At 73.5% G+C, this 454,672-nt stretch carries 408 protein-coding genes, 6 tRNA genes and 3 pseudogenes (1 of these 417 cut by a window edge); 218 read left to right on the top strand and 199 right to left on the bottom strand.

All coding sequences use genetic code 11. The annotated features are described in order from the left end of the window. The first annotated feature begins 169 nt into the window (after window positions 1-169). From recA to rny, 4 genes are all read left to right on the top strand, one after another. Window positions 170-1,219 carry a recombinase RecA gene (recA, locus tag O7598_RS21810; protein ID WP_269693161.1) on the top strand — a complete coding sequence of 350 codons (1,050 nt, stop codon included), beginning with the start codon at window positions 170-172 and terminating at the stop codon, window positions 1,217-1,219. 11 nt (window positions 1,220-1,230) lie between these two features. After that, window positions 1,231-1,923: a regulatory protein RecX gene (locus O7598_RS21805; protein ID WP_269693160.1), complete on the top strand. Its 693-nt coding sequence runs from the start codon at window positions 1,231-1,233 to the stop codon at window positions 1,921-1,923. Window positions 1,924-1,960: 37 nt separating this feature from the next. Then, a complete protein-coding gene (locus O7598_RS21800) occupies window positions 1,961-2,665 on the top strand; it encodes a 3-keto-5-aminohexanoate cleavage protein (RefSeq protein WP_269693159.1) in 705 nt (234 codons plus the stop codon). A 769-nt stretch (window positions 2,666-3,434) separates the two neighbouring features. Continuing rightward, complete coding sequence (rny, locus tag O7598_RS21795; RefSeq protein ID WP_269693158.1) at window positions 3,435-5,201, top strand: ribonuclease Y; 1,767 nt, start codon at window positions 3,435-3,437, stop codon at window positions 5,199-5,201. A gap of 58 nt (window positions 5,202-5,259) precedes the next feature. Here rny and O7598_RS21790 read toward each other — a convergent pair whose 3' ends face one another. The 4 genes from O7598_RS21790 to O7598_RS21775 form a co-directional block, all read right to left on the bottom strand. Continuing rightward, window positions 5,260-6,147 carry an amino acid ABC transporter permease gene (locus O7598_RS21790; RefSeq protein ID WP_269693157.1) on the bottom strand — a complete coding sequence of 296 codons (888 nt, stop codon included), beginning with the start codon at window positions 6,145-6,147 and terminating at the stop codon, window positions 5,260-5,262. Further along, a complete protein-coding gene (locus O7598_RS21785) occupies window positions 6,147-6,821 on the bottom strand; it encodes an amino acid ABC transporter permease (protein WP_269693156.1) in 675 nt (224 codons plus the stop codon). The genes O7598_RS21790 and O7598_RS21785 overlap by 1 nt, the downstream gene beginning before the upstream one ends. A gap of 78 nt (window positions 6,822-6,899) precedes the next feature. After that, window positions 6,900-7,763, bottom strand: coding sequence for a glutamate ABC transporter substrate-binding protein (locus O7598_RS21780; protein WP_269693155.1), 864 nt, complete (start codon window positions 7,761-7,763; stop codon window positions 6,900-6,902). Between the two features lie 59 nt (window positions 7,764-7,822). Continuing rightward, entirely contained in the window at window positions 7,823-8,578 is a 756-nt protein-coding gene (locus O7598_RS21775; protein WP_269693154.1) for an amino acid ABC transporter ATP-binding protein, read from the bottom strand. Window positions 8,579-8,777: 199 nt separating this feature from the next. On the opposite strand from O7598_RS21775, the gene selD reads away from it, so the two are divergent. The 3 genes from selD to miaB all read left to right on the top strand — a co-directional run bounded on the left by selD (window position 8,778) and on the right by miaB (window position 12,005). After that, window positions 8,778-9,767: a selenide, water dikinase SelD gene (selD, locus tag O7598_RS21770; RefSeq protein ID WP_269693153.1), complete on the top strand. Its 990-nt coding sequence runs from the start codon at window positions 8,778-8,780 to the stop codon at window positions 9,765-9,767. Between the two features lie 203 nt (window positions 9,768-9,970). Further along, window positions 9,971-10,450, top strand: a complete 480-nt coding sequence (locus O7598_RS21765; protein WP_091072495.1) for a hypothetical protein — start codon at window positions 9,971-9,973, stop codon at window positions 10,448-10,450. Window positions 10,451-10,502: 52 nt separating this feature from the next. Continuing rightward, window positions 10,503-12,005: a tRNA (N6-isopentenyl adenosine(37)-C2)-methylthiotransferase MiaB gene (gene miaB, locus O7598_RS21760; RefSeq protein ID WP_269693152.1), complete on the top strand. Its 1,503-nt coding sequence runs from the start codon at window positions 10,503-10,505 to the stop codon at window positions 12,003-12,005. 100 nt (window positions 12,006-12,105) lie between these two features. On the opposite strand, the gene O7598_RS21755 is transcribed toward miaB, so the two are convergent. After that, entirely contained in the window at window positions 12,106-13,740 is a 1,635-nt protein-coding gene (locus tag O7598_RS21755) for a cellulase family glycosylhydrolase (RefSeq protein ID WP_269693151.1), read from the bottom strand. Between the two features lie 446 nt (window positions 13,741-14,186). Next, the gene (locus O7598_RS21750) at window positions 14,187-15,395 is read right to left on the bottom strand and encodes a DUF349 domain-containing protein (RefSeq protein ID WP_269693150.1); all 1,209 of its coding nucleotides are present in this window, start codon (window positions 15,393-15,395) and stop codon (window positions 14,187-14,189) included. A gap of 201 nt (window positions 15,396-15,596) precedes the next feature. Between O7598_RS21750 and O7598_RS21745 the strand changes: the two genes are divergently transcribed. Genes O7598_RS21745 through dapF form a run of 3 tightly spaced genes read left to right on the top strand, consistent with a single transcriptional unit; the run spans window position 15,597 to window position 18,083 of the window. Next, window positions 15,597-16,316 (top strand): class III extradiol dioxygenase subunit B-like domain-containing protein, encoded by a 720-nt coding sequence (locus tag O7598_RS21745; protein WP_269693149.1) that lies wholly within the window; start codon window positions 15,597-15,599, stop codon window positions 16,314-16,316. Beyond that, complete coding sequence (miaA, locus tag O7598_RS21740) at window positions 16,199-17,230, top strand: tRNA (adenosine(37)-N6)-dimethylallyltransferase MiaA (RefSeq protein ID WP_442929882.1); 1,032 nt, start codon at window positions 16,199-16,201, stop codon at window positions 17,228-17,230. The genes O7598_RS21745 and miaA overlap by 118 nt, the downstream gene beginning before the upstream one ends. A gap of 7 nt (window positions 17,231-17,237) precedes the next feature. Next, complete coding sequence (dapF, locus tag O7598_RS21735; RefSeq protein WP_269693148.1) at window positions 17,238-18,083, top strand: diaminopimelate epimerase; 846 nt, start codon at window positions 17,238-17,240, stop codon at window positions 18,081-18,083. A 611-nt stretch (window positions 18,084-18,694) separates the two neighbouring features. On the opposite strand, the gene O7598_RS21730 is transcribed toward dapF, so the two are convergent. Beyond that, on the bottom strand, window positions 18,695-20,167 hold the full coding sequence (locus O7598_RS21730) for an NAD-dependent malic enzyme (RefSeq protein ID WP_269693147.1): 1,473 nt from the start codon (window positions 20,165-20,167) through the stop codon (window positions 18,695-18,697). A gap of 199 nt (window positions 20,168-20,366) precedes the next feature. Here O7598_RS21730 and hflX point away from each other — a divergent pair, with 199 nt between their 5' ends. Next, window positions 20,367-21,830: a GTPase HflX gene (gene hflX, locus O7598_RS21725; RefSeq protein WP_442929881.1), complete on the top strand. Its 1,464-nt coding sequence runs from the start codon at window positions 20,367-20,369 to the stop codon at window positions 21,828-21,830. A 50-nt stretch (window positions 21,831-21,880) separates the two neighbouring features. After that, window positions 21,881-23,695 carry a hypothetical protein gene (locus tag O7598_RS21720; protein ID WP_269693145.1) on the top strand — a complete coding sequence of 605 codons (1,815 nt, stop codon included), beginning with the start codon at window positions 21,881-21,883 and terminating at the stop codon, window positions 23,693-23,695. A gap of 58 nt (window positions 23,696-23,753) precedes the next feature. On the opposite strand, the gene lexA is transcribed toward O7598_RS21720, so the two are convergent. Continuing rightward, a complete protein-coding gene (gene lexA / locus O7598_RS21715) occupies window positions 23,754-24,536 on the bottom strand; it encodes a transcriptional repressor LexA (RefSeq protein WP_091070461.1) in 783 nt (260 codons plus the stop codon). Between the two features lie 487 nt (window positions 24,537-25,023). On the opposite strand from lexA, the gene nrdR reads away from it, so the two are divergent. The 3 genes from nrdR to O7598_RS21700 all read left to right on the top strand — a co-directional run bounded on the left by nrdR (window position 25,024) and on the right by O7598_RS21700 (window position 28,824). Next, a complete protein-coding gene (gene nrdR / locus O7598_RS21710) occupies window positions 25,024-25,524 on the top strand; it encodes a transcriptional regulator NrdR (RefSeq protein ID WP_269693144.1) in 501 nt (166 codons plus the stop codon). A 33-nt stretch (window positions 25,525-25,557) separates the two neighbouring features. Further along, on the top strand, window positions 25,558-28,455 hold the full coding sequence (locus O7598_RS21705) for a vitamin B12-dependent ribonucleotide reductase (RefSeq protein ID WP_269693143.1): 2,898 nt from the start codon (window positions 25,558-25,560) through the stop codon (window positions 28,453-28,455). 132 nt (window positions 28,456-28,587) lie between these two features. Then, complete coding sequence (locus tag O7598_RS21700; protein ID WP_269693142.1) at window positions 28,588-28,824, top strand: DUF2188 domain-containing protein; 237 nt, start codon at window positions 28,588-28,590, stop codon at window positions 28,822-28,824. 53 nt (window positions 28,825-28,877) lie between these two features. On the opposite strand, the gene O7598_RS21695 is transcribed toward O7598_RS21700, so the two are convergent. Beyond that, window positions 28,878-29,054 carry a DUF397 domain-containing protein gene (locus tag O7598_RS21695; RefSeq protein WP_269693141.1) on the bottom strand — a complete coding sequence of 59 codons (177 nt, stop codon included), beginning with the start codon at window positions 29,052-29,054 and terminating at the stop codon, window positions 28,878-28,880. Between the two features lie 9 nt (window positions 29,055-29,063). Continuing rightward, window positions 29,064-29,906: a helix-turn-helix domain-containing protein gene (locus O7598_RS21690; protein ID WP_269693140.1), complete on the bottom strand. Its 843-nt coding sequence runs from the start codon at window positions 29,904-29,906 to the stop codon at window positions 29,064-29,066. A gap of 537 nt (window positions 29,907-30,443) precedes the next feature. On the opposite strand from O7598_RS21690, the gene O7598_RS21685 reads away from it, so the two are divergent. Genes O7598_RS21685 through O7598_RS21675 form a run of 3 tightly spaced genes read left to right on the top strand, consistent with a single transcriptional unit; the run spans window position 30,444 to window position 32,361 of the window. After that, window positions 30,444-30,623, top strand: a complete 180-nt coding sequence (locus tag O7598_RS21685) for a hypothetical protein (protein WP_269693139.1) — start codon at window positions 30,444-30,446, stop codon at window positions 30,621-30,623. Window positions 30,624-30,673: 50 nt separating this feature from the next. Beyond that, the gene (locus O7598_RS21680; protein WP_269693138.1) at window positions 30,674-31,621 is read left to right on the top strand and encodes a DUF2332 domain-containing protein; all 948 of its coding nucleotides are present in this window, start codon (window positions 30,674-30,676) and stop codon (window positions 31,619-31,621) included. Continuing rightward, window positions 31,618-32,361: a nucleotidyltransferase domain-containing protein gene (locus tag O7598_RS21675; RefSeq protein WP_269693137.1), complete on the top strand. Its 744-nt coding sequence runs from the start codon at window positions 31,618-31,620 to the stop codon at window positions 32,359-32,361. Before O7598_RS21680 ends, O7598_RS21675 begins: the two co-directional genes overlap by 4 nt. A gap of 30 nt (window positions 32,362-32,391) precedes the next feature. On the opposite strand, the gene O7598_RS21670 is transcribed toward O7598_RS21675, so the two are convergent. Next, entirely contained in the window at window positions 32,392-32,925 is a 534-nt protein-coding gene (locus O7598_RS21670) for a hypothetical protein (protein WP_269693136.1), read from the bottom strand. A gap of 268 nt (window positions 32,926-33,193) precedes the next feature. Between O7598_RS21670 and O7598_RS21665 the strand changes: the two genes are divergently transcribed. Continuing rightward, entirely contained in the window at window positions 33,194-33,835 is a 642-nt protein-coding gene (locus O7598_RS21665; RefSeq protein ID WP_269693135.1) for a class I SAM-dependent DNA methyltransferase, read from the top strand. Window positions 33,836-33,844: 9 nt separating this feature from the next. On the opposite strand, the gene O7598_RS21660 is transcribed toward O7598_RS21665, so the two are convergent. Both O7598_RS21660 and O7598_RS21655 read right to left on the bottom strand, forming a co-directional pair. Then, a complete protein-coding gene (locus tag O7598_RS21660; RefSeq protein ID WP_269693134.1) occupies window positions 33,845-34,792 on the bottom strand; it encodes a hypothetical protein in 948 nt (315 codons plus the stop codon). After that, complete coding sequence (locus tag O7598_RS21655; RefSeq protein WP_269693133.1) at window positions 34,789-35,385, bottom strand: RNA polymerase sigma factor; 597 nt, start codon at window positions 35,383-35,385, stop codon at window positions 34,789-34,791. Before O7598_RS21655 ends, O7598_RS21660 begins: the two co-directional genes overlap by 4 nt. A 106-nt stretch (window positions 35,386-35,491) precedes the next feature. Between O7598_RS21655 and O7598_RS21650 the strand changes: the two genes are divergently transcribed. The 3 genes from O7598_RS21650 to O7598_RS21640 all read left to right on the top strand — a co-directional run bounded on the left by O7598_RS21650 (window position 35,492) and on the right by O7598_RS21640 (window position 37,402). Continuing rightward, window positions 35,492-36,472, top strand: coding sequence for an asparaginase domain-containing protein (locus tag O7598_RS21650; RefSeq protein ID WP_269693132.1), 981 nt, complete (start codon window positions 35,492-35,494; stop codon window positions 36,470-36,472). 58 nt (window positions 36,473-36,530) lie between these two features. Next, window positions 36,531-36,764, top strand: coding sequence for a DUF5522 domain-containing protein (locus tag O7598_RS21645; RefSeq protein WP_269693131.1), 234 nt, complete (start codon window positions 36,531-36,533; stop codon window positions 36,762-36,764). A gap of 89 nt (window positions 36,765-36,853) precedes the next feature. After that, complete coding sequence (locus tag O7598_RS21640; RefSeq protein WP_269693130.1) at window positions 36,854-37,402, top strand: hypothetical protein; 549 nt, start codon at window positions 36,854-36,856, stop codon at window positions 37,400-37,402. 27 nt (window positions 37,403-37,429) lie between these two features. On the opposite strand, the gene O7598_RS21635 is transcribed toward O7598_RS21640, so the two are convergent. Beyond that, entirely contained in the window at window positions 37,430-38,116 is a 687-nt protein-coding gene (locus tag O7598_RS21635; RefSeq protein WP_091070486.1) for a metal-dependent transcriptional regulator, read from the bottom strand. Between the two features lie 98 nt (window positions 38,117-38,214). Here O7598_RS21635 and O7598_RS21630 point away from each other — a divergent pair, with 98 nt between their 5' ends. From O7598_RS21630 to O7598_RS21620, 3 genes are read left to right on the top strand one after another with little or no spacing between them, the layout of a single operon-like run. Beyond that, window positions 38,215-39,072, top strand: a complete 858-nt coding sequence (locus O7598_RS21630) for a sulfurtransferase (protein ID WP_269693129.1) — start codon at window positions 38,215-38,217, stop codon at window positions 39,070-39,072. A 47-nt stretch (window positions 39,073-39,119) separates the two neighbouring features. Further along, window positions 39,120-40,301 carry an acetoin utilization protein AcuC gene (locus tag O7598_RS21625; RefSeq protein WP_269693128.1) on the top strand — a complete coding sequence of 394 codons (1,182 nt, stop codon included), beginning with the start codon at window positions 39,120-39,122 and terminating at the stop codon, window positions 40,299-40,301. A gap of 25 nt (window positions 40,302-40,326) precedes the next feature. Beyond that, entirely contained in the window at window positions 40,327-42,882 is a 2,556-nt protein-coding gene (locus O7598_RS21620; protein WP_269693127.1) for a bifunctional acetate--CoA ligase family protein/GNAT family N-acetyltransferase, read from the top strand. A 56-nt stretch (window positions 42,883-42,938) separates the two neighbouring features. On the opposite strand, the gene O7598_RS21615 is transcribed toward O7598_RS21620, so the two are convergent. Both O7598_RS21615 and sigB read right to left on the bottom strand, forming a co-directional pair. After that, the gene (locus O7598_RS21615; protein WP_269693126.1) at window positions 42,939-43,346 is read right to left on the bottom strand and encodes a VOC family protein; all 408 of its coding nucleotides are present in this window, start codon (window positions 43,344-43,346) and stop codon (window positions 42,939-42,941) included. An 84-nt stretch (window positions 43,347-43,430) separates the two neighbouring features. Continuing rightward, window positions 43,431-44,417 (bottom strand): RNA polymerase sigma factor SigB, encoded by a 987-nt coding sequence (gene sigB, locus O7598_RS21610; RefSeq protein ID WP_269693125.1) that lies wholly within the window; start codon window positions 44,415-44,417, stop codon window positions 43,431-43,433. Window positions 44,418-44,639: 222 nt separating this feature from the next. On the opposite strand from sigB, the gene O7598_RS21605 reads away from it, so the two are divergent. Further along, entirely contained in the window at window positions 44,640-45,428 is a 789-nt protein-coding gene (locus tag O7598_RS21605) for a sporulation protein (RefSeq protein WP_269693124.1), read from the top strand. Window positions 45,429-45,441: 13 nt separating this feature from the next. Here O7598_RS21605 and dtd read toward each other — a convergent pair whose 3' ends face one another. Both dtd and O7598_RS21595 read right to left on the bottom strand, forming a co-directional pair. Next, entirely contained in the window at window positions 45,442-45,864 is a 423-nt protein-coding gene (dtd, locus tag O7598_RS21600; RefSeq protein WP_091070503.1) for a D-aminoacyl-tRNA deacylase, read from the bottom strand. Beyond that, a complete protein-coding gene (locus O7598_RS21595) occupies window positions 45,864-47,348 on the bottom strand; it encodes a DUF7782 domain-containing protein (protein ID WP_269693123.1) in 1,485 nt (494 codons plus the stop codon). The genes dtd and O7598_RS21595 overlap by 1 nt, the downstream gene beginning before the upstream one ends. A gap of 183 nt (window positions 47,349-47,531) precedes the next feature. Here O7598_RS21595 and O7598_RS21590 point away from each other — a divergent pair, with 183 nt between their 5' ends. Both O7598_RS21590 and O7598_RS21585 read left to right on the top strand, forming a co-directional pair. Continuing rightward, a complete protein-coding gene (locus O7598_RS21590) occupies window positions 47,532-48,752 on the top strand; it encodes a S8 family peptidase (RefSeq protein WP_269693122.1) in 1,221 nt (406 codons plus the stop codon). 112 nt (window positions 48,753-48,864) lie between these two features. Next, window positions 48,865-49,440, top strand: coding sequence for an HhH-GPD-type base excision DNA repair protein (locus tag O7598_RS21585; protein WP_269693121.1), 576 nt, complete (start codon window positions 48,865-48,867; stop codon window positions 49,438-49,440). 9 nt (window positions 49,441-49,449) lie between these two features. Here the strand turns inward: O7598_RS21585 and O7598_RS21580 are convergent, their stop codons facing one another. Together O7598_RS21580 and O7598_RS21575 are read right to left on the bottom strand one after the other, a co-directional pair. Beyond that, window positions 49,450-49,761: a hypothetical protein gene (locus O7598_RS21580; protein WP_269693120.1), complete on the bottom strand. Its 312-nt coding sequence runs from the start codon at window positions 49,759-49,761 to the stop codon at window positions 49,450-49,452. Next, window positions 49,751-50,062 carry a hypothetical protein gene (locus O7598_RS21575; protein WP_246248200.1) on the bottom strand — a complete coding sequence of 104 codons (312 nt, stop codon included), beginning with the start codon at window positions 50,060-50,062 and terminating at the stop codon, window positions 49,751-49,753. Before O7598_RS21575 ends, O7598_RS21580 begins: the two co-directional genes overlap by 11 nt. 97 nt (window positions 50,063-50,159) lie before the next feature. On the opposite strand from O7598_RS21575, the gene O7598_RS21570 reads away from it, so the two are divergent. Continuing rightward, a complete protein-coding gene (locus O7598_RS21570) occupies window positions 50,160-50,516 on the top strand; it encodes a DUF3099 domain-containing protein (RefSeq protein WP_269694935.1) in 357 nt (118 codons plus the stop codon). A gap of 182 nt (window positions 50,517-50,698) precedes the next feature. Here the strand turns inward: O7598_RS21570 and O7598_RS21565 are convergent, their stop codons facing one another. Together O7598_RS21565 and O7598_RS21560 are read right to left on the bottom strand one after the other, a co-directional pair. After that, window positions 50,699-51,595 carry a carbohydrate kinase family protein gene (locus O7598_RS21565; RefSeq protein WP_269693119.1) on the bottom strand — a complete coding sequence of 299 codons (897 nt, stop codon included), beginning with the start codon at window positions 51,593-51,595 and terminating at the stop codon, window positions 50,699-50,701. After that, window positions 51,592-52,524 (bottom strand): pseudouridine-5'-phosphate glycosidase, encoded by a 933-nt coding sequence (locus tag O7598_RS21560; protein ID WP_269693118.1) that lies wholly within the window; start codon window positions 52,522-52,524, stop codon window positions 51,592-51,594. The genes O7598_RS21565 and O7598_RS21560 overlap by 4 nt, the downstream gene beginning before the upstream one ends. 87 nt (window positions 52,525-52,611) lie before the next feature. Between O7598_RS21560 and O7598_RS21555 the strand changes: the two genes are divergently transcribed. From O7598_RS21555 to O7598_RS21545, 3 genes are all read left to right on the top strand, one after another. Beyond that, window positions 52,612-52,830: a DUF3039 domain-containing protein gene (locus O7598_RS21555; RefSeq protein ID WP_091070524.1), complete on the top strand. Its 219-nt coding sequence runs from the start codon at window positions 52,612-52,614 to the stop codon at window positions 52,828-52,830. Between the two features lie 40 nt (window positions 52,831-52,870). Further along, entirely contained in the window at window positions 52,871-53,491 is a 621-nt protein-coding gene (locus tag O7598_RS21550) for a trimeric intracellular cation channel family protein (RefSeq protein WP_269693117.1), read from the top strand. 103 nt (window positions 53,492-53,594) lie between these two features. Then, a complete protein-coding gene (locus tag O7598_RS21545) occupies window positions 53,595-55,328 on the top strand; it encodes a DEAD/DEAH box helicase (RefSeq protein WP_269693116.1) in 1,734 nt (577 codons plus the stop codon). 141 nt (window positions 55,329-55,469) lie between these two features. Here the strand turns inward: O7598_RS21545 and O7598_RS21540 are convergent, their stop codons facing one another. Continuing rightward, entirely contained in the window at window positions 55,470-55,703 is a 234-nt protein-coding gene (locus O7598_RS21540) for a DUF7455 domain-containing protein (RefSeq protein WP_091070720.1), read from the bottom strand. 247 nt (window positions 55,704-55,950) lie between these two features. Further along, window positions 55,951-57,543: an RNA polymerase sigma factor gene (locus O7598_RS21535; protein WP_269693115.1), complete on the bottom strand. Its 1,593-nt coding sequence runs from the start codon at window positions 57,541-57,543 to the stop codon at window positions 55,951-55,953. Window positions 57,544-57,827: 284 nt separating this feature from the next. On the opposite strand from O7598_RS21535, the gene O7598_RS21530 reads away from it, so the two are divergent. Further along, complete coding sequence (locus O7598_RS21530) at window positions 57,828-58,649, top strand: inositol monophosphatase family protein (protein ID WP_269693114.1); 822 nt, start codon at window positions 57,828-57,830, stop codon at window positions 58,647-58,649. Between the two features lie 195 nt (window positions 58,650-58,844). On the opposite strand, the gene O7598_RS21525 is transcribed toward O7598_RS21530, so the two are convergent. Then, window positions 58,845-59,360 (bottom strand): LytR C-terminal domain-containing protein, encoded by a 516-nt coding sequence (locus tag O7598_RS21525; RefSeq protein ID WP_175441518.1) that lies wholly within the window; start codon window positions 59,358-59,360, stop codon window positions 58,845-58,847. Between the two features lie 438 nt (window positions 59,361-59,798). Between O7598_RS21525 and O7598_RS21520 the strand changes: the two genes are divergently transcribed. Both O7598_RS21520 and O7598_RS21515 read left to right on the top strand, forming a co-directional pair. Continuing rightward, window positions 59,799-60,095 (top strand): DUF4193 domain-containing protein, encoded by a 297-nt coding sequence (locus O7598_RS21520; protein ID WP_013284790.1) that lies wholly within the window; start codon window positions 59,799-59,801, stop codon window positions 60,093-60,095. A 273-nt stretch (window positions 60,096-60,368) separates the two neighbouring features. Next, on the top strand, window positions 60,369-61,097 hold the full coding sequence (locus O7598_RS21515) for a hypothetical protein (RefSeq protein WP_269694934.1): 729 nt from the start codon (window positions 60,369-60,371) through the stop codon (window positions 61,095-61,097). Between the two features lie 16 nt (window positions 61,098-61,113). On the opposite strand, the gene O7598_RS21510 is transcribed toward O7598_RS21515, so the two are convergent. Beyond that, the gene (locus O7598_RS21510) at window positions 61,114-61,605 is read right to left on the bottom strand and encodes a DUF3093 domain-containing protein (protein WP_091070536.1); all 492 of its coding nucleotides are present in this window, start codon (window positions 61,603-61,605) and stop codon (window positions 61,114-61,116) included. 85 nt (window positions 61,606-61,690) lie between these two features. Here O7598_RS21510 and dut point away from each other — a divergent pair, with 85 nt between their 5' ends. The 4 genes from dut (at window position 61,691) to O7598_RS21490 (ending at window position 64,200) form a co-directional block, all read left to right on the top strand. Then, a complete protein-coding gene (dut, locus tag O7598_RS21505) occupies window positions 61,691-62,188 on the top strand; it encodes a dUTP diphosphatase (protein ID WP_269693113.1) in 498 nt (165 codons plus the stop codon). Window positions 62,189-62,213: 25 nt separating this feature from the next. Beyond that, the gene (locus O7598_RS21500) at window positions 62,214-62,858 is read left to right on the top strand and encodes a DUF3710 domain-containing protein (protein WP_091070541.1); all 645 of its coding nucleotides are present in this window, start codon (window positions 62,214-62,216) and stop codon (window positions 62,856-62,858) included. 281 nt (window positions 62,859-63,139) lie between these two features. Then, complete coding sequence (locus O7598_RS21495) at window positions 63,140-63,520, top strand: OB-fold nucleic acid binding domain-containing protein (protein ID WP_091070543.1); 381 nt, start codon at window positions 63,140-63,142, stop codon at window positions 63,518-63,520. Then, window positions 63,517-64,200 carry a DUF3159 domain-containing protein gene (locus O7598_RS21490; protein WP_269693112.1) on the top strand — a complete coding sequence of 228 codons (684 nt, stop codon included), beginning with the start codon at window positions 63,517-63,519 and terminating at the stop codon, window positions 64,198-64,200. Before O7598_RS21495 ends, O7598_RS21490 begins: the two co-directional genes overlap by 4 nt. 13 nt (window positions 64,201-64,213) lie before the next feature. On the opposite strand, the gene O7598_RS21485 is transcribed toward O7598_RS21490, so the two are convergent. Together O7598_RS21485 and O7598_RS21480 are read right to left on the bottom strand one after the other, a co-directional pair. Next, window positions 64,214-64,903, bottom strand: coding sequence for a potassium channel family protein (locus tag O7598_RS21485; RefSeq protein WP_091070549.1), 690 nt, complete (start codon window positions 64,901-64,903; stop codon window positions 64,214-64,216). Between the two features lie 3 nt (window positions 64,904-64,906). Next, complete coding sequence (locus tag O7598_RS21480) at window positions 64,907-65,572, bottom strand: potassium channel family protein (protein WP_269693111.1); 666 nt, start codon at window positions 65,570-65,572, stop codon at window positions 64,907-64,909. A 158-nt stretch (window positions 65,573-65,730) separates the two neighbouring features. On the opposite strand from O7598_RS21480, the gene O7598_RS21475 reads away from it, so the two are divergent. The 5 genes from O7598_RS21475 (at window position 65,731) to O7598_RS21455 (ending at window position 72,885) form a co-directional block, all read left to right on the top strand. Then, entirely contained in the window at window positions 65,731-67,794 is a 2,064-nt protein-coding gene (locus tag O7598_RS21475; RefSeq protein WP_269693110.1) for an APC family permease, read from the top strand. Next, window positions 67,791-69,029: a class I SAM-dependent RNA methyltransferase gene (locus O7598_RS21470; RefSeq protein WP_269693109.1), complete on the top strand. Its 1,239-nt coding sequence runs from the start codon at window positions 67,791-67,793 to the stop codon at window positions 69,027-69,029. Before O7598_RS21475 ends, O7598_RS21470 begins: the two co-directional genes overlap by 4 nt. Further along, complete coding sequence (locus O7598_RS21465) at window positions 69,026-70,234, top strand: anhydro-N-acetylmuramic acid kinase (protein WP_332367384.1); 1,209 nt, start codon at window positions 69,026-69,028, stop codon at window positions 70,232-70,234. The genes O7598_RS21470 and O7598_RS21465 overlap by 4 nt, the downstream gene beginning before the upstream one ends. Before the next feature lie 48 nt (window positions 70,235-70,282). Then, window positions 70,283-72,226: a 1-deoxy-D-xylulose-5-phosphate synthase gene (dxs, locus tag O7598_RS21460; protein ID WP_269693107.1), complete on the top strand. Its 1,944-nt coding sequence runs from the start codon at window positions 70,283-70,285 to the stop codon at window positions 72,224-72,226. A 161-nt stretch (window positions 72,227-72,387) separates the two neighbouring features. Then, window positions 72,388-72,885, top strand: coding sequence for a GNAT family N-acetyltransferase (locus tag O7598_RS21455; protein ID WP_269693106.1), 498 nt, complete (start codon window positions 72,388-72,390; stop codon window positions 72,883-72,885). Window positions 72,886-73,035: 150 nt separating this feature from the next. Here the strand turns inward: O7598_RS21455 and uppS are convergent, their stop codons facing one another. Then, complete coding sequence (gene uppS / locus O7598_RS21450) at window positions 73,036-73,800, bottom strand: polyprenyl diphosphate synthase (protein ID WP_269693105.1); 765 nt, start codon at window positions 73,798-73,800, stop codon at window positions 73,036-73,038. Further along, a complete protein-coding gene (locus O7598_RS21445; protein ID WP_269693104.1) occupies window positions 73,797-74,990 on the bottom strand; it encodes a hypothetical protein in 1,194 nt (397 codons plus the stop codon). The genes uppS and O7598_RS21445 overlap by 4 nt, the downstream gene beginning before the upstream one ends. 294 nt (window positions 74,991-75,284) lie before the next feature. Here O7598_RS21445 and O7598_RS21440 point away from each other — a divergent pair, with 294 nt between their 5' ends. Together O7598_RS21440 and O7598_RS21435 are read left to right on the top strand one after the other, a co-directional pair. Then, window positions 75,285-77,054 (top strand): hypothetical protein, encoded by a 1,770-nt coding sequence (locus tag O7598_RS21440; protein WP_442929880.1) that lies wholly within the window; start codon window positions 75,285-75,287, stop codon window positions 77,052-77,054. Continuing rightward, window positions 77,012-78,808 (top strand): hypothetical protein, encoded by a 1,797-nt coding sequence (locus tag O7598_RS21435; RefSeq protein WP_332367383.1) that lies wholly within the window; start codon window positions 77,012-77,014, stop codon window positions 78,806-78,808. Before O7598_RS21440 ends, O7598_RS21435 begins: the two co-directional genes overlap by 43 nt. Before the next feature lie 4 nt (window positions 78,809-78,812). Here the strand turns inward: O7598_RS21435 and O7598_RS21430 are convergent, their stop codons facing one another. After that, a complete protein-coding gene (locus tag O7598_RS21430; protein WP_442929879.1) occupies window positions 78,813-80,735 on the bottom strand; it encodes a hypothetical protein in 1,923 nt (640 codons plus the stop codon). A gap of 79 nt (window positions 80,736-80,814) precedes the next feature. On the opposite strand from O7598_RS21430, the gene O7598_RS21425 reads away from it, so the two are divergent. Together O7598_RS21425 and O7598_RS21420 are read left to right on the top strand one after the other, a co-directional pair. Continuing rightward, window positions 80,815-82,077, top strand: coding sequence for an outer membrane protein assembly factor BamB family protein (locus O7598_RS21425; RefSeq protein ID WP_269693101.1), 1,263 nt, complete (start codon window positions 80,815-80,817; stop codon window positions 82,075-82,077). Next, window positions 82,074-83,375 carry an outer membrane protein assembly factor BamB family protein gene (locus O7598_RS21420; protein WP_269693100.1) on the top strand — a complete coding sequence of 434 codons (1,302 nt, stop codon included), beginning with the start codon at window positions 82,074-82,076 and terminating at the stop codon, window positions 83,373-83,375. The genes O7598_RS21425 and O7598_RS21420 overlap by 4 nt, the downstream gene beginning before the upstream one ends. Here O7598_RS21420 and O7598_RS21415 read toward each other — a convergent pair whose 3' ends face one another. After that, a complete protein-coding gene (locus O7598_RS21415) occupies window positions 83,376-84,566 on the bottom strand; it encodes a peptidase C39 family protein (RefSeq protein ID WP_269693099.1) in 1,191 nt (396 codons plus the stop codon). Window positions 84,567-84,725: 159 nt separating this feature from the next. Between O7598_RS21415 and O7598_RS21410 the strand changes: the two genes are divergently transcribed. From O7598_RS21410 to O7598_RS21395, 4 genes are all read left to right on the top strand, one after another. After that, a complete protein-coding gene (locus tag O7598_RS21410; protein WP_269693098.1) occupies window positions 84,726-85,391 on the top strand; it encodes a response regulator transcription factor in 666 nt (221 codons plus the stop codon). Next, on the top strand, window positions 85,388-86,545 hold the full coding sequence (locus tag O7598_RS21405) for a sensor histidine kinase (RefSeq protein ID WP_269693097.1): 1,158 nt from the start codon (window positions 85,388-85,390) through the stop codon (window positions 86,543-86,545). Before O7598_RS21410 ends, O7598_RS21405 begins: the two co-directional genes overlap by 4 nt. Window positions 86,546-86,749: 204 nt before the next feature. After that, window positions 86,750-89,290 carry a malectin domain-containing carbohydrate-binding protein gene (locus tag O7598_RS21400; RefSeq protein ID WP_269693096.1) on the top strand — a complete coding sequence of 847 codons (2,541 nt, stop codon included), beginning with the start codon at window positions 86,750-86,752 and terminating at the stop codon, window positions 89,288-89,290. 213 nt (window positions 89,291-89,503) lie between these two features. Then, on the top strand, window positions 89,504-89,890 hold the full coding sequence (locus tag O7598_RS21395; protein WP_269693095.1) for a VOC family protein: 387 nt from the start codon (window positions 89,504-89,506) through the stop codon (window positions 89,888-89,890). A gap of 65 nt (window positions 89,891-89,955) precedes the next feature. On the opposite strand, the gene O7598_RS21390 is transcribed toward O7598_RS21395, so the two are convergent. From O7598_RS21390 to O7598_RS21375, 4 genes are all read right to left on the bottom strand, one after another. Further along, a complete protein-coding gene (locus tag O7598_RS21390) occupies window positions 89,956-90,735 on the bottom strand; it encodes a hypothetical protein (RefSeq protein WP_269693094.1) in 780 nt (259 codons plus the stop codon). A gap of 183 nt (window positions 90,736-90,918) precedes the next feature. Further along, window positions 90,919-92,982 (bottom strand): 3-hydroxyacyl-CoA dehydrogenase NAD-binding domain-containing protein, encoded by a 2,064-nt coding sequence (locus tag O7598_RS21385; RefSeq protein WP_269693093.1) that lies wholly within the window; start codon window positions 92,980-92,982, stop codon window positions 90,919-90,921. Next, window positions 92,979-94,175 carry a thiolase family protein gene (locus O7598_RS21380; RefSeq protein WP_269693092.1) on the bottom strand — a complete coding sequence of 399 codons (1,197 nt, stop codon included), beginning with the start codon at window positions 94,173-94,175 and terminating at the stop codon, window positions 92,979-92,981. Before O7598_RS21380 ends, O7598_RS21385 begins: the two co-directional genes overlap by 4 nt. 107 nt (window positions 94,176-94,282) lie before the next feature. Then, entirely contained in the window at window positions 94,283-95,605 is a 1,323-nt protein-coding gene (locus O7598_RS21375; RefSeq protein WP_269693091.1) for a ribonuclease D, read from the bottom strand. Between the two features lie 232 nt (window positions 95,606-95,837). Here O7598_RS21375 and O7598_RS21370 point away from each other — a divergent pair, with 232 nt between their 5' ends. Then, window positions 95,838-97,259 (top strand): trypsin-like peptidase domain-containing protein, encoded by a 1,422-nt coding sequence (locus O7598_RS21370; RefSeq protein WP_269693090.1) that lies wholly within the window; start codon window positions 95,838-95,840, stop codon window positions 97,257-97,259. Between the two features lie 524 nt (window positions 97,260-97,783). After that, entirely contained in the window at window positions 97,784-98,263 is a 480-nt protein-coding gene (locus O7598_RS31375) for a hypothetical protein (RefSeq protein WP_332367382.1), read from the top strand. Between the two features lie 100 nt (window positions 98,264-98,363). On the opposite strand, the gene O7598_RS21360 is transcribed toward O7598_RS31375, so the two are convergent. After that, a complete protein-coding gene (locus O7598_RS21360) occupies window positions 98,364-98,936 on the bottom strand; it encodes a DUF3000 domain-containing protein (protein WP_091070596.1) in 573 nt (190 codons plus the stop codon). Window positions 98,937-99,110: 174 nt separating this feature from the next. Between O7598_RS21360 and hemE the strand changes: the two genes are divergently transcribed. From hemE to hemQ, 3 genes are read left to right on the top strand one after another with little or no spacing between them, the layout of a single operon-like run. Beyond that, on the top strand, window positions 99,111-100,202 hold the full coding sequence (gene hemE, locus O7598_RS21355) for a uroporphyrinogen decarboxylase (RefSeq protein ID WP_269693088.1): 1,092 nt from the start codon (window positions 99,111-99,113) through the stop codon (window positions 100,200-100,202). An 8-nt stretch (window positions 100,203-100,210) separates the two neighbouring features. Continuing rightward, window positions 100,211-101,620, top strand: coding sequence for a protoporphyrinogen oxidase (gene hemG / locus O7598_RS21350; RefSeq protein ID WP_269693087.1), 1,410 nt, complete (start codon window positions 100,211-100,213; stop codon window positions 101,618-101,620). Further along, entirely contained in the window at window positions 101,617-102,318 is a 702-nt protein-coding gene (hemQ, locus tag O7598_RS21345; protein ID WP_269693086.1) for a hydrogen peroxide-dependent heme synthase, read from the top strand. Before hemG ends, hemQ begins: the two co-directional genes overlap by 4 nt. A 107-nt stretch (window positions 102,319-102,425) precedes the next feature. Here the strand turns inward: hemQ and O7598_RS21340 are convergent, their stop codons facing one another. The 6 genes from O7598_RS21340 to msrB form a co-directional block, all read right to left on the bottom strand. Further along, entirely contained in the window at window positions 102,426-103,541 is a 1,116-nt protein-coding gene (locus O7598_RS21340) for a lytic polysaccharide monooxygenase (RefSeq protein ID WP_269693085.1), read from the bottom strand. Window positions 103,542-103,650: 109 nt separating this feature from the next. Continuing rightward, window positions 103,651-104,091 (bottom strand): GNAT family N-acetyltransferase, encoded by a 441-nt coding sequence (locus O7598_RS21335; RefSeq protein WP_269693084.1) that lies wholly within the window; start codon window positions 104,089-104,091, stop codon window positions 103,651-103,653. A gap of 53 nt (window positions 104,092-104,144) precedes the next feature. Continuing rightward, entirely contained in the window at window positions 104,145-104,831 is a 687-nt protein-coding gene (locus O7598_RS21330; RefSeq protein ID WP_269693083.1) for a hypothetical protein, read from the bottom strand. Between the two features lie 63 nt (window positions 104,832-104,894). After that, entirely contained in the window at window positions 104,895-105,155 is a 261-nt protein-coding gene (locus O7598_RS21325) for a Prokaryotic metallothionein (protein ID WP_269693082.1), read from the bottom strand. A 231-nt stretch (window positions 105,156-105,386) separates the two neighbouring features. Next, entirely contained in the window at window positions 105,387-105,758 is a 372-nt protein-coding gene (locus tag O7598_RS21320; RefSeq protein WP_269693081.1) for a hypothetical protein, read from the bottom strand. 34 nt (window positions 105,759-105,792) lie between these two features. Continuing rightward, the gene (gene msrB / locus O7598_RS21315; protein ID WP_091070737.1) at window positions 105,793-106,203 is read right to left on the bottom strand and encodes a peptide-methionine (R)-S-oxide reductase MsrB; all 411 of its coding nucleotides are present in this window, start codon (window positions 106,201-106,203) and stop codon (window positions 105,793-105,795) included. Between the two features lie 47 nt (window positions 106,204-106,250). Here msrB and ligD point away from each other — a divergent pair, with 47 nt between their 5' ends. Further along, window positions 106,251-107,282 carry a non-homologous end-joining DNA ligase gene (gene ligD / locus O7598_RS21310; protein WP_269693080.1) on the top strand — a complete coding sequence of 344 codons (1,032 nt, stop codon included), beginning with the start codon at window positions 106,251-106,253 and terminating at the stop codon, window positions 107,280-107,282. 233 nt (window positions 107,283-107,515) lie between these two features. On the opposite strand, the gene O7598_RS21305 is transcribed toward ligD, so the two are convergent. Beyond that, entirely contained in the window at window positions 107,516-108,358 is an 843-nt protein-coding gene (locus O7598_RS21305; protein WP_269693079.1) for a hypothetical protein, read from the bottom strand. Between the two features lie 280 nt (window positions 108,359-108,638). Between O7598_RS21305 and O7598_RS21300 the strand changes: the two genes are divergently transcribed. Genes O7598_RS21300 through O7598_RS21285 form a run of 4 tightly spaced genes read left to right on the top strand, consistent with a single transcriptional unit; the run spans window position 108,639 to window position 116,312 of the window. Beyond that, window positions 108,639-111,824 (top strand): ABC transporter permease, encoded by a 3,186-nt coding sequence (locus O7598_RS21300; RefSeq protein WP_269693078.1) that lies wholly within the window; start codon window positions 108,639-108,641, stop codon window positions 111,822-111,824. Window positions 111,825-111,880: 56 nt separating this feature from the next. After that, complete coding sequence (locus O7598_RS21295; protein WP_269693077.1) at window positions 111,881-114,613, top strand: FtsX-like permease family protein; 2,733 nt, start codon at window positions 111,881-111,883, stop codon at window positions 114,611-114,613. Then, window positions 114,613-115,599 (top strand): ABC transporter ATP-binding protein, encoded by a 987-nt coding sequence (locus tag O7598_RS21290; protein WP_269693076.1) that lies wholly within the window; start codon window positions 114,613-114,615, stop codon window positions 115,597-115,599. The genes O7598_RS21295 and O7598_RS21290 overlap by 1 nt, the downstream gene beginning before the upstream one ends. Beyond that, window positions 115,599-116,312, top strand: coding sequence for an ABC transporter ATP-binding protein (locus O7598_RS21285; protein WP_269693075.1), 714 nt, complete (start codon window positions 115,599-115,601; stop codon window positions 116,310-116,312). The genes O7598_RS21290 and O7598_RS21285 overlap by 1 nt, the downstream gene beginning before the upstream one ends. Window position 116,313: 1 nt before the next feature. On the opposite strand, the gene O7598_RS21280 is transcribed toward O7598_RS21285, so the two are convergent. Together O7598_RS21280 and O7598_RS21275 are read right to left on the bottom strand one after the other, a co-directional pair. Beyond that, the gene (locus O7598_RS21280; RefSeq protein ID WP_269693074.1) at window positions 116,314-116,850 is read right to left on the bottom strand and encodes a hypothetical protein; all 537 of its coding nucleotides are present in this window, start codon (window positions 116,848-116,850) and stop codon (window positions 116,314-116,316) included. Window positions 116,851-116,911: 61 nt separating this feature from the next. Next, window positions 116,912-117,364, bottom strand: a complete 453-nt coding sequence (locus tag O7598_RS21275) for a GNAT family N-acetyltransferase (RefSeq protein ID WP_269693073.1) — start codon at window positions 117,362-117,364, stop codon at window positions 116,912-116,914. Between the two features lie 70 nt (window positions 117,365-117,434). On the opposite strand from O7598_RS21275, the gene O7598_RS21270 reads away from it, so the two are divergent. Further along, the gene (locus O7598_RS21270) at window positions 117,435-117,917 is read left to right on the top strand and encodes a potassium channel family protein (RefSeq protein WP_269693072.1); all 483 of its coding nucleotides are present in this window, start codon (window positions 117,435-117,437) and stop codon (window positions 117,915-117,917) included. On the opposite strand, the gene O7598_RS21265 is transcribed toward O7598_RS21270, so the two are convergent. Then, a complete protein-coding gene (locus tag O7598_RS21265; protein WP_269693071.1) occupies window positions 117,877-119,076 on the bottom strand; it encodes a PucR family transcriptional regulator in 1,200 nt (399 codons plus the stop codon). The two genes, O7598_RS21270 and O7598_RS21265, sit on opposite strands and share 41 nt — an antisense overlap. Before the next feature lie 172 nt (window positions 119,077-119,248). Here O7598_RS21265 and O7598_RS21260 point away from each other — a divergent pair, with 172 nt between their 5' ends. Then, window positions 119,249-120,523 carry a YncE family protein gene (locus O7598_RS21260; RefSeq protein ID WP_269693070.1) on the top strand — a complete coding sequence of 425 codons (1,275 nt, stop codon included), beginning with the start codon at window positions 119,249-119,251 and terminating at the stop codon, window positions 120,521-120,523. A gap of 15 nt (window positions 120,524-120,538) precedes the next feature. Here O7598_RS21260 and O7598_RS21255 read toward each other — a convergent pair whose 3' ends face one another. Continuing rightward, complete coding sequence (locus O7598_RS21255) at window positions 120,539-122,143, bottom strand: alpha/beta hydrolase (protein ID WP_442929878.1); 1,605 nt, start codon at window positions 122,141-122,143, stop codon at window positions 120,539-120,541. Window positions 122,144-122,162: 19 nt separating this feature from the next. After that, on the bottom strand, window positions 122,163-123,275 hold the full coding sequence (locus O7598_RS21250; protein ID WP_269693068.1) for an ATP-dependent DNA ligase: 1,113 nt from the start codon (window positions 123,273-123,275) through the stop codon (window positions 122,163-122,165). Between the two features lie 135 nt (window positions 123,276-123,410). On the opposite strand from O7598_RS21250, the gene O7598_RS21245 reads away from it, so the two are divergent. Both O7598_RS21245 and O7598_RS21240 read left to right on the top strand, forming a co-directional pair. Further along, window positions 123,411-123,623 (top strand): hypothetical protein, encoded by a 213-nt coding sequence (locus O7598_RS21245; protein WP_091070645.1) that lies wholly within the window; start codon window positions 123,411-123,413, stop codon window positions 123,621-123,623. Between the two features lie 54 nt (window positions 123,624-123,677). Beyond that, a complete protein-coding gene (locus tag O7598_RS21240) occupies window positions 123,678-124,100 on the top strand; it encodes an SRPBCC family protein (protein ID WP_269693067.1) in 423 nt (140 codons plus the stop codon). On the opposite strand, the gene O7598_RS21235 is transcribed toward O7598_RS21240, so the two are convergent. Continuing rightward, window positions 124,075-124,563 (bottom strand): GNAT family N-acetyltransferase, encoded by a 489-nt coding sequence (locus O7598_RS21235; RefSeq protein ID WP_269693066.1) that lies wholly within the window; start codon window positions 124,561-124,563, stop codon window positions 124,075-124,077. The genes O7598_RS21240 and O7598_RS21235 overlap by 26 nt on opposite strands. Before the next feature lie 45 nt (window positions 124,564-124,608). Here O7598_RS21235 and O7598_RS21230 point away from each other — a divergent pair, with 45 nt between their 5' ends. After that, window positions 124,609-125,136: a DUF1990 family protein gene (locus O7598_RS21230; RefSeq protein ID WP_269693065.1), complete on the top strand. Its 528-nt coding sequence runs from the start codon at window positions 124,609-124,611 to the stop codon at window positions 125,134-125,136. Window positions 125,137-125,140: 4 nt separating this feature from the next. Here the strand turns inward: O7598_RS21230 and O7598_RS21225 are convergent, their stop codons facing one another. From O7598_RS21225 to O7598_RS21185, 9 genes are all read right to left on the bottom strand, one after another. Continuing rightward, a complete protein-coding gene (locus O7598_RS21225) occupies window positions 125,141-126,055 on the bottom strand; it encodes a DNA-3-methyladenine glycosylase family protein (protein WP_269693064.1) in 915 nt (304 codons plus the stop codon). 177 nt (window positions 126,056-126,232) lie between these two features. Next, complete coding sequence (locus tag O7598_RS21220; RefSeq protein ID WP_332367381.1) at window positions 126,233-126,889, bottom strand: COG4315 family predicted lipoprotein; 657 nt, start codon at window positions 126,887-126,889, stop codon at window positions 126,233-126,235. Between the two features lie 201 nt (window positions 126,890-127,090). Further along, a complete protein-coding gene (locus O7598_RS21215; RefSeq protein WP_269693062.1) occupies window positions 127,091-127,876 on the bottom strand; it encodes an anti-sigma factor family protein in 786 nt (261 codons plus the stop codon). Continuing rightward, window positions 127,873-128,574 (bottom strand): sigma-70 family RNA polymerase sigma factor, encoded by a 702-nt coding sequence (locus O7598_RS21210; protein ID WP_091070661.1) that lies wholly within the window; start codon window positions 128,572-128,574, stop codon window positions 127,873-127,875. Before O7598_RS21210 ends, O7598_RS21215 begins: the two co-directional genes overlap by 4 nt. An 82-nt stretch (window positions 128,575-128,656) precedes the next feature. Beyond that, window positions 128,657-129,514: a spermidine synthase gene (locus O7598_RS21205; protein ID WP_269693061.1), complete on the bottom strand. Its 858-nt coding sequence runs from the start codon at window positions 129,512-129,514 to the stop codon at window positions 128,657-128,659. Further along, window positions 129,514-130,494: a hypothetical protein gene (locus O7598_RS21200; RefSeq protein WP_269693060.1), complete on the bottom strand. Its 981-nt coding sequence runs from the start codon at window positions 130,492-130,494 to the stop codon at window positions 129,514-129,516. Before O7598_RS21200 ends, O7598_RS21205 begins: the two co-directional genes overlap by 1 nt. Then, window positions 130,491-132,965, bottom strand: a complete 2,475-nt coding sequence (locus tag O7598_RS21195; RefSeq protein ID WP_269693059.1) for an AAA family ATPase — start codon at window positions 132,963-132,965, stop codon at window positions 130,491-130,493. The genes O7598_RS21200 and O7598_RS21195 overlap by 4 nt, the downstream gene beginning before the upstream one ends. Next, window positions 132,965-134,113, bottom strand: coding sequence for an exonuclease SbcCD subunit D (locus O7598_RS21190; protein ID WP_269693058.1), 1,149 nt, complete (start codon window positions 134,111-134,113; stop codon window positions 132,965-132,967). The genes O7598_RS21195 and O7598_RS21190 overlap by 1 nt, the downstream gene beginning before the upstream one ends. Window positions 134,114-134,125: 12 nt before the next feature. Continuing rightward, a complete protein-coding gene (locus O7598_RS21185) occupies window positions 134,126-135,874 on the bottom strand; it encodes an ATP-binding protein (protein ID WP_269693057.1) in 1,749 nt (582 codons plus the stop codon). Between the two features lie 220 nt (window positions 135,875-136,094). Here O7598_RS21185 and O7598_RS21180 point away from each other — a divergent pair, with 220 nt between their 5' ends. Further along, window positions 136,095-137,729 (top strand): hypothetical protein, encoded by a 1,635-nt coding sequence (locus O7598_RS21180; RefSeq protein WP_269693056.1) that lies wholly within the window; start codon window positions 136,095-136,097, stop codon window positions 137,727-137,729. Here the strand turns inward: O7598_RS21180 and O7598_RS21175 are convergent, their stop codons facing one another. Together O7598_RS21175 and O7598_RS21170 are read right to left on the bottom strand one after the other, a co-directional pair. Beyond that, a complete protein-coding gene (locus O7598_RS21175) occupies window positions 137,730-138,158 on the bottom strand; it encodes a DUF7144 family membrane protein (RefSeq protein ID WP_269693055.1) in 429 nt (142 codons plus the stop codon). 221 nt (window positions 138,159-138,379) lie between these two features. Beyond that, window positions 138,380-139,165, bottom strand: a complete 786-nt coding sequence (locus O7598_RS21170; protein ID WP_269693054.1) for a pyrimidine reductase family protein — start codon at window positions 139,163-139,165, stop codon at window positions 138,380-138,382. Between the two features lie 150 nt (window positions 139,166-139,315). On the opposite strand from O7598_RS21170, the gene O7598_RS21165 reads away from it, so the two are divergent. The 6 genes from O7598_RS21165 (at window position 139,316) to O7598_RS21140 (ending at window position 145,956) form a co-directional block, all read left to right on the top strand. Then, window positions 139,316-139,861, top strand: coding sequence for a plasmid pRiA4b ORF-3 family protein (locus O7598_RS21165; protein ID WP_269693053.1), 546 nt, complete (start codon window positions 139,316-139,318; stop codon window positions 139,859-139,861). 208 nt (window positions 139,862-140,069) lie between these two features. Then, entirely contained in the window at window positions 140,070-141,389 is a 1,320-nt protein-coding gene (locus O7598_RS21160; protein WP_269693052.1) for an ABC transporter substrate-binding protein, read from the top strand. Window positions 141,390-141,510: 121 nt separating this feature from the next. Then, window positions 141,511-142,488 carry a carbohydrate ABC transporter permease gene (locus tag O7598_RS21155; RefSeq protein ID WP_269693051.1) on the top strand — a complete coding sequence of 326 codons (978 nt, stop codon included), beginning with the start codon at window positions 141,511-141,513 and terminating at the stop codon, window positions 142,486-142,488. A gap of 10 nt (window positions 142,489-142,498) precedes the next feature. Further along, window positions 142,499-143,395, top strand: a complete 897-nt coding sequence (locus O7598_RS21150; protein ID WP_269693050.1) for a carbohydrate ABC transporter permease — start codon at window positions 142,499-142,501, stop codon at window positions 143,393-143,395. Further along, window positions 143,392-144,825 (top strand): GH1 family beta-glucosidase, encoded by a 1,434-nt coding sequence (locus O7598_RS21145; protein WP_269693049.1) that lies wholly within the window; start codon window positions 143,392-143,394, stop codon window positions 144,823-144,825. The genes O7598_RS21150 and O7598_RS21145 overlap by 4 nt, the downstream gene beginning before the upstream one ends. 84 nt (window positions 144,826-144,909) lie before the next feature. Continuing rightward, complete coding sequence (locus O7598_RS21140) at window positions 144,910-145,956, top strand: LacI family DNA-binding transcriptional regulator (RefSeq protein WP_269693048.1); 1,047 nt, start codon at window positions 144,910-144,912, stop codon at window positions 145,954-145,956. Window positions 145,957-145,969: 13 nt separating this feature from the next. On the opposite strand, the gene O7598_RS21135 is transcribed toward O7598_RS21140, so the two are convergent. Together O7598_RS21135 and O7598_RS21130 are read right to left on the bottom strand one after the other, a co-directional pair. Next, window positions 145,970-147,181 carry an acyl-CoA dehydrogenase family protein gene (locus tag O7598_RS21135; RefSeq protein WP_269693047.1) on the bottom strand — a complete coding sequence of 404 codons (1,212 nt, stop codon included), beginning with the start codon at window positions 147,179-147,181 and terminating at the stop codon, window positions 145,970-145,972. Next, complete coding sequence (locus O7598_RS21130; RefSeq protein ID WP_269693046.1) at window positions 147,182-148,255, bottom strand: phosphotransferase family protein; 1,074 nt, start codon at window positions 148,253-148,255, stop codon at window positions 147,182-147,184. A gap of 148 nt (window positions 148,256-148,403) precedes the next feature. Between O7598_RS21130 and O7598_RS21125 the strand changes: the two genes are divergently transcribed. Both O7598_RS21125 and O7598_RS21120 read left to right on the top strand, forming a co-directional pair. Then, a complete protein-coding gene (locus O7598_RS21125; protein WP_269693045.1) occupies window positions 148,404-149,108 on the top strand; it encodes an amino acid-binding protein in 705 nt (234 codons plus the stop codon). An 81-nt stretch (window positions 149,109-149,189) separates the two neighbouring features. Then, a complete protein-coding gene (locus O7598_RS21120) occupies window positions 149,190-150,341 on the top strand; it encodes a GNAT family N-acetyltransferase (RefSeq protein WP_269693044.1) in 1,152 nt (383 codons plus the stop codon). A 493-nt stretch (window positions 150,342-150,834) separates the two neighbouring features. Here O7598_RS21120 and O7598_RS21115 read toward each other — a convergent pair whose 3' ends face one another. Beyond that, complete coding sequence (locus O7598_RS21115; RefSeq protein WP_269693043.1) at window positions 150,835-152,400, bottom strand: aldehyde dehydrogenase family protein; 1,566 nt, start codon at window positions 152,398-152,400, stop codon at window positions 150,835-150,837. Window positions 152,401-152,714: 314 nt separating this feature from the next. Here O7598_RS21115 and O7598_RS21110 point away from each other — a divergent pair, with 314 nt between their 5' ends. Beyond that, window positions 152,715-155,606, top strand: a complete 2,892-nt coding sequence (locus O7598_RS21110) for a glycoside hydrolase family 9 protein (protein ID WP_269693042.1) — start codon at window positions 152,715-152,717, stop codon at window positions 155,604-155,606. Window positions 155,607-155,806: 200 nt separating this feature from the next. Further along, complete coding sequence (locus tag O7598_RS21105; RefSeq protein WP_269693041.1) at window positions 155,807-158,266, top strand: non-reducing end alpha-L-arabinofuranosidase family hydrolase; 2,460 nt, start codon at window positions 155,807-155,809, stop codon at window positions 158,264-158,266. A 45-nt stretch (window positions 158,267-158,311) separates the two neighbouring features. Here the strand turns inward: O7598_RS21105 and O7598_RS21100 are convergent, their stop codons facing one another. Genes O7598_RS21100 through bioB form a run of 3 tightly spaced genes read right to left on the bottom strand, consistent with a single transcriptional unit; the run spans window position 158,312 to window position 160,091 of the window. After that, complete coding sequence (locus O7598_RS21100) at window positions 158,312-158,818, bottom strand: GNAT family N-acetyltransferase (protein WP_269693040.1); 507 nt, start codon at window positions 158,816-158,818, stop codon at window positions 158,312-158,314. Window positions 158,819-158,821: 3 nt separating this feature from the next. Next, the gene (bsaP, locus tag O7598_RS21095) at window positions 158,822-159,091 is read right to left on the bottom strand and encodes a biotin synthase auxiliary protein BsaP (RefSeq protein ID WP_442929877.1); all 270 of its coding nucleotides are present in this window, start codon (window positions 159,089-159,091) and stop codon (window positions 158,822-158,824) included. A 4-nt stretch (window positions 159,092-159,095) separates the two neighbouring features. Then, entirely contained in the window at window positions 159,096-160,091 is a 996-nt protein-coding gene (gene bioB, locus O7598_RS21090; protein ID WP_269693039.1) for a biotin synthase BioB, read from the bottom strand. 120 nt (window positions 160,092-160,211) lie between these two features. On the opposite strand from bioB, the gene O7598_RS21085 reads away from it, so the two are divergent. From O7598_RS21085 to O7598_RS21070, 4 genes are all read left to right on the top strand, one after another. Continuing rightward, on the top strand, window positions 160,212-161,348 hold the full coding sequence (locus tag O7598_RS21085) for an 8-amino-7-oxononanoate synthase (RefSeq protein WP_269693038.1): 1,137 nt from the start codon (window positions 160,212-160,214) through the stop codon (window positions 161,346-161,348). A gap of 20 nt (window positions 161,349-161,368) precedes the next feature. Then, window positions 161,369-162,073, top strand: a complete 705-nt coding sequence (bioD, locus tag O7598_RS21080; RefSeq protein ID WP_091068426.1) for a dethiobiotin synthase — start codon at window positions 161,369-161,371, stop codon at window positions 162,071-162,073. A gap of 140 nt (window positions 162,074-162,213) precedes the next feature. After that, window positions 162,214-163,875 (top strand): sensor histidine kinase, encoded by a 1,662-nt coding sequence (locus tag O7598_RS21075; RefSeq protein ID WP_269693037.1) that lies wholly within the window; start codon window positions 162,214-162,216, stop codon window positions 163,873-163,875. Beyond that, window positions 163,872-164,549, top strand: coding sequence for a response regulator (locus tag O7598_RS21070; RefSeq protein WP_269693036.1), 678 nt, complete (start codon window positions 163,872-163,874; stop codon window positions 164,547-164,549). Before O7598_RS21075 ends, O7598_RS21070 begins: the two co-directional genes overlap by 4 nt. 18 nt (window positions 164,550-164,567) lie before the next feature. Here the strand turns inward: O7598_RS21070 and O7598_RS21065 are convergent, their stop codons facing one another. From O7598_RS21065 to O7598_RS21055, 3 genes are all read right to left on the bottom strand, one after another. After that, window positions 164,568-165,377: an ABC transporter permease gene (locus O7598_RS21065; protein WP_269693035.1), complete on the bottom strand. Its 810-nt coding sequence runs from the start codon at window positions 165,375-165,377 to the stop codon at window positions 164,568-164,570. Further along, the gene (locus O7598_RS21060; protein WP_269693034.1) at window positions 165,374-166,306 is read right to left on the bottom strand and encodes an ABC transporter ATP-binding protein; all 933 of its coding nucleotides are present in this window, start codon (window positions 166,304-166,306) and stop codon (window positions 165,374-165,376) included. Before O7598_RS21060 ends, O7598_RS21065 begins: the two co-directional genes overlap by 4 nt. Window positions 166,307-166,392: 86 nt before the next feature. Further along, window positions 166,393-167,076 (bottom strand): class I SAM-dependent methyltransferase, encoded by a 684-nt coding sequence (locus tag O7598_RS21055; RefSeq protein WP_269693033.1) that lies wholly within the window; start codon window positions 167,074-167,076, stop codon window positions 166,393-166,395. Between the two features lie 177 nt (window positions 167,077-167,253). Here O7598_RS21055 and O7598_RS21050 point away from each other — a divergent pair, with 177 nt between their 5' ends. Together O7598_RS21050 and O7598_RS21045 are read left to right on the top strand one after the other, a co-directional pair. Beyond that, window positions 167,254-168,099 carry a hypothetical protein gene (locus O7598_RS21050; RefSeq protein ID WP_269693032.1) on the top strand — a complete coding sequence of 282 codons (846 nt, stop codon included), beginning with the start codon at window positions 167,254-167,256 and terminating at the stop codon, window positions 168,097-168,099. Between the two features lie 85 nt (window positions 168,100-168,184). Next, window positions 168,185-169,399, top strand: a complete 1,215-nt coding sequence (locus O7598_RS21045; protein WP_269693031.1) for an alkane 1-monooxygenase — start codon at window positions 168,185-168,187, stop codon at window positions 169,397-169,399. Here the strand turns inward: O7598_RS21045 and O7598_RS21040 are convergent. Then, window positions 169,320-169,922, bottom strand: a complete 603-nt coding sequence (locus tag O7598_RS21040) for a TetR/AcrR family transcriptional regulator (protein ID WP_269693030.1) — start codon at window positions 169,920-169,922, stop codon at window positions 169,320-169,322. The genes O7598_RS21045 and O7598_RS21040 overlap by 80 nt on opposite strands. Before the next feature lie 276 nt (window positions 169,923-170,198). Between O7598_RS21040 and O7598_RS21035 the strand changes: the two genes are divergently transcribed. From O7598_RS21035 to O7598_RS21025, 3 genes are all read left to right on the top strand, one after another. Next, a tRNA-Gly gene (locus tag O7598_RS21035) sits at window positions 170,199-170,271 on the top strand. A gap of 35 nt (window positions 170,272-170,306) precedes the next feature. Beyond that, window positions 170,307-170,377 (top strand) — tRNA-Cys (locus O7598_RS21030). Window positions 170,378-170,387: 10 nt separating this feature from the next. Further along, a tRNA-Val gene (locus tag O7598_RS21025) sits at window positions 170,388-170,462 on the top strand. A gap of 50 nt (window positions 170,463-170,512) precedes the next feature. Here O7598_RS21025 and O7598_RS21020 read toward each other — a convergent pair. After that, window positions 170,513-171,493, bottom strand: a complete 981-nt coding sequence (locus O7598_RS21020) for an ArsR/SmtB family transcription factor (RefSeq protein ID WP_269693029.1) — start codon at window positions 171,491-171,493, stop codon at window positions 170,513-170,515. A gap of 69 nt (window positions 171,494-171,562) precedes the next feature. Between O7598_RS21020 and O7598_RS21015 the strand changes: the two genes are divergently transcribed. Continuing rightward, a complete protein-coding gene (locus O7598_RS21015) occupies window positions 171,563-172,381 on the top strand; it encodes an isocitrate lyase/PEP mutase family protein (RefSeq protein WP_269693028.1) in 819 nt (272 codons plus the stop codon). A gap of 89 nt (window positions 172,382-172,470) precedes the next feature. Here O7598_RS21015 and O7598_RS21010 read toward each other — a convergent pair whose 3' ends face one another. Then, entirely contained in the window at window positions 172,471-172,716 is a 246-nt protein-coding gene (locus tag O7598_RS21010) for a DUF6458 family protein (protein ID WP_269693027.1), read from the bottom strand. A 147-nt stretch (window positions 172,717-172,863) separates the two neighbouring features. Here O7598_RS21010 and O7598_RS21005 point away from each other — a divergent pair. The 3 genes from O7598_RS21005 to O7598_RS20995 all read left to right on the top strand — a co-directional run bounded on the left by O7598_RS21005 (window position 172,864) and on the right by O7598_RS20995 (window position 174,843). After that, window positions 172,864-172,936, top strand: a tRNA-Gly gene (locus O7598_RS21005). A 12-nt stretch (window positions 172,937-172,948) separates the two neighbouring features. Next, window positions 172,949-173,020, top strand: a tRNA-Val gene (locus O7598_RS21000). A 185-nt stretch (window positions 173,021-173,205) separates the two neighbouring features. Then, window positions 173,206-174,843, top strand: coding sequence for a PKD domain-containing protein (locus O7598_RS20995; protein ID WP_269694929.1), 1,638 nt, complete (start codon window positions 173,206-173,208; stop codon window positions 174,841-174,843). 49 nt (window positions 174,844-174,892) lie between these two features. On the opposite strand, the gene O7598_RS20990 is transcribed toward O7598_RS20995, so the two are convergent. Beyond that, window positions 174,893-175,447 carry a hypothetical protein gene (locus O7598_RS20990; RefSeq protein WP_269693026.1) on the bottom strand — a complete coding sequence of 185 codons (555 nt, stop codon included), beginning with the start codon at window positions 175,445-175,447 and terminating at the stop codon, window positions 174,893-174,895. A gap of 1,213 nt (window positions 175,448-176,660) precedes the next feature. Between O7598_RS20990 and O7598_RS20985 the strand changes: the two genes are divergently transcribed. Then, entirely contained in the window at window positions 176,661-177,662 is a 1,002-nt protein-coding gene (locus O7598_RS20985) for an NAD-dependent epimerase/dehydratase family protein (protein ID WP_269693025.1), read from the top strand. Window positions 177,663-177,739: 77 nt separating this feature from the next. Here O7598_RS20985 and O7598_RS20980 read toward each other — a convergent pair whose 3' ends face one another. The 3 genes from O7598_RS20980 to O7598_RS20970 form a co-directional block, all read right to left on the bottom strand. Further along, window positions 177,740-178,744, bottom strand: coding sequence for a hypothetical protein (locus O7598_RS20980; protein WP_269693024.1), 1,005 nt, complete (start codon window positions 178,742-178,744; stop codon window positions 177,740-177,742). A 66-nt stretch (window positions 178,745-178,810) separates the two neighbouring features. Then, window positions 178,811-181,729, bottom strand: a complete 2,919-nt coding sequence (locus tag O7598_RS20975) for an AfsR/SARP family transcriptional regulator (protein WP_269693023.1) — start codon at window positions 181,727-181,729, stop codon at window positions 178,811-178,813. Between the two features lie 58 nt (window positions 181,730-181,787). Beyond that, complete coding sequence (locus tag O7598_RS20970) at window positions 181,788-182,762, bottom strand: Acg family FMN-binding oxidoreductase (protein ID WP_269693022.1); 975 nt, start codon at window positions 182,760-182,762, stop codon at window positions 181,788-181,790. A gap of 184 nt (window positions 182,763-182,946) precedes the next feature. Between O7598_RS20970 and O7598_RS20965 the strand changes: the two genes are divergently transcribed. Next, window positions 182,947-183,585, top strand: coding sequence for a response regulator (locus tag O7598_RS20965; protein WP_091067762.1), 639 nt, complete (start codon window positions 182,947-182,949; stop codon window positions 183,583-183,585). A gap of 9 nt (window positions 183,586-183,594) precedes the next feature. On the opposite strand, the gene O7598_RS20960 is transcribed toward O7598_RS20965, so the two are convergent. Together O7598_RS20960 and O7598_RS20955 are read right to left on the bottom strand one after the other, a co-directional pair. Beyond that, on the bottom strand, window positions 183,595-185,262 hold the full coding sequence (locus tag O7598_RS20960) for a sensor histidine kinase (protein WP_269694928.1): 1,668 nt from the start codon (window positions 185,260-185,262) through the stop codon (window positions 183,595-183,597). Between the two features lie 92 nt (window positions 185,263-185,354). Further along, a complete protein-coding gene (locus tag O7598_RS20955) occupies window positions 185,355-186,365 on the bottom strand; it encodes an Acg family FMN-binding oxidoreductase (protein WP_269693021.1) in 1,011 nt (336 codons plus the stop codon). A 169-nt stretch (window positions 186,366-186,534) separates the two neighbouring features. Here O7598_RS20955 and O7598_RS20950 point away from each other — a divergent pair, with 169 nt between their 5' ends. Beyond that, window positions 186,535-188,874: a heavy metal translocating P-type ATPase gene (locus O7598_RS20950; protein WP_332367380.1), complete on the top strand. Its 2,340-nt coding sequence runs from the start codon at window positions 186,535-186,537 to the stop codon at window positions 188,872-188,874. A gap of 47 nt (window positions 188,875-188,921) precedes the next feature. Here the strand turns inward: O7598_RS20950 and O7598_RS20940 are convergent, their stop codons facing one another. From O7598_RS20940 to O7598_RS20915, 6 genes are all read right to left on the bottom strand, one after another. Next, window positions 188,922-189,785 (bottom strand): universal stress protein, encoded by an 864-nt coding sequence (locus O7598_RS20940; protein ID WP_269693020.1) that lies wholly within the window; start codon window positions 189,783-189,785, stop codon window positions 188,922-188,924. Window positions 189,786-189,788: 3 nt separating this feature from the next. Next, window positions 189,789-192,182: a phosphoketolase family protein gene (locus O7598_RS20935; RefSeq protein WP_269693019.1), complete on the bottom strand. Its 2,394-nt coding sequence runs from the start codon at window positions 192,180-192,182 to the stop codon at window positions 189,789-189,791. A gap of 128 nt (window positions 192,183-192,310) precedes the next feature. Continuing rightward, the gene (locus tag O7598_RS20930) at window positions 192,311-193,141 is read right to left on the bottom strand and encodes a universal stress protein (RefSeq protein ID WP_269693018.1); all 831 of its coding nucleotides are present in this window, start codon (window positions 193,139-193,141) and stop codon (window positions 192,311-192,313) included. A 64-nt stretch (window positions 193,142-193,205) separates the two neighbouring features. After that, complete coding sequence (locus O7598_RS20925) at window positions 193,206-194,030, bottom strand: oxidoreductase (protein ID WP_269693017.1); 825 nt, start codon at window positions 194,028-194,030, stop codon at window positions 193,206-193,208. Beyond that, on the bottom strand, window positions 194,027-194,590 hold the full coding sequence (locus O7598_RS20920; RefSeq protein ID WP_269693016.1) for a TetR/AcrR family transcriptional regulator: 564 nt from the start codon (window positions 194,588-194,590) through the stop codon (window positions 194,027-194,029). Before O7598_RS20920 ends, O7598_RS20925 begins: the two co-directional genes overlap by 4 nt. 67 nt (window positions 194,591-194,657) lie before the next feature. After that, entirely contained in the window at window positions 194,658-195,458 is an 801-nt protein-coding gene (locus tag O7598_RS20915; protein ID WP_269693015.1) for a PP2C family protein-serine/threonine phosphatase, read from the bottom strand. Window positions 195,459-195,561: 103 nt separating this feature from the next. Between O7598_RS20915 and O7598_RS20910 the strand changes: the two genes are divergently transcribed. From O7598_RS20910 to O7598_RS20885, 7 genes and pseudogenes are all read left to right on the top strand, one after another. Then, window positions 195,562-195,798: an HTH domain-containing protein gene (locus tag O7598_RS20910; RefSeq protein ID WP_091067797.1), complete on the top strand. Its 237-nt coding sequence runs from the start codon at window positions 195,562-195,564 to the stop codon at window positions 195,796-195,798. Beyond that, window positions 195,798-195,980 (top strand): annotated as a pseudogene (locus O7598_RS31500) (Clp protease N-terminal domain-containing protein); the annotation flags it as partial. The gene O7598_RS20910 and the pseudogene O7598_RS31500, both read left to right, overlap by 1 nt. A 189-nt stretch (window positions 195,981-196,169) precedes the next feature. Further along, window positions 196,170-196,346: pseudogene (locus tag O7598_RS31495) on the top strand (Clp protease N-terminal domain-containing protein); the annotation flags it as partial. Between the two features lie 119 nt (window positions 196,347-196,465). Further along, on the top strand, window positions 196,466-197,473 hold the full coding sequence (locus O7598_RS20900) for a diacylglycerol/lipid kinase family protein (protein WP_269693013.1): 1,008 nt from the start codon (window positions 196,466-196,468) through the stop codon (window positions 197,471-197,473). Continuing rightward, window positions 197,466-198,467, top strand: a complete 1,002-nt coding sequence (locus O7598_RS20895) for a YihY/virulence factor BrkB family protein (protein ID WP_269693012.1) — start codon at window positions 197,466-197,468, stop codon at window positions 198,465-198,467. The genes O7598_RS20900 and O7598_RS20895 overlap by 8 nt, the downstream gene beginning before the upstream one ends. A 77-nt stretch (window positions 198,468-198,544) precedes the next feature. Further along, on the top strand, window positions 198,545-200,035 hold the full coding sequence (locus O7598_RS20890) for a phosphatase PAP2 family protein (protein WP_269693011.1): 1,491 nt from the start codon (window positions 198,545-198,547) through the stop codon (window positions 200,033-200,035). A 5-nt stretch (window positions 200,036-200,040) separates the two neighbouring features. Further along, on the top strand, window positions 200,041-200,838 hold the full coding sequence (locus O7598_RS20885) for an endonuclease/exonuclease/phosphatase family protein (protein ID WP_269693010.1): 798 nt from the start codon (window positions 200,041-200,043) through the stop codon (window positions 200,836-200,838). Here the strand turns inward: O7598_RS20885 and O7598_RS20880 are convergent. The 3 genes from O7598_RS20880 to O7598_RS20870 all read right to left on the bottom strand — a co-directional run bounded on the left by O7598_RS20880 (window position 200,835) and on the right by O7598_RS20870 (window position 203,411). After that, a complete protein-coding gene (locus tag O7598_RS20880) occupies window positions 200,835-201,470 on the bottom strand; it encodes a GAP family protein (protein ID WP_269693009.1) in 636 nt (211 codons plus the stop codon). The genes O7598_RS20885 and O7598_RS20880 overlap by 4 nt on opposite strands. Window positions 201,471-201,573: 103 nt before the next feature. Next, window positions 201,574-202,452, bottom strand: a complete 879-nt coding sequence (locus tag O7598_RS20875) for an alpha/beta fold hydrolase (protein WP_269693008.1) — start codon at window positions 202,450-202,452, stop codon at window positions 201,574-201,576. Continuing rightward, window positions 202,449-203,411: a TIGR03557 family F420-dependent LLM class oxidoreductase gene (locus O7598_RS20870; RefSeq protein WP_091067821.1), complete on the bottom strand. Its 963-nt coding sequence runs from the start codon at window positions 203,409-203,411 to the stop codon at window positions 202,449-202,451. The genes O7598_RS20875 and O7598_RS20870 overlap by 4 nt, the downstream gene beginning before the upstream one ends. A 259-nt stretch (window positions 203,412-203,670) precedes the next feature. On the opposite strand from O7598_RS20870, the gene O7598_RS20865 reads away from it, so the two are divergent. The 3 genes from O7598_RS20865 to O7598_RS20855 all read left to right on the top strand — a co-directional run bounded on the left by O7598_RS20865 (window position 203,671) and on the right by O7598_RS20855 (window position 206,960). After that, on the top strand, window positions 203,671-205,071 hold the full coding sequence (locus O7598_RS20865; protein WP_269693007.1) for a cellulase family glycosylhydrolase: 1,401 nt from the start codon (window positions 203,671-203,673) through the stop codon (window positions 205,069-205,071). Window positions 205,072-205,826: 755 nt separating this feature from the next. Further along, window positions 205,827-206,078 carry a winged helix-turn-helix domain-containing protein gene (locus O7598_RS20860; RefSeq protein ID WP_269693006.1) on the top strand — a complete coding sequence of 84 codons (252 nt, stop codon included), beginning with the start codon at window positions 205,827-205,829 and terminating at the stop codon, window positions 206,076-206,078. Window positions 206,079-206,390: 312 nt separating this feature from the next. After that, on the top strand, window positions 206,391-206,960 hold the full coding sequence (locus tag O7598_RS20855) for a hypothetical protein (protein WP_269693005.1): 570 nt from the start codon (window positions 206,391-206,393) through the stop codon (window positions 206,958-206,960). Here O7598_RS20855 and O7598_RS20850 read toward each other — a convergent pair whose 3' ends face one another. The 4 genes from O7598_RS20850 to O7598_RS20835 all read right to left on the bottom strand — a co-directional run bounded on the left by O7598_RS20850 (window position 206,961) and on the right by O7598_RS20835 (window position 213,497). Continuing rightward, the gene (locus O7598_RS20850; protein ID WP_442929934.1) at window positions 206,961-208,205 is read right to left on the bottom strand and encodes an RNA polymerase sigma factor; all 1,245 of its coding nucleotides are present in this window, start codon (window positions 208,203-208,205) and stop codon (window positions 206,961-206,963) included. Window positions 208,206-208,207: 2 nt separating this feature from the next. Continuing rightward, window positions 208,208-208,600, bottom strand: coding sequence for a YciI family protein (locus O7598_RS20845; protein WP_269694924.1), 393 nt, complete (start codon window positions 208,598-208,600; stop codon window positions 208,208-208,210). A gap of 124 nt (window positions 208,601-208,724) precedes the next feature. Beyond that, entirely contained in the window at window positions 208,725-212,927 is a 4,203-nt protein-coding gene (locus O7598_RS20840; RefSeq protein ID WP_269693003.1) for an FG-GAP-like repeat-containing protein, read from the bottom strand. Window positions 212,928-213,086: 159 nt separating this feature from the next. After that, window positions 213,087-213,497: a RidA family protein gene (locus tag O7598_RS20835; protein WP_269693002.1), complete on the bottom strand. Its 411-nt coding sequence runs from the start codon at window positions 213,495-213,497 to the stop codon at window positions 213,087-213,089. Between the two features lie 79 nt (window positions 213,498-213,576). Between O7598_RS20835 and O7598_RS20830 the strand changes: the two genes are divergently transcribed. Continuing rightward, window positions 213,577-213,954: a winged helix-turn-helix transcriptional regulator gene (locus O7598_RS20830; RefSeq protein ID WP_269693001.1), complete on the top strand. Its 378-nt coding sequence runs from the start codon at window positions 213,577-213,579 to the stop codon at window positions 213,952-213,954. Window positions 213,955-213,957: 3 nt separating this feature from the next. On the opposite strand, the gene O7598_RS20825 is transcribed toward O7598_RS20830, so the two are convergent. The 4 genes from O7598_RS20825 to O7598_RS20810 are packed head-to-tail and all read right to left on the bottom strand — an operon-like array spanning window position 213,958 to window position 219,368. After that, window positions 213,958-216,177 (bottom strand): alpha-galactosidase, encoded by a 2,220-nt coding sequence (locus tag O7598_RS20825; protein WP_269693000.1) that lies wholly within the window; start codon window positions 216,175-216,177, stop codon window positions 213,958-213,960. Next, window positions 216,174-217,058 (bottom strand): carbohydrate ABC transporter permease, encoded by an 885-nt coding sequence (locus O7598_RS20820; protein WP_269692999.1) that lies wholly within the window; start codon window positions 217,056-217,058, stop codon window positions 216,174-216,176. Before O7598_RS20820 ends, O7598_RS20825 begins: the two co-directional genes overlap by 4 nt. Next, a complete protein-coding gene (locus O7598_RS20815) occupies window positions 217,055-218,014 on the bottom strand; it encodes a carbohydrate ABC transporter permease (RefSeq protein WP_269692998.1) in 960 nt (319 codons plus the stop codon). The genes O7598_RS20820 and O7598_RS20815 overlap by 4 nt, the downstream gene beginning before the upstream one ends. Window positions 218,015-218,036: 22 nt before the next feature. Beyond that, window positions 218,037-219,368, bottom strand: a complete 1,332-nt coding sequence (locus O7598_RS20810) for an ABC transporter substrate-binding protein (RefSeq protein WP_269692997.1) — start codon at window positions 219,366-219,368, stop codon at window positions 218,037-218,039. A 217-nt stretch (window positions 219,369-219,585) separates the two neighbouring features. On the opposite strand from O7598_RS20810, the gene O7598_RS20805 reads away from it, so the two are divergent. The 3 genes from O7598_RS20805 (at window position 219,586) to O7598_RS20795 (ending at window position 223,447) form a co-directional block, all read left to right on the top strand. Further along, complete coding sequence (locus O7598_RS20805) at window positions 219,586-221,616, top strand: beta-galactosidase (protein ID WP_269692996.1); 2,031 nt, start codon at window positions 219,586-219,588, stop codon at window positions 221,614-221,616. Further along, a complete protein-coding gene (locus O7598_RS20800) occupies window positions 221,577-222,353 on the top strand; it encodes a DeoR/GlpR family DNA-binding transcription regulator (RefSeq protein ID WP_269692995.1) in 777 nt (258 codons plus the stop codon). Before O7598_RS20805 ends, O7598_RS20800 begins: the two co-directional genes overlap by 40 nt. 98 nt (window positions 222,354-222,451) lie before the next feature. Beyond that, complete coding sequence (locus tag O7598_RS20795; protein ID WP_269692994.1) at window positions 222,452-223,447, top strand: sporulation protein; 996 nt, start codon at window positions 222,452-222,454, stop codon at window positions 223,445-223,447. Between the two features lie 63 nt (window positions 223,448-223,510). Here O7598_RS20795 and O7598_RS20790 read toward each other — a convergent pair whose 3' ends face one another. After that, the gene (locus O7598_RS20790; RefSeq protein WP_269692993.1) at window positions 223,511-223,888 is read right to left on the bottom strand and encodes a hypothetical protein; all 378 of its coding nucleotides are present in this window, start codon (window positions 223,886-223,888) and stop codon (window positions 223,511-223,513) included. A gap of 272 nt (window positions 223,889-224,160) precedes the next feature. Between O7598_RS20790 and O7598_RS20785 the strand changes: the two genes are divergently transcribed. After that, window positions 224,161-224,571 (top strand): hypothetical protein, encoded by a 411-nt coding sequence (locus O7598_RS20785; protein WP_269692992.1) that lies wholly within the window; start codon window positions 224,161-224,163, stop codon window positions 224,569-224,571. A 58-nt stretch (window positions 224,572-224,629) separates the two neighbouring features. Here O7598_RS20785 and O7598_RS20780 read toward each other — a convergent pair whose 3' ends face one another. Beyond that, window positions 224,630-226,846 (bottom strand): HelD family protein, encoded by a 2,217-nt coding sequence (locus O7598_RS20780; RefSeq protein WP_269694923.1) that lies wholly within the window; start codon window positions 226,844-226,846, stop codon window positions 224,630-224,632. Window positions 226,847-227,088: 242 nt separating this feature from the next. Then, entirely contained in the window at window positions 227,089-228,219 is a 1,131-nt protein-coding gene (locus O7598_RS20775; RefSeq protein WP_269692991.1) for a LolA family protein, read from the bottom strand. Window positions 228,220-228,314: 95 nt separating this feature from the next. On the opposite strand from O7598_RS20775, the gene O7598_RS20770 reads away from it, so the two are divergent. Together O7598_RS20770 and O7598_RS20765 are read left to right on the top strand one after the other, a co-directional pair. After that, window positions 228,315-228,971, top strand: coding sequence for a response regulator transcription factor (locus O7598_RS20770; protein WP_091067902.1), 657 nt, complete (start codon window positions 228,315-228,317; stop codon window positions 228,969-228,971). Next, window positions 228,968-230,419, top strand: a complete 1,452-nt coding sequence (locus O7598_RS20765; RefSeq protein WP_269692990.1) for a sensor histidine kinase — start codon at window positions 228,968-228,970, stop codon at window positions 230,417-230,419. The genes O7598_RS20770 and O7598_RS20765 overlap by 4 nt, the downstream gene beginning before the upstream one ends. 4 nt (window positions 230,420-230,423) lie before the next feature. Here the strand turns inward: O7598_RS20765 and O7598_RS20760 are convergent, their stop codons facing one another. Together O7598_RS20760 and O7598_RS20755 are read right to left on the bottom strand one after the other, a co-directional pair. After that, the gene (locus O7598_RS20760; RefSeq protein WP_269692989.1) at window positions 230,424-232,079 is read right to left on the bottom strand and encodes a tetratricopeptide repeat protein; all 1,656 of its coding nucleotides are present in this window, start codon (window positions 232,077-232,079) and stop codon (window positions 230,424-230,426) included. 48 nt (window positions 232,080-232,127) lie between these two features. Continuing rightward, the gene (locus tag O7598_RS20755; protein ID WP_269694921.1) at window positions 232,128-232,598 is read right to left on the bottom strand and encodes a MarR family winged helix-turn-helix transcriptional regulator; all 471 of its coding nucleotides are present in this window, start codon (window positions 232,596-232,598) and stop codon (window positions 232,128-232,130) included. A 50-nt stretch (window positions 232,599-232,648) separates the two neighbouring features. Here O7598_RS20755 and O7598_RS20750 point away from each other — a divergent pair, with 50 nt between their 5' ends. Further along, window positions 232,649-233,170 carry a VOC family protein gene (locus tag O7598_RS20750; protein WP_269692988.1) on the top strand — a complete coding sequence of 174 codons (522 nt, stop codon included), beginning with the start codon at window positions 232,649-232,651 and terminating at the stop codon, window positions 233,168-233,170. A 48-nt stretch (window positions 233,171-233,218) separates the two neighbouring features. After that, window positions 233,219-234,118 carry a hypothetical protein gene (locus tag O7598_RS20745; RefSeq protein WP_269692987.1) on the top strand — a complete coding sequence of 300 codons (900 nt, stop codon included), beginning with the start codon at window positions 233,219-233,221 and terminating at the stop codon, window positions 234,116-234,118. Here the strand turns inward: O7598_RS20745 and O7598_RS20740 are convergent. Both O7598_RS20740 and O7598_RS20735 read right to left on the bottom strand, forming a co-directional pair. Next, entirely contained in the window at window positions 234,084-234,602 is a 519-nt protein-coding gene (locus O7598_RS20740; RefSeq protein ID WP_269692986.1) for a potassium channel family protein, read from the bottom strand. The two genes, O7598_RS20745 and O7598_RS20740, sit on opposite strands and share 35 nt — an antisense overlap. 118 nt (window positions 234,603-234,720) lie before the next feature. Continuing rightward, the gene (locus O7598_RS20735; protein ID WP_064498970.1) at window positions 234,721-234,894 is read right to left on the bottom strand and encodes a DUF4236 domain-containing protein; all 174 of its coding nucleotides are present in this window, start codon (window positions 234,892-234,894) and stop codon (window positions 234,721-234,723) included. 181 nt (window positions 234,895-235,075) lie between these two features. Between O7598_RS20735 and O7598_RS31490 the strand changes: the two genes are divergently transcribed. From O7598_RS31490 to O7598_RS20705, 7 genes are all read left to right on the top strand, one after another. Beyond that, complete coding sequence (locus tag O7598_RS31490; RefSeq protein WP_442929876.1) at window positions 235,076-235,216, top strand: putative leader peptide; 141 nt, start codon at window positions 235,076-235,078, stop codon at window positions 235,214-235,216. Between the two features lie 138 nt (window positions 235,217-235,354). Next, entirely contained in the window at window positions 235,355-236,389 is a 1,035-nt protein-coding gene (locus tag O7598_RS20730) for an ABC transporter substrate-binding protein (protein WP_269692985.1), read from the top strand. Beyond that, window positions 236,386-237,204, top strand: coding sequence for an ABC transporter ATP-binding protein (locus O7598_RS20725; RefSeq protein ID WP_269692984.1), 819 nt, complete (start codon window positions 236,386-236,388; stop codon window positions 237,202-237,204). Before O7598_RS20730 ends, O7598_RS20725 begins: the two co-directional genes overlap by 4 nt. Further along, window positions 237,197-238,048 (top strand): ABC transporter permease, encoded by an 852-nt coding sequence (locus tag O7598_RS20720; RefSeq protein ID WP_269692983.1) that lies wholly within the window; start codon window positions 237,197-237,199, stop codon window positions 238,046-238,048. Before O7598_RS20725 ends, O7598_RS20720 begins: the two co-directional genes overlap by 8 nt. A 14-nt stretch (window positions 238,049-238,062) precedes the next feature. Next, window positions 238,063-239,397, top strand: a complete 1,335-nt coding sequence (locus O7598_RS20715; protein WP_269692982.1) for an LLM class flavin-dependent oxidoreductase — start codon at window positions 238,063-238,065, stop codon at window positions 239,395-239,397. Then, window positions 239,394-239,957, top strand: a complete 564-nt coding sequence (locus O7598_RS20710; RefSeq protein WP_269692981.1) for a flavin reductase family protein — start codon at window positions 239,394-239,396, stop codon at window positions 239,955-239,957. The genes O7598_RS20715 and O7598_RS20710 overlap by 4 nt, the downstream gene beginning before the upstream one ends. Further along, entirely contained in the window at window positions 239,951-240,565 is a 615-nt protein-coding gene (locus tag O7598_RS20705) for a malonic semialdehyde reductase (protein WP_269692980.1), read from the top strand. Before O7598_RS20710 ends, O7598_RS20705 begins: the two co-directional genes overlap by 7 nt. On the opposite strand, the gene O7598_RS20700 is transcribed toward O7598_RS20705, so the two are convergent. After that, window positions 240,566-241,021: an RrF2 family transcriptional regulator gene (locus O7598_RS20700; protein WP_269692979.1), complete on the bottom strand. Its 456-nt coding sequence runs from the start codon at window positions 241,019-241,021 to the stop codon at window positions 240,566-240,568. Window positions 241,022-241,028: 7 nt separating this feature from the next. Then, the gene (locus tag O7598_RS20695; protein ID WP_442929875.1) at window positions 241,029-241,943 is read right to left on the bottom strand and encodes a helix-turn-helix transcriptional regulator; all 915 of its coding nucleotides are present in this window, start codon (window positions 241,941-241,943) and stop codon (window positions 241,029-241,031) included. Between the two features lie 160 nt (window positions 241,944-242,103). Here O7598_RS20695 and O7598_RS20690 point away from each other — a divergent pair, with 160 nt between their 5' ends. Next, window positions 242,104-242,880, top strand: a complete 777-nt coding sequence (locus O7598_RS20690; RefSeq protein ID WP_269692977.1) for a glucose 1-dehydrogenase — start codon at window positions 242,104-242,106, stop codon at window positions 242,878-242,880. Window positions 242,881-242,958: 78 nt separating this feature from the next. Here O7598_RS20690 and O7598_RS20685 read toward each other — a convergent pair whose 3' ends face one another. Further along, window positions 242,959-243,390 carry an SsgA family sporulation/cell division regulator gene (locus O7598_RS20685; protein ID WP_007457244.1) on the bottom strand — a complete coding sequence of 144 codons (432 nt, stop codon included), beginning with the start codon at window positions 243,388-243,390 and terminating at the stop codon, window positions 242,959-242,961. Window positions 243,391-243,663: 273 nt separating this feature from the next. Here O7598_RS20685 and O7598_RS20680 point away from each other — a divergent pair, with 273 nt between their 5' ends. Both O7598_RS20680 and O7598_RS20675 read left to right on the top strand, forming a co-directional pair. Further along, complete coding sequence (locus O7598_RS20680) at window positions 243,664-244,197, top strand: TIGR02611 family protein (protein WP_269692976.1); 534 nt, start codon at window positions 243,664-243,666, stop codon at window positions 244,195-244,197. A gap of 50 nt (window positions 244,198-244,247) precedes the next feature. Next, window positions 244,248-244,319 (top strand) — tRNA-Val (locus O7598_RS20675). 78 nt (window positions 244,320-244,397) lie between these two features. On the opposite strand, the gene O7598_RS20670 is transcribed toward O7598_RS20675, so the two are convergent. The 5 genes from O7598_RS20670 to O7598_RS20650 form a co-directional block, all read right to left on the bottom strand. Beyond that, entirely contained in the window at window positions 244,398-245,618 is a 1,221-nt protein-coding gene (locus tag O7598_RS20670) for a tyrosine-type recombinase/integrase (RefSeq protein ID WP_269692975.1), read from the bottom strand. After that, window positions 245,618-245,815, bottom strand: a complete 198-nt coding sequence (locus O7598_RS20665; RefSeq protein ID WP_269692974.1) for an excisionase family DNA-binding protein — start codon at window positions 245,813-245,815, stop codon at window positions 245,618-245,620. Before O7598_RS20665 ends, O7598_RS20670 begins: the two co-directional genes overlap by 1 nt. Then, entirely contained in the window at window positions 245,812-247,368 is a 1,557-nt protein-coding gene (locus O7598_RS20660; RefSeq protein ID WP_269694920.1) for a replication initiator, read from the bottom strand. The genes O7598_RS20665 and O7598_RS20660 overlap by 4 nt, the downstream gene beginning before the upstream one ends. 534 nt (window positions 247,369-247,902) lie before the next feature. Beyond that, window positions 247,903-248,220 (bottom strand): hypothetical protein, encoded by a 318-nt coding sequence (locus O7598_RS20655; protein ID WP_269692973.1) that lies wholly within the window; start codon window positions 248,218-248,220, stop codon window positions 247,903-247,905. A gap of 572 nt (window positions 248,221-248,792) precedes the next feature. Next, window positions 248,793-249,740: a hypothetical protein gene (locus O7598_RS20650; RefSeq protein ID WP_269692972.1), complete on the bottom strand. Its 948-nt coding sequence runs from the start codon at window positions 249,738-249,740 to the stop codon at window positions 248,793-248,795. A 403-nt stretch (window positions 249,741-250,143) separates the two neighbouring features. Here O7598_RS20650 and O7598_RS20645 point away from each other — a divergent pair, with 403 nt between their 5' ends. Both O7598_RS20645 and O7598_RS20640 read left to right on the top strand, forming a co-directional pair. Continuing rightward, window positions 250,144-250,635: a hypothetical protein gene (locus O7598_RS20645; RefSeq protein ID WP_269692971.1), complete on the top strand. Its 492-nt coding sequence runs from the start codon at window positions 250,144-250,146 to the stop codon at window positions 250,633-250,635. A 325-nt stretch (window positions 250,636-250,960) separates the two neighbouring features. Next, window positions 250,961-251,521, top strand: coding sequence for a hypothetical protein (locus tag O7598_RS20640; protein ID WP_269692970.1), 561 nt, complete (start codon window positions 250,961-250,963; stop codon window positions 251,519-251,521). Window positions 251,522-251,777: 256 nt separating this feature from the next. Here O7598_RS20640 and O7598_RS20635 read toward each other — a convergent pair whose 3' ends face one another. Next, window positions 251,778-252,539, bottom strand: a complete 762-nt coding sequence (locus O7598_RS20635; protein WP_442929874.1) for a helix-turn-helix domain-containing protein — start codon at window positions 252,537-252,539, stop codon at window positions 251,778-251,780. Between the two features lie 138 nt (window positions 252,540-252,677). Here O7598_RS20635 and O7598_RS20630 point away from each other — a divergent pair, with 138 nt between their 5' ends. Together O7598_RS20630 and O7598_RS20625 are read left to right on the top strand one after the other, a co-directional pair. Further along, window positions 252,678-252,848, top strand: a complete 171-nt coding sequence (locus O7598_RS20630) for a hypothetical protein (protein ID WP_269692969.1) — start codon at window positions 252,678-252,680, stop codon at window positions 252,846-252,848. Beyond that, the gene (locus O7598_RS20625; RefSeq protein ID WP_269692968.1) at window positions 252,835-254,034 is read left to right on the top strand and encodes a helix-turn-helix domain-containing protein; all 1,200 of its coding nucleotides are present in this window, start codon (window positions 252,835-252,837) and stop codon (window positions 254,032-254,034) included. Before O7598_RS20630 ends, O7598_RS20625 begins: the two co-directional genes overlap by 14 nt. A gap of 1,072 nt (window positions 254,035-255,106) precedes the next feature. On the opposite strand, the gene O7598_RS20620 is transcribed toward O7598_RS20625, so the two are convergent. Continuing rightward, a complete protein-coding gene (locus O7598_RS20620) occupies window positions 255,107-255,664 on the bottom strand; it encodes a nuclear transport factor 2 family protein (RefSeq protein WP_269692967.1) in 558 nt (185 codons plus the stop codon). Window positions 255,665-255,949: 285 nt separating this feature from the next. Between O7598_RS20620 and O7598_RS20615 the strand changes: the two genes are divergently transcribed. Continuing rightward, window positions 255,950-256,093, top strand: coding sequence for a hypothetical protein (locus O7598_RS20615; RefSeq protein ID WP_269692966.1), 144 nt, complete (start codon window positions 255,950-255,952; stop codon window positions 256,091-256,093). Window positions 256,094-256,220: 127 nt separating this feature from the next. On the opposite strand, the gene O7598_RS20610 is transcribed toward O7598_RS20615, so the two are convergent. Continuing rightward, window positions 256,221-256,676 (bottom strand): nuclear transport factor 2 family protein, encoded by a 456-nt coding sequence (locus O7598_RS20610; protein ID WP_269692965.1) that lies wholly within the window; start codon window positions 256,674-256,676, stop codon window positions 256,221-256,223. 133 nt (window positions 256,677-256,809) lie between these two features. Here O7598_RS20610 and O7598_RS20605 point away from each other — a divergent pair, with 133 nt between their 5' ends. The 4 genes from O7598_RS20605 (at window position 256,810) to O7598_RS20590 (ending at window position 259,050) form a co-directional block, all read left to right on the top strand. Further along, window positions 256,810-257,370, top strand: coding sequence for a TetR/AcrR family transcriptional regulator (locus O7598_RS20605; protein ID WP_269692964.1), 561 nt, complete (start codon window positions 256,810-256,812; stop codon window positions 257,368-257,370). A 353-nt stretch (window positions 257,371-257,723) separates the two neighbouring features. Continuing rightward, the gene (locus O7598_RS20600; RefSeq protein WP_269692963.1) at window positions 257,724-257,936 is read left to right on the top strand and encodes a hypothetical protein; all 213 of its coding nucleotides are present in this window, start codon (window positions 257,724-257,726) and stop codon (window positions 257,934-257,936) included. 431 nt (window positions 257,937-258,367) lie between these two features. Further along, window positions 258,368-258,772 (top strand): VOC family protein, encoded by a 405-nt coding sequence (locus O7598_RS20595; RefSeq protein WP_269692962.1) that lies wholly within the window; start codon window positions 258,368-258,370, stop codon window positions 258,770-258,772. Then, the gene (locus O7598_RS20590) at window positions 258,769-259,050 is read left to right on the top strand and encodes a winged helix-turn-helix transcriptional regulator (RefSeq protein WP_269692961.1); all 282 of its coding nucleotides are present in this window, start codon (window positions 258,769-258,771) and stop codon (window positions 259,048-259,050) included. The genes O7598_RS20595 and O7598_RS20590 overlap by 4 nt, the downstream gene beginning before the upstream one ends. A 139-nt stretch (window positions 259,051-259,189) precedes the next feature. Here the strand turns inward: O7598_RS20590 and O7598_RS20585 are convergent, their stop codons facing one another. After that, window positions 259,190-259,948, bottom strand: coding sequence for an XRE family transcriptional regulator (locus O7598_RS20585; protein ID WP_269692960.1), 759 nt, complete (start codon window positions 259,946-259,948; stop codon window positions 259,190-259,192). Between the two features lie 105 nt (window positions 259,949-260,053). On the opposite strand from O7598_RS20585, the gene O7598_RS20580 reads away from it, so the two are divergent. After that, window positions 260,054-260,641: an immunity 21 family protein gene (locus O7598_RS20580; protein WP_332367379.1), complete on the top strand. Its 588-nt coding sequence runs from the start codon at window positions 260,054-260,056 to the stop codon at window positions 260,639-260,641. 372 nt (window positions 260,642-261,013) lie between these two features. Here O7598_RS20580 and O7598_RS20575 read toward each other — a convergent pair whose 3' ends face one another. Together O7598_RS20575 and O7598_RS20570 are read right to left on the bottom strand one after the other, a co-directional pair. After that, entirely contained in the window at window positions 261,014-261,871 is an 858-nt protein-coding gene (locus O7598_RS20575) for a DinB family protein (protein ID WP_269692959.1), read from the bottom strand. Between the two features lie 55 nt (window positions 261,872-261,926). After that, window positions 261,927-262,586 (bottom strand): DinB family protein, encoded by a 660-nt coding sequence (locus tag O7598_RS20570; RefSeq protein WP_269692958.1) that lies wholly within the window; start codon window positions 262,584-262,586, stop codon window positions 261,927-261,929. A gap of 304 nt (window positions 262,587-262,890) precedes the next feature. On the opposite strand from O7598_RS20570, the gene O7598_RS20565 reads away from it, so the two are divergent. The 5 genes from O7598_RS20565 (at window position 262,891) to O7598_RS20545 (ending at window position 267,679) form a co-directional block, all read left to right on the top strand. Beyond that, window positions 262,891-264,138: a hypothetical protein gene (locus O7598_RS20565; protein ID WP_269692957.1), complete on the top strand. Its 1,248-nt coding sequence runs from the start codon at window positions 262,891-262,893 to the stop codon at window positions 264,136-264,138. 174 nt (window positions 264,139-264,312) lie between these two features. Further along, entirely contained in the window at window positions 264,313-265,221 is a 909-nt protein-coding gene (locus O7598_RS20560; RefSeq protein WP_269692956.1) for a septum formation family protein, read from the top strand. 87 nt (window positions 265,222-265,308) lie between these two features. After that, on the top strand, window positions 265,309-266,307 hold the full coding sequence (locus O7598_RS20555; RefSeq protein ID WP_269692955.1) for a DUF1963 domain-containing protein: 999 nt from the start codon (window positions 265,309-265,311) through the stop codon (window positions 266,305-266,307). Between the two features lie 83 nt (window positions 266,308-266,390). Continuing rightward, window positions 266,391-266,861, top strand: a complete 471-nt coding sequence (locus tag O7598_RS20550) for a hypothetical protein (RefSeq protein WP_269692954.1) — start codon at window positions 266,391-266,393, stop codon at window positions 266,859-266,861. A gap of 167 nt (window positions 266,862-267,028) precedes the next feature. Next, window positions 267,029-267,679, top strand: a complete 651-nt coding sequence (locus O7598_RS20545) for an alpha/beta hydrolase (RefSeq protein WP_269692953.1) — start codon at window positions 267,029-267,031, stop codon at window positions 267,677-267,679. 35 nt (window positions 267,680-267,714) lie between these two features. Here O7598_RS20545 and O7598_RS20540 read toward each other — a convergent pair whose 3' ends face one another. The 3 genes from O7598_RS20540 to O7598_RS20530 all read right to left on the bottom strand — a co-directional run bounded on the left by O7598_RS20540 (window position 267,715) and on the right by O7598_RS20530 (window position 270,119). Further along, on the bottom strand, window positions 267,715-268,695 hold the full coding sequence (locus O7598_RS20540; RefSeq protein WP_269692952.1) for a hypothetical protein: 981 nt from the start codon (window positions 268,693-268,695) through the stop codon (window positions 267,715-267,717). Beyond that, the gene (locus tag O7598_RS20535) at window positions 268,692-269,207 is read right to left on the bottom strand and encodes a SigE family RNA polymerase sigma factor (protein ID WP_269692951.1); all 516 of its coding nucleotides are present in this window, start codon (window positions 269,205-269,207) and stop codon (window positions 268,692-268,694) included. Before O7598_RS20535 ends, O7598_RS20540 begins: the two co-directional genes overlap by 4 nt. A gap of 135 nt (window positions 269,208-269,342) precedes the next feature. Beyond that, window positions 269,343-270,119 (bottom strand): hypothetical protein, encoded by a 777-nt coding sequence (locus O7598_RS20530; protein WP_269692950.1) that lies wholly within the window; start codon window positions 270,117-270,119, stop codon window positions 269,343-269,345. 168 nt (window positions 270,120-270,287) lie between these two features. Here O7598_RS20530 and O7598_RS20525 point away from each other — a divergent pair, with 168 nt between their 5' ends. Next, the gene (locus O7598_RS20525) at window positions 270,288-271,301 is read left to right on the top strand and encodes an acetamidase/formamidase family protein (RefSeq protein ID WP_269692949.1); all 1,014 of its coding nucleotides are present in this window, start codon (window positions 270,288-270,290) and stop codon (window positions 271,299-271,301) included. Between the two features lie 72 nt (window positions 271,302-271,373). Here O7598_RS20525 and O7598_RS20520 read toward each other — a convergent pair whose 3' ends face one another. Next, complete coding sequence (locus O7598_RS20520; RefSeq protein ID WP_269692948.1) at window positions 271,374-272,117, bottom strand: alpha/beta fold hydrolase; 744 nt, start codon at window positions 272,115-272,117, stop codon at window positions 271,374-271,376. A 58-nt stretch (window positions 272,118-272,175) separates the two neighbouring features. On the opposite strand from O7598_RS20520, the gene O7598_RS20515 reads away from it, so the two are divergent. The 3 genes from O7598_RS20515 (at window position 272,176) to O7598_RS20505 (ending at window position 277,323) form a co-directional block, all read left to right on the top strand. Beyond that, window positions 272,176-273,138: a helix-turn-helix transcriptional regulator gene (locus O7598_RS20515; RefSeq protein ID WP_269692947.1), complete on the top strand. Its 963-nt coding sequence runs from the start codon at window positions 272,176-272,178 to the stop codon at window positions 273,136-273,138. Window positions 273,139-273,311: 173 nt separating this feature from the next. Beyond that, a complete protein-coding gene (gene adhE, locus O7598_RS20510) occupies window positions 273,312-275,975 on the top strand; it encodes a bifunctional acetaldehyde-CoA/alcohol dehydrogenase (protein ID WP_269692946.1) in 2,664 nt (887 codons plus the stop codon). Between the two features lie 148 nt (window positions 275,976-276,123). Continuing rightward, on the top strand, window positions 276,124-277,323 hold the full coding sequence (locus O7598_RS20505; protein ID WP_269692945.1) for a metallophosphoesterase: 1,200 nt from the start codon (window positions 276,124-276,126) through the stop codon (window positions 277,321-277,323). Here the strand turns inward: O7598_RS20505 and O7598_RS20500 are convergent. Further along, window positions 277,280-277,849: a hypothetical protein gene (locus O7598_RS20500; protein ID WP_269692944.1), complete on the bottom strand. Its 570-nt coding sequence runs from the start codon at window positions 277,847-277,849 to the stop codon at window positions 277,280-277,282. The two genes, O7598_RS20505 and O7598_RS20500, sit on opposite strands and share 44 nt — an antisense overlap. Before the next feature lie 539 nt (window positions 277,850-278,388). Between O7598_RS20500 and O7598_RS20495 the strand changes: the two genes are divergently transcribed. Beyond that, window positions 278,389-279,327, top strand: a complete 939-nt coding sequence (locus tag O7598_RS20495) for a TerC family protein (RefSeq protein ID WP_269692943.1) — start codon at window positions 278,389-278,391, stop codon at window positions 279,325-279,327. A gap of 83 nt (window positions 279,328-279,410) precedes the next feature. On the opposite strand, the gene O7598_RS20490 is transcribed toward O7598_RS20495, so the two are convergent. Continuing rightward, window positions 279,411-281,822, bottom strand: a complete 2,412-nt coding sequence (locus tag O7598_RS20490) for a glycoside hydrolase family 10 protein (RefSeq protein ID WP_269692942.1) — start codon at window positions 281,820-281,822, stop codon at window positions 279,411-279,413. Between the two features lie 169 nt (window positions 281,823-281,991). Here O7598_RS20490 and O7598_RS20485 point away from each other — a divergent pair, with 169 nt between their 5' ends. From O7598_RS20485 to O7598_RS20445, 9 genes are all read left to right on the top strand, one after another. Continuing rightward, complete coding sequence (locus tag O7598_RS20485) at window positions 281,992-283,302, top strand: ABC transporter substrate-binding protein (protein WP_269692941.1); 1,311 nt, start codon at window positions 281,992-281,994, stop codon at window positions 283,300-283,302. Between the two features lie 67 nt (window positions 283,303-283,369). After that, window positions 283,370-284,254 (top strand): carbohydrate ABC transporter permease, encoded by an 885-nt coding sequence (locus O7598_RS20480; RefSeq protein WP_269692940.1) that lies wholly within the window; start codon window positions 283,370-283,372, stop codon window positions 284,252-284,254. A gap of 92 nt (window positions 284,255-284,346) precedes the next feature. After that, entirely contained in the window at window positions 284,347-285,237 is an 891-nt protein-coding gene (locus O7598_RS20475) for a carbohydrate ABC transporter permease (RefSeq protein ID WP_442929933.1), read from the top strand. After that, a complete protein-coding gene (locus O7598_RS20470; protein WP_269692938.1) occupies window positions 285,234-285,959 on the top strand; it encodes a GntR family transcriptional regulator in 726 nt (241 codons plus the stop codon). Before O7598_RS20475 ends, O7598_RS20470 begins: the two co-directional genes overlap by 4 nt. Next, window positions 285,956-286,870 (top strand): ROK family protein, encoded by a 915-nt coding sequence (locus O7598_RS20465; RefSeq protein ID WP_269692937.1) that lies wholly within the window; start codon window positions 285,956-285,958, stop codon window positions 286,868-286,870. The genes O7598_RS20470 and O7598_RS20465 overlap by 4 nt, the downstream gene beginning before the upstream one ends. After that, on the top strand, window positions 286,867-288,345 hold the full coding sequence (locus tag O7598_RS20460) for a DUF4127 family protein (protein WP_269692936.1): 1,479 nt from the start codon (window positions 286,867-286,869) through the stop codon (window positions 288,343-288,345). Before O7598_RS20465 ends, O7598_RS20460 begins: the two co-directional genes overlap by 4 nt. Next, a complete protein-coding gene (locus O7598_RS20455) occupies window positions 288,332-290,002 on the top strand; it encodes an FAD-dependent oxidoreductase (RefSeq protein WP_269692935.1) in 1,671 nt (556 codons plus the stop codon). Before O7598_RS20460 ends, O7598_RS20455 begins: the two co-directional genes overlap by 14 nt. Next, on the top strand, window positions 289,999-290,688 hold the full coding sequence (locus tag O7598_RS20450; RefSeq protein WP_269692934.1) for an N-acetylmannosamine-6-phosphate 2-epimerase: 690 nt from the start codon (window positions 289,999-290,001) through the stop codon (window positions 290,686-290,688). Before O7598_RS20455 ends, O7598_RS20450 begins: the two co-directional genes overlap by 4 nt. Beyond that, window positions 290,685-293,213: a hypothetical protein gene (locus O7598_RS20445; RefSeq protein ID WP_269692933.1), complete on the top strand. Its 2,529-nt coding sequence runs from the start codon at window positions 290,685-290,687 to the stop codon at window positions 293,211-293,213. The genes O7598_RS20450 and O7598_RS20445 overlap by 4 nt, the downstream gene beginning before the upstream one ends. Here the strand turns inward: O7598_RS20445 and O7598_RS20440 are convergent. Then, entirely contained in the window at window positions 293,205-293,810 is a 606-nt protein-coding gene (locus O7598_RS20440) for a TetR/AcrR family transcriptional regulator (protein ID WP_269692932.1), read from the bottom strand. The genes O7598_RS20445 and O7598_RS20440 overlap by 9 nt on opposite strands. A 70-nt stretch (window positions 293,811-293,880) precedes the next feature. On the opposite strand from O7598_RS20440, the gene O7598_RS20435 reads away from it, so the two are divergent. After that, a complete protein-coding gene (locus O7598_RS20435) occupies window positions 293,881-295,149 on the top strand; it encodes an FAD-dependent oxidoreductase (protein ID WP_269692931.1) in 1,269 nt (422 codons plus the stop codon). After that, window positions 295,146-295,916, top strand: coding sequence for a MerR family transcriptional regulator (locus tag O7598_RS20430; protein WP_269692930.1), 771 nt, complete (start codon window positions 295,146-295,148; stop codon window positions 295,914-295,916). The genes O7598_RS20435 and O7598_RS20430 overlap by 4 nt, the downstream gene beginning before the upstream one ends. Before the next feature lie 91 nt (window positions 295,917-296,007). Here the strand turns inward: O7598_RS20430 and O7598_RS20425 are convergent, their stop codons facing one another. From O7598_RS20425 to O7598_RS20415, 3 genes are all read right to left on the bottom strand, one after another. Continuing rightward, window positions 296,008-296,331: a hypothetical protein gene (locus O7598_RS20425; protein ID WP_269692929.1), complete on the bottom strand. Its 324-nt coding sequence runs from the start codon at window positions 296,329-296,331 to the stop codon at window positions 296,008-296,010. After that, window positions 296,328-296,972 carry a DUF3159 domain-containing protein gene (locus O7598_RS20420; RefSeq protein WP_269692928.1) on the bottom strand — a complete coding sequence of 215 codons (645 nt, stop codon included), beginning with the start codon at window positions 296,970-296,972 and terminating at the stop codon, window positions 296,328-296,330. Before O7598_RS20420 ends, O7598_RS20425 begins: the two co-directional genes overlap by 4 nt. Before the next feature lie 286 nt (window positions 296,973-297,258). Beyond that, window positions 297,259-298,755, bottom strand: a complete 1,497-nt coding sequence (locus O7598_RS20415; protein ID WP_269692927.1) for an alpha/beta hydrolase — start codon at window positions 298,753-298,755, stop codon at window positions 297,259-297,261. A 205-nt stretch (window positions 298,756-298,960) separates the two neighbouring features. Between O7598_RS20415 and O7598_RS20410 the strand changes: the two genes are divergently transcribed. Next, window positions 298,961-300,583, top strand: a complete 1,623-nt coding sequence (locus tag O7598_RS20410) for an alpha/beta hydrolase (RefSeq protein WP_269692926.1) — start codon at window positions 298,961-298,963, stop codon at window positions 300,581-300,583. Window positions 300,584-300,730: 147 nt separating this feature from the next. Then, window positions 300,731-301,636: a class A beta-lactamase gene (bla, locus tag O7598_RS20405; protein ID WP_269692925.1), complete on the top strand. Its 906-nt coding sequence runs from the start codon at window positions 300,731-300,733 to the stop codon at window positions 301,634-301,636. A 95-nt stretch (window positions 301,637-301,731) separates the two neighbouring features. On the opposite strand, the gene O7598_RS20400 is transcribed toward bla, so the two are convergent. After that, window positions 301,732-302,652 (bottom strand): serine hydrolase, encoded by a 921-nt coding sequence (locus tag O7598_RS20400; protein ID WP_269692924.1) that lies wholly within the window; start codon window positions 302,650-302,652, stop codon window positions 301,732-301,734. Next, window positions 302,649-303,578, bottom strand: coding sequence for a LysR family transcriptional regulator (locus O7598_RS20395; protein ID WP_269692923.1), 930 nt, complete (start codon window positions 303,576-303,578; stop codon window positions 302,649-302,651). The genes O7598_RS20400 and O7598_RS20395 overlap by 4 nt, the downstream gene beginning before the upstream one ends. A gap of 128 nt (window positions 303,579-303,706) precedes the next feature. Between O7598_RS20395 and O7598_RS20390 the strand changes: the two genes are divergently transcribed. Both O7598_RS20390 and O7598_RS20385 read left to right on the top strand, forming a co-directional pair. Continuing rightward, window positions 303,707-304,945 carry a phthiocerol/phthiodiolone dimycocerosyl transferase family protein gene (locus O7598_RS20390; RefSeq protein WP_269692922.1) on the top strand — a complete coding sequence of 413 codons (1,239 nt, stop codon included), beginning with the start codon at window positions 303,707-303,709 and terminating at the stop codon, window positions 304,943-304,945. A 29-nt stretch (window positions 304,946-304,974) separates the two neighbouring features. Beyond that, window positions 304,975-305,628: a hypothetical protein gene (locus O7598_RS20385; RefSeq protein ID WP_269692921.1), complete on the top strand. Its 654-nt coding sequence runs from the start codon at window positions 304,975-304,977 to the stop codon at window positions 305,626-305,628. Window positions 305,629-305,707: 79 nt separating this feature from the next. On the opposite strand, the gene O7598_RS20380 is transcribed toward O7598_RS20385, so the two are convergent. Next, entirely contained in the window at window positions 305,708-306,295 is a 588-nt protein-coding gene (locus O7598_RS20380; protein ID WP_269692920.1) for a TetR/AcrR family transcriptional regulator, read from the bottom strand. Between the two features lie 52 nt (window positions 306,296-306,347). On the opposite strand from O7598_RS20380, the gene O7598_RS20375 reads away from it, so the two are divergent. After that, a complete protein-coding gene (locus O7598_RS20375; RefSeq protein ID WP_269692919.1) occupies window positions 306,348-307,496 on the top strand; it encodes an MFS transporter in 1,149 nt (382 codons plus the stop codon). A 40-nt stretch (window positions 307,497-307,536) separates the two neighbouring features. Here the strand turns inward: O7598_RS20375 and O7598_RS20370 are convergent, their stop codons facing one another. Together O7598_RS20370 and O7598_RS20365 are read right to left on the bottom strand one after the other, a co-directional pair. Next, complete coding sequence (locus O7598_RS20370; RefSeq protein ID WP_269692918.1) at window positions 307,537-308,358, bottom strand: formate/nitrite transporter family protein; 822 nt, start codon at window positions 308,356-308,358, stop codon at window positions 307,537-307,539. A 28-nt stretch (window positions 308,359-308,386) separates the two neighbouring features. Further along, window positions 308,387-308,872: a YunG family protein gene (locus O7598_RS20365; protein ID WP_269692917.1), complete on the bottom strand. Its 486-nt coding sequence runs from the start codon at window positions 308,870-308,872 to the stop codon at window positions 308,387-308,389. Between the two features lie 255 nt (window positions 308,873-309,127). On the opposite strand from O7598_RS20365, the gene O7598_RS20360 reads away from it, so the two are divergent. The 5 genes from O7598_RS20360 (at window position 309,128) to O7598_RS20340 (ending at window position 313,106) form a co-directional block, all read left to right on the top strand. Further along, window positions 309,128-310,087 (top strand): acyl-CoA dehydrogenase, encoded by a 960-nt coding sequence (locus O7598_RS20360; protein WP_269692916.1) that lies wholly within the window; start codon window positions 309,128-309,130, stop codon window positions 310,085-310,087. Beyond that, window positions 310,081-310,824, top strand: coding sequence for a PIG-L deacetylase family protein (locus O7598_RS20355; protein WP_269692915.1), 744 nt, complete (start codon window positions 310,081-310,083; stop codon window positions 310,822-310,824). Before O7598_RS20360 ends, O7598_RS20355 begins: the two co-directional genes overlap by 7 nt. Then, window positions 310,821-311,444 (top strand): class I SAM-dependent DNA methyltransferase, encoded by a 624-nt coding sequence (locus O7598_RS20350; protein ID WP_269692914.1) that lies wholly within the window; start codon window positions 310,821-310,823, stop codon window positions 311,442-311,444. The genes O7598_RS20355 and O7598_RS20350 overlap by 4 nt, the downstream gene beginning before the upstream one ends. Next, window positions 311,441-312,139 carry a glycosyltransferase gene (locus O7598_RS20345; protein WP_269692913.1) on the top strand — a complete coding sequence of 233 codons (699 nt, stop codon included), beginning with the start codon at window positions 311,441-311,443 and terminating at the stop codon, window positions 312,137-312,139. The genes O7598_RS20350 and O7598_RS20345 overlap by 4 nt, the downstream gene beginning before the upstream one ends. Before the next feature lie 100 nt (window positions 312,140-312,239). Beyond that, window positions 312,240-313,106 (top strand): DUF6745 domain-containing protein, encoded by an 867-nt coding sequence (locus O7598_RS20340; protein WP_269692912.1) that lies wholly within the window; start codon window positions 312,240-312,242, stop codon window positions 313,104-313,106. Window positions 313,107-313,256: 150 nt separating this feature from the next. On the opposite strand, the gene O7598_RS20335 is transcribed toward O7598_RS20340, so the two are convergent. The 3 genes from O7598_RS20335 to O7598_RS20325 form a co-directional block, all read right to left on the bottom strand. Continuing rightward, a complete protein-coding gene (locus tag O7598_RS20335; protein ID WP_269692911.1) occupies window positions 313,257-315,314 on the bottom strand; it encodes a multicopper oxidase family protein in 2,058 nt (685 codons plus the stop codon). Window positions 315,315-315,392: 78 nt separating this feature from the next. Further along, window positions 315,393-315,854 carry a YybH family protein gene (locus O7598_RS20330; RefSeq protein WP_269692910.1) on the bottom strand — a complete coding sequence of 154 codons (462 nt, stop codon included), beginning with the start codon at window positions 315,852-315,854 and terminating at the stop codon, window positions 315,393-315,395. A gap of 80 nt (window positions 315,855-315,934) precedes the next feature. Next, the gene (locus tag O7598_RS20325; RefSeq protein ID WP_269692909.1) at window positions 315,935-316,594 is read right to left on the bottom strand and encodes a hypothetical protein; all 660 of its coding nucleotides are present in this window, start codon (window positions 316,592-316,594) and stop codon (window positions 315,935-315,937) included. A 138-nt stretch (window positions 316,595-316,732) separates the two neighbouring features. Here O7598_RS20325 and O7598_RS20320 point away from each other — a divergent pair, with 138 nt between their 5' ends. From O7598_RS20320 to O7598_RS20310, 3 genes are all read left to right on the top strand, one after another. Continuing rightward, a complete protein-coding gene (locus O7598_RS20320; RefSeq protein WP_269692908.1) occupies window positions 316,733-317,182 on the top strand; it encodes a phage holin family protein in 450 nt (149 codons plus the stop codon). Next, window positions 317,175-317,540, top strand: coding sequence for a DUF3618 domain-containing protein (locus O7598_RS20315; protein WP_269692907.1), 366 nt, complete (start codon window positions 317,175-317,177; stop codon window positions 317,538-317,540). Before O7598_RS20320 ends, O7598_RS20315 begins: the two co-directional genes overlap by 8 nt. Window positions 317,541-317,627: 87 nt before the next feature. Next, on the top strand, window positions 317,628-318,098 hold the full coding sequence (locus tag O7598_RS20310) for an SRPBCC family protein (RefSeq protein ID WP_269692906.1): 471 nt from the start codon (window positions 317,628-317,630) through the stop codon (window positions 318,096-318,098). A 100-nt stretch (window positions 318,099-318,198) separates the two neighbouring features. Here the strand turns inward: O7598_RS20310 and O7598_RS20305 are convergent, their stop codons facing one another. Next, window positions 318,199-318,840: a DUF7003 family protein gene (locus tag O7598_RS20305; RefSeq protein WP_269692905.1), complete on the bottom strand. Its 642-nt coding sequence runs from the start codon at window positions 318,838-318,840 to the stop codon at window positions 318,199-318,201. 258 nt (window positions 318,841-319,098) lie between these two features. Here O7598_RS20305 and O7598_RS20300 point away from each other — a divergent pair, with 258 nt between their 5' ends. Beyond that, complete coding sequence (locus tag O7598_RS20300; protein ID WP_269692904.1) at window positions 319,099-320,655, top strand: cellulase family glycosylhydrolase; 1,557 nt, start codon at window positions 319,099-319,101, stop codon at window positions 320,653-320,655. 50 nt (window positions 320,656-320,705) lie between these two features. Here the strand turns inward: O7598_RS20300 and O7598_RS20295 are convergent, their stop codons facing one another. Next, the gene (locus O7598_RS20295) at window positions 320,706-323,159 is read right to left on the bottom strand and encodes an ATP-binding protein (RefSeq protein ID WP_269692903.1); all 2,454 of its coding nucleotides are present in this window, start codon (window positions 323,157-323,159) and stop codon (window positions 320,706-320,708) included. Between the two features lie 251 nt (window positions 323,160-323,410). On the opposite strand from O7598_RS20295, the gene O7598_RS20290 reads away from it, so the two are divergent. After that, window positions 323,411-324,694 carry a hypothetical protein gene (locus O7598_RS20290; RefSeq protein WP_269692902.1) on the top strand — a complete coding sequence of 428 codons (1,284 nt, stop codon included), beginning with the start codon at window positions 323,411-323,413 and terminating at the stop codon, window positions 324,692-324,694. Here the strand turns inward: O7598_RS20290 and O7598_RS20285 are convergent. Continuing rightward, the gene (locus tag O7598_RS20285) at window positions 324,634-325,443 is read right to left on the bottom strand and encodes a DUF2306 domain-containing protein (RefSeq protein ID WP_269692901.1); all 810 of its coding nucleotides are present in this window, start codon (window positions 325,441-325,443) and stop codon (window positions 324,634-324,636) included. The two genes, O7598_RS20290 and O7598_RS20285, sit on opposite strands and share 61 nt — an antisense overlap. 28 nt (window positions 325,444-325,471) lie before the next feature. On the opposite strand from O7598_RS20285, the gene O7598_RS20280 reads away from it, so the two are divergent. Continuing rightward, the gene (locus O7598_RS20280) at window positions 325,472-325,657 is read left to right on the top strand and encodes a hypothetical protein (protein ID WP_269692900.1); all 186 of its coding nucleotides are present in this window, start codon (window positions 325,472-325,474) and stop codon (window positions 325,655-325,657) included. Here the strand turns inward: O7598_RS20280 and O7598_RS20275 are convergent. From O7598_RS20275 to O7598_RS20265, 3 genes are read right to left on the bottom strand one after another with little or no spacing between them, the layout of a single operon-like run. Next, window positions 325,638-326,183, bottom strand: coding sequence for a fascin domain-containing protein (locus tag O7598_RS20275; protein WP_269692899.1), 546 nt, complete (start codon window positions 326,181-326,183; stop codon window positions 325,638-325,640). The genes O7598_RS20280 and O7598_RS20275 overlap by 20 nt on opposite strands. Window positions 326,184-326,203: 20 nt before the next feature. Beyond that, window positions 326,204-327,205 carry a glycosyltransferase family 2 protein gene (locus O7598_RS20270; protein WP_332367378.1) on the bottom strand — a complete coding sequence of 334 codons (1,002 nt, stop codon included), beginning with the start codon at window positions 327,203-327,205 and terminating at the stop codon, window positions 326,204-326,206. Between the two features lie 15 nt (window positions 327,206-327,220). Then, window positions 327,221-328,999 (bottom strand): hypothetical protein, encoded by a 1,779-nt coding sequence (locus tag O7598_RS20265; RefSeq protein WP_332367377.1) that lies wholly within the window; start codon window positions 328,997-328,999, stop codon window positions 327,221-327,223. A 202-nt stretch (window positions 329,000-329,201) separates the two neighbouring features. On the opposite strand from O7598_RS20265, the gene O7598_RS20260 reads away from it, so the two are divergent. Then, window positions 329,202-329,684, top strand: coding sequence for a GNAT family N-acetyltransferase (locus O7598_RS20260; protein WP_269692897.1), 483 nt, complete (start codon window positions 329,202-329,204; stop codon window positions 329,682-329,684). Window positions 329,685-329,849: 165 nt separating this feature from the next. After that, window positions 329,850-330,428: a DUF3455 domain-containing protein gene (locus O7598_RS20255; protein WP_269692896.1), complete on the top strand. Its 579-nt coding sequence runs from the start codon at window positions 329,850-329,852 to the stop codon at window positions 330,426-330,428. A 56-nt stretch (window positions 330,429-330,484) separates the two neighbouring features. On the opposite strand, the gene O7598_RS20250 is transcribed toward O7598_RS20255, so the two are convergent. Beyond that, entirely contained in the window at window positions 330,485-331,078 is a 594-nt protein-coding gene (locus O7598_RS20250) for a hypothetical protein (RefSeq protein ID WP_269692895.1), read from the bottom strand. 153 nt (window positions 331,079-331,231) lie between these two features. After that, a complete protein-coding gene (locus tag O7598_RS20245; RefSeq protein ID WP_269692894.1) occupies window positions 331,232-331,966 on the bottom strand; it encodes a hypothetical protein in 735 nt (244 codons plus the stop codon). 173 nt (window positions 331,967-332,139) lie between these two features. On the opposite strand from O7598_RS20245, the gene O7598_RS20240 reads away from it, so the two are divergent. Further along, window positions 332,140-332,694, top strand: coding sequence for a murein hydrolase activator EnvC family protein (locus tag O7598_RS20240; protein WP_091068224.1), 555 nt, complete (start codon window positions 332,140-332,142; stop codon window positions 332,692-332,694). A gap of 33 nt (window positions 332,695-332,727) precedes the next feature. Here the strand turns inward: O7598_RS20240 and O7598_RS20235 are convergent, their stop codons facing one another. The 3 genes from O7598_RS20235 to O7598_RS20225 form a co-directional block, all read right to left on the bottom strand. Continuing rightward, window positions 332,728-334,815: an AfsR/SARP family transcriptional regulator gene (locus tag O7598_RS20235; RefSeq protein ID WP_269692893.1), complete on the bottom strand. Its 2,088-nt coding sequence runs from the start codon at window positions 334,813-334,815 to the stop codon at window positions 332,728-332,730. An 87-nt stretch (window positions 334,816-334,902) separates the two neighbouring features. Further along, a complete protein-coding gene (locus O7598_RS20230; RefSeq protein ID WP_269692892.1) occupies window positions 334,903-335,565 on the bottom strand; it encodes a response regulator in 663 nt (220 codons plus the stop codon). After that, window positions 335,562-336,710: a sensor histidine kinase gene (locus O7598_RS20225; RefSeq protein WP_269692891.1), complete on the bottom strand. Its 1,149-nt coding sequence runs from the start codon at window positions 336,708-336,710 to the stop codon at window positions 335,562-335,564. The genes O7598_RS20230 and O7598_RS20225 overlap by 4 nt, the downstream gene beginning before the upstream one ends. A 216-nt stretch (window positions 336,711-336,926) precedes the next feature. On the opposite strand from O7598_RS20225, the gene O7598_RS20220 reads away from it, so the two are divergent. Together O7598_RS20220 and O7598_RS20215 are read left to right on the top strand one after the other, a co-directional pair. Next, a complete protein-coding gene (locus O7598_RS20220; protein WP_269692890.1) occupies window positions 336,927-337,478 on the top strand; it encodes a DUF1772 domain-containing protein in 552 nt (183 codons plus the stop codon). A gap of 34 nt (window positions 337,479-337,512) precedes the next feature. Further along, window positions 337,513-338,511 (top strand): alpha/beta fold hydrolase, encoded by a 999-nt coding sequence (locus O7598_RS20215; RefSeq protein ID WP_269692889.1) that lies wholly within the window; start codon window positions 337,513-337,515, stop codon window positions 338,509-338,511. Window positions 338,512-338,514: 3 nt separating this feature from the next. Here the strand turns inward: O7598_RS20215 and O7598_RS20210 are convergent, their stop codons facing one another. Continuing rightward, window positions 338,515-338,934 carry a PPOX class F420-dependent oxidoreductase gene (locus O7598_RS20210; protein WP_269692888.1) on the bottom strand — a complete coding sequence of 140 codons (420 nt, stop codon included), beginning with the start codon at window positions 338,932-338,934 and terminating at the stop codon, window positions 338,515-338,517. Between the two features lie 108 nt (window positions 338,935-339,042). Further along, window positions 339,043-340,362 (bottom strand): cellulose binding domain-containing protein, encoded by a 1,320-nt coding sequence (locus O7598_RS20205; protein ID WP_269692887.1) that lies wholly within the window; start codon window positions 340,360-340,362, stop codon window positions 339,043-339,045. Between the two features lie 460 nt (window positions 340,363-340,822). Here O7598_RS20205 and O7598_RS20200 point away from each other — a divergent pair, with 460 nt between their 5' ends. The 3 genes from O7598_RS20200 (at window position 340,823) to O7598_RS20190 (ending at window position 343,081) form a co-directional block, all read left to right on the top strand. Next, on the top strand, window positions 340,823-341,320 hold the full coding sequence (locus O7598_RS20200; protein WP_269692886.1) for a YcxB family protein: 498 nt from the start codon (window positions 340,823-340,825) through the stop codon (window positions 341,318-341,320). 103 nt (window positions 341,321-341,423) lie between these two features. After that, entirely contained in the window at window positions 341,424-342,290 is an 867-nt protein-coding gene (locus O7598_RS20195) for an aldo/keto reductase family oxidoreductase (protein WP_269692885.1), read from the top strand. Window positions 342,291-342,340: 50 nt separating this feature from the next. Beyond that, window positions 342,341-343,081, top strand: a complete 741-nt coding sequence (locus O7598_RS20190; protein ID WP_269692884.1) for a FadR/GntR family transcriptional regulator — start codon at window positions 342,341-342,343, stop codon at window positions 343,079-343,081. Here O7598_RS20190 and O7598_RS20185 read toward each other — a convergent pair. From O7598_RS20185 to O7598_RS20175, 3 genes are read right to left on the bottom strand one after another with little or no spacing between them, the layout of a single operon-like run. After that, complete coding sequence (locus tag O7598_RS20185) at window positions 343,078-344,205, bottom strand: mandelate racemase/muconate lactonizing enzyme family protein (RefSeq protein WP_269692883.1); 1,128 nt, start codon at window positions 344,203-344,205, stop codon at window positions 343,078-343,080. The genes O7598_RS20190 and O7598_RS20185 overlap by 4 nt on opposite strands. 27 nt (window positions 344,206-344,232) lie before the next feature. Continuing rightward, window positions 344,233-345,306, bottom strand: a complete 1,074-nt coding sequence (locus O7598_RS20180; RefSeq protein ID WP_269694916.1) for an RICIN domain-containing protein — start codon at window positions 345,304-345,306, stop codon at window positions 344,233-344,235. Further along, window positions 345,303-346,628, bottom strand: coding sequence for a hypothetical protein (locus tag O7598_RS20175; RefSeq protein WP_269692882.1), 1,326 nt, complete (start codon window positions 346,626-346,628; stop codon window positions 345,303-345,305). The genes O7598_RS20180 and O7598_RS20175 overlap by 4 nt, the downstream gene beginning before the upstream one ends. Before the next feature lie 172 nt (window positions 346,629-346,800). Between O7598_RS20175 and O7598_RS20170 the strand changes: the two genes are divergently transcribed. Beyond that, on the top strand, window positions 346,801-347,826 hold the full coding sequence (locus tag O7598_RS20170; RefSeq protein WP_269692881.1) for a LacI family DNA-binding transcriptional regulator: 1,026 nt from the start codon (window positions 346,801-346,803) through the stop codon (window positions 347,824-347,826). A gap of 8 nt (window positions 347,827-347,834) precedes the next feature. On the opposite strand, the gene O7598_RS20165 is transcribed toward O7598_RS20170, so the two are convergent. The 4 genes from O7598_RS20165 to O7598_RS20150 all read right to left on the bottom strand — a co-directional run bounded on the left by O7598_RS20165 (window position 347,835) and on the right by O7598_RS20150 (window position 352,540). Beyond that, the gene (locus O7598_RS20165; RefSeq protein WP_269692880.1) at window positions 347,835-349,547 is read right to left on the bottom strand and encodes an amylo-alpha-1,6-glucosidase; all 1,713 of its coding nucleotides are present in this window, start codon (window positions 349,545-349,547) and stop codon (window positions 347,835-347,837) included. A 32-nt stretch (window positions 349,548-349,579) separates the two neighbouring features. Continuing rightward, the gene (locus tag O7598_RS20160; RefSeq protein WP_269694915.1) at window positions 349,580-350,341 is read right to left on the bottom strand and encodes a carbohydrate ABC transporter permease; all 762 of its coding nucleotides are present in this window, start codon (window positions 350,339-350,341) and stop codon (window positions 349,580-349,582) included. Window positions 350,342-350,403: 62 nt separating this feature from the next. Beyond that, window positions 350,404-351,282: a carbohydrate ABC transporter permease gene (locus tag O7598_RS20155; RefSeq protein WP_269692879.1), complete on the bottom strand. Its 879-nt coding sequence runs from the start codon at window positions 351,280-351,282 to the stop codon at window positions 350,404-350,406. Window positions 351,283-351,286: 4 nt separating this feature from the next. Continuing rightward, window positions 351,287-352,540: a sugar ABC transporter substrate-binding protein gene (locus O7598_RS20150; protein WP_269692878.1), complete on the bottom strand. Its 1,254-nt coding sequence runs from the start codon at window positions 352,538-352,540 to the stop codon at window positions 351,287-351,289. A 198-nt stretch (window positions 352,541-352,738) separates the two neighbouring features. Between O7598_RS20150 and O7598_RS20145 the strand changes: the two genes are divergently transcribed. Further along, complete coding sequence (locus O7598_RS20145; RefSeq protein ID WP_269692877.1) at window positions 352,739-354,511, top strand: ricin-type beta-trefoil lectin domain protein; 1,773 nt, start codon at window positions 352,739-352,741, stop codon at window positions 354,509-354,511. Between the two features lie 63 nt (window positions 354,512-354,574). Here the strand turns inward: O7598_RS20145 and O7598_RS20140 are convergent, their stop codons facing one another. The 4 genes from O7598_RS20140 to O7598_RS20125 form a co-directional block, all read right to left on the bottom strand. Next, window positions 354,575-355,927: a ricin-type beta-trefoil lectin domain protein gene (locus tag O7598_RS20140; RefSeq protein ID WP_269692876.1), complete on the bottom strand. Its 1,353-nt coding sequence runs from the start codon at window positions 355,925-355,927 to the stop codon at window positions 354,575-354,577. Window positions 355,928-356,005: 78 nt separating this feature from the next. Then, on the bottom strand, window positions 356,006-357,127 hold the full coding sequence (locus O7598_RS20135; RefSeq protein ID WP_269692875.1) for an RICIN domain-containing protein: 1,122 nt from the start codon (window positions 357,125-357,127) through the stop codon (window positions 356,006-356,008). An 11-nt stretch (window positions 357,128-357,138) separates the two neighbouring features. Beyond that, window positions 357,139-358,821: a family 43 glycosylhydrolase gene (locus O7598_RS20130; RefSeq protein WP_269694914.1), complete on the bottom strand. Its 1,683-nt coding sequence runs from the start codon at window positions 358,819-358,821 to the stop codon at window positions 357,139-357,141. A 117-nt stretch (window positions 358,822-358,938) separates the two neighbouring features. After that, on the bottom strand, window positions 358,939-360,459 hold the full coding sequence (locus tag O7598_RS20125; RefSeq protein ID WP_269692874.1) for an arabinofuranosidase catalytic domain-containing protein: 1,521 nt from the start codon (window positions 360,457-360,459) through the stop codon (window positions 358,939-358,941). A gap of 311 nt (window positions 360,460-360,770) precedes the next feature. Between O7598_RS20125 and O7598_RS20120 the strand changes: the two genes are divergently transcribed. Then, complete coding sequence (locus tag O7598_RS20120) at window positions 360,771-361,073, top strand: hypothetical protein (protein ID WP_269692873.1); 303 nt, start codon at window positions 360,771-360,773, stop codon at window positions 361,071-361,073. 8 nt (window positions 361,074-361,081) lie between these two features. Here the strand turns inward: O7598_RS20120 and O7598_RS20115 are convergent, their stop codons facing one another. Further along, on the bottom strand, window positions 361,082-361,456 hold the full coding sequence (locus O7598_RS20115; protein ID WP_442929873.1) for an ArsR/SmtB family transcription factor: 375 nt from the start codon (window positions 361,454-361,456) through the stop codon (window positions 361,082-361,084). 76 nt (window positions 361,457-361,532) lie between these two features. On the opposite strand from O7598_RS20115, the gene O7598_RS20110 reads away from it, so the two are divergent. Together O7598_RS20110 and O7598_RS20105 are read left to right on the top strand one after the other, a co-directional pair. Continuing rightward, the gene (locus O7598_RS20110) at window positions 361,533-362,204 is read left to right on the top strand and encodes an HAD family hydrolase (protein ID WP_269692871.1); all 672 of its coding nucleotides are present in this window, start codon (window positions 361,533-361,535) and stop codon (window positions 362,202-362,204) included. A 55-nt stretch (window positions 362,205-362,259) separates the two neighbouring features. Continuing rightward, a complete protein-coding gene (locus O7598_RS20105; protein WP_269692870.1) occupies window positions 362,260-362,610 on the top strand; it encodes a DoxX family protein in 351 nt (116 codons plus the stop codon). On the opposite strand, the gene O7598_RS20100 is transcribed toward O7598_RS20105, so the two are convergent. Continuing rightward, window positions 362,611-363,354 carry an SAM-dependent methyltransferase gene (locus O7598_RS20100; protein ID WP_269692869.1) on the bottom strand — a complete coding sequence of 248 codons (744 nt, stop codon included), beginning with the start codon at window positions 363,352-363,354 and terminating at the stop codon, window positions 362,611-362,613. Window positions 363,355-363,557: 203 nt separating this feature from the next. Between O7598_RS20100 and O7598_RS20095 the strand changes: the two genes are divergently transcribed. Next, entirely contained in the window at window positions 363,558-364,118 is a 561-nt protein-coding gene (locus O7598_RS20095) for a hypothetical protein (protein WP_269692868.1), read from the top strand. On the opposite strand, the gene O7598_RS20090 is transcribed toward O7598_RS20095, so the two are convergent. Continuing rightward, window positions 364,108-365,091 carry an NAD(P)-dependent alcohol dehydrogenase gene (locus tag O7598_RS20090; RefSeq protein ID WP_269692867.1) on the bottom strand — a complete coding sequence of 328 codons (984 nt, stop codon included), beginning with the start codon at window positions 365,089-365,091 and terminating at the stop codon, window positions 364,108-364,110. The genes O7598_RS20095 and O7598_RS20090 overlap by 11 nt on opposite strands. Before the next feature lie 103 nt (window positions 365,092-365,194). Between O7598_RS20090 and O7598_RS20085 the strand changes: the two genes are divergently transcribed. The 4 genes from O7598_RS20085 to O7598_RS20070 all read left to right on the top strand — a co-directional run bounded on the left by O7598_RS20085 (window position 365,195) and on the right by O7598_RS20070 (window position 368,742). Further along, complete coding sequence (locus O7598_RS20085) at window positions 365,195-365,935, top strand: TetR/AcrR family transcriptional regulator (RefSeq protein WP_269692866.1); 741 nt, start codon at window positions 365,195-365,197, stop codon at window positions 365,933-365,935. A gap of 42 nt (window positions 365,936-365,977) precedes the next feature. Then, complete coding sequence (locus O7598_RS20080; RefSeq protein WP_269692865.1) at window positions 365,978-366,457, top strand: cupin domain-containing protein; 480 nt, start codon at window positions 365,978-365,980, stop codon at window positions 366,455-366,457. Between the two features lie 655 nt (window positions 366,458-367,112). Beyond that, entirely contained in the window at window positions 367,113-368,012 is a 900-nt protein-coding gene (locus O7598_RS20075; protein WP_269692864.1) for a sulfotransferase domain-containing protein, read from the top strand. A 19-nt stretch (window positions 368,013-368,031) separates the two neighbouring features. Then, window positions 368,032-368,742 carry a helix-turn-helix domain-containing protein gene (locus O7598_RS20070; protein ID WP_269692863.1) on the top strand — a complete coding sequence of 237 codons (711 nt, stop codon included), beginning with the start codon at window positions 368,032-368,034 and terminating at the stop codon, window positions 368,740-368,742. On the opposite strand, the gene O7598_RS20065 is transcribed toward O7598_RS20070, so the two are convergent. Continuing rightward, on the bottom strand, window positions 368,724-369,302 hold the full coding sequence (locus tag O7598_RS20065; RefSeq protein ID WP_269692862.1) for a dihydrofolate reductase family protein: 579 nt from the start codon (window positions 369,300-369,302) through the stop codon (window positions 368,724-368,726). The genes O7598_RS20070 and O7598_RS20065 overlap by 19 nt on opposite strands. Before the next feature lie 73 nt (window positions 369,303-369,375). On the opposite strand from O7598_RS20065, the gene O7598_RS20060 reads away from it, so the two are divergent. After that, entirely contained in the window at window positions 369,376-369,729 is a 354-nt protein-coding gene (locus O7598_RS20060; protein ID WP_269692861.1) for a hypothetical protein, read from the top strand. Window positions 369,730-369,741: 12 nt separating this feature from the next. Here the strand turns inward: O7598_RS20060 and O7598_RS20055 are convergent, their stop codons facing one another. From O7598_RS20055 to O7598_RS20045, 3 genes are read right to left on the bottom strand one after another with little or no spacing between them, the layout of a single operon-like run. Beyond that, entirely contained in the window at window positions 369,742-370,098 is a 357-nt protein-coding gene (locus O7598_RS20055; protein ID WP_269692860.1) for a nuclear transport factor 2 family protein, read from the bottom strand. After that, complete coding sequence (locus O7598_RS20050; RefSeq protein ID WP_269692859.1) at window positions 370,076-370,546, bottom strand: SRPBCC family protein; 471 nt, start codon at window positions 370,544-370,546, stop codon at window positions 370,076-370,078. Before O7598_RS20050 ends, O7598_RS20055 begins: the two co-directional genes overlap by 23 nt. Further along, the gene (locus tag O7598_RS20045) at window positions 370,543-370,866 is read right to left on the bottom strand and encodes an ArsR/SmtB family transcription factor (RefSeq protein WP_269692858.1); all 324 of its coding nucleotides are present in this window, start codon (window positions 370,864-370,866) and stop codon (window positions 370,543-370,545) included. The genes O7598_RS20050 and O7598_RS20045 overlap by 4 nt, the downstream gene beginning before the upstream one ends. 74 nt (window positions 370,867-370,940) lie before the next feature. Between O7598_RS20045 and O7598_RS20040 the strand changes: the two genes are divergently transcribed. Beyond that, complete coding sequence (locus O7598_RS20040) at window positions 370,941-371,690, top strand: hypothetical protein (RefSeq protein ID WP_269692857.1); 750 nt, start codon at window positions 370,941-370,943, stop codon at window positions 371,688-371,690. Between the two features lie 6 nt (window positions 371,691-371,696). Here the strand turns inward: O7598_RS20040 and O7598_RS20035 are convergent, their stop codons facing one another. Then, the gene (locus O7598_RS20035) at window positions 371,697-372,122 is read right to left on the bottom strand and encodes an iron chaperone (RefSeq protein ID WP_269692856.1); all 426 of its coding nucleotides are present in this window, start codon (window positions 372,120-372,122) and stop codon (window positions 371,697-371,699) included. A 235-nt stretch (window positions 372,123-372,357) separates the two neighbouring features. Here O7598_RS20035 and O7598_RS20030 point away from each other — a divergent pair, with 235 nt between their 5' ends. The 3 genes from O7598_RS20030 (at window position 372,358) to O7598_RS20020 (ending at window position 374,506) form a co-directional block, all read left to right on the top strand. Further along, on the top strand, window positions 372,358-372,900 hold the full coding sequence (locus O7598_RS20030) for a DinB family protein (protein ID WP_269692855.1): 543 nt from the start codon (window positions 372,358-372,360) through the stop codon (window positions 372,898-372,900). 87 nt (window positions 372,901-372,987) lie between these two features. After that, complete coding sequence (locus O7598_RS20025) at window positions 372,988-373,602, top strand: dihydrofolate reductase family protein (protein WP_269692854.1); 615 nt, start codon at window positions 372,988-372,990, stop codon at window positions 373,600-373,602. A 43-nt stretch (window positions 373,603-373,645) separates the two neighbouring features. After that, a complete protein-coding gene (locus O7598_RS20020) occupies window positions 373,646-374,506 on the top strand; it encodes a hypothetical protein (protein ID WP_269692853.1) in 861 nt (286 codons plus the stop codon). 3 nt (window positions 374,507-374,509) lie between these two features. Here the strand turns inward: O7598_RS20020 and O7598_RS20015 are convergent, their stop codons facing one another. Then, window positions 374,510-375,406: a LysR family transcriptional regulator gene (locus tag O7598_RS20015; protein WP_269692852.1), complete on the bottom strand. Its 897-nt coding sequence runs from the start codon at window positions 375,404-375,406 to the stop codon at window positions 374,510-374,512. Between the two features lie 113 nt (window positions 375,407-375,519). On the opposite strand from O7598_RS20015, the gene O7598_RS20010 reads away from it, so the two are divergent. The 4 genes from O7598_RS20010 (at window position 375,520) to O7598_RS19990 (ending at window position 378,148) form a co-directional block, all read left to right on the top strand. Then, window positions 375,520-376,464 (top strand): FAD-dependent oxidoreductase, encoded by a 945-nt coding sequence (locus O7598_RS20010; RefSeq protein ID WP_269692851.1) that lies wholly within the window; start codon window positions 375,520-375,522, stop codon window positions 376,462-376,464. A 396-nt stretch (window positions 376,465-376,860) separates the two neighbouring features. Further along, window positions 376,861-377,049 carry a hypothetical protein gene (locus O7598_RS20000; protein WP_269692849.1) on the top strand — a complete coding sequence of 63 codons (189 nt, stop codon included), beginning with the start codon at window positions 376,861-376,863 and terminating at the stop codon, window positions 377,047-377,049. A 71-nt stretch (window positions 377,050-377,120) separates the two neighbouring features. Beyond that, on the top strand, window positions 377,121-377,543 hold the full coding sequence (gene coaD / locus O7598_RS19995; RefSeq protein WP_269692848.1) for a pantetheine-phosphate adenylyltransferase: 423 nt from the start codon (window positions 377,121-377,123) through the stop codon (window positions 377,541-377,543). A gap of 62 nt (window positions 377,544-377,605) precedes the next feature. After that, a complete protein-coding gene (locus O7598_RS19990; RefSeq protein WP_269692847.1) occupies window positions 377,606-378,148 on the top strand; it encodes a 2'-5' RNA ligase family protein in 543 nt (180 codons plus the stop codon). On the opposite strand, the gene O7598_RS19985 is transcribed toward O7598_RS19990, so the two are convergent. Genes O7598_RS19985 through O7598_RS19975 form a run of 3 tightly spaced genes read right to left on the bottom strand, consistent with a single transcriptional unit; the run spans window position 378,139 to window position 379,539 of the window. After that, window positions 378,139-378,636, bottom strand: coding sequence for a hypothetical protein (locus O7598_RS19985; protein WP_269692846.1), 498 nt, complete (start codon window positions 378,634-378,636; stop codon window positions 378,139-378,141). The genes O7598_RS19990 and O7598_RS19985 overlap by 10 nt on opposite strands. A 9-nt stretch (window positions 378,637-378,645) precedes the next feature. Continuing rightward, a complete protein-coding gene (locus tag O7598_RS19980) occupies window positions 378,646-378,879 on the bottom strand; it encodes a hypothetical protein (protein WP_269692845.1) in 234 nt (77 codons plus the stop codon). A gap of 3 nt (window positions 378,880-378,882) precedes the next feature. Then, window positions 378,883-379,539: an HAD family hydrolase gene (locus tag O7598_RS19975; RefSeq protein WP_269692844.1), complete on the bottom strand. Its 657-nt coding sequence runs from the start codon at window positions 379,537-379,539 to the stop codon at window positions 378,883-378,885. Between the two features lie 87 nt (window positions 379,540-379,626). On the opposite strand from O7598_RS19975, the gene O7598_RS19970 reads away from it, so the two are divergent. Continuing rightward, window positions 379,627-379,842: a hypothetical protein gene (locus O7598_RS19970; protein ID WP_269692843.1), complete on the top strand. Its 216-nt coding sequence runs from the start codon at window positions 379,627-379,629 to the stop codon at window positions 379,840-379,842. Window positions 379,843-379,985: 143 nt separating this feature from the next. On the opposite strand, the gene O7598_RS19965 is transcribed toward O7598_RS19970, so the two are convergent. The 4 genes from O7598_RS19965 to O7598_RS19950 all read right to left on the bottom strand — a co-directional run bounded on the left by O7598_RS19965 (window position 379,986) and on the right by O7598_RS19950 (window position 384,877). Beyond that, window positions 379,986-380,213: a hypothetical protein gene (locus O7598_RS19965; RefSeq protein ID WP_269692842.1), complete on the bottom strand. Its 228-nt coding sequence runs from the start codon at window positions 380,211-380,213 to the stop codon at window positions 379,986-379,988. Beyond that, complete coding sequence (locus tag O7598_RS19960; RefSeq protein ID WP_269692841.1) at window positions 380,210-383,407, bottom strand: hypothetical protein; 3,198 nt, start codon at window positions 383,405-383,407, stop codon at window positions 380,210-380,212. The genes O7598_RS19965 and O7598_RS19960 overlap by 4 nt, the downstream gene beginning before the upstream one ends. Window positions 383,408-383,552: 145 nt before the next feature. Continuing rightward, window positions 383,553-384,038 carry a flavodoxin family protein gene (locus O7598_RS19955; protein ID WP_269692840.1) on the bottom strand — a complete coding sequence of 162 codons (486 nt, stop codon included), beginning with the start codon at window positions 384,036-384,038 and terminating at the stop codon, window positions 383,553-383,555. A 20-nt stretch (window positions 384,039-384,058) separates the two neighbouring features. Further along, window positions 384,059-384,877 carry an alpha/beta fold hydrolase gene (locus O7598_RS19950; protein ID WP_269692839.1) on the bottom strand — a complete coding sequence of 273 codons (819 nt, stop codon included), beginning with the start codon at window positions 384,875-384,877 and terminating at the stop codon, window positions 384,059-384,061. A gap of 94 nt (window positions 384,878-384,971) precedes the next feature. Between O7598_RS19950 and O7598_RS19945 the strand changes: the two genes are divergently transcribed. Continuing rightward, entirely contained in the window at window positions 384,972-386,003 is a 1,032-nt protein-coding gene (locus tag O7598_RS19945) for a sigma-70 family RNA polymerase sigma factor (RefSeq protein ID WP_091071410.1), read from the top strand. A 30-nt stretch (window positions 386,004-386,033) separates the two neighbouring features. Here the strand turns inward: O7598_RS19945 and O7598_RS31485 are convergent. Beyond that, window positions 386,034-386,267 (bottom strand): annotated as a pseudogene (locus tag O7598_RS31485) (hypothetical protein); the annotation flags it as partial. 23 nt (window positions 386,268-386,290) lie between these two features. On the opposite strand from O7598_RS31485, the gene O7598_RS19940 reads away from it, so the two are divergent. Continuing rightward, window positions 386,291-387,223, top strand: coding sequence for a hypothetical protein (locus O7598_RS19940; protein ID WP_269692838.1), 933 nt, complete (start codon window positions 386,291-386,293; stop codon window positions 387,221-387,223). 86 nt (window positions 387,224-387,309) lie between these two features. Here O7598_RS19940 and O7598_RS19935 read toward each other — a convergent pair whose 3' ends face one another. Further along, window positions 387,310-387,888 carry a dihydrofolate reductase family protein gene (locus O7598_RS19935; protein WP_269692837.1) on the bottom strand — a complete coding sequence of 193 codons (579 nt, stop codon included), beginning with the start codon at window positions 387,886-387,888 and terminating at the stop codon, window positions 387,310-387,312. A gap of 268 nt (window positions 387,889-388,156) precedes the next feature. Here O7598_RS19935 and O7598_RS19930 point away from each other — a divergent pair, with 268 nt between their 5' ends. Continuing rightward, on the top strand, window positions 388,157-388,948 hold the full coding sequence (locus tag O7598_RS19930) for a winged helix-turn-helix domain-containing protein (RefSeq protein WP_269692836.1): 792 nt from the start codon (window positions 388,157-388,159) through the stop codon (window positions 388,946-388,948). A gap of 468 nt (window positions 388,949-389,416) precedes the next feature. Here O7598_RS19930 and O7598_RS19925 read toward each other — a convergent pair whose 3' ends face one another. Beyond that, on the bottom strand, window positions 389,417-393,808 hold the full coding sequence (locus O7598_RS19925; RefSeq protein WP_269692835.1) for a S8 family serine peptidase: 4,392 nt from the start codon (window positions 393,806-393,808) through the stop codon (window positions 389,417-389,419). 258 nt (window positions 393,809-394,066) lie between these two features. Here O7598_RS19925 and O7598_RS19920 point away from each other — a divergent pair, with 258 nt between their 5' ends. Further along, window positions 394,067-394,633, top strand: coding sequence for a winged helix-turn-helix domain-containing protein (locus O7598_RS19920; protein WP_269692834.1), 567 nt, complete (start codon window positions 394,067-394,069; stop codon window positions 394,631-394,633). A 25-nt stretch (window positions 394,634-394,658) separates the two neighbouring features. After that, entirely contained in the window at window positions 394,659-396,098 is a 1,440-nt protein-coding gene (locus O7598_RS19915) for a cryptochrome/photolyase family protein (RefSeq protein WP_269692833.1), read from the top strand. 4 nt (window positions 396,099-396,102) lie between these two features. Here the strand turns inward: O7598_RS19915 and O7598_RS19910 are convergent, their stop codons facing one another. The 6 genes from O7598_RS19910 to O7598_RS19885 are packed head-to-tail and all read right to left on the bottom strand — an operon-like array spanning window position 396,103 to window position 419,920. Then, window positions 396,103-397,275 carry a trans-sulfuration enzyme family protein gene (locus tag O7598_RS19910; RefSeq protein ID WP_269692832.1) on the bottom strand — a complete coding sequence of 391 codons (1,173 nt, stop codon included), beginning with the start codon at window positions 397,273-397,275 and terminating at the stop codon, window positions 396,103-396,105. Next, on the bottom strand, window positions 397,272-402,590 hold the full coding sequence (locus O7598_RS19905) for a non-ribosomal peptide synthetase (RefSeq protein ID WP_269692831.1): 5,319 nt from the start codon (window positions 402,588-402,590) through the stop codon (window positions 397,272-397,274). The genes O7598_RS19910 and O7598_RS19905 overlap by 4 nt, the downstream gene beginning before the upstream one ends. Continuing rightward, window positions 402,587-403,606: a TauD/TfdA family dioxygenase gene (locus O7598_RS19900; protein ID WP_269692830.1), complete on the bottom strand. Its 1,020-nt coding sequence runs from the start codon at window positions 403,604-403,606 to the stop codon at window positions 402,587-402,589. Before O7598_RS19900 ends, O7598_RS19905 begins: the two co-directional genes overlap by 4 nt. Next, window positions 403,603-404,646: a TauD/TfdA family dioxygenase gene (locus tag O7598_RS19895; RefSeq protein ID WP_269692829.1), complete on the bottom strand. Its 1,044-nt coding sequence runs from the start codon at window positions 404,644-404,646 to the stop codon at window positions 403,603-403,605. The genes O7598_RS19900 and O7598_RS19895 overlap by 4 nt, the downstream gene beginning before the upstream one ends. Further along, window positions 404,643-407,915 carry an amino acid adenylation domain-containing protein gene (locus O7598_RS19890; protein ID WP_269692828.1) on the bottom strand — a complete coding sequence of 1,091 codons (3,273 nt, stop codon included), beginning with the start codon at window positions 407,913-407,915 and terminating at the stop codon, window positions 404,643-404,645. The genes O7598_RS19895 and O7598_RS19890 overlap by 4 nt, the downstream gene beginning before the upstream one ends. Continuing rightward, a complete protein-coding gene (locus O7598_RS19885; protein WP_269692827.1) occupies window positions 407,912-419,920 on the bottom strand; it encodes a non-ribosomal peptide synthetase/type I polyketide synthase in 12,009 nt (4,002 codons plus the stop codon). The genes O7598_RS19890 and O7598_RS19885 overlap by 4 nt, the downstream gene beginning before the upstream one ends. Window positions 419,921-420,747: 827 nt before the next feature. Here O7598_RS19885 and O7598_RS19880 point away from each other — a divergent pair. Beyond that, window positions 420,748-423,963 carry an Ig-like domain-containing protein gene (locus O7598_RS19880; RefSeq protein ID WP_269692826.1) on the top strand — a complete coding sequence of 1,072 codons (3,216 nt, stop codon included), beginning with the start codon at window positions 420,748-420,750 and terminating at the stop codon, window positions 423,961-423,963. Between the two features lie 61 nt (window positions 423,964-424,024). Here the strand turns inward: O7598_RS19880 and O7598_RS19875 are convergent, their stop codons facing one another. Continuing rightward, complete coding sequence (locus O7598_RS19875; RefSeq protein ID WP_269692825.1) at window positions 424,025-425,071, bottom strand: alcohol dehydrogenase catalytic domain-containing protein; 1,047 nt, start codon at window positions 425,069-425,071, stop codon at window positions 424,025-424,027. Window positions 425,072-425,231: 160 nt separating this feature from the next. Here O7598_RS19875 and O7598_RS19870 point away from each other — a divergent pair, with 160 nt between their 5' ends. From O7598_RS19870 to O7598_RS19825, 10 genes are all read left to right on the top strand, one after another. Then, complete coding sequence (locus O7598_RS19870) at window positions 425,232-426,488, top strand: cytochrome P450 (RefSeq protein ID WP_269692824.1); 1,257 nt, start codon at window positions 425,232-425,234, stop codon at window positions 426,486-426,488. Between the two features lie 166 nt (window positions 426,489-426,654). Continuing rightward, window positions 426,655-427,113, top strand: coding sequence for a helix-turn-helix transcriptional regulator (locus O7598_RS19865; protein ID WP_269692823.1), 459 nt, complete (start codon window positions 426,655-426,657; stop codon window positions 427,111-427,113). 253 nt (window positions 427,114-427,366) lie between these two features. Then, window positions 427,367-429,760, top strand: coding sequence for a sensor histidine kinase (locus O7598_RS19860; RefSeq protein ID WP_269692822.1), 2,394 nt, complete (start codon window positions 427,367-427,369; stop codon window positions 429,758-429,760). 18 nt (window positions 429,761-429,778) lie between these two features. Beyond that, window positions 429,779-430,183 carry a roadblock/LC7 domain-containing protein gene (locus O7598_RS19855; RefSeq protein ID WP_181567524.1) on the top strand — a complete coding sequence of 135 codons (405 nt, stop codon included), beginning with the start codon at window positions 429,779-429,781 and terminating at the stop codon, window positions 430,181-430,183. Between the two features lie 47 nt (window positions 430,184-430,230). After that, entirely contained in the window at window positions 430,231-431,424 is a 1,194-nt protein-coding gene (locus O7598_RS19850; RefSeq protein ID WP_269692821.1) for an ABC transporter substrate-binding protein, read from the top strand. Then, window positions 431,421-432,302: a branched-chain amino acid ABC transporter permease gene (locus O7598_RS19845; RefSeq protein WP_269692820.1), complete on the top strand. Its 882-nt coding sequence runs from the start codon at window positions 431,421-431,423 to the stop codon at window positions 432,300-432,302. The genes O7598_RS19850 and O7598_RS19845 overlap by 4 nt, the downstream gene beginning before the upstream one ends. After that, window positions 432,299-433,309 carry a branched-chain amino acid ABC transporter permease gene (locus O7598_RS19840; RefSeq protein WP_269692819.1) on the top strand — a complete coding sequence of 337 codons (1,011 nt, stop codon included), beginning with the start codon at window positions 432,299-432,301 and terminating at the stop codon, window positions 433,307-433,309. Before O7598_RS19845 ends, O7598_RS19840 begins: the two co-directional genes overlap by 4 nt. After that, window positions 433,306-434,049 (top strand): ABC transporter ATP-binding protein, encoded by a 744-nt coding sequence (locus O7598_RS19835; RefSeq protein ID WP_269692818.1) that lies wholly within the window; start codon window positions 433,306-433,308, stop codon window positions 434,047-434,049. Before O7598_RS19840 ends, O7598_RS19835 begins: the two co-directional genes overlap by 4 nt. Further along, on the top strand, window positions 434,049-434,846 hold the full coding sequence (locus O7598_RS19830; RefSeq protein ID WP_269692817.1) for an ABC transporter ATP-binding protein: 798 nt from the start codon (window positions 434,049-434,051) through the stop codon (window positions 434,844-434,846). The genes O7598_RS19835 and O7598_RS19830 overlap by 1 nt, the downstream gene beginning before the upstream one ends. 6 nt (window positions 434,847-434,852) lie before the next feature. After that, window positions 434,853-435,671 carry a class I SAM-dependent methyltransferase gene (locus O7598_RS19825; RefSeq protein WP_269692816.1) on the top strand — a complete coding sequence of 273 codons (819 nt, stop codon included), beginning with the start codon at window positions 434,853-434,855 and terminating at the stop codon, window positions 435,669-435,671. A 10-nt stretch (window positions 435,672-435,681) separates the two neighbouring features. Here the strand turns inward: O7598_RS19825 and O7598_RS19820 are convergent, their stop codons facing one another. Continuing rightward, window positions 435,682-436,137 (bottom strand): DUF5709 domain-containing protein, encoded by a 456-nt coding sequence (locus tag O7598_RS19820; protein WP_269692815.1) that lies wholly within the window; start codon window positions 436,135-436,137, stop codon window positions 435,682-435,684. Between the two features lie 111 nt (window positions 436,138-436,248). Between O7598_RS19820 and O7598_RS19815 the strand changes: the two genes are divergently transcribed. Next, complete coding sequence (locus O7598_RS19815; protein ID WP_269692814.1) at window positions 436,249-437,916, top strand: FAD-dependent oxidoreductase; 1,668 nt, start codon at window positions 436,249-436,251, stop codon at window positions 437,914-437,916. Beyond that, the gene (locus O7598_RS19810) at window positions 437,913-439,328 is read left to right on the top strand and encodes an ATP-binding protein (RefSeq protein ID WP_269692813.1); all 1,416 of its coding nucleotides are present in this window, start codon (window positions 437,913-437,915) and stop codon (window positions 439,326-439,328) included. Before O7598_RS19815 ends, O7598_RS19810 begins: the two co-directional genes overlap by 4 nt. A 42-nt stretch (window positions 439,329-439,370) precedes the next feature. Here O7598_RS19810 and O7598_RS19805 read toward each other — a convergent pair whose 3' ends face one another. The 4 genes from O7598_RS19805 to O7598_RS19790 all read right to left on the bottom strand — a co-directional run bounded on the left by O7598_RS19805 (window position 439,371) and on the right by O7598_RS19790 (window position 443,094). Beyond that, complete coding sequence (locus O7598_RS19805) at window positions 439,371-440,186, bottom strand: DUF72 domain-containing protein (protein ID WP_269694912.1); 816 nt, start codon at window positions 440,184-440,186, stop codon at window positions 439,371-439,373. A gap of 216 nt (window positions 440,187-440,402) precedes the next feature. Then, complete coding sequence (locus O7598_RS19800) at window positions 440,403-441,377, bottom strand: phosphotransferase family protein (RefSeq protein WP_269692812.1); 975 nt, start codon at window positions 441,375-441,377, stop codon at window positions 440,403-440,405. Further along, window positions 441,374-441,979 (bottom strand): peptide chain release factor H, encoded by a 606-nt coding sequence (gene prfH / locus O7598_RS19795; protein ID WP_269692811.1) that lies wholly within the window; start codon window positions 441,977-441,979, stop codon window positions 441,374-441,376. The genes O7598_RS19800 and prfH overlap by 4 nt, the downstream gene beginning before the upstream one ends. After that, the gene (locus O7598_RS19790; protein WP_269692810.1) at window positions 441,976-443,094 is read right to left on the bottom strand and encodes an RNA ligase RtcB family protein; all 1,119 of its coding nucleotides are present in this window, start codon (window positions 443,092-443,094) and stop codon (window positions 441,976-441,978) included. Before O7598_RS19790 ends, prfH begins: the two co-directional genes overlap by 4 nt. A gap of 177 nt (window positions 443,095-443,271) precedes the next feature. Here O7598_RS19790 and O7598_RS19785 point away from each other — a divergent pair, with 177 nt between their 5' ends. Beyond that, window positions 443,272-444,030, top strand: a complete 759-nt coding sequence (locus O7598_RS19785; protein WP_269692809.1) for a peptidylprolyl isomerase — start codon at window positions 443,272-443,274, stop codon at window positions 444,028-444,030. 59 nt (window positions 444,031-444,089) lie between these two features. Here O7598_RS19785 and O7598_RS19780 read toward each other — a convergent pair whose 3' ends face one another. From O7598_RS19780 to O7598_RS19750, 7 genes are all read right to left on the bottom strand, one after another. After that, window positions 444,090-445,466 carry a glycosyl hydrolase family 18 protein gene (locus O7598_RS19780; RefSeq protein WP_269692808.1) on the bottom strand — a complete coding sequence of 459 codons (1,377 nt, stop codon included), beginning with the start codon at window positions 445,464-445,466 and terminating at the stop codon, window positions 444,090-444,092. A 148-nt stretch (window positions 445,467-445,614) separates the two neighbouring features. Further along, window positions 445,615-447,876 (bottom strand): catalase, encoded by a 2,262-nt coding sequence (locus O7598_RS19775; RefSeq protein WP_269692807.1) that lies wholly within the window; start codon window positions 447,874-447,876, stop codon window positions 445,615-445,617. A 45-nt stretch (window positions 447,877-447,921) separates the two neighbouring features. Then, complete coding sequence (locus tag O7598_RS19770; RefSeq protein ID WP_269692806.1) at window positions 447,922-448,611, bottom strand: 4'-phosphopantetheinyl transferase family protein; 690 nt, start codon at window positions 448,609-448,611, stop codon at window positions 447,922-447,924. Next, on the bottom strand, window positions 448,608-449,441 hold the full coding sequence (locus tag O7598_RS19765) for a metallophosphoesterase family protein (RefSeq protein WP_269692805.1): 834 nt from the start codon (window positions 449,439-449,441) through the stop codon (window positions 448,608-448,610). The genes O7598_RS19770 and O7598_RS19765 overlap by 4 nt, the downstream gene beginning before the upstream one ends. Window positions 449,442-449,490: 49 nt before the next feature. Further along, complete coding sequence (gene pip, locus O7598_RS19760) at window positions 449,491-450,447, bottom strand: prolyl aminopeptidase (RefSeq protein WP_269692804.1); 957 nt, start codon at window positions 450,445-450,447, stop codon at window positions 449,491-449,493. A 42-nt stretch (window positions 450,448-450,489) separates the two neighbouring features. Continuing rightward, window positions 450,490-450,864, bottom strand: coding sequence for a hypothetical protein (locus O7598_RS19755; protein WP_091071484.1), 375 nt, complete (start codon window positions 450,862-450,864; stop codon window positions 450,490-450,492). Window positions 450,865-450,957: 93 nt separating this feature from the next. Then, window positions 450,958-451,323 carry a MerR family transcriptional regulator gene (locus tag O7598_RS19750; RefSeq protein ID WP_269692803.1) on the bottom strand — a complete coding sequence of 122 codons (366 nt, stop codon included), beginning with the start codon at window positions 451,321-451,323 and terminating at the stop codon, window positions 450,958-450,960. A 48-nt stretch (window positions 451,324-451,371) separates the two neighbouring features. Between O7598_RS19750 and O7598_RS19745 the strand changes: the two genes are divergently transcribed. Continuing rightward, window positions 451,372-452,553: an MFS transporter gene (locus tag O7598_RS19745; RefSeq protein ID WP_269692802.1), complete on the top strand. Its 1,182-nt coding sequence runs from the start codon at window positions 451,372-451,374 to the stop codon at window positions 452,551-452,553. Between the two features lie 193 nt (window positions 452,554-452,746). On the opposite strand, the gene O7598_RS19740 is transcribed toward O7598_RS19745, so the two are convergent. Both O7598_RS19740 and O7598_RS19735 read right to left on the bottom strand, forming a co-directional pair. Further along, window positions 452,747-454,393, bottom strand: a complete 1,647-nt coding sequence (locus O7598_RS19740) for a hypothetical protein (protein ID WP_269692801.1) — start codon at window positions 454,391-454,393, stop codon at window positions 452,747-452,749. A 120-nt stretch (window positions 454,394-454,513) separates the two neighbouring features. After that, a protein-coding gene (locus O7598_RS19735) for a sensor histidine kinase (protein ID WP_269692800.1) crosses the window boundary here: on the bottom strand, window positions 454,514-454,672 show its 3' portion. The gene runs 804 nt beyond the window's last position; the window shows 159 of its 963 coding nt (coding positions 805-963); its start codon lies beyond the right edge, outside the window; it ends in the stop codon at window positions 454,514-454,516.

Here is a 454,672-nt window from a genome sequence, read left to right as displayed (position 1 = left end):
TTCCGCGTGTCGCTTGCCCAGTCGTACACCTGTTCGGCTATTGTCCACAGCGGGGTGCTCGTCCACAGCTCGCGGCCCGTCGGCTGGTTTTCTGTCGGACCCAGCGCCTAGCGTGTCCCGCGTGACGCGAAGCTCAGGAAAGACGCCGGCGAAGGCAGGGGTGGCAACGATGGCGGCAGGTCCTGACCGGGAGAAGGCACTCGACCTTGCTCTCGCTCAGATCGACAAGCAGTTCGGCAAGGGTTCGGTGATGCGGCTGGGGGAGCGGCCCGTCATCCAGACGGCGGTCACGCCGACCGGCTCCATCGCGCTCGACGTGGCGCTCGGCGTGGGCGGTCTGCCCCGCGGCAGGGTCGTCGAGATCTACGGTCCGGAGTCCAGCGGTAAGACCACTGTCGCCCTGCACGCGGTGGCCAACGCCCAGCGGGCGGGCGGCATCGCCGCGTTCATCGACGCCGAGCACGCGCTCGACCCGGAGTACGCGAAGGCGCTCGGTGTCGACACCGACGCCCTGCTGGTCTCCCAGCCGGACACCGGCGAGCAGGCGCTGGAGATCACCGACATGCTGGTGCGCTCCGGCGCGATCGACATCATCGTGATCGACTCGGTCGCCGCCCTGGTGCCGCGCGCCGAGATCGAGGGCGAGATGGGCGACAGCCACGTCGGCCTCCAGGCCCGGCTGATGAGCCAGGCGCTGCGGAAGATCACCGGCATCCTCAACAACACCGGCACCACCGCGATCTTCATCAACCAGCTCCGCGAGAAGATCGGCGTGATGTTCGGCAGCCCGGAGACCACGACCGGTGGCCGGGCGCTGAAGTTCTACGCCTCGGTCCGGCTCGACGTGCGCCGCATCGAGAGCCTGAAGGACGGCACCGACGTGGTCGGCAACCGCACCCGGGTCAAGGTCGTGAAGAACAAGGTCGCGGCGCCGTTCAAGCAGGCCGAGTTCGACATCATGTACGGCAAGGGCATCTCCCGCGAGGGCTCCCTGATCGACGTGGGCGTGGAGCAGGCGATCATCCGCAAGTCCGGCGCCTGGTACACCTACGACGGCGACCAGCTCGGCCAGGGCAAGGAGAAGGCTCGCGAGTTCCTCCGCGAGAACCCCGACGTGGCGGCCGAGGTCGAGAAGAAGATCCTGGAGAAGCTCGGCGTCGGCACCGCTGGCGCGGGCGACGCCGCCGGCGGCCCGGAGTTGCCGCCGGTCGACTTCTGATCCGCTGATCCGTGGCAGGACGACGGGCCCGTACGGGGCGTGGCTGGGATGCCGGCCCACCCCGTGCGGGTGACGCCACCGGCGCGCCCCAGCCCCGCCGTGGGCGCCGCGGTCGCGCGGCGGAGCCCGATCCAGGGGAGGCTCCGGCTCCGCCGCGCGACGAGGCCGAGCTGGCCCGGGAGATCTGCCTGCGGCAGCTCGCCACCCGGCCGCGCACCAGGGCCGAGCTGGCCGGTGCACTGGCTCGGCGGGGCATCTCCGAGGAGGTCGCCGAGCAGGTGCTCGACCGCTACGACGAGGTCGGCATCGTCGACGACGCCGCGTTCGCCCAGGCCTGGGTGAGCAGCCGGCACAACGGCCGCGGGCTGGCCCGTCGGGCGCTCGCCAACGAGCTGCGCCAGAAGGGCGTCGACGGCGAGGTGGCCGGCGCCGCCCTGGACGGGCTCGACGAGGAGACCGAGGCCGAGACGGCCCGGGCCCTGGTGGACCGGAAGCTGCGCACCGCCCGCGGCGAGCCCGACGCGGTGTTCCGGCGCCTGGTCGGCATGCTGGCGCGTAAGGGCTATCCGGCCGGCGTGGCGATCCGCGCGGTCAAGGACGCGCTCGCCGCGCAGAGCGCCGAGGCGGCCGAGTTCGCCGAGCACATCGACGCCGACGCCCTGGCCGACGCCGAGAACGATCTCGACGCCCGCCGGCACGACTGACCCGGCCCGCCGCTGTCGTCGAGGAGGGGTGCACCCGATGGTGAAGGCGTGCCTGAACGGTGGGCGGCGACCGGACGAGCATCCGGCCGTGCCGCTCACCGCGGCCGAGTTGGCGGCCGACGCCGCTCGTTGCGCGAGGGCCGGGGTGGCGGCGGTGCACGTGCACCCGCGCGACGACGACGGCGCCGAGTCGCTCGATCCGAGCGTGATCGCGGCGGCGGTCGGCGCCGTCCGGGCCACCCGTCCCGGCCTGCCGGTCGGTGTGAGCACCGGCGCGTGGATCATCCCCGACCCGGCCGAGCGGGTGGCCGCCGTCCGTGCCTGGACGGTGCTGCCCGACTTCGCCTCCGTCAACGCCCACGAACCCGGCGCGGTGGCGGTCGCCGCCGCTCTGCACGAGCGCGGGGTCATGGTCGAGGCCGGCCTCTGGACGCAGGCGGCGGTCGACGCGTGGCGCCGCTGGCCGACACCCACCGGCCGGGTCCTCGTCGAGTGCATGGCCGAGTCGGTCGAGGTGGCGCTCGCCGACGCGGCCGCGATCCTCGCCGCGCTGCCCGACCGGTGCCCGCCGGTGCTGCTACACGGCGAGGGCCCGGCGACCTGGCCGGTGCTCGGCGAGGCGGTCCGCCGTGGCCTGGCCACCCGGATCGGCCTTGAGGACACGCTCCTGCTGCCCGACGGCACCACCGCGCCGGACAACGCCGCCCTGGTGGCGGCCGCCCGCGCCCTGGGCGCCCGCTGACCGAGCCTTGGGCGCCCGCTGACCGAGCCCGGCCGGGCGCGTCGGGAGCGGGGTCGGTGCGGTGGCTCCGGCACCTTGATCGACACCAGGTCGGGGGGTGGTGGGGTCGAGAGCCGTGGCATGCCGCCACTTCGGCGAAACGGAGTGGATCTACGTGGCACGGGGTGTGGTTCGGCCCGCTCCGGGGCGGGCCTGTGGGTGGCAGGGTGCCTGAGCAGGCGGGAAAGGTCACGAGGAGATGACGGCCGGCGAGGTTTGTCCGAGCCTGTCCGGCATATTCTCACCTCTCCGTGACGGGACAACTTCTCTCCGTCCGGGTGGTTTGATCATGACTCCTTGACCGAACGGCCCCTCGCGACCTAGCCTCGCCATACAGGCTCACTTTGCCCGACCAGCGCAGGCTAAGCGCACAACATAGATCTCGTAACAGAACAGCATCACTTTGGCCAGCTTCACCGGCCCTTGACGGCCGTTCCGGACCTCGTCCGGCGCGTCCGACAACTGCAACCGGCCGCTGGCGGTGCCCAACGAGGGGCACCGCCGACGGAAAGCTGCCCACAGCCAGCCGCTCCGGTCGGGCGTCCAGAGCCGCAGGTGCGTGCCATCGCGCGTGTCCTACGGCGCGACGTTCAGGGGAGGCGGCCATGGCGGGGCGGCACAGGTTCACCGGCGGTCTGCCACACGGTCCCGGCCGCTCCTCGCCGGGCGGCGGCACAGCCCCGGCCGGTGCGGCGACGCCCGTCGGCACCTCCCGGTGCGGAGTGGCGGCATGAGCGCCTTCGACGTCGTCCTCCTCGTGGTGGTGCTGCTGCTCGTCGCCGTGGTGATCGGCGCCGTGCTGTTCGGCGTGCGGGCGCTCAAGCGCTTCAGCCTGGCCCCCGCACCCGAGGACCCGGCCTTCATCGCGGAGAAGGACCGGCAGGAGCAGTCCCTGGCCGCGCTGCGCACCGCAGCCGACGAGGTGAACAGCACCATCGACGTGGCGAAGTCGGCCGCCTCCGCGGCCCGTGCCGAGGCGGCCGCCGCGAAGGCCGAGGCGAAGGCCGCCCGGGCCGAGGCGCGGCGGGTGCTCGACGACGCACGCGCCGAGGCGGACACCGTGCTGGAACGGGCGCACAAGCAGGCCGAGGCGGACGCCGAACAGCTTCGGGCGACCGCGCGACGCAGCGGCGAGCGCGAGGTGGCGGTGCTCGCCGCCACCACCCGGGAGCAGGCCGCCGAGGTCGAGCGGCGGGCGGCCCGGATGGACGAGCGGGAGCGGCTGCACACCGAGGAGGTCGAGCGGCTGGCCGAACGCGAGCGGCAGCTCACCGCCGCCACCGCCGCGCTCGCCGCCCGGGAGGCCGCGCTGGCCGAACGCGAGCGGGAGCTGACCGAGGTGGAGGAGCAGCGACGCCGCGAGCTGGAGCGGGTGGCCGGGCTGACCGCCGACGCCGCCCGCGTCGAGCTGGTCGACTCGATCGAGGGGCAGGCCAAGCGGGAGGCCGCGCTGCTGGTCCGGGCGATCGAGTCCGACGCGCGGAGCACCGCCGAGCAGCGGGCCCGGCACATCGTGGTGGACGCCATCCAGCGGGTGGCCAGCGAACAGACCGCGGAGAGCGTGGTCAGCGTGCTGCACCTGCCCGGCGACGAGATGAAGGGCCGGATCATCGGCCGCGAGGGGCGCAACATCCGCGCCTTCGAGTCGGTCACCGGCGTCAACCTGATCATCGACGACACCCCCGAGGCGGTGCTGCTCTCCTGCTTCGACCCGGTCCGCCGGGAGGTCGGCCGGCTCACCCTGGAGAAGCTGGTGCTGGACGGGCGGATCCACCCGCACCGGATCGAGGAGGTCTACGACCTGGCCCGCCACGAGGTGGAGGAGCTGTGCCACCGGGCCGCCGAGGACGCCCTGGTCGAGGTGGGGATCACCGAGATCCATCCGGAGCTGGTCACCCTGCTGGGCCGGCTGCGCTACCGGACGTCGTACGGGCAGAACGTGCTCAAGCACCTGGTCGAGACCGCGCACATCGCCGGCACCATGGCCGCCGAGCTGCGGCTGGACGTGCCGACCATCAAGCGCTGCGCGTTCCTGCACGACATCGGCAAGGCGCTCACCCACGAGGTGGAGGGCAGCCACGCCATCATCGGCGCCGACCTCGCCCGTAAGTACGGCGAGACCGAGGACGTGGTGCACGCCATCGAGGCGCACCACAACGAGGTGCCGCCGCAGACCATCGAGGCGGTCCTCACCCAGGCGTCGGACGCCTGCTCGGGCGGGCGGCCGGGGGCCCGGCGGGAGAGCCTGGAGGCGTACGTCAAGCGGCTGGAGCGGATCGAGGAGATCGCGGCCGGCAAGCTCGGCGTGGAGAAGGTCTTCGCCATGCAGGCGGGCCGGGAGATCCGGGTGATGGTGAAGCCGGACGACGTGGACGACATCGGCGCGGCGGTGCTGGCCCGGGACGTGGCGAAGCAGATCGAGGAGGAGCTGACCTATCCGGGTCAGATCCGCGTGACAGTGGTGCGCGAGTCCAGGGTCACCGAGATCGCCCGCTGACGGAACGACGACGGGCGGGTGGGGGAGAACCCCACCCGCCCGTCGCGTGTCCGTCGGGTCAGCCCTGCGGCTCGGCCACGGTGGCGCCGCCAGCCGGCGTCGAGTCCGGTGCCGCGGCCTGCTTGGGGATCCGGAAGTTCCGCTGCCGGGTACGCCGGTCGAGCCAGTTCGCCAGTGTGGTCAACATCGAGTTGAGCACGATGTAGATGGCGGCCACCACGATCGCTGCGGCCACCACGTTCCCGCGGTTCGCGGACAGGTCGTTGACGCCCCGCTGAAGCAGTTCGGGGAAGGCCACGATGTAGCCGAGCGCGGTGTCCTTGAGCAGCACCACGAGCTGGCTCACGATCACGGGCAACATGGCTCGGGCTGCCTGCGGCACCAGGATCAACTGCATCACCTGGCTCTTGCGCATGCCGACGGCGTACGCCGCCTCGGCCTGGCCGCCCGGGATCGAGCGGATTCCGGCGCGGAACGCCTCGGCGAGCACCGAGCCGTTGTAGAGGGTGAGACCGACGACCACGGACCAGAAGGCCGACACCGGCCCCTGGATCAGGAACGGCACGCCGTAGAAGATGAAGAAGATCATGATGAGCAGCGGAACGGCGCGGAAGAACTCCACGACCGCACCGGCCGGCACCCGGATCCACCAGTGGTCGGACAGCCGACCGACCGCGAACAGGATGCCGAAGGTCAGCGACAGCACCATGCCGGTGGCGGCGGCGAGCAGGGTCTGCCGCAGGCCCGGCCAGATGAACTGGGTCCAGGTGGGCGTCTCGGTGAACGGCTCCCAGAGGTTCCCCTCCCACTGCCCGGCCTGGTCGAACTTGGCGTAGACCCACCAGAGCAGCACGGCGAGGCCGACGCCGAAGACGACGCTGAGCACCGCGTTGCGGACGCGTGCCCGTGGCCCGGGGTGGTCGTAGAGAACGGTGCTGGTGCTCATCAGCGCTTCACCGCCAGTCGGTTGGCCAGCCAGCCGAAGAAGTAGCCGGTCGGGATGAGGAGCGCGGCGAAGGTGCCGGCGAAGACGGCGAAGATCGCGATCACGGCGTCACCGTTGCTGTTGATGAGGTCCTTCATGACGCTGGACGCCTCGATCAGGCCGATGGTGCCCACGATCGTGGCGTTCTTGCAAAGGGCGATGAGAACGCTGCCCAGCGGCGCGACCACGGCCCGCCCGGCCTGCGGCAGGATCACGATCCGCAGGGTCTGGAAGAAGGTCAGCCCGATCGCGCGAGCCGCCTCCGCCTGCCCCGCCGGGACCGTGTTGACGCCGGAGCGGATCGCCTCGCAGACGAACGCGGCGGTGTAGACCGACAGACCGACGACGCCGAGCCAGAAGTTGTTCAGGTTCAGGTCGTCGGAGAGGCCCACGCCCAGCGTCGAGTAGAGGCCGAAGTAGCAGAAGAAGATGATCAGCGTCAGCGGCGTGTTGCGGAAGATGTTGACCCAGGCTGCGCCGAAGCCTCGCAGCACCGGCACCGGGGAGACCCGGAAGGCGGCGAGGAGCACACCGAGCACCAGTGCGAGGACCGCCGACGCGCCGGTCAGCTTCAGGATCCAGAGGAAGCCGGACAGATACGCGTCGAGGTTGGTCGGATCAGCGAATACGTGCATGCGTCGACTCCCGGGGCACGTCGTCGGCGTCGTGACAGACCAGGGCCGACACCCATCGGGTGCCGGCCCTGGAACGTGTCAGACGCTGCCGCAGTTGGTCAGCTTCGTGGTGTCCAGCTCGGGCGCGGCCTTGCCGCTCTTGCCCAGGGTCGAGTCCCAGGCGGCCTTGTAGGTGCCGTCCGAGGCGGCGGTCTTGAGGATCTCGTTGATCTTCTCGCAGCCGTCCTTGTCGTCCTTCTTCAGGCCGATGCCGTAGGGCTCGCTGGAGAAGGGCTTGCCGACCACCTTGAACTTGCCGGCGTACTGGGACTGGGCGGCGTAGCCGGCGAGGATGATGTCGTCGGTGGTCACCGCGTCGATCTTGCCGTTCTCCAGCAGCGGCAGGCACTTCGAGTACGAGTCGAACTGCTGGAGCTTCGCCTTCGGGTGCTCGGTCTGGATCCGCTTGGCCGGGGTCGAGCCGGTGACCGAGCAGACCGTCTTCCCGTCCAGCGCCTCCGGACCGGTCAGCGTGGAGTCGGCCTTGACCAGCAGGTCCTGGCCGGCGATGAAGTACGGCCCGGCGAAGCTGATCTTCTGCTTGCGCTCGTCGTTGATGGTGTAGGTGGCCACCACCAGGTCGACGGTGCCCTGCTGGATGAAGGGCTCGCGGTTGGCCGAGACCGTGGTCTTCCACTCGATGTTGTTCGCGTCCACACCGAGGCCCTTCGCCACGATCTTGGCGATCTCGACATCGAAGCCCTCGTACTGGCTGCCGGTCTGGATGCCGAGGCCCGGCTGGTCGGCCTTCACGCCGATGACCAGCTTCTTCTGGCTCTGGGCCTTGCCCACGATGCCCTTGGCCCCGTTGCCGGAGCCGCCGTCCCCGTCGCCGCCGCAGGCGCTCATGCCGAGAGCCAAGGTCGCCGCCGCGGCCACCGCCGCCACGCGCTTCAAACGCATACTCATCTCCTTATTCGACGGAGCCGCCGGGGACGACTCCACTGCTCCACTACGGACGCTCAGTGCGTGAGGATCTTGGAGAGGAAGTCCTTGGCCCGGTCGGTGCGCGGGTTCGCGAAGAACTCGGCCGGCGGGGCCTCCTCGACCAGCTTGCCGTCGGCCATGAAGACGACCCGGTTGGCCGCGTGCCGGGCGAAGCCCATCTCGTGCGTGACCACGACCATGGTCATGCCGTCGCGGGCCAGCGCGGTCATCACGTCGAGCACCTCGCCGACCATCTCCGGGTCGAGCGCGCTCGTCGGCTCGTCGAAGAGCATCGCCTTGGGCTGCATGGCCAGCGCGCGGGCGATCGCCACCCGCTGCTGCTGGCCGCCGGAGAGCTGCGCCGGGTACTTGTCCGCCTGGTTGGCGATGCCGACGCGGTCGAGCAGGGCCAGGCCGCGCTCGCGGGCGGCGGCCGGCTTCTCCTTGCGCACCTTGACCGGCCCCAGCGTGACGTTCTCCAGGATGGTCTTGTGCGCGAAGAGGTTGAACGACTGGAACACCATGCCGACCTCGCTGCGCAGCTTGGCCAGGGGCTTGCCCTCGGCCGGCAGCGGCTGCCCGTCGAACGTGATGGTGCCCTCGTTGATCGGCTCCAGCCGGTTGATGGCGCGGCACAGCGTCGACTTGCCGGAACCGGACGGGCCGATCACCACGACCACCTCGCCCCGGTCGACGGAGAGGGACACGTCGTCGAGCACGTGCAGCGGCCCGAACCACTTGTGGACCCCGTCGAGCACGATCAGCGGGTCGCCCGTCGTCACGTCGTCCACCGTCCCTGTCGTCCGTGCCGGATCCGGGGGTCGGTCGACCTCCCGGTTGGGCAACTGTAGGCGGCCTGATGTGGCGGAACGCAACCCAGATGGTCACGGAGCGGTAACACCGGTCACCGGCGTACCGGCGCGTCCGAATTCCGTCACCGACCGGTGCGTCCGAGTGGCGGTGAGGTCCGGTCGCGGAGATCATGAGGCGATGACCGACACGTACCGTCTCACCGAGCATGCCCGCGGCGGCGGTTGCGCCTGCAAGATCCCCCCGGGCGAGCTGGAGGCGATGGTCGCCGGTCTCGGCCCGAGCGGCGGCACGGCCGACCTGCTGGTCGGCCTGGAGAACGGCGACGACGCCGCGGTGGTCCGGCTGGACGAGCGCACCGGCCTGGTGACCACCGCCGACTTCTTCACCCCGGTCGTCGACGACGCGTACGACTGGGGTCGCATCGCCGCCGCGAACGCGCTCTCCGACGTGTACGCGATGGGCGGCACCCCGCTCGTCGCGCTCAACCTGCTCTGCTGGCCGCGCGAGGTGCTGCCGCTGGAGCTGGCCCGCGAGGTGCTGCGCGGCGGGCAGGACGTGGCCCGGGAGGCCGGCTGTCACCTGGCCGGCGGGCACAGCGTCGACGACGACGGCCCGAAGTACGGCCTGGCGGTCACCGGGGTGGTCCGGCCGGAGGAGTTGATCACCCTGGACGCCGGCCGGGCCGGGCTGCCGCTGTCGCTGACCAAGCCGCTCGGCGTCGGCGTGCTCAACACCCGGCACAAGCAGACCGGGGAACGGTTCGGCGAGGCGGTCGCGTCGATGGTCCGGCTCAACCGGGACGCCGCCCGCGCCGCGGTGGCCGCCGGGATCCGCTGCGGCACCGACGTGACCGGCTTCGGCCTGCTCGGGCACGCCTCCAAGCTGGCCCGGGCCAGCCGGCTCACGGTCGCGATCGACACCGCCGCGGTGCCGTACCTGCCGGGCGCGCGGGAGGCGCTGCGCGACGGGTACGTCAGCGGCGGCACCCGGCGCAACCTGGAGTGGGTGACGCCGTGGACGGACGCCGGCCGCGCCGACGAGGCCGAGCGGCTGCTGCTGGCCGACGCGCAGACGTCGGGCGGGCTGCTGGTCGCCGGTGAGGTGCCCGGCGGCACGGTGATCGGTGAGCTGCTGCCCGCCTCCGACCATCTGATCCGGCTGCGCTGACGCCCCGCGTGGCGTTCGCCGGCGGGGCACGATACCCGATAAACTGTCATCTTCCCGCTACTCGCGGCAACGTCGCCCAAGGAAATTTTGCCCGGAATGGTCACAGACCGGTAACTTGCCCCCGGTCGAGGTCAAATGCCCCCCACCATCGTCATTAAGGCCCGATTCGGAGGCCGGTGGGACGAGCGCAGCGAGGAGGCGGCATGACCGAGCTGTGGAACTGGAGAATCGACGGCGGCGCGCCGGTGGAGGTCTACCCGGCGATGGCCGAGGCGCTCGGACGGGTGGTGATGCCCCTCGCCGTCGCCGACCCGGCCCGGCTCCCCGCGTACGCGGTGGTCTGCGACGTGTGGGAGGCGCCCGGGGCGTACGGCACCGTGGTCGACTGTTACGGCGTGCCCGAGCGCCTGCCCGAGCTGCCCGCCATCGCGGCGCTGGCCCGGGTGCTGGGCCGCAACTGCCTGATGCGCGACGACACGCTCGACGCCGGGCGGCACCTGCTGGTCGCCCCGGACGGCACGATCCGCCCGGTGCACTTCGACGTGGTCGAGACCGACGACGGCGAGGTCCTCAGCGACCAGCGGCTCTGCACCGAGGCCGACCCCCGCTGCCGCGGCTGGTCGCGGTGCCACCGCTCCCGCTGGGCGCCCGACTCGGTCGGGCCGGCGCTCGCCGCCGCCTGACCGGGTCCGCCCGTCGCCGGCCGCCGGCGCACCCGGATACGCTGTCCGGGTCATGACTACCGCAGCCGCGGGCAGCCCGCGCACCTACCAGGTGCGCACGTACGGCTGCCAGATGAACGTGCACGACTCCGAGCGCATCTCCGGCCTCCTCGAGGACGCCGGTTACGTGCGCGCCCCCGAGGTCGGCGAGCAGCCCGACGTGGTGGTGTTCAACACCTGCGCGGTCCGGGAGAACGCCGACAACCGGCTCTACGGCAACCTGGGTCATCTGCGTCCGGTGAAGGCGAAGCACCCCGGGATGCAGATCGCGGTCGGAGGCTGTCTCGCCCAGAAGGACCGCGGCGAGATCGTCCGTAAGGCGCCCTGGGTGGACGTGGTGTTCGGCACGCACAACATCGGCTCGCTGCCGGCGTTGCTGGACCGGGCGCGGCACAACGCCGCCGCCGAGGTGGAGATCCTCGAGTCGCTGGAGGTCTTCCCCTCCACGCTGCCGACCCGGCGCGAGTCGACGTACGCCGGCTGGGTCTCCATCTCCGTCGGCTGCAACAACACCTGCACGTTCTGCATCGTGCCGTCGCTGCGCGGCAGGGAGAAGGACCGCCGCCCCGGCGACGTCCTCTCCGAGGTGCGCGCGCTGGTCGACGAGGGCGTGCTGGAGGTGACCCTGCTCGGGCAGAACGTCAACTCCTACGGCGTCGAGTTCGGCGACCGGTACGCGTTCGGCAAGCTGCTGCGCGCCTGCGGCGACATCGACGGGCTGGAGCGGGTCCGGTTCACCAGCCCGCACCCGAAGGACTTCACCGACGACGTGATCGAGGCGATGGCCGAGACGCCGAACGTCTGCCACTCGCTGCACATGCCGTTGCAGTCCGGCTCCGACGACGTGCTGCGCGCGATGCGCCGCTCGTACCGGTCGGAGAAATACCTGGGGATCATCTCCAAGGTCCGGGCGGCGATGCCGGACGCGGCGATCACCACGGACATCATCGTCGGCTTTCCCGGCGAGACCGAGGCCGACTTCGCCCGCACCCTCGACGTGGTCCGGGAAGCGCGGTTCTCCTCGGCGTTCACCTTCCAGTACTCGAAGCGCCCCGGCACCCCGGCGGCCACCATGGACGGTCAGCTGCCCAAGGCCGTCGTGCAGGAGCGCTACGAGCGGCTGGTCGCCTGCGTCGAGGAGATCACCTGGGCGGAGAACCGCAAGCTGGTGGGCGAGACCGTCGAGGTGCTGGTCGCCGTCGGCGAGGGCCGCAAGGACGAGCGCACCGGCCGGATGTCCGGCCGGGCCCGCGACGGCCGGCTGGTGCACTTCGCGACCGGCGAGCTAGCCGGGCAGATCCGTCCCGGCGACATCGTGCACACCGCCGTCACCTACGCGGCCCCGCACCACCTCAACGCGGACGGGGTGCCGCTGGCGCACCGGCGCACCCGGGCCGGTGACGCGGCCGAGGCGGGGCGCGCCCCGCGTACCCCCGGGGTGCTGCTGGGCCTGCCCACGATCGGCGCGCCGGCCGTGCCGCCCGCCCCCACCACCGGCGGTTGCGCCGTCCGCTGACCCACCCCACCGCCCGCTACGTAAGGAGGGGCCCCCTCTTAACACCGAGTGTTAAAAGGGGGCCCCTGCTCTACCGAATGCGTTAAGAGGGGGCCCCGCCTTACCCGCAGGCGGCGCTGTTGAGCTTCACCGTGGCGGGGTTCGCGGCGGTGCCGTTGGCGGTGAAGCCGACGGTGACCGATGCCCCCGCCGCCAGCGACGACGCCCAGTTGGGCGCGGCCGCGGTGACAGTGGTGCCGGACTGCGTGACGGTGGCGTTCCAGCCGCTCGCCAGCGTCACCCCGGACGGCCAGGTCCAGGTGACCGACCACGGGTTCACCGCCCCGGTGCCGGTGTTCTTCACGGTCAGCTCGCCCTGGAAGCCGCCGGCCCAGGCGTTGACCTGCTTGTAGCTGGCGGTGCACCCGCCGCTCGGCGCCGGCGTGGTCGGCGTCGGGCCGGGCGTGGTCGGGTTCGGCGTGGGGGAGCCGGTGCCGGTCGGCGTCGGGTTCGGGTTGCCCCCGCCCGGCGGGATCAGGTACGGCTGGAGGATGGCCTGCTTGGCCTGGTTCACGGTGGTCCAGTCGTCGTTGGCGATGCCGCCGGTGTCACCCGAGTTGGGGTTCCACGACCAGTAGGTGAACGACATGCCGTTGACCCCGGTGCCGGTGTAGGCCATCAGGTTCTCCAGCCAGATCTTGTCCTTCGGGTCCTGGAGCGTGGTGCCGAACTCGCCCATCATGATCGGCGCGATGTTCTGCTTGTAGAGGTAGCCCCAGTACCTGTCCCAGATCGCCGGCATGTTCGCCGGGTAGCTCGGGTCGTCGAACCAGGCCTGGCGGTAGACCGAGGTGGCGTACTCGTGCGGCGAGTAGACCAGCCGGTTCGCCACGTTCAGCCGCACCGGGAACTGCCCGGCCTTGGAGAGGTTGCCGCCCCACCAGCCACAGTCCTCGTCGTTGCTGGGGTCGTTGTCCCAGACGTTCGACAGGCCGCCGCTCGGGCAGCTCACCCCCTCCACGAAGATCAGCCAGTTCGGCTGCACGCCGAGGATCGCGTTGCCGGCCCGTTCGGCGGCCAGTCGCCAGTCGCGGGCGGTGTCGCCGCAGCCCCAGCAGGCGCCGGTGGCCGCCGGGTTGGTGCCCTCGGCGTGCGGCTCGTTGTGCAGGTCCGCCCCGATCACGGTGGGGTTGTTGGCGTACCGCTGGGCCATCGTCTTCCAGTCGTTGATCCAGGTCGCCTCGGAGACCCCCGAGGTGTACCAGAGCGGCGACTGGCCGGCCGACGTCGGCCGGTGCCGGTCCAGGATGACCCGCATCCCCTTGCTGCCCGCGTAGTCGATGACCTTGTCCAGGATCTGCAGCGGGGAGAGGCCGATCAGGTCCGGGTTGACGAAGTCGTTGATCCCGGTCGCGGTCGCGCCCGGCTTGATGGAGTCGTTCGAGTACGGGATGCGCAGCGTGTTGTAACCGAGCCGGGCCATGGTGTCGAGCTGGCCGCGCCACGGGTTGCTCGACCACAGGCCGTGGAACGTCTTGTTGTCGGTCTCCATGCCGAACCAGTTGATGCCGGTGAGCCGGACGGTCGCGCCCGTGCTGTCGACGATCTTGTTGCCGCTGGTGTGCAGGTAACCGGTGCCGGTGCCGCCGGCCGCCGCGGCGGCCGGGGTGGTGCTGACGGTCGCGGCGACGAGGATGCCGGCCGCGGCGGTGGCGAGCGCCGTCAGGGCGCCGCCGAGGGCGGTGCGTCGGTGCATGGAAGCTCCACTTCGGATGCCCGCGTCGCGTGGGCGCCGCGGGCGGCAGGACCAGGAGGCACGGCACGCTCGTCATCGAGTACGCGGACAGCGTCCGTCGGGCCGTGACGTGGACGGCCACCCGTGGGGAGGCACCGGCGACCCTCGACGGCGGTGATCAGCCGTCGACGCCCTCGCGCCGGTGTCGGAACCTGGCTCCGCCGCTCATTCTGATCAGCCCGCCTCGATGCGTCAACCCGCAGGCCGGGCTGCCGGGGCGGCGTGCGGACCGGGCCGGCCGGCGCCCGGACACGCGGGAGCCCCCGGGCCGATCGACCCGAGGGCTCCGTCGTGCGTGCGTCAGCCGGCCTGCTCGGCGAGCTGGAGGAACTGCACGCTTCGCGCGTGCGTGCGTCAGCCGGCCTGCTCGGCGAGCTGGGGGAACTGCCGCTTCGAGCGTGCGTGCGTCAGCCGGCCTGCTCGGCCAGCTGGAGGAACTGCCGCTTCGAGGCCAGCGCCGACTCGGCCTCCTTGACCCGGCGGGCGTCGCCGGCCGCCTGGGCCCGGGCCAGCCGGTCCTCGGCCTCGGCGACCTGGGCGCGCATCTGCGCCAGCAGCGGGTTGTCCTCCTTGGAGGTGCGCCGCCACGCCGAGTCCATCACCTCGCGGACCTTCTCGTCCACGGCCCGCAGTCGCCGTTCCAGGCCGGCGGCCGCCTCGCGCGGCACCCGGCCGGCCTCGTGCCACTGTGCCTGGATGTCCCGCAGCTTCGCCTGGGCGCCCTTCGGGTCGCCGTCGACGTCGAGCGCCTCGGCCTCGGCCAGCAGCGCCTGCTTGCGCTCCAGGTTGCCGCGCTGCTCGTTGTCCCGCGCGGAGAAGACCTCACTGCGCCGGGTGAAGAACTCGTCCTGGGCGGCGCGGAACCGTTCCCAGAGCTTCTGCTCGGCCTCCTTGGCGGCGCGCGGCGCGGCCTTCCACTGGGCCATCAGGTCCTTGAGCTGGCCGGCGGTGACGCCCCAGTCGGTCGACTCCTTGAGCTTCTCGGCCTCGGCGACCAGCTCCTCCTTGACCGTCTGCGCCTGCTTGCGCTGCTGGTCGAGGGAGGCGAAGTGGGCGCCCCGGCGGCGGGTGAAGCCGTCGCGCGCGGCGGCGAACCGCTTCCACAGCTCACCGTCGGACTTCTTGTCGACGCCGCGGATGGTCTTCCACTCGTCGAGGATCTCCTTGAGCCGGTCGCCGGCGGTCTTCCAGCCGGTCGACTCGGCGGCCAGCTTCTCGGCCTCCTCGACCAGGGCGGTCTTGCGGGCCAGCGCCTCGCCGCGGGCGGCCTCGCGGGCCGCCTTGGCTTCGCCGGCCTTCTCCTCGGCGACCGTGGCCAGTTTGTCCAGCCGGGCGGCGAGGGCGTCGATGTCACCGACCACGTGCGCCTCGGGCAGCGACGCCCGGATCCGGCGGATGGTGGTCAGCGACCCGCCGGCGTCGGCCGCACCCGAGTTGAGCCGGGCCTCGGTCAGGTCGACCTCCGTCACCAGGTCGGAGAAGCGCCGGGCGAAGTGGGCGAGCCCTTCCTCCGGTGCCCCCGCCTGCCAGGATCCGACCACCCGCTCGCCCTCGGCGGTCTTGACGTAGACGGTGCCGTCCTCGTCCACCCGTCCGAAGGCAGTCCAGTCGCTCATGTGCCCATCCTCGTTCTCCCGGCGTCGGGGGAGCAGCCCCCGGTCGCCGCCACGGCGCAGCAAACTTTCTCCCGGCATTGTCACAGGTCCGCCCCCGTCCGTGTCGAGCGCCTGTCGTCGACCGTGACCATACGGTGTCGTACGCCCTCGATGACCGGATCGGCGCGGAGACGCACCGGGTGGCGACGATAGGTTGGAGGCGTGCCACTGGTCGCCGCCGCCGTCTGTCCCCACCCGCCCCTGCTCGTGCCCGAGGTGGCCGGCGCCGCCGCGCCCGAGCTGGACGACCTGCGCGCCGCCGCCGACGCGGCGGTCGCCCGGCTGCTCGCCGCCGAGCCCGAGGCGCTCCTGCTGCTGGGCGCGGGGCCGGAGACGGCCCGGTTCAACGCCGCCGACCACGGCTCGCTGCGCCCGTTCGGGCTGCGGCGCGACGTGCGGCTCTGGAAGGTCAACTGCGCGGGTGGCGACGTGTTGCCACTGAGCCTCACCATCGGCGCCTGGTTGGTGAACCGGTCCGGCACGGAGCTGCCCCGGCTGGCCCGGGCGGTCGCCACCGACGCCTCCCCGGCGCAGTGCGCCGCCCTCGGCGCGGAGGTGGCCGCCGACCTGGACCGGCGGACCGCGTTGCTGGTGCTCGGGGACGGGTCGGCCTGCCGCGGCGTCACCGCGCCCGGCTATGACGACCCGCGCGCGTCCGCGTACGACGAGGGGGTCGCCGCGGCCCTGGCCGGCGCGGACGTCGAAGCCCTGCTCGGCCTGGACCCGGTGCTCTCCGCCGAGCTGCGGGCCGCCGGGCGGGCGCCGTGGCAGGTGCTGGCCGGCGCGGTCCGGGCGGCGGGCGGGGACTGGCGCGGCGACGTCGGCTACCACCGGGCCCCCTACGGCGTCGCCTATCTCGTGGCGAACTGGGAGCGGGTGTGAGCGCGGGCGGCGCGGTGGTCGCGGTGGTCGGGCCGACCGCGGCCGGGAAGTCGGCGCTGAGCATCGCGCTGGCGCACGCTCTCGACGGCGAGGTGGTCAACGCCGACTCGATGCAGCTCTACCGGGGCATGGACGTCGGCACCGCGAAGCTGACCCCGGCCGAGCGGGAGGGCGTGCCGCACCACCTGCTGGACATCTGGCCGGTGACCGAGCCGGCCAGCGTGGCCGAATACCAGAAGCTGGCCCGCGCGGCGGTCGACGACATCCTGGCCCGGGGGCGGGTGCCGTTGCTGGTCGGCGGCTCCGGGCTCTACGTGCGGGCGGTGCTGGAGCAGTTCGAGTTCCCCGGCACCGACCCGGCGGTGCGGGAGCGGCTGGAGGCGGAGCTGGCCGAGGTGGGCCCGGCGCCGCTGCACGCCCGCCTGGCCGAGGCGGACCCGCGGGCGGCGGCCGGCATCCTGCCCAGCAACGGTCGCCGGATCGTCCGGGCGTTGGAGGTGATCGAACTGACCGGCGCGCCGTTCACCGCGTCGCTGCCGGCGCCCACGCCCTACTACCCGTCCGTGCAGCTCGGCGTCGACCTGGACACCGCCCGGCTGGACGAGCGGATCGCGCTGCGGGTGGACCGGATGTGGGCCGACGGCCTGGTCGACGAGGTGCGCACGCTTGTCGGCGCGGGGCTGCCCGAGGGACGGACGGCGAGCCGGGCGCTCGGCTACCAGCAGGTGCTGCGCTTCCTCGCCGGCGAGCTGACCGAGACCGAGGCGTACGAGGAGACGATTCGGGCGACCCGGCGCTTCGTCCGGCGGCAGCGCTCGTGGTTCCGGCGCGACCCGCGGGTGCGCTGGCTCGACTCCGCCGCCGGGGACGTCGTCGACACGGCCCTGCGGTTGGCCGCCGGGGATCGGGGATGATGGGGGCGTGGAGTTCACCAAGGGGCACGGCACCGGCAACGACTTCGTCATCCTGCCCGACCCGGACGGCGCGCTCGATCTGACGCCCGGCCTGGTCGCCGCGCTCTGCGACCGGCGGCGCGGGCTCGGCGGCGACGGCGTGCTGCGCGTGGTGCGCGCCGCGAAGCACCCCGACGGCGCCGCGCTGGCCGGCGAGGCCGAGTGGTTCATGGACTACTGGAACTCCGACGGCTCGTTCGCCGAGATGTGCGGCAACGGGGCCCGGGTGTTCGTGCGCTACCTGCTGGAGACCGGCCTGGTCGCCCCGTCGGGCGGGGCGCTGCCGGTGGCCACCCGGGCCGGTCTGGTGCGGGCCCGGGTCGAGGGCGCGGACGTGGCGGTCGAGATGCGCCGCCCCCGCTTCCACGACGCGGCCACCGCCACCCTGGGCGGGTTGACCCTCACCGGTGCCGCGGTGGACGTCGGCAACCCGCACCTGGTGTGCGCGCTGCCCGCCGCGTTGGAACTGGCCGGCCTGGATCTCACCCGCGCCCCCGAGGTCGACGCCGCGGCCTTCCCGACCGGGGTGAACGTCGAGTTCACCACGCCGGGCGAGCCGGTCGACGGCACCGATGCGCACGTGCTGATGCGGGTCTACGAGCGGGGTTCGGCCGAGACGCTCTCCTGCGGCACCGGGGCGTGCGCGGTGGCGGCGGTGGCGTTGCGGGACGCCGGCCGGGAGACCGGCATCGTGGCGGTGGACGTCCCGGGCGGCCGCCTCACGGTCACCGTGACCGCCGACTCGTGCTGGCTCGCCGGCCCGGCCGTGCTGGTGGCGACCGGAACCCTCACCCCGGACGCCCTGCGTCCCTGACCGCAGGCGGCGCTGCGCGTGCGGTGGCGTGCTGTGCGTGCCGAGCGGTGGCACGGTGTCGGTGTGGCAGATGGCACCGAGCGGTGTCGCGGTTCGATCCCGGCGTGCTTACTCGTGGCCCCCGGCGTGCGTTTCGCGGCCGGCGATCTGCCGTCGGTAACAGGCGTTCCGACGCCCCGCACCAGCGCTGACCACGCTGTGTGACGGCTCCCGGATGATGTGTACTTTTCTGCGGCATGCCTGAGAGTCATAAATATGCCCCTGAGGCATACCCCTCTCAAGGGCTACTTTCTTTCCTGGCGCGACACGCCCGGGTCCCCGACACCTCACCCGAGGCCCGCCAACAACCGCGCCGCCCCGTCCGAGCATCCGGCGCGTCGCCCCGTCAATCGGCGCACCCGCCGTGAACCGGGCGATCGGCGGGCCGCAGGTGATCCGCGCAGACCGGCAACCCGTGCGGACCGGGCGACCGGCCTTGGCCGAGCGGTCGGCGTGGGCTGGGCGGTCGGCGTGGGGTGGGCGACCGGCGTGGGCCGAGCGGTCGGAGTGGGCTGGGGGACCGGCGTGGGCCGGGCGATCGGCGGGTGGGAGGCGGTGCGCGGCGGGAGGCGTTAGGGGGTGGCGCTGGCGTTGGCGGCGATCTCGGGGAGGTCGGCCGGACCGGGGTCGGCGGCCGGCGGCGGCGTGACGGCCGGGTTCTGCGCGGCGGCGCGCACCGCGGCGGCCACGGCGGGGGCCACCCGCGAGTCGAACACGCTCGGCACGATCACCGTCGGGTTGATCTTGTCTTCGCCGACCACGTCGGCGATGGCCCGAGCCGCCGCGAGCGCCATCTCCTCGGTGAACTCCTCGGCGTGCGCGTCGAGCATGCCGCGGAACACACCGGGGAAGGCGAGCACGTTGTTGATCTGGTTCGGCTGGTCCGACCGGCCGGTGGCCACCACGGCGGCGTGCTTGCGCGCCTCCCGCGGGTCCACCTCCGGGTCCGGGTTCGCGAGCGCGAAGACGATCGCGTCCTTGGCCATCGCGGCGACGTCCTCGCCGGTGAGCAGGTTCGGCGCGCTCACCCCGATGAACACGTCCGCGCCACGCACCGCCCCGGCCAGGTCGCCGGCGTAGTTCTCCTTGTTGGTGTTCTCCGCCAGCCACTGCCAGGCCGGGTTCAGGTCGGGCAGCCCACGGTGCAGGGCGCCCTGCCGGTCGTACGCGATGATGTCGCCCACGCCCTGGCGCAGCAGCAGCTTCATGATCGCGGTGCCGGCCGCGCCGGCGCCGGAGACCACGACCCGGACGTCCGGGAGCTGCTTGCCCACCACGCGCAACGCGTTGGTCAGCGCGGCCAGCACGCAGATCGCGGTGCCGTGCTGGTCGTCGTGGAAGACCGGGATGTCCAGCGCCTCGCGCAGTCGGGCCTCGATCTCGAAGCAGCGCGGCGCGGCGATGTCCTCCAGGTTGATCCCGCCGTACGCCGGCGCGATCGCCTTGACGATCGACACGATCTCGTCGGTGTCCTGGGTGTCCAGCACCACTGGCCAGGCGTCCACCCCGCCGAAGCGCTTGAACAGGGCCGCCTTGCCCTCCATCACCGGCAGCGAGGCGGCCGGACCGAGGTTGCCCAGGCCGAGCACGGCCGAGCCGTCGCTGACCACGGCCACCGTGTTGCGCTTGATGGTGAGCCGGCGGGCGTCGGCCGGGTTCTCGGCGATCGCCTGGCAGACCCGGGCCACCCCCGGGGTGTACGCGCGGGACAACTCGTCGCGGGTGCGCAGCGCGACCTTCGGGGTCACCTCGATCTTGCCGCCGAGGTGCAGCAGGAACGTCCGGTCGGACACCTTGCGCACGTCCACCCCGTCGAGCCCGGTGAGCGCGTCGACGACCTGGTCGGCGTGGCCGGCGTCGGCGGTGTCGCAGGTGAGGTCGACGACCACGTTGGTCGGGTCGGAGTCGACCACGTCCAGCGCGGTCACGATGGCGCCCGCCTCGCCCGCCGCGGTGGTCAACCGGCCGATGGAGGAGGCGTCCGCGGGTACCGCGATCCGGATCGTGATCGAGAATCCGGCACTCGGCAGTCGGGTGATGGCCACGAGAAAACACTCCTCCGTCGGCGCTGAGCGGCTCGACTGGCATTTCTACCCGCAGGTCGGGGCCGGCCGGCAGCCGGCCCCACTACCGGTGGGTAGCGCCACGGGCATAACACACGTGCGCGTGGCGTTGTCACGTGTCAGGATTGCTGTCACGCGCCGAAAATTCTCGGCGATGCACATAACGGACAGGAGACGCAGTTTGCGCGAGCAGGAGACCTTCCATCCCTACGAGGACGACGAGCTCGACGCCACCACCGGCGCGTACGAGCTGTCTGAGCGGCAGGCGCTGCGGCGGGTCCCTGGCCTCTCCACCGAACTGACCGACATCACCGAGGTCGAATACCGCCAGCTCCGGCTGGAGCGGGTCGTCCTGGTGGGGGTCTGGACCGAGGGGAAGCAGACCGACGCCGACAACAGCCTCACCGAGCTGGCGGCGCTGGCCGAGACGGCCGGCTCGCAGGTGCTCGAGGGGCTGATCCAGCGCCGCAACCGGCCGGACCCGGCGACCTACATCGGTCGCGGCAAGGTCGACGACCTGGGCGCGGTGGTGCTCGCCACCGGCGCCGACACGGTGATCTGCGACGGTGAGCTGTCCCCGTCGCAGCTCCGCAACCTGGAGCAGCGCACCAAGGTCAAGGTGGTCGACCGCACCGCCCTGATCCTCGACATCTTCGCCCAGCACGCCAAGAGCAAGGAAGGCAAGGCGCAGGTCGAGCTGGCCCAGCTCGAATACCTGCTGCCGCGCCTGCGTGGTTGGGGCGAGAGCCTCTCCCGGCAGGCCGGTGGTAGCGGTCGCGGCGGTGGCGCCGGCGGCGGCGTGGGCCTGCGTGGTCCCGGTGAGACCAAGCTGGAGACCGACCGGCGCCGGATCCGGCACCGCATCGCGCGGCTGCGCCGCGAGATCAAGAGCATGACCACGGTACGCCAGACCAAGCGCGCCCGGCGCTCCCGCAACGCGGTGCCCGCGGTGGCCATCGCCGGCTACACCAACGCCGGCAAGTCCAGCCTGCTCAACCGCCTCACCGGCGCGGGCGTGCTGGTGGAGGACGCGCTGTTCGCCACGCTGGACCCGACCACCCGCCGGGCGACGACGTCCGACGGTCGGCTCTACACGCTCTCCGACACGGTCGGGTTCGTCCGGCACCTGCCGCACCAGATCGTCGAGGCGTTCCGCTCGACGTTGGAGGAGGTCGGCGACGCCGACCTGGTGGTGCACGTGGTCGACGGCACCCACCCGGATCCGGAGGAGCAGGTCCGGGCGGTCCGCGAGGTGCTCGCCGAGGTGGGCGCCGACCGGCTGCCGGAGCTGCTGGTGGTGAACAAGACCGACGCCACCGACGAGGAGACGATGCTGCGGCTCAAGCGGCTCTGGCCGGACGCGGTGTTCGTCTCCGCGTACCGCGGGCGCGGGATCGACGAGCTGCGCGAGGCGGTCGAGCGGCAGCTGCCGCGCCCGGCCGTCGAGGTCCGCGCGGTGCTCCCGTACGACCGGGGTGACCTGGTGGCCCGGGTGCACCGGCAGGGTGAGGTGCTGAGCACCGCGCACCTGCCCGAGGGCACGTTGCTGCACGTGCGGGTGGGCCAGGCGCTCGCCGCCGAGCTGGCTCCCTACCGCGCCGGTGACCGGCTCACCAGCGAGGAGCGGGTGGGCGCCGGGCGGTGAGCCGTCCGGCGTCACCCGCCGGAAACCCGGGGCGTGCGACACTGAGCGCCATGCGGCACGTTGTCTCCTCGGTCACGCTCGCGCTCGGCCTGGTCGGCGCGGTCGTGGCGCCGGCCGGGCCGGTCGCGGCGGCTCCCGCCGCGGCCCCGGTGCTGGCCGCGGCTCCCAAGAAGAAGTGCACCGTCACCGACGATCGCCTGCGTGAGCTGTCCGGCCTGGTCGCCACCGCCAACGGCTACGTGGTGATCAACGACGGCTCCGACGATCCCGCCCGCAAGCGGGTCTTCTACCTGGACGCCAAGTGCAAGGTCGACAAGGAGGTCCGCTACTCCGGTGACGGGCCCCTCGACACCGAGGACCTGGCGCTCGGGCCGGACCGCAAGACGCTCTGGATCGCCGACACCGGCGACAACGTCGAGAAGAAGACCCGGCGGGAGCGCGTCGCCATCTGGACGATGCCGCTGAGCGGGTCGAAGGAACCGGTGCTGCACCGGCTCAGCTATCCGGGCAAGGAGCCGCACGACGCCGAGGCGCTGCTGGTCGGCGACGACAACCAGCCGCTGGTGATCACGAAGGAGCTCTCCGGCAAGTCGGAGATCTTCACCCCGACCGCGAAACTGAAGTCGAGCGGCGACGCCGAGCCGATCCCGATGAAGAAGGTCGGCGACGTCTCGCTGCCCAGGACCAACACCGAGAACAAGCTCGGTTCGCCCGGGCGGGCGCTGGTCACCGGCGCGGCCCGGTCGCCGGACGGCGCCAGGGTGGTCCTCCGCACCTACGCGGACGCGTTCGAGTTCGACGTGGCCGGCGGTGACCTGGTCAAGGCACTCACCTCGGGCAAGCCCCGGGTCACGCCGCTGGCCGACCCGTTCGGCGAGGCCATCTCCTACACGCCGGACGGCAAGGCGTTCGTCACCGTCTCCGACGGCGGCTCCCTGGACCCGGCGGACCCGATCGACGTCCTCGGCTACACACCGGCGACCACCGGGGTCGAGGCGTTGCCCAACGGCGGCAAGGTGCAGACCAAGGCCGCCGCCCAGAAGTCCTGGCTCGAAGGGCTCTCGCTCGACGAGATCACGTACCTGATCGCCGCGGTCGGGGTGCTCGGCGCGCTCCTGGTCGGCGCCGGGGTGTTCGGCATCCTGCGGGCCCGGCGCAAGCCGGCGCCCGCCGGCCCGGCCGGCGGGTCCGAGCGCAGCGGCGAGTTCCCGGTGAACAGCGGTTTCCCGGCCGCCGACCGGCCGGATGCTCCGCCGCGCGGCGGGGTCTACGGCGGCGGTCAGTCCGGCGGCGTCTACGGCGGTTCCGCGAGCGGCGACCGGCCGGCGGGCGGTGGGGTCTACGGCGGTGGCCGTCCGCAGGGCGGCGCGGTGTACGGCGGCGCGGCGCAGGGCAGCGGCGGCGGTCGCCCGCAGGGCGGAGGCGCCCCGGGTGGCCGTCCGCCAAGCGGTGCCCAGGGTGGTCGTCCGGCGGGTGGCGGCGGCGCCCAGGGTGGTCGCCCGGTGAGTGGCGGCGGTGCCCAGGGCGGTCGTCCGCAGGGCGGTGGCCGTCCCCAGGGTGGTCGTCCGGCGGGTGGCGGCCCCCAGGGCGGGGGTGGCTACGGCGGCGGTGACGGCGGCCAGGGCGGGGTCTACGGCGGCGGCCAGGGTGGCGCGCGGCCGGGCGGCCGGGGTGGCGCGCCGGGCGGCGCCGGATATCGCGGGCAGCCGGGCGGCGGTGGCCGCCGGGGTGACGGTGGCCGGGCCGAGCCGCCGCGTCGCGACTCCCGGGATCCGCGTGGCGCACGCCGCGACGACGGCTACGGCGACCCCGGCCGGTACGGGCCGGTTCCCGGCGGCCGCGAGCCGCGCGGCGACCGCTACTGACGTCCTGCACGAGCGAGGGGGTGACCGACGTCGGTCACCCCCTCGCTCTCGTCAGCGGTCAGATCCGGCGCAGCACTGCGACCACGCGGCCCATGATGGTGGCGTCGTCACCGGGGATCGGGTCGAAGGCCGGGTTCTGCGGCATCAGCCAGACGTGCCCGTCGCGGCGCCGGTAGGTCTTCACGGTCGCCTCGCCGTCGAGCATCGCCGCCACGATGTCGCCGACCTCGGCGTTGGGCTGCTGGCGCACCACGACCCAGTCGCCGTCGCAGATCGCCGCGTCGAGCATCGAGTCGCCCTTGACCTGGAGCATGAAGACCTCGCCCTCACCGACCAGCTCGCGGGGGAGCGGGAAGATGTCCTCCACCGCCTGCTCGGCGAGGATCGGGCCACCGGCGGCGATCCGGCCCAGCATGGGCACGTAGGCCGGGGCGGGGCGCTGCGCGCGGGCGGCCTCGTCGTCGACGTCGCTGGGGGCGCGGACGTCGACCGCGCGGGGGCGGTTCGGGTCGCGGCGCAGGAAGCCCTTCTTCTCCAGCTCCTTGAGCTGGTAGGCGACGCTGGACGGGGAGACCAGGCCGACGGCCTCGCCGATCTCGCGGACGCTCGGCGGGTAGCCGTGGCGCTCGACCCAGGTGCGGATGAACTCCAGGATCCGGCGCTGCCGGGCGGTGAGGTCGACCGTCGCCGGGTCGGGGAAGCTGCTGACCACCGGGGTGACCGGGCGCACCGCGGGCTGGGCGGCCCGGCTGCGCGCGGTGCGGGGGCGGCGGGACGCCGGCGGACCCGCCCCGTCGATCGGCTGCGGGTTCTTCTGCCGGCTGGCCCGGTCCTCGGTCACGTCCGTCCTCCCTGGTCGGCGCTGGGTGCCTCGTCGGCTCGTGGTGCGTGTGGTCTGACCGTATAGGTGAGATCGGCCATTTTCAAACATCTGTACGACGTCATGTCGGCGTGTCGCGTCGAAATCCTGGATTTCCGAACAGGTGTTCTGATAAATGGTACGTCCTGCTCGAACGGATGTTCCATCCCGGCACCCCGTGACCGGGCGTGATGTCTCGGCGTTGGGCTCCTCGGCGAGGTTGGCGCGGACGTGATCCGGATGACTCGCCGGACACGCCGACCAACTTGACCTCGCTAGGGCGACGGCATACGGTCAACCCCTAGATGTAGTAGTCACATGGGCGTAAGTTGCCTACAGGTTGGGTTCAACTACCGAACGCACTCCCGCACAACGCACGCGGCGACGGTCGTCGAAGGACGGCTCCGCCGGGTCGAACCGTGCCCGGGAGTCGATCGGGGTGCCCGTGGTCGATGAAGGAGGTCGGGCGATGCGGTGTCCGTACTGCCGGCACGCCGACTCCCGGGTGGTCGACTCGCGGGAGGCCGACGACGGCCAGCTCATCCGGCGGCGACGCTCCTGCCCGGAGTGCGGCAAGCGGTTCACCACCGTCGAGGAGGCGGTGCTCGCGGTGGTCAAGCGCAGCGGGGTGACCGAGCCGTTCAGCCGCACGAAGATCATCGGCGGGGTGCGCAAGGCGTGCCAGGGCCGGCCGGTCGACGACGACTCGATCGCGCTGCTGGCACAGAAGGTCGAGGAGACCGTACGCGCCAAGGGGGCGGCCGAGATCCCCAGCCACGACGTGGGGCTGGCGATCCTCGGTCCGCTGCGTGACCTCGACGAAGTGGCCTACCTGCGGTTCGCCAGCGTCTACCGGTCGTTCGACTCGCTCGCCGACTTCGAGCAGGAGATCGAGACGCTGCGGGCCGCCGCGCGCGCCCGGGAGGGCGCCGGTGCCGGCGTGGCGGACGCCACCGGCGCGAACAGCTGACATTTCTGATTTCTGACAGTGTGACCAGGCACGGTGGGTGACCGTGCCGACGAGGGGGGCGAGGGCGTGACGACCAGCAAGTCACGGAACAAGGCCGGGGCGGGGCTGAAGATCGAGCGCGTCTGGACGACCGAGGGGGTGCATCCCTACGACGAGGTCGCCTGGGAGCGCCGTGACGTCGTCATGACGAACTGGCGGGACGGCTCGATCAACTTCGAGCAGCGCGGGGTGGAGTTCCCCGAGTCCTGGTCGGTCAACGCGGCCAACATCGTGACCACGAAGTACTTCCGGGGCGCGGTGGGGACCCCGGAGCGGGAGTGGTCGCTCAAGCAGCTCATCGACCGGGTGGTCGACACCTACCGCACCGCCGGCGAGGAGTACGGCTACTTCGCCTCCCCGGCCGACGCCGAGGTGTTCGCGCACGAGCTGACCTGGATGCTGCTGCACCAGGTGTTCAGCTTCAACTCGCCGGTCTGGTTCAACGTCGGCACGCCGTCGCCGCAGCAGGTCAGCGCGTGCTTCATCCTGGCCGTCGACGACTCGATGGACTCGATCCTCGACTGGTACAAGGAGGAGGGGCGGATCTTCCAGGGCGGCTCGGGCGCCGGGGTCAACCTCTCCCGCATCCGCTCCTCGAAGGAGCTGCTCTCCTCCGGCGGCACCGCGTCCGGCCCGGTCAGCTTCATGCGTGGCGCGGACGCCTCCGCCGGCACCATCAAGTCCGGTGGCGCCACCCGGCGCGCCGCCAAGATGGTCATCCTCGACGTGGACCACCCGGACATCGAGGAGTTCGTGGCCACCAAGGCGCGCGAGGAGGACAAGATCCGCGCGCTGCGGGACGCCGGGTTCGACATGGACCTGGGCGGCGCCGACATCGTCAGCGTGCAGTACCAGAACGCCAACAACTCGGTCCGGGTCTCCGACGAGTTCATGACCGCGGTGGAGAACGGCGGCGGCTTCGACCTGCGCGGCCGGCTCGACGGGCAGACCATCGAGACGATCGACGCCAAGAACCTGTTCCACACCATCTCCCAGGCCGCCTGGGAGTGCGCCGACCCGGGCCTGCAGTACGACGACACGATCAACGACTGGCACACCTGCCCGGAGACCGGGCGGATCACCGCGTCGAACCCGTGCTCGGAATACCTGCACCTGGACAACTCCTCGTGCAACCTGGCCTCGCTGAACCTGATGAAGTTCCTCCGCGCCGACGGTGGCTTCGAGGTGGAGAAGTTCGTCCGGTCGGTCGAGTTCGTCATCACCGCGATGGACATCTCGATCTGCTTCGCCGACTTCCCGACCGAGAAGATCGGTGAGACCACCCGGGCCTACCGGCAGCTCGGCATCGGGTACGCCAACCTGGGTGCCCTGCTGATGGCCTCCGGCCTGCCCTACGACTCGGAGCAGGGGCGGGAGGTGTCCGCGGCGATCACCTCGCTGATGACCGGCACCGCCTACCGCCGCTCCGCCGAGCTGGCCGGCATCGTCGGCCCGTACGACGGCTACGCCCGCAACGCGGAGCCGCACAAGCGGGTCATGCGCAAGCACGCCGCCGCCAACGACAGCATCCGGCCGACCGGCACCGTGGCCAACGCCGTGCAGCGCGAGGCGACCAAGCAGTGGACGCTCGGCAACAAGCTGGGCGACAAGAACGGTTGGCGCAACTCGCAGGCCAGCGTGCTCGCCCCGACCGGCACCATCGGCCTGATGATGGACTGCGACACCACGGGCGTCGAGCCGGATCTGGCGCTGGTCAAGTTCAAGAAGCTGGTCGGCGGCGGCTCGATGCAGATCGTCAACCAGACCGTGCCGCGCGCCCTGCGCAGCCTCGGCTACCCCGAGGAGCAGGTCGAGGCGATCGTCGAGCACATCGCCGACCACGGCCACGTGGTGGACGCCCCCGGCCTGAAGCCGGAGCACTACCCGGTCTTCGACTGCGCCATGGGTGAGCGGTCCATCGCGCCGATGGGCCACGTGCGGATGATGGCGGCGGTCCAGCCGTTCATCTCCGGCGCCATCTCCAAGACGGTCAACATGCCGGAGCAGGCCACCGTCGCCGACGTCGAGAAGATCTACTTCGAGGGCTGGAAGCTCGGCCTGAAGGCGCTGGCGATCTACCGGGACAACTGCAAGGTGGGCCAGCCGCTGTCGGTGGCCAAGCCGAACAAGGCTGCCGCCGAGACCCAGGCCCCGGCCGCCGAGGCCGAGAAGGTCGTGGAGAAGGTCGTCGAGTACCGCCCGGTGCGCAAGCGGCTGCCGAAGAAGCGCCCGTCGCAGACGGTCTCCTTCTCGGTCGGTGGCGCCGAGGGTTACCTCACCGCCTCGTCCTACCCGGACGACGGCCTCGGCGAGGTCTTCCTGAAGATGTCGAAGCAGGGTTCGACCCTGGCCGGCGTGATGGACGCCTTCTCGGTGGCGATCTCCATCGGTCTCCAGTACGGCGTCCCGCTGGAGACGTACGTCAGCAAGTTCACCAACATGCGCTTCGAGCCGGCCGGCATGACCGACGACCCGGACGTGCGGATGGCCGCCTCGGTGATGGACTACATCTTCCGTCGCCTGGCGCTGGACTTCCTGCCGTACGAGCGCCGCGCGGAGCTGGGCATCTTCACCGCCAAGGAGCGGGCCGCCCAGCTCCGGGCCGAGGCGGAGGCGGAGGCGAGCGGTGCGGACCTCACCGCGATGGCCGCCTCCGCCCCGGTCGAGGCGCCCGAGCCGAAGACCGGCCCGGTGGCCCAGCCGGCGCAGGAGATGGCCGACGTCGCGGCTGCCAAGCCCGCGCCGTCGGTGGGCTCCAGCACCGAGTTGCTGGAGGCCGTGATCGGCAAGGCCGCCGACGCGCCGCTCTGCTTCACCTGCGGCACCAAGATGCGGCCGGCCGGCAGCTGCTACGTCTGCGAGGGCTGCGGCTCCACCAGCGGCTGCAGCTGAAAAGCAACGAGCCCCGGGCGTTGGCGCGCCCGGGGCTCGTGAGCCGGGACGGAGCCCGACCTGCTTGCAGAGACAGATCTTCGCTCCTCCCGGCTCGGTCAGGCAAGTTGATCGAGTAGGAAGGGAGTAGTTATGCCTGGTAAGGCGAAGCCAGTGCACGTCGTTCCTCGGGACGGCGACTGGGCTGTGATCCGAGAGGGAAACCAGCGGGCCTCGTCGGTGCACTCGACCCAGGCGGAAGCCGAGAGGGCAGGGCGACCGGCAGCCCGGGCGGACCAGACCGAGTTCTACCTTCATGGCAGGAACGGTCAGATCCGTGAGCGAGACAGCTATGGGAACGATCCGAATCCGCCCCGCGACACGCGCTAGTTGAAGGGCCGGGGCGTACGCGAAGGCGTGCGCCCCGCTTGCCTTTCTTAGACCTACCGGCTTGCCTTCAGCCCGGCGATGAAGGCCACCCAGCTCTGGCGGGGGAGCCCAAGGCTGGGGGCCGAGGGGTCCTTGCTGTCGCGGACTTCTACCGTCATGTTGACGTACCTAGCTTCGACGCAGGCTCCGTTGCTGCCGCTCCGGCTGCTCTTGCGCCATTGCGAGTCCACGTCCGCCTCCTACTCGGTGAGCCGCGCGCTTCGGATCTCCTCGATCATCGCTGCCGAGTCAGTGGGTGACAAGGCTGCGGCGCGCAGGCTGTTAAACACCACCGTACAGCGGCGTACATCCTCGCCCTCCGCGTAGAGGTCACCCGTCAGGCCCTCGATGTAGACCACGCTCGGGCCGTCGGCGAAGTTGAGGATGTGGAAGCTGGACAGCATGGAGGCGTATGCGCCTTCCCGGAACGGGATCACCTGAATCGTGACGTTCCAACGGCTGCTCGCATCGAGTAAGGCCGTGAGTTGGTCGGCCATGACGGCCGCTCCGCCGATCTGGCGTTGGAGGACAGCTTCATCCAGCACGGCCACCAGGCGGAGCTTCCCAGAAGAGATCAGCTCTTGGCGGTGCGTCCGGACGGCAACTCGCCTGTCGACCGCGTCGGGTGATGGCTCGAAGGCGTCCTCCGCCATCATCGCCCGCGCGTATGCCGGTGTCTGGAGCAGGCCGGGCACGACAAGCGTCTCGAAGTTCTGCACCTCCTCGGCAGCGGATTCCAGACCGATGTACTGCCGATACGACGAGGGCAGGTCTCCATACTTCGCCCACCAGCCGCGCTGCTTTCCGGTGCGTGCCATCGACAGCAGCGTCTCGCGCAACTCGATGTCGGTCACGCCGTAGCGGTCCAGCAGAGCGTTCAGCGCGGGCCCCTTGATGCCGACACGGCCTGCCTCGATCCGTCGAAGTGTGCTCGCGGTGACCTCGATGATCTCGGCGGCCTGCTCTGCGGTGACATCAGCACGCTCTCTGGCCTGGCGTAACTGCGAGCCGAGTTGGAAGCGAACGAACGTCGGGCTTTCCATGGCGGTGATTGTTCCGCTCGGAGTGGCCGTGGGGTCCGCGACACGCCAGTGTTCATGCGCGCCGATGGTTGACCATCTAAAAATGCGCGCGCAAAATAATCGGCGCATGTCAACGGTGTGCTTCGGCAGGAGACCTCTTGCACAACCGTCTGACCTACGAGGAGTACCTGGTGGCGGTCGCGTTGACCCTCGCCCGGCGACACCGTCCGGTGTGGTCGTGGCAGCGCTGGCGGCGCATCTGTCGGTGCGGTGCCGACCTGCCCTGCCGAGTCCGTCACCGCATCCCGATCCGTCGTGGCCACTGGCCTGGGGAGGAAGACAAGTGACTGCCCACGGGCCGGTACTGCCGATATGGAGCTGTGACGGCTGCGGGGCTCCCTGGCCCTGCGCGTCCCGACGCCATGAGCTGCGGGCGGAGTTCGACGGATCGCCCGTGTCGCTGGCCCTCTACATGGGGTCCTACCTGGTGTGGGCGGCCGAGGATCTGACCTGGGTGCCGGCCGGGCTGTTGCACCGCCGCTTCCTGGGATGGGTGCGATGAGCGCCATCCGCCCGGGCGACGAACGCTTCCACTACTGCGACGGCTCGCATCGCTGGGTCCCGCCCGACCCCGACTTCGACCAGGAGGTCTGGGAGGCGATGGTCCGCGAGCACCAGCAATGCCATCTGGAGGAGATCTCTCGCGGCCTCCGTCGACGCCGGCCCGACCCGCCGTAGGTGTGCACGGTCATAGACCAGGCTGCGCGAGGAACTGGAATGCTTGGCTGATGAGCACGACAGACATCTATCAGGCGTTCGCCGAACGCGAGGCGCGCGGCGTGTCCCCGGCGTACGACCGGTTGTCGCAGGCGGTGGCGCGCGACCCGGAACTGCTCGCGTTGCTCGACACGCTTCCCGAGGCCAAGCGTCAGCCGAACCTGCTCTTCGGCGTGGTCCGGCTGCGCGGCGGCCCGGTGGACGACCCGGCGGCGTTCCGCGCGCACGTGGTGGCGCACTGGCCGGACGTCGCGGCGCAGATGCGGGCCCGGGCGACGCAGACGAACGAGGCCGGGCGCTGCGCGGTGCTGCTGCCGGTGCTCGCCGCGCTGCCGCAGCCGCTGGCCCTGCTGGAGGTCGGCGCGTCCGCCGGCCTGTGCCTCTACCCCGACCGGTACGCCTACCGCTACGGAGACCGCCGGATCGGCGACGGCGAGCCGGTGCTCGACTGCGCGTTCACCGGCGCGGCCCCGCCGGACCGGCGGCCGGAGGTGGTGTGGCGGGCCGGGTTGGACGTGCACCCGCTCGACGTCACCGACCCGGCGGACCTGGCCTGGCTGGACGCGCTGATCTGGCCGGAGCACCGGCACCGCCGGGACCGGCTGCGGGCCGCCGCCGCGGTCGCGGCGGCCGACCCGCCGCTGCTGGTTCGCGGCGACCTGGTCGACGACCTGCCGGCACTCGCCGCGCGGGCGCCGGCGGGCGCGACGCTCGTGGTGTTCCACAGCTCGGTGCTCTACCAGGTGCCGTCCGCCCGTCGGGCGGCCTTCACCGACCTGGTACGCACGCTGCCCGGCCGCTGGCTCGCCAACGAGGATCCGGCCGTGCTGCCGCACGCGGCGACGCCCGCGCCGCCGGACGGCGGTTTCCACAACGTGCTCGCGCTCGACGGCCGGCCGCTCGCCTGGACCCGGGGCCACGGTCAGGCGGCCACCTGGTTCGCCCCGGCGCTGCCGTGACCACGCGCCCGACCGCCGTCGACGCGTTCACGCGGGAGGTGGCGGCGCTCGGCTGGGTGTCCGACCTGATGGTCGCCGGGTCGCTCGCCACCGGCGACCACCGGCCCGGCGTCAGCGACCTGGACCTGGTCGCGGTCACCGACGGGCCGGTCGACGCGCCCCGCCAGGCGGAGCTGACCACCCTGCACCGCCGGTTCGACGCCGGCCCCGCCGCCGGGCTGCACCTGGGCTGCGTGTACGTCGCGACCGCCGCCGTCGGTGACGTCGGGGCACGACATCCCACCTGGACGCACGGGCAGCTCGTCCAACGGATCCTCTCCGGCATCACCCGCGCCGAACTGGTCCGGCACGGCCATGCCCTCCTCGGTCGCCCACCGGGCGAGGTCCTGCCGCCGATGACCGACGACGACGTGCGCGCCGCAGCCCGCGCCGAACTGACCGGCTACTGGGCGTGGGCGGCCCGGCGGCCCTGGTTGTGGCTCGACCCCGACCTGGCCGATCTCGGGCTCACCTCGATGGCCCGGGGCCGGCACGCGTTGCGCCACGGCGACCTGATCGGCAAGAGCGCGGCCATGCCCGCCGTGGCCGCGCCGGCCTGGCTTGTCGACCACGTGCGGGCGCGCCGCCGGGGCGAGGCGGTCACGTCACCGCGGATCCGCACCGCCCTGATCGCCTGGCGGGACGCTCGCCGGACGGTCGCCGCGGCCCACCGGGACACGGCCGGTCGGGGCGGCCCCTGAACTCCGGGCCGCCCCGACCAGCCCCGGGCCTCAGTCGGGCAGCGAGTCGACCGCCGAGGCGAGCACCCCGCGCAGCTCGGCCTCCGCGCCGGCCGGCAGCTTCTCCGGCTTGACGACCTGGTACGCGACGCGCACCTCGTAGTGCTCGCCACGCCAGGCATAGCCGTCGAACCGGGTCTCGCCGCCGTCCCACGGCGTCACCGCCACGCAGGAGCTGTCACCCGGTCCCTCGCCGGTCGGGTCGGTGGCGATCCGGGAGCACCGGTCCCGCCGCCATGTCTCGTCGTACATGCCGTCGGCGTCGACGCCCACGGTGACGACCAGGTCGCCGCGCATGGAGGTGCCGCTGGTCAGGTCGACCGCGCACTCCCGGGTGCCGCTGCGGTCGCCGAGGTTGGCCGAGGCGCTGGGCTGCGCGCCGGGCGCGAGCCGGGTCAACAGGTCGGCCGGGAGCAGCGCGCAGGGGTCGCGAAGCTCGTCCGGCGGGGCTGTGTCGTCGGCGGCGCAACCGGTGGTGGCCAGGAGCGCACCGGTGACCACGAGCATTGCGGCCGATCTCGTCATCTGTCCTCCTTGGACGGTCGCGGGGGACCGTAGCAGCGCCGTGCTACCCGCAGATTTCGCGGTCGCCACCCGTCCACATCCCGCGCACCCCACTGCGAGTGGGGGGTGTCCCCGGCGGCCCGTTCCCGGGTCGTCTCGCCGATCTTGGACTTATGGCACCTCTGATTTCCGGCTGAACCGACATGTCATGGCGCCACAAGTTCATGATCGACGAAACCCCTCGGTACGAGACCGCCGAACATCCGGAAGCTGACTAGGGTCGGCGGTCGTGACCGAACCGCGCTGGCTCGTCGAGACCCGCATCGCCTACGACACCGTCGCCGTGGACTACGCGCGGCTGCTGCCGGACGTGGTGGAGCCGCCGCTGGACCGGGCCGTGCTGACCGCGTTCGCCGAGACGGTCGGGCCGGGCCGGCCGGTGCTGGAGGTCGGCTGCGGCACCGGCCGGGTCACCGCCCACCTGCACCGCCTCGGCCTCGACATCGCCGGCGTCGACCTGTCACCGGGCATGGTGGCGGTGGCCCGCCGGACCCATCCGCAACTGCGCTTCGACGTCGGCTCGATGACCGCGATGACCGCGTCGGACGCCTCCCTGGCCGGGCTGGTCGCCTGGTACTCGATCATCCACCTGCCGCCGGACCTGCTGCCCGAGGTGTTCGCCGGCTTCCACCGGGTGCTCGTTCCCGGCGGTCATCTGCTGCTCGCCGTGAAGGCCGGTGACCGGCTCGACCGGCGGGAGCAGGCCTACGGCCACCCGGTCGTCCTCGACGTGCACTGGCTGCCGCCGGAGCGGCTGGCCGCCCAGCTCACCGCCGCCGGGTTCGTGGTGTCGGCCACGCAGGTCCGCGAACCGGTCGCCGCCGAGCGCCAGCCCCAGGCGTTCCTGGTCGCCCAGCGCCCGGCGGACTGACCCGGTCCGTCAGCGTTCCCGTGGTGTCACCGACACCTGCTCGGCGATCGCGATCACCTGCTCCACAGTGAGCCGCAACGGCGCCTGCAGGTTGACCACCGCCCCGCCCGACACCTCGGTCTGCAGGAACCACATCTCGTCCGCGCGGACCAACCGGGCGTCCCGCCCACCGACGGTGACCGGGCGCTCCTCCACCGCCCCCATCACGGTGTGCAGCAGGTCCGGATCACGGCCGGCCACCACCTGCACGGCGAGCGTGTCACCGGGGGAGTCGCCTTGCAGGGTGAGGATGGTGTCGTCCTTGAAAGCGGCGACCCGCCATCCTCGGGGCGCGAGCCGCACCCGCAGGGGCACCGGTTGCGGCTCGTCGACGACGTCCCCGGCCAGCCGGAGCAGCGCGCCGTCCTGGGCGAACCGGCCGTGGCCGGTCAACGACACCCACCGACCCGACGTCTGCTCCCACGTCACGGTGAATTGCCGTTGCCCGCCGGGGTTGTCGTCCTCGGCCAGCTCGGCCGGATGGCCGGCCACTGTCACCTGCCGGGACGTCCGCGTGTGGCGATCCGGACGGTCATCCCGGACGGAGAGCCAGACGTCGTCGGCGCCACCGTTGGACAGGAACACGGCGAGAAAGCGGCCCGGCTCGTAGCTGTACCGGGGCGGTTGTAGGGCCGCTGGCCGGGACCGCAGCGTCAGCGGGAATTCGGGCACGGCCACGGCCACCAGCGTGATCGGCTCCGCCGGGCGGTCGGTCGGGCGCACCGCGAACCCGACGCCCGCCGCGACCGCCACCGTCACCGCGGCGGCCGCCACCAGGAGGGTCCGCCGCCGTGGAGTGCGGCGCGCCGGCGCAGCGGCGAACTCGTCGAGGAGGCGCTCCCGCGCGTTGGTCAGCACCTCCACGGATGCTTCCGGGCCGTCCGGCCCGTGCGTCCGCAGCAGCGTGATCTCGTTCATGTCGGCTCCTCCACGGTGAGCGCGAGTCGGGTGAGCCGGCGAGCCCGGTGCAGGCGGGACCGGACGGTGCCGACCGGAACGTCGAGCACGGCCGCGATCTGCTCGTACGACAGGTCCGCCCAGGCGGTGAGCAGCAGGACGTCCCGGTCCCGCCGGTGCAGCGAGGCGAGCGCCGAGGCCAGCTCGCGGCGCAGGGCGCGAGCGTCAAGCCGGTCGATCGCCTCCTCGACCACCGGCGGCGTGGGCTCGGCGGCGGCGAACCGGGCCAGCGCCCGGTAGCGGCGTTCCTCCGAGCGCACGTGCCGGCGCAGCAGGTTGGTGGCGATCCCGAACAGCCAAGGCCGCACCCCGACGTCGGGCCGGTAGCCGCCCCGCTGCCGGAACGCGACCAGGAACGTCTCGGCCAACAGGTCGTCGGCAGTCTGGCCGATCCGGCGGGCCAGATAGCGGTGGACGGCGACGGCGTGCCTGTCGAACAACGGCGCGAAGCGCTCCGGCGCGCCGACGGACTCACGGATCAGGTCGCCGTCCGACGGCTCGTCGGGCGGCACGGCCTCGGGTTGTCCCCGCTCGTGGGCATCGGCCCGGTGCATCTTGGTCACATCCGTTCATGCCCGGTCGGCCCGGACCGGTTCACGGCGTGCCCCGGGCCGGTCGTAGTGTCCCTGCCGCAGAGCCGGCACGACGGGAGGCACCAGCGTGAGCATCGCCCTGTTCACCCTCGGCGGGACCATCGCGATGGCCGGCGCCGGCGCCGGGGGAGTGGTCACCCGGCTCACCGGCGCCGACCTCACCGCCGCCGTACCCGGGCTCGCCGACATCCCGCTCGACGTCCGCGACGTCGAGGCGGTGCCCAGCGCCGCGCTCGCGTACCGGCAGATCCTCGACCTGGTGGACGCGGCGGCCGCGGCGGTCGACGGCGGGGCGACCGGCGCGGTGGTCACCCAGGGCACCGACACGCTGGAGGAGACCGCGTGGCTGGCCGACCTGGTCTGGCCGCACGCGGCGCCGCTGGTGTTCACCGGCGCGATGCGTAACCCGACGCTGGCCGGCCCGGACGGGCCGGCGAACCTGCTCGCGGCGGCCCGGGTCGCCGCCGCCCCGGCCGCCCGCGACCTCGGCGTCCTCGCCGTGCTCAACGACGAGATCCACGCCGCGCGGTTCGTCCGCAAGACGCACAGCACGAGTACGGGCGCGTTCGCCTCGCCGAACGCCGGGCCGCTCGGGCAGGTGATCGAGGGACGGGTACGGGTGCTGGCCCGGCCGCCCCGGCGCGTGCCGCTGCCGGCGGTGGACCGGGACCGGCTGGCCGCCACCCGGGTGGCGCTGCACACGGTCACGCTCGACGACGACGTGGCGCTGCTCGACGCGCTCGCCGCCGGCGTCGACGGGCTGGTGGTGGCCGGGTTCGGGGTGGGCCACGTGCCGCCGTCGTTCGCCCCGGCGCTGGGTGCGCTGGCCGGGCGGATGCCGGTGGTGCTCACGTCGCGGACCGGGGCCGGGTCGGTGCTGCGGGACACCTACGGCGCGGTCGGCTCGGAGCGGGACCTGCGGCGGCGCGGGCTGGTCGACGGCGGGTTGCTCGACCCGTACAAGGCGAAGGTGCTGCTGCGGTTGCTGCTCGCCACCCGCGCCGACGCCGCCGCGATCACCGAGGCGTTCGCGCTGCACGGGTGTTAAGAGGGGGCCCCGCCTATGCGGAAAACGTTAAGAAGGGGCCCCTCCTTACACTTCAGCGGTGGGTGAGGAGCTGGCGGACCGGGCGTTGACCGAGCCGCACCCGTCGCGGCTGCCGCCGAGGCATCCCGGGCGGGCGCGGATCCTGGCCGCGCACGCCGCCGCGCTGGCCGCCGGGGAGGCCGGCTACCTCGACCCGGAGACCGGGCTGTTCGTGCTCAGCGCCGGGTTCCTGGCCCGGCGGGGCACGTGCTGCGGGCGAGGATGCCGGCACTGTCCGTACGTGGCCGATTAGGGCCTTCCGTCCCGGTCGTGCGCCCCGTACGGTGTCCGACGGAACTCCGGCGGGCCACCCGCCCCGCCGCCGATCGCGGAGGTCTCCCCGTGCGCGCCCGTACCTGGCTGGCCGTCTCGGCCGTCCTGCTCGCCACCGGCTGCGCCGAGGACGCCCCGGCGGTCGATGTGCCGGCCGCGCCGCCGCCGGCGGCCGACGTCGCCGCGGCCTCCTCCGGCGGGGCCTGCCGGCTGCTCGACTTCGCGGTGATCGCCGCGCACACCGGTGGCACGTTCGACGTGGCCGCCGCCACCGACCGGGGTGACACGCACACCTGCGTGGTCCGCGCCCAGGCGGCGGCGCTACCGGAGCTGACGCTCTCGGTGACCGACACGTCGATCGACGCGGCCACCTTCACCGCCGACGTGCAGCCGCGCGGCGCCGCCAAGGTCACCAAGCTCGGGAAGATCGCCTACCGGCGCACGGTGTCGAAGACCGGGAAGGCCGGCCCGGTCGCCGAGGTGGGCTGGCTGGCCGGCGAGGACCGGCTGGCCAGTCTCCGCTGGGCCACTCCGCCGGGCACGGCCTCGGCGGAGGCGGACAGGGCGACAGCCAAGCTGGTCGCGCTGGCCAAGGTGATCGACACGAGGAAGCTCTGAGGAGAAGGTGAGCCGCGGACCGGGAGGTCAGCGAGCCGCGACGAAGACCCGGGAGGCCACCTCGCGGGGCAGCCGCACCCGGTCGCCGGAGCGGTCGATGGAGACGCCGTCGCGCTCCTGCGCCACGGTGACTGTCGCGCCCGGGTCGACGCCGGCGGCGTGCAGCTGCCGGAGCACGTCGGCGTCGGTCTGCACGCTCTCGCAGATCCGCCGCACCACCACCGGGCCGGACAGGCCGGGGAAGGCCAGGTTGCGCTCGCCCTCGACGGTCTCGGCCGGGTGCTGGCCCGGGTCGCCCAGTTCCTCCAGGCCCGGGATCGGGTTGCCGTAGGGCGAGCGGGACGGACGGTTGAGCAGGTCGTAGACCCGCTTCTCGACCGCGTCGCTCATCACGTGCTCCCAGCGGCAGGCCTCCTCGTGGGCCTCCTCGTAGGGCATCCCGATCACGTTGACCAGCAGCAGCTCGGCCAGCCGGTGCTTGCGCATCACCGAGACCGCGCTGTTGCGGCCGAGCGCGGTGAGGGTCAGGTGCCGGTCGCCCTCGACCGTGAGCAGGCCGTCCCGCTCCATCCGGGCGACGGTCTGGCTGACGGTCGGGCCGCTCTGCCGCAGCCGCTCGGCGATGCGCGCGCGCAGCGGTGGCACACCCTCCTCCTCCAGTTCGAGGATGGTGCGCAGGTACATCTCGGTCGTGTCGACCAGGTCATGCTTCACGTCAGCGGCCTCCCGGCGTCCGATGCTACCCGTAACGACCGACGGCCTGCCGCAGGCGAACCCGGAGGTCGATGCCCGGATGGTGTTGACTGGACCGCATGTCCGGAACCGCAGAGCTGCTGGTCGAGCCGGACCGGCTCGCCGCCGAGCTCGACCGCGCCGACCCACCCGTGCTGCTCGACGTCCGCTGGCGGCTCACCGGCCCGCCCGGCCGCGACGACTACACCGCCGGCCACCTGCCCGGCGCCGTCTTCGTCGACCTGGACACCGAGCTGTGCGGGCGGCCGGGCGCCGCCGGGCGGCACCCGCTGCCCGACCCCGCCGCGTTGCAGGCCGCGCTGCGGGCCGCCGGCGTCCGCGCCGCTCACCCCGTGGTGGTGTACGACGGCGGCGACGGCATGTCCGCCGCGCGGGCCTGGTGGACGCTGCGCTGGGCGGGTCACCGGGCGGTGCGGGTGCTGCACGGCGGCTTCCCGGCCTGGACGGCTGCCGGGCTGCCGGTGGACACCACGGTGCCCGAGCCGGTGCCCGGCGACGTGACGGTCGCCCCGGGCGCGCTTCCGGTGCTCGACGCCACGCGGGCCGCCCGGCTCGCCGCCGCCGACGCCGGGGTGCTGCTCGACGTGCGGGCCGCCCCGCGCTACCGGGGCGAGTCCGAGCCGGTCGACCCGGTCGCCGGGCACGTCCCGGGCGCGGTCAACCTGCCCGCCCCGGCGTACGTGACGCAGGGTCGGTTCCCCGCCGCCGAGGCGCTGCGGGCGCGCTTCGCCGAGGCCGGGGTGGACGGCGCCGCGCCGGTCGGTGCGTACTGCGGCTCCGGGGTGACCGCCGCGCAGGCGGTGCTGGCGTTGCACCTGGCCGGCCGCCCGGACGCCGCCCTGTACGTCGGCTCGTGGAGCGAGTGGGTGGCCGACCCGGACCGTCCGGTGGCGACCGGCGACGCCTCCGGCCGGTGAGCGCGCGGCTGGTGGGCGCGTCCCGGCCCGCGTGCGACGATGGCCGCATGGCCGACGACACGGTGGTGGTGTGGGATCCCGCCCTCCTCGCCTACGACATGGGGGACCATCCCCTCGACCCGGTGCGGGTCGAGCTGACCATGGCGCTCGCCCGTGAGCTGGGGGTGCTCGACCGGCCCGGGGTGCGCCTGGTCAAGCCCGAGCCGGCCGACGACGCGCTGCTGACCCGGGTTCACGATCCGGCCTACCTGGCCGCGGTCCGCGCCGCCCCGCACGACCCGCTCTTCGCTGGCTTCGGGGTGGGCACCTCGGACAACCCGGTCTTCGACGGGATGCACGAGTCCAGCGCGCTGATCGCCGGCGCCAGTGTGGCCGCCGCCGAGGCGGTCTGGCGGGGGGAGGCCCGGCGCGCGGTCAACGTGGCCGGTGGCCTGCACCACGCCATGCCGGCCCGGGCCGCCGGCTTCTGCGTCTACAACGACCCGGCGGTGGCCATCGCCCGCCTGCTCGACCTGGGCGCCGAGCGGATCGCGTACGTGGACGTGGACGTGCACCACGGCGACGGCGTGCAGGAGATCTTCTACCGGGACCCGCGGGTGCTCACGGTCAGCCTGCACGAGACGCCACTCGCGCTCTTCCCCGGCACCGGTTTCCCGGACGAGACCGGCGGGCCGGGCGCGGAGGGCACCGCGGTCAACGTGCCGCTGCCGCCCGGGGTCGGCGACGCGGGCTGGCAGCGGGCGTTCCACGCGGTGGTGCCGTCGGTGCTGCGCGCGTTCCGGCCACAGCTGCTGGTCACCCAGTGCGGGGCGGACGGGCACCGCGCCGACCCGCTGGCCGACCTGCACCTGTCCGTGGACGGGCAGCGGGCCACCTACCGGGCGCTGCGGGCGCTCGCCGACGAGCTGTGCGACGGCCGTTGGGTGGCCACCGGCGGCGGCGGGTACGCGCTGGTCGAGGTGGTGCCGCGGGCCTGGACGCACCTGCTGGCGGTGGCCACCGGCGAGCCGATCGACCCGGCCGCGCTCACCCCGCCGGCCTGGCGGGAGCTGGCCGCACGCCGGCGGCCCGGGCACGACGTCCCGCTACGGATGACCGACGACGTCGACCCGGAATACCAGCCGTGGCAGCCCAGCGGCGAGCCGAACGCGGTGGACCGGGCGGTCGCGGCCACCCGCAAGGCGGTCTTCCCGCTGCTCGGCCTCGACCCGCACGATCCGCGCGACTGAGCCGGCGGTGGGGGAGGACCGACCGGTGACAACCGTCGAGCAACCGGTGGACGTGCTGCTCAGCGACGGCACCACCGTCCAGCTGCGACAGATTCGCCCGGACGACGCGGCGGCGATCGTCGCGATGCACGCCCGCTTCTCCGAGCGCACCCGCTACCTGCGCTACTTCTCGCCGTACCCGCGCATCCCGGAGCGGGACCTGAAGCGTTTCGTCACCGTCGACCACCGCGACCGGGAGGCGTTCGTGGTGCTGGCCGGCGAGCGGATCGTGGCCGTCGGCCGGTACGAGCGGCTCGGCCCCGCCTCGCCGGAGGCCGAGGTGGCGTTCGTGGTGGAGGACGCCTACCAGGGCCGGGGCATCGGCTCGGTGCTGCTGGAGCACCTGGCGGACGCCGCCGGCCGGCACGGGATCGTGCACTTCGTCGCCGAGGTGCTCCCCGCCAACGGGACGATGCTGCGGGTCTTCGCCGACTTCGGCTACCAGGTCCAGCGCCAGTACGCCGACGGCGTGGTGCACCTGAGCTTCCCGATCGCGGCCACCGAGGCGACGCTGGAGGTGCAGCGCGGCCGGGAGCACCGCACCGAGGCCCGGTCGATCGCCCGCCTGCTCGCCCCGCGCGGCATCGCCGTCTACGGTGCCAGCACCACCGGCCAGGGCGTCGGCGCGGCGCTGCTCGGGCACCTGCGCGACGGCGGGTTCACCGGCGCGATCGTGCCGGTGCACCCGAGCGCGGCGACGGTGGCCGGGCTGCCCGCGTATCCGTCGGCGGTCGACGCCGGCCTCGACGTCGACCTGGCGGTGGTGGCGGTCGCGCCGGAGGCGGTGACCGCTGTGGTCGACGACGCGGCCCGGGCCGGCGCGCACGGGCTGGTGGTGGTCTCGGCCGGGTTCGCCGAGTCCGGCCCGGCCGGTGCGGCGGCGCAGCGGGCCCTGGTCCGCGCCGCGCACCTGGCCGGCATGCGGGTGGTCGGCCCGAACTGTCTCGGCGTCGCCAACACCGACCCGGCGGTACGCCTCAACGCCACGCTCGCCCCGGTGCTGCCGGCGCCGGGCCGGGTCGGCGTGTTCAGCCAGTCCGGCGCGTTCGGGGTGGCGCTGCTCGCCGAGGCGTCCCGCCGCGGGCTCGGCCTGTCCAGCTTCGTCTCGGCCGGCAACCGGGCCGACGTGTCCGGCAACGACCTGCTGCAATATTGGCAGGACGACCCGGGCACCGACGTGATCACGCTCTACCTGGAGACGTTCGGCAACCCGCGCAAGTTCGCCCGGTTGGCCCGGCGGATCGGCCGGAGCAAGCCGGTGGTGGCGCTGGCGTCGCTGGCCCGGCCGCCCGGCGTGGGCGAGGCGCCGGCACTGGACGCCGCCGCGGTCAGCGCGTTGTTCGCCCAGTCCGGCGTGATCCGGGTGGACACCGTGTCCGAGCTGCTCGACGTCGGGGTGCTGCTGGCCCACCAGCCGCTGCCGGCCGGGCGGCGGGTCGCCGTGGTCGGCAACTCGTCGGCGTTGACCGGGCTGGCCGCGACCGCCGGCGCCGGGCAGGGCCTGGTCGTCGCCGACGGCTACCCGCACGACGTCGGGCCGAGCGCCGGCGCCGCCGCGTACGCCGCCGCGCTGGCCGCCGCGGCGGCCGACGACCGGGTGGACGCCGTGGTGGCGGTCTTCGCCCCGCCGCTGCCCGGCCAGCTCACCGACCCGGAGGCCGACTTCGCGGCGGCGCTGCCGGACGCGCGGGCCACCGGCAAGCCGGTGGTGGCGACGTTCCTCGCCGGCCGGGTGCCCGCCGGGGTGCCGGCCTATCCGAGCGTGGAGGAGGCGGTGCGGGCGCTGGCCCGGGTCACCCGGTACGCGGACTGGCTGCGCCGGCCGCCGGGCGTGCTGCCCGAGCTGGCCCCTGTCGACCGGTCGGCCGGGCAGGCCGCGCTGGGTCCCGACGGGGCGGAGCCGGCCGCGCTGCTCGGCGCGTACGGGATCGACGTGGTGGAGTCGGCGCCGGCCGGCTCGGTCGACGAGGTGCTGGCGGCGGGGGAGCGGCTCGGCTGGCCGGTGGCGCTCAAGGCGGCCGACCCGGGGCTGCGGCACCGCCTCGACCTGGGCGCGGTCCGGCTCGACCTGGCCGACGCCGACGCGCTGCGCCGCGCGTACGCCGAGATGGCAGCGGTGTTCGGGGCGGAGGTGCTGGTGCAGCCGATGGTCGCGCCGGGTGTGGCGTGCGTGGTGGAGCTGGTGGAGGATCCGGCGTTCGGGCCGGTGGTCGGCTTCGGCTTGGGCGGCGTGGCGACCGAGCTGCTCGGCGACCGGGCCTGGCGGGCGGTGCCGCTGACCGACCGGGACGCCGCCGAGCTGGTGGACGAGCCGCGCGCCGCGCCGCTGCTGCACGGGCACCGGGGTGCCGCCCCGGTGGACCGGGCGGCCCTGGTCGACCTGCTGCTGCGGGTGGGCCGGCTGGCCGACGAGCAGCCCCGGGTGCGGTCGCTCACGCTCAACCCGGTGCTGGCCCGCCCGGACGGCATCTCGGTGCTGCACGCCACGACCCGCACCGGCACGGATTCCCCGCGCCCCGACACGGGCCCCCGCCGGTTGTAAGGAGGGGCCCCCTGTTAACGCATTCGGTATAGGCGGGGTCCCTTCTTAACACAGGGTCAAGACCGCGCGGAGATCTGCTGCACCGTCCACTCGTTGCCGTCGGGGTCGCGGAAGAACACGAAGCCGACGTTGTCCAGCGGGTGCGGCACCGGGCCCGGGTTGCGCCCGACCACCTGGATCTCGCTGACCTCGACGCCCCGCTCGACCAGCTCCGCACGGGCCTTCTCCAGGTCGGCCACGACCAGTTGCAGGCCCTTGAGCGAGCCCGGCGGCATCTCCGGCACCACGCCGCGGCCCAGCACGATCGAGCACCCGGAGCCGCGGGGCGTCAGCTGCACGATCCGCCCCACCCCGCCCAGGTCGGTGTCGTGGTCGACGGCGAAGCCGACCCGCTCGGCGTAGAACTCCTTCGCCCGGTCCACGTCGGAGACCGGCACGATCACCACTTCCAGGGTCCAGTTCACCGCCTCAGCGTGGCCGTCCCGGGGCGCCGGTTCAAGCGCGACAGGCCCCGGCGAACCGCCGGGGCCTGTCGATGGGGCGTCGGGTCAGCAGGCGTACGCCTCCAGCCGGTTCGCCCGCTCCGGATCACGCAGCTTGAGCAGCGTCACCTTCTCGATCTGCCGGATCCGCTCCCGGGACAGCCCGAACTCGCGGCCCACCTCGTCGAGGGTGCGCTGCCGGCCGTCGTCCAGGCCGAAGCGCAGCCGGATGACCGCCTGCTCCCGCTGGGAGAGGGTGGCCAGCACGATGCGGACCTCGTTGCGCAGCTCGCCGTTGGCGGCGGCGTCGCCGGGCTCGGTGCGCGGGTCGACGGCGGCGACGAAGTCGCCGAGCGCGCTCTCGCCGTCCTCGCCGACCGCCTGGTCCAGGCTCACCGGCTCGCGGTCGTAGGAGATCAGCTCGATCACCTGGTATTCCGGGACCTCCAGCGCGGTGGCGACCTCGCCGACGGTGGGCTCGCGGCCGAGCGTCACGGACAGCTCGCGGCGCACCCGCACCATGCGGTTGACCTGCTCGACCATGTGCACCGGGATGCGGATGGTGCGGGCCTGGTCGGCCATGGCGCGGGTGATGGCCTGGCGGATCCACCAGGTGGCGTACGTGGAGAACTTGTAGCCCTTGGTGTAGTCGAACTTCTCGACGGCGCGGATGAGGCCGAGGTTGCCTTCCTGGATGAGGTCGAGGAAGGCCATGCCCCGTCCGGTGTAGCGCTTGGCGATGCTCACCACGAGCCGCAGGTTCGCCTCCAGCAGGTGGTCCTTGGCGGCGCGGCCCTCGGCCGCGACCAGCGCCAGGTCCGCGCGCAGCTCGTCGGAGACCGGGGTGCAGGTGGCCAGCTTCTCGTCGGCGAAGAGGCCGGCCTCGATCCGCCGGCTCAGCTCGACCTCCTGCGCCGCGGTGAGCAGCTTGGTGCGGCCGATGCCGTTCAGGTACGCCCGGACCAGGTCGGTGGAGACGCCGCGCTCGTCGGTGGCGTCCAGGTCCGTGAGGGTGACGTCCATGTCCTGGTGCTCGATCATCTGCTGGGTCATCTCTGTCTCTCCCCGTGTCCTACGAGCCGTACCGGCCCCCGCGCCGACCGGCGTGGTGGGCCGGTGACAAACAGCTTGGCGGTCGGGGCGTGAGACGGGAGTGAGGCGATCGGGGACCCGACAGGAATCCGCGTGGAACTCCGGTCGTCGCTTGCCGGAGCCGGTTACCGTGCCAGCGGACCGGCCGGCCCGGCCGGCGGCACAGGCGATCGGAGAACACAGGTGGTCTTCAAGCGGCTCATGCAGGCGATGGGTGTGGGCGGTCCGTCGGTGCAGACGGTTCTGACCAACCCGAACTGCCGCCCCGGCGGCCTGCTGGAGGGCCGGATCCAGGTGGTCGGCGGCGACCACCCGGCGGATGTGAGCTACGTCTCGCTCGGCCTGGTCACCCGGGTCGAGGTGGAGAGCGGCGACTCGGAGTACGACACCAACCAGGAGTTCGGTCAGGTCCGGGTGACCGGCGCGTTCCGGCTGGACCCGGGGCAGCGCCACGACGTGCCGTTCCGCTTCCAGGTGCCCTGGGAGACCCCGCTGACCGACCTGTACGGCCAGCACCTGCACGGCATGACCATGGGGCTGCGCACCGAGCTGGAGGTGGCCCGGGCGGTGGACTCCACCGACCTGGACGCGGTCGCGGTGCACCCGCTGCCGGCCCAGGAGCGGCTGCTGGAGGCGCTGCTGCGGCTGGGCTTCCGCTTCGCCCGCGCCGACGTCGAGCGGGGCCACATCTACGGCGTACGCCAGCAGTTGCCGTTCTACCAGGAGATCGAGTTCTACCCGGCGCCGCAGTACGCCCGGGCCATGAACCAGCTCGAGGTCACCTTCGTCACCGACCCGCACCAGGTGCAGGTGGTGCTGGAGATGGACAAGCGGGGCGGGTTGTTCTCCGAGGGCCGGGACGCGTTCGGCCGCTTCACCGTGGACCAGGCGACCGCGGACCGCACCGACTGGGCCGCGCAGCTCGACGGCTGGCTCCGCCAGTCGCTGTCCCGCCGCGGCCTGTTCTTCTAGAGGGCCCGGTCCGTCAGAGGTCCAGCAGGAGGGTGCGGGGGCCGACGTTGACGCTCTCCACCAGCATGTGGGTGCGGAAGCGGCCGGTCTCCACCTTCGCGCCCCGGGCCCGCAGCTCCTCGACCACGGTTTCCACCAGGGGTTCCGCGAGCTGCGCGGGGGCGGCGGCGGTCCAGCTGGGCCGCCGTCCCTTGCGGGCGTCGCCGTAGAGCGTGAACTGGCTGACCACGAGCAGCGGCGCCCCGGTGTCGGCGGCGCTGCGCTCGTCGTCCAGGATGCGCAGCTCGTGCAGCTTGCGGGCCATGGTGGCGGCCACCTGCGGGGTGTCGGTGTGGGTGACGCCCAGCAGCACCAGCAGCCCGTCGGCGATCTCGCCCACCACCGCGCCGTCGACGGTCACCGAGGCCCGGCCGACGGTCTGCACCAGCGCCCGCATCAGTCGGCCACCGGCTCGACGAGGCCGCGCTCGACCAGGTGCGCCACGATCGGGCCGGCCGCCTCGGCCAGCTCGCCGGGCGTCACGTCGTGCGCGGCGGCGAGCAGGGCGAGCTGGTCGCGCAGCGGCAGCCGGCCGTCCGCGCCGCCCACCAGGGCGAGCACCAGCGGGTCGATCTCCTCGGACCAGCGCAGCCCGCGCGGCGCGGCCAGGACCTGCCGGTCCACCGCCCAGCCGTCGTCGCCCATGGTGGCCTCCTGGCGCAGTTGCAGCCCGTCGGCGGCCCGGTAGCGGGCGGCGAGCAGCCCGTCGGCGTCCCGGGCGCGCAGCCAGTCCTGCCTGTCGAACCATTCGCCGATCCGGTCGCCGAGCGGCGGCTCGACCCGCTGGCGCAGGTCCTCGACCCGGACGATCGGCTGTTCGTGCCCGGCGCGGCGCAGCGACACGATGCCGAACCCGATCGCCTCCACCTTGTGCGCGTCGAACCAGTCCAGCCAGGCCTCCATCCGGTGCGGGTCGGCGCTCTCCCCGACGTCGGTGAGCCAGAGGTTCACGTACGCCATCGGGTCGGCCACCTCGCGCTGGATGACCCAGGCGTCCAGCCCGGTGCCGGCGAACCAGCCGGTGACCCGCTCCGCCCAGTCCTCGCCGGTGACGTGCACCCAGTTCGCCAGGTACTGCATGGTGCCGCCGTCGGTGAGCAGGTGCGGCGCGGCGGCGGCCAGCTCGGCGCCGATCGCGTCGCCGACCCGGCCCGAGTCGCGGTAGACGTGCGTGGTGGTGCCGGGGCCGACCACGAACGGCGGATTGCTGACGACCAGGTCGAAGCGGCGCCCGGCGACCGGGGCGACCAGGTCGCCACGGAGCAGCTCCCAGTCCTGACCGTTGAGCGCGGCGGTGGTGGCGGCGAAGCGTAGCGCCCGCTCGGAGACGTCGGTGGCGGTGACCCGGCGGGCGTGGGTGCTCAGGTGCAGCGCCTGCACCCCGGAGCCGGTGCCGAGGTCCAGCGCGGTCTCCACCGGGCGGCGTACGGCGGCGCCGATGAGGGTCTGGGTGGCCCCGCCGATGCCGAGCACGTGCTCGGCGTGCAACGGCCGGCCGGGACGGGCGCTGGCCGGCACGTCGGCGAGCACCCACCAGTCGTCGGCGTAGGGCTCCAGGTCGACGCCGGCGCGCAGGCCGTCGCCGTGCCGCTCGACGATGCCGCCGGCGAGCGCCTCGTCCACGCCCAGCGGGGCCAGCGCGGCGGCCACCACCGGCTCCGGCTCGGTCTGGTCGCAGATGAACACCCGGATCAGGGTGGCCAGCCGGTCGCGGTCCTCGGTGGCGCGCAGCGCGGCGCGGTAGTCGTTGCGGGCGACCCCGCCGGTGGCCTGGGAGCCGAGCCGCCCGGCGATGCCGTTGGCGGTGAAGTCGGCCCGCGTCAGCGCGGTGCGCAGCGCGTCGACCCCGGCGGGGGAGAGCAGCATGTCGTGACGGTCCACGTGGCCATCCTGCCTCGACGGCCGCCCGGCGCGGCGCGCACCCGCCGGATCGCCGACGGTAGACAGTATTACCCGGCAACTATCTCTTTCATGAACATCGATGTGTGGTTAGCATTCCTGCCAACATCCGTCGATGGGCGGCCCGCCGGCCACGAACCGGCCCGCCCGGTAGGGAGCCAGACGATGCCCGACGTGTCCGTTCCCCGGCGTCGCGCGCTGCGTGCGCTCGCCGTCACGGCCGCCGCCGCGGCCCTCACCGCCGCCGCCTCCACCCCGGCCCTCGCCGCGCCCACCGGCCAGATCCGGTACGCCGGGGCCGCCGACGCCGTCAGCGGCAGCTACCTGGTCGTGCTCAAGGGCGACGCGGTCGGCGCCGCGAACAGCCGTACCGCCCGCACCGCCGTGCCGGACCGGGCCGCCGGCCTGGCCAAGCGCTACGGCGGCAGCGTCGGCGCGGTGTGGACCGCCGCGCTCACCGGCTACAGCGCGAAGATGAGCACCGGGCAGGCGCGCCGGCTGGCCGCCGACCCGGCCGTCGCATACGTCGAGCAGGACCGTCGGATGACGGTGCAGGGCACCCAGACCGGCGCCACCTGGGGCCTGGACCGGATCGACCAGCGGAACCTGCCGCTCAACAGCACCTACACCTACCCGAACACCGCCACCAACGTGCGCGCCTACATCATCGACACCGGCATCCGGACCACCCACAGCCAGTTCGGCGGCCGGGCCACCTGGGGCACCAACACGGTGGACAGCAACAACACCGACTGCAACGGCCACGGTACGCACGTCGCGGGCACGGTCGGCGGCAGCACCTACGGCGTGGCCAAGGGCGTACGGCTGATCGCGGTGAAGGTGCTCAACTGCTCCGGCAGCGGCACCACCGCCGGTGTGGTCAACGGCGTCAACTGGGTCACCTCGAACGCGGTCAAGCCGGCGGTGGCGAACATGAGCCTCGGCGGCGGCGTCAGCACCTCGCTGGACAACGCGGTGGCCAACTCGATCAGCTCGGGCATCACGTACGCGCTGGCCGCCGGCAACTCCAGCGCCAACGCCTGCAACTCGTCGCCGTCCCGGGTCGCCTCGGCGATCACGGTGGGCTCGACCACCAGCAGCGACGCGCGTTCGTCGTTCTCCAACTACGGCTCCTGCGTGGACATCTTCGCCCCCGGCTCGTCGATCACGTCGTCGTGGAACAGCAGCGACAGCGCGACCAACACGATCAGCGGCACCTCGATGGCCTCGCCGCACGTGGCCGGCGCGGCGGCGCTGGTGCTGTCGGCCAACCCGTCCTACAGCCCGTCGCAGGTGGCCAGCTACCTCACCAGCAACGCCACCACCGGCAAGGTGACCAACCCGGGTTCGGGCTCGCCGAACCGACTGCTCTTCGTGGTGAACTGACAGGCAACCCGAGCCACGCGGCCCGGTGGACCCTCGCGGAGTCCACCGGGCCGCGCCGCGCTCGTCGGGGAGTCGGCGGCGGGACCGGCGCCCGGGGCGGCAGGATGGGGGCATGACGCTCTCCCTGCCCATCGACCCGCAGGCCAACGAGTTGTTGGCACGCAGCCCGCTGGCGCTGCTGCTCGGCATGGTGCTGGACCAGCAGGTGCCGATGGAGAAGGCGTTCTCCTCGCCGTACGTGCTGGCGCAGCGCCTCGGTCACGAGCCGGACGCCCGGGAGCTGGCCGGCTACGACCCGGAGGCGCTGGTGGAGCTGTTCGCCGGGCCGCCGGCGCTGCACCGCTTCCCGAAGGCGATGGCGGCCCGGGTGCAGGAGGTCTGCCGGACGCTGGTGGAGCGCTACGACGGCGACCCGGCCCGGCTCTGGTCCGAGGCGTCCGACGGCGGTGAGCTGCTGCGCCGGGTCGGTGAGCTGCCGGGCTTCGGTCGACAGAAGGCGCAGATCTTCGTCGCGTTGCTGGGCAAGCGGTTCGGGGTCGCCCCGGCGGGCTGGCGCGAGGCGGCCGGCGACTACGGCGACGCGGACGCGTACCGGTCGGTGGCCGACGTGACCGACCCGGACTCGCTGCGCCGGGTGCGCGAGTTCAAGCAGCGGATGAAGGCGGAGGCGAAGGCCGCGAAGGGCTGACGCTCCCGCTCAGGCGGCGGTCGGGCGGGACAGCGACGCCAGCGCGCGGCGCACGTCGGCCAGCGAGACGGTGGCCGAGTCGTCCAGGTCGGCCAGGCCGGCCTCGATCCACTGCCGCATCAGGGTGGTCACCCCGATGCCGCGCGCGTCGGCGGCGGCCCGGACCCGTTCGTAGGTCTCCAGCGGAAGTCGGACCGACCGGCTGACCATCGGCACGTCGGTGTCGGGGGTGGGCAGTTGCGCCGGCGGCGTCTCGTCGATCAGGTCGGCGAACGCGTCGCCGCCGCCGTGGAACCGCTTGGTCGCCTCGTCACGGTGCATGGTGACCGCCTCCTCGTCGGCGTGACCTCCGCACCGCCTCGTCGTAGCGCTTGGCCTCGACGTCGCTCAGCTCGCGGGCGGAGAGGATGTCCCAGTCGTTGTCGGTGCCGTCGGCCTCGGCCAGCAGCACGGCGAGACGCCGGCCGCGGTGGTCGGTGGCGTAGACCACCATGACGTCGTCGCCGAGGTGCCGGATGACCCGGCGGTTGCTGTGCAGTGCCTCCCAGACTTCCCCGGGCGTGACGTCGTAGACCCGCAGGTTGGCCAGCGCCTCGTCGGTGAAGCTGAACCGGTTGGCCACTTCCGCAGCGTACCACGGGCGTAACACGTGCCGGATTGTCGCCGGTGGTCGGTGCGGAGTGACAGGATGGGTGGCATCCCCTCGTAGGAGGTCCGTGGTGAAGCATCAGGCCTACCAGCCGATCCTGATCACCGACGCCTCGCGCAGCCAGGACGACCAGCTCAACAGCCGCCAGAAGCGCTACGTGCTGATGATGGGTGTCCGGGTCGCCTGCCTGGTCGCGGGCGCGATCCTGGTTGGCGTCAAGGCCCCGCTGCTGTGGCTCTGGTTGCCGCTGTGCGCGCTCGGCATGGTGCTCATCCCGTGGCTGGCGGTGCTGCTGGCGAACGACCGCCCGCCCAAGGAGGAGCACCGCCTGGCCGGCCGGTTCCAGCCCCGCAGCCGCGACGAGACGCCGCCGATGGCGCTGTCCGCCGAGGAGCGCCCGCACAAGGTCATCGACGCCGAACCCTGAGCCTGACCACTCTCCGTGACACTCTCGGGAAAAGATCTGAGAAAAATGCGGTATGCCTCTCAGTCATAAATATGACCGAGAGGCATGCCGCTCAACAGCGATGCCCTGTCCCCGGCGCGACACGCCCACCGGCCGCGGCTCCCGCGCGCCGGTCACCCGTCCGTCGCCGGACCACATCGGGGTCACGCGCCCGGGCGGGCTCCCACCGTCGTCACGGCCATCGCGCCCAGGTCACCGGCCCGGGCCAGCGCCGCGTGCGGGTCGGCGCCGGCCAGCCAGGCGGTGAGCAGGCCGGCGGCGAACGCGTCCCCCGCACCGGTGACGTCGACCACTGCCACCCCGGGCGCCGGGGCGGCCTCCACCCGGCCGCCGCGCTCCACCCAGACCGCCCCGGCCGCGCCGCGCTTGACCACCACCCGGTGCGCCACCGAGGTCAGCGCCCGGGCCTGCGCCGCCGGGTCCAGGCCGCCGGCCAGCACCGTCGCCTCGTCCGTGTTGACCAGCAGCAGGTCGACGTCGCGTACCCAGGTCAGGAACGCCCCGCCGACGCGCCGCAACGGCGCCGCGGAGGCCGCGTCGACACTCACCGTCAGCCCGCGCTCGCGGGCGGCGGCCAGCGCGCGCAGGCCCGCGCCGCGCGACGCGACGTCCAACAGGGTGTACGCGGACAGGTGCAGGTGCCCGGCGTCGGGCGCCCCGGCCAGCGCGGCGTCCACGTGGCGCGCGGTCAGCCGCAGGTTCGCGCCCCGCTGGCTGACCATGGTGCGCTCCCCGTCGTGGGTGAGCACGATCACCGTGCCGGTCGGGTAGCCCTCGTGCCGCTCCACCGCACAGTCCACGCCGATCCGGGTCAGCTCGGCCACCCGTTCCCGGCCGGTCTCGTCGTCGCCCACCGCCGCCACCAGCGTCACGGCCGCGCCCTGCCCGGCGAGCCAGGCCGCGGTGTTGGCCGCCTGCCCGCCGCCGCTGAACCGGATGCCGGCCGCGGTGTCCGAGCCGGTCGCGAGCGGCCCGGACAGCATGGCCACCACGTCGGTGATCACGTCGCCGACGACGACGACGCGCGGCGCCGCGCTCACGGGGTGCCGGCGCGCAGGCCGGCTGCGGCGACCGCGATCCGCGCCGCCAGGTCGGCGTTGCGCAGGATGATCCGGACGTTCACCGCCAGGCTGGCGCCCTCGGTGGCGGCGTGGAAGTGGGCCAGCAGGAACGGGGTCACCGCCTTGCCGGTGACGCCCTCGCGGGCCAGCGCTTCCAACCCGTCGGCCAGGGTGCGGTCGTGCAGCGCCGGATCGAGCTGCTCGCCGGCCGGCAGCGGGTTGGCCACGATCAGCGCGCCCCGGTGCATGCCCTGCGCGGCCCGGGCGGCCAGCACGTCGGCCACCCGTGCCGGCGAGTCCACCGACCAGTCCAGGTCGAAACCGGCGTCGGTGAGATAGAACCCGGGGAACCGGCGGGTGCGGTAGCCCACCACGCCCACCCCCAGCGTCTCCAGCCGCTCCAGCGTGGCGCCGACGTCGAGGATCGACTTCACCCCGGCGCAGACCACCGCGATCGGGGTACGGGCCAGCGTGACCAGGTCGGCCGACTCGTCGAACGTCTGCGCCGCCTCCCGGTGCACCCCGCCGAGCCCGCCGGTGGCGAACACCGGAATGCCGGCCGCCGCCGCCACCGCGCTGGTGGCCGCGACCGTGGTGGCCCCGTCCGCGCCGGTGGCCGCCGCCGGGGCCAGGTCGCGGACCGAGAGCTTGCTCACGCCGTCGACCGTGGCGAGCCGGGTCAACTGGGCGTCGTCCAACCCCACCCGCAGCTCACCGGCGACCATGCCGATGGTGGCCGGCACCGCGCCCGCGTCCCGGACCGCCTGCTCGATCTGCCGCGCCACGCGCAGATTGTCCGGCCGGGGGAGACCGTGCGAGACGATGGTGCTCTCCAGCGCCACGACCGGGCGGCCGTCCCGCAGGGCGTCGGCCACCTCACCACCGAGGCTGATGCGAAAGTTGGTCACTTCCGTTACGTTACGGGCCGCCCGCCGGGAGGGCTGTGGTGGACCCGACCCGGCCGGCCTGCGAAACTGGAAAGCCGGAGGTGGGACGTGAGCACTGAGATTCTCGAACGCCCGGAGCAGAAGGACGCCGACACCGGCCCCGAGATGTTCCACTACGTGCGTAAGGACAAGATCGCCGAGAGCGCGGTCATGGGCACGTACGTCATCGCGCTGTGCGGGGAGACCTTCCCGGTGACCAAGGCCGCCAAGCCCGGTTCCCCGGTCTGCCCGAAGTGCAAGGAGATCTACGAGTCCTGGGGCGAGTGATCGCGGGCGGCTCCGCCGCCCGCCCACGTAACCTGCGGCGGTGACCACCTCCACCGCCCTGCTCCTCGCCGACCTGACCGGCGTGGCGGTCTTCGCCGCCTCCGGCGCCTCCGCGGCGGTCGCCAAACGGCTCGACCTGTTCGGGGTGGTCTTCGTCGGCGTGGTCGCCGCCCTCGGCGGCGGCATCTTCCGCGACCTGGTCATCGACGAGGTGCCCCCGCTGGCGTTCGCCGACTGGCGCTACGCGGTCACCGCGGCGGTGACCGCCGCGGCCGTGTTCCGGCTGCATCCCCAGTTCGCCCGGCTCCGCACCACGGTGCTGGTGCTCGACGCGGCCGGGCTGGCGCTGTTCACCGTCACCGGCACGCTCAAGGCGCTCGACGCGCACGTGCCGGCGGTCGGCGCCTGCATGATCGGCATGCTCACCGCGATCGGCGGCGGGCTCGGCCGGGACCTGCTCACCGGTGAGATCCCGGTGGTGCTGCGCCGGGAGATCTACGCCGTGGCCGCGCTCGCCGGCTCCGTCGTGGTGGCGCTGCTGTCGACGTACGGGCAGGCCACCACCGTGCCACTGACCGGCGCGGCGGTCTTCGTCTTCGGGCTGCGCCTGATCTCGCTGCGCCGGCGCTGGTCCGCCCCGGTGCCGACGGTGCGGATGTGACAGGCGTGGCGTCGAGTGGGGCGGAACGCCCCCGCTGGTTATGCTGGGTCGGCCTTCGCGGCACCGGATGCGCGAGGGTCTTTTCATGGGGAGAGGAGCACGCGTGCCACCGCGGTTGCCGGCGCTCGACACGTTCCCGCCCCTACGTTCCTGGCAACGCAAGGCGATGGTGGAATACCTGCGCCGCCGGGCCGAGGACTTCACCGCGGTCGCCACGCCCGGCGCCGGCAAGACCACGTTCGCCCTGCGGATCGCCGCCGAACTGCTCGCCGACGGCACCGTCGAGGCGGTCACCGTGGTGGCGCCCACCGAGCACCTGAAGACCCAGTGGGCACAGGCCGCGGCCCGGGTCGGCATCCAGCTCGACGCCGCGTTCCGCAACGCCGACCTGCACTCCGCCGCCGACTTCCACGGCGTGGTGGTCACGTACGCCCAGGTCGGCATGGCGCCGCAGGTGCACCGGCGGCGCACGATGACCCGGCGGACGCTCGTCATCCTCGACGAGATCCACCACGCCGGTGACGCCCGGACCTGGGGCGACGGCGTCAAGGCGGCGTTCGAGCCCGCGGTCCGCCGGCTGATGCTCACCGGCACGCCGTTCCGCTCCGACGACAACCCGATCCCGTTCGTCAGCTACGAACGCGGCGGCGACGGGCTGCTGCGCTCCCGCGCCGACTCCGTCTACGGCTACTCCGACGCGTTGCGCGACGGCGTGGTCCGGCCGGTGCTGTTCCTGGCCTACTCCGGGGAGACCCGGTGGCGCACCAACGCCGGCGACGAGCTGGCCGCCCGGCTGGGCGAGCCGATGACGCAGGACCTGATCGCGCAGGCGTGGCGCACCGCACTGGACCCGGCCGGCGACTGGATGCCGCAGGTGCTGCGCGCCGCCGACGCCCGGCTGAGCGTGCTGCGGGCCAACGGCATGCCCGACGCGGGCGGCCTGGTCATCGCCAGCGACCAGCAGGTGGCGCGCGCGTACGCGAAGCTGCTGGAGCAGGTGACCGGTGAGAAGGCCGCCGTGGTGCTCTCCGACGACCAGGGCGCGTCCGCGCGGATCGCGACGTTCGCCGAGTCCGAGCAACGCTGGCTGGTCGCGGTGCGGATGGTGTCCGAGGGCGTGGACATCCCCCGGCTGGCCGTCGGGGTGTACGCGACCAGCGCGAGCACCGCGCTCTACTTCGCGCAGGCGATCGGCCGGTTCGTCCGGGCCCGCCGGCCCGGCGAGACCGCCTCGGTGTTCCTGCCCAGCGTGCCCCACCTGCTCGGGCTGGCCAGCGAGATGGAGATCGAGCGGGACCACGTGCTCGGCAAGCCCAAGGACCGCGAGGGCTTCGACGACGACCTGCTGGAGCGCGCCCAGCGCGACGACGGCGCCAGCGGCGAGCTGGAGAAGCGGTTCGCCGCGCTCTCCGCCACCGCCGAGCTGGACCAGGTCATCTTCGACGGCGCGTCCTTCGGCACCGCCGCCCAGGCCGGCACGCCGGAGGAGGAGGAATACCTCGGGTTGCCCGGTCTGCTCACCGCCGACCAGGTCTCCCTGCTGCTGACCAAGCGGCAGGCCGACCAGCTCGCCGCGCAGAAGCGCCGGGCGGCCCAGCGGACCGCTGAGCCGGCCGCTGCCGCGCCGGTGGCGGCGCCCCCGGCGCTGAGTGCGGCCCAGCGTCGGGTGGCCCTACGGCGGCAACTGAACGCCCTGGTGGCCGCCCGACACCACCACACCGGCCAGCCGCACGGCAAGATCCACGCCGAGCTGCGCCGGATCTGCGGCGGCCCGCCCAGCGCCCAGGCGACGATCGAGCAGCTCGAGGAGCGCATCGCCACCGTCCAGACCTTGTAAGGCGGGGCCCCTTCTTAACGCCTGCGGTAGAGGCGGGGCCCCTTGTCAACACCACCGACGGCAGGACACGAAAAACCGACCGGAGGCCGCCCGTCTGGGCGTCTCCGGTCGGTTATGTCGCGTTGCGGATTGTTTGTCGGCTCAGTTCGCCATCAGATCGGTGCCCCGCCAGCTGAACTCCGGGTCCGTCGCGTACCGCACGGTGATCTTCACGAGATCCTCCGCGTACTTGTTCGCGTGGTGCCCACAGAACACCAGCTCGCTCCCACCCGACAGGGTGATGCGGAGCTTGCCGGCAGCATTACAGCGGTCGCACCGTTCATCGGCGGCCGGGGGGCTCACCGTCTCGGGCGGCGGCGTGAGGGTCGGGGTCATCGCCTTCCTCCTCTGGTCGTCACCGATGAACACACTCGTCGGTCGTTGCTCACCTATCGTGCAACACCCATCTCGGGCCCTGCCTTCCCTGTGTGCCCGCGGGGGACCGAGGTCACACCTGGCGTGGAAGACAGTGTGCCGTGCACCAAGGGTGCCACGTCAACGATCACAAACGTGCAACCGACCGATCACCGATCAGTGTTCTACGGCTGGTGATCAAAGCGACACGTCTGGTTGACGTGCGCGGTCAGTCCAGGTAGTCGCGGAGCACCTGGGAACGCGAGGGGTGCCGCAACTTGGACATGGTCTTGGACTCGATCTGGCGGATGCGCTCCCGGGTCACGCCGTACACCTGGCCGATCTCGTCCAGGGTGCGCGGCTGGCCGTCGGTGAGGCCGAAGCGCAGCCGCACCACACCCGCCTCACGCTCGGACAACGTCTGCAGGACCTGCTGGAGCTGGTCCTGCAGCAGCGAGAACGACACCGCGTCGACCGCCACGACGGCCTCGGAGTCCTCGATGAAGTCACCGAGCTGGCTGTCGCCCTCGTCACCGATGGTCTGGTCGAGCGAGATGGGCTCCCGGGCGTACTGCTGGATCTCCAGCACCTTCTCCGGTGTGATGTCCATCTCCTTGGCCAGCTCCTCCGGGGTGGGCTCGCGGCCCAGGTCCTGGAGCAGCTCGCGCTGGATCCGGCCAAGCTTGTTGATCACCTCGACCATGTGCACCGGGATGCGGATGGTGCGGGCCTGGTCGGCCATGGCGCGGGTGATGGCCTGGCGGATCCACCAGGTGGCGTACGTGGAGAACTTGTAGCCCTTGGTGTAGTCGAACTTCTCGACGGCGCGGATGAGGCCGAGGTTGCCTTCCTGGATGAGGTCGAGGAAGGCCATGCCCCGCCCGGTGTAGCGCTTGGCCAGCGACACCACCAGTCGCAGGTTCGCCTCGAGCAGGTGGTTCTTGGCCCGCTCGCCGTCCCGGGAGATCCACATCAGGTCGCGCTGCATGTCGCGGACCAGCTTCTCCTCGCCCTCGTCGGCGGCGCGCAGCCGCTCGGCGGCGTAGAGCCCGGCCTCGATCCGCTTGGCGAGCTCGACCTCCTGCTCCGCGTTGAGCAGGGGAACCTTGCCGATCTGCTTGAGGTAGGCGCGGACCGAGTCGGCGGAGGCGGTCAGCTCGGCGTCGCGACGCGCCTGCTTGAGCGCCTCGGACTCCTCGTCGTCCCACTCGAAGTCGCCGTCGGTGGCGGAGCTCGCCGCGTCGGCGGCGGCGGCCTGGGCCAGCTCGGCCGGCTCCTCGACCACCACGTCCTCGATCTCGGCGGCCAGCGTCTCCGGGTCCACGTCACCCTCGGCGCCGGGCTTCGCCGGCTTGGCCGCGGCCGTCTTGGCGGCCACGGTGGCCTTGGTGGCCCGGGTCGCCTTGGTGGCCTTCGCCGGGGCGGCCTTCGCGGCCACCTCGGCGGCGCCGCCGGCGGCCTTGCGGGCCGTGGCCTTGCGCGGGGCCGGGGCGGGAGCCTCGTCTGCGGCGGGCGCCTGCTTCGGGGCGGGCGCGGCGGCCTTCTTGGTGGTCTTGGCGGTGGTGGCCCGGGAAGCCGGTGTGGCGGAGCGGGCCGCGGCGACCCGGCGTCGGGTGCTCGCGGAGCCGTCGACCACCACCGTCACGCCCGCCTCGGAGAGCGCGCGGAGGATCTTCTTGGCCTGGGCCGGGGTCACCTCAGCGGACTCGACGGTGCGCGCGAGCTGGGCCGACGTGAGCTGACCGCCGGCGCTCTGCGCGTGGGCGATCAGGGTGTCGGTGAGCGAGCGAACGTCGGCGCCGGTCTGGCGGGGTTCTGTCACGAATGACCTTCCGGAGGCGAAGAGCGAGCACGGCCGGGTCGTCCGGCGCAGCACGAACGGCCGTGCCGGGCGAGTCTTTGAGGGACCCCCGTGTCCCGGTCCGTCCGGTCGCTGGCGGTCCGTGGCGCGTGGGCAGGGTGAATTGTAACGCCGTCTGCCGCGATCATCCTGCGCCGCACGGCGTAACCGCGGCCGGGACCGCCGATTCGGCGCAGATGTGGACTTTGTAAGGATGATACCCACGCGCGAACCGGGCGGTCCCGGTCGTGCGGGAAGGGACGAACATGACGACCTCGGCACCCTCGCCGCAGGAACTGCTCACGATCGCCGTCGAGGTGGCGCGGGACGCCGCCGCCACCGCTCACCGGATGCGGTCCGAGGGCGTGTCGGTGGCCGCGACCAAGAGCACGGTGACCGACGTGGTCACCGCCGCCGACCGCGCGGTCGAGCGGCAGGTGCTGGCCGCGCTACGGGACCGGCGGCCCGGTGACGCGGTGCTCGGGGAGGAGTACGGCGCCGGGGAGACCGGCCCGGCCGCGCCGGACGGCGTGCGCTGGGTCGTCGACCCGATCGACGGCACCGTCAACTACCTCTACGGGCTGCCCTACTGCGCGGTGTCGCTCGCCGCCGAGGTGGCCGGCGAGGTCGTCGCCGGGGTGGTGCGCAACGTGTACACCGGGGAGGAGTGGACCGCGACGGTGGGCGGCGGGGCCTGGCGGGACGGCCGGCGGCTGCGCTGCTCCGCCGAGACCGATCTCGGGCAGGCGCTGGTCGCCACCGGCTTCGGCTACGACGCCGGCCGCCGCTCGCACCAGGCCCGGGTGGTCGCCGAGTTGATCCCGCACGTGCGGGACATCCGCCGGATGGGCGCGGCCGCGCTCGACCTCTGCCTCGCCGCCGAGGGGCGGGTGGACGCCTACTTCGAGAAGGGGCTGGCCGCCTGGGACCTCGCCGCCGGCGGGCTGGTGGCGCGGGAGGCCGGGCTGCTGGTGACCGGGGTGTCCGGCCGGCCGGCCGGACCGGACCTGGTGCTCGCCGCGCCGCCGGCGCTGCACGGGCCGCTGCACACCCGCCTCACCGACCTGGACGCCTCCGGCGGCCCGTGACCCGCACTCCGGCCCGCCGGGCGGCCGAGCCCGCGCCGCGGCACCGGAGAAGCCGTGCCCGCGCCGAGGAAGCCGTGCTCGCGCCGCGGCCGCGCCGGAGAAGCCGTGCCCGCGCTGGGGAGGCGACAGGGCGGCCACCCGGATGCACCGGGGGCCGCCCTGTGTCGTCATCGGGCCGGTGGTCCGGCCCGCCGGTCACTTCTCGACCGGCATCGGGCACGTCTGGGCCGGAGCCTCGGGCGCGCCCAGGTCGCCGAGCGACTGGTTCACCTCGGTGGTGGTGGCCAGCTGCTGGTAGCTGTTGCCGAGGACCACGTCGACCGTGTCGTCCTTGCGGGTGGGCTGGAACACCTGCTCGGCCTCGTTCAGGAAGTAGGCGCGCAGCAGGTGGGCGGAGCCCACGCCCTTGGGGCCGAAGCGCAGCACCGCCACGCCGTCGACCGCCTTCTTCTCGTTGCCGACCTTCTTGACCTGGAACTTCCGGTTGCGGAAGTCGTCCGCGACACTGCCGGCCCGGCCGGCCTCGTCGGTGGCGTTGAAGACGTTGATCTTCACGTCCTTCTGCTCGCGTAGTCGCAGGTCGACCAGCGGCCAGCCGTCCGGACAGCCGGCGGCGGTGCCGGCCTCGCTCTGGCTGTCGCGAACCACCGCGACGATCACGAAGACCAGGGCGATGACCGCCAGCAGTCCGACGACAACGAGTGCCCGCACTCGCGCAAAACTCATCCTGGGCGCTCCCCGGACAGTGATTGGGTGGCGGCGGCCGCCGCGGTCGGGCCGCGTCTGTCGACCGTCGGAGTACGCCGCTGAGGTTAACCCTTGTCCGGCTCCCGCGTGGAAACAGTCCGACATGCCGGCGCGCCACGGAGGGAACGGGTAGGACTACCCCTATCTTCGTGTCGCCTGAGTCACATTGGGAACAACTTCGGGCCCAGGGGCGTACATCTCTCCCGCGAGGGCGGTATACATGCCTCGCCCAAAGGGGGGGTAAGGTTCCGCGCTCGCCGGGGGGTTCCGCTCCGGCAAGCCCGACCCAACGGTCGTCGGGTCGGGTGCCCGACACAGATGGTGGCCGGCCAGGGGAACCGAAACGGCGTCGTCCGGCGTTACAACCGGCAGCGACCATATCGATATTGGAGAGTGAAACCGATGGCCACCGACTACGACGCCCCGCGTCGCGACGAGGTCGACCTCGGCGAGGACAGCCTCGAGGAGCTCAAGGCCCGGCGGGTCGACTCACAGTCGGGCGCCGTGGACGTGGACGAGGCCGAGGTGGCCGAGAGCTTCGAGCTGCCCGGCGCCGACCTGGCCGACGAGGAGCTCACGGTCAAGGTCCTCCCGATGCAGCAGGACGAGTTCCGGTGCGCCCGCTGCTTCCTGGTCCACCACCGCAGCCAGCTGGCGGTCGAGCGCAACGGCGACCTGATCTGCCGCGAGTGCGTCTGATCCCGAGCCGGGACACCGGCGGCGGCCTCCTCGACGGGGCCGCCGCTGTTCGAGCCGCCGTGCGCCGGTGGCGGGAAGCTGCTTGACTCGTACGGGCGGCCTCCACGCCGCGCGGAGCAGGAGGGCGGACGGGTGAGCGAGCGCAGCGAGCGGACCGGCGGTACCGACCGGACGCCGGTCCCGGGGACGGGACCGACGTCCCCGGACCCGACCGGCGCCGACCCGGCCCACGACCCGTCCGGCGGGGACCCGTCCGGCGACGCCGGCGAGGAACTGGGCGCCACGGTCGCCGCGCTGACCGCCGACGACATCGCGCCGGCCCGCCGCCGGCAACTGCTGGTCCGGCTGGTCGGCCAGGCCCGGGCCCGCGGGATCAGCGACCTGTTCAAACCGAAGGCGGCACTGCGCTGGATGACCGAGACGGTCGCCGAGGTCGCGCCGCACGTGCCGATCCGTGACGTCGCCACGCTGCGGCGACACTTCCCCGGCCTGGACGACGACGCGCTCGCCGACCGACTGGTCCGCAACGCGTCCCGGGCCACCGCCGGCGTCGGCGCGGCCGGTGGCGGCGTCGCCGCGGTCGAGTGGGCGGTCACGCCGACCCTGCTCTCCGCCCCCGTCCTGCTGGCCGCCGAGACGGTCGCCGTGGTGGCGATCGAGCTGAAGCTCATCGGGGAGCTGCACGAGCTGCACCGGATGCCGCTGCCCACCGGCGGCACCGCACGTACGGTCGCGTTGGTGCAGTCCTGGACCGGCCAGCGGGGGATCAACCCGATGATGCCCGGCGTCGGGGTGAGCGCCGTGCTCGGCACCGCCGCCCGCCGGGAGCTGCGGGACAGTCTGTTGCGCCGCTTCGGCCGCAACCTCACCACGCTCGGGCCGTTCCTGACCGGCGCGGCAGTGGCCGGCTACCTCAACCGGCGGGCCACCCGGGCGCTGGGCGAGCAGCTCCGCAAGGACCTCCGGCACACCGCCCGAGGGCTGCCCGGCAAGCCCGCCTGAGGGGTCCCGGCCGCGCTCAGGCGGCGTCGCGGGCGGCCAGCAACGCCGCGGCCAACTCCACCGGGTGCCGGGTGCTGACCACCCAGAACGGGGTGGGGTCGGCCGGGTCGTCGAGCACCACCTGGACGGCGCCACCGACCCACGGGCGCTGCACCACGAAGGCGAGCGGGTCGGCGCCCACGCCGAGCACCTCACGCCGGCCGGCCGCGTCCAGCGGCACCGCGTCCGCGACGTGACGCACCGGCAGGCGGGCGTCGTCGACCAGCAGCTCGCCGTCGCGGACCGCCACCCGGATCCGGCCCAGCCATGCCAGGGCCGCCACCGTGGCGGGGATCAGCAGCACGAACGGCAGCCAGGCCCGGAACCCGGTCGCGCCCAGCCACAGCTCGGCGGCGAGCAGTCCGGCCACGGCCAGCCCGGCGGGCCAGGCCCACCAGGGCAGCCCCAGACGCTCCGCGTAGGGCGCGGGGGTGGCCGTCGGGGCGGCCGGGGATGACGACTGACGCACACTGCGAGGGTACGGCGCGTGGCGGGCCGGCCAACCGGCAGGATGGCAGGGTCACCCCGCGAGGACCGGACGGAAGAGGATGACCGTGACAGATGTCGTGCCCGTGCCCGTACGGCAGCTCGACCCGGAGCTGCCGCTGCCGGCGTACTCCCATCCCGGCGACGCCGGCGCGGACCTGGTGGCCGCCGCGGACGTGGAGCTGCCGCCCGGCGGCCGGGCGCTGGTGCCCACCGGCGTCGCGGTGGCCCTGCCGGAGGGGTATGTGGGGCTGGTCCACCCCCGATCGGGGCTGGCCGCCAGGCTCGGCGTGACGGTGCTCAACGCGCCCGGTACGGTCGACGCCGGCTACCGGGGTGAGATCCTGGTCAACCTGATCAACCATGGTCGGGACACGCCGGCCAGGATCAGCCGGGGCGACCGGATCGCGCAGCTCGTCGTCCAGCGGGTCGCCCGGGCCGAGTTCCGGCCGGTGGCCGAGCTGCCCGGGTCCCGGCGCGGCGCCGGCGGCCACGGGTCCACCGGCGGGCACGCCGGGCTGGTTCCGGCTGCGGCCGGCGGGCAGAACGAAGAGGTGGCAGGGTGAGTGCGAACAGCGGAGGGTGGACGCAGTGATCTTCTCCCGGAAGCGGGCCGACGAGGCGCGGCAGGCGCGTGACAACGGCGCCCTGGCCGCCGAGGAGACCTCGACGGGTCCGGCCCGCGGCCCGTACGACGTCAGCGAGGCGCCCGACGAGCCCCGGCTCGACCTGGGCAGCCTCCAGATCCCGGCGGTGCCGGACGTGGAGGTGCGGGTGCAGGCCGACCCGCAGGGCGTGATCCAGCAGGTGGTGCTGGTGCACGGGCAGAACGCGCTGCAGCTCGGCGTCTTCGCCGCGCCCCGCTCGGACGGCATCTGGGACGAGGTCCGCGAGGAGATCCGCACCTCGCTGGCGAACGACGGCGCCACCGCCGAGGAGGTCGAGGGCGAGCGCGGCCCCGAGCTGCGCGCCCGGGTGCGTACCCCGGACGGGGTGACCGAGCTGCGCTTCGTCGGCATCGACGGGCCGCGCTGGATGGTGCGCGGCGTCTTCCAGGGCCGGGCGGCCACCGACCCGGCCGCCGCCGGCCCGCTCGCCGCCTGTCTGGACGGCCTGGTGGTGGACCGCGGCCAGGAGGCCAAGCCGGTCCGTGAGCCGCTGCCGCTGCGGCTGCCCCGCGAGGTCGCCGAGCAGCAGGCCGCGGAGCAGCAGGCCGCGGGCTCGCAGGAGGTCTGAGTCACCGCGTCGGGCCCGGCCCCGTCGGCGCACGAGCCGGCGGGACCGGGTCCGACGCGTGTCGGCCCCCGGTCCGGTTGGTCCGGCCCGCGTGTCCGCCCCCGGATCCGCCGGTCCGGCCCGCGGATCCGCCCCCGGCCGCTGGTGGACCGGCAGGTCGGGCCCGCGACGCGTGCCCGCTGGTGCCCGGCGGTGCCGCCGACGGGCCGGACCGGCGTACGCTGGCCTGACGGTTCCGCCGCCCGCGGAGCCCCGCCGGTGGAGAGGGTGACGCGGAGGTCATGACGACCGACCAGGGCCGGGTGTCGCTGCGGCGGCTCCTGCAACGGCTCACCGCGAGCGAGGCCGAGATCGAGGCGCAGGAGCTGCGGCGGGAGAGCGCCGAGTCCGGCGGCACCCCTACCCACCAGTGCAACCGCGGCCAGGTGGTCTCGGTGGCCGGGCGGCTGCGCACGGTGGTCTACACGCCGCGCACCAACCTGCCCACGCTGGAGGCCGACCTCTACGACGGCAACGACGTGGTCACCCTGGTCTGGCTGGGCCGGCGGCACATCGCCGGGATCGAGCCGGGCCGGCACCTCACCGCGCACGGCCGGGTGGCGGTGCGCGACGACCGCAAGGTGATCTACAACCCGCACTACGAGCTGGAGCCGCCGAAGTGACGACCGGACAGCAGCACACCCCGTCGGGGCTCGACCCGCAGGACGAGGAGCGGCTGCCCAGCATCGCCGAGCAGATGGCCGACCAGCTCGGTGGGTGGCGCGGCCTGGTCGAGTCGAGCATCCCGGTGGTGGTCTTCGTGATCGCCAACGTGGTGGGCGAGCTGCGGCCGGCGGTGATCGCCTCCATCGCGGTGGCGCTGCTGATCGCCGTGCTCCGGCTGGTCCAGCGCAAGCCGGTGCGGCACGCGGTCAACGGCCTGTTCGGTGTGGGCATCGGCGCGGCCATCGCCTGGCGGACGGGCAACGAGCGCGACTTCTACCTGCCGGGCATCCTCTACGGCATCGGCTACGGCCTGGCGTTGCTGCTCTCGGCCGTGATCCGGCAGCCGCTGGTCGGCTGGATCTGGTCGGTGCTGGTGGCCAAGGGCCGCTCCGAGTGGCGCGACGACCCCAAGCTGGTGCGCACGTTCACCCAGCTCACCGTGCTCTGGGGCGTGGTGTGGCTGGCCAAGGTCGGCGTGCAGGCCGGGCTCTACCTGGCCCACCAGGACACCGCGCTCGGCGTGGCCCGGCTGGCCCTGGGCTACCCGCCGTACGCGCTGCTGCTGCTGATCACGGTCTGGGTGGTGCGCCGGGTCACCCGGGAGGACGCCGCCGTCACCCCGCTGCCGGGGGCCTGACGCCGGGCCGGCGTCAGGCGCGTCCGCGCTGCCGTTCGGTGCTCTCCGGGCCGAGGATCACCGCGCGCACCTCGTCCTCCACCTCGGCGGTGCACACGAAGACCAGCTCGTCGCCGGCCTCGATCGGGTCGTCCGGGGTGGGCACCAGCACCCGCTTGCCGCGCAGGATCGCCACCAGCGCCGCGTCGCGGGGGATCGGCACCGCGTGGATCGGCTGCCCGACGTAGGGCGCGGTCGGCGGCAGGGTGATCTCGACCAGGTTCGCCTCGCCCTGCCGGAACGTCATCAGCCGGACCAGGTCGCCGACGGTGACCGCCTCCTCGACCAGCGCCGCCATCACGCGCGGCTTGCTGACCGCGACGTCGACGCCCCACTGCTCGGTGAAGAGCCACTCGTTCTCGGCCCGGTTGACCCGGGCCACCACCCGGGGCACCGCGAACTCGGTCTTGGCCAGCAGCGACACCACCAGGTTGACCTTGTCGTCGCCGGTGGCCGCCACCACCACGTCGCAGCCGGCCACGTTGGCCTCCTCGAGGCTGGCCAGCTCGCAGGCGTCGGCCAGCACCCAGTCGGCGGTCGGCACCCGGTCGGGCCGCAGCATCTTGGGCTGACGCTCGATCAGCATCACCTGGTGGCCGTTGTCGATCAGCTCCTGGGCGATCGAGCGGCCCACGTTGCCGGCGCCGGCGATGGCGATCCGCATGGCTCAGTGCCCCCCTTCCGGCGGCGCCGCCGCCACCGACGTGACCGAGGCGGCGATGTCGTCGGTCACCAGCATGAAGACCTGGTCGCCCTCCTGCACCACGGTGGAGGCGGTGGGCAGGGTGCCGATGCCGAACCGGGTCAGGTAGGCCACCCGGGCGCCGGCGGACTCCTCGAGCTGCCGCAGCGGCCGGCCGATCCAGTCCTTGTGCACCGGCACCTCGACGATCGACACGGTGCTGGTCAGGTCGCGGAAGATCTCCACGTTGCCTTCGGGGACCAGGTGGCGCAGCATCCGGTCGGCGGTCCACCGGACGGTGGCCACGGTCGGGATGCCGAGGCGCTCGTAGACCTGGGCCCGGCGCTGGTCGTAGATCCGGGCCGCGACCCGGGAGACGCCGAACGTCTCCCGGGCCAGCCTGGCCGAGATGATGTTGGAGTTGTCGCCGCTGGAGACCGCGGCGAAGGCGTCGGCCCGCTCGATGCCGGCCTCGCGCAGCACCTCGCCGTCGAAGCCCGCGCCGGTGACCGTGATGCCCGCGAAGTCCGGCCCGAGACGGCGGAACGCGTCCGCGTCCTGGTCGATCACCGCCACCGAGTGCCCCCGGGACTCCAGGCTGTGGGCCAGGGTCGACCCGACCCGGCCGCAGCCCATGATCACGACATGCACGGTGTCCGCTCCTCCCACGGTGCCGCCCGCCGACCCGTCCTCTGCGAAGCCTGCCACGTCCCCGCCCCCGACGGGGCACCGACCGTACCGTGCGGGCGCGCACGGCGGTGATCAGCCACCCCACCGTCCCGCGCCGGGTGGCCGTACGCTTGTCGGTTGTGGCCAGCCCCACCTCGCTGCTGAAGCGACTCCTCCTCGGTCGACCGTTCCGGTCCGACCGCCTGCAGCACACCCTGCTGCCGAAGCGCATCGCGCTGCCGGTCTTCGCGTCCGACGCGCTCTCGTCCGTGGCGTACGCCCCGGACGAGATCCTGCTGACGCTCTCCATCGCGGGCGCCTCGGCGTACTTCTTCTCGCCGTGGGTCGCCCTCGCCGTCGTCGTGGTGATGCTGACCGTGGTGGCGAGCTACCGGCAGAACGTGCACGCCTACCCCTCCGGCGGCGGCGACTACGAGGTGGCCACCGTCAACCTGGGGCCGCGTGCCGGCCTCGCGGTGGCCAGCGCGTTGCTCGTCGACTACGTGCTGACCGTCGCGGTGTCGGTCTCCTCCGGGGTGGCCAACCTCGGCTCGGTGGTGCCGTTCGTGGCCACCCACAAGGTGCTCATCGCGGTCAGCGCGGTGGTGCTGCTCACCGCGATCAACCTGCGCGGCCTGCGCGAGTCGGGCACCGCGTTCGCCATCCCCACCTACGGCTTCGTCATCGTCATCGGCGGCATGCTGCTGACCGGCGCGGTACGGATCTTCGTGCTCGGCGACGACCTGCGCGCCCCGAGCGCCGGCCTGGAGATCCACGCCGAGCACAGCGTGACCGGGTTCGCGTTGATCTTCCTGCTGCTGCGGACGTTCTCCTCCGGCTGCGCCGCGCTCACCGGTGTCGAGGCGATCTCCAACGGCGTACCGGCGTTCAAGTCGCCGAAGTCGAAGAACGCGGCGACCACGCTGCTGCTGCTCGGCGGCATCGCGGTCACCATGCTGGTCGGCATCATCCTGCTGGCCCGTCGGACCGGCCTGCAGTTCGTCGAGAGCCCCAGCCAGATCGTCTCCGGCCCGGACGGGTACGTGCAGAAGACGGTCACCGTGCAGCTCGGCGAGACCGTGTTCGGCGGCGGCTCGGTGCTGCTCTACGTCGTCGCCGGGATGACCGCGCTGATCCTGTTCCTGGCCGCGAACACCGCGTTCAACGGCTTCCCGGTGCTCGGCTCGATCCTCGCGCAGGACCGCTACCTGCCCCGGCAGCTGCACACCCGGGGCGACCGGCTGGCGTTCTCCAACGGCATCGTCTTCCTCGCCGTCTCCGCGGTGGTGCTGATCGTCGGCTTCCAGGCCGAGGTGACCCGGCTCATCCAGCTCTACATCGTCGGTGTGTTCGTCTCGTTCACGCTCTCCCAGGCCGGCATGATCCGGCACTGGAACCGGCACCTGCGCAACGAGCGGGACCCCGAGGCGCGGCGGCGGATGGTCCGGTCCCGGGCGATCAACGCGTTCGGCATGGCCATGACCGGCGTGGTGCTGGTCATCGTGCTGGTCACCAAGTTCCTGCTCGGCGCCTGGATCGCGATCGTCGCGATGGCCGTGATGTACGTGGTCATGCTCGGCATCCGCCGCCACTACGACCGGATCGCCGCCGAGCTGGAGCCGACCGAGAAGCGCGCCGTGCTGCCCGCCCGCAACCACGCCATCGTGCTGGTCAGCAAGCTGCACAAGCCCACCCTGCGGGCGGTCGCCTACGCCCGGGCCACCCGGCCGGACACGCTCACCGCGGTCACCGTCAACGTCGACGAGAAGGACACCCGCGACCTGCAGGCCGACTGGGAGCGCCGCGAGCTGCCGGTGCCGCTGACCGTGATCGACTCCCCGTACCGGGAGATCACCCGGCCGATCATCAACTTCGTCGCCTCGGTCCGCCGCGAGTCGCCCCGCGACGTGGTCACCGTCTTCATTCCGGAGTACGTGGTGGGCCGCTGGTGGGAGAACCTGCTGCACAACCAGAGCGCGTTGCGGCTCAAGGGCCGGCTGCTGTTCGAGCCGGGCGTGATGGTGACCAGCGTGCCCTGGCAGCTCGCGTCCACCGCCAGCAAGAACCTGGACCGCCTCGACGCCACGCTCAGCCGGGGCCCGGCCCGTGGCCCCCGGGTCGCGCCGCAGAGCACCCTGCCGCCACCGGTCGGCGTCACGCCTCCCGGCGCCACGCCTCCCGACGATCAGGAGGGCCGGTCATGAGCGCGCCGTCACGCCCCGGGCTGGAGGAGGCCGAGCGGGTCGAGCTGACCGTCGACGCGGTCGCCCCGGGCGGGCACTGCGTGGCCCGGGTCGGCGGCCAGGTGGTCTTCGTCCGGCACGCCCTGCCCGGCGAGCGGGTGGTCGCCGAGGTGACCGAGCTGCACCGGGGCTTCGCCCGCGCCGACGCGGTGGAGATCCTCGACGCCTCGCCGGACCGGGTCACCCCGCCCTGCCCGTACGCCCGGCCGGGCGCGTGCGGCGGGTGCGACCTCCAGCACGTCGCGCCGGCCGCCCAGCTCGACTGGAAGGTCGCCGTGGTGCGCGAACAGCTCACCCGGCTGGGCGGCCTCACCGACGCCGAGGTGGACGCGCTCGCCGTCCGGGTCGAGGCGCTGCCCGGCGGGCCGCTGGGCTGGCGCTCCCGGGTTCGCTACGCGGTCGACGCCGCCGGCCGGGCCGGGCTGCTCAAGCACCGCTCGCACGAGGTGGTGCCGATCGACCGCTGCCTGATCGCCCACCCGGCGATCCAGGAGCTGCCGGTGCTCCCCGTCACCGGCGCCCGCTGGCCGGACGCCGACGCGGTGGAGACGGTCGCCAGCAGCGGCGGGGACGTCGCCGTGGTCGCGTACGCCGAAGGGGTGGCGACCGGGGTGAGCGGGCCGGAGCGGGTCCGGGAGACGGCGGCCGGGCGGTCGTTCACGCTGCCCGCCTCCGGCTTCTGGCAGGTGCATCCGGCCGCCGCGGACGCCCTGGTCGACGCCGTGCTCGACCTGGTCGACCCGAAACCGGGCGAGACCGCGTGGGACCTGTACGGCGGGGCCGGGCTGTTCGCCGCCGCGCTGGCCGGGCGGATCGACGGGGCCCGGGTGACAGTGGTCGAGTCGGCCCCGGACGGGGTGGCCGCGGCCCGGACGAACCTGGCCGACCTGTCCGGCGTCGAGGTGGTCGCGGCCCGGGTGGAGACCGCGCTGGCCCGCCGCCGGATCACCGGCCCGGTCGACCTGGTGGTGCTCGACCCGCCGCGTTCGGGCGCCGGCGCGGCGGTGGTGCGCGGCGTGGTGGCCGCGAGCCCGCGCGCGGTGGCCTACGTGGCCTGCGACCCGGCCGCGTTCGCCCGGGACGTGCGGACGTTCGCCGAGGCGGGCTGGCGGCTGACCGAGCTGCGTGGGTTCGACCTGTTCCCGATGACCCAGCACGTCGAGCTGGTCGGCCTGTTCCTGCCCCCGGCGCGTTGAGCGGGGGCCCTTCCTCTACCGGATCCGTCAAAGGGGGCCCTTCCTTGCGCATCGTCGGGTTGATGTCGGGGACGTCGTACGACGGGGTGGACGTCGCGGCCGGCGAGTTCACCCTCGACGGGGACACGCTGCGGCTGCGACCGCTCGGTCACCGCGAGCTGGCCTACCCGGACGACCTGCGGGAGCGGATCGGCGCGCTGCTGCCACCGGCGGCCACCACGATCGAGGCGGTCTGCCGGCTGGACAACCGGCTCGGCGAGGTGTTCGCCGAGGCCGCGGCCGTCGGGGTCGAGCTGGCCGGCGGCGCGGCCGACGCGGTGGTGTCGCACGGGCAGACCGTCTTCCACTGGGTCGACGGCGGCCGGGTGCGCGGCACGCTCCAGCTCGGCGCGCCGGCCCGGGTGGCCGCGCGGGTCGGCGTACCGGTGCTGCACGACCTGCGCTCGGCGGACGTCGCGGCCGGCGGGCAGGGCGCGCCGCTGGTCCCGGCGTTCGACGCGCTGCTGCTCGACGCCGGCGCCTCCCCGCGCGCCGCGCTGAACCTCGGCGGGATCGCGAACCTCACCGTGGTCGCGCCCGGGGCGCCGGTCCTCGGGTACGACGTGGGCCCGGCCAACGCGCTGCTGGACGCCGCCGCCCGCCGGTTCCTGGGCCGGCCGTGCGACGTCGACGGGGCGCGGGCCGCCGCCGGCCGGGTGCACGGGGCGCTGCTGTCCCGGCTGCTCGCCGAGCCCTACTACGCCGCGCCGCCGCCCAAGTCCACCGGCAAGGAGCTGTTCCACGGCGGCTACCTGGACGCCGCGCTGGCCGCCGTGGGCGAGCCGGTGGCCGCCGACGACGTGCTGGCCACGCTCACCGAGCTGACCGCCCGCACGGTCGCCGACGCCTGCGACCGGCACCGGGTGACCGAGGTGGTGGCCGCCGGCGGGGGAGTGCGTAATCCCACACTTCGGGCACGGCTGGCCGCGCTCGGGGCGGGCCGCTGGCGGCTGCGCACCACCGACGAGCTGGGCGTGCCGGCGCAGGCCAAGGAGGCGTACGCGTTCGCGCTGCTGGGCTGGCTGAGCTGGCACGGGCTGCCCGGCGCGGTGCCCTCGGTGACCGGCGCGACCCGGGCCGCCGTGCTCGGCTCCTGGACCCCGGCCGGCCCTCCGTTCGGTGCGCCGACCCCGGTGTCGCCGCGCCGGCTGGTGGTGGCCTCCTGATCCACGGCTCGGCTGCGGACTGTGCCACGGCCGATAGACTCTCCGGTCATGAGTGTTGAAGAGGGCACGGCCAACCACGGTCGGCTGCTGGGCGCCGTCCGCGGCCCGCAGGACGTGAAGCGGATGACCGCCGAGCAACTGGACATCCTCGCCGCCGAGATCCGGGACTTCCTGATCGCGAAGGTCTCCCGCACCGGCGGGCACATCGGCCCCAACCTCGGCGTCGTCGAGCTGACGCTGGCCATGCACCGGGTGTTCGACTCTCCGCGCGACCGGCTCCTCTTCGACACCGGCCACCAGGCGTACGTACACAAGATCCTCACCGGCCGGCAGGAGGGCTTCGACAAGCTCCGCCAGCGCGGTGGCCTCTCCGGCTACCCCAGCCAGGCGGAGAGCGAGCACGACCTGATCGAGAACTCGCACGCCTCCACCGCCCTGTCCTACGCCGACGGCCTGGCCAAGGCGTACGCGTTGCGTGGCGAGAAGCGGTCCGTGGTGGCCGTGGTCGGCGACGGCGCGCTCACCGGAGGCATGTGCTGGGAGGCGCTGAACAACATCGCCACCGCCGGTAACCCGCTGGTCATCGTGGTCAACGACAACGGTCGGTCCTACTCGCCGACCATCGGCGGCCTCGCCGACCACCTGTCGTCGCTGCGGCTCAACCCGGGCTACGAGAAGGTGCTCGACACCGTCAAGGACGCGCTGGGCAACACGCCGTTCGTCGGCAAGCCGATGTTCGAGGTGCTGCACGCGGTCAAGAAGGGCATCAAGGACGCGGTCGCCCCGCAGGCCATGTTCGAGGACCTCGGCATCAAGTACGTCGGCCCGGTCGACGGCCACGACGTGCCGGCGGTCGAGGCGGCGCTGCGCGCGGCGAAGAACTTCGGCGGCCCGGTGATCGTGCACGCGGTCACCCGCAAGGGCTACGGCTACCGTCCCGCCGAGGACGACGAGGCGGACTGCCTGCACGGTCCCGGCGCCTTCGACGTCGAGACCGGCCAACTGGTCGCCGCGCCGTCGGTGAAGTGGACCCACGTCTTCGCGAACGAGCTGGTGACCATCGCCGACGAGCGTCCCGACGTGGTGGGCATCACCGCCGCCATGGCCGAGCCGACGGGCATCGCCACGCTGGCCCGCAAGTATCCGCACCGGGTCTACGACGTGGGCATCGCCGAGCAGCACGCGGCCACCTCCGCCGCCGGCCTGGCCATGGGCGGCCTGCACCCGGTGGTCGCCGTCTACGCCACGTTCCTCAACCGCGCCTTCGACCAGGTCCTGCTGGACGTGGCGATGCACAAGCTGCCGGTGACGTTCGTGCTGGACCGGGCCGGCATCACCGGCCCGGACGGGCCCAGCCACTACGGCATCTGGGACATGTCGGTCTTCGGCGTGGTGCCCGGCCTGCGGATCGCCGCGCCCCGTGACTCCGCGACGCTGCGCGAGGAGCTGCGCGAGGCGATCGCCGTCGACGACGGCCCGACCATCCTGCGCTTCCCGACCGGCACCGTCGCCGCCGACCTCCCGGCCGTGCGCCGGGTCGGGCCGGTCGACGTGCTGGCCGAGTCGGCGCGTACCGACGTGCTGCTGGTCGCGGTCGGCTCGTTCGCCGCCCTCGGCATGGAGGTCGCGTCCCGGGTCGCCGAGCAGGGCTACGGCGTCACAGTGGTCGACCCGCGCTGGGTCCGCCCGGTGCCGGCCGAGCTGGTCGAGCTGGCCGCCGGGCACCGCCTCGTGGTCACCGTCGAGGACGGCGTGCGGGTGGGCGGCGTGGGCTCCGCGCTCGCCCAGGCGATGCGCGACGCCGACGTGCGCGTGCCGGTGCGGGACCTCGGCGTACCTGCCGACTGGCACCCGCACGGCAGCCGCGCGCAGATCCTGTCCGACCTGGGGCTGACCGCGCAGGACGTGGCCCGCGACGTCACCGGCTGGATCTCCGGCCTGGACGCCGCCCCGGTCGACCCGGCCACCGACGGGGCCGCCGCGCAGAACTGATCCGGTTACGGTGTTCGGGCGGTCCCGCTGTCGCGGGGCCGCCCGAACGCTGTTCCGGGTCATCAGCCGCGGGGTGCCGCCAGTTCGCCGGAGTGGCGGCATCGAGGTGGCCGGGATGCCGCCACCTCGGCGAGGTGGAGTGGATCATGGGAGGGTGCGCCGTGGACGTGCGTGAGGCCACGCCGGCCGACCTGGATGACATCGTCGACCTGCACACCCGGGCCCGGGTCGCCTACTACGGCGCGGGCGGGCTGCCGGCCGAGGAGATCGTGAATCCGGAGCTGACCCGGGAACAGCGCGACGGCTGGACGGCGGCGATCGACGCCCCGCACAAGCACGTCTGCTGCGCCGTCATCGACGGGCGGCTGGTCGGCCTGCTGGCCATGGGCCCGCCGCATACGCCGGAGGCGAGCGCCGCCCAGCTCTACCAGATCCACGTCGACCCGGACCGGTGGGGCCGGGGCGTCGGCAGCACGCTGCACGGCCACTTCCTGCGCCACCTGGAGACCGAGGGCCTGGCCGTGGGCGTCCTGGAGGTGTGGGAGCGCAACACCCGAGCCTGCGCCTTCTACACCCGCCACGGCTGGCGCCCCGACGGCACCACCCGACCGGGCCCCGCCGCCGCCCCCTACCTGGGCATGCGCCGCTCCCACCCCTGACCCCGCCTCTCCACGGCTCGGGCTCAGCCCAACGCCCTCGATCTTGGAGTTGTGGCGCCCGCGATGTCCCTTAATCCCGACTTCTGAGGTGCCACAACTCCAAGATCGGCGTCGCGCAGCCCTTCCCATGATCGACGCTTTCGGGTGGGGTCAGGGACGGGTGGGGTAGGTGCGGAGGGCTCGGAGGAAGTCGAGTTCGCGGAAGCCGGGCCAGTAGACGTCGCAGAAGTACAGTTCCGAGTGGACGGCCTGCCAGAGCAGGAAGCCGGACATCCGCCGTTCCCCGCTGGTGCGGATGACCAGGTCGGGATGGGGTCGGCTGCCGGTGTAGAGGCGGGCGCCGATGGCCTCCTCGGTGAGGCCGTCGGCCACGTCGCCGAGCGTGGCGCCGTTCTCCGCCGCCTCGTGCAGGAGGTTCCGGACCGCGTCGGTGATCTCCACGCGGCCGTCATAGCCGATCGCGACGGTGAGGTGGAAGCCCCGGTCCCGGTCACGGGTGGCGTCCTCGGCCAGCTTCAGCGCGTGCCGGGTCGACTCGGGCAGAATGTCGGTCCGGCCGGCCACGTGCAGCCGCCACGGGCTGGCCGGGCGGAGCAGCGGCTCGGCGATCACCTCCTCGACCAGCCGCATCAGGTGGGCCACCTCGCCGGACTCACGCTTGCGCACGTTGTCGACGGACGCGACGAACAGGGTGATCTGGTGGATCCCCAGCTCGGCGCACCAGCCCGCCACCTCGTGCAGGTGCGCGGCACCGTACCGGTGGCCCACCGACGGGTCGTCGAAGCCCATCTGCCGGGCCCACCGCCGATTGCCGTCCATCACCATCGCCACGTGCCGGGGCAGTGCCGCGCCGACGAGCCGCGCCCGCAGGCGGCGGGTGTGGAGCCGGCGAACCAGTTCGGTCAGCACGGTCACCGGGGGGCGGAGAGGGAGCGGTACCAGGTCTTCTCGGTGCCGGCCAGGCTGAACGTCTGCTTGCCGTCGGTCTGCTCGACCACCACCAGGCCCGGGCGGTCGACCAGGCGGGTGGTGCCGGGCGGGGCGGCGAAGGAGGCGTCCCGGGTCCGCCACGACAGCACCGCGAGCGACTGCCCCGGCAACGGCAGGTGGTAGGCCTGCAACGTGGTGGAACGGTCGGCGGGGGAGACCACCGGGGCGCCGCCACCGGCCGGGCGGTAGAGCACCGCGGTCATCGTCCCGCTCGGCGTCTCCCAGGTCAGCTGCTCCAGGTCGCCCGGCTCCCCGCCACCGAGGGCCACCGAACCCAGCGACCGGGTCGCGATCTTCGCCATCGGCCAGGACTCCGGTGCGGAGCGGGGCGCCTCGCGGTCGCCGATGCGGCGCGGCGCACTGCCGAACGGGCCCCGCTCACCGGCCAGCACGCAGGTGTCCAGGCCGGTCAGGGCGCGCTTGCCGGCGCCGGTCTCGTCGCGGACCAGCGGATAGCGGGGCGCCTCGGTCGCCGTACCCAGGTCGAGGACGCGGTCGGCGGCCCGGCCGCGCGGCAGCGACGGCGTGGGCCGCAGCGTCGCGGTCAGCTCGACGGCCCGGCAGGCCGGCACGGCGACCGGCTCGGTGACGCCGTCGGTGCCGGCCACCGCCCTGCCGTCCGGGCCGAGCAGGCGCTCCACCCGGGCGGAGGTGAGGTAGCGGCGGCCGGTGGGCTCCCGCACCGGCAGCACGTCCGAGTAGACCAGGTAGCCGGGCTCGGTGTACTCGGTGGCGTGGGCCACCCGCCACCGCTGCCCGTCCCGGTCGAGCTGCAGCAGCCAGGAGGTGGAATCGCCGGGCACGTCGGCGGCGACCAGCGCCAGCGGGGCGCCGCCGACCTGGCCGGAGAAGAGGATGCCGGAGGAGGGCAGGTGCGCGCGGTCGTCCACCGGCGAGCGCCAGTCCCGCACCGCGGCGGTGATCGCGGCGGTCGCGGCGGCGTCCCGGGCCAGGCTGCCGCGCGGCGGCCAGACCGCCAGCGTGCCGTCCAGGCTGTCGTAGCCGACCCGCAGGTTCGCCGGCTGCCGCTCGGCGACCGGCCCACAACCGACCGTGACCAGGAGCAACGCGGCCAGCGCGGTGCCCGGCACAGCGCCTCGGCGGGCTGAAGCCACCCTGATCCCCTCGCCGCTCGTCGGTCGGAAGCCCACATGGTACGAGACGGCCCGGCGCCCGGACGCGCCCGGCTCTCCCCCTCGTCGCGGAACGTGACGTGCGATTCGTGTGTCAATATCCGGCTCCGGTAGACTCCGCCGACTGTGACGCCTGCCGAGACCCGCGGCGCCTCGACGCCGGCCGCCGACGCCCCGACGGGCTCCCGATCCGTCACCCTCGATCCGCCACCGGTCACTCGCCGTGAACCTCCGGCCGAGCCGCGCGAGCCGACGGTCCCCACCACCGAACCCGTCGTGCCGGCCGCGCGCCGCCGGTGGCGCTGGCGGTGGACCCGCCGGCGCATCGACCTGGTCGTGTACGCCGGCTTCCTGCTCGCCGCGATCTGGGTGACCAGCGGCATCTGGGCCGACCCGGCCGGCCGGGTGGCCGCGCTCTACAGCAGCGACCCCGCGCAGGTGCAGTTCTTCCTGGCCCACTCGGTGCGCGTGGTGCTGCACGGCGAGTTCCCGTTCTTCACCGAGCAGTTCAACTACCCCGACGGGGTCAACCTGATGGCGAACACCGCCATCCTGGCGCTCGGCATCCCGATGGTGCCGGTGACCCTCCTGTTCGGACCGGCGGTCTCCTTCGTCGCGCTGGTCACGATCGGCCTGGCCGGCACCGCCGCCGCCTGGTACCGGGTGCTCTCCCGGCACCTGGTCCGGCACCGGCCGGCCGCCGCGGTCGGCGCCTGGTTCTGCGGGTTCTCCCCGGCGATGCTGTCGCACGCCAACTGGCACCCGAACATCATCAGCCAGTTCCTGCTGCCGTTCATCGTCTGGCGGGTGCTGGTGCTGACCCGGTCGGCCCGGCCGGTCCGCGACGGCGCGCTGCTCGCGTTGCTGGTCGTCGTGCAGGCCTTCATCAACGAGGAGATCCTGCTCTTCACCGCGCTGGCCCTGGGCGTGTTCCTGCTCGCCGTGCTGGTGCAGCAGCGCGAGCGGTGGGCCGCCGCGTGGCGGCCGCTGGGCACCGGGCTGGCGGTCTGCGCGGTGCTGGCCGGCGCGCTGCTGGCGTACCCGCTCTGGGTGCAGTTCGCCGGGCCGATGGCCTACCACGGGCTCAGCGACGCGGTACGCGACTACGGCAACGACATCGCCGCGTTCGTCGCCCCCGGCTCGCCCACGTTCGGCGGCAACGAGCGGGCCAACGTCAACCTCGCCCCGAACTACTCGGAGGAGAACGCCTTCTTCGGCTGGAGCCTGTCGCTGCTGGCCGTGGGCATCGTCGTCTGGCTGCGCCGGGACGTGACGGTCCGGGCGCTCGCCGCGACCGGCCTGTTCTTCGCCGTGCTCTCCCTCGGCGAGCGGATCTCCTGGTGGGACCGGGACCTGGCCGCCGGCCCGTGGGAGCTGCTGGTGCGGCTGCCGCTGCTGGACGCCGTGGTGCCGACCCGGTTCGGCCTGATCACCAGCGTGACCGTCGCGGTGCTGCTGGCGTACGCGGTGCGCAGCGCCTGGGTGTTGCGCGGCGTGGAGCGTCGCACCGCACGGACGCTGACCGCCGCGGGCCTGGTCTTCGCGCTGCTGCCGATCGCGCCCATGCCGTTGCGGGTCACCACCCGCCCGCCGGTGCCGGAGTTCATCACCGCCGACCGGTGGCGGCAGTACGTCGGACCGGACCAGACCCTGGTGTCCGTGCCGGTGCCGGCGATGGGCAACACCGACCCGATGCGCTGGGCGGCCAGCACCGACCTCGACTTCAAGATCCCCGGCGGCTACTTCCTCGCCCCGCGCAACGGCGTCACCGGCGACCCGGGCCGCTTCGGCGGCCGGCGCAGCGGCATCGGCGAGATGCTGGCCGACGTGGCGTCGACCGGGCGTACCCCGAAGCTCGACGACCGGCAGCGCCGCCGCTTCCTCGACGAGCTGCGGCACTGGAACGCGGCGGTGGTGGTGCTGCCGGTGGACGAGCAGAACGCCGAGCCGCTGCGCCGCACCGTGGAGCAGTTGGTCGGGCCCGCCCGGCAGGAGTTGGACGTGTGGGTGTGGGACGTCCGGACACTGACCGACCGGTCCGCCTGACGACCGCGGCGGCGGTCCGCCCGGTCACGGCCCGCCCGGCCCCCGAGCCCCGGTGGCGGCCGGTCGATGCGCTGGTGGTGGCCGGCTATGTCGCGTTGGCCGTGCTGCTCACCGCCGACCAGTGGCGCCGGCCGGACCGGCTGTTCCACCAGGCCGGCGACCAGATGCTGTTCGAGTGGATGCTGGCCCGGGCCGCCCGCGCGGTCACCGGTGCCGAGAACCCGCTGCACAGCGCCGCGCTGAACGTGCCGCACGGGGTGAACCTGATGGCCAACACCTCGGTGCTCGGGCTGGGCGTGCCGCTCACCCCGGTGACCGTGGCGTTCGGCTCCCAGGTGGCCTTCCTGGTCGCCGTGGCGCTCAGCCTCGCCGGCACCGCCACCGCCTGGTACGCGCTGCTCACCCGCCGGCTGGTCCGCTCCCGGGCCGCCGCCGCGGTGGGCGGGCTCTGCTGCGGCTTCGCCCCCGGGATGGTGGCGCAGGCCGGGGCGCACCTGCACATGGCCGCCCAGTTCCTGGTCCCGGTGATCCTCGCGCTGGTGTTCCGGCCGGCCACCGACCGGGTACGCCGCGACGGCGTGCTGCTCGGGCTGGCGGTCGCCTACCAGGTGTTCCTCGGCGAGGAGGTGCTGGTCTTCCTGGCGTTGGCCGCCGGCGTGCTGGCCGGGGCGTACGCGCTGGCCGACCGGGCCGCCGCGCGTCGGCTGGCGCCCGTGGTGGCGCGCCGGCTGGGCGTCGGCGCGGCGGTGGCCGGCGTGCTGCTGGCGTACCCGCTGTGGTTCCAGTTCTTCGGGCCGGGCCACTACACCGGGATGCCGTTCCACACCCGCGGCTACCGGCTGGACCTGGCCTCGTTCACCGCCGCCGCCCGGCAGACCGTGGCCGGGGACGGCCACCGTGCCGGGCTGCTCTCGCCGAACCCCACCGAGCAGAACTCGTTCTTCGGACCGTTCCTGCCGCTGCTGGCGCTGCTCGTGGTGGTGCGGCTGTGGCGCCGGCCGCTGGTGCGCGCGCTGGCCGCGTGCGGGCTGCTGTTCGCGGCGCTCTCGCTCGGCGCCACGGTGGTGGTGAACCGGCACGACACCGGGCTGCCCGGCCCGTACCGGCTGCTCGCCGGCGTGCCGCTGCTCGACCTGGTGGTGCCGGCCCGGTTCGCGCTGGTCTGCGTGCCGGTGGCCGGGGTGCTGCTGGCGCTGGCCCTGGACCGGGTCCGGCGCGGCGCGGTACGCGCCTGGGCGCCGTGGGCCGGCGCGGTCGCCGCCGCGCTGCTGCCGCTCGCGCCCACCCCGATCCGCACCGTGCCGGTGACCCCGGTGCCGGCCGTGGTGGCCGGCGGTGGCTGGCGGGCGTACGTCCCGCCGGGCCGGACGCTGGTGCCGGTCCCGCCGGTCACCGGCGCGGCGGTGAGCCCGGCCATGTTCTGGTCGGCACGCACCGGGCTCGCGTTCGACGCGCCGGGCGGCTACTTCATCGGACCGCGCTCGGCCACCGACCCGGTCGCCCGGTGGGGCGCGCCGGACCGGCCCACCGCGCTGCTGCTGCGCCGGGCCGCCGAGACCGGTCAGGTGCCGCCGGTCGGCGACGCGGAGCGCCGGCAGGCGGTGGCGGACCTACGGCACTGGCGGGCGGCGGCGCTGGTGCAGGCCGGCTCCTCGCCGGCCGACCCGGTGCGGGCCACCGTGGACGCCCTGGTCGGGCCCGGCCGCGACGTCGCCGGTGGGCACCTGTGGGACGTCCGCCCCCTGCTCGGCTGACGCCTTACACGCGGTCGCGGACGTCCCAGAGCCAGACGTCGTCGACCCGCTGCGCGGGGCCCAGCAGGGCGGTCATCAGGTCGCGCAGCACCGCCTCGCGCGGGTTCGCGCCGAGCACCACCACCGACGCCCGCCAGAAGCGCAGGTCCTCGATCGCCTGCCGGCGGTTCTCCGCGGTGATCTCGGGGACCTCGTCGGCGTCCATGGTGGAGTAGATCAGCGTGCTGGTCGGGCGGTTCGGCGCGCCGAAGACACCCTCGCCGGCGGCGTTGGGGCCGATGAAGTAGCCGGCCGGGATCGGGAACTCCTGCGCGGTGAGCGCGCTCCAGCGCAGCGTCGGCAGCCCGTGCACGTTGCTGGGGATCGGCACCGGCACCAGCGTCCGGCCGTCCGGCACGTAGGGTCGCCAGCCGCCGGCGGTGATGAAGTGCGGCGGCGGGTCGATCTGCTGCGCCGGCAGCGGGCGCGGGAACAGCGGCAGCAGGGCGGCCGCGATCGCGGCGTACCCGACCAGGCGCACCGCCCGCCGACGGCCCGTCGCGGCCCGGTCCCCGTCGCGCGCGCCGGTCGCGTCGGCCGTCTCGGCCGCGCCCTTCGCGTCGTCGGGGTCGGCGTCGTGACGGCCGGAGCGGGGCGCGGGCACCGTCGGCCGGCCGGTGCGGGCCAGCGTGTCCCAGGCCAGCGCCAGCAGCACGCCGATCGCGCCCACCACCACCAGGCTCAGCCGGGTCGGCATCATCATCTCGACCAGCGGCAGGTCGTCCGGCACGTACGCCCACGGCCCGGCCACGTCGGTCTCCGCGCCGTCGAAGCGCACCACCGGACCGATCGAGGCGACGGTGAAGAGGACCACCAGCACGGCCAGGATCCGGGCCGGCACCGAGCGGCGGACCAGCAGCACCAGCGCGACCAGCGCGACAAGCACCAGCGGCCAGCCGAACCAGGTGTTCTGCTCGGTCAGCCCGATGGTCTTCTCCACCGCCTCGTCCCCGGCGACGGTGTCCCGGGCGAAGGTGACGAAGGCCATCAGGTCCTCGCCCCAGTTGTGGAAGACCCCGCCCTGCAACCCTCGGTAGGACTGCGGGCCGTTGAACTGGAACCAGATCGGGTACGCGGTGAGCAGCAACGCCACCCCGCCACCGAACCCGATCGCGGCCAGGAACGCCCCGGCCCGCTCCCGCGCCGCGCGCGGCCGCTGCACCACGTACGCCACCACGACGACCAGGCAGGCCAGCGCGGTGAGCAGCAGCATCTCCTCGTTGATGAAGATCTGGTACGCCACCAGCAGCCCGAGCGCCAGACCGTTGCGCCGCCAGCGGCCCGGCTCGCCGAGGCGCAGCACCCGGGCCACGATCAGCGGGAGCAGGAAGTTCGACACGAAGTTCGGCTGCCCGTTGGCGTGGTGCACGATGCCCGGCGCGAAGCCGAGGAAAGCGCCACCGACGAACGCCGCCGCCCGGGAGCGGACCAGGTGCCGCGACAGCGCCCAGTAGGACGTGGCGGCGGTCGCCGACAACGCCGCGCCCAGGTAGAGCGCGTACATCACCTGCGGGCCGAGCAGCATGGTCAGCGGCGCCAGCGGCAGCGTCACCCCGAGCAGCGAGGTGTTCGCCATCATGTTCACCCCGTCCGGCGCGTTCTGCCGGGCGGTGAAGAGCGGGTTCTCCAGGTGCCGCACGGAGTAGGCGCCGTGCGCGAACAGCCACTCGAACCAGCTGTGGTCGGTGGGCAGGTGCGACGACACCCGGTGCTGTACGTCGCCCCAGTAGTTGAGGCAGACGAGAACGCCGAGCAACGCATAGGCTCCGATGGCCAGCACGTCGGCGCGAGCCGGTCGGCGGCGGGGCCGGCGTGGCGGATCCGCCACGACGGCGTCCACCTCGACGGACGAGGAGTTCAGAGGGGGATCCACCACCGGCACGGCCACGAGGGGCCATCGTACAGGCGGCTCGGCCTCGGTCCGGTCACGGCCGGGCGGCGGTAAGGCGGCGCGGGAAGGGATGGTCGTGACCGTCATCGATCTGGGCGAGCTGCGCGATGACGCCCCGGCACCCGGGCCGTCGGCCCGGCCGCCGCGCGCCGTGGGGCGGCCGTTCCGCGGCGCGGTGGTGCTGCTGGTGGCGCTCGTCACGCTCGCCGCCGCGGCGCCGTCGGCGCGCCCCGCACCGCGCCGGATCCCCGGTGGCACCGGGGCCACCGCGTTCCTCTCCGGTGACCGGGTGTACGTGGCGCTGCGGGCCACGCAGCGGCCGGGCTGGGACGTCGTGGCGTACCGCGAGGGCCGTGAGCGGTGGCGGGCCGGGATGCCCGGCACGGGCGACGTCGTCGGGTTGTGGCAACAGGGCGGGCGGGTGCTCGCCGTGGGAACCGGCGAGGGCGAGGGCTGGGAGACGGTGGCGTTCGACGCCGGCACCGGCGCCCTCCGCTGGCGGCAGTCCGGCTTGGCGTTCCCGGCCGGCGACGCGCTGCTGCTGCGCCCGGTGGGTGGGCCGCGCCCGCAGCCGGTCCGCCGGTTGGCGGTGGCCGACGGGCGGACGCTCTGGACCGCGCCCGCGCCCGACGGACAGGACGTGCAGTTCAGCTATGGACCGTCCGGGGTCGAGAGGATCCTGCTGGTGCCGAACGCCGGCCGGACGGTGGTGCTGGACGCGGTGACCGGCGCCCGGCTGGCCGTCCGGAACCTGCACCCGGAGGAACTGCCCGGCCCGCGCACGATGCAGGGCACCGGCGGGCTCTTCCTGGAGACCGTCCAGACCTCGGACGCCGGCGCGACGGTGAACGCGTACGAGCTGGACACGCTCCGGTTGCGCTGGACCGTCGAGCTGCCGCTGGTCGATCACCTGGAGCAGTGCGGAGGGCTGCTCTGCGCCGCCCGGCAGAACGGCGGGATACACGCGCTCGACCCCGCCACCGGCGCGCTGCGCTGGACCGCCGAGCGGTGGCAGAGCGTGCTCCGGGCCGACGCCGGCCGCCTGCTGGTGGCCACCGGCGGCACCACCGGCGACCACCTGGCGGTGCTGGACGGGGCGGACGGGCGGCTGGTCGCCGACCTCGGTGACTGGGCGGTGCTGCCGCAGGACGAGTTGACCGGGCGGATCCTCCTGACCCGGCCGTTGGGTGGCGGCCGGCAGCTCCTCGCCGAGCCGGACCTGTCGGGCGGCCCGCCCGTGGTGCGCGACGTGCTGACCGGCACCGACTGCCGGGCCGGTACGACGCTGCTGGTCTGCAGGCAGGTCGGTGGCGACTTCACGCTGCGGCGGCTGCGGTGACCCCGGTCATCGACCTGGGTGAGATGCGGCGCTCCGACGACGGCGACGAGTTGCTCCCCGCGCCGCCCCGGCGGCCACCGGGTCGGGCCGCCCGCGCGGTGGCGCTCGGCTGCCTGCTGCTGCTCACGCTGGCCGGTGCGGCGGGGCCGACGCGGCGCCCGGCACCGGCCCGGGTGCCCGCGCCGCAGGGTGCCGTCTTCGTGGCGCTGGCCGGCCGGCTGGTGGTGGCCGACGGCCCGGGCGCGGTGCACCGGGGTGGTCGGGAGGTCACCGCCTACCGGCTGCCCGGCGGCGAGCCGGCGTGGCGGTTCACGTTGCCGGCCGGCAACCAGGTGTTGGGGTTGACCGAAGCGGTGGGTGGGCTGCTGGTGACGAGCAGCCCGACCGGTGTCGGCGACACGCTCGCCACGCTGCTCGATCCGGCGACCGGCGCGGTCCGCTGGCGGCAGCCCGGTTACCCGATCGCGACCGCGGCGGGCGGGCTGCTGGTCGAGAACCCCCGCCCCGGCGGCACCGGCAGCGTGCGGGCCGTCGACCCGGCGTCGGGCGCGGTGCGCTGGTCCCTGTCGGTGCCCGCGCAGGGCGTGTCGTACCGGCGCGACACCCGGGGGGTGACGCAGCTGGTGCTGGTCGAGCCGGACGGCCGGGTCGCCGTGCACGACGCCGACTCGGGCGCGCGGGTGCGCGACGGCCGGGTGTCGTCCGCGCCGGACGGCGTCTCCCACCGGTTCGCGCAGGTCGTCGGCGATCTGCTGCTGGTCGACGACGGCGCCGGGGCGGTCACCGCGTACGGGCTGGACCGGTTGGAGCGGCTCTGGACGGTGCCGGTGGACCCGCGCGCCGGCATCTGGTTCACCGACTGCGCCGGCGTGCTCTGCCAGCGCGACCAGGTCGGCGGGGCGAAGGCCCTCGATCCCGCCACCGGCCGCCCCGCGTGGGCGCAGGAGCGGTGGATCGGGCTCGCGCCGGTCGGCGGCCGGTTGATCGCCGCGGCGACGGGGGACGGCCCCGAGCTGGAGCTGTGGACGCTCGAACCGGCCACCGGCCGGGTGCTCGCCCGGCTCGGCCGCTGGCGCGTCACCGGCCGCGACGACGGGTCCGGCACCCTGGCCGGGCTGCTCGGGCTGCGCCGCCTCACCGGGGACCGGACGCTCGTCGGCGCGCTGGACGTGCCGACCGGCGAGGCACGGATCCGGGCGGTCCTGCCGGGCTCCTGGGACGAGTGCGCGGACGCGGGTCGGGCGCTGGTGTGCCTGCGCCCGGCCGGCGGCCTGACGGTCTGGCCGGTCGACCGGTGATCACCAGTTGGCCTGCCCGGGCGCCGGGGGCAGCGGCACCGACTCCGGCCGCAGCACGTACGCGATCCCGCCGCTGCCCGCCTGCCAGGCCGCCTCGAACGGCGTGCGGGGCACGGTCCGGCGGACCCGCTCGTCGTCCGGGGCGTACGGGTCGTTGAGCACCGGGTCGCCGTCGGCGGTGAAGCCGACCAGCACGATCAGGTGCCCCCGGGTGTCGTAGTCCAGCCCGGGCACCTGCCCCCGGGTGAACGCCGCCGAGACGATCAGCGGGATGCCGGCGGCCACGAACCGTTCCGCCTCGGCCAGCGAGCGCAGCCGGGTGACGAACGCGTCCACCCCGTGCGTCGCCGCGTACGCGGTGTTGAACGGCCAGTTGCCCGCCCCGCCGTACGCGTGGTCGTAGCAGTGCCGGGCGGCGTGCACCACGGCCGGGCGGGGGCCGGGCGGGTCGACCCAGGCGTACCGGTCCGGGGTGGGGCCGGCGTGCCAGAAGTCGAGCACCATCGACACGCAGGTGGGACTGCACCAGGAGTCGCCGCCGCCACCCCAGCGGGTCTCGCCGCCGGCGTGCAGCCGCTGCGCGTAGCGCGGCACGTCCAGCACCCGCCCCCACGCGGGGGTCTCGTCCGGGGCCGGGGCGGGGCCGGCCTCGCCCGGATCGGTGGAGGCGACCACGCCGACCGAGCGCAGCACCGGGCCGGCCGGGGCGTCGGCGCGGCGGAACAGCGTCACCCGGGCCTGCCAGCCGGTCACCGTCGCGCCGGTGACGCGGAGCGTGTCCGCGGCCACCCGGGCCCGTCCGTCGGACTGCCCCGGCACCGAGGAGCGGTGCACCGCGCTGTCGTCGGCCGCCCAGTCGCCCAGCAGGTACCAGCCGGTGGTGGCCGCGCCGGCGTCCCAGCCGCGCAGCTCCACCCGGAGCCAGCAGCCCGGTGGCGTGTCGGCGGTCCACGACGGCACCAGCTCGGTGGCGGCGAACCCGACCGGCACCACCGGGGAGGTCCAGGTGCCGGCGGCGTGGTCGGCGGGGTTCCCGGAGTGCGGGTCGGTAGGCGTGAGCCGGTCGGCCGCCGCGTCCGGCGCCAGCCCGTCCGGGCCGCCCCGGAGCCCGTCGGCGGTGCCCCGGTTCCGGTCGGCGGGGAAGCGGAAACGGCGGTACGCGACGTCCCGGCCGGGGTGGACGGCGGTCATCGGGGCTCCGCTCGGCTCGGCCCGGCCGGTCCGGCGCGGGCGGTGGTCGATCGTTGCCGGCGAGCATCGCGTACCCGAAGGTTTTCTGCAACGGCGGCGGGTGCCGGCCGTTTGGTCGCCGGCACTAGGTTGTGGGAGGTCACGAGGCAGGAGGCCGGGATGCGGGTACTGGTGGTCGAGGACGAGCGCAACCTCGCCGACGCGATCGCGCGCGGGCTGCGCAAGCGCGGGATGGCGGTGGACGTCGCCTACGACGGCGACGCCGGGCACGAGGCGGCGTTCGTCACCCGCTACGACGTGGTGGTCCTGGACCGGGACCTGCCGGGCGTGCACGGCGACCGGATCTGCGCCGACCTGGCCGCCTCCGGCACGCTCACCCGGGTCCTCATGCTGACCGCGAGCGGGACCGTCGCCGACCGGGTCGAGGGGTTGCAGCTCGGCGCCGACGACTACCTGGCCAAGCCGTTCGCCTTCGACGAGCTGGTGGCCCGGGTGCAGGCGCTGGGCCGGCGGGCCACCCCGGCCGCGCCGCCGGTGCTGGCGGTGGGCGACCTGGAACTCGACCCGGCGCGGCGCGTGGTGACCCGGGCCGGCGTGCCGCTCGACCTGACCAACAAGGAGTTCGGCGTGCTCGCCGAGCTGCTCAGGGCGCGCGGTGCGGTGGTGTCCAGCGAGGAGCTGCTGGAGCGGGTCTGGGACGCGAACACCGACCCGTTCACCACCATCGTCCGGGTCACCGTGATGACCCTGCGCAAGAAGCTCGGCGACCCGCCGCTGATCGACACCGTGGTCGGCGCGGGCTACCGGATCGAGTTCGGCCAGTGAGGGTGCGCCGGGTACGACCGACCCTGCGGCTGCGGCTGACCCTGCTCAACGGCGTGCTCCTGGTCGGCGCCGGGGCGATCCTGGTGCTGCTGGCCTGGCTGCTGGTCCGCGACGCGCTGCGCCCCACCGACGAGCTGCTGCCCGGCACCACAGTGGTGCTCACCGACGGCCGCACCCTGGACGCCGGGCAGTGGCAGCGGCAACTCGTCGACGCCGCGTCGCGGGAGCTGCTGGTCAAGGGACTGCTGGCGTTGCTGGCGATCAGCGTCGTCGGGGTGGCCGGGGCGTACCTGGTGGCCGGTCGGGCGCTGCGCCCGCTGCACCAGGTCACCGCCACCGCCCGCCGGCTCGGCGAGACCACGCTGGACGAGCGGATCGGCTGGTCCGGGGCCGACGACGAGGTGGCCGAGCTGGCCGAGACGTTCGACGCGATGCTGGACCGGATCAGCGCCGCGTTCGAGGCGCAGAAGCGGTTCGTCGCGAACGCCTCGCACGAGCTGCGGACCCCGCTCGCGGTGATGCGCACCGAGATCGACGTGACGCTCAGCGACGACGACGCGGACCTCGGCGAGTACCGCCGGATGGCCGGCGTGGTGCGGGAGGCGTCCGAGCGGGCCAACGGGCTGGTCGACGCGCTGCTGGTGCTGGCCCGCAGCGAGGCGCAGACCGGCCGGCGGCTGGCCCGGCGCGCCGAGAGCGACCTCGCCGTGGGCACCGCCAACGCGCTCTCCGCGGTGGCCCGCGAGGTGGAGCGGATCGGCCTGAAGGTGCACACCTCGCTGCGCCCCGCGCCGGTGGTCGGCGACCCGGGGCTGCTCGACCGGCTGGCCGGCAACCTGGTGGAGAACGCGGTCCGCTACAACCACCTGCACGGCCGGATGTGGGTGCGCACCGGCACCGACGGGCAACGGTCCTGGCTGGTGGTGGGGAACACCGGCTTCGAGGTCGCCCCCGCCGAGGTGCCCGGGCTGTTCGAGCCGTTCCGCCGGGGCGGGCAGGAACGCACCGGGGCCCGCGGCTCCGGACTCGGCCTGTCCATCGTGCGGGCGGTCTGCGACGCGCACGGCGGCACCGTGAAGGCGGTCGCCCAGCCCGGCGGCGGCCTGGAGGTGACCGTCACGCTCCCGTCGGCCGACCCGCCGGCGGCCACCTGACCGCCGATCCGCGCCCGTCCGGGCGTACCCCCGGGGTCATCTGATCGTGCGGCCCGGCCCGGCTGTCCCGGCCGGCGCGGCGGGTGGTCGGGCGTGGCGGCGCGGTGGTCGGTCAGAAAGCTTGCCGGGCGCTGGACGGCGGTGCGGGCGTGGCCCAGGGTGAGCGGAGCGACACGCCTCCCCGCCGATCCTACGGAGCTGCCCGTGACCCACCCCTCGGCCCCGCGCCGCCGCGCCCTCGCGGTCCTCGCCGCCGTCGCGCTCACCGCGGCCGGCCTGGCCCCGGCCGCACCCGCCGGCGCCGCGCCCAACCACACGACAGTGGTCAAGGCCGTCCCCGCCACCGCCTCGCCGGACATCATGGACGGCACCGTCGACGCGATCCACGACGCCGGCACGAAGATCATCGTGGCCGGTTCGTTCCACACCGTGCAGAACCGCAACTCCGACACCGACATCCCGCGCAACTACCTGCTCGCCTTCGACAAGGCCACCGGGGCCGTCGACACCGCGTTCGCGCCGGCCGTCGACAACGAGGTGTACGCGGTGGTCGCCGGCCCGACCGCCGGCACGGTCTTCGTCGCCGGCAAGTTCAACACCGTCAACGGGGTGACCCGGCGCAAGGTGGCACTGGTCGACGTCGCCACCGGGGCGCTGGTCACCGGCTTCGCCCCGCCGGCGTTCAACGGGCTGGTCAACGACATCGCCCTGATCGGCAACCGGCTGCTGGTCGGCGGCATCTTCACCACCGCCGGCAACACCACCCCGCGCGCCGGGCTGGCCTCGCTCAACGCCACCACCGGCGCGGTGGACACCTACCTCACCACCGCGCTGACCGAGCACCACAACTACGACGGGATCAGCGGCTCCAACGCCGGCGTCGGGGTGGAGAAGATGGCCGTCTCGCCGGACGGCACGCGGCTCGTGGTGATCGGCAACTTCAAGAAGGCCGACGACGTGCTGCACGACCAGATCGTCCAACTGGACCTGGGCGCGACCGCCGCCACCGTCGCCGACTGGAACACCAGCCGCTACACGCCGCGCTGCAAGTGGCAGGCCTTCGACTCGTACATGCGGGACATCGCCTACGCGCCGGACGGCGGCTACTTCGTGGTGGTCACCACCGGATCGCCGTACGCCGGCACGCTCTGCGACGCCGCGGCCCGCTTCGAGGGCGGCACCACCGCCGCCGACGCGCAGCCGACCTGGATCGACTACACCGGCGGCGACACGTTCCTCTCGGTCGCCGTGAGCGAGCAGGCGGTCTACGTCGGGGGCCACTTCCGCTGGCTGAACAACACCGCCGGCGCCGACAACGCCCGGGCCGGCGCGGTCGGCCGGGCCAGCATCGCGGCGCTCGACCCGCGTACCGGCCTGCCGCTGTCCTGGAACCCGGGCCGGCACCCGCGCGGCATCGGCGCCTCCGAGATGCTGGTCACCCCGGCCGGGCTCTGGGTCGGCGGGGACACCTCGTGGATCGGCAACTTCCAGTACCGCCGCGAGCGGATCGCGTTCTTCCCGCTGGCCGGCGGCACCGCCCCGCACCCGACCACCTCGGCCACCCTGCCCGGCACCGTCTACCAGGCCGGCGTGCCGAAGCCGACGAACGTGCTGTACCGGGTGAACGCCGGCGGCCCGGCGGTGCCGGCCACCGACGGCGGGCCGGACTGGGCGGTCGACGACGGCGGCAACCCCAGCCCGTACCACAACACCGGCAGCTCGGCCGCCGGCTTCGCCGCGGTCGGCTCGCTGGACGCGACAGTGCCGGCCGGCACGCCCGCCGCTCTCTACAGCGACGAACGGTACGACCCGGCCGGCGCGCCGGAGATGACCTGGCAGTTCCCGGTGCCCGCCGGGACCGAGGTGCAGGTGCGGCTCTACCTGGCCAACCGGTACGACGGCACCGGCACCGCCGGCAAACGCGTCTTCGACGTGGCGCTGGAGGGCACCACCGTCCTCGACGACCTCGACCTGTCCGCCAGCGTCGGGCACAACGTGGGCACCATGCGGGAGTTCACCGTGGTCAGCGACGGCGCCGTGGACCTGGAGTTCCGGCACGTGGTGGAGAACCCGCTGGTCGACGGCATCGAGATCGTCAAGACCGGCCCGCCGCCCGCCGGCACCGGCGACGAGGTGCAGGCCCGCTCGTACGACGGGGCGAGCACGGTCGGCGCGGCGAGCCCGGTGGCGAACCCGGACGGCACCGCCTGGTCCACCGCGCGCGGCGCGTTCTGGGTCGGCGGCACGCTGTTCTACGGGATGGACGGCGCGCTGTGGCGGCGGACGTTCAACGGGACGACGTTCGGCGCCCCGGCGCTCGTCGACCCCTACCACGACGCCTACTGGGACACGGTGATCACGGACTCCGGCCCGGCCGGCCAGACGTACGTCGGGGTGACCACGAGCTTCTACGCCGAGATCCCGAACGTGACCGGCATGTTCCACTCGGACGGGCGGCTCTACTACACGCTCTCCGGGCAGAGCGGCCTGTTCTGGCGCTGGTTCACCCCGGACAGCGGCACGGTCGGCGCGGACCGGTTCCCGGTGGCCGGCTCCGGCGGGCTCGCCGACGCGGGCGCGGTCTTCCTCGCCGGCAACACGCTCTACAAGGTCAACCGGACCACCGGTGACCTGTCCGCCACCGACTGGGCCGCCGGCGCGCCGGGCGCGACGTTCACGGTGCGCAGCGGGCCGTCGGTCGACGGGGTCGACTGGCGCGCGAAGGCCGTCTTCGTCGGCCCGTGAGGGTGTAAGGAGGGGCCCCTTCTTAACGCATTCTGCATAGGAGGGGCCCCTTCTTAACACCCTTGTCAGGGGGACGGCGGCGGTGGCAAGATCGTGCCGTCAGCCGAGAGGTGGAAGGGGGTGTGGTGATGTCCGTTCGCATCGATCCCGCGCCCCGCGTTCCCCGCTGACCCTCGCACTCCGCCGGGGCGCACCCCCACAGGAGGAAGCACCATGAGTGCAGAGATCCACTGCGTGACCGTCGAATCCGACGACCCGTACGCCCTGGCCACCTGGTGGGCCCGGGTGCTCGACCGCAAGCTGGCCGACGACGACTTCCCGGGCGACCCGGAGGCGGTCCTCGTCGCGCCCGGTGGGCACGGCCCCGACCTGCTCTTCGTCGAGGTGGGCGAGCGGCACGGCAAGGGCGCGTTCCACCTCGACCTGCACGCGGCCGAGGGCACCCGGGACACCGAGGTCGCGCGGCTGCGGGACCTCGGGGCCACAGTGGTCGACGACCGCCGCCGGCCGGACGGCACCGGCTGGGTGGTGCTCGCCGACCCGGAGGGCAACGAGTTCTGCGTCTGCCGCAGCCCGGCGGAACGCGCCGCGTCGGCCTGACCCGAACACGGCGCCGGGCCCCCGCCGACGGCGGGGGCCCGGCGCTCGGTGCGCGATGAGCGGGATCAGTCCTGCTTCTCGACCTCGCCGCGCAGCGTGACGAACTCCGACTGGAACTCGGCGGCGCTCTTGAAATAGACCACCATCATGCCGAGGCTGCCCTTGTCGGCCCAGACGCAGACGCCCACCGGGACGTCCTGGGCCTTGCCGTCGCTGCACTTGGCGTCGCCGCCGAGCGGGCCGGCGTCGACAGCCTTGAAGTCCTTGGTGCCGAGTTGCGGGGTGACCGCCGTGATGGCGTCCGCCATCTCCTTCTTCGGGTCGGCGATGATGCCGGAGACACCGACGACCATGACCAGGTCCTTCTTGGCCGGATCGCCGTAGAAGGCGCCCGCCGTGCTGGTCGCGTTCGGCACGTCCTTGCCGAGCTCGGACTTCATCTGCACGGCCGCGTTCTGCAGCGTCGGCTCGGTCACCTTCGGCCGGCCGCCCAGCGTCGCGGGCTCGACCACCCGGGTCTTGCTGGCGTTGACGGCGTCCTTGACCTCGTCCCCGGCGGCGGCCCAGATGGCGATGCCACCACCGACGCAGAGCACCAGGACGACGGCCAGGACGATCAGCAGGATCTTGCCGACCCCGAACTTCTTCTTCGGCGGCACCGGCGCGCCGAACTGGTCGCCGCCGTGCGGCGGCTGAGACGGGTAGTCACCGCCGTACTGGGGCTGCTGCGGCGCCGGCGGGTAGCCGCCGTCGTACTGCGGCTGCTGCGGCGGCTGGTAGCCACCCGGCTGCTGTGAGGGAGGGGGGTTGTTGCCGGGGTAGGGGTTGGACGGCGGCTGGGACATGAAGGCGGCTCCTGTGAGAATTCTGGACGCGTGATGGTAGCCAGGTCCGCCGACACTCCGCTGTCCGCCCGAGACCGGTGTGACGAAACCGGGACCCATCCGTGACCGGGCCCGGAACGCCGAACGCGGTGGCCGCACCGTCCGGAACGGACGGCCCGGCCACCGCGATCGATGGCCCGTCGGTCAGCGCAGGCTGGCCACGCCGCGCGGCAGGAACCGCCGGCCGGTCACCCGCTCGGAGGTCCCGGTCCGGTCCAGGTACGGCGTGACGCCGCCCAGGTGGAACGGCCAGCCGGCGCCGAGGATCATGCACAGGTCGATGTCCGGCGCCTCGGCGACGACGCCCTCGTCGAGCATGAGCCGGATCTCCTCGGCCATCGCGTCGAGCGCGTTCTGCCGCACCTGCTCGGCGGTCAGCGGCTGGTCGCCGACCACCAGCAGCTTCGCGACCTCGTCGTTGATCTGGTCGTCGACCACGATCGGCTGGCCCGAGTCGGCGATCCGCTTGAGGTTCTCACTGACGCCGAACCGGTCCGGGAACGCCGCGTGCAGCGTGCCGCCCACGTGGTAGGCCACGGCCGGCCCGACCAGCTGGAGCAGCGCGAGCGGGCGCATCGGCAGGCCCAGCGGGTCCAGCGCGCTGTTCGCCACGTCCAGCGGGGTGCCGGCGTCGACGGCGGCGAAGACGGTGCCCAGGAAACGGGTCAGCAGCCGGTTGACCACGAACGCCGGGGCGTCCTTGACCAGCACCGACGACTTCCTGAGCTGCTTGCCGACCGCGAACGCGGTGGCGAGGGTGGCGTCGTCGGTCCGCTCACCGCGGACGATCTCCAGCAGCGGCAGCACCGCGACCGGGTTGAAGAAGTGGAAGCCGACGACCCGTTCCGGGTGCTCCAGGTCGGCCGCCATCTCGGTGATCGACAGCGAGCTGGTGTTGGTGGCGAGCACCGCCTCCGGCTTGACGATCTTCTCCAGCTCGGCCCAGACCTGCTTCTTGACGCCCAGGTCCTCGAAGACCGCCTCGATGACGAAGTCGGCATCGGCGAACACCGACTTGTCGACCGAGCCCGACACCAGGCCGTACAGCTTGGCGGCGGTGCCCTTGTCCATCCGCCCCTTGCTGACGGCCTTCTCGATCTGGGTGTGCACGTAGCCCACGCCCTTGTCCACCCGGGACTGATCAAGGTCGGTCATGACGACCGGCACCTGGAGCCGCCGGGCGAACAGCAGCGCGAGCTGGCTGGCCATCAGGCCGGCGCCGACGATGCCCACCTTCGTCACCTGCCGGGCCAGGCCCTTGTCCGGCGCGCCGGCCGGGCGCTTGGCCCGCCGCTGCACCAGGTCGAACGCGTACAGGCCGCTGCGCAGCTCCTCGGAGAAGACCAGGTCGGCGAGCGCCTCGTCCTCCGCGGCGGTGCCGGTGGCGAAGTCCGCGTCCTTGGCGGTCTCCAGCAGGTCCAGGGCCTTGTACGCGGCCGGGACCGCGCCGTGCAGCCGCTGGTCGAGGGTCTGCCGGGCGAAGTAGAGCACGCCCGCCCACATGTCCTTGTCGACCTCGGGACGGGTCACGGTGACCTCGCCCCGGACGACGCCGGCGGCCCACTCCAGCGACCGCTCCAGGAAGTCGGCCGGCTCCAGCAGCACGTCCGCGACGCCCATCTCGGCGGCCTGCTTCGGCTTGAGCATCTTGTTCTGCATCAGCGGGTTCTGCAGGATCACCTGGGTGGCGGCCGGGATGCCGATCAGGTTCGGCAGCAGCTGGGTGCCGCCCCAGCCGGGCACCAGGCCGAGCGAGACCTCGGGCAGCGCCAACGCCGCCGCGCCCGCCGACAGCGTCCGGTAGTGGCAGTGCAGCGCCAGCTCCAGGCCACCGCCCATGGCCGCGCCGTTGACGAACGCGAACGTCGGCACGTCGCTGTCCTTCAGCCGGGCGAAGACCCGGTGGCCGAGCCGGCCGATCTCCAGCGCCTGCTCGCGGCTCTCCAACTGCGGCAGGCTGGTGATGTCCGCGCCCACGCAGAAGATGTACGGCTTGCCGGTGACCGCGACGAACGCCGGGTTCGCCGCGAGGGCGGCGGTGATCGCCTCGTCCAGGCTGGTCAGCCCGCCCGGACCGAAGCTGTTCGGCTTGGTGTGGTCGAAGCCGTTGTCCAGGGTGATCAGTGCGGCGGGCCGGTCCAGCCCCGGTACGTTCACCTGACGCAGCAGCGCCTTGGTGACGACCTCGTTCGGTGCGGCCAGGCTCACTTGTCTCCACCCTCCCAGTTCGGGTTCTCCCAGATGACCGTGCCGCCCATGCCGATACCGATGCACATGGCGGTGAGGCCGTAGCGGACCTCGGGGTGCTCGGCGAACTGCCGGGCGAGCTGGGTCATCAGCCGGACGCCGGAGGACGCGAGCGGGTGCCCGATGGCGATCGCGCCGCCCCAGGCGTTGACCCGGGGGTCGTCGTCGGCGATGCCGAAGTGGTCGAGGAACGCGAGCACCTGCACCGCGAACGCCTCGTTCAGCTCGAACAGGCCGATGTCGTCGATGCTCAGGCCGGCGATGCGCAGCGCCTTCTCGGTCGACGGGATCGGGCCGACGCCCATCACCTCGGGCTCGACGCCGACGAAGCCGTACGACACCAGCCGCATGCCGACCGGCAGGCCCAGCTCACGGGCGGTGTCCTCGGCGACCAGCAGCGCGGCGGTGGCGCCGTCGTTCAGGCCGGCCGCGTTGCCCGCGGTGACCTTGCCGTGCGGGCGGAACGGGGTCTTCAGCCCGGCCAGCTTCTCCAGGGAGGTGTCCCGCGGCGCCTCGTCGACGGTCGCCAGACCCCAGCCGCCGTCCTCGTCGCGCACCGCGACCGGCACCAGGTCGCCCTGGAGCTTGCCGTTGGCGTACGCCTTGGCGGTCTTCTGCTGGGACGCGAGCGCGAACGCGTCGGTGCGCTCCTTGGTGATGTGCGGGACGCGGTCGTGCAGGTTCTCCGCGGTGGCGCCCATCACCAGGGCGGACGGGTCGACAAGCTTCTCCGCGACGATCCGCGGGTTGGGGTCGACGCCCTCGCCCATCGGGTGGCGGCCCATGTGCTCGACACCGCCGGCGATGGCCACGTCGTAGGCGCCCATGGCGATGCCGGAGGCCACCGTGGTGACGGCGGTCATCGCGCCGGCGCACATCCGGTCGATGGCGAAGCCGGGCACGGTCTTGGGCAGGCCGGACAGCAGTGCGGCGGTGCGGCCGATGGTCAGGCCCTGGTCACCGATCTGGGTGGTGGCGGCGATCGCCACCTCCTCCACCTTCTCCGGCGGCAGCTGCGGGTTGCGGCGCATCAGCTCGCGGATGCAGCGGATCACCAGGTCGTCGGCGCGGGTGTTGCCGTACATCCCACCCGCCTTGCCGAACGGGGTACGGACGCCGTCGACGAAGACGACATCTCGAACTTCACGGGGCACTGGGAGCCTCCCTCGGCACTGGCCATTTCCCCGGATGCTACTCGTCAGTAACCAACCGCGTCACCACCCCCCGTGTGGCAGACCCCACACCCCACCCCGCCGCCGGGTCAGGCGGCGGGCGTGCGCAGGGCCTCGGTGAGCGCGGGCAGCAGCAGGCCGAGCTGCCACTCGCGGGCACCCAACGTGCGCAGCACCTCCGCGACCGTCTCGTCGGTGATCTCCTCCGGCGGCTGCCAGGCCAACCGGCGGATCGAGTCCGGCGTGATCAGGTTCTCCGCCGGCAGCCGGCGCGCCGCGGCGGTGCCGACCACCACCTCCCGGCAGCGGGCCAGCCGGCCCGCCGCCACCGGGTCGCGCTCGGCCCACCGGTGCGGCGGGGGCGGGCCCTCCACCGTCGGACTCACCGGCAGCGCGTCGTCCGGCAGCTGGCGTGCGTCGTCCAACGCCGCCAACCAGGTACGCGCCAGCCGGCGCACCGAACGACCCCCGAACCCGGGCAGGGTCAGCAGCGTCTTCTCGTCCTTCGGGTCCAGCTCCGCGGCCGCCACGATGGCCGAGTCGGGCAGCACCCGGCCCGGTGCGGCGTCGCGCCGCGAGGCGATCTGGTCCCGGGCGTACCAGAGGGACCGGACCCGGGCCTGAGCGCGGGCCCCGCGGACCCGGTGGATCCCGGACGTCCGGCGCCACGGCTCGGCGCGCACCCGGGGCGGGCGTGCCCCGTTGCGCACCAGCGCGGCGAACTCCTCCGCGGCCCAGCCGGACTTGCCCTGCCGGTCGAGCTCGGCGTCGAGCGCGTCGCGCAGGTCCACCAGCAGCTCCACGTCCAGCGCCGCGTACGTCAGCCAGGACTCCGGCAGCGGCCGGCTGGACCAGTCGGCGGCGGAGTGGTGCTTCTCCAGGCTGAAGCCGAGCAGCTGTTCGGTCAGCGCGGCCAGGCCGACCCGCTCGAAACCGGCCAGCCGGGCGGCCAGTTCGGTGTCGAACAGCCGGCGCGGGCGCAGCCCCAGCTCGGCCAGGCAGGCCAGATCCTGGCTGGCCGCGTGCAGCACCCACTCGGCCTCGGCGATCGCCGCGTCGAGGGCGGACAGGTCGGGCAGCGGCAGCGGGTCGACCAGCGCGGTGCCGGCGCCGGCGCGGCGCAGCTGCACGAGGTAGGCCCGCTGGCTGTAGCGGTATCCGGAGGCGCGTTCGGCGTCCAGGGCCACCGGGCCGGTGCCGGCCGCGAAGCGGGCCACCACCTCGTCGAGCTGGGTCGAGGTGGCTACCGGCGCGGGGGTGCCCTCGCGCGGGGCGGTCAGCGGGACGGCTGCGCCCGTGTCGGTCTCGGTCCCCGCGTCCGCCGGCTCCGGCACGGCCGACGACGGATGCGGAGACACCTCTCCCGTACGGCTTTCGGCGGCCCGACGGCGCAGGGGTGGTTCGTCGGTCACCTGACAACCCTAGTGGGCCGGACGATCCGGTGCGCGCAGCCGGTCCGGTGCGTGTCGACGAGATGTCCGCCGGGTGTCCGGAACGGGCCGGGTTGCGCGGGGGTGAGAGGGTCGGACAACGGGGGAGACAAACCCCGTTCCCGCCGGTACGGTCCATCGAGCCGTGAGCGGAGCGGGGGCGACCGGGCGGCGGTCGGTGCGCCGGCGGAGCCGGCGGGGAGGACGGACGATCATGGCAGGCGGCTACGGAACCGGCGACGGTGTGCCGGGGCGGGACGGCGACGGAACGGCCGACCGGCCTGGGCCGCTGCCGCCGCGCATCGCCCCACCGGGCGCGAGCCACCCGGCGGCCCACCCCACCTACCCGACGTCCGGCGCCGACCACCCGGCCGCGCCGCCGTACCCGGGGTACCCGGCCCGGTCCGGCGCCGCCGGCCCCTCGTACGGTGCCACCGCCCGCGCGGCGTCACCCGTCGTGCCGGCCCAGCCGAACCCCGGGCCGGCCTACCCCGGTCCGTCGTCGACCGGCTCGGGCTCGTCCTATCCGGGTCAGTCCACGCCGGGCTCGCCCTACCCGGGTCAGTCCGCGCCGGGCTCGTCCTATCCGGGTCAGCCCGGCTCGGGCTCGTCCTACCCGGCGCGGGCCGCCGCCGGTTCGTCGTATCCGGCGCCGCCGGCGTCCGGGGCGCCGTACCCGGGGCAGCCCGCTTCCTACCCGGCCGTTCCGGCGTCCGCCTCCCCGTACCCCGGGCCGCCGGTGCCCGGGCCGGCCTTCCCGGGGCAGCCGATCTCAGGTCCGGCCTATCCGGGCCAGCCCTCCACCGGCCCGGGACAACTGGGCTTCGGCGCGTCCGGCGTACGCCCCGACCCGTCCGGCCGCCGCGGCTGGCTGCCGCTGTTGGCGCTGGCGCTGGCCGGCGTGCTGGCCGTGGTGACCGGCGTGCAGGCGTACCAGATTCACCGGCTGGACGACCGACTCGCCGCCGCCGACCGGCGGACGGCCGAGGCGCAGGGCGCGGACGCCCGCCGGCTCGACGGGCTGGAGCAGCGCGCCGGGAGCCTCGAGAAGCAGGCCGGCGCCGCCTTCAATCCCGAGGCCGTGGCCAGCGCGGTGCTGCCCAGCGTGTTCCGGGTGCGGGCCGGCCAGTTCACCGGCACGGCGTTCGCGGTCGGCAAGGCCCCGTCCGGCGGTGGCACCACGCTGCTCACCAACTTCCACGTGGTGGAGTCGGTCTTCGCCGCCGGCGAGCGCAAGGTGTTCCTGGAGCGCACCGACCAGCGGTTCGAGGCGACCATCGTCGCCACCGACAAGGAGAAGGACCTGGCGCAGCTGCGCACCACCGCCAAGTTCGGCGGCCTGGTCGCGGCGCGTACGCCGGTCAAGTCCGGCCAGCAGATCGTGGTGGTCGGCGCGCCCCTCGGGTTGCAGGACAGCGTCACCACCGGTGTGGTGAGCGCGTTCCGCCAGGACGAGGGGGGCTCCGGCCCGGTCATCCAGTTCGACGCGCCGATCAACCCCGGCAACTCCGGCGGCCCGGTGATCAACGGATCGAAGGAGGTCGTCGGCATCGCCACGGCCAAGGCCCGGGACGCCGAGGGCATCGGGCTGGCGGTGCCGATCAAGACCGCCTGCGACCGGTTCAAGCTCTGCTGACGGCGCGGCCCGCCCCCGGCGCTCCGCGGTTTCCCGCCACGCCGGGTGTGGCCCGGGACGCGCCGCCTCGACCCCGGCCCATCGGGCCACCCCGCGGGGACCAGCACATCTGGAGGAACGACATGTCCCAGCCACCGAGCGGAGCGGGTGATCACCCGTCCCCGTCGCCGGGCGGCACGGTCTACGGGAGCCGGCCCGCGCCCTCGCCGTACGGCCCGGCCCAGCCCGACCCCACCCGGCCCCAGCCACCCGTGCCCGGCCAGTACGCGCCGGGCGCCGCCCCGGTCCCCGCACCGGGGCAGCCGATGTCGGCGCCGCCGGTCTCCGGCGCCGGTCATCCGCCGATGTCCGCGCCGCCCGTCTCGGGTCCCGGTTACGGCCCGCCGCCGGCCGCCGGCTACCCGCCGATGTCGGCCCCGCCCGTCCCCGCTCCCGGTCACGGGCCGCAGCCCATGTCCGGGCCGCCCGTCTCGGGCCCGGGTTACGGGCCGCCCGTGTCGGGCCCGGGTCACGGGCCGCAACCGATGTCCGCGCCGACCGCCGCCGGTGCGCCCTACGGGCCGGCCGGGTACGGCCCGTCGGCGGATGCGCCGGCCGGGGGCGGCCGGGGCCGGAGCACGCTGGTGCTCGCCCTCGTCGCCGGGCTGCTCCTCGTGCTCGGAGGCGTGATGACCGGTCTCTACGTCACCACCGACGGCAAGCTGGACCGGGCCGAGCGGCAGGTGAGCCAGCGCGACGGCACCATCTCGGCGAACCAGCGGGAGCTCGAGAAGCTCAGGGGCGAGATGAAGACGGTCCAGGATCGGCTGGCCGACACCGAGCAGGACCTGACCGGCACCAAGAACGACCGCGACGAGCAGACTCGGCAGAAGAAGGTCATCGCGAGCTGCCTGGACAAGTTGACCACCGCCATCGCGGCGGCGTCGCGCGGTGACAAGGCGGCCTTCGAGGCGGCCAACAAGGGCCTCGACAAGGTCTGCAACGAGGCCGAGAACTATCTCTGAGTCCTCCCTCGGTCGATCATGAAGTTGGCGGCGTTCCGGATCTCCGGGATGGCCGCCAACTTCATGATCGACGGAACCGGGGCGCCGGGTGGGGTGGGTGTCAGGCGGCGCCGGCGGAGCGGCGGGTGGGCAGCGCGGTCACGCCGGGCGGGGGCAGGCCGGCGGTGGAGGCCAGCAGCGTGCACCAGCCCAGCAGGTGCGGGCCCAGATCCGCCCGCAGCGGCGTCCAGGAGGCGCGGATCTCGATGTCGCCGGCGGCCGGTGGCCCGGCCAGCTCGCCGAAGCGGGTGGAGAGCGTCTGGGTGACCGTGCCGCCGATCGCCCGGTGCCCGGCGCCCTGCGCGTCCAGCGCGTCGGTCAGCCAGGTCCAGCCCACGCCGGGCAGCAGCGGGTCGCTGGCCAGGTCGACCTCCAGCTCGGCGGTGACGTAGGTGACCAGCCGCAGCGTGCCCTGCCAGGCCTCGTGCCCGGCCGGGTCGTGCAGCAGGATCAGCCGCCCGGTGGCCACCTCGTCGTCGTCGCGCAGGACGGCGGCGGAGAGGGCGAAGGCGTACGGGGCGAGCCGCTGCGGAGCGCCCACCTCCTCCAGCACGATCTCCGGGCGGGGTGTGGCCGACCGCAGCCCCGCGACCGCGCGAGCGAACGTTTCCGGGAGCGCGATCGGGGGGGCCATGCCGGCAGCCTATGCCGCCTCCGCCGTGCGGTGGGTGACGGCGCGCCGGGCGCGTCTGTGTGTGAGAAGGGGCCCCTTCTCTACCGGAGGCGTTAACAGGGGGCCCCTCCTTCTACGTCACAAATGCGCACGGTGAGCGCGGGCGCCGTCGAGGGGCGTGGCACGATTGCCGCGATGACCACCGACACCACGGGCACTGCCGCCCGAGACGGAGAACCCCGCCGCGGCGGGCCGGCCGACTCGCCGTTCGTGCGCGCCTGCCGGCGTGAGCCGGTCCCGCACACCCCGGTCTGGTTCATGCGCCAGGCCGGCCGGTCGCTGCCGGAGTACCGCGAGATCCGGGCCAGCGTGCCGATGCTGGAGTCCTGCCGCCGACCCGAGCTGGTCACCGAGATCACCCTCCAGCCGGTCCGCCGGCACGGGGTGGACGCGGCGATCCTGTTCAGCGACATCGTGGTGCCGGTGGCGGCGGCCGGGATCGACCTGGACATCGTGCCCGGCACCGGGCCGGTGGTGGCCGAGCCGGTGCGTACCGCCGCCGACGTGGAACGGATCGCGGTGATCGGCCGCGACGAGGTGTCCTACGTGGACGAGGCGGTCCGGCTGCTCGTCGCCGAGCTGGGCGACACCCCGCTGATCGGCTTCGCCGGGGCGCCGTTCACCCTCGCCAGCTACCTGGTCGAGGGCGGGCCGTCGCGGACCCACGCGAAGACCAAGGCGATGATGCACGGCGACCCGGAGCTGTGGCACGCGCTCTGCGCCCGGCTGGCCGAGGTGACGCTGTCGTTCCTGCGGGTGCAGATCGACGCGGGCGTCTCCGCCGTACAGCTCTTCGACTCCTGGGCCGGCGCACTCTCCGAGGCCGACTACCGCCGCTTCGTCATGCCCCACTCGTCGTACGTGCTCGGCGGCCTGGAAGACGCCGGCGTGCCGCGGATCCACTTCGGGGTGGGCACCGGCGAGCTGCTCGCCGCGATGGGCGAGGCCGGCGCCGACGTGGTCGGCGTCGACTGGCGTACGCCGCTGGACGTCGCCACCGGCCGGATCGGGCCGGACAAGGCGGTGCAGGGCAACCTCGACCCGACCGTGCTGCTCGCGCCCTGGCCGGTGGTGGAGGCCGAGGTGCGGCGGATCGTCGAGCAGGGCCGGGCCGCGCCCGGCCACGTGTTCAACCTCGGCCACGGCGTCCTGCCGGAGACCGACCCCGACGTGCTGACCCGGGTGGTCGCGCTGGTGCACGAGCTGTCCGCGCGACCGGCCCGCTAGGGGGCGTCGTGGCGCGACCGTGGCGGGTGGCGATCGTCGGCGGCGGGATCACCGGGCTGGCCGCCGCCGTCCGGTTGCGCGACCGCGCCCCCGCCGGCACCGAGATCACCGTGTACGAGCAGTCCGGCCGCCTCGGCGGCAAGCTGCGCACCGGTGAGCTGGCCGGCGGGCCGGTCGAGTTCGGGGCCGAGTCGTTCCTGATGCGCGACCCGGCCGGCGGGGAGTCGGCGGCGGTGACGCTGGCCCGCCGGCTCGACCTCGGCACGCGGATCGTGCACCCGAGCGTCGGCCAGGCCGCCCTGCTCGTCGACGGCGGGTTGCGCCCGGTGCCGGGCGGCACGCTCGTCGGCGTACCCGGGGATCTGGCGAAGGTGGCGACGGTGGCCCGGCCGGCGGCGGACGCCGACCGGGACGCGGGCCGCCCGCTGCTGGCCCCGGGGGAGGACCTCGCGGTCGGCCGGCTGGTCCGGGAGCGGCTCGGCGACGACGTGGTGGACCGCCTCGTCGACCCGATGCTCGGCGGCGTCTACGCCGGCCGGGCCGACGACCTGTCCCTGGTCACCACCATGCCGGCGCTGGCCCGCGCGGCGCGCGCCGAGCACACGCTCGTCGGCGCGGTACGCGCCGCGCAGGCCGCCGCCCCGCGCGCGCCCGGCGCGCCGGTCTTCGGCACCCTGGCCGGCGGGCTGAGCACGCTCGTCGAGGCGGCGGCGACGGCCAGCGGGGCGACGATCCGCCGGGATGCCGCGGTGCGGGAGCTGCGCCGCACCCCGACCGGTTGGCGGCTCACCGTCGGGCCGACCCGGGACGCCGAGCTGGTGGACGCCGACGCGGTGGTGCTGGCGGTGCCGGCCCGGCCGGCGGCCCGGCTGCTCGCCGTCGAGGCCGCCGAGGTGGCCGACACCGTCGGCGCGCTCGACTACGCCAGCGTCGCGCTGGTCACGCTCGCGCTGCCCGGGCCGGACCTGCCGGAGCTGTCCGGATTCCTGGTGCCGGCCGCCGAGGGCCTGCTGATCAAGGCGGCCACGTTCTTCACCACCAAGTGGGGGCACCTGCGCCGACCCGACGGGTTGGCGCTGGTGCGGGCCTCGGTGGGCCGCTACGGCGACGAGACCTCGCTCCAGCTCACCGACGACGACCTGGCCGCCACCGTACGCCGGGAGTTGTCGGCTGCGCTGGGCACGGCGCTGCCGGAGCCGGTGGCCCGGCACGTGCAGCGGTGGGGTGGTGCGTTGCCGCAGTACACCCCGGGGCACGCGGCCCGGGTGGCGGCGGTGCGGACCGCGCTGCGCGGCGCCCACCCGACGCTGGCCCTGGCCGGGGCCGGCTACGACGGGGTCGGCATACCGGTCTGCGTCCGCTCCGGCGAGACGGCGGCCGAAGAGATCATCACGGCACTGGGAGGATCGGCAGCATGACCGAGCAGACCAACGCGGCGCGGCTGCGGGAGCTGAACGACACCATCCGCTACACCATGTGGTCGGTGTACCGGGCCAGCAGCCCGCTGCCCTCGCTGCGGGAGAACGTCGTCGACGAGGTCGAGTCGCTCTTCACCGAGCTGGCCGGCAAGGACGTGACGATCCGGGGCACGTACGACGTGGCCGGGCTGCGCGCCGACGCCGACCTGATGATCTGGTGGCACGCCCCGACCAGCGACGCGCTCCAGGACGCGTACCTGCGGTTCCGCCGCACCACGCTGGGCCGGGCGCTCACCCCGGTCTGGTCGCAGATGGCGCTGCACCGGCCGGCGGAGTTCAACCGCAGCCACATCCCGGCGTTCCTGGCCGACGAGGACCCGCGCGCCTACCTCTGCGTCTACCCGTTCGTCCGCTCGTACGAGTGGTACCTGCTGCCCGACGCCGAGCGGCGGGAGCTGCTGGCCGAGCACGGGAAGATGGCGCGGGGCTACCCGGACGTGCGGGCCAACACGGTCGCCTCGTTCGCGCTCGGCGACTACGAGTGGATGCTGGCGTTCGAGGCCGACGAGCTGCACCGGATCGTCGACCTGATGCGCGACCTGCGGGCCTCCCGGGCCCGCCGGCACGTGCGCGAGGAGGTCCCGTTCTACACCGGCCGCCGCCGCCCGATCGCCGACATCGTCACCTGCCTGGTGTGAAAGGCGGGGCCCCCTGTTAACGCCTCCGGTAGAGAAGGGGCCCCCTTTCACACCTGGGTGTTGAGAGGGGGCCCCTGCTTACCCGCGACGGGGCGGGAGGGGGTGGTTCAGGCGGTGGTGGTGCAGGAGAGGATCCCCGGCACCGGGTTGGTGCCGGTCGACGTGCCGGTGAAGCCGAACGAGGTGCTCGCGCCCGGCGACAACGCCCCGTTGTAGGCGACGTTGCGCGCGGTGACGAGCGTTCCGCTGGTGGTCACCGTGGCGTTCCACGCCGAGCTGACCTGCTGGCCGTTCTGGTAGTTCCAGCTCACCGACCAGCCGCGGATCGGCGAGCCGCTGCCGTTGGTCACCTTCACCTCGGCCTGGAAGCCGCCGCCCCACTGGCCGGTGATCTGGTAGGTGGCGGTGCAGCCGCCGGCCGGGTTCGGCGTCGACGGCGGGGTGGACGTCGGGGTCGGGCCGGCGGTCGGCGACGTGGTGGGGGACGCGGTCGGCGAGGCGGTCGGCGTCGCCGTCGGGGACGGGCCGGCGCCGCCGAAGTCCACGTCACTGCACAGGTAGTAGGACTGGTCCAGGTGGCTGGCCTGCCAGATGGTGTAGACGATGTGCCGGCCGGTGCGGCCCGGCGCGTTCGCCGGCACCTGGATCGACACACCCGACGTCTCCGGCGTCCACTGGCTGGCCGGGGTGTTGCCGATCGAGCCGACCTGCTCCAGGTCGCTCCAGCGCAGCGGCGTGGTGAGCGCGTTGAAGCCCTGCTTGGTCACGTACACCCGGATGTAGTCGGCGCCGTGGCTGGCCTGGTCGAACAGCTTGATCCGGAAGTTGTTGGAGATCGACGTGGTCTTCCAGGCACCGACGGTGTCGAGGGAGTTGTAGCGGCCGGCGGAGGTGCGTCCGCCACTGCACAGCTGGCCGTCCGGGATGGCGCCCTGGTGGTTGCCGGCCACGCCCTCGCGGAACAGCCCGTTCCAGTTCCACATGGCGGACGGGTCGGCCTGCCAGGCCTGCCAGCACATCGGGTCCTGGGTGGCCATCGCCGGGTTCTGGAAGTCGCTGCCCCAGCGCTGCCAGCAGCCGTAGTTGCGGGATGCGGGGTCGACCACGGACCCGTGCGCCGAGGCCGGGCCGGAGAACGCGGTGGTGAGCAGCGCGGCGACGACCGCGCAGACGCCGAGGATCGCCGCGCCGAGCGGGATCCGACGGCGGTGGGGAGTGGACATGTGAAGCCTCCGGGTGGGGGTCGGTGCACGACGCCCGGACTGTCGGGAGTTGCCCTCTCCCGCGTGGCGGCTCGGTCCGCACGCTGCCACATGAAACGACACACGTCAATTAGTTTGGATTCCGGCGCATCGGCGTGTGCGGGATGCCGTCCTCCACGTAGCCGGGGCCGCTGACCGTGAAGCCGTGCCCGGCGTAGAAGCCGACCAGGTGCGTCTGTGCCTCCAGCACGCACGGCCGGTCACCCACCGCGGCGAGCGCCTCGGTCATCAGCGCGCCGGCCAGGCCCGCGCCGCGGGCCGCCGGCGCCACCACCACCCGGCCGATCCGGGCCACGTCGCCCGGATCGGCGAGGATCCGCAGGTACGCCACGACGGCGCCGTCGCGGGTCAGCCAGAGGTGCCGGGTGCCGGGCTCGACGTCCCGGCCGTCGAGTTCCGGGTACGGGCAGGACTGCTCCACCACGAACACGTCGATGCGCAGCCGGAGCAGGTCGTGGAAGGTGCGGGCGTCCAGCTCGGCGAAGCCGGCCAGGTGGGACTCGACGGACATCCCGCCAGGCTAGGCCGTGGCCGGCGGGCGCGCGGCCCCGGCCCGGCGCGTGGTCAGCCTGCCGCGCGCAGGCCGGCCGCGGTGGCGAGCACGGCCCGGTCGAACCACGTCTCGGTGGTGGTGGCCGACCGGGTCCAGACCCCCACGCACTGGGTCACCCGGCCCCGGTGCAGACAGCCGTAGCGGTGCGGGAAACGGGTGCCGTCGGGCAGCGTCATGGTCGCGGCGACCGCCCGGCCCGGCACGCCCACCGAGGTGGGCAGGTCGACGGCGGAGTGCCCGGCGGTCACCTGCCCGTCCTCCTCGTCGCGGTCGCAGGCTTCGAGCAGGTCGAAGATCCGGCGTACGGCGTCGGCCGCGGTGGCGTCGTCCGGGTAGACCACGGTCTCCTGGGCCAGCTCCACGAACTCCTCGGCCGGGGCCCCCTTCGGTGTGCCGAAGACCCGGGTCGAGGCGGCCTCCCGCCGGTCCAGAAGGGGCACGGGCCGCCCGCAGGCGATCCCGTCCGAGTCGAGTCGCTCGCTGGCGTGCTCGGGCTTCTCGGCCAGATCGGCGAGGCGGCCGGTGGCGGCGTGCCGGTCCCGCAGGGCGCGGGCGGCTCCGCCGTCGGTGGGCACGGGCGCGACCAGGGCCGGCGCGGCGGTCGCCGGCGGCTCGCCCGGGTCGGGCGCCGCGGTGCAGCCGCCGAGCGCGACGAGCACGGTGAGCAGGGTCGCCGCGACGATCGGCCGTCGAATCACCGGGGGATGGTAGCCGGAGATCGACTGCGGTGGTGGCCCGTCGGTCGGGTGGACCGGCGCGGCTCAGGCGGGGCGGGCACCGACCGCGTCGCGGATCTCGGCGCCCTGGTCGCCCTCGACCGCCCGGGCGCAGTGGGCGCAGCAGAAGAAGCGGCCGGAGACCTCCACGCCGTGCCCGACGATCTTGATCTGGCAGTGCTCGCAGATCGGCGCCATCTTGTGCACCGCGCACTCGAAGCAGTCGAACGTGTGCCGGGCCCCGTCGACGGTGCGCACCTCGAACGCCATCCAGTAGTCGTTGCCGCAGACCTCACAGCTACCCATGCCAAACCCCCCAAAAACGGACCTGTCCCCTCAGGGTCGGGCAGCGGACCCGCGGGGGCAACCGGAACCGGCGAACCTGGTGCCGGCCCGACGGCGAGTCTCCCCGGCGTGTCGCGACAGTCGCGTCCGCCACCCCGTCCCGGCGGCGTGCGGAGGGGCGAGACGGCCGGCTGCGCGCCGACACCGCCGCGGTCCGGTCCTGCCGTGCCGGAGTGGACGCCGCCGGCGGCGTCACCGGCGGCGGGCCTGCCGCACCGCCAGCCAGAGCACCAGCAGCGGCACGAAGATCCAGAGCTGTGCCAGCGTGTAGTGCCGCAGCTCGGCGTGGACGTCCACGCCGGCCAGCTCCCGGTCCAGGGCACCGCGCCGGCTGAGCGCGGCCGCGTGCAGCGCGAGCGGCGCGTAGTTGAGCCCCACCAGCGCCAGGTAGCCGCCGGCCACGGTGCGCACCGGCCCGCCGGCCGCGACCGCCCAGCACCCCAGCGCGACGCAGCCCAGCAGGCCGGCGACGAACTCGACGAGGATCACCCGCCGCCGCACCGGCGACCCCGCCGGTCCGTGCATGTCCACCGCGGCGAGCCGTCGTACGTCGAGATCGGGCATGACTCCACCGATAGCGCACCGGGGCAAGCGGGGGTCAGCCGGCGCTCGGCTCCAGTCGCACCGAGATCGAGTTGACGCAGTGTCGGGTGTCCTTCGGGGTGAAGCCCTCGCCCTCGAAGACGTGGCCCAGGTGGCTGTCGCAGCGCGCGCAGCGGATCTCCACCCGCCGCATGCCGAGCGTGTTGTCGGGGATCTCCTTGACCGCACCCGGGATGGCGTCGTCGAAGCTCGGCCAGCCGCAGTGCGAGTCGAACTTGTCGTCGCTGCGGAACAGCTCCAACCCGCAGGCCCGGCAGTGGTAGACGCCCGGGGTCTTGGTGTCGACGTACTCGCCGGTCCAGGGCGCCTCGGTGCCGGCCTGACGCAGCACCCGGAACTCCTCCGGGCTCAGCCGGACCCGCCACTCGTCCTCGGTGCGGGGCAGTTCGTTGTCGGAAAGACTCACCACCCAACGGTACGTCGACTGTCGGTGCCATCGCATATGGTCGCCTGATGGCGGGCAGCAGAAGCGCCGTCGAGGAGATCGAGGTCTCCGGGCGGGCCGTGCGGCTCAGCAGCCCGGACCGGGTGATCTTCCCGCAGCGCGGCTTCACCAAGGCGGACGTCTTCCACTACTACCTCGCGGTGGGCGAGGGCATCACCCGGGCCCTGCGCGACCGGCCCACCACCCTGCAACGCTTCCCCGAGGGCGTCGAGGGGGAGATGTTCTTCCAGAAGCGGGTGCCGACGCGCGGCGTACCCCCGTGGATCCGCACCGCGGAGATCAGCTTTCCCAGCGGCCGCAAGGCCGACGAGCTCTGCCCCGCCGACCTGGCCCACGTCGCCTGGGCGGCGCAGATGGGCACCGTGGTCTTCCACCCCTGGCCGGTGCGCGCCGCCGACACCGACCGACCGGACGAGCTGCGGGTCGACCTCGACCCGCAGCCCGGCACCGACTTCACCGACGCGGTGACCGCCGCCGGCGAACTGCGCGGGCTGCTGGACGAGCTGGGCGTGCCCGGTTGGCCCAAGACCTCCGGCGGCCGCGGGGTCCACGTCTACCTGCGCATCCAGCCGCGCTGGACGTTCGTCGAGGTGCGCCGGGCCACCATCGCGCTGGCCCGGGAGCTGGAGCGGCGCCGGCCCGAGCTGGTCACCACCGCCTGGTGGAAGGAGGAGCGGGGCCGGCGGGTCTTCGTCGACTTCAACCAGACCGCCCGGGACCGCACCATCGCCTGCGCCTACTCGCTGCGGGCCAACGCGCGTGCCACCGTCTCCACCCCGGTCGACTGGGCCGAGCTGACCCGGGTCGACCCGGACGACTTCCACCTGGGCACCGTGCCGACCCGGTTCGCCGAGCGGGGCGATCCGCACGCCGGCATCGACGACGCCCCGTGGGACATCACCCCGCTGCTGGAGTGGGCCGAGCGCGACGCCGCCGACGGTCTCGGCGACCTGCCCTACCCACCGGAATATCCGAAGATGCCCGGCGAGCCGAAGCGGGTCCAGCCCTCCAAGGACCGCGACCGCCCGAAAGACGCCTGACCAATACGCGGCACGCGCGGCTGGCGTCCGGCTGGCCGACGACCGGGTCGAGGCGTACGCCCAGGGGTGCTCGGCTCAGCCGGCGTCTCCCTGCACCGCTACGCGACGCCCGCTCCACCGGTCCGCTCCGCTTCTGCGTCGATCTTGGAGTTGGGGCTCCTTGAATGTCCATCTGGCACGAGTATGTCCGGTGCCACAACTCCAAGATTGACGAGGCGGGCGGCGTGGGGCGGTCAGGGCGTGGTGAGGAGGAGACGGAGGGACGTCTGGATGTGACTCGGACGGCGGTAGAGGTCGACGGCGGTGTAGACGCGCATGCGCCAACCCTGCTCGGCCAGCCAGTTCAGGCGTGCGCGGTCATGGTGCATGCGGCCGGGGTCGAGGTGGGAGCGGCCGTCGTACTCGACGCCGACCCGCTGCCGGCGGTAACCCAGGTCGAGCCGGTAGACGGGCACACCGTCCTCGTCGAGGACCCAGAGCTGTGGCTCCGGCGGGGGTAGCCCGGCGTCGATCACCAGCAGGCGCAACTGGCTCTCCTGTCGGCACTCCGAGCGCGGGTCGGCCAACTCGACCAGGCGAGCCGCCTGCCGTACGCCGCGCAGACCGGCGTGCCACGCCAACTCCTCCAGGAGATCCTCGCGCCGGCACGCGCCCACCCGGAGGCAGAGGTCCAGCACCGGCAGCGCGTCCGTCCGGCGTACCGCCCGGGCCAGGTCGACGGCGCAGCGTGCGGCCGGCGCGCACGGCACCCCGGCTATCTCCACCGCTCCGGCGACGGGCAGGACCGACTGATGCGCGGCGACGCCCCGGATGCACGGCACCGACCCGCCGGTCGGCACGATCACGTGCACCTTGTCGCTGGTGGCGGCCCCGAACCGGTGCAGCCGGGCGCCGGTGTGGAACCCCGCCACAGTGCCGGGCGGCAGCCGACGGAACAGGGCCCGCAACCGGCTCGTCTCGTCGTCGGCGAGGCCGTAGACGCCTCGGGACAGTCGCCCCAGTCTTCCCGCCTCCACTCGGTGCCGGACCGCCCCGCGAGTGACCCCGCCGGCCCGCAACTCGTCATACCGCCACACCCGCCCAGACTCCCGCCCCACCCACCCCGCCGTCCGCCCCTGTGGACAACCCCCACCCACTCCGCTGATCTTGGAGTTGTGGCACCTGATGAACCGCTCATACCGGAAATCCGCGGCGCCACAACTCCAAGATCGACGGATCGGACGGGGCCGGGCGGGGTCGGGCGGGGCCGGGCGGGGGTGGGGTGGGGGTAACGATCATGTAACGGGCGCGAACCTTTTCCCGGGCCTGGTGGGTCTTCCTGGTCGTCGGCTCACCCGGGCCAGGAGAGGACGTCGGATGAAGCTGGTGTGGAGGAGGGCGGTCGAGGCCCGTGGGCTGCTGCTCGCCGCCGCGGTCGCGGCGCTCGTCGCGGTCGGGCTGGTCACCGGGCTCTCCGACTACAACCGGCGGGCGGTCGAGGCGGGCGCCCGGGCGGTGCTCGACGCCGCCCCGGCGGAGGAGCGCAGCCTGCTGGTCAGCGGCTCCGGCGGCGCCGACGCGAAGGCGTTCGCCGAGCGGGACCGGGCGGTCCGGGCGCAGTTTGCCGGCGGCCTGGGCAGCGCACCGGTGGCCGTGACCGCCGCCCGTTACGGCACCGGGCGGGAGCTGACCGGCGACGTGGGCGCCGCCCGCACCAGCGACGACCCGATGTTCGCCAGCCTGGGCACCCTGGACGACCTGCCGGCGCGCGCCGAGCTGACCGCCGGGACGTGGCCGACCGCCGGCGCCGCCCCGTTGCAGGTGACCGTCCCGGAGAAGGTCGCCGCGCGGCTCGGCCTGGAGGTCGGGGAGCGGGTGCCGCTCTTCGACCGGGCCGCGGAACGTGGCAGCGAGGTGACGATCGCCGGCACGTGGCGACCCCGGGACGCCTCCGACGCGTACTGGCGGCTCGCCCCGGGCGTCGGCGACGGCCAGGGTGACGCGGCCAGCACGTCGTACGGGCCGTTCGTGCTGGACCCGGCGGACTTCGCGCGTACCTTCCCGGGGTCGGTCTCGGCGGCCTGGGTGGTCGCGCCGGACCTGGTCGGCGTGGAGCCGGCCCGGCTCTCGGCCGTCACCGCCGCGCTGGCCGACGTCACCGACCGGCTGCCCGGGGCCACCGGCCTGGACTCCTCCGCGCAGCAGGTCAGCCACCTGGACCGGCTGGTCGACCGGCTCGGCCGCGCCGACCTGGTGGGCCGCTCCGCCCTGCTCACGCCGCTGCTGCTGATCGTGGTGCTCGGCGGGTACGCGCTGGTGCTGGTCGCCGCGCTGCTCAACGAGGACCGGCGGGCGCAGACCGCGCTGCTGCGGGCCCGGGGCGCCGCCCGCGGCCAACTCGCCGGGCTCGCCGTACGCGAGGCGACGCTCGTGGTGGCGCCGGCCGTGCTGCTGGCCCCGGCGCTGACCGGGCAGGCGGTGCGGCACCTCGGCGCGGACCTCGGGCTGACCGACGGCAGTGTCGCCCGGGTCTGGCTGGTCGCGATCGGCGCGGCGGTCGGCTGTCTGCTCGCCATGGTGCTGCCGGCCCTGCGCCGGGCCGGCACCTACGTCGCGGACATGGCGGCCCGCTCCCGTCCCACCCGGGGCGCGGCGGTGCAACGCGCCAGCGTCGACCTGGCCCTGGTGGTGCTGGCCGTGCTCGCCTGGACCCAGCTGCGGCAATACTCGTCACCGCTGGCCGGCGCGAACGGCAGCCTCGGCATCGACCCGCTGCTCGCCGCCGCGCCCACCATCGGCGTGCTGGCCGGTGCCGTGGTCGCGTTGCGGCTGCTGCCGCCGACCACCCGGCTCGCGGAACGCTTCGTCGACCGGCGGCCGTGGAACGCCACCATGTTCGGCATGTGGCAGGCCGGGCGCCGCCCGCACGCCGGCCCGGTGCTGCTGCTCGCGCTCGCCGTCGGCGGCAGCACGCTGGCCTGGTCGCTGGTGGCCTCCTGGGAGCAGTCGCAGCGCGACCAGGCGTGGCACACGGTCGGCACCGACCTGCGGCTGACCGAGCGCGACGGCACCGCCCCCGACGACCGGGCCGGCGTGCTGGCCGCCGCTCCCGGGCTGGACCGGGTGCTGCCGGCCTGGCGCGACGAGCTGCGCCTGGGCCGGGAGTCGCGGCCGGCCACCGCGGTCGCGCTGGACGCCGCCGCCGCGCGCGGAATGATCAGGCTCGACGACGCCGACGGCGGGACGTCCACCGCCGGCCTGCTCGACCGGCTGGTCGGCGCGCGGGGCGCGCCCGCCGGTGGCGTCCTGCCGGCCGGGGCACGGACGCTCGCCGGCACCGTGCGCACCCCGGTCGACACCGAGTACACGCCGCCGAAGGTGACCGTGAGCGCGCTCTTCACCACCGATGCCGGTGCCGCCTGGCGGCTGCGGCTGGCCGAGGCCGGCGGGGACGGCCGCCCGGTGCGCTTCTCCGTCGCGCTGCCCGACAGCGGCGGGGCGCCGCTGCGGCTGGCCGGCTTCGAGGCCGACGGCGGCGACGTCATCGGTTCCGCCTACCGGCTGGTCCTGGACGGGCTGCGACTCACCGACGCCGGCGGGGCCGCGCTGCCGCTGCCGATCGACGGCGCCTGGCGGGTGATCGACCCGGCGGAGGGCCCGCGCGGCGCCGCGCAGGTCACCCCGACCGCCGTGGACGTGGTGCGGACGTTCGAGGTGCAGGAGGGCCTGCTCCAGTTCGCGGTCACGCCGCCGTCCCGGTTCGCCGTGGTGCCGCGCGGCGATGCCCCGCCGGTGCCGGTGCTGATCACACCGGGGGTGGCGGCGGCGCTGAGCGTGGGTACCGGCGACACCTTCAAGCTGGCCCTGGCCGAGGTGACGTTGGAGGTGAAGGTGGTCGGCCGGGTCGCCGCGGTGCCCGGCACCGAGGGCGACGGCGTGCTCGTCGACCTGCCCGCCGCCACGAACCAGGTGCTCCAGCAGCGCGGCGGCGTCCGGTCGGTGGCCGAGTGGTGGCTAAGGACCGGGCCCGGCGGGCAGGCCGCCGCCGCGCAGGCGTTGTCCACAATGGACGGCACCGTGCTGCACGACCGGCAGCGGGTCGCCGAGGAGGCCGCCCGGGACCCGTACTGGCGGGGGGCCCGCACCGGGCTGCTCGCCGCCGCGCTCGGCTCCGTGCTGCTCGCCCTGGTCGGTCTGGCGGTGGACGTCTGGGCCACCACCCGACGCCGGCTCACCGAGTTCGCCGTGTTCCACACGCTCGGCGCGGGTCCTCGGCTGCTGGGCCGCGCGTACCTCGCCGAGCAGACGTTCCTGGCCGTCATCGGGGTCGGCGTCGGGCTGCTCGTCGGCGCCCTGGTCGCGGCGACCATGGTGCCGCTGGTGATCCTCACCCCGGCCGCCGGCCGGCCGGTGCCCGAGGCGGTCTTCGTCGTGCCGTGGTCACCGGTCGGGCTGACCGCCGCCGGGCTGCTGCTCGCCGCGCTCGCCTTCGCCGCCGTCATCACCACCGGGATCCGTCAGCGGGTCGCCGCCGTGCAGCTCCGGATCGGGGGAGCCCTGTGAGCGCGAGGAGTGCAGCGAAGCGGAGCCCCGCAGTCGCGAACGAAAGGCCAGCAATAATGAGGCTGCCAGGTGCCGCGGGCCGGGTCCGGGCGTACGGGGGGCAGTTCCTGCTGCTCGCCGTCCTGACCGTGGTGACCGCCCTGCTGATCACCGGGGTGCCGCGGGTCGCCGACCGGCTCACCGGTCAGGGGCTGCGCGAGTACGTCGCGAACCAGCCGCCGGCCCTGCGTGACCTCGGGTACACCCAGGCGCCGACCACGTTCCCGTCGACCGTGCAGCCGGTCGTCGCCGCCCAGGCGGACCAGCTCGACACGATCGAGGGCCGGATGCCCGACGCGGTGCGGGAGGCGATCGGGCCGCGCTGGTACGCCGCCGACACGATGCCCGGCCGGCTGCGCGGGCCCACTCTCTCCAGCGACAAGGGGCTGATCGACCTGGTCCTGCGCACCGGGGACGGCCTGCGTCCGGCGGCCACCCTGACCGGCGGGCGGTGGCCGGACAGCGGCGTCACCGCCGCCGGCGCGGTCGAAGTGGCGCTCGCCGACACCGTCGCGACCAGCCTCGGCGTCGCCCCCGGCGACCGGTTCAGCCTGTCGGTGCTGGACCCGACCGACCCGACCGGCCGGCCGCTGAAGTCCCGCCCGGTCGAGCTGGTCGGGGTGTGGCGGCCGAACGACGAGCGCGACGGGGTCTGGGACGGGCTGCCGTCGATGCTGCGGCTCACCCCTCCGGAGGGCGACGGCAAGCCGTACGTGGCGGTCGCCTACGCCGCCGACGCGGGCGTGGACGCCGCCGCCGCGACCGGCTGGCCGGTGAGCTTCAGCTGGCGGTACCGGATCGCTCCGGAGCGGCTCGACCCGCGCCGGCTGGACGCGCTGATCGCGGGCCTCGACGGGCTGGAGCGGGTCCGCCCCGCCTCGGTCCGGCTGACCCAGGGCGTCGACATCGCGTTGCGTCGCTTCGCCGACGCGCTCGCCGCCGCCCGTACGCTGCTCGCGGTCATCGCCGCCGGGCTGCTCGCCACGCTGGCCGGGCTGTCCCTGCTGGCCGCCCGGCTGGCCGCGCGCCGCCGGCGGGCGGAGTTCCACCTGATCCGGGCGCGCGGCGGCTCGACGGCCGGCCTGCTGCGTCGTGGCCTGGCCGAGTCGGCGCTGGTGCTGCCGGCCGCGGCCGGGATCGGCTGGTTGCTCGGCGGCCTGCTGCCCGGCAGCGGGACGTCGGCGCGGTGGGTGCTGCTGGCCGCGCTGCTGGTCACCGTGCTCCCGCCGCTGGCGGCGCTCGCCGTCGGCCGGGGCGTCGCCGGCCGGTCCGACCTCGGTGGCCGGTCGCCGGCCGTCCGGCTCACCGTCGAGGTGGTGGTGCTCGGGGTGGCGCTGCTCGGGGCGTTCCTGTTGCGCCGGCGCGGCCTCACCGCCGGCTCGGTGGACCCGCTGCTGGTGTCGGTGCCGGTGCTGCTGGCGGTGGCCGCGGCCTTGCTGGCGCTGCGCGCGTACCCGTGGCCTTTGCGGCTGCTCAGCCGCGTCACGGCCCGGGCGCGCGGCAGCGTCGCGTTCCTCGGCACCGCCCGCGCCGGCCGGGCCGCCAGCACCGGGCCGCTGGTCGTGGTGGTGCTGGCCGTCGCCACGGCCGCGTTCTGCGGGGTGGTGGCGACCGGCATCGAGACCGGCCGGGACACCGCCGCGGCCCGCGCGGTGCCCGGCGACATCCTGGTCACCGGCGAGCGCTTCGCCCCGGACACCGCCGACCGGCTGGCCGCGCTCCCCGGGGTCCGCGCGGTGGCCCCGCTGCTGACCGTGCCGGCGGAGCGACCCACGGCCGACCGGGCCGGCCGGCCGAGCCCGATCCGGGAGCTGCGGGTGCTGCTGGTCGACGCCGCAGGCTTCGCCGAGGTGGCCCGCCGCGCCGGCGTACCGGCGAGTGTGCCCGACCCGCTGCTGGCCGGCGGCGACGGCAGCACCCCACTGCCGGCGCTGGTGTCCCCGACGGTCGCCGACGAGCTGGCCGAGGCCGGGCTCGCCGACCCACAGGGGCGCCGCCCGGCCTGGCTGGACGTGCAGGGCAACCGGCTGCCGGTGCGGGCCGCCGCCACCGTCGACGGCTTCGCGCTCGTCGACCGTTCCGTCAGCCGGTTCGTGGTGCTGCCCTGGCCGGCACTGCCGGCCGACGCGCTGCACCCGCTCGCCCCCACCGGTTTCGTCCTGGCCGGCCCCGGGGTGGACCCGGCCGAGGTGGACCGGGTGGCGGTCGAGGGGCAGCGCCGCTACCTGCGGATCGGCACGATCGACACGTCGGACAAGGCGCGCGCGCCGGAGGTGACCAGCCGGGCCGAGGTCCGGGCCGAGCTGGGCGGCAGCGGCGTGAACGGGCTGCTGGTGTTCGGGTTCGCGCTCGGTGCCGGCGGCGGCGCGGTGCTGGGCCTGCTCGGGCTCGCGTTCGCGGTGCTCGCCGGGGCCCGTTCCCGGGGGCAGGTGCTGTCCCGGCTGCGCACCATGGGGCTGTCCCGCCGGCAGTGGCGCGGCCTGCTGCTGGTCGAGTTGACCCCGCTGGTGCTGGTGTCGGTGCTCACCGGCGCGGTGGTCGGCGCGTTGCTGCCGCTGCTGCTCACCCCGGTGCTCGGCCTGCCCGCGTTCACCGGCGGGGTGACCGTACGTCCCCGGTTCGAACCCGGCCTGGTGGCCGGGGTGTCGGCCCTGGCCCTGCTGGCCCTCGTCTTCGCGATCACCGTGGAGGCCGTGAACAACCGCCGGATGCGCCTCGGTGAGGTGCTGCGGCTCGGAGAGGAGAGCTGATGACCGCGACCACGGAGGCTGCGCCGGACCTGGCCGCCCTGCAACGGCGGGCCGCCGAGCGCGCCGCCGAACGGGCCGGCGGGCGGGACCGGCTGCGCGGGCACATCGTCTGCGACGGCCTGGTGCGCATCTTCAAGACCGAGGGCGTCGAGGTGGTCGCCCTGCAGGGCCTCGACCTGGTGATCGACCGGGGCGAGCTGGTCGCGATCGTGGGCGCCTCCGGCTCCGGCAAGTCGACCCTGCTCAACATCCTGTCCGGGCTGGACACCCCGACCGCCGGCATCGCCCGGGTCGCCGAGTACGACCTGCTCGCCCTGTCCCACAAGAAGCGGCTCGCCTACCGGCGGGAGATGGTCGGGTTCATCTGGCAGCAGACCGGCCGCAACCTGCTGCCGTACCTGACCGCGGTGGAGAACGTCGAGCTGCCGATGAAGCTGGCCGGTCGGCACGGCGGCCGGCGCGACCGGCGGGAGCGGGCCCGCCGCCTGCTCGACCTGGTCGGGGTCGGCTACTGCGCGGACCGGCGGCCGGGCCAGATGAGCGGCGGCGAGCAGCAGCGGTGCGCGGTGGCGGTGGCGGTGGCCAACGACCCGGAGATCCTCTTCGCCGACGAGCCGACCGGTGAGCTGGACGAGGCGACCGGCGCCGAGGTCTTCGCCGCGTTGCGCACCATCAACGCCGAACTGGGCGTGACCATCGTGGTGGTCACCCACGACCACGCCGTGGCCGGTCAGGTCCGCCGGACCGTCGCCATCCGCGACGGCCGGACCGCCTCCGAGGTACGCCGGACCGCGCGGGCCACCGCCGACGGCGGCACCGAGCTGGTCAGCGAGGAGTACGCGGTGCTCGACCGCACCGGCCGGATGCAGTTGCCGGCGCCGTTCGTGGAGGCGCTGTCGCTGCGCGACCGGGTCCGGCTCAACCTGGAACCCGACCACGTCGAGGTGCGCCCCGGCGACCGGGCGCACGCCGAGGAGAGTGAGTGATGACCGAACGGGCCGCGGTGCTGCCGGCGACGACCGTCGAGGACGTGGTGCGGGTCGAGGGGGTGAGCCGCACCTTCGGCCGGGGTGAGCACGCCGTGCACGCCGTGCGGGACGTCTCCTTCACCGCCGGCCGCGGTGAGCTGGTCGCGGTCCGGGGCCGGTCCGGCGCCGGCAAGACCACGCTGCTGAACCTGGTCGGCGGCCTGGACCGGCCGGACGCCGGGACGATCCGGGTGGCCGGGCACGACGTCACCTCCGCCGGGGAGCGGGAGCTGCTGGCGTTGCGCCGGGGCACCGTCGGGTTCGTCTTCCAGACCTTCGGCCTGGTGCCGATCCTGTCCGCCGCGGAGAACGTCGGGGTGCCGTTGCGGCTGGCCAAGGTGCCGGCGGCGGAGCGGGAGCAGCGGGTGGCGGTGCTGCTGGAACTGGTCGGGCTGGGCGCGCACGCCGCGCAACGCCCGTACGAGCTGTCCGGCGGCCAGCAGCAGCGGGTGGCGGTGGCCCGGGCGCTGGCGAACGAGCCGGACCTGCTCATCGCCGACGAGCCGACCGGGCAGCTCGACTCCGAGACCGGGCGCTCGATCATGGACCTGCTGCGTGCCGTGGTGCACGCCCGGGGCATGACCGCACTGGTCGCGACGCACGACCCGGCGCTGATCGAGCTGGCCGACCGGACGCTCGTCCTGCGTGACGGCCAGTTGGTGACCGAGTGACCTACGTGCCCGAGCGGCGGCGGTGGTAGGCCCAGGTGACCGCGAGCAGCAGCGGGCCCCAGAGCAGCAGCGGGGCGTAGGCGGCCACCAGCAGGGCGAAGCCGCCGGCCGGCAGCCCCAGGTCGTTGCCGTCGACGAGCACGCCCCACGACGCGTACCCCCAGATCAGGGTGAGCGCGACGGCGCCGGCGGTGGCGGCGGTGACCGCGAACGCCGGTGGCACCCGCCGGCCGCCGACCAGCGGGAGCCGGCGGGCGAACACCTCGCCCCACGGGCGGACCAGGCCCAGCGAGAGCAGCGCCAACCCCTCCGAGACCAGGCTGAGCGCGACGATGTAGACGCTCTCGCCGAACCCGGGCCGGATCCGGTCGCCGGCCACCACCGCGCCGATCGGCAGGCCGGCGACCAGCGCGATCCGCCACAGCCCGGACGGGAGCACGACCAGCGGGATCAGGTGCGCGGCGCGGACCGCCCACGGTTGCGGCGGGCGGCCGTCGTGCGGGTGGACGACCGGCGGGGACAGCGTGTCGGTGGGCATACCGTCAGCCTGGTCGCCGGCCGGGCCCGCGCCCTCCCCCGCCGGAGGGACCGGTGCCCCTCTACAGGGCCAGCTTCATCCCCTCGTGACTGGCCACGAAGCCCAGGTCGCGGTAGAACCGGTGCGCGTCGGCGCGCCGCTTGTCGGTGGTGAGCTGCACCAGCGCGCAGCCGCGCTCGCGCGCCTGGTCGATCGCCCAGCGCATCATCGCCCGGCCCAGCCCGCGTCCGCGCCGGTCGGAGCGGACCCGCACCGACTCGATCAGCGACCGCTCCGCGCCGTGCCGGCCCAGGCCGGGGATGTAGGTGATCTGGAAGCAGCCGACCAGCTCACCGCCGTCGTCGGCGACGATCATCAGGTTGCGCGGGTCGGCGTCGAGGTCGGCGAACGCCCGCTCGTACGCCTCGTCGACCTCGGGCAGGTCCCGGGTCCGGCCGAGCACGTCGTCGGCGAGCAGCGCGAGCACGGCGGGCAGGTCGGCCCGGACGGCCTCCCGGAAGATCACGTCGGTCACCCGGCCAGACTGGCACAGCGACGCGTGGCGATGGACCCCGCCACTTGCCGCCGCCGGGCAGCATGACGCCATGGAGCTCCTGCTACTGCCGTTCCGCCTGATCTACCGGGGCCTGGTCTGGTTCGCCAACTCGCCCCGGACGCTGATCACCTCGTACCTGCTGATGATCGTGGTGGCCGGCGTGCTCTACAGCCACGCCGAGCACAAGGGCGCGGCGGATTCGGTCTGGTGGGCGGTGGTGACCGCCTCCACGGTCGGGTACGGCGACATCTCCCCGACCACGTTCGCCGGGCGGTTCCTCGCCGCGCTGCTCATCTCCACCATGGTGCTGCTGGTGATCCCGCTGATCACCGCGCACTTCGCCAGCCGCCTGATCGTCGACGACGACGCTTTCGAGCACGCCGAGCAGGAGGAGTTGAAGGCCGACGTCCGGCGGCTGCGGGCGCTGGTGGAGGAGATGGCCGCCCGGCAGGGCATCGTGCTGCCCGAACCGCCCCGCCCCGCGCCCGAGGTCACGCCCGGCGACCGCCGGGTCCGGCGTCGCCGCCGGTGACCCCGCGCGACGGGCGGTCGTCCAGCCAGCTGCGCAGCGCCCACCACCAGTGGATCGCCTCCGGCACCGTGCACCGCGCGCCCTCCTCGACCGGCGGCCCGCCGGTCACCTCCCGGAGCCGGCGCAGCCGGTAGCGCACCGTGTTCGGGTGTACGTGCAGCGCGGTGGCGGTCTGGTCCAGCCGTTGGCCGTGGTCCAGCCAGGCGAGCGCCGTGGCGGCCAGCTCCCGGTGGAACTCGTCGGCCGGGTCGAGCGCGCCGAGCAGGGTGCCCCGCAGCAGCTCGGCCAGGGCCGGCTGGGCGGCCAGCGCGGTCTCCCCGGCCAGGTCGGTCACCCGACGTAACCCGCGCAGCCGCCGGTGCGTGGCGGTGCGCAGGGCCGCCAGGCAGAGCGTGTACATCGCCGGGGCCCGTTCCAACGGTTGCGCCGGCGCCACCAGCGCCAGCAGGTCGGCCGGCGCGGCGCCGGGCAGGCGGGGGAGCAGACCGGCCAGCCGGTCCTCGACGGTGCCGAGCAGGCCGCCGTGCCGGGTGAGCTGCCGGTGCAGGGCGTGCGACCGCACCGGATCGGGGCGGGTGGCGACCAGGCAGTGGTAGCGGCCCTCCGGCCGTAACCCGAACCGGGTCAGCTCCGCCGTCGGCGTGCCGGCCGGCCCGTCGAACAGCAGCCGGCGCAGTAGGCGGGCCCGGGCCGCCGCGCCGCCGCCGGCCAGCTCCCGCTCGGCCGCCCGGTGCCCGTCCACCACCGCCCGCTCCACCGCGGCGGCGTACCGGCCGATGACGAGCAGCCCCTCCAGCAGCACCTCGTCCGCGATGCCGGCGGCCCGGCCGTGCCGGACCACCAGTTCCACCGCCCGGTCCCGGCCGGCCTGCACGCCGCGCAGCAGGGCGGCGACGGTGATGCCCTGCGCCGCCCGGTCGGCGCCCAGCCGGCGGGCCTCGGTGAAGTCCCGCCCGGCGGGATCCTCGTGGCGCTCCAGCGCGCCGAGACCGCTGGTGAGCAGCAGGACGACCTGGCGGCGGACCTCACCGGCGGGCAGGCGGGCCACCTCCGGCGAGGCGGTGCGGGCAGCCCGCACCACCTCGTCCACGGCGACCGCGTCGGCGGCCAGGTCGCGCAGCAGCGCGCCGAACGTGGGGGCGTTCGGAGTCCGGGTCATCGGCGTCCGCCGCCTCCCGTTGTCGTCACGGCACAACCGGGCCGGTCGGGTGTTGGCGTCCGGTCCCTAGTCCGGGTCGCCGGCCGGTTGCTCTCCTGGTTGTTACCGCAAGGTAACACCGATCGAGCCACCGAGGAACGTCGATGTCCCACCCGTCCGTCAGGAGGCGCCCATGACCCCCGTGCCACCCCGCCCGTCCCGTACCCGCCGCCGCGCCGGACTCGCCGCGCTGGCCGCCCTCGCGCTCGTCGTGCCGGCCCCACTGGTGGCGGCGCCCACCCCCGCTCGCGCCGCCGCCGCCCTCCAGGAGGTGATGTTCGTCGGCAACAACTGGGACGGCACCGCCGACGTCATCCGCTCCCGCGGCGACTACGCCAGGCTGGGCCGGATCAACGTGATCCCGGACCGGACCGCGCGGCTGCGCGAGATCTACCTCAACCCCATCAAGCTGGCCTACTTCCTCGGCATCCGGCAGGGCCCGGGGGAGGGCCACGACCAGTTCGTCGACGACATGTACACCACGCCGGACGGCAGCGCCCTGGTGGTGTCCCGGCCCAGCTTCGCCGACGTGGTCTCGATCGACCTGGCCACCGGCGCGGTCCGGTGGCGGTTCCCGGTCTCCGGCTACCGCGCCGACCACATGGCCGTGTCGCCGGACGGCACCCGGGTGGCGGTCTCCGCCTCCACCTCGAACACCGTGCACGTGCTGGACATCCGCACCGGGGCGCAGCTCGGCTCGTTCGGCACCGGCGACAAGCCGCACGAGAACGTCTTCACCGACGGCGGCCGTCGACTGTGGAACATGTCCATCGGCGAGGTCAACACCGACCTGGACGCGCCCTGGCTCGACTGGACCAAGGGGGACCGGAGGATCACCGTCGCCGACACCGCCACGTTCGGCGTGGTCAAGGTGATCGACATGCGGGACCGGCTGGACGCCGCAGGCCGCCGCGACCTCTCCGACGCGGTCCGCCCGGCGGTGTTCACCCCGGACGGCAGCCGGCTCTACTTCCAGGTGTCGTTCTTCAACGGCCTGGTCGAGTACGACGTGGCCGCCGACCGGGTCACCCGGGTCGCCACGCTGCCGAAGAACCCGGCCACCAGCGAGGACCGCACCACCTGGGTCAACGACTCGCGCCACCACGGCCTGTCGGTCAGCCCGGACGGCTCGCGGCTCTGCGTCGCCGGCACCATGGACGACTACGCGACAGTGGTGGACCGGGCCACCCTGCGCGAAGGCCCGCTCGTGGCGGCCAGCAAGCCCTACTGGGCCACGGTCAGCGGCGACGGCCGGGACTGCGTCATCTCCGAATCCGGCGCCGACCAGGTCACCGCGATCAACTTCGCCACCGGCCAGAAGGTGGCGAGCGTCGCGGTCGGCGACCACCCGCAGCGGGTCCGCATCGGGCACCTGGCCGAGGACTGGACGCCGCCGGCCGCCGGCTGACCGGCCGCCGCACCGTCACCGGGCGGGGCAGCGCAGCCCCTCCCGGGGGACGGTGAGCGAGATCAGGTACGCGTCGACGGCCCTGGTCACGCACGCGGTCTGCGGGTACGCGGTGTGCCCCTCGCCCTCCCAGGTGAGCACCCGACCGACACCGAGCATCGAGGCGAGCGCGGCGGTCTGCTCGTAGGGCGTGGCCGGGTCGCCGGTGGTGCCGACCACCAGGATCGGTGGGGCGCCGGCCGCCCGACCGGTCGGGTACGGGTCACGTTCGCCCGGCCACTCCACGCAGCCGAGCATGCCCACCGCCAGCGCCGGACCGAACAGCGGATATTTCTGCCGCCACTGCGACTGCAACGACCGGACCTGCTCCCGGGTCGGCTTCTCGGTCTCGTCGGCGCAGTTGACCGCCATGTTGGCGTCGAACAGGTTCGAGTAGTGCCCGTCGTCCTCGCGGCCGGCGTACGCGTCGGCGAGCTTGAACACGCCCGCCGGGTCGCCGCCCTGCAACTCGTCGATCGCGCGGGCCAGCTCCTGCCACCCCTGCTCGGTGTAGAGCGAGGAGATCACCGCGTAGAAGACCCAGCCGGCGGTGGCCTCCCGGCCGTCCGCGCCGCGCACCGGCGAGACGTTCGCCTTGTCGATCGCGGCGGTGACCGCGCCGCGTGCGTCCGGCGCGATCGGGCAGCGCCCGGCGTTCGCCGCGCACCACCGGGAGAAGTTGTCGAACGCCCGCTCGAAGCCCTTGGCCTGGCTCTCCGAGCCGGCGACCAGCTGCTGCCTCGGGTCGACCGCGCCGTCGAGCACCAGCGCCCGCACCCGCTGCGGATAGAGCTGGGCGTAGGTGGCGCCGAGCAACGTGCCGTAGGAGTAGCCGAGATAGGTCAGCTTCTCGTCGCCGACCGCCGCGCGCACGGCGTCCATGTCCCGGGCGGCCTGCTCGGTGCCGTAGAGCGGGAGCTGGTCGCCGTACTTCCCGCCGCACCGCGCGCCGATGCGCCGGTTGAGGTCGACGAAACCGTCGAAGGACGCCTGGCTCTCCGGGTCGGGGTCGTAGCCGAAGCTGGCGTCCAGGTCGGCGTCGGGGATGCACTTGACCGGGCTGGACCGGGCCACCCCGCGCGGGTCGAAGCCGACGATGTCGAACCGGTCGGTGATCGCCGTCGGCAGGCCGCCGAAGGCCGGGCCGAAGGAGAGGTAGACCGCGGTGTCCACACCGGAGGCGCCGGGACCGCCCGGGTTGACCACGAGCGACCCGATCCGGTCGCGTTGCTTGGTGGAACGGGCCCGGATCAGCGCGATCTCGAACGTCTCGCCGGTGCCCGGGCCGGTGGTCGCGCCGGTGGTCGCCCCGGCGCCCCAGTTGCGCGGCACCGCGATCCGGGCGCACTCGTAGCGCATGTCGGCCGCGCCCCGGCCGACCAGCTCGTCGGGCACCTCCGGGCAGGCCCGCCAGGTGGGCGCGCTGCCCGGCGGCGCCGCCTCGACCTCGTTCTCGGCACGCGGGGCGAACGCCGGGAGCGTGCAGCCGGCGGTGAGCACCACCGCCGCGACGAACGCGGCCAGCGTGGGCCGGACCCGGCGGGGCCGGTCGGAGAAGCCTGTCACGTGGGCGCCTTCCATGATCGGGTCGACCGCCAGGCTACGCCCGGCCGCCGGTGTCGCTCACCGTCGCCGCCGGATTCCCGCGCAGCACCTCGTCGACGTCGAAGCGGATCGGGCGGTCGAGCTGCCCGTAGTCGCACGAGCGGGGGTCGCGGTCGGGGCGCCAGCGCAGGAACCGGGCGGTGTGCCGCAACCGGTCGCCCTCCATCGCGTCGTAGGCCACCTCGACCACCAGCTCGGGGCGCAGCGGCTCCCACTCCAGGTTCTTGCCGCCGGTCCACCGGCTCACCCCGCCCGGGATGCGCTGGCCCCGCTCGTGGTCGCCGTGCACCCACGGGTGGTCGCCGCCGACGTCGCGGTAGGGCTCCAACTCGTCGAGCAGCTCCTTGCGGCGGGCCATGGTGAACGAGGAGCTGACGCCGATGTGGTGCAGGAGCCCGTCGTCGCCGTAGAGGCCGAGCAGCAGCGAGCCGACCACCGGGCCGGACTTGTGCCAGCGGAAGCCGGCCACCACCGCGTCCGCCGTGCGGGCGTGCTTGACCTTGGACATCAGCCGCTTGCCCGGCTCGTAGGGCAGGTCGGCCGGCTTGACGATGAGCCCGTCCAGCCCGGCGCCCTCGAACACCTCGAACCAGCGCCGGGCCGTCTCCGGGTCGGTGGTCACCTGGGTCACGTGCACCGGCGGCCGGACCCCGGCCAGGGCACGCTCCAGCCGCTCCCGGCGCTGCGGGTAGGGCCGGTCGGTGAGCAGCTCGTCGTCGAGGGCGAGCAGGTCGAACGCGACGAAGTCGGCGGGCGTGGTCTCGGCCAGCAGCTTCACCCGCGACGCGGCCGGATGGATGCGCTGCGCCAGCAGCTCGAAGTCGAGACGCGGCTGACCGCCCGGGCCGTCCCGCCGGATCACGATCAGCTCGCCGTCGACCGCGCACCGGGGCGGGAGCTGGCGGCGCGCCTGCTCCACCACCTCGGGGAAGTAGCGGGTCATCGACTTGCCGCCCCGGCTGGCCAGCTCGACCTCGTCGCCGTCGCGGAAGACGATGCAGCGGAAGCCGTCCCACTTCGGCTCGTAGGTCAGGCCGGGGGCGGTGGGCAGCTCGGCCACGCTCTTGGCCAGCATCGGCTCGACCGGCGGGTTGATCGGCAGGTCCACGGCGACCAGTCAACCAGACCCCACCGACACCCGTGAGCCAGATCACCACCGGCGTCGGACGGCGTGTCCCCGCCCGGGCCGCTTCGTCACCCGCGCCCGGATGGTGAAGACGCAGGTCAGAGCTACCGTCGCGAGGTGCCGGAGTGGAGCTGCGGATGCTGCGGGCGCTGGCGGGTCAGCGTGGAGCTGGTCCGCGGGCGGTACCGCTACCGGCTGGCGCACCGCTACCCGCCGGAGCACGGCGGCGGCGCGAACGTCGTCGGCGAGGCCGGCTCCGTGGCCGAGCTGGAGCGCCTCCTCCGCCGGTACGCCCCGGTCGGCCTGGCCGACCTCCACGAGGCCGCCTGACGCGGATCGACGCCCGGCGTATCCTCGGCGGACCGGCTCCGGGGAGGAACCAGCATGCGCTTCGTCGAGACCGTGGAGATCGCCGCCGACGTCGAGCGGGTCTGGGCCGTGCAGACCGACGTGGAGCACTGGCCCGAGTGGACGCCCTCGGTCACCGCCGCCCGCCGACTGGAACCCGGGCCGCTGGTCCTCGGCTCGACCGCCCGGCTGACCCAGCCCCGCCTGCGTCCCGCGGTGTGGCGGGTCACCGAGATCGACCCGCCGCACGCCTTCGTCTGGGAGTCCGCGAGCCCCGGCGTGCGCAGTCGGGGCGAGCACCGGCTGGTCCCGCTGGGCGACGGGCGGACCCGCGCCGAGCTGGTGCTGACCCAGACCGGCCCGCTGGCCGGGCTGGTCGGGCTGTTCGGCGGCGCCACCATGCGCCGCTACCTGCGCCAGGAGGCGGACGGGCTCAGGCGTCGCTGCGAGCCGGGCTGACCTTCTCCAGCACCGCCAGCCGGTTGCCGTTCTCGTCCGCGCGGTGCGCCACCACCCGATAGCCGCGCCGGGCGTACAGGCCCAGGTTGTCGGCGCTCTGCGCGCCGGTGAACAACGCGAACCGCGCCACCCGGCCGGCACACGCCTGCTCCACCGCGGTCAGCAACCGCCCGCCGACACCGGCTCCCTGCTGGTCCGGGGCGACCGAGAGCCGGCCCACGTGGGCGGTGTCGCCGTCCAGGCGGGCCCGCACCGACCCGACCAGGCGGGCGCCACGCCGGGCGGCGAGCACCACGCCCGGACCGGCGAGCGCCGCCCGGACCTCGTCCAGCGTCTCGGTCAGCGGGGGCAGGAACGGATCCCGGTAGCGCTGCGCCTCCACCAGGTACGCGGCGCGTTGCACGGTGAGGATCTCACCGGCGTCCGCGACGGCGGCGGGGGCGATGGTCACGTCGTCGGTCACCGGCTCAGCTCACCACATCCGCCCCGGGCGGTCGTACCCTGGCGGGTGTCCCCACGCGAGGAGGTGGCCGACGTGGCCGAGCTGACGTACCCCGAGGTGGGCGCGACCCGCGACGGCGGCCTGCCGACCGGCTACCACCACCTGCGCCACCGGGTCCGGCTGCCGGACGGCGGCTTCCCGACCGCGGCGGACGCGGTGCTCGGCTGGCGGCTGCACCGCGCCGCCGGGGTGGTGATGCGCGCCGACGCGCCGCGCGCCGCCCCCGGGGTGCGGGTCACGCCGGGCCTCGGCGTCGGGCCGGCGCGGGTCTGGGGGCCTACCGAGGTGGTCTGGGCGGTCGACGAGCCGGACCGGGCCGGCTTCGGCTACGGCACGCTGCCCGGGCACCCGGAGATCGGCGAGGAGGCGTTCCTGGTCACCCGCGGCCCCGACGGGACCTTCTTCGAGGTGACCGCCTTCAGCCGGCCGGCGCACTGGTACGTGCGGGCCGCCGGGCCGGTCACCCGGGGCTTCCAGCTGGCCTACGCCTGGTGGCTGGGGCGCACGTTGCGCCGGCTCTGCGCCGGCCGGTGACCGGTCAGTAGCGGGCGAAGGAGCGGATCGGGGCGCGCGGGCCGTACTTCGGTGCCTGGATGCCGGCCGCCTCCAGCAGCACGCACACCCGCCCCCGGTGGCCGCTGAACGGCTCCAGCAGCGCCAGCATCCGGGCGTCGTCGCCGCGCGGCTCCCCGGCCAGCGCCCAGGCCACCGTGTTCGGCACGTGGTAGTCGCCGACGCTCACCGCGTCCGGGTCCCCGTACGCGATCCGGACCACCTCGGCGGCGGTCCACGGCCCGATGCCGGCGATCGCGGTGAGCCGGCGGGTGGCCTCGGCCGCGTCCGCGCAGCGTTCCAGCCGGCCCGCGACGGCGGCCGCGCGGCGCAGCGTGTCCGCCCGGCGCTGTTCCACCCCGAACGGGTGGAACACCCAGTACGGCGTGGCCGCCACCGCGGCCGGCTCCGGCGGCAGCAGCAGCGGTTGCAGCGGGCCCGGCGCCGGCTCGCGGAAGTGCCGCACGGTCGCCGCGTACGCCCGGTAGGCCTCCTTGCCGGTGACCTTCTGCTCGAAGACGGCCCGCAGCAGTCGGGGGAAGACCTGGCCGGTGGCGGGCATCCGCAGCCCGTGGTGCTGGTGGGCCAGCCGGGCGACGAGGGGGTGCGTGGCGGCCAGCGCGGGGAACCCGGTCAGGTCGTCGCGCAGCCCGGCCACGCCGTCGGCCCGGTCGACCACCCACGCCGCGCCCGGCCCGTACCCCTCGGCGACCAGCTCGCCGGCCTCCGGGCGCAGCGCCAGCGTGGCCGGGCCGTCCGGGGTGCGGGTGGCCCACCAGAAGCTGCCCGCGGCGATCCGCGCGCACGGGTCGTACGGGCTGAAGGTCAACGCCCGCACCGAGGCGGCGAGTCGGTAGCCGGCCGGGGGGCGCAGCGTCCGGCGGGCGGCGGGCGAGGTCACCCCGCCACTCTGCCACGCGGGGCCGCCGTGACGGCGGACACCGCCGCACGCTGCGAAGCGTGCGGCGGTGTCCGTGCCGGGAGGCGGGGCGATGCCGGTACGCCCCGCCTCCCGGGTCCACGACGGTGACCGGCCGCGCCCTCCCCGGCGGCGGCCGGTCACCGTGTTCCGGTGCGGTCAGTACGAGTAGTCCGAGCCGCCACCCGAGCTGCCCGAGTCACCCGACGCCGGCGGTGCGACCGCCTTCGGGGTGCCCTTCGGCAGGCAGGTCAGGTTCTTCTTGCCGTTCGGGTCGACGACGAACCAGGTCCCGCCGACGCCCTGGCCCTTCCACTGGCCCGGCTTCTTGTCGCCGATGTAGCGGTAGACCGGCCAGTCGCCGATGGTGATCTGACGGGTGCCGTCCTGGCGGGTGACGGTGCCGACCTTGTCGTCGGAGACGCCCTGCAACTGCGGGTTGCCGTCGGTCAGCGCCGGCGGCCAGACCTCGGCGCACTTGTCCACGCAGTTGGACTGCGCCGGGTTCGACGAGTCCTTGTCGAACCGGTACAGCACCCAGCCGTCCTGGTCGGTGACGACCTTGCCCATCCGGGGCAGCTTCTTGCCGACCAGTTCGTCGGTGAGTTTCACGTCCGACGGGGGCGCCTTGTCGGCGGCCGGTTCCTCCGGAGCGGCCGACGCCTCCGGTTCGGCGGCCGCGGTGGGCTCGGCCGCGGCGACGGCGACCGGCTCCGCCGCGCCCGAGTTCGCCCCGTTGTAGCCCGCGGGGGCGCAGGCCGTAAGTGCGACCATCGCGCTCGCGACGATGACGGTCGTCCGCATGTGGTGTGCCACGTGCCCTCCTCGTTCTTGGCAGTTCGCCGAGTAGTACGGGCGGCGATGCTGTCAAGGTTGAATCGAGAAGGGTGGTCCATTTCACAGTGGACCGGTTGAACCGTTCCGCCCCGGCGCGCGTGCGGCACCACGGGGGGAGAGTCCGCAGACGACGCGACGGCGCCGGGCGGCCAGGCCGCCCGGCGCCGTCGGCGCGGTGGATCAGAGGTCGGCGACGGTCACCAGCGGGCTGGCCACCCCGTTGACGTCCACCGACTGCACCTGGACCTTCTGGATGTCGCCGAGCGGCGCCGAGGTGGACGCGCTCAGCTGCAACGACAGCTGGTTCTGGTTGGTGCCGTAGCCGCTGCCCGGCACCGACCACGTGCCGACCACCTCGCTGGTGGCGTTCTTGCGCACCACCAGCAGCCGGCAGGTGCGCGGCCCCGGCAGCCGGCTGAGCAGCAGGTTGATCTGCGTGCCGTACTCCTTCTTCGCCAGCCACATGGTGGTCTTCACGCCGGTGCCCGGATCGGTGGCGTTGTGCTCGTCGCCCTCGATCTCCTTCTCGCCGCCGACGTTCGGCCGGTTCGGGTCGACCGGGGTGGTGCCGCTCGGCGCCGCGGTGGGCACGCTCGGCGTCGGCCCGGCCTGCGGCACCGACGGCTGGTCGTCGCCGAGGAACCCGGCCGCGACGCCGCTCAGGCCGCCGAACACCACCACGGCCGCCGCGGTCGCCAGCAACTGCCGCACCCGGGTACGCCGCCGGTCCCGCCGCACCGCCACCAGCGTCCGGTCCAGCAGCGCCGGATCCGTGTGGGTCTGCTCCAACGCGGCCATCGACTCGCCGTCGATGCCGGCGAGCATCCCCACCACCGGCACCATCGTCTCCAGCTCCGCGGCACACGCCCAGCAGGTGGCCAGGTGCTCCTCGAACCGCTCGGCGTCCTGTGCGTCCAGCACGCCGAGCGCATACGCGGCGACGTCCATGTGGTCGGCCCGGCTCATTCCGTCACCCCCCTCTCCTGCAGAGCGGTGCGCAGCGCGCGCAGCGCGTAGTAGACCCGAGACTTGGCGGTGCCGAGCGGGAGACCCAGCTCCTCCGCCGCCTCGGGCACGGTCCGACCCCGGAAGTACGTCGCCACCAGGATCTCCCGGTGCGACTGGCTCAGCGTACGCAGCGCGTCCGCCACGGTCATGGTGCGCAGCACCCGGTCGGTGCTGTCCGACTCGGCGAACGCGGTCAGGTCCCGGTCGTACGTCTCCGCCGGGCGGGCCTGCTCGCTGCGGTGCTCGTCGATGGCGATCCGCCGGGCCACCGTGACCAGCCACGGTCGCAGCGAGCCCTGGCCCGGCCCGCCGAGGCGGTGCGCGTTGCGCCAGGCCCGCAGCAGCGTCTCCTGCACGATGTCCTCGGCGCGCTGCCGGTCCCCACCGGTCAGCCGCATCACGAACATCAGCAGCGGGCCGGCGTGTTCGGCGTAGAGCAGGCGGATCAGCTGGTCCGAGTGGCTGGCCTCGGCGGAGGTCGCCTGATGGCGTCCGGGTGCGGGTCGCGGGGGCGGCACCGGGTCATTCTGGCGATCGGCGGGACGCGCGTCGACCCCCCGGGTCGAGCGCGACGCGCGCGAGTGCGGCTGTGCCCGGGCGAACATCCACTCGGGCCTCGCCACCTCGCCGTGCCAGCCGGCCGCCACCGCATGCATGCAGACCTCCGCTGTCCAATGACATCAGCCGGCCCCCCACGGGCATGGCCGCCCGGGGATACGCACCGACCGGACGATCGGATCAACGTTTGACGGAAAAAATTCCTGGTGGCGGTGGCGTGGAGTCGACGGCGTCCGCGTCGTGCACCACCGGGACCCCGCCGGCGAACCGGTCCAGCTCGGCGCCGGCCACCACCCGACCGGGGAACCAGTCGCCGGCCGCGCGCCGGGCCAGCTCCGGCACCGGCGGCTCCACCCGGGACGCCACCAGCACCAGATTGCCGTACCGCCGGCCGCGTAGCACCGCCGCGTCGCCCACCAGGCAGGCCCGGGGCAGCACGGTACGCACGGTGGCGACCTGCCCCCGGGCGTGCCGCAGCGGCGGCCCGTCGGCCACGTTCGCCAGGTAACAGCCGTCGGACGTCAGCACCCGGGCCACCTCGGCGACGAACTCCACCGAGGTCAGGTGGGCCGGGGTACGGGCGCCGGCGAAGACGTCCGCCACGATCAGGTCGTACCCGCCGTCGCGGCTGGACGACAGCGTGGCGCGGGCGTCGGCCACCCGCACCCGCAACCGGGGGTCGGACGGCCAGGGCAGTTCCCGCCGGACCAGTTCCACCAGCGCGCCGTCCACCTCGGACACCCGCTGCGTCGAGCCGGGCCGGGTGGCCTGGACGTAGCGGGGCAGGGTGAGCGCCCCACCGCCCAGGTGCAGCACCCGCAGCGGCGCGCCGGCGGGCGCCACCAGGTCGATCGCGGCGGCCAGCCGGCGGACGTACTCGAACTCCAGATGCGTCGGGTCGGCCAGGTCCACGTGCGACTGCGGCGCGCCGTCCAGCAGCAGCGTCCACGAGCCGGGCCGGTCCCGGTCCGGCACCAGCTCGGCCCGGCCGGTGTCCACGTCCGCCACCAACCGGTCGGCGTCGCGCCGCCGGCCCATCAGCGCCGGATCCCGCGCGCCGCCGATGCGAGCACCCGCTGCAGCAGCCGCGCGTCGCCGAGCATCCCGCGCAGCCGGCGCTCCAGCCCGGCGATCGGCACCAGGTTCTGCGGGGCCCGCGGGTCCTTGTACGGCGTGGACGCGAACCGGGGCAGCGTGACCAGCGACAGGTCGGCCAGCGCGATCGCCTCCGGCACGGCCAGCTCGGCCGAGCACTCCACCCGCACGATGCCCGCCCACGGCGCGCCGGCGGCCACCGGCAGGCGCAGATACCACGACCAACCGCCCCACGCCGTGCCCAGCCGGAAAACCGGGCAGCGCTGACCCGGCGCCAGCCCGGTCACCACCGAGGTGAGCCGGCCGTCCAGATACTGGCTGTGCTGGGTCTTGATGTAGCCGAGCGTGCGCGGCAGGTTCCGCCGGCTGCGCAGCGGACCGTCCACCACCAGCAGGTCGCCGTCGGCGCGCACCGCATCGGAGACGGCCACCTCCAGCGCGGTGAGCGGGCCCTGCACCGCGGCCGGCAACTTGCTCAGCTCGCCGGTGCCGCCGACCCGGTGCACCGGGTAGCGGATCGCGCCGGCCACCACGTCCTGCGCCGACGGGCTGGCGGTGAACAGACCCCGGCCCACCCGGGCCCCGGCCAGCTCGGCGGCGCCCCGGTCCAGGTCGCAGCGGACCACCCCGGCCGCGTACGAGGCGGCGATGCCGGGGAACGAGCCGCCGTCCTCCTCGGCCGTCCAGACGCTGGCGTCGATCCGGCGTACGCCGTCGACCAGCAGCACCAGGTCCGGCGCCCGCACCCCGGGCCGGACGTCGATCGCCCGCCAGTCGGTGACCGGCAGCTCGACGTCGGCCTCCACCTGGGCGCTGCTCGGCGCCGCCGGCCCGGCCCCGCCCGCGGCCTCGAACGACGCCCCGTAGGCCGGATCCCACGAGTCGACGAAGAACCGGGCGCCGGCCCGGGACGGCCCGGTCAAAGGCCGGTCCGCTCGATGCGGGCCGTGCGGGCGTCCTTACGGACCTCGAAGCGGACCGGGATCCGCTCGGCCAGCGCCGGCACGTGGGTGACCACGCCGACCATCCGGTCGCCCCGGGCGGCCAGGTTCTCCAGCGTCGCCGCGACCGTGTCCAGCGTCGCCGCGTCGAGCGTGCCGAAGCCCTCGTCCAGCACGATCGACTCCAGGCTCGCCGCGCTGGTCGACATGCCGGCCAGCTGTTCCGACAGCGCCAGCGCCAGGGCCAGCGACGCCTGGAACGTCTCCCCGCCGGACAGCGTCCGCACCCCGCGCCGCAGCCCCGCGTCGTGGTGGTCGACCACGAAGAACTCACCCTTGTCGTGGACCAGGTCGTACTGCCCGCCGGACAGCTCCCGCAGGATCCGCGACGCGCCGTCGACGAGCAGGTCCAGCGCCTCGGTCAGCAGCCAGCGCTCGAAGTTGTTGGCCCGCAGGTGCCCGGCGAGCGCGCGGGCCACCCGGGCCTCGCGCTCGTGGCCGACCCGCTGCTCGCGCAGCCCGGCCGCCTGCTCCCGGCGCTCGGTGAGCCGGCGCAGCTCCGCCTCGGCCCGCTCGACCGCCACCGCGACGTCGCGCAGCGGGTCGGCCGGCGCGTCCAGCCCGGCGGCGGTGAACGACGCGGCGATCCGGTCGGCCACCCCGGCCGCCGCCCGCTGGGCCGCGTCGACCGAGTCGGCCAGCCCGCCCCGGTCGGCCCGTCGCCGGTCGGCCTGCTCGCCCGCCCAGCCGGCCAGCGCCGCCCAGGCCGCGGCCACGTCGTCGCGGTCGGCCGCCGGCGGACCGAAGCGGGCCAACCCGTCGCGGACCGCGTCGAACTCGCGCCAGGCGCGGCGCAGCCGGTCCTGCGCGCCGTCGAGCGTGCCGCGGGCCCGCCGGGCGGCCTCCCGGCCGGCCCGGACCGCCCCGGCCGCCTCGTCCAGCGCCGCCCGGAGCCGGGCGTGCTCGGCCAGCGACAGGCGCAGCGCGTCCGCGGCCGGGGCGTCGGCGAGCTGCGCGTCCAACTCGGCCAGCCGCGCGGCCAGCCCGTCGTGCTCGGCCCGCACCCGCAGCAGCACCCGGTCCAGGTCGCGGGCGGCGGCGTCGCGCTCGGTCACCACCCGCTTGGCGGCCTCGCTCGCCGTGCGCGCCGCCTTGCCGGCCGCGATCGCCCGGCTCACCGCCGAGCCCTTCGGCATCGCCGGCACTGCGGCGACCACCTGCTCGCACACCGGGCAGGGCGCGCCGTCGACCAGGTGCGCCCGCAGCGCCACCGCCTGATCGGCCGCCTTGGCCTCCTCGTGCGCCCGGAACGCCGCCTCCAGCTCGACCTCGGCCCGCTCGGCGGCGGCCCGCGCGGTCGCCAGCGCCGCGACCGCCGCGTCGTGTTCCGCGCCCGCCGCGTCGACCGCCGCGCGGACCGTGGCCGCCTCGCCGGTCAACCGCTCCCGGTCGGCGTACGCCCGCAGCTGCACCCGTAGCGCGCTCTCGTCGCCGGCGGCGGCCAGCTCACCACGGAGCTTCTCCTCCCGCTCCTCGGCCAGCCCCACCGCAGCGGTCGCCTCGTCGGCGGCCACCCGGGCGGCGGTCACCGCGCGGGCCAGCTCCGCCGTCCCGTCCGGCGACCGGACCCCGGCCAGCACCCCCAGCTCGGCGTCGAGGGCGGCCAGCGCCGCGGCCCGCTCGCCCGCCGTGGCCCGGGCGCGCTCCAGCTCCGGTACGGCCGCCGCGACCGCGCCGGCCAGCTCCCGCACCGCGTCGACCCGGCGCTGGGCGTCGGTCAGGCTCGCGTCGTCGACGTCGGCGAGGCCGCCGAGCACCTTGTCGACCGTCTCCAGCTTCGCCTCGGCCTGCCCGGCACGCTCCACCGCCTTCTTCTGCACTCCCTCGTAGACGCCCAGCCCGAGCAGGTTGACCAGGATCTGCTGGCGGGTCGCCGGCTTGGCGTGCAGGAAGTCGGCGAACTGCCCCTGCGGCAGCACCACGCAGGAGGTGAACTGCTCGTAGGGCAGCCCGACCGCGTCGAGCACCGCCTGTTCCATCTCGGCCGGCGTGCCGGCCACCACGTCGCCCAGGTCGTCCGGGCTGAGCCCGGTGTCGAGCTTGGTGACGTCGAACCCCTGCGGCATGAGCTGGAGCCCGGCGTTGGCCGTCTTGACCGTGCCCCGGCCGTCGCGGCGGACCACCCGGGTGGCGACGTAGCGGTCACCGGCGGATTCGAAGACCAGCCGGACCCGGGCCTCGGTGGCCGACGGCGCCAGCGCGTTGGCCAGGCCCCGCGCGCCGCCCCAGCGCGGCACGGTGCCGTAGAGCGCGAAGCAGATCGCGTCGAGCACCGTCGACTTGCCCGAACCGGTCGGCCCGACCAGCGCGAAGAAGTCGGCGTCGGTGAAGTCGACGGTGGTCTCCTCGCGGAAGACGGTGAAGCCGGCCATGTCCAGCCGCATCGGCCGCATCAGTGCTCCACCTCCTCGAGCAGCTCGTCGAAGAGCTCCTTGACGCCGTCGTCGGCGTGCCCACGGCTGCCCAGGTAGTCGGCGAACAACTCGCGTGGGGAACGACCGGCCCGCTGGGCGGTGCGGGTGCCGCTGCCCGGCGCCGGCATCAGCTCCGGGTCGATCCGGATCTCCAGCGCCCGGGGGAGCAGTTCCTGGACCTCTTCGCGCAGCCCGGCCCGGGGCTGCTCCCGGACGAAGACCCGCAGCCACCCGTCGGGCGGCTCGACCTCGGCGAGCTGGGCCAGGGTGCCCCGCACCGTGCGCAACGGGACCGCGCCGGGCACCGGCACCTCCCGGACCCGCGCGGCGGTGGTCGCGGTGACCTCCACGATCGTCACCGAGCCGACGTTCTCCTGCTCGCCGAAGTCGACAGCCAGCGGGCTGCCGCTGTAGCGGATCGGGCAGGGGCCGATCACCCGCTGGGAACGGTGCAGGTGGCCCAGCGCCACGTAGTGCGCGTTGCCCGGGAAGACGGTGGCCGGCACCGCGTAGCCGAGCACCGTGTGCGCCTCCCGCTCACCGCCGCCGGTGCTCGCCCCGACCACGGTGAGGTGGGCGGTGACCAGGTGCACCCGGTCCGGCTCGGTGAACCCCTCGGACAGCTTGTCGAGCACCCGGCCGAGGTGGTCGGCGTAGGTCTGGTTGGCCTCGGCCGGGGTCAGCGCGTACATCTCCACCGCGCGGACGGCGTAGCGCTGGGACAGGAAGGGCAGCGCGGCCACCTGCCAGCGCTCGCCGTCGCGGGTCACCCCGTCGATCACGTGCTCGGCCGGGCTCTCCCGCACGCTGCCGCGCAGCGTGATGCCGGCCGCGTCGGCCCACGGGCGCAGCGCGTCCAGCGCCGCGCCGTTGTCGTGGTTGCCGCCGATCGCCACCACGTCGGCGCCGGTGCGGCGCAGCGCGGTCAGCGCGCGGGTGACCAGCCGGGTGGCCTCCGGGGTGGGCGCGGCGGTGTCGTAGAGGTCACCGGCGACGAGCACCAGGTCGGGCCGCTCCTCGCGGGCGATGTCGATCACCTGGGCGAGGACCTGCGTGTGCTCCTCGGCCCGGGACTGCCCCTTGAGGACCTTGCCGACGTGCCAGTCGGAGGTGTGCAGGATCTTCATGGTGGGTGCCGCCTAGAACGGGATGTCGTCGTCGGACGAGCCGGAGCCGACCACCGCGAACGGGTCGGCGGACTGCGTGATCGACCGTAGCGTCTCCGACGGCGGGCGGCCGGCCTCGGAGACCCGGGTCGCCCAGGCCGGGAACGGGAACTCCAGGCAGAGCGGCACCGGGATGTCGGGCTGGTTGACGAACATGGTGCCCGGCTTGGCCAGCAGCGCCCGCTGCCGCTGCGCGGGCGGGAGGAAGCCGTATTCCGGGCGGGACGCCTCGGCCGGGTCGAGCCGGCCGACCACCCGGATCGCCGAGTTGGTGACGATCCGCCGTTCCACCTCGCTCGCGGTCTGCTGCGCGCCGACCAGGATCACGCCCAACGAGCGGCCCCGCTCGGCGATGTCGAGCAGCACCTCCTTGATCGGGGAGGAGCCCTCGCGCGGCGCGTACTTGTTCAGCTCGTCGAGCACGACGAAGAGCAACGGCTTGGCGGTGCCGGCCTTCTCCTTGCGTTCGAACTCGCTCTTCAGCGTCACGCCGACCACGAAGCGCTGCGCGCGGTCCGGCAGATTGTGCAGGTCGACCACGGTGACCTGGGCGCTCTCCGCGGTGTTGATGGAGTGCGGCCGTCGCTCGGCCAGGTCACCGCGGATCAGCCGGCCCAGGTCCTTCTTGCTGCCGATGAGCCGACGGGCGAACGCGTTCACCGTGCCCAGCCCGACCGCGCTGCCGGCCCACTCGCCCCGGGTCTCGTCGTCGTTGAGCCGCTCGACGACGTGGTCGACCAGGTCGGCGTAGGAGCCCAGGCGGACGCCGTCGATGCTCACCCCGCCGTCGGCGGGCTGGGCGTAGCGGGCCAGGTGGGCGGCGACCGAGTGGACCACCATCGTGTATTGCTGGCGCTCGTCGTCGGCGTCGGCGAAGACGTAGGGCAGCAGGCGGTCGGCGCAGAACTCGGTGAGCGTCCAGTAGAAGCTGTCGACGCCGGTGAGCCGGCTGCTCACGTCGGGCGTGCCGGACGAGTCGCCGACCCGGGGCGGGGCGTAGACCCGCACGTCGGGGAACGCGCCGGCGTCGAGACCGAGCTTCGCGTAGGCCGCGCGGGTCGGGTCGTCGAGCCGGCTGTTGGGGTGGTCGAGAAAGAGCAGGTCCTCGCCCTTGACGTTGAAGATCAGCGCCTTGGCGTTGACGGCGTCGCCACCGAGCACCCCGGAGCGGAACACCGAGTAGAGCAGGAAGGTGGCGAAGCTGGTCTTGGTGGCGACGCCGGAGATGCCGGAGATGGAGACGTGTGCGCCGCGGGTGCCGTCGAGGAAGTCGGCGTTGAGGTAGACCGGCACCCCGTCGCGGCCCATCCCCATCGGGATCCGCCGCTCCATCCGGTCGAAGTGCAGGGCCCGGGCCCGGGCGTCGCCCTCGGCCCGGTGCACCACCGCGCCCGGGGTCGGCGGGACGTAGAACTCCGGGTCGACCCGGGTGGTGGTGATCTCGGCGGCCTCCTGCACCTGCGCCGGCAGCGTGCCGTCGGCGATGGCGAAGACGTCGGAGTCGAACTGCGCCCCCTCGTGCCGGGCGCGCACCTGGGTCACCACGCCGGCGATGGTCACCGGCTCGCGCTCGGGCAGCTCGCGCCGGGTCACCACCACGTCGTCGAGTTGCAGGTAGCTCCCCGGGGCGACGGCGGTCCAGAAGGTGAGCGGGGTGGCGTCGGCGGTGCCGAGCACCCGGCCCACACCCTCGCCGGGCCCGTCGAGCTGGTCGTCGGTCATCGGCGAACTCCGGTCGGCTGGTCGTTCCGGTCACGGCGCACGTCCTGCATCCTGCCCGAGGGATGCGACAGGTTGCCACGCGACGCGTCGGACGCCACGTCGGCGCGTCCCGGCCGGTCGCCGGGTGGATCCGGTCGGCCACGGTGCGTGCGATTACGCCTCGTCGTGCCGCTCGGCGCGGGATCCTGCAGAGAGGCCGGACAGAGCGGGGGAGCGGGACGTGGCGTCGACGCGGGGCCGGCTGGTCGGGCTGTTCGCCCTCGCCGCGGCCCTGCCGGCGGTCGAGGAGGCGGTGCTGGTCACCGCCCGGTTCCACGCCGCGCAGGGGCTCGCGCCGCAGGTCACCGCGGTCTGGCCGTACGACTCGTACCACGACATGCGGTGGCTGCTGGTCTACCACGACTCGTGGGGGAGTTTCGCGCTCGGCCTGCTCGCGCTGATCGTGATCCGCGCGTTGCTCTCCGCGCTGCTGACCTGGTTGTCCTGGCCGGCCGGGGAGGCTCGGCCGTCGCGGCGTTGGCTGCTGCGACGCAACCTGGAGGTCGCCGTGGTGGCCGCGCTCGTGGTCTCGCCGTGGGCCGCGCTCTCCGTCGCCTTCTCCGCGGTGGCCCTGTCCTGGTATCTGTTCGCCTCGCTGGGGCCGCTGCTGGTGACCGCGCCGTTCCTGGCCCGCGCCGGGGTGGTGGACAGGTGGTGGCGCGGGCTGCCCACGATCGAGCTGTTCGGCTGGTCGACGCTGAACTTCGTGGTGCTCACCCTGGCCGGCGCGCTGATCTCCAGCGCCCCCGGTTGGTGGGGGGTGCCGGTCGCCGCGCTCGCCGGGGCGGTGAACGGCGCGCTCTGGCTGCGCACCGTGGCCGCCGCGGTGCTGCCCGTCCGGGTCCGGCTGCCCCGGGTTCCGGCCGCGCCGATCGTGATCGTCCTGGCCGTGGTCGGCGCGATCTGGGCCGAGTCGTTCATCGGAGTGGCGGCCGGGGGGCAGAACGGGCCGTGGCGTCCGCCGGTCGTGACCCAGCGGCTACCGGCTGAGGTACGCGAGGCGGTCATCGTGCTCGGCGGCCACGACTCGCGCTGGCTGGGCACCCCGCCCGCCGATCCCCGGGTGGAGCGGTTCTCCTACCGCGGGCTGGACCGCGGGGGCCGCCCGCTGCCGTACGAGCCGGAGGCGACCCACCAGTCGTTGGACACCAGCGCCGCGCTGCTCGCCGCGCAGGTCGAGGCGCTGCACCGGCGGACCGGACGGCCGATCGCGCTGGTCGGGCAGAGCGAGGGCGCGATGGTGGCCCGGGCCTTCCTGGACAAGCTGCCGCGCGGGCCGGTGACCGCGGTGGTGCTGTTCAGCCCGCTGGTGCAGGCCGGCCGTACCTACTACCCGCCCCCGGGGTACGAGGGTTGGGGCGTGGCCACCGGCTGGCAGCTGCGGGCGCTGTTCTGGCTGGCCAACCTGCCGCGCCCGGTCAAGGACCACCCGGACGAGGCGTTCGTCCGGTCGATGTTGGTGGACGCCGCGTTCTATCGGAACCGCACGCTCTGCCCGGTGCCGGGCGTCCGGATCATCGCCTTCCTGCCCACGGTGAGCGCGGCCGAGGCGCCGCCCGGCGAGTACAGCCACGTGCCGGTCTACCAGATGCCCGCGTTGCACGGCGGGCTGATCGGCAACCGGGCCGTCCAGGACCAGGTGATCCGGTTCCTGGAGGGCGCGCCGGTCGACCAGCCCCGGCGCGAGTACGACCTGCTCCAGCGGCTCGGCTCGGCCTGGCAGGCGCCGTCGCTGCTGTTGTCGCAGAACCCGGTCTGGTCGGCCAGCCGGGAGGGTGACCCGGCGCGTACCGGCAGGGTCTGCCAGCCACGCTGATCAGCCGGCCGGGCCGCGTCGCGGCTGATCAGCCGCCCGCGTGGACCGGTGATGGCGCGCCAGCAGCCGGAGCGCGGCACCGTCCAGCGCGACCACGATGACCGTCCGCACCGGCGCGTAGGGGAAGAGGAGCAGGTCGACCACGATCGCGGGCAGCACGCAGCAGAACGCCAGCGGCACCGCCCCGCGCCGGCCGCCCAGCACGGCCAGTCCGGCGAGGACGACCGCGCCGCCGACCGCGAGGTGCGCCCATGCCCAGGCGCCGAGGTCGACCTGGTAGACCCCGTCGGCGGTCGCCACCGCGAACCGCCCGTGCCGCGTGTGTGCCCAGGCCGACACCGCGTCGACCAGCCCGGCGGCGGTGAGCAGCGCGGCGGCGAGCAACGGCCGCCGGGCCGGCCCCGCCGCGGGCCGCTCCGTCACGTCCATTTCCCCAGGTTAAGGCCCATTTCTCGGGGCCGTGCCGAGCCAGCCGGCTTCCGGAGGGCGCGAGGCGGACCGGCGTGTCGGTGTCGGCGTGTCGGGACGTGGACAAGGACGCGGTCGAGAGCGACATACCTGAGAGTCATAATGATGACTCTCAGGTATGTCGGTGTAGACCGACCTGCCGCCCGGCGTTCGACTCGCCGGTGTCGCCCCGCGGGGTGGGGTCAGGCGGCGGGTGCGGCCCCGGCGGACGGCGGCTGGTCCGCGTCGCGGGCGTAGCGCAGCATCAGCACCCCGTCGGCGGCGGCCAGCACGTGGCGCAACGGCAGGTGCCGTGGGGCGCTGCCGGCGCCGGCGGTGATCCGGCCCGGCCCGGCGCCGGCGAGCAGCGGCGCCACGGTCAGGCAGAGCTCGTCGATCAGGTCGGCGGCGGTGAGCGCGCCGAACAGGTGCGGCCCGCCCTCGCAGAGCACCTGCTCCAGCCCGCGCCGGCGCAGCTCGGCCAGCCCGGCGGTCAGGTCGACGCGGTCGGCGCCGCAGCGGACCAGGTCGGCCACCTCGGTCAACCCGGCCGGCGCTTCGGCGTCGTCGCGGGTGAGCACCAGCGGCCGGACCGGTGCGTCGGCGAAGCAACCCTGGGCCGGGTCGAGGTCGAGTGAACCGGAGACCACCACCAGCGTCGGGTACTCGGCCAGGCCCCGGTCGCGGCGCCAGGCGCGGCGCTCGGCGTTGAGCGTCACCGCGCGGTAGCCCTCGTGGCGCAGCGTGCCGGCGGCCACCAGCAGGCCGTCGCAGAGCATCCGCAGCATCCCGAAGACGCGCTTGTCCGGCTCGCCGGAGAGGCCGGCCGAGTAACCGTCCAGGGTGACCGCGCCGTCCGCGCTGGCCACGAAGTTGACCCGCAGGTGCGGCCGGGGCGCGCGGCCGTAGAGCGCGGTGAGCTGCGGGTCGGTCAGCGGGCCGGTGACGGGTGCCGGCCAGATCCGTTCGATCGGGGTTCCGACGTTCATTCGCCGGCCGGACCGGTGACCGGTGGGGTGGGTTCGGCGGTACGGTGCTGGCAGTCGCACCACTTCCGGCCAGGACAGTCGTCGTGCCGCCGCTCCCGGCAGGCTCGGCAGATCATGCGGGCAGCCTATGCCGAGGAAGGATGGGACCACGTGCCGCGTCAGATCTTCCAGCTGATGGTGTCCCTGGCGGGTGTCCGGCCGCCGGTCTGGCGACGGGTGCTGGTGCCCGGTGGTTACACCCTGGACCGGCTGCACCGGGTGCTCCAGCACGCGATCGGGTGGCGCGACTGCCACCTGCACTCGTTCGAGATCGACGGCCGGCAGTACGGCGAGCCCGACCCGGGCGGCGAGCTGGCGCTCCGCGACGAGCTGGACGTCCGGCTGGACGCGGTGGTGGGCAAGGGCGACCGGTTCCGCTACACCTACGACTTCGGTGACTGGTGGGAGCACGACCTGGTCGTGGAGGACGTCTGCGCCGCCGACCCGGACGAGCGCTACCCGGCCTGTGTGGACGGGGAGCGGGCCGCTCCGCCGGAGGGCGTGGGCGGCCCGGAGGGTTACGCCGTGCTGTTGGCCGCGCTCGCCGATCCGGCGCATCCCGAGCACGCGACCATGCGGGACTGGGCCGGCCCGGCGTTCGACCCGGCCGGGTTCGCCGCCGACCGCGCCACCACGTTGCTGCGCCGCTGCTGCTGAGCGGGTCTCCGGGAGGGCCCGGGGGCACGCGGTAACGAAATGGGAACGCTCCCACCGGCCTATTGACACCCCTGTTACCTCCCGGCAATCTCATGGGAGCGCTCCCGGGAGTGGCGTGAATCTCTTCCTTGCCCGCTCCGGCCCGGCGCGAAACGCACCCCCCACCACACGAATAACTCGCCTCACCACCGAAAGAGGGGTCTGAAAGATGAGCCTCCCCATCCGCCGTCGGCAGCTCGCGGCCATCGCGCTCGCGTCTGTCACGGTGCTCGCCACCGCCACCGCCTGCAGCGACGACTCGTCGGGCGGCGGCGACAGCGAAAGCGACGGTCCGGTCACCCTGGTCGTCGACGTCTTCGGCGACCAGGGCTTCGGTTACCAGGACCTGTACAAGCAGTACGAAGCCGAGCACAAGAACGTCAAGATCCAGGAGCGCGGCAAGGGCCTCGGTCTCGGTGACTACAACACCCGGCTGACCCAGCAGATCACCGCCGGCTCGGGCGCCGGTGACGTGGTGGCCCTGGAAGAGGGCACCATCGTCCAGTTCTACGCGCAGGCCGACAAGTTCGTGAACCTCGCCGACCACGGCGCGAACGACCTCAAGGGCAACTTCCTGCCGTGGAAGTGGGAGCAGGGCAGCACCCCCGACGGCAAGGTGCTGGGCCTCGGCACCGACGTCGGCGGCATGGCGCTTTGCTACCGCAGCGACCTGTTCAAGGCCGCCGGCCTGCCCACCGACCGCGAGCAGGTCGGCGCGCTCTGGCCCACCTGGGACAAGTTCATCGAGGCCGGCCAGAAGTTCGCCGCCGCCGACAAGAAGCACAAGTTCGTCGACTCGGCGACCAACTTCTACAACGTGGTGCTGATGCAGATCGCGGGCCAGGGCACCGGCTACACGTACTACGACAAGAGCAACAAGATGGTCATCGACCAGAACCCGGACGTGCAGGCCGCGTACCAGCTGACCACCAAGATGATCGGCGCCGGGCTGTCGAACAACCTGCAGTCGTTCTCCAACGAGTGGAACGCCGGTTTCAAGAACGGCAGCTTCGCCACCATCGCCTGCCCGGCGTGGATGACCGGTGTGATCAAGGGCCAGGCCGGTGACGCGGCGGCCGGCAAGTGGGACGTCGCCAAGGCCCCCGGCAACGGCGGCAACTGGGGCGGCTCCTTCCTCGGCGTGCCGAAGTCGAGCAAGCACCAGAAGGAGGCCATCGAGCTGGCCAAGTTCCTGACCAGCGCACAGGGCCAGATCGGCGCGTTCAAGGCGGTCGGCAACCTGCCGTCCAACCCGCAGGCGCTCACCGACCCGGCCGTGGCCGACTCGACCAACGACTACTTCAGCAAGGCCCCGGTCGGCAAGATCTTCGCCGCCGGCGCCTCCGACCTGAAGCCGGTCTACCTCGGCCCGAAGAACAACGCGGTCCGCACCGCCGTGGAGAACACGCTGCGCGCCGTGGAGCAGGGCAAGTCGGCCGACGAGCAGTGGCAGGCGGCCTTGAAGAACGGTGCGGCCGCCGGTAAGTGACCCGGCTGAGCCGCCCGCGGGTGGCGCCGGCAGCCCTGTGCTGCCGGCGCCACCCGCGGTGCCCGCAGAGCCCGGCGTCACCCGTGTGGCGGGTGACGCCGGCTGAGGAGAAGGACTCCTGATGAGCCTCGACCTGCACGCCACGGCGCCGCCCGAGCCCCGCCCGCCGCGCGCCCGCACCTCGCACCGCCGCGCCAGCTCGGCCACCAAGCTGGACCTGAAGTACTCGCCGTACCTGTACGTCCTGCCGTTCTTCGTGATCTTCGCCGTGTTCAGCGCGTACCCGATCGCCTACACGGTCTGGATCGCGCTGACCGACCGGTCGCCGCTGAACGCGACCATCTCGTTCGTCGGGATGGACAACTTCGTCGAACTGATCACCGACGACCCGCAGTTCTGGAACGCGGTGGTGAACACGTTCGGCATGTTCGTGCTCTCCACCGTGCCCCAGCTGATGCTGGCGCTCATGCTGGCCAACGCGTTGAACCGGAAGCTGCGCGCGCAGACCTTCTTCCGGATGGCCATCGCGATGCCGATCATCACCTCGACCGCGGTGGTCGCGCTGATCTTCTCGATGATCTACGCCAAGGACTTCGGCCTGATCAACTGGCTGCTGGACAGCGTCGGCCTGGACCCGATCGACTGGCGGGCGAACCGCTTCGCCTCCTGGTTCGCCATCTCCACCATGGTCGACTGGCGCTGGGTCGGCTACAACGCGCTGATCTACCTGGCCGCCATGCAGTCGATCAGCAAGGACATGTACGAGGCCGCCGCGCTGGACGGGGCCTCCCGGCGGCGCCAGTTCTGGTCGATCACCGTCCCGCAGCTGCGCCCCACGATCATCTTCACGCTGATCATCTCGACCATCGGCGGTCTCCAGCTGTTCACCGAGCCACTGCTGTTCACCAGCGGCTCGGGCGGTCTCTCCGGGGGCTCGGAGGGCCAGTTCCAGACCATCACGATGTACCTGCTCGACGTGATGAACCAGCGCTTCCGGTGGGGTTACGCCGGGGCGGTCGCGCTCGTGCTCTTCGTGCTCATCGCGTTGATGTCGACGGTCAACTACCTGCTGGCCCGCCGCATCAGCTCCGACAAGTGAAGGTGACGAGATGACGACCACCACGCTTCGTCCGCCCACCCGGCCGACCGCGCCGGCCAAGGCCACCCACCAGGCCGAACGGCTCTGGAAGGCCAGCCCGCTGACCTGGTTCGGGCTGGTCCTCGGGGTGATCCTGTCGCTGTTCCCGTTCTACTGGATGATCGTCATCGCCTCGCGGACCAACGACGCGGCCAACTCCTGGCCGCCGCCGTTCCTGCCCGGCGGCAAGCTCGGCGAGAACATCGAACGGGTGCTGGCCAACGGCGACGCCAACGTCGTCAAGGGCCTGATGAACTCGTTCCTGGTCTCCGGGACGATCACCATCGCCACGGTGTTCTTCGGCTCGCTCGCCGGCTTCGCGTTCGCCAAGCTCCGGTTCCGGGGCAAGAACGCGCTGCTGCTGATCATCCTCGCCTCGATGATGGTGCCGATCCAGCTCGGCGTGCTCCCGCTCTACATCCTGATGGCGAAGCTCGAGTGGCTGAACACGATGCCGTCGGTGACCGTGCCGTTCCTCATCGGCGGCTTCGGGATCTTCATGATGCGCCAGTACGCCGAGCAGGCGGTCCCGAACGAGCTGATCGAGGCCGCCCGGGTGGACGGCTGCTCCACCTGGAAGGTCTACTGGCACGTGGTGATGCCCGCGCTGCGTCCCGCCGCCGCGGTGCTCGGCCTGCTCACCTTCATGGAACAGTGGAACCAGTTCTTCTGGCCGTTCGTGGTGCTGGCCGACCCGTCGAACCCCACCGTCCAGATCTCGCTGCGCAGCCTCAACACCGCCTACTTCGCCGACAACTCGCAGATCTTCGCCGGTACGTTGATCGCGACCCTGCCCCTGTTCATCGTGTTCGTTCTGTTCGGCCGCCAGATCATCGGCGGCATCATGGAAGGCGCCGTCAAGTCGTGAGCAACCCAGCCAGCCCGCCCGCCGTCGGCGTCCTCGACGAGGGCCCGGCCGTCACCTTCCCGCCCGGCTTCCTCTGGGGCGCGGCCACCGCCGCGTACCAGATCGAGGGCGCCGCGGCGGAGGGCGGCCGTACGCCGTCGATCTGGGACACCTTCAGCCACACCGAGGGTCGGACGGTGGCCGGGCACACCGGCGACGTGGCCTGCGACCACTACCACCGGATGCCGGACGACGTGCGGCTGATGGCCGACCTGGGGCTGCGGTCCTACCGCTTCTCCGTCTCCTGGCCCCGGGTGCAGGCCGGCGGCAGCGGCCCGGTCAACCAGGAGGGGATGGACTTCTACCGCCGCCTGGTCGACGAGCTGCTCGGGCACGGCATCGAGCCGTGGGTGACGCTCTACCACTGGGACCTGCCCCAGCCGCTGGAGGACGCCGGCGGCTGGCCGGCCCGGGACACCGCCGGCCGGTTCGCCGAGTACGCGCAGCTGGTCGCCGACGAACTCGGTGACCGGGTGAAATACTTCACCACGCTGAACGAGCCGTGGTGCTCGGCGTTCCTCGGCTACGGCTCGGGCGTGCACGCTCCGGGCCGCTCCAACGGCGCGGACGCGGTCCGGGCCGGGCACCACCTGATGCTCGGGCACGGGCTGGCGGTGCAGGCGGTGCGGGCGTCCCGCCCCGAGGCGGAACTGGGCATCACGGTGAACCTCTACCCGGTCACCCCGGCCACCGGCTCGGCGGCCGACGCCGACGCGGCCCGCCGGATCGACGCGCTGGCCAACCGCTTCTTCCTCGACCCGGTGCTGCGCGGCGCGTACCCGGCCGACCTGGTCGCCGACCTGCGCGGCGTGACCGACCTCGGGCACGTCCGCGACGGCGACCTGAAGACCATCTCCACCCCGCTGGACATGGTCGGGGTCAACTACTACAGCCGGCACGTGGTCGCCGCGCCGGTCGAGGGCGGCGAGCCGGAGCCCTACTGGCGGGCGCCGTCCTGCTGGCCGGGCAGCGAGGACGTCCGGTTCGTCACCCGGGGCGTGCCGGTCACCGACATGGACTGGGAGATCGACGCCCCGGGCCTGACCGAGACGCTGGAGCGGGTCCACCGGGAATACACCGACCTGCCGCTCTACGTCACCGAGAACGGCTCGGCGTTCGTCGACGAGGTGGTCGACGGCCGGGTCGACGACCAGGACCGGCTGGGTTACTTCGCCGCGCACCTGCGCGCGGCGCACGCCGCGATCGAGGCCGGGGTGCCGTTGAAGGGCTACTTCGCCTGGTCACTGATGGACAACTTCGAGTGGGCCTGGGGCTACACGAAGCGGTTCGGCATGGTCTATGTCGACTACGACACCCAGGCCCGGATCGCGAAGTCCAGCGCCAGGTGGTACGCCGACGTGATCCGACGCAACGGCCTGGCCGCACAATAAGCTGGGCCAGCCAGTAACGGGCGGCCCCGGCACCGGAGCCTCAACCGGTGCCGGGCCCGCCCGCCCGTCGGAGGAGCACAGACGATGACAACGCAGCGCACCCGCTCGCTCGGGCGCCCGACCCTCGACGCGGTCGCGGCCCGCGCCGGCGTCGGGCGCGGCACGGTCTCCCGCGTGGTCAACGGTTCGCCGCAGGTCAGTCCGGAAGCCCGGGCCGCCGTCCAGCAGGCCATCGCCGAGCTGGGGTACGTGCCCAACCGGGCCGCCCGGGCGCTGGTCACGCAGCGCACCGACTCGGTGGCCCTGGTCGTCTCCGAATCGGGGGAGCGGGTCTTCACCGAGCCGTTCTTCGCGGCGATCGTCCGGGGCGTCAGTTCCGGGCTGCTGGAGACGCCCATGCAGCTCTGGCTGGCCATGGTGCAGTCGCCGATCGAGCGGGAGCGGGTCGAGCACCACCTGACCAACCAGCATGTGGACGGCGTGCTCCTGCTCTCCCTGCACGACTCCGACCCGCTGCCCACGCTGCTGGAGGAGCGCGGCCTGCCCGCGGTGCTCGGTGGTCGGCCGGCCCGGATGCTGCACCCGAACGCCCAGCCGGCGTGGTTCGTCGACGTGGACAACGTCGGCGGTGCCCGGCAGGCGGTGGAGCACCTGTTCGTCCAGGGACGGCGGCGGGTCGCGACCATCGCCGGCCCGCAGGACATGGGCGCCGGCCTGGCCCGCCTCTCCGGCTACCGGGAGGCGGTGCGGGCCGCCGGGGGCGCTGTCGAATCGGGCCTGATCGCGTACGGGGACTTCAGCGAGGGCAGCGGCACCGCCGCGATGCGCCGGCTGCTGGACGCCTGCCCCGACCTGGACGCCGTCTTCGTCGCGTCCGACCTGATGGCGTTCGGCGCGTTGCGCGCGCTGCGCGAGGCCGGTCGCCGGGTGCCCGAGGACGTCGCGGTGATCGGCTTCGACGACGCCCCGATCGCCCGCCAGGCGGAGCCGCCGCTGACCACCGTGTTCCAGCCGGTGGAGGAGATGGGCCGGCAGATGGCCCGCCTGCTCGTCTCGCGCATCCGCGGCGACGAGGTGCCCTCGCCGCACGTGCTGCTGGACACCGAGCTGATCCGCCGCGCCTCGGCCTGACCCGCCGGACGTCTCAGGCCCAGCGCCGCAGCTCCCGCCGGGCCAGCGAGGCCCGGTGCACCTCGTCCGGGCCGTCGGCGAGGCGCAAGGTGCGGGCCTGGGCCCAGAGCGCGGCGAGCGGGGTGTCCTGGCTGACGCCGGCCCCGCCGTACGCCTGGATGGCCTTGTCGATCACCCACTCGGCCATCGCCGGGGTGGCGATCTTGATGGCCTGGATCTCGGTGTGCGCGCCCTTGTTGCCGACGGTGTCCATCAACCACGCGGTCTTGAGCACCAGCAGCCGGGCCTGCTCGATCCGCACCCGGGACTCGGCGATCCACTCCCGCACCACGCCCTGCTCGGCGAGCGGGCGGCCGAACGCGACCCGGTCGAGGGCGCGCCGGCAGAGCAGCTCCAGGGCCCGTTCCGCCATGCCGACCAGCCGCATGCAGTGGTGGATCCGGCCCGGGCCGAGCCGGGCCTGGGCGATGGCGAAGCCGGTGCCCTCGGCGCCGACCAGGTTCTCCACCGGCACCCGGACGCCTGAGAAGTCGATCTCGGCGTGCCCGCCGTGCGGGGCGTCGCTGTAGCCGAAGACCGTCATCCCGCGGCGCACCGTGACGCCCGGGGTGTCCCGGGGGACCAGGATCATGCTCTGCTGGCGGTGCCGGTCGGCGTCCGGGTCGGTCTTGCCCATCACGATGAAGATCTCGCAGCGCGGGTCCATCGCCCCGGACGACCACCACTTGCGTCCGTCGACCACGTAGTGGTCGCCGTCGCGGGTGATCCGGGTGGCGATGTTCGTCGCGTCCGACGAGGCGACCTCCGGTTCGGTCATGCAGAACGCGGAGCGGATGTCGCCGGCGAGCAGCGGCGCGAGCCAGCGTTCCCGCTGGGCGTCGGAGCCGAACTCGGCGAGCAGCTCCATGTTGCCGGTGTCCGGCGCGGCGCAGTTGAGCGCCTCCGGGGCGAGGTGCGGGCTGCGCCCGGTCAGCTCGGCCAGGGGCGCGTACTGGAGGTTGGTCAGGCCGGCGCCGTAGCGCGCGTCGGGCAGGAACAGGTTCCACAGGCCGCGGGCCCGGGCCTCGGACTTCAGCTCGTCCATCACCGGCGGGCGGGCCCACGGGTCACCGGCGGCCAGCACCTGCTCGTGGTGCACCGGCTCGGCCGGGAGGACGCACTCGGTGAGGAACGCCTCCAGCCGCTGCCGCAGCTCGGTCGTCCGGTCGTCGTACGCGAACTCCATCTATTTCTCCCTCACCGCGTGCAGACCGTGTGCGACGAGCGGCGCCACCATCTCGCCGATCCGGTCGAAGCCCTCGCCCAACGTCTGCCCGAGGGTGTGCCGGTAGTGGATGCCCTCGCAGATCACCGCCAGCTTGAAGCAACCGAGCGCCACGTGCCAGTGCAGCGGGCCGACGTCGACGTCGCTGCGCCCGGCGTAGCGGTCGATCAGCTCCGCCCCGGTGGGGAAGCCGGCCCGCGGGCCGATGCCGTCGGCCACCGGATTGCCCTCGGCGTGCTCGCTGTCGCCCAGCACGTCCCAGTAGGTGAGCAGCAGGCCGAGGTCGGCGAGCGGGTCGCCGAGCGTGGCCATCTCCCAGTCGAGCACGGCCCGCACCGCCACCGGGTCGACGGTGGTGAGCAGGTTGTCGAGCCGGTAGTCGCCGTGCACGATCCGGCCCGCGTTCGCCCCCTCCGGCACGCTGCCGGCGAGCGCGTCGCGCAGCTCGTCGATGCCGGGCAGCGGGCGGCTGCGGGAGCGGTCCAGCTGGCCGGCCCAGCGACGGACCTGCCGGGCCAGGTAGCCCTCCGGGCGGCCGAAGTCGGCCAGCCCGACCTCGGCGGGCTCCACCCGGTGCAGCGTGGCGAGCGTGTCCATCATCGCCAGGGCGAGGTCGCGCCGCTGGTCGGCGGTGAGCGCGTCGGTCTGCGCCCGCCGCCGGTAGACCTCGCCGTCGACCTTGGCCATCAGGTAGAACGGCGCGCCGATCACGCTCTCGTCGGCGCAGAGCAGCAGCGCCTCCGGGACCGGTACGCCGGTGGAGGCCAGCGCGGAGATCACCCGGTGCTCCCGGGCCATGTCGTGCGCGGTGGCCAGCACGTGCCCGAGCGGGGGCCGGCGCAGCACCACCTCACGCTCGCCGGCACGCAGCAGGTAGGTCAGGTTGGACTTGCCCCCGGCGATCAGCCGGGCGGACAGCGGCCCGGCCAGCTCCGGCCGGTGCGCGGCCAGGTGGGCGGCGAGCCGGTCGAGGTCGAGCCCGCGGGGGGCCGGACCGGTCGGGGGCCGGGCGGCGTCGACGGCCGGATCGGTCATCCGGATAGTTGATGGCAGCTCAGCTTTGTTGTCAAGGTCGGATGTTCCCGGCGGGACATGCCGCGGCAACGGGGACGAAATGGTCAGCCGGCAGGCTGGGCCCCAGCCTGCCGGCCGTCGCCGGCCCGCCGAGCGGAGGGGATCAGACATGCTGCTGAGAGTTCGGGTGACCCTGCCGGACCGACCGGGCACGCTCGGCCAGGTGGCCCGGACACTCGGCGTCTCCGGCGCCGACATCGTCCAGGTGGTGGTGCTGGAGCGGCTCGGCGGGCGGGCGGTCGACGACTTCACGGTGGTCTGGCCGGGCGCGGCGCGGGTGGAGCGGCTGCTGGCCGGGCTGGCCGCGATCCCCGGCGTCAAGGTGGACGGGGTGTGGCGGGCGATCGGCGCGCCGACCACCACCGGCCAGGACGCGGAGCTGCTCGCCCAGGTGGCGGCGAACCCGACCGACGGGGTGGCCACGCTCGTCGACGCGGTCCCGGGGCTGCTCGCCGCGGACTGGGCGGTGGCGGCGGTGGTGCCGCTCGACTGGGCCTCGCGCAGCGGGGAGGGCGCCTCGGCCACCGTGGGCCACGCGAGCTGGCGGGCGCCCACGCCGCCCCGGCTGCCCGAGGTGACCCCGCTGCGGGCCCGCGCGATGACCAGCCCGGAGGGGCACCACTACGCGGTCGCTCCGTTCGGCCGGGCCGGCCTGGTGCTGGTGGTCTCCCGGGACCACAGCGAGCCGCTCTCGGCCGCCGCGTTCCACTCCACCGAGGTGGACCGGCTCGCCCAGCTGGTCCGCGCCAGCGCGGTGATCCTCGGTGACCGGCTCGACCTGGTGGGTGCGCCGCCGGTGACCACGATCACCTGAGGCGGGGGCGGCCCGTCACCGGGGGGCAACGGGCGCGCAACAGGGGACCGGCATGGTCGGTGGTGAGGAAGGGAGACAACCATGGCGCTGTGGCGGATCCGAGCCACCGTGGACGACCGGCCGGGTTACCTGTCGGTGCTCACGGCGAGCCTCGCGTTGCGCGGGGTCAACATCCTCACCGTGCAGGTGCACACCACCGAGGTCGGTGCGGTCGACGACTTCCTGGTCGACGCGCCGGAGCAGGTCACCGAGGCCGAGCTGCACGCCGCGGTGGAGCGGGGCCGGGGCCGGGACTGCTGGGTCGCCCGCAGTGAGGCGCGGGGCTTGGCCGACGAGCCGACCCGGGTGCTCGGGCTGGCCGCCCGGCTGGTCCGTGACCCGGAGGCGGCCGGCGCGACGTTGCGGACGCTGCTCGGCGCCGACGCGGTGACCTGGCGTCCCACGCCGGCCGCCGCGCCCGGCGGCGTGGGCGGCACCACCATGCTGCTCGCCGATCCAGCGGGCGGCGGCTACGAGCTGCGCCGCCGGGAGCCGAGCTTCACCCCGGCCGAGTACGCCCGGGCGCAGGCAGTGGTCGAGCTGGCGGCGACGCTGGGCCGCCGGGACACCGACCGGGTCACGCTGGTGCTGCCGGACGGCGCGGAGGTGTCGGTGCGACCGGCCACCGCCGACGACGTGCCGGCCGTACGCGAACTGCACGTCGGCTGTTCGGCGCGGAGCCGGCAGCGGCGTTACCTGAGCGGGGCGGCGGACCCGTCGCCGGCCCGCCTGCGTCGGCTGCTGGAGCCGGCCCGAGGGCTGACCCTGCTCGTCACGGCGGGCTCCGGCGGGGCGGCGGAGCCGGTCGTGGCGATGGCCAACCTGCTCGGCGAGGGGGACGAGGCCGAGGCGGCGTTGCTGGTTCGCGACGACTGGCAGCGCCGGGGTCTCGGCTCGGCGCTGTTGCGCCGGCTGCTCGGTCACGCCGACCGGGCCGGTTACGCCGCGGTGCTGCTGCACGTGCAGGCCGAGAACACGCCGATGCTGCGTACGCTGCGCCGGCTGGACCGGCCGGTGACGCTGGAGCGCGACGGCGGCGTGCTGACCGCGACGTTGCCGCTGACCCCCGCCGAGGCGGGCCCGGCCGCCCGGGTGGGCGTGCCGGCCGGCCGAGGGCCGGAGGGCGTCCGACCGGCGTGGCCCGGCCGGGACGCCGTGGCGGGCCTGCCGGCGCAGCGGCCGGGTTCGAGCTGACGGCCGCCCGGCCGGGTCCACCGGCGAGCCGCAACGGCGCGGCACGCCGACGGGTCCGGCGGGGGAGCCGACACCGGCGCCGATGCGGCGCCACCCTGACCGACCTCCGATGCGGGGGACGGTGACACGAACGGGGCCTCCGGTGCGGGGGCCCCGTTCGTGTTCCCGGGCTGCACGGGTCCGGAGCGCTCTCGGGGCCGCTTCGGCCAGCCGCGCTCGGGCGGGACAGCGAGGTGATCATGAAGTCACCGGCATCACCGGAGATCAACACCGCCGTCAACTTCATGATCACGCCCTTGAACGTGGAAGTGCGGCGGGCTCGAGTCGAGGGTTTCGTCGATCATGGACTTGTGGTGCCAGGAAATGTTCGACTCGGCGTGAAATCGGAGGTGCCACAAGTCCAAGATCGACAAGGATTCAGGCCAGCGGAGAGGTGGGCTCGACGACCGCTTGACCGCCTGGGCGCCCCGAGCGACCCGCCCCGGCGGCGGGATCAGGTGGTCGGATAGCTGCTGTGGTCGGGGAAGTTGCCGTAGAGCCGCCCGTCGCCGCCCACGGTGACGGCCTGCACCAGCAGGTCCCCGCCGACGAAGGCGCCCTTCCAGGAGGCGCCCCGGCCGCCGAACGGCTCGTCGCGGTCGCCCCGGGAGCGGGGCTTGTTGATGCCGACCTTGAACGCCTGGAGGTCCGTCGCCAGCTTGCCGGCCAGCTCCTCGTCGTCGCAGGCGAGCGACGCGACGAGCGCGCCGTTGGAGGCGTTCATCGCGGCCAGCAGCTCGTCGGTGGTGTCCACCACGACGATGGTGTCCACCGGTCCGAACGGCTCGGCGTGCATCAGGCGGGACCGGCCGGGCGGGGCGAGCAGCACGGCCGGCGCCACGTACGCCGAGGTGTCCTGCCCGTCGAGGAACGGCGCACCGTCGAGCTTGCCCCGGTGCAGCGGCACGGCGCCGCCGCGGACCGCCTCGTCGACCTTGCGCCGCAGCTCGTCGGCCTTGGCGGCGCTGATCAGCGGGCCGAAGTCCAGCTCGGGCAGCGGGTCGCCGGCGGTCCAGTCGTCGCCGACCGCGAGCGGGTGGCCGAACCGGATCGAGCGGACGACCGGCAGGTACATGTCGAGGAACTCGTCGACCAGGTCCCGCTGGACCACGAACCGGGGGTACGCGGTGCAGCGCTGCTTGCCGTACTCGAAGCCCTTGCGCAGGTGCGCGGCGAGCGTGTCCCACCGGGAGAACTCCCAGACGCCCCAGGCGTTGAGCCCCTCCTGCTCGATGAAGTGCCGCTTGTCGGAGTCGAGCAGCGCGGCGGCGACCTTGCCGCCGTTGGAGCGCCCGCCGACGAACGCCACTGCGCCGATCTCCGGCGCGCGGACCAGCACCTCGGACAGCTGCTCGCCGCTGCCGGAGAGCAGTGTGGCGGGCAGCCCGGCGCGGCGCATCAGCGCGTGCGCGACGGTGAGGCAGACCGCGCCGCCCTGCGACGGCGTTTTGGCGATCACCGCGTTGCCGGCCAGCAGCTGCACCAGCTCGGCGTGCACCAGCACGCTCATCGGGTAGTTCCAGGAGGCGATGTTGCTGACCGGGCCGGGCAAGGGCTCCCGGCCGCCGGCGAGCATCCGCTCGATCTCCCCGACGTACCAGCGCACGCCGTCGAGCGCGCGGTCCACGTCGGCGCAGGCGAGCCGCCACGGCTTGCCGATCTCCCAGACCAGCAGCATGGCGAGCAGGTCGCGGTGGGTGGTGAGCGCGTCGAGCGCGTCGACGACCCGGGCGGTCCGGTCGGCGAGCGGGGTGCGGGCCCACTCGCGGTGCGCGGCGGCGGCGTGGGCGACCGCGGCGCGCGCCGCGTCGGCGTCGAGCCGGGCCAGGTTCACCAGGACCGTGTTGTCGACCGGGGTGCGGACCGCGGTGGGGGTGCCGATCGCCCGCCACTGCCCCTCGACGAGGTTGTGCAGCGTGGCGGTGCCGTCGTCGGTGGTGGTGAAGGCCTCCGGGGCGGCGGCCACCGCCCGGGTCAGGGTGTCGGACCAGGAGGTGCCGTCGGCGAGTCTGAGAGCCATCGCGATCTCCTCAGGGTTGTCCGGGGAGCGGCGGCGTCGATGACGCCGCGGGGTGTGGCGACTGTCCCGTGCCGATCGCGCGGCGGGCAACAGTGCATCGATGTGATCTAAGTTACCGGCGAGTATCGCGCGGGGCGGGGCGGCGGTCGTCTTCCCAACCGGCGGGCGCGAGATTACATTGTCGACTATCCATGGGAGCGCTCCCGCGCCCCCGCGGTCCACCCCACCACCACCGCCGCACGGCGGCCCGACCGGCACCGTCCGTCGCCGGATCGCGCCGCCGTGCGGCAGCCCATCCTCCACAGGAGCTCGCCATGCCCCGACCGACCCCGCCGCCGCGCGGTCGCCCGTCCCGCCGGCTGCTCGCCGCCGGCGCCGCGCTGGTGGCCGCCCTGGCCACCGCCGTGCCGCTCCCGGCCGCCGCCGCCCCGGCCGCCGCCCCGGCCGCCGCCCCGGCCGGGGCGCAGGCCGCGCCCGCGTTCAACTACGCCGAGGCGTTGCAGAAGTCGCTGTTCTTCTACGAGGCGCAGCAGTCCGGCCGCAAGCCCGCCTGGAACCGGGTCTCCTGGCGCGGGGACTCCGCGCTGACCGACGGCGCCGACGTCGGCGTGGACCTCACCGGCGGCTGGTACGACGCCGGCGACCACGTGAAGTTCGGCTTCCCGATGGCCTTCAGCACCACCATGCTCGCCTGGGGCGCGGTCGAGTACCGGGACGGCTACGTGGCCTCCGGCCAGCTCAGCTACCTGCTCAACAACCTGCGCTTCGTCAACGACTACTTCGTCAAGGCGCACCCCGCGCCGAACGTCCTCTACGGACAGGTCGGCAAGGGCGACGACGACCACAAGTGGTGGGGCCCGGCCGAGGTGCTGCCGATGGCGCGGCCCGCGTACAAGATCGATGCGAGCTGTGGCGGCGCGGACCTGGCCGGCGAGACGGCGGCCGCGATGGCCGCGTCGTCGATGGTGTTCCGGCCCACCGACGCCGCCTACGCGGACAAGCTGCTCGGCCACGCCAAGCAGCTCTACACGTTCGCCGACACGGTGCGGAAGGCCTACAGCGAGTGCATCACCGACGCGGCCTCGTTCTACAAGTCGTGGAGCGGCTACCAGGACGAGCTGGTCTGGGGCGCGATCTGGCTCTACCGGGCCACCGGTGACGCGGCCTACCTGGCCAAGGCGGAGAGCGAGTACGACAAGCTCGGCACCGAGCCGCAGTCGACCACCCGCTCCTACAAGTGGACGCTCGCCTGGGACAACAAGCAGTTCGGCGCGTACGTGCTGCTGGCCAACCTGACCGGCAAGCAGAAGTACGTCGACGACGCCAACCGGTGGCTGGACTACTGGACCGTCGGCGTGAACGGGCAGAAGGTGCCGTACTCGCCCGGCGGGATGGCGGTGCTCGACTCCTGGGGAGCGCTGCGCTACGCCGCGAACACCTCGTTCGCCGCGCTCGTCTACAGCGACAAGACCACCGACGCCACCCGCAAGGCCCGCTACCACGACTTCGCGGTCCGGCAGGTCAACTACGCGCTCGGCGACAACCCGCGCAACTCCAGTTACATGATCGGGTTCGGGACCAACCCGCCGAAGAACCCGCACCACCGCACCGCGCACGGATCCTGGTGGGACAGCCAGACCGTGCCCGTCGAGACCCGGCACGTGCTCTACGGCGCGCTGGTCGGCGGCCCGTCGTCGGCCAACGACGCCTACAGCGACAGCCGCTCGGACTACGTGATGAACGAGGTGGCCACCGACTACAACGCCGGCTTCACCTCCGCGCTGGCCCGGCTGACAGGCGAGTACGGCGGCAGCCCGCGCGCCGGCTTCCCGACCGCCGAGACGCCGGACATGGACGAGCTGACCGTGGAGACCACGGTGATGCAGGCCGAGCCGCGGGCCACCGGGCTCAAGGCGATCATCTACAACAAGTCGGCGTTCCCGGCCCGGGCGCTCACCACCGGTAAGTTCCGGTACTACTTCCGGCCGGACGGCACCGGCCCGGTGACCGTCACGCCCGGCTACACCCAGGGCTGCCCGTCGCCGTCGACCGCCAAGCAGCTCAGCGGCGACATCTGGTACGTCGAGGTCGACTGCACCGGCTACACCATCGCGCCGGCCGGGCAGTCGCAGCACCGGATGGAGGTGCAGTTCAAGATCGGCGTGCCGGAGGGCGGCACCTGGGACCCGACGAACGACCCCTCCTACCAGGCGACCGCCGGGCCGAACCGGAAGGTGCCGCTCTACTCCGGCGGCGTGCGGGTCTGGGGCGACGAGCCCGGCCCGGCCACCCCGGACACCACCGCGCCGACCGTTCCGGGCACCCCGGTGGCGTCCGCCGTCACGGCGACCGGCCTGACCCTGACCTGGCCCGTCTCCACCGACACCGGCGGCAGCGGCCTGGCCGGCTACGAGGTCACCCGCACGTCGGCCGGCAGCGACCCGGTCGTCACCGCGTCCAACGTGGCCGGGCTCGCCGTGACCGGATTGACGCCCGAGCGGACGTACTCGTTCACCGTGCGCGCGCTCGACGGCGCCGGCAACCGGTCCGCGGCGTCGGCGGCGCTGACCGTCACCACGCCGGCCGCCCCGGCGCCCGACACCACCCCGCCGACCGCGCCCGGCACGCCCACCGCCTCCGCTGTCGGCGCCACCGGCCTGACGCTGACCTGGGGTCCGGCCACCGACGCGGTCGGTGTCACCGGCTACCGCGTCTACCGGGGCGGGACCGTCCTGGTCGGCTCCACCACCGGCACCACGCTCGCGGTGACCGGGCTGACCGCCGCCACCACGTACACGTTCACCGTGGTCGCGGTGGACGCGGCCGGCAACGTGTCGCCGGCCTCGCCCGGCGTCACGGTGACCACCACGACCCCGCCGGCCGGCGGCGGCTGCGCGGTGACCTGGACAGCGAACAGTTGGGACACCGGGTTCACCGCGAATGTCACCGTCACCAACACCGGCACGACGGCGATCAACGGCTGGACGCTGGCGTTCACCTTCGGCAACGCCGGGCAGAAGGTCGGGCAGGGCTGGTCGGCGAACGTCACCCAGACCGGCACGGCGGTGACCGCCACGAACCTGGCCTACAACGGGACGCTGGCGGCGGGGGCGTCGACCAGCTTCGGCTTCAACGGCACCCACACCGGCGCCAACCCGAGGCCTACCGCCTTCACCCTCAACGGGTCCGCCTGCACGGTCTCCTGACCGCCGACGCGGCGTGGCGTGGTCGGTCGCCGTACCGGGTGGCCGACCACGCCACACCTCGGAAAATGACCGAAACTTTTCCGAAACATATTGTCCGGACGCCCGGCCGATGAAAGCATCGGAATACGTAAATGTTTCGACCCAGGCGTCCAGTCGTCCTCGCCCAGACGGCTCGGGTGTTGGCCAATAGGGAGGCCACTGTGGCAATGAACCCATCCGTTCCGCGCGGCGTGACGTGGCGGCGGCGATCGCCCGCCGTCCGGGCGCTGCTCGCCGGCGCGGTCAGCGCCGTGACGGTGGCCGCGGTCGCGGTGATGATGCCGTCGGCGAACGCCGCGGCGAGCACGCTGGGCGCGGCGGCTGCGCAGTCCGGCCGCTACTTCGGCACCGCGATCGCGGCGGGCCGGCTCGGCGACTCGACCTACAGCACGATCGCGGCGCGTGAGTTCAATATGATCACGGCCGAGAACGAGATGAAGCCGGACGCGACGGAGCCGAACCAGAACCAGTTCAACTTCAACTCCGGCGACCAGATCTACAACTGGGCGACCCAGCGCGGCCTCAAGGTCCGCGGTCACACCCTGGCCTGGCATGCCCAGCAGCCGGGCTGGATGCAGCGCCTGAGCGGCAGCGCGTTGCGCAACGCGATGATCAACCACATCAACGGTGTGATGGCCCACTACAAGGGCAAGCTCGCGGCGTGGGACGTGGTCAACGAGGCGTTCAACGAGGACGGCAGTCGCCGTAACTCGAACCTGCAGGGCACCGGCAACGACTGGATCGAGGTGGCGTTCCGCACCGCGCGGGCCGCCGACCCGTCGGTCAAGCTCTGCTACAACGACTACAACATCGAGAACTGGTCGTACGGCAAGACGCAGGGCGTCTACCGGATGATCCAGGACTTCAAGTCCCGGGGCGTGCCGATCGACTGCGTCGGTCTGCAGACCCACTTCACCGGCGGCAGTTCGCTGCCGAGCAACTTCCAGACCACGCTGTCCAGCTTCGCCGCCCTCGGCGTCGACGTGGCGCTCACCGAGGCCGACGTCACCAACGCCTCCACCAGCCAGTACGCCGGCCTCACCCAGGCCTGCATGAACGTACCCCGCTGCATCGGCATCACGGTGTGGGGCGTGCGCGACAGCGACTCGTGGCGCTCGGGTGAGAGCCCGCTGCTGTTCGACGGCGGCGGCAACAAGAAGGCCGCGTACACCTCGGTCCTCAACGCCCTCAACGCCGCCGGCCCCGGGCCGACCGGCACCCCGACCTCGACCCCGACCTCCGGGCCGACCACGCCGCCGCCGTCCGGCGGCGCCGGCCGGATCGTCGGGGTGCAGTCGGGCCGGTGCGTCGACGTGCCCAACTCGTCGCAGACCAACGGCACCCGGGTCCAGCTCTACGACTGCAACAGCCAGTCGAACCAGCAGTGGACGTACACGTCGAGCAAGCAGCTGATGGTCTACGGCAGCAAGTGCCTCGACGCGAACGGCGCGGGCACCGCCAACGGCACCGGGATCATCATCTGGGACTGCAACGGTCAGGCCAACCAGCAGTGGAACATCAACTCCAACGGCACCATCAGCGGCGTGCAGTCCGGCCGCTGCCTCGACGTCTGGGGCACCGGCAACGGCCAGCAGATCCAGCTGTACGACTGCCACGGGCAGACCAACCAGCAGTGGCGGACCGACTTCGGCGGCGGCACCACGCCGACCCCGACGCCGACCACCACGCCGACCTCGACGCCGCCGCCGAGCGGCTGCGCCCTCCCGTCGACCTACCGGTGGTCGTCGACCGGCGCGCTGGCGAACCCGGCGAACGGCTGGGTCTCGGTCAAGGACTTCACCAACGTGGTCTACAACGGCAAGCACCTGGTCTACGCGTCGAACGTCAACAGCAGCGGACAGTACGGCTCGATGAACTTCGGCCTGTTCACCAACTGGTCCGACATGGCCTCGGCCAGCCAGACCGGGATGAGCCAGGGCACCGTGGCGCCCACGCTGCTCTACTTCGCCCCGAAGAACATCTGGGTGCTGGCGTACCAGTGGGGACCGACGTCGTTCAGCTACAAGACGTCGAGCGACCCGACCAACGCCAACGGGTGGTCCGCGGCACAGACGCTCTCCACCGCCACGCTCCCGGACGCCCCCTACGGCGTGATCGACCAGACGCTCATCGGCGACGACCAGAACATGTACCTCTTCTTCGCCGGCGACAACGGCAAGATCTACCGGTCGAGCATGCCGCTCGGGAACTTCCCGGGCAGCTTCGGCTCGAACTACACGACGATCATGACCGACTCGACCAACAACCTGTTCGAGGGCGTCGAGGTCTACAAGGTGCAGGGCCAGAACCAGTACCTGATGCTCGTCGAGGCGATCGGGAGCCAGGGGCGGTACTTCCGCTCCTTCACCGCCACCAGCCTGGGCGGCACCTGGACCCCGAACGCGGCCACCGAGAGCAACCCGTTCGCCGGCAAGGCCAACAGCGGCGCGACGTGGACCAACGACATCAGCCACGGTGATCTGGTCCGCAACAACCCCGACCAGACCAAGACCGTCGACGCCTGCAACCTGCAGATGCTGTACCAGGGCAAGAACCCCAGCGCGGGCGGCGACTACAACCTGCTGCCGTGGCGGCCGGGTGTGCTGACCCTCCAGCGCTAGCCGACCGGACGTGCCCGGCACCCTGCGGTGCCGGGCACGCCCGACTCAGTCGGGCAGATCCTCGACGAGCAGATCCATCAGCAGGCCGTCGTGCCAGCGGCCGTCGGCGCCGCGCTCGTAGCGGCGCATGATGCCCACCGGGCGGAACCCCACCTTCGCGTACGCGCGGATCGCGGCGGTGTTCGCCGCCGCCGGGTCGATGGTGAACCGGTGGTGGCCGTACTCGTCGGCGAGGTGCCGCACCAGCGTGCGGATCGCGTCCCCGCCCAGGCCGGAGCCGCGCGCCGCCGGGTCGAGGAAGATGTCCAGGCTGGCGTGGCGGTAGTCCGGGTCGGTCTCGGCATACCACTGGATCGCGCCGACCAGCCGGTCGTCGTGCTCGATCACGTAGACGGCCAGCGAGTCGTCGGCCAGGTCGGCGCGGACCGCCTCCGCCAGGTCGTCGTCGCCGCGCCACCAGCGGCGTACCTCCGGGGTGGCCCGGATCGCGGCCAGGGCCGGCACGTCGGCGTCCGTCGCCGGCCGCAGCGTCACCGCCCGTCCCCGCAGCACCGCTCAGCCCCGCCGCTCGCCGTGCTCGACGCAGACCGCCGACCAGCCGGCCGGCACGACCTGCACCTTCATCCGCCGGCGGCAGGCCGCGCACCAGCGCGGCGGCTCCAGCGCCCGGGCGGCCGCGCACGCCGCATGCGCGCCGTCGGCCACCGACTCACCGCACCTGTCGCACCAGCGCGCCTCGGCCGTGGCGCCGTCGGCGGCCACGACGCGGCCGGTCGGGCTCGCGCCGCCGGCCGGCGCGGCGGGTCGGGTCAGCTCGGTCACCATCGCCTCACAGGGTCGCGGAGAGCGCCTTCACCGGCATCTTCAGCTCGGTCAGCAGCTTCAGGTCGTCGGTCGCCGGCCGGCCCAGCGTCGTCAGGTAGTTGCCGACGATGACCGCGTTGATGCCGCCGAGCAGGCCGTCGCGGGTGCCGAGGTCACCGAGGGTCAGCTCGCGCCCGCCCGCGTAGCGCAGGATGGTGCGCGGCATGGCCAGCCGGAACGCGGCGATGGCCCGCAGCGCGTCCTTGCCCTCGACCACCGGGCGGTTGCCCAGCGGCGTGCCGGGACGCGGGTTGAGGAAGTTCAGCGGCACCTCGTGCGGGTCCAGCTCGGCGAGCTGCGCGGCGAACTCGGCCCGCTGCTCGACCGTCTCGCCGAGCCCGAGGATGCCGCCGCAGCAGACCTCCATGCCGGACTCGCGGACCATCCGCAGCGTCTCCCACCGCTCCTCCCACGAGTGCGTGCTGACCACGTTCGGGAAGTAGGAGCGGCAGGTCTCCAGGTTGTGGTTGTAGCGGTGCACACCCATCTCGACCAGCTCGTCGACCTGCTCCTGGGTGAGCATGCCGAGCGACGCGGCGACCTGGATGTCGACCGCCTCCCGGATGGCGGCCACACCGTCACGCATCTGCTTCATCAGCCGGGCGTCCGGGCCGCGCACGGCCGCCACGATGCAGAACTCGCTGGCCCCGGTCGCCGCGGTCTGCTTCGCGGCCTCGACCAGCGCCGGGATGTCCAGCCAGACCGAGCGGACCGGCGAGGTGAACAGACCGGACTGGGAGCAGAAGTGGCAGTCCTCCGGGCAGCCGCCGGTCTTCAGCGAGACGATGCCCTCCACCTCGACCTCTGGGCCGCACCAGCGCATCCGCACCTCGTGGGCGAGCTGGAGGGCGGCGGGCAGGTGCTCGTCCGGCAGGTTCAGCACGGCGAGGACGCCGGCTTCGTCGAGGCCGACGCCGTTCTCCAGCACCCGGGTCCGGGCCTGGTCGAGGATCTCTGGCATGGCCGTAACCTAACCCGGCGAGCCGGCACCGCGCCACGCCGGGGCGGCATGGCCGGGTGGTAACTTCGCCCCGCGGAAGCGCCCGGGCGGGCGAGAGGTTCGGTGGGAGGGGACGGCGCGGTGGCGGACTGGCTGGCGGCCCTGGACCGCAGCGCCGAACTGCGCGCCGAGGCGGGCCTGACCCGTACGCTGCGCCCGCGCGCCGCCGACGACGCCGTGGTCGACCTGGCCGGCAACGACTACCTCGGTCTGGCCGCCCACCCGGAGGTCACCGCCGCCGCCACCGCGGCCCTGTCCCGGTACGGGCTGGGCGCCACCGGGTCGCGCCTGGTGCGCGGCTCCACCGACCTGCACCACGCGCTCGAGGACGAGCTGGCCGACTGGCTCGGCGTCGACCGGGCGCTCGTCTTCTCCTCCGGCTACCTGGCCAACCTCGCCGCGGTCCGGGGCCTGACCCAGCCGCGTACGCTGCTCGTCTCCGACGCGCACAACCACGCCTCGCTGATCGACGGCTGCCGGATCTCGCGCGCCGAGACGCTGGTGACGCCGCACGGCGACGTGGCCGCGGTGGCCGCCGCGCTGGCCGCCGCGCCGGGCCGCCCGGCCGTGGTGGTGACCGAGTCGGTCTTCTCCGTCGACGGCGACCTGGCCCCGCTCGCCGAGCTGCACGCGGTGGCCCGGCGGTACGGCGCGCTGCTGCTCGTCGACGACGCGCACGCGCTCGGCGTCACCGGCCCGGCCGGGGCCGGTGGGGTGGCCGCCGCCGGGCTGGCCGGCGAGCCCGACGTGGTGGTCACCGCGACCCTGTCCAAGGCGCTCGGCGGGGCCGGTGGCGTGGTCGCCGGGCCGGCGGAGTTCGTCCGGCACCTGGTGGAGACCGGCCGCACGTTCATCTTCGACACCGCGCCGCCGCCCGCCGTGGTGGCCGGGGTGCACGCCGCGGTGCGGCTGGCCCGGGCCGGCGACGCGGTGCGCGCCGAGCTGGCCGACCGGGTGGCGCTCGCGGTGCGCCGGCTCGGCGCGGCCGGGCTGTCCGTCTCCGCCCCCGACGCGGCGGTGGTGTCGGTGACCGCGCCCGGCCCGGAGGCGGCGACCGCCTGGGCGGCCGCCTGCCGCGAGCGGGGCGTGGCGGTCGGCTGCTTCCGCCCGCCGTCCACGCCCGACGGCCGTTCCCGGCTGCGGCTGACCGTCGGTGCCGGGGTGGACCGGGCGGCCTTCGACCGGGCGCTGGACGTGATCGTGGAGGTGGCGCCGTGAGCGACGGCTGGACCGGAGCGGTGCTGGTGACCGGCACCGACACCGAGGTCGGCAAGACCGTGGTGACCGCCGCGATCGCCGCCGCCGCGCAGGCGGCCGGCCTGCGGGTCGCGGTGGTCAAGCCGGGCCAGACCGGTACGGCCACCGGCGAGCCGGGCGACGTCGACTCGGTGAACCGGCTGGCCGCCCCGCTCACCGGCCGGACGCTCGCGAGCTATCCGGACCCGCTCGCCCCGCTGGCCGCGGCCCGGGTCGCCGAGCTGCCGCCGCTGGAGCTCTACAGCGCTGTCGACGCGATCCGCGAGGAGGCCGACAAGCACGACCTGGTGCTGGTCGAGGGCGCCGGCGGGCTGCTCGTACCGATGGGGCTGCGCCCGTCCGGCGAGCCCTGGACGGTCGCCGACCTGGCGGTGTCGCTGGGCGCGCCGGCCGTGGTGGTGGCGCGGGCCGGGCTGGGCACGCTCAACCACACCGCGTTGACGCTGGAGGCGCTGGAGCGACGCGCCGTACCGGCCGGCGTGGTGATCGGCGCCTGGCCGGCCGAGGCGGAGCTGGTGCACTGGCTCAACCTGTCCGAGCTGGTGCCGAACCTGCTCGGCGCGCTGCCGGCCGGCGCCGGCGGAATGGACCCGGGCGTGTTCCGCCGCTCCGCGCCCGGCTGGCTCACCCCCGCCCTCTACGGCGTGCTCGACGACTGGCGGGCCTGGGCCGAGGAGAGCGGCTGAGCGGTAAGGCGGGGCCCCTTCTTAACGCATTCGGTATAGGCGGGGGCCCCTTTTAACGCCGCCTTCCGCCCGTTAAGGCGTGCTGAGCACCTGACCTTCGTCGGTGTCCGGCCCCGGCCGGCGTGGGTAGCGTGACCGCCGTGGAACTGCGCCCGCTGTCCCCGACGGCCCGTCGCCGGGTCGGTGACCTGCTGCTCTGGGCCGTGCTCGCGACGCCGGTGACGTACGCCCGGCTCACCCCGCCGTGGCGGTCGCACGAGGTGCCCCTGCTGGTCGGCGTGCTGGCGCTGCTCGGCGTGGCGGTGGCGGTGAGCCGCCGGTGGCCGCTCGCGGCGGTGTCGGCGGTGGTGGCCGGCTCCCTTGTCGACGGCAACGTGGTGTTCGCCATCCCGGTCCTCGGCTACCTGGCCGGGCTGCGCAGTGCCCGCGCCGCCCCGGCGGCGGCAGTGTTCGCCGCCATCGCGGTGACCGGCACCGTGCTCAACCTCGGCCTGCTCGGCACCGAGCCGGCCACCTGGTTCCAGCTCGCCTCGGTGCTGCTCTTCGCCGGCGTGTTCCCCTGGCTGCTGGGCCGGCTGCGGCGCCAGCACCGGGCGCTTGCCGCGGCCGGGCGACGGCACGCCGCGCAGGAGCGGCGGAGCGAGGCGGAACGGGTACGTCTGCGCGAGCGGGCCCGCATCGCCCAGGACATGCACGACTCGCTCGGCCACGACCTGAGCCTCATCGCGTTGCGGGCGGGCGCGCTGGAGCTGGCGACCGGGTTGTCGCCGGCGCACCGGGCGGCGGCGGGGGAGCTGCGGGCCAGCGTCGCCGCCGCCACCGAGCGGCTGCACGAGGTGATCGGGGTGCTGCGCGAGGAGCGCACCCGGCGCCCGCCCGGCGAGTCGGTCGCCGACCTGGTCGACGGTGCCCGTGACGCCGGCATGACCGTGCACCTGCCCGGCGACGCGGCCGCCGACGTGGGCCTGCCGCCGCTGGTCGCGCACGCGGTGCACCGGGTGGTCCGGGAAGCATTGACCAACGCCGCCCGGTACGCGCCGGACGCCCCGGTCACCGTCACCGTGGCGCGCGCCGCCGACGCGGTCACGGTCGCGGTGGTAAACCCGCCGGCCCCGGCCGGTCCGCTGCCCGGGCCGGCGTCGCACGGCTCCGGCCTGCTGGCGCTGCGCGAGCGGGTACGCCTCGCCGGCGGCGCCCTGGACGCCGGCGGGTGCGACGGCGGTTGGGCGGTCACGGCCCGCCTTCCGTTGCCCGGGGACGGGTCGCCCGCCCCGGCCGACGGCCGTCGGTCGGACGGGGTCCGACCCGGCGGCGCCCCGGTGCCCGTCGCCGGCCTCGGCCCACCGCGCAACGGTCGGCGGCCCGGCGGCGACCCGCATGACGGCGGCGATCCGCACGGCGGCGATCCGCGCGACGGCGGTCCGCACGGCGGCGGCGACCCGCACGACGGTGGGCGGTCCGGCGTCGAGGCGCGGCGGCTGCGGGAGGCCCGGCGGCGGGTGCGGCGCAGCCTGCTCGTCGCGTTCGGCGCGCCGGCCGGGCTGGCGCTGGCGCTCGCGCTGGTCTACTACCCGCTCGCCACGGCCGGCGCGGTGCTGGACCGACCCGGCTACGACCGGCTGCGGCTGGGCGAGCAGCGCGACACGCTCGGACTGCCCCGCCGGCAGGCCGAACCGCCCGCCACCGGAGCGGCCCCGGGCTGCGAGTTCTACACCGACGGCAACTTCCCGTTCGCGGAGCCGACCTGGCGGCTCTGCTTCCGCGACGGGAAACTGGTCAGCAAGGAGCGGATCGCGTCATGACCGACGACCACGGTCGCCCACTGCGGGTGGTGCTCGCCGACGACGAGGCGATGGTGCGCGCCGGGGTGCGGGCGATCCTCGCCGCCGACCCGGGCATCGAGGTGGTCGGCGAGGCGGGCGACGGCCACGCCGCGGTGGAACTCGTGCGCGCGCACCGGCCCCGGGTGGCGCTGCTCGACATCCGGATGCCCCGCTGTGACGGGCTCGACGCGGCGGCGCAGATCCGCCGCCTGGTGCCGGAGACCGCGCCGGTCATGCTCACCACGTTCGGCGACGACGACCTGATCGCCCGCGCGCTCGGCCACGGCGCCGCCGGCTTCCTGCTGAAGTCCGGTGACCCGAGGGAACTGCTGGCCGGGGTGCGCGCGGTGGCCGACGGCGGGGCGTACCTGTCGCCCCGGGTGGCCCGCCGGGTGATCGAGCTGAGCGGCGGGCGGCTCGCCCGGGGCCCGTCCGCGCGGGACCGGCTGTCCGGGTTGACCGATCGGGAGCGCGAGGTGCTCGCGCTGGTCGGGGCCGGCCTGTCCAACGCCGAGATCGCCCGCCGGCTGCACCTGGTCGAGGGCACCGTGAAGAGCTACCTGACCAGCGTCTTCACCCGGCTCGACGTGCGCAACCGGGTGCAGGCGGCGATCCTCGCGTACGAGGCGGGGCTGGTCCCGCCCGCCGGCTGACCAGCCCCGCCCGGCTGGTCAGGCGTCGCGCCGGGCCAGCGCCCACCGGCCGAGCGCCACCGCGGCGCCGGTCCAGCCGGCGAGCAGCAGCAGCCCCACGGCCGCCGGGTACGGCTCGGTGTCGCCGGCCAGGAAGTGGGTGCCGGCGACACCGGGAAAGGCGTCCGCGATCCGGGTGAGCACGGTGATGTCCGGCTCCTGCAACGACAGCGGCACGATGTAGAGCAGCGCGAGGAGCACGGTCAGCGTCAGCACCGGGCCGCGCAGCGCCGCGGCCAGCCCGAGCGCCAGCACGCCCACCAGCGCCAGGTACGCGGCGCAGGCGAGCACGTCGGCCACCGTCGCGCCGAGCGGCGCCCGCCCCCATTCGCCCAGCACCGGCCGGGCCACCCCCGCGCCGACGGCGCCGAGCAGCAGCCCGACCCCGAACGTCACCGCGCCGACCACTATCGCCTTGGCCGCGAGCACCCGGCTCCGCGACGGGGTGCAGCGCAGCGTGGTGCGGATGGTGCCGGTGGCGAACTCGCTGGTGATCGCGAACAGGCCGAGGCCGATCACCACGAACTGGGTCAGCTCCAGCGAGCCGGCCACCACCTCGCCGACGTCGAGCACGCCCGGGTTCACGGTCGGGTCGTCGTCGGTGTTGGCGTTCACCGCGTAGATGGCGAGCTGGGCGGCGGTGGCCGCCATGGTGACCAGCGCCGCGAGGAGCGTCCACCAGGTGGAGCGCACCGACCAGAGCTTGGTCCACTCGGCCGCCACCGCGCCGGCGAGCGGGTGGCCGGCGGGCGCCGGCCGGGACCGGTCCAGCGTGGACGGCGTGGTCATCGGGTGACACCTCCGGTCGGGCCGGCGGCGAACTCGACGCTGCCGGCGGTCAGTTCCAGGAACGCCTCCTCCAGGGAGGGCGCGACCGCTGTCAGCTCGTGCAGCCGCACTCCCAGCTCGTACGCGAGGTCGCCGACCCGGCCGGCGGTGCTCCCGGCCACGGCCAGACCGTCCCCGTCGGCGGTGACCGTGGCCCCCTCGGCGGCCAGCCGGTCACCGAGCGCGGCGAGCGCGGCCGGCTCGGGCCCGCGTACCCGGACCGAGGCTGCCGGCCGGGCGGCGATCAGCTCGGCCAGCGGCGAGTCGGCCACCAGCCGGCCGCGGCCGAGCACCACCACCCGGTCGGCGGTCTGCTGCATCTCGCTCATCAGGTGGCTGGAGATCAGCACCGTGCGGCCCTCGTCGGCGAGCTTGCGGGTGAAGCCGCGGATCCACCGCACCCCGTCCGGGTCGAGCCCGTTGACCGGCTCGTCGAGCAGCAGCACCGGCGGGTCGCCGAGCAGCGCGCCGGCGATGCCGAGCCGCTGCCCCATGCCCAGCGACAGCGCCCGGCCCGGCTTGCCGGCGGCACGCGCGTCCAGGCCGACCAGGTCGAGCACCTCGGCCACCCGCCGGGCCGGTACGCCGTTGCTGCGCGCCATCGCCCGCAGGTGGGCCGCGCCCGAGCGGGCCGGGTGCACGCCGGTGGCGTCGAGCAGCGCGCCGACCTCGTAGAGCGGGTGGCGCAGGGTGCGGTAGTCCCGGCCGTCGACAAGCGCCGCCCCGGCGGTGGGCCGGTCCAGGCCGAGCACCATCCGCATGGTGGTGGACTTGCCGGCGCCGTTCGGGCCGAGGAACCCGGTCACCTGGCCGGGGCGTATCTCGACGGTCAGGTCGTCGACCGCGGTCACCCCGCCGAACCGTTTCGTCAACCCACGAAGTGTGATCATGCGCCGACGCTAGGCGGCGCCACTGGCGTGCCACCGCCGCCGAAAGCCACCCACCCACCCCCACTTTGGTAAGGCGGGGCCCCTTCTCACACCCCCGCCTCACCGCGCCGGGCGCCGGGCGGGTTCGGGTCCAGCTCCCACACCGTGGTGCGCTTGACCCGGACGCTCTCCAGCGCCTCGGAGACCGGCACGTCGTAGCCGGCGAGTTCGCCGAACCGCTCGCGGGGCAGGAACGCCCGGTCCGGGTCGCCCACCAGCACCCGCGCGCCGGAGCGGGCGGCCCGCAGCAGGAAGCGCAGCATCCGCCGGGCCATCGCCTCGCTGTAGAAGACGTCGCCGGCCAGCACCACCTCGGCGTCCCCGGCGTCGGAGTCGAGGACGTCGCCGAGTTCGGCGTCGACGCGTACCCCGTTGGCCTCGGCGTTGAGCGCGACCGCCGCGACGGCCCGCTCGTCCACCTCGACGGCCCGGACGGCGGTCGCGCCGGCCCGGGCCGCGGCGATGGCGACCAGGCCGGAGCCGGAGGCCAGGTCGAGCACCCGACGGCCGGCGACCACCTCCGGGTGGTCGGTCACGTAACGGGCGAGCGCCTGCCCGCCGGCCCAGGCGAAGGCCCAGAACGGCGGCGGCTGGGAGCTGCGGAACTCGCCCTCGGTCAGCTCCCAGAGGCCGATCGGCTCGTCGGCCTGGTGCAGCCGCACCTCGGGGACGAACGCGACCGGGGCGAGGCGGGCATGCAGCCGGACGAACGCGGCGGACAGCTCGGACACCCGCTGATTGTGTCTGACGGCCGAACCCGGGCGTGTCGGCGGGCGGCGGTGACCGGTTCACCACGGTCGGTGAAACCACCCCCCGATGTTGACGTTGGGTGCGAACACGCCCGTCTACCGGGGCGGGCGACGCGCTCCTAGCGTTGCGGGTGGACACGACCGAGGTGAGGAGGCGTGGTGAGCGGGTGGCGGCACGCGCTACGGATCGGGCTGGTGCTGACCTGTCTGGCCGGCGCCGGGTACGGCGGGGCGGCGCCGGCGCGGGCGGCGGCCGGCTTCTCCACGGAGTTGAGCGGCCTGCCGGACGAGTTCACCGGTGGCAACCGGGTGGAGACGCTCTCCGCGGTGGTGTCCCGGTCCGACCGCGCCAACGGCAACGACTGCGTCAAGGTGCGCTGGTCGATGCTGTTGCGGGTGCAGGGCCTGCGGCTGGACCAGGTCAAGGTGGACCGGGTGGAGGAGACCGGCTCGTTCCCGCTGGAGATCCGGACCGAGGGTGACACCGCGCGGCTGACCGACCGGGAACTGGATCCGGGCGTGCTCTGCCCGGGTCGCACCGTGACGGCGCAGTACCGGGTGGCGTTCGCCGAGGACGTCGGGCGCGGTCGGGTGAGCATCGCCGCCGAGGCGTACGACCCGCAGTTGCGGCTGCTGGCCCGGCGGACCGCGTCCCGTCAGGTGGTGGGGGAGGTGGCCGAGCCGACGCCGGAGCCGACGCCGACGAGCGCCGAGCCGACCGACCCGCCCAGCGAGGAGCCGACCGTCGAGGAGTCGGCGGCGGACGAGCCGACGGACCCGGCGGCGGCCGAGCTGCCGCCGCCCGACGCGGCCGGCCGGCCGGTCGCCGAGACCGGCGGTTTCGGCATGGCGCAGGCCGCCTTCCTGCTCGGTGGCCTGCTGCTCTTCCTCGGCGCCGGGCTGCTGCTGCGGATGCGACGCCTGCTGCGTCCCGCCGGTGAGCCGGCGGAGGAGTCGGCGCCGACGTTCGAGCGGCGGCGGACCGTCCGGCGGCGGTGGCGCTGACACCCGCTTTACAAAAACTCCGGTCTTGTAAAAACGCTCTCCGGCTGGGACAGTCGGTCCAGGAGCAACCGATCGGAGTCCGACGATGCCTACCGACACCGTTCCGTGGCGGGACACCCGCAAGCCGCTCTGGCCCCTCGCCCTGCTCGTGCCGGCGCTGCCGTTCCTGGCCTGGTCGGTCTGGCACGGCACCGGCTCGGGCTGGGCCTGGTGGCTCACCCCGGCGGTGGTCTTCGGCCTCATCCCGTTGATCGACCTGTGGATCGGCGACGACCGGGAGAACCCGCCCGACGAGGCGGTGCCGGCGTTGCAGGCCGACGGCTACTACCGCTGGCTCACCTACCTCTACCTGCCGGCCCAGTACGCCGCACTGGTGCTGTGCTGCGCGGTCTGGGCCGGCGGCCGGCTCTCCTGGCCGGCCGCCGCCGGTCTGGTCGCCACCGTCGGGGTGGTGGACGGCATCGCCATCAACACCGCCCACGAGCTGGGGCACAAGCGGGAGCGGGCGGAGCGTTGGCTGTCCAAGATCGCGCTGGCGCCGACCGGGTACGGGCACTTCTTCGTCGAGCACAACCGGGGCCACCACACCCGCGTCGCCACCCCGGAGGATCCGGCCAGCTCGCGGCTCGGCGAGACGTTCTGGGCGTTCTGGCCGCGCACTGTCGCCGGCAGCCTGCGCTCGGCCTGGCGGCTGGAGACCGCCCGGTTCCGGCTGCGCGGGCGCAGCCCGTGGACCTGGCGCAACGAGGTGCTCAACGCCTGGGCGATGACCGTCGCGCTCTTCGCCGCGCTGGCGGTGGTGTTCGGCCCGGGCGTGCTGGTCTTCCTCGTCCTCCAGGCGGTGGTCGGCTTCTCCCTGCTGGAGGCGGTCAACTATCTGGAGCACTACGGCCTGGCGCGGCAGCGCACCGCGGCCGGCCGCTACGAGAAGGTCGACCCGCGGCACAGCTGGAACAGCGACCGGACCGTCACCAACGTCTTCCTCTTCCAGCTCCAGCGGCACAGCGACCACCACGCCAACCCGCTGCGCCGCTACCAGACGCTGCGCAGCTTCGACGCCTCGCCGCAGCTGCCGGCCGGCTACGCCAGCATGGTGGTCGCCGCGCTGGTGCCCCCGCTCTGGCGGCGGCTGATGGACCACCGGGTGCTGGCCCACTACCGGGGTGACCTGTCCGCGGCGAACGTCCACCCGCCGGCCCGGGCCCGGGTCGCCCGTCGGCTCAGTCGAGCTGGCTCGGCTCCAGGCTCAGTTCCCGGGCCGCGACCAGGCGGACCCACTCGGCGATCTGCCGCCGGGTGATCACCCGCTCGTGCACCGCCAGCTGCACCGCCAGGCCGTCCATCACGGCGCTGATCCGCCAGGCGGCGCCGGCCGGGTCCGGGCAGGCGAACGTGCCGTCGGCGACGCCGTCGGCGATCACCGACGCCAGGTCCTGCCGCCAGCGCAGGTCCAGGCGGCGGGAGAGCTTCTCCAACTCCGGGGTACGCATCGACTCGGCCCAGCCGTCGATCCACATCGACCACGAGGTGGACCGGCCGGTCGGCGCGTAGAGGCGGAGCATCCGGCGCAGCTTGGCCAGCGGCGGGGCGGAGGAGCGGAGCACCGCGTCGAGGCGGGCCAGGTCCTGCTCGACGGCGTACGCGAAGGCCTGTGCGAGCAGCCGGTCCTTGGTGGCGAAGTGGTAGAAGACCAGCGCCTGGCTGACCCCGGCCGCCTCCGCCACGTCGGCGGTACGGGTGTTGGCGAGCCCTCGTTCCGCGATCACCTCGCAGGCGGTGCGCAGCAGCGCATCCAGGCGGATCTCGGCGGCACGTCTCGTCACGCCGTTACGGTAACCCATCCGAATGACCACGAGGAGTCACCGGACCGGCCGGTCGGAGGTGGGACAGTCGGATGCCGGACACTCGGCTCACCGGCCAGGATCCGCAGGTGGGCGCGGTTGTGAACGGCTCCGCCGGAGCTGTCACCCAGGCTCCTAGGAAGCTTGCGGGTGATCGCGTGCCACTCCGGCCGGACGCGCCCGAACGGGGATCCGATTTGGCAACCGATCCGGGCTCGGCTAAAGTTCTCATCCGTCACCGGGAAACGCCGGGGGCGTGCGGACGTAGCGCAGCTGGTAGCGCATCACCTTGCCAAGGTGAGGGTCGCGGGTTCGAATCCCGTCGTCCGCTCGGAGATGCCGCCACGCATTGTCGGGGGCAACCTCGGTGGAGTGGCCGAGAGGCGAGGCAACGGCCTGCAAAGCCGTGTACACGGGTTCAAATCCCGTCTCCACCTCGCATGACGAGGGCGATTGGCGCAGTGGGAGCGCGCTTCCTTGACACGGAAGAGGTCACTGGTTCAAACCCAGTATCGCCCACCACGGAAAAAGGCTGTGTCGATCACACGACGCGGCCTTTTTCGTCGTCCGGATCAGGTCGAGGCGACCACCAGCGCATCAGCCACCGCCGTCCGGCTGCTGAGCATTGATCGGCCCTGCCGGCGGGTCACCACCAGGCCGGCGGCCCGCAGCGCGGTGAGGTGTTGCGAGACCCCGGCCGGGGAGAGCCCGGTCCGCCGGGACAGTTCCGTGGTCGACCGGGGCGCGTCGAGCGCCGCCAGCAGCCGCGCCCGGCCCCGGCCCAGCACCGCGCCCAACGCGTCCGGCGCGCCCACCGGGGTCTCCCAGATCGTGCCGACGCCCCGCGCCGGGTAGGCGAGCTGGGGGACGTCACCGGCCGAGATGCTCAGCACCGACGGCCAGACGAACACCGAGGGCACCAGGACCAGCCCGCCACCGACGGGCACGTCCGGCGCCGTGCAGTGACGCTGGCTGACCAGCAGGGCGTCGCCCTCCCAGCGGACCCGCTCGTGCAGGTCGTTGAGGAGGCCGGCGGCGCCGTCCGCCGCCATCCGGCGGGCCCGGTGGAACACGTCGGCGTCGAGCACCGCCCGGATGCGGGGCCAGTCCGGCGCGACGGCCAACCGCCAGTACGCCTCGACCTCGGTGGCCAGTCGGGCCAGTCCGGTGACCGGGTCGGCGTACAGCGCGCCCAGCGCCGCCGGTCGGGGCCCCGGTAGCAGGTCGAGTTGGGCGCGGACCGCCTCCGGCGGGGTGGCGCGCAGCGTGGCCAGTTCCTCGGCCAGGTCCGGGTCCAGGCCCGCCGGCGGCGGGGTGAGGAAGTCCGGCAGGTATCCCGGGGCCGGTGGGACCAGCTGCCACAGCAGGCCGGCCTCCGGGTCGAGCAGGCCCGCCTCGGCCAGCCGGGGCCGGACCCGACCGGCCCAGGGCAGGTGGATCGCGTGGCGGCCGGGGTCGCGGAGCACCCGGACGCCGGCCACGACCTCCCAGAGGCCGGACATCGCGAAGCGGACGCGCGCCACGGCACCCGCCGAGAGGCCGATCGCGACCACGCCGCCCCCTTCGTTTCAGCCAGGACTGAAACATTACGACGACCGGCCGCGCACACCGAGACTGACCGGGTGAACGAACAGCACACCCGAGCCCAGCACTTCCGTAGCCTGCACGTGCCCGGCGAGCCGTTGATCCTGGTCAACGCGTGGGACGCGGCGAGCGCCCGGATCGTGGCCGCCGCCGGCGCCCGCGCGGTCGCCACCACCAGCGCCGGCGTCGCCTGGAGCCGCGGCGCGCCCGACGGCGACGCGCTCGCCCGGGACACCGCCGTCGACGCCATCCGCGTGGTCGCCGGAGCGGTCCGCCTCCCGGTCACCGCCGACATCGAGTCCGGGTTCGGCGACACCCCCGACGACGTGGCCGAGACCGTGACCGCGGTGCTCGCGGCCGGCGCGGTCGGGGTGAACGTCGAGGACGCGCGGCACGACGGGAACGGGCCGCTGCGCCCGGTCGACGAGCAGTGCGCCCGTCTGGCGGCCGTCCGGGCCGCCGCCGACCGCGCCGGCATCCCGCTGTACGTCAACGCACGGGTCGACACCTTCCTGCGTGGCGTCGGCGGAGTGCCGGAGACGGTGGCGCGCGCCGAGGCGTACCTGGCCGCCGGCGCGGACGGCGTCTTCGTGCCGGGGACGGTCGACCCGGCGACCGTGGCGGCGCTGGCGTCCGCGATCCCCGCGCCACTGAACGTGCTGGTCGGGCCGGGCGCGCCACCGGTGGCCGAGTTGGCGCGGCTCGGGGCGGCCCGGGTCAGCCTCGGGTCGGCGGTCGCCGAGGCGGCGTACGCGGTGGCCCACCGGGCGGCGGCGGAGGCATTCGGCGCCGGAACCTACGAGGCGCTGACCGGCGCGCTCGACTACGGCACGATCAACGCCCTGATGCGGGACTGACCCGGGTACGCGGACGGGGACGCCGTCGTGGCGTCCCCGTCCGGGCCGGTTCCCGGGGACCGATCAGCTCCGTCGGCCCCCGCTGGAGATCACATCGGCGGGGCGACGTCCCGCCGCTCCTCGACCCGGCGGTACTCCACCGGCTGCTCGGCGGTGGTGGTGACCACCTGGCGGCGCCGGCCCCAGACCAGCGTCGTCATGATCAGGCCGAGCACGCCGGCCGCCATCAGGATCCAGCCGACGACGTCGAGGTTGACGCCGCCGACGTTGGCGTTGAGCGCGAACGTGAGGATCGCGCCGACCGCGATCAGGAAGATGCTCGTACCGATACCCACGACAGCCTCCTTCAGGGGGTAATTGTGCTGTCGCGTCGGTCAGTACCCCGGCAACGAGCAGCGCAATCACGGCCGCCGGGGGGCTGTCGTTGGGCGATCTTGGCATCGGGTAGAGTTTCCCTGTCGCCGACGCGAGTCGGCGGCGACGCGGACGTAGCGCAGCTGGTAGCGCATCACCTTGCCAAGGTGAGGGTCGCGGGTTCGAATCCCGTCGTCCGCTCGCGAACTGCCCGGGCGATTGGCGCAGTGGGAGCGCGCTTCCTTGACACGGAAGAGGTCACTGGTTCAAACCCAGTATCGCCCACCGAAGATCACTTCTCCACCGCCGGTCGATCGGCGTGCGTCTCCCACCGGCCGGTGTCGGCACCGGCCACATCGGTCACCGCACGGCACCGAGAGCCGGCCACCCATCCACCGTGCGGGTTATGGAGCCGTGGACCGCCGCGTGTCAGGGTGAGGCCCGATACGCAGGGAGGCGGTCACGTGCGGATGATCGAGCGGGGACGATGGCGGCGGACGGCCGCCCGGTTGGGTGTGGCGGCGGTCGTCGCGGCGGCCGGGGTGACGGTGGGCGCGGCCCCCGCGCAGGCCACCGCGACCCGGACCGTGGCGTTCTGGAGCATGGACGAGCCGGCGTCGTCGACCGTGCTCAGGGACAGCAGCGGCAGTGGCCGGCACGGCACGGTCGGCGGCGAGGTCGTCACCGGCGCGCTCTACGCCGGCGCCACCGGGCACCGCTTCGCCACCCACCTGCCCACCGAGGAGCAGGCCGTGCCGGGCCACGTGGACCTGGTGCCGCACAGCACCGACTTCAACCCGGACGCCGGCGACTTCTCGGTGACCATCCGCTACCGGACCACGTACTCGTTCGGCAACATCCTCCAGAAGGGACAGGGCGACGCGGCCGGCGGCTACTGGAAGTTCGAGGCGCCGAGCGGCAAGCCGCGATGCCTGTTCCGCGGCGGCGACGGCGCCTCACGCACCGGCTACACCGACGTGGCGATCTCCGACGGGCAGTGGCACACGGTGACCTGCAACCGCACTTCGGCCTATGTGGAGATGTACGTCGACGGGGTGCGGACCAGCCGGCTGAACGGGCCGACCGGCACCATCGCCAACTCCTGGCAGATCTCCGCCGGCGGCAAGAGCCAGTGTGACGGCAAGAAGGTCACCTGCGACTACTTCGCCGGCGACATCGACTACGTGAAGATCCTGAAGGGTTCGGGCGGCCCGGCCAACCAGGCGCCGGTGGCCGACCTGGCACCGACCTGCGCCGGGCTGGTGTGCACGTTCTCCGCCGCCGGTTCCACCGACGCCGACGGCGCGATCCAGGACCACCGCTGGGACTTCGGCGACGGATCCACCGCCGGCACCGTCTCGGTGCCGACCACCTCCCACACGTACGCGGCGGCCGGCACCTATCCGGTCACGCTGACGGTCACCGACGACCGCGGCGCGACCGGCACCGCGACCGTGGACGTCACCGTCGCGCCGGTGCCGGAACGGATCACCTTCGTCGGGCAGGCCACCGCCAACGCCAACTGGACCAGCCACACGGTGACCGTCCCGGCGACCGTGCAACCCGGCGACAAGCTGCTGCTCCTGCTCAGCCAGAACACCCACACCGGCACCGGGGAGCCGACCGGGGTGACCGGGTGGAACCGCCTCGACCGGCTCGACGGCGGCTACGCGACCACCACCGCCTGGTGGAAGACCGCAACCGCCGGCGACGCGGGTACGGCGGTGCAGGTGGCGCTGGACAGCCAGGCGAAGGGCAACCTGGTGCTGGCCGCGTACCGGGGCGTCGCGCCGGGCGCGCCGACGTTCACCAGGGCCACCGACCCGGCCAGCACCGCCACCCGGATCACGCCGTACGCGCCGGTGTCGACCGCGCAGAGTTGGGCCGTGTCGTACTGGGTGCACGGTGACGCGGCCTCCACCGCACTCACCCCGCCGGCCGGGGTCACGGTCCGCAGCAACAGTTCGCAGACCGGTGGTGGTCGGGTGACCGCCCTGCTGGCCGACTCGGCGAGCAGCGTCCCGGCGGGCAGCTACGGCGGCCTCGCCGCGACCGGTGCGGCGGCCAGCACGACCACCACCACGTGGACGTTCGTCCTGGCCCCTTGACGCGGAAAGGCCGGCACCCGTTCTCGGGTGCCGGCCTTCGCGTGTGTGCTTACTTGGTCCAGTGCTTGTTGACGAGGTCGGTGGCCTGCTTCTCCCACTGGGCGTAGGCGTCGGGGTAAGCGGAGACCTGCACGGTCTGGGCGGCCTTGGTCAGGGGCATGTCCTGCCAGCCGTCGACCTGCTTCAGCCCCTTGAGGAACGCAAGCGTCGAGTACTCAGGGTCGGTGATCTGCTCCGGCGTGCCCCAACCACTCGACGGGCGCTGCTGGAACAGGCCCAGCGAGTCGTGATCGTTCTTGTCGCCGAGGTGGCCGAGGTTCTCCAGCTTCGACTCCTGCAGGGCGGTGCCGATCGAGACGACCGCGGCGCGCTCGGGCAGGCCGGCCTTCTTCGTCGCGGCGATGATCGCCTTGACGTTGGCGGTCTGCTCGTCATTGAGGGTGATGGTCGACTGCTCACCCTGCACACTCGCGGCGGCGACGGGCTTGCCGGCCGTGGCGTGGGCGGGGGTGTCGGCGTGGGCGGCGATCGGACCGGCGAACACACCACCGGTGAAGGCCAGACCAGCAATACCGAGAATGCTCTTGCGCAGGATCGTGTTCATGAGGGGGCTCCATTCGGGGGTCGACACACCGGGGGGTGTGTGGGCACCGTCAGGCGCTCAGAAGATCAAGGATCTGGCGTGGCCGCGGGGCCGGGGGCCTCGTCGCGGGTGCCGGGAGTGTGTGTAACGACCGGGCGGCCACCGTCATTCCCGGGGCCGTCACCGCAGGGGATGCGGGTCGGCCCGCCTCGGGGGTTGGCGGCGCGGGGGTGCGCTCGTCTTCCTCGGTCGTTCACCCATCTACAACGCCCCGCACCCCGCCCCGATTCCACCGCCAGGGTGCCGCCCACCACCCCCGAACCGGACACCCACCCCATTCGGAACACCCGACGGCACGCCACCGGCACCCGCGAGCCGCACGCGACACCCAGCACGCTCCATCACCCCACAACCGGAACGCCCCAGGCCACATCCCGACCCCGCAGACGCCCACCCGTTCCACCCACCACAATCCGCCCCACGACCGGAACGCCATGGGTGCCTCAACGCCCTGCACAGACCCATGGCGTTCCACTCACGCCCCACGAACCCCGCGACTGGAACGCTGTGGGTGTCTCAACGCCCCGCAGACACCCACAGCGTTCCACCCGCGCCCCGCGAACCCCACGCCTGAAACGCCATGGGTGCCTCGCCCCGCACAGGCCCGTGGCGTTCCACCCGCGCTCCGTCGGGCGCACGACTGGAACGCCATGGGTGCCTCGACGCCCCGCACAGACCCATGACGTTCCACCCGCGCTCCGCGAACGCCTCGACTGGAACGCTATGGCTGTCTCAAGGCCTCGCAGACGTCCATGGCGTTCCACCCACGCCTCACCGGCCCTGCGACTGGAACGCCATGGGTGCCTCAAGGCCTCGCAGACGCCCATGACGTTCCACCCGCGCCCCGCGAACGTCTCGACTGGAACGCTATGGGTGTCTCAACGCCCCGCAGACACCCATGGCGTTCCACCCACGCCCCGCGCGCCCGGCGACTGGAACACAAGGGCCTCAGGGCGCCACCACGTTCGCCGCGACCGGGTGTCTGAGGTCCTCGGAGTGCAACCGAGCCGGTCGGCCACCACCGTCCGGTCCGGGAGTACGACGCCCGGGCCGTGATCGACTCGCGGGGGTGAGCGCCCTGCCCGGAACCCGCGCGGAACCGTTCTGCCGTCGGCAGATCCGCTCACCGTGAACAGGGTGTCCCCGGGCGGGGTTCGAGCGGCAGGGTAGGGCGATGCGACTGTTGATGCTGGGTGGCACGGGTTTCGTCGGCGGGGCGGTGGTCACGGAGGCGGTACGCCGGGGCTGGGCGGTGACCGTCTTCAACCGGGGGGTGAGCGGGGAGGCGCCGGTCGGCGTACACCGGTTGCGGGGTGACCGCGACGAGCCCGGCGGGTTGGCCGCCCTCGCCGGCGGCGAGTGGGACCTGGTGGTGGACACCTGGGACGGCGCGCCACGGGCCGTGCGGGACGCGGCACGGGCGGTGGCCGGCGCGGTGCCGCACTACGTCTACGTCTCCAGTGGCTCGGTCTACGCCCCGCCGGTCGGCCTGGGCACCGGCGAGGAGGCGGCGACCGTGGCGGCGGAGCCGGACGCGGGCTTCGGCGACTACGCGAGCAACAAGGCCGGCGGGGAGCGGGCCGCGGTGGAGGTGTTCGGCGACCGGGCGTTGCTGGTGCGGGCCGGGCTGATCCTCGGGCCGGGGGAGGAGATCGGCCGGTTGCCGTGGTGGCTGCAGCGGATCGCCCGGGGCGGCGAGGTGCTGGCGCCCGGGCCGCGTGACCTCCCGGTGCAGTACGTCGACGTCCGCGACCTGGCGATCTGGCTGCTGGACCGGGGCGCCGAGGGCGTCGGTGGGGCGTACAACGTGGTCAGTCGCAGCGGGCACACGACGACCGGCGAGCTACTCGACGCGGCGGTGGCGGCGACCGGGTCGACGGCGACGCTGCGCTGGGTGGAGCCGGGCCCGATCCTGGCCGCCGGGGTGGAGCCGTGGAACGACCTGCCGATCTGGATCCCGCGCGGCCATGAGTACCGCTGGTTGCAGGAGCGGGACGTCGAGCGGGCGTACGCGGCGGGTCTGGTCTGCCGGCCGGTCGCCGAGACGGTGGCCGACACGTGGCGGTGGCTGCGCGAGGTGGGTCGGGTGCCGGCGCGGGCCGGGCGGCCGGCGCGGGCCCCGGTGGGTCTGGCGCCGGAGCGGGAGGCGGCGCTGCTGGCCGGCCTGCCCGCGTGAGATGACGGGGGAAGCGCGGCGGGGCCAGGTCCCGTTGGCCCCGCCGCGCTCGTCGTGCGCCGCAACCGGTGCGGCGCTCAGGGGTGCGTGCCGACCTGGCTGGCCTCGGCCTCCCAGATGCCGTACTGCCGTTCGGCCGGTGGCAGACCGTAGAAGCAGACGCTGTCGACCTGCCCGGCCGTCTCGTTCGCCACCGACGAGCCGAAGGTGACGTAGCGGTAGCCGCGGTCGGACTTCGCGCCGTCGATCCCCGCCTCGGTGATCTTCATGCTGATGCCCTGGTTCCAGCCCCGCACATAGTCGATCATCTTGTACGGGTTGCGCTCGCCGCCGCCGTCCGCGCCGCGCACCAGGTAGCTGGAGCTGTAACAGTGCACGGTCGCGACGTCCGGCCGGTACGGCCCGGTGAGCATCGCGCCGAGCCCGTCGCCGGTGTCCCGGACGAACGCGTCGAACCAGCGCCCGGAGCTGCCGAAGGTGAACCCGGAGCCGTCGCCGGTCCAGCGGCCGGCCGGCATGTTGATCGCCCACAGCAGGTTGCCCCGGTCCTGGGCCGGCTTGTTGTCGCGGATCGTCGCCAGCCGGTTCCACCGGGCCAGCCACGGGTTGTCCGGCTGGTGCCAGTCGGGTTCGTTGCCGATCTCCCAGACGAAGAGCGTGTTCGGGTGGGCGTCGACGTACGGCAGCAGTTGGTCGAGCTGGCGGCGCGCCAGGGCCGGGTCCGGGTCCTCCGACGACTGGATGATCATCTCGGTGAGCCCGGTGCCGCGCAGCTCGTCGAGCTGGCCGTCGCTGAACTGGCGGCGGTTCGGGTCGCTCCAGAACATCGAGATGCGGGCGGTCTGCGGGCGCATCCGGCGCAGCAGGTCCACCTTGCGGGAGAACTCGATGTTGTTGGTCGCGCTGCCGGGCGAGACCACCGCGCCCCACTTCATGTAGTAGGCGGCGGACGCGGGGGCGGTGGTGCCGAGCAGGCCGCCCGCGCTCAGCACGGCGGCGGACGCGCCGACGCCGCCGAGGAGCCGGCGCCGGGACAGCCCCGGCCCGCCGCCCGGCGGCGGGGTGGTGGTGTGCTCGCTCATCGTGGGCCTCCCAGGTGGCGGTGGTGTGGGGTCCCCACCGTGCCGCCCGCCGGCGGGCCCGTCCTCTCAGCTCGCTCTCACCTCGCTCGCGGCCCGCGTCCGCGCCTCACCGAGCAGCCGCAGCGCCCGCTCGCGTTCCTGCTCCTCGCCGTGTTCGCGGCAGAGTGCCAGGCAGCCGCGCAGCGCGGACCGGGCGGCCGGGAGCCGACCCAGGGCGAGGTGGGCGGCGCCGAGGCGGCGCAGCGCGATCAGCTCGCCGATGCCGTCGCCGACCTCCCGGCTGCCGGCGACCGCCTCGCTCAGCTCGGTCGCCGCCCGCTCGTAGTCGCCGGTGCGCAGGTGCAGGTCGCCGAGGTGGCCGAGCGAGATGGCCGCACCCCGCCGGTAGCCCAGCTCCCGACAGAGCGCCAGCGCCCGGCGCAGCAGCGGGTCCGCGTCCGCGTCCGCGCCGTCGCGGCCCAGCACCAGGGCCAGGCTGGTGGAGGTGTACGCCTCGCCGAACCGGTCGCCGAGCTGCTGGAACAGCGCCAACGCCGAGCGGAAGGCGGTCTCCGCCGCGCCGGTGCGCCCGGCCACCCGGTGCGCCGCGCCGAGCCCGAACAGGACCTGCGCCTGCCCGGTCGGGTCGCCCAGCTCGACCGTGATCGCCTCGGCCCGGCCCAGGGCGGTCATCGCCGCGGCATCGTCGTGACGCAACCGGTGCGCGGTGCCGGCGGCGCGCAACGCCAGCGCCTGCCCGGCCCGTTCGTCGAGCCGCTCGAACCGGCTCAGCGCCGCGTCGAGGCAGCTGAGCGCGTCGTCCAGCCGGTCCAGGTTGAGGTGGCGTTCGCCGCGTGCGCGGAGCAGCCAGGCCTGCCCGGTCTCGTTGCCGGCCGCCTCGCACGCGGCCAGGGCCGCCCCGGTGGTGACGTCCCAGTCGTCCAGGTGTTCGCGCAGTTCGAGGAACCGGCCGAGCGTGTTCGCCAGGTTCCAGGCCGCCTCGTCCAGCCCGGCGGACGCGGCCCGGCGGACCGCGCCGGCGAGCTGGCCGCGAGCCGCCTCGAACCACGCCACCGGGTCGGTGAGCAGCGCGTCGAGGTCGGCCGCCGTCCACCGCGACCAGCGGGCGGCCGCGCCGGCCGCGCCGCGCCGGAAACCGCCGGGGGTACGCCGGTAGGCCTCGTCGGTCAGCGTCAGCCAGCCGCCGACCAGGCGGGCCAGCGCCGACCGGGCGGCCTCGGCCGGATCCTCGGCGGCGCTCAGCTCCCCGGCGTACGCCCGGATCAGGTCGTGCAGCCGGTAGCCGGTCGGGTCGACGTCGACCAGCCGGGCCTCGACCAGCCGTTCGGTGAGTTCCTCCGCGGCGGCCAGCGGCAGGTCGAGCAGGGCGGCCGCGGCCCAGGCCGGAACCCTGGGCAGGTCCACCGCGCCGAGCAGGCGCAGCAGCCGGCGTTCGGCGTCGGTCAGCTCCTGGTAGCTGGTGGCCAGGCTGGAGCGGACCGCCAGGTCGCCGGTGCGCAGCACGTCCAGCCGGGCGCGTTCGTCGGCGAGCTGGTCGGCCAGTCGCCGGACCGGCCAGTGCGGGCGGGCGGCGAGCCGCGCGGCCGCGATGCGGATGGCCAGCGGCAGGTGGCCGCAGCGTTCGGCGACGCGCCGGCAGTCGGCGTGCTCGGCGGACACGCGGGCCGGTCCCAGGGCGTGTCGCAGCAGGTCGACGGCCTGTTCGGTGGTGAAGATGCCGAGGTCGACGTGGGTCGCTCCGGGCAGGGCGGTGAGCCGCCGCCGCGCGGTGACCAGCACCGCGCACCGCGGTTCGGCGGGCAGCAGCGGGCGGACCTGATTCTCGCCGGCCGCGTTGTCCAGCAGGACGAGCAGCCGACGGCCGGCGGTGCGGGCCCGGAACAGCGCCGCCCGGTCGTCCGTCCCGGCCGGCACGGCGCGTGGTTCCTCGCCGAGGGCCTGGAGGAACCGGCCCAGCACCGCGCCCGGGTCAAGCGGTTCGCCGCCGCCGCGCAGGTCGACGAAGAGCTGCCCGTCGGGAAAGGACGCCCGGACCCGGTGCCCGACGTGGACCGCGAGGGTGGTCTTGCCGCCGCCGGCCACGCCGGACACCGCGACGACCCGTGGCGCGGTCGCCGGGTCGGCGGTCAGCCGGGCCACCAGCGCCTCGGCGACCTCGTCCCGGTCGACGAAGTCGGGGGCGTCCATGGGCAACTGGGCGACGGGCCGTGCGGGCACGTCGCCGGCGGCGTCGAGCAACGGGTCACCGGCGAGGATGCGCCCGTGCAGGGCCTGCAACGAGGGGCCGGGCTCCAGGCCCAGCTCGGCGACGCCGGCGGCCCGGCCCTGCCGGTAGACCTCCAGCGCCTCGGCCCGCCGTCCGGTCCGGTGCAGCGCCCGCATCAGCCGCTCGCGTAGTTCCTCCCGCAGCGGCTCGTCGCGCACCATGCGGTGCAGCCGGGGGAGCAGCTCGGCGTGCCGGCCGAGGTCGAACTCGACGTCGATGCGGTCCCGTTCGACCGCGCGGCGCTGCTCGGTCAGCTCCGCGACGGCGGAGTGGAAGCCGGCGGCCCCCGGATCGCCGGGCAGTCGCACGTCGGCCAGCACCGGCCCGCGCCAGCCGGCGAGGGCCTCGTCGTAGCGGCGGGCCGCCTCGTCGAGCCGGCCGGCCGCGGCCAGCTCGGCGGCCTCGGCGGCGGTGGTCGCGAAGACGGCGGCGTCGAGCGCTTCGGGGGCGGCGGTGAGCCGGTAGCCGCCGGGTCGGGTGGCGATGGCGTCGTCACCGAGGACGCCGCGCAGCCGCCAGATCAGCGTCTGCACCTGACCGACGGCGGTGTCCGGCGGGTCGTCCCCCCACAGCGCGGCGAGCAGCAGGTCGAGCGAGGTGACCCGGCCGGCGTGCACCAGCAGAACGGCCAGCACCGCCCGCTGCTTGGGGCTGCGCAGCGGGACCGGCTGACCGGCCCGGGTCAGCTCGAGCGGGCCCAGGATCCGATAACTGACCATGCGGGCGACACCGTACCACCGGATCGACCGCTGTCGCTCCCGGGCGGGGCGGCGGCGGTCAGGCCGGCACGACCGGCAGGTCCAGCACCTCGTCGACCGGCCGGCGCGGGGTGGCGCGTCCCGGCTGCCCGTACCCGATCCGCATCACCATCTGCGGGGTGCCGAACCGGCCCAGGGACATCCGCAGCGCCTCCCGCGCCCCCGGCACCTCGATCGGCTGGGAGAGCATCGACACGCCGAGCCCGGCGTCGGTGGCGGTGAGCAGCACCCGTTGCAGCGCCTGCCCGGCGACGACCTGGTCGGTGCCGGTGTTGCCGGGCGTACCGAGCACGGCGACCAGCGGCTCCGGTTCGAAGTCCCGGCCGGGGGCCCGGTTGCGCCCGCCGAAGCCGCGCTGCGGCAGCAGGTCCTGCGGTTCGCTCTGCGGCCCGCCGGCGGCCGCCGGCACCCCGTCCGGTGCCGGCTCGGAGCGGATCCACTCCACCCGCTCGGCCACGTACGCGGGGTCGCGTTCCAGCACCCGGTGCGCGCTGCGGGCGACCTCGGCGAGCGCGTTGACGGCGCTGGCGCCGATGACCAGCTCCAGCCAGCACTGCTCGGCCCGGGCCGCCTCGCCGAGCCGCCACCGCGCCTCGGCCGGCACCGGGTCGGGCCAGAACGGCGCCCGGTTGCTGAACCGGTGGGCGATCGCCGAGTACAGGCTCTTCTCGGTCGGGGTGGGCCGGCGCGGCACGTCGGGCACCAGCCGGGCCACCACGTCCGGCTCGGCCGGGTGGGGCCGCAACCGGACCGTGGCGGGGGTGCCCGCCACGGCGAGCGCCAGCCGCAGGTTGAACAGCGCCGCCCCGCAGGCGATCCGCGCCCCCCAGCCGGTCGGGTCGGTGGCCGGCAGCCCGCGCAGCGGGTCGACGGCGACCTCGATGCCGCCGTCGTGCAACCGGAAGCGCCACGGTTGGGTGTTGTGCAGCGACGGCGCGCGTACCGCGTCGGCGACCGCGGCCCGCAGCTGCGAGACGGTGTATCCGGTCGTCATGGTCGTGCTCCCTCCGTGCGTCGCCGGCTCTCCGGTCGGTCCATCCCCACCGTGCGGCACCGGTGCCGGCCCTGGTCAGGGCCGGAGGTCCCCACCTGGGCGGGACCGTCCGTCCCGGGTGCGCGCGCGACGGACGGGACCTTCGGCCCGTGCGGGGGTGCGGTGCGGCGGGTAGAAAGGACGGATGATCCGGGTGTTCCTGCTCGACGACCACGAGGTCGTCCGTCGTGGCCTGGCCGACCTGCTCCAGAGCAGCGGCGACATCGAGGTGGTCGGCGAGTCCGGCCTCGCCCAGGAGGCGACGCGGCGGATTCCCGCGCTCCGCCCCGACGTGGCGATCCTCGACGCGCGGCTGCCCGACGGCAACGGCATCGACGTCTGTCGCGACGTCCGCGCCGTCGACTCGTCGATCAAGGGCCTGATCCTCACCTCGTACGAGGACGACGAGGCGCTCTTCGCGGCCATCATGGCCGGCGCGGCCGGCTACGTGCTCAAGCAGATCCGCGGCACCGACCTGGTGGACGCGGTCCGCCGGGTGGCGGCCGGTCAGTCGCTGCTCGACCCGGCGATCACCACCCGGGTGCTGGAGCGCATCCGCAGCGGCGTGGAGCAGCCGCGGGAGCTGAAGTCCCTCACCGAGCAGGAGCGGCGGATCCTGGAGTACGTCGCCGAGGGGCTCACCAACCGCGAGATCGCCGGGAAGATGTTCCTGGCCGAGAAGACGGTGAAGAACTACGTCTCCAGCGTGCTGGCGAAGCTGGGTCTGGAACGGCGGACCCAGGCCGCGGTGCTGGCCACCCGGCTGCTCGGCAAGACGCACTGACCCGACCGGTCAGTCGAGCGGGACGCTCCACCGCAGCTCGGTGCCGTGCGGCTCGACCCGGCGCAGCGTGAACCCGCCGTCGAGCAGTTCGGCCCGCTCACGCAGGTTGACCAGGCCACTGCGGGCCGCCTCCGGGTCGCAGCCGACCCCGTCGTCGGTGACCGTGACCTCGACCCGGCCGGCGTCCACCGCCACCCGCACCGCCACCCGGTCGGCGTGCGCGTGGCGTACCGCGTTGGAGAGCGCCTCGCGCAGCACGGCGACCAGCTCGGGGCGCAGCTCGTCCGGCACGGCGCTGTCGACCGGGCCGACCAGCTCCAGGTCGGGGCGGTGCCCCAGCGACTCGGCGGCCACCTCGATCGCCTCGCGGATCTCGGTGCGCAGCGCCGCGCTCATCGGGGTGCGCAGCTCGAAGATGGTGCGGCGGATGTCGCGGATGGTGGCGTCCAGGTCGTCGACCGCCTGGTTGATCCGCTTTGCCGTCTCGGGGCGGGCGTTCATCGCACCGCTCTGCAGTTGCAGGCCGGTGGCGAAGAGCCGCTGGATCACCACGTCGTGCAGGTCGCGGGCGATCCGCTCGCGGTCCTCCAGGACCACCAGCAGCTCCCGTTCCTCCTGCCCGCGGGCGCGTTCCATGGCCAGCGCGGCCTGGCCGGCGAAGCTGGCGAGCAGCGCGAGGTCGTCGTCGGCGGCCGGGCCGTGGTCGGGCCGGTGCGCGATCACCAGCACGCCGTGCAGCGTGTCGGCGGCGGCGAGCGGGGAGACCACCGCCGGCCCGGCGATCACCGGGCGGGGCCAGGGCGCCGCCGCGGCGAGGTCGTCGACCTGTTCGTGCCGGCGTTCGGTGGCCGAGCCGGCGAAGCTGGTCTCGGCGGCCGGCAGGACCGCGCCGACCAGCTCCCGGGCGATCGGGTCGGCGCCGTCGACCACCTCGACGGTGAACTGCGCCTCGTCCTCGTCGTAGAGCAGGACCAGGGCCAGCTCCGCCTCGGCGACCTCGCGGGCGCGGCGGGCCACCAGCGACAGCGCGTCGGTGCGGCGGACCTCGCCCAGCAGCACCGAGGTGATCTCGGCGGTGGCGGCCAGCCAGCGTTCCCGCCGGTGCGCCAGCGCGTAGAGGCGGGCGTTCTCGATCGCCACGCCGGCCGCGGCGGCGAGCGCGGTCACGATCTCCTCGTCGTCCTCGGTGAACTCGGCGGCGCCCTGCTTCTCGGCCAGGTAGAGGTTGCCCCAGACGTGGTCGCGGATGCGCACCGGCACGCCGAGGAAGCTGTGCATCGGCGGGTGGTTCGGCGGGAAGCCGTACGACCGGGGGTGGCGGGTGATGTCGGGCATGCGTAGCGGCTTCGGCTCGTCGATGAGCAGGCCGAGCACGCCCCGCCCGTGCGGCAGCTCGCCGATGCGCGCGTGCAGCTCGGCGTCGATGCCGTGGACGATGAAGTCGTGCAGCATCCGGTCGGGGCCGATCACCCCGAGCGCGCCGTAGCGGGCGCCGGCCAGCTCGCACGCCGACTGCACGATCCGCTGCAACGTGCTGCGCAGGTCGAGGTCGGAGCCGATGCCGACGACCGCGTCGAGCAGCGCGCGCAGCCGTTCGCGGCTGGTGACCACCTCGCCGACCCGGTCGAGCATCTCCTGGAGCAGCTCGTCGAGACGGACCCGGGACAGCGGGGTCAACCCGAGCGACGGCGTGACGTGCTCGTGCCGGGGGTTCGGTGCGGCGGCCACCGGGCGATGCTATCGCCCGGTGGCCCACCGCGACGAGACCGTCAGGCCAGGTGGTCGCGGACCGCCGAGGTGTCGACGGTCTGCGCGGCGTCCAACCGCGGGGTGTGCGGCGGGCCGGCGTGGTCCGGGTCGGCCACGCCGAGGCGCATGCTCAGGTAGGGATGGCCGAGGCCGGCCAGCATCTGCCGGAGCACCTCCCGGGTGCCGTCGACCTCCACCACGCCCGACAGCGGCACCACTGACACCCCGTGCCGGGTGGCTTCCAGCCAGGCGGCGGAGAGCGCCTCGCCGGCGCGCAGCCAGCTCTCCGGCTCGTCCTCGGAGCCCCAGAGGATGGCGTAGACGGCGGCCTTGTCGTGGCCGGGGCCGATCGGCAGCGAGCCGGGGGCGCCGAAGTTCCGGCCCGGCACTGTCGTCTGCGCCGGCTGGTCGGGCAGCACCTCCGGCGGCAGGCCGGTGCCGGTGCCGGCCCGGTTGGTCCAGTAGGCCAGCTCCTCGCGCAACTCCGGGCTGTCCGCCTCGACGGCGGCGGCCTGCTGCGCGGCGCCGGCCAGCTCGATCTTCTGCATGTCGTCGAGGAGTTGCAGGTTGACGCCCTCCCGGGTGGCGGCCCGGTCGATGTCGCCCAGCGTGGCGGTGGGGATCGGCTCGTCGCTGACCGGCCGCCGGTCGGTGTGCCGCACCTGCATGCACTGCACCAGGCGCATGGCGTCCGGGTCGGCGCCGGTGTGGCGCAGCCCGGTGAGCCGGGCCACCAGGTCGGGCTGGTGCGGGTCGGGCAGGCGCTCCACCACCGGGGTCCAGCCCTCGGCGGCCAGCGCCACTCGGGCGTGGTGCAGCGCGGCGCCGCAGCTCACCACCAGCAGCCGGCCCTCCGGGTCCATGGCGCTGAGGTGCCGGTCCTTGACGACCCGCAGTTCGAGCGCGTCCGGGAGGACCGTCCAGTGCCACGGCTGGGTGTTGTGCACCGACGGGGCGTGGCCGGCCGTTCCGGCGGCCTCCGCGAGCGCGGTGGTCAGCGGGCGATCGGTAGCCGGCGTCTCGTGGCTCATCGTCACGACCTTTCCTGTTTCTCCCCATCGTGCCCCACGCCCGGGACGCCCGGGCGGGGTTGCCGCTCCATCCTCGGGCATGCCCGGGCAGAGCGCACGGGTCCTTGTGCCTACCGGATTACCCGCGTTCGCCCTACCTGCGCCACTTCGGCACTGAGACGATCCGCACGTGGGAACGGAACCGCGCGAGTGCGTACCCGAACGGCCGGCCCGCGCCCGGCGGGCCGTGACGGCCGAGTGGGCGCCGCTGGCGCTGCTCACGCTGGCCGTGCTGGGCGGCGCGGCGCTGTGGTTCGCGGGGGCGCGGGGCGCGGCCGACCTGGTCTGGGCCGCGGTCACCGTGCTCGCGCTGGCGCCGGCCGCCTGGTCGGTGCTGCGCGAGCTGTGGCGCCGGCAGTTCGGCGTGGACGTGATCGCCGTCCTGGCGCTTCTCGGCGCGCTGCTGGTGCGGGAGTACCTGGCCGGTGCCGTGATCGCGGTGATGGTGGCCACCGGGCGGGCGCTGGAGGAGTACGCCCGCCGCCGCGCCACCCGCGACCTGCGGGCGCTGCTGGAACGCGCGCCCCGGCAGGCCCGGCGGCGCACCCCGGACGGCGGGATCGAGGTGGTCGATCTGGATCGGGTGGCGGCCGGTGACCGGCTGCTGGTCGGCCCCGGTGACGTGGTGCCGGTGGACGGCACGGTCGAGGAGCCGGCCACCCTCGACGAGTCGGTGGTGACCGGCGAGTCCCGGCTGGTCGGCCGCGCCGCCGGGGAGCAGGTGGCCAGCGGCGTGGTCAACGCGGGCGCCGGGTTCGGGCTGCGGGCCAGCCGCAACGCGGCGCAGAGCACGTACGCCGGCATCGTCCGGCTGGCCGGCGAGGCCACCGCGCGCAAGGCCCCGATGGTGCGCCTCGCCGACCGGTACGCGGCCGCGTTCGTGCCGTTCACCCTGCTGCTCGCCGGCCTGGCGTGGCTGCTCTCCGGCGAGTTCGTCCGGGCGGTGGCGGTGCTGGTGGTGGCCACCCCGTGTCCGCTGCTGCTGGCCACCCCGATCGCGGTGGTGTCCGGGCTGTCCCGGGTGGCCCGCCGGGGCGTGCTGGTGCGCGACGGCGGGTCGCTGGAGCAGCTCGGCCGCGCCCGTACCCTGCTGCTGGACAAGACCGGCACGCTCACCGCCGGTCGGCCCCGGGCCGCGGAGACCGTGGTGGCGCCGGGCGGCGACCGGGACGAGGTGCTGCGGCTGGCCGCCTCCGTCGAGCAGCTCTCGCCGCACGTGCTGGCCGCCGCGCTGGTCCGGCAGGCCCGCGAGCGGGGGTTGCCGCTGGCCGAGCCGACCGCGGTGACCGAGGAGCCGGGGCGCGGGGTGACCGGGCGGGTGGACGGCCGCGAGGTGCGGGTCGGTCAGCTCGACGGCGAGCCGCCACCGTGGGCGGACCGGGCCCGGGAGCGGGCCGAGCTGTCCGGCCGCTCCACCGTGTGGGTCAGCGACGGGCGCGGGCCGCTCGGGGCGATCCTGCTGGAGGACCCGGTGCGCCCGGACGCCCGGCGTACCGTGCGGCGGCTGCGCGAGGCCGGGCTGACCCGGCTGGTCATGGTGACCGGCGACCGGCCGCGCACGGCCCGCCAGGTGGCGCAGGTGGTGGGCGTGGACGACGTGATCGCGCGCTGCTCGCCGGGGGAGAAGGCCGATCGGGTACGCGCCGAGTCGGCGCGGGCGGTGACCGTGATGGTCGGCGACGGGGTCAACGACGCCCCGGCGCTGGCCGAGGCGCACGTCGGGGTGGCGATGGGCGCGACCGGGGCGACCGCCTCCGCCGACGTGGCCGACGCGGTGCTGACCGTGGACCGGCTGGACCGGCTCGCCGACGCCGTGGAGATCGCCCGGTACGCCCGCCGCATCGCGGTGCAGAGCGCCACCGTGGGGATGGGGCTGGCGGTGCTGGCCATGCTGGTGGCCGCCGCCGGCCGGCTGCCTCCGGTCGCCGGCGCGTTCCTCCAGGAGGGCATCGACGTGCTGGTGATCCTCAACGCGCTGCGCGCCCTCGGCGGCGGCCTGCGGCGGCGGGAGGTCCCCCCGCACACCCGGGAGCTGCTCGACCGCTACGAGCGCGAGCACGGCGGCGTCCGCGACGTGTTGGCCCGGTTGCGGGACACCGCCGACCTGGTGGCGACCCGCCCGGACGACCCGGCGTGCGGGCCGGCGCTGCGCGACGTGCACCGGCGGCTGACCGAGGAGGTGCTGCCGCACGAGGAGGCCGAGGAACGGCAGCTCTATCCGGCGCTGGCCGGCCCGCTGGGCAGCGACGAGGCGACCTCGACGATGAGCCGGGCGCACGTGGAGATCGTCCGGCTGGTGGAGCGGATCGGCGGGCACCTGGCGACCCTGGACGGCCGGCCGCGCCGCGAGGAGGTGCCCGACCTGCTGGCCGCGCTCTACGGGCTGGACGCGGTGCTGCGCCTGCACCTGGCGCAGGAGGAGGAGGACTACTTCTCCCTCAACCCCGCCGACGGGCCCGCGAGGCGTTAGGAGGGGCCCCCTGTTATGCCTGAGGCGTTAACAGGGGGCCCTTCCTTTCACTCCCGCACGACGGCGACGGGGCAGTGGGAATGGTGGATGAGCTGTTGGCTCACCGAGCCGAGCAGCATGCCGCGCAGCCCGCCCCGGCCCCGGCTGCCGACCACCACCAGCTGCGCCGAGCGGCTCGCCTCCACCAGCAGCGACGCCGCGCTGCCGGGGACCGCCGAGATCTCGATCGGCACGTCGGGAAAGGCCTCCCGCCACTCGGTCAGCTCGGCCTCGGCCGCGGTCCGCTCGCCCGCGGCGACGTCCTCCGGGTCGAAGTCCGCGGGCGACCACCTGTCGCCCGGCGGCTCCCAGACCCGCAGCACCCGCAGCGGCACGTCCCGCTGGGCGGCGCGCTCCACGGCGAAGCCGAGGGCCCGCAGCGCCGAGGGGGAGCCGTCCGAGCCGACCACCACCGGCCCGGACGTGGCGGCCCGGCCGTCGCGGACCACCACCACCGGGCAGTGGGCGTGCGCGGTGACGGAGACCGCGGTGGAGCCGGCGAGCAGGCCGCCGAACCCGCCGTGCCCCCGGCTGCCGAGCACCAGCAGGCCCGCCTCGGCGGAGCGTTCCTGCAGCACCAGTGCGGGCGGGCCGTCGAACACCTCGCCGTGCACGGTGATCCCGGGCCGCTCGGCGGCGGCGTCCGCCGCCGCCTTGCGGACCAGTTCCTCGACCTGGCGCCGGGCGTTCTCGTCCGGCCAGATCCCCGGGGCCACCCCGGGGCCGATCCAGCCGGCCACGGTCAACCACTCGAAGACGTACGCCAGTCGCACCGGCCGCCCGGAGCGGCCCGCCTCGTCCAGCGCCCAGTCCAGGGCCACGGACGCGTCGGTGGAGCCGTCGTAGCCGACCAGGATCTCGTCGTCACCCATGTGTCACCCCTCGGTCTGGTCGGTCTCGCGGATCCAGCGCCACTCGGCGACCCGGGGGTCGTCCTCGCCGTGCTCGCGGGTGTAGTCGCGGCAGGCCTGCCGGGCGTCCACCATCTCCTGGCGCAGGTGCGCGGCGCGCGAGCGCAGCCCCGGCACCCGGTCGATGGTGTCGATGACCAGGTGGAAGCGGTCCAGGTCGTTGAGCATCACCATGTCGAACGGCGTGGTGGTGGTGCCCTCCTCCTTGTAGCCGCGCACGTGCAGGTTCTCGTGGTTGGCCCGGCGGTAGGTGAGCCGGTGGATCAGCCACGGGTAGCCGTGGTAGGCGAAGATGACCGGCTTGTCGCGGGTGAAGATGGTGTCGAACTCGTTGTCCGGCAGGCCGTGCGGGTGCTCCGACGGCGGTTGCAGGCGCATCAGGTCGACCACGTTGACCACCCGCACCTTCAGGTCGGGCAGGTGCCGGCGCAGCAGGTCGGCCGCCGCGAGGGTCTCCAGCGTCGGCACGTCGCCGGCGCAGGCGAGCACCACGTCCGGCTCGGCGTCGTCGTCGGTGCTGGCCCAGTCCCAGATGCCGAGGCCGCGGCGGCAGTGCTGGACCGCCTCGTCCATGGTCAGCCAGTTCGGCGCCGGCTGCTTCCCGGCCACCACCACGTTGATGTAGTGCCGGCTGCGCAGGCAGTGGTCCATGGTGGAGAGCAGCGTGTTGGCGTCCGGCGGCAGGTAGACCCGGACCACCTCGGCCTTCTTGTTGACCACGTGGTCGATGAAGCCCGGGTCCTGGTGCGAGAAGCCGTTGTGGTCCTGCCGCCAGACGTGGCTGGAGAGCAGGTAGTTCAGCGACGCGATCGGCTCCCGCCAGGGGATGTGCCGGGTCACCTTGAGCCACTTGGCGTGCTGGTTGACCATCGAGTCGACGATGTGGATGAACGCCTCGTAGCTGGTGAAGATGCCGTGCCGGCCGGTCAGCAGGTAGCCCTCCAGCCAGCCCTCGCAGAGATGCTCGGAGAGCACCTCCATCACCCGGCCGTCGGGGGAGAGGTGGTCGTCCCCCGGCTCCCGGCGGCCGACGAACGCGCGGTCGGTGACCTCGAACGCGGCGCCGAGCCGGTTGGAGGCGACCTCGTCCGGGCCGAACAGGCGGAACGTCTCCGGGTTGCGGCTGATCACGTCGCGTACCCAGGGGCCGAGCGTGCCGGTGGCGCCGGCGACCGTGCCGCCGGGCTCCTCGACGTCGACGCCGTAGTCGCGGAAGTCCGGCAGCTCCAGGTTGCGCAGCAGCTTGCCGCCGTTGGCCACCGGGTTGGCGCTCATCCGCCGGTCACCGGCGGGCGGCAGCGCGGCCAGCTCGGCGACCGGGCCGCCGGTGGCGTCGAACAGCTCCTCCGGGCGGTAGCTGCGCAGCCAGCGCTCCAGCTCGGCCAGGTGCGCCGGGTTGTCGCGCACCTCGGCGATCGGCACCTGGTGGGCGCGGAACGTGCCCTCGACATGCTTGCCGTCGACGTCCGCCGGCCCGGTCCAGCCCTTCGGCGTCCGCAGCACGATCATCGGCCAGCGGGGGCGCTCGACGTCACCGCCGGAGCGGGCCCGACGCTGGATCCCGGTGATCTCGTCGACCGCCCGGTCCAGCGTCGCGGCGAGCAGCTGGTGCACGGCCGTCGGGTCGTCGCCCTCGACGACGTACGGCTGGTAGCCGTAGCCGCGCATCAGGTCCAGCAGGTCCTCGGTGGGGATCCGGTCCAGCACCGTCGGGTTGGCGATCTTGTAGCCGTTGAGGTGCAGGATCGGCAGCACCGCGCCGTCGCGCGCCGGGTTGAGGAACACGTTGGACAGCCAGCTGCCGGCGAGCGGGCCGGTCTCCGCCTCGCCGTCGCCGATCACGCAGGCGACCAGCAGGTCCGGGTTGTCGAACGCGGCGCCGTAGGCGTGGCTCAGCGCGTATCCCAGCTCCCCGCCCTCGTGGATCGAACCCGGCACCTCCGGCGCCACGTGGCTGGGGATGCCGCCGGGGAAGGAGAACTGGCGGAACAGCCGCTGCATGCCGGCCTCGTCGCGCGGGATGTGGTGGTACAGCTCGCTGTAGGTGCCCTCCAGCCAGGTGTTGGCGACCAGCGCGGGGCCGCCGTGACCGGGGCCGGTGACGAAGATGGCGGAGAGGTCCCGGTCGACGATGACGCGGTTGAGGTGCGCGTAGAGCAGGTTGAGGCCGGGGCTGGTGCCCCAGTGCCCCAGCAGGCGCGGCTTGACGTGCTCAGGCTTGAGCGGCTCGCGGAGCAGCGGGTTGTCGAGCAGATAGATCTGCCCGACGGTCAGGTAGTTCGCCGCCCGCCAGTAGGCGTCCAGCCGGCGCAGCTCGTCGTCGGTCAGGGGGCTGTGCAGGTCCAGCGCGGTGTCCATGCTGCGTTAGCCTCTCGTGGCTCGGGGTCGTCTGCCACTCGGGGAGGAAACTGCCGTCCCCGGCGCGTCCACTCTCGCCGCCGTCCGGGGGCGACGGTCAGGGCCGTAGGTCCCGGGTCGGGCGGGTGTCACGACCCCTCCCCGGTGCCCGGGTCGACCCCGCGGACGACGATCAGCGGAGCCGGCGAGTGGTAGAGCAGGGACTGGCTGACCTCGCCCAGGCTGGACTGCACCGGCCCGTCACCGCGCGCGCCGACCACAGCGAGTTGCGCCGAGCGGGACCGGTCGAGCAGGACGGTACGCGGGTCGCCCCGCACGGTCTGGCAGGCGGCAGCCACCCGGGGGTGCCGGGCGGCGTGCCGGTTGACCGCCTCCTCCAGCACGCCGTCGTCGCCGTCGCGGCGTTCCGGTTCGACCACCCGGACGGCGAGCAGCCGGGCGCCCCGGCGTTCGGCGCAGTCGAAGGCGTACCCGAGGGTGGTGTGGGAGCCGGGCGAGCCGTCGTAGCCGACCAACAGCGGCCCGGGCGGGGCCGGCTCGGAGCGGCCGACCAGGACCGGGCAGCCGGCCCGGGCGGCCAGTTCGACGGCCGGCGCGTCGCCCGGCACGCAGGCCGGGCAGGTGGCCATGCCGCCGTCACCGAGCGCGACCAGGAAGGCGGCGTCGGCGGCCCGCAGCAGCGCCTCGACCGGCGAGCCCTCGACGATCTCGCCGCTGACCGGCACCTCCGGCGCGGCGTCGGCGACGATCCTGCCGGCCCGTTCCAGCACGTTCTCGGCGTCGATGCGGGTGCCGCCGGCCGGGGCGGGGCCGCCCGTGGCCGCCCAGTTGAACGCGTGCACCAGGTGCAGCGGCCGGTGGTGGGCCGCGGCCTCGTCGGCGGCCGTGCGGACCACCGACAGGGCCTCCGCCGACCGGCCGACGCCGACCACCACCGCGCCGTGGCTGGCTGCGGCCATGCCGGCTCACCTCCCGACCGCTTTCCACCCACGGTAGTCGGGCGGCCGGGCCGGCCGGAGCGGGTCAGCGGAACTGGAGGCGGTTGACCGCGTCGAAGAGCCGGGCGCCGAACAGCCGGCGGGTGTGCACCATCGCCCAGGCGGCGGCGGTGACCAGGTAGCGGGTGCGGGGCCGGCGGGCCACCACGGCCCGCTCGATGGTGCGGGCCACCGCCTCCGGCGGGGCGGCCAGCAGCCGGCTGCGGTAGGACTTCGCCATCGCCGCGTCGACCGCGGCGACCATCCGGTGGTACGGCCCGGCCGGGTCGGCGCCCGCGCCGAGCGAGGACGCGGCGACCGCGCCGAAGCCGGTGCGGATCAGGCCCGGCTCGATGACCGCCACGTCGATGCCGAACGGGCGGGTCTCCTGGCGCAGCGCGTCGGAGACGGCCTCCACCGCGTACTTGCTGGCGTGGTAGTAGCCGCCGCCGGGGAAGACCAGCCGCCCGCCCATCGAGCTGACGTTGACGATCCGGCCCCGGCCGGCGCGGCGCATGCCGGGCAGCACGAGCTGGGTGAGCCGGGCGAGTCCGAAGACGTTCGTCTCGAACTGGGCGCGTACCCGCTGCATCGGGGTCTCCTCGATCGGGCCGTACTCGCCGTAGCCGGCGTTGTTGATCAGCACGTCGACCTGGCCGTGGGCGGCCTCCACGACCTCTACGGCGGCGCGCATGGACGCCTCGTCGGTGACGTCGAGGGGGAGCAGTCGAGCGCCGGTGTCGGCCAGGTCGGCGATCGCGTCGACCTTGCGCGCGGTGGCGTACACGGTGAGGTCGGGGCGGCGGGCGAGGCGCGCGACGGTGGCCCGGCCGATGCCGGAGGAGGTGCCGGTGATCAGGACGGCGGTCATGCGGGGTCTCCCTGGTGGGGTAGGCCGGCGACGAGCAACGCGACGCCGTCGCGCAGCCGCTGCCGGGGCAGGTCGGGGTCGGTGAGGTCGGCCTCCAGGCCGCGGGTGAGCGCGACGAGCACGTCGGCCACCGCGCGGGCCCGCGGCCCGGCGGCGTCCGCCAGCGTGTCGGCCACCAGGCCGGTCAGCTCGGCGGTGTACGCCTCGACGAGGTCGCCGGTGAGCTTCCCGCTGGCGTCCAGCAGTTCGGTGGCGTGCGGGCTGTCCCGGTGCAGCGTGAGGGTGAGTTCCAGCTTGGCGGCGAGCACGTCGTGCAGCCGGGCGGCCAGGTCGCCGCCGGCGGTGGTGGCGGCGCGGCGGGCCCGGTCCAGCGAGTCGGCGAAGAGCCGCTCGGCCAGCCGCCGGTAGGCGTCGTCCTTGTTGCGCACGTACTGGTAGACCGCGGGCCGGGACATCCCGGCGGCGGCGGCGATGTCGTCCATGGTCGTGCGGCGCATCCCGTGCCGGGTGAAGCACTCGTACGCGGCGGTCAGGATCGTCTCCAGCCGGGCCTCTGACATGCTGACGATTCTTGCACATAATGTCAGAGTGTTGCGAGTGGTTCCCGTCACGCCGCCTCGGCGGCGGTCAGCGCGGCGCGGGCAGCGCGGGGTGGACGCGCAGGACCACGGCGGTGGCGTTGTCCTCGCCGCCGGCGTCGAGGCTGGCGTCGAGCAGGGCCCGGACGGTGCGCGCCGGGTCCCGCCGGGCGGCCAGCAGGTCCCGCAGGCGGTGGTAGCCGAGCTGGTCGCTCACCCCGTCGGTGCAGAGCAGCCAGGTGTCGCCGCGGCGCAGTGGGACGCAGAGCAGGTCCGGGTCCGGCGCGTCCGGGTGGCCGACGTAGCGCAGCAGTTGGTAGCGGGCCCGGGCCGCCTCCGGCGAGTCCGCCGTCCACCAGCCGTGCAGCAGGCCGAGCCAGGCCATCGTGTGGTCGACCGTGACCAGCTCCAGCATCCCGTCGCGCAGCCGGTACGCCCGGGAGTCGCCGAGCTGCACCAGCCATCCCTGGCCGCCGGCCGGCTCGACCACCAGGGCGGTGAGCGTGCAGCCGGTCAGCCCGGCGTGGGCCGCGCCGGCCCGGCGTACCCGCCGTTGGGTCTCGGTCGTGGCGGCGCGCAGCCCGGCGGCGTCGACGGTCGGCCAGGCGGCGCGGACCTGGTCGACGAACGTCCGCGCCGCGGTGGCGCCGGCCGCCCGGCTGCCCTCGCCCTCGCCCATGCCGTCGCAGACCACTGCGAGCGGCAGCTCGTCGTCGACGTGCAGCACGTCGTAGTTCTCCGGGTAGCGGTGCCCGACCACGCTGCCCCCGGCGACCTCCAGGGTGAGCCGCCCGGCGGTCAGCCGGCGGGCGGCCTCGACCGGCCGGTCCAGCGGACGGCGACGGAACACCTACGGAACGTAACACCGGTGCGGCCGGGTGGGCGGCCAGGCGGCGGCGTGTCTTCTGTCAACCAGGGTTGACACGCGTCGGCTGTCAACCTACATTGACAGCATGAGTCATGCGACGGAACTCGCGGCGGCGGCCGGCAGCACCGACCCCAAGGTCGGCCTGCGCGCGGTGCTCGCCCTGCGCCGGCTGCTCGAACGGCTCGAGGTGGTGCAGGTGGACAACGCCCGGCGACAGGGCTGGTCCTGGCAGGAGATCGCCGACGCCCTCGAGGTCAGCCGGCAGGCGGTCCACAAGAAGCACGCCGGGCGACCGGCGGTGCGCGAAAGCTGGGAGGCGTGATGTTCGAACGATTCACCGACCGGGCCCGGGCCGTGGTGCACCACGCGCTCGTCGAGGCCCAGACCGAGGGCCGGCGTCCGGTCGGCACGGAGCACCTGCTGCTCGGCGTGCTCGCCGACCGCGACAACCTGGCGGTCCGCCTGCTGGCGGCCGACGGCATCGACGCCGACGGGCTGCGCGCCGCGGTGGCCCGCCACACCGCGCAGGGCGTCGACGGCCTCGGTGCGGCGGACGCGGCCGCGCTGCGCGAGATCGGCGTCGACCTCGCCGCGATCGTGGCCCGCATCGAGGAGTCCTTCGGCCCCGACGCGCTGCGCGAGGCGACGCCGCGCCCGCGCCGGTGGTGGCGCCGCCGGCACGACAGCGGCCGGTTCTCGCCGCGGGCGAAGAAGGTGCTGGAGCTGTCGCTGCGCGAGGCCCTGCGGCTGCGTCACCGGCACATCGGCACCGAGCACATCCTGCTCGGCCTGCTCCGGGAGGGCAACGGCCTGGGCGCGCAGGTGCTCGTCGAGGCCGGCGCCGATGTCGACGACCTGCGGCAGCGGGTCGAGGTGGCGCTGCGCGAGGCGGCCTGACGGCGGTCGGCGATTCCAAACCTCTTTGCGGTCCTCGCAACGACCCCGCCCGCCGGGTCGCCGCCGCGCTCCGCGTCCTGCACACTGACGCCGTGGACGGTGCAGAAGAGAAGCTTCCGGTGACCGCGGAGAACCGGACCCCGCGCTCCGCCGTGGTGGTCAACCCGGTGAAGGTGGCCGACCTGGACGAGTTCCGGCGGATCGTGGACGGCGCGCTCGACGCGGCCGGCTGGCCGGCGCCGACCTGGTACGAGACCACGGTCGAGGACCCGGGTCGCGGCCAGGCGGAGGAGGCCGTCAAGGCCGGGGCCGAGGTGGTCTTCGCCTGCGGCGGCGACGGCACCGTGATGGCCTGCGTCACCGCGCTCGCCGGCACCGAGGTGGCACTCGCCGTGCTGCCCCAGGGCACCGGCAACCTGCTCGCCGCCAACCTCGGTCTCTCCAACGATCTCGGCGCCGGGCTGGAGGTCGCCGTCGAGCGCGGGATGCGCCGGCTCGACGTCGGCGTGGTCGACGACCAGTGCTTCGCGGTGATGGCCGGGATGGGCTTCGACGCCCAGATGCTCGACTCCACCTCCGAGACCACCAAGAAGCGGATCGGCTGGCCGGCCTACCTGGTCGGCGCGGCCCGCCACCTGCGGGACCGGCCGATGCGCGTCTCGGTGCGCATCGACGGCCGGCCGCCGCTGCGCCGCCGCGCCCGCTCGGTGCTGGTCGCCAACGTCGGCCGCCTCCAGGGTGGGGTGCGCCTGCTCACCGACGCCGAGCCCGACGACGGCTGGCTCGACGTGGCGGTGCTGACCCCGCGCACGGTCGGGCACTGGCTCGCCATGGGCTGGGCGCTGGTCCGCCGCACCGGCAGCGTGCCCCGGATGGAGGTGTTCCGGGCCCGCACGGTCGAGATCGCCAGCAACCGGCCCCAGCCCCGCCAGCTCGACGGCGACCTGATCGAGCCCGGGCGCTCGCTCACCGCCACCATCCGGCCCGAGTCGCTCTGGCTCTGCGTGCCGCGGCCGGCGGACCACCCCGACCTCGCCGAGGACGCCAAGGCCGCCGCCGAGCGCGGCGAGCGTCTGGTCGAGGACGTCCGCCGTGAGTAGCACCAAGCTCGTCCCCGAGACCCGGCTGATGACCCAGAACGAGCTGTCGGCCGACGACGCCTGGCACACCCTGCGCCGGCACGGCGGCTGGTGCCTGCTGCGGGACGCCTTCATCCGGTTCCGCTACGGCGACGGCTTCAGCCACTCCCGGGCGCTGGCGTTCCAGCTCTGCCTCGCCGTGGTGCCGTTCCTGATCGCGCTCACCGGCCTGATCACCGACCTCGGCGCGGACGAGGGCGGCAAGGTCGTCGCCGACACGGTGCTGGCGATCACGCCGGGCCAGAGCGAGTCCATGGTGCAGGAGCTGCTGACCGACTCCGACCGCACCGAGGACGTCGGCGAGCTGGCGCTGACCCTCGGCCTGATCACCGGGCTGGTCGCGTTGACCACCACGATGGCCCAGATCGAGCGGGGCGCCAACCGGATCTACGGCGTCGAACGGGACCGTCCGGCCCTCCCCAAGTACGTGCGGGCCGCAGTCCTCGCCGTGGTCGCCGGCGTACCCGCGCTGATCGGGTTCCTGATCCTGGTCGGCGGCGGCGCGGTCGGTGACTCGGTACGCCGGCACTACGAGTGGGGCGAGGCCGCCACCGTGGTGTGGGACGTGGTCCGCTGGCCGCTCAGCCTGGGCCTGACCGTGCTCGCCGTCGCGGCGCTGTTCCGGCACGCGCCCCGCCGCAAGCAGCCCGGCCTGTCCTGGCTCTTCTTCGGCGCCGGCATCGCCATCGCCATCTGGTGGGCGGCCAGCCTGCTGCTCGCCGCGTACGTGAAGTACGGCGGCGGGTTCGGCCAGACCTACGGCGCGTTGACCGGCATGATGGCGCTGCTGCTCTGGGCCAACCTCACCGGGATGGCGCTCTTCGGTGGGCTGGCCTTCGCCGCCCAACTGGAGGCGATGCGGATCGGGGTGGAGGAGCCGGCCCAACCGGACCTGTGGGAGCCGGACGCGCAGCGCGAGGAGCTGCTCGACACCGGCGAGATGACCGCCCTCTGACGCCGCGCCGGTACGGCGTGTACAAAACACGCCGATCGGGTACAGCGCGCCTCGCAGAAGAACAAGGGAGGTGCGGTGTGACCGCGGTCAAGGAATCCGGGCGCCGACCGCTCGGCCACTTCGCCGAGCGGAGCCTGGTCGGCCTGCTCGCGGTGGCCGGTGCGGGCGTCGCGTTCGGCGTGCTGCTGATGCTCGTCCGGTTCCGCTGGAGCCCGCTGCAGAACGCCGACCACGAGGCGGCCGAGTGGTTCAACAACCTCGTGGCCCCGCACCACCCGCTGGTCACCGTGCTCCAGGCGATCACCGACCTGGGCGGGCGGCCGGTGCTGATCTGGCTGATCACCATCGCGGTGGTGGGCCTGCTGATCCGCCGCCAGTCCCGGCTGGCGGTCTACCTGATCGTCACCGGCGTCGGCGGGCTGATCCTCGACCCGTCGCTCAAGGCGCTGGTGGGACGGCTGCGCCCGGTGGTGGACGTGCCGGTCGCCAGCGCGCCCGGCAACAGCTTCCCCAGCGGCCACGCGCTCGGCTCGTTCGTGGCGTACGGCGCGCTGCTGCTGGTGTTCCTGCCCGCCATGGCGCCGCGCTGGCGCAAGCCGGCCATCGCCATCGCCGCCGTGCTGATCTTCCTGGTCGGGCTGACCCGGATCGCGCTGGGCGTGCACTTCGTCTCCGACGTGCTCGGCGGCTGGCTGCTCGGCGCGGCCTGGCTGGGCGTCACCGCGTACGCCTTCCGGCTGTGGCGGCGCGAGCGCGGCCGGCCGGTCCCGCCGCTGACCGAGGGCCTGGAGCCCGAGGCGGGCGAGGAGATCGCCCCGGCCCCGGCCGAGGAGAAGGTGCTGGAGCACCCCCGCTCGGCGGTGGCCGAGCTGCTGGTCGGCTGGGTGATCGTGTTCGGCGCGCTCTACGCGTTCGGCATGTACGTCAGCTACCACGCCAAGGGCACGGTCTTCGACTGGCTCGACACCGAGGTGCCGCGCTGGTTCGCCGCCCGGCACACCGACGGGCTCACCGACCTGAGCTGGTGGTGGAGCAAGTTCGGTGACACCCACGCCATCCTGCTGGTCTCGCTGGTGTTCTGCCCGATCGTGCTGGCCCTGTGGCGCCGGTGGCGGCCGGTGCTGTTCGTGGTGCTGGCCATGTTCGGTGAGCTGAGCCTCTTCCTGGCCAGCGCCCGGGTGGTGGAGCGGCCCCGCCCGCCGGTGGAGAACCTGGACGGGCAGATGCCCACCTCGTCGTTCCCGTCCGGGCACATCGCGGCGACCATCTGCCTCTGGGTCGCCATGGCGATCATCGTGTTCCCGCGCACCGACCGGTGGTGGCGGTGGCTGTTCGTGGCGATGGCGGTGATCATGCCGGTGGGCGTGGCCACCTCCCGGATGTACCGGGGCATGCACCACCCGACCGACTTCATGGGCGCGATCATCCTCGGCACGCTCTGGCTGTCGCTGCTCTGGTGGGTGATCCGCCCGAACGCCGACGTGGCGCAGGGCAACCAGCCGGCGATCGAGTCCGAGCAGGTCGACGAGCTGGACGACGAACTGGCCAAGGCCGGCCGGCCGGACTGACCGCGATGCTGCGGCTGATGACCTGGAACATCCGCACCGGCGGTCGGGACCGAGACGGCACCGACCGCCGGGACCGGATCGCCTCGGTCGTCACCGCGCACCGCCCGGACGTGCTGGCGTTGCAGGAGCTGCGCGGGCTGGACCGCACTCTGGGCGGGCTGGCGCAGCGGCTGGGCATGACGCCGTACCTGGCCCGGTCCTGGTTCGGCCAGTCGGTGGCGGTGCTGGTCCGCCCGCCGCTGCGGGTGCTGCGCGCCGGCCCGGTACGCCGACCGTTCCACCACGCCGCCGCCCGGGTCCGGGTCGCCACGCCCGCGGGACCGCTGACCGTGTTCAGCACCCACCTGAACCCGTACTCGGGCGGGCGGCGGCGGATCGAGGCCGGCTGGCTGGCGACGGCGGTGCGGCGCACCGGGGGAGAGCTGGCAGTGCTCGCCGGGGACCTGAACACGCTGGAACCGGCCGTCGACCACGCCGACCGGCTGGCCGGGCTCGCCCCCGCGTACCGTCGCCGGCACCTGCGTCGCGACGGCCGTACCGTGGACACCCGCGCGGTGGCCCGGCTGCTCGACGGCGGCCTGGTCGACGTGTGGGCGCGGGCCGGCGGCGACGGACCCGGCGGGCTGACCGTGCCGACCGGGCACGGCGGCGCGGAGTTCGCCGGGATGCGGCTGGACTACCTGCTCGCCACGCCGGCGCTGGCCGAGCGGGTCCGGGCGGTTCGGGTGGTCCGCGACGGCGACGCGGAAACCGCCTCCGACCACTACCCGGTGCTGGCCGAGCTGGACGTCGAGCCCGGCTAGGCGAGGTCGGACAGCACGATCGCCACGAAGATCAGGATGACCGCCTCGCTGATGATCCAGGAGTGCGCGTTGGACCAGTCGCGGATCTTCGGCAGCAGCCGTTCGGCGCGCGCGCCCAGCAGCACCAGCGCGAGCAGCGGCAGCGCCAGCAGCAGCACGGTGAGCACCAGGAACGGCAGTAGGTGCCACCACGGCCTGTCGTGCCCGGCCAGGCTGCCGGCGACCGACGCCATGGTGACCTCGTCGCTGGGCATGGCGAGGAAGAGCACCACGCCGAGGCCGAACGCGAACGCGGGCCTCGGGTCCTCCAGCCTGCGCATCCAGCCCGGCGGCTGGTTCCGCTTGCGCTTCAGGAACGTGATCACCATGAGCACGAGCAGCAGTACCAGCACGATCCAGTCGATCAGGTGCCGGCTGCCGCTGTCCTTCGTCCCGTTGCCGGCGCTGTGCCGGATCACCCGGAACACCGCGTACCAGACGGTCAGCGGGATGAGCGTGCCCAGCGCGGCGCCCGCCAGGTAGGCCACCGAACTGCGGCGCGGGTCGCGGCTGGCGGCCAGGAAGACCGCGCTGATCAGCTGCGGCCCGGCGATCATCACCAGCGTCAGCGGCAGCACGGTCAGCAGGTTCATGGCCTCATTGTGTTGTCGCCCCGGCGGCGGCGCGGCCGGTTCTAGAGGATCAGGTTGAGCAGCACGGTCAGCACCACCGACGCCATGATCGAGAAGAGGATCATCAGGAGGCAGCCGATCCCACCGCCGGCGGGCCGGATCTCGGTGTTCCCGATACGCATGACGTCAGCTCCTCTTCGTCGGGGGTGAGCAGGTCGCGGATCGCGTCCGCGACCGGGACGGGCGCGGTGGTCACCACGTTGTGTGCCGCGCCGGGCACGCTGACCGCGCGGGCGCCGGGCACCAGCCGGGCGGCCTCGGCCCGCCAGCCGGCCGGAGCGATCGGGTCCCGGGCGCCGGCCAGCACCAGCGTCGGCGCGGTGACCCGGACCAGGTCCTCCTCGATCGTGTTGCGCACCGAGTGGGACAGCGTGGCGAGCACCCGCCACGGGCGCGCGTCGGCCACGTCGCGGACCAGGATCGGCGCCTGCCACGGCGCCTCGCGCAGCGTGTCGACCAGCCAGCGGCCGATCTGGCCGCGTCGCGACCGGGCCGCCGGGTCGCTTGTCGGCCCGGCCAGCACCAGCGCGTGGACCAGGTCGGGGCGGCGGGCGGCGAGCGCGGCGGCCACCTCCGCGCCGAACGAGTGGCCGAGCAGGCAGACCGGCCCCGACCGGTACGCGGCCAGCCAGTCGACCAGGAACGCGGCATGCCCGGCCACGTCGTACGCGGTGCCGGGGCGCTCGGTCAGCCCGAAGCCGGGCAGGTCCGGCACGTACACCGGATGGTGCGCCGACAGCGTCGCCGCGAGCGGGGTGAGGTAGCGGTGCGACACGGCCAGGCCGTGCACCAGCACCACCGGCGGACCCGGCCGGGTCGGATCCGCCGACCGGCGGGTGTGCGTCCGCAGCCCGCCGATCGACCGGAACTCGCTGACCAGGCCGGCCGCCGGCCGGGGCGGGGCGAACGCCCGTCGCAGCTCGGACAGCCCGGGGCGGCTCACAGCTCGCGCAGCCGGGGCAGCAGCTCCTCCTGGGCCCAGTCGAGGAACATCGGCTGGCTGTCGCCGCCCACCTGCACCAGCGCCACGTGGGTGAAGCCGGCGTCGACGAACTTCTTGAACGCCTCGACGTGCCGTTCGGTGTCCGGGCCGCAGGAGATGCCCTCGGCCACGTCCTCCTCGCGGACGAACTGGGTGGCCGCGGCGAACGCGTCCGGGTTCGGCAGGTCGGCGTTGACCTTCCAACCCATCCCGAACCAGCGGAACTGGTCGTGCACGATCTTGCGGCACTCGTCCTCGTCGGGGCCGTAGCAGATGGCCACCTGGCCGTAGCGGGGGCGGCCCGCGCCGCCGGCCTCCTCGTACATGTCGACCAGGTGCGACAACGGGTCGGTGGCGATCATGGCGTCGGCGTACTCGGCGGCGAGGGTGGCCGACTGCCGGCCGGACGCGGCCACCGCCATCGGCACCGGGCGCTCCGGCCGGTCCCACACGTACGCGTCGGGCACGTCGAAGTGGTTGCCGGAGAACGTCAGCGTCTCGCCGTTGAGCAGCGGCCGGATGATCTGCAGCGCCTCCTCGAACATCTCGTGCCGCTGCTGCACGTGCGGCCACCCGCCGACCACGTGCTCGTTCAGGTTCTCCCCGGCGCCGAGGCCGAGCGTGAACCGCCCGTCCGAGAGCACCCCGATGGTGCTGGCCTTCTGCGCCACCACGGCCGGGTGGTAGCGGCGGATCGGGCAGGTGACGAACGACAGCAGTTCGGGGCGGGTGGTGGCGTGGGCGACCGCGCCGAGCACCGACCAGGCGTACGGGGAGTGGCCCTGCGACTCCAGCCACGGGTAGTAGTGGTCGGACATGACCAGGTGGTCGAAGCCGGCCGCCTCGGCGCGCACGGCGTGGTCGACCAGGTCCTTCGGGCCGGCCTGCTCGCACATCAGGGTGTAGCCGACGTTGACCATGTGGCCTCTCCTTCCGGGTGGATCGTCCCGGGATACCCCGTCGGGCGCGAGTCAACCTTGACGGGTGGTTTGATGCTGCCTACAGTCCGCCTTAACCGGTTCAGACCGGGGAGGCGCACCATCCTGTGGTGGGGATGACCGCCCCTGCGGCGGCCCGTGACGACACGGGCCGCCGCAGGACTTAACCGGTTGCTTTCAAGGGTCCATCGGCTTACGCTGATGCCGGCGTCCGGGCCGTCGCCACCTTCTGAGGACAGCCATGAAGAAAATGCTCTCCGTCGCGGGCGTCGCCCTGCTGACGGCCCTCACCGCCGTCTTCGCCTTCGGGCAGCCGGCCCAAGCCGCCACCGGTTTCTCCGTCTCGAACGGCCGGCTCTACGACGCCAACGGCACCGAGTTCGTGATGCGCGGCGTCAACCACGCGCACACCTGGTACCCGCAGCAGACCAGCTCGTTCGCCAACATCAAGGCGCTCGGCGCGAACACCGTCCGGGTGGTGCTGGCCACCGGCGACCGCTGGACGAAGAACAGCGCCGCCGACGTGGCCAACGTGATCTCGCTGTGCAAGGCCAACCGGCTCATCTGCGTGCTGGAGGCGCACGACACCACCGGCTACGGCGAGGACGGCGCCGCCACCACGCTGGCCAAGGCCACCGACTACTGGCTGAGCATCGCCGACGTGCTCAAGGGCCAGGAGAAGTACGTCATCGTCAACATCGGCAACGAGCCGTTCGGCAACCAGGGCTACAGCGCCTGGACCACTGACACCTCGAACGCGATCAAGCGCCTGCGGGCCGGCGGCCTCACCCACACGATCATGGTGGACGGCCCGAACTGGGGCCAGGACTGGTCGTTCACCATGCGCGACAACGCCGGCACCGTGTTCAACGCCGACCCCCAGCGCAACACCGTCTTCTCCATCCACATGTACGGCGTCTTCGACACCGCCGCGGAGATCAGCGACTACCTGGGCCGGTTCCGCAGCGCCGGGCTGCCGATCGTGGTCGGCGAGTTCGGCTTCAACCACTCCGACGGCAACCCCGACGAGGACAGCATCATGTCCTACGCCCAGGCCAACCGGATCGGCTACCTGGGCTGGTCGTGGAGCGGCAACGGCGGCGGCGTGGAATACCTGGACATGACCACCGGCTTCAACCCGGCCCAGCTCACCAGTTGGGGCCAGCGCATCTTCGCCGGCGCCAACGGCATCACCGCCACCTCCCGCGAGGCCTCGGTCTACTCCGGCAGCTCGCCGAGCCCGACCACCAGCCCCACCCCGACGACGAGCCCGAGCCCGACCGCGCCGCCGACCAGCAGCCCGAGCCCGACCGCGCCGCCGACCACCACGCCCCCGCCCACCGGCGGCTGCACCGCCAGCTACACCGTCGTCAACTCGTGGCAGGGCGGCTTCCAGGGCGACATCAAGGTGACCGCGGGCTCCGCCGCGATCAACGGCTGGACGGCGAAGTGGACGTTCGCCAACGGTCAGACCGTCAGCCAGTCCTGGAACGCCACGGTCAGCAACAGCGGGTCGGCGTACACCGCCCGCAACGTGGACTACAACGGCCGGCTCGGCGCCGGCGCCAGCACCACGTTCGGCTTCATCGCGAGCTGGAACGGCACGAACGCGACGCCCGCGGTGACCTGCACCGCGAGCTGACCGCCGGTGGCCGGGTCCACACGGACCCGGCCACCGTTCTGTCGGTACGCCCTCGGTTCGGATCGTCGGTGCCCCACCGCCTCGCCTGCCGCCGGCGCCTGTCGAGCTGAGAGCAGAGAAAACTCAGCCCTCCGCCGCCCCGGCTCTGATTCAACCGAGCGTTCGGTGGCGTCTCCGCGCTCTGACACCCATACCGCTCCACTCGCGAGCCGGGCGGGGCGTCAGTGGAACGGTATGGGTGTCTCCGGCACCCTGACACACCCATGGCGTTCCACTCGCAGGCGCAATGGGGTGTCTCCGGCGCGCGTCGAGAGCGCCGCGCGAAGCTGCAACGTCCTGGCGGAAGACGAACCCGGCGTACTCACCCTCGCCTCGAAACGCTCCTAACCCGAACCGCCCTCCCGGAGGGCGGCGCACTCTCCGGCATGGTCCTCGATAGCCTCAGCCAGTTCGGACAGCGCCGTGAGTCGATGCATCGGCAACGGTGAGCCGCACTCGCCGCACTCCAACCGGTCAATCCGGGTAGGCCACCACCAAGCGTTGGTGTTGACAGGCACGCGCATCGGCTCTTCCTCCGACAGCACCGCTCCACCCCCGTGACGAAGCCGGTGAGGCACCCTGACCCGTGCCGGGGTCAGGACGCCCTCCGATGGCCGGCGGCCCGCACCGACATGACGTCCACTACGGGCCGCGCCTTTCCTGGGAATTTAGTGCCAGTAGTGCAAGCAAGGCAAGCAGTGCCAGAGGTGTCAGCGATGCGGATCCGGGTAGGCGGCACGATGGCGCCCGTGCCCATCCCGCACACGGCGAAGGAGATCGCCGACGATCTGACCCGCCGCATCGGCGCCGGGGAGTTTCCGCGCGGGGCCCGCTTGCCGACGTACGACGCGCTTGCCGCTGAGTACGGGTCGGCCCGGCGAACCGTCGCACGTGCGGTGGACACCCTCAAGGCGCACGGCATCGTGGTGGGCGTACCGGGGTCGGGAACCTACGTCGCAGAGGCGTAGCAGCGCCGATCCTCAGTGGTCCGCTTGGTGGGAGCCGGCGGGGTGACCAAGGACTTCGCCTCGCCTCGGCGATCGACTCCGCTCCAAACTCCTTGATCACGCTTAAGGCGGGCTCCGGCAGGCGGACGAGGAGCGGCAATCCGGTGATCATGAAGTAGGCGGCATCCAAAGAGATCAACTTCGCCGTCAACCTCATGATCACCGCGTCCGATCGCCCGGTGGAGTCAGATGCGGACGTACTGGTTGGGCTGCCGTACAGTCTGGCGCGCGTCGGGCCGACCGGTCGGCGCGCGATCGTCGGGAGGGGACGCGATGAGCACGCCGGGGACCAGGGGACGACCGTCGGGACTGGTGATCGGCTCGCTCGTGGCCATCTCGTTCGGGACCGTCTTCGTCATGGTGAACAGCGGCGGCCTGCCGTCGCCGTGGCCGCTCGTGCTGCGGATCGTCGGCCTGCTGGTGGCCGCGCTGCTCCTGGTCGGCCTGTTCCGGGTGGCCCGCCAGGCCCCGCCGGCCGCGCAGGGACCGGAGGCGGCGGGGTTCATGGACCGCCGCTACTGGATCGTGGTGGCGCTGGAGGCGGTCGCGCTCTTCGGCGGCCTCGCCGTCATCAACAACGTGTTCGACCGGCCGGCCGTCTCGGTGGCCTGGGTCGCGGTGGTAGTCGGCGTGCACTTCTTCGGCCTGGCCGCCGTCTGGCGGATGCCGCGCTACCACTGGCTCGGCGCCGTGATGACCGCCCTTGGCCTGGCCGGCTTCCTCACCTACGCCCTCGGTGGTGACGCTGCGGCGGTCGGCCTGGTCTCCGGCGTCGGCTGCGGCGCCGCCCTCTTCGCCACCGTAGCCCTGGCCCTGCGCGACACCACCCGCCGCACCGCCTGATCAACCAGCGCGGAGACGGGCGGCGCGGGTCAGCAGGTATTCCTGTTCGGGGCGGCTGGTCGTTCTCGCGGCGGCGGCCCGGTAGTGGGTGACGGCGGCGTCCCGGTCGCCGGCCATCTCGTGCAGGTGGGCGCGGGCCGCGTCGAGCCGGTGCGAGCCGGCGAGCCGGGGGTCGGCGGCCGGGGCGGCGAGCGCGTCCAGCCCGGCGGCCGGGCCGTGCACCATGGCGGTGGCGACCGCCCGGTTCAACGCCACCACCGGGCTGCCGGTGAGCCGCTCCAGCACCCCGTAGAGCGCGAGGATCTGCGGCCAGTCGGTGGCGGCCGCGCTCGGCGCCTCGTCGTGCAGCGCGGCGACCGCGGCCTGGAGCTGGTACGGCCCGACGGGGCCCCGGCGCATCGCGTCGGTGACCAGCGTCGTGCCCTCGGCGATCGCGGCGGCGTCCCAGCGGGACCGGTCCTGCTCGGCCAGCGGGATCAGCTCGCCGGACGGGCCGGTGCGGGCGGCGGCGCGGGCGTCGGTGAGCAGCATCAGCGCGAGCAGCCCGCCCACCTCGCTGTCGTCGGGCAGCCGCCGGTGCATCTGCCGGGCCAGCCGGATCGCCTCCTCGCAGAGGTCGATGCGGCGCAGGTCGTCGCCGACGGTGGCGGTGTGCCCCTCGGTGAAGATCAGATAGAGCACGTGCAGCACGGCGGCGAGGCGGGCCTGCCGGTCGGCCGGCTCGGGCAGCCGGAACGGCAGGCCGGAGTCCTTGATGCGTTGCTTGGCGCGGCTGATCCGCTGCGCCATGGTGGCCTCGGGCACCAGGAACGCGCGGGCGATCTCGGCGGTGCTCAGCCCGCCCACCGCGCGCAGCGTCAACGCGATCGCCGACGGCGTGGTCAGCGTCGGGTGGCAGCAGAGGAAGAGCAGCACCAGCGTGTCGTCGCGGTCGCCGGTCATCGGCTCGTCGGCGGCGGGCGCGGTCCGCCGGTCGTCGCCGGCGCGCCGGGCCGCGCGTTCCTCCCGGTCCCGCCGGGCCGTCTCGGCCCGCACCAGCTCGATCATCCGCCGGTACGCGACCTGCGTGAGCCAGCCGCGCGGATGCTCCGGCAGCCCTTCGGCGGGCCACTGCCGGGTCGCCGCCAGCAGCGCTTCCTGCACGGCGTCCTCGGCGGTGGCGAAGTCGCCGAACCGGCGGGCGAGCACACCGAGGACCTGCGGCGCCAGGTCGCGCAGCAGGTCCTCGACGGCGTGGTCGACCAGGGTCACATCTCCTGCGGCGGGCCGGACATCACCGGGCGCACCTCGATCGGCATGTTCAGCGGCCGACCGCCGGGGCCGGGCGCGGTGGAGATGTGCGCGGCGATCTCGACCGCCCGCTGCGAGGTCTCGCAGTCGACGATCCAGAAGCCGGCCAGGAACTCCTTGGTCTCCGCGAACGGCCCCTCGGTCACCACCGGCGCGCCGTTCTCGCCGGCCCGCACGATCCGGGCCTGTTCCGGGCCGCCGAGCCCTTCGCCCTGCACGAACTCGCCGTCGGCCACGAGCTTGGCGTTGACCTCGCCCATGAAGTCGATGTGCGCCCGGAACTCCTCCGGCGTCCAGGTGTCGATCGACGGGAAGTCGGCCCCGGCGGCGCTGAACTGCATCAGCAGCATGTACTTCACGATTCGCTCCTCACGCCCGAGCACCGATTGTCGGTGCTTCCACCCACGGGTAGAAGCCGCCACCCCGGTTCTCGACATCCGCCGGCGAAAAGGATTCGGTCGTCGGCGGGAGCGCTCAGTGGTTCGTCCAGGCCCGGATCCGCCCGACATCGTCGAGGACGAGATAGTCGTCGCGCCGGTCGCCGTCGAGGTCCGCCAGCTCGACCCGTTCTCCGGCGACGCCGACACCGGCGGCGATCTCGCCCGCCACGGTCCAGGACATGCCGGCGCCGTTGGCGACGTTCAGCCAGGCCCGGAGCCGACCGAGGTCGTCGATGACGAGGTAGTCGTCGCGCCGATCGCCGTCGATGTCGGCGAACCGGACGCTGTCGCGGGTGGCCCCCACGCCGGAGACGATCTGACCCTGGTAGCTCCATCCCCAAGAACCCTCGGCATTCCTGCCCTGGTTGAGCCAGGACCTGACCTGGCCCTGGTCACCGACGAGGAGATAGTCGGCTCGGCCGTCGGCGTTGACGTCGGCGAGCCGCACCTGGGCACGGTCTGCGCCCGCCACCGAGGCGATGGTGCCCTGCCATGCCCAGGTCCAGGCACCCTCGGTGTTCCTGCCTTGGTTGAGCCAGGCGGTGAGCTGGCCCTGGTCGCCGACGACGAGGTAGTCGGCTCGGCCGTCGGCGTTGATGTCGGTCAGCCGCACCTGGTCGCGGGTGGCGTTCACGCCGGAGGCGATGGTGCCCTGCCATGCCCAGGTCCAGGCGCCGGCGGTGTCTCTGCCTTGGTTGAGCCAGGCGGTGAGCTGGCCCTGGTCGCCGACGACGAGGTAGTCGGCTCGGCCGTCGGCGTTGATGTCGGTCAGCCGCACCTGGTCGCGGGTGGCGTTCACCCCGGAGGCGACGGTGCCCTCCCACCGCCAGCGGTCGTGGCCGGCGAAGCGGTCGTTGAACCAGCCGCTGACGACGCCCTGCCTCCGCACGACGAGGTAGTCGCTGCGGCCGTCGCCGTTGACCTCCGCGAAGACGACGTCGGCCCGGGACGCGCCGACACCCGAGGCGATCTCGCCCTGGAAGAGCCACGGCCGGCTGCCGCCGACGGCGTTGAGCCAGGCGCGTACCTGTCCTTCGGCCCCGACGACCAGGTAGTCGTCCCGCCCGTCGCCGTTGACGTCGGTGAACGTCAGCTCGTCACGGGACGCGCCGACGCCGACGGCGACGATTCCCTGCGGCAGCCAGGCGGCCCCGCTGCCGCCCAGGTTGTTGAACCAGCCGCGGACCTGGCCCGCTTCGTCCACCGCCAGGTAGTCGTCGCGGCCGTCCCCGCTGATGTCGGCGAACATCACCTCGGCCCGCGAGGCTCCCAGGTTCGGCACGACCTCACCCTGGTTGAGCCACCGCAGGCCACTACCGGTGTCGGTGTTCAGCCAGGCGCGTACCTGACCCTGGTCGCCGACCACGAGGTAGTCGGCCCGGTGGTCGCCGTCGAGGTCGGCGAAGCGCACCTGGTCGCGGGTGGCGCCGACGCCGGACGCGACCCGACCGGCCCACTTCCAGCCCCAACCACCGCCCGGGGAGGCGCCGGCGTTCAGCCAGGCACGAACCTCACCCTGGTTGCCGACGGCGAGGTAGTCGTCCCGCCCGTCGCCGTCGAGGTCAGCGAAGCGCACCTCGGCGCGGTCCACGCCGGCCCCGGTGGCGACGACACCCTGCCAGGCCCAGCCGTCGTCCCCACCACCGCTGGGTGAGGGCGCCTCCGGACTGCACGCCCTGCCGGACGCGTCGGGCGTCGCGGGTGGCAGGACCCACCCGTCGCGGAGGGCGGCCCGGACCGCGGCGGTGAAGGCGGTGGCCATCTTGGTGTAGCCGCTCGCCTTGGGATGGAGCCAGTCGTTTAGGTCGGCGGTGGTGACGGCGTTCATGTCGACCAGCCGGACGTACCTGCCGGCACGGCGCAGGTCGGCGACGACGCCGGGGAGTTGGGCGTTGAAGCGTTGGATCCGGGCGTTGACCGCCGGGTCGGTGGAGGGCACGAGCGTGGCGACCAGCACCGTGGTCTCCGGGGCGAGCGCGAAGAGGTCGTCGATCAGGGCGCGTAGCCGGGCCGGTGCCTGGTCCACGTGGAAATCGGTGTTCATGTCGTTGGTGCCGGCGTGCAGCGTCACGACGTTCGGTCGGTGGTAGGCCATGGTGCAGCCCGTCACCAACCGGTCGATCTCGTCGATGCGCCAGCCCTTGTGACCCTCGTGGTCGGGGTCGGCGAACTGGCCCGACCGCAGGGAGCCGACGAAGTCCACGCTGCCGCCGGCGCCCTGCAACGACTCCCACAGTTCCCGGCGGTAACTGGAGCCGCCGGCGGCGCCGACGCCATAGGTGATCGAGTCACCGAGGGGCAGCAGACGCAGGTCGGGTGCCTCGGTCGTCCGCGGTTTGAGAGGAAGCCGCACCGGCAGGTCGTCGAGGGGATCCGTGGGGAACGGACCGGGCGTCGGTGGTGTGGCGGCATCGGGTCCGTCGTAGCGGACGAACCAACGCTGGCCGGGGCTGTCGTCGCAGGCGGTCACTGTGGCGGGACCGGCCTGCCCGTCGGGCGCCTGCAGGCAGAGGTGCGAGGCCTCGTTGCGCAGGCGCAGCGATCCGTCGACGTAGTACTCGGTGAGCCAGCGATGACCGGTGCCGTCGTTCGTCGAGTCGGGATCGTCGCAGTGGTAGATGACCGCATCGCGGCCTTCGGTCACCCGGTCGCTGTCCCGTACGTCGAGGCACTTGCTGGTCGCGTGCTCGGGTCGGAGCCGGACGAGGTTGTCACCAGGGTCGACGACCTCGAGCCGCCACCGCTGGTTCGCGACGTTGTTGTAGGGGTAGGTGATGACGCCGGCGTTGTCCGCGGTGCCGGCGCCGGAGACGTCGAGGTAACCGTTCGTGGCCACCGACCGCAGACGGAGGTTGGTGTCGATGGTCGTCCACTGCGTCTCTCGGATGTTCGTCCCGGTGGTCCAGAGACGCTGGCCGCGTGCCTCGTCGCACCTGGTGGCGAGCACCTGGGAGAAGGCGACCTCGGGGGCGCTCATGCAGGCGTTGGTCACCACTGCGCTGCGCCAGGTCACCGGGCCTCCGGGGGCGGCGGGATCCTCCAACGTCCAGTGGGCCAGTGGCTCGGCGCAGTCGGTCGGCACGATACCGCTGATCACGGCCTCGGTACGGCGGAACAGCGGGTCGACGCCCAGGCAGTTACCGGTCCGCACGTTGCGCAGCGCGTGGGTGAAGCCCGGCGTGAGGAGGGTCTCGAATCGTTGGTTGTCGTTGTCGCGCGGCTCGTGCACGATCACGTCGTTGCCGGCGGTGAGGTCCACGTGCAGACCGGTGTCCGTCGCGATCACCGAGGGGTAGGACCGGGCCGGCTGGATCGGAACGACCGGGGCCGGTTGGCGCGGCCGCGTGTAGTGGACCGGGAAATGATCCGCGCCACGGCCGGCCGGCACGGTCACCTCGAACGATTGGGCGATGTTGAACACGATCGCGAAGTCGATCTCGCCACCGTTGTCATGGGTGGCGACGCCCGGGCGGAGGAGGTGTTCGTTGTCCTGGAGGTGCAGGGTGATGCTCTCCGCGTCGGTGGTGCTCCGGTTCTCGATGTGCACGTTGAAGTCGCCGGCCAGGATCCATCCCTCGCCGGGCCGGGTGGCAGCCCGGATGTTGGCCAGCAGGCCCTGGATGTCGTTGCCCCGACCGTGCAGGTCGTAGTACCACGTCTGGCCGAAGCGCAGGCCGAGCACCGGACGGGACCGGTAGGCGTCGGCGGCGACCCCCGGGCCGGGGTTGGCGAAGGCGTTGTTGCGGATCAGGCGTACCTCGTCGGCCGGCGTGTCGGTCACCATGGCGAGATTGACCCGGCCGCCGCGGAATTGATTCACGCCGGCCTGGCTGCGCTGGGGGTCGGTCTGGGCGAAGTACACGTGTCGGAGGATGTTCCCGTCCCGGAGCCTGCGCGCCTCCCACGTCGTATGCGTCACGAATGCGGGTCCGCCGTCGAAACGATTGACCGGGATCTGTTGCTGGGGCTGGCCGTAGTACGGCTGCGGCGGTGGCCCGCTGCCCGCCTCCTGAAGGAACACGACCGGGAACTCGGTCGCCAGGGCGGCGACCTCCGATCCCCACCGCTCCCCGTTGAGGGATCCCTCCATGTTGTAGCTGGCGAACGGGGCGGAGCCGTCGCCGGGAACGGCGCTGGCCGGAGCCGCCCGGGTGACGGTGACACCCGTGATCGCCAGCAGCCCGACCAGCACCGCTGCCCCGTACCTGCGCCATCCGGCCGCCCGGTCAAGAGTCATGGTTGTCCCGTCCTCGATCGGCGATCATCGGGACCAGTCAAACAGCCATTGATTACCGTGAGATTATGTCGAGTCGGGTGTGACGTGCGTCGCGGGCGTGGGCGGCCCGGGGGAGTGGCCGGTGGGCACACCGACCTCGGCCCCGGGCCGGAGCAGGTGCTACGCCGCGACGGCGGTGGTCTCCAACTCGACGAGCACGTCGGGCTCGAAGAGATGGTCGACGCCGATCAGCGAGGCCGGCGGCAGCGGACGGGGCAGGCCGAGTTCCTCGGCGACCGACTCGATCCCGGCCATGAACGGCCCGATCTTCTCGGGTGCCCAGTCGGTGACGTAGAAGGTCAGCCGGACCACGTCGTCGAAGGAGGCGTCGGCTCCGGCGAGGGCACGGGCGGTGTTGCGCAGCACCTGCGCGACCTGGCCGGTGAGGTCGCCGGTCGCGACGGGCGTGCCGTCGCCGAGGCGGGCGATCTGGCCGCTGACGTGGATGTGGCGCGACCCGGTGGCGACCGCCACGTGGTGGTAGGGCGTGTGCGGCTGAAGATCGTCGGGGCTGAGGCGGGTTACTGACATCAGGTCTCCTCCAGGTGCGGTGTATCGGTTTACTATTGATACCTAGTTGACGGAGGACACTTCAAGGAGACCTGGTTTCATGCCCGATACCACCGCCCCCCGCGCCGCCGAGCTACGCATCGACGCGCCGCACCGCGAGCTGCTCGACCAGGTGCTGGACAAGTGGTCACTGAGCGTCCTCAACGAGCTGTGCGAGCGCCCGTGCCGCTTCAACGAGCTGCGCCGCGCGGTCCCGGCGGTGACGCAGAAGTCCCTGACCGCGACGTTGCGGCGACTCGAACGCAACGGCATCGTGGAGCGCCACGTGGTGGCGACCCGTCCGGTCGCGGTGGAGTATCGGATCACGCCGCTGGGCAAGACGTTGCGCGCACCGATCGACGCGCTCCTGGACTGGGCCGACGCGCAGATGCCGCGGATCGAGGAAGCCCGGCGCGCGTTCGACGCCACGGTGGAATAGTGCTCAGGCGGCGGTGACCTCCAGCAGCAGCGCCTGCTCCGGGTGCAGCGCGGGCAGTTGCAGGCCGACCGTGCCGAGCACCGCTCCGGGCAGCGTCACCCCGGTGCCGGAGGCCAGCCAACCCGGCGGGGCCAGCTCCAGCGTGGCCGGTTCCGGCACCCCGGCCGGTGGCCGCACCCGGTAGCGCCGCTCCGGGTCCAGCCCCGGCAGCCGCACCGCGCCCGGCACCTGGGCCACCGAGGTGGCGACCCGGCTGACCGCGTACACCGCTCGGGAGCGGTCGTGGGCGACGACGCCGTGGGCCTGCACGGCCTCGTCCGGGTGGTCGACCCGGACCGCCCGCCCGCCGTGCAGCAGCGGGCGGAGCCGTTTGTGCAGCGCCACCCAGGCGGTGAGTTCGACCCGCGCGGACGCGTCGATCGCGCTGATGTCCCACTCGATGCCGTGGTGGCCGAAGAGCGCGGTGACCGCCCGGAAGCCGAGGTCGTGCACGCGGTGGGTGGTGTGTGAGCGGTCCGGGCCGATGTGCGTGCCGATCAGCTCCGGCGGGAGCAGCAGCCCGGTCCAGCGTTGGACGGCGAGGCGTTCCAGCGCGTCGTTGCAGTCGCTGGCCCAGACCCGGTCGGTGCGGCGCAGGATCTCCAGGTCGACCCGGGCGCCGCCGGAGGAGCAGCTCTCGATTTCCAGGCCGGGGTGGCGGGCACGCAACTCGTCCAGCAGCCGGTAGACCGCCAGCGTCTGGGCGTGCACGCCGGGGCGGCCGCCGTGCCCGGCCTCGGTGAGGTCCCGGTTGTGGTCCCACTTCAGGTACGCGATACCGGCGTGCTCGCTCAGCACCGCGTCGAGCCGGCCGAGCAGGTACGCGTACGCGTCCGGGTGGGCCAGGTCGAGCACCTGCTGGTGCCGCCACGCCGGGGGCAGCCGGCCGGGCGCCTGGAGCACCCAGTCGGGGTGGGCCCGGAACAGGTCGGAGTCGGGGTTGACCATCTCCGGTTCGACCCAGAGCCCGAACTGCATGCCGTGCCCGCGTACGTGGTCGATGAGCGGTTGCAGCCCGCCGGGCCAGACCTGCTCGTCGACCCACCAGTCGCCGAGCCCGGCGAGGTCGTGCCGCCGGCCGCGGAACCAGCCGTCGTCGAGCACGAAGCGTTCCACGCCCACCTCGGCGGCCCGGTCGGCGAGCGCGCGCAGCCGGTCCAGGTCGTGGTCGAAGTAGACCGCCTCCCACACGTTGAGCGTCACCGGCCGGGGTGTGCGCGGATGACCCGGCCGGGCACGCAGGCTGGTGTGCAGCACGTCGCTGAGCCCGTCCAGCCCGGCGGCGGAGCACGCCGCGTGGAGCAGCGGCGTGGCGTACTCCTCGCCCGGCCCCAGCACGATCTCGCCGGGTGCGAGCAGCTCCCCGCCGCCGAGCGTGGCCTCGCCGGTCGGGCGTCGTTCGGCCACCGTGACGTGGTCGCCGCTCCACGCGGTGTGCACCGCCCACACCTCGCCGTGCCCGAACCCGAAGCCGGGCGTGCCGGCGACCAGCAGCAGCGTGGCGTCGTGCCCGGTGCGGCCGTGCCGCCCCTCGCGCACCCAGGCGCCCATCGGCCACGGGTGCCGCTGCGGCGCGCGTTCCCGGCACCAGCGCCCGGTCAGGTCGAGCAGCTCGGTGGCGACCGCCGGCACCGGCAGCACCGGGGTCAGCTCCCGCAGCTCGTAGCGGCCGTCGCCGTCGTTGCGCAGCCGGTGCCGCAGCGTCAGCAACCCCGCCGCGTCCAGCGTGATCTCCACGGTCAGGCTCAACCCCGCGTCGGGGTCCGCCGCCCGCACTGTCACAAGGAGGGGCCCCCTGTTAACGCCTGGTGCGGGTGAAGGGGCCCCGCTTAACACCTCGTGCCCGCCCGCGGTGCCGTCCGGCTGCGAAGGTGGCGCGGGAACGTCGTGCACGTCGAGGTCGGTCAGGCGGAACGCCGTCGACCAGTCCCGGCCGTCGCGGTGGCCGGCCAGCCCGGGCCGGCCGCTCCAACCCGCGCTCGCCTCGGGCAGCAGGGACAGCACGGTGGGCTCGTCGAAACTGCTCGGCACCACCGGCGGTACGGTGGCGTCGACCAGCGCGGGCAGGTCCTCGGTGGACAGCGGACCGAGGTCGGTGCCCCAGTGCACGACCCGGGGCAGCCCCGGGCCGCGCGCGTCGAGCACCAGGCTGGTCCGCGCGCGGCGCAGGTGGACGATCGTCATCCCTTGGAGGCTCCCAGCGTCAGGCCCCGGACGAACTGCTTCTGGAGCAGGAAGAAGATGACCAGGGTGGGGATCGCGACCAGCACCGAACCGGCCGAGACGAGGTTGTTGTCGGTGAAGAACTGGCCGCGCAGGTTGTTCAGCGAGCTGGTCACCGGGAACTTGTCACCGCTGCGCATCAGCACGGTGGCCCAGAAGAACTCGTTGTAGATCCAGGTCACCTCCAGCGTGGCCAGCGCGGCCAGGGCCGGCCGGCACAGCGGCATGGTCACCTGCCAGTACTGCCGCCACACGCTCGCCCCGTCGACCATCGCCGCCTCGTACAGCTCGTGCGGCAGCGCCTTCATGTAGTTGCTCAGCACGAAGACGCAGAACCCGCACTGGAACGCGACGTTGACCAGGATCAGCCCCCAGTAGCTGTCGTAGAGCAGCTCCGAGTCGCTCATCCAGGGCGGCAGCGGGATCTCGGTGAACATCCGGAACAGCGGGATCAGCAGGGACTGTTGCGGCAGCAGGTTGGCCGCGGTGAAGAGGCCGAGCAGCGCGATGTTGAGCTTCCAGCTGAACCGGGCGATCACGAACGCCACGCACGAGGCGAGGAAGAGCGTGAGCAGCACCGCCGGGACGGTGATGTAGACCGAGTTGAGGAAGTGCTTGCCGAACTCGGCGGTCTGCCAGGCGGTGACGTAGTTGTCGATGGTCCAGCCGCCGAACGAGACGTAGCCGTGCACGGCGGTGTACTGGTAGGAGCGGAACGAGGTGAGCACCGCCCAGAGCAGCGGGAACAGCCAGCCGACGGCGACCGTACCCAGGAAGACGTGCAGGACGACCCGGGCGGGCCGCACCGGCCGGCGGCGCCCGGGGGAGACGGCGCTGCTCATCGCTTGTCCTCCCGCATCACGGTCCAGAGGTAGATGGTGATGAAGATCAGCGAGACGGCCAGCATGATGGTGGCCAGCGCGGAGCCGAAGCCGATCCGGCTGGCTTCGCCGACCACGTTCTGGGTGACCAGGGCGGAGATCAACTCCAGCCCGTTGCGGCCCTTGTTGATGACCCAGACCAGGTCGAACGCGCGCAGCGACTCGATCACGGTCACCACCAGCACGATGATGTTGATCGGGCGCATCACCGGGAACACGACCCGGAAGAACGTGCTGGTCTCCGAGGAGCCGTCCACCGCGGCGGCCTCCCGCAGCGACGGGTCGACGCCCTTCAGCCCGGCCAGGTAGAGCAGCATGATGTAGCCGACGTGGCGCCACCCGGCGGCCACCAGTACCGCCCAGATGTTGACGTTCGGGTCGCCGTACCAGTCGGTCTCGCCGCCGAACACGCCGTTGAGCAGGCCCTGGTCGCGGCTGTAGATGAGCTGCCAGATGAAGCCGACGAGCGCCAGCGAGAGCACCACCGGCAGGTAGAGCGCGGTCTGGTAGAAGCGGCTGCCGCGCAGTTCCTTGTCCAGCAGCACGGCGAGGAACATGCCGAACGGGGTGGCCACCACGAAGAGCGCGGCCAGCCAGAGCAGGTTGTTCTGCACCGCGGGGACGAACGGCGGGTAGTTGTGCACCACGTCGTCGTAGTTCTTCAGGCCGACCCAGTCGATCTCGCCGATCGGGCCGATGCCGTCCCAGTTCGTGCCGGAGAGCAGCACGGTGGCCCCCGCCGGCAGCCAGACCAGGGCGAGGACGAGCAGCAGGGGCACCAGCACCATCAGCGTGATCACCACGCGGTCGGTGCCGGACAGGAGCCGTAGCCGGCGGCCGCGGCCCCCACCGGTGGTGGTGGTCGCGGCCGGTGGCGGCACGGCGCGATCCGCTTGGATCAGGGGCAGGTCGGACATGGTGTCCTTCCCCCTTCCGCCGTCAGCTGGTGAAGATCGACTTCTTCTGGTTCTCGACGCTGGTGAGCATTCCGCTGATGTCCTTCGGGTTCTTGATGAACTGCTGGAGCGCCGGGATCATCACGGTGGAGGCGAAGTCCGGGCGGGTGTCCCGGTCGAGGAACTGCGCGATCTCGGTGGCCGAGCCGACCAGTTCGGCGGCCTTCTTCTGCAGCGCGGTGTAGCTCGCGGTGTCCGCGCCGCTGTTGGCGACCAGGGTGCTCGGGTCGTTCTTGACCGTGACGTTCGCGGCGTCCTTCGAGCCCAGGTAGGTCAGCAGCTTGGTGGCCGCGTCCTTGGACTTCGGCTTGCGGGCCATCATGTAGCCGTCGATCGGCGCGTCCAGGGCCTTGGCCCCGATCGTGGAGTCGACCTCGGGGAACGTGAAGAAGTCCAGGTCCTCGAGGTCGGCGCCGCTGAACTGCTGGCCGACGAAGAGGCCGAGCAGGTACATGCCGCTCTTCTTCTGCTGCAACGACTGGGCGGCCTCCTGCCAGGTGCGGCCCAGCGCGTCCGGCTGGTGCAGGGGGAGCAGGCCGGCCCAGGTGTCGAAGACCTTCTTGACCTTGTCGGAGGTCCACGCCTCCTTGCCGGCCATCAGGTCGACGTGGAACTGGTAGCCGTTGATCCGCAGGTTGAGGATGTCGAAGGTGCCCATCGCCGGCCAGCCGTCCTTGTCGGCGAACGCGATCGGGTTCAGCCCGTCCTTCTTCATCTGCGCGCCGAGCATGCTGAGCTGATCCAGCGTGGTGGGCACCTGGTAGCCGCGCTGCTGCCAGACCGACTTGCGGTAGAAGACCGCCCACGGGTAGTACGACGCCGGCACGAAGTACTGCTTGCCGTCGTCGCCGGTGGATGCCTTCTTGAACGCGTCGGAGTAGCCGTCGAGCTTGCCCCAGACGTCGCTGAGGTCGCCGGCCAGACCCTTGGCCGCGAAGAACCGCATCCGGTAGCCGGCGAACCAGGTGAACACGTCGTCCGGCTTGCCCTGCAGGTAGTTGTTGATGTTCTCCTGGAACGTGTTGTGGTCGACCGTGTTGATGTCGACGGTGACCCCGGACGACGTCTTGAAGCCGTCCATCACCTTGGCGATGACGTCCTTGGGCTTCGGGTCCGACTGGTTCGAGCCGAGCGAGACGCTCTTCGCGTCGCCGCCGGAGTCGGAGTCGGAGTCGCCGCAGCCGGCGAGCGCGCCGGTGCCGAGCAGCGCGCCCGCGCCGGCCGCGCCGGCGAGCAGCGAGCGCCGGTTCAGGCCGGCGACGGACGGGGGTACGAGCCGGGCGAGGTACTCGGCCTGCGAGCGGGGACGGGACATTGCGCCTCCTGCGTGGAGAGGTGTGCTACGAGATCCACCGAGAATCCACACGTCCGAACAGAAATAGCCGGTGGCGGTTGAAGCTACCCCTTGGTTCGGCGCTGTCAAGAGGGCGAAAAGGTGTTCTGGGCAGGGGATAATGATGGTAAACGTTGTAATGGCTGTCGATGTTGGAAAGTGTTGACTTGGGCGTCGGACGGGGGCACCCTCTGCTCTCATGCGGACCTGGCACGGCGAGGGAATCTGGTACGGCGCCGACTACAACCCGGAGCAGTGGCCCGAGGAGGTGTGGGTCGAGGACGTCGCGCTGATGCGCCGCGCCGGCGTCAACCTGGTCTCCGTCGGCATCTTCTCCTGGGCCCTGCTGGAGCCCGCCCCCGGCGCGTACGAGTTCGGCTGGCTGGACCGGGCCCTCGACGTGCTGCACGACGGCGGGATCAGCGTCGACCTGGCCACCGCCACCGCCAGCCCGCCGCCGTGGCTGGCCCACCGGCACCCGGAGACGCTGCCCCGCCGCGCCGACGGCACCGTGCTGTGGCCCGGCGGCCGGCAGGCGTACTGCCCCAGCTCGCCGGTCTTCCGGGAACGCTCACTCGCGCTGGTCGAGGCGGTCGCGCAGCGGTACGCCGCCCACCCCGCGGTCGTGCTCTGGCACGTCTCCAACGAGCTGGGCTGCCACAACGTGCACTGCTACTGCGACGTCAGCGCCGAGGCGTTCCGGCGCTGGCTGCGCGGGGTCTACGGCGACCTGGACGCGCTCAACGCCGCCTGGGGCACCGCGTTCTGGAGCCAGCGCTACCACGACTGGGCCGAGGTGAACCCGCCGCGCGCCGCGCCGACCTTCGCCAACCCGACCCAGCAGCTCGACTTCCTGCGCTTCTCCTCCGACGAGCAGCGCGCCCAGCTCCGCGCCGAACGGGAGGTGCTGGACCGGCTCGTCACCCAGCCGGTCACCACCAACTTCATGATCGGCACCGGCATCAAGCACATGGACTACCACTCCTGGGCATCCGACGTGGACGTGGTCGCCAACGACCACTACCTGAACGCCGCCCACCCGCACCCCGAGGTCGACCTCGCGTTCGCCGCCGACCACACCCGCGGCGTGGCCGGCGGCGCGCCCTGGCTGCTCATGGAGCACTCCACCAGCGCGGTCAACTGGCAGCCCCGCAACATCGCCAAGACGCCCGGCCAGCTGCGCCGCAACAGCCTCGCGCACGTGGCGCGCGGCGCCGACGGGGTGCTCTTCTTCCAGTGGCGCGCCTCCCGCGCCGGCGCGGAGAAGTTCCACTCCGCGCTGGTGCCGCACGCCGGGCCGGAGACCAAGGTGTTCGGTGAGGTCTGCCGGCTCGGCGCCGACCTGCGGGCGCTGGCCGAGGTACGCGGCAGCCGCGTCGACGCCGACGTCGCCGTGCTCTTCGACTACGAGGCGTGGTGGGGCGTGGAACTCGACTCCCACCCCAGCGTGGACGTCACCTACACCGACCGGGTCACCGCGCTGCACGGCGCGCTCTGGCGAGCAGGCGTCACCGCCGACGTGGTGCACCCGACGGTCGACCTGTCCCGCTACCGGCTCGTCCTCGTCCCCACGCTCTACCTGACCCGCGACGCCACCGCCGCCGCGCTGCGCGAGTTCGTCGAGGCGGGCGGCACCGCGCTGGTCACCTACTTCAGCGGCATCGTCGACGAGCACGACCACATCCGGCTCGGCGGCTACCCCGGGGCGTTCCGCGACCTGCTCGGCGTCCGCACCGAGGAGTTCTTCCCGCTGCGCGCCGGCGAGACGGTACGCCTCGACGACGGCTCGTACGCCGACGTGTGGACCGAGTGGCTGCACGCCGACGGCGCCGACGTGCTGTCCGCGTACACCGACGGGCCCTTGCCCGGCGTGCCGGCGCTGACCCGCAACGCCGTCGGCGCGGGCGCCGCCTGGTACGTCGGCACCCGGCTCGACGACGCGGCGACCGACCGGCTGGTGGCCCGGCTGCTCGCCGAGGCCGGGGTGCGCCCGGCGGCGCCCGCGCCGGCCGGGGTGGAGGTGGTCCGCCGCCGCTCGACGGACCGGAGCTGGCTGTTCGTGGTCAACCACACCGACGAGTCGGCCCGCCTACCGGTCACCGGCGCCGAACTGCTCAACGGCGGGCGGTGCGACGGCGAGCTGACGGTGCCGCCCGGCGAGGTGGCGGTGGTCCGCGAGGAGGAGATCGCATGCTCGCCCAGCAACGGCAGAGCGCCATCCTGGAGCTGATCCGCCAGCGCGGCGGCGTCCGGGTCAGCCACCTGGTGAGCCGCTTCGGCGTGTCGGACATGACCATCCGGCGGGACCTGGAGGTGCTCGCCGAACGCGGGCTGATCGACAAGGTGCACGGCGGCGCGACGCTGGCCGGCCCCGGCTCCACCGAGGAACCCGGCTTCGCCGCCAAGTCGGTGCGGCAGCGGGCCGAGAAGCAGGCCATCGTGGAGCGGGCCGCCGGCCTCGTCGAGCCCGGCATGGCCGTCGCGCTCTCCGCCGGCACCACCACGGCCGCGTTGGCCGCACGGCTCGCCGAGGTACGCGGGCTGACCGTGGTCACCAACTCGATCCCGGTCGCCGACGCGCTCTACCAGAACCCGCGTCCCGACCAGACCGTGGTGCTGACCGGCGGCATCCGCACCCCGTCCGACGCGTTGACCGGCCCGGTCGCCGAGGCGGCGATCGCCGCGCTCAACGTCGACCTGCTCTTCCTCGGCGTGCACGGGATGAGCCGGCGCACCGGGTTCACCACCCCGAACCTGCTGGAGGCGGCGGTGAACCGCCGGTTGATCGGCGCCGCCCGTCGCCTGGTGGTGCTCGCCGACCACACCAAGTGGGAGACCATCGGCATCGCCACCATCGCCCCGCTGGGCGAGGCCGACGTGCTGGTCACCGACGCCGGCCTGCCCGCCGAGGCGCGCCGGGAACTCGGTGAACAGGTGGGCGAGCTGGTCGTCGTCGACACCGGCTGAGGCGCGCCTTTCAGCCACTTCTCAGCGGCAGCGGTTAGGGTCCCCTCACCACGCGTCCGACGGTCCATGTCGGAACGCCGTCCCAGCGGGAGTGACCGATGGTCTTCAAGAAGATGTTGAGTGCGTTCGGTGTGGGCGGCCCCAGCGTCGACACGGTGCTCGCCAACCCGAACACCCGGCCCGGGCTGGCCCTGGACGGGCATGTCAACCTGGTCGGCGGCGACGCGCCGGCGCGCATCGAGCAGATCAGCGTCGGCCTGGTCACCCGGGTCGAGATCGAGGGCGGCGACACCGAGTACGCCGGCGTCATGGAGTTCCACCGGATGCCGGTCAGCGGCGCGTTCGAACTGGCCCCGAAGCAGCAGCTCGCCATCCCGTTCCAGCTCCCCGTGCCGTGGGAGACCCCGGTCACCGACGTCTACGGCCAGCGGCTGCACGGCATGACGATGGGCCTGCGGACCGAGGTCGCGGTGGCCCGGGCGGTCGACAAGTCCGACCTGGACCAGGTGTCGGTGCACCCGCTGCCGATCCACGAGCGGATCCTCGACGCGTTCCAGGCCCTGGGCTTCCGGTTCAAGCACGCGGACCTGGAGCGCGGCCACATCTACGGCGTGCCGCAGACGCTCCCGTTCTACCAGGAGATCGAGTTCTTCGCCGCGCCGCAGTACGCGCAGACCGTCACCGAGGTCGAGCTGACGTTCGTGACCAGTCAGCAGGGCGTCGAGGTGATCCTGGAGTGCGACAAGCGCGGCGGCTTCCTCAGCGCCGGGCACGACGCCTTCGGCCGGTTCTCCGTTCCGCACAGCGACGCCACCCGCACCGACTGGACGCCGGTCGTGGACGGCTGGCTGCGGGAGACCACCTCGCGCTACGGCAGCCTGCGCGCACAGGGCTTCGGCGGGCAGGGCCACTACGGCGCCCCCGGCCACTACGGCGCGCCGGGTCACCACGGCCGGCGCGGCCCGGGCATGGGCGGCATGGTGGCCGGTGCCGCGCTGGGCGTGGCCGGCGGTCTGGTCGCCGGCGAGATGATGGAGGACGCCTTCGGCGGCGGCGACGACGGCGGGGACTTCGGAGACTTCGGCGAGGAGTGACGGCACGCGACGACGCCCCCGGGACGGATCCCGGGGGCGTCGCCGTCGGCGTGCGGCGTGGGGTCAGTGCCGGCCTCGACGCTCCTTGCCGGAGCGGCGCGCGCTGCCCGCCTTGGACAGACCCCGGCTGACCAGGTACGCGCCGGTCAGCGCGGTCAGGTACCACCAGGCCTGGTTCGGGTTGTTGATGTTCAGGCCGTTGGCGGTGGTGCCCTTCCAGAACGCGGCGATCACGACGACCGCGGCGGCTGCGGCGTACACCCAGAACTCGGTGGTCAGGAACGCCTGCTTCGTCTCGGTGCCCGGGCTGGGCATCTGCTCCCGGTGGCCGTCGTGCATCGACGGCATCTGCCGGGTCGACGTGTCCTGCATGCTCGACCGGTTCTGGACGTCGGACATCGGCCGGTTCATCGGCCTGGTGGATGCAGCCTGCGTGCTCATCTGGTCCTCCTCAGGATTTGATGAGTCGTTACCTGCACACCCTCGCCCCGCTACCGCAGGTCGGCCACGGCACGGTTCGCGCTCTGTGGCGGGGGCACCCTCCGTCTACCCGGCCCCCGAGACAAGGTAACCGCCGGACGCCGCCGGTATCCGGGCCCGCGCGGCGCTCCGGACATTCAGCGCTTCCGGCCCGAAACGTCGCCGGTTTCAGCCCTCGGCCCTCGGGCACGCCGTACCGACACCGACATCACGAGAGCGGCGAGGTGGTTGACGTGCGTGAGGACGACATGCGGCAGGACGCCGCCCGGCAGGCCGAGCAGCGGATCGCCGGCGGGGTCTACGGTGAGGGCGCGCTCGACGAGGTCACGGTGCCGCCCACCGACGAGCAGCGGGTGATCCAGGAGTCGGATCCGGACGACCCGGCGCACGTGCCGGTGGACCCGAGCGTGCTGCGCGACGGCGGCCCGACCCGGGGGCAGGGCGCGGTGACCACGACCGGCGGGACGGCCGGCCCGGCCAGCGTGCGCCGGGTGGCCCGGCAGCCGGAACGGCACCCGGGCAAGGTGGCGCCGACCACCACGGGCGACGCCACCACCGGCGGCCTGAGCACCCCGGCCGGCGGTTCGACGAGTGACGCCTCGGCGACCGGCGCCCAGGTCGGCAACTTCACCGACGAGGGCTGACCGCTGGTGGTGAGAAGGGGCCCCCTCTCTACCGGAGGCGTTAAGAGGGGGCCCCTCCTTACCTCCGGAGGATGCCGAGGCGCTGGGTGGCGCGGGTGAGCGCCACGTACAGGTCGCTGTGCCCGCGCGGCGACTCGGCGACGATCCGGTCCGGGTCCACCACCAGCACCGAGTCGAACTCCAGCCCCTTGGCCTGCTCGGTGGTGAGCACCACCACCCGGTTCGCCAGTTCCGGCTGCTCGCCCACGGCCGCCTCGGGCAGCGCCGCGACGACCGCGGCGCCCAGCTCCGCCACCCGCCCGGTCGGCACGATCACGCCGAGGCGGCCCTCGGCCAGCCCGGCCGCCTCGCGGGCGGCCGCCTCGACCAGCTCGGCGACGAGCCGGTCCGCGGTCACCGTGCGGTCCCACGGGGGTACGCCGGTGGCGCGTACCGAGCGCGGCGGACGCAGCGCCGGGTCGATCTCGGCGAGCACGTCGGCGGCGACCGCCATGATCTCGGCCGGGGTGCGGTAGCTGACGGTCAGCTCCTCCAGGCGCCACCGGTCCGCCACGTACGGCGCGAGCGCCTCACCCCAGGACGGGGTGCCGGCCAGCGCGCCGGTCTGTGCCACGTCCCCGACGATCGTCATCGACCGGCTCGGGCAGCGCCGCATCAGCAGCCGCCAGGCCATCGGGGACAGTTCCTGCGCCTCGTCGACGATCACGTGCCCGAACGCCCAGGTGCGGTCCGCGGCGGCGCGCTGGGCGGTGGTGAGCCGGTCGGACTCCTCCTGCCGTTCGGAGAGCCGGGCGGCGTCGATCAGGTCGGTCACGCCGAGGATCTCACCGCCGTCCGCCTCGTCCTCCACGTCGATCGAGCGGGAGCCGCGCCAGATCTCCAGCACACCTTCGGCGTACTCGCGTTCCATCGCGCGGATCCGTTCGCGGCGGGCGGCGGCGGCGCGCTCGTCCTCGCCCAGCAGTTCGGCGGCCTCGTCCAGCAGCGGCACGTCGGCGGGCGTCCAGCCGCCGGGCTCCCGGTGCAGGGCGGCCCGCTCGTCGTCGGTGAGCATCGGCGCGGCGGTGGCGATCCGCTCCGGCGAGGCGAACAGGTCGGCGAGCAGGCGTTGCGGGGTGAGCACCGGCCACAGCTCGTCCAGTGCGGCCACGATCTCCGGCTCCTCGCGCAGCTCGCGGCGGATCTCCGCCCGGTCGGCCTCGGAGAGCAGGTTGTCCCCGCCGAGCGGGTCGGCGCCGATCCGCTCGGCCACCTGGTCGGCGAGCGCGTGCACCACCTCGATGTCGAACTGGGCCCGGGCCAGGTTGTGCGGCCGGCCGGTGCGGCGGACCCGGTCGCGGGCCTCGCGCACGGTCGCCGGGTCGAGCGTGAGCATCTCCCGCTGGGGCAGCTCGATCTCGATCGGCTCGGCCGGCACCCACTGCCGGTCGCGCACCGCCGCGGCGAGCACCTCGGTCAGCACCGCGCGTCCCTTGAGCGCCGCGGTGGTGGCCGGTTCGGCGCGCCGCGCGTGCACGCCGGGGAACAGGTCGGCCTGGGTACGCAGCAGCACGCCGGTCTCGGCCAGCGCCGGCAGCACCTGGGAGATGTAGCGCAGGAACGTGGCGTTCGGGCCGACCAGCAGCACGCCGCGGGTGGAGAGCTGCTGACGGTGGGTGTAGAGCAGGTAGGCCGCCCGGTGCAGCGCCACCGCCGTCTTGCCGGTGCCCGGCCCGCCCTGCACCACCATGACGCCGGGCAGGTCGGCGCGGATGATCCGGTCCTGCTCGACCTGGATCGTCTCGACGATGTCGCGCATCCGGCCGGTACGCCCGGCGTTGAGCGCGGCGAGCAGCGACGCCTCGCCGGTGACCTCCTCGTGCGCGGTGGGCGAGGCGGCGGTGATGTCGAGCACCTCGTCGTTGAGCCCGGTGACCTTGCGGTCGCGGGTGCGCAGGTGCCGGCGGCGGCGGACGCCCTGCGGGTTGGCGGCGGTGGCGAGGTAGAACGGGCGGGCGGCCGGGGCGCGCCAGTCCATCAGCAGCGGGTCGTAGTCGCCTGCGGTGTCGAAGATGCCGATCCGGCCGATGTAGCGGGCGGCGTCGTCGTCGCCGTCGAGGCGGCCGAAGCAGAGGCCGGACTCGACAGCGGAGAACTGCTCGACCTGGTCGGCGTACATGGCGACGGTGGCGTCGCGCTGCGAGCGCGCCTGCTGGGTGCCGCCGGTGTGGCGCAACTCCTCGTCGAGCCGGCGGGCGGCCTGCTCCCGCAGCCCGTCCAGGCGGTCGTAGAGCATGGAAACGTACTCCTGCTCGCGACCGATTTCGTCGTCCTGGCGCAGGTCACCCGACACGTCGGAGTGCGTTGACAAGCCGGCTCCTCATTGACTAGAATTGCCTCAGGAATGGCATTCGAATGCCATTCCTTTTGTGTGTCTGAACTTCGAAAGATAGCGCGCCGCCCGCCATTCCACCAAGCCCGGACACGGCTCGGGGCCCGGCCGGCGGATGCCGACCGGGCCCCGAGCCCGATGGTCGATCAGCCCTTCGCGGCCTCGTAGAGCCGCTCCGGCGTGACCAGGCCGGCCACCACCCGGCCGTCGTCGGTCAGCAGCACGCTGAACAGCTTGCCGCTGAGCAGCCGGCCGCTGCCCCAGTCGCCGCTGACCTTGGGCAGGTCGCCGAGCACCTTCGCCAGCATGTCGGCGTCCGGCGCGTCCGCGCCGGCCTTCGCGCCGCCGGGCTCGGCCGCGCCGTCGAGCTTGGCGACCACCACCGTGGTCCAGCCGGTGCCGACGGTACGCACGTCCGGCCGCTGCCCGTCGGCCCTGCCGGGCGCCTTGCCGTCCTTGCCGAGCGCCCTGCTGGCCGGGCCGGGACGCGCGTCGGTCGACTCCTCGGTGACCTTCACGCCGGGCGGAGGGTTGAACCGGAACTGGTCGGCGTCCGGGGTGCGGAAGTCGACCTGGGTGAACGCCACCTCGAACGCCGGCTCGTCCTGGCCGTCGGCGAGCACCTCGAAGCGCAGCGGCACGTGCTCCTTCGCGTCCAGCGCGATCCGCACCTGGTGCACCAGCGACGCCTTGTCGCGCGGCGTGAGCACCAGCTCGTACGCGTCCCGCCCGGCCACCGTCGCCGAGCGGCCGACGGTGACCGCGGTGGTCGGGTCGATCGCGGCCAGCGCCTGCTGCGCGGCGTCGGCCGGGGTGGCCGGCGCGGACGGCAGGTCCTTGCCGTCGGCGGGCAGCTTGCGGTGGACGGCGGTGTTCTCCCGGCTGCTCCAGGTCCAGACGTCACGGCCGTTGCGCAGCACGTCCTGCTCGCCGAGCGTGTCGACCAGGGCCAGCCGCTGCCGGTCCTCGCCGCCGTACCAGACGCGCAGCGTGTGCGTGCCGGTGACCAGCCCGGCCAGCTCGTTGCCGGTGGCCTTGCCGGCGAGCGCGGCGATCGGCGGCAGGCCGAGGTCGGCGCGCTGCACGACGGTGCCGGAGAGCCCGTCCAGGCGGGACGTCCGCAGGTCGTCCAGGAGCTGGGCGGCGCTGCGCGGTGGCAGGGCCGGGTCGGCGCCGGCGGCGAACGTGCCGACGGCGGCGCCGCCTCCGATCACGGCGACCCCCGCGGTCACCGGGACCAGCCAGCGCAGCACGGCGCGGTTCTTCATCACTGACATAGTGTGCACCTCCTGCGCTCCATGCTGCGGGATCGTCGCTGTGACGACGCTGAGGAGATCCCCTACGGGTGACCCGGTGGTGGCACCCTGGACCGGTGCGGTTGCTGGTGGTGGAGGACGAGACGCGGCTCGCCGGGGCGCTGCGCCGGGGCCTGTCGGCGGAGGGGTTCGTGGTGGACGTGGCGGCCACCGGCCCGGCCGGGTTGGACGCCGCCCGGCACGGCGACTACGACGCGATGATCCTCGACGTGATGCTGCCCGGCCTCTCCGGCTACGAGGTGGTGCGCCGGTTGCGCGCCGAGCAGCGGTGGCTGCCGGTGCTGATGCTCTCGGCCAAGGACGGCGAGTACGACCAGGCCGACGGTCTGGACTGCGGCGCCGACGACTACCTCACGAAGCCCTTCTCGTACGTGGTGCTGCTGGCGCGGCTGCGCGCGTTGCTGCGCCGGGGCGCGCCCCGCCGCCCGGCCGTGCTCACGGTCGGCGACCTGCGCCTGGACCCGGCCCGGCGGCGGGTCACCCGGGCCGACGCCGAGGTGGTGCTGACCAGCCGCGAGTACGCGCTGCTCGACTACCTGATGCGTCGCCCCGGCGAGGTGGTGTCGAAGACCGAGCTGCTGGACCATGTCTGGGACGCCTCGGTGGACACCGCACCGAACGCGGTGGAGGTCTACGTCGGCTACCTGCGTCGCAAGATCGGCCGGGAGCGGTTGGAGACGGTCCGCGGCGCCGGCTACCGGCTGGCCACGTGAGCCGCCCCCGCCTCGGCCTGCGGGCCCGGCTGCTCGCGCTGGGCGTGCTGGGCCTGGTGCTCGGCTTCGGCCTCGGCGGAGCGCTGCTGGTCGGCGCGCTCGGCTGGACGCTGCAGCGTTCGGTCGACGCGGAGGCGTTGCGCACCGCGGACGCGGTCGCGTTGCTCACCGCCGAGGACGCGTTGCCGGATCCGCTGCCGGTGGCCGGCGGCCAACTGCGGGTGCAGGTGGTGGACGCGCAGGGCCGGATCCGGGCCGCCTCGATCGACGCGGACCGCCTGGTGCCGATGCTCGGTCCGGGCGAGCTGCGGCCCGGCCAGGCGCAGCGGCTGGTGGTGGACGGGCGGCGGGTCGGCATGTCCGGGCCGGTGCGGGTGGTGACGGTGCCGGCCGGCACGCCCGACGAGCCGCGCACGGTGCTGGTGGCCAAGTCGCTGTCGGACGTGCGGCACAGCCTGAACGTGGTGCGCAACCTGCTGCTGGTCGGCTTCCCGCTGCTGGTGGCCGGGCTGGCGGTGGTGGCCTGGCGGGTGGTGGGGGCGACCCTGCGCCCGGTGGAGGAGCTGCGCAGCGGCGCCGCCGAGATCACCGGCCGGGCCGGTGCGGAACGGCTGCCGGTGCCGGCGGGGCAGGACGAGATCCACCGGCTCGCGGTGACGCTCAACGACATGCTGGACCGGCTGGCGGCGTCCCGGGACCGGCAGCGGGCGTTCGTCGCCGACGCCGCGCACGAGCTGCGCAGCCCGCTGACCAACATGCGCACCGAGCTGGAGGTGGCCCGCCGGCTCGGCGACGACACCGACTGGCCGACGGTCGCCGACGACCTGCTCGCCGACACCGAACGGCTGAGCCGCCTGGTCGACGACCTGCTGCTGCTGGCCCGCCTGGACGAGCAGGCGCCGGCGGACCACCTGGGCGGGCAGGCGCCGGCGGATCGCCGACGCGACGCCGGCGACGTGCACCCGACGCGGCCGGCGCCGGTGGGCCCGGTGGAGCTGGGTGAGCTGCTGCGCGAGGTGGCCGGGCGTTACCCGTCGCCGCCGGTGCGGGTGGACGTGCCGGCCGGGGCGTGGTGGGTCGAGGGGGACGCGGGGGAGTTGCGCCGCGTGCTCGTCAACTTGTTGGAGAACGCGCTGCGGCACGCCGACGCGGGGGTGGGACTGGCGGTGACCGGCCCGGAGGGGGGGTACCACCTGGTGACGGTGACCGACGACGGGCCGGGCATCCCGGCGGCGGACCGGGAGCGGGTGTTCGCCCGGTTCACCCGGCTCGACGACGCCCGGGCCCGCGACGCCGGTGGCGCCGGCCTCGGCCTGGCCATCGTGCGGGAGTTGGTGCGCCGGGCCGGCGGGACGGTGGAGCTGGCCGACGCGACGCCGGGCGCCGCCGCGCCGGGGCTGCGGGCGACGGTGCGGCTGCCCGCGCTGGCCGAGCCGGAGCCGGAGTGAGGAGTCAGCGCCGCCGTTTCGTGCAGGTGGGGCCGGTGCGGGCGACCGTGTCGGTGGACCAGACCAGCGCCACGGTGAAGCAGTAGTCGGTGGTGCGGTCGAGCCCGTAGGCGATGTAGTCGGCCGAGCCGGCGGGCAGCGTCTCGAACGTGCGTTGCGGCTGGCCGGCGCGGCCGCCGGCGACCACCACCGGGCCCTCCGCCCCGGGCGGGTAGGTCCAGCTCAGCACGATGCTGTCGCGCCGGTCGGTGAGCGTGAACCGGCCCGGCGGGGTGCCCGGGGAGGCGGCCGGCGGCCCGCTCGGGGTGGGGCGGGCGGAGGCGGGCGGCGGCTTGCTCGATGCGGCGCCCGACGGTGCGGCCGGGGTGTCCCGCCCGCCGTCCACCCGGGACACGCCGGCGATCACCGCGATGGTGCCGAGCAGCAGCGCCACCACCACGCCGAGCACCGCCAGCGGCAGCCACTGCCGCTCGCGCCGCGGGGTGACGGGCGGCCGGGGCACGTGCACCGGCAGGTAGCGCGACGGGGCCTCGGCCGGCGGCGGGACCCGGCGGACGCCGGCCGGGTCGTCGGCGGCGAGCCCGACCACTGTCGGCGGCAGCGCGTCCTCGCCGGGCCGCCAGGGCTGCTCGGCCGGCCCGCCGGACCGCCAGGGCTGCTCGGCCGGCTCGCCCGGCTGCCAAGGCTGCTGCTCCGGCCCGCCCGGCCGCCAGGGCTGCTCGACCGGCTCGTCCGGCGGCCACGGGTAGTCGTCGAACGCGTCGCCGTCGGCCTCCGGCGCGGTGCGCGGCGTGGGCACGTGCGCGGGGTCGGCGGTGCGGCCGGGCGGGTGGTAGAGCGGCGTCTCGACCGGGTCGTCGAGCGCGGGCGGGGTGTAGGGCGGCAGGTCGGGGGGACCCTCGGTGGTCGGGGGGACCCGGGCGGCGGGCACCACCGGCGCCGGGCGCGCGGGCGGCTCGGGCGCGGCGCAGACGTGGTCCGGGTCGGCGGCGGCCCGGGCCAGACCGGCGACCTGGACGGCGAGTGGGTCGTCGACGGCCAGGTGTTCGCGGCACAGGTCCTCGGCGAGCGCCAGGTGTTCGTGCGCGTCGGCGTACCGGCCGCAGTCGCGTTCCATCGCGCCGAGCTTGGCCAGCATCTTGATGCCGCTGGGGTGGCCGTCGCCGTAGACCTCGCGGTGCAGCTCCCAGGCGTCGGTGAGGCGGTCGCGGGCCACCTCGCACTGGCCGCGCGCGTATTCCACAGTGGCCAGGTCGGCGTGCGCGGCCAGCACCCGCTGCGACTCCGGCCCGTCGCGGGCGGTCAGCTCGATGATGACGTCGGAGTAGAGCCGGGCGGCGCGGGCGTCGCTGCCGACCCGGTGCAGCACCGCGGCGAGCGTCGCGGCGGCGGTGACGGTGCGCTCGTCGGAGCGCCCGAACAGCCGGGTGGCCGCCGCGTACGCGAACGCGGCCCAGCCTCGAGCGGAGTGCGGCTCGCCGAGCGCGACGAGCAGCCGCGCCTGGAGGCCGGCCGCCTCGGCCAGCTCGGGGGAGGCGTTGCCGGGGCGGGGGTCGGCGTCGCTGAGCGCGTCGGCGAGCAGTCGCTGCGCGCCGGTGAGGTCGCCTTCGGACACCAGTTGGTGCGCCTGGACGGTCAGGTCAGCGAAGCCGGAGGACACGCCCCATCGTGCTCATCCGGCGACGGTAAGTACAACCCCCGGAGTGGATCAGTTTGGTTCCGATCCGGTCAGGTGGTCGGCGAGCGTCTCGCTGATCCGGCGGAGCTGGTCGACCTGGGCCGGGCTGAGCGCGTCGAACAGGTGTCGGCGTACCCCCTCGACGTGGCCGGGTGCGGCGGCGGCCAGGGTGGTGAAGCCTTCGTCGGTGAGGACGGCGAGCTGGCCGCGCCGGTCGGTGGGGCAGTCCTCCCGGCGGATCCATCCGGCGGCCTCCAGCCGGGCGGCGGCGTGCGACAGGCGGCTGCGCGACGAGCCGGTGGCGTCGGCCAGGTCGCTCATCCGCAGCCGCCGGCCGGGGGCCTCGGAGAGCCGGACCAGGATCTCGTAGTAGGCGTGCGGCATGCCGGCGTCGCGTTGCAGCTCGCGGTCGAGCGTCTCCATCAGCGCGCGGGAGGCGGTCAGGAAGGCGCGCCAGGTCCGCTGCTCGTCGGGGTCCAGCCACCGGGTCATGACGCCCATCATACCGGAGATGGTTGAACGCTCAACCAAACCGCGCTATCGTCGGTCTCATGGGCATCCACCGTCTCAACCACGCCGTCCTCTACGTCAGTGACCTGGAGCGCAGCGTCGCCTTCTACCGCGACGTGCTGGGCTTCCGCCGGGTGGAGATGACGCCCGACGGCTTCCGCGGCGCCGCCTTCCTCCAGGCGCCGGACTCCACCAACGACCACGACCTCGGCCTGTTCGAGGTCGGCGCGGCGGCCGCGGCGTCCACGGCCGGGCGCGGCACCGTCGGCCTCTACCACCTCGCCTGGGAGCTGGACACGCTCGACGAGCTGGCCGCCACCGCCGAGCGGCTGGCCGCCGCCGGCGCCCTGGGCGGCGCGTCGGACCACGGCACCACCAAGAGCCTCTACGGCCGCGACCCGGACGGGCTGGAGTTCGAGATCGTCTGGATCGTCCCGGCGAACCTGCTGGACGACGCCGCGCTCGCCGCCCGCAAGCGGATCGGCCGGCTCGACCTCGACCGGGAGCGGCAGCGCTACGGCGGCCAGACCCGCGGCGGCGTGGGCGTCTCCGTCCCGGCCTGAGCGGGGTTACCGGGCGGGACGCTCGCGCGGTGCGGTAGAAACGGCACCATGTCGTCCGACGCCGTCCTGCGCGAGCTGCTCGTCCGCCAACTCGACCACTGGCTCCCCGCCGCGCTGCACCGCGCGCGGCGGGCCACGCTCGCCCTCGCGTACGCCGGGGACGCCGCCGCCGGCGCGGAGGCCGCGCTGGGCGTGGTGGGGGAGTTCGCCGACCGGCTGCGCGGGCGGCGGCTGACCGTGCTGGTGCTGGCCGACGGCGACGCGGAGCTGCCGACCCGGCTCGGCGCCGCCGAGGCCGCCCTGCCGGCCGACGTCGCCGTGCACGTGGTGCCCGGGCGGCCCGACCGGCTGCCGGTGGCGCTCAAGGCGGCCGGCGCGGCCGGCGCGCCGCTGTTCGCCGTGGTCGACGGCGGCGAGCCCGACCCGGCGCTGCTGGCCGCCGTGGCGTCCGGTCGCCCGGCCGAGCTGCTGCTGGTCACCGACGCCGGGCGGTCGCTGCGCCGGGCGCTGACCGCCGCCGGCTTCCCGCTGGTCACCGAGGTCGAGCTGGTGCCCGACGACGGGCCGGCCCGGCTGCTCGGCTACGGCACCGGCTCCGACCGGGGCCTGGAGGCGCTGAAGGAGGCGCTCTGGGCGGTCGACGAGTTCGCCGGAGTGCGCTACCGCGACCCGGCCGACCCGGACGGGCGGCTGCTCGACATCAGCCTCCAGCCGGAACCCGGCCCGCTGCGCCGGGAGCTGCTGGCCGAGCTGGCCCGCTCCGGGCCGCTGACGGTCACCGAGCTGCGCCGGTTCGCGGCCACCGCCACGGTCTACCGGGCGGCCGACGCCAACCGGGCGCTCGCCTCGCTGCTCGACGGCGGCGCGGTGACCCGCGATCCGGAGCCCGGCCGGCTCGGCGGCGACGTGGTGATCAGCGTCGTCCCGAGCGCTGGGTCATCTGCTTGACCACCACGGACGCGCCGGTGGCGACCACGCCGATGCTGAAGACCATCTGCGCGCAGACCGCCACCCGGGCGATCTGCCCGTGGGCGTGCACGTCGCCGTAGCCGATGGTGGTGAGCGTGGCCAGCGCGAAGTAGAGCGCGTCGACGCGGGTGCGCAGCCCGACGAACTCACCGGGGCGGGTGTACGCCACCACGTAGTCGGCCAGCGCGAAGACCAGCAGGCCGCCGATCAGCGCGATGGCGAGCCGGGTCAGCGCGCGGTCCTCGGCGTCGCCGGTCGGCTGGTCGCGGCTGAGCTGGCGGCGGACCTGGCCGGTGACCAGGAACGCCACCACGGCCACCAGCAGCAGCGTGCCGACCGAGCGCAGGGCCAGCCGCAGCCCGTTCGGGTCCGCCTCGACCGGGATCAGGAAGTAGCCGACGAGCATCAGCGCGCAGGCCGCCGTGGCGCGGCGCCGCATCCGCCGCGGGGTCAGGTCCGCCATGTCGTGATTGTTCCGTCGGGAGGTCCTCGTGGGCTGCCGAACGCCGAACCCGGCCCGAACGACGAAGGGGGCGCCGGCGAACCGCCGGCGCCCCGCTCGTCGTAACGGTCTCAGACCGTCAGGCCTTGTCCTGCTTCCAGGAGAGCGGCCCCGGAAGGTCCACGCGGTGGGCGCGGGTGTTGGAGTTCCAGGACCAGCGGCCGATCTTGATGCTCCACGAGGAGAACCCGTTCTGGGTGAAGTGGAGGATCAGCGGCCCGTACTTCTTGCGCTTGCGGAACTGGACGCCCATCGGGGGTGCCTCCTTCGTCTCCCTGCCTCTGCGGGATCGAACATGCCCGGATCGACGATTCGTGAAACCCGATCGGGTCCGCTCTGGACGATGGGTGTAGCGCCCGGCACAATCTCTATCCAACGGGTAGGTGTTAAGGGGTGGTAAATGCTGGTGGAGGCGGGTCGTAACAAAGCCAGCGATGAAAGTCTCACTGAGTGGAAGAGCGTTGACCGGCACGGAGAACGGTCGGCAGCATGAGGACATGTCGCAGCGGGACGAGCTTCTCCTCACCGCTCGCGTGCACGTCGACCTGGTCCGGCACGCGAGCGCGCTCTGTTGAGCCGAGCGCTCGTCGTTCCCCCTCCGCAGCTCGTCCGTTCCCGCCGCCGGCGCATCGTGGCCCGGCGCGGTGCGGCGTGCTCTCCGGCCCCACGCGGGCCCCCTCCACCGCATCGTGGACAGATCAGGAGACACCGCCATGCCCTCGACCCGATCGCCACGGCGTGCCCTCGCCGCCGCCGTCGCCCTGCTCGCCCTCACCGCCGCCACCGGATGCGGCGCCGACGCCGCCGCCGGCGGTGGCGCCCAGACCACCGAACTGCGCTACCAGGGTTCGGTCGGCCAGGTGACCCTTCCCGAACTCGCCGCCCACCTCGGCTACCTCGGCGACGTCAAGCTCAACTGGATCGGCAACGTCACCGGCGGTCCCGCCGACATCCAGGCCACCGCCACCGGCCAGAGCGACTTCGGCGGCGCGTTCAACGGCGCGATCGTCAAGCTCCAGGCCGCCCACGCGCCGATCACCGCCGTGGTCAGCTACTACGGCTCCGACGCGCAGACCTTCCAGGGCTACTACGTGCTCGACGGCAGCCCGATCCGCGGCCCGCGCGACCTGATCGGCAAGCGGGTCGGCATGAACACCCTCGGCGCGCACGCCGAGGCCGTGCTGCGCACCTGGCTGGCCCGGGGCGGCCTGACCGCCGACGAGATCGGCCGGGTCGAGCTGGTCGCGCTGCCGCCGGTCAACACCGAACAGTCGCTGCGCGCCAAGCAGATCGACGTCGCGGTGCTCGGCGGCGTGATCCGCGACAAGGCCGTCGCCAACGGCGGCATCCGCACCGTGTTCACCGACTACGAGCTGCTCGGCGCGTTCAGCGCCGGCAGCTACGTCTTCCGCGACGACTTCATCGCCCGCAACCCGGACACCGTCCGCGCGTTCGTCACCGGTGTGGGCAAGGCCATCGAGTGGGCGCGCACCCAGCCGCGCGAGACCGTGGTGGCCCGGCTCAAGGCCGTCATCGCCAAGCGCGGCCGCAACGAGGACGCCACGCTCGTCGGCTACTGGAAGTCCAGCGGCGTGGCCGAGAAGGGCGGCGTCATCACCGACCGGGAGTTCGCCACCTGGATCGACTGGCTGGCCGACGCCGGCGAGCTGAAGGGCGCCAAGCCCAAGCCCGGCGACCTCTACACCAACAGGTTCAACGCGTTCGCCAACCCCGGCGGTGGCGCATGAGCACCGACAAGATCCTCTTCGACCGGGTCCGCAAGGTCTTCCCGGGCCGGCGTGGCGCCGGCGGCGCGGTCACCGCGCTCGACGACCTCACCCTCGGCGTACGCCCCGGCGAGTTCCTGGTCGTCGTCGGACCCAGCGGCTGCGGCAAGTCCACCCTGCTCGACCTGCTCGGCGGGCTGGCCACCCCGACCGGCGGGCAGGTGCTCGTCGACGGCCGCCCGGTCACCGGGCCCGGCCTCGACCGGGGCATCGTCTTCCAGCAGTACGCGCTGCTGCCCTGGCGCACCGCCGCCGGCAACGTCGCGTTCGGCCTGGAGGCCAAGGGCCTGCCGCGGCGCGAACGCGCCGAACGGGTCGCCCACCACCTGGAACTGGTCGGCCTGACCGGCTTCGCCGACCGCTACCCGCACGAACTGTCCGGCGGCATGAAGCAACGCGTCGCCATCGCCCGCAGCCTCGCCTACGACCCGGACGTGCTGCTGATGGACGAGCCGTTCGCCGCGCTCGACGCGCAGACCCGCGACTCGCTCCAGGACGAGCTGGTCCGGATCTGGCAGGCCACCGGCAAGACCGTCGTGTTCATCACGCACGGCATCGACGAGGCGGTGTACCTGGGCCGACGGGTTGCCGTGATGACGTCGCGGCCCGGCCGGATCAAGCAGGTCATCGACATCGAACTCGGCGACCGGGAGGCCGAGGAGGACGTCCGCTCCACCGACGCGTTCCGCCACCACCGGCACCAGATCTGGACGCTGCTGCGCGACGAGGTACGCGCCGCGCAGTCCGCCGTCCGCGAGGAGGCCCGCGTTGGTTGACGTCGCCGCACGACCCGCCGCGACCCGGCCCGCCGTGTCCCCGGTGGCCGTCGCGCCCGCTCGGTCCGGGCGGCTGCTCGCGCTCGGCGGCCGGGCCCTGCACCGCAGTGTCGCGCTGCTGGCGCTCGCCGCGATCTGGGAGACCGTGCCCCGCAGCGGCCTGGTCGACCGGGTCTTCCTGCCCCCGCTGTCCGAGGTGCTCGTCGCCTGGTGGGAGCTGCTGCGCAGCGGGCAGCTCGCCGAGCACGTCGGCGCCAGTCTCACCCGCTCGCTCACCGGCCTGGCCCTCGCGGTGGTCACCGCCATCCCGCTCGGCCTGCTGATCGGCTGGTACCGGCCCCTGGCCGACCTGCTCAGCCCGCTGTTGGAGGTGTTCCGTAACACCGCCGCGCTGGCGCTGCTGCCGGTCTTCGTGCTCATCCTCGGGCTCGGCGAGACCTCCAAGATCGCCCTGGTGCTCTACGCCTGCTCCTGGCCGATCCTGCTGAACACCATCGCCGGCGTGAAGGGCGTCGACCCGCTGCTGGTCCGCTCGGCCCGCTCGATGGGCCTCGACCACCTGCGGCTGTTCCAGAAGGTGATCCTGCCGGCGTCCGTGCCGACCATCTTCACCGGCGTCCGGCTGGCCGGGGCCTACTCGATCCTGGTGCTCGTGGCCGCCGAGATGGTCGGCGCCAAGGCCGGGCTCGGCTACCTCGTGAACTACGCGCAGTACAACTTCGCGATCCCCGACATGTACGCCGGGATCATCACCATCTCCGCCATCGGGCTGGTGGTCAACCAGCTCCTCGTCGCCGGGGAACGTCGCTTCTCCACCTGGCGCGTCGACGTCACCACCGCCTGAGAGGAACCGCCGTCATGACCCGGACCCTGCACCTCAACGCCTTCCTGATGGGCGTCGGGCACCACGAGGCCGCCTGGCGGCACCCGCTGACCGACCCCGGCCGCCTCGGCGACGTGCGCCACTTCCAGGAGCTGGCCCGCATCGCCGAGCGGGGCACGCTCGACTCGGTCTTCCTCGCCGACGGGCTGGCCGTCGGCCCGGCCGTGCGGCACAACATCCAGGCCGTCTTCGAGCCGCTCACGCTGCTCGCCGCGCTGGCCACCGCGACCGAGCACATCGGGCTGATCGCCACCGCCTCGACCAGCTACACCGAACCGTTCAACCTGGCCCGCGCGTTCGCCTCGCTGGACCACCTCAGCGGCGGCCGGGCCGGCTGGAACATCGTCACCTCCGCCCAGGCGCGCGAGGCCCGCAACTTCAACCTCGACGACCACCCGGCGCACGCCGACCGTTACCGCCGTGCCGCCGAGCACGTCGAGGTGGCGATCAAGCTCTGGGACAGCTGGGAGGACGACGCGCTGGTGCTCGACACCGCCGCCGGCGTCTTCGCCGACACCGACCGGGTGCACGAGATCGCGCACCGCGGCGAGCGGTTCCGGGTGGCCGGCCCGCTCAACACGCCCCGACCACCGCAGGGCCGGCCGCTGCTGGTGCAGGCCGGCTCGTCCGCGGACGGCATCGCGTTCGCCGCCCGCTACGCCGAGGCCGTCTTCACCGCGCAGCAGACGCTCGCCGACGGCCAGGCCTTCTACACCGCGCTCAAACGGGCCGTCGCCGACGCCGGCCGTGACCCGGAACTGGTCAAGGTGCTGCCCGGTATCGCGCCGGTGATCGGGGGTACCGAAGCGGAAGCCCGTGCCCTCGCCGACGAACTGGAGGCGCTGATCGTGCCCGAGCACGCCCTCGCGCAGCTCTCCGGCATGACCGGGCTCGACCTGACCGGCCTGCCGCTGGACGGGCCACTGCCCGACCTGCCCGACGCCACCGCCGTGCAGTCGCACCAGAGCCGCTACCAGCTCGTCGTCGACCTGGCCCGGCGCGACCGGCTCACCCTGCGGCAGCTCATCGGCCGCCTCGGCGGCGGGCGCGGGCACCGGGTCGTGGTGGGCACCCCGGAACAGATCGCCGACCAGATCGAGCTCTGGTTCACCCAGGGCGCCGCCGACGGCTTCAACGTCATGCCACCGCTGCTACCCCACGGACTGGAGGCCTTCGTGGACCACGTCGTACCCCTGCTGCGCCGGCGCGGGCTGTTCCGGTCCGCCTACACCGGCCGCACCCTGCGCGAGCACTACGGCCTGCCCCGGCCGGCCGGCGTCCACGCCGTCCGCGAGCTGGTGGCGTCGTGACCACCGTGGACCGGCCGGCCGCCGGCCCGGTCGAGCTGCGCCCGGTCGACGTCGACTCGTTCCGCGGCCTGCTGCGCCGCCAGGCGTCCACGGTCACCGTGGTCACCACCCCCGGCCTGCGCGGCGACCGGCTCCGGCCGACGCTGCCGCCGGCCGGTTTCACCGCGACCTCGTTCACCTCGGTCTCGCTGGACCCGCCGCTGGTGTCGGTCTGCCTCGGCCGTGCGTCGTCGAGCTGGCCGACCGTCGCGCACGCCGAGCACGTGGCGGTGCACCTGCTCGCCTCCGGCCAGCAAGAGATCGCGCAGATCTTCGCCACCAGCGGCATCGACCGGTTCACCGCCCACCCCGGCTGGGCCACCGGCCCGTTCGGGGTGCCGCTGATCGGCGACGCGCTGGCCGTGCTGCTGTGCCGGGTGGTCCGCCGAATCGAGGCCGGCGACCACACCATCGTGCTGGGGGAGCCGCTGGCGCTCGGCGCCGGCGAGGACGGCGACCCGCTGCTGCACCACCGGGGCCGCTACACCACCACGCTCGAGGACTGGCCCGAGGCGTGGTGACCGCCCCCGCCGACGAGCTGCTCGCACTGGACCGGGCCGCCCAGGACCTGCTGTTCCGGGCGGCCCGCACGGCCACCGCGTTCACCGCCGAACCGGTCGACGACGCGCAGGTCCGGGCCGTGCACGACCTCGTCCGGTACGGCCCGACCGCGATGAACGCACAGCCGCTGCGGGTGCTGCTGCTGCGCTCGCCGGCGGCCCGGGCGCGGCTGCTGCCGCACGTCAGCGCCGGCAACCGGGACAAGACGGCGAGCGCGCCGCTGACCGCGGTGCTCGCCGCCGACGTGGACTGGCACGACCGGCTGCCGGAGCTGTTCCCGCACCGCCCCGGCGCGCGGGACTGGTTCACCGGCGACCCGGCCGGCCGGGAGGCGCAGGCCCGGTTCAACGCCGCGCTGCAGATCGGCTACCTGGTGGTCGGCGTCCGCGCGGCCGGGCTGGCCGCCGGGCCGATGGCCGGGTTCGACGAGGCCGCGGTGGAACGCGAGTTCTTCCCCGACGGGCGGCACCGGGTGCTGCTGCTGATGAACATCGGCCGGCCGGCGCCGGACGCCGGGCGGCAACGCCTGCCCCGGCTGGCCTACGACGAGGTGGTCACCACGCTGTGATCAGCGCGGCTCCCACGCGTCCGGCTGGGCGGTCAGCTTGCGCACGTGCGCCGGCAACCGGCCGCTGACCAGCTCGTCCAGGCTCACCTCGTCGACCACCCGGCGCACCGAGGCGCGCACCGCCACCCAGAGCCGGGGCAGGTTCTCCGCCGCGCCCTCGTACTTCGTCTCCTCGGGGCGCAGCCCGCGTACCCCGGCGAGCGGACCGTCGACGGCGCGCAACACCTGCCCGATGGTCACGTCGCGCGGCGGTCGGGACAGCGTGTAGCCGCCCTCGGCGCCGCGCTGGGCCCGGACGATCCCGGACCGGCGCAGGTCGGCCAGGACCGCCTCGAGGAACTTGCGGGGCATGTCCTGCTCCGCCGCGATGGCCTGGGTGGACAGCAGGGTGGGGTACGCGGTGGCCAGGCTCAGGGCCGCCCGGACCGCGTAGTCGCCGCGCGCGGAGATCTGCACAGTGCCATCATGCCCGGCCGGCCGGCACGGGGGAGTCGGCGGGCGGGCGCGGGCGTACCGGACGGACGGGCAACGGCTGCTCCCGGGCCGCGCGGAACGCCCCCGGGCTCACCCCGACCTCGCGGGTGAAGAAGCGGCCGAAGTTGGTCGGCTCGGGAAAACCGAGCCGCCGCCCGATCCGGGCGATCGGGTCGTCGGTCGCGGCCAGCAGCCGGCAGGCCTGCAACGCCACCCGCTCGTCGATGACCTGCTTGGCGCTGCGGCCGGTCACCGCCAGGCAGGCCCGGGTGAGGGTACGCACCGAGCAGCCGATCCGCGCGGCGTAGTCCTCCACCCGGCGGGTCTGCCGGTAGCCGCGCTCCACCTCCCGGCACAGCCGGCGGAACGTCTCCGCCTCGGCGCGCGGCGACGGCGCCTCCCCCGGGTGCGGCAGCAGGCTCAGCCGCAGCAGCAGCACCGCGAGCTGGTGCCGCAGCAGCGCCGCCGCGGCCGGCACCAACGCGTGCCGGTCGGAGTCCACGGCCAGCTGGGTCACCTCGCTGATCACGGCGTCCTCGTCCTCGCCGGCGAGCTGGCGGTGGGTGGGCACCGCGTCCGGGTCGACGTCCAGGCCGCGCAGCGCGTCCGGCCCCCAGCTCACCACCGTGGCGTCGAGTTGGGTGCCGAGGCAGCGCAGCGCCTGGCCGGGGCGGGCGCGCAGCAGTGTGCCCGGGCGGCAGGGCACCGCCCGGAAGTCCAGTTCGGCGGTGCCGTGCCCGTGGGTGACCAGGATCAGCAGGTCACGGTCGAGCAGCACCGGCCGGGGCCAGCCGGGCGCGGGGGTGAGGTCGTCGAGTGCGCCGGTGACGATCTCGTCGGTGGTGAGGCGGGGTTCCGACAGGCCGGTGCGGGTGGCCGGCGGGGGCTGACCGGTAGTGACCATCATCCCCGACGGTAACCGGCCGGACAGCACGTTGCATCTCGACGGTTTCGCCCCGCTCGGGCGCTCTTGTCGGCGCGTACGACGGACGGTTACGTTACCGGTCGGTAAGGCGCGGGCCGGCCGACGGCCGCGACCGGCGGAAAACGGCGATGGGATGGGCATGACGGATCTGTTCTCGGTCGACGGCAAGACGGTCCTGGTCACCGGCGGCTCCCGGGGGATCGGGCTGATGATCGCGCGCGGATTCGTCCGGGCCGGCGCCCGGGTGATCATCTCCTCGCGCAAGGCCGACGTCTGCGAGTCGGTCGCCAAGGAACTCTCCGCCGAGGGGCACTGCGAGGCCATTCCGGCCGACCTGAGCACCGACGCGGGCGCGCTCGCCCTGGCCGAGGCCGTCCGGCAGCGCCACGACCGGCTGCACGTGCTGGTCAACAACGCGGGCGCCACCTGGGGCGCACCGCTGGAGGAATACCCGGAGGGCGCGTTCGACAAGCTCTGGGCGGTCAACGTCAAGGCCGTCTTCCGGCTCACCACCGCGCTGCTGCCGGCGCTGCGCGCCGCCGCCGACGCCGACGACCCGGCCCGCGTCATCAACATCGGGTCGATCGACGGGCTCCGGGTGCCGTGGATGGAGGTGTACGCCTACTCCGCCACCAAGGCGGCCGTGCACATGCTCACCCGCGGCCTCGCCCACCAGCTCGCCGGCGAGGCGATCACGGTCAACGCGATCGCGCCCGGCCCGTTCGAGAGCAAGATGATGGCGTTCGCGCTGGACGACCCGGAGTCCCGCTCCGCGATCGAGCAGCAGGTGCCGCTGGGCCGCATCGGGCGCCCCGAGGACATGGCGGGCACCGCGATCTACCTCGCGTCGCGCGCCGGCGCGTACCTCACCGGGGCGGTCATCCCGGTCGACGGCGGCATCACCACGCGCGGCTGACCCGCGTACCCCCTGGGGTGGAACGACCCGGGGCCGCGCGGACTCGGCAGATCCGCGCGGCCCCGGGTGTGGTCGTGCTCAGCGACCGGCGAGCAGCCGGTTCACCGCGGTGTCGACGTCCAGGTGCTCGGCCTCCCGGCCGCGCGGGACGACGACGTAGGTCCGGCGCAGGAAGCGCACCAGCACGCTGCGCGGGACCTCGAACAGGGCGTTGCCGTCCGGGGACGACAGCGCGAGCGCGACGAAGTCGCCGCGCGGGGTGGCCCACGGCCAGACCCGGACGTCGCCGATGCCCGCCGGCTCGTCGAGCCCGGTGACCAGCAGCTCGCGGGCGAACGACCAGCTCACCGCCTCGCCGCCGGCCGATTCGGCATGGAACAGGACATGGACCGCATACGGGTCAGCAGGGTCGTAACGCAGGCTGGCACGCACCGGCAAGGCGGTGGCGTCAGGCGCGACGAGCCTTAGCGACGTCTCGACCTCTACGGTCGTCGGTCGGATGACACTCATGGACGTTCTCCCCCCGGCACCGCTGCGGAACGCGCGTGTCCCGCTTTTCCCATACTCAGGTGCTGCTCCTGGCTACGCTCCGCCATACGCTGACTTCACCCAGTGGTGGGAAGGGGGTCGGAAAGCCCTCGGGACCATGGGATCCCGCGTAGAATTTCCGGTTCCGCCCACTCCGTCGTTCCGCCCGGCAACGGGTGGTTCAGTCGTCGACTTACTCCGGTAACGTCCAGTCGTCAGCAGGGGTGACGGTCGCGGGCGACACTGGGGGTGGAAATGGTCACGAGAAGCACCTCCACGGCGACCAGGGCCGCGGCCGATCCGCCGGAGGATGCGGCCCGAACAGCCAGAAATCGGGGGTACGCGGTGCCGGTCGACGGGCGTTCACCACGCGCTCTCACCCCGCGCCGGCAACGAGGCTGGCGAGGCCGCCTCAACACCACGCTCGACCTGATCCGCGCCAACCCCACCGGCCGCGTCGCCCTGAAGATCTTCATCGGCATCCTCGGCGCCCTCGTGGTCACCGTCGGCATCGCGCTGATCCCGCTGCCCGGCCCGGGCTGGCTGCTCGTCATCGCCGGCCTCGGCGTGTGGGCGGTCGAGTTCCACTGGGCCCGCCGGCTGCTCGCCTTCACCCGCCGCCACGTCAACGCCTGGACCCGCTGGGTGACCAGCCGGTCGCTGCCGGTGCGCTTCGTGCTCGGCCTCGTCGGGCTGGTCTTCGTCTCCGTGGTGGTGTGGCTGTCGCTCAAGTACAGCCTCGGCATCGACGTGGTGGCGCGGGCACTGCACTACCTCGCGACGCACTGAGACCCGGTTTTTGGTCCGGGCAGCGGATCGGGTAGAGTCATGCGCGCTGAGGGCGATTAGCTCAGCGGGAGAGCGCTTCGTTCACACCGAAGAGGTCACTGGTTCGATCCCAGTATCGCCCACGCAGGTCAAAGGCCACTTCCCGGGTTCGGGAGGTGGCCTTTCTGCTTGCGTACAGCAGCTTTGTACAGCAGTTCCCGTCAGTGGCTGAGTGAGTCGCCGAGACGCTTGAGTGCGTCTCTCGTCTTTGTCGATGTGACTTGCGTGTAGATCTCCATCGTTACGGCGAAGCGGGCGTGCCGGAGCACCTGCATGGCGACTCTGGGGTGGACGTCGAGGTCGGCCAGGAGGGTGGCGCAGGTTCGCCTGGCGTCGTGGACGGTGATCGGTCTGACGCCTGCCTTCTCGCACCTCGTCTGCCAGGAGCGTTGGAAGTTGCGCGGCTCGATCGGGGTGCCGTATCGGGTGGTGAGGACGAGTCCGCTTTCGTGCCATGCCTTGCCGGCGGCTGCTCTCGCCTCGTCGCGTTGCTCGCTCCGCAGTTTCAGGGCCGTGAGGCAGATGTCGGGCAGGGGGAGGGTCGCGTCGGACGCCTGGGTCTTGGTGTCGCGGTGCAGAAGCTGCCCGCGTACGCGTTGGAGTTGGCGGCCGATGGTCAGCTCTCCCGCGTCGAGGTCGACGTCGTCCCACGTCAGTCCGAGGGCTTCGCCTTTGCGGAGGCCGGTGACGAGGACCAGGGCGTAGGCGGCGTAGAGCGGGTCGTCGTCTGCTTTGGCGGACTCCAGGAACTTCCGTGCCTCGTCGCTCGACCAGGACCTACCCCGGCGGCGGCGGATGGTGGCGAGGGTGATCGGGACGGCGGGGTTCCTGGTGATGAGGTCTTCGGCTTGGGCATGGGTGAGGGCGGCCCGTAGCGCGGCCCGGATGTCGCTGACCGTCCGCGTCGACGGGACGGCCTGGCAGCAGCGGCCGACCGCGCAGCAGCGGCGCTTGTGCTTCGGGCGGGCGGCGTCCTTGCCCTGGGCGCAGCACTGGCAGGCCCGGGCGACCTGGTTGATCCACGTCTGCACGTCGCGGGACTGGAGCCGGTCGAGCCGCTTTCCGCCGAGGCCGGGGGCGATGTAGCGGCGGACGAACGTCTCGTAGGTGGCGTAGGTCAACGGTGCCCGGTTCGGCTGGATGATCTCGGCGAGCCAGTAGGTGAGGAAGCTGCCGACCGTGGGGACGCTGGTCGCCACCGGCCCTTGCTTGGCTTGCTGGTGCAGCTTGATCCACTTGTCGTGGACGGCCTCGCGGGTCTTGCCGTAGACGTACTTGCGGGTGCGCCTGCCGTCGGGCTTGGTGACCCAGACGTAGGCGGCGAAGCCGTTGCGGTACGGGAAGATCGAGCCTTCGCCGTTGGCTCGGGTGCGTCCGGGCATCAGGCGGCCTCCCGGCGTTCGACCTGCTCGCGGATATAGTCGTCGACCCATTCGGGGAGGATGCGGCGGTACTTGCCGTCCTTGATGGAGCGCAGCTCGCCGGTGGCGATCTTCATCTTGACCTTGGAGATGCCGAAGCCGAGCAGGACGGCGACCTCGGCGGGGGAGTACCAGCGGGGGGTGAGGTCTCGGCTCATGCGGCCGCCCCCAGCCACGTCTCGTGGGCGAGTTCTTCCCGTCCGATGCGTCTGCTTTCGCGTCGCTGCCTTGCAGCGGTGTTGGCCAGCAGGGCGTCACCTTCGGTGAGCCAGCCGGAGCCGATGTAGGTGAGGGTGCCGACGGTGATGGTGTCGGTGAGTTCGTCGTCTTCTTCGCGGCGGTAGGTGGCGCGGGTGTCTCGGAGCAGTGCGAAGGTGACGGAGTAGCGGCGGGCTTTGGTGAGGAAGTGGCCGCCGTAGCCGAGCATGTGCGCCCAGCGCCGCAAGCCGCCGTAGACGTTGGGTTTGGTGTCAACGCTGGCTTGACGGTCGTCGGCGGTTGCGGCGCCGCTGCTGGTGTCGGTGGGGGTGGGGCGGCCGAGGTGCCAGCAGGCGTCGATGAGGCGGGCGGTGTGGTCGCCGTCGGGGTCTGCGTAGTCGTCGATGGTGGCCGGGGTGAGGCGGTTGGAGGAGTGGCCGGTGGCTTCGGTGGCCTTGGTGGCGTACTTGGCGAGGTAAGCGGCTACCTTGCCGTCGGTCAGCGCGCCGTCGCTGCTGTTGACGCGTCGGACGTCGACCTGCCCGCCCCATGCGATCAGCCATCCCTGTGGCTGGTCGGGGTGCGGTGGCGTGGTGACGGTGATCTGCCGGGCGGCGGCGTGGATCGCGTCTTCCAGGTCGTCGATGGTGATGCCGTCCGGTGGCGACACGAGGGCGTCCGGGTCGTCGGGGTCGACGCCGTCGAGGCGCAGCAGGACGTGGAAGTGCACCGCTGCGCGGCGCTGCATCTCGGCGACCTTGCCGTGCGACACCCGCACGGGCGGCACCCAGCGGACCTTGCCGGAGGCGGCGACGATGCCGACCTTCGGGATGCCGCGTTGACGGCAGCAGGCGGCGACGTGGCGGTCCAACGCCTGCTTGGTGCGTCGCCACAGCTCGCCGGAGAAGTAGTTCCAGACGACCTGGTGGTCGTGGTCGTAGCAGTCGAGACACAACGGCCGGCCCAGCCGCGGATCGTCGGTGTCGTGGCGGGCGAAGCACGATGTGGGCTGCCCGTGTGGGCAGGTTCTGGCGTTGTTGCGGGCGCGGCAGGGGACGGGGCGGCAGTCGCAGCGCTGCCGGTTGCGGCAGGCGTGGTGGGGGACGTGGCGGTGGTGGACCGGGCCGAAGGACGGGGCGGTGAAGGTGGCGAAGACGACCGGGTGCCGGCCGACCGATGCGGGGACGCCCTTGCCGCCGGTCAGGCCGCGACAGACGACCTGGTAGGCGTCACCCTGGTAGACCCAGGCGCAGTCCGGGCACGCCGATTCGCGGCGGTTACCGCACGCCTTGTAGAGCGTGCGGTCGGGCAGTTCGTCGGTGTGTAGTTGGCTGGTGATGCGGCCGGTGTTCCGGTCGACGGCGGTGATGGTGCCGGCGAGGCGGATCGGGCGGGAGCAGCCGCCGGCGGGGCGGGTGTGTTCCAGCCAGCCGGAGAACTCCGGCGAGTCGGCGCGGTGCAGGACCTGGGCGTCACGGCCGGCGGCGAGGCCGGGGCGGTACGTGGTGAAGATGGCTGTCTCCTCTTGCGGGGGTGGCAGGGACGGGAGACGAAGCACCACCAGCCGTGGACGTGTCCGCTGATGGTGTTCGTCGTGTCTCCTGGCACCGCCGAAAGGGCGGCTGACGCCGGAGGGCGGAATCGTGGTCGTGCCACTTCCCGCCGATGGATCATGTCCTTCACGCTCGTGGACCTGATGAGTGGGACGGCACGGGTGGGGAGCCTGGACTGTCGGCATCCGGCAGGTTGCCGCAGGCTGCCCCCACCCGTGGAGATGTGCGAATCCGGGCCATCGTGGACGGCAGGGAAGACCGTGCTAGGCCGCTCAACGGATTCGGGAGGCCGGCATGGTGGCCGGTGCGATCGAGAGCCGACGGGACGTGGCCCGCATCAGCGGCAGGAAGGCCGCTCAGCATTTCGGAGGTCGAGTCCAGCGGTCCGGCGGGAAGGCCGCGCTGGCGTGATCGACGAGGGCTAGAGTAGCACCGAGTACCGACACGTCAACGTGCCGTGAAACCGCTGTCGAGCCAATCAGGTTCGGCGTTGCCTACAGAGCGATGCGGTTGACGACTGCTCGCTGAACCGGACCGGTGTACTCGGTGAGGCTGAAGCGGCGATGCCCCTCTGTGGGATGCACGGTGACGGCGACGACGCTTTCGTCTTCGAATCGCAGCGTGAAGACGGGGTCGAGTTCGCACAGGAATGCCAACGCCTCGCGGTCTTCGTCGCTCTCGCTGACCAGGCGACCGTCGGCCTCCCAGCAGCCGGTGACGGCGGCAACCACGATGGCCACCTCGACGCTGCCGAGCAGGGTGGAGGAGTTCGCCCACCAGTCCAGCCAGCACCGGCCCTCGAAGCGGTCCATGCCGTCATCCTCCCAGGGCGGGGCCGCCGGCTGTCGCCGGTGTGGGAGGACTTTCTGTACGTCTATCAAGGCGGCCCTGAACGGGCCGCACGCGCCGCCGCGAGGGCGCGCGCCCGTCGCTCCGCTGGCGCTCCGACTCCGGTCACGCAACACGCCCGGCGGCTGGCGCGGAGAGCGAGTAGCCCGGTGGGCCGCCGGATGACGACAGCCGTTGTCTGGTGGGGTCGGGCCGGCAGTCGGCCGGGGCCGCGCGGCGAGCACCGCGCGGCGTAGGGGAGCGCACGCCGGATCCGTCGGTGGCTGCCGGGTCGGTGGCGGGGTTGCGGTTACTGCGCCTCCGGCGGGGGCGCTCCGGCTCCAGGATGGCCGGGGGCCCGTCGGCGGCTTGCGGTCCGTGGGTGGTGGCGGTGAGGAGCCATCCCGCCCACCGTCGACCCGGGCGAGCCGAGCAGACCTCCGCCCGACCCCGCCAGCGTTCGTACGAGGCGTCAAGGCCGTCTTGACGTGGCGGGCCGGGCGGAGGTCCGCTCCCCGGCGGGCGGGTCGACGGCAGACGGGATGGCTGAAGGCAGTTACGTCTCATCGACGGGAATGTCAGGGTCGGGCTGGTTTCTCATTTGCATCAAGGCCTCCTGATAGTCGGCGACCTGCTTAATAATGTCGAGAAGTTCCTGCGGAAAACCCGGTGGAGGGTTTCCGGTTGCAGAAAATACTCGTGCGGCGTTCCGGCCCTTTTCTGTCAGCACGAAGACGGTCTTTTTCGGGTCATGCGGCAGTCGAATCTGTCGCACCAAACCCTTCTTGTATAGTTCCTTGCCGGTGGGCAGAATGCTAAGTCCAGCCCCAAACCGAGACCCCGGTTTTCCGCTTCGTATCTCGTCTTCCGCAAGCAAGGACAGGTAATAAGCCTCGCGCATTGGAATGCCATTCAAGGCACTCCTTGCTGCCTCCATGTCTGAGCCCGTCGGGAACTGGCGCATCAAGCGAATAATCTCAGCGCTTTTTTCTCCACTTTTCGCCGGAGGTGGATAGGCGAGTCCGGGTCTTCCGTTGACGTCCCCCGCCGTACTGGGCGGGCGCACTGGGCGCTGTCGCGGAAAACGAGTGGATGGCGTGGGAGGGTCAAGGCTTTCTATTTCAACTGCCAGCGCCTCCTTGGCTACCGGCTCAGGCAGAGTCCCAGCAAGTACCCGCGATAGCAACTTGTCGCTCATGGTGTGAACGGTCTGGCGTGTGCCCTCCATCTTCTCTTCAATAAGGGTTAGGGCTCTCATCGTTTGCGCATAGACATCTTGAGCCTTCTCCCGCTGATCATTCGCTGATGCGGCCTGCACAATGAACATGATGATTTGAGCAACGAATGCGATTACCGCGAGCGCCAATGCCACGACGGAGAGAGTGTCCACGTCTTTGACGGTTACAACAATCGAAATAACCGCGATTAATGCGACCGAAAAAACAATAGCCGAGATTGCAATATCTCGCCAGGCTACCCGTACCGCACTTTGATGCTCTTTCAACCTTACCCCCGGAGAACGTCATCTAACCGTCAGCGCGCCCGGGGTGCATCATCCTGATGTCAAACTAGATGGGCTGCGCCGTTGGCCAAGACGATCGATCTTACTGTCGATGACAAATCTCCGAAGACAAGTGTCCGGTATCCGCTATCGTCCGGCCCCTGGTGAACCGAGTAGCCCACGGCGGGTGAGTGGCAACCCGGGTGACGACGGGAGCGGATGCGGCTGGACGAGTCAGGACGACTACGGACTGCTTCCGCAGGTCAGCCATGCTGCGAGCGCAGGTTACAGGAGCACGTTGGTTCGTTCGGCACGAAGGAGTCACGCCGTCCGTGCGCGAGGCCGGCGAAGCGTGGTCTCCACGTGGGCATCGGGACGATGGTGACTACGAGGCATACTCGCATCTGTGGAACTGGTGCCCGCGATGTCCTCCCAGCCACCCTGGTGGGCTGTACCGGTCGTCGCAGGCATCTTTGCCGTGGGCGGCGTGACCGTCTCCCAGCTAGTGACCATGTTCCTGGACGCACGGCGGGCTCGCAGGGAAGATTCGGTCCGATGGCACGCCGAACGGCGTCGAATTTACGCTTTGTTCGCTGCCAAAATTGGAAGACACATAGTGCACTTTTCCCTGAAGTGGGATGACCATCAGACGACCTGGACGGATCTTGCGGACGCGATTGAAGAGATTGACGCAGTGCGTGTTGAGGTAGATCTCATCGGCTCCAAGCCGGTACGCGACGCCGCTGACATGCTGTGGGAGGGGTTAGCAAAAGGCGGCGATTATTTGCTTTCAGAGGATGATGCGAGCGAACTGACCGTGGATGAGTTTTTGAGGGATACCCGTGCGCTGCTCAAAGATTTCGTGGAAGCAGCTCGCGCGGAACTTGGCGTGCACTGACGGCGACCGTCCGAAGCCCAACGGGAAATGATCGGCGCGCACCCCAGCCTGCGCACGAGCGGTGACCAGTGCCGAGGACGGCGAGCTGCGGCGGACCGGTTCGGGGCACACAGGGGGCACAAGACACCGTCAAACGTCGGCAACCAGTCAGTAGCGACGGCAACCCACGATGGGGCTCGGCCGGCGTGCCGACAAGACCGGCGCAGGTCACGACCGAGCCGGTCAAAGTTCCGCTTCAACGTCTGACCGTCCGCTCATGGTATTACGTGCCGTTTAGCCTAATCTTGCCCTTTGCCCCTTGCTCCGGCGGGTCACCATCTTGTTTATGGAGGCGTTGACGGCTCTCTTTGGCGCGGTCGTAGGTGGCTTGCTAGTCCTGATCGGGGAGATTCTCCGTCGCCGATCAGAGCGGCGAGACCGCGCGGTAGACAGGCTCCTCGCTGCAAGCGCCGACTTCGCCATGGTCATCAACAGAACATCTGGCGAGATGATCGATGCCAGGCTTCGCCAACTGCCTCGGCCTGGCTCGGCCCTCCGTGCCGAGCGCCACGAGGCAACCACCCAGTTCTTCATGACGCCAGCACCGTCAGAGCTGCACGACGCAGGTCGTCGGCTTGCTTACGCCTACCACGATCTGTACGACCACTTCGACGAAGACGACGGCTGGGCCGAGGCATGGGACAACTACCGGGCTTCCATCCGGCAGTTCGAGGCGGCCGTAAGAGCTGTGGCGCGTCTCGGCTTCGGCTTACGGCGCTACGGTGACGGCAGCTTGCGTCACCGCAAAGGCAGGGCGGGTGACGAGCCCTCGCCGTCGATTCGACCTTACGGTTGGCGGCGAGGCAGCGGGAGCGGCACCAGCATGCTCAGCGACTTGGGTGACTAGCTGGGTGACAGAAGGACAGAACTTGGCTGGATGCCGGTGGCCGTCAACGGACGAGTGCACAAGCGAGAGTTTGCAACAGCCGCAGGTCGACGGGCACTGCCGACAGCAACGATGACAGCAACGGTCCTGGACGGCGACGGTGGTCGGCGGGTGTGCGTGGGCGGTCGTCCGAGGCGGCGGACGCGGACGGACTCAGCCGGACCGAGCGCCCAGAACTTACAAGCGAGGGGTCAAGGGCTCCCTAGCCAGCAGCGACCTAAGTCGCCGACGTGTTGTAGCGATCAAGCGTCGCCTTAGACGTTGAGGCATCGCGGAAGACGAGTTCCCACGGGCCGGTGTTCACGTCCATGTCCTTGCCGAAGCCGATCCACTTTCCGGCCATCCGTCGGCCGGTTGGCTCGGCGATGAGTTGGATCGCCCCGTGGTACCGGGCGCCCCGGTAGTAGCCCGTGGGGTCGGTCTGCTCGACCCAGGTGCCGGTGACGACGGCACCGTCCACGGTCAGGTCGAGCGAGAGAGAGGATGACGCCGAGCCGGGCAGGCTGCGCGCGGTGAGCCGATCGCCGTGCTGGAGCAGCACCACGAAGTGTTGTCCGGCGAAGGAGTCTCCCCGGCCGCTGGAGTAGAACTGGTAGCGGCTGAGCCACACGCCTTCGTAGGACTGGTGGGTCGTGGTGGGCTTGGACGTCGGTGTCGGCGTGGCCAGGCTGGAAACGGGAGAGCTCAGGTCATGGCCCCCGTGTTCGTCGTCGGCGACATGCCCGCCGGGCACTGCGTCGAAGCCCAGCAGTGAGATGGGCAGCCCGGTGACGACCTCCAGCGCGCGGGCGTAGACGGGGCGAGGCGCGGCGATTGCGCCGGACTCCCATCGCTGGACGAGTCTCTTGTTGGCGTCGTTGGGCTCGCCGACGCGGTGGCCGGCGGCCTGGAGCGCGCGAGCGAAGTCGTCCTGGCTCATGCGCATTCCGGTGCGGACGGCCCGTAGGGCGGTATTGGGGGCAGCCATGGCTGTCACCATAGCGCCGTGTCGCCTTAATGTCGCCGGCTAGGTGGCCTGATTGTCGATGCTTGTGCCGTCGCGACAGGTGACATTCCGGCGTCACTGTGGATCCGCGACGGTCGACGTGCCGCCGCTTCTACTGGCGGAGGGCTGGGGATGCCACGAAAGGGCGACGAGTCGGCGGTGAGTCGGGGTGAGCAGATCGAGGCGGCTGAGCGGGAGGCGGCGAAGCGGCGGCTTCTCGCCCAGGCGGAGGCGGAACGGATTCCTGTGGAGGAGACCACCCGGGCGGTGCCGGATCGGCGGTGGCGTCGTGGGCAGCGTTGAGGTGTTGCCGGTCGGGCGGCGGGTGGCGTACTGGCGGGGCCGGCGAAGGTTGTCGCAGCAGGTGTTCGCCGACCGGCTGGGCAAGTCGAAGAGTTGGGTGGACAAGGTCGAGCGGGGCGTGCGGCGGCTGGACAAGCTGTCGACGCTTCAGGAGATCGCCCGTGTCCTCCGTATCGACACGGCCGCGCTTGTCGGCCAGGACGCGGCACCGGTGCAGGCGAAGGGTCGCGCGGACGGCGTCGAGCGGATCAGAGCGGCGTTGGCCCGTTACGAGATCCCGTTGGGCAAACTGGCAGGCGGCCCGGTGGTTCCGGTGGATCGGATGCTGCGGGATGTGGGATACGCGTGGACGACGTTTCGGTACGCCCGCTATCCGCAGGTGGTCGACCTGGCGCCGGACCTGCTCGCCAACGCGCAGCGCACCTATGTTCACGATCGGGGCTCGGGTCGCGGGCCGTTGGTCGAGGCGTATCGGGTCACCGCCGCTCTGCTGGTCAAGCTCGGCGACGCCGAGCTGGCGTGGCTGGCCGTCGATCGGGCGATGCTCGCCGCCACCGGCGACCGGGAACTGGTGGCCGCGGCAGCCGTCCAGCTCGGCCAGGTGTTGCGCGCGCTCGGCCGGGCTCGGGAGGCGAAGTCGGTGATGCTCTCTGCCGCGTACCGGATCGCTCCACCCGTGCTTGAGTACGGCAGGCCAGCGGAGTTGTCCTTGTGCGGGACCCTGCTCATCCAAGCCAGCCTGGCGGCGGCGCAGGACGGCAACGAGTCCGCCGCCGGCGAATTGCTCAACGAGGCCGCCGGCATGGCGGCGCAGGTCGGCGACGGGTGCGACCATCACCGCACCGCTTTCGGTCCGACCGCCGTCGACGTGGCTCGCGCCGCCGTGGCCGTGGAGAACGGCGACACCGACGAGGCGATTGCCTGGCACGAGAAGGCCGCCGCGAGGGCCGGCTGGCGGTGGCTACCCGCCGAACACCGCGCCGCGCACCTGCTCGACATGGCCCGCGCCTACACGCACTCCGGGGACGTGAGCAATGCGGCTCGCATGCTGACCGAGGCCGAACGCACCGCGCCGGCCGAGATCACGTGCCGGCCTGTCGCCCGCGCCATCCTCGCCGAGGTTGCCCGCGACCCGCGCGCCCCGACCACGATCGCCAAGCTCGCCGGCACGCTCGGGGTCGGCTGAGCAGCGCTACACGAGGACGGAAAGTACAGCAGTGAAGTACAGCAACCGTGCCAGCCGAACCAGGCCGAGAAGCGCGTCAGCAGGCCGGTTGACCTCGCATCGAGCCCGATTCGACCCGCTCGCCGAGAGTTCACACCGAAGAGGTCACTGGTTCGATCCCAGTATCGCCCACCATAAATATCTGCAGGTAGCGAGCCCGTAACCGGAACCACCGGTAACGGGCTTTCGCGTTGTTGCCCCTAAATTGGGAGCAGATTGGGAGCAGCACCAACCGGCTCGCAGGGCGGCTGGTTGATGGTCGCCGCGCTGACCTGGGGCTCGCTGGCGTTGGAGTTCGCGCTCGTGCTCGGCCTGTTCGCGCCTCGCCGCCGGCGGGCTGGCGCCGCGCCTGGGTATCGCCGTCCTGGTGGGACTCTGGAGCTTCGGGCTGGCGATGTTCGCGGTCCTGGTGCTGTACCTGCGGTCGGTCGATCTGCTGTTCCCGGTACCTCGACCGGTACGCGCGAGCCCTTGTCCTGGCCGGGCAGATCCGACGGGCGACCTCACCACGCATCACCGCGCTGCCACCTACCCGGGCAGTGACTCGTCGGACCTGACGCCATCACGCGCAGCGCGGTAACCGCCGACCGATTGCAGGTCGTTGTTGGCGAAGCTCGTTGTCGCTGGACGGGCGGCGTTATCAGGTCCGCTCCAACGCGTGGGGCAGCAAGTGCACAATGGTCGACGAGGCCGGAACCGTGGTCGCCTCGGCCGATCGGGTGGGCCGCAGGCGGTGGACCGTCGAGGCGGGCGGGCGGGTAGACCTACCAGTTCCGGCGGCCAGGCGCAGCCGATGCAGCCCGCCGGTGGCCTAGACGGAGTCGGCGGGGCACAGGCCGGTGGTGGTGGCGTAGCCGCGCCCCCCAGCGGACCACCCGGTCCTCAGCCCAGGCGAAGGGCGAGACCGGTCGACGCGTCGAGGACCGGGACGGCGACGTGGTCGGACAATCGCCAGGAAGGTCTATCCGCCACCTCGGATCCTCCTCGCCCGGCGAGGCGCCCTGGTCGGCTTGGGAATTAGTGATAAACCCGGTCACTGTGCGAAGACACCGATGTTTCCCTCGATCCAGATGGCTCGGCCTGCCAGCCTGCTGATTCGCCATCGCTCGCCTTCGCGGCGCAGCTCGAACTCGTAGGTTCCGCCGTTGTGCCACAGCCGTCCGCCCGGCACGTCGTCGCGTCGTAGCCAAGCCAGCACGTTCGCCGTCGCGGTGGCGGTATCGCCCGTCACATCGGCGATCACCCCGGTGACCACGTGCTGTGTGCCATCCAGCACGCCAAGCTCCCGTCGCCACCGATCTACCTGCTCGGAGCCGGATAGAGTTTCTGCTTCGCCGCCGCTCATCGCGGTGTAGTCAACGACCACGGTGTCGGAGAACGTCGTCACCAGAGCGTCCCAGTCCCGGCGGTCGACGTACCAGGCGTACTCGGTGATGACCCGCTGGATGGCGAACTGGTCCATGAGTTCCTCTTGATGCATGTCATAACTCCTCTTTGTGGTGGCTGGGGTGGAGGTGCGGCCGATGATGCCGTCGTCACGGTCGTCGGCCGTTTTGAAGTCGAGGATCGCGCTGACGGTGGTCGCAGCCAATCAACGAGGGTGGTTACCAGGCCGACCTGGGCCGGACGGCAGTCTGGCGAGGATGTGGTGAAGGCTCACCGCGACTCGAGGCGCCCCTCCACCAACAGGTTGGTTGGCGTCGAAGGGTGCGTAGGGCCGGGCCGGCCACCCGGCCGCCGGCCGCTCGACTGTCAGACGCCGAGGCGATCCAGCCGGACCGCTGCGCTGGGCGACCTGCGCCGTCTCATCCGTGACTCGGACACCCGGAACCGCACGACTGTCGCCTCTTCAGGGGTGGCAGGGACCGGAGACAAATTGATCCGCGAACCGGGCGACCTCACCGCGCTCCCGGCGGCCGTCGATGTCCTCACCGACACGCTGCTGTCCCACCTGTCTTCCGAGGAGCACCGGATCATCGAGCCGCAAACCCGGTACGGCTTCTTCCGCGGCCAGGTGTGACGAACCCGCGGCAAGGGGGCGCCGCCGATCCATGGTCGCCGGCGCCCCCTTCGGTGCCGCGGTCCCGGGTGTGCTGCCGTGGCTGGCCGTTGTCGCACCGCCCGCCCAGGGCGGCGGTGTGGAGCTGTCAGTCGAAGAAGGCCGTGGTCAGGTCCTCGCCCATCGCGGAGAGGGCGACCAGCGGGTTCCAGAAGTCGACGTAGTGGACGATCTTCCCGTCCTTGGTGCGGACGACGTTGATGTACTGCTGGTCGTAGCGCTTGCCGGTGGGAATCGCGATTCCCTCCGCCCGGAACTCGGCGATGACCAGCTCCGGGTCTGTCGTCTCGTGGAACTGCGGTTCAGTGAAGGTGACGGAGAAGACCTCGGGGAAGTGCTGGATGTAGTCGAACAGGTCGCTCTTGCCGCTGGCGCGCGAGCGCACGCCGGCCGGTGCGAACGGGTGCTCGATGGTTCCGTTTTCGGCGAACAACTCGACCCACTCCCGCACCCGGCCGGCGGCCAGCAGTTCGAGGTGGCGACGGAAGACGTCCTGGGCGGCGCGGCGCAGGTCGGCAGCGGTGGCTTCCTGGATATCGGACATGGCGATACTCCTTGGCGGCGGCGGCGGCGGCCGTCGTCGTGTGACGACCGCACGGTACGATGATTCGGACCGTCGGTCCGCTTAGAAATATACGGACCGCTGGTCCGGATTGCAAATGGCGCGGGAGGCCGGCATGGAACACGAGCGCAAGCAGCGGGTCGACGCGGTGCGCAACCGAGGAGTGGTGCTGCAGGCGGCGGCCCGGCTCTTCGACGCGGCGGACGATCCGGAACGGGTCTCGATGAGCGACATCGCCGCCGCCGCTGGGGTCGGCAAAGGCACCCTGTTCAGAGGTTTCGGTGACCGGCTCGGCCTGATCCTGGCCCTCGTGGAACAGCGCAACGCGAGCTTGTACGCCGACTTCACCGCCCGGATGGCCGCCGGGGCGGCAACCCCCGCCGAACGTGTCCTGAGCGCCCTCTACGCCCTGCTGACCTTCAAAACGGAGAACAGGGCGTTGATGCTCGCGCTCGAAAACGGCGGCAACGGCAGCCCGTACGCCACCGTCATGTACGACCAGTGGCATGCGCAGTTGGCCGGCATCGTCGCGGAGGCACGTGGGCCCCACGACGCGCCCTTCCTGGCTCACGCGTTGCTGGCTGCCGTCCGTAGTGACCTGATCGAGTACCTGCGCGACGAACCCGACCGCGTCCGCAGCGGCCTCGCCGCCCTCACCCGGGCGATAGTCGCCTGACTCCTGGTGGGCGGGCCCTTGCTCCGACCGATCTCAGCGACAGATTTCTCTTCGCTCGTGGATGGGTGGTAGAGGGGTTTCCTGTGGAGGGTTCGGCGTCGTGGCGAAGGCGGGTTGGACGGGCAGGGTGGTCGGCATGCCGCTCCTGCCGCAGCCCAACGACCTGACATCGCTGATCCTGCGCACTGATTTCACCGACGACAGGGCCTGGTTCTGGGGTTCCTCCGGCGACTAAGTCGCTGCGAGTAGCCGGTCGCGGCGGTGCCCGGCTCAAGATCAGGTGGACGGATCCGCCGCGCTTGGCGCCGCCCATCCACTGCCGTCCGCGACGTCGAAGTAGGTATCGTCTCGCTGTGGATCAGCTGACGAGCCTCGGCGAAGCGTTGGTGGGTCATCGGCTGGCCAGTGTCACGCGTCTGGCCTGGCATCAACCAGGCGAGCCGGTCGAGCTGGTCAAGAGCAATGTGGGGTTAGTACATCTCGTCTTCGATGGCGGCTGCGGCTTCCTCCGGATGGCCGAAGCGACTGGACGCTGCGATGTACGGAAACCGCGCCAGGCGACGTAGCTTGGCTCGCCACGTACGACTACGACTGGGATGGGGCGCGGTGGCTTCCTCGGGATGCCTCGGCGGAAGCGCCATTCGGCGCTGTGATCGGAAAGTCGCTGACTGATTGGGCGGCGGTCCTCAACGAGGTCAATGAGTTGGTCGGCATTGACCTCGAGTTCGAAGGCGAAAGAGTCAACCTCCGACTGTGGGAGGGCGAGCTTACGACCTAGCCGCAGTGGATCGTCCGGATCTGCCGCCGAGCGTGTGCGCCGCTTCCCGGCGCACGCTATGTGTTGGTACGCCAGTTCCGCCACACCTGCGGGCACTCGTAGCTTGATGAGAGGGCGCCGCCGAACAGTACCCACTGCCGTAGCAAGTCTCCGGTTGCCGGCGTCAACCGGTGGTGGGCGGTCCTTGACGGGTCACTTTCAATTTGCAAGTATGCCGCCATGAGCCTGTTCATCACCTGCCCGGTCGAGAGCGTGCAGCGCGCGACCGCCTTCTACACCTCTCTCGGCTGGACGCTCAACGCCGAGATGTCGGATCACAACGTGTCGTGCTTCGCGATCGCCCCCGAGCAGTACGTCATGCTCGGCAGCCGTGAGATGTACGCGAGCGTCGGCGGCGTCGAGGACCTGGTGGGCGGACGGGACACTCCCTCCAAGGTGACCGTCTCGTTCGATCTTGGGAGCCGCGAGGCGGTCGACGCGCTCGTCGAGCGGGCCGGCGCCGCCGGCGGACGGATCGGCGACACCGACGACTACCCCTTCATGTACCAGCGCCAGTTCGATGACCTCGATGGCTACCACTACTCACCGTTCTGGATGAAGCCGAGCACCGATCCGGTCGGGTGAGCGACCTTGCCGCGGCACTCGACATCGTCGGCAGCCGCTGGGCACTGCTCATCGTGGAGCGGCTGCTTGACGGACCGCAGCGCTACGGCGACCTGCAACGCGACCTCGGAGCGCCGACGAACATGCTCGCGACCCGCCTGCGCGAGCTCGAGGCGGCCGGCGTGCTGTCCCGTCTTCCACTTCGGCACAACACACGTGCATACGCGCTGACGGAGCGCGGGCTCGCACTACGAGAGGCAATCATCGCGCTCGGACGCTGGGGTGCCGAAGGGGCGTAACCCGGCCCCATGGAACCAGGTCAACGCCGGGCCATCACCTAGCGGCCACGTCGAGGCCTGGCGCCCACCATCCGCGCATGCCGCAGACAGCGGGTGTCGATGTCGAGTTCCGTTAGGTTGAGGCGTCCACGGCGGAGATTCAGGCGTGCCGCATAGCATCGGCTGCCTCAATCACCTTGCTCAACTGCTTACTGCTGAGCAGCCGGGTATGCCAGGCCAGCGCGGCGATCTCCGCGCTCGCTGGATGTACCCGCGCGTCCTCGACGACCGGCCCGATTCCCGTCAGCGCCACCATGTCGCCGGGCGGATAGCCGAGCAGATGCGCGAACGCCGTCACGTACTGCGGGGTGATGATCACCTTGCCCGGGCCCAGCATCGCGACCGTGGAGTCGGAGACGTACGGACCGTCTCCCATAACCTGGAGGATCTGGGCGTTTTGTGGGCGCATATTGCGGTTGCGCAGCAGGCGCAGCAGCAGCGCTCCAGGGGTGTCCGGGTAGTCGTCGGCCGACTGGGACCCATCCGGCGGCTGCACCGGCAGGGACCTGACCAGCGCCTTCAACCGGTTCCGCTGGTCTGCGTCCATCCGGGCGGCGCGTCGGACGACCGAACCCACATCCCACGGCGACGTGGGCCAGGCCGAGGCCAGGTCATCCGGCACCGGCAGCCCAGCGATGACGAAAAGGTCGGCGGTATGGATACGGAGTGCCGGCGCCAGTTTCCGGACGAGGTCTGGTCTCGGCGCAGCGTTGTTGTCGATGACCGCAGCGAGCTCATCACTTGGGACACCCGCCTCCCGGGTCAGGACGGCCCCCATCTGCTCGATCGACGTGTCAAACGTAGGCCGCCGCTGCGACAACAGGCGCCACAACCGCACGCCGAACGGTGAATCTCCCACGACGTGCGACCGTACCGTCCGCTGGCCCACGTTGCTGGCGCCTGAAACGGCGACAACATCCGCTCATGCCGCCGACCGGGCGCAACGTTCGGTCGCGCCTGTCGTATGCGTGATGGCGTGCAGCTGGCCGGGGCGTTCATGCACCGTCGTGGCCTGGAAAGATCGCTGCGGGAGGTAAAACCATTGCCGTACACCTGGGTTTCGTCCGCTGGTGGACCGCTGCTCGTCGCTCCGCGATCGATGCTGTCGCTGTGGACCGGTGCGGATAGCACGGATGGTCCCGTGGAGACGTGGGGGGACTACGGCCGGGCGTGCGCGATCGACGGTTACGTTGGCGTGGTAGCCATAGGTCAGCGGCAGGCGCTTGTCCTGGGTGACGAGCCGGCAGCAACGACATATCTATCAGCGGAACGGCTGTTACTGCGGTGGGCGGCGGCGTACGAGGAAGACGACCTGGTGAGTGCTGCACGCCGAGCGGTACGTGATGGCGTGAGCTGGGACGCGGATGAGGATGTCCGCTGGGTGGTGGAGGGGCCAGTCGTGGTGTTTGATTCGGCGTGGCCCGGAGCGGAGTTGGAGCCCGACAACCACCTCGTGATCGATCTACGTCCGGGCGAGTACCGCGTCCGTGCGACATACCACGCCGATGGTGACAACTGGATGATCCTCGTTCAGCTTCAGCCCGTGCCATGAACTCACGCAGCAGGAGATAGGGGCGGGCTTGATCAGGGCATCCGAATCTGCCGCTGATAAGGCGCGGCATTCCTGAGTGTCCCGTTGGCAGTCCTCTGAACAGGACTTACTGCACGGTGACCTCTTCGGCGTGCCGGAAGCTTCAGTACCCGTGGCTCGAGTTCGCAGGGCGACGACATCCGCTCATGTCGAAGGGCGGGCGTTCGACTACCGACAGATCTCGCCGACCCTCCACGGCCGCCCGCCCGGAGAACACGTAAGCCAGAGCCGCCGGATACTCCAGAAGTGCCGCGTCCAGCTCCGGCGTCAGCAGCGCGCAGACGATCAGCGATGCCCGCAGGGACAAGAGGCCGGGTCGGCGGCCGGCTCTACTCAGCGGTCCTGTGCCGAAATCAGGTCGAGGTCGCGGACGCAGAAGCCGTGGTGCTCGAAGGTCTCGTTGAGCACCGTGCGGAGGCACTGCCGCACCGAGCGGCCCCGGGCGTACGGCGGCCAGACATCGTCGTCGGGCACCGGCGCTCGCGCGGCTAGTTGTACCGCGGTGACCTTGTCGAGCCAGGCCTCCAGCTCGGCGGCCTGTGCGTCACGTACGCTCACTATCTCGTCCAGGGCCGGGTCGGACGAGAGGTCAAGCCCGTGCGCTCCGCCGTAGGGTTCGACGCTCGTCCCGATGCCCATCGGCGTGAACAGCTGTGTCGAGCCCAGGCAGCAGCGGCGGAACCACGAGTCGTGGACGAAGACCAGGTGGCGCAAGGTCTGCACCGCTGACCACTCGTCGTTCACGCTGCGGCGCTCGATGCCGGGCGTCTGGCGGATCCGCTCGATCGTGGCGGCCCAGCCGGTATGGAGCTGTCGTGCTGCCTCGCGCAGGTCGGCAGGGTCCTCGGAGCGGATCAGCGCCCGTACCGGATGGCGCCGGTCGAGCTCTGCTTCGACGTACTGCGTGACTTCGACACCGTTCACCACGAGGTTGGTGACCAACCCGTCGATCACGACATCTTGCATGACGACACCGATCAGGCGCGCCTTGGTCAGATCACACTCGCGGAACTCCGCACCGTGCAGATCCTCGTCGACATATCGCGTCATGCCCCACACATTAGGGCCGCACACCGACAAGCCAGCCTCGGCTCGGCTGCACTCCGTGATCTCCCCGCCAACTGCACGGCGGCCAATGGCGAGCCATGACGCGTCGTGACGCACATCCGAGGCGGCCGGATGCACGGTCATGCCGCTGATGGTGCGCGGTCAACAAGCGAGGACCGGGCAGTCGTTCCGGCGTCGATCAGATCGCCTTCCGTGGCGCGCCTGGCCGCAGGGCGTCGAGGTCCCGTTCGGCGAACTGCCGGTGGTGCCACTCCTCGTTCAGGACGATCAGCAGGCACTCGCGTACCGGGAAGCTTTCCGGCGGCGGCCAGCCGGTCCCCTCGACGGGCTCGGTGTAGCCGGCCAGGGACTCGTCGGTCAGGCCGTCGAACACCCTGCGCACGGTGGCCATCCGTTCGCGGCGCAGCGCCAGGACCTCCTCGAGCGAGGGACGGGCCTCGCGGTCCCGCGGGATCCCTGGGGTGCCCGGCATCTCGTCCCATGGCAGGTCGAGCGGGTCCCACGGTGAGGGGTCGCCCAGGATTGCCCGCCGTACCCACGCGTCGGTAGCGAACACCAAGTGACGCAGGGTCTCGATGAACGACCACTCGCCGTCCACCGAGTCGTGAAGCAGCCCGGGGTCCAGGCCGCGAGCCCGCTCGACGGTGCCGTCCCAGAGTCGCTCGACGGTGCCCCACGCTTCCCGGAAGCCGTCAGGGTCGGTGGGGCGCATCCTGGCCCGATCGGTGTCGCGCCGGTCGAGTTCCGCATTGACCAGAGGCGCGACGTCGACCCCGTTGACCACAAGGTTCTGGATCTCACCGTCGATGCGAGCGTCAACCAGCTCGACGCCGCGCATCACCACCCCACTCAAGTCGACGCTGCGGAACCGGGCGCGGGACCCCGCCCTGCGACAGGCGTCGTACCAAGCGCGGCCCAGACGAGTTTCACGCACGTAGCCGATGAGTGAGCGCCTTCGCCCGGCTTTCGGTTTTGACGCAGTCTTCGTTTAGCTCATCGAAGAGCGTGCGCGGAATCGCCCTGCCCGATCGGCTGACCAGTGATGGTTAGCGGCTCCCGCGAATTCCGTCGCGGCTGTCCGGCATTCTCGGTACGGTGGCCCCTTTCCGCAGCCCTGGACGACGAGGAGCAACCCGGCCACGATGACGGATCCGGCACCGGCTGTTTGGTACTACGAGGCACCGAGTACGGTCATTGGCGCCCTTCAGCACGGGCTCGGCCGTGGCGCGCACCGAGCACTGCGCGACCCGGCAGGGGCGGAGGCGGTGTTCGCGTGCGTAAAGCGTGACCATCGCTGGGACTGGATGGTCGATGAACGCGCCTTGTATCTTGCCCGGCTGGTCCGTGACCTTGGGATGCCGATACCTCCACTGCTGATGCTGCTGCGCGACCACCCCTCGGACAACGATGACAACACCTTCGACAACACGCTCGAGATGCTCGAGGTGTTGGGCCGCTCAAGTGCTCAGCATGCAATAGACGGTCTGCGCCAGTACGTCCACGACGGTCCGCGATGGACGAAAGTGCTCCAGACGATAGCCAGGGACTGGCCCCGCGAGCTGTGGGACGACCTACTACCGGTCGCGCGGACCCGGCTCGGGCGGGGTGACGGGGCCGACACGGCGCTCTGGCGCAGCCGGCCGTGGCCGGACTGGGCCACCGTGGACGAGTCGATTGCGGCCCGGTTAGAGGATTTCCAGCCCAGATCGGCACCGCCGAGACCGTTCGAACAGCGCGGGACCAAGGACCTGCTGACCCTGCTGCGGACCGGCGGGACCGATCGGCAGAAAGCCGTGCTTCGCGAACTCAACCACCGGGGCCCTCAGCCGGACCTGCTCACCATCGCCGAGGACCTGCCCGTCACCGAGCTGTACGGGCAACTCGGTCGTGCCATCGGGATGCTCGGCAGGCGGGCGCTTGCCCTGGCCCGGGCCTGGGCCACGCCGCCGGTCCACCCGATGGTCTGGACGGCGTACCTGGTGCTTGCCGAGCACGGCGAAGACGGCGACCTTCCCGCCTTGTTCGCGGCCTGGGAATGGTTGGACCGCAGGACCCACGACCGTTGCGGATACGACGCCCTCGCCGCCGGCATTGCCCGCATCGGCGGCGCGGCCGCGCAGGCCGCGGTGCCCCGGCTACGCCGCGCCTGGTTCAGTCCCCACAGCTTTGAACGAGCCGCGTACCTCCGCGCCGTCACTGCCCTCGACCCCGATGCCGCGCGCTGGCTGCTCCGCGAAGGCTTGTGGGACTGCGAAAGCGACGTGCGAAAGTTCGCCGCTGAACACGCGCCGCTCGACGACACGACCCGCGACCAACTGCGCTACCTCCGCGACGACCCGATGGAGACAACCGAGGTACGCGCGACCGCCAGGCGCCGGCTCGGCTTCTAACGGTGTTCACCTGAGGTTTGACGAATCGACCGGACCACCCGTTAGAGGTTCGCCGTTGGGCTCACCACAGGACGTCCGCGCCCTCTCAGCGCGCCGGACACCAGACGACGGACGGGGACATGGCGATGCCTCCGGGTGGAATATGCTGCGCCGGCACTGACGGGGGAGGGTGACATGCGACGGTGGCGGCTACGGGTGGCGGTGGCCGTGTTGGCCGTGGCCGTGGCGGCGATGGCGGGGTGCGGGGCGCCGGCCGGGTTGGACGGCGACCTGACCGACGATTGGCGGCTTGCCGGGGCGGCTGTGCAGTTCACCCCGAAGGTGGGCGACTGCCACACGATCCCCAACGCGTCGAGTTACCTGACCAGCTACCAGCCGGTCGACTGCACCCGGCAGCACCTACTGGAGACCTTCTACCTGGGCACGTTCACCGGCGCGGTGGCCGAACGGGAAGCCCCGCCGTCGGTGGGCTCGGCGGTGCTGCGGCCGGCGTTCGCCGAGTGCGACGCGAAGGCGACCGCGTTCGTCGGTGGCGACTGGCGGGGCGCTCGCCTGACGGTGCAGGTCGCGCCGCCGTCTCCGGGCGGGTGGGAGGGTGGCAGTCGTTGGTTCCGGTGCGACATCTTCGAGCTGGACACGGCCGACGGCGGTTCCGCGCAGCGGCATCCGGACGATCACCCGGTGCAGCACACCGGCAGCCTGCGGGACGCGCTGAAGGGCCCGTCGCCGCTGGCCTTCGGATGCCTGAACGAGGACCGGTACGGCTCCTTCGAGCAGGCCGGTTGCACCCGGCCGCACACGTTCGAGTACGTCGGCTCGTGGACGGCACCCGGCACCGCGTACGGGGACGCGGGCCGCGACGAGGACGGCGTGCACGCGAAGTGCCGGGTCCTCGTGGCCCGGTACGCGAAGGTCCCGGTCGACGGCAGGCTGCGCTACCGGACGGGCACCTCGTTCCTGGTGCCCTCCGCGGAGGCGTGGGCGCGCGGTGACCGGGGGATCCGCTGTTTCTACTGGTCGGGGGGTTCGAAGGTGAGCCGTTCGATCAAGGGCGGTGGCACGAAGGCGCTATCCGTCCGCTGAACGCGGTGCGCCGGCGGAGACGGGCGGGAAATCGGGTGAGCCGAGCCGAGAGCCACGAAGGCTCGGCCATTGCTGCATCGTTCGCTCATGCCGAAGAGCGGATACGGAACGCCTGCCGCCGCCGGTCAAATCAGACGTGTCAGCATGACGTCCGTGGATCACTACGGGCTTTTGCGGCGAGCCGCGACCGACGCGGGCTTCACCGAAACCGAGACGGCGACGTTCGCCGAGCTGCTGCGCTTCGCCATCTGGACAAATCAGCAGTACAACGGCGAGATCGCGGCGCATTCGCGGCCCGCCGACCTGCTCGTCGGCCAGGCCGGCGGCCTGCCGCAGCTGCCGGTCGGCATGCCGTGGCCCACCGACCCGGAGGGCTACCCGCTGCCGTTCATCGCGTCCTTCGACTGTGCTGCGCTGCCGCGGGTCGAGCGCCTGCCGCTACCGCCGGACGGCTCCCTGCTGGTGTTCCTGCATCACGAAGAGGACTACGACCTCTGTGAGCGCAGCGAGGAGCAGCAGTACGGGCGGCTGCTACATGTAGGGGTCGGCACGGAGACCACGGCGCAGCTGCCGGCCGACCACGCTGACCATCCCTACTACGCGGACCGTGACTTCATCGCCCCCGAGCAGGACCTTTTCGCTGTCGTGCACGCCGACCTGCCCTCGTGGTTGGCCGCGGAGGATGCGGACCTGTCCACCTGTCAGCAGCAGCTGGCGCGCGACATGCCGCACCGCCGGGAACTGTGTGCCCTGGTCGACCGGCTCTGGCCGGCCGCCAACTTCGCCGCCTTCCAGTTCGGCGGCTACTCGTGGCACACCGGCGGCAAGTCCTACGGCCACCTGTACGACGATCCTGAGCTGGAGATGGCGGAGAAGAAGCTTCGAGGCCGCCTGCCCGGCATCGACCGCACCGAGGAGGCCTTCCTCGTGGAACAGGAGTTGCAGAGGGTCCGCCGGGAGTGGCTCCCGTTGGTGCAGTTCCGGACCCGGGACGACGTCTACTTCGGTCGCTTCATGATCCGTGTCGACGACCTCGCCGCCCAGCGGTTCGACCGCGCTGTCTCCTGGACCGAGTTCACCGAGTGAGCGAGGACAGGTGTTGCTCTTCGGATTGCCGGTGCCTGCCTCCGGACATGCCGATGAGCGGGCACCCCGACCAGCGTGCACACATGGCCGAGTCTTGGGACCTCTCGAGTCCGGCTTCGCGTCGGGAAGCGCTCCGGATGGTTGACGTAGATGATCCCGGCCCCTACCACGCGATGCTCCGAGAGATCTTCGACATCGAATGGGCGTGGCGCGAAGGCCCGGACGTGGGCGAGAGCGACGAGTACGAGCAGGTCTACGTGACGGCCTTTCTGCTGTTCCTCATCGGCGATCCCGCGGACTCACCGCGCCTGTACGGGGCGAAGTTCCGCACGGGCGACATGGACCTGGGCATCGGCTTCGACGCCCAGGCCATCTTCGGAGCGGGCCGGGGCGACACGCTTCAGTGGCTCTTGGAGAACGGATACGCCGACGAGCGCGCGCGTCTGTCTGAGTGGTTGTCGCAGTCGGAGGACCCGAAGATCGAAGACTGGGCTCGGCACGTACGCGATTATTTCTACTCACCGGAGGGCGTGTTGCTCCTGGATCCGCTCTAGACACGCCCTGGCCAGCAGGATCCGTCCGCTCTTGCCGCCGACGAAGTTCGCCGTCGGCGTGACGGACGGGATGGCGGCCGGCAGGCGACGTCAGGCAGGGTGAGCCGATGGATGCCGCGATTGTTCTCGTGCACAGCCCTTCGGTGGGTCCCCTGACGTGGGCGCCGGTGGCGACGAGGCTGAACGCCTCGGGTGCGGTCACTGTGGTTCCCTCGCTGCTCGGTGTGGCGGATGCCGGGCCGCCGTTCTGGCCGTCCGTCGCGGAGACCGTCGGCAGATCCATCGGCGAGTTGCCGTCGGACATCCCGGTGGTCCTGGTCGCGCACAGCAACGCCGGCCTCTTCGTCCCGGTCATCGTCGAGGCTTCCCGGCGTCCGGTGGCCGGCTGTCTGTTCGTCGACGCGGCGTTGCCCGCCCGCAGCGGGCCGACGGCGGTGGCGCCGCCTGAGTTCCTCGATTTCCTGCGGGCCAAGGCGACCGGTGGCCGGCTGCCGCAATGGACGGCGTGGTGGGACGAGTCCGATGTCGCGCCGATGTTCCCGGATCCGCAGACCCGGCGTGCTGTCTCGGCCGAGCAGCCGCGCCTGCCGTTGAGCTACTACGAGGAGAAGGTTCCCGTTCCGGACGGCTGGGACGACGCGGCATGTGGCTATCTGCTGTTCGGCCCGCCCTACGACCAGACCGCGCAGGACGCGCGGGACCGCGGCTGGGACGTCGACCAGGTGCCCGGGCTTCACCTGCATCAGCTCGTGGATCCGGACGCGGTGACCGCGTGCATAGTCGCCATGGTCGACGGGTGGTGTTCGCCGGCCGGCTGAGGATGCGCCACCGACCCGACGGCGGGAGCAGACGGTCAATCCCCGGTGGCACGCTCGGCCGCGGCGCGGTCGCTCGTCACGATGAGGTCGAGTAGCTCCCCGCCCAGCCCGGCCGGCGCCCGGACCCGACCGCCGCCGGTGGAGATCGCCTGCGGGCAGGATGCGTCGCCCAGCACCACCGAGACCCTGTCGAGGGCGATTCCGACCGCACCGGGCCTCTTCAGCTCGCATTCCTCACCCGCGGGCACGGGGTCGCGCAGCTCGACGAGGGCGCTTCGGATCCGGGTCAGCGTCTTGGCGTCCACGGCGGTGACCATGGGGCCCGCGTTCTCGCCGACGGCGGCGGTGATGCGGTCGGGCAGCACGAGGCCGCCGGAGGCCGGAGCCGCCGGCCCCGCGGGCCAGGTCACGCGCTCGAGCAGCTGCTCGCGACCGTTGGCGTCACCCGAGACGAAGATCCCCGTCGCCATTTCCTCCTCATCGAAGACGCGGTAGGTCCACTGGGACTGCCTGATGTCCTCCGTCACCTGGAGCAACCGCCCGTCCTTGACCACCAGCCGCTCGGGGTTGACGTATCGGGGAACGGCGTCCCGCACGAGAGCCATCCAGGCGCGACCTTCCGACGGGCACGCGGACCCGGGCTGCCGTGCCCGCGGGGAACCCTGCCGCTCGGCGAGGTAAACGGTGCGCGGCTCGGCGACGCAGGGGTCGAAGGTCGAGACCTCGCTGGTCCGCCATCCCTTCGGGACGGCCACCGACAGGCCACCCAGGCTCACCGTTCTCCCGGCGGCCCCGGCGGCGTCGGGTCGTTCCGGGGCCGCGATTCGGAGGGGCAGGACAACCACGGCCGCGACCGCAGCCGCGACCGCGACGGAACCGGCGGTTCCCCAGGCCCGGCGACGGCGCCGCACGCTGCGCCGCCCGAGGCTGACCAGCCGGGCGGCGGGATCGGTCTCGGTCGGCGTGACGGAGGCGGCTGCGCGGTCGAGCAGTTCGGTGACGTGGGTGGGATTCACGGCGTCTCCTTGGCAGATTCGACGAACAGACCGCTGGCGCGCAGCGCCGCCAGGGCACGGGACGTGCGGCTCTTGACCGTTCCCACCGCGACGCCGAGGGTCTGCGCCACCTCGGCCTCGGAGGCGTCGGCCCAGAACCGCAACACGAGCACCACCCGCTGGTCGGCGGGCAACCGGCGCGGACTGGCGAGCACCTGCACGCTGAGGTCCGACCGATCGGTGAAGCCACCGCGGGACGTGTCCGGCAGGTCCTCGGTCGGCACCTCGTCGCGCCAGCGCCGACGCCTGGCCCGCATCGCGGCACGGACCATCACCCGCCGGACGTACGCCTCCGGTCGTCCGTCCGGCGGGCCCAGCCGGTGCCACGACCGGTAGGCCGCGATCAGCCCCTCCTGGGCCAGGTCTTCGCCCAGCCGGCCGTCACCGGTCAGCAGCGCGCCGAAGCGGACGATCTCGCGGTACCGGCTGACGACGAAGTCCTCGTGGCCGGCGGGTTCCGCTCTGCGAAGCAAGCCCATACCTCATTAAGGGACCTGGACCTGCCGGATGGTTCCCCGGTCCGGCCCGGTCGCGACGATCGCCCCGGCGCACGCCGAGCCGGGAGAGGACGAGGGCGAGGAGCCCGGCGCCAAGGCGATCGAGCCGTGCTACCGCGAGCCGTTCTGCCCGTGGGTGACCGGCGCCGCCCGGACGCGAGCGAGCAGGTTCAACCCCAGGGCGTACGCGGCGGAGCCCACCAGCAGGGCGATGCCGGCGCCGCGCCCCCAGTCACCCACCGTCACGGGCGGCACGGCCCAGACATCCGTCGACAGTCCGGCGAGTGCGATCGCCGTGCCGGCCGCCATCGGTGGAACGGTCCACAGCAGCGCGTACGGCGCGTGGAACCGGTCGTCCTGCACCAGCCCCGCCAGTGTGGCGACGCACCAGCCGAGCAGGAGCAGGAGCACGAGCGGCCAGCGCGTCGCGGGTCGCCGCAGGCGCCTGTGCAGCACCGCGCCGAGGCCGACGCCGGCAGCGGCGTAGAGCGGGTAGGCGGCCACCTCGCACAGGAGGACCCGGACCAGGATCGGGTCGTCGAGTGCCGGGGTCGTGAAGAAGGCGCTGTCGAGAGCTCGGGCGAGCGGGTACGCGACCGCGACGGCCACCCCGGCCAGGAGCACCGCGAGCGGGACCGCCACCGCCAGCGCCCTCGCCTGTGCGTTCCGTCCGGCGAGGGCGACGCCGGCCAGCCACGCCAACGCCTGCCCGCAGAGGACGCCGGAGGTGTACCGGAAGATGCGCGTGGTGCGGAGCAACTCGTACTGCTGCGCGTCGCCCTGCGCGTCGTAGTTGATCCAGAAACCGTAGAACCAGCCATTGGACGGCATGGCCACGAGCACCAGCAGCGCCATCGCCGGCACCGACCAGACGACCGGGTGCGTCACGGTACGCCGGAGCGCTGGTGGAGAACCGCCTGCCGTCCCCGGGCGCATCCGTCAAGCTTGCCCGTCCCTGCGGCGGTCGGGCAAGGGGACGGCCGACGGTCGGGCGACTGTCGCGGAGCAGCGACGGATGCTCGACACTGGATCTTTCCGTCCCGACGAGGAGTTGCCATGACCGAGGTCGTCACCTACCGGCCCGAGCCGGCGGAGATGTCGTACACCTTCGGCGGCCGGGAGCCGGTCCTGCGCGTCCGGCCCGGCACCGTCGTGCAGCTGTACACCGAGGACTGCTACGGCGGCCGGGTGCGTGGAGTCGACGACCTGCCCTCACGGGTGTGCGAGTTCCCCTACCTCAATCCGGTGACCGGGCCGATCCACGTCGAGGGCGCCGAACCGGGGGACACGCTCGCGGTGCACGTGGTGGCCGTCGAACCGGCCCGGGACTGGGCGGTCTCCAGCACCTTTCCGCACTTCGGCGCGTTGACCGGCACGCACACCACGGCCATGCTGCACCCTCCGCTGGACGAGCTGGTCTGGATGTACGACGTCGACGTCACCGCCGGCACCGTGACGTACCGGGCCCGCCGCGGCGACTACACGGTGGCGCTGCCGCTGGACCCGATGCACGGGACCATGGGGGTGGCGCCGGCGGCGTTCGAGTCGCGGATGACGATCGTGCCGGACGCGCACGGCGGCAACATGGACTCGCCCGAGCTGCGGGCCGGCGTGACCGCGTACTTCGGGGTCAACGTGCCGGGCGCGCTGTTCGCGGTGGGTGACGGTCACTGCCGGCAGGGCCACGGCGAGGTGTGCGGCACCGGGGTCGAGGCGGCGATGAACACCACGCTGATTCTCGACCTGGTGAAGGGCGTGTCGACGCCGTGGCCCCGACTGGAGTCCGACGACGCGCTGATGAGCACCGGCTCGGCCCGGCCGCTGGAGGACGCGTACCGGATCAGCCAGCACGACCTGGTCACCTGGACGGCCGAGCTGATGGGGTTGGACCAGCTCGACGCGTACCAGCTGGTCAGCCAGGCCGGTGAAGCGCCGGTGGGCAACGTCTGCGACCCGAACTACACGATGCTGGCCCGGGTGGCCCGGCGCTACCTCGGCGGCGTGACCGCGTACGACGGCGCTCACGCGCGGCTGCGCGAGACGGGCCGGGCCCACCTGGCCCACCGTTGACTGTCGCCACTGCCGTAGGTGCCGAGCCGGGCGGGGTTTCCCCCGCCCCCCGGGCGCAGCGGACGCCGCGGGTTACGCCGTCGGTCTGGCGCCGTGCAGGATCTGGGCCAGCTCGGCCGGTCGGCTGAGCATCGGCCAGTGCCACGTCGGTAGTTCCTCGTACCGCCACGAGTCGCCGGTCATGTGCTGGCACAGCGGCACGGTGGCGGCCATCTGGCGTGCCTGCTCGACGGTGAAGCTCGACAGCACGCCGAGGCGGGGCAGCTTCTCCCACGCCCCGGTGAGCCGCACCGGGGTGGTGGCGGTCGCCCACGGTTGGGCCGTGGATCGCTCGGTGAGCAGCGCGACGACCGACTCGTCGACATCTGCCGCGGTCGCCGCCAGGTCGGCCCACGGCGGGGGCGGCAGTCGCCAGCCGTCGCCGTGCTCGGCCACCACCGCCGCGTTGCGTTCGCGTTCCGAGGGCGGGTTGAAGTCGTCGTTCGTGGCCCCGTCGGGCAGAGGGCCGGTGTCGACGAAGACCAGCTGGGCAATGCGGTCGGTCAGGCGATCGGCGGCGGCGGTCGTCACGACCGCGCCGGCGTAGCTGTGCCCGACGAGGACCACGTCGTGCAGGTCCTCGTAGCGCAGCAGGTTGACCACGTCGGTGACGTGGACCTCGAGGTCGGTGTCCGGGCGGGCCAGGTGGGCGCGCTCGCCCAGGCCGGTCAGGCTCAGCGGGTACACGTCATGGCCGTGCCCACGCAGGGCGTCGGCGACCGGACGCCAGGCCCACGCGCCGAGCCAGAATCCGGGAACCAGTACGAATGTCGTCATGCCTGACACGCTACGATCAATACTGGACAGGTTCCGCCCGGATTAGGAGTTCAAAAAAGTGGCCCGGCCCACTGCGCGTGTACTGGCGTTGCTGGAGATCCTCCAGGCCGGTGGCGGATTCACCGTCGCCGACCTGGCCGGGCGGCTGGGCGTCGACGAGCGCACGGTCCGTCGCTACGCCACGCACCTCGCCGACCTCGGCATCCCGGTCGAGGCCCGGCGCGGTCGCTACGGCGGGTACCGGCTCGCGCCCGGATACAAGCTGCCGCCACTCATGCTCACCGACGAGGAGGCCGTCGCCGTCATGCTCGGGCTCGTCGCCGCCACCCGGGCCGGGCTGGTCACCGCCGAGGGTGCGGCCGCCGAGAGCGCGACCGCGAAGATCCGCCGGGTGCTGCCGGCCGTCCTCGCCCGGCGCATCGATGCGCTGCTGGACACCGTGGACTTCACCGCACCGGTGCGCAGGTCCGCCCCGCCGGGTATCGAGGTGCTGCTGGTGCTCGCCGACGCGGCCCGACATCAGCAACCGGTGAGCATCACCTACACCACCTGGCGCGGCCGGTCCGGCGAGCGGCAGCTCGACCCGTACGGCCTGGTCTTCCACGCCGGCCGGTGGTACGTCACCGGACACGACCACCACCGCCGGGCCGTGCGGACGTTCCGGCTCGACCGGATCGGGACGGCCCGCCCCACCCAGGGCAGGTTCGACGTCCCGGCCGACTTCGATCCCACCAGGCAGGTCCTCGCCGGGCTGGCAGCCGTGCCGTACGCGCACGACGTCTCCGTGGTGCTGCACACCAGCCTGGAACAGGCGCGGCGACGGATCCCGCCGTCGGTCGGCACGCTCACCGAGGTCCCCGACGGGGTGCGCCTCACGACCCGGGCCGAACGGCTCGACGGTGCGGCGCAGATGCTCGCCGGGCTCGGCTGGCCGTTCACGATCGACCGACCGGACAAACTCAAGGACGAGATCCGCGCCCTGGCCGCCCGTCTGCTCGACGATGCCGGCACCGGACCGTGAATCACCCTGCCGGCCGGCGGTGCGGCGACGACGAGCCGTCGCGCGGCGGGCGATCAGGGGCGAAGGACCCGGCTTGTCCGGGCCGCCCGCCCCCGGCGGGGACGCCGGTGCGGCGGCGACGATCGGGGTACGGCCGGACGACGCGACCGGCGCCGACGATCGGAGTGATCCGTATGACCGCCGTGATCGCCACGAGTCCCCGACCGGCCCCGGCCGCGCACCCGGAGGATGGGACGGCCGGCACGTCCGCACCGGCCATCGAGACCCTCGTCGACAACGGACTCCGGGCCCTTGACGACTACGCCGCCTTCGACCAGGAACAGGTCGACCGGATCGTGGCGAAGGCCTCGGTGGCGGCGCTGAGCCGGCACGCCGAGCTGGCCCGCGCGGCGGTGGCCGAGACCGGCCGCGGCGTCTTCGAGGACAAGGCCGTCAAGAACATCTTCGCCTGCGAGCACGTCACCAACCACATGGCGGGCCTGAGGACGGTCGGGGTCGTCTCCCGGGACGAGATCAACGGCATCGTCGAGATCGCCGAACCGGTGGGCGTGGTCTGCGCTGTCACTCCGGTCACCAACCCCACGTCGACGACCATCTTCAAGGCGCTGCTGGGCCTGAAGACCCGCAATCCGATGATCTTCGCCTTCCATCCGGCCGCCCAGCGGTGCAGCGCCGAGGCGGCCCGGGTGGTCCGGGACGCGGCCGTCGCCGCCGGAGCGCCCGAGCACTGCATCCAGTGGATCGAGCAGCCCTCCGTCGAGGCCACCGGCGCGCTGATGAAGCACCCCGGGGTGTCGACCATCCTGGCCACCGGCGGCAACGGCATGGTGCGGGCGGCGTACTCGTCCGGAAAGCCGGCCCTCGGTGTGGGCGCCGGCAACGTGCCGGCGTACATCCACCGCGCCGCCAAGCTGCGCCGGGCGGCGCACGACATCGTGCTGTCGAAGTCGTTCGACAACGGCATGATCTGCGCCTCCGAGCAGGCGGTGATCATCGACGCCGAGGTCTACCCCGCGGTGCTGGCCGAGCTCCAACGGCTGCACGCCCACGTGGCCACGCCCGACGAGAAGCACCGGATCGAGGAGCTGATCTTCGGTGCCTCCAGCGGCGGCGTCGACTGCGCCGGCGGCCGGCTCAACCCGCAGGTCGTCGGCCAGAGCGCACGCTGGATCGCCGAGCGCGCCGGCGTGACCGTGCCGGCCGACACGTCGGTGATCCTGGTCGAGGTGGACCACGTCGGCCCGACCGAGCCGCTGACTCGGGAGAAGCTCTGCCCGGTCCTGGCGGTGCTGCGCGCCGAGTCGACCGAGGACGGCATCCGGTACGCCGAGCAGATGGTCGAGCTGAACGGCCTCGGTCACAGCGCGGTCATCCACACCGAGGACGAGCGGCTCGTCGAGGAGTACGGCCGGCGGGTCAAGGCGGTGCGCGTCATCTGGAACGCTCCCGCGTCGCAGGGCGGCATCGGCGACATGTACAACGCGTTCCTGCCGTCGTTGACGTTGGGCTGCGGCAGCTACGGACGCAACTCGGTGTCGAACAACGTCTCCGCGGTCGACCTGCTCAACATCAAGCGGATCGGCCGCCGGACCAACAACCTCCAGTGGTTCAAGGTCCCGCCGAAGATCTACTTCGAGCCGAACGCGGTCCGCTACCTGGCCGACATGCCCGACGTGCACCGCGTCACAGTGGTCACCGACCACACCATGACCCGACTGGGCTACGTCGACCGGCTGATCACCGTCCTGCAACGGCGGCCCGACCGGGTGGCCCTGCAGATCATCGACGACGTCGAACCGGAGCCGAGCGTCGGCACGGTGGACCGGGGCGCCGAGCTGATGCGGTCCTTCCGACCCGACACCATCATCGCGTTGGGCGGCGGCTCGGCCATGGACGCCGCGAAGGTGATGTGGCTGCGCTACGAGCACCCGGAGGTCGTCTTCGCCGACATGCGGGAGAAGTTCTTCGACATCCGCAAGCGAGCGTTCAAGTTCCCGACGCTGGGGGAGCGGGCCCGTCTGGTCTGCATCCCCACCACCTCCGGCACCGGCGCCGAGGTGACCCCGTTCGCGGTCATCACCGACACCGCCACCGGCAAAAAGTTCCCCCTCGCCGACTACGCCCTGACGCCGAGCGTGGCCATCGTCGACCCGGTGCTCGCCGCCGACCTGCCACCCACCATCACCGCGGACAGCGGCTTCGACGCGCTGACCCACGCCACCGAGTCGTACGTCTCGGTCTACGCCAACGACTTCACCGACGGCCTCGCGTTGCAGGCCGTCAAGCTGATCTTCACCTACCTGGAGCGGGCGGTACGCGACGGCGCGGCCGACGCCGAGGCCCGGGAGAAGATGCACAACGCGGGCACCATCGCCGGCATGGCCTTCGGCAGCGCCTTCCTCGGCATCGTGCACGCCATGTCGCACACGCTGGGCGCCACCTTCCACGTGGCGCACGGACGCACCAACGCGATCCTGATGCCGCACGTCATCCGCTACAACGGCACGACACCGGCCAAGCTGACCGGATGGCCCAGGTACGAGCACTACCGGGCGCCGGAGCGGTTCCAGGACATCGCCCGGATGCTGGGCCTGCCGGCGGCCACCCCGGCCGAGGCCGTCGAGTCGTACGCCGCCGCGGTGGAGAAGTTGCGCGACGCGGTCGGCATCGAGCCGTCCTTCCAGGCGGTCGGCGTCGACGAGGACGCCTTCCTGGCGGCGCTGCCGCAGCAGGCGCTCAACGCCTACGAGGACCAGTGCGCCCCGGCCAACCCGCGGATGCCGATGCTCGACGACATGCAGGCACTCATGCGGGCCGCGTACTACGGCAAGGGGTGACTGTCGACGACGTCCCGCCGACGGGCGGGCCGGATGGTCGACGGGGGATGACGCCGCGGGCCCGCCGGCGTCATCCCCTCGTCGTCCGGCGCGTGGTCGACCGGAGTCGGGTCGTGTCATGCTGCACGGGGCGTGACAGGAGGACGAGATGGCAACCGGTCAAGCCGTACAGGTGCGTCCCCGGCGGCGGTCGCTGCGACCGCTGGCGTCCGGGGCGACGCTGGTCGCGATTCTCCTCCTGCTGTTCGGGATGCCGTGGTGGACGTTGACGGTGTCGGCGCGCTGGCCGGCGCCGCTGGTGGCGGCCGGCTCGGCGGTGTTCGCGGTCGCGTTGTGCGCGTTCCCCGCCCTGATGTATCTCGGGCACGGCCGGCGGCGGTCCGACGCGGCGGCCCGCGCCGGGGACGTTCTCCTCGGTCTGGTCTGGATCCTGTTCGTCTGGGCGTTGCTCGGCAACGTGGTCCGGTTCGCGTTGGCCGTGGCGGGCGTCGCCGACCCGGTCCGGTCCCGGGCCGTGGCGGTCGGCGTCGCGGTGGTCGCGGTCGCGCTGGCGGGCTGGGGGTACGCCGAGGCGATGCGCGTGCCCCGGGTCCGGCGGGTCGACGTCACCGTCGACCGGCTCGGTGCCGGTCTCGACGGGGTCCGGGTGGTGCTGCTGACCGACACCCACTACGGCCCGATCGACCGGGCCCGCTGGTCGGCGCGCACCATCGAGGCCGTCAACGGCTTGGACGCCGACATCGTCTGCCATACCGGCGACATCGCCGACGGCACTGTCGATCAGCGCCGGGCGCAGGCCGCGCCGCTCGGTGCCGTCCGGGCCGGGCTTCTGCGGGCGTACGTGACGGGCAATCACGAGTACTACGGCGAGGCGCAGGGCTGGGTGGACCACATGCGGACCCTCGGCTGGGAGCCCATGCACAACCGGCACCTCGTGGTGGAGCGGGACGGCGCCCGGCTGATCGTCGCCGGGGTGGACGACGTGACCGCCGCCTCGTCCGGCGTCGCCGGTCACCGGGCCGACCACGCCGCGGCGCTCGCCGGCGCCGACCCGCGGCTACCTGTGCTGCTGCTGGCTCATCAGCCGAAGCAGATCGGTGCGGCGGTGGCGGCCGGTGTCGATCTGCAACTGTCCGGGCACACCCACGGCGGCCAGATGTGGCCGTTCCACTATCTGGTCCGCCTCGACCAGCCGGTGGTGCAGGGCCTGAGCCGGCACGGCCGGACCCAGCTCTACACGAGTCGGGGCACCGGTTTCTGGGGACCGCCGTTCCGGATCTTCGCACCGAGCGAGATCACGCTGCTCACCCTGCGGGCGGAACAGCGCCGACCGGACGAGCCGTCCTGACATCTTCCCGGCCTGCCATCGCAGCGGCCGGGGTCAGCCCGAGGTTGCCGAGTTCTGCCACGCCGCGCGCGGCTTCGACGCCGCCGGCGAGCACCAGCGTTCTCGCGGACTGGTAGCGGCAGCCGGCGGCATCGAACGCGTCGGCCACGGCGAGCAGCGTCCGCTGATCGCCGTCGAGCAGGGCTTCGGCCCGTCGCACCATGGCCTCGGCGACGGTATTGCCCGCGACCACGATCCGGGCCTCGGTCAGGTGCACACGGGCACCGGGGCTCCCGGCGAGCACCGCGGCCTCGGCGCGCAGCGCGACATACCAGTGGAGCCAGACCCAGGTCACCGACTTCCACACCTCGCCGGGCTCGGGCGCCATCCGGGCCAGCGCCTCCGGAGCCTGCCCCCGGTGCAGCAGGAGGATCGCGTCGAAGACCGCGCCGTAGCCGTAGATCTGCTCCGGCGAGGTGCCGAGCTGACCCTGGACCTCGGTCCAGACGCGCCGGGCCGCCGGGTCGGCGCGGAGGCCGTGGATCATCGCGACGCCTGCTGCCGCGCGGCCAGGCCGATCAGGGTGCGGTGGCGCATAGCGGCTCCCGGCCATGCATCGATGGGCGACGTTGTTGTCCGGCCATTCTTCGGGAGCTGTCCCGGGTGGTCAATGGGCCGGTGGCCCCGTCCCGAGCGCTGACCGCGCCTGCCGTCCGTCCATCCAACCGGAGGGCGTACGCGCCGGGGCTGACTGCTGATCACTCCGGCTGCACCGAGCTGTGCCGTGCCCGAGGCCGACCAGATGCGGCCCACCTCGGCGCTCTCGACGAGAACGGCGTCGAGCACGTTGGGCGGTGGATGCTCCGGTGGCGGTCATACGCGCCGCTTGACTTGAGAACTCTGATTCATGAATAATGGATCGTAGTTTGAAGGGGAGTACCCATCCCGCACCGGACGCGTCGGCCGTCAGGACGAGCCCACCGACGGGCTCCGGCCACGCGAGCCGTCCGCTGTCGCCGGACGGCCAGGGGAGACCTTCGCCCGCACGCCGGCGCACCGCCGGCCCGGTCGAAGGGAGCGCTCGTCGTGTCCGTGCCGTTGTGGGCCTGGCTGGCCCTGTGTCTGGTGATCGCCGCCATGCTGGCCGTCGATCTGTTCCTGCACCGCGACAACCACGTCATCGGCTTCCGCGAGGCCGCGATCTGGTCGGCGGTCTGGATCGCCGCCGGTCTGGCGTTCGGTGTCGTGCTGTGGCTGTGGCAGGGCGACGAGGCCGCAGGCGCCTACTACGCCGGCTACCTGATCGAGAAGGCGCTGTCGGTGGACAACGTCTTCGTCTTCGCCCTGATCTTCAGCTACTTCGCCGTCCCGGCCGCATACCAGCACAAGGTGCTGTTCTGGGGCGTCGTCGGCGCGCTGCTGTTCCGGCTCGGGTTCATCTTCGTCGGCGCCGAACTCCTGGAGACGTTCTTCTGGACCGCGTACGTGTTCGGCGTGTTCCTCGTCTACACCGGCTGGAAGATGGCCTTCCGGCACGACGCCGAGACACACCCCGACCGGAACCTGGTCGTCCGCCTGGTGCGTCGGGTCATCCCCACCGACGCCCGCTACCACGGTGACAAACTCTTCGCCCGGGTCGACGGCCGGCGGGTCGCGACGCTGCTGTTCGTCGTCCTCGTCGCGGTGGAGGCGACGGATCTGATCTTCGCGATCGACTCCGTGGCCGCGATCCTGGCCATCACCACCAGCACGTTCATCGTCTGGACCGCAAACGCCTTCGCCGTGCTCGGCCTGCGCAGCCTCTACTTCTGCCTCGCCGGTCTGCTCCGCCGGTTCGTGCACCTGCACTACGGTCTGGCGTTCCTGCTCGCCTTCGCCGGGGTGAAGCTCATCCTCTCCGAGACCCCGGTCGGCAAGCTGCCCGTTCCGCTGACCCTCGGCGTCATCGTCGGCACACTCGCCCTCTCCGTCGGCTGGAGCCTCGCCAGCACCCGCCGGAGCGCCGAACGGCCCGCCGCGCGCTGACCGACGCCGTCGCCGATTCGGCCGCGTCACCGGCACGGGCGGCGGGGCGCGCCGACTCCCGGCGCGCCCCGCCGCCCCGCGGATCAGGCCAGGTCGGCCCACCGGGCGTACATGCGCAGGTCCCGGGTGGTGCGCCGACTCAGCTCGGCAGGCACCGCGTCGCCCCAGCTGGACGCCGAGGCGGCCGCCTTCGCCAGTTGCTTGGCGGCCGCGTCGACCGCCTGGGCGGGCATCCCGTCGGCCAACAGCCGCTCGGCCACGACCAGCCGCGCCCGGACCGCGGCGGTGGTCGCCGCCGGGGCGCAGGCGGTGGCCCGCTTCAACGTGGTCCGCAGGGCCGCGACGCCGGCGCGGGCGGCCTTGCGGTAGTCGGCGTGCGGCACCACCGAGCGGGTCCGGAACGTCCCCTCGCGCAGCGCCTCCTGCTGGCGGGCGTTGAGCTGGTTGTACGCGAACAGCGCCGCGCCGTCGGAGTCGGCGTCGTTCACCGCCTGCACCTGGTCGAGCATCAGGTCCGGTGACGTGCCCCGCAGCGGTCCGTAGGTGGCGGTGTAGAGCGGCACGTCCCCGACCCGCTCGCGCATGACGGCGGTGTCGTGGCCGACGGAGTCGGCCGAGGTGCCGAACGACATCCCGGTGAGGAAGTCGAGCGTGCCGGCGTCGACCCAGGCGCCCCAGTTCTGGAACTTCTTGGCCAGGCCGTCGGTCGGGTCGGCGAAGACGGCGGCGGAGAGCTGCCGGTCGGCGGCGACACGCCGCTGCATCGTGCGGACCTGGTCGACGAACGTGGTGATCTGCTTCTCCCGCCAGGCGTTCCAGGTCGGCCACTGCGGCGAGTCGGGCGTCAGGGTGTACGGGTCGACGCCGTGCTCGGCGGCGAACGTGGTGCGGCTGTACGCGGAGTAGGAGAAGTCCGCGCCGTAGGGCAGCGAGACCGGGTAGCGGATGTAGTCCAGGTGCAGCCCGTCGACGGCGTAGCCGCGCAGGATCTCCTCGAAGGTCGCGAGCACGTGGGTGCGCACGGCCGGCACGGCGGCGTCCATCCAGTAGTAGCCGGGTTCCATCCGGGAGGGCTGCGGACCGGCCTTGCCGACGTCCTCACGTTCCACCGCGGCCCAGCCCGGGTGGGCGGTCAGCACCGGACCGCCGCCGCTCTCCACGCCCACGAAGAAGGTGTGGGTCCAGGCGTGCAGCTCGATGCCCCGGGAGTGCGCCTCGTCGATCCAGACCTTCAGCGGGTCGAACCCGCGCATCTCGGGCCGCTGCGCCGGCATGCCGGCCCGCTCGGCCACAGCGCTCGGGTAGATGGTGTATCCGCCCCACACGGTCTCCAGGAACACCATGTTGAAGCCGGCGGCGGAGATCCGGTCCAGCGAGGCGCGGATCTGCTCGGGGCTGGTCTCGATGGGGCGTACCCAGAGGCCACGGCCCTCGACGGGCCGGGACTCCCGGCTGCGGTAGCCGGCCACGTCGGCGCGGCGGGTGGCGTCGCGGGCCAGTTCCGCGGCGCGTTCCGGCTCGCTGTCGGCCGCGGCCCGGGCCTGGGTGAGCAGTTCCGTGGCCTCGGCGAGGGCGGCGTCCACGGCGGCCGGGTCGATGTCCAGGCAGCTGGCCACCGCGGCGGTCTTCCCGGCGCGGGCGGCGGTCACGGCGCGTTCGGCGCCGAGCAGGAAGCTCTGCGCGTCGACTTCCACCGTGACGGCGGCGCCGTCGACGGTGACCTTCGCGCCGAGCGGGGCGTTGCCCTCCAGCCAGGAGCCGCGTGAGCCGTGCCCGGAGAGCACGAACCCGCCGGCCGGGATGGCGCTGTCGCCACCCTGCCGGGAGACGACCCGCCCGTCGCGGACGCCGATCTCGAACCCGTAGTCGTTGGTGCCGGTGCGTTCCCGGCCGGCCGCGGGGGTGTAGGCGACGAGCTGCTCGGCGCCCCGGCACCCGGGGAAGCACTCGCCCTTGGCCGGGTCCACCCCGGGCGGGTTGGTGGCGGCGGTCGGGTCGGTGGCGTCGAGGGTGGCGGTGGCGCGCCGGATCAGCAGGTTGCGCAGCTGCACCCGGTCGCCGGCGTGCAGGTGCTCGCGCAGCCACCGGCGGTCGTCGACGCCGCCGGCCTCCGGCGGGGAGGCGGAGAGCACCGCCCCGTCGGCCGGGATGGCGTTGTTGCCCGGCTTCGGGCAGGAGTCGAGGGCGGTGCAGACGCTGAGCACGTCGTACGCCCCGCCGCCGACGGCGCGCAGCACCGCCTCGCCGCCGAACGCGTTGGTCTTGGTCTCGGCGCCGGAGTCCGGGGTGTAGAGGGCGAGGACGCCGGCCGCCCGGGAGGACGGGTCGAGGGCGTCGATGGTGGCGGTGGCGCCGTCGGCGGCGACGGCGGTCGGCAGGCCCGGATCGGCGGCGGCTGCGCGCTGGGCGGCCGCCGGAGCGGCCAGCAGACCGAGCAGGACCGCGCCGGCGGCCGCGGAGACGGCGGTCCGTCGCAGGGGTGTGGGGGATGGCATACGGCCCATCGTTGGCGCACTGGTACGGACAAGTCAAGGGTTCTCGTCGATGTCGATTCCGGATGTCCGGTGAGAAAATAGAGCTGAGGCTTGACCTGACGGCGATCATGAGCCAAGCTCTGGCGAACTGGTCCGTACCACTTCACCCCCCCTTGCATGGAGGACCCTCATGAGGCGTACCCGCGCCTTCGCGGCGGCCGCACTGGCCGCCGCGCTCTTCCTCAGCGGCTGCGGCCTGTCCAGCGGCGACGACGCCGGCTCGTCCGGCTCCGACGACAAGATCAGCGGCGAGGTGAAGGGTGAGATCACCTTCGCCACCCTCGCGCTCAAGCCCACCTTCGACGACTACATCAACGGCCTGATCGCCGACTTCCAGAAGCAGCACCCGGGCACCACCGTCAAGTGGGTCGACCTGCCGTTCCAGGGCGCGCAGGAGAAGATCACCAACGACGCGCAGGCCGGCACCCTGCCCGACGTGGTCAACCTGAACCCCAACTTCGCCCAGAAGCTGGAGAAGCAGGGCGTCTTCGTGGACATGGAGACCAACGCCGGCGACGTGAAGGACACCTTCGTGCCCGGCGCGTGGGACGCCTTCAAGGTCCCCGGCCAGCCTGGCTCGTACGGCCTGCCGTGGTACCTGACCAGCGAGGTCACCATGTACAACAAGGACCTCTACGCCAAGGCCGGGCTGAGCGCCGACACCCCGCCGAAGACCATCGACGAGCTGCTGACCCAGGCCGAGAAGCTCTCCGCCGGCGGCAAGGGCCGCTTCTACGGCTGGCACCCGGCACTGGAGAACAGCTTCGTGCCCAACCTGGCGAAGCTCGGCGTGCCGCTGCTCAACGACGACGCCACCAAGTGGACGTTCAACACCCCCGACGCCGTGCAGTACGTGACCCGGGTGCGCGATCTCTACACCAGCAAGGCCATCGCGCCCGACTGGCTGACGCAGGACCACGCCAAGGAGACCGAGGCGTACTCCGCCGGGCGGGTCGCGCTGTTCCCCTCCGGGCCCAACTTCCTCAAGGTGGTCGGCCAGAACGCCCCCGCCGTCGCCAAGGCAACCGCGGTCGCCCCCCAGATCGCCAGCGCCGACGGCACCACGAACATGTCGGTGATGGGCCTGCTCGTGCCGAAGAAGAGCAAGAACCCGGCGACCGCGCTGGAGTTCGCGAAGTTCGTCAGCAACGCGCAGAACCAGCTCGCCTTCGCCAAGATCGTGACGATCCTGCCGTCCACCGCGGACTCGTTGAAGGACCCCTACTTCACCCAGGTGGACCCGGCCGACCCCACCTCGCCGGCCCGCAAGATCTCCGCCGAGCAGATCGCCAAGGCCGAGAACCTCACCCCGGTGCAGTGGGACGACCGCACCAAGGCGGCGGTGATCGGGAAGATCCAGCTCGCCGTCAAGGGCGACCTCGACCCGAAGGCCGCCCTGGACCAGGCCGTGGACGAGGCCAACAAGCTGCTCGCCCGCTGACCGCGTCCGGCGCCGCCCGGTCCCGCGCCGGGCGGCGCCACCACCTCGACGACAGGAGCTCACCGACGTGATCGGCCGTCGCTGGTTCGTACCCTGGCTCTTCCTGGCCCCGGCGCTGCTCGTCACCGCGCTGATGACCTGGGGACCGCTCGCCAACACCGGCGTGCTGGCGTTCACCGACGCGCAGGCGCTCGGCGGCGGCCAGTTCACCGGACTGGACAACTTCAGCCGCCTCGCCGACGACACCGAGTTCTTCCGGGCGCTCGGCAACACCGCGCTCTACCTGGTCGTCGTGGTGCCCGCGCTGGTGCTGCTGCCGTTGCTGCTCGCCCAGCTGGTGCACGCCAAGCTGCCCGGCATCGGCGCGTTCCGGGCGGTGTTCTACACCCCGGTCATCGCCTCGATGGTCGTGGTCGGGCTGATCTGGAGCTGGCTGCTCTCCTCCGACGGCATGGTCAACGCCGTACTGGTGAAGTTGCGGGTGATCGCCGAGCCGCTGCCTTTCCTCACCGACGCCACCCTGCTGCTGTTCTCCTGCATGCTGGTCACGGTCTGGAAGGGCCTCGGCTACTACATGGTCATCTATTTGGCCGCGCTCTCCAACGTGCCGAACGAGCTGTACGAGGCCGCCCGGGTCGACGGCGCCGGCGCGGTCCGCCGGTTCCGCTCGGTCACCGTGCCCACCGTCCGCCCCACCATGCTGCTGGTCGGCACGCTCGCCGCGATCTCCGCGACCAAGGTCTTCGCCGAGATCTACGTGATGTCCTCCGGCACCGCCGGACCCGGTGGACAGGCGAAGTCGATCGTCTACTACATCCGCGAGGTCGGCCTCGGCGTCGACGGCGAGATCGGGTACGCCTCCGCGATGAGCCTGACGCTCTTCGTCGGCACGCTCGGCCTCTCCGTCCTGGCGCTCGTGCTGCGCCGGCGCGGCGAGAGGGCCGAGGCATGAGCGAGCGCACCGAGCGAAGCGAGGGCCGTGAGGGCATGTCCGGTCGGCACGGCATGAGCGAGCGCACCGAGCGAAGCGAGGGCCGTGAGGGCATGCCCGGTCGGCACGGCATGAGCGAGCGCACCGAGCGAAGCGAGGCCCGCCCGGCCCGGCGTGGCGCCGGCCGGTTCGCCGGGCCGGCCCTGCGCTACCTGCTGCTGCTGGCGATGGCCGTGCTGCTGGTCGGCCCGTTCCTCTGGCAGCTCTCCACCGCGCTCAAGGGCACCGGCGAGCCGATCTACGGACCGGACACCACGCTGCTGCCGGCCGAGCCGACACTCGGCAACTTCGGCAAGGTGGCCGACGTCATCCCGGTGTGGCGCTACATCGGCAACTCGGCGATCGTCGCGGTCGCCAGCGTGCTCACCAACTGCCTGCTCGGCGCCATGGCCGGCTACGCGCTGGCGCGGATGCGCTTCCGCGGCCGGGGCGCCGTCTTCGCCGCCGTGCTCGCCTCACTCGTGGTGCCGTTCGAGGTGATCATGGTGAACGTCTTCCTCACCGTGCGCAGCCTCGGCCTGGTCGACACCCTGCTCGGCGTGCTGCTGCCCGGCGCCGTCTCCGGACTGTCCATCCTGGTCATGCGGACCGCCTTCCTCGCCCTGCCCAAGGAGACCGAGGAGGCGGCGGCCATCGACGGGGCGGGGGAGTGGGCCCGGTTCTGGCGCGTCGCGCTACCCAGCGTGCGCGGCTCCCTCGCGGTGGTCGGCGTGTTCAGCTTCCTCTTCGCCTGGGACGACTTCCTCTGGCCGCTGATCGTGCTGAAGAACCCCGACAACTTCACCCTCACCGTCGGACTGCAGTATCTCTCCGGCACGTTCACCAACGACCAACGCGTCGTCGCCGCTGGCACGATGATCGCAGTCATTCCGCTGCTCGCCGTCTTCTTCGCCCTGCAGCGGATGTTCTTCCGCGGCATCGGAGAGGGAGGGGTGAAGGGATGACCGCCACCAGTCGGACCGCCTTCAAGCACGAGGCGCTGTACACCGCCCTGCGTACCGAGATCGGCTCGTCGCTGCGGCCGCACGACCCGCTGCCCAGCGAGCGCGAGCTGGTCACCCGGTTCGGGGTCAGTCGGGCCACCGTCCGCCAGGCCGTGGGTCGCCTGGAGGAGGAAGGTCTGGTCTACCGCGCCCAGGGCGCCGGCACGTTCGTGGCCGACCCGGCCACCATCTCCAAGTCGCTCGCCCTGACCTCGTTCAGCGAGGACATGCGCAGCCGCCGACTCAGCCCCGACTCCCGCCTGCTCGACCTCACCGTCGTCCCGGCCGGCGTGGCGGTGGCCCGTGAGCTGTCGCTGTCCCCCGGGGCCGAGGTGGCCCACGTACGCCGGCTCCGGCTGGCCGACGGGCTGCCGATGTGCATCGAGGAGGTCTGGCTGCCCACGCAGCGGGTGGGTGACCTGGACGCCGGTCTGGTCAGCGGTTCCCTCTACGAGGTGCTCGCCGCGCGCGGCGTCCGGCCGGACCACGCCGACCAGGTGATCTCCGCGACCGTGGTCGACGCCGACCAGGCCACGCTGCTCGGCGTGGCGCCGTACTCACCGGCGCTGCGCGTCGACCGGACCACCTACGACGACGGCGGCGTCGCGGTGGAACGCGCGGAGAGCATCTACCGCGCCGACCGCTACGACTTCCGCATCACCGTGACCCGAAGGACGCCGTGACCGCCCCGCTCCTCGCCGCCGTCGACATCGGCGGCACCAAGACCGCCGCCGCGCTGGTGCGCGCCGGTGCCGTCCTGACCCGTACCCAGGCCCCCACGCCGGCCCGCGACGGCGCCGCCGCCGTCCTCGACCGCGCCGCCGCGCTGGTCCGCTCCCTCGGCGCGGACCCGGCCGCGGTCGGTGTCGGCGCCCCCGGTCTGGTCGACCCGACGACCGGCCTGCTCACCGCCGCCACCTCGTCGATCAGCGACTGGTCCCGGGTGGACGTGCCCGGTGCGCTGCGGGACCGGCTCGACCTGCCCGCCACGGTGCTCAACGACGTGCAGGCGTTCACCCTCGGCGAGGCCGCGCACGGCGCAGGCCGCGGCCTGCCCACGGTGATCGGGGTGGCTGTCGGCACCGGGATCGGCGGTGGCGTGCACGCCGCCGGCACGCTGCTCACCGGCCGGACGGGCGCCGCAGGGCACCTCGGCCACCTGCCCGTGCCGCAGGCCGCCGGGCGGCCCTGCCCGTGCGGCGCCACCGGGCACGTCGAGGCGGTGGCCGCCGGGCCGGCCGTCGCCGCCCGCTACAGCGAAAGCACCGGCGAACAGGTCGACCTGCCCGAGGTGGTGCGGCGGGCCCGCGCCGGCGACGACATCGCCGGGGCCGTCCTGGCCGACGCCGGTGCCGCGCTCGGCACCGCCCTCGCCGGACTGGCCAACGTTCTCGACCCGGACCGGATCGTGATCGGCGGCGGCGCCGCCGTACCGGAGCTGGTGGCCGCCGCCGCACCGGCCTTCGCCGCCGCCTGCATGCCGGTGCTCGGCCCGGTGCCGTTCGTCCCGGCCGCGCTCGGCGCGGACGCCGCACTTGTCGGTGCCGCCGAGGCCGCGCTGCGGATGCTCGGCCGGGGCACGGTGACCCGATGATCGACGTCGCCCTCGTGCCGTTGGACGACCGGCCGGTCTGCCGGACGCTGCCGGGCCTGGTCGCCGCGGTAGCCGGCGCACGCGTGCACACCCCGCCGGCCGACCTGCTGCCGGCCCAGCGCCGAGCCGGTGACCCGGACGGCCTGGCGCGGTGGCTCGCCGGTCACCGCGCCGACGCCGCCGTGGTCGCGCTGGAGACGCTCGGCCTCGGCGGGCTGATCGCCTCCCGGCTGCGCGACGACCCGGCCGGCGTCGTGCTGCGCCGCTGGGACGCGCTGGCCGAAGGCCCCGCACCCGTGTACGCCGCGACCGTCGTGCAACGCACCCCGGACGCCGACGACGCCGGCGAGGAACCCGACTACTGGGCGCACCATGGCCGTGCGCTGCACGCGTACTCGGCGGACCTGCACCGCGCCGTCGGCACGCCGGGCCTGCCCGACACCGACGTGCCGGCGCGGATCCGCCGTGACTTCCTGCGTCGACGGCAGCGCAACCACGTGCTCAACCAGGCCGCGCTGGGGCTGGCCGCCGACGGTGTGCTGGACACCCTCGTGGTGGGTGCCGACGACACCGCCGTCGCCGCGGTCGGCACCGCCGAGTGGCAGTGGCTGCGGACCTGGACGTCCTGGCTGGAAATCGGTGACCGGGTGCTGGCCCATCCGGGCGCCGACGAGATCGGCGCCGTGCTGGTGGCCCGCGCGCTCACCGCCGCCGCCGGGCACACCCCGTCGATCGCCGTCGCCTGCGCCGAACCGGACGGTCTGGCGCGGGTGGCCCGCTACGAGCCCGTCGACGTCGGGGCCGGCATCGCCAGCCAGGCCGCCGCGGCCGGAGCCCGCGTCGTCGACCGGGCCCACGCCGACGCGGTGCTCGTGGTCCACCCGCCGCAGCCCGGCGACGCCGACTGGGCCACCGCCCCGCCCGGCGACACCGACCCGGCACCGGCGGCACGCACCGCCGGGCTGGTCCGCCGGCTGCTGGCCGAGGGGCGACCGGTCGCGCTGGCCGACTGCGCGCTCGGTAACGGGGCCGACCCGCGCCTCGTGGCCGACCTGACGGCCGACGGCTCTTACGCCCGGCTGGCCGGCTTCGCCGGCTGGAACACCGCCGGCAACACCGTCGGCAGCGCGCTCGCCACGCTGGTCACCCACCAGGTCGGCCGGGCCGCCGGCACCCTCGACGAGGGCGCCGCGCGGCGGCTGCTGGCGCACCGACTCGTCGACGACCACCTGTGGATGTCGTACGCCCGGCCACGGCTGCGACACGAGCGCGGCACCGACCCGACCCGGCACGACCACGTGCCGGACGCGGAGACCCCGGCGGTCACCGCCCGGATCGAGCAACTGCTGCGCGAACGGTGGCGGCAGCTCGACCCGTTGCCCGGCTGGGCCCTCGCCCCCGGGTCGGTGACGCTGCCCTGGCACCGCACCTACGAGATCGACTTCGCCCTGGAGGAGACCGGTGAGCAGCCCTGAACCGACCCTGACCGCCGACGTGGCCGTGGTCGGCGGCGGACTCGGCGGGGTGGCCGCGGCGCTCGCCGCCGCCCGCGCCGGCGCCACCGTGGTGCTCGTGGAGGAGCTGTCCCGGGTCGGCGGCCAGGTCACCACGCAGGCGCTGCCCGCCCTCGACGAGCACCCGCACATCGAGAGCTTCGGCGCCTCGGCGAGCTACCGGGCGTTCCGGGACACCGTGCGGGCCCACTACGGCGGCACCGCCAACCCCGGCGGCGGTTGGGTGAGCCGGCTCTGCTTCGAGCCGGACGTCGCCCGCCGGGTGCTCGACGCGAGCCTGGCCGAGGCGAAGGTGACGGTGCTGACCGGCCGGGCCGCCGTCACCGTGCGGGCCGAGGCCGGCCGCGTCCGCGACGTCACGTTCACCGACGGCACCGTGCTGGCCGCCGCCGTCTTCTGCGACGCCACCGAACGCGGCGACCTCGCCCCGCTCGCCGGGTTCCCCACCGTCACCGGCTCCGAGGGGCGTGACGCGTACGGCGAGCCGGACGCGGTCCCCGGCGGCCCCGACCCCGCCGCGCAGCAGTCGTTCACCTGGTGCGGGCTGGTCGAGCACCACCCCGGCGCGGACTTCACCGGCCCCGCACCGGCCCGCTACACCGACCTGCGGCACCGGCTCTCCTTCGACATCGCCGGCTGGGACGGCGGCGTGCACCGCTACCGGATGTTCACCGACGGCCCGGACGGCCGACCGCCGTTCTGGACCTACCGGCGGCTGCGCGCCACCGCGCCCGAACTGGCGGTGCTCAACTGGGCGTCCAACGACTGCGCCGGACACGACCCGATCGGCGACCCGGCCGGGGCGGAACGGGCCGGCCGGGAGCTGACCGCCGCGTTCGTGCACTGGCTGCGCACCGAGGCGCCCCGGGAGGACGGCGGCCAGGGCTTTCCCGGCCTGCGTCTCGCCCCGGAGGCGGCCGGCACGCCGGACGGCTTCGCCGAGGCGCCCTACCTGCGCGAGTCGCGGCGCATCGTGGTCGACCGGCCGGTCACCGGCCACGACCTCGCGCCGGTGCCCGGGGAGGTACGCGCCCGCCACCTGCCCGGCTCGCTCGGCGTCACCTGGTACCACGTCGACCTGCACGAACGCACCGGCCACCCGGAACCGGTCTACCGGGAGACCGCGCCGTTCACCGTCCCGGCCGGCGCGCTCGTCCCGCGCGGTGCGGTCAACCTGCTGGCCGCCGCCAAGAACCTCGGCGCCACCCAGGTCGCCGCCGCCGCGTACCGGGTGCACCACGGCGAGTGGGCGGTCGGCGAGGCGGCCGGCGCGCTCGCCGCGCGGGCGGCCCTGGACCGTCGCGCGGTCGGCGCGGTCCACGACGACCCCGCGTTCCTGCTCGCCGTGCAGCGTGACCTGGTCGCCGCCGGCGTCCCGTTGGCCTGGATCGCCGACGTGCCCACCGGTGATCCCCGGTTCGCCGCGGTGCACCTGGCCGCCGCCCACGGCGCCCTGGCCGGCGAACGGGCCGCCGACCTGGCCGTCGAACCCGACCGACCCGCCGGACCGCGGGACCTGGCGGCGCTACGCGCGGCCGCCCGGACGCTGGGCGCCGACCCGTCCACGGTCGACCCCGATCGCGCCCTGGGCGCACTGATGGAGGACCTCACCCGATGACGGTGCTTGACACGATCCACGGCCGGCTGGTCGTCTCCTGCCAGGCGGACCCCGGTGAACCGCTCGACGACCCGGCGCACATGGTGGCGCTGGCCCGCTCCGCGCTGCACGGCGGCGCCGCCGGAATCCGGGCGCAGGGCCTGCGCGACCTGCGTGCGCTGCGCGCGGCCCTGCCCGACACCCCGCTGATCGGGCTGATCAAGCACGGCGACAGCGGCGTCTACATCACCCCGACCCTCGCGCACGCCGACGCGGTCGCCGCCACCGGCGTGCAGATCGTCGCGCTCGACGGCACCCGCCGGCCCCGCCCGGACCGGCTCACGCTCGCCGAGACGGTGACCGAGCTGCGGCGGCGTCACCCGCGGGTGCTGGTGATGGCCGACGTGGCCGACGTCGCCGACGCCCACGACGCGGTGACCGCCGGCGCGGACCTGGTCGGCACCACGCTCTCCGGCTACACCGGCGGCGCGGTGCCGCACGATCCCGACCTGGAGTTGATCGCCACGCTGGCCGGAACGCTGCCGGTGCCGGTCGTCGCCGAGGGCCGGATCAACACCCCGGACGAGGCCGCCGCCGCCCTTCGCCACGGCGCGCACGCGGTCGTGGTGGGTACCGCCATCACCCGTCCCGCCGTGGTCACCGCCCGCTTCGCCGCCGCGCTCGTCACCGACCGGGAGATGTCATGACCGTGCACGTCGTCAGCCACACCCACTGGGACCGCGAGTGGTACCGGCCGATGGAGTCGTTCCGCGCCCGGCTGGCCGAGCTGGTCGCCCGCGTCTGCGACCAGCTCGACGCGGGCGAGCTGGGCCGCTTCCACCTCGACGGGCAGACCGTCACCGCGCTGGACGCGCTCGCCGTCCGGCCCGACCTCGCCGACCGGATCCGCTCGCACGCGGCAGCGGGACGCCTGCACGTCGGGCCGTGGCACGTGCTCGCCGACAACCAGCTCGTCTCCGGTGAGAACCTGATCCGCAACCTGCTCACCGCCCGCCGGATCGCCGCCGGCCTCGGGCTGACCCTCGCCCAGGTGGGCTACTGCCCGGACGCCTTCGGTCACCCCGCCGACCTGCCCCGGGTGCTGCGCGGCTTCGGCCTGGACACCGCGCTGGTCTGGCGGGGCGCGCCGCCGCACCTGGCCCGGTTCCGCTGGCGCTCCCCGGACGGTGCCGAGGTGCTCGCGGTCAACCAGGGCTACTACGAGCCGGAGGTGCTCTGGGAGGCGGCCTCCGCGGCGGATCGGCTCCGCGCGTTCCGGGACAAGCAGGCCGGCCGGGACGCCGTCGGCCCGTACCTGCTGCTCAACGGCGGTGACCACCTCGCACCGCGCGCGTTGCCCGCCGGGCTCGCCGACGGGGTGGCGGTGGAGAGCACGCTGGCCGACTACTTCGACGCGGTCCGCGACACGGTGCCGGTCGACGAGGTGGTCACCGGGGAGCTGCGGTATCCGGGGGACTGGCTCACCTTCGTCCTCGCCGGCACGCTGTCCGCCCGGCTGTACCTCAAGCAGGCCAACGCCGCCACCGAGACGTTGCTGGAGGCCTGGGCGGAGCCGTTGACCGTACGCGCCGGGCGCACCGACTCGGTCGGGCTGCTCCGGCACGCCTGGGACCAACTGCTGCAGAACGCGCCGCACGACTCCATCTGCGGCTGCTCCGTCGACGAGGTGCACCGCGAGAACGAGGTGCGCTTCGCCCGCGCCCGACAGGCCGGCGAGCACCTGGTCGAGCGGGCCTTGCTCGACCTCGGGCTGGACACCCGGCTCGCCGGTGACCCGGTGACCGACGCCGCCGCGCTGGTCGTGGTCAACCCGCACGCCGCCCCGGTGGGCGCGCCGGTCGAGGTGGATGTGCACACGGCGCCCGGGCACACCGTCACCGGGCTGCTCGACGCCGCCGGCGAGCCGGTCGCGTACGAGCTGCGCGAGACCGAGCCGACGCCGCTGTTCTGCGCCGACCTGGACATCCTCCCGGACACTCGGGACACGTTGCGGCACCGCATCGCGTTCGTCGCCGACGCGCCGGCCGGCGGCTGGACCGGCTACACCGCCACGGTCGCCGCCGGGGCGCCGGCCGCCGGGCCCGCCGGCGCCCCGGGCCGCACCGTCACCCGCGGCGACTGGACGTTGGCCGTCGCCGACGACGCCTCGTTCACCCTGACCGACGCGGCCAGCGGCCGTACCCTGTCCGGGCTGGGGCGCCTCGTCGACTCCGGCGATGCCGGGGACACCTACACCTACGACCCGCCGCGACGGGACGAGACGGTCACGCCGGTGCTGCGCGAGGCGTGGGTGCACGACAGCGCCGCCGCCTCCCGCATCGTCGTCCGCGCCGACCTCGACGTCCCGGCCGGCCTCACCGCCGACCGCGCGGCCCGAAGCACCGAGCGGACGGTGCTGCCGCTGACCGTCACCGCCACCATCTGGGCCGGGGTTCCGGAGCTGGACTGGCGGCTGGAGTTCGACAACACCGCCGACGACCACCGTCTACAGGCCCACTTCCCGACCGACGCGCCGGCGGCGAGCTGGACCGCCGACACCCACTTCAGCCTGCTCGCCCGGCCGCTCAAGGCGCCGCTGGGCCCGCTGCCCGACGAGCGCGGTCACGAGGCCGACGCCGGCGTCGCCCCGGTCCGTTCGCTGGCCACCCTGCCCGGTCTGGCGGTCCTCGCACCCGGGCTGCCCGAGGTGCAGGGCATCGCCGGCGAGCGGCCGTCGCTGGCCGTCACGGTGCTGCGCGCGGTCGGCTGGCTGTCCCGGCCGGACCTGCGGGCCCGCACGGCCGGCGCCGGCCCGCAACTGCCCACGCCCGAGGCGCAGTGCCGGCGCCGGATCACCGCTGCCGTCGGCGTACGCCTCGACGACGACGAGGTGGCGGTGACCGCGGCGGCGGCCCGTCGGCGGGCGCCACTGCGAGCCTGGCAGTTGCGCCCCGGCACGGCGGCGCCGGCCCCGACGGCCGGGCTGCGGGTGGAGGGGGCGCAGGTGTCGGCCCACAAGCTCGCCGAGGACGGCGACGGCGCGGTGCTGCGGCTGGTGAACCCGACCGCCGCCGAGGTGGTGGCCACGCTGTCCGGGCTCGACGGCCGACTCATCGAGTGCGACCTCGCCGAGCAGCCGGTCGGCGGAGCGGTGCCGGGTGACCGGATCCCGCTCGGCCCGTTCGCGACCCGGAGCTTCCGCGTCACCGCGGCGACCCGGGCCTCAGCGTAGAGCGGCAGCGGCCTGGGCCACCAGCCACTCCTCCGACCGCTGGTAGGTCCAGCCGTTGTCGTCGAGCAGGGTGAAGTAGCCGGAGTATCCGAAGTAGAACCAGAGGATGTCGGTGGCTTCCGCGACGTCCATCCCGTCCCGGAGGCCACCGACGTCGCGGAGCCGGCCGGCGACGGCTTCCACGGCGTCGCGGTAGCGCTTCGTGGCCACCCGCAGGGCCGCGGCGACCTCGGGGTGGTGCGGTGCGGTCGTCAACGTCAGCCGCATGATGTCGCCGTACGTCTCGCGCATGGCCCGGACCGTGGCCGCCGTGTCCCGCAGGATCTCGTCCGGGTCGGTGAGGGTTTCCTGCCGGGAGAGGGTCTGCGCCACGATCGGCGCCTGGCTCCACAGGTCGACGAGCGTCCGGATCAGCCCCTGCTTGCCGCCGGTCACCGCGTACACCGTGGCCGGCGCCACGCGGGCCTCCGCGGCGATGTCCTCGATCTTCGTCGCGAAGTATCCGTTGCGGGCGAAGAGTGAGCGCGCCGCGTCGATGATGGCGGCCCGGGTGGCCGCGGCGTACTCGGCCCGGCGGTTTCTGGGCGGTTCGGTCATGGTCGGGTGAGCATAGCCTCCGCCATTCGCCAGAGTTGGTCTCTGACGAATGGGTGGATACTCTGGCGACATGAGTGACAGGCTGACGTCGGGACCGTGGTACGAGGCAGCTCGGACGATCTGGAACGGCGCGGTGTCCCGCCGTCCACTCGCCGTTCTTCGATGCGCCGGCGCGGCCGACGTCCAGGCGGCGGTGCGGACCGCCCGGGAGGAGGGTCTTCCGCTGTCGGTGCGCGGTGGTGGGCACGACTGGGCCGGTCGTGCGCTCGTCGACGGTGGACTGACGCTCGATCTGAGCCCGATGCGGCAGGTGAGCGTCGACCCGGCCACCGCGGTCGCCACCGTGGCGGGCGGCGCCACCTCGGCCGACGTGGCCGCGGCCGCGCAGCGGGCCGGCCTGGTCGCGGTGACCGGGACGGCCGGTTCGGTCGGGATGGCCGGCCTGACGCTCGGCGGCGGGTACGGGCCGCTGAGCGGCCGGTTCGGCCTCGCCGCCGACAACCTGCTGTCGGCCGACGTGGTGCTCGCCGACGGCACGCTGGTCACCGCCGACGAGGAGCACGATCCCGAGTTGCTCTGGGCGCTGCGTGGCGGTGGCGGCAACTTCGGCGTGGTCACCACGATGCGGATCCGGTTGCACGCGGTGCCGGCGATCCTGGCCGGGATGATCATGTTCCGGTTCGACGTCCTGCCCGACCTGGAGGAGTCGCTGCTGCGCGGGCCGGACGAGCTGACCGTGCAGGCCGGCTTCGTCACCGCGCCGACCGGCGAGTCGGCACTCTTCGCCGCGCCGACCTGGTGCGGGGACCCCGAGGTGGGGATGAAGGCGCTGCACCGGCTCACCGAACTCGGCGAGCCGCTGGCGGCGCAGGTCGGTCCGACCACGATGACCGACCAGCTCGCGCAGATCGACGCGATGTTCCCGGCCGGGCGGCACGTCGAGATCGGGTCGCGCACGGTCACCGGACTCGATGCCGGTGTCCAGGAGATCCTGCTCGACGCCGCGAACGCCAAGACCTCGCCGCTCTCCGCGATCTCGCTGCACAGCCTGCACGGGGCGGCCGCCCGCGTCCCCGCCGACGCCACCGCGTTCCGCAACCGGACGCCGCACCTCATGGTCGAGACCATCGCGGTCTGGGAACCGGGGGACCCCGCTGAAGATCAACACCGTGCCTGGGTACGGGGAACCGACCGGCTTCCGGGCGGCTATCCCAACCTGCTCGGTCCGGAGGACACCGCGCGTACCGCCGCCGCCTTCGGGCCGAACGGCGAGCGCCTGCTGGCCGCCAAGAAGCGGTACGACCCGGACCTCGTGTTCCACGCCCCGGGCGCGCAGTGAGCTGGAGCACCCGGGAGATCGCCCAACTCGCCGGCACCACGCTGCGGGCGGTACGTCACTACCACGACGTCGGCCTGCTCGCGGAGCCGCAGCGGCGTAGCAACGGGTACAAGCAGTACGGGGTGGCGCACCTCGTCCGGATCCTGCGGATCAGGCGCCTGACGGAGTTGGGGTTCTCGCTGACGCAGATCGCGGCCATGCCGGACACCGACGACCAGCCCGTCGAGGCGCTGCGCACGCTCGACGCCGAGCTCGCCGCCACCATCGAACGACTCCAACGGGCGCGCCTCGAACTCGGCGTCATCCTGCGGCAGCCCACACCGGCGGAACTACCACCCGGCTTCGCCGCACCCGGTGTCGTGTCGACGATGCCGCCCGCCGACCGTTCGTTCATCGTCGTGCTGACCCGGGTCCTCGGTGCCGAGACCATGCGGGCCTGGGCGGACATGCTGCGCAAGCCCGTCACCGACCCGGTCGCCGAGCGGTTCGACACGCTACCCGAGGACGCCGACGAGCAGACCCGGGCCGAGGTGGCCCGGGACCTGGCCCCCTTCGTGCGGGCGCTGTACGCGGAGAACCCCGGCGTCGGGATCACGAACGCCGGCACCCGGTACAGCGCGCGCTACGTCCAGCAGGCCGTGGGCAAGGCGTTGGCGGACCTCTACAACCCCGCGCAGCTGGACGTCCTGCGGCGCACCAACCGACTGCTGTCCGAACCGCACGACCAGTCGTCCGTGGCCCGCCCACCGGAGAGGAAGATCCGATGACGGCCCGCCCCGGGCGCTGCCGGGTGGACCAACGCTCCCGCGTCCCGGTCACCGACGAGGAACGGGGAGCGCCGCCCGGCGCAGCGCAGGCTCAGTGGTCGCCCGACGCCTGATCCTGCCGCCGGCCCGGGTCCAACGCGAGGCGCTGCGAGATTCGGACGTACAACATGCCCATGCAGCCGCTGAGGGTCGCGATGACGATCGCCTTGGTGACCGGGCTGCCCGCGACGATGTCCGCCACGACGAGCAGGGACACCATGAACGCGGCCAAGCCGAGCGCGGCGTAGACCCTGTCCTGCGCCTTTTCCCACCGGCGCATGGTGCGGCTGCGCTGTCGGTCGACGCTGCGGGTCTCGATGAACAGTGCGATCAACAGGACGGGGACCACCTGTACCGCACCCTCGTAGAGGATCATGTTCGTGCCTTTCCGGGTCGATGGTCGCGATGTGCGGTGACGGGTCGGGGCCCCGCGTCCGGTCGGCTGCCGGCCGCGATGAGGCGTCGGGTGCTGCGCCGGAAGCTCCACACGACGACCAGCGCGGCCAGTACGGTGAGCGGGATGCCCATAACGATCCGGGCGAGGCCCAGCCCGCCGGTGCTGTCGGTCAGATAGAGCCACTGCTGGATCGCGAATCGCGAGCCGAACACCGACGCCGCGGCGAGGGTCGCAAGATCGTGTGCCGTGCGGGCGGCTCGGTCGGATCGCCACGCGTGCGTTCCGCCGTGCAGGACGTTCCAGAGGACACCGGTCAGCGGCCGACGAGCCAGCACCGACCCGAACGTGACGACGAACCCGCCCAGCGAGGCCCAGATCCCGATCACGAAGAAGTCCCGCGCGGAGCCGGTCCAGGCGACGATCCCGGCGGCCACCGCCACGCCGAGCATGCTGCCGACAGCGGAGACGAGGCGCTCGCCGCGCAGCAGCCGAACGATGAACAAGGCCAGCCCGGTCGCGACCGCGACGCCGACCGCGACCGTCAGCGGAAGGAATGCGTTCGCCGTCACGAACACGATCACCGGGACCGTCGAATGGACGAACCCGGCGACGCCGCCCATCCGGTCCAGCACTGTGGGTTCGGCTGGCTTCGCGTCTGGTTCTGCCTCGTTCCGCATCCGAGCAATTAGCGGGTGTGCCGCAGCGGCACACTCAAGCCCACACCGCACGGGGTGGCCGGTCTCACGGGCGCCCGGCGGCGGGTCGGCACGTCGGCTGCCGCAGGATCGCGGCCAGTTCCTCGCGGATCCGTTGCTGGCGCTTGATGCTGGCCGGCCGGTTCGGCGTCGAGGGCGCGGAACGTACGTCCCGCGCCCTCGACCGAACTGCTCCCGGGGGCAGTCGACGTCAGCCGCGCCGGCAGTTCCGGTCGCCGGCCGGCATCGCGCCGTCGACCAGGTACGACGTGGTGACGTTGAGCGCGCAGGCGTTGCCGCCGAGCACGTAGACGCCGTGCCCGCTCCCGTCCACGGTCACCAGCCGGGAGCGCTTGTCGAACTTCTCCCGCAGCAGCTTGCCGCCGGCGAGCGGGGTGACCGGGTCGTGCCGGTTCTGCAGGATCAGCACGTTGCGCGGCCCCCTGTCGTTCACCGCCACCGGCGGCCCGGCCGGGTCGTGCGTCCAGAAGGCGCAGGGGGTGATGTTGGCGCTGGCCGCGCCGAACAGCGGGAACCGCTTCCGGTCCTGCGCGACGGCCCGCCGGTAGGTGTCCACGTCCTCCGGCCACTCGACGTCGTTGCAGGTGACGGCGAGGAACACGGTGAGCGCGTTGTCCTGCGGGTTGGGTGCCGCTGCCGCCTTCGCCTGCGGTGCCTCACCGGGGTTCAGGTAGGTCTGCCAGAGCCGCGCGAGGTTGGCGTACTGGATCTCGTTGTAGAGCGAGCCGAAGGTGACCTGCCGGAAGAGGGGACCGGTCATCCCGTCGGGGGCGGGATTCTCGTCGAGCCGTTCGGCGAGGGTGAGGTAGGTCCGGCGGACCTGCTGCGGCGTGCGGCCCAGACCGTAGGACTCGTGCCGCGCCGCCGCCCACTTCGCGAAGTCGGGGAACGTCTGCTCCATGCCGAGCGCGAACCGGCGCAGTCCGGCCCGGTCGAGGTGGGTGTCGCCGACGATGCTGTCCAGCACCACCCGGTCGGTGGTGGCCGGGAACATCGAGGCGTACGCGGCGCCGAGTGCCGAGCCGTAGGACGCCCCGTAGAAGCTGGCCTTCTCCTCGCCGAGCGCGGCGCGGATCCGGTCCAGGTCGCGAGCCATGTTCGCGGTACTCAGGTGCCGCAGCCGTCCCTCGGTGTCGTTGGCCGCGCACCGCTCGGCGACGTCCTCGGCGATCTCCGCCTGCCGGGTGACGGCCGCGTCGTCGGGCGCGTACGGCGGGATGTTGGCCCAGTAGGCGTCGTCGGCGGTGAAGCCGCAGCTCACCGGCGTCGAGTGCCCGACACCCCGGGTGTCCATGCCGATCAGGTCGTAGGCGTCCGTGACGCCGGTCGGCAGCCCCTTCGAGACCAGGAAGGCCGGCTGGTCCAGGCCGGTGCCGCCCGGCCCGCCCGGGTTGAACATCAGCACGCCACGTCGCTTCTCCGGCTTCGTGCTGGCGATCCGCGACACCATGATCTCGATCTGGGTGCCGTCCGGGTCGTCGTAGTCCAACGGAACCGGCACCTTGGCGCACTGCACCGGCAGCTGCACCGTCGGCGGCACCACCACGTCCTTCGGGCACGCCGTCCACTGTGGACCCGCCGCGGACCTCGGCGCCGCCGACTCCTCGGCCATCGCCGGAATCACCGTGACCAGGGCGCCGGCCAACCCCAGCGTCCCCACCAGGGCCACACCACGTCTTCGCAACATGCGCTCTCCCGTTCCGGCCCGCCCTTCGGCGGGCTCGCCCCCATCCGAACCCGTGCCCTCGCGGCACAGTCAAACGGGCGCCGGGTCTGCTGCGGATCTTCCTCGAGGACGGTCGGCAAGATCACACGCGCGCGGAGTTGAGTGTGCCGCTACGGCCGGGTGTCTCGTCGAGAACGCAAAACCGGAGACCGGATCGGAGACTTCCATGACCTTGTTCGACCCGGGTCCGCCGGTGGACTCGTCCGCCCCGCCCGCTCCCCGGCGCGCCACCGCCCGGGTCGGCGCCGCTGCCGGGGCGGCGACGGTGCTCGCGCTGGTCGCGGCCTGCACCGGCACCCCGAACTCGGCGGAGTCCGAGCCACAGCCGTCCGCCGCCGGGCTGGAGGTCTTCTACGGGCAGAAACTGTCGTTCGGCTCGTGTGCGGGTTACGGCACCACGCCCGGGCAGGAGAAGCTCTACGTCGCCCCCTTCGAGTGCGCCCGGCTGAAGGTGCCGCTGGACTACCGGAACCCGAAGGGTCGGACCATCCAGGTCGCGGTACTCCGGCTCCCCGCCCAGGGTGACCCCGGGCAGCGCATCGGATCACTGGTGCTCAACCCGGGCGGCCCGGGCGGTTCGGGCCTGGCCCAGGCGACGAGCTTCAGCGCCGCGCACGCGAAGAGCCCGCTGCTGCAACGCTTCGACGTGGTGGGGTTCGATCCGCGCGGGGTCGGGTCGTCGACGCCCGCGATCAGCTGCTTCACCGACGCCGAACGCGATCGTGGCGAGGACCGGACGACGCTGCTGGCGTCGTCGGGGGAGTGGAGCGAGGAGGACACCCGGCGCCTGGCGGAGCGCTGCGCGAAGGGCTCGGGCGGGGCGGACATCCTGGCCGCGGTCGGCACCCGGAACACCGCACGCGACATGGACGTCCTGCGCTCGGCGCTGGGCGACGAGAAGTTGACCTACGCGGGACAGAGCTACGGCACCCGACTCGGCGCGGTCTACGCCGAGATGTTCGGCGAGAACGTGCGGGCGCTGGTGCTGGACGGCGTGACGGACCCCACCCTGGAGAACCCGCAGCGGCGGCTCACCCAGCAGGCCGGCTTCCAGCAGAACTTCGAGAAACTGGCCGCCACCTGCGCCGCCGGCAAGGACTGCCCGCTGGGCACCGACCCGGCCCGGGCCACGGAAGCCTTCCAGAAGCTGGTCCGGCCACTGATCGACAAGCCCGTCCCGGCCGGAAAGGGGCGCACGTTGAACTTCAACCAGGCCACCGGCGGCGTCACCGCCGGCCTCTACTACCCCGAGGCCTGGCCCACGCTCATCAAGGGCCTCGCCCAGCTCAAGCAGGGCGACGGAGCGCAGATCCTGAAGGTCGGCGAGGTGTTCGGCGGTCGGGACCCCTCCGGCGTGTGGGACAACTTCCTCGAGGCCAACCTCGCGATCAACTGCAACGACGAGGTACGCCGCACGCCCGAGGAGGAAGCCCGGCTGCGCGCCGACATCGCCAGGACCAGCCCGTTCGTCGCCACCGGCAGGAACGTCGAGGGAGTCAGCCGGGACGCGTGCGAATCCTGGCCCGGCGAGCCCAGCCTCGGCATCCCCTACGCGCAGGACGTCGAGGGCCTGCCCGACACCCTGATCATCTCCGTCACCGGGGACCCGGCCACCCCCTACGCCGCCGGGAAGGTCCTGGCCGACGAGATCGGCGGCACCGTCCTCACCGTCGAGGGCGCGCGGCACACCGTCGCGCAGGAGAGGGTCAGTCCCTGCGTCGACGCCGCCTTCACCGCCTACCTCATCGAGGTGAAGGTGCCCGCCGAAGACCGACACTGTCGACTCTGACCCCCGCCCGCCGGCGGCGGCCATGCCGGATCGGCATGAACATCGCGACGTCTGTCTTCGACCGTGCGCGGGATCCCTGCCAGGGTCGAGTCATGTCCGGCCGGCGCCGTCCGGCGCCGGCCCGACGCATCCCGAGGGAGAGCGATCATGGATCTTGTAGCACACCGCCTGGTGGCCGCGGCGGCAGTGGTGTCCCTGGCCGCCTGCGGCCCCGCCGAGGCCGCCGGAGAGCGGACGCCCGACCGTGCGGCGCCGGCCCTCTCGTCGTCCGCCCCCGACCGGGACCACGAGTTCCGGCGGCTGGAGCAGGAGTTCGACGCGCGGCTGGGGGTCTACGCCGTCGACACCGGCACCGGTCGGACCATGGGGTACCGGGCCGACGAGCGGTTCGCGTACGCCTCGACGTTCAAGGCCCTCGCCGCCGCGGAGATCCTCGACGAGACCACCGACGCCGAGCTGGACAAGGTGGTGCGGTACTCGGCGGACGACCTGGTGACCTACTCGCCGATCACCGAGCAGCACGTCGGCGAGGGGATGACGCTGCGCGCGATCGCCGACGCGGCCGTGCGGTACAGCGACAACACCGCCGGCAACCTGATGTTGCGCCGGCTCGGCGGGCCGCAGAAGTTCGAGAAGGAGCTGCGCGAGGTCGGGGACAAGGTCACCGATCCGGCGCGCTGGGAGACCGACCTCAACGAGGCCCGGCCGGGTGACCGGCGGGACACCAGCACGCCACGGGCGCTGGCCGGGTCCCTACGGGCGTACGCCGTCGGCGACGCCCTCGAAGCCGCGGACCGCGACGTCCTCAACGGCTGGCTGCGGGGCAACACCACCGGCGCCGAGCTGATCCGCGCCGGCGTTCCCGACGGCTGGGTCGTCGGGGACAAGACCGGCTCCGGCGGATACGGCACCCGCAACGACATCGCGGTGATCTGGCCGCCGGACCGCGCGCCGATCGTCCTCGCGGTGCTCTCCAGCCGCGACGAGAAGGACGCCGAATACGACAACGCCCTCATCGCCCGGGCGACCGAGGTCGCGCTCGCCGGATGGTGACGCCGGCCCGCTTCCGAAGGCGTGACCCCGCCGGCCCGACGCACCACGTGGATCGAGGTCGAGCAGAATGCGCAAGCCCTTGACCAATCCGCGGACTAACCCCACCAGGGCAGGGTGCCCGTCCGCAGATGGTCGTGCAGGGAGCGGGCGACCTGCGCCATCGTCGCCTCGCTGCCGGGTTGGGCGGCGGCGGGTACCCGGGAGGCGGTGAGCGCGGCCACCGCGTACGACTGCCCGTCGGCGTGCTCCACCACGCCCACCTCGTGGCGCAGGTGCAACAGCGTGCCGGTCTTCGACGACCAGCGGGACGCGTCCGAGGTGAAGTCCGGCGCCAGCCGCTGCCGGTGCAGGTTGTCGCCCATCAGGGCGCGTACCCGCGCGGCGGTGACCTGCTGGATCGTCGAGGGCCGCCAGAGGGCGTGCAGCAGGTCGACGAACGCCCGGGCGGACCCGGTGTTGGCACGGGTGACATCGAGTTGGGCGACCGGGTGGCCCTGCCCGGGGGTTTCCGCGCCGATGGCGAGGGAGTGGGCCAGGTGCGCGTCGTCGGGGTCGAGGCGTTCGGCCGGCGTGTCGGAGAGGTCGCCGGCCCGATGCCGGACGGCGATCCCGTCGATGCGCAGTCGCCGCAGCTCGGCGGCGACCGCGGCCGGCGGGACGAGGTCGAACAGGGCGTCGGCGGCGACCGAGTCGCTGATGCAGGTGCTCAGGTAGAGCAGGTCGTCCACGGCGACCCGGGCGGGGTGGCGGAAGCGGCTCAGCCCGGTCGGGCCCGGCGTGGTGAGCCGGCCGGGCGCGACCTCGACCTGCCTCGTCGGGTCGAGTTCCCCGCGCGCGATCCGTTCTGCCACGGCGACCGCCAGCGGCACCTTCACCAGTGACGCCGACGGATACGGGGTGTCCGCGTCGAAGCCGATCTCCGCGCCGGTGTCGAGGTCGCGGACCAGGAAGGCGCCGTGCAGTCCCGCCTCGTCGAGCAGGTCGCGCGCGTTGCGGACGACCGCGGTGGCGCTCACGCCGGATCTCCCGGCGAGGGGGCGCCCGACGGGGGCCCCACGGCCGGCTCCGGCTGGTCGGGCGCGCCCAGGCATCGTGCGACGTCGGCGTGCAGGACCGTGCCGAGCGGCTCGTGGTCCTCGCGTACGCCGGCGGCGAGGTCGTAGCCCCGCAGGAGGCGCGGGCCGGCGAGGGGGCACCAGTGCAGTCCGAACTCCTCGGCCTGCCGACGGGAGCAGAGCAGCAGGTCGGGGGAGCCGAGGGCCGTCGCCGCGGCGTCCACCAGGGACGGCGCGACGCTCACCTGGGCCGGCGCCAGGCCGGCCGACTGACCGGCCCGGGTCAGTGGGTCCCGCAGGTGCGCGACGTCGTCCTCCGGTTGGATCAGGATTCGCCGGCGTGCCTGCGTGCGGGCCCGGCCGCTGCGCAACGTCTCCAGGTACACCGTCGGCGCCGGAAACGGGGTCCGGGCGGCCAGCCCCAACGGCACCCGCCAGGCCGCGGTCGCTTCCGGAACGGCCACGATCCCGGCACCGACCTCCAGGGTCCGGCAGAGCCGGACCCGCTCCGCCGGGCCGGCCGGCCGTACCTCCAGGTGGATCCGCTGCCGTCGGGCCGCGACGACCAGGGCGGCGAGGCGGTGCGGCGGACAGATCTCGGGTACGGCGAACCGCAACGGCCGTAACCGGCCCCGCTCGGCGTCGTCGACCATCGCGTCGGCGAGGTCGACCAGCCGCCGCGCCGACGGCAGCATGTCCTGCCCGAACGAGGTCAACCGGACCGCCCGGGACGACCTGTCGACCAGCCGCCCTCCGAAATGTTCCTCCAGGGCGGCGACGCGGCGACTGGCGACCGACTGGGGGATGCCCGCGGCGGCGGCGCCGGAGGTGAAGCTGCCGTGGCCGCTGACCGCGACGAAGGCCCGGCAGGCGGCGACCACATCCACCCACCGAACCTATACCCGGGGCGGAGGGACGAAAGGGTTCGGCGGCACGGACGAGGATCACACGGACGTGGGCTTGAGTGTGCCGCTACGGCCGGGTGTGTCATCGACGGCGAAACGTGTAGGACGACGTGAAGGACACCATGCGCCACTCCTCAGCACACCCGGTCGTGCGCCCGCTGGGGGCGTTCGAGCACATCATCGACCTTTACATCAGCCGCAACCCCGTACAGTTCTCGCTCGCCGTCGAACTCGCCTCGCCCGTCTCGGCGTGGCAGCTGGAGCGCGCGCTCGTGCGGTTGCAGCAGACGCACCCGCTTCTCGCCGTCGGCATCGACCGCACCGACGATCGCCCGACCTTCCGGGAGGCGACCGAGCCCATCGAGGTACGCCCGTTCCACGGGGGCGACTGGCGCGACGCGGCGGCGCTGGAGCAGACGCGTCCCGTCGATCCCGATCGGGGTCCGCTGGCGCGCGCGACGCTCGTGAGCGACGCACCCGGTGACGCGGGAACCGCCGTCCTGCTGACGTTCTCCCATCAGATCAGCGACGGACGCGGCGCGCTGCGCGCGGCACACGATCTCCTCGCGATCCTCGACGCGCGGACGCCCCCGTCCCGGCCGGTGCCCCTCGACCAGGAGAGCCTGCTCGCGCGGCTACCCGAGGCGGAGCGGCCGGCCGATCACGACCCGGGCGCCGCGGCGGAGCCGACAGCCGCCGCCACGATCCGTCCGTTCGACGCCACGGCACCGCACATCGAGGTCGCCGAACTCGACCCCGCGGCGACCGAACACCTTCGCTCCACCGCCCGCGCCCACGCGTCGACCGTCCAGGGGGCGCTCTGCGCCGCCGCCGCCCAGGCGCTCGCCGCGCGCACCGGGGCCGAGCGCGTCCGCATCAACGTTCCCATCGACCTCCGCTCCGCGCTGGGTCTCGAGGACGACGTCGTGAACCGCTTCACGGCGACGACCGTGGTGCTGCGGGCACCCGCGCACGGCACGCTCTGGTCACTCGCGCGGGACGCGACGACGCAACTGCGCGCGGCGCGCGACACCGCGCGCGACGCGGCGCTGATGCTGGCGTCGCTCGACCCCGCCGGCGCCGTGGAGGCCGAGGCGGCGATGCTCGCGGCCACCACCGCCGATCTGGAGATCACCAATCTGGGTACGTCCGAGCCCGGCACGTCGTCCGCGGTCGCGATCTGGGGACCGACGATGACGACGCAGGTCCGCGACGAGCGGATTCTCGGTGTCGTCACGCACGCCGGGTCGCTCCGGATGGTGTTGACGACGCACAGCGCCACGAGGGGCCTTCTCGCTGACATCGCCGCCCGCCTCACCCGACTGCGGGTTTCGGGAGCCGAGGGCTAGGTCTTCCGTCTCAGGTAGGAGGTTCACACGTGGCGTTCGAAGGACTGCGCAACCGTCACGCGGCATGGCGGGTACGCCCGGGCAACGGGCAACCGCTGCCGCGCTTCCGCTGGTGGCAGCTGCTGAGCAGGTCGGTGCGCACGCTGACGCTGCGGGCACCGGACGGCACCACGCCGACCTACGCGGTCGACGTCCGTCAGTTGGGTGATCGCGACGACGGCGCGGTCCGCGCGCGGCTCTACCTCGACGGCGCGCTTGTTTCGCTCTCGACGATGCCGGCTCGCTTCCCCGTGCCGGGTGGTCACATCGAGGTCGCCGTCGGCGCGTACGGCCTACGACGCTGCCACTACGTGCGGGCCGACGGCACCGCGACGCAGTTGGTGCCCCACCCGACCTCCGCCGAGGGGCGACGCGCCCGCCTGCACCGCACCCGCCCGGGCCTGAGTCGCCTCGTCGGCGCCGTCTCGACCCTGCTCGTGCTCGTCGGGATCTGCGTGGCCGTGCCCCAACTCGTCGAGACGATCTCGCACGCTCCGCCCGTGGCGGACGCGCTCGGGACCTTCGATCTCCCGGTGCGCGTCCCGCCCGTGGTGAACCTCGCCGCCGGCCTCGCGGCGGTCGCGGGCAGCGCCGAGCGTGCTCTGCGACTGCGTTCGAACTGGCTCGACTCCCTCGCGAGCTGACCACCAGAAAGGCGTCGCCTTCCCAGGGGCACCGCGGCGACGGCCAGCTCGGCCCGGGAGAGCGGCAGTTCGACCGGCGCTACCGGGTCCCGTCCTGAGCGGCCGCGCCGACGAGACGTTCGGCCATCGTCCGTGCCGCGCTGAGCAGGTGGTGGTGCCGGTCGACGCCCCGGTGGGCCACCCCGCCTTCCAGCAGCAGGAACAGGTGGTCCGCCGTCGCGTCGGGGTCGTCGACCTCACCCTGGAGGAGTTCCGCGAGCCGTCGGCGTACGGCCTGCTTGTGTGCCCGGACGACGCGGTGGGCGGGATGCCCGGCCGGTAGCTCACCCGAGGCGTTCAGGAACGCGCATCCGCGGTCCGTCGCCAGCGGGTCGTCGAGGTACGCGTCGAAGACCGCCAGGACCCTCGGGGCCGGGGCCTCGGCGATGCGCTGTTCGAGCCGGCCCCACCAGGCCTCGTGCCGAGCCTGGAGATACACGGTGACCAGCTTCTCCTTGGAGCCGAACCGGTCGTAGAGCGTGCGCTTGGTGAGGCCCGACTCGGCGGCGATGGTGTCCACCCCGACCGCGTGGATGCCCCGGCGGTAGAACAGCTCCGAGGCGACCTCGAGGATGCGCCGCGCCCCCGGGGTCAGCGCCGGCACCCGCAGGATCTCCTCGCGCGTCATTCGGTGCTCCCTCGTCGGCGGACAACTTCACAGTTCAGTGTACCGTGGTCGAATGTCGGTACACAGACCTGTAAAGTCGGAGACGCTCGGGCTGGCCTGCGCAGGCCTGTCGTTGATCGCGGTCTGCTACGGCCTCGCCCGCTTCGCGTACGGTCTGTTCGTCCCGGTCTTCCGGGCCGAGTTCGGCCTCGACGCCGCCGCCACCGGCGCGATCGCCTCCAGCGCCTACGTCTCCTACTGCCTGGCGATCGTCGCCGCCACGGTCCTCACGCCGCGCCTGGGCGGTCGGGCCCTCGCGGTGCTGGCCGGGTGCGCCGCCACGACCGGCACGCTGCTGATCGCCGTCGCACCGAACGCCACCGTGCTCACGGCGGGAGTGATCGTGGCCGGGTCCAGCACCGGGGTGGCGTCCCCGCCGCTGGCGCACGCCGTCGCGCGCGCCGTCGCGGCGCCGGTCCGGAACCGGACGCAGACGGTCGTCAACGCCGGAACCGGCGTCGGTGTCGCCGTCGCCGGGCCGATCGCCCTGCTCACGTACGGGCAGTGGCGGACCGGGTGGTTCGTCTTCGCGGTCGTGTGCGCGGCGGTCACCGGGTGGGTGGCCCGGGCCGTGCCCGCCGCGCGATCCGCCGGTGGGCCGGCCGCGCCGCTGCCGAGGCCGCTGCTGCCCGCCGGGAGCGGACGGCTGGTGGCCGCCGCCGCGCTGACCGGCGTGGCGAGCGCGGCGACCTGGACCTTCGGTCGCGACCTGCTGGTCACCGTCGGCGGGATGAACCAGCGGCCCGCCACGCTCGCCTGGGTGCTGCTCGGCGCCCTGGGCGTGCTCGGCGCGGTCGCCGGTGACCTGGCCGGGCGGGTCGGCATCGGCGGGGCGTGGCTGCTGACCACGTCGGTACTGGCGGCGGCCACCGGTCTGCTGGCCGCCGTCCCCGGCGAGCCGGCCGTCGCGAGTGTCGCGGCGGGCGCGTTCGGGGCCGCGTACATCGCGCTCACCGGGCTGCTGCTGATCTGGGGAACCCGCGTCTACCCGCGCACGCCCGCCGCCGGTGTCGGCGTCGCGTTCCTGGTCCTGGCGCTGGGACAGGCCGCCGGCGCGTCCCTGGTCGGCGCCGCGGCGGAGGCGGTCGGCCTGCGGTCGGCCTTCGCGGTCGCGGCGCTGGTGGCCGCGCTCGGCGCCGCCCTGCGCCCGCACCCGAGGTGAACCGTTCCCCGTTTCCACGGACAAGAACCCGACCGGTTGCTCAGGACCGCACGGCGCGCTCCCGGAGCAGCCGGTGCTCCACCCGGACCAGCCGCAGGAACGCCACCAGCCCCACCCCGCCGACCACGTTGCCCAGCACCGACCAGCCCAACGCGCCGAGCCAGTCCAGATAGCCGAACGGGGCGTGCCCGGTCACCAGCGCGCTGAACATGAGAATCGAGTCCAGGACGCTGTGGAACAGCTGCCCGCCGGCGAGCAGCGCGCCGAACAACAGGGCCGGCACCAGTTGCACCCCGAGGCTCTCGGTGGCGTGCTGCATCCGGGTCATCAGCGTGATCACCATGCCGGCGAGCACCGCCAGGACGAACGAGCGCGGGTTGATGCCCAGGTCGGCGTAGAAGCGGCCGGACTCGATCGCGGTCTCGCGCAACTGGGGCAGGCCTGTGATGATCAGCCAGGCGACCAACCAGCCGCTGACCAGGTTGCCCACCAGGGTGACCGCCCAGAGCCGCAGCAGCGATCCGAGCGAGTTGCGTCGGGCGACCACCGCGGTGACGGGTACCAGGAAGTTCTCGGTGAACAGTTCGCTGCGGGCCAGCAGCAGTGCCACGAAACCGATGCTGAACGCGAGCCCGGCCAGCAGCGGCTGCCCGGTGGCGTGCTCGACCAGCAGGTACGCCAGGACCCCGGTGCCCACGTCGATGCCGCCGAGCAGCGCGGTGGCGACCAGCGCCGGCCACGGCCGGGCCAGGCGCGTGTCGCCCTCCTCCACCAGCCGGTCGAACGCCTCCTCGAGTTCCGGCTCCGGCCGCTCGGGGGTGGCCTGCTCGGCACGGTCGGCGGTGCGACGCTGCTCGCTCATCGTCCTGCCGTACCCCGATCCGGTCGGGTTAGCCGGAACCTGTCGGCCGGGCCCCGGACCCGGTGGCCGCCCACGATGTCACGTCGAACCCCGCCGGGTTGTCGTCCAGGGCGGACCGGACGCGCTGTCGCAGGAGTTCGTACTGCTGCCGGCACCGCCCGGGCGGTCCCGGCGGACGCTGCTGCACCCGGGCGCCGACCACGACCTCCCGCGGGTGGAACTGGTCGGCTGTGAGGTCGACGTCGCCGCCGTCGGGCAGCCGATTCCAGTAGTGGTGACCGACCTGGGCGTCCCCGACGAAGACCTCGCCGAGAACGAGTTCACCGCCGAGAAGGTCCTGCACGATCAGCGCGGTGACCCCGCACTGACCCCGGGCGGGGTTGCCCGGATGCCAGTCGGGCAGGTCGTGCGGGTCGCAGGTGTCCGCTCCCCAGCTCGCCCGCAGGATCGGCCGCAGCCGGTCCAGGTCGGTCGTCGGACGGTCTCTTCCCGTGTCACTCTCTCCGAACGTCACCCGCGAAGGATGGAACCTGCACCGGGTCGAGGGTCAAGGAAAGGCTGGGATACGCGCCCGGACGGTGACTTAGCTCGCGCGAGGTTTCGCCCATCCCGGGACGGGCATCTTCGGGCCGCGGCCCACCGGGTCGCCCTCGCCGCCCAGATCGGAGCCCGCGATGAAAATCGGCCGCCCAGGATCGTGGCCCGTGCGCGCCGACGAGGCGGGCCGGGTCGGGCGTGGTGCGGTCCGGGCCGTGACGGCGATCCGAGGATGACCACGGGGGACGAGCGAACAGCGGAGGCGTTCCGCTCGGCCGTTCTCGGCGGGCGCCTCGACCTGCCGCTGCCCGGCGCCGGGCGAACGGGCGAGCGGTTCCGGCGCTTCGTCGAGCTGGGTCGCGCCGACCTGGCATTGGCTCGGCTGGCGGAGGGGCACGCCGACGCGCTGGCGATCCTTGCCGAGCTGGGCGCGACGACCGATCCGGCGCGGCGCCGCGAGCCGTGGGGCGTGTGGGCCGCCGCACCGGCCTCGCTCACCGCCACCCGCGACGGCGACCGGTGGCGGCTGACCGGTGACCGGCCCTGGTGCTCGGGGGCGGGTCTGTTGTCCCGGGCGCTGGTGACCGCAACCGCCGCCGACGGGGTACGCCTGTTCTCGATCGAGGTCGACGGACCCGGGGTCACCCCGTTGGCCGGCACCTGGCCGGCTGTCGGCATGGCCGCCAGCGACAGCCGGACGGTTCGCTTCGACGGCGTGACCGCGGTACCGGTGGGCGGGCCCGGCTGCTACACCGCCCGGCCGGGCTTCTGGCACGGCGGGGTGGGCGTGGCGGCGTGCTGGTACGGCGGCGCCGCCGGCATCGCCGACACACTGCACGCCGCGGCTCGGCGCCGCTCACTGGGCCCGCACGCCCTGGCGCACCTCGGGGCGGTCGACGCGGCCCTGGTCACCGCCCGCGCCGCGGTGTTCGCCGCCGCCGACGAGATCGACGCGCACCCGACCCGTGACGCCGACCGGCTGGCGCACCGGGTGCGGGCCACCGTCGAGGCCACCGCCACCACCGTCGTCGACCGGGTCGGCCGGGCGTTGGGGGCGGGCCCGTTGTGCCAGGACGCCGACCACGCCCGGCGGGTCGCCGACCTGACGGTGTACCTGCGGCAGAGCCACGCCGAGGCGGACCTGGCTCATCTGGGCGAGCTGGTGGCGGCGGTCGGGGACCCCGGATGGTGAGGCCGATCGTCGGCGCGGGCACCGACGAGCAGACGTGGCGCGCGTGGCGGGCGCCGGCCACCTGGCCCGTACTCGATCTGGAGGGTTCGGCGCGGACGGCGCCGCCGCTGGTGGTCGCCCCGCATCCCGACGACGAGGTCCTCGGGGTCGGCGGCCTGGTCGCCATGCTCGCCGGCGGTGTCGGCGCGGAGATCGCAGTGGTCACGGACGGCGAGGCCTCGCACCCCGGTTCGACAGTGCACACACCGGCGGAGCTGGCCGGCATCCGGCGCGCCGAGACGGTCACGGCATGCGGGCTGCTCGGCGTCGCCCCGTCCGCGATCGTCCACCTCGGGCATCCCGACGGCGGGATCGACGAGTCGGCGCTCACCGACGCCCTGACCACCCGGCTGACACCCGGCAGGTGGTGTGTCACGACATGGCACGGCGACGGCCACCCGGACCACGAGGCGGTCGGGCGGGCCGCTGCGGTCGCCTGCCGGCGCACCGGCGCCACGCTGCTGGAGTTCCCCGTCTGGACGTGGCACTGGGCCGAGCCGGACGATCGCGAGGTGCCGTGGCACCGGGCGCACCGGATCGACCTGACCGACGCCGCCAGGTCGGCCAAGCGGGACGCGATCGACGCCTTCCGCAGCCAGATCCTGCCGCTCGGGCCGGCGCCCGCCGACGCCGCGATCCTCCCCCCGCACGTCCTCGCACGCTTCGCGCGTCCCTACGAAACGGTGTTCGTGCCATGACCCCACCCGGCACCCCCGCCCAGTATTTCGACGAGATGTACGCCCGGGCCGAGGACCCGTGGAGTTTCGAGACCCGGTGGTACGAGCAACGCAAGCACGAGCTGACCGTCGCGTGCCTGCCGCGCCGGCGCTACCGGTCGGCGTTCGAGCCGGGCTGCTCCACCGGCATGCTGACCCGCCGCCTCGCGCAGCGGTGCGACAGGCTGCTGGCGGTCGACATCGCCGCCGCGGCCGTGACGAGCGCCCGGCAGCGGCTCGCGGACCAGGCGCACGTGCGGGTGGAGCGGATGGCCGTTCCCGACGAGTGGCCGGCGGCCGACGCGCGCTTCGACCTGGTCGTGCTCTCCGAACTCGGCTACTACCCGGACGACGCCGGACTGGACCTGCTGACCGCCCGGACGGTGGACTCGCTCGAACCGGGCGGCACGCTCGTCGCCGTGCACTGGCGGCCGGCGGTGGCCGAGCACGCACGGGGCGGCGACGACGTGCACCGGCTGCTCGGCGACCTGGACGGGCTGGCGCGGACGGCGCACCACGAGGAGGCGGACTTCCTCCTCGACGTCTTCCTCCGGGTGCCGCCGGCGGCCACCTCCGTCGCGCAGGCCGAGGGCCTGCGGTGAACCGGCTGGCGGTAGTGGTGCCCGCCCACGACGAGCAGGCGTTGTTGCCCGACTGCCTGACCTCGGTCCTCGGCGCGCTCCGCGACCTGCCGGTGCGGTCGGAGGTGATCGTCGTGGCCGACGACTGCCGGGACGAGACGGCCGCCGTCGCCCGACGCCTCGGCGCCGTCGTGGTGACCGTGCAGGCCCGCAACGTCGGCCGTGCGCGCGCCGCCGGCATGGCACACGCGCTGCGCCACGGCCCGCGGGACCTGTGGCTCGCCACCACCGACGCGGACAGCCGCGTGCCCCGACGGTGGGGCGGATGGCAGCTGCGCCACGCCCGTGCCGGCTCCGACCTGCTGGTCGGCACCGTGCGCGTGCACGACTGGGCACCTCGCTCCGAGCAGGTCCGCACGCGGTTCGAGATCCGGTACCGACAGGGCCTGACCGGCACCGGCCACCGGCACGTGCACGGCGCCAACCTGGGCTGCGCCGCGACCGCCTACCAGCGTCTGGGTGGATTCGCCGACCTGCGTCACGGCGAGGACCACGACCTCGTCGAGCGGGGCCGTCGGCGTGGCCTGCGGGTCGTCGCGGACGCCGCCTGCCCGGTCCGGACCAGCGCCCGCAGACGTGCCCGAGCCCCGCACGGCTTCGCCCGCTACCTCGACGCCCTCGACGACCGCCCGCCGGTCGTCGGTGGCCGCGCCTGAGGTCCGGCGCTCGGGGCGGGAATCGCGTTGCGTCGGCGCGGCGCGGGCGTCATAGTCGGCGCATGATCTTCTCCAGGAAGGGCGGCGACGCCCTGGCGCGATGAGCGCCCCCGCGCGGCGCGACGACGCCGCGGCATCCCTGGCCGCCGGCAGCGGGAACGCTCACGACCTGTGGCGGCGGGCCCACCGGATCCGCCAGGAATGGCTCGACCACGCGTTGTGCACGCAGCCGGCCGACCGGGCGACGGCCGAGCGTTGCCTGACCGCCGTCTACGCCAGGGCGTCGCGGCCGCGTCCCCGCTTCACCTGGGTCGACTCGCCGGAACAGGCGCGACCCCTGATCGCCGGCTGGCCCACCCTCGACCAGCTCCACGAGCGCGTCCGCGACCCCCGGCCGGGTGGTCCGCCACCGCCGGCGAGCGATCTCGCCATGATCGTCTCCCGGCTGCGCGGCGCGCTGGGCGCGGGCGCCACCCACACCGATCCCGAGCTGTCACCCGCACGCACGGGCAAGACCAGGCAACCATGGCCCGAACTGGCGCCGTCGCACGCCCTCGACAGCGGCGTCCCGCTCGCCGTCGTGCTGCACCAGGGGGTACGCACGGCGCTGCACCGGAGCCTCGCGCACGGCTTCTACCTGCCGGTGCGGGCCGCGCTGGCCGGCGGCACCCCGCTCCCGGTCGGCTGGTACGGGCAGCAGGACGCGTCCTGGATCGCCTACTACGACGTGCTGCGCCGGCTCGGCCTCGCCGGTTACCGGCCGGACGACGCCGACCACCTGGACACCTGGGCGGACCTGGCCCGCTCCTGCGGTTGGTGGTGGCCCGGCGAGGACGTCTGCGTGGTGGTGGAGCGCCCCCGGGAGATCCACGTCGAACCGGTCCCCGGGACCGCGCACGACCGGATCCGACTCCGACCGTACGGGGTGTGCTACCGCGACGGCTGGCAACCACGCCTGGCCGGGTGAGCTGAGCCGAGGGCCGGCCGGGACGCCACTCGTGCGTCCTGGCCGGCACTCCTCGGCCGAGAGCGCGCCCCGGCCCCGCTCGGGTGCCGTGCGGCGGGGTCAGTCGCTGACGGAGAAGGAGGGTCGGGCGCAGCGACGCGTGATTCCGACTCAGGGAGCGCCGTCCTCGTGGCCGGCAATCCGGCGCAGGACCAGCGCGGCGGTTCCGGCCGCGGCCACGGTGGCCGCGCCGGCGACCCCGAGCCCGAAGCCGTTGCCGCGCCCGGTCGCCGTGCTGCCGTCGCCCGTGGGCGGCGTGCCCTTCGGCAGCACCTGGATCGGCCGCATCATCTCGTTGTCCTCGTGCTCGACGATGTGGCAGTGCCACACGTACCGGCCGGGGTTGGCGAAGCGCACCAGGATCCGGGTGATCTCGTTCGGGTACGCGAGGATGGTGTCGATCAGCCCGAGCTCCTGCGGCGCCGGCGGCACGGTGCCGTCGGGCCCCCGGCCGATCAGCCGGAACTGCGTGTCGTGCAGGTGGATGGGGTGCGCGTCCGCGGTGGAGTTGTGGAACTCCCATATCTCGTTCCGGCCGACGGTCGGGGTCTCGGTGACCGGGTCGTCCCACTGCATCGGGACCGCCGTGCCGTTGGCGTCGATGATGCCGAGCAGCACCTTGACCGGCCCCACGTCGGCGAGTTCCTGCTCCAGCAGCGCCAGCCTGCGGGTCCGGACACCCGGGCTCAGCGCCGCCAACGCGGGCAGGTCCAGGGTTTCCGGCGGGGCGCTGCGGTCGACGCCCGTGCGGGCACCGACCACGAACTTCAGCACCTGGCCGGTGGTCTGCGGGTCGGCCGGCTCGCCGGGGTCGGCGTAGCCGGTGAGCGGTCCGTCCGGGGCCTCGTTGACCAGGTAGAGCTCGGTGCCCTGCGGGACGTTCGTGAAGTCCACGATCACGTCCGCCCGGTAGGCGTTGCCCATCACCAGCTTCTCGACCCGCACCGGGTCCGGCAGCATGCTGTTGCGGGTGCCGATCTGCCAGAGCGGCAGCACCGGTTGGGCCGGCCGGGTCGTCGGGTCGGCGGCGACGGACAGGATCAGGCTGCGGGAGTTGCAGGCGTTGAGCAGCCGCAGCCGGTAGCGCCGCTGCTCCACCGGCAACACGGGCCAGGTGGCGCCGTTGACCACGATGGTGTCGGCGAAGAACTCCGGGTTCCAGATCGGTGGCACCTCGGTGTAGGGGATGTACGGCCCGGTGTAGCCGTCGAAGTAGGCGCGGCTGGCCGGATAGAAGAGCGACCCGTCGGCCAGGAACGACCGGTCCTCGATCACCAGCGGGATCTCGTACCGGCCCGGTCCCGGTCGCCCGTCGAGCGGGCCGGTGGTGGCGGGCAGCGTGCCCGGTGGCAGGTCGGTCGGGCCGCCGCGCAGGAAGTAGCCTCCGGCGAGGCCGGCGTACACGTTGAGTCGGGTGAGGCCCAGCGCGTGGTCGTGGAACCAGAGGAACGCGGCGGGCTGGTCGTTGGGATACTGGTAGGTGGCGCTGCCCGGCTGCCAGGGGACGCCGTACTTCCGGGCGAACATGGCCCTGTACCTGTCGTACCAGCCGCCGACGCGGGCGTACCCGGCGGGGATGCCGGACGCGTGCGGCAGGTACCACGCCTCGGTGTAGCCGTCGCTCTCCTCCGGGCTGAGCGCGCCGTGCAGGTGGGTGACCAGCGGCACCGGACCGGTGTACGGACCGGGGGTGCTGGTGAAGGTCGGCGTCGAGTCCCGTCCCCTGATCCCGCCGGGTGGGTTCGCCCAGTGCAGCGTCGGATCGACCGGCAGCAGGTGCGGCAGGTACCGGCCGCGCTTGTCGACGAGTTGGTTGGCCCAGGTCACCCGCACCGGCCGGCCCACCTTCGCCTCGATGGACCGGGCGGGGGACTGGAACGTGCCGGAGTGCGACGACGAGCCGTATCCCCAGACTGTCGTTCGGGGCATGCCGGTCGGCAGCACCTGCTGGGCGAACTGCCGCGCGGCGATCCGATACTCGTCGACGCCGCCCCGCCGGCCGCTGACCGGCATCGGTGGCGACAGCGGCAGCTCGGTGACGTACTTCGGAATGGTGGTCGGATCCAACGGTGGGGCCTGGCGAGCCTTGCCCGCGAACCCCGGTGCGCCGCGGAGCAGGATCGCGGCGCCACCGGCGGCGCCGGCCAGCAGAACTCGACGACGATCCATTTCCACTACCTCCGACGATCTGGGTGTCAGAGGCAGTAGATAGGAGGTTCGGTGCCTGGTGCGAAGATTATCCGCTAATTACCCTCGTTGGGGGTCGGCGTCATCATCAGGGCTGAGACCGGCCAGACCCTGACCGCTCTCCGGGTCCCACGGGATCGACTCGTGGTCGTGGACCACCACCCAGCGCCCGTCACGCCTGCGACACACGAGGGTGGCCCGCACCCACATGGACACCTCCGCGCCCGACTTCAGGCTGCCGGTGACGTGGTAGAGGAAGGCGCAGTACCCGAGGTCGCCGTCGGCGTCGACGTGCAGCTCCCGGACCTCGTATCCGGGCCCGTCGGCGTACGCGTCGAACCACGCCTCGGTCTGCGGCGCCACCTCGTCGGCGCCCCGAAGTCGCAGCGGGGGCAGGACGTTGAAGGCGAGCACGTCGCCGGCCTGCTGCGCGGCGAGCGCAGCGGCGTCCCGGCGCGCCACCGCTGCCACCCGCGCCTCGATCAGGTCCCGTAGCTCCCGCTCCGCCCCGTCGGTCGTCATTCCCTGCCGGTACCCCGCTCGTCGGCAGCGCTAACCCGCGGGCCGCGAACCGCCCCGGCACCGGTGCCGTTCGACGAGTCTCACCGGTCGGCGGGATACCAGTCCAGCAGCTCGTTCGAGGGGGAGAAGATGCGGCCGGACGTGGCGCCGGCCCGGCGCAGCTCCTCGACGACGATCCGGATGTCCGTCCGGGCCATCAACGGCATGACGCCGTCCTTGCAGTCCATCCCGAGCCACGGCCCGGCCACGTCGTCGCGGACGTCGGAGACGTAGTTCGGGGTGTAGAGCTCGTCGTCGTACTCCTCGCACTCGACACCGATCTCGTTGACGAGCGGGAACCGGAGCGCGGCCGCCTCCAGTGCGGTGCGGGCGGCCTCGGCGGGCTCCGCGGACACCTGCACCTCGAAGGCCTGACCGGTGACGTCGCCGGTTCCGTGGTAGTCGTAGACGCCGAAGACGCCAGGATCGACAGTGAACTCGCACCCCGCCCACTCGGCGGTGATGGCCCGTCGCATCCACGTGCGGATCGGCTCCAGCGCGAGCGTGTCGACGTGCTCCCGGGTGATCTGCCACAACAGGTCGGCGCTCGGATCGAGTGTCGTCGCGTACTCGAACCAGCGCCGCGCCTCGCCGTCGGCGCCGCTCCGGTCCAGGTGCAGCGCGCCCAGCGCGAACGCCGCACGGGGGTCCCGGCCCTCGACCGCCTGCACGCGCCAGGCCTCGGCCTGCTCTTCACTCACCGTCATGAATCCCTGTATCCCACATCGCACGCCTGCGTGCCACCCCCCCCGCCGGGTGGGTGGGGGCACCCGCGAAGGGAACCGTTTGTGGGGCGGTGGGCCGGGGCATCAGGCGTGCACACGACGAGAGGGGACGCGATGGCACCGGACCAGTCGGCCCGCGTCGACGAGGGTCGCCCCGCTCCGGCGGAGACCCTGTCGACGTCGGACCTCATCAGCCGCGCCACCGAGCAGCTGTCGACGCTCGTACGCGACGAGTTGGCGCTGGCCCGGGCGGAGCTCGTCGCCAAGGGCCGGCACGCCGGCCTCGGCGGAGGGCTGTTCGGCGGCGCCGCCGTCCTCGGCCTCTTCGGGCTCGCGTTGCTCGTGGTCCTGGCGGTGGTGCTGCTGGACCTGGTCTGGCCGCTGTGGCTGGCCGTCCTCACCGTCCTGGTCGTCGTGCTCGCCGCGGCCGGGGTGCTGGCACTGCTCGGCCGTCGGCAGATGCGCGCGATGACGCCGCTGGCACCGCAGGAGGCGGTGTCCGGTGTGACCGCGGACGTGGACGCGGTGAAGACCGCGTTCCGGGAGGGGAGAAGCCATGAGTGAGAGCACACCCTCGGACCCGCAACAGTTGCGGGCCGAGATCGCGCAGACCCGCGCCGCCCTCGGCGACACCGTCGAGGCGCTCGCCGCCAAGACGGATGTCAAGGCCCGCGCCAAGGTCGCCGCCGAGGAAGCCGGCGCGCAGGCCAAGGCCACGGTGAACGCCGCGGTGGGGCGCGCCGGGCAGGTCGCCGGCGCGGTCACCGAGAGGCTCGCGTCGACATCGGAGTCGATCGAGACGTCCCTGCGCGAGCACGACCTGCCGGAGCGGGTACGTCGGCCGCTGCCGGTCGCCGCGATCGGCGCGGTAGCGGTGCTGGCCGTGGTGCTCGTCGTGCTGGCGCGACGCAGGCGGGCGTGACCCGCGTGGGTGTGTGACGCGATCGCAGGGTTGAACCGGCCACACCGGGGCACCACGAGGTCACGACAAGTCGCCTGAGGAGGCCCAGTGAGCACCGTGACCGAATCCGTCGATGTCCAGGTACCGATCCGCACCGCCTACGACCAGTGGACGCAGTTCGAGTCGTTCCCGCAGTTCATGGACGGCGTCGAGTCGATCACACAGATCGATCCGACGCACACCCGCTGGGTGACCAAGGTGGCCGGGGTGACCCGGGAGTTCGACGCGGAGATCACCGAGCAGCACCCGGACGAGCGGGTGGCGTGGAAGAGCACGGGTGGTGACACGAAGCACGCCGGGGTGGTCACGTTCCACCGGCTCTCCGACGACCAGACCCGGGTGACGATCCAGCTCGACTGGGAGCCGGAAGGTCTGGTGGAGAAGGCCGGCAGCGCCGCCGGTGTGGACAGCCGCCAGGTGAAGGCCGACGCGAAGCGGTTCAAGACGTTCATCGAGAACCGGGGGAGCGAGACCGGCGCGTGGCGCGGGAACGTCGACCGCCCGGACGCCGGGGTCTGACCGACGGTGGTCGTGGGCGGGCCGGTTCGGCCCCCCACGATCCCTCGGCCGTTACGCCGGCAGGACACACTCCGCGACGTGGCGGCGTGGGCCCGGCCGGCTAGAGGCTGCCCGACCTGGGCCACCGGGACCAGTGCGTGTTGGGTGGCAGGCTGGGCGCGTACCGACGGATGTCGCCGGTCGCCAGTACGTCGGCGATCTGGCGGAACGCCTCGGATTCGCTGGGCCGCTGCCCCTCCGCCGGGTCGGGGTGGTGCCAATGGTCGAGCCGCAGAACCTCCGGTACGTCCGGCGGGATCCGGTGCCGCAGCTCCCTCTCGTCCGCCAGGAGTAACCCGCGATGACGCGGGACCAGCCGGCGCAGCACGTCCACCAGATCCTCGCCCGGTTCGGCCGCCACGGTGATCGGCTCACCGCGAACCACGATCGGCCCGCCCCGGTAGATCTCCGGCTCGTCGCAGTCCTCGATCTCGTCCCAGTTGTCGACCCGGTCGTGGAAGTCGCCGTTCTCGTAGCCGGGCTCGCCGCTGGTCAGGCAGTCGCCGAACACGTGGAGCACGTCGACGAGGTTCCCGGCTCGAGGCGAGTAGCCGACGGTCTCGACGACGAGCGCCCACCGTCGCGGGTCGCGGTAGGCGTGGAGTCGGGCATCGACGGCGTAGTGGTAGACGTGCCCGAGGTCCGGGAACAGGTAGTCCTCGTCGGCGGCGTCGAGTTGTTCCAGAATCTCGGCGGAGCGCACGATCGGGCAGTCTAGACGGCTCCGATGCCCGGGGCCGGCGCGCGTCCGACGGGCAGGCTCCGGTGCACCGCGCCGGTCGAATCGGTGTCGAATCCCGCATGCCGGAGCCCGTCCTTGTTTGCTCTATGCATCGACGTCTATGCTTTCATTGCTCTGATCCTTATCGAAAGCATAATCGACCATCGTCGAATAAATTCGACAACGGAGCGTGACGGTCGGTTCGGACGGGAGAATCCTGTGAAAGCAACCCTGCGGCGGGTGCAGTTCGCCCTCCTCGCCGGAATATTGGCGTTGGTCGGATCGGCGGCCCTGGTGGCGAATTCCGCGTCGGCCGACGGCATCAGGCAGTTGAACGCCACGCAGCTCGTCGCGGACATGGGCGCGGGCTGGAACCTCGGGAACGCGTTGGAGGCCAACGCCAACGGCATCCCCAGCGAGACGGCCTGGGGAAACCCGGTTGTGACGCCGGCGCTCATCGACCGGGTGAAGGCGGCGGGATTCAAGACGATCCGCATCCCGGTCTCCTACCTGGGAAACATCGGAGCGGCCCCGAACTACACGATCAGCTCCGCCTGGTTGAACCGGATCCAGGAAATCGTCGACTACGCCTACAGTCGCGGCCTGTACGTGCTGATCAACATGCACGGCGACGGCTACAAGACCATAACCGGCTCCTGGCTGATCTGCGACTCGTCGAACCAGACGACGATCCGGGACAAGTATCAGAAGGTGTGGCAGCAGATCGCCACCAGGTTCCAGAGCTACAGCGAGCGCCTGATCTTCGAGTCCATGAACGAGGAATTCGACGGGCAGTGGGGCAACCCGACCCAGCCGTGCTACTCGAACATCAACGCCTACAACCAGATCTTCGTGGACACGGTCCGCAGATCCGGCGGGAACAACAACTCGCGCTGGCTGCTCATCGCGGGCTGGAACACCAACATCGACTACACGGTGGGCAACTACGGATTCGCGCTGCCGACGGACCAGTACCGGTCGTCGTCCGTTCCCGCCAACGAGCAGCGGCTCATGATCTCCGTGCACTACTACGACCCCTGGGACTTCGCCGGGGAGGAGAACGGCACCATCACGCAGTGGGGGCCGGCCGCCACCACTCCGGCGCGCAAGTCGACCTGGGGACAGCAGGACTTCATGGACGGGCAGCTCAAGAAGATGCGGGACACCTTCGTCGCCCGCGGATACCCGGTGTTCGTCGGCGAGTACGGCTCGGTCGACAAGACGTCGGCCGATTCGACGAACAACAGGTATCGCGCCGACTACGCGCGCACCCTGGTGTCCACCGCCAAGAAGTACGGGGCGGCCACCGCCTACTGGGACAACGGCTACAACGGGGCGTACGGGTTCGGGCTGTTCAACCGCGGTTCCGCCACCGTCACCCAGCAGGGCATCATCGACGCCATCATGAGTGCGGTCGGCGGCGGCACCCCGACCACGCCGCCGACCACCGCCCCGCCGACCACCCCGCCGCCGACGACCCCACCGCCGTCGAACGGGCGCTCCTGCTCGGCGTCGTACACGGTGACGGGTCAGTGGCAGGGCGGCTTCCAGGCCGAGGTGCGGGTGACCGCGGGCGGTGCGGCGATCAGCGGGTGGACCGTGACCTGGACGTTCGCCAACGGGCAGCAGGTGACGCAGTCGTGGAGCGCGACGGTGACCACCAGCGGCTCGGCGGTGACCGCCCGCAACGTCAGCTACAACGGTGCGCTCAGCGCCGGCGGCAGCACGACCTTCGGCTTCCTGGGGTCGTCCGGCGGCACCAACGCCGTACCGTCGTTGTCCTGCGTGGCCGGTTGAGCCGGCCCTGAACCGGCGGGCCGGGCGTCGCGGACGCCCGGCCCGTCCGGTCATCCCGAAGGTGCCGCGGCCGACGCCAGCCGCTCGCGCACCCCCTCGGCGTCCGGGTGGCCGAGACCGTCGAGGATGGCCAGGGCCCGCCGCCAGGTACGCAGCGCGCCCGCCCGGTCCCCGCTGGCGTGCCGGCTGTCGCCGAGCCGGGTGAGCGTGTCCGCCTCGTCGTACCGGTCGCCGATCCGCTGGTAGAGCGTCAGCGCCCGGCCGTAACACCGGATCGCCCGGCGGTGGTTGCCGAGCCCGTCGTGGATGAAGCCGAGGCTGTCCCAGGTGTTCGCCTCACCGTGCCGGTCGTCGGTCCGGCGCAGCAGGGCCAACGCCTGCTCGCAGTGCCCGCGCGCCGGGCCGTAGCGGCCGAGCCGGGCGTGCGCCCAGCCCATCGCGTTGCGGGCGCTGGCCTGCCCGGCCGGATGGCCGGTGCGCTCGTAGAGCGCCAGCGCCCGCGCCGCCTGGTGCAGCGACTCCTCGTACCGCCCCAGCGCGTCCAGCAGGGCGCCGAACGCGCGGTGGGTGCGGGCCTGCCCGCTGTGGTCGCCGAGGTCGGCGAAGAGCGCCAGCGCGTCACGGTAGTGGCCGGCGGCCTCCTCCTGCCGGCCCAGCCGGGTCAGGGCGCGGGCAAGGTCGCGGTGCGCGTTGGCCTGCCCGGTGCGCTCGCCGGCCCGCCGCGCGGCGGCCAGGGCGGCCCGCTGGGCGTCGGCCAGGTCCGACCAGCGTCCCTGCCGTTGCAGGAAGTCGACCAGGGTCCGGGCCAGTCGCCAGGCGTGCCCGTCGCACCGGGCGCGCTCCGCGTCGGCCACCGCCGCCAGGAGTACGCGGTGCTCGGCGGTGAACCAGGCCAGCGCGTGCTCCTGGTCGGTGATCTCCTCGGGCACCACGCCCGGCAGGGCGTCGGGCAGGGGAGCCGGATCCCAGCCCGGCTGCAACAGCACCGCGGCGGCGTGCGCGGAGTGCAGGTGGTGGTCCAGGCCACGGCGGACGGCCGCCTGTCGCTGGCCGTCCGGGTCGAGTCGCTCGCTCAGCTCGGCCGCGTACGCACGCAGCAGGTCGTGCGCGCCGAACCGGCCGGGCGCGTGTTCGGTGAGCAGGTGCGCGTGGGCCAGCTCGGCCAGCAGCCGGGGCACCTGGTTACGGGGCAGGCTGGCCAGGCTCGCCGCGGCCGGGATTCCGATCTCCGGCCCGGGGTGGCAGCCGATCAGCCGGAACAGCCGCGCGGCCGCCGGGGTCAGGCTCCGGTACGACCAGGAGAAGACCGCCTGTACGCCGGTGTCGGCGTCCCCGGTGTCGAACGCGTCCAGCAGCCGGGCCGCGTCGCGCAGTTCGGCGGCGAGGGTGGCCAGCGGGAAGCCGGGGTGCGCCGCGCCCCGGGCGGCGAGCACCGCCAGCGCCAGCGGCAGGTGTGCGCACCGCTCGACCATCTCGTCCACGACCTGCGGCTCGACCGCCAGCCGGTCCGCGCCGAGGCGGCGGGCCAGCAACTGCCAGGACTCGGCGGTGCTGAGCAGCCCGACGGTGATCGAGCGGGCGCCCTCGGCGGCGATCAGGCCGGCGAGCCGGTTGCGGCTGGTGACCAGGACCTGGCAGCCCGGGCTGCCGGGCAGCAGGGGCCGGAGCTGCTCGACGTCGCGGGCGTTGTCCAGCAGCACCAGGATCCGGCGGTCGGCCAGCAGGCTGCGGTAGAGGCCGACCTGTGCGGACAGGTGCACGGGCATCCGCTCCGGCGCGACCCCCAGTGCTTCGAGGAAGCCGTGGACCGCCTCGGCCGGCGTCACCGCCGTGCCGGTGGAGTCGAATCCCCGCAGGTCCACGTAGAGCTGGCCGTCCGGGAACCGGTCGGCGGCGCGGTGCGCCCAGTGCACCGCCAGGGTCGTCTTGCCCACCCCGGCCGTCCCGGACAGGACCACGATCGAGGCAGCGGAGTCGTCGGACGCCGGGCCGCCTCCGGCGTCCAGCCGCGCCAGATGCTCCGCCCGGCCGACGAAGCCGGGCAGCGCCGGGGGGAGCTGGCGTGGCACGGGCAGTCGTGCCGGCCGGGTCCGCGCCCGCCCGCCGCCGGCCCGTACGGCCGAGGTGTCGTCCGGGTCGGGCTGCCGTCGCGCCTCCTCCACCCGGTCCCGCGCGGTGGCCAGCGCCCCCTGCTCGACGGCGGTCGCGCCGAGCAGGCGGATCAGCACGTCGAACCGCTCCGTCGGGGGCAGGATGTTGCCGGCGAAGTACTCCCCGATGACGCCGCGCGACCAGCCGGTCTTCGCGGCCAGCTGCCGGTAGGTCAACGGGGTCTCGCCCTGCTGCCGGGCCTCCCGGCGGCGGAGCTGGCGCAGCAGGCCGGCCAGGTCCGGGACGGTCCGCGCGGTGTCGGCGGCACGGATCACCGGGTACCCGGAGCGGTCCGCCGCGGTCGCGCCCCGTGGCGTTCTCCCGGTCCCACGATGCTCCGCCTGGTCGGACATGTGGCCTCCCCCGCCGGCCTCTCCCCGGCTGCCGAGGGAAGCCGACACCGGGAGGTTAGGGCCGGGGTCGAGGATGCCCATAGACCAACGCTGATCTCCGACAGTTCCACTCCGGACGGACCGGAGGCGGCCGGTCGTGTCCGGCCGTGTCCAGCCGGGTCCAGGATGCGCCGCGGGCGACCGACGGTCCGTGCCACCGTCCCAGGGCGGGCTCGGCCCGTGCCATGCCACCTGGGGAAAGGGAGCACCTGATGAGTCACCCACAACTGACCGCGCGACGGGCCGGCGGACTGCTGCGGCGCGCCGCCGTCGCGGCGGTCGGCCTGACGCTGCTCGCGACCGGCGTGTCCACCGCGCCGGCCACCGCGGCCGCGCCGGCCGGCAAGGCGACCACCACCGGGTCGTTCGTCGCCGGCACCCCGGCGCCGGCCGGCTTCGCGTCCTGGGCGGAGCTGTTCACGGTGCAGCAGCGGATGAACACGGCCGCCGCGCGGATCGAACGGGCGACGCGACGCGGACCGGACACCGGGTTCGCGGGCGTCGTCGCCGACCCCACCACGCGCCAGTTGCAGGTCTACTGGAAGGGCGCCGCGCCGGCCGGCCTGCTGGCCGCCGCCCGCAGCGTCGTACCGACCCGGGTGCTGCCCGCCGCGTACTCGCAGCGGGAGCTGGCGGTGGCCGCGGCCCGGCTGCGCGCCGCGGCCGGCGACGAGATCACCACGGTCGGGCCGCGCGCCGACGGCGCCGGCCTGCTCGTCGGTACGCAGCACGGGCTGCTCGGCGCGGCGAGCCTCGCCGGCGTCCCGGTGACCGTGCAGACCGGCGTCGCCGCCGCGCCCGCCACCCGGTGGGACGACTCGCCGCCGTGGTGGGGCGGCGCCGCCTGGCGCAACGCCACCACCGGCGGCGGTTGCTCGACCGGCTTCGGCGTCCTCCAGGGCGGGGTGTCGCGGGTGCTCTCCGCCGCGCACTGCGGCAACCTGAACAACGTCGCCACCGACCCGACCGGCCAGACGATCGGCATCGTCGGCACCCGCAACGTCGGCACCGACACGCTGCTGCTCGCGGGCAGCGGGGGCGGCCGGGTCTTCAACAACACCACCGACGCGGCCGGCGCGGTGACCAGCGAGTTCAGCAACCAGGTGATCGGCGCGCTCGCCAGTCAGGTCGGCAACTTCGTGTGCACCTCGGGCGCCTACTCCGGCACCCGCTGCTCGATCCAGGTCAAGGCCCGCAACCTGTGCATCAACATTCGCAACTTCGGCACCGTCTGCGGCCAGGTCCAGGCGGAGAGCACCACCCGCACCAACGCGGTCGGCCAGGGCGACAGCGGCGGCCCGGTGGAGATCGTGAACGGGGCGAACACCGCCCAGGTGTACGCCACCGGCACCAACTCCGCGATCGACGACACCAACACCGCGACGGCCTGCACCGGGTACGTCCCCACCGGCCGGGTCTGCGCCTGGCGGATGTACTACGAGGACATCTTCTCCGGGCTGGCCGGCGTCGGCGCCTCGGGGGTGGTGCTGGGCTGAGCATCCGCCTCCGATCCGGTCGGCGGGCCGGTACGCGATCGGCGTACCGGCCCGCTCCGGCGGCGTACGGCGCCGCGCTCCAGCCACCACTCGGCGACCAGCAGGTTGACCACCCAGCTCGTCCAGACGCTCGCGCCGGCCGCGGCCCGGATCATCGCGTCCTGGTCGCCGCCGTAGGTCGTGTCGACCTGGGGGAGCAGCAGGACGACGAAGAGGACGACCCAGAGCCGGTTCAGCACGATCGACAGCGTCAAGGCGAAGCTGCGCACCATCCACCGGCGATGCTCGGCGAACCGGCGTCGCCGCGCCGTCCGGTAGCCGGCGACCGCGGTGGCCAGCCAGAGGACCGCCAACATGGTGTTGCCGACCTGGGAGACGAAGCCGGTGCTGCTCAGTGGCGCGACGCCCAGCACGGCGACGCCCGCCGGGAAGACCCCGCCGAAGAGGTACGCCCGGCCCGTCCAGCGGTGGGCGGCCGGCCAGCGGCGGCGGAACCACGGCCACACCTGGAAGCACCCGGCCAGCAGCGCCACCGAGCCGAACACGATGTGCGCCACCAGCAACGGGTAGTACTGCGGGTGCGCCTCCTGCGCCGGCAGCCGGGACCGGCTCGGGTCGAGCGTCAGATAGGGCGGCAGCGCGTAACCGACGAACGCGACCGCGAGCAGCAGCAGCGGCACCATCCAGCGCAGTTGCCGTCGACGCCGCCGGGGCGGCGCGGACGATGGACTGTCGAGTTGCGTCGGCATGTCGCCTCCTGCGTCAGGCGTGAAGCTGATGCGGAAACGATGCGCCGTCCGGGCCGCCGGGTCAGCGGTGCTGCCTCCCGCGTACCCGTGGTGCTGGCACCACCGCGCGCCGGCCGGGACGCCGACCGTCGTGGTGGGCGACTACTGCGCGATCACCCGGGCCCTGACCCGCCGTGGACGGCGGGCGCTGTCGATCAGCAGGGACTCCGCGTGATCCTGAACTGCTCCCAGGCGCCGAAGTTGTCGGCGCGCGCCTGGATCGGGAAGTCGGGACCCGAGGTCAGGTTGGCGCCCGCGTACCTGACCACCGCCGTGAGCGAGATGGTGAAGTAGCTGCCCCAGTTGGTGACGTAGAACCGCTCCCAGGAACCGATGCTGGCGGAGTCGGCCCTCAGCGGATAGTTGGTCGCGGTGAGATCCGCCCGCACGTACTTCTTGGCGGCCATCGAGTAGATGGCGTACTCGCCGTTGCTGCTCAACCAGACGAGCTTGAACTGCTCCCAGGCTCCGGAGCTGCTGGCGCGGGCCTGGAGTGGGGCGCCGGTCGCCGTGAGGTTCGCGCTGACGTACTTGTTCGCCGCGAGCGACCAGATGGGGCCGGGGTTCCAGCACTCCGCGGCAGCGACGCCTGGCGGGGCCGCCGCCGCCCTCGTCGCCGAGGGCACCGCCGCCATGAGCACCGCAGCCAGTGCGACAAGTGGCGCGACGATCCGGACCGTGGGCTTGTGGGCTGCAGTCACCGGCACTCCCTCTCGATCGATCAACGTAGATTAGCCCACGGTGGACCGTCGAGGGGACCCGGTCGAGGTCGGCCCTCGTCGGTCTCGGCGACCAGGCGCTCCGTCTCCCGCACCAGATAGTGCGGCCGGCGCTTGGTCTCGTAGTAGATCCGGCCGATGTACTCGCCGATCACTCCCAGGAGCATCATCTGGATGCCGCCGAGCCCGATCACGCTGACGATGATCGTGGTGTAGCCGGGAACGTCGATGCCCTTCTCCACCGCGTCCGCGACCACCCAGGCCATGTAGGCCACCGCGATGAGGGTGAGGAACAGGCCGCCGTAGATCGCCAGGCGCAGCGGTCGGTTGTTGAACGACAGCAGGCCGTCGAACGCGTAGTTGAACAGCTTGCCGAACGACCAGCGGCTCCGCCCCGCCTGGCGGAGTTCGTTGCGGTGGGCCACCACCGCGGTCCGGAAGCCGATCCAGGAGAACAGGCCCTTGGAGAACCTGTTGTATTCCGGCATGGCCAGGATCGCGTCCACCGCGAGCCGCGACAGCAGCCGGAAGTCACCGGCCCCGTCCAGCAGGCGCACGTCGATCCACCAGTTGATGGCCCGGTAGAAGGAGCGTGAGGCCATCTTCCGTACGAACCGGTCGCCGCGCCGGTCCCGCCGGGCGATCACCTGGTCGAAGCCCTGACGGTAGAGCGCCACCATCTCCGGCAGGAGCCGCGGCGGGTGTTGCAGGTCGGCGTCCATGATGACGACCGCGTCGCCGGTCGCCCGGCGCAGGCCGGCGAGCATCGCCGCCTCCTTGCCGAAGTTGCGGCTCAACGCCAGGTAGCAGACGCACGGGTCGGCGGCGGCGAGGCGGCGCAGCGCCGCGAGCGTGCCGTCCTCGCTGCCGTCGTCGACGTACACCACCTCGACGTCCACGTCGGGCAGCGCGGCGAGCGCGGTGCGGACGGTCTCGTGCAACCGCTCCACCGACGCCTCCTCGTTGAAGCAGGGCACCACCACGGAAAGCCGCACCGTCGTCACCTCGCCCGGCCGAGGTCAGAGGTGGTAGACCAGCGCGCCATCGCGTTCCTCCCGGGTGATGCCCAGCCCGTCGACGGGCCGCGCCTCGATGCCCTCCCAGGGCGTCCCCGCGGCGCGGTCCGGGACGGCCACGACCGACCGCACGCCGATCCCGCGCAGGTATGCCACGCTGCCCGGGTCGGGGAAGGACGCGATCGCGGCCCGGGTCCGCGCCTGGCTGGCCGGCTCGAATCCGCCGAGCCCGTTGGTCACCCGGGGGAACCCGTCGGTCGTCCACAGCATGTACGTCAGGTCGCCGACGCCGCCGGCGGGCAGCACCAGGATCGGATCCGGCGCGCCCCGCAGCGCCGCCGGGGGCCGGGGCACGGCCGGGTGCGGGGTCCGGTTGACGCCCTCCACGGTGACCAGGGCCAGCGGCACCAGCAGGACCAGCGACGTGAGGATCCGGGCCCGGCGGCGGTTCGAGGGTCGACCCGACGACTCGGCCAGCGCCGTCACCAGCCCGGCGGCCAGCATCGCGAGCAGCAGGCTGGTCCAGTGCATCAGCCGGCCCGGCGTGCGCAGCGCGTCCCAGCCGGGCAGGTGCGTGGACAACGTCAGGTAGCCCGGATCGCCGTCCCCGCCGAGCGTGGCGCCCAGGCCCAGCAGCACCGTGCCGAGCACGCCGAGCCCCAGCGCGACCCGGCGTCGAGGCGGGTACGCCGAGACGAAGAGCCCGGCCGCGGCCAGCCCGAGCAGCGTCATCCCCGGCAACAACGCCATCTCCGGCGGCCAGCTCAACTGCTCGCGCGCCGCGGCGTGCCGTTCGCCCCACACCCACGAGTCGGCCGGGGCGGTGAGGAACCCCATCAGTGGCGGGGAGAACATCTTCGTCCAGTCCAGCGTCCGTTGCGCCTGCGGGTTGAGGTCGACCACGCGCAGGTAGACCAGGCCGAGCAGCACCGTCACCGCGCCGAACGCGGCGCCACCGGCCAGGTCCGCGAGCAGCAGCCGCCGGCCGAACGGCGGGCGCTCCCGCCGACGCCACCACGACCAGCCGTAGCAACCGGCCGCCACCAGCACGGCGGCCAGCAGGAAGTAGACCAGTGGCAGTCCGATGCCGAAGCCGAGGCTCACCTGCCAGGCGGCGGTCAGCCACCCGGCCAGGGCCCACCCGGGCCGTCGCCGCTCCGGCCGGTAGCCGTGCCGCAGCGACCAGCCGTGGCCGCGGGCCAGCATCGCCAGCGCCAGCGCGATGCCCCCGCTGGACAGGATGTTCAGGTGGCCGGCGTGCGCCAGCCGCCACGGCGCGTACGCCCAGGCGACGCCGGCGACCGCCCCGCCCCACCGGTTCGCCCCGAGCTGCCGGGCCAGCGCGTACGCCCCGAGGAACGCCAGCGCGTGCAGGAGCACGTACAGCACGTTGTAGCGGACCACGGCCGCCTCGAAGCCCGAGCCGAGCATCCCGATCGGCGCGTATCCGAGCAGGGTGTCGCTGTAGGCGTACGTGTACCTCTCGGGATAGAACGTGTTCGAGTGCCAGAGGCCGAGCGGGTTGCTGAGCAGGGCGTGCCCCGACCACGCGACCTGCCAGGCCTGCAACGTCGGGTCGCCCAGGTCGCCGGGGATCGTGGTCGCCGGGTGCCGCAGCGTCGGCCAGGTCAACCCCACCGCCAGCAGCAGGCTGGCCAGGGTCGCGAGGATCCACTCCAGGCGGGGTCGCCGGCGCCGCCCGACCGGGGGCGGATCACCGGGGATCTGGTCGGGGCTCGCGCTCTCGACAGGTGGTCGAGCGTCGACGGACCGGGCATTCATGGGATAGATGTTGTCCGATGTCGATCGCGATGTCGATCGGTTGCCCGAGATGTGGATCGATTGGGCTAGGGTCACCGACCATGCAGTGCTTCGCCGCCGGGCGTACCCGCTTCTGAGGGACGGCTCGATCCGAGCCGTGAGTCGCCCGACCTGTCGATCAGGTCGGGTCGTTCGACATGTCCTTCAGACGAGAGGCACCGACATGAACCTGCGCCCGTTCCGGTCGTCCGACCGGGAACCACTGCTCGCACTGACCATCGCCACCTTCGGGCCGTTCTACGAGGAGTCGTTCCGGTCGATCGTCGGCGACGCGATCATGGCCAACCAGCACGGCGCCTGGCGCGCGGACTACCGTGACATGTGGCTGGGGCTGCACGACCCGCGCAACCACAAGCACGTCGTCGTCGCCGAGGACGGCGACGCGCTGCTCGGATTCGCCGCGTGGCAGACGAACCCCGACAGACGCAGCGGCGAGATCGACATCATCGCCGTGGCGGCGGACCGACGCCGCCGCCATGTCGGCACGGCGCTCTGCGCGCACGCCTTCGACGCGATGCGGCAGGCGGGTGCCGAGGTGGTCTCGATCGGCACCGGTGGTGACCCGTTCCACGAACCCGCGAGGGCGTTCTACGACCGTCTCGGCATGACCGCCCTGCCCCTGGTCCGCTACTACAGATCGCTCTGACGGCGCGCACCGGCCGGGCGTCGGAGGCGACCCGGCCGGTGTCCCACATGTCGGTAGGGACGGCAGGGCGACCGGCAGAACCCAGGTGATCTCGATCGTTGTCCGGGAGGAGTCCGTTAAGGACTGCGGAGGCGCGAGCGCGCCTGCCCGAAACGGAGGAATCGCATGCTCAGTACGTCTCGCTCCCGGATCCGGGCGCTCGCCGTCGTCGGCATGGCCGGCGTCCTGGCGGCGATCGGTGGGGTGACCTTCCAGGCGTCGGCGACCGAGGTCGCCGCGCCGGCCGCCGTGGGCGCCGACGCCCGCCGGGTCGCGATCCCCGGCATCGCCCCGGCGATCCGGCCACCGGCCGGATCCCGTCCGGTCGGCGCGTACGTCGTCACGAGCGGAACGCAGACCTACACGTGCGCCGGTGGGGTGTTCACCGGCGGGTCCGTGCCGGAGGCCCGGCTGATCGGCACCGGCGGCCGGGTGCACCACTTCAAGGGCCCGAGCTGGCAGTCCGAGCGCGACAACTCGCTGATCACGGCGAAGAAGACCGCGGAGTCCCCGCGCGCGGGGACGATCCCGGAGCTGCTGCTGACGGTGGACACCCACACCGGTGCCGGCACGTTCGCCGACGTCGCGTACGTCAACCGGCTGCTGACCAGCGGCGGTGTCGCCCCGGCCGGTCCCTGCACCGACGGCGCGACGGCAGCCGTGCCGTACGGCGCGGTCTACGTCTTCTGGACCGCGCAGAAGTAGCGGCATCGCCCCGGTGCCCGCCGGCTCCCCGGCGGGCACCGGACGGCGACCCCCGGTCAGTCGCCGCTCGGTGGCGCGGTCAGCTCGGCGTGGCGCACCCGGTAGTCCCCGCGGGTGACCGTGGCGAACGCGGCCGGGGCGAGGCAGGTGCCGATCCGCGACGGACCCCACTGACCCGTCTCGTCCTGGTCGGCGCTGGCCGACCAGGTGAACCCGACCCGGTCGCGCCCGCGTCCGCCGTCCTGCACGCTGAAGCCGACCCGCTTGCCGAGGAAGTCCTTGGCAACCTCGTCGGCGCGGGTGACGACGGCGGTCAGGGTCGCATGGCCCGGGCTGGTGATCATGCAGTCGACCGCCGCCTCGAACCGTACGGTGACGTTCTGGGCGGCCAGCCGGTGCGCGACCCGCACCGTGCCGGTCGCGTCCGCGGGGGAGCCCTGCTCGCCGCCGGGTAACGGGATCGGGCGGCTGTACGGCACCGACCGGACGTCGAAGGCGAACGAGCGCACGTCGTCGTCCTGCCCGTACGGCAGCACGAACTCCGCCGACCCGGTCACCCGGGCCGGCCCGTGCTCCGCCGCCCCGGCCGGCGTCGCCACCGCCACGACGGCCGCCGCCGCCGCGAGCCCGTATCCGATTGTCCTGCGCATGGTGGTCCTCCCTGTCCGGCCGCGCTGCCGCGGCCCTGCGATGCCTCCACCCTCGGCGAAGCGGCGCGGCGATCGATCCCCCTCCCGGGGGAACGCGCTCACCCGGCCCCGGGAGGGAGGGCCGGAGCGGGCCTCGGCGGCGCCCCCTCCGCTTCAGCCGTCGACGAGCGCGGCGAAACGTTCACCGTCTCGGAGCCGGTCGACGAGGTCGCGCACGGCCTGCCGCCCGCCGTGCGCGTCGACCCAGCGGCTCACCCGGCAGGCGGCCCTGGCGTACACCTGCTCGTCCGCGCTTGCCGCGCGCAGCCACGCGTCCAGCGTCTCCGGCAGCGGCCCCGGGGCCGCGTCCCGGCAGCGGTCCGGTGCGGCGGGCGGCGCGAGGTAACGCCGGTCGTCGGCGACCAGGACCGCGAGTCCCTCGTCGAACCACTGCGGAACCTCCGCGTGCCGGGAACCGAGCCGCGCACGGAACTCGACGTGGGAGAGTTCGTGCGCGGCGATCGTCGTGGAGATGCCACGGGGGGAGAGCATCAGCGCCCAGTTGCGGACCGCGACCCCCCGCTCGCCGCCGCCACCGATCCGCTGGTAACAGTCGGTGGTGAGGCAGGCGAGGACTGTCGGGTCGCTCCGCCGCCCCTGGTAGAACTCGTCGACCTGCCGATTCGCCTCGCGGTACACCTCGACGAGCCGCTGCCGGTCGGCGTCCGACAGGCCGGGCTCGGCGTAGAGCCGGCCCTGCACCGGCACCAGGCCGTAGCAGCGGGGACAGGTGGTCGCGGCCACCGAGGGGTACGCCAGAGCCACCGACGCGACAGTGACCAGCGTCAGCACGACCAGCCCGGCCACCAGCCAGACCCGGCGTCGCCGCCGAGGGAATCGGATGCCCACTTCGCCTCCCAGCCGGCGAGATCGGTCGCCGTGCCCATTCTGCGGTGCCGACCGGCGAGCGTGCAGCCCCAGGTCAGTGCGGGGTGTAACGGCGGTGTAACCGCAGGTCTCCTAACGTCCTGTTCCGGCGGCGCGCGCCGTGACCTGCCCCGTCTACGACAGGATTTCCTCCCATGCGACGTACGTTCTTGCGCGTACTCATGATCTTCGGACTCATGGCCGGCGGGCTCGGCCTCGGCGCGGGAGCCGCGCCGACGGCGGCGCTGGCGGCCTACGGCGCGGTCAAGTGGCCGGCGACCGGGGTGATCACCGGCAAGGTGGACGACCGGTGTCCCGGCTACGACAACCACGACGGCTACGACATCGCCGGCAACTACCGCTCGGTGGTCTCCGCCGCCTACAGCGGATCGGTCAGCTACGTCGGCTGGGACGCCGGCGGCTACGGCAACTTCGTGATCATCTCGCACGCGAGCGGATGGAGCACCCTCTACGGCCACCTCGACGGTTACGTCTCCCGGATGCGGGTGGGCGAGTACTTCAACCGTGGTGACGGCATCGGCTACATGGGCTACACCGGCGGCGTCTCGCCGCCCGGCGTCGGCGGCACGCACCTGCACTTCGAGATGCTGCGGTACGACTCGCCGCAGGTCTGGAACTCGGCCGGCAGCTGCGGCCAGAGCGTGACCCGCGGGGGTGCCGTCCCGTTCGACTTCGCCGGTCTGAACTGACCGCCGGCTGATCCACCGACGGCGGCGAGCGGATCATCCGCTCGCCGCCGTCGCCAGCTGCCGGGCATCACCCCGGCTGCCCACGGCCAGGTAGATCCTCCGGGCACGTGCCGGGTCGCCGGCCAGTACCGCGTCCGCCGCCGACAGCCAGGGCGAATCGGCGGGGGCGTGCCGGGTGAGCGTGCGGCCGTCCACCCCGGACTCCCGCAACGCGAGCGGCAGGTCGACGCCGAAGCTGCTGGTCAGTGCCCGCCCGGCCACGCAGTCCAGCAGCTCCTCCACGACCGGGGCGACGCGTGCCCGAGGCCGGCGCAGGGCGACCTCCACCCGGAGCCGCTGCACCAGCGCGGGACCCAGCAGCGCCGCTCCGCCGTCGCGCCGGGCCAGCATCTCCGCCGTCGACGAGTGGTGGTGCGCGCCGGGCAGGTCGTGCCGGTGCAGGGCCAGGCGTGCCAGGACGACGTGCACCTCGGAGGCCATCCGATGGTCCCGACCGTCACCCCGCAGGTAGCGGTCGCCCGCCGCCCGGGCCTCGGCCCACCTGCCCCGGTGGAACACCTCCCGCACCTGCTCGGCGACCAGCCAGGGGACGTCGGCGGTGGCCGCCGTGCCGCGCACCCGACCGAGGGCCCGCTCCCGGTAGGCCGCCGCCGCACCCAGCCGCCCCCGCCGGTCCTCGGCGTCCGCCAGCGCCACCCAGAGCACCGGCGGCACCCAGCCCACCCGATCCTGGTACGCCTGGGTGACACGGTCGAGTTCGGCCGCCACGCCCTGGTGACCGCTGCCCAGCTCGACGAGCGCCAGGTTGCCGCGAGCCCGGAGATCCAGCGGCGTCAACGACAGTTGCCGCGCCCAGCGCAGGCCGAGCCGGCCGGCGCGCCTCGCCTGCGCGTCCTGGTCGCTGACCGCCAGGATCCCGCAGACGTTGACCAGGGCGGCGGCGCCGGCGGCATCCGGAGCGCGCTCGTCGAGCAGGTCGAGGACCTCGGCGGTGCGTCGCACGGCGGAACCACCCTCCCCGGGGTGGAGCCAGAGCGACCGGGCCTGCCAGGAGAGCGCCTCTGCCGCTTGGTGCCACCGGCCCGCGCTGCGGAACAGCGTCGCCGCCCGCGACAGCTCGTCGAGGCCGCCACCCGTCTGGTGATAGCCGATCTCGCCGAGCCGCAGCAGTGCCTCGGCGCGCGACAGGGGATCCCCGTCGAGGTCCAGGCTCGCCGTGAAGCAGTGGGACGCCTGCCGGTAGTCGCCGCGATCGGCGATCCAGGCACCGGCGCGGTGCAACGTCAGCGACGTCGTCGTCCGGCCCCGAGGCGCCGGCGGGGCGGCCCCGGCCGTCGGGTCGTCGTGGTGGTCGAGGATCCGCCGGTAGGTCCGCGTGATGGCGGTGCTCGGCTCCACCCCGAGGTCGTCGACGACCCGACGGCGGAACGTCCGATAGGCGGTGACCGCCTCGTCGTACCGGCCGGCGCGGGCGAGCGCCCGCAGGCGCAGGTCGTGGACCCATTCCGCGGTCGGCTCCCGGACGGCCAGGACGGCCAGCTCGGGCAGCACCGACAGGTGGTCACCGAGGCGCAGGCGTACGTCCAGCGACAGCCGCCGCAGCGCCTGCACCTCCTCGGACACCGGGACGAGCTCCGGCCACCGGCCCGGGTCCGACCAGACTCCCTGGCACGGCGCGCCGCGTATCAGGTCCGTCGCCCGGTCGACGAGGGCGACGGCGGTCGCGAGGTCACCGGCCGCCTCGGCACGATGGGCGCGGTCGCGCAGCTCACGGAGATCAGCGAGGTCGGTGCCACCGGAGCCGAGGTCCAGCTGGTAGCCGTCGACGGTGTGCCGCAGGCCGGCGGCGGCGTCCGGGTGGACGGCCCGGAGCCGCGCCCGGACCCGGTGCACGAGGACCCGCAGACCGTCCGGGTCCGGCGGGTACCGCTCGGGCCACACCCGGTGCGCGAGCGTGCGCGGGGGGACGGCGGCCGGGTACCGCAGGGCCAGGGTGGCCACGAGCGCCTGCTGCCGCCGGCCGTGCAGGGGGACGTCGGTGCCGGCGGCGCGTACCCGCAGCGGCCCGAGGACGCCGCACCACAGCCGGCGCTGCCCCTCCGGCTCGCCCTGCTCGGTCATCAGCTTCCGACTGGCTCCTGTCCCGCGGTGCCCGCCGACGATCGGGTCTGCCGTCCATCGACGTCGGTCACCATCGATCCTAGGCGGTCAGGGCGTGCGGGGCGCGACGAGGCCGCTCTCGAAGGCCATCACCACGAGTTGCGCCCGGTCACGGGCCCGGAGCTTGGTCATGGCCCGGCTGATGTGGGTCTTCGCGGTGGCGACGCTGATGACCATGTGACCGGCGATCTCGTCGTTGGACATGCCGCGCGCGGCCAGGGCCACGGCTTCACGTTCGCGGCCGGTCAGCAGGCCCGACACCGCGGTCGGGTCGGCCAGGGGCGGCCGGGAGACGTACTCGGTGATGAGACGGCGCGTGATGGCCGGTGACAGCAGGGCGTCCCCGCGGGCGGCGACGCGGATGCCGTGCAGCACGTCGGCCGGTTCGGTGTCCTTGACGAGGAAGCCGGCGGCGCCGGCGCGCAGCGCGGCATAGAGGTGCTCGTCGAGGCCGTAGTTGGTCAGGATGACCACGTGTACGGCGGCGAGGGCCGGGTCGGCGGCGATCCGTCGGGTCGCCTCGATGCCGTCGAGGACGGGCATCTGGATGTCGATCAGCGCCACGTCGGGCCGGTGGCGGGCGGCGAGGGTGACGGCCTGCTCACCGTGGGCGCCTTCCGCGACCACCTCCAGGTCGTCCTCGGCGTCGATCAGGGCGCGGAACCCGGCCCGGATCAGCGCCTGGTCGTCGACGAGCAGCACCCGGATCACGACGGTGTCTCCAGGGGAAGGGCGGCGCGGACGCGGAAGCCGCGACCGGGCCCGGGGCCGGCGTGCAGCGACCCACCGAGGCCGGTGACCCGCTCCCGCATGCCGGTCAGCCCGACCCCGGGCACGAGTTCGGCGCCCGCGTGGCCGTGGCCGTCGTCGTCGACGTGGATCACGAGTTCGTGCTCGTCGAAGCGGAGCCGGACGCGGACGCTCGCCGGCCCGGCGTGCCGGGTGACGTTGGTCAGCGCCTCCTGGATGACCCGGAACGCGGCCCGGTCGACCGGAGTGGGCAGCTTCCGGGACTGCCCGGTGACCGTCACGTCGACCGGGAAGCCCGCTTCGCCGACGCTTCGGACCAAGCCGTCCAGGTGGTCCAGCCCGACCCGGCCCGGACCGTCGCCGGCACGCAGCACCCGGAGCGTGGCACGCAGCTCGCGCATCGCGTCCTGGCTGGCCCGCTGGATGGTGACCAGGGCCTCCGGCACGGGCTGGTCGTGCTTGCGGGCCAGGTGGACGGCGACGCCGGCCTGCACGTTGATGATCGAGATGCAGTGGGTGAGGGAGTCGTGCAGCTCGCGGGCGATGCGCAGCCGCTCCTCGTCGGCACGACGTCGCGCGGTCTCCTCCCGGCTTCGCTCGGCGTCCCGCGCGCGCTGTTCGGCGTGGTCGAGGTGGATCCGGCGGTGCCGGGACAGTTCGGCGGCGACGCACGCGGCGACCATCCAGCCGATGAGGAGGAACCAGCGCTGGAAGACGTCGGGCGCAGTCCGCCCCTCGGCGGTGACGAGTTCGCCGGCGAACCCGACGGTCAGGATGACGACGACGGCCACCCAGGCGGCCCGTCGACGCCCCGCCGTGACGGCGGCGTGCAGCGCCACCAGGACGGGCAGGGCGGCGGCCACGCCGGGGTAGCCGGGGATCTGGTAGGCCAGCAGGCAGGCGGTGGCGACGCCCAGCGTCACGGCCGGCCGGCGTCGGCGCGCGGCCACCGCGATCGCCGCGGTCACCAGCAGGAGCGCGCCCACGAGATCGAGCGACCGCCGGCCGGGTGCACCGGTGGCGGCGCTCGCGAGGACGAGGACGGTCAGCCCGGCGACCTCGGCCAGGGCTCGCCGGCCGCCGCGCCCGGCGTCGTCAGCCACCACCCCCGGAACGATAGGCCAGCGGGGCGTGGCGCACGTCCCCCGACCGGCGTAGCGGTGGCTACCACCGGGGACGCAGATCCCGCCGGAATACGCCCCCGGCGGTAGTGCCGAGTGTCTCCCGGCGCCTGACGACCGCACGCCGTCCGCCCGGCATCCTCACTTCCACCCGGCCGGTTCGTCCCGGTCGTCGCGTCGATCGCTCCGAAGGAGAGAGCCATGTCCGAGGTGCACACCACTTCGCCCACGCCCGGCACCGACCGGCCGATCCCTGCGGCGGGTCGGCTCCTCCGCACCGTCCGAGGGCTGGCGCTGCTCTCCAGCGGCCTGCTCGCCGGCGCGCTGGGCTACGGCGCCGTCAACGTCGTACAGACGTTCAAGGTCGTGCCGCTCGACGTGCGGCTGACCTTTCACTCCGCGCTGATGCGGATGAACGGGCCGGTCGTGCAGACCACGATGGGTCTGGCGCTGGTCGGCTCGGTCGCGCTCGCCGTCCTGCACCGTGGGCGCCTGCGGCTGCTCGCCGCCTCGGCCGGCGCGCTGGTCCTGACGTCGTTTTTGGTCACCCGGTTCGGCAATGTGCCGATCAACGCCCGGATCAAGGTCTGGGCGGTCAGCTCGGTCCCGCCCGAGCACGCGGAACTGCTGCGGCGCTGGGAGATGTTCAACCTGGTCCGGACCGTCGCCGCGCTGGCCGCGTTCGTGCTCGTCGTGCTCGTCGTCGACCTCGCCGCGCCCGCCAGGACCGGGAGGACCAGTGCCGACGCGTGACCGGACGTCGCGACGGGCCCGGGTACGAAGGGTCGTGCTCACCACCGGGGGCGCGCTTCTCGGCCTGTCCGCGCTCGCCGTGACGCTGCTGGTCGTCTGGGACGGCGGCGTCGACCTCGACCCACGACGGGAGTTGCTGCCCGGCGTCCGGCTCGACCTGCGGACCGTCGACACGGCCCACGGCCCGATCGAGTACGACCTGCACGGCGCCGACGGCCCCGTGGTGCTGTCCGTGCACGCCGGGTTGGGCGGCGCGGACCAGGGCCGGCTGTTCGCCGGTTGGCTGCGGGGTGACCGCTACCGAATCCTCAGCCCGTCCCGCCCCGGCTACCTCGGCACGCCGCTGAGCAGCGGACGTACGCTCGACGAACAAGCCGACCTGCTGGCCGCCCTGCTCGACCGGCTCGGCATCGACCGGGTCGGCGTCTTCGCGGTCTCCGCCGGCAGCCCGGTGGGCTACACGTTCGCGGCCCGCCATCCGGAGCGGGTGTGGGGACTGGTGTCCGTCAGCGGGGTGGCCCGACCCGACCCGAATGCCGCGCCCGCCTCGGCCCTGCGGTCGGCCGTCATGAACACGGTCGGCCAGAAGATCGTGAAGCTCACCGCCTCGGCCTCAATGCGGTCGATCGTCGCCGGCACGCTCGACGAGACCAGCACGTTCTCGGACGAGCGCAAGGCGGAGCGGGTGGACCACATCATGCGTACGGAGGGGGCCAGGCGGTTCTTCGCGGCCATGTTCGACGCGACCTTCCCCTACGAGAGGCGGTGGCCCGGCACCGACAACGACACGGAGCGGACGCGGGCCATGCGGATCGGGTTCGACCGGATCGTCGCGCCGACGCTCGTCGTGCACGGCACCCAGGACGGCGACGTGCCGTTCGCGCACGGCGCGGAGGCAGCGGCGCGAATCCGGGGAGCGCGGCACTGCTGGATGCCGGACGAGGACCATCTCGGGTTCTGGCTGAGCCCTCGTGCGGAGGAGTTCCAGGCCGTCGTACGGCAGTTCCTGCGCACACACGCCCCCGGGCGGTAGGACTCAGCCGACCTGGCTGTTGTCCTTCAGCGCGCCCCAGCCGTGCCAGCGGTCGATCTCGATCAGCGCGGTGACGCGAGCGCGCTCCCGCCGCGGGTAGGGCTTCCCGGTGTAGTGCTGGGAGAGCCGGTCGATGTCGGCCAGGTCGGTGTCGTCCCGCAGCTCGACCACGCGCCCGACGATGCTCAGGTGCGTGTACCAGCCCTGCTCGTCGAGCGCGGTGAGGGTGACCCGGGGGTCGTTGCGCAGGTGCCCCAGCCGGCGCCGCCCTTCGTCCATGTTGACCAGGATGCGGCCGTCCTCCCACAAGTACCAGGTGGCCGCGGAGACCGGCTGGCCGTCGGATCGCAGCGTGGCGATGACGGCGGGGTTGGGCTTGCGCAGCATGGCAACGGCCGGCTCGGGCAGCGGCGGCTTCGACATGGTTCTCCTCTTCGCGACGGCACTGTCTCCGCACTGTACGTACCGCCGGTGCCGCACGCAGGGGAACCGTGGGCCCGGTGCCGGACGGCTCCGGGCCCACGTGTCGCATCAGGAGCTGGTGCAGGTGACGTTGCCGGGCGCGGTGGCGCCGTTGCCGGTGGCGGTGAACCCGAACGTGGTCGAGGCGTTCGGGGCCAACGTGCCGTTGTAGGGGGCGTTCTGCACCGAGACGGTGCCGGTGGTGCCGGTGTTGACGCCGCTCCAGAGGCTGCTGATGGCCTGCCCGGAGGCGAGTGTCAGGCGTACGTTCCAGCCGTTGACGGTGGCGGTGGTGTTGTTGGCCACGGTGACCTCGCCCTGGAAGCCGCCCGGCCAGGTGTTGACGGTGCGGTAGGCGGCCGCGCAGCCGGTGGCCGGGGGAGTCGTCGGCGGCGTGGTGGTGGGCGGCGTCGAGGTGGGCGGCGTGCTGGTGGGCGGCGTGCTCGTGGGCGGCGTGCTCGTGGGCGGGGCGGTGGTGGGCGGCGTGGTCGACTCGAACTGGCTGAAGAACCGCCAGATCTCGCCCGAGGTCCAGGTCCGGGAGTCGTTCGGGCTGCCCGAGCCGTCGACCGGGCTGGGGGTGTGGTCGCCGTCGAACGCGGCCCACTGCACCGGGTAACCGGACCGGCAGCCGGAGTAGACGGTGGTGATGTGGCTGAAGCTGTTCAGGGCCGGCTCGCGCGGGCTCTGCGCGGTGCAGCCGTTGTTCCGGACGAACGTGTCGCGCAGCGACCGGCCCATCGAGATGTTCAGGACGCTGTCGTGGGTGCCGTGGATGCCGAAGTAGGGCACCGGCTGGGTGCCGCCGTTGCAGCCGCTGAGGTTGGCGCCGGAGAGCACGGCGACCGCGCGGATGACGCTGGACCGGGCGCAGGCGACCGCGTAGCTCATCGCCCCGCCGTAGCTCCAGCCGAGCGCGAAGCGCTGGGTGGTGTCGACGCAGAGGTCGTTCTCGACCTGCCGGGAGATGTCGTCGAAGAGGGTGAGGTCCCGGCCGTTGGTGTTGGCCCAGCCGTTGTCGATGCCCTGCGGTGCGACGAAGATCGTGCTGTTGTTCGACAGCGGCAGCAGCCCGTAGTAGCCGGCCGAGGCGACGTTGTTCGCGGAGCCGTTCAGCCAGTGGAAGCCGAAGACCAGGCGGTAGGGGCGGTTCCGGTCGTATCCGTCCGGGATGCGCAGGATGTAGCTGCGGTTCTGGCCGCCGCTGGAGATGGTGCGGGTGCCGTTGCTCAGGGTGGGGGCCTTGCCGCAGCCGGCGGTGGCGGCGAGCGTGCCGTTCGTCGCGGCCTCCGCCGCGCCGCCGAGGCCGCCGCTCAGCACGCCGCCGACGGCGGTCGTGACGATCAGGGCCGCGGCGGCGAGGGTGGAGAGAAGCTGGGTACGTTTCACTGTTGCGTGCCTCCTTGCCAGTGGTGGTGGTCCGGTGCCGGTGGTGCGCGTGCGGGTTCGCCCGTGGTGAGGCGTGGAGAAGCGGGGCCGGCGAGGAGCGAGGTCCTCCGGCGGTGGTTCGCGGTCGGGGGCATCGGCGCGGCGGCCCGGACTGGTCACCGGGCGACGGAGAGGCGTGCCCTCGTCGGCGCGTTGCCGGTGACCGGGAGCGTGCCCTTCGCCCCCCGTGCCGAAAGATAGCAGTTTATCGATAACAGGTTCAACTGCTCATGTTGCGGAACAAGCGTCCAGCGCGGATCGCGTCGGAGGCTGTACCTTGTGAACGGATTGGCTTTGAGCTGCACTTTCTGGACGGTTGTGGAGTCCGAAACTCTCGGTAGAGCAGCCGAAATTTCCGAACCTTGACGCCGCCTGGCGCTCGTGAGCGTTAACAGCGCGGGCTCGGCGCTATGGTTCGGGCGTGCACATCCGTTTCGCCGTCCCGGCCGATCCCGCCTACCCGGCCCGCGTGGCCGCCGCGCTCAGCCGCGTCCGGCTGCGCCGCTTCGGATACGTCGGCGCCGCGCTGGCGGCCGTCGGAGCCGTCGGCCTCGCCGTCTCGTCGGCGCTCGCGTCCGACGACCGGTTCTCGTCGCTGTGGACCGCGCTGCTCGTGGGCGGCCTGCTGTCCATGCTCTACGCGCCGTGGGTGCGGTGGCGCGCCCGGCGACGTTCCGGTGGCTACGCCGTCGAGGGCGGCTACGACATCACCGACGACAACATCATGATGCGCAGCGGCTCGGAGTCCGGCGGCATCGCCTGGGACGGCGTCACCAGGGTGACGGACGACCCGGAGTTCTGGATCGTCCACGTCGGCCGGATGCCGGCGACCGTGATCCCCCGCCGGCTGATGTCCGACGCGGACGCCGAGACGTTGCGGGCCTTCATGGCCGGCCGCGGGCTGCTCCGGCCCCGGTGACCCGGCCCCGCCGATCCTGGGATCGGTGGGACCTGGTTGCGCCGGCCGCCGGCGGGCACCGTGAGAGGTGCCCGCCGGAGACTCCGGCGCGCGGAAGGGAACCATGACCGGCGAGCAGCTTCCCGGAGGCACCTACCAGGTCGGCGACCTCACCCTGACCCGGATGGGCTACGGCGCCATGCAACTGGCCGGCCCCGGCGTGTTCGGGCCGCCCCGGGACCGCGACGCCGCCGTGGCGGTGCTGCGGACGGCGGTCGAGCTGGGCATCCGGCACATCGACACGGCGGACTTCTACGGCCCGCACGTCACCAACGAGATCATCCGGGAGGCCCTCGCCCCCTACCCGGACGACCTGCACATCGTGACCAAGGTCGGCAACCGCCGCGACGAGCAGGGTGGATGGCCGCCCGCCCGCACGCCGGCCGAGCTGACCGAGCAGGTGCACGACAACCTGCGCCGCCTCGGCGTCGAGGCGCTCGACGTGGTTAACCTGCGCGTCGGCGGCTTCGACACCCCGGAGCCGGGCTCGATCGCCGAACCGTTCGGCGCGCTCGCCGCGCTGCGTGAGCAGGGGCTGATCCGGCACCTGGGGTTGAGCACGGTCACCGCGGCCCAGCTCGCCGAGGCCCGGGCGATCGCCCCGGTGGTGTGCGTGCAGAACCTCTACAACCTGGCCAACCGCGCCGACGACGAGTTGGTGGCCACCACCGCCCGGCAGGGGATCGCGTTCGTGCCGTACTTCCCGCTGGGCGGCTTCTCGCCGTTGCAGTCCGACATCCTGGAGCGGGTCGCGAAGCGACTGGAGGCCACGCCGATGGCCGTCGCGTTGGCCTGGCTGCTGCACCGCTCGCCGAACATCCTGCTCATCCCCGGCACGTCCTCGGTCGCGCACCTGCGCGAGAACATCGCCGGTGCGGCCCTGGACCTGCCCGCCGACGCGCTCGCCGAGCTGGACGCGATCGGCGGGTGACCAGGTCGCGGTCGGCGCGGGTGGGCGCGACGCTGCACTAGGGTGTCGCCATGACGGCGCGCGGAGACGGATTCGCCTTCCCGCCCCGCCGCCCGGCCGAGCGGCTGGGCGTGGCGGTGGTGAGCGAGCTTGTCGAACTCATCGTCACCGGCCAGCTCGGCGAGGGGCAGATGCTTCCCCCGGAAGGGCCGCTCAGCGAGCACTTCGGGGTGAGCCGCACGGTCATCCGGGAGTCGGTGAAGCGGCTCGAGGAGAAGGGCCTGGTGGTGGTCTCGCAGGGGCGCGGGACCCAGGTGGCCCGGGTCGGCTCGTGGAACATGCTGGACCCGGTCGTCCTGTCCGCGCTGATCGACAACGACGCGTCACTGGGCGTGCTGGACGAGCTGACGATCGTCCGGGGCAGCCTGGAGGCGGCCATGGCGGGCACGCTGGCGAGCCGACGTACGCCGGAGCAGCTGACCCGGGTCGAGCACGCGCTGGCGGCGATGCGCGAGATCAAACACGAGACCGACTCCTTCCGCCAGGCGGACGTGGTCTTCCACTTCACGATCATGGAGTTGTCCGGCAACCGCCTGGCGGAGAACATCTGCAAGCGCCTCTACCGGCGGGCCATGGAGAGCAGCCGGTTCCACGGGCTGACGTACCGGAGCGCCTTCGAGTCGACGCTCGACGAGCACGCGCTGGTGGTCGACGCCATCGCCCGCCAGGACGCGGCCGGCGCCGAACGCGCCATGCGCGACCACATCGTCACCTCCTGGCAGCGGCGCCGGCTCGAAGGGCCGCCCGGCTAGCGGTCCGGCACGAGCCGCAGGCCGGCCCGGTCGGGCCGCACGTGCGGCCCGCTCGACGCGGCCGGCGGGGCGGCCTCGATGCGCCGCTCGTCGACCCGGACGCCGAGCCCGGGCAGGTCGCCGAGGACGATGCCGCCGTCCACGATCTCCTGGTCCACGTCCAGCCCGAGCGGCCAGGAGAAGTCCTGGATCTCGCAGGACAGGTGGTTGGGCACCGCGGCGGCGGCGTGCGCGAGCGGATTGACGTGGTGGGCCACCGGGCTCACCGGCAGGTCCCGCCCGTGCGCCACCGCGGCGGTCCGCAGGAAGTGGGTGATGCCCCAGACGCTGCCGGCCTGCACCACGTCGACCGCGTCCGCGTCCAGCAGCGGCCGGTACTGTTCCAGCCCGGTGAGGTTCTCCCCGGTGGCGACCGCGGCCCGCACCCCGCGGCGCACCGACGCGAGCCCGGCGGCGTCCCACCGGCGCACCGGCTCCTCGACCCAGGCCAGATCGACGGTACGCTCCAGCGCGGCGACGTACCGGACCGCCTGCGCCCGGTTCCACGACTCGTTGGCGTCGAGCATCAGCGCCGGGTGGGCGCAGTTGTGGCCGAGAATGTCCCGGACCGCCTCCAGCCTTCGCCGGTCCCGTTCGACGTCGTGGCCGCCCTTGAGTTTGGCGCCGCCGAAGCCGCGCTCGGCGAACCGCTCGTACAACCGCACGAGCGCGTCGTCGTCGAGGGCGATGTCGAGCCCGGAGGCGTAGCCCGGGACGAACCGGTCGGCGGCGCCGAGGGTGCGCCAGAGCGGCTCGTCGGCCGCCTTCGCCTTGAGGTCCCACAGCGCCATGTCGAGCGCGCCGATCGTGCCGAACGTCGCGCCCGCGTGGCCGGTCTTGAACACCTGGTTCAGCATCTTGTCGTACAGCGCCGGGGCGGCCCGTGGATCCTGGCCGTCGACCGCCGGGAAGACGCGGTCCACGCCGGCGTGCGGGCCGACGCCGACCCCCTCCAGGCCGACGTCGGTCTCCACGATCAGCACGTGCACGTCGGTACGCGGGCCGGGCATCACGCCGTTGGCGTCGCCGGTCAACCGCCCCCAGTCGTGCGTGGTGGTCAGGCTGCGCCAGCCGGTGACCTTCACGTCATCTCCTCGTCGCCGGTCGCCGGCTCATCCGCGCAGGCTCCACCGCTGGTTGGCGCCGCCGTTGCAGGCCCAGAGGATGAGCTTGGTGCCGTTGGCGGTGCCGGCGGCGTTGGCGTCCAGGCACAGGCCGGACTGCTGGCCGGTGATGGTGCCGTTGGCGTTGACGGTCCACTGCTGGTTGGTCTGGCCGTTGCAGTCCCAGATGATCACGGCGGTGCCGTTGCTGGTGCCCTGGCCGTTGGCGTCCAGGCACTTGTTCCCGTACACCTGGAGCTGTCGGCCGGAGGTGACGGTGAAGCGTTGGCCGGTGGCGCCGCCGCAGTCCCAGAGCTGGACCTGGGTGCCGTTGGTGGTCGACGAGTTGGGCACGTCCACGCACCGGCCGGACTGCGCGCCGACGATCTGCTGGGCGGTGCCGGTGGGCGGCGGGGTGGTCGGTCCGCCGGTGCCCTGCGGGCCGGCGTTGCTGATCACGGTCTGCGCGCCGGCGGGCCAGGCGCCGTTGGTCACGACCGTGTTGCCGTACACGACGTTGCCCCGGTCGCCGTTGGTGACGTTGGTGCTGTTGTTCGTCGACCAGTTGTTGGTGAGCGTCCAGTTGCCCATGTTCTCGCCGCCCCAGTAGTTGGCGGTGGCCCAGGTGCCGGTGTTCGAGAACACGTTGTTGGTGACGGTGTAGTACTTCGAGCCCTCGTCGAAGTAGACGCCGAAGTAGCCGTTGGTCCGTAGGCAGTGGTTCTCGCTGATCAGCGCGTTCGGGTTCCAGCCCAGCGTGTAGATGCACCCGCCGTCGTTCATCTGCTGCATCACGTCGTGGATGTAGTTGCCGACCACCCGGGTGTTGGACGCGGTCGTGGGCGTGCTGTAGCGGGGCTGGTAGTTGTAGAGGCCGCGGTTGGCGTACTCGGTGTTGCCGCCGGCGTCGTTGGCGCCCCAGCCGTATCCGATCGTCATGCCGGAGTACGGCATGTTGTAGACCTCGTTGTGGCTGATCGTGGCGTTGGTGACGTAGGTCGGCAGCACCGAGCTGACGCCCCGGTAGTCCAGGCCGAGGTCGTGGATCCGGTTGTTGCTGACGGTGATGTCCCGGTTGGTCATCCGGGTGTCGCCGGGGTGGTGCGCGTCGGCCCGTACGCCACCGATGACGAAGCCGCCGGCGGCGTTGCGGGCGATCTCGGAGCGGGTGACCGTGATGCCGCCGGCGCCCAGCCCCACGCCGGTGGCGTGCGCGTTGGCGTCGTTGCCGATGCCGATGGCGGTCTGGCCCAGGTTGACGAACTGGAGTCGCTGAACGTGATGGTGTTGGCGGCCGAGACCTGCACCGCGGCGGGCATCTGCGACCAGCTCGGCCGGGCCGCCTCGAACTGCTGGCAGCCGGAGGTGCAGGAGCCGAACCCGGGCCAGGACCAGGTGCCGGCGATGTACGAGCCGGTCTGCTGGTCGACCCAGCCCTGGTTGCCGCTGGGGCCGAGCCAGCTGGTGCCGGTGAAGGTGATGCCGGAGAACGCGATGTGATGTGCCGGGTTGGCGTAGCTGCCGCCGACGGAGACCAGGGACTGCACCACCGGGAACTCGACGTCGACGCTGCTCATGTTCTGGCCGGGGCGGGGGATGTAGTAGAGCGTGCCGGCGCCCGGGTCGACGTACCACTCGCCGGGGGAGTCGAGGAACTCGTACGCGTTGGTCAGGTAGAACGGGCCGGCCCGGAACGGGTTCATCAGGGTGTCGTAGCCGAAGTTGTTGTTGTTCCAGGCCGGCTGCCGCATGGTGAGCAGCCCGCCGCTGATGCTCTGCACCGGGGAGTAGCGGTCGGTGAAGGAGTTGATTCCCTCGACCTCCATCCGGCCGGGGTTGGCCAGGTTGTTCAGGTAGTTGAGGTTGCCGTTGGTGATCCGCAGGCCGGTGGCCGAGGCGCTGAAGTCCGACCGGTTGGCCTGGGTGCGGGCCCGGGTGGCGAGCTGGCCGTCGACGTAGAGCTGCCGGGTGTCCTGCCCGGCGCCGACTCCCGCCTTCCAGATGTTGCGGCCGGCGTCGGCGACCGACCAGCCGGTCACCTGCTTCGCCCCGCTGATCACCGGGTGCGCTCCGGAGGCGGCCTGCCAGCGCACGGTGTGCCCGTTCGTGCCGGAGTCGGCCGCGCCGAACGTCAGTGGTGCGGTGACCCGGTAGACGCCGTCGGCGAGCTCCACCACGATGTCGTCCGACATGCCCGGCGCCGTGGCGCGGACGGTGGACTGCGCGGTCGCCAGCGAGCAGGGCTGGGACGCGGAGCAGGCGGTGCCGGTGCCGCCGGGGGAGGCGTGGAGCGTGGTGACGGCGGCCGACGCGGACGAGGCGAAGGCCGCCACGGCGACGCCGGCCAGCACCGTCGCCAGCGCGAGGCCGGTCGCGGCCGGCCGGCGCAGGGCGGATGGGTTCACGGAAGCCTCCACGGCGTATCGACGACTATAGGTATGACGTCTCATGTTAAGAACCGGTGTCGGTCGGGTCAACATCGAGGCTCATCTATTGCATGCGTTGACAGTCGTGAGCGGCCCGCCCTAGGGTCGTCCCACCAGGTGAACCGATTCGACGACCGTTGCCGGGAGCGGGATGAACATCGGTGAGATCGCCCGGCGTGCCGGGGTGTCCCGCAGCACCGTGTCCTACGTGCTCAGCGGCAAGCGGCCGGTCTCGGCGGCCACCCGACAGCGGATCCAGGCCGTCATCGACGAGCTGGACTACCGCCCCAACGCCAGCGCGCGCGCCCTCAAGGAGGGCCGGACCCGCACCCTCGGCCTGGTCATCCCGCCGGCGAGCAGGCGCCTCACCGACATGCAGCTCGGCTTCGTGGCCAGCGTGGTCGAGGCCGCCGCGCGGGTCGACCTGGACGTGCTGCTGTCGCCGTCCGGCGGCGACCACGACCGGTCCTTCGAACGGATCGTCACCGGCCGCCGGGTCGACGGCGTGGTCCTGATGGAGATCCGCCTCACCGACGAGCGGGTGACCCGGCTGGAGCAGACCGGCCTGCCGTTCGTGACCATCGGCCGCACCGCCCGGCCGCACGGGATGAGCTGGGTGGACGTGGACTACGGCGGCCTGATCGCCAGCTGCGTGCACCACCTGGCCGACCTGGGGCACCGGCACGTTGCCCTCGTCAACCGGTCGGCCGAGCTGGTCGCCGCCGGCTACGGCCCGGGCAGCCGCGCGTCGGCCGGGTTCGCCGAGGCGACCGCGGAACGCGGGCTGGTCGGCGTCGACGTGTGCTGCGGCGACGACGTGGCCGCCGGTGAGGCGTGCGTCGAGGAACTGCTGGCCACCCACCCCGAGGTCACCGCCGTGGCCACCGTCAACGAGGCGGCCCTGCCCGGCATGCAGCGGGCACTGGAGAGCGCCGGGCTGGTGGTGCCGCGCGACTTCTCGCTCACCGGCGTCGCCGCGCGGCACTGGGCGGAGAACTTCCGGCCGTCGCTGACCGCGGCGGACGTGCCGATCGTCGACATGGGCGCGGAGGCGGTGTCGCTCCTGCTGGAGCGCATCGCCGCGCCCGACACCACGCCCCGGCACCGGCTCTACCGTCCACCCATCTCGCTGCGTGCCAGCACCGGTCCGGTGCCGGCGCACCGGGCCACCCACTGACGGCGCACTCACTCCCGACCCGCCCGCCGCCGGCGGTCGTCGCCGGCGAGCAGGAGATAGCCGCTCGCGGTCCAGGTGTACGCGCGGTCCCGCAGGCCCGCGCCGGTCTTGGCGTCGAAGTTCTCGGCGAAGCCCGACCGCTCGCACAGAATCCGGAACCGCCGGCTGATCTCGTCGGCCAGCCCGGGGTGCCCGGCCCGGCGCAACCCGTCCTCCACCAGGACGGTGGCCGGGGCCCAGATCGGACCGCGCCAGTAGCCGTCGGCCAGGTGGTGCGGCGAGTCCAGCGGCTCGGTGGCGAGGCCGTGCTCGGTGAGATGGGCCTCCACGCGCCGGGCCAGGGTCGCCGCCACGCCCGCCGGCAGGTCCGCACCGAGCACGACGGGCATGAGGTCGAGCAGGCTGGTCCCGGATCTGGTCCGCCCGGTCCACACCTCGCGCGCGGTGAACCGCTCACCGGTCCACAGTTCGCCCAGCAACGCGTCGCGTACCTCGCCGGCGACGCCGGCCCATCGGGTCGCCTCGTCCGGGCGGTCCAGCTCGCTGGCCAGCTCCGCGAGGTACGCCAGCTGCGTCACCAGGAACGCGGCCAGGTCCGGCGCCTCCACCACCGGGCCGTCGTCGAACGTGGTGGCGTTGTCCCAGCCGCTGTCGTTGCCGTGCTGGTAGTGCGGCAGCCGCCGGCCGGGCGCCCGCCGGTGCTCCAGCCAGAACGTGGTCCAGCGGGCCAGCCGCCGGTAGACCTCGGCCAGCTCGTCCCGGGGCACCGGTCGGCCCGACCGCTGCCGTAACTGCCGCAACGCCCAGCCGTGGATGGGCGGCTTGACGAAGTTGTGCAGGATCTCCGAGTGCGTCACCGAGTCCGGCAGCGCGCCGGCCGGGTCCTGGTGGTCGAACGGCAGGTGGAACTGATGCCAGGCGAGATCGCCGTGCCCGGCGGCCAGGGCGAGCGCGTTGAAGCAGTGGTCCCAGCTCCACACCTTGTTCATCCAGTGCTTCGACATCAGGGTGGCCGGTCGGGTGACGAAGCCGGCCGGCGCCACGGTGGCCGACCACAGCACGTACGCGGCCAACTCGGCAGCCGGCGTCTCCGGGTCGCGCCAGGGCGCGACCGCGTCGACGAACGCCGCGAAGTCGGCCCGGCCGGCGTCCACCAGACCGTCGAAGTCCTCGCTCGACACGTACGGCTCGGCGGCCGTGGCGTACTCCTCGATCGCGATCTCCCACGGCTGGTCGGCGGGCAGGACCAGGCCGCGCTCGGCGGTGCCGAGGGCCTGCGTGCCGACGGTGCCGGCGGCCCCGGTGAGCACGGTGACCCGATAGCGGCGGCCGGTCTCGTAGGAGGTGAACACGGACGCGGAGGTCACCGGGTCGTGGTAGAGGTAGGTCCCGCTGAAGGGGGTGAGGGTGGCGGCGGCGGCGGTGATCCGCAGCCCGGCGCCACGGCCGCGCAGCCGCACCGTGTCCGGGCCGGCGAAGGTCAGCTCGACCCGGCCGGCCCGGTCGTGCCAGCCCAGCAACGCCGGCCGGGCCGCCACCGTGGCGTCGGCCGACGGGGTGAACCGGAGCACCGGGTGCATGCCGTTGCGGTGCGAGACCAGGTGCAGGTCCTCGGCGTAGCGGTTCTCGGCGACCACGGGGGAGACACTGAGCCAGGAGCCGCGGTGGCTGAAGGGGATCTCCCGGACGGAGAAGGCCGGACCGGTGGGGGCGACGGTCATCGGGATGGCTGCCTTTCTGGCGTGCGGACGGTTCAGTCCTTGACCGCGCCGGCCGTCACGCCGGCGGCGACGTACCGCTGGGCCACGACCAGCAGGACGGTGGCGGGGACAGAGGCGACCACGGCGGTGGCCATGATCGCGTTCCATTCCTGGTTGTTGTTGCCGATGTAGCGGTAGATGCCGAGGGTGATCGGCCGGCTGACGCCGCCGGCGTCCAGGGTGGACGCGAAGAGGAAGTCCGACCAGGCCCAGAGGAAGGCGAACAGGGACACGGTGATGATCGAGCCGCGGCTCAACGGCAGCACCACCGACCGGAACGTCCGCCACCGGCCGGCGCCGTCCACCTGCGCGGCCTGCAACACCTCGTCGGGGATGCCGGACATGAACGCCGTGAAGATCAACACCCCGAAGGGTACGGCGATGGTGGAGTCGGCCAGCACCAGCCCGGCTGCCGAGTTCAGCACCCCGAGCCGCAGATAGATGGCGTAGAACCCCATCGCCATGATGATCCCGGGGATCATCTGCGCGATCAGCAGCACGAAGCTCAGCGCGCCGCCGCCGGGCGGGCGCAGCTTCGCCAAGGCGTACCCGGCGGGCGCGGCCAGGGCCACGGTCAGCGCCACGGTGCCGAGCCCGATGAGCAGGCTGGTGCCGAGATACGGCAACTGCTCGCGCAGCACCACCCGGTAGCCCTCGACGGTGCCGTCGACCGGGAACAGGTGCGGCGGGTCGGCCCGCAGGTCGCGGTCGCGGGTGAACGAGACATTGACCATCCAGTAGACCGGGAACAGCATCAGCGCGGTGAACACCACGCCCAGGCCGGTCCGCCACCAGGCGACCCGGGTCGGTCCTCTCCTCACCACCGCGGCCTCCGCTGCGCCCGGACGTAGCTCAGCCCGCCGACGAGGGCGACGACGATCAGCAGGTTGCCGACCGCCGCGCCCGGCCCGAACTCGGGCAGCAGGCTGCCGAACCCGAGCCGGTAGGACCAGGTGGCGAACGTGGTCGACGAGTCCGTCGGCCCGCCGCGGGTCATGATCCAGACAAGGTCGAAGACCTTCAGCGTGTAGATCAGCCCGAGCAGCAGCGTGATCGCCGACACCGGGCGCAGCAGCGGGAACGTGATCCGCCAGAACCGTTGCGTCCCGCTCGCCCCGTCCAGCGCCGCGGCCTCGTACACGTCGTCCGGGATCGCCTGGAGGCCGCTGTGCAGCACGACCAGATTGAACGGGATGCCGATCCAGATGTTCGCGATGATCACCGAGACCAGCGACCAGCGCGGCGACGTCAGCCAGTTGACCGGGTCGACGCCCACCGCCCCGAGCGCGGCGTTGACCACGCCGGCCTCGCTGTTGAGCAGCCACGACCAGGTCGAGGCCGAGACGATCAACGGCAGCAGCCACGGTACGAGGAACAGCGCCCGCAGCGTCCGCGACAGCGGGAAGTGCCTGTGGAAGAAGACCGCGAGCGCCAGCCCGAGGGTGAACTGGCACAGCAGCGACACCGCGGTGAAGACCGCCGTGTGCGCCAGCGCCGGCCCGAAGGTCGGATGGGTCACCACGTCCCGGTAGTTGTCCAGCCCGGCGAACGGGGCGCCGCCGGAGACGAACGACCGGACGGTGTAGCGCCGCAGGCTCAGCTCGACGTTGCGGTAGAGCGGGTAGGCGTAGAAGGCCAGCAGGTAGAGGGTCACCGGGGCGAGGAAGGCCCAGGCGGTCCACCGGTTGCGGCTCACGGCGCTACTTGGCGGCGGCCGCGGCCGCGGCCTGGGCGGCGGTCAGCGCCGCCTGCGGCGACTTGGAGCCGCTCAACGCGCCCTGCACGGCCGTCCACAACTGCTCCGAGATCTTCGGGTACTTCGTGCCGAGGTTGTCGCCGGTGCGGCCCTTGGCGGCGTTCACCGCGTCGACCCACACCGTGAACCCGGGATCCGCCGCGATCTGCTTCTGCTGCACCGCCGCCACCGGGGCGACGTAGGACAGCGTCGTGTCGGTGGTCAGCAGGTTGTCCGGGTTGGTCAGGCAGGCCACCAGCTTCCGCGAGACGTCGTACCGGCCGGTGTCGCGTTGCACCGGGATCGAGACGAACTCGCCGCCGGTGGGGGCCGGGGCGGTGCCGCCGGCGCTGGCCGGCACCGGGATGATGCCGTACGCGAAGTCGAGCTTCTCGGCGTTGGCCCGCTGCCAGGTGCCGTTCTCGGTGAACGCGTAGTCGCCGCCGGCGAACTCCTGCCAGCTGGTCGTCTGGGTGTTGTTGATGACGGAGTTCGGCGCGTACCCCCGGGCCAGCCAGTCCTTCCAGAGCGTCAACGCGGACACCGCCTGCGGCGAGTCCAGCGCGGTCAGTTGGGCGCCGGAGCCCCAGAACCAGGGCAGGAACTGGAAGCTGCCCTCCTCGGTGCCGATCGCCGAGAACGTGATGCCCTTGCGGCCGGCGCCCTTGACCTTCGCGAGCGCGGCGGTCAGCGACGGCCAGTCCTTGATCGACGCGACCTCCACCCCGGCCTTGTCCAGCAGGTCCTTGTTGTACCAGAGCGCGAGCGTGTTCGCCCCGATCGGGACGCCGTACGTCTTGCCGTCGAGCTGGCCGGCGCCGAGCAGGTTGGGCGCGGAGGCGGAGGTGTCCAGCTCGGTCTCGTCGGTCGAGGTCAGCGCGCCGGCCTGGGCGAGTGTCGAGATCACCGGGTTGTCGATGATCAGCACGTCGGGGGAGTTGCCCTGCTGCGCGGCCAGCAACGCCTTGTTGGTCAGGTCCGTGGTGTCGTAGCCGGTGCGTCGCACGGTCACGCCGGCGGATCCACCGCAGCTCTGGAGCAGTTTCTCCCAGTCGGAGCCGCCGGCGAACTGCGGGTACGGGTCCCAGAGGGTGTACGCGCCGCCGCCGGCGCCGCCCTCCGGCTCGTCGTTCGCGGCGCAGCCGGTGACGGTGGAGGCGACCGTGAGCGCGGTCAGGGCGACGCCGGCCATGCCCCGCCGCCACGCGGATGTCGTCATGGGTGGTTCCCCTCTCGGAGGCGAGTCCTCGAATCGGTTCGACCGAAGATAAGCCCGTCGATGTCTATGGTCAAGGCGGTCGATCTTTGCTCCCTGTTCACGACGTTGACATTCATTGACGTCGACGCCTAGGCTGCCCGGCGAATCGATTCGCTAGGACGTCCTCCGCAGCCCCACCACCCTGCCGAAGGAGTCGCAGTGAACCTCCCCCACGACCGGGTACCACGGATCCGTGGCCTCGCCGCCCGGATCGCCGCCGGTGCCGTCGCCGTCGCCTGCTCACTCGCCACCGTCGCGTCCCCGGCCCGGGCCGCCGACGAGTCGCTCACCGTCACCTTCTCCGCCTCCCTGGGCACGCCCACCTACCGGGGATCCGGCTGGATCTACGGGATGACGGAGAACGGCCAGAACCCACCGGACAGCTTCTTCCGGGACGTGAAGTTCCGGGCCATGCGTGCCGGCGGCGCGCAACTGCCCGGCCAGGGCTGGGTCGGCGGCGGGTACGACCGCCGGTGGAACGCCACCGTCGCCCAGGCGCGACGCACCGCCGCGTTGGGCGGCACGTTCGTGCTGCTCGACCACGACCTGTGGGGCGCCGACGGCGCCTCGATCAGCCGCTACCCCGGCGACAACGGCGACTGGAGCGACTACGACCGCTTCCTGGACCGGCTCTTCTCCGACGTGCGCTCGGCGGGCATCACCGTGCAGTGGGACATCTGGAACGAGCCCAACATCAGCCTCTTCTGGAACCGGCCCCAGTCGCAGTACTTCGAGATGTGGCGACGCACCTACCAACGCATCCGCGCGACGTTCCCGGGCATGCTGATCGTCGGCCCGAGCTGCGCCTGCGTGCCGTCCACCAGCGGGTGGTGGACGCAGTACCTGGACTACGTGAAGGCCAACAACGTGGTGCCGGACATCTTCAGCTGGCACTCCCTGCCCGGCGACCCGGTGGCCAACGTGGCCACCGCCAACCAGACGCTCGACTCGCGCGGCATCGCGCACCCGCGACCGCACCAGATCAACGAGTACGGCGCGTCCAACCAGCAGAACCCGGCCGGCGGGGCGTGGTACCTGGCCCGGCTGGAACGCGCCGGCGCGGACGGACTACGGGCGAACTGGGCCGGCGGGCAGAACCTGCACAACGACCTGGCCAGCCTGCTCACCCGCAACTCCGCCGGGCAGTACCAGCCCAAGGGCGAATGGTGGGCATACCAGTACTACGGCTCGATGACCGGCCAGATCGCCTCGGTCACGCCGAGCGCCTCCTACGACGCGTTCGCCACCCGCGACACCGGAGCCGCGAAGATCCTCGTCGGCGGCAACTCGACCACCGGCAACGTCACCCTCAACCTCCAACGCCTGGACGCCACCAGCGGGATCGTGGTGAACAACCAGGTCCGGGTGGTGGTCCAGAACATCCCGTACAACAACGGCGGCGCGGTGTCCGGCCCGGTCACGGTGCGCGACAGCGTGGTGAGCCTGTCGAACAACGGCACGACGGTCACCGTGTCGCACGCGAACGTCAACGACACGTCCACCGTCACGCTGCTGCCGCCCGGCGGCGGCGGGCCGACCAACCAGAACGTCCAGATCGTCGGCGGCCAGTCCGGCCGGTGCGTGGACGTGCCCGGTTCCAGCACCACCAACGGCAGCCAGGTGCAGCTCTGGGACTGCCACGGCGGTGCCAACCAGCGCTTCAGCTACACCTCGGGCAAGCAGCTGACGGTGTACGGCAACAAGTGCCTGGACGCGTCCGGCCAGGGCACCGCCAACGGCACCGCGGTGGTCGTCTGGGACTGCAACGGCCAGGCCAACCAGCAGTGGAACCTGAACGCCGACGGCTCGATCACCGGTGTGCAGTCGGGGTTGTGCCTGGACGCCAGCGCGTTCGGGACTGCCAACGGCACCAGGGTCCAGCTCTGGCAGTGCCTCAACGGCGCGAACCAACGCTGGACCCTCCGCAGCTGAGGTGTAAGGCGGGGCCCCTTCTTAACGTTTCCGGTATAGGAAGGGGCCCCGCTTGACACGTGCTCAGCTCCGGAAGCTCCACTGCTGGTTGGCGCCGCCGTTGCAGGACCAGAGGATGAGCCTGGTGCCGTTCGCGGTGCCGGCTGCGTTCGCGTCGAGGCAGAGCCCGGACTGCACACCGGTGACGGTGCCGTTGGAGTTGACGCTCCACTGCTGGTTGGCCTGGCCGTTGCAGGCCCACACGATCACGGCGGTGCCGTTGCTGGTGCCCGCCCCGTTCGCGTCCAGGCACAGATTGCCGGCCAACTGCAACTGCCGGCCCGAGGTCGCGGTCCAGAGCTGACCGGACTGCCCGGCGCAGTCCTGCAACTGCACCTGCGTACCGGAACTCTGGCTCGGTGCGGTGACGCACCGGCCGGACTGCCCCCCGACGATCTGCCGGCCGCCCGTCGGCGGTGCGCTGGTGGGCGGGGTGGTCGGCGGGTTCGTCGGGGTGGCGCCGTCGAACTGGGTGAAGAACCGCCACACCACCGCCTGGGTCCAGGACCGCTCCCCGGGCGCGAACGGGTCCGCGGTGCCGTCCACGGCGTTCGGGGCGTGCGGGCCGTCGAACGCGCCCCACGCCACCGGGTAGCCGGCCCGGCAGCCCGAGTAGTAGGTGACGACGTGCGTCAGGCTGCCCTGCGCCGGCTCGGGCGGGTTCTGCGGGGTGCAGCCGTTGTTCCGGACGAACTGGTCGCGCAACGCGCGTCCGGCCGAGATCGGCAGCGTGCCGTCCCGTAGCCCGTGGATCCCCAGGTACGCGATGGGCTGGGTACCGCCGCTGCACCCGCTGAGGTTCGCGCCCGAGTAGACCGCGACCGCGCGGAAGACGTTCGCCCGGGCGCACGCGATGGCGTAGCTCATGCCGCCGCCGTAGCTGAAGCCCATCGCGAACAGCTGCGTGGTGTCGATGCAGAGGCCCGCGGAGAACGTACGGACCATGTCGTCGACGAACGTCAGGTCCTGACCGTTCGGGTTGGCCCAGCCGTTGCCGTTGCCCTGCGGCGCCACGAAGATGGCGCTGTTGTTCGACAGCGCCCGTACCCCGTAGTAGGACCAGGGATAGCCGCTGGTCCCGCCGGAGTCGACGTCCCCCGCGGTGCCGCCGTTCCAGTGGAAGCCGAAGATCAGGCGGTACGGGCGGTTGTTGTCGTAGTTGTCGGGGATCCGCAGGATGTACGAGCGGTTCTGCCCGCCGCTGGAGATGGTGTGCGATCCGCTGGTCAACGCCGGCGCCCGGCCACAGCCGGCGGTCGCCGCCAGCGGGCCGACGCCGGCGGGAGCGGACCCGGCGGCGAGCGCGACACCGCCCATGGCGAGGACCAGCCCCGCCACCGAAGCGACGACGCCGACGACGAGCCGAGGTCTCGGCATGGCGTACTCCTTCCGTCGAGAGTCAAGCGGGGCCCCCTCCTATACCGGAGGCGTTAAGCGGGGGCCCCGCCTTGCACCTCAGCTGCGGGTGCTCCACTGCTGGTTGGAGCCGCCGTGGCAGTCCCAGAGGTTGATCTTCGTGCCGTTGGCGGTGCCGTAGCCGGCCGCGTCCAGGCAGCGCCCGGACTGCACGCCACTGATGGTGCCGTTCGCGTTCAGGTTCCACTGCTGGTTGGGCTGACCGTTGCAGTCCCAGATGATCACGCTGGTGCCGTTCGCGGTTCCTCGACCGTTGGCGTCGAGGCACTTGTTGCCCAGCACCTGCAACTGCTTGCCGGAGGTGTAGGTCCAGCGCTGCATGGTGCCGCCCCAGCAGTCGTACAGCTGCACCTGGGTGCCGTTGGTGGTGCTGCCGTTCGGCACGTCCAGGCACCGGCCCGAGCCGCCGCCCACCAGCTGCACGTTCTGGTATGTGCCCCCGCCGGTCCCCGGGGTGCCGATGCTGCCGGACACCGCCTGGAGCGCCCGGTACCAGACGGCCGCCATCTTGTCGTAGCCGGTGGCGGTCGGGTGGATGCCGTCGATCAGGTCGGCGGTGGTCAGCGCCGAGTGCTGGTCGACCAGGTGGACGCGCTTGCCGGCGTTCACCTTGGCCTGCACGATCCCCGGGAGGGCGTTGTTGAAGGTGCGCACCGCCGACTCCTGGCCGGCGTTGGCCAGCGGGATGATCTGCGCCACGAACACATCGGCGTTGGGCGCGGTCGCGGTGATCCGGTCGATCAGCGTGGAGAGCCGGTTCGGCGCCGTGGACACGTTGTAGTTCTGCAGGATGTCGTTGGTGCCGATGTGCAGCAGCACGGTGCGCGGCTGGTAGGTGTTCAGCCAGCCGGTGATGTTGGCGTCGATCTGGTCGATCCGCCAGCCGGGGTGGCCCTCGTGGTCGTGGTCGCCGAGGTTGCCCGGCCCGTTGAACTGGGAGCCGACCAGGTCGACCCGGTAGCCGCCGGCGGCGAGCCGCTGCCACAGCCCGATCCGGTAGCCGCCGGGGACCTGGGTGCCCTCGGTGATCGAGTCGCCGAGCGGCATCACCCGCACCCCGCCGTTGGACTCGGCCGCCGCGGGACCGGCCGGGGTCAGCACCCCGGCGACCGCCATGGCCAGCGCCGCGACCGCGGCGAGCCATCCTTTCCTGGTACGCATCAAGGCTCCTCTCAGGGGCTGGTGCAGGTGAGGGACGGGGTCGACGGCGAGCCGTTGGCCAGGAAGCCGAACGTGGTCGAGCCGGCGGCGGGCACGGAGCCGTTGTAGGACACGTTGCGGACGGTCGCCGTGGAGCCGCTGGTGCTCAGCGTGCCGCCCCAGATCTGGCTGATGCTCTGGCCGCCGGCCAGGTTCCAGCCCACCGTCCAGCCGTTGATCGCCGACGCGCCGGCCGTGACGGTCACCTCGCCCTGGAACCCGCCGGACCACGTGCTGGTGGTGCGGTAGGTCGCGGCGCAGGCGCCGCCGGTCGGGGGCGGGGTGGTCGGCGGTGCGGTGGTGGGCGGCGGGGTGGTCGGGGGCGTGGTGGTCGGTGGCGGGTCGGTCGGAGGGTTGCTGGTCCCGGAGGCGAACCGCCAGTGGTCGATGTTGAACAGCGAGCCGCTGCCGCCGGTGAACCGCAGGTAGAGGTCGTGGGTACCGGTGGCGCCGCTGACCCCGCAGGTGGTGTCGGCCCAGGTCTGCCAGCCGCCCGTGCCGGACACCCGGCAGGTGCCCACCAGGGGGCCACCGGTGCCGTCCAGGCGCAGCTCGATGGTGCCGCCGCTACCGGCCGAGGCGACCCGGGCGGTGTACGAGGTCGCACCGCTGCCGAACGCCACGCCCTTGACCTTGATGTAGTCCCCGTTGTCGATGAAGCCGACGTTCATCCCGCCGCCGCTGGCCGGTTCGGTCTCGACCCCCTGACCCCAGGCGATCGTCTCGGCCTCCTGCCGGACGTACGGGTTCAGCGTCCCGACCTGCGGGGCGCCGTTGGTGGTCATGGAGATGGTCGGGATCGAGCCGTCCGCGCCGTAGGTGAACTTCTCCACCGCCACCGATCTGGTGAAACCGCCGCCGCCGGGCAGCGCGCCGTTGTGGTAGAAGAGGTAGGAATTGCCCTTGTAGTCGACGATCCCGGGGTGGTTGGTGAAGCTGCTGCCCTGGGTGGGCATCACCGTCCCGCGGTAGGTCCACGGCCCGGTCGGGCCGGGTGCGGTCGAGTAGGCGAGGAACTCCGAGCAGCACTTCGCCGCGAACACGTTGTAGTAGAGGTTGTTGCGCTTGTAGACCCACGGCCCCTCCTCGTACAGGGTGGGCCGGTTCGCGTCCCCGGTCCGGGTCCCGAAGCCCGCCGTGGTCAGCGGGATCTGCGTCGGGCTGCCCGAGTAGGAGGTCATGTCCGCGTTCAACCTCACGTACCAGAGTCGCGGGTTACCCCAGTAGAGGTACGCCTGGCCGTCGTCGTCGATGAACACGGTCGGGTCGATCTCGCCGTTGCTCACCAGCGGGCGCCCGATGGCGTCCCGGAACGGCCCGGTCGGGCTGTCCGCGACCGCCACACCGATGCCCATCTGGCCGGTCGCCCGCACCACCATGGGTACGTACCAGTAGAACTTGCCGTTGCGGTAGACCGCCTGGCCGGCCCACGCGTCCTGCTTGGCCCAGCTGAACGTGGCGAGGCTGAGCGGCGAGCCGTGGTCGGTCCAGTTGACCATGTCGTCCGACGAGTAGACCCGCCACTCCTTCATGGTGAACCACGTCGAGTTGTCCTCGTCGTGGCCGGTGTAGAGGTAGACCCGGCCGTTGTAGACGAGCGGCGCCGGATCGGCCGTGTAGATCGTCTGCACGATCGGGTTGTCGGCCCGGGCCATCGCCGGGAACAGCCCGACCAGAGCGAGCAGCGTGACGAGCAGGGCGAGCCTGCGTCGGGCAGGTCTTCTTGATAGCGCTAACACAGCGGTCCTTTCGAGAGGGGTTCGAACGGAGGCTCAGCGGTAGCCGGCGGCCACGACGTTGGCCTGCACGGCGTTCTCGGTGGCGTCGGACGGGTAGCCGGCCACCATCGCGCCCTCGTAGAAGGTGCCGGCGCTCAGGTTGGCGCCACCGCCGGGCTTGCAGCAGTCGCCGCCGCTGCCGAGGATGATCGCGCCCTGCTTCTTCATCGGGCTGTAGCCGGGGGGCAGTGATCCGTCGTAGAGGGTGTAGAGGTTGCCGGACTGGGCGTTGCTGCCCTTGATGGCGAAGCGGGAGGTGCCGTTGTTCTTCAGGGTGGCGGTGACGAACTTGCTGGTGAAGGCGCGTTGGTTGGGGTTCCAGGTCTGGCTGCCGCCGGGGTAGAGGCCCCATTCGAGGTCGGCCTGGACCCAGGGGCCGCTGCCGGAGCAGCCGCCGAACCAGCAGCTGGTGCCGAAGTAGATCGCGTCCATCGCCCCGGCGGCGTCGGCGCTGCGGGTGGTCTCGCTGTTGCCGTAGTCGAAGCAGCAGCCGCTGTTGACGTGGGTGCCGCTGGTGACCATGTACATGCCCTCGGGGGCGCTGCCGGTGGGGACACCGGTCAGGTGGCCGTCGCGCCAGTAGCTGTTGCCGGGATTGATGTAGAGCGAGTAGGCACGAGCGCCGCCGACGGTCAACGACTCGCTGGTCGCGGTCGCGGGCCGGCTGGAGGTGGAGCCCGGGACCTGCGCCGATCCCTGGTACCACAGGTCGTTGCCGCGGCCCGACTGGTCGTAGACGGCGGTGATCACGCAGGTCGTGCCCCCGCAGAACGCGTCCTGGCCGGCGGCGTCGGCGTAGCCGCCGGCGCTCAGCACACCGATGTTGCGGGTGGTGTTGTCCGAGGAGCGGCGCACCTGGTAGAGGTTGCCGCCGTACGCCGAGAACAGCGCCCGGGTGGTGCTGTGCGCCGCCACGCACGGCGTGCCGCCGGCGGCGTAGAGGTCGCACGGCCGGCCGCCGCTGGGTGGCGGCGAGGTGGGCGGCGGGGTCGTCGGGCTCGTCGACGTGGTCCACCGCTGGTTGGCCTGTCCGTTGCAGGTCCAGAGGATGAGCTTGGTGCCGTTGGCGGTGCCGGCGGCGTTGGCGTCCAGGCACAGGCCGGACTGCTGGCCGGTGATGGTGCCGTTGGCGTTGACGGTCCACTGCTGGTTGGTCTGGCCGTTGCAGTCCCAGATGATCACGGCGGTGCCGTTGCTGGTGCCCTGGCCGTTGGCGTCCAGGCACTTGTTCCCGTACACCGTGAACTGCCTCGCCGACGTGTAGGTCCAGGTCTGCGCGGCGGCCCCGGTGCAGTCGTAGAGCTGGACCTGGGTGCCGTTGGTGGTGCTGCCGTTCGGCACGTCGACGCAGCGGCCGGACTGCACCCCCACGACGGAGCCCGGCCCGGGTGCGGCGACCGCCGACCGGGTCTGCGTGACCAGGGCGGCACCGCCGACGGCCAGAACGAGGGCCAGGGCCGCGAACGCCAGGCGTGCGGGTCTGGACCGGACGGAACGGGGACGGGGGATGGGCATGACGGCTCCTCGGATACGCAGGCTCCGAGACCTTCCGTACCGGCGCGCGGAGCCTCACGGGTGGTGATGGCCGTCGATGGAACGCTGGCGCGCGCAGGGGGGAACCACCGCCGGCGCCCGGTTCCGGCGCGAGGCCCGCACGCGTGACGATGCCGGAGCTGCCGGTGGTGGTGGCGACCGGTCATCGATGTTAGCGCGAACATCGACGCGAATAATTAGAACACATCAGCGGGGCGGCGCGCCGGTCGAGGATCGGGCAGACTTGCGCGAACCCGGCTCGGGCCGGTCCGAGCGTCCCTGGAGGAGGTGCGGTGCCCGACGCCGTGAACGTGTTCCTCGCCTGGTCCTGCATCGCCTTCGGCGTCCTGTTGGCGGCGCGGTCGATGCGGCTGCTCCGGGCGGACCGGCGGCGGGGCCGGCAGACGCGCCGCCCGGAGCCGCTCACCGCGCGCGAGGTGCTCTGGGAGGGAGGCGCGTTCGTCCTGATCGGCACCGCCAACCTGCTCGACGGCAGGTGGACGCTGCTGGTCCTGCCGGCGGTCGCGGTGATGCTGGTCCTCTGCGTACGCGTCGCCGCCCGCCTGATCAGGCAGCGGTCACGCCGGGCGGAGTGAGGGCACGCTCAGCGGGCGCGCTTCGTCGCCCGCTTGCGGGGCGGGGTCAACAGGTCGGCGATCGCGGCGATCGCGGACGGCACCACCCGGTAGTACGCCCACACGCCGCGCTTCTCCCGCTCCAGCAGCCCGGCCTCAGTGAGGATCCGCAGGTGATGGCTCACCGTCGGCTGGGAGAGCCCGAGCGGCGCGGTCAGGTCGCTCACCGACGCCTCACCCTGCGGCGCGGACTGGATCAGGCTGATCAGCCGCAGCCGAGCCGGATCGGCGAACGCCTTCAGGACCCCGGCGAGGCGCTCGGCGTCGGCGCGCTTGATCGGCTCACCGGTCAGCGGCGAGATGGACGGCATGGCGGCAGTTTTCGCAGTTCCCACGCCCCCCATAGTGGCACCGACGCCATCGATGGGACGGCAAAACCGCCAACCATCACCGAACGTGAATCTCGGTAGGATGCGGCGCGTGCCCCGACCGGTGGTCTTCGACCTCTTCCACACGCTGCTGCACGGCGCCGACGACGAGCGTGACCGGGTGGTCGGCGAGATGGCACTCGTCGTCGGGGTGGACCCGGCCGCGCTGGTCGCCGCGTACCACGCCACGTGGCGGGACCGGCTGGTCCGGTGGGACGCCGAGGAGACCGTCCGGGTGCTCGCCGGTCGCCTCGGCGGCACGCCGACCGGCGCGCAGGTGGCCCGGGCCGCCGACCGTCGACGCGCCCTGGCGCGTCGGGTGCTGGACCGGGCGCCGGCCACCGCCCTGGACGTCCTCGACGCGCTGCGCGCGGACGGGCACCCGCTGGCCCTGATCAGCAACGCCACCTCGGAGACCGCCGAGGCGTGGCCGGGCGGCCCGCTCGCCCGCCGCTTCGACGTCGCGGTCTTCTCCTGCGAGGTCGCACTGGCCAAGCCGGACCCGGCGATCTACCGCCTCGCCGCCGAGCGGCTGGGCGTCGCGCCGGGCGACTGCGTCTACGTGGGCGACGGCGCGGACGGCGAACTGGCCGGCGCGGCAGCGGTCGGCATGACCGTGCTCCGGACCACCGAGCACAACGACACCGACCCGGGCTGGGGTGGACCGGTGATCAGCGGCCTCGGCGAGCTGCCCGCCCTGCTCGGCGAGCCGGCCGGACCGTAGCTGTCACGCCGCACCGGGCTCCCTCGTCCTTGACACACAAACCAAGGAGGGGTTCATGTTCGCCGCCTACGTCACGGTCACCGTCGTCGCCTCGGTCCTCACCGGCGTCGCCGCCGTCACCTACCTGATCGGTCACGACTATCCGAAGACCCAGGCGGACATGAAGGGCGTGCCGCGGGCCTGGGTGCCGGTGTTGGGGTTGCTGCTGGCGGCGGGTTCGACGGGCCTGCTGGTCGGACTGGCCGTGCCGTGGTTGGGCGCCCTCGCCGCCGGCGGCCTGGTGCTGTACTTCGTCGGCGCGCTCGTCGCGCACCTGCGCGTCGGTTCCCGCCAACTCGTCGGAGGGGCCGTGTTCCTGCTCCTCTCGGTGGCCGCGCTGGCCACCAACCTGAGCCACCACGGATGATCAGACTCGGCGCAGCACCAGGGTCGCGAAGCCCAGCAGATCGCGGTAGCCGCGGAGCCACCGGTCCCGGTGGTCCCGCGCGACAGTGAGCGCGTCGGCGGCGTCCGGGTGGCCGGGATTGTCGAGGGCCCACTCGGTGAGCGAGCCGACCCACGACCACTCGTAGTTGTCCCACTCGGCGGCGTCGCTGACGTGCGCGTACACCGGGGTCCAGCCGGCCTGTTCGACGACGTCCACCAGGCCGGCGAGGTCGGTGTGGTCCGTCGGCTCGGCGTCGAGCGCGGTCAGCGCCGCCGGCGTCGGTGGGGCCTGCCAGAAGCCCTCGCCGAGCACGAGGATGCCGTCCGGGTGTACGTGCCGGCCGGCCGCCCGCAACGTGCCGGTGACACCGCCGAAGATGTGGGTCGACCCGACGCAGAGCACCAGGTCGTAGTCGCCGTCCGGCACGTACCCCCGGGCGTCGCGTTCGTGCAGGGTGAGCCGGTCGGCGAGGCCGCGTACCTCGGCCGCCGCGGCGGCGTGTTCGAGGGCGTACGCGCTGGTGTCCACGCCGTCCGCGTGCCCGTCCGGGTAGTGGGCGAGGGCCTGCATCGCCCAGGCCGCCTGGCCGCAGCCGAGGTCGAGGATGCGGGCCGCCGGTCGCCGATCGGCCCGGCGCAGGAGCCGGTTGACGTTCACGCCGGAGACCGGCGCGGCGATCGGATGGTGCGAGTGCGCGATGCTGCTGAGTCGTTGGCGATCCACGGGTGCCAGTGAACACCAGTGCCGCCTGGGTGGCGGGACGCAGCCGCCGCGGTGAGCGAACCAGATCAGGGTCAGCGCGCGCCGCGTCCAGGTGGGCGGCGACGTCGTCCGGAGGCGCGGGTCCGAGTAGCCGGTGGCGGTGAGTGGTTGCGCGCTCGCCTTAGCGTGACGGTAGATGGTGCTCCTCGGAAGGGCGGGCAGGCATGCAGGAGACGGTTCTGGGCGTCGCCGGTCTGGTGCTGGTCGCGGTGTCGTTGTGTTTCTCCGCCGTCCAGACGCGGGAGGTGGCGAGGCAGAGCCGGATCAACAACGGCATCGCCTCGGCCGCCGCGCTGATGGAGGTCAACAACCTGTCCCGCGCCTGGCACGACCGCCTGTTGGACAACCCGTCGCTGCGGGCGTACTTCTTCGACGGCAAGCCCTCCGCCCCGGACGACACCGACCGGCCGGCGGTGGTGACCCTCGCGGAACTGCTCGCCGACGTCCTGGAGAGCGACCTCCAGGTGGCCGCGCTGCTGCCCGACTTCCGGTCCGCCCAGTCGTGGTACCAGTGGCCGGCGCACATGCTGGAGCGGAGCCCGGTCCTGGCCGAGGTGGTGGCGGGGCAGCCCGGGTGGTGGCCGGCGCTCCACGCGCTCCAGCACTCGATCGGCGAATCCACCCCCGGGCAGGTGAGCCACCCCCTGGTCGGCGCGCCCGCGCCCCGGTCCGCGGGCGTCCGGGTCCGTCTCCCACGGGCGCGCGGCCGCACGGTCAGACGGTGATGACGACCTTCGCCCGCGCGTGCTCGCCTTCGAGGTAGCGGATCGCCTCGGGCGCCTCGCGCAGCGGATAGGTGCGGTCGACGACCGGGGTGAGGTGCCCGGCCTCGGCGTGGGCGCGCAGCGCGTCCAGGTGGTGCCGGCCGGGCGTGGTGGTGAGCACCACGACGCGCTGCCGGACGAGCGGTGCGAGCAGCCGTCCGCGTGCGATCAACCAGACCGGCCCGACGAGGCTGCCGCCGCGGTAGACACCGCCGCCGGAGAGCACCAGCGTCCCGGTGGGTGTCAGCGCCCGCCGCAGCGCGGTGAGGGTGCGGTTGCCGACCAGGTCGAACACGACGTCGTGGCGGCGCGGGTCGCGGGTGAAGTCCGCCCGGGTGTAGTCGACGACGTGATCGGCGCCGAGCGAGCGGACCAGGTCGACGTTGCGGGTGCGGCACACGGCGGTCACGGTGGCGCCGAGCGCCTTGGCCAGTTGGACGGCCAGGGTGCCGACGCCGCCGGAGGCGCCGTTGACGAGGACGCGGTGGCCGGGCTCGACCCGGCCGGCGTCGCGCAGCCCGATGAGCGCGGTCGCGCCGGCCAGCGGCAGCGCCGCCGCCTGCTGCGGCGTCAGGTTCGCCGGCCGGGGCGCGACAAGCGCCTCGGGCACGCACACGTACTCGGCGAACGCGCCGTTGGCGTCGCCGAGGTCGGCGAAGACGGCGTCGCCGGGGCGTAGCTGTCGGACGTCCGCGCCGACGGCCTCGACCCGGCCGGCGACGTCTCGGCCGCGGATGCGCGCCCGGGGCCGCGTCGGCCCCAGCGCCAACCGCGCCATCCGCGGATCACCACGCATGACGTGCCAGTCGTACGCGTTGAGCGCGGCCGCCTCGACGCGCACGAGCACCTCGTCGGGGCGGGGCGCCGGCACGGGGACCTCCGCGAGCGTGAGCGTCTCCGGTGGGCCGTAGCGGTCCTGCACGATCGCCTTCATCTTTCCTCCCAGGTGTACGCCGTACACCTATGCTGAGTGTACGGCGTACACCCGTCAAGGTGGTTAGGGTTTCCACCACCGCCACTTCGAAGACGAGGACGCGATGGCCGAGCAGGCAGATGTGCTGCGTCGAACGCCCCTGAGCAGGGACCGGGTCCTGCGCGCCGCCGTCGCGCTCGCCGACGGGGCCGGCATCGAATCGCTGAGCATGCGCAATCTCGCCCAGGATCTGGGCGTCGTGCCGATGGCGCTCTACAAGCACGTGGCCAACAAGGACGAACTGCTCGACGGCATGATCGACGTGGTGGTCGGCGAGATCGACCCGCCGGTACCCGACACCGGCTGGAAGCCGACGCTCCGGCTGCGCATCCTCGCCGCGCGGCGGATGCTGAGTCGCCACCCCTGGGCGGCGCTGGCGATCGAGTCGCGGAACACGGCCACGCCGGGCGTCCTCGCCTACCTCGACTCGATGGTCGGGGTGTTGCGGGCCGGCGGGTTCTCCACCGACCTGGCACACCACGTCATGCATGCGATGGGCAGCCGGATCCTCGGCTTCAGCCAGGAACTCTTCGACGCGTCCCGGCGCGCGGGCCGCTCCGGCGCGACCGGACCCGAGCCGGCGGCGACGTTCCCGCCGGAGGCCGCCGCCCGCTTCCCGCACCTCGCCGAGATCGCCGGGGCGGCGTCGCACGACGACGGCTCGGTGGTGGCGCCGGGCTGCGACGACCAGTTCGAGTTCGAGTTCGCGCTCGACCTGCTGCTGGACGGCATCGAACGGCTGCACCAACAGGGCTGGACGTCGGCGCGTCACCATCGCCCCGACCATGTCGTAGGCCCTGGCTAGTCTCACGTCGTTCGGTGAACGGACGGGGAGACGGAGCCGCAGATGACCTACCCACCGCCGCGCTACCACGGGTCCACCGGTGAGGCCAGCGCCACCTACCGCCCGGCCGACGCCGCGCCCGAGCTGCGCCACGCCACCGGCGGCGGGGCCCACTACCTGGCCACCGGTGCCACCACCAACGGCCAGTTCGGGCTCTACCGCTGGGACATGGGGCCGACCCCCAGCGGCCCGGCGCCGCACTTCCACCGCAGCATCTCCGAGTCGTTCTACGTCCTCAGCGGCACGATCCGCATCTACGACGGGCGGCGCTGGCTCGACGCCGGGCCGGGCGACTTCGTGCACGTGCCCGAGGGCGGCGTCCACGCGTTCCGCAACGAGTCCGGCCTTCCGGCGTCGATGTTGCTGCACTTCGCGCCCGGCGCCCCTCGGGAGCCCTACTTCGAAGGGCTGCGCGAGCTGGCCGAGCTGAGCGAGGAGGAGCGGACGGCGTTCTTCCTCCGCCACGACACGTTCTGGGTGTGACGACGGCGGTCCGCGAGCGCCGCCCGCGAACGGGCCCGCCGGCGAGGTCACCGGCGGCCCGCAGTTCGCCCACCTTCCGAGTCGTGCGACTCAGTCGAGGTCCGAGACTGCGTGGGTGGTCGTTCCCTCGGCGGTGTGCACGATCACCCTCATCCCCTCGGTCTCGAGACGATGTCCTCGCTTTCGCTGCGCGGAACCCGACGCTCGACGAAGCGCAGCAGGTGCGGGTATGTCTCGGCGTGCAGGCGACGGAAACGTTCCTCGCGGGAGTCGGCGCCGGGTCCGCTCATGTGGGTCCTGCCTCGTTGTCCATACCCTGCACCTGTCCGGCTCGCTCGCGGATGTCGCACACGGAGCTGCCAGGATCCGGGACGGGCGGCTCGCCCTCCCTCGTCCGGCGGCGCGGCGTGCGGCAGACCTGCCGTCGGACGGGTCGAATCGCCTGCCGCCCATTACTAGGAATTCCTATAGAAATAGCGGATTTTCAGCGAATTCTCAGGTCTTCGGCGTTGACATCATTTCGGCGGTCGGGGATATTCCTAGCGCGCGTCGGGGCGTGGGCGGAGCAGGCGGAGTCTGCGGATTTCTCCTGCGTGACGTGCGCGAACCTGTCGGCGTTGCCCCTGCTCAACAGGGTGCGGTTAGGGCTTCCACGATGATTGATCGCGCTGTCGAATATGCCAAACACAACACGCCGAATTCGTTCCGCGTCGCGGCTCGGCGGGCGCAGATGGAAGCACGCAACGCCCGGATGCGGCTCACCGTCCCGGTGGTCACCCGCAACGAATTCGACAACGTCTTCCACTGCACCGTCCGCAAGACGGGCAGTCAGTGGATCAAGGCGCTGTTCAGCGACCCGGCCGTCTACCGGCACTCCGGCCTGCTGCCCTACGACCCGCGCTTCTACTCGGGCGGGGTGACCGCGCCCGTCCCGGCGGGCCGCACCGGCCTGGCGATCTTCCTGTCCCACAAGCGCTTCGAGGCCGTCCCGAAGGCCGGTACGTACCGTGCGTTCTTCGTGATCCGCGACCCGCGGGACGTGGTGGTGTCGAGCTACTTCTCGTTGCGGAACTCGCACGCCCCGATGGGAGACATCCCGCAGGCACGCCGGGTGCTCCAGGAGAAGCCGAAGAAGGAGGGCATGCTCCACGTCATCGAGCGCCTCCGCGACAAGAAGCAGTTCGGGCAGATGCGGTCCTGGGCGACGGCGCCGCCCGCGGCGACGTTCCGGTTGTTCCGCTACGAGGACCTGACCGGCGAGCGGCAGGCCGAGGAGGTCGACCGGCTGCTGCGGCACTGCGGGATCACGTTGCCGCCGGCCGAGCTGGAGGCGCTGCTCGCCCGGTACAGCTTCACCAGGATGAAGAAGGGCGGCGACGCGCCCGGCCGGATCTCGCACTACCGCAAGGGCGCGGCCGGCGACTGGCGCAACCACTTCGACGACGACATCTACGCCGCCTACCTCGCGGCGGCGGGCGACCTGGCCGAGGTGCTCGGCTATCCCAGCCGCTCCGAGGCCGAGGCGCGCGACGGACAGGAGCCCGCCGCCACGTAGCCGGCAGTATCCTCTCGCCGTGGAGCTGCGGTTCACCACGCGCGCGTCCGACTCGGCGTGGGTCGACACGGTGTGGACCTGCACCAGCGACCGGGTCGCCGAGATGACCTCGGTGGCCACGCCGTGCTGGGGCCTGGTGTTCTGGCAGCGTGACGGGCAGCCGTACGCCAGCGTCTCCGGCCCGGAGACCGGCGCGGCCGTCGCGCCGGTGCCGGAGGGCGCGGCCTTCGTCGGCATCGAGTTCGCGGTGGGCACCGCACTGCGGTTCCTGCCCACACCGGCCCTGGTCGATCGCGGCGCGGTGCTGCCCGACGCCACCCGGCGCTCGTTCCGGCTGGGCGGCGACCGGTGGGAGACACCCCGCCCGGACGACGCGGAGGCCCTGGTCGACCGGCTCGTCCGCGCCGGCGTGGTGGTCCGCGACCCGCTGGTCACCGACGTGCGCCGGGGGCACCGCCCGCACGCGGCGCCGCGCACCGTGGAGCGCCGGTTCCGCGCCGCGACCGGTCTCACCCAGGGCGCCGTGCGACAGATCGAACGTGTCCGCGAGGCCGCGGCGCTGCTGGCCGCCGGCGACCCGGTCGCCGACGTGGTCCACCGGCTCGCCTACGTCGACGAGCCGCACCTGGCCCGCGCGCTGCGCCGGCACGTCGGACGCACGGCGGGGCAGCTGCGGGCCGGCGCGCACGGTGCCATCGCCTTGGACCTGGGTCAGCGGACCACGTCGTAGATCAGCTTCAGCACCCCGTTCGGGTAGGACTCGGACTCACGCAGCCGTAGCGACTGCTTGGCTCGGTCGGCGGTGCTGAACAGGCTCTTCCCGGCCCCGAGCAGCACCGGGAAGACGAGCAGGTGGTACCGGTCGATCAGGCCGGCGTCCGACAGCCGGCGGGCCAGCTCCGCGCTGCCGTGGATGAAGACGGCCCCACCCTCGCCCCGCTTGAGCGCGGCCACGTCGTCGGTCGAACGCAGCACCGTCGTCGGGCCCCACCCGTCGACGAGGGCATCCTCGGCCAGGCCGGTCGAGACCACGTACTTCGGCAGCTCCCGGTAGGCGGCGTGGTCGTCGGAGTCCCGCCAGAGCGGGGCGAACGCCTGGTAGCTGCGCCGGCCGAACAGCAACGCGGTGGTCTCGGCGAGTTCGTCGCCCTTGAGCGAGAACGCCTCCGGCAGGAACTCGATGCCCTCGACCACCCAGCCGCCGCTGCGGTGCTCCTCTCCCGGGCCGCCGCCGGGGGAGTCGACCACGCCGTCGAGCGACATGAAACCGGTGTATACAAGATCACGCATGCGGTCATGCTAGGAACCCGTCCGGACCGCTGTCTTGTACGGAAACGACACGCGTGGGGCAGGAGTTCGAGCGGTGGGTGGTGACGGACGACGGCCGGCTCGGTTCGGCGGGTTCCGCGCGTTGGGCGGCGGGGCGGCCGTCATCACGGCGGCGCTGCTGATCCTGCGCCCGATCGTCGACCATCGGGACTGTCCCAACTACGGCGGGAGCGGAAACGCGAGTTCCTTCGGCGACGAACGCCTGGACCTCGTGTTCGTGTTGCTGCTCCTCGGCTGGCCGGCTGCGGTCGCGGTGGAGCAGGCCCTGCCGGTCGCCTGGCGTCACCGGCACCCGGTGGAGATCACGCTGCGGGCGGCGGGCGCCGTGCTGCTGGCGCTCACGGCCTCCTGCTGTCTCGCCGTCGAGGTGCTGTTCACCTGTCACTGATGCCCGGTCGGCTCACGGCAGCGGGACCACGTAGGAGTCGACGCGGGCGATGAGCCCGTCGCGGAACGTGAACAGGTCGTTGAAGGCGAAGCGGAACGGCCCGTGCTCGACGCTGACCCCACGGCCCTCGCCGGTGACCACCACCACCGGGCCGTCCTCGTGCACCCGCTGCACGTCGAGCTGCGGGCTGCCGGCGAAGGCCGGGTTCTCGATCTCGCCGTCGAACTCGGTGCGGCCCCGGGTGGTCCGGTGGCCGTGGATGATCCACTCGACGTCGTCGGTCAGGGTGGCCAGGATGCGTGGGTGGTCGCTGGTCCGGAAGCCGGCGAAGTATTCGTCGACCAGGTCACGCTGGGCCGCTTGCGGCATGGCTGTCTCCGTCGTCGGACAGGTGGGTGGCCAGGGCGTCGAGGATCGACGCGAGCCCGCCGGCCGCGCGGGCGGTCCGGAGTTCGGGCGGGAGCCGGCGCTGGTGCACGGTGAGGTCCGTGCCGCCGTCGGCGGGGCGCAGCGTCACGGTCGTGCGCAGGCCGGTGACCGGTTCGTCGAACACGAGTTCGCGGGGCGGGTCGACGCGGACGTAGACGAAGCGCAGCCGGCGGGTCGCGCCGTCCGGCGCGCGGGTGTCGAGCGCGAACTCGCCGCCGGGGCGCGGATCGACGGTCACCGACGCGGGCGGCACGGTGGCGTGCGAGCCGCCCCAGAACGCGGCGATGCTCGCCGGTGTGGTGAAGGCCGTCCAGACCCGTGCGGGCGCGGCGTGCAGGTGTCGTCGGGCGACCAGTTCGTCGCCGTGCAGCTCGGCGCGGGCGGTCACCGGCCGCCCTTTTCGTCGGTAAGGTGCGCATCGAGCGCGTCGAGCCGGTCGTTCCAGGCCCGGCGCTGCTCGTCGATCCAGGTGCCGACCAGTGTGAGCTGGTCGGCCCGGAGCCGGCAGGGTCGCCGGGTGCCCTCGCGTCGCTGCTCGACCAGCCCGCAGCGCCGCAGGACGCCGACGTGATGGGAGATCGCCTGTGGGGTGAGGTCGAACGGCTCGGCCAGCTCGCCGACGGTGGCGTCACCGTGGGCGAGGCGGGTCACCAGCGCCCGGCGGACCGGGTCACCCAGCGCCGCGAAGGCGAGGTCGAGGTCGGGCATGCCGCCATCTTAATGAAAGCGTACGTTTGCACAAGCGTTTGTTTGCATAACCGGACCATCGGACGGAGACCGACGTGAACGGACCGACTCCACGCCACCGGCGAATGCTGGGCCTGCCGTTGCTCGCCACCACGCTGCTGGCCGGCGCGTGCACCGACGGCGGCGGCACCGACCAGGGGCGGGGCGCCACCACGGCACCGGCGTCGGCGTCGGCGAACGCCGGCACACCGTCGGCCTCGGCCTCACCGTCGACCGGCGGGCCCGTGACCATCCCGAAGTCCGCCTTCGTCGACCTGCCCGCCGAGCTGCGCAAGAGCGCCCCGCAGCCGATGCAGGTCGCCGACGCCCTGCCGAAGCTGTGCGCCGAGGAGTTCGCCACCGGCGGGCGGTCCACCGCGGCCGCCGCCATGATGAGCATCTACAAGACACCGAAGGACCCGCCGGAGAACGTCCCCTACGGCACGCTGCACCAGACCGTCTTCGCCTTCGCCGGCACCGGCGCCGCTGACTACCTGCGCCGCGTCCGCGCGGCACTCCAGCCCTGCCGCTCCTTCTCCGAGGCGGGCAACACCGTGACCGTCCGGTCGCAGCCGGTGGCCGGCGCGGGCGACGACGCCCTGCTGGTCACCCTGACCCGGCCCGCGACCGGCCTCGACGGCACCCCCGTCGGCGGCACGGCCACCAGCCAGATCACGGTGGTCAAGGTCGTCGACGCGGTCACCGTCGTGCACGACCAGGGCTGGGAGGGCACCAGCAACAACCCCGACTTCGCCGACGACTTCGCCCGGGCGGCCGTCCGGGGCCTCGACTCCTGGCAGCGGTGACGGTCGTCAGGAGACCGCCGCCCGGACCAGCTCGGCGAGCTTCTTCTCCACCTCGGGGCTCCACCTCAGCAGGGCGAACGACGCCGCCCACATGTCGCCGTCGTCGAGGTTGGCCGCGTCCTGGAAACCCACTGTCGAGTAGCGGTAGTTGAACTTGCCCGAGTCCTGGAAGAAGACGACGATCTTGCCGGCCGCGTTCGCGTACGCGGGCATGCCGTACCAGGTCTTCGGCGCCAGCTCCGGGGCGTTGGTGGTGATCGTGACGTGCACGCGCTCGGCCAGCTCGCGGTCGTCCGGCGCCATCTGCGCGATCCGGTCGAGGACCGCCTGCAGGTCGTCGGCCTTCTTCGCGCCCTTCTTCCCCTCGTTGCGCAGCTCGGCGGCGCGCTCCTTCATCGCGGCGCGTTCCTCGGCGCTGAAACCCTCGCTCATCTCGGTTCCCCCTCGTCTCGGCGGCCGGCACGGTGCCGCCCGCTCAGGAGGAACGCTATGTCCCCAGTTGGGCCGGCCGCTTCTCGATTCCTGACCAGTCGGTCCCTCCTCCGGACGCCAGTTCGCCGAGGTGGCGGTATCGAAGCGCTCTGGATACCGCCACCTCGGCGAAACGGTGTGGATCTCGGGCATTCACGGGACAGCCGGGCAGGTCGGGGTGGCCTATGCTCCGGCGATGGGTGACGAGTCGAACCCCGTTCCCGCCGAGGCGGAGTCGTTGCTGGCGGTCCTGGAACGCAACCGGCGCACCTTCGCCTGGAAGACGTCCGGGCTCGACGAGCAGGGTCTGGGCGCGACCACGGCCGCCTCCTCGATGACGCTGGGCGGTCTGGTCAAGCACATGGCGCTGGTCGAGGCCGACTGGTTGGCCGTGAAGCTGGCCGGCCAGGAGTACGGCCCGCCGTGGAGCGGCGTCGACTACGACGCCGACCCGGACTGGGAGTGGCGCACCGGCGCGACCGACGCCCCGGGTGAGGCGCACGCGTTGTGGCGGGCCGCTGTCGAGCGCTCCCGCACGCTGGTGGCGGCCGTGATCGAGGAGCGTGGCCTGTCCGGGCCGGCGTCCTTCGCCTGGCCGGACGGGCGCACCCCCACGGTCCGCGCCATGCTCCTCGACATGATCGAGGAGTACGCGCGCCACACCGGGCACGCCGACCTCCTGCGCGAGGCGGTGGACGGGCGGGTCGGCGAGGGCGCGCCGCCGGACTTCACGTTCTGAGTCCGGGTAACCCCCTCGCGGTCCGATGAGTTTGGCATGCTGCGGCGGTCTATCCGTCGACATCACCTGACGTGAAGGAGCACCGCGATGGCGAAGGTCATCTCCACGCTGTTCATCTCGGCCGACGGCGTCGCCGAGATCGACCCGGACTGGCACTTCCCCTACTTCGACGACAACATGGGCCGCGCGGTCACCGAGGACTACGACGCCGCCGACGTCCTGCTCATCGCCCGCCCGACCTACGAGAGCTTCGCCGGCGCGTGGCCCGACCGGGAGGCCGCCGGCGGCGAGGACGCGCCGTTCGCCAAGCAGCTCGGCGACATGCGTAAGGTGGTCGTCTCGCGGCAGTCGCTGGAGTTCTCCTGGCGCAACTCGGAACTGGTCCAGGGCGAGCTCGTCGACGCGGTCACGGCCCTCAAGGCCGACCCGGGTGTCAAGGGCATCCTCATCCCCGGATCGATCTCGGTGGTGCAGCAGTTGCTCGCCGCCGGGCTGGTCGACGAGTTGCGGCTGCTGGTGCACCCGGTCGCCGCCCGCAAGGGCCGCAAGCTGTTCGACGAGGGTGACTCGCCGTACCACCTGCGGGTCAGCGCGACGGAGGCGTTCCCCACCGGCGTCATCCGGGTGATCTACACGCCGGCCGAGGCGCCGGGCAAGGTCGGCTACGACGACGTCAAGGAGCAGGTGCCGGCCGGGAACTGAGCGGGGCGGCGGCGGGCGTGTCCGCCGTGACAGGATCTCCGGCGTGCCTCGTCGCCTCCTGCTCCTGATCGCCGCGGCGGCGTGCGCCGCGCTGCACGTCGCCGGTGTCCTGGTGGCACACCCGGTGTGGCGGGGCGCCGAGGTGCTGTGCCTGGCCCTGCTTCTCGCGTACGCGGTTGCCGGCGGGCTGCCGGCGCCCCGCTGGGCGGTGCCGGCGGCGCTGGCGGTGCTGCTGGTCGACGCGATCCGCACCATGCCGGCGGCACCGGGCAGCGGGGACTTCGGCTGGCGGGTCGTGGACGGGAACGACCCCGTCGACGTCACGGCCGGTGTCGAGGCGGGCCTCACCGCAGGCTGGGCGGCGCTGGCCGCGACCGTGCTCCTGCTGGTCGGGTGGCGTGGTCGGCTCCGGCGTCGACCGGCGGTGCTCGCCGGGGTGGTGGCGCTGCCGGTCGTCGGTTACGCCGCCGTGCGGGTCGTCGACATCCGGCACGACCTGGTCGCGGAGGACAGCTCGTACCCGGGCGGCCCTGACCTGGCGGACGTGACGAGCGCGGTGGTGTTCGCGGTGCTGCCGGCGCTCGCCCTCGCGGTGGCCGCGTCGGCGCTCGCCGCGCTGCTGGCCGGGCGGGGCCGCCGGCTCGCCGCGGCCGGTGCAGCGGTGCTGGCCCTGGTCGCGTTGCGGCTGACGGACGCGAGCATCGAGGCGGTGCCGCAGGCGTTCTCCGCCGGCGACGGGACGGCGTTGTTCGCCTGGTACGCCATCACGCCCACGTCGGCGATGCCGCAGCCGGTGGCGGCGCTCACCGTGGCGGTGGAGCTGACCGCGTACCTGCTGCTCTTCGCGGGGCTGACCGGCGCCGACCGGGACGAACCGGCGGTGCCCGTGCCGGTGGCCGGATAGCGCTCAGTCGAGCAGGGCGAGCAGCGCGTGCAGCGCCGGGTTGGTGCTGTCGACCGGCCAGGCCAGCCCGACGTCCACGGTGGGCGTCGGGGCGGCGAACCGGCGCAGCCGTACGCCGGGCAGCCGTAACGCCCGGGCGCGGCCGGCCGGCACGGCCGCGACCACGTCGCCCTGCGCCACCGCGCGCAGCAACTGCTCGTCGTCCGGCTCCTGCCGCACCAGCCGGAATCCGCCGCGCGGCCACACCTGGGCGATGGTCCGGTCGAACATGCCCGGCCCGTTCTCCCGGGGCCACATCACCGCCGGCAGGTCGACCACCTCGGCGCGGCCGATCCGGCGGCGGCCGGCGGCGAGCGGATGGCCCGCCGGCAGCGCCAGCAGCAACTCCTCGGTGTCGACCGTGCGGCAGGCCAGCGCCGGTTCGTCCACCGGCGGGCGGACGAACGCCGCGTCCAGCCGGCCGGCGAGCAGCCCGGCCACGTTCGGCGCGGTCCAGGCCGTCTCGGAGACCACCTCGACGCCGGGGTGGGCGGCCCGGAACCGACCGATCAGGGCGTCGACCCGGCCGCCGCGCGCCGACCGGGTGTACGCCAGCCGCAGCCGGCCGCCCCGGCCACGCGCCAGGTCGCGGATGCGGGCCGTCGCGGCGTCCACCTCGGCGAGCAGGCGCGCCGCCTCGTCGGCGACCCGGGCCCCGACCTCGGTCAGCGTGCAGCCCCGACTGGTGCGGTGCACGAGCGGTGCGCCGAGCTGGCGTTCCAGCGCCCGGATCTGCTGGCTCAGCGCGGGCTGGGCGATGTGCAGGCGGGCGGCCGCGCGGGTGAAGTGCAGCTCCTCGGCGAGCACCGCGAAGGAGCGCAGCCGGCGCAGGTCGGACCAGGCCCCCGGTGTCGCCACCATGCCGCCATCATAAGCGCCGCTTATCGCCGGCTGTCCGATCCGTCTTGGACGGCACGGTCGCCGGGCGGTCACCATCGGCACCACATCGACGGTACGAGTGGCGGGAGCGGGTCATGGCGGCAGCGGACGTGGTGGTGGTCGGCGCGGGCGTGATCGGGATGACGGCGGCGGTGGCGCTCCAGCGGCGCGGTGCGCGCGTCACCGTGCTGACCGCCGACGACCCGTCGGACATCGTGTCCACGGTGGCCGCCGCGGTCTGGTACCCGAGCCACACCGACGCGGACCCGCGGGTGCTGCGCTGGGCCCGCGACACGCACGCCGAGCTGCGCCGCCAGGCCGCCGACGGCGTGCCCGGGGTGGTCCACCGGCCCACCCGGATGTGGCTGCGCCGCCCGTACACCGGGCCGCCGTGGTGGGCCGACGCGTGCGGCGACCTGGTGGCCGAGCCGGCCGGCGCGCCCTACACCGCGCGGCTGCGGTTCACCGCCCCGACCGTGGAGATGACCCGCTACCTGACCTGGTTGCACCGGCAGGTGGAGGCCGGCGGCGGGCAGGTCGTCCGCCGCCCGTTGCGCAAGCTCTCCGAGGCGTACGAGTTCGCGCCGACCGTGGTCAACGCCACCGGCCTGGCCGCCGGCCGGCTCGCCGCGGACCCGGCGGTGCATCCGGTACGCGGGCACGTCCTGCTGGTGGCGAACCCCGGCGTGACCGTCTCGGTGCGCGACGAGGACGACCCCGCCGGCATCACGTACGTGCATCCGCGCCGCCACGACGTGGTGCTCGGCGGCACCTACCAGCCCGGCGTGGCGCACACCCGGCCCGACCCGGAGACGGCGGCGGCGATCCGGCGCCGGTGCGTCGCCCTGGTGCCGCAGTTGGCGGGCGCGCCGGTGCTGGGGGAGCGGATCGGGTTGCGGCCGGCCCGGCACGGCGGGCCCCGGGTCGAGAGGGACCCCGGGGGTGGGCGGCTGGTGCACGCCTACGGGCACGGCGGGGCGGGGGTGACGCTCTCCTGGGGCTGCGCCGCCGAGGTCGCGGACCTGGCCCTGGCCGGCTAGGTGTTCGGCGTCGACCGGCGGGGCGTGGAGCGTGGTCGCGACTCGCGAGCCGTCCACGCGACGAACCGGTCGAACAGGTCCTTCGGGCTCGGCCCGGGGTTCGGATTGAGCGTCAGCAGATCTGCTGTGGCGTCGAACAGACACCCCGCCATGTAGATCGACAGGCCAACGCGATCATGTCGATATTCCCTCAGCAGGAGGAGCCGGGACGGCTGGCACGGCCAGGGCGCGGCGCAGACGCGACACAGCCACAGCGGACGGCTCGGCGTGTGTGGTCGGACCGCCCGGCGCGGGCGGATCTGCGGAGGTGTCCCGTTCGGCGTCGGCATACCCCTTACGGTGACCGAGGCGTTGACCCGAGTCAAGGAGTCGGGTCATCTGTCTAGCGTCCGGCTTATGGAGCTGGTGGGCGCAGCAGAGATCCGCGTGATGCTTGGCGGCATCAGCAAGCAGCGCGTCTACGTCATCACCAGCCATCGCAACTTCCCCGAGCCGGTGGCCGACCTCGTCCAGGGCAAGGTCTGGCTCAAGTCGGACGTGCAGGAGTGGATCAAGGAGCACCGGCCGGAGTTGGCCTCCGGCTGACGGGTCTCCGCGGCGCCTACAAACGTGATGTCGTCGGTGACTCACCCGCGGTCGGTGCCTAAGGTCTGGTCATGGGCACCGACGATCGCGTACGCGCCGTCTATCCCGGCAGCTTCGATCCGTTCACGCCCGGGCACCTGGACGTGGTGGACCGGGCGCGCGGCATCTTCGACGAGGTGGTCGTGCTCGTCGCGGTGAACGGCGACAAGCACCCGGACGCCGACGAGAAGAAGCGGGCGGCCGCCGTCCGAGCGGTCCTGCCTCCCGACTGGACCACCGTGACGGTCGCGGCCTGGCGTGGACTCACCGCCGCCTACTGCCGCGACCACGACGCGGCGGTGATCGTCCGAGGCGTGCGGAACACCAGCGATATCCAGGCCGAGAGCCGGCTCGCCGCGATGAACGAGTCGCTGGGTGTCGCCACGGTCTTCCTGCCCGCGCGGCCCGAGCTGGCCGCCGTGTCGTCGACGGTGGCCCGCGCGGCGCGGCGGTGACGGCCGCCCTCCGGTCCGGAATTCCGGTGGACCGTTCGGAGCGATCATCGGAGGCTGTGGCGATGGAGCCGACCGAGACTGCGCTGATCGTCGCCGTGCCCGAGACCGAGCGGGCCGTGGGACGCTTCCGGTCCACGCTGGACACCGCCGCCGGTTGGGGAGTGCCCGCCCACGTGACCGTGCTCTACCCGTTCCTGCCCCCGGACCGGATCGACGACGACGTGCTTGTCGCCCTGGATCGGATCTTCGAAGCCACACCGCAGTTCGACATCTCGTTCACCGAGGTCAGGTGGTTCGGAGACACCGTGGTCTGGCTCTCGCCGCAGCCGGATGACGGGTTGCGCCTGCTCACCGCGGCCGTGTGGCGGCGATTCCCCGAGGCTCCGCCGTACGCCGGCGCCCATGCCGACGTCGTACCGCATCTGACCGTCGGCCATGACGCTCCGAAGCACGTCCTGGCCGAAGCCGCCGAGGCTGTCGCCGACCACCTGCCGATCCGCGCCACCGTCGACACGGTCCGGCTCATCGCGGGGTCACCGGCACCTCGCTCCTGGCACACGCTCCGCGAGTTCCGGCTCGGCGCGGAAGGGCCGCCTCAACGCTGAGCGGAATCTCGGACCTCCGGGTGGTTCAGGATCGTCCGGGCCAGTGTGGCGAGCCGCTTCCGCAGCTCGTCGTCGGCCCGGCCGTCGAGGTCGTCCTCGAGACGCACGGCCAGGGCGGTGACCGCCGGGAGCAGGTCGTCCAACCGGCTGCCCTCGTAGCCGACCACATAGAGATCGTGGGTTCCCACCTCGGCGGCGAGGCTACGAGCGAGGATCCGCTCGCAGGTGTCCGCCGCGACCAGCGCCACCGCGGTCGGCAGGTCCGGATCCGGTAGCCCCAGCGCGGCGACGACCTCCGCCAGGCGCCGATTCGCGTCATGGGTCGGCAGCGTCCGGGCCGACTCGGCCGCGAGAGCCACCACGGCGTCGGCCTCGACGCCGGCCACCAGCAGGTCGCAGGCGAGCATCACCGCATGGTGCGGATCGGCGTCGCCGAGCAGCGCTCGGGCCTGTTCGACCCGGAGCCGGTGCAGAAGTCCGTCATCCACCAGCCAAGGCTAGGAGATGTCGCGTAACTCGGTGACAGCCGGTTTTCGACGCCGGTCCCGCGCCCGCAACAGGATCAGGACGACCGACGCCACGAGCATCGCGCCGGATCCGAACAGCACGGCGAAGTAGAGCACCGGCCCACCGGACCCGTGATTCGGGCCCCTCATCAGCAACGACGCGAGGGTGCAGCTCGACGAGACCAGCACCACCCAGAGGAACCACTGTGGTTGTCGTGAGGACATCGGTCAGCCTCCAACCGCGTTGTGCGCCGCGACCAGGGTCGGGAGTTCGTCCAGCGAGTCGATGCGGAACAGGCACCGCTCGGCCACGGCCGGCAGGTCGAGGATGTGGCCCCACGGGCCGCGCCGAATCAGGCACGCCGGCATCCCGGCCGCCATGGCCGGGCGGGCGTCGTTGTCGGGCCGGTCGCCCACGTAGAGGATCGCGGACGGGTCGCCGCCGCCTGCGCGGACGACCCGGTCGAAGAAGGCCGGGTCGGGCTTCGCCACGCCCCACCCGTGCGACGTGCCGATCACGTCCACCGGAAGGTCGAGCGCGCGCAGGCTCGCCTCGGCGTGCGCCGGCTGGTTGCCGGCCAGACCGACGAGCAGGCCCTGCTCCTTCAGGGCGGCCAGGCACGATCGGGCGTCGGGATGGAGGTCCTCCTCGCCGAACGTCTCCGGCCGGCCGGCAGCCGCCCGGTGCGCCAACTCGGTCGCGAGATCGAAGTCGGGCCGGAAGGTGCGGAACGACTCCTGCCAGTCCTGCCCTCGCGCGATCACCGCGCCGAAGACCGCCGAGAAGGTGTGCCGGGGCACGCCCAACCAGTCCGCCCAGTCCGCGAACTCGCGGGTCTCGTCGAGGATCGTCCCGCCGACGTCGAAGAAGACCGCCTCGATCACGTGCGTTGCTCCGTCCGGTTCGCGCCGACGAGCGACGCCGCCTTCCTGCGGCGTGCCGCCGTCCGTCCACGATGGCAGGATTCCCGTGTGGACGCACCGGCGAGACCGTGGTGGCAGACGACGAAGACGCCGCGCCAAGGCTTCGTCATGGGTGGGGCCTGGCTGTTTCTCGGTGTCGCTTACTGGGCCGTCGCGCTCGGGAAGCCGATCGGCTGGAGCGTGATCCTCGGCGCGCTGGCCACGCTCCTCGGTGCCTTCCTGCTGACGACCGCCGTGCTTCTCCGACGACGACTCCGACGCTGATCATCGCTCAGGCGAAGTCGCGGCGCTTCAGCTTGGCCCGCCGGCCGTCGGTGGCATCGCGGGGTCGGCGAGCGCGACGGGACTGCGCCGCGCCCGGGGATCGCCCCGCCACCGTCGGGCGGTGGCGGGGCGGCTCGTTCACCTCATGCGCCGGCGGCGCGCTCCCGGTCGGCCTCGGCGTCGGCGGCCCCGACCGGGGTGCCGTCGCTGTCCCGGGTGGCCTCGGACAGGTCCACGTCGGCGCCGGCCCGGGCGGCGTCGGCCGCCGCGTCGTCCGCGCCGACGACCTCACCACCGCCGGTCTCGCCGTCGTCCTCGACGAGCCGCCCGGCGGCGGCCAGCCCGATCGGTGCGTACCTGGGGTCGGTCATGTCGTCCTCCTCACCGGTTCCTGCCCCATCGGTACCCCGCGAGCGCGGCGACGAACCGACAGCAGCGCCCCGGCGGCGGCCAGCGCCACCCCGACCCCGGCCGCGTACCCGGGCAGGCTCGCCGGGATGCCCAGGTAGACGGTGATGCCGAGGATGCGCGACAGCCCCCACGGCAGCAACGCCATCTGGTCGTTCCACACCGTCAGCGCGCGTTCCGGGCCGATCCACGCGACCAGCCCGGCGAGCACCGCCAGCGGCACCCCGGCCGCGGTGAGCACCAGCCCGGCGGCGCGGCGCCGGGTCACGCCGTAGCGGTCGCGCAGGACCAGCGCGGTCGCCACGAACAGCCAGCAGAACGCCGCCACCGCGACGGTCAGGTAGACCGCCCGGCGGCCCGGCGCGGTCCAGAACACCATCCAGTAGCCGCCCGGCCCGCGCGCGGCCAGCACCGCCAGCAGCAGCACACTGCGCAGCAGCACCACCCCGCCGACGACCGCCCAGAGCGCGAACGGGTCGCGCCGGCCCACCGCCGGCCGCGCCACGAGCGCGAACAGCGCCCACCCGCCGAGCGTGACCAGCAGGTGCGCGGGGGCGGCGAACCAGGTGAACACCAGCCGGCTCGCCACCAGCACCACCGCCGGGACCAGCCAGACCAGCACCCGGTCCGGTCTCGACAGCGGCGCCGGCAGCCCGGCCGTCCGCCACGGGCGCAGCGCGCCGATCAGCAGCGCCCGCGCCGCCGCACCGCCCGGCCCGCGCCCGCGCAGGCCGAGCCCCACCACCACCGCGACCAGCACCAGCAGCGCCCGCGCCGCCCAGGCCATCGCCGGGTCGCGGTCCGCCCGCCGCGCGCCGAGGTCGGCCGCCGTGAAGCGGTACGCCGGCAGGTCGACGTCCCCGCCGAAGCGCTGCCGGTGGCGGTCCCGCGCCTCCCGGTAGGCCCCGGCGGCCGACCGCCAGTCGGCGTACGCGTCGGCGGAACCGGTGTCCAGCCACTGCGCGTGCCGCAGCACCATGGTGCGGTAGGCGGCCAGCGTCTCGAACAGGTCCACCTGGTAGTCGAGCGTGTCGACGAAGCGCTGCCGCAGCGTGGCGTCCCGCCACGTCGCCGGGTCGGTGCCGGCCACCAGCGCCCGCATCCGCCGGGCCGTCGCCACCGCCGCGCCACCCTCGGCGACCGCCGCGTCGACCCGGTCGCCGGTCACCGCGTAGATGCTGTCCAGCGCCGCCGAGTCACCGGTCGGGATGTCCCACTCGAAGATCCACATCATCGGCGGCGGTTCCAGCCCGAGCGCGCGCACCGACGTGTCCGCGTACGGGCCGACGTAGAGGCCGGTGGTGACCGCCGCACGGGACAACGCCATCGCCTGCCCGACCGCCGCCACGGTGGCCGGATCGCCGGAGAACGTCCGGTACGCCCAGTCGGCCGTGACCTGCGCCGGGTCGGTGTCCGGGTCCCAGGCCAGCCGCGCCACCGCGTACGTGTTCAGGTCGTAGAGCTGCCAGAAGCCGGCGCGCAGGTAGAGCGACATCGGGCCGGCGCGCAGCGGACCGCCGTCCTGGGTCCAGTTCCACACGCCCTCGACGTGCGGGTTCGCGGCGAGGAACGCGCGCAGCGCGGCCCGGTGCAGGGGGCCGAGGTCGTTGGGCAGCGCGCCGAACCCCTCGAACTCGCGCCGGGCCTGGAACTCCACGATCCGCCGCTGCGTGCCGCCCAACAGCGTGGTGTTGAGCGGCAGGTGGCTGTAGAAGTCGCCCTGGGTGTACTTGGTGGACACCACGAGGTGCGGGTCGTCGAACCCGCCGAGCACCTCGGCATACGACTCGGGGTTGGTGTGCAGGTCGCCGACCTCGCCCACGCCGACCGTCCAGGTGCGGAAGATGATCTCCTTGCCGGCGGGTCCCGCCGTGTCGAGCAGCGCCCGCAGCATCGCGCGCACACCCTCGGCGGTGGTGACCGCCAGCTTGGAGGTGTAGTCCCAGCCGCTGCCCGCGTACACCTCGCCGCCCTCGCCGACGCGGACCATCAGCCCGGCGACGAACGGCATCCCCGCGAACAGCTCGGCCAGCCCGGCCCGGTAGACCGCCCACAGTCGGGGGTCGCCGGTGTCGAGCCCGCCGACGGTCCGCTCCAGGTACGCCTCCAGCGGCGGCGACACCGCGAGCATGTCGGTGAGCAGGAAGACCCTGAGCCCCATCCGGTCGGCGTACCGGAAGACCGGCCCGAACGCCGCCACCATCGCCCGCGCCCGGTCCAGGTGCGGGTCGCCGGCCGGATAGACTGCGTGCCCGTCGCCGACGCCGGAGAACGTGACGTATTCCAGGAAGCCGGGCACCACGACGCCGTTGTAGCCCTGCGCCACGGCGTGGTCGACGAACTGCCGGAACTGCGCCTCGATCCGGCCCACCGCGGCGGCGTCCACCCACGGCGCGTGGGGCAGCAGGGCCGGCGTGACCACGTCGGTGTTCAGCCGATAGTCGTCGCCGGCCGCGAACGCCGCCGGATCCGGCTCGCGGCCCACCGAACCCGCGTCGGTCAGCCGCAGCCCCAACCGGGGCGCGACCGGGCGGCCGACCTCCGCCGCCGGCAGCACCTCGGCGCCCGAGCGGATCCGGTCGGCCAGCCGGTAGAGCCCGGCCGCGACGCCCGCCAGGTCGCCGGTGACGCTCAGTTCCTTCCGGCTGACGCCGATCCGGTACACCTCCGGGGCCCCGCCGGCGCGCAGTTCCGCCCGCAGCCTGGTCACGGCCGACATGCTCGTCGTACTCGGGCCGGTGCTCACGGCCGGTCCGGTTCCGTCCGGTCCGGTTCCGTCCGGTCCGGTTCCGTCCGGGCCGACCGTGCCCGGGTTCGTGCCGGTGCCGGTGCCGGTGCCGGTGGTTGTGGTCGGGGCCGGTGCGGGCGGACCGGTCCGGGTCACCGTGGGGCGGGGACGGCCCCGGGCGGCGAGCGCGTCGGCGACCGCTGTGGCGGCCTTGACCGCGCGGAGCTGGTCCGGCACCACGATCGAGGTCAGCGGCGGCACCGGCGCCGGTGCCCGGGGCGGCGCGGCGACGGCCGTCTCGGCCGGCACGTCGGCCGGGGTGTGGCTCAGCCCCAACGCGTCGTCGACACCCCAGGCGACGCCCGCGCCGAACAGCAGCGCCACCACGACGGCGGCGACCAGCCGGTACGGGCGCCGAACCTGAGGCACGCTCGCATCCTAGCGCCGGCGGCTGCCGCCCAGCCCGCGCCGAGCGGGAGATCTTGGAACGGCAGGGCCCCGATGAGGGCCATTTCCTTCCACCAAGATCTCTCCGGGCTCCATGATGTGGGAGGTCAATCTCGTGAGGTGAAAGTCAGCTCGCCGGGTAGGGGTTCTCTGCCAGCAGGTGGGCTAGGTGGGCGGCGTTCGCGGCGACCGTCTTCGTGGTGCTGCCGGTGGTGTCCGGCTTTGGCCCGGCGTCCCGATAGTCGACGCTTCCCATGGCCTCGCCCACCCAGTAGGTCGACGCGGTAGCGGCGGCCGTGAAACCGGCATCGTTGAGCGCCTGCAACACCTCGGCGGCGACGTGGTGCGCGCCGTCCTCGTTGCCGACCACGGCGACGGCGGCGACCTTGCCGAACGTGAGCAGTCGTCCCTGCTCGTCGGTCTCGGAGAGTTCGGCGTCGAGGCGCTCCAGCACCATCTTGCAGACGCTGGACGGCTGGCCCAACCAGATCGGCGTCGCGATCACCAGGATCTGCGCAGCCATGATCTTCTCCCGGATCGTCGGCCACTCGTCGCCGTCGCCCTCGTCGAGCGTGACGCCGAACTTGACGTGGTGGTCGACCACCCGAACCACGTCGTGGTCGGCCAGCGCGGTCAGCGACCATGGTCGAGGAAGGCGAGCGTGACGGCGGCGAACAGCGGGGAGTCGTGCACGTCGTAGTGGCTCAGGCCGGGCAGGATCGCCAGCGCGTGCCCGCCCGCCGGGCGACCCTCGCCGGCCCAACCGCCGTCGCGCAGCCCGCCGTCGAGCAGCTTGAACACGTCGACGTAGTGGCTCGGCGGGGCCATGTCGGCGTCGGCGGCGACCACAAGCGTCGGCACCCGCAGGCCCCGGACCTGCTCGGTGAAGTCGAAGTCCGCCCGCATCGCCTCGCCGATCTTGTCGAGCAGCCGGGGGAAGTCCTCCGGACGCGGCGCCACCCGCTGGTACAGCTCGTACATCGGGGTTTCCCTCATGAATTCGGCTGCCGCGCCGTTGACCTGGCCCTGCTGCGCCAGCATCTCCGGGTAAATGGCGTCGCGGCGGATGTTGGCCGACGCGGAAACCAGCCGGCCCACCTTCTCCGGGTGCCGGAACGCCACGTGCATCGCCACCCCGCCGCCGAGGGAGAAGCCGACCAGGTCCGGCCGGTCCAGGCCCAGGTGGTCGATGAGCGCGGCGATGTCGTCGGCCATCAGCGCGAAGTCGAGCGGCCGGTCGACGTCGGCGGTGCGGCCGTGCCCCTGGAGGTCGACCAGGATCACCTGGTGTTCGGCAGCCAGGACGGGCAGGATCGGCGCGAACATCTCGCCGGAGCCGAGCCCGCCGTGCAGCAGGATCATCGGCCGTCCGGCGCCGTGCGTCTCGACGTAGAGGCGGATGCCGTTCACGTCGGCGTACTGCCCCGGGGCGTTGGTCTCAACGGTGGTCATCGGGTACTCCTTCGGTGTTCCGTGGTGACGAACCATGGACCGGGCGGACGCGGCGAACTCATCGGTGCGCGCCGGGTGCTCGCGTTCGCGCAGCATGTGGTCTAGTTTCGAACAGGTGAGCGAGGTGGCGAGCGTCCCTGTGGAGACGCAACTCGAGGCATACCGACCGGAGCTGACCGGCTACTGCTACCGGATGCTGGGCTCGGCGTTCGAGGCCGAGGACGCGGTGCAGGACACGTTCGTCCGGGCCTGGCGCAACTTCGACCGCTTCGAGGGGCGGTCCGCGCTGCGGACCTGGCTCTACCGGATCGCGACCAACGTCTGCCTGAACATGACCGCCAGCGCGCAGCGCCGGGTCCGCCCGATGGACCTCGGCCCCGCCGGCAGCGGCACCGCGACGCATCCGGGCGAGCCGCGCCCGGAACAGATCTGGCTCGGCCCGGTGCCGGACGACCGGGTGCTGGCCTCGGCCGGTGACCCGGCCGAGGTGGTCGCCGGGCGGGAGTCCGTCCGGCTGGCGTTCGTCGCCGCGTTGCAGCACCTTCCGCCGAAGCAGCGGGCCGTGCTCATCCTGCGCGAGGTGCTGGCCTGGTCGGCCCAGGAGGTCGCGGAACTGCTCGACACGTCGGTGGCGAGCGTGAACAGCGCCCTGCAACGGGCCCGGGCCACCATCGCGTCCGCCGACACCGGCGCCGAGGTGCGCCGCCCGCTCGACGAAGAGCAGCAGGCGCTGCTGGCCCGCTACGTGCGCGCGTTCGAGGAATACGACCTGACGGCGCTCACCGCGCTGCTGCACGAGGACGCGACGCTGTCGATGCCGCCGGTGCCGCTGTGGATGCGCGGTCCCGACGACATCGTGGCCTGGATGACCGGCACCGGCAGCGGCTGCCGCGGCTCCCGCCTGGTGCCGGTGGCCGCCAACGGCATGCCGGCGTTCGGGCAGTACCGGCGCGACCCCGACTCAGGGCACGTGCCCTGGTCGCTGATCGTGATCGGGCTCTCCGGCGGCCGGATCACCTCGCTCAACCACTTCCTCGACACCGACCGCCTGTTCCCGCTCTTCGGGCTGCCGGACCGGCTCGAGGAGGGTGTCGGCCAGCCCGAGCAGGCCGGCCAGATCGCCTAGGTCCACGGTCGCGCCCCGGATCTCCAGCCGCCACCCGAACCGCCGGGCGGTCAGCCGGAGCCGGGCCAGGGTCTCGACCGTGACCAGGTCCGGCCGGGTCACGGCGGACACGTCGCAGACCACCACCCCCCGGTCGCGGCCCCGCAGCGCCCCGGCCAGCTCGGCACAACGGACCGCGATGTCCGCGCGGGTCGGCGTCGGACCGGCCAGCCGGAGCACGAGGGTGGTCACGCCGATAAGACCGGCGTACGGCCCCGTACTCATCGCTCTCGTGGAAGGCGAGGACCATGACGACGTACGCCCCGGTGGGGTTGCCGCGCTGGGACCCGCAGGTCGGTCCGGGCGCCCTGCCGGCGGAGATCGCCGACTGGGCGACCTCGGCCGCCATGCGCGAGCTGGTGGAGTGCTTCGGGGAGGCGTGGCCGACCGGCGACGTGCTCGACGGGCTGGTCGAGATCTCGGCCCGACACTGGGACTTCCGCCGCGGCGGCGAACGCGCCACCGCCCTGCGCCGGGAGTTCCCGGCCGACGTGACCGAGCGGGTACGCGCGGCGGCCGGCGCGCTCGGCCTGCGCCACCGCGACACGCCGAGCCGGGACCGGTACGACCACGTCCTCATCCACGGCGGCCTGTTCCGCAGCTGCCTGCTCCGGGCCCGGTACGCGGCCACACTGCTCGACCGGCACCTCACCGGCGGAACCGTGTGCGGCCTGGGCAGCGTCCGGCCGACCTCCGAGCCGGAGCGGGCCCTGGCGGCGGAACGGGGCGCGGACGACTGCCCCACCGAGTTCGCCGCCATGGACTTCGCGGTCCGCTCGGCGTTCCCCGACCTCCGCCGGCTGGCCCGCGACTCGTCCCTGCGCCACGACTACGAGACGCCCGACGGCCGGCGCCTGAGCGTGCTGGCGGCGCCCTCGTCCGACCCGGCCCGGCGCGCCAACACCGCCGACACCTGCGCGTTCTGGGCCGGGTCACGGTCGGTACCGGTGGCGGGGGAGAGCGTCCTGCTCGTCACCACCGAGCACTTCGTGCCGTTCCAGCAGGCCGATGCGATCCGGACGCTGGGCATCCCGTACGGGTGCGCGGTGGAGACGGTCGGCCTCGACCCGGCGACCGCGCCGGACGCGCGCCTGCGGGCGCCGTTGACCACCGTCGAGTACCTCCAGGAGATCCGCTCGGCGATCCGCTCCATGCGGCTGCTCCGCCTCGCCGCGATGTAAGGAGGGGCCCCCGCTTAACGCATTCTGCATAGGAGGGGGCCCCTGTTAACAACCGCCGGCGCCGGGATCGACCGGTCGGTGCGGGTTCAGGCCGGCCGGGGCCGGTAGCGCACGTCGACAGCGGACGTGGGGCCGTCACCGCCGACCCGGTCCAGGCGGATCGGGACACCACCGGGGTTGTCGTAGAGGCGGATCCCGTCGCCGAGCAGGATCGGCGCGATGTGCAGGTCGATCTCGTCGATCAGGCCCCGCTGGAGCAGTTGCCGGCCGATGCTCGACGAGAACACCTCGACGTTCTTGCCGTCGGCGGCGTCGAGCGCGATCCGTACCGCCTCGGCCGGGTCGCAGTCGAGGAACGTGACGCCCTCGGTGGGCTCCGCGTCCTCAGGATGGTGGGTGAGCACGAAGACCCGCCCCTGCCAGGCGCCGCCGTACGGGCGGTGGTAGCTCGGGGCGGCGTCGAACGCGCTGCGGCCGGCCAGCACCGCACCGGTCGTCGCGACGTACTCGTCGATCAGACCCGGGCGCACCGTGAAGCCGGTCATCCACTCCATCTCGTGGTGCGGGCCGGCCACGAAGCCGTCCAACGACATGGTGAAGTGCCAGAGCACCTTGCCCGCAGCGGTCTGCGGCTCCGGACGAGGATCGGTCGCTGCTGCCGTCATCGATTGCCTCCAGGCCGTCGGCGCAATTTCCGCCGGTCATCTTGCCGGACGCAGTTACATCGACGTTAACTGCTATACCAATCATCGGTGCACGGCTATATGATCCGCGGTAGCTCAGCCCGACGCCTCACGAAACAGCAGCTCCAGCACGCCTCAGACCGCCCGCCGCGCCAGGTGCAGCGCAATGGTGGACGGTCCGACCGGCCGCGCCGAAATTGGCTCGGAAATTGCCCGGCGCTGCGTCAGCCTGCCGGAAAGGTGGGAACGGATGACGACGGTCCCGTCCTTGGTCATCGGCATCGCGACAACGGCCACCGAGCGCCGGCAGCTCGCCCAGCTGCTCGGCGGCACCGAGACGTTCCTGATCGTCTCCAGTGCCCACCAGGCCCGCCGGTTCCTCGACCTGGTCCGCCGGCCGGGCAACCGGGCGCCCGTGACCCCGACCGCCGCGCCGACGACCACGACGGACGGGCCCGTTCTCGCGGGCGCCGAGCCTGAGCGGTCGCCTACTGACGCGGCCCCGGCCGCCGCGCCGACGACCACGACGGACGGGCCCGTTCTCGCGGGCGCCGAGCCTGAGCGGTCGCCTACTGACGCGGCCCCGGTTGATGCTGACGCGGCCCCGGTGGATGTCGACGCTGTTCCGGTGGATGCCGGCGTGGTTCCGGTGGGCGCCGGAGTGGTCCGGGTGGATGCCGGCGCGGTCCCGGTGCGTGCCGGGAGGGGGCGCCTGGTTGACGACGTCGCCGCCGGGTTGGCCGGTCCGTCCGCACCGGAGCTGGCCGTCGACTCCGACCGGCGAGTGTTGCGCTGGCGTGAACGGGAGGTCGGGTTGACGCCGCTGGAGCACGACCTGCTGGTCTGTCTCAACGGCACCCCGGGTCAGGTGTGGACGTACGCCCGGCTGCACCGCACGGTCTGGGGCAACGACCACCTCGGCCGGCGCTCCGACATGCACTCGGTGGTCCGCCGCCTTCGGCACAAGCTGGGCCGCCTGGACGCCGCCGCCACGATCCACGCCGTCCGAGGCGTCGGCTTCCGCCTGGCCCCCTCCTCCTGACCCACCCTCGCCCTCGTGCCGGCCGCAGCGCGATCAAGGAGTTTGCGTCGTCACCCGGCCCTTCGAGCGACCCAAACTCCTTGATCACCGCAGCGGGGTGGGGCGGGGCGTCAGCCGGCTCGTCCCAGGTGATCATGAAGTTAGCGTGCGACAAATCGGGCACCGCGGGCGGCTAGCTTCATGATCGATTGATCTCACTCCGTGCGAGTGCGCCGATCTTGCAGTTTGGGCCCGCGGAAGATGGCTTATGTCCCCTTCGTGGGGGCCGGAAGTGCAAGATCGCCGGGCTGGGCTGGGCCGGGCCGGGCCGGGCCGGGCCGGGCCGGGCCGGGACAGGGCCGGGCCGAGGCCGGGCCGGGCCGGGACAGGGCCGGGCCGGGGTGGGGCAGGGCCGGGGCGGGGCCGGGGACGTGGAGCGGCCCGCCCGGTGGGGTGCACCGGGCGGGCCGGACCTGTCGGGCCGCTGGGTCAGCAGCGGGCGGGGGAGAGGGTGAAGTCCTCAACGGTGGGCGTGGACGAGTTGATCTTCGTCTGGCGCGTCTGGGGCTTCCAGCCGTCCTTGGCGACGATCAACGTGAGCGGGTTGTTGCGCCGGTCCATCCAGTAGGCGTACTTGCCGTCGGCGTCCGTGGTGAACGTGTAGGAGTTCGCCCAGGAGTCGACCTGGACGGTCGCGCCCGGCAGCGGGGCGGTGCCGCCCTGGCAGCTCCGGCCGGTGACCGTCCCGGAGAGCTTGCCCCAGGTGGTCGGCGGCTGCGCGATCATGGTGACCGCCACCGGCGCCACCGTGTACGGGGTGTCCTCCTTGATGACGACCGACGCCGAGTAGGTGCCCGGCTGGTCCACGTTCGCGGTCATGCCGACCGTGACCGTGACCTTCTCACCCGGTGCCAGCGTGACCTTCGACTTGTCGACGGTCAGCCAGCTGACGTCCGCCGAGCCCTCGGCGCACTCACCGAAGCCGGGCAGGACCTCGCTGTCCTTGGTGGCCGTGAAGCCGCCCGACGAGCCGCCGACCTTGTAGAACCCGCAGGCCGCGCCGCCCCGGTAGCGGGGCGCGTTGGCGTTGGGCAGGTTGGCCCAGGAGTCGGTCGCCGGGTCGTACGCGAAACCGGCGTTGGTGATGGCGCCGCCCTGCGATCCGCCGACGACCAGCAGCTTGCCGTTCGCCACCGCGTACGAGGAGGCCCAGTTGTCGGCCGGCGCGTCCGGGATGGCGGTCCAGGCGTTGGCGCCCGGGTCGAAGGCGTAACCCGACTTCTGCGAGTTGGTGCCGTCGTTGCCGCCGGTGCAGTAGACGGTGCCGTCGATCCCGCCGCAGGACAGGAACGCCACCGACTTCGGGTAGGCCGGCAGGGTCTCCCAGGTGTCCGCACCCGGGTCGTACCGGACCACCGTGTTGGACATCGGCAGGCAGTTGGCCGTGGTGCAGCCGCCGATCGCGTACAGCTTGCCGCCGGCGACCGCCTGCCCGGCCGCCGCCCGTGGCGCCGGGTTGGCCGCCTTTGCCGTCCAGGTGTTGGCCCCCGGGTCGTACGACCAGGTGGCGGCGTCCGGACCGGAGGCGCCCCAGCCGCCGGTGACGATGATCTTGCCGTCGACCACGCCGGCCGTCACGGCGTTGCGGGCGCCGGGCAGGTCGGCGATGGCGGACCAGGTCTGCGCGACCGGGTCGTACCGGTAGTTCTTCGCGCTGGACGTGGTGCCGTCGCCGCCGGCGATCGAGTAGACCTTGCCGTCGACGTTGACGACCCGGTTGTCCATCACGTTCGCCGGGTAGCCCGGGATGGCGGTCCACGGGTCCGCCTGCGGCGCGGCCGGCGCGACCGACGTGGACGACTTGCCGGACGAGCGGGCCGCGAACGACGTCCCCGCGGTCAGCCGCTGCGCCGGCGCGCCGGTCGAGCCGAGCAGCGCCTGCTCGGACAGCTGGGAGCCGTCCGCGCGTTGCAGCACGAACCCGCCGTCACGCTCGGAGAACTCGACGTTGACCGGCGCCCCGCCGGTGTTGGTCACCGTGAACGTCTTGCTGACCTTGCCGCTGGGCATCCGGGCCGTGCCGGTCAGCGACGTCGGCTGCACCGACAGCCGGCCGGCGGCCAGCTGGAAGTTGGCCGTGGTGGCCCAGTCGGTCTCGACGTCCACCTGCTTGGTCTGGCTCACGTAGTTGCCGGCGCTGGCAGTGAACGGGTGCGTGCCGGTCAGCGACGAGAACATCCAGTAGAAGCCGTCGGGCAGCTCGGTGTCGTCCGGGGTGGCGACCGTGGTGGTCTTCTCCGCCGGGCGGTCCTTGCTGGTCACCGTGGCGCCGTTGACGTAGCCGTTGTCGTTCTTGTCGCGTACGTGGCCGAGCACCAGGCCGCCGTCGACCGGCTTGCAGACGAGCTTGCTGCCGATCAGCACGTTGTCGAGCTCCCACCACCATTCCCAGCTGGCGTCGTAGTAGTGGAAGCGCACCCGCACCTGCGACTGGTCGGCCGCCTGCGGGATCGGCACCTCGGTCACCTTGGTGCGCACGTCGGCGGCCTGCCGGAGCACGTTGCTCCAGGTGGTGCCGCCGTCGAGGCTCAGGTCGACGTCCGCCCGGTCGCTGTTCAGCCAGTTGTAGTCCTGGTTGAACCGGATCACCGGGGCACTCACCCCGGTCAGGTCGACCACCGGGCTGACCAGCGAGGTGTCCTGCCGGCCGCCGCTGCCGTAGTTGTCGCTGTCGATGATGGCGAAGTTGCCGCTGCCACCGGTCAGGTTCCCGCGCTCGCCCTTGTCGTCGAACTCCCAGACCTGCCCGGTGCCGGCGTTGTCCACCACGGACCAGCCGTCCGGCACGCCGGTGCCGTCGAACGTCTCGTAGACGCCGTCGGAGCTGGTGGTGTAGCCGGGCGCGGTGGTGCACGCCTCCGGGTTCGCCGGCACCGCGATGTTCGCGGTCAGGTTGCCGGCGCCGACCGTGACCTCCTTGGTGACGGTCAGGTAGCCGGCGTACTGCGGCTCGACCTTGAGCCGGTAGGTCGCCCCGGCCGGCACCTTCAGGCTGTAGCGGCCGGTGGCGGGCGTGGTGTAGTCGGAGATCGGCGTGCCCTCGACGCTCACCTTCGCGTACAGCGGCCAGCCGTGGCCGGAGCCGTCGGTGACCTGCCCGCTGACCGTGACGCTCGGCACCGCGGTGAGCGTGACGTCGAGCGTGGTGGTGGTGTTCTTGGTGACGGTCGCGGTGAGCGTGCGGGTCGCGTACCCGAAGGCGGAGACGACGACCTGGTAGTCGCCGGCGGGCAGCAGCGAGGAGTACGTCCCGTCGGTGCCGGTGGTCAGCGTCCGGTCCGCCGCGCCGGTCAGGGTGACCGTCGCGCCGGCGATCGGCGCGCCGGACGCGTCGGTGACCTTGCCGGCGAGGGTGCCGTTGTCGCCGATCGGGGCGGCGGCGACCAGCGCGAGCGCGTCGAGGCGGCCCTCGCCGTAGACGTTGTTGTCGTCGGCGGTGCCGCCGCACTGCGTGTCGGCCTTGTCGACCGCCGTGTCGTTCAGCAACGCGCGGGTCGCCGTGACGTCACCGACCAGGGTGGGCGCCGCGGACCAGAGCAGCGCGATCGCGCCGGCCAGGTGCGGCGCCGCCATCGAGGTGCCGCTGATGCTGGCGTACGAGTTGTTCGGCACGCTGGAGCGCACGTTCACACCGGGCGCCGAGATGTTCGGCTTGATCTCGCCGTTCTGCCCGGTGCCCCGGGACGAGAAGCTGGCGATGTTGTTGTTGATGTCGTACGCGCCGGCCGAATAGTTGCTGGCCAGGCTGCCCGGTGAGCCGCTGGTCTGGCAGGACGGGCCGTTGTTGCCGTTGGACCAGACCCCGAAGATGCCGGAGGCGGTCCAGGCGTTGGTGACGTCCTCCATGAACGGCTCGTTGGACGGCTGCGTGGTGCCCCACGAGTTGTTGATGATGTTGGGGCGCTTGCTGGCGTCCGGGTTCTGCCCGTTCAGGTCGGTGGGCTCCAGCATCCACTGCCCGGAGGAGATCAGCGCGGCGTCGGTCGGGCAGCACCCGTTCGCGGCGATCCACTTGACCTCGGGGGCGACGCCGATCTGGTTGGCGCCGTCCGAGCCGGCCATGGTGCCCATGGTGTGGGTGCCGTGCCCGTCGGAGTCACACGGCGCGGTGGCGCACTCGCCGGCCGCGTCGTACCAGTTGTAGTTGTGGTCGAAGGTGCCGTCGCCGTTGTTGCCCCGGTAGGAGTTCACCAGCGCCGGGTGGTCGAACTGCACCCCGCTGTCGATGCTGGCCACGGTGATGCCGGCGCCCTTGACGCCGTACTGGGACCAGACGTCGTCGGCGTTGATGTTGGCGATGCCCCACTCCAGGGCGTTCGTCGACTTCTCGTTGGTGCCGGGGGTGGTCTCCGGCAGCTTGTAGTCGACCGGTGCGTAGATGCCGTCCACCTCGGCGTGGGCGGCGAAGTTCTGCGCCATGGTCAGCGAACCGCCACTGACCTTGATGGCGTTGGTGGCCCAGAACGTCTGGTATTTCGTACCCGAGCGGTCCAGCTCGGCGCGGATCTTCGCCTGGCTGTCGGCGGCGGTCTTCTTCAGCGTCGCGGCCACCGCGGCGCCCCGCTGGTCCCAGTCCTTGACCGCGGTGGCCTTGCCCAGGTCGGCCCGGTCGGCGAAGTGGATCCAGAAGTCGCCCTCGCTCTTGCCCTGGAGCTGACGGGTGACCTCGGGGCGGATCTTGTCACCGGCGGACGCGCCGGCGCCGGTGCCGGCCTGCGCGGGAGCGCCGGTGGCGGCCAGCGCGGTCGCGGCGAGGAGCAGTGCGGCTCCCGCGCTCACCAGCCGCCGGGCCGGGCCCCTTCCGTGTGGACGTCTCAGCATCGGTGCTGCCTCCTCCAGAATGACCCGCGGATGATCGAGCCATGACGGAAGGGCCAGGAGCACGCGCTCCCGACTGGTCACACCGGTTTGAAACGAACCCCCCAGGCCCCCTAGGCGCCGTGCGGGTCTACGCCGGTCACCTGTGTGGACACTATGATCGACACCAAGGGCGATCAATGACCGTACGTGAGCAACTTGTCACCAACAGGTTTACCGATCGAGGGCCCGGTTGACAGTCATTGTCACGGTGGGGGCACGGTGACCGACGACAACTCGAATACCACCTCCGCCGGCACCGACCCGGCGGAGCATCCCTTCTCGCTCGTGATCGGCGTGACGCCGTCCCCGGCCGAGCGGCTGCGGCTCACCGAGCTGCTGGACGGCGTGGCACCGCTGTTGCTGGTGGCCGACCTGGACGAGCTGCGCGAGCTGATCGCCCCCGCGGAGGACGTCAGGCGAGGGCCCCCGTTGTCGCCTTCGGAGGTGGCGGGGCCCCCGCCCGACACCCCGCCCGACGGCGCGCTGGTGATCGACGCGGCCCGGTCCACCGCCCGCTGGGGCGACCGGGAGGTCACCCTGACCCGGCTGGAACGCGACCTGCTCACCTGCCTGACCACCGAGCCGGTACGGGTGTGGAGCTACGCCGAAGTGCACCACGCGGTCTGGCACGACGCGCCGAACCGGCGCCGCGCCGACGTGCAGTCCCTGGTCAAACGGCTGCGCCGCAAGCTCGACGAGCTGGGCACCGGGGTCACGGTCGTCGCCGTACGCGGCGTCGGGCTGCGGCTGACCGACCATCGCCGCCCCAGCGTGCGCGGCAGCTGACGGCCGAGAGGGAAAGATGGTGGACATGTCACGCTGGCGTTGGCTCCTGGCGGACCAGCTGGGTCCCCACTTCCTCGACGACGACGCGCAACGCGTCCTGCTGGTGGAGACCCGGTCGCTGTTCGCCCACCGGCCGCTGCACCGGCAGAAGGCACACCTGACCCTGTCCGCGCTGCGGCACCGGGCCGCGGAACTCGGCGACCGGGCGCGACTGGTCCGCGCCGACACCTTCCGCGAGGCGCTCACCGCCCTCGGCGAGCCGGTCGAGGTGGTGCACCCGCCGTCGCGGGCGGCGCTCGCGTTCGCCCGTACCGTCGACGGGTTGACCGTGCTGCCGCCACGCGGCTTCGTCACCGACCGGGCCGACTTCGCGGCCTGGGCCGACCGGCGGCGCGGCCAGCTCCGGATGGCCGACTTCTACCGGTACGCGCGCGGCCGGCACGGCGTGCTGCGGGACCTGCCCGCCCCGGGACGCCGACCCCGCAACCGCACGCCGGTCGAGGCGCCGCCACCGCCGCCGATCGTCGAGGACGACATCGACGCGCAGGTGCGCCGCGACCTGGACCGCTGGCAGGCCGAGGGGATCCGGTTCGTCGGACGGGACGCGCCGCGGCGCTACCCGGCCACACACGCCGAGGCGCAGGCCCGGCTCACCCACTTCCTCGACCACCGGCTGCCCGCGTACGCCGACACCGAGGGCGTGCTCGGCGACGGCGACGGCCGGCTCGCACACAGCATGCTGTCGTCCTCGTTCAACAGCGGCCTGCTCCACCCGGAACCGGCGATCCGGGCCGCCGAGCGCGCCGGCCGCACCGGCGCCGCGCCGGCGGCGGCGGTGCACCGGTTCGTGCGCGGCCTGTTCGGCTGGCGCGAGTTCCTGTGGCAGCTCTACTGGTACTTCGAGCCGCGCTACCGGGGCACCGGTTGGCTCGGCGCCACCCGGCCGCTGCCCGAGTGGTTCGACCGGCTCGACGCGGACGCGGTGGAGGCGCGCTGCCTCGCCGACGTGCTCGCCGGCGTGCGCGACACCGGATGGGCGCACCAGACCGCCCGGCTGACCGTGCTCGGCAACTACGGCCTGCAACGCGGCTGGCGCCCCGCCGAGCTGGCCGACTGGTTCCGGCGCAGCTTCGTCGACGGCACCGACTGGGTCATGAACGCCACCGTCATCGGCATGAGCCAGTACGCCGACCTGGCCCGCATCGACAGCCACCCGTGGGCGTTCGACGGCGCGCACCTGGACCGGGCCGGCGCACCCTGCGGCGGCTGCCGCTACGTGCCGAAGGTGACGCTCGGCGACGACGCGTGCCCGTACACCGGCGGTTTCGAGGCGTTCCTGCACCGCAACCGGGAGCGACTCGCGGCCGACCCGCGCCTCGCCGCCGAGCTGGCCGAGCGCACCGACCCGCAGCGCCGCGACGCGGTGCTGGCCCAGGAGGAGAAGCGCGGCGACGAGGCGCCCTGAACGGTCAGGCCGGCACCTTCTCCAGCGCGGTCAGGAAGTCGGCCACCAGGTCGGCGGTGTCCTCGATGCCGGTGGAGACGCGCACCAGGCCCGCGCCGATCCCGGTCGCGGCGAGCTGCTCGGCGTCCACGATGCCGGCCCACATCGAGCGCGGATGCACCACGAGCGTGCTGACGCTGCCGAGGCTGGCCGCCCGCTTCGCCAGGCGCAGCCCGGCCAGCAGCGCCGCCGCGCCGTCGCGGCCCGCGGCCAGCTCGACGCCGAGCACCCCGCCGAAGCCGGTCATCTGCCGGCGGGCCAGCTCGTGCTGGGGGTGCGAGGGCAGCCCGGGATAGCGGACCCGGGCCACCGCCGGGTGGCCCTCCAGCGCCTCGGCCAGGGCGAGCGCGTTGGCGTTGTGCCGCTCCACCCGTAGCGACAGCGTGCGCAGGCCGCGCAGCAGCAGCCAGGCGTCCACCGGGCCGAGCGTGGCGCCGGTGACGATCGACGTCCGCCACACCCGCTCGATCAGCTCCGCGCCGCCGGCCACCACCCCGGCGGACACGTCGGAGTGTCCACCGAGGAACTTCGTGCCGCTGTGCCAGACCAGGTCCGCGCCGGCCGCCAGCGGGCGCTGGTTCACCGGGGTGGCGAACGTGTTGTCCACCACCACCAGCGCGCCGGCCGCGTGCGCCGCCTCGACGACGGCGGCCAGGTCGGTCAGCTCCAGCAGCGGGTTGCTCGGCGTCTCCACCAGCACCAGCCGGGTCTCCGGCCGCAGCGCCCGGGCGAACGCGTCGGAGTCGGTCTGGTCGACCGTGGTGCAGGCGACCCCGAAGCGAGCCAGCAGCCCGGTGGCCAGCGAGGTGGTGCCCCCGTACGTGCTGCGCTGCACCACCACGTGGTCGCCGGCGGCGAGCAGGGCCAGCGCGACGGTGCTGATCGCGCCCATCCCGGACGCCGTGACCAGCCCGGTCTCCGCGCCCTCCAGGGCGGCGACCACGGCGGCCACCTGCGCGTGGTTCGGGTTGCCGTAGCGGGTGTAGAACGCGCTGCCGCGCGCCTCGGTGGCGATCTCGGTGAACCGCTCGTCGGACTCGGCGCTGAACGTGGTGCTCTGCACGATCGGCGGCGCGACCGCCCCGCCGGGGACCAGGCCGTCGTCGCCGTGCACCGCGGCGGTGCCGAACCCGGTCATCCGCGGACCACCCGGTCCACCAGCGCCCGGTAGCTGCCCAGCGCGGTGAACTCCGGCAGCGTCAGGTCGCTGCCGTGACGCTGGCGCAGCACGGTGACCAGCCGCAGCGCGCGCAGCGAGTCACCGCCGGCGGCGAGGAAGCCGGACTCCGGGTCACGCGGCGCGGTGCCCAGCACCTCCTGCCAGGCCGACGCCACCCGGTCCGCCCACTCCTGCCGCGCGTCGGCGGCGGCCACCGGCGACGGCGCGGCCACCGGCGGCAGCGGCGCGTCCGGGTCGGCCGCCAGCAACCGGCGGAAGCCGTCGGCGAGCGCGTCCACCCGGTCGGCCGGGACGTGCCGGTGGTCGTACTGGACCATCAGCCCGAGGCGCCCGGCGTCCAGCTCGGCGTCGACGGCGAGGCTGAACGCCACGTCCACGGTGACGCCCCGGCTGTCCACGACGCGACTGCCGTCGCCGGCCGGACGCGGCGGGAAGTGCGTCCAGTTGAAGAAGTGGTCGAAACGCGGACCCGCCCCGCCGGCCCGGACGATCTCGGCGAGCGGGAAGCGGTGGCGTCCCATCAGCTCCCGCTCGGCCCGCCACGCCTCGGCGGCCAGCTCGGCCACCGACCGGGTGCCCAGCGCGAGGCGCACCGGCAGCGTGTTGAGGAACAGCCCGAGCGTGGCCGCGCTGCCCTCGCCCTCCGGCCGGCCGCCGACCACCAGTCCGCTGACCACGTCGTCCCGGCCGGCCAGCTCCCCGAGCAGCCGCAGGTGCACGGCGAACAGCCAGGACTTGACCGGCACGCCGGCGTCCCGGGCGACGGCGGCCACCCGCTCGGTGGTGCCGGCCCGCAGCGGCACCCGCTGGGTGGTGGTGGTCCTCGGCTGCGCGCCGCCGACCAGCACCGGCGGCGCGGCGCCGGCGCCGTCCAGCCAGAACCGCCGGATCGCCGGGTCGGCCAGGGCCGCCCGCTCGGCCGCCACGTACTCCCGGAACGGCAGCCCGGCGTCGACGGGCGCGGGCGTGCCGGCCCGCTCCCGGTCGTACCCGGCGAGCAGGTCGGACAGGAGCAGGTGCAGGCTCCAGCCGTCGAGGACACTGTGGTGCTCGGCGACCAGCAGCGTGAACCCGTCGCCGCCGGTGCGGACCGCGTGCAGCCGCAGCAGCGGCGGCCGGGTCCAGTCGAACGGGCGACGGCGCTCCTCGGCGACCAGCGCGTCGATCCGGGTCCGGCGGGCGGGCGCGTCGAGGCCGGTCAGGTCCGTCACCGGCAGGTCGACCGGCACCCGCGCGTGCACGAGCTGCAACGGCTCGGCGTACGTGCCGAGCGCGAAGCCGGTCCGCAGCACCGGGTGCGCGTCCACCAGGGCGGCGAGGGCGCGGCGCAGTGCCGGGCCGTCCAGCGGCGCGGCCACCTCGTGCGCGGTGACGTTGTGGTAGACGGCCGGGTCGCCGGTCAGCTCGCCGTGGTAGACCATGCCGAGCTGGAGCGCGGTCATCGGGTACGCGTCGGCCAGCCCGGCCGGCAGCCGCTCCCGGTCGGCGGCGCCGACCAGCGTGAACCGGCCGTCGTACGCGGCCGGCTCGGGCGCGACGCCGTCGAGCGTGATCCGGCCGTGCGCCACCAGCTCCCGGATGGTCTGGTGGGTGAAGATGTCGTTGAGCTGGAACGACAACCCGCGCTTCTGCGCCGCCACCTGCATCTGGATGCTGCGGATGGAGTCGCCGCCGAGCGCGAAGAAGCTGTCCGTGACGCCGAACGTGGCCACCCCGAGCACCTCGCGCCACGCCTCGACCAGGATCTCCTCGGCCCGGTTGGCCGGTGTCGCCGCCGGGTCGCCGGCCGGCCGCTCCGTGGCCGGTGCGGGCAGCGCCGCCCGGTCCAGCTTGCCGTTGCGGGTCAGCGGCAGCGCGTCGAGCACCACCACGGCGGCCGGCACCAGGTGCGCCGGCAGCCACTGCGCGAGCCACTCCCGGTGCGGCGCGACGGATCCGGTCGCCGGGGCGGTGTCCGCCACCGCGTCCGAGGCGGCGGCGTACTCCGGGCGGACCGCGTGCAGGGTGTGCCGGTCGGTGCCGGCGAGCAGGTCGTCCTGGCGGGTGACCACGGTGAAGCCGCGCGCCTCCAACAGCGCCACCAGCTCGGCCAGCCGGCCGGCGGTGGCGGTGCCGGGCGCGTCGTGCACCTCCATGGCGACCTGCGCGACCAGTGGCCAGTGCCGGTCGTCCAGCCCGGCCAGCACGTCCGCCTCGGCGCGCTGTACGTCGATCTTGAGCAGGTCGACCCGGGCCGGGGCCAGCTCGTCCAGCACCGCCGACAGCGGTCGCACCGGCACGGTCAGCTCCCGGCCGGCGAACCGCTCGGCGAGCAGCTCGTCGGCGCGGTCGAGCAGCACGTCCCGCTCGCCCGCGCCGGCGTCCCGCTCGTTGGCCAGGTACCGCTTGATCACCCCGATCTCCGCGTCCGGGTCGGCGTACGCGGCGTGGCCGGACATCATCGAGTAGCCCGGGTAGTAGGTGAACGACACCTCGCCCGGCTCCCGGGACAGCCCGTGCGCGTGCACCGTGGCCGGCACGCCGAACTCGGCGACGTTGCGGCGCAGCGCCTCCACCACGGCCGGCACCGGCTCGAACGCGTGGATCGTCGCGTCCGGACAGACCTGGTGCACGAAGAGCGAGAACATGCCGATGTTCGCGCCCACGTCCAGCACTGTCGCGCCGGGGCGCAGCACGATCCCGTCGCGCAGGTAGACCCGCTGCGTGAAGATCTCGTCGTACAGGTAGCGGGTCTCGTGCGGGTTGATCCCGGTGACCCGGGCCAGGTCCAGCGCGACCCCGGCGCGGGGCCGGACGTAGGCGACCAGCCGGTCGCCGTACCCGTCGTCGTCGCGGGCGACCACGGCGGCGTCGGCCACCTCCGGGTGGCCGCGCAGCACGGCGGCGACCTCGCCCGGCTCCACCCGGAAACCGTGGATCTTCACCTGGTCGTCGAGCCGGCCCAGGTAGCGCAGCCGCCGGTGCGCGTCGAAGCGGACCCGGTCGCCGGTGCGGTAGACCCGCTCGACGCCGCCGTCGGGCAGCGGCAGCGCCACGAACCGGCGGGCGGTGGCCTCCTCGTCACCGAGGTAGCCGTCGGCGAGCTGCGGGCCGGCCACGCACAGCTCGCCGGCCACGCCCGGCGGCACCGGGCGCAGCCCCTCGTCGAGCACCCGCACCGCGACGCCGGGCAGCGGCCGGCCGATCGTCGGCGGGTCCGCGGCGCGGATCTCCGCGATCGTGGTGTCCACCGTGCACTCCGTCGGGCCGTACAGGTTGACCGCCCGCACGCCCGGCAGCGCCGCCACCTCGGCCCACAGGTCCTCGGGCACGGCCTCGCCGCCGAGCAGCAGCAGCCCGGGCAGCGGGGTGTCGCCCGCGCCGGCGAGCAGGATCCGCGCCTGCGACGGGGTCAGGTCGAGCACGTCCACCCGGTGCTCGGCCAGCGTGGCGGCGAGCGCGGCGCCGTCGCGCCGCACGTCATCGGGCACCAGGAACAGGCTCCGCCCGTGGGCGAGCTGCACGAGCTGCTTCACCGAGGCGTCGAACGTCAGCGGCGCGTTCACCGCCACCCGCAGCCCGGCCGGACGGCCCGCGTACACGGTCGCCTCCAGCGCGCCGGCCAGGTGCGCGGCGGCGGCGTGCGACACCCGCACCGGCCGGGGCGTGCCGGTCGAGCCGGAGGTGAAGATGACGTAGGCCGGGTCGGTCGGGACCGGCGCGACCGGCGGCGGACCGCCGGCCGCGACCAGCTCGTCCACGGACACGGTGGCCGGCCCGCCGACGCCGACCACGCACTCCGCGCCGACCGCGCGCAGCTGCGCGGCCAGGCGCGGCCCCGGGGCGTCCGGGTCGAGCGGCACGAACACCGCGCCGGCCCGCAGCACGCCGAGGAACGCCACCACGGTGTCCCGGCAGCGGGTCGCGAGCACGCCCACCGGCGCGCCGGCCAGGCCGCGCGCGGCCAGCGCCGCGGCCACCCGCGCGGCCCGCCGGTCCAGTTCCTCGGCCGGGTACGCGCCGTCGGCCGCGACCACGGCCGGAGCCTGCGGTGCCATCCCGGTCAGGCCCGCGTCGAGCAGGTCGACGAGGGTACGCGTCGACGCCGCGCCCGCCGTGCCGCCGGCCTCGGAGAGCCAGCTCGCCTCCCCGGCGCCGAGCACGGCCAGCGGCGCGTCCCCGGCGAGCGCGGCGGGCAGGCTGCGCAGCGCGGCAACCAGCGAGTCGAGCAGCCACTGCCCGCCGGTGACCCGGAGCGTGACCTCGCCCTCGCCGATGCCGTCGCCCTCGCCGGCTTCGCCGATGCCGGTGCCGTCGCCGTCGCCGGTGTCGGTGAGCACGGTGAGCCGGGGGCCGGTCGGCGGCGGCGGGACGGGCACCTCGGCGGTCGTCGCGCCCAGGGCGGCGAGGGTGTCCGGGGCGACGGCCGGCTGCACCGCGAACCCGGCCACCGCGCCGGTGCTCTCGTCGACCGGGTCGACCAGGTGGAACGTCTCGTCGGCGGTGGCCTCGGCGGCGCGTACCGCGGCCAGCAGCTCGGCCGGCGCGGCCGGCAGCGGCAGGGCCAGCCGCAGCGGGCCGTAGCCGCCCAGCGGGCCGACCACGGCGGCGGTGCCCTCGGCCCGCCGGCCGTCGTGCCAGCGGGCCAGCACCAGGTCCGCGTCGTCGGCCTCGTCGGGCGCCTCCGCCCGGCGGGCGACGGCGAGCGCCCAGGCGGCCAGCAGCACCGTGTCGACGGCGCAGCCGGCGACCTCGGCGATGCCGGTCAGGTCGGCGGCGGGCAGCGTGGCGGTGACCACCGCGCCCGGGTCGTCGCCGTGCGGCTCGACCAGCCGGGCGGCCGGCGCGACCGGCGCCGGCGTCGGGGCCTGCTCCCGCTCCTCCACCTGCCACTCGGTGACGTCGAGGAACTGCAACGCCTCCTCCTCGGCCGGCGGCAGGTCCCCCGCGTACGCCCGGGCCAGGTCGGCCAGGACCAGGCGCAGGCTGGCCGGGTCGGCGACCAGCGGGGTGGCGGCCAGCTCCAGCGTGTGGTCGGTGAGCGTCACCGACAGCTCGCCCTGCGCGCCGACGGTGACGGTCCGGTCGTCGTCCACGTCCTGCAGCGGCACCCGCAGGCCCGGATGGTGCACCAGGGTCAGCCGCAGCGCCTCGTGCCGGGCCACCACCGCGTCGACGGCGGCCTGCAACCGGGCCGCGTCGAGCGGCCGGTCCAGCCGCACCCGGGCCCGGACCAGGTCCTGCTTGCCGGCCCAGGCCAGCCGCTGGACCGGGGACAGACGGTATCCGTTCACCACACACTCCGGTTGACGTAGAGGTCGGACATGGCGACCAGGATCTGCCGGTCGCCGGTGAAGGGTTCCCGGCCGTGGGTGGCCAGGAAGTTGTCCACCACCAGCACGTCGCCGCGCCGCCAGGGCACGGAGATCGCGTGCTGCCGGTACAGCTCACGGATGCCGCCGACCACCTCGTCTCCGATCGGCTCGCCGTCGCCGTAGTGGGCGTTGCGGGGCAGCCCTTCCGGGCCGTACTCGCGCAGCAGCGCGCCGGCCACCTCGGGCGGCATGTTCGACACGTGGAACAGATGGGCGTGGTTGAACCACACCGTCTCCCCGGTACGCGGGTGGGTGGCCGTCGCCTGCCGCCGCGCCACGGTCCGCAGCCCGTCGTCGCCCAGCCAGGTGAACTCCGTCGCCGAGGCGGCGCAGTACGCCTCCACCTCCGCTCGGTCGGTGGTCTGGAACGCCTCCTGCCAGGGCAGGTCCAGGTGCGGGCCGTAGTTGCGCACGTAGCGCACGCCGTCGCGGGCGAACCGTTCCCGCACCTCCGCCGGGATCAGCGGGGTGATCACCCGCTCGGCGGCGAGCGGGGTCGCGCCGCCGCTGCCGGTGGCCGGCTGCGCGCAGTGGAAGTAGAGGTGCGTCGGCCAGTTGTGCGAGTACGACATCTCGTGGTGCAGCGGGATCCACTGGGCGGCGTTGAACTCGGTGGAGGTGAAGACCTTGTCGGCCACCTCGTGCCGGGGCGCGGCCCGCTCCAGGTAGCCGAGCAGCTCCGGGCCGACCGCCCGGGCCGCCCGGCCGAAGTCGTCGGCGCTGCGCACGTCGAAGCCGCGGAAGAACACCGCGGCGTGCCGGTCCAGGTCGGCCAGCAGCTCGGCCCGCCGCCCGGCGAGCCAGCCGGCCAGGTCGAGGTCGGGCACGGCGGCCTCGACCAGCAGCACGAACCCGTCCGGACCGAGCGTGCGGCGGGTCACCGGCTCGGTGGCGGTGCCGCCGACGGCGCGGCGGCGCGGTCCCGGGGCGCTCATGCTCTGCCACCTTCCGCGCCCAGCTCCGGCGCGGCCACCGGGTCGGACATCGCGGTGAGGATCCGCCGGGGCGGGGTGAACGGCTCCCGGGCGTGCGCGGCGAGCATGTTCTCCACCAGCAGCACGTCCCCCTCCCGCCAGTCGAACGAGCGGGTCTCCGCGGCGTACGCGGCCCGCAGCTCGGCCAGCACCTCGTCCGGGACGGGCGTGCCGTCGCCGTACGCGGTCTGGTAGGGCAGGTCCTCCTCGGCCAGCGCGGCCCGCAGCCCGGCGCTCACGTCCGCCGGCAGCGAGGTGACGTGGAAGAACAACGCGTGGTTGAACCAGGTGCGTTCCCCGGTGACCGGGTGCCGCCGCACCGCCGGGCGCACCTGCCGGGTGCGCAACTGCGTCTCGCCCACCCACTCCACGTCGATCAGGGCGCGCGCGCAGTATGCCTCGACCTCGGCGCGGGAGTCGGTCTGGAACGCGGTCTGCCAGGACAGGCTGATGCCGGGCAGGTAGTTGCGCCGGTAGAGCACGCCCCGCCGCTCGAACTCGGCGACCGTCTCCGGGCGCAACCGGGCCAGCACCCGGCGGCTGTCCGCCAGCGGCGTACGGCCGCCGCCGGCCGGCGCGACCTCGCAGTGGAACACGATGCGCAGCGGCCAGGTGACCGTGTACGACTGCTCGTTGTGCAGCACGATCGGCTGGTCGGCCGGGTGCTCGGTGGAGGTGTAGACGCCGTCGGTGACCCGGCTGCGCGGCGAGGACCGCTCGCCGTAGGCCAGCACGTCGCCGGAGAGCGCCGCCATCACGGTGCGGAAGTCGTCCGCGCCGGCCACCGCGAAGCCGCGGAACAGCACCGCGCCGGCGCGGCGGGCCAGCTCGTCCACCTCGTCGCGGTGCCCGGCCAGCCAGCCGGCCAGGTCCACGTCGGGCACCGTGGCGCGCACCAGCGCCGGCAGCGGCCCGCCCGGCCAGTCCGGTCGTACGTCCACCAGGTTCCGTTCCCGGCCGCGGCGGGGGACGGGCCGCGCGACCCGGATCTGATCGGTCATCTCTCACTCCCAGCGGTGTCGACGCAGTCGGCGAGACTGCGCCGGGGATCGGCGGCGGCGGTACGCAGCAGCGCGGTGAGGCGGCGGTGCCACGCCACCACGGTGTGGTGGTCGAACAGGTCGGTGCGGTAGGTCCAGAGCGCGTCCAGCCCGTCCCGCCGGTCGTCGAGCCAGAGCGTCAGGTCGAGGCGGGCCGCGTCCGGGGTCAGCTCGACGCCGGTGAACTCGCCACCGACGACGCTGCGGTGCCGGGCCGGCGGGGCGTTCTGCACCCCGAACGCGACCTGCACGAGCGGGTTGCGGCCCGGCCGGCGGGCCGGGCGCAGCCGCTCCACCAGCAGGTCGAACGGGACGTCCTGGCGGGCGGCGGCGAACAGCGTGACCCGCCGCGCCTCGGCGAGCAGGTCGGCGAAGCTCCGGTCCGGGGTCGGGCGCAGGCGCAGCGGCAGCGTGTTGACGTGGCAGCCGACGCCGCGTTCGGCGGCCACGCTGGTGCGCCCGGCGAACGCGACGCCGACCAGCAGGTCGTCCCGGCCGGCGGCGGCGCCGAGCAGCGCGGCGAACCCGGCCAGCCCCACCATGTGCAGGCTGGCGCGGCTCGTACGGGCCAGTTCCCGCACCGCCGCCGCCGTCGCCGCATCCACAGTGGTCCGCAGCGCGGCGCCCCGCCGGGCCGGGTTGTTAAGCGGGGCCCCCTCCTCTACCGGAGGCGTTAAGCGGGGGCCCCTCCTTACCTCCAGGAGGGTGGGGGCGCCGTGCAGCTCGCGCAGCAGCTCGGCCGCCGCGCGGCGGCCGGCGGGGCCGGCCAGCCAGGCGTGCTGCGCGGCGGCCAGGGCGGCCGGGCCGGGTGCCGGCTCGGCGGGCGCGTCCGGGTCGTCGTAGGCCTCCGCGAGGTCGTGTACCAGCACCCCGAACGACCAGTCGTCGGCGACCGCGTGGTGCACCACCAGCAGCAGCGCCTCCGCCCGGCCGGCGACGTCCGGCAGCAGGTGCGCGCGCAGCAGCGGCCCGGTCGCCAGGTCCACCGGCGTCGTGGTGGCCTCGGCGGCCAGCCGGGCGAGCCGGTCGTCGAGCGGGACGCCCGGCTCGGGCGGCGCGACGACGAGGTCCGGCCGGGCGTCCGGGCGGACCACCTGCACCGGCCCGTCCGGCCCGGTGGGGAAGACGGTACGCAGCGCGGGATGCCTGTCGACCACCCGGTGCAGCGCCCGGGTCAGCCGGTCCGCGTCCACCGGCGCGGCGAAGCGGACCGCGAACGCCAGCAGGTAGGACGTGTCGGCCGGGTCGAGCCGGTGCAGGAACCAGAACCGCCGTTGCGCCGCGGACAGCGGCGCCGGTGCGTCCCCGGGGGGCCCGCCGGTCGGGGAGCCGGTCGCTGCCGGCCGGGCCGCCGTCGCTGCCGGCCCGGGGTGGAGCCGGGCCGCCGGGTCGTCGTCGGCGTGGTCCGTCGGGCGGCCGCCACTGCCCGGACCTTCGGGCCGGTGCGCCGGCTCACCCCGGGGCGGAGCGAGCGCGTCCAGGTGGGCGGCGAGCGCGGCGACGGTCGGGTGGGCGAACAGGTCACCGGGGTCGATCCGGTGGCCGGTCACGTCGGCCAGCCGGGTGGCGCACCGGACGGCGAGCAGCGAGTCGCCGCCGAGCGCGAGGAAGTCGTCGTCCGGGCCGCCGACCGGCACCCCCAGCAGGCTCCGCCAGACCCCCGCCACCACGGCGGCGGTGCCGTCGAGCGGAGCGTGGTCGGCGGCGCAGCCGAGGTCCGGCGCGGGCAGGGCCGCCCGGTCCACCTTGCCGTTGGGGAGCGTGGGCAGCCGGTCCAGCCAGACCACGGCCGCCGGCACCAGCGGCGCCGGCAGCACCTCGGCCAGCCGGGCCCGCACGTCGTCGCGCCGGTCCCCGACCAGGTAGCCGACCAGCAGCGGGTCCCCGCTCGGGCCGGGCCGGACGGCGGCGGTCGCCTCCCGTACGCCGGGCAGGGCGGCGAGCCGGGCGGCCACCTCGCCCGGTTCGATCCGGTAGCCGCGCAGCTTCACCTGGTCGTCCAGCCGGCCCAGGTAGGCCAGTTGCCCGTCCGGGCGCAACCGCACCCGGTCGCCGGTGCGGTACATCCGCTCGCCGGGACGGAACGGGTCCGGCCGGAAGCGGGCCTCGGTCTCCGCCGGCCGGTCCAGGTAACCGCGGGCCAGCCCGGCGCCGGCCAGGTACAGCTCACCGGACTCGCCGGGCGGCACCGGCCGGCCGTCCGGGTCGAGCACGTACGCCCGGGTGCCCGGCAACGGCCGGCCGATCGGCGGGTCACCGCCGTCCGGCGGCACCTCGGCCCAGGTCGAGTACGTGGTGTCCTCGGACGGGCCGTACAGGTTGCACAGCCGGCGCACGTGCGGACGCGCCCACACCCGGGCGGCCAGCGCGGCGGTCAGCGGCTCACCGGCCAGGCAGACCGTGCGGACGCCGGGCGGCAGCGCCCCGGCGGTGAGCAGCTCACCCATCGCGGCCGGCACGGTGTTGACGAGCGTCACCGGCAGCCGGTCCGCGCCCGGTGCGGCCAGCGCCAGCACGTCGTCGACCAGCAGCACCCGGCCGCCCCAGGCGAGCGGGCCGAAGATCTCGAAGACGGACAGGTCGAAGCAGACCGAGGTGGCGGCGAGCATCCCGCCCAGCTCGGTGTCGTCGAAGGTATGCCGCACCCAGTGCAGCAGCGTCGACGCCGAGCGGTGCTCGATCGCTACGCCCTTGGGCCGCCCGGTGGAGCCGGAGGTGTAGATGACGTACGCCAGGTCGTCCGCGGCGACCGGGGCCGCCGGTTCGGTGGCGTCCCCGGCCGGGTCGAGCCGGTCGGTCAGCACGGTCGGGCCGGGGAACCGGCCGGCGAGGTCGGCGGTGGTCAGCACCAGCCGGGCTCCCGAGTCGGCGGTCATGAACGCCACCCGGGCCGCCGGGTACGCCGGGTCCAGCGGCACGTACGCGGCACCGGCCTTGAGCACGGCGAGCAGCGCGACCACCAGCTCGGGCGTACGCGGCAGGCAGACACCGACCCGGTCGCCGCGCGCGACGCCGGCGGCGAGCAGCACCCGGGCCAGCCGGTTCGCCGCCCGGTCGAGGTCCCGGTAGGTGAGCGTGGCGTCGCCCCGCCGGACCGCCTCCGCGTCCGGGGTCCGGGCGGCCTGCGCGGCGAGCATCCGATGCAGGCAGTCCACGGTGGCCGGTGCGCCGCCGGGGCGGCGGGCGGCGGCGCGGCGGGTCGGGCCGGCGGGCCGGACGGGCGCGCTCACCGGGGGCACGCCACGGCGGCGAGGCGGCGGTCCGCCTCCTCCTGGATGCGGTCCTTGTCGGCCAGGACGACGCGGCCCGGGTCGTTGTCCGGCAGCTCGTCCTCCAGCCGCCGGATCCGCCGGTACGCGATGCCGGCGGCGGCGAGCGCCAGCGCGCAGAGCCCGGCCAGGATCGCGGCCAGCGCCATGCCCCGCCCCGGCCCGGTGCCGACCAGCCCGGCCAGCGGGCCGCCGGGGCGGGCCAGCGGGGCGAGCACGTGTTCGGCGAGCGGGCCGGCGCTGAGGAAGCCGGCCGGCACCATCAACCAGGACAGCATCTGCGCCATGGCGAGCACTCGACCCTGCAACTCCAGGCCCACCTTGGCCTGCACGATGGCGAGCCAGTGCGTGTTGACCAGCGCGGTGGCCAGGCCCATGCCGAACAGGCCGAGCGCCGGGAACAGCGGGTCCGGCCGCAGCCCGACGGTGAGCAGCGAGACGCCGAGCAGCACGACGCTGGCCAGGATGCCGGTGGTCCGCCGGGCGGTGCCGCCCCAGACGCCCATCAGCACCGACCCGACGACCATGCCGACGCCGCTGGCGGCCAGCACCCGGCCGAGCGCCGCCGGGTCGCCGAAGGAGAGCGTGAGCGGGGTGACCAGCACCTCGACCATGGCGAAGAAGTAGTTCAGCGACGCCACCAGCACGACCAGGGCGACCAGCCCGTGCCGCCGGACGATGAACCGCCAGCCGCCCAGCACCTCGCGCCGGAACGGCTCCTCCCGCCGCACGAAGAGCGTGTCCGGGAAGCGGACCGACAGCGTCACGGTCACCGCCACCACGAACGTGACCAGGTCGATCACCACGATGCCGCGCAGCCCGACCGCGAGCACCAGCGCGCCGCCGACCAGCGGGGCCAGCACGGTGCTGGTGGCGGTCCCGAGCGAGACGATGCCGTTGGCCCGCCCGTAGTAGCGCTTCGGCACGAGCTGGGTGACCGCCGCCTGGTAGGCGGGTTGCTGGAACGCGGTGGCCACGGCCGTGACGGTGATCGCGGTGAGGATGTGCCAGAGGTGCAGCTGACCGAGCCAGAGCAGCAGCGCCAGGCTCACCGTGCCGGTGGCGGCCAGGCAGTCGGCGAGCACCATGATTCTCCGGCGGTCCCACCGGTCGGCGAGCGCGCCGGCGATCGGCGAGAGCACCACGGCCGGCAGCAGCGCCAGCACGGTGGCGGTGGCGAACAGCGACACCGAGCCGGTGCGCTGGTAGACCCACAGTCCCATGCCGAACGCGGTCAACCCGCTGCCGATCAGCGACACGAGCTGGCCGATCGCGACCAGGTAGAACACCGCCAGGCTGGGCGCCGCCCGCCGGGCCGCGACGTCCGCCGCTCTCACCGCCGCCGGGGCGGTCCGGGCCGCCCGGGCCGGCCGCGCGTTCCCGGGTACGGCGGCGGGCCGGTCCGCGTCCGCCGGAGCGGGCGCGGCGGCGCAGTGCGCCAGGATGATCGTGGCCAGCTCGGCCGGCTGGTGCTTGGCGAAGTAGTGGCCGGCGCCGTCGATGACCTCCAGCGACACCCGGTCGGCGAAGAACTCCCACTCCAGGTAACGCTCCTGGTAGAGCTCGGTGGCCCGGTCGCCGCCGCCGACCACGCAGACCAGCGGCGCGGACAGCTTCGCCGGCAGGCCGGCGGCGTAGACGTCGGTGTAGTAGTCCTCGCCCCGGGCCGAGTCGGCCAGGACCACCCGCATCACGAAGTCCTTCTCGGCGGCGTCGAAGACCTCGGTGAAGAAGCCCATCGCACGCAGCGACTCCAGCGTGCGCCGCTTCGACGCCCAGCGTTCCACCGGGAACCACCGGCGCAGCCAGCCGAACACCCGGCCGGGCAGCCGGGGCGCGGGGAAGTGCGCGCCGATCACCACGCCCGTGACCTCGACGCCGGCCGCCTCCAACCGGCGGGCCAGTTCCACCGCCTCGGCGCCGCCGACGCAGTGCCCGTACACCGCCACCGGGCCGGTGATCCGCTCGACCACCTCGGCCACGCAGCCGTCCACCAGCTCGTCCAGGTCGAGCATCGGCTCGTCCGGGCGGTTCAGGTCGTGGCCGGGCCGTTCCAGGGCGTAGAGCGACACCCCGGCCGGCAGGGCGTCCGCGAGCGGCTGGAAGGTGATCGCGGAACCGCCGCCGAACGGTACGCAGAGCAGCGTCAGCGTGGTCGCCGTGCCCGGCCGGGCCGGGGTCAGCTCGTGCAGGAGCCGGCCGGCCGAGCCGCCGGTGGCGTCCAGGTGCGCGGTCAACGCCCGGATGCTCGGGTGGCGGAACAGGTCGAGCACGCTGATCGCCGGGTCACTGCCGGCCAGCGCCTTGATCGCCCGGAACGAGTCGCCACCCAGGTCGAAGAAGTCGTCGTCGATGCCGACCCGGTCGTAGCCGAGCACCTCCGCCCAGCGCCGGGCCAACGCCGCCCGCAGCGGGGTGTCCGGCTCGCCGGCACCGGCCGCGGCCCGGTCGCGGCGGGGCGCGGGCAGGGCCGCCCGGTCGACCTTGCCGTTGGCGTTGAGCGGCATCCGGTTCAGCGGCACGAACGCCGACGGCACCATGTAGTCCGGCAGCCAGGTTCGGGCGTACGCCCGCCAGGGCGCCGGATCGGCGGCGAAGTCGGCGGTCACCTCGCCCCCGGCGTCCGGCTCGGGCCCGCCGGCCAGGGTCAGGTAGGCCACCACGGACTTCTCGCCCGCGTCCTCGCGCACCACCACGGCGGCGTCGCGGACCGCGTCGTGCCGGCGCAGCACCGCCTCGATCTCGCCCAGCTCGATCCGGAACCCGCGCACCTTCACCTGCGAGTCGCCCCGGCCGAGGAACTCGATCCGGCCGTCGGCCAGCCGCCGGCCGAGGTCGCCGGTGCGGTAGAGCCGGCCGCCGCCGGCCGGGTCGGGCACGAAACGCGCGGCGGTCAGCGCCGGGTCGCCGTGATAGTCGCGGGCCAGCCCCGGCCCGCCCAGGTGGATCTCGCCGGGCACGCCCACCGGGACCGGCCGCGCCGCCGCGTCGAGCACGTACGCCCGCATGTTGCCGATCGGCCGTCCGATCGTGGGCCGGGTCTCCGCCGCGGTGATCCGATCCATGGTGGCCCAGACCGCGGCCTCGGTCGGCCCGTACAGGTTCCACAGCGCGTCGACCCGGTCGGCCAGTTGCCGGGCCAGCGGCGCGGGCACCGCCTCGCCGCCGCAGACCGCGGTGAGCCCGGGCGTGCCGGTCCAGCCGGACTCGATCAGCAGCCGCCAGGTCGTCGGCGTGCCCTGGGCCAGCGTGACCCGCTCGGCGGCGAGCAGTGCGGCCAGCCGGGACGCGTCGTAGGCGACGTCCCGGTCCACCAGCAGCATCCGGGCGCCGACCACCAGCGGCAGGAACAGCTCCGGCACGGACATGTCGAAGGCGAAGCTGGCCATCGCCAGCATGGTGCCGTCGCGGGTCAGGCCGGGGCGCTCGCGCATCGCGGCGAGCGTGTTGACCACCGCGCCGTGGGTGACCCGGACACCCTTGGGTCGCCCGGTCGAGCCGGAGGTGTAGATCAGGTACGCCAGGTGGTCCGGTCCGACCGACGGCGGCGGCGCGGTGTCCGGCTCGCCGTCCGCGTCCGGCGCCGTCACCGTGCCGTCGAAGCCGGCGAACCGGTCGGCCAGGCCCGGTTCGGTGACCAGCACCGGGGCGCCGCTGTGCGTCAGCACGTAACGTTGCCGCTCCACCGGGTACTCCGGGTCCACCGGGACGTACGCGCCGCCGGCCTTGAGCACGCCGAGCAGCGCGACCGGCAGCTCGGCCGAGCGGGGCAGGCAGACCGCGACCGGCACGTCCGGGCCGACCCCGGCCCGGCGCAGCCGGTGCGCCAGCCGGTTGGCGCGGGCGTCCAGCGTGGCGTAGTCCAGGGTGGCGGCACCGAACGTCACGGCCGGCCGGTCGGGGTTCGCCGCCACCTGGTGGGCGACGAGGTCGACGAGCGTCGGCACCCGGCCGGGCGGGGTGTCCCAGCGGGCCGGCGCGTCGGTGTCGTTCCAGCCGGCGAGTCGGGCGTGCTCGGCGGCGGTGAGCAGCGGCAGCGCCGCCAGCCGGGTGTCCGGGGCGCCGACCGCGGCGGCGAGCAGCGTCTCCAGGTGGCCGACCATCCGCTCGGCGGTCGCGGCGTCGAACAGCGCGGTGTTGTACTCCAGCCGGAACCGCAGCCCCTCGGCCACCTCGTACGCGTACAACGCCAGGTCCTGCTGGGCGATGCCGGGCTCGACCGCGAACGGGGTCATCCGCACCCCGGCCGCGTCCACGTCCCGCTGCTCGGGCACGTTGAGCAGGTTGAACATCACCTGGAACAGCGGGTTGCGGCTCAGGTCGCGGGGCGCGTCGACCAGGTCCACCAGCCGTTCGAACGGCACCTCCTGATGCGCGTACGCGTCCAGCGCGGTGCGCCGGACCCGGCCGAGCAGCTCGGTGAACGTCCAGTCCCCGTCCAGCACGGTCCGCATCGGCAGCATGTTGACGAAGAAGCCGACCAGCGGCTCCAGCTCGGCGCGGACCCGGCCGGCGACCGGCGTGCCGACGCAGACGTCGCGCTGGCCGGTCCACCGGAAGAGCAACGTCTGCCACGCGGCCAGCAACGTCATCGCCAGCGTGGCGCCGTGCTCCTGACCGAACCGGCGCACCGCGTCGGCGGCCGGCCGGGGCAGGACCAGCGTGCTCACCGCGCCGTCGAACGTCTGCACCGGCGGGCGCGGCCGGTCGGTGGGCAGCTCCAGGGCGGCCGGCACCCCGGCCAGCTGACCACGCCAGTACGCCAGGTCCGGGCTGTCCTTCGCGGCCAGCCGGCCGCGCTGCCAACGCGCGTAGTCGCCGTACTGGACGTCCAGTTCGGGCAGCGGATCGGCGCGTCCCTCCCGCGCGGCGGCGTAGCGCAGGGCCACCTCGCGGGCCACCACGCCCAGCGACCAGCCGTCGGAGACGGCGTGGTGCATGGTCAGCGACAGCACGTGCCGGTCGTCGGCGACGCGCAGCAGCACGGCCCGGAACAGCGGCCCGGCGGCCAGGTCGAAGGGGCGTCGCACGTCGGCGGCGAGGGCGGCGTGCACCCAGCCGGGCAGCGTCCCGGCCACCGCCGGCTCGACGATGCTCACCGGCACGGTCGGGTCCGGTTCCGCCGGGGCGGTCAGCACCGGCAGCTCCACCGGCCCGGCCGGGAGCACCCGCTGGACCGGGTCGCCGTCCGGGCCGAGCGGGAACACGGTGCGCAGCGCCTCGTGCCGCCGCACCAGCCCGGCCAGCGCGGCGCACAGCGCGTCCCGGTCGAGCACGCCGTCGAGCAGCAGCGTGGTGCCGACGGTGTAGGCGTTCTGCGCGTACGCCTGGTCGAGGAACCACAGGCGGTGCTGGCCGGAGGAGAGCGGCGCCGGGCCGGCGTCCGGCGCGGCGCGGGGGATGCGCTCCCCGGCGGGCGGTTCCACCGGGGACGGGTCGGCCGGGCGCGGCGCCGGACGCTCGACGTCGCCGGTCACCGGCAGCGCCGTCGTCAGCGCCGCGACGGTGGGCCGGGCGAAGACCGTCTCCAGCGGCACCGCGACGCCGAGGCGGGCGCGCAGCCGCACCACCACCTGGGTGGCGAGCAGCGAGTGCCCGCCCAGTTCGAAGAAGTCGTCGTGCGCGCCGATCGGCCGGATGCCGAGCAGGTCGGCCCACACCTCGGCCACCGCCTCCTGGGCCGGGCCGGCCGGCGCCACGTACGCGGTGCTCAGCTCCGGCCGGTTGCCGGCGTCGCCCGGCGCGGTGCCCGTACCCCCGGACGGCGTCGCGGTCGACGCGCCGTCCGCGTCCGCGTCGCCCGGCCCGGCTGCCGCGACAGCGACCGGGCCCGGACCGGAGGGCGGCGAGCCCGTGCCCGGTCGCGCAGCGGGCGCGATCCAGTGGCGGCGCCGCTCGAACGGGTAGCCGGGCAGCGGGACCCGCCGGTCGCCGTCGCCGTGGAACCGGTCCGCGTCGACCGGGACGCCGGCCAGCCAGAGCCGTCCCACCGCGTCGAGCAGCGTCGCCAGGTCGTCGGCGTCGGCGCGGGGATGCCGCATCGCCGCCACCGCGTGGGTCGGGCGCACCCCGGCCAGCCGGGCCAGGCCGCCGAGCGCGTGCCCGGGCCCCAGCTCGACCACGGCCGCCTCCTGCTCGGCGCAGAGCGCCGCCGACTCGGCGAACCGGACCGGCTCCCGCAGGTGCCGCACCCAGTACGCCGGATCGGTGACCAGGCCCGGGGTGACCGGACCGCCGGTCAGGTTGCTGAGGAAGGGGCGCTCGGGTTCGGCGTAGTCGACAGTGGCGGCGTGCGCGGCGAACTCGTCCAGGATCTCGTCGAGCAGCGCGGAGTGGTAGCCGCGGGCCACCCGCAGCGGCCGGCAGTCGACGCCGTCGGCGGTCAGCCGGTCCCGCATCCGGCCGACCGCCGTCGGGTCGCCGGAGACCACGCACAGCTCCGGGGCGTTCACGGCGGCCAGCGACAGCCCGTCGTCGAGCAGCCCGGTCACCGCCGTCTCGGGCAGCCCTACCGCGAGCATCGCCCCGGCCGGCGTGCGTTCCACCAGCTCGCCGCGCACCCGCACCAGGCGCAGCGCGTCGGCGAGGGAGAAGACGCCGGCCAGGCAGGCGGCCACGTACTCGCCGAGGCTGTGCCCGACCATCAGGTCCCCGGTGACGCCCCGGGCCAGCAGCGTGCGGGCCAGCGCGTACTCGGTGACGAAGAGCGCGGGCTGCACCAGGGCGGGACGGTCGAGCAGCCGCTGCGCCGCCGCGTGCCCGCCCGGCGCCGGGTCGAGCACCGCGCGCAGGTCCCGGCCCAGGTCGGCGCCGAGCAGGTCGACGCACTCGTCCACCACGGCCCGGTAGGTCGGCTCGGCCCGGTGCAGCCCGGCGCCCATCGCGACGTGCTGGGCGCCGTGCCCGGGGAAGGCGAACACCAGCGTCCGGCGGCCGCCCGGGTGCGCCCCGGTGAACCGGCGGGCCGGCGTGTCCAGCGCGGACACCGCGTCGGCGCGGTCCGTCGCCACCACGTACCGCCGGTGGGTCATCGGCTGCCGGCGGCCCAGCGCCGCCGCGACGTCCGCGAGCGCCACCCGGGGGTGGGCGTCGAGGTGGTCGCGCAGCTGCCCGGTGGCGCGCTCCAGCGCGGCCGGGGTGCGCGCCGACACCACCAGCAGCCGTGGCCCCGGCACGGCCGGCACCGGCGGCCGGGCCGGCGCCGCCGGCGGCTCCTCCAGGACCACGTGCGCGTTCGTGCCGCCCATGCCGAACGAGCTGACCCCGGCCCGGCGCGGACCGTCGGCCGCCCACGGGCCGGCGGTGCGGTCGAGCCGGAACGGGCCGGTCGTGACGTCGATCGCCGGGTGCGGCCGGTCCACGTTGATGGTCGGCGGCAGGGTACGCGTCCACAGCGCCATCACGGTCTTGATCAGGCCGGCCACGCCGGCCGCCGCGTCGGTGTGCCCGATGTTGGCCTTCACCGAGCCGAGCGCACAGAAGCCCCGCGCGTCGGTGCCGCGCCGGAACGCCTCGGTCAGCGCGGTGACCTCGATCGGGTCGCCGAGGCTGGTGCCGGTGCCGTGCGCCTCCACGTAGCCCACCGACCGGGGGCTCACCCCGGCGGTGGCCAGCGCCCGGCTGATCACCTCGACCTGCCCGGCGACGCCCGGCGCGGTGTAGCCGGTGCGGCGCGCCCCGTCGTTGTTGATCGCCGAGCCGCGGATCACCGCGTAGACCGTGTCGCCGTCGGCGAGCGCGTCGGCCAGCCGCTTGAGCACCACCACGCCCACGCCGCTGGACTCGATGCTGCCGCGCGCGTCCGCGCTGAACGGCCGGCAGTGCCCGTCGGGGGAGTAGATGCCGCCGTCGTGCCAGAGGTAGCCGCGTCGCTGGGCGGGGAAGACGCTGACACCACCGGCCAGCACCACGTCGGACTCGCCGGTGAGCAGGCTCTGCCGGCCGAGGTGCACGGCCACCAGCGAGGTGGAGCAGGCGGTGGCCACGGTGACTGCGGGACCGGTCAGGTCGAGCTGGTAGGCGACGCGGCTGAGCAGGAAGTCCTTGTCGTTGCCGAGCGAGAGCTGGTGTTCGCTGAGCCCGCCGGTCAGCTCCGGGTGGCCGGTGAGGTGGTCGAGCAGGTAGGAGCTGCGACCCGAGCCGGCGAACAGCCCGACCCGGCCGGCGTGGCGGGACGGGTCGTGCCCGGCGTGCTCCAGCGCGTGCCAGGCGCACTCCAGCAGCAGCCGGTGCTGCGGGTCCAGCGTCTCCGCCTCGCGCGGGGTGAAGCCGAAGAAGGACGCGTCGAACTCGTCGATGCCGGGCAGGAAGGTGCCGGCCCGCACGTACGCCGGGTCGTCGATCCGGGCCGGGTCCGCGCCGTCGGCGAGCATCTCCTCGACGGTGAACTCGCCCACCGACTCCACCCCGTCGCGGATGTTCGCCCAGAACTCGTCCACCGTACGGGCGCCGGGGAACCGGCAGGCCATGCCGACCACGGCGACCGGCCCGTCGGCCGGGCCGGCGGTCGTGGTCGGTCGCGGGACGGGCGGCGCCGCCGGTTGCCGGTCCGCGCCGGTCGACGTCACGCCGACGAGGTACGCGGCCAGCGACTCGGGCGTGGGGTGGCGGAACAGGTCGGTGGCGGTCAGCACGTCGCCGAGTCGGTCGCGGAGCCGGTCGAGCACGGCCAGCAGCCGCATCGAGTGCCCGCCCAGGTCGAAGAAGTTGTCCCGCGGGCCGACCTCGTCGACGCCCAGCACCTCGCGCCACACCTGGGTGACCAGCCGCTCCAGGCGTACCCGGTCGGCGTCCCACCGTCCCGACGTGGCGGTGCCGGCGCCGGCCGGCGCACGACCGGCGGCCTCGGGCCCGGTCCGGACGGTCGTCGCGGGGTCGCCCGGGGCGGCGGTGCCGGGAGCGGCCGGTCGCGTCCCGGCGGCCCCCGGCCCGGTCCGGGCGGTGGTTCCGGCCCCGCTCGGAGCGGCGGTTCCGGGTCCGGTCACGCCGGCGATCCGGCGGACGTCGCGCCGGCCAGGTGCGGGGAGCGCGTCCGGGTCGACCTTGCCGTTGCCGGTCAGCGGCAGCGCGTCGAGCCGCACGAACGCGGCCGGCACCAGCCAGGACGGCAGCTCGGCGGCGAGCGCGGCGGACAACCCCGCCGGGTCCGCCCCGTCGCCGGCCAGGTAGGCCACCAGGCACGGGTCGGCCGGGTCGTCGTGGCGCAGCTGGACGGTCACGTCGGCGCGCGGCCGGTGCCGCCGGATCGCCGCCTCGATCTCGCCGCACTCGACCCGGTAGCCACGCACCTTGACCTGCCGGTCGGTGCGACCCAGGTAGTCCAGGACCCCGTCCGGGCGGCGGCGGGCCAGGTCGCCGGTGCGGTACAGGCGCGCGCCGGACCCGCCGGCGAACGGGTCGGGCCGGAACCGCTCGGCGGTGCGGTCCGGCTGCCCCAGGTAGCCGCGTGCCACCCCGGCGCCGCCGACGTGCAGCTCGCCGACCACACCCACCGGCACCGGGTTGCCCCACGTGTCGAGCAGGTGCAGCGTGGTGTTGGCGATCGGCCGGCCGATCGGCACCGAGCCGTCGACCGGGGTGTCCGACGCCACCTCGTACGCGGCGCAGCCGACCACGGTCTCGGTCGGGCCGTACTCGTTGACCAGCGCGGTCTCCGGCGCGTGCGCCCGCCACGGGGCGACCTGGTCGGCGCGCAGGTTCTCGCCGCCGATGACGAAGCAGCGGGTCCGCCCGGCCAGCTCCTCCGGGCGCAGCTGGTGCGTGACCAGCTCCAACTGGGCCGGGGTGATCTTGACCAGGCCGAACGGGGTGTCGGTGTCGCGCAGCGCCTCGCCCAGCGCGGCCGGGCCGAGGTGCTCGCCGATCATCCGGACCGTGGCGCCGGCGGCCAGCGGCACCAGCAGGCTCGTCACGGTCAGGTCGAACCCGACCGACGAGTGCAGCGGCACCACGTCGCCGGCACCCAGCCGGTAGGCCTGGGCGGCCCAGCGCACGTAGTTGGCGACCCCCCGGTGGGTCACCATCACGCCCTTCGGGCGGCCGGTCGACCCGGAGGTGTGGATGACGTACGCCAGGTCGTCCGCGGTGGGCGCGGGCCGTCGTCGCGGCCGTCGTCGCGGTCCGCCGCCGCGCGCCGGCCCGGCCGGTGTCGCCGCGGTGTCCGGCACCAGCAGGGCCGCGTCCCCGGGCACCAGGTGCGCCAGCTCGGCGCAGGTGAGCACGACCCGGGCCGCGGTGTCGTCGATCAGGTGCCGCAGCCGGGCCGGCGGGTTCGCCGGGTCCAACGGGACGTACGCCGCGCCGGCCCGCAGCACCGCCAGCACCGCCACGGTGAATCCGACCGTGCGGGGCAGCAGCACCCCGACCAGGCTGCCGACGCCGACGCCCCGCGCGCGCAGCGTCTCCGTCAGCGCCTCGGCCCGGGCGTGCAGCTCCCGGTAGCTCAGCGCGGCCACGTCGTCGGTCACCGCCACCCCGTCGGGGGTACGCCGGGCCTGCTCCTCGATCAGCACGTGGACCGGCTCGTCCGACCCGTCGGGTGTGGCGGTGCGGTTCCACTCGTCGACCAGCCGCCGGTGTTCGGCGGCGGTGAGCATCGCGGCCGAGCCGACCGGCGCGCCGGGGTCGGCCAGCAGCGACGTCAGCAACGTCTGGAAGTGCCCGGCGAGGCGGGTCATCGTGTCGGCGTCGAACAGGTCGGTGCGGTACTCCAGCACGGTCCGCAGACCCCGGTCGTCCTCCCGGACGGCGACCGTCAGGTCGAACTTGGCGGTCTGCGCCGGCACCTCGACGGCGCTCACCTGGAGGCCGTCCAGCCGGGGCGGGGCGGCCTCGCGGCCGTACACGAACATCACCTGGAACAGCGGGTCGAAGCCGGCCCGGCGGGCCGGGCGCAGCGTCTCCAGCACCGTCGAGAAGGGAAGCTCCTCCCGGCTGAGGGCGTCGAGCACGGCGCCGCGCACCCGGTCCAGCACCGTGTCGAAGGACGGGTCGTCGTCCAGCCGGGCCCGGATCGCGACGGTGTTGAGCAGCAGGCCGACGAGCTGCCGGGTCTCCGGACCGCGCCGGCCGGCCACCGGCGTGCCGACCACCACGTCCCGCTCGCCGGTCCACCGGGCCAACAGCACGTGCAGCACCGCCAGCAGCACCATGTACGGCGACACCCGCGCCCGCCGGCAGAACGCGGCAAGCTCCTCGGCGGGCACCTCCAGCGGCACCGCGAGGGTGGCGCCCGCGTGGGACGGCACCGCCGGCCGTGGCCCCCGGGTGGGCAGGTCGAGCGCCGCCGGCGCGCCGGCGAGCTGCTCCCGCCAGTAGTCGAGCTGAGCCGACGCCTCCGCCCCGGCGAGCCAGTCCCGCTGCCGGATCGCGTGGTCGCGGCAGTCGCCGGTCACCGGGTCCAGCGCCACCGGCCGCCCCGCGCGGTGGGCCGCGTAGAGCCGTTCCCACTCCTCGTGCAGGATGCCCAGCGACCATTCGTCGACCGCGACGTGGTGGATGGTCAGCAGCAGTACGTGCTCCTCCGGCGCGCAACGCACCAGCTCGGCCCGGAGCAGCGGCCCGCGCGTCAGGTCGAGCGGCTCGCGCGCGGCGGCCCGCAGCCGGGCGGCCACCTCCCGGTCGCGCTGCCAGCTAGGCAGGCCGCTGAGGTCGTGCGCCCGCAGCAGTCCCGGGCGCGGCGGGTGGACCACCTGGACCAGCCGGGTGCCGTCGCCGCCGGGCACGGGCGCGAGCGTGGTGCGCAGCGCGGCGTGCCGGGCCACCAGGTCGTCGAGCGTCGAGGAGAGCGCCGGTACGTCGAGCGGGCCGTGCAACCGGTAGGCCAACGGCACCAGGTAGCCGGCCGAACCGGGGTCGAGCCGGTCCAGTTGCCACATCTGGCGCTGGGCCGCGGTGGCCGGCGCGGGGCGGCCGGGGTCGGGCCGCTCCGGTGTGGCCGGTCGCCGGGTCCGCAGGACGTCGGTCATCGCCTCCGCCTTCGTCGCTGCCCGGCCGCCGGGTGGGCTCCGTCCGGGCGCGGACAGCCGCGCCCGGATCGGCCGGGTGATGGGAAAGATCAGGATTCCTCGATGGGGAACCTCGCCCATCATGGCACCGGCGATCTTTGTCCGCCGATCCCCGGATCGTGTCGGCGGTCGACGCGTTCGGTGCCTGAGGCAACACGTTCGGCCAATTCCCGGGTGCCGGTAAGAAATGCGATTGCGGCATCCCGGTCCGCAGTTCCGGTCGCCGCCGGGGCGATGTCGCTCGTATCGGTCGTCGGCACACTGTGGAGGGATATGCCGGGTGCGGGCGGGCTTGCCGCCGATCCGGGACGCTCGCCTTTCTTCCCCTCCGGGTCGAGCGTGGGCGTGTGCATCCGGGGTGGACCGTGCCGTCCCGTCATTGATTCGACAATTGCGTGGCCGGCCGACTTCCGCGTCGGAAATCCGCTTCGCCGTGTCCCGACCTCCCTTTCCCGGCTTCTGTCGACAATTCACGCGCGTCCGGTCGCCTGAACGTCACCTAAGCCCACTCGACGCGCCTCGATCGGTGCCTCCGACGTGCCGACGCGCCGTCGTCCGCCGCCACGCCGCCAGGATCGGGGGCATGGTGCCGGAATGAACGGTCAGGAGGGCCACCCGATCGGCGGACCGGGATCGCCGTGTGGCCGAAATTGATGACGAGCGGTCGATAACCGGTGCGGCGGCGTATCGCGAGAAGTCCTTGCCTCCTACGGTGACGTCCGGCACGCGGACGGGAGGAGTCGGGAACCACCCGAGGGGGCCGTCCGGGCGGACAGGGAGTTGTCTCGATGCGAGTTTGGAGTCGCGCGGTCGCGGTGCTCGCCGCCGGCGCGGTCGTGGTGGCGGGGGTGCCGGCGCTCGCCGCCACCGTCACCGTGGCGGATGCCGGCGCCACCGTGCGCACCGGCGTACGGGCCACCGGGAGCAGCGCCGCGCTGGGCGCCGCGCGTACGGTCGCCACCAGGGCGCTGGCGACGCCGGGGGACACCCGGCTCGTGCCGACCGTGCCCCGCACCGACACCCCGCGGATCACCGACGGCGGGATCACCGACATCGAGGTGATCGGCAACCGCGCCTTCATCGCGGGCACCTTCACGTCGATCACGAACGTCGGCGGCACGGCGGTCGCGCAGCGGTCGCTGGCGGCGTACAACCTGGACACCGGGAAGGTGGACACCGGCTTCCGGCCCACCGTCGACGGCGCGGTGGCGGCCGTCGAGGCGTCGCCGGACGGGTCGTCGCTCTACATCACGGGCTCGTTCAACACGATCAACGGGGTCACCAAGCGCAAGATCGCCCGGCTCAATCCGACCACCGGCGCGCCGGTCACCGCGTTCACGGCGAACGCCAGCGCGCGGGGCACCGCGCTGGCCGTCAGCCCCACCGCGGTCTACGTCGGCGGTCAGTTCACCACCGTCAACGGCGTCGCCCGCAGTGGCCTGGCCGCGCTCAACCCCACCACCGGCGCGGTCGACACCGCCTTCAACCTGCCGGTCACCGGCGGCATCGGCGTCGGCGGCCTGCTCACCGTGCAGCAGCTCAAGCTCACCCACGACCGCAGCAAGCTGCTGGTGGTGCACACCGGCCGCCAGATCGCCGGCCAGGACCGCTACGGGGTGGCGCTGATCGGCACCGCCAGCAAGGCGCTGCTGCCGTGGCGCACCCGGCTCTGGGAGGACAACCTCTCCTTCGTCGGCGGCGTCCAGCGCGTCTTCGCCGGTGACATCGCGCCGGACGACTCGTACTTCGTGGTCACCAGCGGCTCCGGCGGCGACCGGCCGCCGATCAACGACACCGCGATCGCGTACCCGCTGACCGGGAACGACCACGTCGAGCCGCTCTGGATCTCCCGGCACTTCGACAGCATCTACTCGGTCGCCATCACCGCCACCGCCGTCTACGTCGGCGGTCACTTCAGCTGGCAGGAGTCGCCCACCTCGAACGTGCCGTGGCCCGGCCTGGACAACGTCGGCTACGGCACCGGCCAGGGGCTGAGCGGCTACGGCCTCGGCGACCAGGTGGTCCGCCGCGACCACCTCGGCGCGCTCGACCCGGTCACCGGCACCGCACTGGAGTGGAACCCCGGCTCCGACTCGTACGAGGGGGAGAAGGCGATGCTGGCCACCTCGCGCGGCCTGCTCGTCGGCGGCGACGGCAACGTCAAGGGCGGCAAGACGACCGGCCGGGTGGCCTTCTTCGACCTGTCCACCGCGCCCGCGCCGTCGTCGCTGGACACCACTGTCACCACCCCGATCGAGGGCGCGGTGAAGCCGGCCGGTGAGACGTTCGACCTCGGCGGGCAGGGGCTCGCCCCGGCCGGCGTGGCCCGGGTCCAGGTGGAGGTCATGAACCGCAACACCGGCCGCTACCTGCAGGCCGACCTGACGACGTGGGGCGATTTCAAGGGCATCAACGCGACGCTCGCCGCACCGAACGCCACCTCCACCGCGTGGACCCTGCCGGTGTCGCTGCCGGCCGGCGTCTACCAGATCCAGGCGAAGACGTTCGGCCGCGACGGCGCCGGCGACACCACGAAGGCGGTCAAGAAGATCGAGGCGTTCCGCTTCGACGACCTGCCGCCGGCGACCCGGATCACCGCGCCGGCCGCCGGCCTGCTGGCCACGAAGACCTTCGTGGCCACCGGCACCGCCACCGACGACAAGGGCGTCAGCTCGATGGTCTACTCGTTCCGCACCCCGGACAACCGCTACCTGCAGGACGACGGCAGCGTCGCGGCGGTCTACAACACGTTCCGGGGCGAGCCGGACGTGATCGGCGCGACGTCCACCACCTGGCAGTACGAGGTGACGCTGCCGACCGAGGGGCAGTGGAAGATGAGCGCCACCGCGGTCGACACGAGCGGGCAGAGCGACCTGCGTGGCGACGACCGGGACTGGACGATCTCGGCGACCGGCGTGCCGCCGACCGTGGCGATCACCGCGCCGGTGGCGATGACCCCGCCGACCGCCGCCGCGCCGCTGACGGTCGCGCCGGGCACGCGGGTCACGTTCGCCGGTACGGCCCGCGACGAGGACGCCCTGAAGTCGGTCGAGATCTACCTGCGCAACAACACCACCCGCGAGGCGCTCGCGGCGGACGGCACGTGGGGGACCGACTCGGTGGCCGCGTACCACCGGATCTCCCCGCTCAACCTGGGCGCCGCGACGTTCGACTGGTCCTTCACCACCGTGCCGCTGACCCCGGGCGTCTACGACTTCCGGGTCCGCGCCACCGACCGGCTCGACCTGACCACCGCCACCGGCGACCTGGGCCGGCTCACCGTCACCGCCCAGGTGCCCGGTGACGCCTTCCCGAACGGCCTGCTCAGCTTCACCGGCACCGACCAGAACGTCGATCGGCTGCACCTGGACCTGGCCGGCACCGCGACCGACGACAAGGGCGTCCGGGCCGTCCGGGTGGCGCTGCGTGACCTGGACACCGGCCGCTACGTGCAGCCGAACGGCACGACGGCCGCCGCGTTCGCCACCGTCGACGCGACGCTCGCCAACCCGGACGCCACCTCCACGGCGTTCACGCTCGCGATCGACCTGCCCACGAAGGGCACGTACAGCGTCGAGGCGTGGGCCGTGGACACGGCCGGCCAGCAGGACGGGTCGACCGCCGGCGCCACCGCGAAGTACCTGGTCTACCCCGGTGACCTCGACCCGACGCTGGAGCCGACCATCACGCCGGTCGAGGGCGAGGCCTACACCGGCGGCCGGATCCTGGTCTCCGGACGCGCCGTCGACGACGTCGGGATGCAGCGGGTGGAGGTGCAGATCACCAACAGCGCGGGGCAGGGGATGAACGCGGCCGGCACGTTCGGCCGGGCCGGCACGTGGATCGCCACGTTCCTCACCAGCCCCGGCTCACCGGGGTCGAACTTCGCGTACACGTCACCGGTGGTCCCGGCCGGCACCTACTCGGTGACCATCCGCGGCATGGACAACCACGGGCAGTACCAGCAGCCGCCCCGTACCGTCTCGGTGACCGTCACCGGCTGAGCCGCCCGGCCCGCGGGCCGGTCCGCGTCGGTGCCTCCGACGCCGGGCCGGCCCGCGGTCGTCAGGGGCGGACCAGCCGCATCCCGCCGGTCGTCGGGCGGTCCATGGTGGCCAGCGCCGCGGGCGCCCCGGCCAGCCCGACGGTGCCGGTGACCAGCTCGCCCGGGCGCAGCACCCCGGCGGTGACCAGGCGCAACAGCTCGGGGTAGGCGTGGGCCGGCATCCCGTGGCTGCCGCGCAGTTCCAGCTCGTACGCGATCACCAGCTCCATCGGCAGGGCCGGCCGGCCCCGCGCGGCGGGCAGCAGGCCCACCTGCACGTGCCGGCCGCGCCGGCGCAGGCCCTCGATCGAGGCGACGCAGGTGGCGTGGCTGCCCAGCGCGTCGAGCGAGAGGTGGGCGCCGCCGCCGGTCGCCTCCCGCACCGCGGCGGCCACCTCGGCGGGGCCGCCGAGCGTGCTGCCGTCCAGGCAGACCGCGGCCCCGCTGCGCCGGGCCAGTTCCAGCGCGGCGGGTGCCACGTCCACCGCCACCACCCGGGCGCCGCTCGCCGCCGCGACCATCACGGCGGACAGGCCCACCCCGCCGCAGCCGTGCACGGCGACCCACTCCCCGGCGGCCACCCGGCCCTGGGCGACCACCGCCCGGAACGCGGTGGCGAACCGGCAGCCGAGCGCGGCGGCGGTCGCGTCGTCCACCGCGTCCGGCAGCCGGACCAGGTTGACGTCGGCGTGCCGCACCGCGACGTACTCGGCGAACGAGCCCCAGCCGGTGAAGCCGGGTTGGGTCTGCCGCTCGCAGACCTGCTGGTCGCCGGCGAGACAGGAGGGGCACCGCCCGCAGGCGCAGACGAACGGCGCGGTGACCCGGTCGCCGGGCCGCCACCCGCGTACGTCGGCGCCGACCGCCGCGACGACGCCGGCGAACTCGTGCCCGGGCACGTGCGGGAGCCGGATGTCCGGGTCGTGCCCCTGCCAGCCGTGCCAGTCGCTGCGGCACAGCCCGGTCGCGCCGACCCGCAGGACCACCCCGTCCGGCGCCGGCGTCGGGTCGGCCACCAGCCGCACCTCGGGCCACGCACCGAACTCGTCGAACACCACCGCGCGCATCCCCGCATCCTCACATGCCGTCCGGCGGCGTTGAAAAGGGCAAGGAGCAGGGCGCAAGTTGCGGGAAAGCGGCAGAAATAGATTGATGCCGGCAAATCTTGACGTGTGTTCGTCCGGTAGCGCACGGTAAGGAAAGTGGTCGGTAGTGCAGGAGGCGGTCATGCGGTTGAATCCGTTCGCGGGAGCGTATCTCACCGATCCGGCCGGCGTCTGGGCCCGACTGCTGGACGACGGCGGCGGGGTGCACCACGACGAGGAACTCGGGTTGTGGCTGATCACCCGGCACGCCGACGTGCGGCGCGCGCTCGCCGACGCGCGGTCGTTCGGTAACGCCCTCACCCTCGCGCCGGTCTACGACGTCTGCCCGGAGGCGCTGGCCCTGGTCGTCCAGATCGACGCGCCGCCCACCACCGCCGCGGCCGACCCGCCGGTGCACCCGCGGACCCGCCGGGCGCTGCGCGTCACGTTCGCCAACACCCCGGAACGCGTCGAGCAACGCTACGGCCGGATCGTCCGCCGCCGGGTGGACGAGCTGGTGTCGCGGCTGGCCGCCCGGGCCGGTGACGAGGTCGACCTCGTCACCGAGTTCACCGCCGAGCTGCCGTTGCTGGTCCTGCTGGACATCCTCGGGGTGCCGGCGCGCGACGTGCCGCGGATCCGGGCCTGGGCGGACGGGCAGATCGCCCTGATCTGGGGCCGACCGGACCCGGCCGAGCAGGTGCGGCTGGCCGGCGGGCTGCTGGAGTTCTGGCGCTACTGCCAGGATCTCGTGCGGCGCCGGCTGGACGGCGGCGGCGACGACTACGTCAGCGAGCTGCTGGCGTACCGGCACGGCGACGACGAGGTCCTGACCACCGCCGAGGTGTCCAGCATCGTGTTCAACCTGCTGGTCGCCGGCCACGAGACGACCGCCGGGCTGCTCGCCCACGCGCTGGAGCGGGCGCTGTCCGAACCGGACCGGTGGCGGTCGTTCGCCGAGCACCCGGAGCGGGTGCCGGCGTTCCTCACCGAGACGCTGCGCTTCGCGCCCGCGATCGACGGTTGGTTGCGGGTGACCAACCGGCCGGTCACGCTGGGCGGGGTCACCATCCCCGCCGGGGCGCGGTGCCTGCTGCTGATCGGCGCCGCCAACCGGGACCCGGCCGCGTTCCGCCACCCGGACCGCTTCGACCCGGACCGGCCGGACGCGCACGACCATCTCTCCTTCGGCCACGGGCCGCACTTCTGCATCGGCGCGGCACTGGCCCGGCTGGAGGCGGGCACCGCGCTCGCCCGTCTCGCCGCCGCCCTGCCGGACCTGCGCCCGGCGCGCGGCGACCTCCGCGTCTTCCGGCCCAACCTGGCGTTCCGCGCCCACCGGTCGTTGCCGGTCACCGTCGCCGCGGCGGTCCCGTCCGGCCACCGACCGGCGGCGTGACACGGGCCGATGGGGGTGTCGACCGGTCGACGCGGGCAACCACGCAGCGCGATCACGTCTTCACACCCGCGTGCCGGTGGGTTAAGAATGACCCCCTGCGAACGCCCGGTAATCACCCGCCCTCGATCTGCTGCCGATGCCGGTCCGGCGTCGCGAAGGTGAGCACATGGATCGCACGCCCGCGTCGAACGCCGCTCCCTCCGCCGCCAGCCACCAGTTCCGTGTCGAGCTGCGCCGCTGGCGGACCCGGCGCGGCCTGACCCAGCGGGCGCTGGCCGAGCGGGTGCGGTTCAGCCGGGAGACGGTCGCCGCGGTCGAGTCCGGCCGGCGGTTCGGCAGCCAGGAGTTCGCCGTGCGCTGCGACGAGGTGCTCGCCACCGACGGCCGGTTGTGCGAGCTGTGGCCGCAGGTCGCGGCGGAGCAGTTGGCGGCGGACGGCCGGCGGGGGCCCCGGTTCGGCGAGGTGGCCCGGCCGGATCCCGTCGGCGTGCCGGTCGCGCGGCGCGACCCGCGCGATCCGCAGGCCGTGGTGGCGGCGATCGACGAACTGCGGGAACTGATCGGCCAGGTGCTCGCGCAGCCCGAGCCCGACGGCCCGACCCCGCCGGCGGTGGACCGGCGCTGACCGGGCTCGGCCCCCGGCGCCGAGGCGGTCACCGACGTCGCCAACTCTGGGTACAGATGCTGGTACGGCCTGTTTGTACCACGGTCGGGTCTGGCCTCGACGCACGGCTTCCGGCGCAATGAGACGTGCAATCCGCAAATGCAGATTGAACTTTGCCGATCAAGGCGGGGAGTCAGCAGTGGCGTCGAGCACGAGGTCCCACGCGGCCCGACCCTACCCGACCCGCCGCCGTCGGTGGCGCATCGGCGGCCGGATGCGTCTCATCGTGGCGGCCCCGCTCGTCGCCGTGATGGGCTTCGCCGGGCTGGCGCTGACCGAGAGCGTCCGGCAGACCTCCCGCGCCAGCGACCTCGGCCAACTCGCCCAGCTCGGTGCCGAGGCGGGCGGCCTGGCACACCGCCTCCAGCACGAACGGATCGTCGCCGCCGACCTGTTGACCCGGGGCGCCGCCGCCCAGCAGGACGCCTTCGCCGAGGCCACCACCGCTACCGACGCGGCGGTGGCCGGCTACCGCCGGCAACGTGATCGGGTGCCCTCCGGCGCCGCCGCCGAACGGGCCGTCCTGCCGCGGATCGACGCCGCGCTGGCCGGCCTCGCGCCGCTGCGCGCCCAGGTACGCACCGCCGAGCGCGCCTCCGTGTCGGCGATGACCTTCAGCTACCGCATCGTCATCGCGGACCTGCTCGGCCTGCGGGAGAGCGTCACCCTCGGCGTGGTCGAGCCGCGGATCGCCGACGGCATCCGGGCCTCCGCCGCACTGTCCAAGGTGGCCGAGGCGGTCGGCCAGCAACAGGTGGCGGTGCTGCGCGCCGTCACCGCCGGCCAGGTGACGCCCGCGTTGCAGCAGGACATCACCGCCGCCCGGACCGGCTTCACCGAAGCCACCCTGTCCTTCCTGGCGCTCGCCCGACCGGCCTGGCAGGGCTGGTGGGAGCAGGCCGGCAGCGGGGAGAACGCGCTGCGGCTGCAACGCCTCCTCGACCAGGTGGCCCGCACGGCGGCGGGTGACCGCCTCGAGCTGGACCTGGGCACCTGGCTCACCACCACCCAGCAGTGGGCGGTCCGCCTGGCGGAGCTGCGCCTGCGGGTCGACGGCGCGGTGCTCGACGACATCCGCGCCGCCCACGCCGAGCAACGTCGGCGCACCGTCGTGGAGGCGGCGGCCGCCGTGCTGGCCCTGCTGCTGACCGCGCTGGTCACCTGGGCGGTGGCACGCCAGATCACCCGTCGGCTGCGCCGGCTGCGGGACGCGGCGAACGCGGTCGCCTTCGAACGGCTGCCCCAGGTGGTGGCCCGGTTGCAGGAGCCGGACAGTGCGTCGGTGGACCCGGCCGAGCTGGCCCGCCGGCAGGCCGTCGACACGCTGGAGGTCTCCGGCGACGACGAGATCGGCGAGGTCGGCCAGGCGTTCAGCGCGGTGCACCGGGCCGCCGTGCGGACCGCTGCGGAGCAGGCCGTGATGCGGGCCAACACGGCGGAGATCTTCATCCACCTCAGCCGGCGGGAGCAGCGCCTGGTCGACGCCGTGCTGGCCCAGGTCGACAAGGTCGAGCGGGACGAGACCGACCCGGACCGGCTGCACCAGCTCTACGCGCTGGACAATCTCGCCACCCGGATGGGCCGGATCAACGCCAGCCTGCTGGTGCTGGGCGGGGTCGGCGTCGGGCGGGTCCGCCACCACGACGTGCCGCTGCCGCAGGTGCTCCAGGCCGCGCAGAGCCAGATCGAGCACTACCCCCGTATCCGGATCGGGCTGGTGGACGGCGACGTCGCGGTGGCCGCCGAGTCGGTCGACGAGGTGGTGCACCTGCTCGCCGAGCTGATGGAGAACGCCACCGGCTACTCGCCGCCGGCGACCGAGGCCTGGGTGACCGGTCGCAGCCTCGGCGACCGGGTGATCGTCCAGGTCAGCGACGAGGGCGTCGGGCTGCCCCCGCACCGGCGGCAGCAGCTCAACGACCTGCTCGCCCAGCCGCCCGCCATCGACGTCGCCACCGTCCGGGCGATGGGTCTGGTCGTGGTGGGCCAGCTCGCCAAGCGGCTGGGCGCCGCCGTCCAGCTCCGCTCCGGACCGCGTCGCGGCACCATCGCCGAGGTGGCGCTCCCGGCCGCGTTGACCCGGCCGCTGCCGCCCGAGGAGTTCCTGCTCACCCCGGAGCGGCCGTCCCGTCGGTCGGCCCGCACCACCGTCGCGTCCCCGACCGGGCGGGCCACCGTCGTGCCCGCCGGGGCCCGCCCCGCCCCGCAACCATGGGCCGGCGGCCCGGCCGCCGACCGGGCGCTCCCGGTCGCCCCGGTCTTCCAGCCGGCGAGCCCTGGCCCGGGCGACGCCCCCACCGAGGAGCTGGTCATCTTCCACCAGGTCAACCACTGGTTCCAGGCGGATCGGCCGGACGGTGACGGCTCGTCGTGGGCCGGGCCCGCCGACGACGCCTGGCGCACGGCGGCGCGCTCCGACGAGCACCGGGTCGCCGGCACCACCACGTCCGGGCTGCCCCGCCGGCAGCCGCAGGAGCACCTGGTACCCGGTGGCGTCCCGGCGCCCCGGCAGGCCACGGAGCACCGCGACCCGGCCCGGGTCGCCACCGCGATGGCCGCCTACGCCCGCGGTGTCGCCGGCCGCCGGGCCAACCTGATCACCCACTGACCCGACAAGGGAGCGCACGTGACCGACCACCAGGATCTCGGCTGGCTGCTGGACGCCTTCGCCGAGCGCGCCACCGAGGTCACCCACGCCATCGCCATCTCCAGCGACGGTCTGATGGTGGCCGCCACCCGCGGCCTCCCGCCGGACCGGGCCGACCAGTTGGCGGCGACCGGCAGCGGGCTGGTCAGTCTGCTGCGTGGCGCGGCGGCCTTCTTCGACGCCGGCGCGGTGATCTCCAACGTCACCCAGCTGGAGGGCGGCTTCATGTTCTCCATGGCCTTCAACGACGGCGCCTCCCTGCTCGTACTCGCCGATCCGCGGTGTGACGTCGGCAAGGTCTCCTACGAGATGACCGAGCTGGCGAACCGCATCGGCGACGCGCTCACCCCCGCGGCCCGGGCGGCCCTGAGCCGCAGCCGCTGACCGCCGGCAGCACGCCGGATCCGCACCCCTGACACAGGAGAGACACCATGTCCCTGACCCTGGCCCGGCGCAGCCGTGCCCGCACCGCGGCGCTGCTCGCCCTCGTCCTGCTCGCGGCGTCCGCCTGCGCCGACGACGGCCCCGCCGCCGGCTCCGGCGGCACCGTCAAGATCGGTCTGCTCGCGTCGCTCTCCGGCACGTACCAGTCGGTGGGCAAGGACATCCGCGACGGCTTCCAGCTCTATCTGTCCGGCCACGACGGCAAGCTCGGTGGTCGCAAGGTCGAGCTGGTCGTCGCCGACGAGGGCAACGGCGCGGCGACCGCCGTGCCGGCCGCCACCAAGCTGCTCAAGCAGGACCGGGTGGTGGCGCTCACCGGCGTCGTCGGCGGTGGCTCGGTGGCCGCGGTGTACCCGCTGCTCAACGAGACGAAGGTGCCGTTCGTCGGCTCCAACGGGCGGCCGGAGCTCAAGGACGTGTCCCGGGTCTGGCACACCTCCTACCTCTCCGACGAGCCCGGCGAGGCGATCGCGGCGCACGTGCGCGACGACGTCAAGGGCAGCGTCTACGCCATCGGGCCGGACTACCAGGGCGGCTGGGACGAACTGCGCGGCTTCACCGAGGCGTTCGCCGCCGCCGGCGGCAAGCTGGCCAACCCGGACGGCAAGACCACGTTCACGCCGTTCCCGGCGACCACAAACTTCACCCCGTACTTCGCCCGGATCAAGGCCTCCGGCGCGGACGCGGTCTACACCTTCTACGCCGGTGGCGCGGCTGTCGACTTCGTCAAGCAGTACGCCCAGTCCGAGATCAAGGACGTGCCGCTCTACGCCGCCGGCTTCCTGACCGAGGGCGGGGTGCTCGACGCGCAGGGCGACGCCGCCCGCGACATCTACTCGGTGCTCAACTACTCGCCCGACCTCGACAACGCGGAGAACCGCGAGTTCGTGGCCGCCTGGAAGGCCGAGCACGACGGCTCGCCGACCACCTACGCGATGGCCTCCTACGACGCGGCGGCGGTGCTGGACCGGGCGATCGCGGCGGCCGGCGACGACGCGACCCCGGAGAAGATCAACGCGGCCATCGGCCAGCTCGGCCAGATCGCCAGCCCGCGCGGCACCTGGCAGTTCTCGCCGACCACGCACGCGCCGGTGCAGAAGTGGTACCTGCGCCAGGTCCGCCAGGACGGGCGGGCGCTGTCCAACACCGTGGTCGGCGACCTCGCCACCGTGGGGGGATGACAGGCGTGCCGGTCGACCCCTACGTCGTGCCGGCCCTGGACGGGGTCGCCTACGGGCTGCTGGTGTTCGTCGCCGCGGCCGGGCTGGTGCTCTGCTTCGGCGTGGCCGGCATCCTCAACCTCGCGCACGGCACGCTCTTCGCGGTCGGCGGCTACACCGCCGCGGCGCTGCTGGACGGGAGCTGGTCCAGCCTGGCGCTGGCGCTGGCGGTCGGCGTGGCCGCCGCCACCGCCGCCGGCGCGCTGGTCGCGGTGCTGCTCACCCGGGTCGCGGCGGCCGGCCACCTCACCCAGGCGTTGCTCACCTTCGGCGTCGCGCTGGCCGGCGGCAGCCTGCTCGTCGCCGCGTTCGGCCCGGACGACCCCCCGGTACGGGTACCGGCCGCGCTGGACGGTTCGGTGGCGGTCGCCGGGCACCGCTACGCCGCGTACCGCCTGGTCTTCATCGTGGTGGCCGCGGTGCTCGCCGGCCTGCTGCACCTGGTGGTGCGTCGGACCCGGGCCGGCATGCTGGTACGGGCGGCGGTCGACGACGCGGAGATGGTCGCGACGCTCGGGGTGAGCCCGGCCGCGGTCCGGGTCGGCGTGCTGGCCGCGGCCGGCGCGCTGGCCGGCGCGGCGGGCGTGCTCGGCGCGCCGATCATCGGCCCGGGGCCGGACACCGCCGACGCGGTGCTGCTGCTCTCCCTGGTCGTGGTGGTGCTCGGCGGGCTCGGCTCGACGACCGGCACGCTGCTCGCCGCGCTGGCCGTCGGCCAGATCCAGACGCTCGGCGTCGCGCTCGCCCCGTCGGCGGCCCCGTTCCTGCTCTTCGCCGCCATGGCGGTGGTGCTCGCGGTCCGGGCGCGCGGCCTGGCCACGGCCCGGAGCGCGACGTGAGGGGCCGGGCCGTGCGGGTGCTGCGGGTGGCCGTCGCCGCCGCGGTGCTGGCGGGGCTGGTCGCCGCGCCCTGGGTGGTGGACGACTACACCGTGTCGCTGCTGGCCCGCACGCTGGCGCTGGGCCTGGTCGCGGTCGGCGTCGCGCTGCTGACCGGCGTCGCCGGGCTGCCCACGCTCGGCCAGACCGCGCCCTACGCGGCCGGCGCGTACGCCGGCGCGCTGGCCGGCGGCCAGCTCTCCGACGTCGGGCCGGTGCAACTGCTCGTCGCGGCGGCGGCCGGGGCGGCGCTGGCGGCGGCGACGCTGCCGCTGGTGCTGCCCGCCCGCGGCGTGGTGCTCCTGATGATCACGTTGGCGATCGGCGAGCTGGCGGTGGTCCTCGCCGGGCGGTGGACCTCGGTGACCGGCGGCACCGACGGGCTCGCCGGCATCGCGCCGACCCGCCCGCTGTGGGGGCTGCCGGTGCTGGCCACCGACCGGTCCCGCTACCTCTACACGCTCGTGGTCGTCGCGGTGCTCACCGGCCTGGTGCTGCTGGTGCTGCGGACCCGCGCCGGGCTGCTGCTGCGCGCCGGCCGCGACGACGAGGCGCGGCTGCGGGCCAGCGGGCACCACGTGCCGGCGCAGGTGGCGGGCGTCCACGTCGGAGCCGGCGCGATCGCCGGCGCGGCCGGCTCGCTGCTGGTCACCGCCCAGCAGTACGTCTCACCCGCCGACTTCGGATTCGACACCTCCGCGTTGCTGCTGCTCGGCGTGGTCGTCGGGGGCACCGCCTCGGTCGGCGGCGCGCTGGTCGGCGCCGTGCTCGTCGTCGCCGCCCGGGACTGGCTCTTCGGCGCGCTGCCCGGGCAGGCGCCACTGGTGCTCGGGTTGGCGTTCGTCGTCGCCGCGCACCTGCTGCCCACCGCCCGGTCCGCCCGGCCGGCGGCCCGGCGCGGTCGGGCGTCCACCCCGGCCGCGCCCCCCGCGCGCCGGCCCGCCGCCATGACCGGGGTACGCCCATGACGCCGCTGCTCACCGCCGAGGCGATCACCGTGCGCTACGGGTCGCTGACCGCGCTCGACGCGGTCGACCTCCAGGTCCCGCTCGGCCAGCGGCACGCGCTGATCGGGCCGAACGGCGCGGGCAAGACCACGCTGCTCGACGTGGTTGCCGGCGCCGCCCGGCCGACGGACGGCCGGATCCGGCTGGCCGGGCGGGACGTGACAGGGCTCGGCCCGGCCGCCCGGGCCCGGCGCGGCGTCGGCCGGATCCACCAGCGGCCCGCCGTCTGGGACTCGCTCACCGCACGGGAGAACGTGCTGGTCGCCGCGCTGCCCCGGGCCGAGCGGGCGGGCCGGTGGCACCCGTCGGCCCGGCGGCGCGCGGCCGGGCGCACCGCCGACACGCTGCTGGACCGGGTGGGCCTCGCCGACCTCGCCGCCGTCCCGGCCGGGCAGTTCGCCCACGGGCAGCGCCGGCAGCTGGAGATCGCCGTGGCGCTGGCCGGCCGGCCGCGGCTGCTGCTGCTCGACGAGCCGGCCGCCGGGCTCTCCGCGGTGGAGGTCGGCTGGCTGGCGGAGTTCCTGCGCGGGCTGCCGCGCGCGGTCGCGGTGCTGCTGGTGGAGCACCGGCTGGATCTGGTCTACGCGCTCTGCGACACGGTGACCGTGCTGCGCGACGGTCGGACGCTCGCCACCGGGTCGCCCGCCGAGATCCGTGCGTCGGTCCCGGTCCTTCAGGCGTACGCGGAGGGGGTGACGTGATGCTGCGCATCGAAGCGCTCTGCGCCGGTTACGCCGGCGGCACCGTCCTGCACGAGGTGACCCTCGACGTGCCACCCGGCGCGGTGCAGGCGGTGGTGGGCCGCAACGGCGCCGGCAAGAGCACGCTCGTGCACTGCGTGGCCGGCTTCGTCCGGCCGCACGCCGGGCGGATCGAGATCAGCGGCGTGCCGGTCGCCGGCCGGCAGCCGCACCGGATCGCCCGCGCCGGGGTGGGGCTGGTCCCGCAGGGCCGGCGGGTCTTCTCCCGGCTGACCGTCGCCGAGCACCTGGTGCTGGCGGCGGCGCCGTGGCGGGCGGCGACCCCGGGCGGGGAGGGCTGGACCGTCGCCCGGGTGCTGGAGCTGCTGCCCCGCCTCGGGGCGCGGCTGCGGCATCGCGGCGACCAGCTCTCCGGCGGGGAACAGCAGATGCTGGCGATCGCCCGGGCGTTGCTCGGCCAGCCTCGGGTGCTGCTGCTCGACGAGCCGTGCGAGGGGCTCGCGCCCGACCTGGCCGTCCGGATCCGTGAGCTGGTCGGGTCGCTGGCCCGGGCCGGCACGACAGTGCTCCTGGTCGAGCAGCAGATCCGGCACGCGGTCGAGGTCGCCGACCGGATCGCGGTGCTGGAGTACGGCCGGGTGGTCTACGACCGGCCGGCCGGCGAGGCCCGGGCCGACCCGGGCGCGGTGGCGGCGCTGCTCAGCGTCGCCGCGGTCGGGGAGCCGCCGGCCTCCCGGCCCGGGCCCGGGCTGCCCCACGCGCCGGGCCCACGAACCGACCGACCGCGACAGGAATGAGGAGCGATGCCGACCGACGCCCCCGAGACCGACTACGCCTTCGACACCGGCGCCGCCGACGCGGTGCCCCAACTGCACGCGCTCGAAGCCTTCCTGGACCCGATCACCACCGGTCGGATCGCCGGGCCGCTGCTCGCCCCGGACGCCGCCCGGTGCTGGGAGGTCGGTGCCGGCGGCGGCTCGGTCGCCCGCGCCATGGCCGCCGCGGTCGGACCGGCCGGCCGGGTGGTCGCCACCGACCTCGACGTGACGCACCTGCGGCCGGCGGCCAACCTCGACGTGCGCCGGCACGACGTGCGCCGGGAGCCGCCGCCCGGGGACGCGTTCGACCTGATCCACGCCCGACTGGTGCTGCTGCACCTGCCGGAGCGGCGCCGGGTCCTGCGCACCCTGGCCAGCGCGCTGGCCCCGGGTGGGTGGCTGGTGGTCGAGGAGTTCGACTGCACCGCGCCGCTGCGGGTGCTGACCGCGCCGAGCGACGACGCGGCGAAACTCTTCGCCCAGGTGACGGACGCGATGCTGGGCATCCTGCAGGGCCACGGCGCGGACCTCGCCTGGGCGCAGGACGTGCACGCCGAGCAGGCCGCGGCGGGCCTGGTCGACATCGACACCGTGACGCACGCGCAGAGCTGGCCGGGCGGCTCGCTCGGCATCTCGCTCTACGGCACGAACTCCCGGCAGCTGGAACCGGAGTTGCTCGACGCCGGGCTGTCCCCGGGCCAGCTGGAGGCGTTCCGCCGGCTGCTGCGGGACCCCGCGTTCGCGGCCATGTCGTACCAGTTCGTGTCGACCCGGGGCCGCCGTCGGGGTCCGGGACGGCGGTGAGGCCGGAGGATCAGCGCAGCGGGCCGTCCCCCGGGCCGGACGGATCGTCGACCACGTGCACCGCGGCCTCCTCGGCGCTGGCCGCCCCACCGTCGATGCCGACGTCCCAGGCGACCGAGTCGGCCTGCGCGTCCTCTCCGAACCCCTGGTCGTCGGCGACCAGGCGGCCGCTGCGGGTCTCCCGCTCGTAGCCCCGGCGGGTCAGCTCGTCCTCGTCGCCGTCGGCCTCCTCGGCGTACGGGTCGACGTCCGGCTCCTCCTGGGCGAGCAGGTGCGCCAGCGAGTCACCGGCCCGCTCCTCGGCCGCCGTGGTGCCGAACCGGTTCGCCGCCGTCCAGTGGTCGGCGGCGGCGATCCCGGTGTCGAGCGGATCCCCGACGGAGTCGTCGAGCGTGTCGGAGGCGTCCAGCACGCCGTCGTCCTCGGCCACGTTCCAGCCGTCGGCGGCCTGCTCGGTGTCGCTCATGGTGTCGTCCTTCCGGTGCGATCTCCTGCTCTGCCATCCCAGCCGAGAAACCCGGCCGGGGGAAGAGCCGGGTGACCTGGGTAATGCCGGCGGACGACCGGGAGTGCTTGGATGGACGTCATGCCCAACCCCGCGATCCTCACCGTCGACGACGACCCGGCCGTCTCCCGGGCGGTCGCCCGCGACATCCGGCGCCGCTACGGCGACCGCTACCGGGTGGTGCGGGCCGACTCCGCCGAGGCGGCCCTGGAGGCGCTGCGCGAGCTGAAGCTGCGCGGCGAGCAGGTGGCGGTGCTGATCGCCGATTACCGGATGCCGCAGATGAACGGCATCGAGTTCCTCGAGGCGGCGATGGACCTGTTCCCCGCCGCGCGTCGGGTCCTGCTCACCGCGTACGCCGACACCGACGCGGCGATCAACGCGATCAACGTGGTCGACCTCGACCACTACCTGCTCAAGCCGTGGCACCCGCCGGAGGAGAAGCTCTATCCGGTGCTGGACCAGCTGCTGGAGGCGTGGACGGCCGGCGGGACCACCGGCACGCCCGAGCTGCGGGTGGTGGGGCACCGCTGGTCGGCGCCGTCGTTCACGGCGCGCGACTTCCTGGCCCGCAACCTGGTGCCGTTCCGCTGGGTGCTCGCCGACGAGCCGGAGGGCGCCGAGCTGCTGCGCGCGGCGGGGGTGACCCCTGACGACGTACCCCTGGTGGTGACCGCGGACGGCAAGTCGCTGGTGCAGCCGTCGCCGGCCGACCTGGCCGCGCAGGTCGGCCTGGCCACCACGCCGGCCGCCGACTTCTACGACCTGGTGGTGGTGGGCGCCGGCCCGGCGGGGCTCGGCGCGGCCGTCTACGGCGCCTCGGAGGGGCTGCGGACGGTGCTGATCGAGCGCCGGGCCACCGGCGGGCAGGCCGGGCAGAGCAGCCGGATCGAGAACTACCTCGGTTTCCCGGACGGGGTCTCCGGCGCGCAGCTCACCGACCGGGCCCGCCGGCAGGCGCTGCGTTTCGGCGCGGAGCTGCTCAGCGCCCGCGAGGTGGTGTCGCTGGAGGACGCCGGCGGCGCGCGGGTGCTGCACTTCAGCGACGGCAGCAGCGTCGCCGCGCACACCGTGGTGCTGGCCACCGGCGTCTCCTACCGGATGCTGCCCGCGCCGGGGCTGGCCGAGCTGACCGGCCGCGGCTGCTTCTACGGTTCGGTGGCGAGCGAGGCGCCGAGCTGCTCCGGGGAGGACGTCTACATCGTCGGCGGGGCCAACTCGGCGGGCCAGGCGGCCGTGCACTTCTCCCGGTACGCGCGCCGGGTACACCTGCTGATCCGCGGCGACGACCTGACCCGGTCGATGTCGAGTTACCTGATCGACCAGATCGCCCGCATCGACGCCATCGAGGTCCACCCGTGCACCGAGGTGGTCGGCGGCGCCGGGCAGGAGCACCTGGAACGGGTGACCCTGCGGGACATGCGCACCGGCGAGACGCGCGAGGTCGACACCTCGTGGCTGTTCGTGTTCATCGGCGCGGAGCCGCACACCGCCTGGCTCGACGGCGCGGTCGTGCGGGACCGGCGGGGCTTCGTGCTGACCGGGCCGGACCTGACCCGCGGTGGCCACCGGCCGGCCGGCTGGTCCCTGCCCCGCGACCCCTACCACCTGGAGTCCAGCATGCCGGGCGTGTTCGCGGCCGGCGACGTGCGGGCCGACTCGGTGAAGCGGGTGGCCTCGGCGGTGGGGGAGGGCGCGATGGCCGTCTCGCTCGTGCACCGATACCTGGAGGCCCAATGACCGATCGGCTGACCCCGGACGAGCTGCGGCAGCTCTTCCTCTTCGAGTCGCTCACCCCGGAGCAGCTCGCCCACCTGGCCGAGCACGGCCGGGTGGAGCGGCGGCAGGCCGGCGAGGCGGTCTACGTCGAGGGCGAGCCGGCGAGCTGCTTCTTCGTGCTGCTGGACGGCACGGTGGCGATGCACCAGCGGGTCCAGGGCGACGAGGTGGAGGTCAGCCGAACCAGTCAGCGCGGCGTCTACGGCGGCGCCATGCAGGCGTACATCGGGGAACCGGCCGAGCAGCGCTACCGCAACAGCCTGCGCGCGGTCACCGACGCCGCGGTGTTCGCCGTGCCAGCGGAGATCATCGCAGCGGCCATGCGCGACTGGTTCCCGATGGCCACCCACCTGCTGGAGGGCCTGTTCATCGGGATGCGCAACACGCAGACCATCGTGGGCGAGCGCGAGCGGCTGCTGGCCCTGGGCGCGCTCTCCGCCGGGCTCACCCACGAGCTGAACAATCCGGCGGCGGCCGCCGTCCGGGCCACCTCGGCGCTGCGCGGGCGGGTGGCGAAGATGCGGCACAAGCTCGCCATGATCGCCGACGGCCGGCTCGACGGGCGACGCCTGCACGACCTCGTCGCGTTGCAGGAGGAGGCGGTGAAGCGGGCCGCCGCCGCCACCGCGCTGTCGCCGCTGGCGGCCAGCGACGCCGAGGACGAGCTGGGCGACTGGCTGGAGGAGCACGGGGTACGCGGGGCCTGGGAGTTGGCGCCGACGCTCGTCGCCGGCGGCATCGACAGCGGCTGGCTCGCCCAGGTCGACGCCGCGGTCGGCGGTGACGACCTGGAGTCGGCGGTGCACTGGATCACCTACACCATCGACACCGAACTGCTGATGGGTGAGATCGACGACGCGGTCACCCGGGTCTCCGGGCTGGTCGGCGCCGCCAAGCAGTACTCCCAACTGGACCGGGCGCCCTACCAGACGGTGGACGTGCACGAACTGCTCGACGCCACGCTGGTCATGCTCCAGGCGAAGATCCCGGCCGGCGTGCGGGTGGTGCGGGAGTACGACCGGAGCCTGCCGGCCGTCCCGGCGTACGCGGCCGAACTCAACCAGGTCTGGACCAACCTGATCGACAACGCGCTCGCCGCGATGGCCGGCGACGGCACGCTGACGGTCCGGACGGGGTGCACCGACGACCGCCTGACCGTCGAGATCCGCGACACCGGTCCGGGCATCGCGCCCGAGGTGCGCCCGCGCATCTTCGAGCCGTTCTTCACCACCAAGGCGGTGGGCGAGGGCACCGGTCTCGGGCTGGACATCTCGTACCGGATCGTGGTCAACAAGCACCACGGCGACATCCGGGTGCAGTCCGCGCCCGGCGACACCCGGTTCGTGGTGCTGCTGCCGCTCACGCCGGCCTGACCCGGCTCGCCGTGCCCGGCCTGCGGCGCGGCGGAGGGCCGGTCAGAAGAGCGTGGCCGGGCCGACCGGCGTCGGCTCGGGCAGCGGCGCCAGCTCGGGCAGGCGGGCGCGGACCTGGTCGTGGAAGCGCCGGGCCAACTCGGGGGCGTCCGCGTTGTCCGGCGTGTGCACGAACACGGTCGGCGAGCAGCCCTCGCGCAGCCACCCGGTGACCACGTCCAGCCACGGCTGCCAGCCCTCGACCGTCGCGGCCGGGTCGTCGCGGCCGAGGTAGCGCACCACCGGCTGGTCGGTCAGCGCCCGAGTACGCAGCGGGAGTCGCGGCTTGCGCGTCCACGCCTCCCGTTCCGCGTCGCTGGTCGGCGGCGTGCGGAAGAACGCTGTGGTGTCGAACGGGACCCACTCCGCGCCGGCCCGGCGCAGCGTCTCCTCCAGCGCGCGGGCCGCGCCGGCGTCGGTGAAGAAGGCGGGGTGCCGAACCTCGACCGCGTACCGGTGGTCGGTGGGCAGGGTGCGCAGGAACCGGTCGAGGTCGGGCACGTCACCCGGGCCGAACGAGCCGGGCAGCTGAACCCACAGGGTGTCGGCGCGCGGGCCGAGCGGTTCCATCGCGTTGAGGAACGCCCGCAGCTCCGCCTCACCACCGGTGAGTCGCCGCTCGTGCGTCACCACCTTCGGCAGTTTCGCCAGGAAGCGGAAGTCGGGTTCGGTCTGCTCGGCCCAGGACGCCACAGTCGCCCGGCTCGGCGTCGCGTAGAACGTGGTGTTGCCCTCGACCGCGTCGCACCAGCCGGCATACTCGCGCAGCCGCTCGTGGGCCGGTAGGGACCGCCCGGGCCAGGACCGGTGCGTCCACATCGCACACCCGACGTGCAGCCGCATCCGACTCCCTCCCCCGCCGCGCCGGGCAAGGACCCCCAGCCGCGCACCCACCGTATCCGACCCGCCTCCCCGCCGCCCTGCACGGACCACTCGGCGATCTTGGAGTTGTGGTACCTCTGATACCGGCACGAAACGAACATCTACTGGCACCACAACTCCAAGATCGGCGGGAGGCCCCAGGCGCGCGCGTGCTCAGAGCGGGGCGAGAGCCTCGGCGATGTTCCGCTCGGCGAGGTCGAGCATCCACCGCCGGTCCGGGAAGTCGCCCGTGGCGATCCGCAGTGGACCCTCGATCAGCGCGAGCACCTGCGCGTACCGGTAGAACTCCAGCCGGTCGGCGTCGAGCGCGACCGGACGCAGCGCCGGATATGCCGCGCCGAAGCGCAGCCGCAGCCAGGCGTGCTCCCACTCGACGTCGAACCAGGTCAGACCCTCGATGTCGATCAGCACCGGTTCGCCGCCCGGTGTCACCAGCACGTGGTCCGGGCCGAGTTCGCCGTGCACCAGCGCGTACGCCTGCCGTGGCGGCACCCGGTCGCGCAGCCCGCGCAGGTGGGCGGCGATCCGGTCCCGCGCGGCGGCCGGTCGGGGATCGCGGGCCGCCGCGCCGGCGAGGTGCCCGAGCGCGCGGTCCAGGACCACGTCCTCGGCCGGGCGGACCGGTGGCGCGCCGGGGGAGGTGTCGGTGAGCCGGCCCCAACGCGGGCCGAGCGTGGTGTGCATCCGCCGCAGCGCGTCCCCGAGCCGGGCCAGTGGTTCGGCCGCCCGGTGGGGGTCGCGCGTCAGCAGCGCCTCCAGTGTCACGTCGCCGGCGTCCTCCACCAGCGCGACGTCGGCGTCCAGGTGGCGGCCGGCCGGTTCCACCGCGATCAGGTGCGGTACGCGCACTCCGGCGGCGGTGAGCGCGGCGTGGTTGGTGGCGAAGGTAGCCGCGCCAGACGCCTCGGTGAACGGATCGTCCGGGACCGTCGCCGACGCCGGCCAGTAGTTCTCCTCCGCCGACCAGACGTAGAGGACCACTGTCGTGCCGTCGTCGAGCGTGGTCCGGTAGACGCCCTTGCAGGTGCCGCCGGTCAGCCGGTCCAGCGCGGTGACCCGCCGGTCCGTGCCCAGCCGGTCGCGGACCAGGTCGCGGACGTCGTCCGGCCGCAGGAACACCCGGGTCACGGCCGTTCCACCCGAATCGGGTCGCCCCGGACCAGCTCGTCGTGGATCCGCCAGCGCGCCGTCGTGCCGGCCCGTCGGGCCGCGTCGTCGCCCTCGGCGAGCCGCTGCCGCAGCAGGTCGACGGCGATCCGGCGATTGAGGTGCAGGTGCCGTTCCGTGTCCACCACCACGGTCAGGCCGGACGGACGGTGGGTCGCCCGGACAGCGGTGCTGGCCTTGTTCCGGTGCTGGCCGCCCGGCCCGCCGGTGCGGCACGGCACCATCTCGACGTCGGCCTCGTGGAACGGGGTGTCCACCACGTCGGTCCGGTGCGGCCGGGCGGTGACGTACCAGTTCTTCCGCCCGTGGCCCGGCCGGTAGGGGCTGGCCGCCTGCCAGCAGAGCGTGCCGGTCCAGCCGGCGGCGAACTCGTCCGCGCCCGTACCGGTGATCCGGACCAGCGCCGACCGGTAGGTGCCCGGTCGCTCGCCGGGCACCGTCTCGACCCGGGCGAGACGCAGGCCGCGACGCGCGGCGTCGGCCTCCAGGCGCGGCAGCAGCCGGGCCAGCGCCCAGGCGCACTCCTGCGGGCCCCGCCCGGCGGACAGCAGCAGGTCGGTCATCGCCGCCCCCGGCGGCGGGCCGGTGCGACGTCCGGCGTCTTGTAGGTGACCAGGGGCACCGTGGTGGTGACCGGGGTGGCGAGGTCGTGCGCCACCAGGTCGCCGATCACCTGCTCGATGCGCTTGTAGGCGGTGGGCGCCTCCTCGAACAGCAGTTGGCGGTCGCCGCACACCACCACCGACCCGACCGGGGTGCGGCGCAGCTCCTCGACGGTGTGCTTGGCCCTGCCCCGGCGCAGCGCGTCGGCGCGGGACATCTTCCGCCCGGCGCCGTGCGCCACCGAGTGGTTGGCCGCCGGGCCGGCATGTGCGGCCACCAGGTGCGACGGGGTGCCCCGGGTGCCGGCGACGAGCACGTCCCGGCCGTCGCCCGGGGCCGCGCCCTTGCGGTGCAGGTAGTGCCCGTCGCGGACCTCCACCAGGTTGTGGCACTGGTCGACGACCGGCTCGGTGGGCTCGGCGCCGAGCGCGTGGGCGACCCGGGCGGCCAGCAGCCGCCGGTTGAGCGAACCCCAGCGCACCGCGTCGTCGTGCCGGGCCAGGTAGGCCGTCGGGTCGGGCGCGGGCCCGGCGCCGTGCACCTCGGTGTGCTCGCGCAGGATGCGCTCGCCCAGCCCGCGTGATCCGGAGTGCACCACCAGCACCAGGTCGCCGGCGGCGAGCCCGAGCCGACCGGCGTGCTCCGGGGCCTCGATCGCGCCGACGCGGGCCAGCTCGACGAAGTGGTTGCCCCGCCCGACCGTGCCGAGGCCGTCGAGGTGGCCGGCCGGCACGTCGCCGGTCAGCACCGACCAGGCCGGGTCGTCGGCGTCCCGGTCCGGGTGCAGGGCGCGGTCCAGGTCGGGGAAGCGGGCCGCGAGCCGTTCGGGCACGGCCCGGCGCAGCGCGATCGGGAACACCGCGATCCCGCAGCCGATGTCGGAGCCGACCAGGAACGGATAGAGCACTGTCGACGCCATGGCGGCACCGATCGGCGCGCCCTTGCCGGGGTGCAGGTCCGGCATGGCGGCGACGTGCGCCATGCCGTCGAGGGCGGCGACCTGGTGGCACTGGTCGAGCGCGGCGGACTCGATCCAGCTGCCGGGGGAGGAGAAGACGGAGACGGAGGCAGGCACGGACGCTCGTTTCTTTCGAGAGGGGTGCGGGAAGCGGCGGGGTGCGGTCCGTCAGAACGTCATGACCGACACCCTCCCGGACCACGCCACGCCCGGCAACCGACTTTCCGTCGACACCGGGTCGTCGGCTCCATAGACTCCGGTCGTTCTGGTACCACGAGTCCAGGGAGGACCCACGTGTCGAGCGAAACCCGACCGCACGTCGCCTTACCACTGCTGGCCCGTCTCGCCGGGGCGACGGTGGCCGCCGCCGCGCTGGTCGCCGGCTCCGCCGTCGCCGCGACCGCGGCGCCGGCCGCCGACCCCGCGCCGACCAAGGGGCCGTGCGCGTACACGCCGACACCGGACGAGCCGGCGGCCCGGCCGGTGCCGCTGCCGCCGGACCCGCGCCGCACGCCGGACCGGGGCACGGTACGGGTCACGCTGCGCACCAACCAGGGGCCGATCGGGCTGACCCTCGACCGGGAGCAGGCGCCGTGCACCGTGCAGAGCTTCCTGCACCTGACCCGGCACCGGTTCTACGACCGGACGCCGTGTCACCGGCTCACCGCGTACCCGACGCTGACGGTGCTGCAGTGCGGCGACCCCTCCGGCACCGGCGAGGGCGGCCCGGGCTACCGCTACCGCGACGAACTGCCCACCGACCTGCCGCCCGCGCCGACCGACCCGACCGGCGTGCGCCGCCTCTACGCCCGCGGCACGCTGGCCATGGCGAACGCCGGGCCGGACACCAACGGCAGCCAGTTCTTCCTGGTCCAGCGCGACTCGGCGCTGCGTCCCAACTACACCGTCTTCGGCCGGGTGGACGCGGCCGGGCTGGCCACCCTGGACCGGATCGCGGCCGGCGGCATCGCCGCCACGCCGGAGGACCCGGCGCCGGTCGACGGCGCGCCGGCCCAGCCGGTGGAGATCTGCCGGGCCAAGCGGGGTCGCTGACGCCGACACCCCCGGCGGGAGGGCTGACGAGGCCGCCCCGCCGGGGGTGTCGTCGGGCGTCAGGCGGGCAGCCGCCAGACCTGGTTGGCACCGCCGAAGCAGTCCCAGATCTGGAGCCGGGTGCCGTCGGCGGAGCTGTTGTCGGTGGCGTCCAGGCACCTGTTGGACACCGGGTTGCGCAGCGTGCCGTTGCCCTGGGCCTGCCAGACCTGCGCGCCGGTGCCGTTGCAGTCCCAGAGCTGGATCTTCGTGCCGTTGGCGGTGCCGGCGCTCGTCACGTCGAGGCACTTGCCCAACGCCCGCAGCGTGCCGTCGCCGGCCACGGTCCAGCTCTGCGCGGCGGTGCCGTTGCAGCCGTAGAGCTGCACCGCGGTGCCGTTGGTGGTGCCGGCGGCGGCGACGTCGACGCACTTGCCGCCGATGCCGGTGATCGGGCCGGTGCGCCCGGACGGCGGCGGGGTGGTGCCGCCGCCGGTCGCGGTGTCGTAGATCGCGGTCACCAGCGAGGTCGCGCCGGTGGTGTCCTGGGACAGTTCCCAGTTCATCATCCCGCCGGCGTTCGCCATGGCCCACTGCGTCTTGCGCTTGACCGTCGGGATGCCGTTGTAGCACTGCTGGGCGCCGCCGGCCGTGGTGCAGTCCCGGTTGGCGTTGGCCGGGTCCAGGCCGACCAGCGCCGCGTACGTGTAGTAGCCGGGCCGGCTGTAGAAGGGCACCCCGAGCACCGCCTTGCCGGCCGGCAGGCCGCGAGCCTTCCACCCGTTGACGGCGGCGATCGCCCAGTCGTAGTTGGCGTGTGGGCTGCCGCCGTCGTACGCCATGATGTTCAGCCAGTCGACCGAGGAGAACACCGCCGTGGGCACCCCGGTGACGTAGTAGCCCTCGGCGACCACGGCGGCGGTGAGCAGCTTGCCCCGGCTGTGCAGGGCGCTGCCGAGCTGTTGCATCAGCAGCGTGTAGTTGTTGGCCGAGGCGCCCGGGTCGGGGTATTCCCAGTCGATGTCGACGCCGTCGAGGTTGTACTGGTTGACGAAGCCGACCACGTTGTTCACGAACGCGCCGCGCGCGCCGGAGTTCGCGGCCAGCGCCTCGAACGCGGAGTCGTCGCCGTCGTTCCAGCCGCCGATGGCGATGGAGACCTTGACGTTGTTGGCGTGCCCGAGCGACACCAGCGAGGAGAGCTTGCTCGGGTTCTCCACGGCACGCAGGCTGCCGTCGCCGTTGGGCAGCACGAAGGCGTAGTTGACGTGGGTGAGCTTGCCGTACTGGATGCTGCTGACGCTGCCGCTCCAGGACGGCATGTAGCCGACGCTCCGGAAGCCGTTCGGCAGCGCGACCGCCTGGGCGGCGGACGGGGTGAGGGCGAGCGTGGCGGTGGCGGTGGCCAGCGCGAGCGCACCGGCGGCGAGGCGGCGCCGGAGGTGGGGTCTGGGCATCGAGGGCCTTCCCGGGGGACGGGGGCGGACGGGGTGTTCCTCGAGGTGGCCCAAATATTAAAGAGTATTAACTAAGCCGTCAATGATGTCGGTCGATAAAGCGGGGGCGGTCCGCCGCCGGCGGACCGCCCCTCTGCTCGTGCGTCGGTCAGGCGACCGAGGCCGGGAACCGCTCCCAGACCCGGTGCGCCGCCATCAGCCGCTGCACCGACTCCAGCGCCTCGGCACCGGAGTCACCGGTGACCACGCCCGGCGAGCCGGCCACGCCGACCTGCTGGAGCAGATCGGCGCCGGCGCCCCACGCGCCGATCGCCTTGGCGTGCCGCCAGGCCTCCTCGACCAGCAGCGACACCCGCGGGTCCACGGTTCGCGGACCCGGCGCGCCGGCCTTGGCGTCCCGGGCCGGCAACGCGTCCGGCGCCGGCGCCGGGGCCCCGGCCAGCAGGATCGCGTCGAACTCGACCGAACGGGCGGTGGCGAACGTACGCTGCACCGGCAACCCGCCGACCGTGCCGCCGTGCGCGGCGATCAGCAGCGGCACCATGCCGGCGGCGAACACCGCCCGCTGGACCTCCCCGACGTCGTCCAGGTCGCCGTCCGCGTCGACCACGATGCCGACCATCCGGCCGTCGGCCGGCCACTCCCGACCGACCTGGGACAGCGCCGGGCTGGGCTGCACCTCGGCCAGCGGCACGGTGGGCTGCGGCGCGGGCAGGCCCAGGCCGGTGGCGACCTGCTCGCAGAGCACCGGGTCGATGTTGGCCAGGCACTGGAGCTGCCGCTCCTTGATCGCCTGGTGGTAGCACTTGCCCAGCTCGAACGTGTACGCCCGGACGATGTGCTCCTTCTCCACCGGCGACATGCTCGCCCAGAAGAGCCGGACCTGGCTGTAGTGGTCGTCGAAGGAGGCCGGAGCGGCCCGTACCTTCGGCGCCTCGGCCACCGTCACCGGCACGTCGACGAACGCGTGCTCCCGGTCGCCGGCCGGGAACGGGTTGCCGCCGTCGAGCGAGTTCGGCCGGTAGGGCGCCACCCCGGCGTGCACCGCGTGCTGGTGGAAGCCGTCCCGCAGCATGTCGTTGACGTCGGCGTGCGGCCGGTTGATCGGGATCTGGGTGAAGTTCGGCCCGCCCAGCCGGGTGAGCTGCGTGTCCAGGTACGAGAAGAGCCGGCCCTGGAGCAGCGGGTCGTTGGTGACGTCGATGCCCGGCGGAAGGTGCCCGAGGTGGAACGCCACCTGTTCGGTCTCGGCGAAGAAGTTGCGCGGCGTCTGGTTGAGAGTGAGCGTGCCGATCGGCTGCACCGGCGCCAGCTCCTCCGGCACGATCTTCGTCGGGTCCAGCAGGTCGATCCCGGCGAACGTCTCCTCCGGCGTGTCCGGGAAGACCTGGATGCCCAGCTCCCACTCCGGGTACGCGCCGGCCTCGATGGCGTCGTAGAGGTCGCGGCGGTGGAAGTCCGGGTCGATGCCGTTGATCAGCTGGGCTTCCTCCCACTCCAGCGAGTGCACCCCGAGCTTCGGCTTCCAGTGGAACTTCACCAGCACCGTGGCGCCGGCGTCGTCGACCATCCGGAAGGTGTGCACGCCGAAGCCCTCCATGGTCCGGTAGGACCGCGGGATGCCCCGGTCGGACATGTTCCAGATGGTGTGGTGCTGCGCCTCGGTGTGCAGCGAGACGAAGTCCCAGAACGTGTCGTGCGCGCTCTGCGCCTGCGGGATCTCCCGGTCCGGGTGCGGCTTGCCGGCGTGGATGATGTCCGGGAACTTGATCGCGTCCTGGATGAAGAACACCGGCATGTTGTTCCCGACCAGGTCGAACGTGCCCTCGTCGGTGTAGAACTTGGTGGCGAAGCCCCGGGTGTCACGGACCGTGTCCGCCGACCCGCGCGAGCCGAGCACCGTGGAGAAGCGGACGAAGACCGGCGTCTCGCGACCCTTCTTCAGGAAGCCGGCGCGGGTGACCTTCTCGGCGGCGCCGTTCGCGACGAAGACGCCGTGCGCGCCGGCGCCGCGGGCGTGCACCACCCGCTCCGGAATCCGCTCGTGGTCGAAGTGCATGATCTTCTCGCGCAGGTGGTGGTCCTGGAGCAGGACCGGGCCGCGCGGACCGGCCTTGAGCGAGTGGTCGGTGTCGCGCAGGCGCGCGCCGTTCGCGGTGGTGAGGTACGCCCCCTGCTGCCCCTTGGCGATCTTCGGCACGCCGGTCTCCGCGCCGGTCGGGGTGCGGGTGTCCGGTGCGCCCTGCTCGTCCTTGGGCGGCAGCGGGCCGTGTGGTGCGGTCGGCTCCTCGAGCGATGGTGGCGCGCTGCCCGGGGCGCCCGGCACGTCCGGGGTCAGCGCCTCGCCGACCTTCTCGACGGCGGCCTCGACGACACCCTTGACGACCTGGGCGGGCTTGCTGGAATCCATCAGGACCTGTCCTCCGTTGCGGTGAAATGACCAGGCCCTCAGCCCCTACCCCGGGTCGGGCCGGGCAAACAAGGACGAATCACCGGGCACCACGACCGCGGTCACCACCAGCCCGCCGGCCACCCGCCAGCGGCCGTCGAGCGCGCGCAACGGCGGCCCGCCGTCGCTGCGCACGCCGTCGACGAGCAGCCGGGCGGTGAACCGGCCCGCCGGGTCGAACGTCACCTCCGCCTCCTCGAACCCCAGCCACCGACCGGTCAACGGGTACCACGCCTTGTAGACGGACTCCTTGGCGCTGAACAGCAGGCGCTCCCAGTGCACGCCCGCGTCGCTGGCGCGCAGCCCGGCCAGCCGCTCCGGCTCGCCGGCCGTCGTGACGATGCCGAGCACCTCCTCGGGCAGCGGCTCGTGCGGCTCGGCGTCCACGCCCAGCGAGGCCAGCGCGGTGGCCGGCGCCACCACCGCCGCCCGGTAGCCGTCGCAGTGGGTGATGCTGCCCACCACGCCGGCCGGCCAGCACGGCTCCCGCCGGGGGCCGGGGCGGATCGGCGCCGGCGCGTACCCGAGCCGGGCCAGCGCCTCGCGGGCGCAGCGCCGGGCGGTGACGAACTCGCGACGGCGGCCGGGGGCCGCGCGCGCGACCAGGTCCTCCTCGCCGGGGTACGGCGGCTCGTCGGGCTCGTCGGCGAACGCCTCGACGGCCACCGCCGTCGCCGGCACCAGGGCCTCGATCACCCGGTGCCGCCGAGGATCCGGCGCATCGGCCGGGGGGTGCCGCCCCGGCGGCCCCACTCGCGCGGGTAGCCCAGCGACACCTCCTCGAAGCGCACCCCGTCGTAGTGGGTGGTGCGCGGGATGTGCAGGTGGCCGTAGACCGCGACGGCGGCGCGGTGGCGCACGTGCCAGTCGGCGGTGCGCTCGGTGCCGCACCACTGGGCGAACTCCGGATACCAGAGCACCTCGGTGGGCTGGCGGACCAGCGGCCAGTGGTTGACCAGCACGGTCGGCAGCGCCGGGTCGGTCGCGGCCAGCCGTCGCCCGGTCGCGGCCAGCCGCGCCCGGCACCACGACTCCCGGTCCGGGTACGGGTCGGGGTGCAGCAGCATCTCGTCGGTGCACACCACCCCGGACGCGTACGCGGCGCGCAGCGACTCCTCCTTCGTGGTCGTGCCGGGCGCGCGGAACGAGTAGTCGTAGAGCAGGAACAGCGGCGCCACGGTGACCGGGCCGCCCTCGCCGTGCCACACCGGATAGTCGTCCTCCGGGGTGAGCACGCCCAGCTCGCGGCACATCGCGACCAGCGCGTCGTAGCGCGCCACCCCGCGCAGCGTCACCGGATCGGTGGGGTGGGTCCACAGCTCGTGGTTGCCCGGCACCCAGACCACCCGGGCGAACCGGTCGCGCAGCAGCCGCAGCGTGCGCTCGATGTCGGCGAACGCCTCGCCGACGTCACCGGCCACGATCAGCCAGTCGTCCGCGGTCTCCGGCCGCAGGCCGTCCACCACCGCACGGTTCTCCGCGTACGACACGTGGAGGTCACTGACCGCGTACAGCGCACCCGTCACCCGGCCGATCTTGCCAGTGGCGCTCCCGGATGACCAGGGCCGGGCGACGTCAGCCGATCCGGTCGGCGACGTGGTCGACGGCGCGCAGCAGCTCCCGGGCGATGCCCGGCTCGGCCGCCGAGTGGCCGGCGTCCGGCACGATCCGCAACTCCGCCTCCGGCCACCGGCGGGCCAGGTCGTAGGCGGACGCGGGCGGGCAGCACAGGTCGTAGCGGCCGTTCACGATCACGGCGGGCAGGTGACGGATCCGGTCGACCCCGTCGAGCAACTGGCCCTCGGTGAGGAAGCCGCCGTGCACCGCGTAGTGCGACAGGATCCGGGCGATCGGCAGCGCCTGGTCGTCGGCGGTGAAGTGGGCGAGCGCCGCCGGGTCGGGCCGCAGCGACGAGTTCACCGCCTCCCACCGCCCCCAGGCACGCGCGCAGGCGCGGGCCTCGTCCGCGTCCGGGCCGTGCAGCCGCCGGTGGTAGGCGGCCAGCACGTCGTCGCGTTCGGCCGGCGGGATCGGGGCGACGAACCGGTCCCACTCCTCGGGCTGGAGGTGGCGCAGGCCGCCCTGGTAGAACCAGTCCCGCTCGGCGCGGCGCAGCAGCAGCACGCCGCGCAGCACCAGGCCGGTGACCCGCTGCGGGTGGGCCTGCGCGTACGCCAGGCCGAGCGTGACGCCCCACGACCCGCCGAACACCAGCCACGAGTCGATGCCCAGGCGTCGCCGGATCGTCTCCAGGTCGGCCACCAGGTGCCAGGTGGTGTTGGCGCGCACCTCGCCGAAGGGCGTGCTGCGGCCGGCGCCGCGCTGGTCGAACAGCACCGCGCGGTAGCGCCGGGGATCGAAGAACCGCCGCGCCGCCGGCACCAGGCCGCCGCCGGGCCCACCGTGCAGGAAGACCACGGGTACGCCGTCCGGCCGGCCCACCTCCTCCACGTGCAGGACGTGGCCGTCACCGACCGCGATCCGGTGGGTGGCGTAGGGCTCGACGGGCGGGTGGAGGTCGACTCCGGTCATGCCCGGTGATTGTGCCCGCCCGGCGGGCGTGGCGCGGCCCGGTCAGCAGGCGACGTTGCCGCCGAGGTTGTCGAGCAGGGCGTCGGCGACCCAGCCGGAGACGCCGGTGGTGGTGTCCCTGAGGTAGGTCCAGGTGTAGGTGGTGTGCCCGTTCGCGCTGACCCGGTCGCCGCTGGCGAAGCAGTGGAAGTCGACGTTGTGGGAGAGCTGGCCGTAGCCGAGTGACCCGCAGGTGGTGTGCGGACCGCTACGGATGTTGACGTTGGTGGCGTTGAAGAGCTGGCCGAACTTGGTGTCGATGTTGGAGTGGGAGTGGCTGCAGCTCGCGCTGGCCGGTGCGGCCCCACCCACCACCACGACACCCGCCGTGGCGACGGCCAGGACGACCGCCGCGCCGATCGAGGACGCTTTTCGCATGCCCACCAACCCCTGGAGTGAAGGATCGATCACCGTCTGCAAAATTGATCCACATATTTGCATAAGGCAAAGGAGGGTGGCAAGGGCGGTCGGTCAGCGGCCGGTCCGGAGCCGCAGGTGCCGCCGCACCGCGTCGCGGCTCAGGCTCATGCACGCGATGCGGCTGTCGAGGCGGTCGAGTTCGGCGGTGAAGAGCGCGACCAGCTCGCCCTCGTCCGCACCGGTGTCGCCGCCGGTCGCCGGGGGCGCCTGGTCGTCGCGGAGCAGCGGCAGGATCAGCCGGGTCGGCAGCCCCGACCTGATCAGGCTGCTGACCAGCGTCGCCCGCCCGACGTCCGCCTCCTCGTAGTGCCGGTAGCCGCTCGGGGTGCGCCGCGGCGCCAGCAGCCCTCGCTCCTCGTAGTAGCGCAGCATCCGGATCGGAATCCGGGTCCGCCGGGACAGCTCACCGATCCGCACGATCACTCCTTGACTCTCACATCTGTGTGAGACTTTACGGTCCTGGTCATGAGCGATCAACCCACCCGGATGCCCTGGCGAGCGCTGCTTCTGCTCGCCGGCGCCGCCTTCGCGACCGTCACCGCGGAACTGCTGCCGGCGAGCCTGCTGCTCCGACTCGGCGACGACCTCGACGTCACACCCGCCGTCGCAGGCACACTGGTCGGCGCCTGGGCGCTGACGATCGCCGTCGTCGCCGTCCCGCTGACCCGGCTGACCGGCCGGGTGCCGCGCCGACGGCTGATACCCCTCGTCCTGCTGCTCCTCGCCGTGGCGACGGCCGGTACCGCGATCGCGCCCTCGTACGGTTGGGCACTCACCGGCCGGATCGTCGCCGCCGCCGCGCACGGCCTCTTCTGGTCCCTGCTCGTCCCGACGGTGGCCACCCTGGCCCCACCGGCCCGGACCGGCCGGGCCGTCTCGGTGGTGCTGGCCGGCCCCGCGCTGGCCGGCATCGTCGGTGTCCCGCTGGGCGCCACCGCCGGCGCCGCGCTCGGCTGGCGGGTCTCCTTCGCCGCGCTCGCGGCGTTGCTGGCGCTGGCGGCCCTCGCGGTCCGCACCCTGCGCCTGCCGGACCCGCCCGGATCCGCCGGGCGGCAGGAGGGGCCCGACCCGGCGCGATGGGCGGTGCTCGGCGTCGCGCTCGCCGGCGGGCTCGTCCTCACCGGCCACTTCCTGCTCTACACCTACGTCGCGCCGCTGCTGCACCAGTTCGGCGGCTACGACGACGCCGCCGTCGGGCTCCTGCTGCTGGTCTTCGGTGGGGCCGGGGTGGCCGGAACCGCCGGCGCCGGAGCGCTCTTCGACCGGTTCCCGCGACAGGCGCTCCGCGGGGTCTGCGCCGCCTTCGCCGGCAGTGCGACATCCCTGCTGCTGCTCGACCGGCACCTCGCCGTGGCGGTCGCGGTGGTCGCGGGCTGGGGCCTGCTCATCGGCCTGCTCCCGCCGGTGTTCCAGACCCACCTGCTGCGGATCGCCACGCCGGGCCGGGAGGCCACCGCCGGGGCGATCGGCATCACCGTGCTCAACCTCGGCATCGCGGCCGGGGCCACGCTCGGCGGGGCGGTGCTGGACCGCCGGCCGGCCGGCGCCCTGCCGGTGGTGGCGGCCGTCGTCATCGCCGTCGCCGCGCTCGGCCTGGTGCTCGACCGGGCACGGGCCGGACGACCGGCCCGGGGCGTCCCCGCCTGACCCGACCGACCCGGCCGTCCCCGCCTCGCTGTCGGCGATCTCCTGTTCCACTTGCCAGGATGCGCCAGCCGCATCTCGGGACCAGCGGAGATCTTGGTACGAAAGTGCCCCTCCAGGGGCCATTCCCTACCAAGATCTCCGCCGGAGCCGGAGCCGGAGCCGGAGCCGGAGCCGGAGCCGGAGCCGGAGCCGGTCAGGCCGGGGCGCGGACGTCGGTGTCCGGTCCGGTGCTCTCCGCCTCGGGCACCGGGCGAGGCGCCGGGGTGCGCACCGCGAACGCGTCGAAGCTCGGCCCGTCCAGCCGTTCGATGAACGGTTCCGCGCTCGGCCGGTCCGCCTCGGGCCGCTCGGTGTCGGCCCGCTCGGCCTCTGACCGCTCGGTGTCGGACCGCCCGGTGTCGGACCGCTCGATCTCGGACCGCTCGATGTCACGTCGCTCGGTGTCGGACCAGCCGTTCTCGGACCACCTGTTCTCGGACCGCGCGTTGTCGGACCGTGCGTTGTCGGACCGCGCGTTGTCGGACCGCGCGTTCTCGGATCGGGCGTTGTCGGATCGGCCGACGGGTGCCGGCTCGGCTGCCGACGGCCCGAGCAGACGCGCTGCCACCTGGGGGTACTCGGCGGTTTCGCCGCCACCCGCGGCGGCCGCCATTACCGCCGCCGCAGCCAGGTCCGCCACTCGCTTGGCCTCCCGCTGCACCCGGGCCCGGGTCTCCTTGGCGTGCTGCTCGGCCAGCTCCGCCGCGCGCCGGGCCTCGTCCAGCCGCTTGGTCTCGGTGGCCAGGTCCCGGCGTACGCCGACCAGCCGTTCCTCCAGCTCGGCGCCCGCCTGCTCGATCGCGGTGATCTCGTCGCGGGTCTCCTCCAACTGCCGGCCGACGGTCTCCAGCTCGGCCTTGAGCTGGGCCAGCGTCTCCTGCCGCTGCTGGACGTCCCGCTGCACGACGGCGAGCTGCTCCTGGTGCGCGGCGTTCTCCTCGTCGGCCCGCTCGCGTACCTCGGTGGCGTACTGCTGGGCCTCGGCGACCAGCGCGGCGATGTCCCGCTCGGCGGCCACCGCCCGGTCGGCCAGCTCCTGCTCGGCCGCGGCCCGCCGCTCGTCCAGCTCGCGGGCCATGGTGGCCTGCCACTGGGCCAGCTCCTGCTGGGCCTTGCTGCGGTTCGCCTGCACCTCCTGCTGGATCTGGGTGCGCGCGGCCTTCACCAGCGCCTCGGACGCGGACCGGGCCTGCTCGACCTGCTGGGTGCTCTGCTCGGCGAGCCGCTTCGCCTCCTGCTGGGCCCGGTCGTGCACCGCCTGGCCCTCGGCGCGCAGCTTCTCCGCCAACTCCCGCGCGGCGGTCAGCTCCGCCTGCGCGACGGCCCGCCGCTCCTCGTCCGCCCGCTCCTGCTCGGCCCGGCGGGTGGACAGCTCCTCCTCCAGCTCGCGCCGTTCCCGGGCGGCCTGCTCCTGCGCCGCGACCAGCACCTTCTCCGCCTGCGCCTGGAAGTCGTCGGCGCGCTTGGTGGCCATCTCGGTGATCTGCCCGGCCTGCTTCTCGGCCAGGTCGAGGATCTGGTCGACCATCGGCCCGAGGTCCCGGAAGGACGCCCGGTCCACCGCCGTCGGGCGGTCGCGCAGCTCGCCCGCCTCCGCCTGCGCCCGCTGCACCTGCGCCGTCAACTCACGGACCTGGGCGTACGCCCGGTCGCGCGCGGCGGTCAGCGAACCGACCTCGCCGTCCATCTGCTCGACGTAACGGTCCACCTGACGTTTGTCGTAGCCACGCAGCGCCGGGTCGAACCGCGGTCGCGCGGACACGTCGTCGTGGGGTGCGAACGGTTCCTCACCGTTGGACATTGCGCCATCCTCCGTCGGTTCGCCAGCGCCAGGCCGCGGGGCACGATGAGGCGCAACGGTACCGCGTCCGCGCGCGCCGTCGAGCCCGCCCCGCCCCCGGCCCGCCGGTCGGTCGGCCGGTCAGACCGGGACGTGCGGATTCCCCGCCGTCAGTCGGATGGTGAAACCGTCGGCGTCCCGGTGGTGGGTCACGTGGTCGCAACTCTGGTGGCTGATCCACAGCCCCAGGCCGCCCTCGGTCCCGTCGCCCGCCGGCAGCAGCCCGGCGTACGGGTCCTT

Source organism: Micromonospora sp. WMMC241, assembly GCF_027460165.1.
Taxonomy (GTDB): Bacteria; Actinomycetota; Actinomycetes; order Mycobacteriales; family Micromonosporaceae; genus Micromonospora; species Micromonospora humi.
The sequence above is the reverse complement of the archived record's forward strand: the minus strand, read 5'-3'. Positions and strand labels throughout refer to the sequence as shown.

Bases quoted from the DNA above. Each gene is read 5' to 3' on its own strand.
- O7598_RS31375 (WP_332367382.1), top strand. From the start codon at position 97,784: ATGTCCGCGCCGACCGCCGCCGGTGCGCCCTACGGGCCGGCCGGGTAC.
- O7598_RS20235 (WP_269692893.1), bottom strand. From the start codon at position 334,815: ATGACCGAGCAGGGCGAGCCGGAGGGGCAGCGCCGGCTGTGGTGCGGC.
- O7598_RS20295 (WP_269692903.1), bottom strand. From the start codon at position 323,159: ATGTCCGACCAGGCGGAGCATCGTGGGACCGGGAGAACGCCACGGGGC.
- O7598_RS20735 (WP_064498970.1), bottom strand. From the start codon at position 234,894: ATGGGCGTCCAGTTCCGCAAGCGCAAGAAGTACGGGCCGCTGATCCTC.
- O7598_RS21395 (WP_269693095.1), top strand. From the start codon at position 89,504: ATGAGTGCAGAGATCCACTGCGTGACCGTCGAATCCGACGACCCGTAC.
- O7598_RS21765 (WP_091072495.1), top strand. From the start codon at position 9,971: ATGACCGAGCTGTGGAACTGGAGAATCGACGGCGGCGCGCCGGTGGAG.
- O7598_RS20855 (WP_269693005.1), top strand. From the start codon at position 206,391: ATGAGCACGCCGGGGACCAGGGGACGACCGTCGGGACTGGTGATCGGC.
- O7598_RS20440 (WP_269692932.1), bottom strand. From the start codon at position 293,810: ATGACCGAACCGCCCAGAAACCGCCGGGCCGAGTACGCCGCGGCCACC.
- O7598_RS20190 (WP_269692884.1), top strand. From the start codon at position 342,341: ATGACGGCGCGCGGAGACGGATTCGCCTTCCCGCCCCGCCGCCCGGCC.
- O7598_RS20560 (WP_269692956.1), top strand. From the start codon at position 264,313: ATGCGACGGTGGCGGCTACGGGTGGCGGTGGCCGTGTTGGCCGTGGCC.
- O7598_RS20340 (WP_269692912.1), top strand. From the start codon at position 312,240: ATGAGCGCCCCCGCGCGGCGCGACGACGCCGCGGCATCCCTGGCCGCC.
- O7598_RS20985 (WP_269693025.1), top strand. From the start codon at position 176,661: ATGCGACTGTTGATGCTGGGTGGCACGGGTTTCGTCGGCGGGGCGGTG.
- O7598_RS20035 (WP_269692856.1), bottom strand. From the start codon at position 372,122: ATGAGCGAGGGTTTCAGCGCCGAGGAACGCGCCGCGATGAAGGAGCGC.
- bsaP (WP_442929877.1), bottom strand. From the start codon at position 159,091: ATGGTGACCGAGCTGACCCGACCCGCCGCGCCGGCCGGCGGCGCGAGC.
- O7598_RS20695 (WP_442929875.1), bottom strand. From the start codon at position 241,943: ATGGTCACTACCGGTCAGCCCCCGCCGGCCACCCGCACCGGCCTGTCG.
- O7598_RS21340 (WP_269693085.1), bottom strand. From the start codon at position 103,541: ATGTCCACTCCCCACCGCCGTCGGATCCCGCTCGGCGCGGCGATCCTC.
- hemE (WP_269693088.1), top strand. From the start codon at position 99,111: ATGACCACCGACACCACGGGCACTGCCGCCCGAGACGGAGAACCCCGC.
- O7598_RS20500 (WP_269692944.1), bottom strand. From the start codon at position 277,849: ATGATCCACGGCCTCCGCGCCGACCCGGCGGCCCGGCGCGTCTGGACC.
- O7598_RS20330 (WP_269692910.1), bottom strand. From the start codon at position 315,854: ATGACGACCGACGGGGCGGAGCGGGAGCTACGGGACCTGATCGAGGCG.
- O7598_RS20025 (WP_269692854.1), top strand. From the start codon at position 372,988: ATGGCGAAGGTCATCTCCACGCTGTTCATCTCGGCCGACGGCGTCGCC.
- O7598_RS20520 (WP_269692948.1), bottom strand. From the start codon at position 272,117: ATGACGACATTCGTACTGGTTCCCGGATTCTGGCTCGGCGCGTGGGCC.
- O7598_RS19805 (WP_269694912.1), bottom strand. From the start codon at position 440,186: ATGTGGACGCACCGGTCCTGGCCCGGGCGGTCCCTACCGGCCCACGAG.
- O7598_RS19940 (WP_269692838.1), top strand. From the start codon at position 386,291: ATGACGACGTACGCCCCGGTGGGGTTGCCGCGCTGGGACCCGCAGGTC.
- sigB (WP_269693125.1), bottom strand. From the start codon at position 44,417: ATGACCCAGCAGATGATCGAGCACCAGGACATGGACGTCACCCTCACG.
- O7598_RS20925 (WP_269693017.1), bottom strand. From the start codon at position 194,030: ATGACCGCCGTCCTGATCACCGGCACCTCCTCCGGCATCGGCCGGGCC.
- O7598_RS20115 (WP_442929873.1), bottom strand. From the start codon at position 361,456: ATGGGGGGCGTGGGAACTGCGAAAACTGCCGCCATGCCGTCCATCTCG.
- nrdR (WP_269693144.1), top strand. From the start codon at position 25,024: ATGCGGTGTCCGTACTGCCGGCACGCCGACTCCCGGGTGGTCGACTCG.
- O7598_RS20290 (WP_269692902.1), top strand. From the start codon at position 323,411: ATGAGTCACCCACAACTGACCGCGCGACGGGCCGGCGGACTGCTGCGG.
- O7598_RS21750 (WP_269693150.1), bottom strand. From the start codon at position 15,395: ATGAGCGACTGGACTGCCTTCGGACGGGTGGACGAGGACGGCACCGTC.
- O7598_RS20370 (WP_269692918.1), bottom strand. From the start codon at position 308,358: ATGAGCGAGCAGCGTCGCACCGCCGACCGTGCCGAGCAGGCCACCCCC.
- O7598_RS21780 (WP_269693155.1), bottom strand. From the start codon at position 7,763: ATGCGTTTGAAGCGCGTGGCGGCGGTGGCCGCGGCGGCGACCTTGGCT.
- O7598_RS20810 (WP_269692997.1), bottom strand. From the start codon at position 219,368: ATGTCCCGTCCCCGCTCGCAGGCCGAGTACCTCGCCCGGCTCGTACCC.
- O7598_RS21195 (WP_269693059.1), bottom strand. From the start codon at position 132,965: ATGCGGCCGATGCGGCTGGACATGGCCGGCTTCACCGTCTTCCGCGAG.
- O7598_RS20125 (WP_269692874.1), bottom strand. From the start codon at position 360,459: ATGCCCATCCCCCGTCCCCGTTCCGTCCGGTCCAGACCCGCACGCCTG.
- O7598_RS21415 (WP_269693099.1), bottom strand. From the start codon at position 84,566: ATGACCGCCGTCCACCCCGGCCGGGACGTCGCGTACCGCCGTTTCCGC.
- O7598_RS21790 (WP_269693157.1), bottom strand. From the start codon at position 6,147: ATGAGCACCAGCACCGTTCTCTACGACCACCCCGGGCCACGGGCACGC.
- O7598_RS20965 (WP_091067762.1), top strand. From the start codon at position 182,947: ATGATCCGGGTGTTCCTGCTCGACGACCACGAGGTCGTCCGTCGTGGC.
- O7598_RS21335 (WP_269693084.1), bottom strand. From the start codon at position 104,091: ATGTCCGTCGAGTCCCACCTGGCCGGCTTCGCCGAGCTGGACGCCCGC.
- O7598_RS20995 (WP_269694929.1), top strand. From the start codon at position 173,206: ATGATCGAGCGGGGACGATGGCGGCGGACGGCCGCCCGGTTGGGTGTG.
- O7598_RS20830 (WP_269693001.1), top strand. From the start codon at position 213,577: ATGCCCGATACCACCGCCCCCCGCGCCGCCGAGCTACGCATCGACGCG.
- O7598_RS21785 (WP_269693156.1), bottom strand. From the start codon at position 6,821: ATGCACGTATTCGCTGATCCGACCAACCTCGACGCGTATCTGTCCGGC.
- O7598_RS21065 (WP_269693035.1), bottom strand. From the start codon at position 165,377: ATGACCACGCCGTCCACGCTGGACCGGTCCCGGCCGGCGCCCGCCGGC.
- O7598_RS20015 (WP_269692852.1), bottom strand. From the start codon at position 375,406: ATGGTGGCGACACCGGGGGCCTGGTCCGACCTGCGCCGGCTGCGCTCC.
- O7598_RS19740 (WP_269692801.1), bottom strand. From the start codon at position 454,393: ATGTCCAACGGTGAGGAACCGTTCGCACCCCACGACGACGTGTCCGCG.
- O7598_RS20815 (WP_269692998.1), bottom strand. From the start codon at position 218,014: ATGTCCGACCTGCCCCTGATCCAAGCGGATCGCGCCGTGCCGCCACCG.
- recA (WP_269693161.1), top strand. From the start codon at position 170: ATGGCGGCAGGTCCTGACCGGGAGAAGGCACTCGACCTTGCTCTCGCT.
- O7598_RS21685 (WP_269693139.1), top strand. From the start codon at position 30,444: ATGAGCGCCATCCGCCCGGGCGACGAACGCTTCCACTACTGCGACGGC.
- O7598_RS20880 (WP_269693009.1), bottom strand. From the start codon at position 201,470: ATGAACCTGCTGACCGTGCTGCCGCTGACGCTGGTGATGATCGCCGGG.
- O7598_RS21410 (WP_269693098.1), top strand. From the start codon at position 84,726: ATGCGGGTACTGGTGGTCGAGGACGAGCGCAACCTCGCCGACGCGATC.
- O7598_RS21625 (WP_269693128.1), top strand. From the start codon at position 39,120: ATGGCCGACGACACGGTGGTGGTGTGGGATCCCGCCCTCCTCGCCTAC.
- O7598_RS21295 (WP_269693077.1), top strand. From the start codon at position 111,881: ATGAGGCTGCCAGGTGCCGCGGGCCGGGTCCGGGCGTACGGGGGGCAG.
- O7598_RS21175 (WP_269693055.1), bottom strand. From the start codon at position 138,158: ATGGACGTGACGGAGCGGCCCGCGGCGGGGCCGGCCCGGCGGCCGTTG.
- O7598_RS19820 (WP_269692815.1), bottom strand. From the start codon at position 436,137: ATGAGCGACACCGAGCAGGCCGCCGACGGCTGGAACGTGGCCGAGGAC.
- O7598_RS20595 (WP_269692962.1), top strand. From the start codon at position 258,368: ATGAGCCTGTTCATCACCTGCCCGGTCGAGAGCGTGCAGCGCGCGACC.
- O7598_RS20475 (WP_442929933.1), top strand. From the start codon at position 284,347: ATGCCCGGTCGGCACGGCATGAGCGAGCGCACCGAGCGAAGCGAGGCC.
- O7598_RS20090 (WP_269692867.1), bottom strand. From the start codon at position 365,091: ATGAAGGCGATCGTGCAGGACCGCTACGGCCCACCGGAGACGCTCACG.
- O7598_RS19845 (WP_269692820.1), top strand. From the start codon at position 431,421: ATGACAGGCGTGCCGGTCGACCCCTACGTCGTGCCGGCCCTGGACGGG.
- O7598_RS21190 (WP_269693058.1), bottom strand. From the start codon at position 134,113: ATGAAGATCCTGCACACCTCCGACTGGCACGTCGGCAAGGTCCTCAAG.
- O7598_RS20930 (WP_269693018.1), bottom strand. From the start codon at position 193,141: ATGGCCGCAGCCAGCCACGGCGCGGTGGTGGTCGGCGTCGGCCGGTCG.
- O7598_RS20630 (WP_269692969.1), top strand. From the start codon at position 252,678: ATGCCACGAAAGGGCGACGAGTCGGCGGTGAGTCGGGGTGAGCAGATC.
- O7598_RS20055 (WP_269692860.1), bottom strand. From the start codon at position 370,098: ATGCCGCAAGCGGCCCAGCGTGACCTGGTCGACGAATACTTCGCCGGC.
- O7598_RS19925 (WP_269692835.1), bottom strand. From the start codon at position 393,808: ATGCTGAGACGTCCACACGGAAGGGGCCCGGCCCGGCGGCTGGTGAGC.
- O7598_RS20250 (WP_269692895.1), bottom strand. From the start codon at position 331,078: ATGCGCAGGACAATCGGATACGGGCTCGCGGCGGCGGCGGCCGTCGTG.
- O7598_RS20080 (WP_269692865.1), top strand. From the start codon at position 365,978: ATGACCTACCCACCGCCGCGCTACCACGGGTCCACCGGTGAGGCCAGC.
- O7598_RS19990 (WP_269692847.1), top strand. From the start codon at position 377,606: ATGGAGCCGACCGAGACTGCGCTGATCGTCGCCGTGCCCGAGACCGAG.
- ligD (WP_269693080.1), top strand. From the start codon at position 106,251: ATGGCGGGCAGCAGAAGCGCCGTCGAGGAGATCGAGGTCTCCGGGCGG.
- O7598_RS21700 (WP_269693142.1), top strand. From the start codon at position 28,588: ATGCCTGGTAAGGCGAAGCCAGTGCACGTCGTTCCTCGGGACGGCGAC.
- O7598_RS19930 (WP_269692836.1), top strand. From the start codon at position 388,157: ATGACGACGGTCCCGTCCTTGGTCATCGGCATCGCGACAACGGCCACC.
- O7598_RS21130 (WP_269693046.1), bottom strand. From the start codon at position 148,255: ATGACCGATCCGGCCGTCGACGCCGCCCGGCCCCCGACCGGTCCGGCC.
- O7598_RS20795 (WP_269692994.1), top strand. From the start codon at position 222,452: ATGGTCTTCAAGAAGATGTTGAGTGCGTTCGGTGTGGGCGGCCCCAGC.
- O7598_RS20690 (WP_269692977.1), top strand. From the start codon at position 242,104: ATGACGGATCTGTTCTCGGTCGACGGCAAGACGGTCCTGGTCACCGGC.
- O7598_RS19780 (WP_269692808.1), bottom strand. From the start codon at position 445,466: ATGCCCAGACCCCACCTCCGGCGCCGCCTCGCCGCCGGTGCGCTCGCG.
- adhE (WP_269692946.1), top strand. From the start codon at position 273,312: ATGACCGCCGTGATCGCCACGAGTCCCCGACCGGCCCCGGCCGCGCAC.
- O7598_RS20285 (WP_269692901.1), bottom strand. From the start codon at position 325,443: ATGCCGACGCAACTCGACAGTCCATCGTCCGCGCCGCCCCGGCGGCGT.
- O7598_RS20605 (WP_269692964.1), top strand. From the start codon at position 256,810: ATGGAACACGAGCGCAAGCAGCGGGTCGACGCGGTGCGCAACCGAGGA.
- O7598_RS19835 (WP_269692818.1), top strand. From the start codon at position 433,306: ATGACGCCGCTGCTCACCGCCGAGGCGATCACCGTGCGCTACGGGTCG.
- O7598_RS20670 (WP_269692975.1), bottom strand. From the start codon at position 245,618: ATGCCCGGACGCACCCGAGCCAACGGCGAAGGCTCGATCTTCCCGTAC.
- O7598_RS19880 (WP_269692826.1), top strand. From the start codon at position 420,748: ATGCGAGTTTGGAGTCGCGCGGTCGCGGTGCTCGCCGCCGGCGCGGTC.
- O7598_RS20170 (WP_269692881.1), top strand. From the start codon at position 346,801: ATGAACATCGGTGAGATCGCCCGGCGTGCCGGGGTGTCCCGCAGCACC.
- O7598_RS19885 (WP_269692827.1), bottom strand. From the start codon at position 419,920: ATGACCGACGTCCTGCGGACCCGGCGACCGGCCACACCGGAGCGGCCC.
- O7598_RS20845 (WP_269694924.1), bottom strand. From the start codon at position 208,600: ATGCTGCTGATGCAGTTCAGCGCCGCCGGGGCCGACTTCCCGTCGATC.
- O7598_RS20265 (WP_332367377.1), bottom strand. From the start codon at position 328,999: ATGAATGCCCGGTCCGTCGACGCTCGACCACCTGTCGAGAGCGCGAGC.
- O7598_RS21110 (WP_269693042.1), top strand. From the start codon at position 152,715: ATGCCCCGACCGACCCCGCCGCCGCGCGGTCGCCCGTCCCGCCGGCTG.
- O7598_RS19745 (WP_269692802.1), top strand. From the start codon at position 451,372: ATGAGCGATCAACCCACCCGGATGCCCTGGCGAGCGCTGCTTCTGCTC.
- O7598_RS20320 (WP_269692908.1), top strand. From the start codon at position 316,733: ATGGCACCGGACCAGTCGGCCCGCGTCGACGAGGGTCGCCCCGCTCCG.
- O7598_RS20740 (WP_269692986.1), bottom strand. From the start codon at position 234,602: ATGGCGGACCTGACCCCGCGGCGGATGCGGCGCCGCGCCACGGCGGCC.
- O7598_RS20195 (WP_269692885.1), top strand. From the start codon at position 341,424: ATGACCGGCGAGCAGCTTCCCGGAGGCACCTACCAGGTCGGCGACCTC.
- O7598_RS20920 (WP_269693016.1), bottom strand. From the start codon at position 194,590: ATGTCAGAGGCCCGGCTGGAGACGATCCTGACCGCCGCGTACGAGTGC.
- O7598_RS20755 (WP_269694921.1), bottom strand. From the start codon at position 232,598: ATGGGCGTCATGACCCGGTGGCTGGACCCCGACGAGCAGCGGACCTGG.
- O7598_RS20380 (WP_269692920.1), bottom strand. From the start codon at position 306,295: ATGACGCGCGAGGAGATCCTGCGGGTGCCGGCGCTGACCCCGGGGGCG.
- O7598_RS20030 (WP_269692855.1), top strand. From the start codon at position 372,358: ATGGGTGACGAGTCGAACCCCGTTCCCGCCGAGGCGGAGTCGTTGCTG.
- O7598_RS19935 (WP_269692837.1), bottom strand. From the start codon at position 387,888: ATGACGGCAGCAGCGACCGATCCTCGTCCGGAGCCGCAGACCGCTGCG.
- O7598_RS19865 (WP_269692823.1), top strand. From the start codon at position 426,655: ATGGATCGCACGCCCGCGTCGAACGCCGCTCCCTCCGCCGCCAGCCAC.
- O7598_RS19815 (WP_269692814.1), top strand. From the start codon at position 436,249: ATGGACGTCATGCCCAACCCCGCGATCCTCACCGTCGACGACGACCCG.
- O7598_RS20470 (WP_269692938.1), top strand. From the start codon at position 285,234: ATGACCGCCACCAGTCGGACCGCCTTCAAGCACGAGGCGCTGTACACC.
- O7598_RS21300 (WP_269693078.1), top strand. From the start codon at position 108,639: ATGAAGCTGGTGTGGAGGAGGGCGGTCGAGGCCCGTGGGCTGCTGCTC.
- O7598_RS21585 (WP_269693121.1), top strand. From the start codon at position 48,865: ATGACGCTCTCCCTGCCCATCGACCCGCAGGCCAACGAGTTGTTGGCA.
- O7598_RS20980 (WP_269693024.1), bottom strand. From the start codon at position 178,744: ATGAGCGAGCACACCACCACCCCGCCGCCGGGCGGCGGGCCGGGGCTG.
- O7598_RS20935 (WP_269693019.1), bottom strand. From the start codon at position 192,182: ATGGACACCGCGCTGGACCTGCACAGCCCCCTGACCGACGACGAGCTG.
- O7598_RS20820 (WP_269692999.1), bottom strand. From the start codon at position 217,058: ATGAGCAGCGCCGTCTCCCCCGGGCGCCGCCGGCCGGTGCGGCCCGCC.
- O7598_RS20435 (WP_269692931.1), top strand. From the start codon at position 293,881: ATGAGTGACAGGCTGACGTCGGGACCGTGGTACGAGGCAGCTCGGACG.
- O7598_RS19950 (WP_269692839.1), bottom strand. From the start codon at position 384,877: ATGACCACCGTTGAGACCAACGCCCCGGGGCAGTACGCCGACGTGAAC.
- O7598_RS21045 (WP_269693031.1), top strand. From the start codon at position 168,185: ATGCCTACCGACACCGTTCCGTGGCGGGACACCCGCAAGCCGCTCTGG.
- O7598_RS21070 (WP_269693036.1), top strand. From the start codon at position 163,872: ATGACCGACGACCACGGTCGCCCACTGCGGGTGGTGCTCGCCGACGAC.
- O7598_RS20780 (WP_269694923.1), bottom strand. From the start codon at position 226,846: ATGCTCTACGACCGCCTGGACGGGCTGCGGGAGCAGGCCGCCCGCCGG.
- O7598_RS21185 (WP_269693057.1), bottom strand. From the start codon at position 135,874: ATGACCGACGACCAGCTCGACGGGCCCGGCGAGGGTGTGGGCCGGGTG.
- pip (WP_269692804.1), bottom strand. From the start codon at position 450,447: ATGACCGGAGTCGACCTCCACCCGCCCGTCGAGCCCTACGCCACCCAC.
- bla (WP_269692925.1), top strand. From the start codon at position 300,731: ATGGATCTTGTAGCACACCGCCTGGTGGCCGCGGCGGCAGTGGTGTCC.
- O7598_RS21580 (WP_269693120.1), bottom strand. From the start codon at position 49,761: ATGCACCGTGACGAGGCGACCAAGCGGTTCCACGGCGGCGGCGACGCG.
- O7598_RS20085 (WP_269692866.1), top strand. From the start codon at position 365,195: ATGGCCGAGCAGGCAGATGTGCTGCGTCGAACGCCCCTGAGCAGGGAC.
- O7598_RS20445 (WP_269692933.1), top strand. From the start codon at position 290,685: ATGACCGTGCACGTCGTCAGCCACACCCACTGGGACCGCGAGTGGTAC.
- O7598_RS20970 (WP_269693022.1), bottom strand. From the start codon at position 182,762: ATGACGACCGGATACACCGTCTCGCAGCTGCGGGCCGCGGTCGCCGAC.
- O7598_RS21170 (WP_269693054.1), bottom strand. From the start codon at position 139,165: ATGAACGTCGGAACCCCGATCGAACGGATCTGGCCGGCACCCGTCACC.
- O7598_RS31490 (WP_442929876.1), top strand. From the start codon at position 235,076: ATGAAAGTCTCACTGAGTGGAAGAGCGTTGACCGGCACGGAGAACGGT.
- O7598_RS20150 (WP_269692878.1), bottom strand. From the start codon at position 352,540: ATGACGACATCCGCGTGGCGGCGGGGCATGGCCGGCGTCGCCCTGACC.
- O7598_RS20885 (WP_269693010.1), top strand. From the start codon at position 200,041: ATGCTGCGGCTGATGACCTGGAACATCCGCACCGGCGGTCGGGACCGA.
- bioB (WP_269693039.1), bottom strand. From the start codon at position 160,091: ATGCCAGAGATCCTCGACCAGGCCCGGACCCGGGTGCTGGAGAACGGC.
- O7598_RS20165 (WP_269692880.1), bottom strand. From the start codon at position 349,547: ATGACCGTCGCCCCCACCGGTCCGGCCTTCTCCGTCCGGGAGATCCCC.
- O7598_RS20640 (WP_269692970.1), top strand. From the start codon at position 250,961: ATGGAGGCGTTGACGGCTCTCTTTGGCGCGGTCGTAGGTGGCTTGCTA.
- O7598_RS20485 (WP_269692941.1), top strand. From the start codon at position 281,992: ATGAGGCGTACCCGCGCCTTCGCGGCGGCCGCACTGGCCGCCGCGCTC.
- O7598_RS20990 (WP_269693026.1), bottom strand. From the start codon at position 175,447: ATGAACACGATCCTGCGCAAGAGCATTCTCGGTATTGCTGGTCTGGCC.
- O7598_RS20490 (WP_269692942.1), bottom strand. From the start codon at position 281,822: ATGCCATCCCCCACACCCCTGCGACGGACCGCCGTCTCCGCGGCCGCC.
- O7598_RS20865 (WP_269693007.1), top strand. From the start codon at position 203,671: ATGAAGAAAATGCTCTCCGTCGCGGGCGTCGCCCTGCTGACGGCCCTC.
- O7598_RS20790 (WP_269692993.1), bottom strand. From the start codon at position 223,888: ATGAGCACGCAGGCTGCATCCACCAGGCCGATGAACCGGCCGATGTCC.
- O7598_RS21680 (WP_269693138.1), top strand. From the start codon at position 30,674: ATGAGCACGACAGACATCTATCAGGCGTTCGCCGAACGCGAGGCGCGC.
- prfH (WP_269692811.1), bottom strand. From the start codon at position 441,979: ATGACCGACCTGCTGCTGTCCGCCGGGCGGGGCCCGCAGGAGTGCGCC.
- O7598_RS19775 (WP_269692807.1), bottom strand. From the start codon at position 447,876: ATGGATTCCAGCAAGCCCGCCCAGGTCGTCAAGGGTGTCGTCGAGGCC.
- O7598_RS20550 (WP_269692954.1), top strand. From the start codon at position 266,391: ATGGCCGAGTCTTGGGACCTCTCGAGTCCGGCTTCGCGTCGGGAAGCG.
- O7598_RS20350 (WP_269692914.1), top strand. From the start codon at position 310,821: ATGACCCCACCCGGCACCCCCGCCCAGTATTTCGACGAGATGTACGCC.
- dtd (WP_091070503.1), bottom strand. From the start codon at position 45,864: ATGCGGGCGCTGGTGCAGACCGTCGGCCGGGCCTCGGTGACCGTCGAC.
- O7598_RS20135 (WP_269692875.1), bottom strand. From the start codon at position 357,127: ATGCGTACCAGGAAAGGATGGCTCGCCGCGGTCGCGGCGCTGGCCATG.
- O7598_RS20955 (WP_269693021.1), bottom strand. From the start codon at position 186,365: ATGAGCCACGAGACGCCGGCTACCGATCGCCCGCTGACCACCGCGCTC.
- O7598_RS20680 (WP_269692976.1), top strand. From the start codon at position 243,664: ATGGTCACGAGAAGCACCTCCACGGCGACCAGGGCCGCGGCCGATCCG.
- hemQ (WP_269693086.1), top strand. From the start codon at position 101,617: ATGACCGAGCAGACCAACGCGGCGCGGCTGCGGGAGCTGAACGACACC.
- O7598_RS20355 (WP_269692915.1), top strand. From the start codon at position 310,081: ATGGTGAGGCCGATCGTCGGCGCGGGCACCGACGAGCAGACGTGGCGC.
- O7598_RS20220 (WP_269692890.1), top strand. From the start codon at position 336,927: ATGTCCGAGGTGCACACCACTTCGCCCACGCCCGGCACCGACCGGCCG.
- O7598_RS19915 (WP_269692833.1), top strand. From the start codon at position 394,659: ATGTCACGCTGGCGTTGGCTCCTGGCGGACCAGCTGGGTCCCCACTTC.
- O7598_RS21320 (WP_269693081.1), bottom strand. From the start codon at position 105,758: ATGCCCGATCTCGACGTACGACGGCTCGCCGCGGTGGACATGCACGGA.
- O7598_RS20255 (WP_269692896.1), top strand. From the start codon at position 329,850: ATGCTCAGTACGTCTCGCTCCCGGATCCGGGCGCTCGCCGTCGTCGGC.
- O7598_RS21265 (WP_269693071.1), bottom strand. From the start codon at position 119,076: ATGACCCGGACTCCGAACGCCCCCACGTTCGGCGCGCTGCTGCGCGAC.
- O7598_RS20910 (WP_091067797.1), top strand. From the start codon at position 195,562: ATGAGTCATGCGACGGAACTCGCGGCGGCGGCCGGCAGCACCGACCCC.
- O7598_RS20870 (WP_091067821.1), bottom strand. From the start codon at position 203,411: ATGGTCAACGTCGGCTACACCCTGATGTGCGAGCAGGCCGGCCCGAAG.
- O7598_RS19910 (WP_269692832.1), bottom strand. From the start codon at position 397,275: ATGACCGGGTTCGGCACCGCCGCGGTGCACGGCGACGACGGCCTGGTC.
- O7598_RS20360 (WP_269692916.1), top strand. From the start codon at position 309,128: ATGACCACGGGGGACGAGCGAACAGCGGAGGCGTTCCGCTCGGCCGTT.
- O7598_RS21240 (WP_269693067.1), top strand. From the start codon at position 123,678: ATGCGCTTCGTCGAGACCGTGGAGATCGCCGCCGACGTCGAGCGGGTC.
- O7598_RS20065 (WP_269692862.1), bottom strand. From the start codon at position 369,302: ATGCGTGATCTTGTATACACCGGTTTCATGTCGCTCGACGGCGTGGTC.
- dxs (WP_269693107.1), top strand. From the start codon at position 70,283: ATGAGTGTTGAAGAGGGCACGGCCAACCACGGTCGGCTGCTGGGCGCC.
- O7598_RS20715 (WP_269692982.1), top strand. From the start codon at position 238,063: ATGACCCGGACCCTGCACCTCAACGCCTTCCTGATGGGCGTCGGGCAC.
- O7598_RS21655 (WP_269693133.1), bottom strand. From the start codon at position 35,385: ATGCACCGGGCCGATGCCCACGAGCGGGGACAACCCGAGGCCGTGCCG.
- O7598_RS19895 (WP_269692829.1), bottom strand. From the start codon at position 404,646: ATGACCGATCAGATCCGGGTCGCGCGGCCCGTCCCCCGCCGCGGCCGG.
- O7598_RS21135 (WP_269693047.1), bottom strand. From the start codon at position 147,181: ATGGAGTTCGCGTACGACGACCGGACGACCGAGCTGCGGCAGCGGCTG.
- O7598_RS21690 (WP_269693140.1), bottom strand. From the start codon at position 29,906: ATGGAAAGCCCGACGTTCGTTCGCTTCCAACTCGGCTCGCAGTTACGC.
- O7598_RS20685 (WP_007457244.1), bottom strand. From the start codon at position 243,390: ATGAGTGTCATCCGACCGACGACCGTAGAGGTCGAGACGTCGCTAAGG.
- O7598_RS20260 (WP_269692897.1), top strand. From the start codon at position 329,202: ATGAACCTGCGCCCGTTCCGGTCGTCCGACCGGGAACCACTGCTCGCA.
- O7598_RS19830 (WP_269692817.1), top strand. From the start codon at position 434,049: ATGCTGCGCATCGAAGCGCTCTGCGCCGGTTACGCCGGCGGCACCGTC.
- O7598_RS21720 (WP_269693145.1), top strand. From the start codon at position 21,881: ATGCGGCACGTTGTCTCCTCGGTCACGCTCGCGCTCGGCCTGGTCGGC.
- rny (WP_269693158.1), top strand. From the start codon at position 3,435: ATGAGCGCCTTCGACGTCGTCCTCCTCGTGGTGGTGCTGCTGCTCGTC.
- O7598_RS19860 (WP_269692822.1), top strand. From the start codon at position 427,367: ATGCGTCTCATCGTGGCGGCCCCGCTCGTCGCCGTGATGGGCTTCGCC.
- O7598_RS20095 (WP_269692868.1), top strand. From the start codon at position 363,558: ATGCAGGAGACGGTTCTGGGCGTCGCCGGTCTGGTGCTGGTCGCGGTG.
- O7598_RS21120 (WP_269693044.1), top strand. From the start codon at position 149,190: ATGGCGCTGTGGCGGATCCGAGCCACCGTGGACGACCGGCCGGGTTAC.
- O7598_RS20280 (WP_269692900.1), top strand. From the start codon at position 325,472: ATGCGGAAACGATGCGCCGTCCGGGCCGCCGGGTCAGCGGTGCTGCCT.
- O7598_RS21495 (WP_091070543.1), top strand. From the start codon at position 63,140: ATGACGACCGACCAGGGCCGGGTGTCGCTGCGGCGGCTCCTGCAACGG.
- O7598_RS20425 (WP_269692929.1), bottom strand. From the start codon at position 296,331: ATGATCCTCTACGAGGGTGCGGTACAGGTGGTCCCCGTCCTGTTGATC.
- O7598_RS20805 (WP_269692996.1), top strand. From the start codon at position 219,586: ATGCGGACCTGGCACGGCGAGGGAATCTGGTACGGCGCCGACTACAAC.
- O7598_RS21155 (WP_269693051.1), top strand. From the start codon at position 141,511: ATGAGCCTCGACCTGCACGCCACGGCGCCGCCCGAGCCCCGCCCGCCG.
- O7598_RS20570 (WP_269692958.1), bottom strand. From the start codon at position 262,586: ATGCGCGGCGTCGAGCTGGTTGACGCTCGCATCGACGGTGAGATCCAG.
- O7598_RS21540 (WP_091070720.1), bottom strand. From the start codon at position 55,703: ATGACCCCGACCCTCACGCCGCCGCCCGAGACGGTGAGCCCCCCGGCC.
- O7598_RS19825 (WP_269692816.1), top strand. From the start codon at position 434,853: ATGCCGACCGACGCCCCCGAGACCGACTACGCCTTCGACACCGGCGCC.
- O7598_RS20525 (WP_269692949.1), top strand. From the start codon at position 270,288: ATGACCGAGGTCGTCACCTACCGGCCCGAGCCGGCGGAGATGTCGTAC.
- O7598_RS20000 (WP_269692849.1), top strand. From the start codon at position 376,861: ATGGAGCTGGTGGGCGCAGCAGAGATCCGCGTGATGCTTGGCGGCATC.
- O7598_RS21160 (WP_269693052.1), top strand. From the start codon at position 140,070: ATGAGCCTCCCCATCCGCCGTCGGCAGCTCGCGGCCATCGCGCTCGCG.
- O7598_RS20730 (WP_269692985.1), top strand. From the start codon at position 235,355: ATGCCCTCGACCCGATCGCCACGGCGTGCCCTCGCCGCCGCCGTCGCC.
- O7598_RS21520 (WP_013284790.1), top strand. From the start codon at position 59,799: ATGGCCACCGACTACGACGCCCCGCGTCGCGACGAGGTCGACCTCGGC.
- selD (WP_269693153.1), top strand. From the start codon at position 8,778: ATGACCGACACGTACCGTCTCACCGAGCATGCCCGCGGCGGCGGTTGC.
- O7598_RS19755 (WP_091071484.1), bottom strand. From the start codon at position 450,864: ATGCGAAAAGCGTCCTCGATCGGCGCGGCGGTCGTCCTGGCCGTCGCC.
- O7598_RS21125 (WP_269693045.1), top strand. From the start codon at position 148,404: ATGCTGCTGAGAGTTCGGGTGACCCTGCCGGACCGACCGGGCACGCTC.
- O7598_RS20160 (WP_269694915.1), bottom strand. From the start codon at position 350,341: ATGCTGTTCCCGGTCTACTGGATGGTCAATGTCTCGTTCACCCGCGAC.
- O7598_RS21670 (WP_269693136.1), bottom strand. From the start codon at position 32,925: ATGACGAGATCGGCCGCAATGCTCGTGGTCACCGGTGCGCTCCTGGCC.
- O7598_RS21800 (WP_269693159.1), top strand. From the start codon at position 1,961: ATGGTGAAGGCGTGCCTGAACGGTGGGCGGCGACCGGACGAGCATCCG.
- O7598_RS20130 (WP_269694914.1), bottom strand. From the start codon at position 358,821: ATGGCCCGGGCCGACAACCCGATCGTGCAGACGATCTACACGGCCGAT.
- O7598_RS20410 (WP_269692926.1), top strand. From the start codon at position 298,961: ATGACCTTGTTCGACCCGGGTCCGCCGGTGGACTCGTCCGCCCCGCCC.
- O7598_RS20140 (WP_269692876.1), bottom strand. From the start codon at position 355,927: ATGCCGAGACCTCGGCTCGTCGTCGGCGTCGTCGCTTCGGTGGCGGGG.
- miaB (WP_269693152.1), top strand. From the start codon at position 10,503: ATGACTACCGCAGCCGCGGGCAGCCCGCGCACCTACCAGGTGCGCACG.
- O7598_RS20375 (WP_269692919.1), top strand. From the start codon at position 306,348: ATGTCGGTACACAGACCTGTAAAGTCGGAGACGCTCGGGCTGGCCTGC.
- O7598_RS20555 (WP_269692955.1), top strand. From the start codon at position 265,309: ATGCCGAAGAGCGGATACGGAACGCCTGCCGCCGCCGGTCAAATCAGA.
- O7598_RS19980 (WP_269692845.1), bottom strand. From the start codon at position 378,879: ATGTCCTCACGACAACCACAGTGGTTCCTCTGGGTGGTGCTGGTCTCG.
- O7598_RS20075 (WP_269692864.1), top strand. From the start codon at position 367,113: ATGATTGATCGCGCTGTCGAATATGCCAAACACAACACGCCGAATTCG.
- O7598_RS19945 (WP_091071410.1), top strand. From the start codon at position 384,972: ATGTGGTCTAGTTTCGAACAGGTGAGCGAGGTGGCGAGCGTCCCTGTG.
- coaD (WP_269692848.1), top strand. From the start codon at position 377,121: ATGGGCACCGACGATCGCGTACGCGCCGTCTATCCCGGCAGCTTCGAT.
- O7598_RS21660 (WP_269693134.1), bottom strand. From the start codon at position 34,792: ATGAACGAGATCACGCTGCTGCGGACGCACGGGCCGGACGGCCCGGAA.
- O7598_RS20665 (WP_269692974.1), bottom strand. From the start codon at position 245,815: ATGAGCCGAGACCTCACCCCCCGCTGGTACTCCCCCGCCGAGGTCGCC.
- O7598_RS20580 (WP_332367379.1), top strand. From the start codon at position 260,054: ATGCGTGATGGCGTGCAGCTGGCCGGGGCGTTCATGCACCGTCGTGGC.
- O7598_RS21205 (WP_269693061.1), bottom strand. From the start codon at position 129,514: ATGGGCCGGCGGCGCGACGCCGACCGGTTGGTGGCGGACGTGGACACC.
- O7598_RS19870 (WP_269692824.1), top strand. From the start codon at position 425,232: ATGCGGTTGAATCCGTTCGCGGGAGCGTATCTCACCGATCCGGCCGGC.
- O7598_RS19850 (WP_269692821.1), top strand. From the start codon at position 430,231: ATGTCCCTGACCCTGGCCCGGCGCAGCCGTGCCCGCACCGCGGCGCTG.
- O7598_RS21255 (WP_442929878.1), bottom strand. From the start codon at position 122,143: ATGGAAGGCGCCCACGTGACAGGCTTCTCCGACCGGCCCCGCCGGGTC.
- O7598_RS19900 (WP_269692830.1), bottom strand. From the start codon at position 403,606: ATGAGCGCCCCGGGACCGCGCCGCCGCGCCGTCGGCGGCACCGCCACC.
- O7598_RS21285 (WP_269693075.1), top strand. From the start codon at position 115,599: ATGACCGAACGGGCCGCGGTGCTGCCGGCGACGACCGTCGAGGACGTG.
- O7598_RS20840 (WP_269693003.1), bottom strand. From the start codon at position 212,927: ATGACTCTTGACCGGGCGGCCGGATGGCGCAGGTACGGGGCAGCGGTG.
- O7598_RS21630 (WP_269693129.1), top strand. From the start codon at position 38,215: ATGTCCGGAACCGCAGAGCTGCTGGTCGAGCCGGACCGGCTCGCCGCC.
- O7598_RS21115 (WP_269693043.1), bottom strand. From the start codon at position 152,400: ATGGCTCTCAGACTCGCCGACGGCACCTCCTGGTCCGACACCCTGACC.
- O7598_RS21210 (WP_091070661.1), bottom strand. From the start codon at position 128,574: ATGCATGCGGTGGCGGCCGGCTGGCACGGCGAGGTGGCGAGGCCCGAG.
- O7598_RS20240 (WP_091068224.1), top strand. From the start codon at position 332,140: ATGCGACGTACGTTCTTGCGCGTACTCATGATCTTCGGACTCATGGCC.
- O7598_RS20010 (WP_269692851.1), top strand. From the start codon at position 375,520: ATGGCGGCAGCGGACGTGGTGGTGGTCGGCGCGGGCGTGATCGGGATG.
- O7598_RS20655 (WP_269692973.1), bottom strand. From the start codon at position 248,220: ATGGACCGCTTCGAGGGCCGGTGCTGGCTGGACTGGTGGGCGAACTCC.
- O7598_RS19810 (WP_269692813.1), top strand. From the start codon at position 437,913: ATGACCGATCGGCTGACCCCGGACGAGCTGCGGCAGCTCTTCCTCTTC.
- O7598_RS21325 (WP_269693082.1), bottom strand. From the start codon at position 105,155: ATGGGTAGCTGTGAGGTCTGCGGCAACGACTACTGGATGGCGTTCGAG.
- O7598_RS20420 (WP_269692928.1), bottom strand. From the start codon at position 296,972: ATGGGCGGCGTCGCCGGGTTCGTCCATTCGACGGTCCCGGTGATCGTG.
- O7598_RS20415 (WP_269692927.1), bottom strand. From the start codon at position 298,755: ATGTTGCGAAGACGTGGTGTGGCCCTGGTGGGGACGCTGGGGTTGGCC.
- O7598_RS20775 (WP_269692991.1), bottom strand. From the start codon at position 228,219: ATGTCAGTGATGAAGAACCGCGCCGTGCTGCGCTGGCTGGTCCCGGTG.
- O7598_RS20940 (WP_269693020.1), bottom strand. From the start codon at position 189,785: ATGGGTGACGACGAGATCCTGGTCGGCTACGACGGCTCCACCGACGCG.
- O7598_RS20635 (WP_442929874.1), bottom strand. From the start codon at position 252,539: ATGGTGACAGCCATGGCTGCCCCCAATACCGCCCTACGGGCCGTCCGC.
- O7598_RS20210 (WP_269692888.1), bottom strand. From the start codon at position 338,934: ATGTCGAAGCCGCCGCTGCCCGAGCCGGCCGTTGCCATGCTGCGCAAG.
- O7598_RS20860 (WP_269693006.1), top strand. From the start codon at position 205,827: ATGCGGATCCGGGTAGGCGGCACGATGGCGCCCGTGCCCATCCCGCAC.
- O7598_RS21470 (WP_269693109.1), top strand. From the start codon at position 67,791: ATGAGCGCGCCGTCACGCCCCGGGCTGGAGGAGGCCGAGCGGGTCGAG.
- O7598_RS20105 (WP_269692870.1), top strand. From the start codon at position 362,260: ATGTTCGCCGCCTACGTCACGGTCACCGTCGTCGCCTCGGTCCTCACC.
- O7598_RS20045 (WP_269692858.1), bottom strand. From the start codon at position 370,866: ATGCCCGACCTCGACCTCGCCTTCGCGGCGCTGGGTGACCCGGTCCGC.
- O7598_RS19875 (WP_269692825.1), bottom strand. From the start codon at position 425,071: ATGCGCGCGGTGGTGTTCGACGAGTTCGGTGCGTGGCCCGAGGTGCGG.
- O7598_RS20835 (WP_269693002.1), bottom strand. From the start codon at position 213,497: ATGTCAGTAACCCGCCTCAGCCCCGACGATCTTCAGCCGCACACGCCC.
- O7598_RS20745 (WP_269692987.1), top strand. From the start codon at position 233,219: ATGTCGTCCGACGCCGTCCTGCGCGAGCTGCTCGTCCGCCAACTCGAC.
- O7598_RS21150 (WP_269693050.1), top strand. From the start codon at position 142,499: ATGACGACCACCACGCTTCGTCCGCCCACCCGGCCGACCGCGCCGGCC.
- O7598_RS21140 (WP_269693048.1), top strand. From the start codon at position 144,910: ATGACAACGCAGCGCACCCGCTCGCTCGGGCGCCCGACCCTCGACGCG.
- O7598_RS20725 (WP_269692984.1), top strand. From the start codon at position 236,386: ATGAGCACCGACAAGATCCTCTTCGACCGGGTCCGCAAGGTCTTCCCG.
- O7598_RS21370 (WP_269693090.1), top strand. From the start codon at position 95,838: ATGGCAGGCGGCTACGGAACCGGCGACGGTGTGCCGGGGCGGGACGGC.
- O7598_RS20575 (WP_269692959.1), bottom strand. From the start codon at position 261,871: ATGACCGTGCATCCGGCCGCCTCGGATGTGCGTCACGACGCGTCATGG.
- O7598_RS20610 (WP_269692965.1), bottom strand. From the start codon at position 256,676: ATGTCCGATATCCAGGAAGCCACCGCTGCCGACCTGCGCCGCGCCGCC.
- O7598_RS20505 (WP_269692945.1), top strand. From the start codon at position 276,124: ATGGCAACCGGTCAAGCCGTACAGGTGCGTCCCCGGCGGCGGTCGCTG.
- O7598_RS20750 (WP_269692988.1), top strand. From the start codon at position 232,649: ATGGGCATCCACCGTCTCAACCACGCCGTCCTCTACGTCAGTGACCTG.
- O7598_RS21360 (WP_091070596.1), bottom strand. From the start codon at position 98,936: ATGGCCCCCCCGATCGCGCTCCCGGAAACGTTCGCTCGCGCGGTCGCG.
- O7598_RS21270 (WP_269693072.1), top strand. From the start codon at position 117,435: ATGGAGCTCCTGCTACTGCCGTTCCGCCTGATCTACCGGGGCCTGGTC.
- O7598_RS21530 (WP_269693114.1), top strand. From the start codon at position 57,828: ATGACGACCTCGGCACCCTCGCCGCAGGAACTGCTCACGATCGCCGTC.
- O7598_RS21590 (WP_269693122.1), top strand. From the start codon at position 47,532: ATGCCCGACGTGTCCGTTCCCCGGCGTCGCGCGCTGCGTGCGCTCGCC.
- O7598_RS20975 (WP_269693023.1), bottom strand. From the start codon at position 181,729: ATGGTCAGTTATCGGATCCTGGGCCCGCTCGAGCTGACCCGGGCCGGT.
- O7598_RS21390 (WP_269693094.1), bottom strand. From the start codon at position 90,735: ATGTCCCAGCCGCCGTCCAACCCCTACCCCGGCAACAACCCCCCTCCC.
- O7598_RS21060 (WP_269693034.1), bottom strand. From the start codon at position 166,306: ATGATCACACTTCGTGGGTTGACGAAACGGTTCGGCGGGGTGACCGCG.
- O7598_RS21215 (WP_269693062.1), bottom strand. From the start codon at position 127,876: ATGAGCCGGGCCGACCACATGGACGTCGCCGCGTATGCGCTCGGCGTG.
- O7598_RS20180 (WP_269694916.1), bottom strand. From the start codon at position 345,306: ATGACCAACCGGGACATCACCGTCAGCAACAACCGGATCCACGACCTC.
- O7598_RS21280 (WP_269693074.1), bottom strand. From the start codon at position 116,850: ATGCCCACCGACACGCTGTCCCCGCCGGTCGTCCACCCGCACGACGGC.
- O7598_RS21290 (WP_269693076.1), top strand. From the start codon at position 114,613: ATGACCGCGACCACGGAGGCTGCGCCGGACCTGGCCGCCCTGCAACGG.
- O7598_RS20450 (WP_269692934.1), top strand. From the start codon at position 289,999: ATGACGGTGCTTGACACGATCCACGGCCGGCTGGTCGTCTCCTGCCAG.
- O7598_RS20315 (WP_269692907.1), top strand. From the start codon at position 317,175: ATGAGTGAGAGCACACCCTCGGACCCGCAACAGTTGCGGGCCGAGATC.
- O7598_RS19965 (WP_269692842.1), bottom strand. From the start codon at position 380,213: ATGACCGACCCCAGGTACGCACCGATCGGGCTGGCCGCCGCCGGGCGG.
- O7598_RS20565 (WP_269692957.1), top strand. From the start codon at position 262,891: ATGACGGATCCGGCACCGGCTGTTTGGTACTACGAGGCACCGAGTACG.
- O7598_RS20825 (WP_269693000.1), bottom strand. From the start codon at position 216,177: ATGACGATCGTCCACCTGCGCCGCGCGCGGACCAGCCTGGTGCTCGAC.
- O7598_RS21755 (WP_269693151.1), bottom strand. From the start codon at position 13,740: ATGCACCGACGCACCGCCCTCGGCGGCGCCCTGACGGCGCTCGCCACC.
- O7598_RS20335 (WP_269692911.1), bottom strand. From the start codon at position 315,314: ATGGATCGTCGTCGAGTTCTGCTGGCCGGCGCCGCCGGTGGCGCCGCG.
- O7598_RS20460 (WP_269692936.1), top strand. From the start codon at position 286,867: ATGATCGACGTCGCCCTCGTGCCGTTGGACGACCGGCCGGTCTGCCGG.
- O7598_RS20800 (WP_269692995.1), top strand. From the start codon at position 221,577: ATGCTCGCCCAGCAACGGCAGAGCGCCATCCTGGAGCTGATCCGCCAG.
- O7598_RS21260 (WP_269693070.1), top strand. From the start codon at position 119,249: ATGACCCCCGTGCCACCCCGCCCGTCCCGTACCCGCCGCCGCGCCGGA.
- O7598_RS21485 (WP_091070549.1), bottom strand. From the start codon at position 64,903: ATGCGGATCGCCATCGCCGGCGCCGGCAACGTGGGCCGCTCGATCGCC.